The organism is Bradyrhizobium sp. USDA 4486 (assembly GCF_054057995.1).
Genome location: NZ_JBSRZV010000001.1, coordinates 621,365 through 1,075,246, shown reverse-complemented (window position 1 = coordinate 1,075,246; position 453,882 = coordinate 621,365). Strand labels below are relative to the sequence as shown.

General features: G+C 62.6%; 403 protein-coding genes and 29 pseudogenes (2 of these 432 only partly in view). 175 read left to right on the top strand and 257 right to left on the bottom strand.

Going from position 1 to position 453,882, the window contains the following annotated elements; genetic code table 11:
* Window positions 1-459, bottom strand: the 5' portion of a protein-coding gene (locus tag ACVWY3_RS05185) for a LysR family transcriptional regulator (RefSeq protein ID WP_456837493.1). Its footprint begins 441 nt before the window's first position; 459 of the gene's 900 nt are visible here — the first part of the coding sequence; the start codon lies at window positions 457-459; its stop codon lies beyond the left edge, outside the window.
* Window positions 460-569: 110 nt separating this feature from the next.
* Between ACVWY3_RS05185 and ACVWY3_RS05180 the strand changes: the two genes are divergently transcribed.
* The 4 genes from ACVWY3_RS05180 to ACVWY3_RS05165 all read left to right on the top strand — a co-directional run bounded on the left by ACVWY3_RS05180 (window position 570) and on the right by ACVWY3_RS05165 (window position 6,131).
* Window positions 570-1,130, top strand: coding sequence for a hypothetical protein (locus ACVWY3_RS05180; protein WP_456837492.1), 561 nt, complete (start codon window positions 570-572; stop codon window positions 1,128-1,130).
* Window positions 1,131-1,228: 98 nt separating this feature from the next.
* Complete coding sequence (locus tag ACVWY3_RS05175) at window positions 1,229-2,326, top strand: efflux RND transporter periplasmic adaptor subunit (protein WP_456837491.1); 1,098 nt, start codon at window positions 1,229-1,231, stop codon at window positions 2,324-2,326.
* On the top strand, window positions 2,323-5,442 hold the full coding sequence (locus ACVWY3_RS05170) for an efflux RND transporter permease subunit (RefSeq protein WP_456837490.1): 3,120 nt from the start codon (window positions 2,323-2,325) through the stop codon (window positions 5,440-5,442). The genes ACVWY3_RS05175 and ACVWY3_RS05170 overlap by 4 nt, the downstream gene beginning before the upstream one ends.
* Complete coding sequence (locus ACVWY3_RS05165) at window positions 5,439-6,131, top strand: hypothetical protein (protein WP_456837489.1); 693 nt, start codon at window positions 5,439-5,441, stop codon at window positions 6,129-6,131. The genes ACVWY3_RS05170 and ACVWY3_RS05165 overlap by 4 nt, the downstream gene beginning before the upstream one ends.
* 60 nt (window positions 6,132-6,191) lie before the next feature.
* Here ACVWY3_RS05165 and ACVWY3_RS05160 read toward each other — a convergent pair whose 3' ends face one another.
* Window positions 6,192-6,527 (bottom strand): substrate-binding domain-containing protein, encoded by a 336-nt coding sequence (locus ACVWY3_RS05160; protein WP_456837488.1) that lies wholly within the window; start codon window positions 6,525-6,527, stop codon window positions 6,192-6,194.
* A 1,282-nt stretch (window positions 6,528-7,809) separates the two neighbouring features.
* Here ACVWY3_RS05160 and ACVWY3_RS05155 point away from each other — a divergent pair.
* The gene (locus ACVWY3_RS05155; RefSeq protein ID WP_456837487.1) at window positions 7,810-8,541 is read left to right on the top strand and encodes a Crp/Fnr family transcriptional regulator; all 732 of its coding nucleotides are present in this window, start codon (window positions 7,810-7,812) and stop codon (window positions 8,539-8,541) included.
* A gap of 10 nt (window positions 8,542-8,551) precedes the next feature.
* Here the strand turns inward: ACVWY3_RS05155 and ACVWY3_RS05150 are convergent, their stop codons facing one another.
* Window positions 8,552-8,770, bottom strand: coding sequence for a DUF6894 family protein (locus ACVWY3_RS05150; RefSeq protein WP_456837486.1), 219 nt, complete (start codon window positions 8,768-8,770; stop codon window positions 8,552-8,554).
* Window positions 8,771-8,888: 118 nt separating this feature from the next.
* The gene (locus tag ACVWY3_RS05145) at window positions 8,889-9,104 is read right to left on the bottom strand and encodes a hypothetical protein (RefSeq protein WP_456837485.1); all 216 of its coding nucleotides are present in this window, start codon (window positions 9,102-9,104) and stop codon (window positions 8,889-8,891) included.
* Window positions 9,105-9,468: 364 nt separating this feature from the next.
* Here ACVWY3_RS05145 and ACVWY3_RS05140 point away from each other — a divergent pair, with 364 nt between their 5' ends.
* From ACVWY3_RS05140 to ACVWY3_RS05125, 4 genes are all read left to right on the top strand, one after another.
* The gene (locus ACVWY3_RS05140; protein WP_456837484.1) at window positions 9,469-9,573 is read left to right on the top strand and encodes a DUF2934 domain-containing protein; all 105 of its coding nucleotides are present in this window, start codon (window positions 9,469-9,471) and stop codon (window positions 9,571-9,573) included.
* Between the two features lie 115 nt (window positions 9,574-9,688).
* Complete coding sequence (locus tag ACVWY3_RS05135; protein WP_456837483.1) at window positions 9,689-9,865, top strand: hypothetical protein; 177 nt, start codon at window positions 9,689-9,691, stop codon at window positions 9,863-9,865.
* A 372-nt stretch (window positions 9,866-10,237) separates the two neighbouring features.
* A complete protein-coding gene (locus ACVWY3_RS05130) occupies window positions 10,238-10,459 on the top strand; it encodes a hypothetical protein (protein ID WP_456837482.1) in 222 nt (73 codons plus the stop codon).
* 74 nt (window positions 10,460-10,533) lie between these two features.
* Window positions 10,534-10,671 carry a hypothetical protein gene (locus ACVWY3_RS05125; protein ID WP_456837481.1) on the top strand — a complete coding sequence of 46 codons (138 nt, stop codon included), beginning with the start codon at window positions 10,534-10,536 and terminating at the stop codon, window positions 10,669-10,671.
* 32 nt (window positions 10,672-10,703) lie between these two features.
* Here ACVWY3_RS05125 and ACVWY3_RS05120 read toward each other — a convergent pair whose 3' ends face one another.
* Window positions 10,704-10,991 (bottom strand): hypothetical protein, encoded by a 288-nt coding sequence (locus tag ACVWY3_RS05120; RefSeq protein WP_456837480.1) that lies wholly within the window; start codon window positions 10,989-10,991, stop codon window positions 10,704-10,706.
* 87 nt (window positions 10,992-11,078) lie between these two features.
* Complete coding sequence (locus tag ACVWY3_RS05115; RefSeq protein ID WP_456837479.1) at window positions 11,079-11,534, bottom strand: Hsp20 family protein; 456 nt, start codon at window positions 11,532-11,534, stop codon at window positions 11,079-11,081.
* A gap of 695 nt (window positions 11,535-12,229) precedes the next feature.
* Here ACVWY3_RS05115 and ACVWY3_RS05110 point away from each other — a divergent pair.
* Both ACVWY3_RS05110 and ACVWY3_RS05105 read left to right on the top strand, forming a co-directional pair.
* Window positions 12,230-12,649, top strand: a complete 420-nt coding sequence (locus ACVWY3_RS05110; protein ID WP_456837478.1) for a CopG family transcriptional regulator — start codon at window positions 12,230-12,232, stop codon at window positions 12,647-12,649.
* A gap of 4 nt (window positions 12,650-12,653) precedes the next feature.
* The gene (locus ACVWY3_RS05105) at window positions 12,654-13,826 is read left to right on the top strand and encodes an extracellular catalytic domain type 1 short-chain-length polyhydroxyalkanoate depolymerase (protein ID WP_456837477.1); all 1,173 of its coding nucleotides are present in this window, start codon (window positions 12,654-12,656) and stop codon (window positions 13,824-13,826) included.
* A gap of 221 nt (window positions 13,827-14,047) precedes the next feature.
* Here the strand turns inward: ACVWY3_RS05105 and ACVWY3_RS05100 are convergent, their stop codons facing one another.
* Both ACVWY3_RS05100 and ku read right to left on the bottom strand, forming a co-directional pair.
* Complete coding sequence (locus ACVWY3_RS05100) at window positions 14,048-14,653, bottom strand: DUF72 domain-containing protein (RefSeq protein ID WP_456837476.1); 606 nt, start codon at window positions 14,651-14,653, stop codon at window positions 14,048-14,050.
* Window positions 14,654-14,814: 161 nt separating this feature from the next.
* Window positions 14,815-15,737: pseudogene (ku, locus tag ACVWY3_RS05095) on the bottom strand (non-homologous end joining protein Ku).
* A gap of 385 nt (window positions 15,738-16,122) precedes the next feature.
* Here ku and ACVWY3_RS05090 point away from each other — a divergent pair.
* Window positions 16,123-16,368 (top strand): hypothetical protein, encoded by a 246-nt coding sequence (locus ACVWY3_RS05090; RefSeq protein ID WP_456843293.1) that lies wholly within the window; start codon window positions 16,123-16,125, stop codon window positions 16,366-16,368.
* A gap of 73 nt (window positions 16,369-16,441) precedes the next feature.
* Here the strand turns inward: ACVWY3_RS05090 and ACVWY3_RS05085 are convergent, their stop codons facing one another.
* The 8 genes from ACVWY3_RS05085 to ACVWY3_RS05050 form a co-directional block, all read right to left on the bottom strand.
* The gene (locus tag ACVWY3_RS05085; RefSeq protein WP_456837475.1) at window positions 16,442-16,666 is read right to left on the bottom strand and encodes a hypothetical protein; all 225 of its coding nucleotides are present in this window, start codon (window positions 16,664-16,666) and stop codon (window positions 16,442-16,444) included.
* A 79-nt stretch (window positions 16,667-16,745) separates the two neighbouring features.
* Window positions 16,746-16,943, bottom strand: a complete 198-nt coding sequence (locus tag ACVWY3_RS05080; protein ID WP_456837474.1) for a hypothetical protein — start codon at window positions 16,941-16,943, stop codon at window positions 16,746-16,748.
* 294 nt (window positions 16,944-17,237) lie between these two features.
* Window positions 17,238-17,609, bottom strand: a complete 372-nt coding sequence (locus ACVWY3_RS05075) for a response regulator (RefSeq protein WP_456837473.1) — start codon at window positions 17,607-17,609, stop codon at window positions 17,238-17,240.
* A complete protein-coding gene (locus ACVWY3_RS05070) occupies window positions 17,602-19,779 on the bottom strand; it encodes a PAS domain-containing sensor histidine kinase (protein WP_456837472.1) in 2,178 nt (725 codons plus the stop codon). The genes ACVWY3_RS05075 and ACVWY3_RS05070 overlap by 8 nt, the downstream gene beginning before the upstream one ends.
* A gap of 274 nt (window positions 19,780-20,053) precedes the next feature.
* Window positions 20,054-20,359: a DUF2934 domain-containing protein gene (locus ACVWY3_RS05065; RefSeq protein WP_456837471.1), complete on the bottom strand. Its 306-nt coding sequence runs from the start codon at window positions 20,357-20,359 to the stop codon at window positions 20,054-20,056.
* A gap of 14 nt (window positions 20,360-20,373) precedes the next feature.
* The gene (locus ACVWY3_RS05060) at window positions 20,374-20,535 is read right to left on the bottom strand and encodes a DUF2934 domain-containing protein (RefSeq protein ID WP_456837470.1); all 162 of its coding nucleotides are present in this window, start codon (window positions 20,533-20,535) and stop codon (window positions 20,374-20,376) included.
* 455 nt (window positions 20,536-20,990) lie between these two features.
* Window positions 20,991-22,418, bottom strand: a complete 1,428-nt coding sequence (locus tag ACVWY3_RS05055) for an APC family permease (RefSeq protein ID WP_456837469.1) — start codon at window positions 22,416-22,418, stop codon at window positions 20,991-20,993.
* A complete protein-coding gene (locus ACVWY3_RS05050; RefSeq protein WP_456837468.1) occupies window positions 22,385-22,813 on the bottom strand; it encodes a hypothetical protein in 429 nt (142 codons plus the stop codon). Before ACVWY3_RS05050 ends, ACVWY3_RS05055 begins: the two co-directional genes overlap by 34 nt.
* Window positions 22,814-23,382: 569 nt before the next feature.
* Here ACVWY3_RS05050 and ACVWY3_RS05045 point away from each other — a divergent pair.
* The 3 genes from ACVWY3_RS05045 to ACVWY3_RS05035 all read left to right on the top strand — a co-directional run bounded on the left by ACVWY3_RS05045 (window position 23,383) and on the right by ACVWY3_RS05035 (window position 25,678).
* Window positions 23,383-24,657, top strand: coding sequence for an SDR family oxidoreductase (locus ACVWY3_RS05045; protein WP_456837467.1), 1,275 nt, complete (start codon window positions 23,383-23,385; stop codon window positions 24,655-24,657).
* A complete protein-coding gene (locus ACVWY3_RS05040; protein WP_456837466.1) occupies window positions 24,657-25,136 on the top strand; it encodes a DUF2269 family protein in 480 nt (159 codons plus the stop codon). Before ACVWY3_RS05045 ends, ACVWY3_RS05040 begins: the two co-directional genes overlap by 1 nt.
* A gap of 164 nt (window positions 25,137-25,300) precedes the next feature.
* A complete protein-coding gene (locus ACVWY3_RS05035) occupies window positions 25,301-25,678 on the top strand; it encodes an inorganic diphosphatase (RefSeq protein ID WP_456837465.1) in 378 nt (125 codons plus the stop codon).
* A 90-nt stretch (window positions 25,679-25,768) separates the two neighbouring features.
* Here ACVWY3_RS05035 and ACVWY3_RS05030 read toward each other — a convergent pair.
* Together ACVWY3_RS05030 and ACVWY3_RS05025 are read right to left on the bottom strand one after the other, a co-directional pair.
* Window positions 25,769-27,395, bottom strand: a pseudogene (locus ACVWY3_RS05030) (alpha-amylase family glycosyl hydrolase).
* A 149-nt stretch (window positions 27,396-27,544) separates the two neighbouring features.
* Window positions 27,545-28,042, bottom strand: coding sequence for a ferritin-like domain-containing protein (locus ACVWY3_RS05025; protein ID WP_456843292.1), 498 nt, complete (start codon window positions 28,040-28,042; stop codon window positions 27,545-27,547).
* Between the two features lie 236 nt (window positions 28,043-28,278).
* Here ACVWY3_RS05025 and ACVWY3_RS05020 point away from each other — a divergent pair, with 236 nt between their 5' ends.
* The 4 genes from ACVWY3_RS05020 (at window position 28,279) to ACVWY3_RS05005 (ending at window position 31,266) form a co-directional block, all read left to right on the top strand.
* Complete coding sequence (locus tag ACVWY3_RS05020) at window positions 28,279-28,848, top strand: NuoB/complex I 20 kDa subunit family protein (protein WP_456837464.1); 570 nt, start codon at window positions 28,279-28,281, stop codon at window positions 28,846-28,848.
* A 22-nt stretch (window positions 28,849-28,870) separates the two neighbouring features.
* On the top strand, window positions 28,871-29,755 hold the full coding sequence (locus ACVWY3_RS05015) for an MBL fold metallo-hydrolase (RefSeq protein ID WP_456837463.1): 885 nt from the start codon (window positions 28,871-28,873) through the stop codon (window positions 29,753-29,755).
* Window positions 29,756-29,786: 31 nt separating this feature from the next.
* The gene (locus ACVWY3_RS05010) at window positions 29,787-30,164 is read left to right on the top strand and encodes a hypothetical protein (protein WP_456837462.1); all 378 of its coding nucleotides are present in this window, start codon (window positions 29,787-29,789) and stop codon (window positions 30,162-30,164) included.
* 214 nt (window positions 30,165-30,378) lie between these two features.
* A complete protein-coding gene (locus tag ACVWY3_RS05005) occupies window positions 30,379-31,266 on the top strand; it encodes a manganese catalase family protein (protein WP_456837461.1) in 888 nt (295 codons plus the stop codon).
* A 108-nt stretch (window positions 31,267-31,374) separates the two neighbouring features.
* Here the strand turns inward: ACVWY3_RS05005 and ACVWY3_RS05000 are convergent, their stop codons facing one another.
* Window positions 31,375-31,563, bottom strand: a complete 189-nt coding sequence (locus tag ACVWY3_RS05000) for a hypothetical protein (protein ID WP_456837460.1) — start codon at window positions 31,561-31,563, stop codon at window positions 31,375-31,377.
* Between the two features lie 389 nt (window positions 31,564-31,952).
* Between ACVWY3_RS05000 and ACVWY3_RS04995 the strand changes: the two genes are divergently transcribed.
* Complete coding sequence (locus ACVWY3_RS04995) at window positions 31,953-32,933, top strand: gamma-glutamyl-gamma-aminobutyrate hydrolase family protein (RefSeq protein ID WP_456837459.1); 981 nt, start codon at window positions 31,953-31,955, stop codon at window positions 32,931-32,933.
* A complete protein-coding gene (locus tag ACVWY3_RS04990; RefSeq protein WP_456837458.1) occupies window positions 32,840-34,069 on the top strand; it encodes a carboxylate-amine ligase in 1,230 nt (409 codons plus the stop codon). Before ACVWY3_RS04995 ends, ACVWY3_RS04990 begins: the two co-directional genes overlap by 94 nt.
* Before the next feature lie 67 nt (window positions 34,070-34,136).
* Here the strand turns inward: ACVWY3_RS04990 and ACVWY3_RS04985 are convergent, their stop codons facing one another.
* The gene (locus ACVWY3_RS04985) at window positions 34,137-35,333 is read right to left on the bottom strand and encodes an NADH-quinone oxidoreductase subunit D (RefSeq protein WP_456837457.1); all 1,197 of its coding nucleotides are present in this window, start codon (window positions 35,331-35,333) and stop codon (window positions 34,137-34,139) included.
* 186 nt (window positions 35,334-35,519) lie between these two features.
* Between ACVWY3_RS04985 and ACVWY3_RS04980 the strand changes: the two genes are divergently transcribed.
* Both ACVWY3_RS04980 and ACVWY3_RS04975 read left to right on the top strand, forming a co-directional pair.
* The gene (locus tag ACVWY3_RS04980; RefSeq protein WP_439399911.1) at window positions 35,520-35,738 is read left to right on the top strand and encodes a DUF3551 domain-containing protein; all 219 of its coding nucleotides are present in this window, start codon (window positions 35,520-35,522) and stop codon (window positions 35,736-35,738) included.
* 10 nt (window positions 35,739-35,748) lie between these two features.
* Complete coding sequence (locus ACVWY3_RS04975; RefSeq protein ID WP_456837456.1) at window positions 35,749-36,762, top strand: patatin-like phospholipase family protein; 1,014 nt, start codon at window positions 35,749-35,751, stop codon at window positions 36,760-36,762.
* 21 nt (window positions 36,763-36,783) lie between these two features.
* On the opposite strand, the gene ACVWY3_RS04970 is transcribed toward ACVWY3_RS04975, so the two are convergent.
* The 4 genes from ACVWY3_RS04970 to ACVWY3_RS04955 form a co-directional block, all read right to left on the bottom strand.
* Window positions 36,784-37,644: an SIR2 family protein gene (locus tag ACVWY3_RS04970; RefSeq protein WP_456837455.1), complete on the bottom strand. Its 861-nt coding sequence runs from the start codon at window positions 37,642-37,644 to the stop codon at window positions 36,784-36,786.
* Window positions 37,645-37,706: 62 nt separating this feature from the next.
* The gene (locus tag ACVWY3_RS04965) at window positions 37,707-38,135 is read right to left on the bottom strand and encodes an NUDIX hydrolase (RefSeq protein WP_456837454.1); all 429 of its coding nucleotides are present in this window, start codon (window positions 38,133-38,135) and stop codon (window positions 37,707-37,709) included.
* A gap of 58 nt (window positions 38,136-38,193) precedes the next feature.
* Window positions 38,194-38,316, bottom strand: a complete 123-nt coding sequence (locus ACVWY3_RS04960) for a hypothetical protein (protein WP_456837453.1) — start codon at window positions 38,314-38,316, stop codon at window positions 38,194-38,196.
* A gap of 13 nt (window positions 38,317-38,329) precedes the next feature.
* The gene (locus ACVWY3_RS04955; protein WP_456837452.1) at window positions 38,330-38,839 is read right to left on the bottom strand and encodes a DUF2243 domain-containing protein; all 510 of its coding nucleotides are present in this window, start codon (window positions 38,837-38,839) and stop codon (window positions 38,330-38,332) included.
* Window positions 38,840-39,088: 249 nt separating this feature from the next.
* Here ACVWY3_RS04955 and ACVWY3_RS04950 point away from each other — a divergent pair, with 249 nt between their 5' ends.
* From ACVWY3_RS04950 to ACVWY3_RS04940, 3 genes are all read left to right on the top strand, one after another.
* A complete protein-coding gene (locus ACVWY3_RS04950) occupies window positions 39,089-39,568 on the top strand; it encodes a DUF4142 domain-containing protein (RefSeq protein ID WP_456837451.1) in 480 nt (159 codons plus the stop codon).
* Window positions 39,569-39,591: 23 nt separating this feature from the next.
* The gene (locus ACVWY3_RS04945; RefSeq protein WP_456837450.1) at window positions 39,592-39,807 is read left to right on the top strand and encodes a hypothetical protein; all 216 of its coding nucleotides are present in this window, start codon (window positions 39,592-39,594) and stop codon (window positions 39,805-39,807) included.
* A gap of 152 nt (window positions 39,808-39,959) precedes the next feature.
* The gene (locus ACVWY3_RS04940) at window positions 39,960-40,178 is read left to right on the top strand and encodes a DUF3072 domain-containing protein (protein WP_456837449.1); all 219 of its coding nucleotides are present in this window, start codon (window positions 39,960-39,962) and stop codon (window positions 40,176-40,178) included.
* Between the two features lie 115 nt (window positions 40,179-40,293).
* Here the strand turns inward: ACVWY3_RS04940 and ACVWY3_RS04935 are convergent, their stop codons facing one another.
* The 4 genes and pseudogenes from ACVWY3_RS04935 to ACVWY3_RS04920 all read right to left on the bottom strand — a co-directional run bounded on the left by ACVWY3_RS04935 (window position 40,294) and on the right by ACVWY3_RS04920 (window position 42,641).
* On the bottom strand, window positions 40,294-40,503 hold the full coding sequence (locus ACVWY3_RS04935; protein ID WP_456837448.1) for a hypothetical protein: 210 nt from the start codon (window positions 40,501-40,503) through the stop codon (window positions 40,294-40,296).
* Between the two features lie 191 nt (window positions 40,504-40,694).
* Window positions 40,695-40,889, bottom strand: coding sequence for a DUF1236 domain-containing protein (locus tag ACVWY3_RS04930; protein ID WP_456837447.1), 195 nt, complete (start codon window positions 40,887-40,889; stop codon window positions 40,695-40,697).
* A gap of 246 nt (window positions 40,890-41,135) precedes the next feature.
* Window positions 41,136-41,721 (bottom strand): annotated as a pseudogene (locus ACVWY3_RS04925) (PAS domain S-box protein); the annotation flags it as partial.
* A complete protein-coding gene (locus tag ACVWY3_RS04920) occupies window positions 41,676-42,641 on the bottom strand; it encodes an IS481 family transposase (protein ID WP_456837446.1) in 966 nt (321 codons plus the stop codon). The gene ACVWY3_RS04920 and the pseudogene ACVWY3_RS04925, both read right to left, overlap by 46 nt.
* 1,104 nt (window positions 42,642-43,745) lie before the next feature.
* Here ACVWY3_RS04920 and ACVWY3_RS04915 point away from each other — a divergent pair.
* A pseudogene (locus ACVWY3_RS04915) lies at window positions 43,746-44,846 on the top strand (sulfatase-like hydrolase/transferase); the annotation flags it as partial.
* Between the two features lie 365 nt (window positions 44,847-45,211).
* Window positions 45,212-46,642 carry a DUF1254 domain-containing protein gene (locus ACVWY3_RS04910; protein WP_456837445.1) on the top strand — a complete coding sequence of 477 codons (1,431 nt, stop codon included), beginning with the start codon at window positions 45,212-45,214 and terminating at the stop codon, window positions 46,640-46,642.
* A 310-nt stretch (window positions 46,643-46,952) separates the two neighbouring features.
* On the opposite strand, the gene ACVWY3_RS04905 is transcribed toward ACVWY3_RS04910, so the two are convergent.
* The gene (locus ACVWY3_RS04905; RefSeq protein WP_456837444.1) at window positions 46,953-47,351 is read right to left on the bottom strand and encodes a GFA family protein; all 399 of its coding nucleotides are present in this window, start codon (window positions 47,349-47,351) and stop codon (window positions 46,953-46,955) included.
* Between the two features lie 358 nt (window positions 47,352-47,709).
* On the opposite strand from ACVWY3_RS04905, the gene ACVWY3_RS04900 reads away from it, so the two are divergent.
* Genes ACVWY3_RS04900 through ACVWY3_RS04890 form a run of 3 tightly spaced genes read left to right on the top strand, consistent with a single transcriptional unit; the run spans window position 47,710 to window position 48,357 of the window.
* The gene (locus tag ACVWY3_RS04900; protein ID WP_456837443.1) at window positions 47,710-47,892 is read left to right on the top strand and encodes a hypothetical protein; all 183 of its coding nucleotides are present in this window, start codon (window positions 47,710-47,712) and stop codon (window positions 47,890-47,892) included.
* A 60-nt stretch (window positions 47,893-47,952) separates the two neighbouring features.
* Window positions 47,953-48,126, top strand: a complete 174-nt coding sequence (locus ACVWY3_RS04895) for a hypothetical protein (protein ID WP_456837442.1) — start codon at window positions 47,953-47,955, stop codon at window positions 48,124-48,126.
* A gap of 15 nt (window positions 48,127-48,141) precedes the next feature.
* The gene (locus ACVWY3_RS04890; RefSeq protein WP_456837441.1) at window positions 48,142-48,357 is read left to right on the top strand and encodes a hypothetical protein; all 216 of its coding nucleotides are present in this window, start codon (window positions 48,142-48,144) and stop codon (window positions 48,355-48,357) included.
* 407 nt (window positions 48,358-48,764) lie between these two features.
* Here ACVWY3_RS04890 and ACVWY3_RS04885 read toward each other — a convergent pair whose 3' ends face one another.
* On the bottom strand, window positions 48,765-49,976 hold the full coding sequence (locus ACVWY3_RS04885) for an IS91 family transposase (protein ID WP_456837440.1): 1,212 nt from the start codon (window positions 49,974-49,976) through the stop codon (window positions 48,765-48,767).
* A gap of 11 nt (window positions 49,977-49,987) precedes the next feature.
* The gene (locus ACVWY3_RS04880) at window positions 49,988-50,914 is read right to left on the bottom strand and encodes a tyrosine-type recombinase/integrase (protein ID WP_456837439.1); all 927 of its coding nucleotides are present in this window, start codon (window positions 50,912-50,914) and stop codon (window positions 49,988-49,990) included.
* 300 nt (window positions 50,915-51,214) lie between these two features.
* Between ACVWY3_RS04880 and ACVWY3_RS04875 the strand changes: the two genes are divergently transcribed.
* The 5 genes from ACVWY3_RS04875 (at window position 51,215) to ACVWY3_RS04855 (ending at window position 56,151) form a co-directional block, all read left to right on the top strand.
* Window positions 51,215-51,592 carry a VOC family protein gene (locus tag ACVWY3_RS04875; protein WP_456837438.1) on the top strand — a complete coding sequence of 126 codons (378 nt, stop codon included), beginning with the start codon at window positions 51,215-51,217 and terminating at the stop codon, window positions 51,590-51,592.
* A 423-nt stretch (window positions 51,593-52,015) separates the two neighbouring features.
* Entirely contained in the window at window positions 52,016-52,801 is a 786-nt protein-coding gene (locus ACVWY3_RS04870) for an ABC transporter substrate-binding protein (protein WP_456837437.1), read from the top strand.
* 97 nt (window positions 52,802-52,898) lie between these two features.
* Window positions 52,899-54,206 (top strand): IS21 family transposase, encoded by a 1,308-nt coding sequence (gene istA, locus ACVWY3_RS04865; protein WP_456836905.1) that lies wholly within the window; start codon window positions 52,899-52,901, stop codon window positions 54,204-54,206.
* Complete coding sequence (gene istB, locus ACVWY3_RS04860) at window positions 54,206-55,066, top strand: IS21-like element helper ATPase IstB (RefSeq protein WP_456836904.1); 861 nt, start codon at window positions 54,206-54,208, stop codon at window positions 55,064-55,066. Before istA (ACVWY3_RS04865) ends, istB (ACVWY3_RS04860) begins: the two co-directional genes overlap by 1 nt.
* A gap of 578 nt (window positions 55,067-55,644) precedes the next feature.
* On the top strand, window positions 55,645-56,151 hold the full coding sequence (locus ACVWY3_RS04855) for a hypothetical protein (protein WP_456837436.1): 507 nt from the start codon (window positions 55,645-55,647) through the stop codon (window positions 56,149-56,151).
* 186 nt (window positions 56,152-56,337) lie between these two features.
* Here ACVWY3_RS04855 and ACVWY3_RS04850 read toward each other — a convergent pair whose 3' ends face one another.
* Together ACVWY3_RS04850 and treZ are read right to left on the bottom strand one after the other, a co-directional pair.
* Window positions 56,338-56,499, bottom strand: coding sequence for a DUF2934 domain-containing protein (locus ACVWY3_RS04850; protein ID WP_456837435.1), 162 nt, complete (start codon window positions 56,497-56,499; stop codon window positions 56,338-56,340).
* 830 nt (window positions 56,500-57,329) lie between these two features.
* A complete protein-coding gene (gene treZ / locus ACVWY3_RS04845) occupies window positions 57,330-59,105 on the bottom strand; it encodes a malto-oligosyltrehalose trehalohydrolase (protein WP_456837434.1) in 1,776 nt (591 codons plus the stop codon).
* Between the two features lie 408 nt (window positions 59,106-59,513).
* On the opposite strand from treZ, the gene glgA reads away from it, so the two are divergent.
* The 5 genes from glgA (at window position 59,514) to ACVWY3_RS04820 (ending at window position 64,527) form a co-directional block, all read left to right on the top strand.
* Complete coding sequence (gene glgA / locus ACVWY3_RS04840) at window positions 59,514-60,923, top strand: glycogen synthase GlgA (RefSeq protein WP_456837433.1); 1,410 nt, start codon at window positions 59,514-59,516, stop codon at window positions 60,921-60,923.
* A 128-nt stretch (window positions 60,924-61,051) separates the two neighbouring features.
* Window positions 61,052-61,309, top strand: coding sequence for a glycosyltransferase (locus ACVWY3_RS04835; protein WP_456837432.1), 258 nt, complete (start codon window positions 61,052-61,054; stop codon window positions 61,307-61,309).
* Window positions 61,310-61,604: 295 nt separating this feature from the next.
* Entirely contained in the window at window positions 61,605-61,886 is a 282-nt protein-coding gene (locus ACVWY3_RS04830) for a hypothetical protein (RefSeq protein WP_456837431.1), read from the top strand.
* 23 nt (window positions 61,887-61,909) lie between these two features.
* Window positions 61,910-64,147 carry a glycogen debranching protein GlgX gene (gene glgX / locus ACVWY3_RS04825; RefSeq protein ID WP_456837430.1) on the top strand — a complete coding sequence of 746 codons (2,238 nt, stop codon included), beginning with the start codon at window positions 61,910-61,912 and terminating at the stop codon, window positions 64,145-64,147.
* 149 nt (window positions 64,148-64,296) lie between these two features.
* A complete protein-coding gene (locus tag ACVWY3_RS04820; RefSeq protein WP_456837429.1) occupies window positions 64,297-64,527 on the top strand; it encodes a DUF72 domain-containing protein in 231 nt (76 codons plus the stop codon).
* Here ACVWY3_RS04820 and ACVWY3_RS04815 read toward each other — a convergent pair.
* Window positions 64,495-64,779 (bottom strand): hypothetical protein, encoded by a 285-nt coding sequence (locus ACVWY3_RS04815; protein WP_456843571.1) that lies wholly within the window; start codon window positions 64,777-64,779, stop codon window positions 64,495-64,497. The genes ACVWY3_RS04820 and ACVWY3_RS04815 overlap by 33 nt on opposite strands.
* Window positions 64,780-64,810: 31 nt before the next feature.
* On the opposite strand from ACVWY3_RS04815, the gene ACVWY3_RS04810 reads away from it, so the two are divergent.
* Window positions 64,811-65,311, top strand: a complete 501-nt coding sequence (locus tag ACVWY3_RS04810) for a DUF72 domain-containing protein (protein WP_456843291.1) — start codon at window positions 64,811-64,813, stop codon at window positions 65,309-65,311.
* Window positions 65,312-65,819: 508 nt separating this feature from the next.
* On the opposite strand, the gene ACVWY3_RS04805 is transcribed toward ACVWY3_RS04810, so the two are convergent.
* The 3 genes from ACVWY3_RS04805 to ACVWY3_RS04795 all read right to left on the bottom strand — a co-directional run bounded on the left by ACVWY3_RS04805 (window position 65,820) and on the right by ACVWY3_RS04795 (window position 68,905).
* Window positions 65,820-67,910 carry a response regulator gene (locus ACVWY3_RS04805; RefSeq protein WP_456837428.1) on the bottom strand — a complete coding sequence of 697 codons (2,091 nt, stop codon included), beginning with the start codon at window positions 67,908-67,910 and terminating at the stop codon, window positions 65,820-65,822.
* A 552-nt stretch (window positions 67,911-68,462) separates the two neighbouring features.
* A complete protein-coding gene (locus ACVWY3_RS04800) occupies window positions 68,463-68,672 on the bottom strand; it encodes a hypothetical protein (RefSeq protein ID WP_456837427.1) in 210 nt (69 codons plus the stop codon).
* Window positions 68,669-68,905, bottom strand: coding sequence for a hypothetical protein (locus tag ACVWY3_RS04795; protein WP_456837426.1), 237 nt, complete (start codon window positions 68,903-68,905; stop codon window positions 68,669-68,671). The genes ACVWY3_RS04800 and ACVWY3_RS04795 overlap by 4 nt, the downstream gene beginning before the upstream one ends.
* Before the next feature lie 276 nt (window positions 68,906-69,181).
* Here ACVWY3_RS04795 and ACVWY3_RS04790 point away from each other — a divergent pair, with 276 nt between their 5' ends.
* Complete coding sequence (locus ACVWY3_RS04790; protein ID WP_456837425.1) at window positions 69,182-71,389, top strand: ATP-binding protein; 2,208 nt, start codon at window positions 69,182-69,184, stop codon at window positions 71,387-71,389.
* Between the two features lie 885 nt (window positions 71,390-72,274).
* On the opposite strand, the pseudogene ACVWY3_RS04785 reads toward ACVWY3_RS04790, so the two are convergent.
* A pseudogene (locus tag ACVWY3_RS04785) lies at window positions 72,275-73,695 on the bottom strand (PAS domain S-box protein); the annotation flags it as partial.
* 399 nt (window positions 73,696-74,094) lie between these two features.
* Here ACVWY3_RS04785 and ACVWY3_RS04780 point away from each other — a divergent pair.
* A complete protein-coding gene (locus tag ACVWY3_RS04780) occupies window positions 74,095-74,238 on the top strand; it encodes a hypothetical protein (protein WP_456837424.1) in 144 nt (47 codons plus the stop codon).
* Between the two features lie 153 nt (window positions 74,239-74,391).
* Here the strand turns inward: ACVWY3_RS04780 and ACVWY3_RS04775 are convergent, their stop codons facing one another.
* Entirely contained in the window at window positions 74,392-75,204 is an 813-nt protein-coding gene (locus ACVWY3_RS04775) for an IclR family transcriptional regulator domain-containing protein (protein ID WP_456837423.1), read from the bottom strand.
* A 152-nt stretch (window positions 75,205-75,356) separates the two neighbouring features.
* Here ACVWY3_RS04775 and ACVWY3_RS04770 point away from each other — a divergent pair, with 152 nt between their 5' ends.
* Both ACVWY3_RS04770 and ACVWY3_RS04765 read left to right on the top strand, forming a co-directional pair.
* Window positions 75,357-76,346, top strand: a complete 990-nt coding sequence (locus ACVWY3_RS04770; RefSeq protein WP_456837422.1) for a Bug family tripartite tricarboxylate transporter substrate binding protein — start codon at window positions 75,357-75,359, stop codon at window positions 76,344-76,346.
* 20 nt (window positions 76,347-76,366) lie between these two features.
* Complete coding sequence (locus ACVWY3_RS04765; RefSeq protein WP_456837421.1) at window positions 76,367-77,245, top strand: MBL fold metallo-hydrolase; 879 nt, start codon at window positions 76,367-76,369, stop codon at window positions 77,243-77,245.
* A 406-nt stretch (window positions 77,246-77,651) separates the two neighbouring features.
* Here the strand turns inward: ACVWY3_RS04765 and ACVWY3_RS04760 are convergent, their stop codons facing one another.
* From ACVWY3_RS04760 to ACVWY3_RS04690, 15 genes are all read right to left on the bottom strand, one after another.
* Entirely contained in the window at window positions 77,652-78,119 is a 468-nt protein-coding gene (locus ACVWY3_RS04760) for a VOC family protein (RefSeq protein WP_456837420.1), read from the bottom strand.
* A gap of 43 nt (window positions 78,120-78,162) precedes the next feature.
* Window positions 78,163-78,720 (bottom strand): tautomerase family protein, encoded by a 558-nt coding sequence (locus ACVWY3_RS04755; protein WP_456837419.1) that lies wholly within the window; start codon window positions 78,718-78,720, stop codon window positions 78,163-78,165.
* A gap of 176 nt (window positions 78,721-78,896) precedes the next feature.
* Entirely contained in the window at window positions 78,897-79,700 is an 804-nt protein-coding gene (locus tag ACVWY3_RS04750) for a pirin family protein (protein ID WP_456837418.1), read from the bottom strand.
* The gene (locus ACVWY3_RS04745) at window positions 79,697-79,945 is read right to left on the bottom strand and encodes a rubredoxin (protein WP_456837417.1); all 249 of its coding nucleotides are present in this window, start codon (window positions 79,943-79,945) and stop codon (window positions 79,697-79,699) included. The genes ACVWY3_RS04750 and ACVWY3_RS04745 overlap by 4 nt, the downstream gene beginning before the upstream one ends.
* Window positions 79,946-80,491: 546 nt before the next feature.
* Window positions 80,492-81,844 carry a DUF1254 domain-containing protein gene (locus tag ACVWY3_RS04740; protein WP_456837416.1) on the bottom strand — a complete coding sequence of 451 codons (1,353 nt, stop codon included), beginning with the start codon at window positions 81,842-81,844 and terminating at the stop codon, window positions 80,492-80,494.
* A 222-nt stretch (window positions 81,845-82,066) separates the two neighbouring features.
* A complete protein-coding gene (locus ACVWY3_RS04735) occupies window positions 82,067-82,837 on the bottom strand; it encodes an SDR family NAD(P)-dependent oxidoreductase (RefSeq protein WP_456837415.1) in 771 nt (256 codons plus the stop codon).
* Window positions 82,838-82,870: 33 nt separating this feature from the next.
* On the bottom strand, window positions 82,871-84,205 hold the full coding sequence (locus tag ACVWY3_RS04730) for an aspartate aminotransferase family protein (RefSeq protein WP_456837414.1): 1,335 nt from the start codon (window positions 84,203-84,205) through the stop codon (window positions 82,871-82,873).
* A 17-nt stretch (window positions 84,206-84,222) separates the two neighbouring features.
* Window positions 84,223-85,131: a 3-keto-5-aminohexanoate cleavage protein gene (locus ACVWY3_RS04725; RefSeq protein ID WP_456837413.1), complete on the bottom strand. Its 909-nt coding sequence runs from the start codon at window positions 85,129-85,131 to the stop codon at window positions 84,223-84,225.
* A 14-nt stretch (window positions 85,132-85,145) separates the two neighbouring features.
* Window positions 85,146-87,224, bottom strand: coding sequence for a hydantoinase/oxoprolinase family protein (locus ACVWY3_RS04720; RefSeq protein WP_456837412.1), 2,079 nt, complete (start codon window positions 87,222-87,224; stop codon window positions 85,146-85,148).
* Between the two features lie 27 nt (window positions 87,225-87,251).
* Window positions 87,252-88,907 carry a hydantoinase B/oxoprolinase family protein gene (locus tag ACVWY3_RS04715; RefSeq protein ID WP_456837411.1) on the bottom strand — a complete coding sequence of 552 codons (1,656 nt, stop codon included), beginning with the start codon at window positions 88,905-88,907 and terminating at the stop codon, window positions 87,252-87,254.
* Between the two features lie 109 nt (window positions 88,908-89,016).
* On the bottom strand, window positions 89,017-89,724 hold the full coding sequence (locus ACVWY3_RS04710; RefSeq protein ID WP_456837410.1) for an ABC transporter ATP-binding protein: 708 nt from the start codon (window positions 89,722-89,724) through the stop codon (window positions 89,017-89,019).
* On the bottom strand, window positions 89,711-90,448 hold the full coding sequence (locus ACVWY3_RS04705) for an ABC transporter ATP-binding protein (protein WP_456837409.1): 738 nt from the start codon (window positions 90,446-90,448) through the stop codon (window positions 89,711-89,713). The genes ACVWY3_RS04710 and ACVWY3_RS04705 overlap by 14 nt, the downstream gene beginning before the upstream one ends.
* Window positions 90,445-91,413: a branched-chain amino acid ABC transporter permease gene (locus ACVWY3_RS04700; RefSeq protein WP_456837408.1), complete on the bottom strand. Its 969-nt coding sequence runs from the start codon at window positions 91,411-91,413 to the stop codon at window positions 90,445-90,447. Before ACVWY3_RS04700 ends, ACVWY3_RS04705 begins: the two co-directional genes overlap by 4 nt.
* Window positions 91,414-91,417: 4 nt before the next feature.
* Complete coding sequence (locus ACVWY3_RS04695; protein WP_456837407.1) at window positions 91,418-92,293, bottom strand: branched-chain amino acid ABC transporter permease; 876 nt, start codon at window positions 92,291-92,293, stop codon at window positions 91,418-91,420.
* Window positions 92,294-92,325: 32 nt separating this feature from the next.
* Window positions 92,326-93,477 (bottom strand): ABC transporter substrate-binding protein, encoded by a 1,152-nt coding sequence (locus ACVWY3_RS04690; protein WP_456837406.1) that lies wholly within the window; start codon window positions 93,475-93,477, stop codon window positions 92,326-92,328.
* 235 nt (window positions 93,478-93,712) lie between these two features.
* On the opposite strand from ACVWY3_RS04690, the gene ACVWY3_RS04685 reads away from it, so the two are divergent.
* Window positions 93,713-94,498 carry an IclR family transcriptional regulator gene (locus tag ACVWY3_RS04685; RefSeq protein ID WP_456837405.1) on the top strand — a complete coding sequence of 262 codons (786 nt, stop codon included), beginning with the start codon at window positions 93,713-93,715 and terminating at the stop codon, window positions 94,496-94,498.
* Window positions 94,499-94,525: 27 nt separating this feature from the next.
* On the top strand, window positions 94,526-95,011 hold the full coding sequence (locus ACVWY3_RS04680; RefSeq protein WP_456837404.1) for a thioesterase family protein: 486 nt from the start codon (window positions 94,526-94,528) through the stop codon (window positions 95,009-95,011).
* Between the two features lie 102 nt (window positions 95,012-95,113).
* Here the strand turns inward: ACVWY3_RS04680 and ACVWY3_RS04675 are convergent, their stop codons facing one another.
* Together ACVWY3_RS04675 and ACVWY3_RS04670 are read right to left on the bottom strand one after the other, a co-directional pair.
* Window positions 95,114-96,088 carry an adenylate/guanylate cyclase domain-containing protein gene (locus tag ACVWY3_RS04675; protein WP_456837403.1) on the bottom strand — a complete coding sequence of 325 codons (975 nt, stop codon included), beginning with the start codon at window positions 96,086-96,088 and terminating at the stop codon, window positions 95,114-95,116.
* A 177-nt stretch (window positions 96,089-96,265) separates the two neighbouring features.
* A complete protein-coding gene (locus tag ACVWY3_RS04670; protein WP_456837402.1) occupies window positions 96,266-97,519 on the bottom strand; it encodes an MFS transporter in 1,254 nt (417 codons plus the stop codon).
* Between ACVWY3_RS04670 and ACVWY3_RS04665 the strand changes: the two genes are divergently transcribed.
* Window positions 97,509-97,775 carry a hypothetical protein gene (locus ACVWY3_RS04665; protein ID WP_456837401.1) on the top strand — a complete coding sequence of 89 codons (267 nt, stop codon included), beginning with the start codon at window positions 97,509-97,511 and terminating at the stop codon, window positions 97,773-97,775. The two genes, ACVWY3_RS04670 and ACVWY3_RS04665, sit on opposite strands and share 11 nt — an antisense overlap.
* On the opposite strand, the gene ACVWY3_RS04660 is transcribed toward ACVWY3_RS04665, so the two are convergent.
* From ACVWY3_RS04660 to ACVWY3_RS04640, 5 genes are all read right to left on the bottom strand, one after another.
* Entirely contained in the window at window positions 97,769-100,906 is a 3,138-nt protein-coding gene (locus ACVWY3_RS04660; protein ID WP_456837400.1) for an efflux RND transporter permease subunit, read from the bottom strand. The two genes, ACVWY3_RS04665 and ACVWY3_RS04660, sit on opposite strands and share 7 nt — an antisense overlap.
* Complete coding sequence (locus ACVWY3_RS04655; RefSeq protein WP_456843290.1) at window positions 100,903-102,060, bottom strand: efflux RND transporter periplasmic adaptor subunit; 1,158 nt, start codon at window positions 102,058-102,060, stop codon at window positions 100,903-100,905. Before ACVWY3_RS04655 ends, ACVWY3_RS04660 begins: the two co-directional genes overlap by 4 nt.
* A 244-nt stretch (window positions 102,061-102,304) precedes the next feature.
* Window positions 102,305-103,723: a DUF4403 family protein gene (locus ACVWY3_RS04650; protein WP_456837399.1), complete on the bottom strand. Its 1,419-nt coding sequence runs from the start codon at window positions 103,721-103,723 to the stop codon at window positions 102,305-102,307.
* A 53-nt stretch (window positions 103,724-103,776) separates the two neighbouring features.
* A complete protein-coding gene (locus tag ACVWY3_RS04645; protein WP_456837398.1) occupies window positions 103,777-104,946 on the bottom strand; it encodes a DUF3300 domain-containing protein in 1,170 nt (389 codons plus the stop codon).
* Window positions 104,947-105,125: 179 nt separating this feature from the next.
* On the bottom strand, window positions 105,126-105,410 hold the full coding sequence (locus ACVWY3_RS04640) for a hypothetical protein (RefSeq protein ID WP_456837397.1): 285 nt from the start codon (window positions 105,408-105,410) through the stop codon (window positions 105,126-105,128).
* 408 nt (window positions 105,411-105,818) lie between these two features.
* Between ACVWY3_RS04640 and ACVWY3_RS04635 the strand changes: the two genes are divergently transcribed.
* The gene (locus ACVWY3_RS04635; protein WP_456837396.1) at window positions 105,819-106,745 is read left to right on the top strand and encodes a LysR substrate-binding domain-containing protein; all 927 of its coding nucleotides are present in this window, start codon (window positions 105,819-105,821) and stop codon (window positions 106,743-106,745) included.
* A 46-nt stretch (window positions 106,746-106,791) separates the two neighbouring features.
* Here ACVWY3_RS04635 and ACVWY3_RS04630 read toward each other — a convergent pair whose 3' ends face one another.
* The 5 genes from ACVWY3_RS04630 to ACVWY3_RS04610 form a co-directional block, all read right to left on the bottom strand.
* Window positions 106,792-107,736, bottom strand: a complete 945-nt coding sequence (locus tag ACVWY3_RS04630) for a phospholipase D-like domain-containing protein (protein WP_456837395.1) — start codon at window positions 107,734-107,736, stop codon at window positions 106,792-106,794.
* Window positions 107,737-107,799: 63 nt separating this feature from the next.
* On the bottom strand, window positions 107,800-109,593 hold the full coding sequence (locus ACVWY3_RS04625) for an ABC transporter ATP-binding protein (protein WP_456843289.1): 1,794 nt from the start codon (window positions 109,591-109,593) through the stop codon (window positions 107,800-107,802).
* A gap of 13 nt (window positions 109,594-109,606) precedes the next feature.
* Window positions 109,607-110,671 (bottom strand): alpha/beta fold hydrolase, encoded by a 1,065-nt coding sequence (locus tag ACVWY3_RS04620; RefSeq protein ID WP_456837394.1) that lies wholly within the window; start codon window positions 110,669-110,671, stop codon window positions 109,607-109,609.
* 218 nt (window positions 110,672-110,889) lie between these two features.
* Window positions 110,890-111,171 carry a hypothetical protein gene (locus ACVWY3_RS04615; RefSeq protein WP_456837393.1) on the bottom strand — a complete coding sequence of 94 codons (282 nt, stop codon included), beginning with the start codon at window positions 111,169-111,171 and terminating at the stop codon, window positions 110,890-110,892.
* A gap of 108 nt (window positions 111,172-111,279) precedes the next feature.
* Window positions 111,280-111,537, bottom strand: coding sequence for a hypothetical protein (locus ACVWY3_RS04610; protein WP_456837392.1), 258 nt, complete (start codon window positions 111,535-111,537; stop codon window positions 111,280-111,282).
* A gap of 620 nt (window positions 111,538-112,157) precedes the next feature.
* Between ACVWY3_RS04610 and ACVWY3_RS04605 the strand changes: the two genes are divergently transcribed.
* The gene (locus ACVWY3_RS04605; protein ID WP_456837391.1) at window positions 112,158-112,442 is read left to right on the top strand and encodes a hypothetical protein; all 285 of its coding nucleotides are present in this window, start codon (window positions 112,158-112,160) and stop codon (window positions 112,440-112,442) included.
* A 43-nt stretch (window positions 112,443-112,485) separates the two neighbouring features.
* Here the strand turns inward: ACVWY3_RS04605 and ACVWY3_RS04600 are convergent, their stop codons facing one another.
* Entirely contained in the window at window positions 112,486-113,412 is a 927-nt protein-coding gene (locus ACVWY3_RS04600) for a LysR substrate-binding domain-containing protein (RefSeq protein WP_456837390.1), read from the bottom strand.
* 126 nt (window positions 113,413-113,538) lie between these two features.
* The gene (locus ACVWY3_RS04595) at window positions 113,539-114,162 is read right to left on the bottom strand and encodes a TetR/AcrR family transcriptional regulator (protein WP_456837389.1); all 624 of its coding nucleotides are present in this window, start codon (window positions 114,160-114,162) and stop codon (window positions 113,539-113,541) included.
* Between the two features lie 174 nt (window positions 114,163-114,336).
* On the opposite strand from ACVWY3_RS04595, the gene ACVWY3_RS04590 reads away from it, so the two are divergent.
* The 4 genes from ACVWY3_RS04590 (at window position 114,337) to ACVWY3_RS04575 (ending at window position 120,630) form a co-directional block, all read left to right on the top strand.
* The gene (locus ACVWY3_RS04590) at window positions 114,337-115,515 is read left to right on the top strand and encodes an alpha/beta hydrolase family protein (protein ID WP_456837388.1); all 1,179 of its coding nucleotides are present in this window, start codon (window positions 114,337-114,339) and stop codon (window positions 115,513-115,515) included.
* A gap of 358 nt (window positions 115,516-115,873) precedes the next feature.
* The gene (locus ACVWY3_RS04585) at window positions 115,874-116,707 is read left to right on the top strand and encodes a hypothetical protein (RefSeq protein WP_456837387.1); all 834 of its coding nucleotides are present in this window, start codon (window positions 115,874-115,876) and stop codon (window positions 116,705-116,707) included.
* Window positions 116,704-118,347, top strand: coding sequence for an alpha-keto acid decarboxylase family protein (locus ACVWY3_RS04580; RefSeq protein ID WP_456837386.1), 1,644 nt, complete (start codon window positions 116,704-116,706; stop codon window positions 118,345-118,347). The genes ACVWY3_RS04585 and ACVWY3_RS04580 overlap by 4 nt, the downstream gene beginning before the upstream one ends.
* Before the next feature lie 198 nt (window positions 118,348-118,545).
* On the top strand, window positions 118,546-120,630 hold the full coding sequence (locus ACVWY3_RS04575) for a DUF4387 family protein (RefSeq protein ID WP_456837385.1): 2,085 nt from the start codon (window positions 118,546-118,548) through the stop codon (window positions 120,628-120,630).
* 274 nt (window positions 120,631-120,904) lie between these two features.
* Here ACVWY3_RS04575 and ACVWY3_RS04570 read toward each other — a convergent pair whose 3' ends face one another.
* From ACVWY3_RS04570 to ACVWY3_RS04560, 3 genes are all read right to left on the bottom strand, one after another.
* Window positions 120,905-122,428, bottom strand: coding sequence for a class I adenylate-forming enzyme family protein (locus ACVWY3_RS04570; RefSeq protein ID WP_456837384.1), 1,524 nt, complete (start codon window positions 122,426-122,428; stop codon window positions 120,905-120,907).
* A gap of 76 nt (window positions 122,429-122,504) precedes the next feature.
* Window positions 122,505-123,173 carry a MarC family protein gene (locus ACVWY3_RS04565; protein WP_456837383.1) on the bottom strand — a complete coding sequence of 223 codons (669 nt, stop codon included), beginning with the start codon at window positions 123,171-123,173 and terminating at the stop codon, window positions 122,505-122,507.
* A 20-nt stretch (window positions 123,174-123,193) separates the two neighbouring features.
* Window positions 123,194-123,469 carry a hypothetical protein gene (locus ACVWY3_RS04560; RefSeq protein WP_456837382.1) on the bottom strand — a complete coding sequence of 92 codons (276 nt, stop codon included), beginning with the start codon at window positions 123,467-123,469 and terminating at the stop codon, window positions 123,194-123,196.
* A gap of 387 nt (window positions 123,470-123,856) precedes the next feature.
* Between ACVWY3_RS04560 and ACVWY3_RS04555 the strand changes: the two genes are divergently transcribed.
* Window positions 123,857-124,141 carry a GCG_CRPN prefix-to-repeats domain-containing protein gene (locus ACVWY3_RS04555; protein WP_456837381.1) on the top strand — a complete coding sequence of 95 codons (285 nt, stop codon included), beginning with the start codon at window positions 123,857-123,859 and terminating at the stop codon, window positions 124,139-124,141.
* 180 nt (window positions 124,142-124,321) lie between these two features.
* Window positions 124,322-125,248, top strand: a complete 927-nt coding sequence (locus ACVWY3_RS04550) for an FAD-dependent monooxygenase (protein ID WP_456837380.1) — start codon at window positions 124,322-124,324, stop codon at window positions 125,246-125,248.
* A 236-nt stretch (window positions 125,249-125,484) separates the two neighbouring features.
* Here ACVWY3_RS04550 and ACVWY3_RS04545 read toward each other — a convergent pair whose 3' ends face one another.
* Window positions 125,485-126,633: a tetratricopeptide repeat protein gene (locus tag ACVWY3_RS04545; protein WP_456837379.1), complete on the bottom strand. Its 1,149-nt coding sequence runs from the start codon at window positions 126,631-126,633 to the stop codon at window positions 125,485-125,487.
* Window positions 126,634-126,661: 28 nt separating this feature from the next.
* Window positions 126,662-127,057: a hypothetical protein gene (locus ACVWY3_RS04540; RefSeq protein ID WP_456837378.1), complete on the bottom strand. Its 396-nt coding sequence runs from the start codon at window positions 127,055-127,057 to the stop codon at window positions 126,662-126,664.
* 347 nt (window positions 127,058-127,404) lie between these two features.
* Here ACVWY3_RS04540 and ACVWY3_RS04535 point away from each other — a divergent pair, with 347 nt between their 5' ends.
* Entirely contained in the window at window positions 127,405-127,608 is a 204-nt protein-coding gene (locus tag ACVWY3_RS04535) for a hypothetical protein (RefSeq protein ID WP_456837377.1), read from the top strand.
* 16 nt (window positions 127,609-127,624) lie between these two features.
* Here ACVWY3_RS04535 and ACVWY3_RS04530 read toward each other — a convergent pair whose 3' ends face one another.
* Window positions 127,625-129,010 carry a tyrosine-type recombinase/integrase gene (locus ACVWY3_RS04530; protein WP_456837376.1) on the bottom strand — a complete coding sequence of 462 codons (1,386 nt, stop codon included), beginning with the start codon at window positions 129,008-129,010 and terminating at the stop codon, window positions 127,625-127,627.
* A 284-nt stretch (window positions 129,011-129,294) separates the two neighbouring features.
* Between ACVWY3_RS04530 and ACVWY3_RS04525 the strand changes: the two genes are divergently transcribed.
* Both ACVWY3_RS04525 and ACVWY3_RS04520 read left to right on the top strand, forming a co-directional pair.
* Window positions 129,295-129,525, top strand: a complete 231-nt coding sequence (locus ACVWY3_RS04525) for a hypothetical protein (protein WP_456837375.1) — start codon at window positions 129,295-129,297, stop codon at window positions 129,523-129,525.
* A 37-nt stretch (window positions 129,526-129,562) separates the two neighbouring features.
* The gene (locus ACVWY3_RS04520) at window positions 129,563-129,961 is read left to right on the top strand and encodes a hypothetical protein (RefSeq protein ID WP_456837374.1); all 399 of its coding nucleotides are present in this window, start codon (window positions 129,563-129,565) and stop codon (window positions 129,959-129,961) included.
* Window positions 129,962-130,059: 98 nt separating this feature from the next.
* Here ACVWY3_RS04520 and ACVWY3_RS04515 read toward each other — a convergent pair whose 3' ends face one another.
* Window positions 130,060-130,614, bottom strand: coding sequence for an SET domain-containing protein (locus ACVWY3_RS04515; RefSeq protein WP_456837373.1), 555 nt, complete (start codon window positions 130,612-130,614; stop codon window positions 130,060-130,062).
* Window positions 130,615-130,770: 156 nt separating this feature from the next.
* On the opposite strand from ACVWY3_RS04515, the gene ACVWY3_RS04510 reads away from it, so the two are divergent.
* Complete coding sequence (locus ACVWY3_RS04510; RefSeq protein ID WP_456837372.1) at window positions 130,771-131,376, top strand: hypothetical protein; 606 nt, start codon at window positions 130,771-130,773, stop codon at window positions 131,374-131,376.
* Window positions 131,377-131,385: 9 nt separating this feature from the next.
* On the opposite strand, the gene ACVWY3_RS04505 is transcribed toward ACVWY3_RS04510, so the two are convergent.
* Window positions 131,386-132,117, bottom strand: coding sequence for a TetR/AcrR family transcriptional regulator (locus tag ACVWY3_RS04505; protein WP_456837371.1), 732 nt, complete (start codon window positions 132,115-132,117; stop codon window positions 131,386-131,388).
* A gap of 105 nt (window positions 132,118-132,222) precedes the next feature.
* Here ACVWY3_RS04505 and ACVWY3_RS04500 point away from each other — a divergent pair, with 105 nt between their 5' ends.
* From ACVWY3_RS04500 to ACVWY3_RS04480, 5 genes are all read left to right on the top strand, one after another.
* Window positions 132,223-133,620, top strand: a complete 1,398-nt coding sequence (locus ACVWY3_RS04500; RefSeq protein WP_456837370.1) for a carotenoid oxygenase family protein — start codon at window positions 132,223-132,225, stop codon at window positions 133,618-133,620.
* A gap of 68 nt (window positions 133,621-133,688) precedes the next feature.
* Window positions 133,689-133,946 (top strand): hypothetical protein, encoded by a 258-nt coding sequence (locus ACVWY3_RS04495; RefSeq protein WP_456837369.1) that lies wholly within the window; start codon window positions 133,689-133,691, stop codon window positions 133,944-133,946.
* A 75-nt stretch (window positions 133,947-134,021) separates the two neighbouring features.
* On the top strand, window positions 134,022-134,597 hold the full coding sequence (locus ACVWY3_RS04490; RefSeq protein WP_456837368.1) for a hypothetical protein: 576 nt from the start codon (window positions 134,022-134,024) through the stop codon (window positions 134,595-134,597).
* A gap of 12 nt (window positions 134,598-134,609) precedes the next feature.
* Complete coding sequence (locus tag ACVWY3_RS04485) at window positions 134,610-135,164, top strand: inner membrane-spanning protein YciB (protein WP_456837367.1); 555 nt, start codon at window positions 134,610-134,612, stop codon at window positions 135,162-135,164.
* Window positions 135,165-135,271: 107 nt separating this feature from the next.
* Complete coding sequence (locus ACVWY3_RS04480; RefSeq protein WP_456837366.1) at window positions 135,272-135,568, top strand: hypothetical protein; 297 nt, start codon at window positions 135,272-135,274, stop codon at window positions 135,566-135,568.
* 91 nt (window positions 135,569-135,659) lie between these two features.
* Here ACVWY3_RS04480 and ACVWY3_RS04475 read toward each other — a convergent pair whose 3' ends face one another.
* Complete coding sequence (locus tag ACVWY3_RS04475; RefSeq protein WP_456837365.1) at window positions 135,660-137,315, bottom strand: fumarate hydratase; 1,656 nt, start codon at window positions 137,313-137,315, stop codon at window positions 135,660-135,662.
* 243 nt (window positions 137,316-137,558) lie between these two features.
* Between ACVWY3_RS04475 and ACVWY3_RS04470 the strand changes: the two genes are divergently transcribed.
* Both ACVWY3_RS04470 and ACVWY3_RS04465 read left to right on the top strand, forming a co-directional pair.
* Window positions 137,559-138,032, top strand: coding sequence for a hypothetical protein (locus tag ACVWY3_RS04470; protein ID WP_456837364.1), 474 nt, complete (start codon window positions 137,559-137,561; stop codon window positions 138,030-138,032).
* Between the two features lie 275 nt (window positions 138,033-138,307).
* The gene (locus ACVWY3_RS04465) at window positions 138,308-138,481 is read left to right on the top strand and encodes a hypothetical protein (RefSeq protein ID WP_456837363.1); all 174 of its coding nucleotides are present in this window, start codon (window positions 138,308-138,310) and stop codon (window positions 138,479-138,481) included.
* On the opposite strand, the gene ACVWY3_RS04460 is transcribed toward ACVWY3_RS04465, so the two are convergent.
* The 13 genes and pseudogenes from ACVWY3_RS04460 to flgB form a co-directional block, all read right to left on the bottom strand.
* Window positions 138,482-138,766, bottom strand: coding sequence for a hypothetical protein (locus ACVWY3_RS04460; protein ID WP_456837362.1), 285 nt, complete (start codon window positions 138,764-138,766; stop codon window positions 138,482-138,484). It abuts the gene before it with no gap.
* A 177-nt stretch (window positions 138,767-138,943) separates the two neighbouring features.
* On the bottom strand, window positions 138,944-139,651 hold the full coding sequence (locus ACVWY3_RS04455) for a glutathione S-transferase (RefSeq protein WP_456837361.1): 708 nt from the start codon (window positions 139,649-139,651) through the stop codon (window positions 138,944-138,946).
* A gap of 96 nt (window positions 139,652-139,747) precedes the next feature.
* Window positions 139,748-140,428 (bottom strand): lectin, encoded by a 681-nt coding sequence (locus tag ACVWY3_RS04450; protein ID WP_456837360.1) that lies wholly within the window; start codon window positions 140,426-140,428, stop codon window positions 139,748-139,750.
* Between the two features lie 145 nt (window positions 140,429-140,573).
* Window positions 140,574-141,590: a Tim44 domain-containing protein gene (locus ACVWY3_RS04445; RefSeq protein WP_456837359.1), complete on the bottom strand. Its 1,017-nt coding sequence runs from the start codon at window positions 141,588-141,590 to the stop codon at window positions 140,574-140,576.
* A 247-nt stretch (window positions 141,591-141,837) separates the two neighbouring features.
* Window positions 141,838-142,956 (bottom strand): response regulator, encoded by a 1,119-nt coding sequence (locus ACVWY3_RS04440; protein ID WP_456843288.1) that lies wholly within the window; start codon window positions 142,954-142,956, stop codon window positions 141,838-141,840.
* A 159-nt stretch (window positions 142,957-143,115) separates the two neighbouring features.
* Window positions 143,116-143,259, bottom strand: a pseudogene (locus tag ACVWY3_RS04435) (hypothetical protein); the annotation flags it as partial.
* Window positions 143,229-144,236 carry a PAS domain-containing protein gene (locus ACVWY3_RS04430; protein ID WP_456843287.1) on the bottom strand — a complete coding sequence of 336 codons (1,008 nt, stop codon included), beginning with the start codon at window positions 144,234-144,236 and terminating at the stop codon, window positions 143,229-143,231. The gene ACVWY3_RS04430 and the pseudogene ACVWY3_RS04435, both read right to left, overlap by 31 nt.
* 343 nt (window positions 144,237-144,579) lie before the next feature.
* Window positions 144,580-145,659, bottom strand: coding sequence for a flagellar biosynthesis protein FlhB (flhB, locus tag ACVWY3_RS04425; protein ID WP_456837358.1), 1,080 nt, complete (start codon window positions 145,657-145,659; stop codon window positions 144,580-144,582).
* A gap of 10 nt (window positions 145,660-145,669) precedes the next feature.
* Window positions 145,670-146,440 (bottom strand): flagellar biosynthetic protein FliR, encoded by a 771-nt coding sequence (fliR, locus tag ACVWY3_RS04420; RefSeq protein ID WP_456837357.1) that lies wholly within the window; start codon window positions 146,438-146,440, stop codon window positions 145,670-145,672.
* A gap of 180 nt (window positions 146,441-146,620) precedes the next feature.
* Window positions 146,621-146,884 carry a flagellar biosynthesis protein FliQ gene (gene fliQ, locus ACVWY3_RS04415; RefSeq protein ID WP_011088555.1) on the bottom strand — a complete coding sequence of 88 codons (264 nt, stop codon included), beginning with the start codon at window positions 146,882-146,884 and terminating at the stop codon, window positions 146,621-146,623.
* A 121-nt stretch (window positions 146,885-147,005) separates the two neighbouring features.
* Window positions 147,006-147,314 carry a flagellar hook-basal body complex protein FliE gene (gene fliE / locus ACVWY3_RS04410; protein WP_008142413.1) on the bottom strand — a complete coding sequence of 103 codons (309 nt, stop codon included), beginning with the start codon at window positions 147,312-147,314 and terminating at the stop codon, window positions 147,006-147,008.
* Between the two features lie 16 nt (window positions 147,315-147,330).
* Window positions 147,331-147,756 (bottom strand): flagellar basal body rod protein FlgC, encoded by a 426-nt coding sequence (gene flgC / locus ACVWY3_RS04405; protein ID WP_456837356.1) that lies wholly within the window; start codon window positions 147,754-147,756, stop codon window positions 147,331-147,333.
* 18 nt (window positions 147,757-147,774) lie between these two features.
* Window positions 147,775-148,179, bottom strand: coding sequence for a flagellar basal body rod protein FlgB (gene flgB, locus ACVWY3_RS04400; protein ID WP_456837355.1), 405 nt, complete (start codon window positions 148,177-148,179; stop codon window positions 147,775-147,777).
* Window positions 148,180-148,540: 361 nt separating this feature from the next.
* On the opposite strand from flgB, the gene ACVWY3_RS04395 reads away from it, so the two are divergent.
* Window positions 148,541-149,506, top strand: coding sequence for a flagellar biosynthetic protein FliO (locus ACVWY3_RS04395; RefSeq protein WP_456837354.1), 966 nt, complete (start codon window positions 148,541-148,543; stop codon window positions 149,504-149,506).
* Window positions 149,503-150,261 carry a flagellar type III secretion system pore protein FliP gene (gene fliP / locus ACVWY3_RS04390; protein WP_456837353.1) on the top strand — a complete coding sequence of 253 codons (759 nt, stop codon included), beginning with the start codon at window positions 149,503-149,505 and terminating at the stop codon, window positions 150,259-150,261. The genes ACVWY3_RS04395 and fliP overlap by 4 nt, the downstream gene beginning before the upstream one ends.
* Window positions 150,262-150,434: 173 nt before the next feature.
* Here the strand turns inward: fliP and ACVWY3_RS04385 are convergent, their stop codons facing one another.
* The 6 genes from ACVWY3_RS04385 to fliL all read right to left on the bottom strand — a co-directional run bounded on the left by ACVWY3_RS04385 (window position 150,435) and on the right by fliL (window position 157,520).
* On the bottom strand, window positions 150,435-150,671 hold the full coding sequence (locus ACVWY3_RS04385) for a hypothetical protein (protein WP_456837352.1): 237 nt from the start codon (window positions 150,669-150,671) through the stop codon (window positions 150,435-150,437).
* 81 nt (window positions 150,672-150,752) lie between these two features.
* Complete coding sequence (locus ACVWY3_RS04380; RefSeq protein WP_456837351.1) at window positions 150,753-154,469, bottom strand: tetratricopeptide repeat protein; 3,717 nt, start codon at window positions 154,467-154,469, stop codon at window positions 150,753-150,755.
* 103 nt (window positions 154,470-154,572) lie between these two features.
* Window positions 154,573-155,334 (bottom strand): MotE family protein, encoded by a 762-nt coding sequence (locus ACVWY3_RS04375; protein WP_456837350.1) that lies wholly within the window; start codon window positions 155,332-155,334, stop codon window positions 154,573-154,575.
* Between the two features lie 9 nt (window positions 155,335-155,343).
* On the bottom strand, window positions 155,344-155,790 hold the full coding sequence (locus ACVWY3_RS04370; protein WP_456837349.1) for a DUF6468 domain-containing protein: 447 nt from the start codon (window positions 155,788-155,790) through the stop codon (window positions 155,344-155,346).
* Window positions 155,787-156,989, bottom strand: coding sequence for a flagellar motor switch protein FliM (fliM, locus tag ACVWY3_RS04365; protein WP_456837348.1), 1,203 nt, complete (start codon window positions 156,987-156,989; stop codon window positions 155,787-155,789). Before fliM ends, ACVWY3_RS04370 begins: the two co-directional genes overlap by 4 nt.
* 30 nt (window positions 156,990-157,019) lie before the next feature.
* Window positions 157,020-157,520, bottom strand: coding sequence for a flagellar basal body-associated protein FliL (fliL, locus tag ACVWY3_RS04360; protein ID WP_027560323.1), 501 nt, complete (start codon window positions 157,518-157,520; stop codon window positions 157,020-157,022).
* Window positions 157,521-157,898: 378 nt separating this feature from the next.
* On the opposite strand from fliL, the gene flgF reads away from it, so the two are divergent.
* Genes flgF through flgH form a run of 4 tightly spaced genes read left to right on the top strand, consistent with a single transcriptional unit; the run spans window position 157,899 to window position 161,410 of the window.
* Entirely contained in the window at window positions 157,899-158,660 is a 762-nt protein-coding gene (flgF, locus tag ACVWY3_RS04355) for a flagellar basal-body rod protein FlgF (protein ID WP_456837347.1), read from the top strand.
* A 16-nt stretch (window positions 158,661-158,676) separates the two neighbouring features.
* Window positions 158,677-159,465 (top strand): flagellar basal-body rod protein FlgG, encoded by a 789-nt coding sequence (flgG, locus tag ACVWY3_RS04350; RefSeq protein WP_456837346.1) that lies wholly within the window; start codon window positions 158,677-158,679, stop codon window positions 159,463-159,465.
* Between the two features lie 10 nt (window positions 159,466-159,475).
* The gene (flgA, locus tag ACVWY3_RS04345) at window positions 159,476-160,645 is read left to right on the top strand and encodes a flagellar basal body P-ring formation chaperone FlgA (RefSeq protein ID WP_456837345.1); all 1,170 of its coding nucleotides are present in this window, start codon (window positions 159,476-159,478) and stop codon (window positions 160,643-160,645) included.
* Window positions 160,646-160,648: 3 nt separating this feature from the next.
* On the top strand, window positions 160,649-161,410 hold the full coding sequence (flgH, locus tag ACVWY3_RS04340; RefSeq protein WP_456837344.1) for a flagellar basal body L-ring protein FlgH: 762 nt from the start codon (window positions 160,649-160,651) through the stop codon (window positions 161,408-161,410).
* 289 nt (window positions 161,411-161,699) lie between these two features.
* Here flgH and ACVWY3_RS04335 read toward each other — a convergent pair whose 3' ends face one another.
* Window positions 161,700-162,479: a 2-keto-4-pentenoate hydratase gene (locus tag ACVWY3_RS04335; RefSeq protein ID WP_456837343.1), complete on the bottom strand. Its 780-nt coding sequence runs from the start codon at window positions 162,477-162,479 to the stop codon at window positions 161,700-161,702.
* Between the two features lie 82 nt (window positions 162,480-162,561).
* Window positions 162,562-163,591 (bottom strand): annotated as a pseudogene (locus tag ACVWY3_RS04330) (SDR family oxidoreductase).
* A 96-nt stretch (window positions 163,592-163,687) separates the two neighbouring features.
* Between ACVWY3_RS04330 and ACVWY3_RS04325 the strand changes: the two are divergent.
* Window positions 163,688-164,086 (top strand): winged helix-turn-helix transcriptional regulator, encoded by a 399-nt coding sequence (locus tag ACVWY3_RS04325; protein WP_456837342.1) that lies wholly within the window; start codon window positions 163,688-163,690, stop codon window positions 164,084-164,086.
* 280 nt (window positions 164,087-164,366) lie between these two features.
* Here the strand turns inward: ACVWY3_RS04325 and dksA are convergent, their stop codons facing one another.
* The gene (dksA, locus tag ACVWY3_RS04320; protein ID WP_008554760.1) at window positions 164,367-164,732 is read right to left on the bottom strand and encodes an RNA polymerase-binding protein DksA; all 366 of its coding nucleotides are present in this window, start codon (window positions 164,730-164,732) and stop codon (window positions 164,367-164,369) included.
* A 214-nt stretch (window positions 164,733-164,946) separates the two neighbouring features.
* Complete coding sequence (locus ACVWY3_RS04315) at window positions 164,947-165,558, bottom strand: NAD(P)-dependent oxidoreductase (RefSeq protein WP_456837341.1); 612 nt, start codon at window positions 165,556-165,558, stop codon at window positions 164,947-164,949.
* Window positions 165,559-165,703: 145 nt separating this feature from the next.
* On the opposite strand from ACVWY3_RS04315, the gene ACVWY3_RS04310 reads away from it, so the two are divergent.
* Window positions 165,704-166,075: a winged helix-turn-helix transcriptional regulator gene (locus ACVWY3_RS04310; protein WP_092213791.1), complete on the top strand. Its 372-nt coding sequence runs from the start codon at window positions 165,704-165,706 to the stop codon at window positions 166,073-166,075.
* A 155-nt stretch (window positions 166,076-166,230) separates the two neighbouring features.
* On the opposite strand, the gene ACVWY3_RS04305 is transcribed toward ACVWY3_RS04310, so the two are convergent.
* Window positions 166,231-166,644, bottom strand: a complete 414-nt coding sequence (locus tag ACVWY3_RS04305; RefSeq protein WP_456837340.1) for a flagellar assembly protein FliX — start codon at window positions 166,642-166,644, stop codon at window positions 166,231-166,233.
* A 283-nt stretch (window positions 166,645-166,927) separates the two neighbouring features.
* On the opposite strand from ACVWY3_RS04305, the gene ACVWY3_RS04300 reads away from it, so the two are divergent.
* From ACVWY3_RS04300 to ACVWY3_RS04285, 4 genes are all read left to right on the top strand, one after another.
* Window positions 166,928-168,052, top strand: a complete 1,125-nt coding sequence (locus tag ACVWY3_RS04300; protein WP_456837339.1) for a flagellar basal body P-ring protein FlgI — start codon at window positions 166,928-166,930, stop codon at window positions 168,050-168,052.
* Window positions 168,052-168,423: a flagellar assembly peptidoglycan hydrolase FlgJ gene (gene flgJ, locus ACVWY3_RS04295; RefSeq protein WP_456837338.1), complete on the top strand. Its 372-nt coding sequence runs from the start codon at window positions 168,052-168,054 to the stop codon at window positions 168,421-168,423. The genes ACVWY3_RS04300 and flgJ overlap by 1 nt, the downstream gene beginning before the upstream one ends.
* Window positions 168,424-168,434: 11 nt before the next feature.
* Window positions 168,435-168,932 carry a hypothetical protein gene (locus ACVWY3_RS04290; protein WP_456837337.1) on the top strand — a complete coding sequence of 166 codons (498 nt, stop codon included), beginning with the start codon at window positions 168,435-168,437 and terminating at the stop codon, window positions 168,930-168,932.
* A 159-nt stretch (window positions 168,933-169,091) separates the two neighbouring features.
* On the top strand, window positions 169,092-169,451 hold the full coding sequence (locus ACVWY3_RS04285) for a hypothetical protein (RefSeq protein WP_456837336.1): 360 nt from the start codon (window positions 169,092-169,094) through the stop codon (window positions 169,449-169,451).
* Between the two features lie 41 nt (window positions 169,452-169,492).
* On the opposite strand, the gene flaF is transcribed toward ACVWY3_RS04285, so the two are convergent.
* The 4 genes from flaF to ACVWY3_RS04265 form a co-directional block, all read right to left on the bottom strand.
* Window positions 169,493-169,861 (bottom strand): flagellar biosynthesis regulator FlaF, encoded by a 369-nt coding sequence (flaF, locus tag ACVWY3_RS04280; RefSeq protein WP_027560338.1) that lies wholly within the window; start codon window positions 169,859-169,861, stop codon window positions 169,493-169,495.
* Window positions 169,862-170,252: 391 nt separating this feature from the next.
* A complete protein-coding gene (locus tag ACVWY3_RS04275) occupies window positions 170,253-172,493 on the bottom strand; it encodes a DUF1522 domain-containing protein (protein ID WP_456837335.1) in 2,241 nt (746 codons plus the stop codon).
* A gap of 240 nt (window positions 172,494-172,733) precedes the next feature.
* Window positions 172,734-174,974, bottom strand: coding sequence for a DUF1522 domain-containing protein (locus ACVWY3_RS04270; RefSeq protein WP_456837334.1), 2,241 nt, complete (start codon window positions 174,972-174,974; stop codon window positions 172,734-172,736).
* Window positions 174,975-175,296: 322 nt separating this feature from the next.
* Window positions 175,297-177,537, bottom strand: a complete 2,241-nt coding sequence (locus ACVWY3_RS04265; RefSeq protein WP_456837333.1) for a DUF1522 domain-containing protein — start codon at window positions 177,535-177,537, stop codon at window positions 175,297-175,299.
* 323 nt (window positions 177,538-177,860) lie between these two features.
* On the opposite strand from ACVWY3_RS04265, the gene flbT reads away from it, so the two are divergent.
* Entirely contained in the window at window positions 177,861-178,298 is a 438-nt protein-coding gene (gene flbT / locus ACVWY3_RS04260; RefSeq protein ID WP_407118440.1) for a flagellar biosynthesis repressor FlbT, read from the top strand.
* A gap of 71 nt (window positions 178,299-178,369) precedes the next feature.
* On the opposite strand, the gene ACVWY3_RS04255 is transcribed toward flbT, so the two are convergent.
* The 9 genes from ACVWY3_RS04255 to ACVWY3_RS04215 form a co-directional block, all read right to left on the bottom strand.
* Window positions 178,370-179,863 (bottom strand): pyridoxal phosphate-dependent decarboxylase family protein, encoded by a 1,494-nt coding sequence (locus tag ACVWY3_RS04255; protein WP_456837332.1) that lies wholly within the window; start codon window positions 179,861-179,863, stop codon window positions 178,370-178,372.
* Window positions 179,860-181,113: an ATP-grasp domain-containing protein gene (locus ACVWY3_RS04250; protein WP_456837331.1), complete on the bottom strand. Its 1,254-nt coding sequence runs from the start codon at window positions 181,111-181,113 to the stop codon at window positions 179,860-179,862. Before ACVWY3_RS04250 ends, ACVWY3_RS04255 begins: the two co-directional genes overlap by 4 nt.
* A 2-nt stretch (window positions 181,114-181,115) precedes the next feature.
* Window positions 181,116-182,738 (bottom strand): hypothetical protein, encoded by a 1,623-nt coding sequence (locus ACVWY3_RS04245; protein WP_456837330.1) that lies wholly within the window; start codon window positions 182,736-182,738, stop codon window positions 181,116-181,118.
* 10 nt (window positions 182,739-182,748) lie between these two features.
* Window positions 182,749-183,531 carry a hypothetical protein gene (locus ACVWY3_RS04240; RefSeq protein ID WP_456837329.1) on the bottom strand — a complete coding sequence of 261 codons (783 nt, stop codon included), beginning with the start codon at window positions 183,529-183,531 and terminating at the stop codon, window positions 182,749-182,751.
* 71 nt (window positions 183,532-183,602) lie between these two features.
* Window positions 183,603-185,495: a flagellar protein gene (locus ACVWY3_RS04235; protein ID WP_456837328.1), complete on the bottom strand. Its 1,893-nt coding sequence runs from the start codon at window positions 185,493-185,495 to the stop codon at window positions 183,603-183,605.
* 21 nt (window positions 185,496-185,516) lie between these two features.
* A complete protein-coding gene (gene flgK / locus ACVWY3_RS04230; RefSeq protein WP_456837327.1) occupies window positions 185,517-187,400 on the bottom strand; it encodes a flagellar hook-associated protein FlgK in 1,884 nt (627 codons plus the stop codon).
* A gap of 35 nt (window positions 187,401-187,435) precedes the next feature.
* Window positions 187,436-189,718, bottom strand: coding sequence for a flagellar hook-basal body complex protein (locus ACVWY3_RS04225; protein WP_456837326.1), 2,283 nt, complete (start codon window positions 189,716-189,718; stop codon window positions 187,436-187,438).
* 265 nt (window positions 189,719-189,983) lie between these two features.
* Complete coding sequence (msrB, locus tag ACVWY3_RS04220) at window positions 189,984-190,496, bottom strand: peptide-methionine (R)-S-oxide reductase MsrB (protein WP_456837325.1); 513 nt, start codon at window positions 190,494-190,496, stop codon at window positions 189,984-189,986.
* Between the two features lie 87 nt (window positions 190,497-190,583).
* Entirely contained in the window at window positions 190,584-192,041 is a 1,458-nt protein-coding gene (locus ACVWY3_RS04215) for an NAD(P)/FAD-dependent oxidoreductase (protein ID WP_456837324.1), read from the bottom strand.
* 195 nt (window positions 192,042-192,236) lie between these two features.
* Here ACVWY3_RS04215 and ACVWY3_RS04210 point away from each other — a divergent pair, with 195 nt between their 5' ends.
* Genes ACVWY3_RS04210 through ACVWY3_RS04200 form a run of 3 tightly spaced genes read left to right on the top strand, consistent with a single transcriptional unit; the run spans window position 192,237 to window position 193,733 of the window.
* Complete coding sequence (locus ACVWY3_RS04210; RefSeq protein WP_456837323.1) at window positions 192,237-192,773, top strand: SixA phosphatase family protein; 537 nt, start codon at window positions 192,237-192,239, stop codon at window positions 192,771-192,773.
* A gap of 57 nt (window positions 192,774-192,830) precedes the next feature.
* Window positions 192,831-193,256 (top strand): universal stress protein, encoded by a 426-nt coding sequence (locus ACVWY3_RS04205; protein ID WP_456837322.1) that lies wholly within the window; start codon window positions 192,831-192,833, stop codon window positions 193,254-193,256.
* Window positions 193,257-193,271: 15 nt separating this feature from the next.
* Complete coding sequence (locus ACVWY3_RS04200) at window positions 193,272-193,733, top strand: hypothetical protein (RefSeq protein WP_456837321.1); 462 nt, start codon at window positions 193,272-193,274, stop codon at window positions 193,731-193,733.
* A gap of 777 nt (window positions 193,734-194,510) precedes the next feature.
* Here ACVWY3_RS04200 and ACVWY3_RS04195 read toward each other — a convergent pair.
* Complete coding sequence (locus ACVWY3_RS04195) at window positions 194,511-194,747, bottom strand: DUF1127 domain-containing protein (protein WP_456837320.1); 237 nt, start codon at window positions 194,745-194,747, stop codon at window positions 194,511-194,513.
* Window positions 194,748-194,933: 186 nt separating this feature from the next.
* On the opposite strand from ACVWY3_RS04195, the gene ACVWY3_RS04190 reads away from it, so the two are divergent.
* Window positions 194,934-196,277 (top strand): aminotransferase-like domain-containing protein, encoded by a 1,344-nt coding sequence (locus tag ACVWY3_RS04190; protein ID WP_456837319.1) that lies wholly within the window; start codon window positions 194,934-194,936, stop codon window positions 196,275-196,277.
* 12 nt (window positions 196,278-196,289) lie between these two features.
* On the opposite strand, the gene ACVWY3_RS04185 is transcribed toward ACVWY3_RS04190, so the two are convergent.
* The gene (locus ACVWY3_RS04185; RefSeq protein WP_456837318.1) at window positions 196,290-196,877 is read right to left on the bottom strand and encodes a hypothetical protein; all 588 of its coding nucleotides are present in this window, start codon (window positions 196,875-196,877) and stop codon (window positions 196,290-196,292) included.
* Between the two features lie 64 nt (window positions 196,878-196,941).
* Here ACVWY3_RS04185 and ACVWY3_RS04180 point away from each other — a divergent pair, with 64 nt between their 5' ends.
* Entirely contained in the window at window positions 196,942-197,376 is a 435-nt protein-coding gene (locus tag ACVWY3_RS04180; RefSeq protein ID WP_456837317.1) for a hypothetical protein, read from the top strand.
* Window positions 197,377-197,380: 4 nt separating this feature from the next.
* On the opposite strand, the gene ACVWY3_RS04175 is transcribed toward ACVWY3_RS04180, so the two are convergent.
* From ACVWY3_RS04175 to ACVWY3_RS04165, 3 genes are all read right to left on the bottom strand, one after another.
* A complete protein-coding gene (locus tag ACVWY3_RS04175) occupies window positions 197,381-199,780 on the bottom strand; it encodes a bifunctional diguanylate cyclase/phosphodiesterase (protein WP_456837316.1) in 2,400 nt (799 codons plus the stop codon).
* Window positions 199,781-199,892: 112 nt separating this feature from the next.
* Window positions 199,893-201,302, bottom strand: coding sequence for an MFS transporter (locus ACVWY3_RS04170; protein WP_456837315.1), 1,410 nt, complete (start codon window positions 201,300-201,302; stop codon window positions 199,893-199,895).
* A 169-nt stretch (window positions 201,303-201,471) separates the two neighbouring features.
* A complete protein-coding gene (locus ACVWY3_RS04165) occupies window positions 201,472-201,978 on the bottom strand; it encodes a YciE/YciF ferroxidase family protein (protein WP_456837314.1) in 507 nt (168 codons plus the stop codon).
* A 428-nt stretch (window positions 201,979-202,406) separates the two neighbouring features.
* On the opposite strand from ACVWY3_RS04165, the gene ACVWY3_RS04160 reads away from it, so the two are divergent.
* The 8 genes from ACVWY3_RS04160 (at window position 202,407) to garD (ending at window position 213,779) form a co-directional block, all read left to right on the top strand.
* Window positions 202,407-203,489, top strand: a complete 1,083-nt coding sequence (locus ACVWY3_RS04160; RefSeq protein WP_456837313.1) for a lysylphosphatidylglycerol synthase transmembrane domain-containing protein — start codon at window positions 202,407-202,409, stop codon at window positions 203,487-203,489.
* Between the two features lie 97 nt (window positions 203,490-203,586).
* Entirely contained in the window at window positions 203,587-205,539 is a 1,953-nt protein-coding gene (locus tag ACVWY3_RS04155) for a hypothetical protein (RefSeq protein ID WP_456837312.1), read from the top strand.
* Between the two features lie 267 nt (window positions 205,540-205,806).
* A complete protein-coding gene (locus tag ACVWY3_RS04150; RefSeq protein WP_456837311.1) occupies window positions 205,807-207,159 on the top strand; it encodes an MFS transporter in 1,353 nt (450 codons plus the stop codon).
* A gap of 124 nt (window positions 207,160-207,283) precedes the next feature.
* Complete coding sequence (locus ACVWY3_RS04145) at window positions 207,284-208,189, top strand: LysR substrate-binding domain-containing protein (protein WP_456837310.1); 906 nt, start codon at window positions 207,284-207,286, stop codon at window positions 208,187-208,189.
* A gap of 129 nt (window positions 208,190-208,318) precedes the next feature.
* Entirely contained in the window at window positions 208,319-209,263 is a 945-nt protein-coding gene (kdgD, locus tag ACVWY3_RS04140; RefSeq protein WP_456837309.1) for a 5-dehydro-4-deoxyglucarate dehydratase, read from the top strand.
* Window positions 209,264-209,289: 26 nt separating this feature from the next.
* A complete protein-coding gene (gudD, locus tag ACVWY3_RS04135; protein WP_456837308.1) occupies window positions 209,290-210,633 on the top strand; it encodes a glucarate dehydratase in 1,344 nt (447 codons plus the stop codon).
* Window positions 210,634-210,653: 20 nt separating this feature from the next.
* Window positions 210,654-212,102 (top strand): aldehyde dehydrogenase family protein, encoded by a 1,449-nt coding sequence (locus tag ACVWY3_RS04130; protein WP_456837307.1) that lies wholly within the window; start codon window positions 210,654-210,656, stop codon window positions 212,100-212,102.
* A 135-nt stretch (window positions 212,103-212,237) separates the two neighbouring features.
* Entirely contained in the window at window positions 212,238-213,779 is a 1,542-nt protein-coding gene (gene garD, locus ACVWY3_RS04125; RefSeq protein ID WP_456837306.1) for a galactarate dehydratase, read from the top strand.
* Between the two features lie 320 nt (window positions 213,780-214,099).
* Here garD and ACVWY3_RS04120 read toward each other — a convergent pair whose 3' ends face one another.
* The 3 genes from ACVWY3_RS04120 to ACVWY3_RS04110 all read right to left on the bottom strand — a co-directional run bounded on the left by ACVWY3_RS04120 (window position 214,100) and on the right by ACVWY3_RS04110 (window position 216,430).
* Window positions 214,100-214,447 carry a hypothetical protein gene (locus tag ACVWY3_RS04120; protein ID WP_456837305.1) on the bottom strand — a complete coding sequence of 116 codons (348 nt, stop codon included), beginning with the start codon at window positions 214,445-214,447 and terminating at the stop codon, window positions 214,100-214,102.
* Window positions 214,448-214,695: 248 nt separating this feature from the next.
* Window positions 214,696-215,295: a DUF2147 domain-containing protein gene (locus ACVWY3_RS04115; RefSeq protein ID WP_456837304.1), complete on the bottom strand. Its 600-nt coding sequence runs from the start codon at window positions 215,293-215,295 to the stop codon at window positions 214,696-214,698.
* Between the two features lie 106 nt (window positions 215,296-215,401).
* The gene (locus ACVWY3_RS04110; RefSeq protein WP_456837303.1) at window positions 215,402-216,430 is read right to left on the bottom strand and encodes an NAD(P)/FAD-dependent oxidoreductase; all 1,029 of its coding nucleotides are present in this window, start codon (window positions 216,428-216,430) and stop codon (window positions 215,402-215,404) included.
* A 182-nt stretch (window positions 216,431-216,612) separates the two neighbouring features.
* Here ACVWY3_RS04110 and ACVWY3_RS04105 point away from each other — a divergent pair, with 182 nt between their 5' ends.
* On the top strand, window positions 216,613-217,080 hold the full coding sequence (locus ACVWY3_RS04105; RefSeq protein ID WP_456837302.1) for an acyl-CoA thioesterase: 468 nt from the start codon (window positions 216,613-216,615) through the stop codon (window positions 217,078-217,080).
* Between the two features lie 15 nt (window positions 217,081-217,095).
* Here the strand turns inward: ACVWY3_RS04105 and ACVWY3_RS04100 are convergent, their stop codons facing one another.
* Together ACVWY3_RS04100 and ACVWY3_RS04095 are read right to left on the bottom strand one after the other, a co-directional pair.
* On the bottom strand, window positions 217,096-217,416 hold the full coding sequence (locus ACVWY3_RS04100) for a 2Fe-2S iron-sulfur cluster-binding protein (RefSeq protein ID WP_456837301.1): 321 nt from the start codon (window positions 217,414-217,416) through the stop codon (window positions 217,096-217,098).
* A 176-nt stretch (window positions 217,417-217,592) separates the two neighbouring features.
* Window positions 217,593-217,967 (bottom strand): Hpt domain-containing protein, encoded by a 375-nt coding sequence (locus ACVWY3_RS04095; RefSeq protein ID WP_456837300.1) that lies wholly within the window; start codon window positions 217,965-217,967, stop codon window positions 217,593-217,595.
* A gap of 398 nt (window positions 217,968-218,365) precedes the next feature.
* On the opposite strand from ACVWY3_RS04095, the gene ACVWY3_RS04090 reads away from it, so the two are divergent.
* Entirely contained in the window at window positions 218,366-224,146 is a 5,781-nt protein-coding gene (locus tag ACVWY3_RS04090) for an apolipoprotein A-IV repeat region-like domain-containing protein (protein ID WP_456837299.1), read from the top strand.
* Window positions 224,147-224,387: 241 nt separating this feature from the next.
* Here the strand turns inward: ACVWY3_RS04090 and ACVWY3_RS04085 are convergent, their stop codons facing one another.
* From ACVWY3_RS04085 to ACVWY3_RS04075, 3 genes are read right to left on the bottom strand one after another with little or no spacing between them, the layout of a single operon-like run.
* Window positions 224,388-225,263 (bottom strand): MlaD family protein, encoded by an 876-nt coding sequence (locus ACVWY3_RS04085; protein WP_456837298.1) that lies wholly within the window; start codon window positions 225,261-225,263, stop codon window positions 224,388-224,390.
* A gap of 29 nt (window positions 225,264-225,292) precedes the next feature.
* Complete coding sequence (locus tag ACVWY3_RS04080; protein WP_283085846.1) at window positions 225,293-226,075, bottom strand: ABC transporter ATP-binding protein; 783 nt, start codon at window positions 226,073-226,075, stop codon at window positions 225,293-225,295.
* A gap of 2 nt (window positions 226,076-226,077) precedes the next feature.
* Window positions 226,078-227,211: an MlaE family ABC transporter permease gene (locus ACVWY3_RS04075; protein ID WP_456837297.1), complete on the bottom strand. Its 1,134-nt coding sequence runs from the start codon at window positions 227,209-227,211 to the stop codon at window positions 226,078-226,080.
* Between the two features lie 134 nt (window positions 227,212-227,345).
* Between ACVWY3_RS04075 and dgcA the strand changes: the two genes are divergently transcribed.
* Window positions 227,346-228,341 (top strand): N-acetyl-D-Glu racemase DgcA, encoded by a 996-nt coding sequence (dgcA, locus tag ACVWY3_RS04070; protein WP_456837296.1) that lies wholly within the window; start codon window positions 227,346-227,348, stop codon window positions 228,339-228,341.
* Here dgcA and ACVWY3_RS04065 read toward each other — a convergent pair.
* On the bottom strand, window positions 228,311-229,507 hold the full coding sequence (locus ACVWY3_RS04065) for an MFS transporter (RefSeq protein WP_456837295.1): 1,197 nt from the start codon (window positions 229,505-229,507) through the stop codon (window positions 228,311-228,313). The two genes, dgcA and ACVWY3_RS04065, sit on opposite strands and share 31 nt — an antisense overlap.
* 75 nt (window positions 229,508-229,582) lie before the next feature.
* On the opposite strand from ACVWY3_RS04065, the gene ACVWY3_RS04060 reads away from it, so the two are divergent.
* Window positions 229,583-230,923 carry a hypothetical protein gene (locus ACVWY3_RS04060; protein WP_456837294.1) on the top strand — a complete coding sequence of 447 codons (1,341 nt, stop codon included), beginning with the start codon at window positions 229,583-229,585 and terminating at the stop codon, window positions 230,921-230,923.
* Between the two features lie 201 nt (window positions 230,924-231,124).
* On the opposite strand, the gene ACVWY3_RS04055 is transcribed toward ACVWY3_RS04060, so the two are convergent.
* Window positions 231,125-231,484, bottom strand: coding sequence for a hypothetical protein (locus ACVWY3_RS04055; RefSeq protein WP_456837293.1), 360 nt, complete (start codon window positions 231,482-231,484; stop codon window positions 231,125-231,127).
* A gap of 187 nt (window positions 231,485-231,671) precedes the next feature.
* Here ACVWY3_RS04055 and ACVWY3_RS04050 point away from each other — a divergent pair, with 187 nt between their 5' ends.
* Window positions 231,672-233,360, top strand: coding sequence for a Na/Pi cotransporter family protein (locus ACVWY3_RS04050; protein ID WP_456837292.1), 1,689 nt, complete (start codon window positions 231,672-231,674; stop codon window positions 233,358-233,360).
* 97 nt (window positions 233,361-233,457) lie between these two features.
* Here the strand turns inward: ACVWY3_RS04050 and ACVWY3_RS04045 are convergent, their stop codons facing one another.
* Entirely contained in the window at window positions 233,458-233,898 is a 441-nt protein-coding gene (locus tag ACVWY3_RS04045) for an RbsD/FucU family protein (RefSeq protein ID WP_456837291.1), read from the bottom strand.
* A 165-nt stretch (window positions 233,899-234,063) separates the two neighbouring features.
* Between ACVWY3_RS04045 and ACVWY3_RS04040 the strand changes: the two genes are divergently transcribed.
* Window positions 234,064-235,884, top strand: coding sequence for a caspase family protein (locus ACVWY3_RS04040; protein WP_456837290.1), 1,821 nt, complete (start codon window positions 234,064-234,066; stop codon window positions 235,882-235,884).
* Between the two features lie 286 nt (window positions 235,885-236,170).
* On the opposite strand, the gene ACVWY3_RS04035 is transcribed toward ACVWY3_RS04040, so the two are convergent.
* The 4 genes from ACVWY3_RS04035 to thiD form a co-directional block, all read right to left on the bottom strand.
* Window positions 236,171-237,154, bottom strand: coding sequence for a threonine/serine dehydratase (locus ACVWY3_RS04035; protein WP_456837289.1), 984 nt, complete (start codon window positions 237,152-237,154; stop codon window positions 236,171-236,173).
* Window positions 237,155-237,218: 64 nt separating this feature from the next.
* Window positions 237,219-238,307: a glycosyltransferase family 4 protein gene (locus ACVWY3_RS04030; RefSeq protein WP_456837288.1), complete on the bottom strand. Its 1,089-nt coding sequence runs from the start codon at window positions 238,305-238,307 to the stop codon at window positions 237,219-237,221.
* 13 nt (window positions 238,308-238,320) lie between these two features.
* Window positions 238,321-239,133 (bottom strand): UDP-2,3-diacylglucosamine diphosphatase, encoded by an 813-nt coding sequence (locus tag ACVWY3_RS04025; protein ID WP_456837287.1) that lies wholly within the window; start codon window positions 239,131-239,133, stop codon window positions 238,321-238,323.
* A gap of 217 nt (window positions 239,134-239,350) precedes the next feature.
* Window positions 239,351-240,151: a bifunctional hydroxymethylpyrimidine kinase/phosphomethylpyrimidine kinase gene (gene thiD / locus ACVWY3_RS04020; protein WP_456837286.1), complete on the bottom strand. Its 801-nt coding sequence runs from the start codon at window positions 240,149-240,151 to the stop codon at window positions 239,351-239,353.
* Window positions 240,152-240,478: 327 nt separating this feature from the next.
* Between thiD and ACVWY3_RS04015 the strand changes: the two genes are divergently transcribed.
* Window positions 240,479-242,458 carry a PAS domain S-box protein gene (locus ACVWY3_RS04015; protein ID WP_456837285.1) on the top strand — a complete coding sequence of 660 codons (1,980 nt, stop codon included), beginning with the start codon at window positions 240,479-240,481 and terminating at the stop codon, window positions 242,456-242,458.
* A gap of 248 nt (window positions 242,459-242,706) precedes the next feature.
* A complete protein-coding gene (locus tag ACVWY3_RS04010) occupies window positions 242,707-242,952 on the top strand; it encodes an Lrp/AsnC family transcriptional regulator (RefSeq protein ID WP_280710233.1) in 246 nt (81 codons plus the stop codon).
* A gap of 170 nt (window positions 242,953-243,122) precedes the next feature.
* On the opposite strand, the gene ACVWY3_RS04005 is transcribed toward ACVWY3_RS04010, so the two are convergent.
* Window positions 243,123-244,049, bottom strand: a complete 927-nt coding sequence (locus tag ACVWY3_RS04005) for a c-type cytochrome (protein ID WP_456837284.1) — start codon at window positions 244,047-244,049, stop codon at window positions 243,123-243,125.
* Between the two features lie 154 nt (window positions 244,050-244,203).
* On the opposite strand from ACVWY3_RS04005, the gene ACVWY3_RS04000 reads away from it, so the two are divergent.
* The gene (locus ACVWY3_RS04000; protein WP_456837283.1) at window positions 244,204-244,620 is read left to right on the top strand and encodes a CHRD domain-containing protein; all 417 of its coding nucleotides are present in this window, start codon (window positions 244,204-244,206) and stop codon (window positions 244,618-244,620) included.
* A gap of 262 nt (window positions 244,621-244,882) precedes the next feature.
* Here ACVWY3_RS04000 and ACVWY3_RS03995 read toward each other — a convergent pair whose 3' ends face one another.
* The 5 genes from ACVWY3_RS03995 to ACVWY3_RS03975 all read right to left on the bottom strand — a co-directional run bounded on the left by ACVWY3_RS03995 (window position 244,883) and on the right by ACVWY3_RS03975 (window position 251,452).
* Entirely contained in the window at window positions 244,883-246,166 is a 1,284-nt protein-coding gene (locus ACVWY3_RS03995; RefSeq protein ID WP_456837282.1) for a cystathionine gamma-synthase family protein, read from the bottom strand.
* Window positions 246,167-246,355: 189 nt separating this feature from the next.
* Entirely contained in the window at window positions 246,356-247,165 is an 810-nt protein-coding gene (locus ACVWY3_RS03990) for a substrate-binding domain-containing protein (protein WP_456837281.1), read from the bottom strand.
* Window positions 247,166-247,324: 159 nt separating this feature from the next.
* Entirely contained in the window at window positions 247,325-247,771 is a 447-nt protein-coding gene (locus ACVWY3_RS03985; RefSeq protein ID WP_456837280.1) for a c-type cytochrome, read from the bottom strand.
* Window positions 247,772-247,902: 131 nt separating this feature from the next.
* Window positions 247,903-250,212 (bottom strand): xanthine dehydrogenase family protein molybdopterin-binding subunit, encoded by a 2,310-nt coding sequence (locus ACVWY3_RS03980; protein ID WP_456837279.1) that lies wholly within the window; start codon window positions 250,210-250,212, stop codon window positions 247,903-247,905.
* A 199-nt stretch (window positions 250,213-250,411) separates the two neighbouring features.
* On the bottom strand, window positions 250,412-251,452 hold the full coding sequence (locus ACVWY3_RS03975; RefSeq protein WP_456843286.1) for a glycosyltransferase family 2 protein: 1,041 nt from the start codon (window positions 251,450-251,452) through the stop codon (window positions 250,412-250,414).
* Between the two features lie 197 nt (window positions 251,453-251,649).
* Between ACVWY3_RS03975 and ACVWY3_RS03970 the strand changes: the two genes are divergently transcribed.
* Window positions 251,650-252,345, top strand: a complete 696-nt coding sequence (locus tag ACVWY3_RS03970) for a class I SAM-dependent methyltransferase (RefSeq protein WP_456837278.1) — start codon at window positions 251,650-251,652, stop codon at window positions 252,343-252,345.
* A 730-nt stretch (window positions 252,346-253,075) separates the two neighbouring features.
* Here the strand turns inward: ACVWY3_RS03970 and murJ are convergent.
* The 5 genes from murJ to ACVWY3_RS03945 all read right to left on the bottom strand — a co-directional run bounded on the left by murJ (window position 253,076) and on the right by ACVWY3_RS03945 (window position 259,592).
* Window positions 253,076-254,602, bottom strand: a complete 1,527-nt coding sequence (murJ, locus tag ACVWY3_RS03965) for a murein biosynthesis integral membrane protein MurJ (protein WP_456837277.1) — start codon at window positions 254,600-254,602, stop codon at window positions 253,076-253,078.
* 195 nt (window positions 254,603-254,797) lie between these two features.
* Entirely contained in the window at window positions 254,798-255,985 is a 1,188-nt protein-coding gene (locus ACVWY3_RS03960) for a DegT/DnrJ/EryC1/StrS family aminotransferase (protein ID WP_456837276.1), read from the bottom strand.
* A gap of 10 nt (window positions 255,986-255,995) precedes the next feature.
* Window positions 255,996-257,000 (bottom strand): Gfo/Idh/MocA family protein, encoded by a 1,005-nt coding sequence (locus tag ACVWY3_RS03955; protein ID WP_456837275.1) that lies wholly within the window; start codon window positions 256,998-257,000, stop codon window positions 255,996-255,998.
* 182 nt (window positions 257,001-257,182) lie between these two features.
* The gene (locus ACVWY3_RS03950; RefSeq protein WP_456837274.1) at window positions 257,183-258,595 is read right to left on the bottom strand and encodes a mannose-1-phosphate guanylyltransferase/mannose-6-phosphate isomerase; all 1,413 of its coding nucleotides are present in this window, start codon (window positions 258,593-258,595) and stop codon (window positions 257,183-257,185) included.
* Window positions 258,596-258,602: 7 nt separating this feature from the next.
* Window positions 258,603-259,592 carry an SDR family NAD(P)-dependent oxidoreductase gene (locus ACVWY3_RS03945; RefSeq protein WP_456837273.1) on the bottom strand — a complete coding sequence of 330 codons (990 nt, stop codon included), beginning with the start codon at window positions 259,590-259,592 and terminating at the stop codon, window positions 258,603-258,605.
* 186 nt (window positions 259,593-259,778) lie between these two features.
* On the opposite strand from ACVWY3_RS03945, the gene ACVWY3_RS03940 reads away from it, so the two are divergent.
* Window positions 259,779-260,738, top strand: coding sequence for a lysylphosphatidylglycerol synthase transmembrane domain-containing protein (locus tag ACVWY3_RS03940; protein WP_456837272.1), 960 nt, complete (start codon window positions 259,779-259,781; stop codon window positions 260,736-260,738).
* The gene (locus tag ACVWY3_RS03935) at window positions 260,735-261,754 is read left to right on the top strand and encodes a glycosyl transferase (protein ID WP_456837271.1); all 1,020 of its coding nucleotides are present in this window, start codon (window positions 260,735-260,737) and stop codon (window positions 261,752-261,754) included. Before ACVWY3_RS03940 ends, ACVWY3_RS03935 begins: the two co-directional genes overlap by 4 nt.
* Here ACVWY3_RS03935 and ACVWY3_RS03930 read toward each other — a convergent pair.
* The 6 genes from ACVWY3_RS03930 to rfaD all read right to left on the bottom strand — a co-directional run bounded on the left by ACVWY3_RS03930 (window position 261,742) and on the right by rfaD (window position 269,688).
* The gene (locus ACVWY3_RS03930; protein WP_456837270.1) at window positions 261,742-262,689 is read right to left on the bottom strand and encodes an NAD-dependent epimerase/dehydratase family protein; all 948 of its coding nucleotides are present in this window, start codon (window positions 262,687-262,689) and stop codon (window positions 261,742-261,744) included. The two genes, ACVWY3_RS03935 and ACVWY3_RS03930, sit on opposite strands and share 13 nt — an antisense overlap.
* The gene (locus tag ACVWY3_RS03925; RefSeq protein ID WP_456843285.1) at window positions 262,686-263,906 is read right to left on the bottom strand and encodes a glycosyltransferase family 4 protein; all 1,221 of its coding nucleotides are present in this window, start codon (window positions 263,904-263,906) and stop codon (window positions 262,686-262,688) included. The genes ACVWY3_RS03930 and ACVWY3_RS03925 overlap by 4 nt, the downstream gene beginning before the upstream one ends.
* 2 nt (window positions 263,907-263,908) lie before the next feature.
* Window positions 263,909-265,822: an SDR family NAD(P)-dependent oxidoreductase gene (locus ACVWY3_RS03920; RefSeq protein WP_456837269.1), complete on the bottom strand. Its 1,914-nt coding sequence runs from the start codon at window positions 265,820-265,822 to the stop codon at window positions 263,909-263,911.
* A gap of 83 nt (window positions 265,823-265,905) precedes the next feature.
* Window positions 265,906-267,201 carry an O-antigen ligase family protein gene (locus tag ACVWY3_RS03915; RefSeq protein ID WP_456843284.1) on the bottom strand — a complete coding sequence of 432 codons (1,296 nt, stop codon included), beginning with the start codon at window positions 267,199-267,201 and terminating at the stop codon, window positions 265,906-265,908.
* A gap of 8 nt (window positions 267,202-267,209) precedes the next feature.
* Window positions 267,210-268,694 carry a D-glycero-beta-D-manno-heptose-7-phosphate kinase gene (gene rfaE1, locus ACVWY3_RS03910; RefSeq protein WP_456837268.1) on the bottom strand — a complete coding sequence of 495 codons (1,485 nt, stop codon included), beginning with the start codon at window positions 268,692-268,694 and terminating at the stop codon, window positions 267,210-267,212.
* A gap of 13 nt (window positions 268,695-268,707) precedes the next feature.
* A complete protein-coding gene (gene rfaD / locus ACVWY3_RS03905; protein ID WP_456837267.1) occupies window positions 268,708-269,688 on the bottom strand; it encodes an ADP-glyceromanno-heptose 6-epimerase in 981 nt (326 codons plus the stop codon).
* A 158-nt stretch (window positions 269,689-269,846) separates the two neighbouring features.
* On the opposite strand from rfaD, the gene waaF reads away from it, so the two are divergent.
* Window positions 269,847-270,917: a lipopolysaccharide heptosyltransferase II gene (waaF, locus tag ACVWY3_RS03900; RefSeq protein ID WP_456837266.1), complete on the top strand. Its 1,071-nt coding sequence runs from the start codon at window positions 269,847-269,849 to the stop codon at window positions 270,915-270,917.
* Window positions 270,910-271,440 carry a D-glycero-alpha-D-manno-heptose-1,7-bisphosphate 7-phosphatase gene (locus ACVWY3_RS03895; RefSeq protein WP_456837265.1) on the top strand — a complete coding sequence of 177 codons (531 nt, stop codon included), beginning with the start codon at window positions 270,910-270,912 and terminating at the stop codon, window positions 271,438-271,440. Before waaF ends, ACVWY3_RS03895 begins: the two co-directional genes overlap by 8 nt.
* A 242-nt stretch (window positions 271,441-271,682) precedes the next feature.
* On the opposite strand, the gene ACVWY3_RS03890 is transcribed toward ACVWY3_RS03895, so the two are convergent.
* Window positions 271,683-272,720 (bottom strand): glycosyltransferase family 4 protein, encoded by a 1,038-nt coding sequence (locus ACVWY3_RS03890; protein WP_456837264.1) that lies wholly within the window; start codon window positions 272,718-272,720, stop codon window positions 271,683-271,685.
* Between the two features lie 126 nt (window positions 272,721-272,846).
* Here ACVWY3_RS03890 and galE point away from each other — a divergent pair, with 126 nt between their 5' ends.
* From galE to ACVWY3_RS03875, 3 genes and pseudogenes are all read left to right on the top strand, one after another.
* Complete coding sequence (gene galE, locus ACVWY3_RS03885; protein ID WP_456837263.1) at window positions 272,847-273,860, top strand: UDP-glucose 4-epimerase GalE; 1,014 nt, start codon at window positions 272,847-272,849, stop codon at window positions 273,858-273,860.
* Window positions 273,861-273,978: 118 nt separating this feature from the next.
* The gene (locus tag ACVWY3_RS03880) at window positions 273,979-275,781 is read left to right on the top strand and encodes an ABC transporter ATP-binding protein (RefSeq protein ID WP_456837262.1); all 1,803 of its coding nucleotides are present in this window, start codon (window positions 273,979-273,981) and stop codon (window positions 275,779-275,781) included.
* A 37-nt stretch (window positions 275,782-275,818) separates the two neighbouring features.
* Window positions 275,819-276,521: pseudogene (locus tag ACVWY3_RS03875) on the top strand (fumarylacetoacetate hydrolase family protein).
* A gap of 63 nt (window positions 276,522-276,584) precedes the next feature.
* On the opposite strand, the pseudogene ACVWY3_RS03870 reads toward ACVWY3_RS03875, so the two are convergent.
* From ACVWY3_RS03870 to ACVWY3_RS03835, 8 genes and pseudogenes are all read right to left on the bottom strand, one after another.
* Window positions 276,585-277,038: pseudogene (locus tag ACVWY3_RS03870) on the bottom strand (YybH family protein).
* Window positions 277,039-277,051: 13 nt separating this feature from the next.
* A complete protein-coding gene (locus ACVWY3_RS03865) occupies window positions 277,052-277,981 on the bottom strand; it encodes an aspartyl/asparaginyl beta-hydroxylase domain-containing protein (protein ID WP_456837261.1) in 930 nt (309 codons plus the stop codon).
* 144 nt (window positions 277,982-278,125) lie between these two features.
* A complete protein-coding gene (locus tag ACVWY3_RS03860) occupies window positions 278,126-278,281 on the bottom strand; it encodes a hypothetical protein (RefSeq protein ID WP_014493894.1) in 156 nt (51 codons plus the stop codon).
* A 146-nt stretch (window positions 278,282-278,427) separates the two neighbouring features.
* A pseudogene (locus ACVWY3_RS03855) lies at window positions 278,428-278,573 on the bottom strand (LysR family transcriptional regulator); the annotation flags it as partial.
* Between the two features lie 67 nt (window positions 278,574-278,640).
* Window positions 278,641-280,101 (bottom strand): flavin-containing monooxygenase, encoded by a 1,461-nt coding sequence (locus tag ACVWY3_RS03850; protein ID WP_456837260.1) that lies wholly within the window; start codon window positions 280,099-280,101, stop codon window positions 278,641-278,643.
* Window positions 280,102-280,261: 160 nt separating this feature from the next.
* Entirely contained in the window at window positions 280,262-281,683 is a 1,422-nt protein-coding gene (gene ahcY, locus ACVWY3_RS03845) for an adenosylhomocysteinase (RefSeq protein WP_456837259.1), read from the bottom strand.
* A 123-nt stretch (window positions 281,684-281,806) separates the two neighbouring features.
* Window positions 281,807-283,003: a methionine adenosyltransferase gene (metK, locus tag ACVWY3_RS03840; protein WP_456837258.1), complete on the bottom strand. Its 1,197-nt coding sequence runs from the start codon at window positions 283,001-283,003 to the stop codon at window positions 281,807-281,809.
* Window positions 283,004-283,068: 65 nt separating this feature from the next.
* A complete protein-coding gene (locus ACVWY3_RS03835) occupies window positions 283,069-284,424 on the bottom strand; it encodes a hypothetical protein (protein WP_456837257.1) in 1,356 nt (451 codons plus the stop codon).
* A gap of 165 nt (window positions 284,425-284,589) precedes the next feature.
* Between ACVWY3_RS03835 and ACVWY3_RS03830 the strand changes: the two genes are divergently transcribed.
* Entirely contained in the window at window positions 284,590-286,293 is a 1,704-nt protein-coding gene (locus ACVWY3_RS03830; protein WP_456837256.1) for a caspase family protein, read from the top strand.
* A gap of 97 nt (window positions 286,294-286,390) precedes the next feature.
* Here the strand turns inward: ACVWY3_RS03830 and ACVWY3_RS03825 are convergent, their stop codons facing one another.
* The 6 genes from ACVWY3_RS03825 to ACVWY3_RS03800 all read right to left on the bottom strand — a co-directional run bounded on the left by ACVWY3_RS03825 (window position 286,391) and on the right by ACVWY3_RS03800 (window position 292,287).
* Complete coding sequence (locus ACVWY3_RS03825) at window positions 286,391-287,509, bottom strand: cobalamin-independent methionine synthase II family protein (protein WP_456837255.1); 1,119 nt, start codon at window positions 287,507-287,509, stop codon at window positions 286,391-286,393.
* A gap of 20 nt (window positions 287,510-287,529) precedes the next feature.
* Entirely contained in the window at window positions 287,530-288,246 is a 717-nt protein-coding gene (locus ACVWY3_RS03820) for an ABC transporter ATP-binding protein (RefSeq protein ID WP_456837254.1), read from the bottom strand.
* Window positions 288,239-288,994: an ABC transporter ATP-binding protein gene (locus ACVWY3_RS03815; protein WP_456837253.1), complete on the bottom strand. Its 756-nt coding sequence runs from the start codon at window positions 288,992-288,994 to the stop codon at window positions 288,239-288,241. The genes ACVWY3_RS03820 and ACVWY3_RS03815 overlap by 8 nt, the downstream gene beginning before the upstream one ends.
* Window positions 288,991-290,019 (bottom strand): branched-chain amino acid ABC transporter permease, encoded by a 1,029-nt coding sequence (locus ACVWY3_RS03810; RefSeq protein ID WP_456837252.1) that lies wholly within the window; start codon window positions 290,017-290,019, stop codon window positions 288,991-288,993. The genes ACVWY3_RS03815 and ACVWY3_RS03810 overlap by 4 nt, the downstream gene beginning before the upstream one ends.
* A gap of 8 nt (window positions 290,020-290,027) precedes the next feature.
* Window positions 290,028-290,897 carry a branched-chain amino acid ABC transporter permease gene (locus ACVWY3_RS03805; RefSeq protein ID WP_456837251.1) on the bottom strand — a complete coding sequence of 290 codons (870 nt, stop codon included), beginning with the start codon at window positions 290,895-290,897 and terminating at the stop codon, window positions 290,028-290,030.
* A gap of 211 nt (window positions 290,898-291,108) precedes the next feature.
* Window positions 291,109-292,287 (bottom strand): ABC transporter substrate-binding protein, encoded by a 1,179-nt coding sequence (locus ACVWY3_RS03800; RefSeq protein ID WP_456837250.1) that lies wholly within the window; start codon window positions 292,285-292,287, stop codon window positions 291,109-291,111.
* A gap of 499 nt (window positions 292,288-292,786) precedes the next feature.
* Between ACVWY3_RS03800 and ACVWY3_RS03795 the strand changes: the two genes are divergently transcribed.
* Window positions 292,787-293,092 carry a hypothetical protein gene (locus ACVWY3_RS03795; RefSeq protein WP_456837249.1) on the top strand — a complete coding sequence of 102 codons (306 nt, stop codon included), beginning with the start codon at window positions 292,787-292,789 and terminating at the stop codon, window positions 293,090-293,092.
* Window positions 293,093-293,189: 97 nt separating this feature from the next.
* On the opposite strand, the gene purU is transcribed toward ACVWY3_RS03795, so the two are convergent.
* Window positions 293,190-294,053 carry a formyltetrahydrofolate deformylase gene (gene purU, locus ACVWY3_RS03790; RefSeq protein WP_456837248.1) on the bottom strand — a complete coding sequence of 288 codons (864 nt, stop codon included), beginning with the start codon at window positions 294,051-294,053 and terminating at the stop codon, window positions 293,190-293,192.
* Window positions 294,054-294,197: 144 nt separating this feature from the next.
* On the opposite strand from purU, the gene ACVWY3_RS03785 reads away from it, so the two are divergent.
* Window positions 294,198-295,037, top strand: coding sequence for a uroporphyrinogen-III synthase (locus tag ACVWY3_RS03785; RefSeq protein WP_456837247.1), 840 nt, complete (start codon window positions 294,198-294,200; stop codon window positions 295,035-295,037).
* Window positions 295,038-295,049: 12 nt separating this feature from the next.
* Here ACVWY3_RS03785 and ACVWY3_RS03780 read toward each other — a convergent pair whose 3' ends face one another.
* A complete protein-coding gene (locus ACVWY3_RS03780; protein ID WP_456837246.1) occupies window positions 295,050-295,730 on the bottom strand; it encodes a peroxiredoxin-like family protein in 681 nt (226 codons plus the stop codon).
* Window positions 295,731-295,751: 21 nt separating this feature from the next.
* Window positions 295,752-299,087, bottom strand: a complete 3,336-nt coding sequence (locus ACVWY3_RS03775) for an adenylate/guanylate cyclase domain-containing protein (RefSeq protein WP_456837245.1) — start codon at window positions 299,085-299,087, stop codon at window positions 295,752-295,754.
* 297 nt (window positions 299,088-299,384) lie between these two features.
* Between ACVWY3_RS03775 and ACVWY3_RS03770 the strand changes: the two genes are divergently transcribed.
* Entirely contained in the window at window positions 299,385-300,647 is a 1,263-nt protein-coding gene (locus ACVWY3_RS03770) for an MFS transporter (protein ID WP_456837244.1), read from the top strand.
* A 91-nt stretch (window positions 300,648-300,738) separates the two neighbouring features.
* Here ACVWY3_RS03770 and ACVWY3_RS03765 read toward each other — a convergent pair whose 3' ends face one another.
* Window positions 300,739-301,413, bottom strand: coding sequence for a Crp/Fnr family transcriptional regulator (locus ACVWY3_RS03765; protein WP_027564916.1), 675 nt, complete (start codon window positions 301,411-301,413; stop codon window positions 300,739-300,741).
* A gap of 336 nt (window positions 301,414-301,749) precedes the next feature.
* Between ACVWY3_RS03765 and ACVWY3_RS03760 the strand changes: the two genes are divergently transcribed.
* From ACVWY3_RS03760 to ACVWY3_RS03730, 7 genes and pseudogenes are all read left to right on the top strand, one after another.
* Complete coding sequence (locus tag ACVWY3_RS03760; protein WP_456837243.1) at window positions 301,750-302,571, top strand: ABC transporter ATP-binding protein; 822 nt, start codon at window positions 301,750-301,752, stop codon at window positions 302,569-302,571.
* On the top strand, window positions 302,568-304,499 hold the full coding sequence (locus ACVWY3_RS03755) for an AMP-binding protein (protein ID WP_456837242.1): 1,932 nt from the start codon (window positions 302,568-302,570) through the stop codon (window positions 304,497-304,499). Before ACVWY3_RS03760 ends, ACVWY3_RS03755 begins: the two co-directional genes overlap by 4 nt.
* Window positions 304,496-304,780, top strand: coding sequence for a hypothetical protein (locus ACVWY3_RS03750; protein ID WP_456837241.1), 285 nt, complete (start codon window positions 304,496-304,498; stop codon window positions 304,778-304,780). Before ACVWY3_RS03755 ends, ACVWY3_RS03750 begins: the two co-directional genes overlap by 4 nt.
* Window positions 304,777-305,670, top strand: a complete 894-nt coding sequence (locus ACVWY3_RS03745) for a branched-chain amino acid ABC transporter permease (protein ID WP_456837240.1) — start codon at window positions 304,777-304,779, stop codon at window positions 305,668-305,670. Before ACVWY3_RS03750 ends, ACVWY3_RS03745 begins: the two co-directional genes overlap by 4 nt.
* Window positions 305,671-305,673: 3 nt before the next feature.
* Window positions 305,674-306,735, top strand: a pseudogene (locus ACVWY3_RS03740) (branched-chain amino acid ABC transporter permease); the annotation flags it as partial.
* 58 nt (window positions 306,736-306,793) lie between these two features.
* Window positions 306,794-308,077: an ABC transporter substrate-binding protein gene (locus tag ACVWY3_RS03735; protein WP_456837239.1), complete on the top strand. Its 1,284-nt coding sequence runs from the start codon at window positions 306,794-306,796 to the stop codon at window positions 308,075-308,077.
* Between the two features lie 143 nt (window positions 308,078-308,220).
* The gene (locus ACVWY3_RS03730) at window positions 308,221-309,060 is read left to right on the top strand and encodes an ABC transporter ATP-binding protein (RefSeq protein WP_456837238.1); all 840 of its coding nucleotides are present in this window, start codon (window positions 308,221-308,223) and stop codon (window positions 309,058-309,060) included.
* A gap of 3 nt (window positions 309,061-309,063) precedes the next feature.
* On the opposite strand, the gene ACVWY3_RS03725 is transcribed toward ACVWY3_RS03730, so the two are convergent.
* Window positions 309,064-310,203 (bottom strand): AGE family epimerase/isomerase, encoded by a 1,140-nt coding sequence (locus ACVWY3_RS03725; RefSeq protein WP_456837237.1) that lies wholly within the window; start codon window positions 310,201-310,203, stop codon window positions 309,064-309,066.
* 86 nt (window positions 310,204-310,289) lie between these two features.
* On the opposite strand from ACVWY3_RS03725, the gene ACVWY3_RS03720 reads away from it, so the two are divergent.
* From ACVWY3_RS03720 to ACVWY3_RS03705, 4 genes and pseudogenes are all read left to right on the top strand, one after another.
* Entirely contained in the window at window positions 310,290-311,513 is a 1,224-nt protein-coding gene (locus ACVWY3_RS03720) for a phenylacetate--CoA ligase family protein (RefSeq protein WP_456837236.1), read from the top strand.
* A 711-nt stretch (window positions 311,514-312,224) separates the two neighbouring features.
* The gene (locus ACVWY3_RS03715) at window positions 312,225-312,398 is read left to right on the top strand and encodes a hypothetical protein (RefSeq protein WP_456837235.1); all 174 of its coding nucleotides are present in this window, start codon (window positions 312,225-312,227) and stop codon (window positions 312,396-312,398) included.
* A 294-nt stretch (window positions 312,399-312,692) separates the two neighbouring features.
* Window positions 312,693-313,499: pseudogene (locus ACVWY3_RS03710) on the top strand (IS481 family transposase); the annotation flags it as partial.
* A 1-nt stretch (window position 313,500) separates the two neighbouring features.
* A pseudogene (locus ACVWY3_RS03705) lies at window positions 313,501-313,967 on the top strand (IS630 family transposase); the annotation flags it as partial.
* 183 nt (window positions 313,968-314,150) lie between these two features.
* Here the strand turns inward: ACVWY3_RS03705 and ACVWY3_RS03700 are convergent.
* A pseudogene (locus ACVWY3_RS03700) lies at window positions 314,151-314,312 on the bottom strand (GDP-mannose 4,6-dehydratase); the annotation flags it as partial.
* A gap of 35 nt (window positions 314,313-314,347) precedes the next feature.
* A complete protein-coding gene (locus tag ACVWY3_RS03695) occupies window positions 314,348-316,234 on the bottom strand; it encodes an acyltransferase family protein (RefSeq protein ID WP_456837234.1) in 1,887 nt (628 codons plus the stop codon).
* A gap of 941 nt (window positions 316,235-317,175) precedes the next feature.
* On the opposite strand from ACVWY3_RS03695, the pseudogene istA (ACVWY3_RS03690) reads away from it, so the two are divergent.
* Both istA (ACVWY3_RS03690) and istB (ACVWY3_RS03685) read left to right on the top strand, forming a co-directional pair.
* Window positions 317,176-318,694 (top strand): annotated as a pseudogene (gene istA, locus ACVWY3_RS03690) (IS21 family transposase).
* Window positions 318,695-318,708: 14 nt separating this feature from the next.
* Window positions 318,709-319,469, top strand: a pseudogene (gene istB / locus ACVWY3_RS03685) (IS21-like element helper ATPase IstB).
* 428 nt (window positions 319,470-319,897) lie between these two features.
* On the opposite strand, the gene fcl reads toward istB (ACVWY3_RS03685), so the two are convergent.
* Both fcl and gmd read right to left on the bottom strand, forming a co-directional pair.
* On the bottom strand, window positions 319,898-320,839 hold the full coding sequence (fcl, locus tag ACVWY3_RS03680) for a GDP-L-fucose synthase (protein WP_456837233.1): 942 nt from the start codon (window positions 320,837-320,839) through the stop codon (window positions 319,898-319,900).
* Window positions 320,820-321,890: a GDP-mannose 4,6-dehydratase gene (gmd, locus tag ACVWY3_RS03675; RefSeq protein ID WP_456837232.1), complete on the bottom strand. Its 1,071-nt coding sequence runs from the start codon at window positions 321,888-321,890 to the stop codon at window positions 320,820-320,822. The genes fcl and gmd overlap by 20 nt, the downstream gene beginning before the upstream one ends.
* Before the next feature lie 350 nt (window positions 321,891-322,240).
* On the opposite strand from gmd, the gene ACVWY3_RS03670 reads away from it, so the two are divergent.
* Window positions 322,241-322,621, top strand: coding sequence for a hypothetical protein (locus tag ACVWY3_RS03670; RefSeq protein WP_456837231.1), 381 nt, complete (start codon window positions 322,241-322,243; stop codon window positions 322,619-322,621).
* Between the two features lie 544 nt (window positions 322,622-323,165).
* Here the strand turns inward: ACVWY3_RS03670 and ACVWY3_RS03665 are convergent.
* From ACVWY3_RS03665 to ACVWY3_RS03600, 14 genes are all read right to left on the bottom strand, one after another.
* Complete coding sequence (locus ACVWY3_RS03665) at window positions 323,166-324,221, bottom strand: glycosyltransferase family 4 protein (protein ID WP_456837230.1); 1,056 nt, start codon at window positions 324,219-324,221, stop codon at window positions 323,166-323,168.
* Between the two features lie 125 nt (window positions 324,222-324,346).
* A complete protein-coding gene (locus ACVWY3_RS03660; protein WP_456837229.1) occupies window positions 324,347-325,276 on the bottom strand; it encodes an NAD-dependent epimerase/dehydratase family protein in 930 nt (309 codons plus the stop codon).
* Complete coding sequence (locus ACVWY3_RS03655) at window positions 325,273-326,130, bottom strand: class I SAM-dependent methyltransferase (RefSeq protein WP_456837228.1); 858 nt, start codon at window positions 326,128-326,130, stop codon at window positions 325,273-325,275. The genes ACVWY3_RS03660 and ACVWY3_RS03655 overlap by 4 nt, the downstream gene beginning before the upstream one ends.
* Window positions 326,131-326,164: 34 nt before the next feature.
* A complete protein-coding gene (locus tag ACVWY3_RS03650) occupies window positions 326,165-326,962 on the bottom strand; it encodes a hypothetical protein (protein WP_456837227.1) in 798 nt (265 codons plus the stop codon).
* Between the two features lie 58 nt (window positions 326,963-327,020).
* Window positions 327,021-328,106 (bottom strand): glycosyltransferase family protein, encoded by a 1,086-nt coding sequence (locus ACVWY3_RS03645; RefSeq protein WP_456837226.1) that lies wholly within the window; start codon window positions 328,104-328,106, stop codon window positions 327,021-327,023.
* A 13-nt stretch (window positions 328,107-328,119) separates the two neighbouring features.
* Entirely contained in the window at window positions 328,120-328,689 is a 570-nt protein-coding gene (locus ACVWY3_RS03640; RefSeq protein ID WP_456837225.1) for an acyltransferase, read from the bottom strand.
* 24 nt (window positions 328,690-328,713) lie between these two features.
* On the bottom strand, window positions 328,714-330,084 hold the full coding sequence (locus ACVWY3_RS03635) for a hypothetical protein (protein ID WP_456837224.1): 1,371 nt from the start codon (window positions 330,082-330,084) through the stop codon (window positions 328,714-328,716).
* Window positions 330,081-331,211: an N-acetyl sugar amidotransferase gene (locus ACVWY3_RS03630; protein WP_456837223.1), complete on the bottom strand. Its 1,131-nt coding sequence runs from the start codon at window positions 331,209-331,211 to the stop codon at window positions 330,081-330,083. Before ACVWY3_RS03630 ends, ACVWY3_RS03635 begins: the two co-directional genes overlap by 4 nt.
* The gene (locus ACVWY3_RS03625; RefSeq protein WP_456837222.1) at window positions 331,211-331,981 is read right to left on the bottom strand and encodes a HisA/HisF-related TIM barrel protein; all 771 of its coding nucleotides are present in this window, start codon (window positions 331,979-331,981) and stop codon (window positions 331,211-331,213) included. Before ACVWY3_RS03625 ends, ACVWY3_RS03630 begins: the two co-directional genes overlap by 1 nt.
* Window positions 331,978-332,598, bottom strand: coding sequence for an imidazole glycerol phosphate synthase subunit HisH (gene hisH, locus ACVWY3_RS03620; RefSeq protein ID WP_456837221.1), 621 nt, complete (start codon window positions 332,596-332,598; stop codon window positions 331,978-331,980). The genes ACVWY3_RS03625 and hisH overlap by 4 nt, the downstream gene beginning before the upstream one ends.
* Window positions 332,595-334,016: an oligosaccharide flippase family protein gene (locus ACVWY3_RS03615; protein WP_456837220.1), complete on the bottom strand. Its 1,422-nt coding sequence runs from the start codon at window positions 334,014-334,016 to the stop codon at window positions 332,595-332,597. The genes hisH and ACVWY3_RS03615 overlap by 4 nt, the downstream gene beginning before the upstream one ends.
* Window positions 333,997-335,103, bottom strand: a complete 1,107-nt coding sequence (locus tag ACVWY3_RS03610; protein WP_456837219.1) for a DegT/DnrJ/EryC1/StrS family aminotransferase — start codon at window positions 335,101-335,103, stop codon at window positions 333,997-333,999. The genes ACVWY3_RS03615 and ACVWY3_RS03610 overlap by 20 nt, the downstream gene beginning before the upstream one ends.
* An 11-nt stretch (window positions 335,104-335,114) precedes the next feature.
* Entirely contained in the window at window positions 335,115-335,585 is a 471-nt protein-coding gene (locus ACVWY3_RS03605) for an acyltransferase (RefSeq protein ID WP_456837218.1), read from the bottom strand.
* Window positions 335,582-336,643, bottom strand: a complete 1,062-nt coding sequence (locus ACVWY3_RS03600; protein WP_456837217.1) for a Gfo/Idh/MocA family protein — start codon at window positions 336,641-336,643, stop codon at window positions 335,582-335,584. Before ACVWY3_RS03600 ends, ACVWY3_RS03605 begins: the two co-directional genes overlap by 4 nt.
* Window positions 336,644-337,887: 1,244 nt before the next feature.
* Between ACVWY3_RS03600 and ACVWY3_RS03595 the strand changes: the two genes are divergently transcribed.
* From ACVWY3_RS03595 to ACVWY3_RS03570, 6 genes and pseudogenes are all read left to right on the top strand, one after another.
* Entirely contained in the window at window positions 337,888-339,114 is a 1,227-nt protein-coding gene (locus ACVWY3_RS03595) for an acyltransferase family protein (RefSeq protein ID WP_456837216.1), read from the top strand.
* A 162-nt stretch (window positions 339,115-339,276) separates the two neighbouring features.
* Window positions 339,277-339,608, top strand: a pseudogene (locus ACVWY3_RS03590) (transposase); the annotation flags it as partial.
* A 159-nt stretch (window positions 339,609-339,767) separates the two neighbouring features.
* On the top strand, window positions 339,768-340,232 hold the full coding sequence (locus ACVWY3_RS03585) for an IS4/Tn5 family transposase DNA-binding protein (RefSeq protein ID WP_456837215.1): 465 nt from the start codon (window positions 339,768-339,770) through the stop codon (window positions 340,230-340,232).
* A gap of 311 nt (window positions 340,233-340,543) precedes the next feature.
* Window positions 340,544-340,720, top strand: a complete 177-nt coding sequence (locus ACVWY3_RS03580; RefSeq protein WP_456837214.1) for a hypothetical protein — start codon at window positions 340,544-340,546, stop codon at window positions 340,718-340,720.
* Between the two features lie 21 nt (window positions 340,721-340,741).
* Window positions 340,742-341,157 (top strand): annotated as a pseudogene (locus ACVWY3_RS03575) (IS3 family transposase); the annotation flags it as partial.
* Between the two features lie 4 nt (window positions 341,158-341,161).
* Window positions 341,162-342,154: pseudogene (locus tag ACVWY3_RS03570) on the top strand (IS30 family transposase).
* 114 nt (window positions 342,155-342,268) lie between these two features.
* Here ACVWY3_RS03570 and ACVWY3_RS03565 read toward each other — a convergent pair.
* A complete protein-coding gene (locus ACVWY3_RS03565) occupies window positions 342,269-344,830 on the bottom strand; it encodes an NF038122 family metalloprotease (RefSeq protein WP_456837213.1) in 2,562 nt (853 codons plus the stop codon).
* 354 nt (window positions 344,831-345,184) lie between these two features.
* Here ACVWY3_RS03565 and ACVWY3_RS03560 point away from each other — a divergent pair, with 354 nt between their 5' ends.
* Entirely contained in the window at window positions 345,185-346,378 is a 1,194-nt protein-coding gene (locus ACVWY3_RS03560; RefSeq protein ID WP_456837212.1) for a CaiB/BaiF CoA transferase family protein, read from the top strand.
* A 293-nt stretch (window positions 346,379-346,671) separates the two neighbouring features.
* Here the strand turns inward: ACVWY3_RS03560 and ACVWY3_RS03555 are convergent, their stop codons facing one another.
* The 15 genes from ACVWY3_RS03555 to ACVWY3_RS03485 all read right to left on the bottom strand — a co-directional run bounded on the left by ACVWY3_RS03555 (window position 346,672) and on the right by ACVWY3_RS03485 (window position 359,348).
* On the bottom strand, window positions 346,672-346,989 hold the full coding sequence (locus tag ACVWY3_RS03555; RefSeq protein ID WP_456837211.1) for a hypothetical protein: 318 nt from the start codon (window positions 346,987-346,989) through the stop codon (window positions 346,672-346,674).
* A 176-nt stretch (window positions 346,990-347,165) separates the two neighbouring features.
* Window positions 347,166-347,330 carry a hypothetical protein gene (locus ACVWY3_RS03550; protein ID WP_456837210.1) on the bottom strand — a complete coding sequence of 55 codons (165 nt, stop codon included), beginning with the start codon at window positions 347,328-347,330 and terminating at the stop codon, window positions 347,166-347,168.
* Window positions 347,331-347,461: 131 nt separating this feature from the next.
* Window positions 347,462-348,988, bottom strand: coding sequence for a tripartite tricarboxylate transporter permease (locus ACVWY3_RS03545; RefSeq protein WP_456837209.1), 1,527 nt, complete (start codon window positions 348,986-348,988; stop codon window positions 347,462-347,464).
* Between the two features lie 10 nt (window positions 348,989-348,998).
* A complete protein-coding gene (locus tag ACVWY3_RS03540) occupies window positions 348,999-349,541 on the bottom strand; it encodes a tripartite tricarboxylate transporter TctB family protein (protein WP_456837208.1) in 543 nt (180 codons plus the stop codon).
* 191 nt (window positions 349,542-349,732) lie between these two features.
* Window positions 349,733-350,707 carry a Bug family tripartite tricarboxylate transporter substrate binding protein gene (locus ACVWY3_RS03535; RefSeq protein WP_456837207.1) on the bottom strand — a complete coding sequence of 325 codons (975 nt, stop codon included), beginning with the start codon at window positions 350,705-350,707 and terminating at the stop codon, window positions 349,733-349,735.
* Between the two features lie 477 nt (window positions 350,708-351,184).
* Entirely contained in the window at window positions 351,185-351,778 is a 594-nt protein-coding gene (locus tag ACVWY3_RS03530; protein ID WP_456837206.1) for a hypothetical protein, read from the bottom strand.
* Between the two features lie 103 nt (window positions 351,779-351,881).
* Complete coding sequence (gene gspM, locus ACVWY3_RS03525) at window positions 351,882-352,463, bottom strand: type II secretion system protein GspM (protein WP_456837205.1); 582 nt, start codon at window positions 352,461-352,463, stop codon at window positions 351,882-351,884.
* Window positions 352,460-353,497 carry a PilN domain-containing protein gene (locus ACVWY3_RS03520; protein WP_456837204.1) on the bottom strand — a complete coding sequence of 346 codons (1,038 nt, stop codon included), beginning with the start codon at window positions 353,495-353,497 and terminating at the stop codon, window positions 352,460-352,462. Before ACVWY3_RS03520 ends, gspM begins: the two co-directional genes overlap by 4 nt.
* A 1-nt stretch (window position 353,498) precedes the next feature.
* Window positions 353,499-354,413: a general secretion pathway protein GspK gene (locus tag ACVWY3_RS03515; protein WP_456837203.1), complete on the bottom strand. Its 915-nt coding sequence runs from the start codon at window positions 354,411-354,413 to the stop codon at window positions 353,499-353,501.
* Window positions 354,410-355,114 (bottom strand): hypothetical protein, encoded by a 705-nt coding sequence (locus ACVWY3_RS03510; RefSeq protein ID WP_456837202.1) that lies wholly within the window; start codon window positions 355,112-355,114, stop codon window positions 354,410-354,412. Before ACVWY3_RS03510 ends, ACVWY3_RS03515 begins: the two co-directional genes overlap by 4 nt.
* The gene (locus ACVWY3_RS03505; RefSeq protein ID WP_456837201.1) at window positions 355,111-355,509 is read right to left on the bottom strand and encodes a type IV pilus modification PilV family protein; all 399 of its coding nucleotides are present in this window, start codon (window positions 355,507-355,509) and stop codon (window positions 355,111-355,113) included. The genes ACVWY3_RS03510 and ACVWY3_RS03505 overlap by 4 nt, the downstream gene beginning before the upstream one ends.
* A complete protein-coding gene (locus ACVWY3_RS03500) occupies window positions 355,487-355,981 on the bottom strand; it encodes a pilus assembly FimT family protein (RefSeq protein ID WP_456837200.1) in 495 nt (164 codons plus the stop codon). Before ACVWY3_RS03500 ends, ACVWY3_RS03505 begins: the two co-directional genes overlap by 23 nt.
* On the bottom strand, window positions 355,944-356,399 hold the full coding sequence (gene gspG, locus ACVWY3_RS03495) for a type II secretion system major pseudopilin GspG (protein WP_456837199.1): 456 nt from the start codon (window positions 356,397-356,399) through the stop codon (window positions 355,944-355,946). Before gspG ends, ACVWY3_RS03500 begins: the two co-directional genes overlap by 38 nt.
* Window positions 356,400-356,445: 46 nt before the next feature.
* Window positions 356,446-357,657 carry a type II secretion system F family protein gene (locus ACVWY3_RS03490; RefSeq protein WP_456837198.1) on the bottom strand — a complete coding sequence of 404 codons (1,212 nt, stop codon included), beginning with the start codon at window positions 357,655-357,657 and terminating at the stop codon, window positions 356,446-356,448.
* Window positions 357,658-357,662: 5 nt separating this feature from the next.
* Window positions 357,663-359,348 carry a GspE/PulE family protein gene (locus tag ACVWY3_RS03485; RefSeq protein ID WP_456843283.1) on the bottom strand — a complete coding sequence of 562 codons (1,686 nt, stop codon included), beginning with the start codon at window positions 359,346-359,348 and terminating at the stop codon, window positions 357,663-357,665.
* Between the two features lie 228 nt (window positions 359,349-359,576).
* Here ACVWY3_RS03485 and gspD point away from each other — a divergent pair, with 228 nt between their 5' ends.
* Window positions 359,577-361,871 (top strand): type II secretion system secretin GspD, encoded by a 2,295-nt coding sequence (gspD, locus tag ACVWY3_RS03480; RefSeq protein WP_456837197.1) that lies wholly within the window; start codon window positions 359,577-359,579, stop codon window positions 361,869-361,871.
* Window positions 361,872-361,957: 86 nt separating this feature from the next.
* Window positions 361,958-362,554 (top strand): prepilin peptidase, encoded by a 597-nt coding sequence (locus ACVWY3_RS03475; protein ID WP_456837196.1) that lies wholly within the window; start codon window positions 361,958-361,960, stop codon window positions 362,552-362,554.
* Window positions 362,555-362,754: 200 nt separating this feature from the next.
* Here the strand turns inward: ACVWY3_RS03475 and ACVWY3_RS03470 are convergent, their stop codons facing one another.
* The 5 genes from ACVWY3_RS03470 to ACVWY3_RS03450 form a co-directional block, all read right to left on the bottom strand.
* Window positions 362,755-363,300, bottom strand: a complete 546-nt coding sequence (locus tag ACVWY3_RS03470) for a tetratricopeptide repeat protein (protein ID WP_456837195.1) — start codon at window positions 363,298-363,300, stop codon at window positions 362,755-362,757.
* A 155-nt stretch (window positions 363,301-363,455) separates the two neighbouring features.
* Complete coding sequence (locus ACVWY3_RS03465; protein ID WP_456837194.1) at window positions 363,456-364,253, bottom strand: enoyl-CoA hydratase/isomerase family protein; 798 nt, start codon at window positions 364,251-364,253, stop codon at window positions 363,456-363,458.
* Window positions 364,254-364,295: 42 nt separating this feature from the next.
* Window positions 364,296-365,495 carry a pyridoxal-phosphate-dependent aminotransferase family protein gene (locus ACVWY3_RS03460; protein WP_456837193.1) on the bottom strand — a complete coding sequence of 400 codons (1,200 nt, stop codon included), beginning with the start codon at window positions 365,493-365,495 and terminating at the stop codon, window positions 364,296-364,298.
* Between the two features lie 229 nt (window positions 365,496-365,724).
* Entirely contained in the window at window positions 365,725-367,008 is a 1,284-nt protein-coding gene (locus ACVWY3_RS03455) for an MFS transporter (protein WP_456837192.1), read from the bottom strand.
* 55 nt (window positions 367,009-367,063) lie between these two features.
* Entirely contained in the window at window positions 367,064-368,266 is a 1,203-nt protein-coding gene (locus ACVWY3_RS03450; protein ID WP_456837191.1) for a pyridoxal-phosphate-dependent aminotransferase family protein, read from the bottom strand.
* 133 nt (window positions 368,267-368,399) lie between these two features.
* On the opposite strand from ACVWY3_RS03450, the gene ACVWY3_RS03445 reads away from it, so the two are divergent.
* The 6 genes from ACVWY3_RS03445 to ACVWY3_RS03420 all read left to right on the top strand — a co-directional run bounded on the left by ACVWY3_RS03445 (window position 368,400) and on the right by ACVWY3_RS03420 (window position 375,215).
* On the top strand, window positions 368,400-369,137 hold the full coding sequence (locus tag ACVWY3_RS03445; RefSeq protein ID WP_456837190.1) for a GntR family transcriptional regulator: 738 nt from the start codon (window positions 368,400-368,402) through the stop codon (window positions 369,135-369,137).
* A 105-nt stretch (window positions 369,138-369,242) separates the two neighbouring features.
* On the top strand, window positions 369,243-372,218 hold the full coding sequence (locus ACVWY3_RS03440; protein ID WP_456837189.1) for an FAD-binding and (Fe-S)-binding domain-containing protein: 2,976 nt from the start codon (window positions 369,243-369,245) through the stop codon (window positions 372,216-372,218).
* Window positions 372,211-372,639: a GlcG/HbpS family heme-binding protein gene (locus ACVWY3_RS03435; protein WP_456837188.1), complete on the top strand. Its 429-nt coding sequence runs from the start codon at window positions 372,211-372,213 to the stop codon at window positions 372,637-372,639. Before ACVWY3_RS03440 ends, ACVWY3_RS03435 begins: the two co-directional genes overlap by 8 nt.
* Before the next feature lie 1,019 nt (window positions 372,640-373,658).
* On the top strand, window positions 373,659-374,237 hold the full coding sequence (locus tag ACVWY3_RS03430) for a DUF2939 domain-containing protein (protein WP_456837187.1): 579 nt from the start codon (window positions 373,659-373,661) through the stop codon (window positions 374,235-374,237).
* 121 nt (window positions 374,238-374,358) lie between these two features.
* Complete coding sequence (locus ACVWY3_RS03425; RefSeq protein WP_456837186.1) at window positions 374,359-374,541, top strand: hypothetical protein; 183 nt, start codon at window positions 374,359-374,361, stop codon at window positions 374,539-374,541.
* 416 nt (window positions 374,542-374,957) lie between these two features.
* A complete protein-coding gene (locus ACVWY3_RS03420; RefSeq protein ID WP_456837185.1) occupies window positions 374,958-375,215 on the top strand; it encodes a hypothetical protein in 258 nt (85 codons plus the stop codon).
* Window positions 375,216-375,969: 754 nt separating this feature from the next.
* Here ACVWY3_RS03420 and ACVWY3_RS03415 read toward each other — a convergent pair.
* Together ACVWY3_RS03415 and ACVWY3_RS03410 are read right to left on the bottom strand one after the other, a co-directional pair.
* On the bottom strand, window positions 375,970-376,275 hold the full coding sequence (locus ACVWY3_RS03415; protein ID WP_456837184.1) for a hypothetical protein: 306 nt from the start codon (window positions 376,273-376,275) through the stop codon (window positions 375,970-375,972).
* Between the two features lie 2,021 nt (window positions 376,276-378,296).
* On the bottom strand, window positions 378,297-378,728 hold the full coding sequence (locus ACVWY3_RS03410) for a hypothetical protein (RefSeq protein WP_456837183.1): 432 nt from the start codon (window positions 378,726-378,728) through the stop codon (window positions 378,297-378,299).
* Between the two features lie 1,130 nt (window positions 378,729-379,858).
* Here ACVWY3_RS03410 and istA (ACVWY3_RS03405) point away from each other — a divergent pair.
* The 3 genes and pseudogenes from istA (ACVWY3_RS03405) to ACVWY3_RS03395 all read left to right on the top strand — a co-directional run.
* Window positions 379,859-381,397, top strand: coding sequence for an IS21 family transposase (gene istA / locus ACVWY3_RS03405; protein ID WP_456843282.1), 1,539 nt, complete (start codon window positions 379,859-379,861; stop codon window positions 381,395-381,397).
* Between the two features lie 11 nt (window positions 381,398-381,408).
* Window positions 381,409-382,152, top strand: coding sequence for an IS21-like element helper ATPase IstB (gene istB, locus ACVWY3_RS03400; protein ID WP_456837182.1), 744 nt, complete (start codon window positions 381,409-381,411; stop codon window positions 382,150-382,152).
* 427 nt (window positions 382,153-382,579) lie between these two features.
* Window positions 382,580-382,810: pseudogene (locus ACVWY3_RS03395) on the top strand (acyltransferase family protein); the annotation flags it as partial.
* A gap of 940 nt (window positions 382,811-383,750) precedes the next feature.
* On the opposite strand, the gene ACVWY3_RS03390 reads toward ACVWY3_RS03395, so the two are convergent.
* Together ACVWY3_RS03390 and ACVWY3_RS03385 are read right to left on the bottom strand one after the other, a co-directional pair.
* Window positions 383,751-384,527, bottom strand: a complete 777-nt coding sequence (locus ACVWY3_RS03390) for an outer membrane protein (RefSeq protein WP_456837181.1) — start codon at window positions 384,525-384,527, stop codon at window positions 383,751-383,753.
* 665 nt (window positions 384,528-385,192) lie between these two features.
* Window positions 385,193-386,758, bottom strand: coding sequence for a winged helix-turn-helix domain-containing tetratricopeptide repeat protein (locus ACVWY3_RS03385; protein WP_456837180.1), 1,566 nt, complete (start codon window positions 386,756-386,758; stop codon window positions 385,193-385,195).
* Between the two features lie 171 nt (window positions 386,759-386,929).
* On the opposite strand from ACVWY3_RS03385, the gene ACVWY3_RS03380 reads away from it, so the two are divergent.
* The 4 genes from ACVWY3_RS03380 to ACVWY3_RS03365 all read left to right on the top strand — a co-directional run bounded on the left by ACVWY3_RS03380 (window position 386,930) and on the right by ACVWY3_RS03365 (window position 389,534).
* Window positions 386,930-387,682, top strand: a complete 753-nt coding sequence (locus tag ACVWY3_RS03380) for a hypothetical protein (RefSeq protein ID WP_456837179.1) — start codon at window positions 386,930-386,932, stop codon at window positions 387,680-387,682.
* Window positions 387,683-387,708: 26 nt separating this feature from the next.
* Entirely contained in the window at window positions 387,709-388,062 is a 354-nt protein-coding gene (locus ACVWY3_RS03375) for a hypothetical protein (protein ID WP_456843281.1), read from the top strand.
* A gap of 127 nt (window positions 388,063-388,189) precedes the next feature.
* On the top strand, window positions 388,190-388,837 hold the full coding sequence (locus ACVWY3_RS03370) for a M20/M25/M40 family metallo-hydrolase (RefSeq protein WP_456837178.1): 648 nt from the start codon (window positions 388,190-388,192) through the stop codon (window positions 388,835-388,837).
* Window positions 388,746-389,534 carry a peptidase dimerization domain-containing protein gene (locus ACVWY3_RS03365; RefSeq protein ID WP_456837177.1) on the top strand — a complete coding sequence of 263 codons (789 nt, stop codon included), beginning with the start codon at window positions 388,746-388,748 and terminating at the stop codon, window positions 389,532-389,534. The genes ACVWY3_RS03370 and ACVWY3_RS03365 overlap by 92 nt, the downstream gene beginning before the upstream one ends.
* A 581-nt stretch (window positions 389,535-390,115) precedes the next feature.
* Here the strand turns inward: ACVWY3_RS03365 and ACVWY3_RS03360 are convergent.
* Window positions 390,116-390,417 (bottom strand): annotated as a pseudogene (locus tag ACVWY3_RS03360) (hypothetical protein).
* Window positions 390,418-390,792: 375 nt separating this feature from the next.
* On the opposite strand from ACVWY3_RS03360, the gene ACVWY3_RS03355 reads away from it, so the two are divergent.
* On the top strand, window positions 390,793-391,716 hold the full coding sequence (locus tag ACVWY3_RS03355; RefSeq protein ID WP_456837176.1) for a catalase: 924 nt from the start codon (window positions 390,793-390,795) through the stop codon (window positions 391,714-391,716).
* Here ACVWY3_RS03355 and ACVWY3_RS03350 read toward each other — a convergent pair.
* A complete protein-coding gene (locus tag ACVWY3_RS03350) occupies window positions 391,713-392,651 on the bottom strand; it encodes a helix-turn-helix domain-containing protein (protein ID WP_456837175.1) in 939 nt (312 codons plus the stop codon). The two genes, ACVWY3_RS03355 and ACVWY3_RS03350, sit on opposite strands and share 4 nt — an antisense overlap.
* Before the next feature lie 427 nt (window positions 392,652-393,078).
* Between ACVWY3_RS03350 and ACVWY3_RS03345 the strand changes: the two genes are divergently transcribed.
* The 13 genes and pseudogenes from ACVWY3_RS03345 to ACVWY3_RS03285 all read left to right on the top strand — a co-directional run bounded on the left by ACVWY3_RS03345 (window position 393,079) and on the right by ACVWY3_RS03285 (window position 406,163).
* Entirely contained in the window at window positions 393,079-393,975 is an 897-nt protein-coding gene (locus ACVWY3_RS03345) for a helix-turn-helix transcriptional regulator (protein ID WP_456843280.1), read from the top strand.
* Between the two features lie 533 nt (window positions 393,976-394,508).
* The gene (locus ACVWY3_RS03340) at window positions 394,509-395,714 is read left to right on the top strand and encodes an NAD(P)/FAD-dependent oxidoreductase (RefSeq protein WP_456837174.1); all 1,206 of its coding nucleotides are present in this window, start codon (window positions 394,509-394,511) and stop codon (window positions 395,712-395,714) included.
* Window positions 395,715-395,814: 100 nt separating this feature from the next.
* Window positions 395,815-396,768: an MBL fold metallo-hydrolase gene (locus ACVWY3_RS03335; RefSeq protein WP_456837173.1), complete on the top strand. Its 954-nt coding sequence runs from the start codon at window positions 395,815-395,817 to the stop codon at window positions 396,766-396,768.
* Between the two features lie 168 nt (window positions 396,769-396,936).
* Window positions 396,937-397,737 carry an acetoacetate decarboxylase gene (locus ACVWY3_RS03330; protein WP_456837172.1) on the top strand — a complete coding sequence of 267 codons (801 nt, stop codon included), beginning with the start codon at window positions 396,937-396,939 and terminating at the stop codon, window positions 397,735-397,737.
* Between the two features lie 24 nt (window positions 397,738-397,761).
* Complete coding sequence (locus ACVWY3_RS03325) at window positions 397,762-398,937, top strand: patatin-like phospholipase family protein (protein WP_456837171.1); 1,176 nt, start codon at window positions 397,762-397,764, stop codon at window positions 398,935-398,937.
* A gap of 42 nt (window positions 398,938-398,979) precedes the next feature.
* Complete coding sequence (locus ACVWY3_RS03320) at window positions 398,980-399,762, top strand: 3-hydroxybutyrate dehydrogenase (protein WP_456837170.1); 783 nt, start codon at window positions 398,980-398,982, stop codon at window positions 399,760-399,762.
* Window positions 399,763-399,801: 39 nt separating this feature from the next.
* Window positions 399,802-400,833, top strand: coding sequence for an HlyD family secretion protein (locus ACVWY3_RS03315; RefSeq protein WP_456837169.1), 1,032 nt, complete (start codon window positions 399,802-399,804; stop codon window positions 400,831-400,833).
* Window positions 400,830-402,476: an MFS transporter gene (locus tag ACVWY3_RS03310; RefSeq protein ID WP_456837168.1), complete on the top strand. Its 1,647-nt coding sequence runs from the start codon at window positions 400,830-400,832 to the stop codon at window positions 402,474-402,476. The genes ACVWY3_RS03315 and ACVWY3_RS03310 overlap by 4 nt, the downstream gene beginning before the upstream one ends.
* 209 nt (window positions 402,477-402,685) lie before the next feature.
* Entirely contained in the window at window positions 402,686-403,315 is a 630-nt protein-coding gene (locus ACVWY3_RS03305) for an MEDS domain-containing protein (RefSeq protein ID WP_456837167.1), read from the top strand.
* Between the two features lie 5 nt (window positions 403,316-403,320).
* Window positions 403,321-404,286, top strand: a pseudogene (locus tag ACVWY3_RS03300) (GAF domain-containing protein); the annotation flags it as partial.
* A gap of 24 nt (window positions 404,287-404,310) precedes the next feature.
* Window positions 404,311-405,064, top strand: a pseudogene (locus ACVWY3_RS03295) (PAS domain-containing protein); the annotation flags it as partial.
* A complete protein-coding gene (locus ACVWY3_RS03290) occupies window positions 405,037-405,651 on the top strand; it encodes a sensor histidine kinase (RefSeq protein ID WP_456843279.1) in 615 nt (204 codons plus the stop codon). The pseudogene ACVWY3_RS03295 and the gene ACVWY3_RS03290, both read left to right, overlap by 28 nt.
* A gap of 83 nt (window positions 405,652-405,734) precedes the next feature.
* On the top strand, window positions 405,735-406,163 hold the full coding sequence (locus ACVWY3_RS03285) for a response regulator (protein ID WP_456837166.1): 429 nt from the start codon (window positions 405,735-405,737) through the stop codon (window positions 406,161-406,163).
* 169 nt (window positions 406,164-406,332) lie between these two features.
* On the opposite strand, the gene ACVWY3_RS03280 is transcribed toward ACVWY3_RS03285, so the two are convergent.
* Window positions 406,333-406,806 (bottom strand): hypothetical protein, encoded by a 474-nt coding sequence (locus ACVWY3_RS03280; RefSeq protein ID WP_456837165.1) that lies wholly within the window; start codon window positions 406,804-406,806, stop codon window positions 406,333-406,335.
* Window positions 406,775-407,275, bottom strand: coding sequence for an iron-containing alcohol dehydrogenase (locus ACVWY3_RS03275; protein WP_456837164.1), 501 nt, complete (start codon window positions 407,273-407,275; stop codon window positions 406,775-406,777). The genes ACVWY3_RS03280 and ACVWY3_RS03275 overlap by 32 nt, the downstream gene beginning before the upstream one ends.
* Window positions 407,276-407,397: 122 nt before the next feature.
* Here ACVWY3_RS03275 and ACVWY3_RS03270 point away from each other — a divergent pair, with 122 nt between their 5' ends.
* Complete coding sequence (locus ACVWY3_RS03270; protein WP_456837163.1) at window positions 407,398-408,345, top strand: LysR family transcriptional regulator; 948 nt, start codon at window positions 407,398-407,400, stop codon at window positions 408,343-408,345.
* A gap of 25 nt (window positions 408,346-408,370) precedes the next feature.
* Here the strand turns inward: ACVWY3_RS03270 and ACVWY3_RS03265 are convergent, their stop codons facing one another.
* The 11 genes and pseudogenes from ACVWY3_RS03265 to ACVWY3_RS03215 all read right to left on the bottom strand — a co-directional run bounded on the left by ACVWY3_RS03265 (window position 408,371) and on the right by ACVWY3_RS03215 (window position 417,439).
* Window positions 408,371-408,592, bottom strand: coding sequence for a hypothetical protein (locus ACVWY3_RS03265; protein WP_456837162.1), 222 nt, complete (start codon window positions 408,590-408,592; stop codon window positions 408,371-408,373).
* Between the two features lie 191 nt (window positions 408,593-408,783).
* Window positions 408,784-409,884: an IS4 family transposase gene (locus ACVWY3_RS03260; RefSeq protein WP_456837161.1), complete on the bottom strand. Its 1,101-nt coding sequence runs from the start codon at window positions 409,882-409,884 to the stop codon at window positions 408,784-408,786.
* 42 nt (window positions 409,885-409,926) lie between these two features.
* Window positions 409,927-410,529 carry a dioxygenase gene (locus ACVWY3_RS03255; RefSeq protein WP_456837160.1) on the bottom strand — a complete coding sequence of 201 codons (603 nt, stop codon included), beginning with the start codon at window positions 410,527-410,529 and terminating at the stop codon, window positions 409,927-409,929.
* A 196-nt stretch (window positions 410,530-410,725) separates the two neighbouring features.
* Window positions 410,726-411,457 (bottom strand): annotated as a pseudogene (locus ACVWY3_RS03250) (4-hydroxyphenylacetate 3-hydroxylase C-terminal domain-containing protein).
* A 20-nt stretch (window positions 411,458-411,477) separates the two neighbouring features.
* Window positions 411,478-411,777 carry a nitroreductase family protein gene (locus ACVWY3_RS03245; protein ID WP_456837159.1) on the bottom strand — a complete coding sequence of 100 codons (300 nt, stop codon included), beginning with the start codon at window positions 411,775-411,777 and terminating at the stop codon, window positions 411,478-411,480.
* 126 nt (window positions 411,778-411,903) lie between these two features.
* Window positions 411,904-412,545, bottom strand: coding sequence for an HD domain-containing protein (locus tag ACVWY3_RS03240; RefSeq protein ID WP_456837158.1), 642 nt, complete (start codon window positions 412,543-412,545; stop codon window positions 411,904-411,906).
* Between the two features lie 184 nt (window positions 412,546-412,729).
* Window positions 412,730-413,704: a GlxA family transcriptional regulator gene (locus ACVWY3_RS03235; protein ID WP_456837157.1), complete on the bottom strand. Its 975-nt coding sequence runs from the start codon at window positions 413,702-413,704 to the stop codon at window positions 412,730-412,732.
* A gap of 221 nt (window positions 413,705-413,925) precedes the next feature.
* The gene (locus ACVWY3_RS03230; RefSeq protein WP_456843278.1) at window positions 413,926-414,348 is read right to left on the bottom strand and encodes a cupin domain-containing protein; all 423 of its coding nucleotides are present in this window, start codon (window positions 414,346-414,348) and stop codon (window positions 413,926-413,928) included.
* A gap of 149 nt (window positions 414,349-414,497) precedes the next feature.
* On the bottom strand, window positions 414,498-415,766 hold the full coding sequence (locus ACVWY3_RS03225) for an MFS transporter (RefSeq protein ID WP_456837156.1): 1,269 nt from the start codon (window positions 415,764-415,766) through the stop codon (window positions 414,498-414,500).
* Window positions 415,759-416,430 (bottom strand): HD domain-containing protein, encoded by a 672-nt coding sequence (locus ACVWY3_RS03220; protein WP_456837155.1) that lies wholly within the window; start codon window positions 416,428-416,430, stop codon window positions 415,759-415,761. Before ACVWY3_RS03220 ends, ACVWY3_RS03225 begins: the two co-directional genes overlap by 8 nt.
* Before the next feature lie 74 nt (window positions 416,431-416,504).
* A pseudogene (locus ACVWY3_RS03215) lies at window positions 416,505-417,439 on the bottom strand (NADP-dependent oxidoreductase).
* A gap of 1,079 nt (window positions 417,440-418,518) precedes the next feature.
* Here ACVWY3_RS03215 and ACVWY3_RS03210 point away from each other — a divergent pair.
* Window positions 418,519-418,893 (top strand): hypothetical protein, encoded by a 375-nt coding sequence (locus ACVWY3_RS03210; RefSeq protein ID WP_456837154.1) that lies wholly within the window; start codon window positions 418,519-418,521, stop codon window positions 418,891-418,893.
* A gap of 27 nt (window positions 418,894-418,920) precedes the next feature.
* Here ACVWY3_RS03210 and ACVWY3_RS03205 read toward each other — a convergent pair whose 3' ends face one another.
* The 3 genes from ACVWY3_RS03205 to tnpA all read right to left on the bottom strand — a co-directional run bounded on the left by ACVWY3_RS03205 (window position 418,921) and on the right by tnpA (window position 421,692).
* A complete protein-coding gene (locus ACVWY3_RS03205) occupies window positions 418,921-419,703 on the bottom strand; it encodes an IS3 family transposase (protein ID WP_456843277.1) in 783 nt (260 codons plus the stop codon).
* A gap of 90 nt (window positions 419,704-419,793) precedes the next feature.
* Window positions 419,794-421,308 (bottom strand): ISNCY family transposase, encoded by a 1,515-nt coding sequence (locus ACVWY3_RS03200; protein ID WP_456837153.1) that lies wholly within the window; start codon window positions 421,306-421,308, stop codon window positions 419,794-419,796.
* Window positions 421,309-421,344: 36 nt separating this feature from the next.
* Complete coding sequence (tnpA, locus tag ACVWY3_RS03195) at window positions 421,345-421,692, bottom strand: IS66-like element accessory protein TnpA (RefSeq protein WP_456837152.1); 348 nt, start codon at window positions 421,690-421,692, stop codon at window positions 421,345-421,347.
* A 214-nt stretch (window positions 421,693-421,906) separates the two neighbouring features.
* Between tnpA and ACVWY3_RS03190 the strand changes: the two genes are divergently transcribed.
* A complete protein-coding gene (locus tag ACVWY3_RS03190; protein WP_456837151.1) occupies window positions 421,907-422,332 on the top strand; it encodes a cupin domain-containing protein in 426 nt (141 codons plus the stop codon).
* Window positions 422,333-422,374: 42 nt separating this feature from the next.
* On the top strand, window positions 422,375-422,848 hold the full coding sequence (locus tag ACVWY3_RS03185; protein ID WP_456837150.1) for a carboxymuconolactone decarboxylase family protein: 474 nt from the start codon (window positions 422,375-422,377) through the stop codon (window positions 422,846-422,848).
* A gap of 117 nt (window positions 422,849-422,965) precedes the next feature.
* Here ACVWY3_RS03185 and ACVWY3_RS03180 read toward each other — a convergent pair whose 3' ends face one another.
* Window positions 422,966-423,547 (bottom strand): RrF2 family transcriptional regulator, encoded by a 582-nt coding sequence (locus ACVWY3_RS03180; RefSeq protein ID WP_456837149.1) that lies wholly within the window; start codon window positions 423,545-423,547, stop codon window positions 422,966-422,968.
* Between the two features lie 32 nt (window positions 423,548-423,579).
* Entirely contained in the window at window positions 423,580-424,071 is a 492-nt protein-coding gene (locus ACVWY3_RS03175) for an Ohr family peroxiredoxin (protein WP_456837148.1), read from the bottom strand.
* Between the two features lie 518 nt (window positions 424,072-424,589).
* Here ACVWY3_RS03175 and ACVWY3_RS03170 point away from each other — a divergent pair.
* Window positions 424,590-425,606 carry a LysR family transcriptional regulator gene (locus ACVWY3_RS03170; RefSeq protein WP_456837147.1) on the top strand — a complete coding sequence of 339 codons (1,017 nt, stop codon included), beginning with the start codon at window positions 424,590-424,592 and terminating at the stop codon, window positions 425,604-425,606.
* Between the two features lie 75 nt (window positions 425,607-425,681).
* Here the strand turns inward: ACVWY3_RS03170 and ACVWY3_RS03165 are convergent, their stop codons facing one another.
* The 6 genes from ACVWY3_RS03165 to ACVWY3_RS03140 form a co-directional block, all read right to left on the bottom strand.
* Window positions 425,682-426,308, bottom strand: a complete 627-nt coding sequence (locus tag ACVWY3_RS03165) for a response regulator transcription factor (protein ID WP_456837146.1) — start codon at window positions 426,306-426,308, stop codon at window positions 425,682-425,684.
* 192 nt (window positions 426,309-426,500) lie between these two features.
* On the bottom strand, window positions 426,501-427,241 hold the full coding sequence (locus ACVWY3_RS03160) for a dioxygenase family protein (protein WP_456837145.1): 741 nt from the start codon (window positions 427,239-427,241) through the stop codon (window positions 426,501-426,503).
* The gene (locus tag ACVWY3_RS03155; RefSeq protein ID WP_456837144.1) at window positions 427,214-427,387 is read right to left on the bottom strand and encodes a dioxygenase; all 174 of its coding nucleotides are present in this window, start codon (window positions 427,385-427,387) and stop codon (window positions 427,214-427,216) included. Before ACVWY3_RS03155 ends, ACVWY3_RS03160 begins: the two co-directional genes overlap by 28 nt.
* Window positions 427,388-427,428: 41 nt before the next feature.
* A complete protein-coding gene (locus ACVWY3_RS03150) occupies window positions 427,429-428,802 on the bottom strand; it encodes an MFS transporter (protein WP_456837143.1) in 1,374 nt (457 codons plus the stop codon).
* A gap of 125 nt (window positions 428,803-428,927) precedes the next feature.
* Window positions 428,928-430,514 (bottom strand): 4-hydroxyphenylacetate 3-hydroxylase family protein, encoded by a 1,587-nt coding sequence (locus tag ACVWY3_RS03145; RefSeq protein WP_456837142.1) that lies wholly within the window; start codon window positions 430,512-430,514, stop codon window positions 428,928-428,930.
* Window positions 430,515-430,536: 22 nt separating this feature from the next.
* On the bottom strand, window positions 430,537-431,109 hold the full coding sequence (locus tag ACVWY3_RS03140; protein WP_456837141.1) for a flavin reductase: 573 nt from the start codon (window positions 431,107-431,109) through the stop codon (window positions 430,537-430,539).
* A gap of 309 nt (window positions 431,110-431,418) precedes the next feature.
* On the opposite strand from ACVWY3_RS03140, the gene pdxR reads away from it, so the two are divergent.
* Entirely contained in the window at window positions 431,419-432,840 is a 1,422-nt protein-coding gene (pdxR, locus tag ACVWY3_RS03135; RefSeq protein ID WP_456837140.1) for a MocR-like pyridoxine biosynthesis transcription factor PdxR, read from the top strand.
* A 10-nt stretch (window positions 432,841-432,850) separates the two neighbouring features.
* Here the strand turns inward: pdxR and ACVWY3_RS03130 are convergent, their stop codons facing one another.
* From ACVWY3_RS03130 to ACVWY3_RS03120, 3 genes are all read right to left on the bottom strand, one after another.
* Window positions 432,851-433,591 carry a methyl-accepting chemotaxis protein gene (locus ACVWY3_RS03130; protein ID WP_456843276.1) on the bottom strand — a complete coding sequence of 247 codons (741 nt, stop codon included), beginning with the start codon at window positions 433,589-433,591 and terminating at the stop codon, window positions 432,851-432,853.
* Between the two features lie 157 nt (window positions 433,592-433,748).
* Window positions 433,749-434,546 carry a HAMP domain-containing protein gene (locus ACVWY3_RS03125; protein ID WP_456837139.1) on the bottom strand — a complete coding sequence of 266 codons (798 nt, stop codon included), beginning with the start codon at window positions 434,544-434,546 and terminating at the stop codon, window positions 433,749-433,751.
* Window positions 434,527-435,048 (bottom strand): cache domain-containing protein, encoded by a 522-nt coding sequence (locus ACVWY3_RS03120; RefSeq protein WP_456837138.1) that lies wholly within the window; start codon window positions 435,046-435,048, stop codon window positions 434,527-434,529. Before ACVWY3_RS03120 ends, ACVWY3_RS03125 begins: the two co-directional genes overlap by 20 nt.
* Window positions 435,049-435,342: 294 nt before the next feature.
* On the opposite strand from ACVWY3_RS03120, the pseudogene ACVWY3_RS03115 reads away from it, so the two are divergent.
* From ACVWY3_RS03115 to ACVWY3_RS03105, 3 genes and pseudogenes are all read left to right on the top strand, one after another.
* Window positions 435,343-436,421, top strand: a pseudogene (locus ACVWY3_RS03115) (maleylacetate reductase).
* A 298-nt stretch (window positions 436,422-436,719) separates the two neighbouring features.
* Window positions 436,720-437,580: a tyrosine-type recombinase/integrase gene (locus ACVWY3_RS03110; RefSeq protein ID WP_456837137.1), complete on the top strand. Its 861-nt coding sequence runs from the start codon at window positions 436,720-436,722 to the stop codon at window positions 437,578-437,580.
* 9 nt (window positions 437,581-437,589) lie between these two features.
* Window positions 437,590-437,799 (top strand): annotated as a pseudogene (locus ACVWY3_RS03105) (transposase zinc-binding domain-containing protein); the annotation flags it as partial.
* Here the strand turns inward: ACVWY3_RS03105 and ACVWY3_RS03100 are convergent.
* From ACVWY3_RS03100 to ACVWY3_RS03075, 6 genes and pseudogenes are all read right to left on the bottom strand, one after another.
* Window positions 437,799-438,209 (bottom strand): annotated as a pseudogene (locus tag ACVWY3_RS03100) (IS21 family transposase); the annotation flags it as partial. The pseudogenes ACVWY3_RS03105 and ACVWY3_RS03100 overlap by 1 nt on opposite strands.
* Before the next feature lie 484 nt (window positions 438,210-438,693).
* Window positions 438,694-439,887 (bottom strand): annotated as a pseudogene (locus ACVWY3_RS03095) (IS91 family transposase).
* Between the two features lie 9 nt (window positions 439,888-439,896).
* Window positions 439,897-440,757 carry a tyrosine-type recombinase/integrase gene (locus ACVWY3_RS03090; protein WP_456837137.1) on the bottom strand — a complete coding sequence of 287 codons (861 nt, stop codon included), beginning with the start codon at window positions 440,755-440,757 and terminating at the stop codon, window positions 439,897-439,899.
* 278 nt (window positions 440,758-441,035) lie between these two features.
* Window positions 441,036-442,046, bottom strand: a complete 1,011-nt coding sequence (locus ACVWY3_RS03085) for a hypothetical protein (protein WP_456837136.1) — start codon at window positions 442,044-442,046, stop codon at window positions 441,036-441,038.
* A 445-nt stretch (window positions 442,047-442,491) separates the two neighbouring features.
* A complete protein-coding gene (locus tag ACVWY3_RS03080) occupies window positions 442,492-443,475 on the bottom strand; it encodes a helix-turn-helix domain-containing protein (RefSeq protein WP_456837135.1) in 984 nt (327 codons plus the stop codon).
* Between the two features lie 318 nt (window positions 443,476-443,793).
* On the bottom strand, window positions 443,794-444,852 hold the full coding sequence (locus tag ACVWY3_RS03075; RefSeq protein WP_456837134.1) for a hypothetical protein: 1,059 nt from the start codon (window positions 444,850-444,852) through the stop codon (window positions 443,794-443,796).
* 494 nt (window positions 444,853-445,346) lie between these two features.
* Here ACVWY3_RS03075 and ACVWY3_RS03070 point away from each other — a divergent pair, with 494 nt between their 5' ends.
* The gene (locus ACVWY3_RS03070) at window positions 445,347-446,303 is read left to right on the top strand and encodes a LysR substrate-binding domain-containing protein (protein WP_456837133.1); all 957 of its coding nucleotides are present in this window, start codon (window positions 445,347-445,349) and stop codon (window positions 446,301-446,303) included.
* Here the strand turns inward: ACVWY3_RS03070 and ACVWY3_RS03065 are convergent.
* The 8 genes in view from ACVWY3_RS03065 to trbE are tightly spaced (at most 47 nt apart) and all read right to left on the bottom strand, a layout consistent with a single transcriptional unit that may run on beyond the window.
* On the bottom strand, window positions 446,276-446,518 hold the full coding sequence (locus ACVWY3_RS03065; protein ID WP_456837132.1) for a DUF2274 domain-containing protein: 243 nt from the start codon (window positions 446,516-446,518) through the stop codon (window positions 446,276-446,278). The genes ACVWY3_RS03070 and ACVWY3_RS03065 overlap by 28 nt on opposite strands.
* Window positions 446,519-446,523: 5 nt before the next feature.
* A complete protein-coding gene (locus tag ACVWY3_RS03060; protein WP_456837131.1) occupies window positions 446,524-447,729 on the bottom strand; it encodes a TrbI/VirB10 family protein in 1,206 nt (401 codons plus the stop codon).
* Window positions 447,726-448,700 carry a P-type conjugative transfer protein TrbG gene (gene trbG / locus ACVWY3_RS03055; protein WP_456837130.1) on the bottom strand — a complete coding sequence of 325 codons (975 nt, stop codon included), beginning with the start codon at window positions 448,698-448,700 and terminating at the stop codon, window positions 447,726-447,728. The genes ACVWY3_RS03060 and trbG overlap by 4 nt, the downstream gene beginning before the upstream one ends.
* Before the next feature lie 2 nt (window positions 448,701-448,702).
* On the bottom strand, window positions 448,703-449,383 hold the full coding sequence (gene trbF, locus ACVWY3_RS03050) for a conjugal transfer protein TrbF (RefSeq protein ID WP_456837129.1): 681 nt from the start codon (window positions 449,381-449,383) through the stop codon (window positions 448,703-448,705).
* Window positions 449,384-449,430: 47 nt separating this feature from the next.
* On the bottom strand, window positions 449,431-450,666 hold the full coding sequence (gene trbL / locus ACVWY3_RS03045) for a P-type conjugative transfer protein TrbL (protein WP_456837128.1): 1,236 nt from the start codon (window positions 450,664-450,666) through the stop codon (window positions 449,431-449,433).
* Window positions 450,667-450,669: 3 nt separating this feature from the next.
* Window positions 450,670-451,035 carry a putative entry exclusion protein TrbK-alt gene (gene trbK-alt / locus ACVWY3_RS03040; RefSeq protein ID WP_456837127.1) on the bottom strand — a complete coding sequence of 122 codons (366 nt, stop codon included), beginning with the start codon at window positions 451,033-451,035 and terminating at the stop codon, window positions 450,670-450,672.
* A complete protein-coding gene (trbJ, locus tag ACVWY3_RS03035; protein WP_456837126.1) occupies window positions 451,032-451,769 on the bottom strand; it encodes a P-type conjugative transfer protein TrbJ in 738 nt (245 codons plus the stop codon). The genes trbK-alt and trbJ overlap by 4 nt, the downstream gene beginning before the upstream one ends.
* On the bottom strand, window positions 451,769-453,882 hold the 3' portion of the coding sequence (gene trbE, locus ACVWY3_RS03030) for a conjugal transfer protein TrbE (RefSeq protein ID WP_456837125.1). It continues 325 nt past the right edge of the window; 2,114 of the gene's 2,439 nt are visible here — the last part of the coding sequence; its start codon lies beyond the right edge, outside the window; the stop codon is at window positions 451,769-451,771. The genes trbJ and trbE overlap by 1 nt, the downstream gene beginning before the upstream one ends.

Here is a 453,882-nt window from a genome sequence, read left to right as displayed (position 1 = left end):
CTGTCCCGATAAAGCGAAATCGAGTTCGCCCCGGTCCAGTCGATCTCTGAGATTCAGCGTGCCGCTTGGCACCAGTGACAGGTGCACCGCCGGCGCTTGCGCGCGCACAGCGGCCAAGATCGGCCCCACCGCGACCACGGCTGCATAATTGTTCACCGCGATTGTAAACCGTCGGTCGGCTGTCGATGGGTCGAAAGTATCCCCCTCGACCGCGAGTTGCAGCTCGTTGAGCGCCTTGCGAACGGGAAGCGCGAGCTGCTCGGCTCTCGGGGTCGGGCTCATTCCTGCGGGCGTACGGATGAACAGCTTGTCCTTCAACGCATGGCGCAGCCGGTTGAGCGCATGACTGACGGCCGGCTGGCTGATGGCGAGGCTGTCCGCGGCGCGCACGACACTGCGCTCGCGAAGCACCGCGTCGAACACCAGAAGCAGGTTGAGATCCAGGTTGCGAAGTCTCATGAGAGTCCGATGCACATCGTGAATTAGCAAATTATGTCAATTCATTTGAATAATAAACCCGCCGCGTCCAACTTCAAGCCATGTCAACGCGCTCACCATCAAGGATCGCCGTGCGGCCGGCGCGCACCGCCGCAAGGGTCACCGTCGCCGTCATTGCCGGACCGGGCGCCGCCTTGGTCATGACCCCCGAGCAACTCGGCCTCTGGTGGTGCCTGACACCGCTCGCCCGATGGACCACCGTTCCTGTGCGCGGCACTCATCCCGATGAGGTCTTGCACGACGTTGCCTCCGTGCTGGCGCGACATAACGTGGATGCGGATCGGCTGATCCTGCTTGCAGAAGGCCAAGCGGCCCGCGCCGCGCTCGAACTCGTGCTGCAAGGAGCCATCGACTGCGCTGGCCTCCTTGCAATTACCGCTCCTTGCGCCGCACTGCCGTTTCGCATCGTCCCTACCGATGCTGCCATTCGGCTGGTCGTGGGTCGCCAAGATCGCGAGGACGGGCCGGTCGATCTCATCAGCGAGCTGCGCGCCGCCGACATCGATACCCGGATCATCGGATTCACTTCGGGCGCTGCGAACGATGCACGAACCGCGGCGAACGCCGCCGAGACCTTCATCCTCGAGCTGGTCGCAAATTCGAGCCGCCGACACCATCATCATGGAGTTTGAAGCGATGCTGCCTAGAAAGACTCTTCTGCTCGCCGGCACGGTTCTCCTGATCGGAGCCGCGACCGGTGCCTATGTCCTGCACGCTCCCGCGCCAAGCCATGCGGCCTGAGCCCAGCGCCACACCCGCGGCCGCGCCGCCCGTTCCGGTGACGGCCGCGCATGCGCACAAGGGCGATGTGCCCATCGTGCTCGAAGGGCTCGGCACCGTGACGCCCATCAACACCGCGACCATCCACACCCAGGTCCAGGGCACGCTCGACAGCGTCGATTTCGTCGAGGGGCAGGACGTGAAACGCGGCGACGTGCTCGCAAAAATCGATCCGCGCGTGTTCGAGGCGCAGGTCGATCAGGCGGAGGCCGCCCTCGCCCGCGATCAGGCGAGCCTGAAGAATGCGCAGGTCAACCTCGCGCGGACGCAGCCGCTTGCCGCGCGTGGATTTGCCACCCAACAGCTGCTCGACACCCAGGATTCCCAAGTGGTGCAGGATCAGGGCACGGTCGCGCTCGACAAGGCGGCGCTGGAGGCTGCGCAGACCCAGTTGAGCTACACCACGATCACCGCGCCCTTCGACGGGATCACCGGCATCCGCCACATCGATCCCGGCAATATCGTGCATCCGACCGACGCGACCGGGCTTGTCATCCTCACGCAACTCCAGCCGATCTCGATCATCTTCACCCTGCCCTCGACAGACATTCCCGAGGTGCAGAAAGCGATCGCATCCGGCGCGGCGTCGGTCGATGCCTATGACGCGGTCAACACGCAGATGCTCGACCATGGCAGCCTGATGCTGATCGACAACCAGGTGGACGCGTCCACCGGCACGGTGCGGCTCAAAGCGTCGTTTCCGAACGAACGGAAGAACCTCTGGCCGGGATCGTTCGTCAACATCCATCTCACCGTCGCGCTCCGCCATGACGCCGTCACCGTGCCGCTGACGGCTGTTCAGCAGGGACCTGACGGCGCCTTCGTCTACGTCATCGATGACAACCATGTCGTGAGCGCACGCAAGGTCAAGGCCGGCCAGTCGCGCGAGGACAAAGTGCTGATCGACCAGGGCCTGTCGGGAAACGAAACCGTCGTCACCGCCGGTCAGTACCGGCTGAAGCCCGGGACGTCGGTCGAAGTCGTACCGGATAGTCGCAAGGACATCGTTCAGAACGCCACTACTGCAAGCGCAGGCATGCTGCCATGAGCATCTCCCAAGGTTTCATTCGCAAACCGGTCGCCACCGCCTTCCTCGCCATCGCCATTACGCTGATCGGCCTTGTCGCCTTCTCCCGCCTGCCCATTTCGGCCCTGCCGTCGGTGGACACGCCAACGATCCAGGTCACCGCGCAACTGCCCGGCGCCGATCCGCAAACCATGGGCTCGTCGGTCGCCACGCCATTGGAGCGCCAATTTGGGCAGATTGCGGGCCTGACCGCCATGACCTCGTCGAGCGGCTTCGGCAATACCGAGATCACCCTGCAATTCGCACTGAACCGCAGCACCGACGCGGCCGCTCAGGACGTGCAGGCTGCGATCAATGCGGCGGCCGGACAATTGCCGAAAACCATGCCGTCGCCACCGATCTTCCGGAAGGTCAATCCGGCCGACGTGCCGGTGCTCCTGATCGCACTGACGTCGGACACCGAACCGCTCACCAAGGTCGACGATTATGCCGACAGCATCCTGGCGCAGAAACTGTCGCAGGTGCCGGGCGTGTCCCTTGTCACGATCGGCGGCATGCAAAAGCCTTCGATCCGTGTCCAGGTCAATCCGGCAAAGCTTGCCGCGGCCGGCATCGATCTCGAGCAATTGCGCACGACGCTCGGCAACGTGACGGTCAACCAGCCCAAGGGCGTGCTTTACGGCAATCAACAGGCCTACACGCTCGCAACCAATGACCAGGTGCTGACCGCCAAGGGCTATGAAGATCTGATCATCGCCTATCGGAACGGCGCGCCGGTGCGGCTCCGCGACATTGGCCATGCCGAAGTCGCGGCGGAGGATTTGACGCTGCACGGCTGGTTCAACGACAAGCCGGCGGTGGTCCTCGCCATTCAGCGCCAGCCGGGCGCCAACGTGATCAACACGGTGGACGGCATCAAGAAGCTGTTGCCGCAGCTGGAGGCGGGCCTGCCCTCGGACATCAAGGCCACGATCGCATCGGACCGCACGCAGACAATCCGCGCCAGTGTCGCTGACGTGCAGTTCACGCTGCTCCTGACCATCGCCCTCGTGGTCGGCGTCATCTTCCTGTTCCTCCGCAATATCTGGGCAACCATCATCCCCGCGATCTCGGTGCCGATCTCGCTGGTCGGCACGTTCGGCGTGATGTATCTCCTGAACTACAGCCTCGACAATCTGTCGCTGATGGGTCTGTCGATCGCGGTCGGCTTCGTCGTCGACGATGCCATCGTCATGATCGAGAACATCTCGCGCCACATCGAGGAGGGACTGTCGCCGCTGGAGGCCGCGCTGAAGGGCACCGGCGAGATCGGCTTCACCATCATCTCGATCTCGGTGTCGCTGGTTGCGGTGTTCATTCCCCTGCTCCTGATGGGCGGCGTGATCGGCCGGATGTTCCAGGAGTTCGCGGTCACCGTGTGCGTTGCGATCGCCGTCTCCGTGCTTGTGTCGGTGACGTTGACGCCGACGATGTGCGCCTACTTGCTCTCCAGCCACGGCGCTGGCGCCGGCGTGGTATCGCGGACCCTGGAGCGCGGATTCGTGGCGATCCAGCGCGGCTATGAGGCTGTGCTGTCAGTTGCGCTGCGCTTCAAGCTCGCGACGATGGTGGTCATGCTTGCAAGCATCGTGGCAACCGGCGTGCTGTTCGCAGGCATCCCGAAAGGGTTCTTCCCCCAGCAGGACACCGGCATGATCACTGGCATCACCGAAGCCTCGGCCGACGTCTCACCGGCAGAGATGGCGCAGCTGCAACGGAGCGTGATCGACGTCATCGCAAAGGACCCGTCAGTCGCCAACGCCACGGGTTATATCGGTCCGGGCGGACCGACCGTGACTGAGAATAACGGCCGCCTATTCGTGCTGCTGAAGCCGCGCAACGAGCGCAGCTTCAGCGCCGACGATGTGATCCGGCAGCTCGATACCAAGCTCGCCAAGCTCCAGGGGATCGCAGTGTTCATGCAGGCGACGCAGGACATCAATCTTGCCAGCCGCCTGTCCAAGACCCAGTACCAGTTCACGCTCACTGACGTGAACCAGGACGAGCTCAACAGCTGGGGCGGCAAGCTGTTCGAGAAACTGAAAAAGCGGCCGGAACTCGCCGACCTCGCCAGCGACCAGGCCAATGCCGCGCGCCAGCTCAAGCTCAAGATCGACCGCGACGCCGCCTCCCGCCTCGGCATCGATCCCGCGGCGGTGGACAACACGCTGTACGACGCGTTCGGCCAGCGTCACGTCGCCCAGCTCTTCACGACGCTCAACACCTATTACGTGATCCTCGAGGTCGATCCGTCTTTCCAGTCCGGCCCCTACGCGTTGAACCGCATCTACGTCCGCTCGTCGAACGGATCGGTGGTACCGCTCAGCCAGTTCACGACCGTCGAATATGGCTCGGCGGCGCTGGCGGTGAACCATCAGAACCAGTTTCCGTCGGTCACGCTGAGCTTCAATCTTTCGCCCGGCACCGCCGTCGGCACGGCGGTCGCCGCCGTGCAACAGGAGACGGCCGCGCTGCATATGCCGTCGACCATCGCGACGAGTTTTCAGGGCAACGCCCAGGCGTTCCAGTCCGCACTCGCCTCCACGCCTGTCCTGATCCTGGCTGCGATCGTCGCGGTCTATCTGATCCTCGGTATGCTCTATGAAAGCACGATCCACCCGGTTACGATCCTGTCGACACTGCCGTCCGCCGGACTCGGTGCGCTCATGGCGCTCTGGACGTTCGGCTTCGGGCTCGACGTCATCGGGCTGATCGGGATCATTCTCCTGATCGGCCTCGTGCAAAAGAACGGCATCATGCTGATCGATTTTGCGCTTCACGCCGAGCGCCAACGGGGACTTTCGGCAGAACAGTCCGCGCTGGAAGCTTGCAAGGTCAGATTCCGTCCGATCCTGATGACGACCATGTGCGCGATGCTCGGCGGCGTTCCGCTGATGATCGGCACGGGGACCGGATCGGAATTGAGACAACCCCTGGGCTTCGCGATCGTTGGCGGTCTCATCGTCTCGCAGCTCCTGACGCTGTTCACGACGCCGGTGGTCTACATCTACCTCCAGAACGCCAGCGACTGGTTCGCCCGCAAGCGCGCGATGCGCCGCTCTCCTCTGCCAGCTGTCAAACCGGAGCTTGCGCGATGAGCCCCAGGACAGAGGATGGCACAAAGGCTCGAAGCGGCACACCGTCCGTCGGCACGCGCATCGTTCCGGAGGTCTCGGCTGCGTTTTGGATCAACTGGGTGCTCGCGGCCATGGCTGGCGAGATCGCGGGCCATGCACTCAATCACATCTACCTTCACCGCTCGGGAAGGGTGATCGTCGCGCTTATGATGTGCTTTCTTGCGATGTCGGTATTGCAGGGGGCGACCCGACGGCTTCCGCGGATGATCTTTTGGTCGGCCGCATTCTTGCTGAATCTCTTAGCTGCGGTGCTGGCTCGGACAACCGACATCTCGATGGGGGGTGGCGACATCGGCGCGATTTTGCTCGTCGCCATTCTTCTGATCTTCTCATTCGTGATTTGCTATCGCCTCAGGGGAATTCTCCCTGGCCCGACGCAGGAGCTCGATATCCGTGGCTTCTTCTGGGCCACAGCACTGCTCACCCAAGCCCTCGCCAACACATGTGCGGACTGGATCGCCGACCCCGGCGGCCCGTCGTCGCGCGCGGCTGTCGCCGCAATCGGGCTCGGCATCGCGTCGACCATCGGGCTCTATTTGTACACGCACGTACCGCGCTCGGTATTGTTTTGGCTTGCTTTCGTTCTGTCGGGGACCGGCGCTGCGCTCGGAGGACACTTCGCTACGCGCAACTTAAGCCATCTTCTTTAATCATCTGCTTGGCGAGCCGCACACGCGGCGAACCACATTTAGGCTTATACAATGGAAAAGTCAGGACCGTCCCCTTCGCCGGCCGGCGGTCGATCCTCGGACAACGAGTTCCGGGCGGAGCACGACGTGCTGGAGTTCGGACGAGCCGCTCTTGATCGCGTCAAGGAGCATCTTGGCGGCAATCCGGCCAATTTCCCTGTGCTTGAGTCGTACCGTGGTGAGCGGGGGCGAGACCACGTCTACTATGGGCATGTCGTTATGGCCGACGAACGAGACAACCTCCGGGCAACGCAGTCGCCGCTCCTTCAAGGCATCGAGGACGCCGAGGGCGAGCAGATCGTTGGAGGCTACAGTTGCGGTGACAGCGCGCGTCGATTTGTTCGGATGCGTCGCCACTTGCACACCTTCCGCGCGGCCGTAGGCAGAGGATCCGCTTTGGAGCAACATCGGGGCAAAATAACACCTCTCTATGCACCGCGTCTGGCTAAGACCTATCGCGGCGGAACTTTCATCCGCCAGATATCATGAGATTCTCCTGACGCTCTTCAAATCCGGGATAGAATTTGAACGTATGACCGTTAGGTCATGAGGCCGAAGGCCGGAATGAAGCGACAATCGCGGCTAGGGCACGTCCCAGATCAATCGAAGCGAACCGTCCTTTTTGTACGCCAAGGCAATCCAGCAGCCATACATGCGCACTTGATTTCTTTCACACGGGAGAGGTCCAAGGTTCGATCCCTTGTGCGCCCACCATTAAAGCAAGAGAATCAGTGACTTATTTGACCATCTCCCGCCGCGTGTGCCCGGGAAATCTCGGGGTACAGCCGGGGCACGGACGAGATGTGATTTGATCACGCGCCCGACGGAATTTCGCGCTCGCAGAAGTCGCAGGAGGTCAGCATGACGTTGCGGACGCGGCCCCTATGCGCTTGTTCCGGCGGGAACACGTGGTGATCAGGCGCGGGCCCGCAGCTCCCGTCGTCACGCCGGCTTCCACCATGCGCGCCGGCCTGTTGTTTATGCCGGGCACGGGCGAGCGGCCGAACCGAAGCCGGGTCGCCTATGGCCGAGTCAACACACCTACTCCGAGAGCTTTGACCACCTGGCGGTAACCCACTTGCGACGAACCAGTCCCTCAGGTCCAGCACCAATGTGAACATGGGCTGGGTCGAAGGTGCTGGCGTGAGTGGGCCATGGCAGAATTTGGTTCTTCGCGGCGAGTATCTCTACATCCACCTGCCGAGCAGCAGCTTCACAACCCCATCAAATAATGCAACCTGTGGACTGCCGACGCCTGCTCCTTCACTTTGAGCCCAAGCGATCTTGGGCTGAACGTTGCGCGGGTTGCAGGTCCTACAAGTTCGGCGGCCCGGTTGTCGCCAAATGCTAGGTGCATCGCATGCCGACAAACGAGAAGGCCCTGGCATCACCGGGGCTTTTTCGTCCTCAGACAACATTGCCTCACCCGAATGCGCTGTGCGACGGCGGCTCAGGTGGTCAAATCTGGAACCGGGAGTTCCTGCGAGCCATTGTCACCTGCTGGCACTGAGCAGGCCTGCTCCCTCCCCGTACCCAAAATAAAGAGTGCCCAGCGCGCTCTTGTGTGCACTTTCGGACGGTAGGTTCCTGAACGGGAACGTTAAAGGAGCGCTCGCTTGTGAATCAGTGAGAAGGCGCGATGCGTTCGGAACAACGGAAGAAAGGCGACGCGCCCGACAACGATCTGCTGCGATCACTTCGCGCTCAAGACCTCAAGGTCCTGCGACCATACATGGAAGAGATGATCGGGACAAAGGGGCAAGTCCTCTACCACCCAGGCGACACAGTGGAGAATGTCTATTTCCCTTGTGGTCCCACCTTGGTTTCCTTTGCCGTCACGGCTGATGATGATCGAGAGATCGAAGTACTCCTGATCGGACGCGAAGGCGCCGCGGGCGGCGCGGTCAGTCGCGGCCTTTTGCCAGCCTATTCTCGCATCACAGTCAAGATGGCCGGTCCATTGGTCAGGCTCCCTGCTCGCAAGTTGCATGAGGCGCAGCAAGAATCTCATGGGCTCCGCCAACTGCTCACGAAGTATGGCGATTGCTTTGTAGCGCAGTCATTTCAATCGACTGCCTGCAACGCGGCGCATTCCATCGAGCAACGCGCCGCGAAATGGCTAATCGATCTCGTCGAACATACCGGCGAGCCTTTCGTTCCGCTCACCCATGAGCAGTTTGCAGGAATACTTGGAGTGGGTCGAAGCTATGCGAGCCGCGTCCTACAGGACTTCAAAGCTGCCGACGTTCTCGAGACCGCTCGTGGCACCATTACCGTCCGCAATCTCCAAGCACTTCATCGCAGATCATGCTCATGCAACAGGTGGGTCAAGAAGCACTTTGCTGAAGTTTTCGCGGGAGCCCAAAGATAACGACGTCTTGCTACTCGCGGCAGCGTTCTGTTGTCATTCTGAGGATAAACACGGGCGTCTCCTCGCTGAACACACAAAGTGTCCACTGATCACCTGGTCGCAACCCGTTCTCAACATCGCGCACCAGCCGGAGTGCAGCATCCCAGGCCGCTTCATCGCTCTTTAGGAGCTCGCCAGCCTCATCCGTGTGAGGGCGACTTCCCTCAAAATGAAAGTAGTACCTCTGCATTGGCCGGCAAATGCATTACCGCCGGAGATGTTCCGCCAGGAACCGGTGCGCCTCTCTCCCGCATCGGTTTGGGACGGATCGCTTAACTCGCCACTTCGGGCCATACGCTCCGGAACAGCTAGGCTGACCTTGGCGTGTTCTTCAGGTGAACGAGGGCGCGACGGCCGACGGGGGTCAGCTCGCCGAGGGAAGTCTTTCCTGCACGCCCCGCGTGCATCAATTGCTCGGCGATATACTTTCGGCTTTCGTGATCCCCACCATTCGGTAATTCCGCACAGACCTGTTCCAAGACGACGTCCATGTTCGCTTGAACTCGTTCCTCAAACTCGCTCATGCCCTGCCTCTCTATAGCGACCAGCAAAGGGAAGCTATGTCGGCTTTCCCCGCAGGTACAGGGCATTGCCTTAAAGGGGTTAAGGGCCCCCTTGTGTGCAAAAGTGAACTCACAGTTCGACATAGTAGAAGTCGGCCTGCGGGCGAAACAATCGCGCGCCAATGGAGTCATCTTCAACAAAGGAGGACGGGAGCGGCTCAGATGGACGAGCGGGCGAAGCTGGAGCACCAGATCGAACTGGCCACAAAGGCGGCCGCCTATATTCGGGACGAGAGCACTGCCACCCGCTTGAGACGGTTTGCCAACGAACTAAGGCAAAGGCTTTTCCCGTCCACTCGCCATCAACAGATCAAGATGCGAGCGCATGAGCTCTGGGAGCACCGCCGGCCGCCCTGCGGGGCGCGACCTGGACTTCTGGCTTGAGGCGGAGCGGGAAATCAGGGGGCGATCCGACGAGACATCCGCCTAGAGATCGCCCGCGTGCTCAGACGCGGCTGGCTCGAGCTACACCTATGTGAGGTTGGATTAACCCAAGCTATTGCTCGCGGATTCGGGATCTGATCCCCTCAGTCGGGGAGAATCACATGCGTGAGCAAACTGCGGGGATTGAGCCGGCGGTGATCGATTTGCGGCCCCGGTGCGAGGATTGCCACGTCGTGACGTCCCTGCGATCGACGATCCTCGACCCGCACAACGGCCGCCAGGTTGCCGTCTACCAGTGCTCGAACTGCAGCCGCCTCGTCTGGATGGATCAGCACTGAGCTAGCCCCGCAGTAGGAACCGCTGTCGGATTGCCTTGGGCTGGCTCGCCGCCGAGCCGACGGAGCGGCCCCTGCCATACCCCTAGCCCCTGCGAGCCGGGGCCGTCTCTCCTTCCGTTCGATGGCCCTCTCGGCCGAGCCGATCGACGGCCGCACCCACATCGAGAAGATCAACGCACCCCTACACCTTAAAGGCAGTTCAAGGGGGGCCGGCAGCGCCTACGCCTTCGAGAAGGACGGATGCTTAGCGAGCGGGCTTGCGTAAAGCTGCTCGCCCTCGCCGAATATCTCCTGGCCAGTATGGAACGTCTCCGTTTCGGATGCTTATCCGGGAAATGAACGAGTCGAAGCTGACGAGGCGGAGGCGCGGTCATGAAGCGCCACCCCTTGAGCAAGTCGTTCGGCAATGGAGCGGGCCACGTTCTGCGCCAGCACAACAGCGCCGTGCTGCTATTCAGCTGGCGCGGCAAGCCCGACGGATCGGCCCGCTACGTCGAGCGCGTCAATCGCTACGCTCGCAATGGTGTGGAATATCCCACCCTTGCCGCCCTGATCCGCGCGGTGGAGGCCGAGCACGCTCAGAAGGAGCACTGAGATTGTGCGGGAACGATCAAGCCGCAAATGAATCATGATAGCGAATCTCGTCAAACTGGGAACTGCGATGGGATATGTTGCGTACGCGTTCGATGCAGCAGGCGTTGCTCGCGCTGGACGACGTGCTCTACGGCCAGCTCGGCCTCGCGCCGCGTGGCGAATTCTCCGATGATCGTGCTTTCCAAGGTTGTCCTCCGCGCCAGGGATCGTAAGGCGGACAACCGGCCAGCGAGGTCGAGAGTTCCTATAGCCAGTCCGGCGGCCTTCCCCCGATGAACGCCGCGCGCGATGCGCTGGCGTTCAGCAGCAGAAACAGCGCCCGCTCGGCCTTGTACCTCGCGGCCGCGCGGCTGCACTCTGACCCCGACATCAAAGTTTCTCCGCCAGCCCCGCGCACGGCCCACTTCCACCGGCCGCGGCCGCGCGGCTTCAACTTGATATCGTAGCAACTCGGATGTTCGGTCGCCGTGCCGGGCGGCAGCAGGGCATTGATGTCCACGACGTTGTCGGCGGGGGCGGTCGTCGGCCGCATCGCTTGCTCCATTCTGAAGACGAGGTGAGGGAAGGCCGCGCGGAGGATCCGCGCGGCCGGCGATCGAGGTCCTTGCCCTGTGTCCGGTCAGGCGGCCCTGGATTCGATCTGGGTCACGTTGCTGGAAGCGGCGCTGTTGATCTCGATGCGGCGCGGCTTCATCGTCTCAGGAATCTCCCGCTGCAGGTCGATAACGAGCAGACCGTTCTCGAAGCGGGCGCCCTTGACCTCGACATGATCGGCAAGGGTGAACTGGCGCTTGAAGTTGCGGTTCGAGATGCCACGGTGCAGGAAGGTCTTGCCCTCCTTGTCCGCCTTGCGGCCCTCCAGCGTCAGGACGTTCTGCTCGACCGTCAGCGCGACCTCATCTGGCGTGAAGCCGGCGAGCGCCACCGAGATCTGGAAGCGGTTCTCGTCGAGCCGTTCGATGTTGTAAGGGGGGTAGCTCTCTTCGCCCACGCGCTGGGCGGCTTCGGCGAGGTCCAAGAGACGGTCGAAGCCGATGGCCGACCGAAAGAAGGGCGAAAAATCAACAGTGCGCATAGCCAGATCCTCCTCGGAGCAAAATGGTTACGAGCGGCACCGGACACGACCGGTGCCCGTCTCAATTTTGGCGGGACCCTGACGGCATCCCGATCGTCGTAGGACGACGCCGAAAGAATCTGGAAGTCCGGAGAGACTTTCAAGGGGCCGCCGCGAAATTTTTAGCAAGGACTTCGGAGGGTTAATCAAGCGTTGCCGGCCTATTCCCTGGCCCGGTGCAGCGTGTCCTGGAGCCTTTCTCTTTCCCTCTTCCAGCGGGTGTCTTCGGCCTTGATTCCCTTCTCGATATCGCGCCGGCTTCGAGGCCTTCTTCGTGCTCCCGCTGCGCGGCGTCCAACTCGCCCTATCCATTCGAGGGCAGCGTAACCTACTCGCGCGAGCGATAGGGCACTCTCATCTGAAATGGTCCCGGCTTCGAGGTCGTTGAGAAATCGAGCCGGACTAAAAACCCTCGGTCGTCGCGCCGCGGTCTTAACCTCCAAAAGCGTCCCGCCTAAGATCGCCTAATTTGCCCGATGAGCTCCTGAGGCTCGGGACCAGCCGCCTCGCGGGCTCGCTGCTACTGCAGGAGGTGAAGCCGGTAGCAATCGCTGGCCCCGGAACATTTGCGCAAAAACCTGGAAGGTGCGGTCTTGCAGGGCGATGAATACCATCCATATGCCATCTAGAGGGATGGAAGGAGGATGGTAATAGCGATGTCCAGTAACGTGCACGAAATCCGGCCAAGGCCCTCCGATTCTGAGAAAATCACGATCAACCTTGGCTTCGTCGATCTCGGTCAGGTCGACTTGATGGTGCAGGAGGGCTTCTACTCGAACCGTACTGATTTCATCCGGACCGCCATCCGCAACCAGCTCGAACGCCATGCCGACGTGGTCAAGCAGTCCACAGCGCGAAAGAGCCTTGACCTCGGGCTGCGCAACTACAGCCGTGAAGATCTCGAAGCAGCGCGGCGGGCGGGCGAGATGCTTCACATCAATGTTTTGGGTCTTGCGACCATCGCGCAGGACGTCACGCCGGAGCTTGCGCGCGCGACGATTGCATCGGTCTCGGTGCTAGGAGCGCTGCACGCCAGTCCGGCCGTCAAATCTGCTCTCGCTGACAGAACGAGGTAAGGCCATGCTGAACCAGGACATCATTCGCGAAGCCACACGCCTCACTCGCTCGGGCCACATCGTCGAGGCCACCGCGCTGCTCCAGCGCATGCTTCGGGGGGATCATGCTTCGGACGCAACCACACCGGCAACCGGTCATCGCACCCTTGCTGCAGGACGAGAGCCGCCGACCATCGACGCCAAGGTAAATGCTGCCGAAACGAGGCGTCCGCGTCGCACGGCCGGGCCGGCCGTGGATCTCGCCAAGAGCCTCGAAGGGCTCGGACTGAGCGGATCGCTGAGGCGCGCTCCGCCTTCTCTGGCGGACATGGTGCCGCACGGCGCCAGGTTCATCCAAGGCACCTACGCAAACGCCGCGGGAAGCCGCTCCTACCGGCTCTTCATCCCCAGCGGGTATCATGGCCAGGCCATTCCGCTGGTGGTCATGCTCCACGGTTGCACGCAGTCGCCGGAGGATTTCGCCGCTGGCACGCGGATGAACTTCATCGCCGAAGAACAGACCTGCTTCGTTGTCTATCCCGCGCAGCGGGCGGAAGCGAACCAGGCGAAATGCTGGAATTGGTTTCGGCCGGCCGATCAGCAACGCGGTGGCGGCGAGCCCTCGCTCATCGCCGGCATCACCCGCCAGATCATGCGCGACCATTCTGTCGATCCGGAACGCGTCTACGTCGCCGGACTGTCCGCCGGGGCCGCGGCCGCGGCCGTCATGGGTTCAACGTACGGCGATCTGTACGCAGCAATCGGCATACACTCCGGACTGGCCTGCGGGGCCGCCAGCGACCTTCCCTCCGCGCTCATGGCCATGAAGCAAGGCGGCGGACCTGACGCAATGCCGAGCGACGGCCCGCCGGTGCCCACAATTATCTTCCACGGCGATCGCGACACCACCGTGCATTCCAAGAACGGCGATCGAATCGTCCGACAGTCGATCGGCGGATCCCGCACGAAGACGAAGGTGCTTCGCGGGCGGGTACCTGGAGGGCATGCCTACACCCGCACGGTCCACACCGACGCCGGCGGCCGCGAAATTCTCGAACACTGGGAAATCCACGGAGCCGGACACGCATGGTCCGGAGGCAGTCCCGCCGGCTCCTACACCGATCCGAACGGACCGGACGCAACGAGAGAAATGCTGCGCTTCTTCCTCGGGCATTCGCTCCCACCGGGGTGGAATTGAGTGGGGCATCCGCTTTTCGTCTCGGGACGGCGCACGTCGCAATCGTTCTCCATCGAACGGGAGGAGCCTTTGCACCAGCGGGCGCGGCGGGGACGGCACCGCTCCACTAGGGGAGTCGATGACCCGCTCGCTTGTTTTCACGAAGAAAAGGTGGCCCTCCTAGGCGAAAGTTGGCGTCCCCTGCGCCGGGCGGTCCATCCAGATCAGCCGACTAAGGCCCGTCAAGCCAGCAAGTCGAGTGCGTTCTCGAGCGCGGCTCCAGCGGCGGTGTTGTCCAAGATGCACCAGGTCTCATCCGACGATGACGCAAAATTCAGCCGAGTCTTCAGCGTTCGAAGAAATGCCCCGTCGTAAGCGGAGTAGTAAATGCGCGGAGCTCCATGCAGTCGGAAGTAGCGCAGGCCCAGCCACCCGCCCGGCAGGTCGGCCTCGGGCGCCCGCGCCGGATCCGCAGCGACGCGGCAAATCCGGCGCTCGTTGAGCCAAGCACCGACTTCGGACGTGAACCAACTGGCATGACGTGGCTCGCAAACGAGAGCGGCTGAGCTTCTATCCCGCAATGCGCTGAATAGCACTTCAGCATCGGACTCAACGAACGCTCTGCGCGGCGCAAACTGAACGAGCAAAACCCCTAGCTTCGCGCCAAGTCCGGCGCTCTCTTCGATGAACCGGTCGAGTTCACTCAGCGCAAGCTGCGAGGAATGAGTGACTGACTTCGGCACCTTCACCGAAAAGCGGAAATCATCCGGTGTCACGTCCGCCCATTTCTGATAGGTCGAACGCCGGTGTGGTCTATGAAATGACGAGTTGATCTCGGTGGCGTTCAATACCCGTGCGTATCGCTCAAGGTGACTGCCTGCCCCGCCAACCCTTTCCTTGCAGATTTGCGGAACATTCCATCCCGCTGTGCCGAGCCGCAGTTCAGCCTGACGTGCGCGTCCTCTTCCATGTCGGTCCGTAATTACCGTCACCCGCGCCTTTCACAACATCACGCCGACTTCCGCCGCACCCCCGCCGTCGGTTTTTTCGCGGCGGCCTCCTTGGCCGACTTCTTCCCGGTTATCGGCATGAGCATTTCCTTCTGACCGGCTGAGGCCTTCTTCGGCCTCTTAGCGGGCTTTGCCTCTTTCGCTGGCGCGGCTTCCCGACCCACGCTCTTGCGCAGCGCGTCCATCAGATCGACGACGTTCTCGCCCTTCGGCCACTCCGTCGGACGGATGACCTTGCCGGCCCGCTTCTGATGAGATCGACGAGGGCGCTTTCGTAGTGATCCTCGAACTTCTCCGGATCGAAGCGCCCCGCCTTCTGATTCACGATGTGCTTGGCGAGATCGAGCATGTCTTTAGTGACCTTCACTTCCTGGATCTCGTCGAAATACTCCTGCTCGCTCCTGAGCTCGTAGGGATAGCGCAGCAGCGTGCCGATCAGGCCCTTGTCGTGCGCCTCTAAGGCGATGATGTGCTCGCGGTTGGTCAGCACGACGCGGCCGATTGCGACCTTGTCCATCTCGCGGATGGTCTCTCGGATCACTGCGAAGGCGTCGTGGCCGACCTTGCCGTCCGGACGCAGATAATAGGGGCGGATCAGGTAGCGCGGCTCGATGTCGGTCTTGTCGACGAACTCGTCGATCTCGATGGTCCGGGTCGATTCCAGCGCGACCTCTTCGAGATCCTCCTTCGAGACCTCGATGTACTGGCCCTTGTCGAGCTCGTAACCCTTGACGATGTCCTCGTTCGGCACCTCGTCGCCGGTGTCGGCGTCGACCTTGAGGTACTTGATGCGGTGGCCTGTCTGCAGGTTGAGCTGGTTGAAGCTGATCTTCTCGCTCTCGGACGTGGCCGGAAATAGCGCCACGGGGCAGGTGACCAGCGAGAGCCTCAAAAAGCCTTTCCAGTTGGCGCGCGGGGCCATTTGCGCAGAACTCCAGTTCAAACGGCTCGGACTCAAGACGAACAGGCACGACCGGTTCCGACATGTCCGACAGTGCTCCCCAAGATTCATCCGCGCCCGCCGCTGCGCCATGGGAATTCCGTAGAGGATCCTTGACTCTTTTAGAACGAAAAGGGAACAAAATCCGATGAACGCTACCTCAGAGCAGGCCGTGCCGGTCCCCAGCGACCCTGAGGCCGCCGCCGACCAGGCCATTGCCGCCTGCGGAGGCGACGCCCGGGAAGCCGTGAACGCCCTGATCGTGGCTAACGACTTCCTTGAGGCCCACCTGGGAGAGCTCCGAAGGTCTCGGCGGGGTACGCCCGGGGACGGCTGCCAGGGTCGCGCGAGCAGAGAGGTGGCCCAGATGACTGATGTGACCTACTTCGTCGCTCTGCCGTTCGTTTTCTCCGGACGGGTGGCCGCCGGCGAGGCGGTCGAGTGCCTCAGCGCCAACGCCGCGGTCATGCGGGCCGAGGCACTGTCCCGGAAACCCGGTCATGCCGGGGCCGTCGCGTTCTCCCGGACCGGCGACCCGTCGAGCGGCGACTTCAGCGACGCCAGGCTGATTCGGAAGTTCGGCGATGTGCCCGACGACCTGAGCGCGCTGTGAAGCTCGACTGGGTGCGCAACGAAGTCACTCGCATGCGCGGTCATCCGGCACGTCTCGACGCCGAGTCCGACGGCTACTTTCGCCCCGACGGCGCCTGGGCATTCGAGTCGGTCGGATTCTTCTGCTTGTTGGCCTCATGATGCCCGATCACGCAGCCTGCTGCAGCGCCGAGCTTGCCGTGTCCGGCCATGTGCCCCGCGATGCCACCGACGATGGCTCCCTTGATGCAGCCCTTCCCTTCCGCCGGCGAGAACGACGCGAGCGCGAGCAGGCACCAGACGGCTAGGATCGGCTTCATGGTCTCCCCCACTTCTGCATTTGTCCGCCGGATCAAGTCGCTGGAAAGAGGCCCGTTGCGGGAACCGTCGCGAACTGACTCAGGCGGCGTCGCGACCACTTTGCGAGGAGACCGGCGAGAGGGCGGCACGGCGGAGCCGCCCCTCTTCCTCGAACCCGCACTTGGGACATCTGAAGGCGATCTCGCGCTGCGAGAACGTGTCCTTCCCGGAGCCGATGGCCATCGGCCATGCATCGCATCGGGGACACTTCACCAACGGGTCGTTCGTATCCAGCATCGCTACGGCTCCCTAATTTGTAGGTCCATAGCCCGCCAACCACATGCAGGAGATGCCGTTCCGCGCGGGACGCGCAGGACTGACATCGCGCCAGACAGGCCCCTCCGCGCGACGCACGGCTCGCCCGCTGTATATCGATGGCCGTGCATCGTCCGCAGGCGGAGCGAGCCCGGTCGATCCTGGCGAAAAGCCCGTGAATCGCTTGAAATTCGGATACCTCGTGGAGCCTTTGTGTGAGAGACACGGAGCCTGGACGAAGCAACTTCCGACAGTCGATGCAACCGACCCCGCCCTTTAGAGCTTGGGGTGAAGCAGAAGTGTCCGCAGTTTTTCGCTCAATTGCTCGACGGAGAACGGCTTACCGAGTGCGGGCGCATCCCGGAACTCCTCCTCCAGCGGAGGTCCGCCATAGCCCGTGCTGAACAGGAACGGGATTTTTCGATCACGCAAGATGCGAGCTACGGGAAAAACACGCTCTCCAGCGAGATTCACGTCAAGGAGCGCCAGATCGAAGGATGTCTTTGTCGCGAGTTCGCAGGCCTTTGATACGTGCGCCGCTGAGGCGACCACCTTCAATCCCAATTCCTCGAGCATGTCTTCGATCATGAGGGCGACTAAGCCTTCATCTTCGACGAGGAGAACTCTGATACCCGAGATCTCAGCCATTGGATGCCGGAAGCATAATGGGAAAAACCATGCGGCAGCGTGCGCCCTCTGGTTCGAAGACCAGATCGAACTCGCCCGCCAGGTCATGCTCTATGCAACGCTCCATCAGCCGGGTGCCAAATCCACGCCGCTTGGGAGGCATAACCTGTGGTCCCCCACGTTCGAGCCATTCGCACTCGAGCGTGCTTTGGTCGTCCCTGCCCACCCGCCAGGTGAGTGACACTGATCCATCCGGCACGGACAGCGCGCCATATTTCGCCGCATTGGTCAGAAGCTCGTTGAAGACCATAGTGACACTCAGCGCCGTGCGCGCGTCCAGATCGACCTGCGGCCCTTCCGTCTCTACCCGCCCGCCGGACACCGGAGCGACGATATCATCAACCAACTTTTCGAAAGGAGCATCCTGCCAGTTTCGCTGAGTGAGCAGGTCGTGCGCCCGGGCAAGCGCAAGGAGCCGTCCCGTGAAGGTCGGCAAAAACTCTTCCGGATCAGCGGCATGGCGCGCGGTCTGGCTCGCCAGAGACTGCACCGTTGCCAAAGTGTTTTTCACACGGTGGTTCAACTCGTCGATGAGGACCTTCTGAGCGTTCTCAGCGCGCTTGCGCTCGCTGATGTCGACCAGCATGTTGATAGCCCCGACCAGGTTGCCCGCGGCATCTCGCAGCGGCGTCGGATAAGGAATGAACGGCACGCGTCCGCCGTCCGGGCGCTCGGCCACTGCCTCGGCACCGCGAACCGGTCGGTTTTCCCGGAGCGCTACGGCCATCGGGCATTCATTGTGCGGCAGCGGCGAGCCATCAGGCCAATAGAGTTTCCAGGTCACGCACCACTCGTCGCCCGGCTGTGGCGTTCTCCCAGCCATCTCCACCGCCGCGCGATTGTAGAAATTGATCCGGCCCTTTGCATCGGTCGTGTAGATCGCAGCCGGCAGCGCCTCGAGAAGATCTCGCATGCGCTGCTCCCCTTCGCGCAGACGGTCTTCCAGCTGTTTGGTGGCGGTGACATCCTGGGCAACCCGTACACCGTACAGAAAGCGACCTTCCGTATCGCGGACCGACGAACTGAAAATATCAAGATGCCGCATTGACCCGTCGGGCCGGAGTGCGCGCTTGCGAATGGTGTAGTTCGCGATGTCGCCGCGTACCTGCCGCGCGTACAGCTCGGCATCCTCGGCTTGGTCTTGGGGATCGGTGTAGTCGAAGAACGTCAGTCGGAGCAACTCATCGCGTGAGCGGCCGGCGATACGGCAGAGAGAGTCATTCACCCGCAAGAAGCGGCCGTTCTCGTCGGTCTCGGAGATTCCGACGCTGGCCGCCTCATAAGTTGCAGCAAGCCGAGCTTCACTGGCTTGTCGAGCTTCCTCAGCAGCATGCAATTTGCTCACGTCAATGGTGAAGCAACGCGTGTTGGCGAACTTGCCCTTCACAAAGCGGCTGTTCGATGTAATCAGCACATGCTTGACGGAGCCGTCACGCGCGCGAAGCCGGGCCGGATAACGGTCGAGCCGCTCGCCGCATGAGAGGCGCTGAAGGATATCGCCGATAATCGGAGCGTCGGCATGGAACTCCGCAACATGGCGGCCGATGTACTCCTCGGATCTGTACCCCAGCATGTCCAGTTCGGCTTTGTTGGCGCGAAGGATGATCCCTTCGCTGCTGACGATATGCAGGCCCACGGCACCGTTCTCAAAAAAGTCCTCCAGATCCTGCGTCTTCCGGCGGACTTCCTCCTCGACCTGCTTCCGGCCCGTAATGTCCTGGAAGCAATTGATAGCGCCTTGGATTCGGCCTGAGTGGTCGCGCAAGGCGCGGATATTGACCAAGGCTGTTAACCGAGAGCCGTCCGGCCGCGCCATCATCACCTCGGCGTTGCGCGTCGGCGCACCGAGACGAACGGCCGTTGCCATCGGACAGTCGCTGTGGGCGAGCGGCGTTCCATCGAGAAGATAAAGTTGATGGGAACCGCAGAAGCGCTCCTTCCTGGCGATATCAGGTGTTCGTCCCCAAAGTTGAACGGCCTCGGCATTGTAGGCTACGAGGATCCCCTCGGCGTCACAGAGGTACACCGCACCGGGAATGGCATCGAGAGCGGCACCACCGGCAGCGACCAGCGCCTCGAACTCCGTGGGCTGACGACGAGCGGAGAGCGGAAATTCTTCGACATTCGACATGGAGACTGCTCTCGGGGCCAGAGGCGGAGGGCCCGGTCCGAACCGGTTGTTCGAGAAAGGATATGGGTGGACGCCCCCATCGGGCCGCCGAACCCTCCTCAACGTCCCTAGCGGCAAATTGTTCCTGAGTAATTCTCAGCATCGGCACGAACGGACGAACGACCGCCCCGCAAGCTGGCGCATGCCCCGTCAATCGGAGATCCCTCGACATGTCCTGCGCGTTACTTGCCAGCGTGGTAACGGGTGGTCGAGTTTCAAAAAACAGATGCGGTTTTCAACCTTCGCAACTCCAAAGCTCTGCTTGGTCCAGCACTTCGCGTTCCGCTCGGAGCCAAAATTCGGCATCTCTACCCTGCGGCCGCCCCGCACGCTCCCATAGCTCGTACGCGCGTCGTCTGGTCTCGTCTACCAAGCCCTCAAGTTTCAGTCTCCGAAGTCTGCCGCTGATCTCACCAGCGAGCACTTCGAGACGCTTCGCGGTCGTCTCATCGGTTATGAGCGCGACTGCCCGACGAGCCAATCGAAGCTGATGTTCGAGCCGCCGAAGTTCGGACAGGTGATCGATCAATGCACTTTGCATAAACCGTAACGGCCTCAGGGATTGTCCGGTGTCTTAAGCTCGTGGCTGAGGCTTTCTTCCTTCAGGCGTTGCTCCGCCTCGTACCAGAACTCATCTATTCGGCCCTCCGGCTTACCGGCTTCCTCCCAAAGCTTGTAGGCGCGGGCACGTACGTCATCCAAATCAACTTGGGACATGTTGCTAATCCTCCCTTGCTGCACGTCAGCTGCCACACGTACTGTCCGCCAGGACCAGAACTCCCAAATTGCGAAAGAAACCTGTGTGGCGGTGCGCAGTTCCCCAGCCGGCCAGACCTACGCAGGTGGGTAACCGCCACGGGGCCGCGCGGCTGGGTCTCGGTGTGAACGAGACGAACCTGATGCATCCGACCATAGGAACGATGGTCCAAGGCGAGACTTGGCTCTGCATGCGTTTCCGACGCATAGGCTCTCCGATGGATAGCCCGAGCGGCCCCAGCCCTGGGCCAATGTCCAGGCCTGGGGTCGTTTCATTGCATTCATAAGGAGGCCCGCCAAGATCAGCCACCCCCCTTAAAGCTTGCCTGCTGTCTCTACGCCGGCCCCTTTCAGCTCGCCCAGCACTTCTGCTTGTTCGCCAGCGACGGGCAAATCGCGTTAGCTTGCGTGGTGCATTACTCCGGGTGATCGTGTTTCGCTCCATGCCGTATGCGAAGCGGCACATTGATTACCGTCAGGTCTTCATCCGCCGTTCGGAGCAGCCGTGAGCGCAACCTGGTCGCCCGATGCGTATGCAGAAGGTGCTGGTACCATCGATCCTTCACCACGTCTGGAATCAAGACTGCAATCCGCTTGCCCGGATGTTCGGTTTTGATCTCATTGATCAACTTGACCATGGGGATCTGCAGGTTTCGATACTGGGATTGCAGTATCACGAGTCGGGGCGGCGACATCCCTGCTCGGCTCAAAGGCTCTTGCAGTTGAGTCCGCCAGCGTTCTTCCAGTCTCCGCCGCTCTTCTTGCTGATCCGGCCCAGAGAGCTTTAGAAGATGGATCGCTGTCACGTCCGGCGAGATGCTCATCGCGAACATCAGGGCGTTCTCGGTCAGCTTGGTCCAGCTCTCGAACGCCACCACGGCAATCGGTGCGCTCAACGTGCTTAGCTCAATGGGCGCTGCGGCACGAAGCTCATCGAAAAGCTGATCGTAATAGCTTCGTATGCCCTTGAGCAGAACGATGACGATCGGAAGCACCAGAATTATAATCCAGGCCCCTTCAAGAAATTTTGCAGCCACGATGACGATCAGAGCTAGGCCTGTCGTGAGCGCTCCCGCCGTGTTCAAGGCAAGATGGGTCTTGTTTTCCCTGCTTGAATGTCCGGCCGCTATGCTCCTGCGCCAATGCCAAACCATCCCAGCCTGGGACATCGTGAACGTCAGGAAAGCACCGATTGCGAAGAGCGGGATCAACCTGTCGGTAATCCCTCCGAATGCAGTCAACAGAATTCCGGACGTCACAGCCAGGTAGAGGATCCCGACATCGAAGACCAGACGGCGGCCTGCGATGGCGAATGATTTCGGCAGAAAACCGTCTTCAGCGACAACCCGGCACAGGCGAGGGAAATCCACGAAGCTGGTATTGGCCGAAAAGGCCAGCACGCAGAGCAGCGATCCTATTGTCGTGTAATAAAGAGCGCCTTCCCCCACCACCGCGGCTGAGATCTGGGACAGGACGCTGCGATATCCGTCGTGCTCTTGAGACATCGCACCGATCCCATAGGCGCGGGCGAGAAACGCGATCCCAAGCAGAAGCACGCCCAGAATAACGACGATGGCGGTCAGGGTTCGATGCCCGTATTTCACTGCGGGCTCCCGAAAGGCCGTCATGCCATTAGAAACGGCTTCGACGCCAGTCATGGCGGTGCAGCCGCTGGCGAACGCGCGCAAAAGCAACCACAGCGTCGCCGCCTCGGTGGCCTCCCCCATTGCTGGCGGCGGCACGACCGCTTGTGGATGACCGCCGGATGCGAACCCGCGAAAGACACCTAGAATAAGAACGAAGCCGAAGCTCACAACGAAGAGGTAGGTTGGGACCGCGAACACGCGGCCGGCATCCAAGGTGCCGCGCAGGCAACCGAGACGTTGAGGACATAATCCACCATCAGCGCAGCGGCGGCCAGGAGACTGGCGTTCGTGCCGAGATTGTCTCTCGCGACAATGTACGCACCCCCGTTACTGGGATAGGCGCGTATCGTCTGCCAGTATGAAGCAAAAAGAATCGCCAGCAGGGCCACTATCGGCAACATCACCCAGCCGATATACGATGTCGCACCCGCTCCGAGCGGAATCAGGATCGAAAGCGCGGCTTCGGGTCCATATGCGGACGAGCCGAGCCCGTCCAGTCCCATCGCCGGCAGCCCTTCGAAGGCGCCGATTTTCCGCTCGTTGAACTCGCGATTGGCTAACCGTCTGCCAAGAATGAAGTCGAGTACGCTCACCGAAGTATCCAGAAGCAAGAGACGAAACGACGGTCTCTTAAAAACGGCTGTCTTTGTTGTTTCGCCAGCCCCGCCACATCGTTCTCCGGATCGGCTTCCTTCATTCGTAGCTTCACTACCCTGCGCGCCCGGTCGCGGGCCTGTGGAGTTTCGCTCCTGGGCGAATGGTCTGTGAACCCATCTGATGCGGCGGTGAACGTTCCTCGTGTTGGCGGAGGCATGCGGACGGGTCAGCTGGCGGCTGCTTCGAAGCAGGAGCTATCGCTATGGCCAGCTAATGCACCCACTCCCGCTTCTTGTACGCGCGCTGGTCTGCCACCGGCTGGCCGCCCGCATGACGAGAGGACGTTCGCGCACGGGCTCAACCATTAGCAATCATATCGGGTGTGGCGTCAGGCAGGCCTTCGGTTAGCGAGCGTCTCGAAGGCCAGGTGCCAGGCAGCTACCAGGGGCTGCTGACGACCTCATCGGTTCCACCGCCAGGAACGATCACAATAGACTCGCTTTATTCGTGGGCATCTCGGACCGGCCATTTTCGGATAGCCGGAGATGAACGAAGGACTGGGTCTATGCGCATCCTTCTTGTCGGAGCTACGGGACTGATCGGGTCGGCAATCCGGGCCAGGTTGTCGGTCGAAGGGCATGAATGCGTACTGGTGTCGCGTCATCCGGCAGCGGCATCCGATACGAACCACATTACCCTCGATGTCGCCCGGACCACCGACGCTTCGCAATGGAAGGGGCTTCTTGCAGGCATCGATGCCGTCGTCAACGCGGCGGGTGCCCTGCAGGGGCAGGACATGCAAGCCGTTCATGTCGCCGGGAGCGCGGCGCTTTACGCAGCCTGTGAAAGCGCGGGCATCCGCCGTGTGATCCTGTTCTCGGCCATCGGCAGCAATCGCGACGCGCGTAGCGATTTTTCTCGCACGAAGGCGGACGGCGAAGCCGTCTTGATGGCGAGTAACCTCGATTGGGTCGTGCTGCGGCCTTCGGTCGTGGTGGGCCGGCCGGCTTATGGTGGCAGCGCGCTGTTGCGAGGGCTGGCGTCCCTTCCAATTCTACCGGTCATGCCGGACACCGCAGCTATTCAACCGGTGCATCTCGACGACGTGGTCGAGACGGTGATGTTCTTCCTGCGACCGGGCGCTCCCGCCCGCGTCGGGCTTGATCTGCCAGGTCCAGAACGGATTGCCTTCAGCGACGCGGTTGCACTGTTTCGCTCGTGGCTGCGCTGGAGGCCGGCTTACCGCCTGCACCTGCCAACTTGGCTGGCTTCGGCTGCTTATCGCGCGGGTGACGTTGCGCAGATGCTGGGTTGGGCAACACCCATCAACTCGACCGCGCAGGCAGAAATGCGGCGCGGCGCGACCGGCGATGCTGGGCCCTGGCGTCAGATCACGGGCATACGACCGCGCGACATCGAAGCTGCGCTCGCACGCGAGCCCGCCTCAGTGCAGGAACGCTGGTTTGCCCGGCTCTATGTGCTCAAGCCGCTGATTTTCGGCGTCTTCGGCCTGTTCTGGATCGGCACGGGGATCATCTCGCTCGGTCCGGGCTGGGAAATCGGAATGTCGTTGCTGCGGGAAGGAAGGCTGCAAGGATATGTCGCGGCTCTCACAGTCGTCGCTGGCGCGCTCGCCGACATCGTCATTGGTCTTGCAATTCTTTGGCGCCCTCTGAGCCGCTATGGCCTATGGGCAGCACTGATCATCTCGCTCAGCTATGCCGTGATCGGTACGGCGCTGGTGCCGCGGCTGTGGGCCGATCCGCTTGGACCGATGCTGAAGATCTGGCCGGTCATCATGCTCAATCTCGTCGCCATGGCGATCAGAGAGGATCGCTGATGTTCTACTTCCTCGTGAAGATGGTGCACATCATCGGGGCTGCGGTCCTGCTCGGCACGGGTGCCGGCATCGCCTTCTTCATGCTGGTGGCTCATCTCCGCGGCGACCCGCGCGAAATCGCGGGGGTCGCGCGGACAGTGGTGCTGGCCGATTTCCTGTTCACGGCGAGCGCCGTGATCCTGCAGCCGATCACGGGCACATGGCTCGCCTGGTCGAGCGGATATTCCCTTGGCGACGGCTGGATTGCGGCGTCCATCGCACTCTACGTTGTGACAGGCGTCTTCTGGCTGCCGGTGGTGTGGATGCAAATGCGATTGCGCGACCTTGCCGTTCGCGCGATCGAGACCAACGCCAAGCTGCCCGCCGAATATTACCGTCTCTTCTGGTGGTGGTTCACCTTCGGATTTCCGGCGTTCGCAGCCGTGCTAGCTATCTTCTGGCTGATGATCGCCCGCCCGGCAATCCCGTACTGGGATTAACATGAAGTTGTTCGATCGATCGTCACGGCTCTAAGAGACGCCGTCCTGCCCTGACGCCGACTTCGTCCGTCGCAAGGGCCACTGGGTCTGCGGGTTCCCGCCTGCGTCTTTGTCAAATAGAAACTCGGAAATTGACCGCACGTTTCAAACAGAGGACGTGTGAGATGACCAACTATTTGAAGCTGCCTACCTGGGCCGACAAAGAGAACATTTTAGCGGTGGTTGAGACTCCTCGCTGGAGTTGCTGCAAATTGGAATTCGATCGTGAGTTGCGGGTGTTTACGCTTTCGAAGGCCTTGATGGCCAAGGCCCTTCAGGTGACCGAACGCAAAAGAAAGCGAAATGACAGGGTTGTTGCGGTGCCTCAGCACTCCTTCTTTGCTGGTGATTTGCCTGATGTTCGTAACCTACCAGCGACCGCAACCGAACAATTGGAAAAGTTCTTCGATGCCACGAACGCTCTCAAAAGCAAAAAGCTCGAATTTCTTGGCTGGCGCGGCCCGGGCCGAGCCATCAAGCTCATAAATCGGTGTCGCCTATAGCGCGGGGTACACTTGCTGACATCGCCGGATCAAGTAGCAGTGGTCGGATTGGGCCAATGCGCGACTTTGGCTGGCGTCTCCAGGAACCGATCAAAGGTTCGGAGTTCCGAAGTTATCATCGGGAATGAATGCGATGATTACGCCTTCATTGCCCCGAAGCAGGATTGTCGCGTCCGGCAATGGCTCGTGCGGCCGGTCCAGATGAGTCGTCATCAGCACGCGGCCGCGGCCCTGCCAGTGCCATTTCCGGGGCTCGGCGGTGGTGTTGAGCGCGACTAGCATTTCGGTCCCGCCCGCCACGCGCTTGAAGGCGAGGACATCGTCCCGCGATCGCAGCGGGGCGTAGCTGCCCTCGCGCAGGCAGGCATGCTCGCGCCGGAGCGCGATCAGCGCGCGAAACAGCGCAAGGACGGAACGGTCGTCCCGCTGCTGCTCGGCCACGTTCGGCGCATCGCCCGGCTCCAGCGGCAACCATGGCCGGCCCGTGGTGAAGCCGCCGCTCTCACTGTCATCCCAGCACATCGGCGCGCGCTCGGGATCGCGGCAAAGCCCATAGCCCGGGTACCAGCTTCTCGAAAGGATCACGAACGCGATCGTCCGGTATAGGCACGCGTTTGCGACCCATCTCGTCACCCATGTAGAGGAATGGCGTTCCCGGCAGCGTCATGAGCAGCATTGCCAGCACGCGCATTTGCGCGGTGCCGATTTTGCTCGCGATCCGCTGCTTGTCGTGCCCGCCGATCAGCCAGACCGGCCAGGCCTTGTCAGGGATCGCATTGAGATATGCGTCGATGGCCGCTTGCAGCGACAGAGCCTGCCATTGCGCGTCCAGCAGCGCGAAATTGAGCGGCAGATGCAGACGCGGCCGACCGTCACCGTAGAAATGACCGATCCGGTCGGTCTTGCCCTGGACCTCGCCGCACAGCAGCCGATCGGGGCAGCTATCGATCACCTCGCGCATGAATTCGATGCAATTCATCGTCTCTTTCCGGTCGTCGGTGAACACCGGTGTCTGCCGTTGCGGTGGCGGTTTGCCCTTGGCGTGCGGGTTCGGCGGATTGTCGCGCAACAACTCGTCTTTGATCAGGACGGCGCTGGCATCGACGCGGAAGCCGTCAACGCCACGATCTAGCCAGAAGCGCATCACATCGGCGATCGCCTTTTGCACCTCAGGATTGCGCCAGTTTAGGTCGGGCTGTTCGGTCAGGAAGGAATGATAATAGTATTGCCGCCGCGCCTCGCACCATTCCCAGCCGCTGCCCCCGAAACGGCTAAGCCAGTTATTGGGTGGCCCACCAGTCCCGGCAGCATCAGCCCAGATGTACCAGTCGGCCTTGGAACTGTTGGGGGAGCTGGAGCTCTCGACGAACCATGCGTGATCGTTCGCGGTGTGATTGGGAACGAGATCGAGGATGAGGCGGATGCCTTCGGCGTGCAGCGCCTCGAGCAGGCGGTCGAAATCATCCAGGCTGCCGAAGGCGGGATCGATCGAACAATAGTCGGAGATGTCGTAGCCGAGATCCCGGAACGGGCTCTTGTAGATCGGCGTCAGCCACACCGCATCGACGCCGAGCCATTTCAGATAGTCGATGCGCGAGGTCAGGCCGGCGAGATCGCCCTTGCCGTCGCTATCGGAGTCCTGGAACGAGATCAGCGCAATCTCGTAGATGACGGCGGACTTCCACCATGAATGTTCGCAATAGCGATCGGCCGTCATTGCCTCTGTTGACCTCGTCTCTAAAGTTTGGTCGGCCATCCATGCGGCGGGTAAGATCTGGTAAGCCGAACAGGTCTTGGCCCGCCGCAGCGAGCGACGACATCTCGACCGGCGCAAGGTAAACCGGCGATCTCTGCGCTCCCGTGCTACTATGCCGCCTGCCGCTGATGCGCCAGAAACTCCATCGTCACCTTTTCGACGTTTGAGTCGATCCACGCAGCCATACGCTGCTCTTCCTTCAAAGATGCCTCCAGTTCTGCCTTGGCCTCGTTGACTCCGGCGGCGCCGCAGAGTGCAATGAGGGACTTGTAGGCCGCGATCTCGAAATTCTCGAATGCATTGTTGGCGAAGGTGTTCTTGAGGATCTCGTCGTTGGCAGCCGAGTGCGCCATTGCCTGCATGTTGGCCATCACTGACTGCGCTGTGTCCTTGAGACTGGACGTACTCTCGCCGCACGATTCCAGGCACCGCTCGAGCCGTTTCAGTTGCTCGTTGGTCTCCTGAAGGTGAGCTGCAAGCCTGGCCTTGACCTCCGGATACTCGTCCAGCCGCTCCGATTGCCGTTCCATCAACTCCCTCGCCTGAACCTCCATCGCATGTGCATTGCGTAGTCCGACCACGAATGTGTCGCGTGCGGCATTAGCCATGTGCTGTCCTCCTTTTGACTGGCTTCTTTGCCGCAACAGCGGCCCGCAGCGATCGTTCCAAAGCCGCATTCGCTCCTTGGTCTGCCTGTTAGCTTCCCCGTCCGAAACAGCACCCGGCGCTTAACATGCGATAGGCGAACATCAAACACATCGGCGCATGCAGGAACGCTCTTGTAGAACGCCTGTTCTCCGCAGTGTGACATTGTCGCTTGCGCCGACTGCGTACCGAGGGCCCAATGAGTGACACTCCTCCGCAGACCGATACTCCCCACGATCTGAGGCGACCTGGCGAGGGGTCGCCAGCGAACGCGTCCGATCCGTACTTCATGCAGATTCGCGATGATCTCGCTGACAAGGGGTTTTTCACCGCAACGGCGGAGGAACTGATTACTTGGGCCCGCACGGGTTCGCTGATGTGGATGACGTTCGGGCTCGCCTGCTGCGCAGTTGAGATGATGCAGATGTCGATGCCGCGATATGATGCGGAACGATTTGGCTTCGCGCCACGCGCCTCGCCGCGACAATCGGACGTGATCATCGTGGCCGGCACGTTGACCAACAAGATGGCCCCGGCGTTCCGCAAGATCTATGACCAGATGCCGGAGCCTCGCTACGTGATCTCGATGGGGTCCTGCGCCAATGGCGGCGGCTACTACCATTACTCTTATTCCGTCGTACGCGGTTGTGACCGCGTCGTTCCCGTCGACATCTACGTTCCCGGCTGCCCACCGACGGCCGAGGCACTGCTCTATGGTGTCATGCTGCTTCAGAAGAAAATCCGGCGGATGGGCACGATTGAGCGATAGAACCACAGCGGGCTGGCAGGACATGACGCAAATTCTCCTCCCCTCCACGGCGGGCGCCGAGCAACCAAAGCTCGATTTCGACCGTAACGACCATACGCGTCAGATCGTCGCCGACGTCGCCTACAAGCAGCTCGCCATCGTCAATGTGATTTCCGTCGGCGATCAGAATGCGGGCGACGGCAATTGGGTCCTGGTAGATGCGGGTATTCCGGGTTCGGCCGAGGTGATCCGATCCGCGGCGACCGCGCGTTTCGGCGGTGGCGGCAGGCCTGCCTGCATCATCATGACGCATGGTCACTTCGACCATGTCGGCGCGCTCGAAACGCTTGCGAGTGAGTGGGACGTGCCCGTCTATGCGCATGCAGCGGAACATCCCTATCTCGATGGCAGTCGCTCCTATCCGCCGGCAGATCCGGGCGTCGGTGGCGGGCTGCTCGCCCTGATCTCGCCGCTCTTTCCGACGATGCCAGTCAACGTCGCATCGCACCTGTATGATCTTCCCGGCGATCACAGCGTGCCATTCCTGCAAGGCTGGCACTGGATTCAGACCCCCGGTCATACGCCGGGACATGTCTCGCTCTGGCGCGAGCGCGATCGTGTGCTGATCGCGGGCGACGCGTTCATCACCACGCGTCAGGAGTCCGTTTACTCGGCGGTCATGCAAGCGCCGGAGATGCATGGGCCGCCGATGTATTTCACGCCGGATTGGACGAGCGCAAAGGCCTCAGTGCGTGAACTGGCCGCGCTCGCGCCGGAGATCGTCATCACAGGCCATGGCGCCGCGATGCAGGGGCCCGAGATGCGCGTGGCACTGGAGACGCTTGCCGTCCGTTTTGACGAAGTCGCCATTCCCCACAACGGTGCTGCCGAAGATGCAACGGCGAGGAACGGCGAAGGCCACAGGTGATTGGTCCGTGCTCAACCCCAGGAGATACAACATGCACAAGACAATTCTGAGAGTCCTCATCGCCGCGATGCTGGCCGGCACCTCGGTCGGCGCAGCGTTTGCGCAAGGCGGAGGTGGTGGAGCGGGTGGTGGCGCGGGCGGCGGCGCTGGAGCTGGTGCCGGAGCCGGAGCAGGCGCAGGTGGGGCCGGAGCCGGCGGAGCGGCTGGCGGCAGCGCCGGAGCTGGTGGTGCGGGATCGGGCAGTGGCGCAGGCGGTACGGGATCGGGCGATGGCGCCGGCTCCGGCGGAGCCGGATCGGGCGGCGGCGGCATCACTCACTCGGAGCGCGGCGGACAGGGCGCTTCGAGCTCTGCGGGCATGCGCAACGAGACGACTCCGCCATCGAACGGCACCCTACCCCGGCGCTAGATCAAATCATCAACGCGCGCCTCGGTCCGTTTCCTTCCAGATGTGCGCGCGAGAGCGGCCCCGGCGAGACCCTCCCTTGCGCCGGGGCCGCATTCGTTTCTGCAGAATGATGTGCCGGGAATTAGAACGCATCCAAGCAATGCGGGAATTGTTTTAGGAACACAACCAGCCAGCTTCGATTGCACCCACGTACCAGGACGCAAAGGAGCTGCGCATGTACTACTTCGACAAACGCTTGCAATATCCCGTCAAGATCGAGAGGCCCGATCCAATCTTCGCACGCCAACTGCAACAGGCCATCGGCGGCGTCGAGGGCGAAATCCGCGTCTGCCTTCAATACTTCTTCCAGGCCTGGGGCGCCCGCGGCCCTGCGAAATATCGCGACGTCCTTCTCAACACCGCGACCGAAGAGATCAGCCATATCGAGATGCTCGCCACGGCCGTTGCGTTGAATCTCGAGGAAGCGCCGGCGACGATGCAAGAGAGCAGCATGCAGGCCAATCCCCTCGTCGGTGCCGTCATGAACGGCGGCGAAAGGCCGCGGCATGTCATCGAGGGAATGTTGCATCGGCATCTGCTGTCCACCGGACTGTCGGCATTCCCCGCCAATTGCGACGGCGTGCCGTTCGACTGCTCGCACATCTACGCCAGCGGAAATGTCGCGGCAGACATGTATTGCAACGTGGCGGCCGAATCCACCGGACGTACGCTGGCCGTACGTCTCTACAACTCACCGAGCGACCGGGGCATGCAGGATATGCTCAGCTACCTTATCGCCCGCGACACCATGCACCAGCAGCAATGGCTCGCCGTGATCGAGGAGATCGGAGCCAAGGCGTCGCTGCCGATTCCGAACAGCTTCGATCGCAGCAAGGAAGCGACCGAGTTCAGCTACATGTTCATGGGTACCGAACGCGGCGGCGACTCGCTGCAAACGGGACGCTATTGCGAAGGCCCCTCTCTCGACGGCAAGGGGACGTTCACGTTCCGCGGCGGTTTCGAGCCTCTGGGCCAGGAGCCGGTGCTTGGACCCGCACGGCCTGACAGCGGCGCTCAGTTGGAGCAGATGAACGAGCCGCCCGTGACGAACGCGCTGAGCTGAAGTCGAATAGCGGCCGCTGATCTTCTTCAATTTAGGCACTAGCAAAAGGCCTCCGGGGTCGGACCGGAGGCCTTCTGGCTCACTGGGGTACATCCGCCCGAGTGAACTTCAATGCGGTTGCCGGAGCTGCCGCTCTATGTCCAAGGCTTGCTCCGCGTTGCGGACCTTCTTGAGAAGTTCGTCCTTCTCAGCCCCGATCGGCTTGGCGTCAGCTCGCTTCCTCATGTGCTCCGCGAATTGAGCCAAGCGGTCCTCAAGAGAGGTCGTCTGTTTGATCCGCCTGCGCTTCAATCCCATCGCATTTCCTTTTCTTGATTTGATGAGGATATGCAATTGGGCGCGAGGCGCCCACAACACAGGTTAATCTCGTACGATCGTTGAACGGCAGAGGCTCTCGGCGAAGGAATGTCCGCCCATCGTGGGCTTGTTGAGTTGCTTACTGAGCTTGCTCTGACGACTTGGCGCGGTCTTGGATCTTCGTTGATCGTGCTTCGGCTTTCGTCCCAACACCCGCTTCCTAACAAATGTTAGAAGCCTGACCGTCAACTAAGCAGAGCAACCATTCTGCACAATTGCTGTTTTACCAAGCAGAGACACACGAATAGAGGCAGCCGAGACATTTGCACGAGCCCCGTCCCACAATCGATCCGCACGACCCCGCCGCCTGCAGTCGATGGGCGCTTCGCTTGGGAACGAACGTCAGGGAGCTCAAGGCTGCGATACATCAATTCGGTAGCGCCGCGGATGCGGTGGCCTACGGCCTTCAGCAGTGGCGGCACAGCACCTCACGCGGGCAGTGGCAGGCGCGCGCCGGCGCGCCGCAGGTGGGCATTCTCTCCGATACGATCGTCGCACGCGGCGAGCAGCTCTCATCGGTCGCGATGATTTGCGTGAACGCCATCGGACTGGTCGCAGGTGCCGTGCCGCGGATCCTTCCCGCGGCGCGCGAAGCCGACATCGACGCCTATCTCGATGGCCTCGACGGTCTTTTTGTCGGCGGCGGGCAGACCAATGTTCATCCCTCGCGTTACGGCCAAATGGTCGACGAGGCTCGCGACGGCCCGTTCGACGAATTCCGCGACGAAGTCGCGCTCCATCTCATCCCGCGCGCGTTGGCACGCGGCGTCCCCACGCTCCTTGTCTGCCGCGGCATTCAGGAGCTGAACGTCGCTTTTGGGGGTACGCTGGCGAAGGAGCCGGATGGCCTGCCCGAAGACCAGCGCCACGGCACGCCGGACGCGGACAATGAAGATGCGCGCTACCGGCTCCGGCAAAAGGTGACGCTTCGCGAAGGAGGTGTCCTGCAACAGATCTGCGGCGAAGATGCCGTCACAGTGAATTCGCTGCACAGCTTCCTAATCAAGGATCTCGCACCGGGACTCATCGCAGAAGCGATGGCGGAGGATGGCTCGATAGAGGCCGTCAGCATCGCGGGCGCTGGCGCCCTTGCGCTCGGCACGCTGTTTCACCCCGGACTATTGGGCAAGCACAGATCATACGTCGGCGCGGATTCTCTCCGCATTCGGAGACGCGGTTCGCTTGCATGCAAAGGCGAAAAGGACACCTTAGGACCATGCACCGCTACCGCTTCGGTATCGAGGAGGAATACTTCTTGGTCAACCGCCAATCCGCAGCGCCGCGGTCCGAGCTGCCGAAGGCCTATATGACGGCGGCTCAGAAGCGTCTTGGCGAGCGACTGACCACCGAGATACTTCAATCACAAATCGAAGTCGCGACCCCGCCGCTGACCGAATCGGCCGAAGCGCTGGCCGAGCTCTCGCGTTACCGCTCGGTCCTCGCCGAAGTCGGCAAGGACCACGGTATCGGCATCATTGCCGCCGGCACGCACCCGCTGGCGCAGCCGCACCAGCAGCGGATGACGCGCAAGCGCCGCTACAGCAAGGTCATCAGCGATCTCGGGATGGTCGGCCTCGGCAACCCCATCAGCGGGCTACATGTTCACGTCGAGGTACCCGAGCCCGACCTGCGGGTCGAGATCATGCACCGTCTGGTACCGTTCCTCCCGCTTCTGCTGGCGCTGTCGACCTCCTCGCCGTTCTGGTGCGGCTATCCAACAGGGTTGCTGGGGTATCGCAACGCCGCCAATGACGCTCTGCCCCGCACGGGCTTTCCCGAGATGTTTCGCAATCTCGCCGAGTACCAGACTTACGTGAAGACGTTGGTCGACGCGGGCATCGTCCCCAACGCAACCTATGTCTGGTGGGCCTTGCGGCCCTCCCTCCAGCATCCCACCCTCGAGCTGCGTATCACCGACTGCTGCACGGCGATTGCGGACTCGGTCGCGATCGCGGCGCTGTTTCGTGCGCTGGTGAGGCACGCCGTGCATCATCCCGATCTGAATGCGAACCATTCGGCGGTGCACCGCGCGCTGATCGAGGAGAACCGCTGGCGCGCCCAGCGCTACGGCACCGATGGCACATACATCGATCTGGTGTCGTTGGAGCCTGTCTCGTTCAGAAGCTGGCTGGACGCGGTGATCGCCATGCTGGCTCCCGATATCGAGCATCTCGGGGTGGAAGACGACATCCAGCATCTCAAGAGCATCCCGAAGCGCGGCACTTCGGCGCATCTTCAGCTCGAATATTTCCGCAGCTTGAGGAAGTTCGGCCGCTCGCCGCGGGAAGCGATCGGCGACGTGACGAAGTGGTTAAGGACTTCAACGGAGACCGGCAATTTCACCGTGAGGAATGATGAGCCGAAGAAGGCTCGGGAGCAACGGCCTTTCGCAACACCGGTGCCCTCTGGGTCGAAACTGCCTCCCGGTGACGTCGCGTCGAAGTGAACGCCAAAGGGAGATCCATTCGACAAGGCACTGGCTCAAGACGTTGTGTCCAATGTACCACGACCTCTTAACGATCGACCTCGCCGAACACGATGTCCAATGAGCCCAGAATGGCCGAGACATCGGCGAGCAAGTGCCCCTTGCAGAGAAAGTGCATCGCCTGGAGGTGGGCAAACCCAGGCGACCTGATCTTGCATTTGTAGGCCTTGTTGGTGCCATCCGAGACCAGGAACACTCCAAACTCGCCTTTTGGTGCTTCGACGGCAACGTAGATCTCGCCGGCCGGAACGTGAAAACCTTCCGTGTACAGCTTGAAATGATGAATCAGCGCTTCCATGGAGCGCTTCATCTCGCCGCGCCGAGGCGGCGCGACCTTGTTGTCTTGTACGAGAACCGGGCCTCTTCCGTCGGGTGATCTCAGCTTCCCGATGCACTGCTTCATGATGCGGACTGACTGCCGCATCTCCTCCATTCGAATGAGATAGCGGTCATAGCAGTCGCCGTTCCTGCCGATCGGGATATCGAAGTCCATTTCCGCATAGCAATCATAGGGCTGCGCCTTTCGCAGGTCCCACGCCGCACCGGACCCGCGCACCATCACGCCCGAGAAGCCCCAGGCCCAGGCCTGCTCGAGTGTGACCCTGCCGATGTCGACGTTGCGGGCCCGAAAAATCCGATTGAGCGAGAGAAGCCGGTCCAGATCATCCACCACACGCAGGAACGGATCGCACCAAGCCTCAATGTCATCGATGAGCTTCGGGGGCAGATCCTGATGTACGCCGCCCGGTCGGTAATAGTTCGCGTGCATCCGGCTGCCCGACGCGCGCTCGTAGAAGACCATCAACTTTTCGCGCTCCTCGAAGCCCCATAGCGGCGGCGTCAGGGCACCGACGTCCATGGCTTGGGTGGTGACGTTCAGAAGGTGAGACAGGATCCGGCTGATCTCGTGATAGAGTACCCGGATGAGCTGCCCTCGCCGCGGGACTTCGAGCCCGATCAATCTCTCGATTGCAAGGCAGAAGGCGTGTTCCTGCGTTAGTGGAGCAACATAGTCGAGCCTGTCGAAGTAAGGGATCGCCTGCAGATATGTCTTGGCTTCGATCAGCTTCTCGGTGCCCCGGTGCAACAGTCCAATATGCGGATCGACCCGGGTGACGACCTCGCCATCGAGTTCGAGGACGAGCCGGAGCACGCCGTGAGCAGCGGGATGCTGTGGGCCAAAGTTGATGGTGAAGTTTCTGAGGCTCGGAGGCTGTTCAGCCATCACGCTTTCGATCGAACGGAGACATTGCAATCGTCACCCTAACCGCGATCAGGGCGACACGGCTTCACACAGGTTAACCGGTTTGCCAAATCATGGAGCTGCGCGCTGAGCGCGGCTTTGGAACGCCGGCTTGTCGACGACGTTCATTGTCTAGATTGGAGATTTGTAATGAAGCATCGTTCGCTCATGGCTGCCGCCGCGCTCTCGCTGATGGCAAGCCTCGGAGCGTCAACCGCGGCCCTCGCGCAGGATCGCTATTGCCTTCAGGGCCGGATTTGGGGCTATCCCGGCAATTGCCAGTTCGCCAGCTACGCGCAGTGCATGGCCAGCGCGTCGGGAACCAATGCCTATTGCGGCATCAATCCGCGTTATGCTTATGCGCGCCGCTACCGGGGATATCGGTGACGTGGTTTCCATGTCTCGGCTGAGCGCGGCGCCGAACGACGTGACGGCTTCCAACAGGCCTATCAATGCGGTCGTGTTTTCGGGGGGCCTGGGGCTCGGCGCCTATCATGGCGGGGCATTCGAGGCACTCGCTTGTCGCGCGTTGCCGGTCGATTGGGTCGCCGGCTCGTCGGCAGGCGCGATCAGCGCCGCGCTGATCGCGGGAAGCCCCGGGCCCGATCGCCTCAAAGGCTTGCGCAGCTACTGGCATGGTGCCGGTGAGATCTCTACAGGGGCCAACCCCGGCCGACATCCGTTCGCCTGGCTAAGTTCGATCAGCACGCGGCTGTTCGGCCATGCCGGCTTCTTCCATCCGAGGCTTCCAATTCCGACGGCTCATTTCGGCGGCCTCTATGATCTCGGCCCGACGCGCGAGCGGCTGCAAAGGCTGATCGATTTCGAACGGCTGAACGCGGGCGAGCCGCGCATCACCGTCTGCGCCACCGATGTCGAAAGCGGAGACGCCGTACTCTTCGACTCGTCGTCCGACCGGATCGAGATGGATCACATCCTGGCCAGCTGCGGATTTCTGCCGGAGTTCGCGCCGGTCCAAATCAATCGCCGCTGGCTCGTCGATGGCGGCTTCTCGTTGAACGCGCCATTCGAGCCGGTGCTCGAAAGCGAGGATCCACTCAGCCTCTTTATCATCGATCTCTTCGCCCGTGACGGCAAGGTCCCCGACGGCCTCGAATCCGCAGCTGAACGCAAGAGCGATCTCACCTTCGGCAACCAGACCTTCCAGCGGCTGCGCCACGCGCTGGAAGCTCGCCAGCTTCGCGCCGAGCTCCAGGGTCTGGCGCGCGAAGACTTCGTCTATCTCCTGAGCTACCGGCCGGGGCTGGAAGAGGCCGGCCCCGAGAAATCCTTCGATCTGTCCGAGTCCGCGATGGCCCAAAGATGGCAAGCTGGCTTCCAGGACATGCAGCATACCGCGAGCCTTTCTGACAGCCGTGGCGGCATCTGTAGCGTGCGCCGGGCAAAGTGATGCGGTCTCGTGCGAACGGCGTCAGCCGTCTGCATCGATGCACTGATGGATATCGCGGAGAAACTTGATCAGGCCCTCATCGGCGGCAACGCCATCAGCCGGGGCAATGGTGGTAATGCCCCAGTTTGCCAACACGGCCTCCTGAACCGGATTGCGCTGCCCGACAAAGACGAACGATTTTGGCCGGTCCTGGCGGTGTCCGGATTCATCCCAGGTTTGCCAGATACGGTGCAGCAGGAGCCTTATGTTCGGATCCGACATGCTGTAACCGATGAACAGCAGTGTGCTTCCCAAAGCATCAGCTCGAAAGCGGACATCGAGCGGTGAATCGAATGCAAGCCGGTTGAGGAAGTCGGTCTCGGTCAACACGAGCGATGCGTCATCGTCGAAATCCCCGTGATACTTGATGATGTGCGTGATGCCCGCCGTGGCGCCCGCGATCTCCTTCGCATTGCTGATCTTCGCAAAGGGACGTTTCAGCACCTCGAAAGCGGTTTCGAGATTCCGGTCGTAGTTGGTCGTGTAGATGACTGGAAAGCCGAGGTCGACGATCAGCCGGTGAAGCTCCGAGGCGGCGATCCTCTCGGCGTCAACGCGCCAATTGCGATCGAGCCAGCTGCGCAATGGACCAATGCCGCCGCGCTTCAGCCGGTAATATTCCGCGAGCATCTGGTAGCCGCCATGCATCCCGTCGATGACGTTGCGCTCGAGGTCGAGATCGTCCAGCAGATGGTCGATCAGGGACTGCCAAGAGGGCAGCCCCACCGCCATAGAGGCGCCCGCGCCGACAAAGAGGGTCGCACCACGCCGCTTGATCGCAGCGGCCAGGACTTCGTGTGGCGGGCGCTCTTCGGATACCAGACCGGTTGGCTGCTGGTTCATCTAGCTTGAATGACGGGATCGTCTGCGCGTTCCTAATGCCCTGCGAGCTGCCGCTTATGTGCTCAGGACACGAGCTCGCCGTTCTCCGTTTGCGCTGCGAAGCGCTTGATCAGCTGCCGCAGCTCGGCCTTGTGCACCAGACGCGCCGCCCTCTTGGTCGAGACCCAGACGGCCTCGCGCTCGCCCTTCTCCGGCCACCAGCGCTCGCGCCCATGCACTTTCATGGGGAAGACGGCGACGTCCATGGTCCGCGTGCGCTCGCCCTTGCGTTTGCGATGCTTGAAGCTGCCCAATGCGCGCTTTGCGATAGCGCCCATCACGCCCGCTTCTTCGTAGGCTTCGAGCGCGGCCGTGCGATGGGGCGACGTATTGCGGATCAGTGAGCCCTTGGGGACGCTCCACCTGCGCTTGCGTTTGGTCGTGATCAGCATCACCCGCAGCTCCGAGTTGTCCAAACGAAACGGCAGAGCGGCGAATTGTTTCTTGCCCATCGAGCGCCTCCAGTGAGGTGATAAGCAATCGCCGAAGCCGTGGTTCCTTTTGTGCCGGTCAGCCGGCCGCAAAGCAACGCAACTGCAGGAGATCATCCAAAGACAGACCGAACATGACGATGCGAAGCGTCGGCGCCATGGCCATTACGAGCAGCAGCAGGAAGATCAGGTAGACCGCCACGGGTGGCGTGTTTCTAACGAGCCTGTAGGCGACCTTCCGCATGCACGTCCTCCCGCGCGCCGGCCCGCGCCATGGCGGCGCCCATCACCATCATCGCCGCACCCCATAACAGGAAGGCGATGTCCCAGAAAATGCGCTGCCCCTCGGGCACAGTCTCGTTCACCCGATGCAGCCCGAGTATCTCGTGATCGACCACGCCTTCGACCAGATTGAAAATGCCCCATCCCAGCAGCACGGCGCCGATACACTGCTGGCTCGTCCACCGCGGCTCGCTGCCGCGCGCCCGCTGCCAGAGCAGGTAGAGCCCTGCGAGCACGAAAACATACGCCGCGCTGTGAAAGATGCCGTCCCACGTCGTGTTCAGACTGACATTGTCGAGGGAATTGAGCGGATACCAGCCGCTTAACATATGATGCCATTGCAGCAACTGATGGAAGACGATGCCGTCGAAGAAGGCGCCGAGGCCGAGTCCGAGAAAGACGCCTGCGGACGTGGGAAAGTTGGCTGCTCTGCTGTCTAGCATCTGACGAACTCATTTGCGGGCGGTGATGTGAAAGCGAGAACAAAGCGTCTTCATGGCAGCCGTTCCTATCGGGAGCAGCACGCGCTGTGCAGTCTCATGAAATTTTTGGGTCCTGCGACGCAGGCAATAACATGCGTTAAGTCGAAGGAAGGCTTCACGGTCAGAACCAGCGCCGCGCCGCCATCTTGATCGGTCGATAGGAACGTTAAACGCAGCGAAGCGTCTGTCGCTCACACGTTGGAGATGAACATGCTGAGAAGATCATTCTTGCTGGCCCTAGGAGGGCTCGGACTTTCGACCTGCGCCGTTCAGGCCCGGACAAATCCGCAGCGGGATTTCAGGACAGCCGATCTCATGGGCGGCGCGTTCGCCATGCAGACGAGTCAGCTCGCGCTGACCCGCACCGGCAATCCGGACCTTATCAACTTTGCGAACGCCGAAATTGCAGAACAGGTGCAGGTGGCAACTGCGCTGGGCGCCGCCCCAGGCTCTGCGCCCCTGCGTCCCGATCATGCCATGGTGCTGCAGCGACTTCAGGCCACGCCCACCGGCCCGTTCGACCGGATGTATGTGCAAGGACAAATCCGAGGTCATCGCGAACTGTTGGCTCTCAACAATTCGTACTTGCGGACAGGTGGCAACGCGCAGGAGCAGCAGGTCGCGCAGATGTCCCTTCCGATCATTCAGCGGCATCTCGCCATCCTGAGCAGTCTCAGGGAAATGGCGTAGCGGGGGACAGAAACGAGGCTGCCATGGCATACGCTTTGTTCAAGGACGAGGAAAAGCTGAGCCGGACGTTTCCAACCAAAAAGGAAGCTCTGGAGAAAGCAGAGCAGGCCGGGCTGGTCGAGCACCCCGAGGGCCAGCCCGTGCTCGAGGACGATCTCACGATCAAGCCTTGTTCGGCCGACCCGATCCCCCACGACGATGCAGATCTCGATTGGACGCCGGACAAGCCGACATCCTGATCCTGAGCGACGTCAAGAACTCGGCAGCGGTGCGGGGTCTAGAGACGATGCTCTGCCACCGCCGTCCCAAGAACTTTGGGAACAAAAGAACAAAAAGGGAATTAAGAGCCGAGACCAACGTTTGTAAGGAGATTTCTAAAAGGAGGTTTGTCATGGCTGACAACACGCAGAAGGACCCGAAAGATTGGGTGTCCGGCGACGATCCGATGACGGGCGCGCAGGAATCCTATCTCGCCACGCTGGCGGAGCAGGCCCACAAGCCCGTCCCAAAGGAGAAGCTGACCAAGGCCGAAGCCTCCGAACTTATCGAGAAGATGAAGCATGCAGCGGGCCTGGAGCGCCCTTCACGGCGCAGAGTTGGCGGCTCGTGACCAGAGCCGCCCGCATCCGGCGTATCGCTGAATCAGGCAGCGCCTGCGCAGATCGGCCCAGGATGAATGCAAAATTGATTGATACGCGAATTGATGCACGCGGCGAGCTTGCCGATCACGCCGACCGCTTGCGCTTGCGCCGCAATCCAATGCGAGTGCCGGGAAGGCAAAGCCCAAGCTCGATGGCACGGGACCTGATCGACGCAATTGGCCGTTTCAGCTTCACGATCATCAAGGTCAGGCTCTTTCCGGTTTCGCACATGGTGCGAAGCAGGCGGTCGTCGTCTTCCGACCAGCGTTGGTGGTCATAGGTGCGGGCAGCCATGGTCAGCGCCTCTGAGGCCGGCGAGGCAAGGCTTAGATCATAGGAGAATAAGAAGGGCCCGGTCTGGGGCTGTTGGCCGGGTCAGTTGAAGGGCGGCTTGTTACGCTGCCGCCTGTCACAGAGATAGTTCACGCACATCGCGTTTCAATCATTTTACGGATTTGTAATCGTGAGCCTTGAGATGCACAGGGTCAGCGCACATTGGCGATGATGGCGGCGACGCGCCGGGAATGCTGATCGACGATGACGAGATCCTTGCCGGCAAGCAAATACTGATCGCCCCAGAATCCGTTGAGCACCTGCGTGGCTTCCGCCGGAAGATCAGCGGTCCCGGTCTGTTGCGGGACGGATGTGCCGACCATCATCTCGAAATTGGGACGATCCATCGCGGGCCCTTGCGCTGACGAGATGATCGAGCGAAGCTGCTGGCGCTGTTGATCGGAGACTGTCGCAGGCGCAGTGCTCTGTTGAAATTTCCCGCGCGCGCTTGCCTGAAGACTCTTCGACGCCAGCGGGATCCTGCTTCGCAGTTGTGCTCATCGCCTCACGCTGCGTCGGAACTCCGGTGCCGACGGTGGTTGCGGGCGCGCTGTTGTCTGCGCCCCTCGGTGGGCGGCCGAGATAGTCGGTCAACTCATCAGAAGATTGTTGAAGTCGTGAGCGATGCCACCGCTCAGCTGTCCGACCGCTTCGAGCTTTTGCGCGGCAACGAGCTGCTCCTGGACGCGTTGAAGTTCGTCCTGTGCCTGCTTGCGTTCGGTCAGATCACGCGTGACTTTCGCAAAGCCGATGATCGCGCCACTCTCGTCCGTAATTCGATCGATGACGACCGATGCCCAGAAGCCGTTCCGTCCTTGCGCATGCGCCAGCCCTCGGCTTCGACCGCCCTTTCTCGGTGGCCTCCGCTAGGGCCGCTTTCGGCACCCCTCTTTCGAGATCCTCAGGCGTGTAGAACGTGCTGAAGTGCCGGCCGATGATCTCCTCCGGCCGATAGCCCTTGATGCGCTCGGCTCCTGGATTCCAGGTTGCGACATTCCCAGAAGGGTCGAGCTGAAAACTCGCGTAGTCGACGACCGCTTCCACAAGCCGGCGGTATCGTCTTTCGCTTTCCAGAAGGTCGCTATGGGCCTGCTGCCGCTCGGTGATGTCCGGCGTCACCTTCGCAAACCCGACTAGGTGTTTAGTCCCCGCATTTTCTGGAGCGGATTGAGTTTGAATCGTTCTGGCTGGGAAGTCCAGGATTTGCAGATGTATTCGTAAGGCGTGAGGCCCTTCAGGCTCTTCAGCCTCCGCGCGTAGTTGTAGGCGTTGATGAAGTCGGCAAGGTGAGCTTCGAGCTGATCGTGTCGATCGTAATGGTAGCGTTGGACGGTCGCTTCCTTGATCGTGCGGTTCATGCGCTCGACCTGGCCATTGGTCCAGGGATGCTTGATCTTGGTCAGCCGATGTTCGATCCCGTTCTCTTGGCAACGCATGTCGAACATATGTGTCGCGTATCTTGCCGTCGGGCCGTCCGCGTAGCGCGGTGGGAAAGTGAACTGGATCCCATTGTCGGTGAGAACTGTGTGGATCTTGTAGGGGACGGCCGCGATCAGAGCTTCGAGGAAGGCCGAGGCGGAGGTCCGTCCCGTCTTCCTGACCAGCTGGACGAAGGCGAACTTGCTGGTGCGATCGATGGCTACATAGAGGTAGAGCTTGCCTTCGGCGGTCTGGAGTTCAGCGATATCGATGTGGAAATAGCCGATCGGATAAGCCTTGAACTTTTTCTTCGAGGGCTTGCTGCCTTCGACCTCCGGCAATCTGCTGATGCCATGGCGCTGGAGGCAGCGATGCAGGGATGACCGCGTCAGATGCGGGATGGTCGGCTGCAGTGCATAGAGGCAATCATCGAGCGGCAGCAGCGTATGCTGCCGGAAGGCAACGATAATCGCCTCCTCCTCAATGGAAAGGACGCTCGACTTAGCTTCCTTGGGGCCTGTCGGGAGATCGGCGACAGTCCCGCGCTGCCTCCACTTCGCGACAGTCTTCTGGTTGATCCCGTAGCGCTTGGCGAGGGCTCTCAGGCTCTCTTGACTATTCTGTATTGCTCGACGGACTGCCTCCGTCGTGGTGACGCAGCCGTGTAAAACTTGTCCCATAGCGCTTCCTTCGAATCGTGCGATAAGGATGCACCATCAAAGTCTGGGACAAAACACCTAGGAGGCCTTCCTCGTCACGGATGGCGTCGAGAACGACAAGCGCCCAGAACCGGCTGCCATCTTTCCGGACTCGCCAGCCTTCGGAGGCGAAGCGCCCGGTCTCGGCGGCTGTCGCCAGGGCCCGGTTCGGCAGACCCTTCTCTCGATCTTCAGGCGTGTAGGGGCGGCTCGCGTGGGCTACTTGAGATAAATCAAGGGCTGGATTATCGCCGTTGCGAACGGGAGGCTCAGATGCTGCGATGCATCGCAAAGCAAAGGACCGCTGTCGTTTGACAGCGGTCCCTCACGCTGCCGGGTCTAATGATTCCGAAATGAAATCCCTTCGCCAGCCCCGGCATTGCCGAGTTTTCCCGACGTCACCGGTTCCGGCATAACGAATGTGAATCTCTCTCCCCAATTTAAAAAGCACTGACCACATCGGCCCCAGCCTGGAAGTTTTTCCGGATCGAAAAACGCGCTGGGACCGAGGGATCTGCCGCCTTCGGCAAAAAGCGACAAACGCAGCTTCGTCCCAAAAAACGATCCCGGAGGGATTCATATTTGTGAGTCCGAGGCAAAAAAGAACCAGCCCGCGGGGAGGAACGGGCTGGAGCTTAGTTGTCTGCAACAGGTCGGTCTTGCGAGATGGCGCGCAAGACTGATCGTCGAACTAGCGGCAGGGGCGGTCGTTCCTAACGAGCGACAGCCCGCTGCCCCGGTTAAATTTATCACACTGTATCTTTTTGGACTGCAGAAGTGCATACCGAGCGGGAGGATGCCAACGGCGCGCCGCATCTAATCTGGTGCGTCCGGGCGGTCTCGGCGTCTCGCTCCAGCCCCAGAGATGCCCGGGGCCGTTCGTACTCCAGAGTAATAGACCGATCCTCCACTCGAAGTAGACCGCGACAGACCGGCGCCAGAAGATCACCCGACTGAGATCCCCGCAGTGCGGCCAATGCCCTTGCATCTCCTCCCTGCGGCCCGAGCCCCGGAGCTAGGATAATGACGGCTCCCTTTCCCAGGCGCGGTTACCTCTTCCCCAAATCTTCTGCGAACCGCAGCAGGTACCCACAGGCGCTCTTGGCCACCGTCGGTCCCCGCAACATGGTTCATTCCTGGGCGACCGACGTCGATGATCCGACGGTGCAGGCGCGCTGGGGCAAGATCGGCAAGCAAAGGATCGAGGACGCCGGGCCGCTTTATCCGAAGCGGATGGAAACGGTCGACGACGAGATTCTGCAAACCACCTTCGCCTTCATCGACAAGGCCAAGCGGGACAACAAGCCATTCTTCGTCTGGCTCAACCCGACGCGCATGCACGTCGTCACTCACCTCTCTGAAAAATACGAGAACATGCGCAACTCGGACAACGGCTGGTCGGTTTCCGAGGGTGGGTTCGCCCAGCTCGACGACATCGTCGGCGCCGTCATGAAGAAGCTCAAGGACGAGGGCTTCGACGATAACACGATCGTCGCGTTCACGACGGACAACGGCGCGGAGAACTTCACTTGGCCCGATGGCGGACAGACGCCATTTGCGGGCGGCAAGGGAACGGCGCTGGAAGGCGGCTTCCGTGTGCCATGCATGATCCGATGGCCGGGCAAGGTGCCGGCGGGCAAGGTCGAGAACGGCATAATCTCCGGACTAGACTGGTTCCCGACCTTCGTCGCAGCCGCCGGCAATCCGAATATCGCCGACGAGTTGAGGAAGGGAAAGCAGCTCGGCGACAAGACCTACAAGGTCTACCTCGACGGGTACAACCAGATGGATCTGATTACCGGAAAAGGTCCATCTGCCCGCCACTCGATCTTCTACTTCACTGAGGGCACATTGAGTGCGGTGCGCATCGACGACTTCAAGTACCGCTTCACTGATCAGCCGAGCGGCTGGTTGGGAGGCGCGGTCAAGGTTGATTGGCCGATCCTCACCAATATCCGCCTCGATCCCTTCGAACGTACGAACTTGCCCAACGGCGCGCAGGGGTCGCTGGCATTCTACAACTGGTTTGCTTACGAGTTCTGGCGGTTCCAGTTCGTGCAGCAGGAGGTCGGGAAGCTTGCCCAGACGGCGATCAAATTTCCACCGATGCAGAAGGGTGCAAGCTTCAGCCTGGAAGCCGTTAAGGAGCAGATCGAGAAAGCGATGCAGTCGCACGCTGGCAAATAGGATACGCGACCAGCGGGCGCCCCAAGCCCGGGGCGCCCGTTTGACAAGCGTCGCCGGACAGCGACGAAAGCTCGCACTTCCGCTGTTGGCCCGTCGCTGACTTTCGCTCTTGGCCTGGCGCTGTCCGCTTCCGAGAGCGGAGCGAATAGCATCGTGGCGCTGCCCAGGGCAGCCTTTGACCCAGAGCGGAAGTCGCCCTATCCATCTGGTTATTGAGCTGCGTAGAACACTCGCCATCGTAGCCCCGCGCGGGGCAACCCCCTCTTGCAACCTCTCATTGATCCAGATCAAAGAAGTCCGTGACGGGCTAGCCGAGCCTGAGATCACTGCGGTCAGTGTGAGTTGATTTCAGGAAAGGAAATGCGATGAAGTTCACCCGTCGATCCGTGGCATTTGGCGGAATAGGACTGCTGCCAGGAGTGACTGCGGCACGGTCGGCCTTGGCCCAGGATGCGTTCCTTGGCGTAGGCGAAGGTTTGGAGGATTTCTGGCTCGCAAGCGACGCCTATGTATTCGGCTATCCGCTGGTGACGATGGAGATGACCCGGCGGATCATAACCAACGTCGCCGAACCTGTGGGTACGCGTGGGCCGTTGGGCCACATCATCAAGTTGCGCCACTATCCCGACGCCTCGTTCAAGGACGTCACGGCACCGAACGCGGACACCCTCTACACGACTTCGTTTTTCGACGTCGGGAAAGAACCATGGGTCCTCAGCATCCCAGACATGAAGGGACGCTATTTCCTGATGCCGATGCTGGACGGTTGGACGACGGTTTTCCAGGTGCCCGGCAAACGCACCACCGGCACCGGGGCCCAGACCTACGCGATCACCGGCCCTGGATGGAAAGGCATGCTGCCGGATGGCGTGAAGGAGTACAAGTCGCAGACAAACATCGTGTGGCTGCTTGGCCGCATCTATTGTACCGGCACGCAGGAGGATTATGCAGCCGTGCACAAGCTGCAGGACGAGTGCAAGCTCGTTCCGCTAAGTGCCTATGGCAAGCCGTACACACCGCCTCCGGGAAAGGTCGATCCCTCGATCGACATGAAGACGGCCGTACGCGAACAGGTCAACCGCATGGATGCAGTAGCGTATTTCAAGCTGCTCTGTGAGCTTATGAAAGCCAACCCGCCTTACGCCGCCGACGTGCCCCAGCTTGCCAAGTTCGCGCGCATCGGCATCGTCCCCGGACAGGATTTTGACGAGAGCAAGCTGAAGGCGGATTTCCTGAAGCGCGTACCGGAATTGTCGTTCGACAGGATTATGCTTCAATTCAAGGTCAACAAGGCCATCAGGGACGAGAATGGCTTTGCCTTCACGACGAAAACCGGCATCTACGGCACCGATTATCTGATGCGAGCCTTGGTCACCGCGATTGGCCTCGGCGCCAACCGCCCGCAGGATGCGGTTTATCCGACCTCGCAGAAGGATGCAGACGGTCAAAAGTACAATGGCGCGAACAAGTACGTGATGCGTTTTCCCAAGGGCCACCTGCCTCCCGCCGAAGGATTCTGGTCGCTCACGATGTACGACAGCAGCTACTTCTTTGTGAACAATCCGCTCAACCGCTACTCGATCAGCGCGCGCCAGGACCTAAAGGAAAACCCGGACGGCTCAACCGAGCTTTACATCCAGAGGGACCCGCCTGGCAAAGATAAGGAGTCCAACTGGCTTCCAGCGCCAGCGGGAGATTTCATCCTCATGCTGCGCATGTACTGGCCGCAGGAAACAGACCCGTCGATCATCAACGGCACATGGACAGTTCCTGCCGCCAAGAAGGTCGGCGCTTGAGGATTTACATGATGCCGGCCCATCGTGGTGGGCCGGCCTCATCGCTAATGTCGATCCTGACCTAAATCAGCTCTTAAGCGCCGTATTTTTGAGGCATCCCGGAAAGACTGGAATGTTTGACGAACCGATGTTGACGTCCAGAACTAAAACGGGCCGAGCTGGGCAAGGCCGCCATTTCGGCTTCTGGCCCGTCGCTGACTTTCGCTCTTGGCCTGGCGCTGTCCGCTTCCGAGAGCTGAGCGGAATAGCATCGTGGCGCTGCCCAGGGCAGCCTTTGACCCGAAGCCGACGCGTGAGTTTCTCACGAGGATCACTCGTCTTCCACAACCAAGCCCTCGCCATGGACGTACCAGTTGGCGCGCGACGCCCAATGCACATGCCGGTCCGGTATCGCGTCAAGCGGATCGTCAAAGGCGCCCGCGTGAATGATCACCTCACGGCCGCTGCGCGTCAGATGCGGCATCGGGCAGCCGCACTGTGTGCAGAAGGTAGTTGCAAAACTGCGGGCCTGCGGGAGGTCGAATCGAGTGACCGAACTCTCGCCGCTAAGCCAGCGAAAGGCCGATGCTTTCACGATCACCTCGCAGGAGTGGGCAGTGCCGGTCGCTTTGCGGCAGCGCGAGCAGTGGCAATTCAGGAAGCGGTCAAAGGGGCCATCGACCTCGAACACCACCTCGCCACAGATGCAGCTTCCCCGGTATGCCGCCATGATGCTCTCTCCATAATCGAAAGGCCGTGCTAGCGGCTGCTGAGCTTCCTGTCACGTCAGCAATTGGCCCATCTGCGAAGTCGGACCGCGTCTGTCGAAGGTCCGCTCATCGCGATAAAGGTGACCAGATTTGCTCAACCTGAGTTCTTCGCATTTTGACCCTGAGCGGACTTTTGACCTTTCTAATTCCGTCCTGGGTCGCCGTTTGTTCCCGATTCAACCAAGAGATGCTGTCCATATTCGACCCTGGCGTCCTAATTTTCGGACCCCCCTAAATGCGCCTCCGCAACGGACCCACATTCGTTAAGGACTCAGAATGAGGAAGTAGGTACCTCGGAGGAGCAGTCGCGGAGGAAGCATGGGCATGGAGAAGATGCATCGGCCGAAGTACTGGCGGGATCGCGCGGAGGAGTTCCGGGCTAAGGCTGACAACTGCGAGCACGACGCCGTAAAGCAATCGCTCCGCAAAGTAGCCAAGAACTATGACGAGTTGGCGCGACGCGCGAAGCTGATCCGTTCTGTACAGGACACGGCAGAATGATTCCGCGTTAATGGAACGCCCACTTTAGGACTTAGGGACTCGCCTTTGGCAGGGTGAGTCATGACAGACGACAAGGAAGCGGAGCTTCAAAAACAACAGACGCAGGACCATGGCCCACGTTGCCCAACCTGCGCAGCCTTCCCCCGTTTGACCCAATCCTTGCTCGACACCCGGAAGGGCAAGACCATCCGGCTCTTCCAATGCCAGTGCGGCGAGCGCATCTGGGACGATTAAGGTGTATGGTGCGGCATGGACCGCGCCATCCTTTTAGAGCACCTAAACCAAGCCCGACGACATGCCGCGATGGGTGAGCATCACCTTGCCCGGCAGGAGCAGCTAATCGCAGAATTGGACCGGGGCGGCCACGACACCATGGCCGCCATGAGCGTGCTCACTACGTTGAGGCGCACGCAAGAACTGCATGAGCGGGATATTGAGCGCCTGTTAGGTGAACTGGCAAAGTGAGGGCCGCCTCAGATAGAGGCCTCCTTCATTCAGCCCGCTGACTTCCGCTGCTGTGCAGGTTTTTGGACGCCGGCAACGAGAGACGCTCCGCACGCTCAACTAGCCGGCGTCCAAAAAGCGCCAAGGCACGAAGCCGCGGGAAGTTGGGCACTGGCCGGGCAGCGAGTGCTATGCGGATTTGACGGCGGCGCCGACCTCGATGGTGGACGCGACGGAGGCAGGATGTGACCTGCGGATAGGGTCGCGGGCGAGATTGGGAGCATGCAATGGGCATCTCGGCGGCTGCTCGGAGTGCATCAACGCAGGATCCGGGCACTGCTGGATGCCATTGGGTTGAGCGAGAGCGCTACCGGCGTGGAGCCGGCATATCGGGCCAGGAAAACTGCAAGGCTTACACGCGGTGTTGGTCATGACGTGTCGATCCTGATCGGTGTTGGTCGCCAGCTCGGCGCGCAGCCGGGTGCGAAGGTCTCGATGACGATCATGCGCGCGCCACAGCGGGGACATGGGCACGGCAGCACCCGCGGTGCATCCGGCGCACCATCCGGCTCTTGTTGGGGATCGGCGGCAGACGGGACGACATTGAGGAGTGCGCGGGCGGTTGCGATGCTCTCGGCACGGTTGGTTGAGGCAAAGAGCCCGTAGTGGCGGATGCGGTGGAAACCCTTGGGCAGCACGTGCAGCAGGAAGCGCCTGATGAACTCGTGCGGGTGAAGCCGCATGGTCTTCCAACGGTCGGGGCCGCTGACGCGATAGTCCTTCCAGCGGAACGCAATCGCCTCCTCGTCGGCTGCAACGAGGCGGCGGTTGGAGATGGCGACACGATGGGTGTAACGGGAGAGATAGCGCAGCACCTGCGCGGGCCCCGCGAACGGGGCCTTGCAGTAGACCACCCACTTGATGCTGCGCAGCGGGGCGATGAAGCGCTTGAACGTTGTCTTGTCGGCAAATCCGGCATGGGTGTTGAAGAACTTCAACTCGCCGGCGTCATGCGCATCCATGAGCATCGCCAGTATCTTGCCCCGGAACAGGCGCGCCAGCACGTTGACATGGACGAGGAAGTTGGAGCGCGCGGCGATCCATCGCGTGGTATCGAGCGAGAGCCCTCCACCCGGCACGATCATATGCACGTGCGGATGGTGGGTGAGCGCCGAGCCCCAGGTGTGCAGCACGGCCGTGATACCGATCCGCGCACCGAGGCGCTTGGGATCGCTTGCGATGGCGAGCGTCGTCTCGGCCGCTGCCTTCATCAGCAGGTTATAGATCACGCGTTTGTTCTGGTAGGCGATGTCACGCAACTCGCTCGGCAGCGTGTAGACGACGTGAAAATACGGCACCGGCAATAGCTCCGCTTCGCGGTCGGCCAGCCATCGGCGTGACGCCGCACCCTGGCACTTCGGACAATGCCGGTTGCCGCAGGAGTTGTACGCGATCTCGGTATAGCCGCACGCTGTGTTCTCGCAGCGTGCGACGTGGCCGCCGAGTGCTGCCGTACGACAGCGCTCGATCGCACTCATCACCTTCAATTGCCCGAGGCTCACATGCCCCTGATTGGCGTCACGCCAAGCAGAGCCGTGATCGCGGAGGATGTCCGCGACCTCCAGAACTGGCCGAGCCACCGCCGGCGGCGCTAGGGCGCTGGCGGCTCCTCACTGTCTCGCTGTCGCCGGCGGCGGCGCGAGGCGCTTAGGCCCTCGAGCGGGCTCTCGATCTTGGCAATCAGTCCGATCGCGACGCGACTGTAGCGGGCTGTCGTCTCAAGCTTGGAATGTCCGAGCAACGCCTGGATCACGCGAATGTCCCTGCCGCGCTCGAGCAGGTGGGTCGCGAAGCTGTGGCGAAGCGAATGCAGCGGGACCGTCTTGCGCAGCCCCGCGGCTTTGGCGGCCTCCTTGAACAACCGGCTGAACTGACGCGTGGTCAGTGGCTGACGTTGATTGCGACCGGGAAACAGCCAGCGCTGTTCGGGCGCGACGCCGTTGTTGGACGCGGTCGGCCCCGCCTTCCACCATTGCCGTAACAGCTTCAGGACCTCCGGCGGCAGCATCACGTGCCGGTCCTTGCGGCCCTTCGACTGCACAACGCGGATGATCTTCTGCTCGCTATCGATGTCGCCCGCCCGCAGCCGCACCACCTCGCCGGCGCGCAATCCGCAACCATAGGCCAGCGTTAGCATCGCTCGCGCTTTCAGGCTCGTCGCCATGGTCAGGACACGCTTGATCTCCTCAGGGCTTAGCACCGGCGGCAACCTCTCGGGCTCCTTGATGTGCCAGACCTCGGCCGCCAGATCGTGACGACGTAGCGTGACGCGGAACAGGAACCGCACCCCGGTCATGATCCGATTGCGGTTGCAGATGCTCATCCCGCTCTCGATCAGGTGCAGCTGAAATTGGCGCACCTCGTCGGGGGTTGCCGTATCGGGCGAACGTTTGAGCCAGGCGGCGAACCGCTTGCAACTGTAAATGTGGCCACGCCGCGTGTGCGGGTTGAGCTTGCGCGCAGCCATGTCTTCGATCATACGCTGACGCAGCGGACTGACTGTGTTGGTATCGCTCATGGAGAGCTCCTTCCTGAGTGAGGGTTGCAACACCTCGATTCTCAGGACGGGGGCTCTCCAGTGCTACCACTATCCTCTCAACTGGCTACCGGCCTCTCGGCTCTTGCTCCCGCGCAGCGGGCTGGAGCGCAGCGACTTTGTGCTGTGGCCCTTCGCAACGAAATCGGTTTGTCGCCTGTATGTCCGTTCTGACAGGTAGACCGGACCAGATAGAGGTCGCATGCCTCTCCCAATTCCGAACACCAACCCGTACATAGAGGAGAGTGGACGGAAATTGGTCCAGGAAGTCGGAGTGCACAAATGAGCCCTTCGGGAGCTTTGATCGCGATTCTACCGTGTAATGACCTTGATGCGTCGGAGCGGTTCTACAATCGGTTGGGCTTTGCGCGTCTGGACAATGAAAGGCCTCCTCCGGGGGAGCCCGACACCTATCGCATGCTGTCGAACGGGAAGGGCGGATACCTGGATCTGACGGATGCGGTCGAGGGGTGGCTAACACCGGGTAGAAACCCTTTTGGGCTTTACCTTTATCTGGAGAGTGTTGACGCTGCGGCGCGCGAATTTCAACAGTCACCCGAAGACAAGCCGTGGGGGATGTACGAATTTGCCATGTCTGATCCAGATGAAACTCTGGTCCGTGTCGGATGGCCAACCCGTTTCCGCGCCGAAGCTAAATAATTCGTCCGCAGTTGGCCGTGGGCTGACTTCCCTTCTTGGCCTCGCGCAGTCCGCTTCCAAGGGCTGAGCGGAGAGCCATCATGGAGACGCCGAGGACAGCCTTTAACCCGAGTCGGACATCGGGTCGCAGCGTCCAGGGTCGATTGGGCGCCCTTTCGCACCCGTCGCAAAGTGCTAGGCTGAGGCGTCGATGAGCTTTCCCCCGGAGGGATAGATGAAACGGCGCCATTTCATCACCACACTCGGTGTTGCGGCTACGTGGCCGCTCGCAGCGCGCGCGCAGCAAGCAGCGAAGATGAAACGGATTGCTTTCGTTAACTCGGGCGGTAACGCCAGCCGCGTCAGCGTGAGCGGTCCACCGCCTTTCCGCGCTTTTTTCGAAGAGCTAAGTCGCCTTGGCCATGTTGAGGCCAAAAGCTCAGGGTGGAGCGTTACTCAGGAGAAGGGCGAGCGCGCTACGCCGAATTGGCCCGCGATGTCGTCAACACGCATCCCGACTTGATCGTGGTTTCGGGCGGCCGTCTATCGCTGGATTTCAAAATGGCGACGACCACGATCCCGATCGTGACGATAATCCTCGATTCGATTGCAATGGGACTTACGACAAGCATAGCGCGGCCGGGCGGCAATATCACAGGCGTTGCTATTGCCGGGGGATTGGAAATCATAGGAAAGCGTTTGGGTCTGCTGGTCGAGGCGGTGCCAAAACTGTCCACCGTCGGCTACGTTGCATCGCAACCATTCTGGGAAGATCCAAGAGGCACGACAGTTCGAGAAGCGGCCAAACACGCAGGCGTTTTGTTGTCTCCGGCTATGCTGAGCGCTTTTAACGAAGCAGAGTACCAACGCGTCTTCAGGTCGATGGAACAAGATCGAGCGGATGCGTTCATGGTATCTGATGAACCCGAGAACGCCACTAATCGCGAGACGATTGTCGAATTGGCCGCGAAAGCGCGGATTCCTGCAATTTATCCGATCCGTGATTTTGTCGAAGTTGGCGGACTGATGGCTTACTCAATCGACATGGTAGACACTCTTCGCCGCCTAGCCACCCTCATCGGAAAAATTCTTGGAGGTGCCAATCCGGGGGATATTCCTTTCTATCAGCAGACCAAATTCGCGCTCGTCATCAATCTTAAGGCCGCCAAAGCGCTCGGCCTCGAAATGCCACCGACACTACTCGGTCGCGCCGATGAGGTGATTGAATAGGGACACGCGCGCAGGTCCGGTGTCGCGCGCCATGGAAAACTGCCCCCTCGGCGTCATGAGGAATTGCCCCCTCCTTGGATAGCCGAGGAGAGAGTGAATGAAAGAGGAACGAATCGCGGAAAGCTCGTCGTGGATTGATCCACGGGGGCAGGTGATGAAGACGCCGGATGACGTGGCGGAGATGTTGCGCCTGAGGGCGTGCGGGTGGGGTCTGAAGCGGATTGCGCGGCAGCTGGGCTGCAGTCATCACACGGTGAAGGGCTACGTGGCGGCGGGCGGTGTGAAGCCGTTCAAGTCGCCTGAGCGGGCGAAGCGGCTCGACGGCCTTGAAGGTTGGCTGCGCGAGCGGTTCATCAGGCATCGGGGCAATGCGGATGTGGTGCGCCAGGACCTGTTGGCCGAGAAAGACGTGGCGGTCAGCCGGCGAACCCTACAACGGGCCGTGCAGCCGTATCGCCAGGCGCTGAAGGCGGAGGCGCTGGCGACGACGCGGTTCGAGACGCCGCCGGGCCGGCAGCTGCAGATCGACTTCGGCGAGCGTCTGGTCGAGATCAGCGGGGCGAAGATAAAAGCGTTCGTGTTCGTGGCGACGCTCGGACATTCGCGGCGGCTCCATGTGCGTGCGTTCCGGGCTGAGAAGCAGGAGCATTGGTTTGCCGGGCTCGAGAGCACATTCACGACCCTCGGCGGTGTGCCTGAGGAAGTGCTGATGGACAATCCACGCGCGCTGGTGGTGCGCCACGACGCAGTGAGCCGGTCGGTCCAATTTAACGACAAGCTCATCGCGTTCGCGAAGCATTGGGGCTTCCGTCCTCGCGCCTGCGCGCCGTATCGGGCGCGGACGAAGGGCAAGACGGAGAATGGCGTCGGTTACGTGAAGAAGAACGCGATCGCGGGGCATTCCTTCGCGAGCTGGGAGGCATTCGAGGCGCATCTGGCCGGGTGGGAGCGTGAGGTGGCGAACGTGCGAATCCACGGCACGACCGGCGAGGCGCCGATTGCTCGCTTTGCGCGTGACGAGGCCCACCGGTTGAAGCCGCTTAGCGGGCAACCGTCGTTCGGATCGTTGCGTGAACTGACCCGCGTCGTCGGCCATGATTGTGCCGTCGAGATCGACACGAACAGCTACTCAGTGCCGTGGCGCCTGATTGGCGAGCGCGTGGCGGTAACGATCGCGGCCGGGGAAGTGCGGATCCGCCATGGATTGCACCAGGTTGCGATCCACAAGCAATCGGATGGACGCCGGCTGCGGATCATCGACACCGCCCATCTCGATGGTGTTGCTGGTCACAGCGGCGCGGTCCGCCGGGCTGAGATCGCGGCGGCGGTGCTGGGGCCGTCCTCACCGCCGTCGTTGTTGCGCCCTCTTGCCGAATACGAAGCCGTGGTCGGAGGAAGCTTCTGATGGCGCGGGCAAAGAAGATAATGGAAGCAACGACCGATCCGCTCGATGCCATGCTGGCGCGACTGCAGCTCTCCGGTATCCGCGATCAGCTCGACAGCCTGCTCGACGAGGCGGCGCGCGCGAACCTGTCGGCGCGTGAGACGCTGATCCTGCTGTGCGAGCGCGAGATCGCACGCAAGGACCATCGCCGCATAGAGATGGCGCTGAAGCTCGCACACTTCCCGGCGGTGAAGGAGCTTGCTGGCTTCGACTTCGAGGCGCAGCCGTCAATTGATCCAAAGCAGATCCGTGATCTTGCCGCATCACGTTGGATAGCCAACGGAGAAAACGTGCTGCTGCTCGGCCCGCCAGGCGTAGGTAAGACGCACTTGTCGATCGCGCTCGGGCGAGAGGCGATCCTGGCCGGATACACGGTACAGTTCACCACGGCGACGACGCTGGTCGCTGGCCTTGCCAAGGCGCACGGCGAGCGACGCCTAGACGAGAAACTTCTCGCGCTGTCGAAGCCAAAGCTGCTCATCGTCGACGAACTCGGCTACCTGCCTCTGGAACCTGACGCGGCCCATCTGTTCTTCCAACTAGTCAGCCGGCGATACGAAACCGGCGCGATGCTGATCACGTCGAACCGCAGCGTTGCCGAATGGGGTACGGTGTTCGCCGATCCCGTGGTCGCCACCGCGATCCTTGACCGGCTCCTGCATCACAGCCACGTGCTGACGATCCGCGGCGACAGCTACCGGCTCCGCGCCAAGCGCAAAAGCGGCCTTATCAAGACGCCGACCGCCGGTGACGGCCCTCCGGTCGGCTCCGCCTCCCTCCGGCCCGTCACCGGCGGAAACAACCTTCAACCGAGATCATAATCCCGATGGTGGGGGCAGTTCTTCGTGACGCAAAGGGGGCAGTTCCGGATGGCGTTTGACATCCGGAAATGGCCCTTCAGCGACATTGTACAATTGCTGCTTCTCCGCCGCTGTTGGGACTTGAGCGGACATCAGGCGGCGGCCAGCCGCTTAATGAGTACACGGCCTAAGTCGGTGGCCCTCCCGGCTCTCCAACTGATCGGGACAAACTTCGGTAGGCTAGTTCTGCCTGCTCCTTTGTTAGATTGGCTGCCCATTGGGTGCCGATCAGCGCGGGTCCCTTGCGCTCTCGATCGTAAACCATCCAACCCTTGCCTCCCATCCGGACAACAAACCTGCTTGCCCTAGCCTCTCTTTCACTCACCATTGCCTACTTTTCCTCAATAGGACGCAACTCAATTGTGCTCACTCAGAGATTGCATTTTTATGAAACAGATGACCCTAACTTGCAATTACCGAGCCAACCTCGGCTAGGTCCCTAAGTGGGAAAAGGAACAATTGTTCCCAAGCGGGCAAGCGTGATTCGCTTTCGCCGTCTGCCACTCCTACCTTGTGGCTTGGTCAGTGGAGTTCTGCGTATGGCCTCGCCCTCGATCATCCCGAACGATCGGCTCGACAAGGATTTCTACCTTGTCCTGGAAGACTTCCGCGACGGTGCAGCATTCCGCGAAACTGACGAAGGCATCGACCACGCCACGCTCATCGAGGACCTCCTCAGCGGGCAGTACGGCAAGGTGCTGTGGGTGGTTGCTTTCAATCCCGTCGAGGGATGGTCCAGGGATGCCTCAGAGAACGTCGTGCGCGAGCTCGAGCACCGCATTGCAGCAGAGGGGCGACGAGATCACGGATGGCCTGAAGGATTTTATCGAGAGTCATCTCGGCCGCACGATCGGCGTGCAGTTGGCGCTGCCATTGAGGGTCAATCATGCCTGACAAAGGAAAGCCCGTTGGCTCCTTGCAACCGCTTTGCGAAGCCGATCACTACATCCGTTGCACGATCTGCGGCGAGCTGTTCGACATGCGCGACCTCGGCCAGGTGCTCGATCATCTGCACGGCCATGAGATCGAGGAGGAGCCGATGCTGAGCGACCCGGTGACTCACCTGACCAGTCGAGGTCGGAGGAACGCGTGTCGAGCAGTGGAGCAGTGCTCTTCAATAGGAACGGCGCAGCAGCCGAGCCTTCTCTCCTGACAGGAGGAGAGATGCCGGAAAACTGCAGTCCGGTGCCGAAGGAAGTGATTAATCAACCCACTCTGCATAGACTGTGGCTTCAGGGATTGTCCGGTCTTTTGGGGTCCAGGCTGAGGCTTTCTTCCTTGAGGCGCTGCTCCGCCTCGAACCAGAACTCGTCTATTCGGCCTTCAGGCCTACCAGCTTCCTCCCAAAGCTTGTAGGCGCGGGCTCGTATGTCCTCTAAATCAACGTGAGACATGTTGTTTCATCCTCCCTTGCTCCGCGTCAAGTGCCATTGTACCGGCTGCCGGGACCAGAACTCCGAATTTGCGAAGGCAACCTGTTTGGCGATGTGGAGTTCCCCCGCCCGTCAGACAACAAAAGTGGGTAACTGATCGCCTAGGGCCGCGGCTGGAGAAGTCGACGAGGCGAATCTGGGGTTCTCACCGTAGGAACGATGGTCCAAGGCGAGTCTTGGCTATTCGTGCGTTTCCGACGCATGAGGCTCTCCGACGGATAGCCCGAGCGGCCCCAGCCCTGGGCCAACGTCCAGGCCTGGGGTCGTTTCATTGCATAGGCAGGCCGAGATTAGCCGCTATTGCTGCGCCTGAGCGTCGCGAGCAGCGTCGGCTCGTTCGCGCAAGGTCATTCGAGGGCGTAGGTCCAATTCTCAATACATGTTCGGCCGGATGGCGGAGCGACGAGGCCGACCCCGGTGAACTTTCTTCGCGATCGTCGCGAGCAGGCGCCGCAGAGGCCGGTCGGTCTCCCGTGGTCTACCACTTGCAGAGCTCCTTTCTTTGCTGGGAACTGATGCAGCTCTATTGCATTCACGCCGATCAGCTGCCGACCGCACCCCCAGTGGCAGTGCCGGTGACGTTGTCCGCCGCGTCCAAGCCGAGCCGGACCAGACCTCCGTGGTGGTCTACGGCTCCCCGATGCCCCTGACCAACGACATCGGCCGCCCATAAGCTTCCCGTGTCTCCGATGCACGTCGACCGATCGCGCGCCAGATCGCGGACGGTGTTCACCAACGCAAGGTGGATCAACGCCGGGGAAACTTTTCCGATCAGCCGCCCCGTCATGGCTTCAGAGCTGACGTCCCAGCCGAACGATGATGTCGCTCGCCTTAAATATTTGTGCATCGGCGGGCAGCAGCCGCCATAACGTCTCGCCGACGATGAGATTCGGCGCCGGCAATTCATGCTCGGCGAAATTTGCCACGATCTGTAGCGTATCTCCGGCTGTTGTCTTCCAGCGGATGTCCAATCCTCCCGTGCGCGGGCTCTTTCCAAGCAGCCTTCGCTCGGCCGAGACAAAGCCGGTCCCAATCAACGGGACGATCTTCTCGCGGCGGATCCGCAGCAATTGGGCCGTTAGGGCGCGGAACTTGAGGGTGCCCGGAGAGCTATCGATGGTCTTCCAATTGAGCTTCGATGATTGAAACGTTTGCGCGTCACACGGGTCCGGAATCCTGGCTCGCATTTCAGGCGTCGCGAACGCCTTGAAATGCGCGAACTCCTTCCGTCGTCCCTCGCGCGTCAATTCGGCCGCTTCGCCGGACCAATCCGCGAAGAACAGGAATGGGGTGTCGGCCGCTGCCTCCTCACCCATGAACAACATGGGGATGTGCGGACTGAGCAGAACGAGCGCGAGCGCCTGAGTGAGTTTTTCCGGACTGACCAGTTTCGACAAACGCTCCCCGAGGGCTCGATTGCCGATCTGATCATGGTTCTGCGCAAAGAAGATGGTGGCTTCGGGCGGAAGGTGAGCGCTCGGCTCGCCGCGCGGTTCGTTGTGAAGTGGAAAGACTTCACCCTGGTATGCAAATCCCTCCGTCAAAGATCGTGCGAGATGCTCGAGCGGCTTATCGGCAAACGCACGATAATAGCCCTCATCCTCCCCCGTCAGTAGAACATGCAGCGCGTTGTGAAAATCATCACCCCACTGCGCGTCATAATACCTCGCCTGGCCCAGCTTGCGCTCAAGTAGATGAGCCTGGTTTGCTTCATTCTCCAGCATCAGATGCACGCGGCGGCCCGGCAATTCATGACGCACCGTCTCGGCGAGCTCGATGAGAAAGTGTCGCTCCGAATCGTCCTTGAGCGCGTGGACCGCATCGAAGCGGAGGCCGTCGAAGCCGTAGTCGCGCAGCCACATCAGCGCGTTCTCGATCAGAAACTCGCGGACAAACGCGCCCTCGCGTCCCTCCAGGTTAACCGCAGGTCCCCACCCGGTCGTATGATGCGTCGTGAAGAAGCTCTCCGCATAGCTGTGGAGATAATTCAGCTGCGGTCCGAAATGGTTATAGACCACGTCCAGATAGACCATGATGTCGAGCGCGTGAGCGGCCCGCAAAAGCCGCTTGAGATCCTGCGGCCGGCCATAACGCGCATTTGGTGCGTTCAGTAGCACACCGTCATAGCCCCAATTGTGCCGGCCAGGGACGTCGTTGAGCGGCATGAGCTCGATGGCCGTAATGCCGAGATCACGCAGGTGGGGCAACCTGCTCTCAACACCGGCGTAGGTCCCTTCCTGGCTAAAGGCGCCAATGTGCAGCTCATAGATGACCATCTCCTCCCAGGGACGCCCTGGATAGAGAACTGGGTCACGAAGCGTCGCCGTGTCGACAACCTCGCTCGGTTCCCCGACATCGTCCGGCTGAAAGAAGGATGCAGGATCGGGGACGACCAGGTCTCCATTGATTCTGAATTGATAGCGTGTGCCGGCGTGAGCGGTAGGGCTCAACAATTGATACCAACCCTCACTGTCACGTGGCATCCGCCGCGGCGGTCGGTCGGCCTCGAGCAATTCGACCGATCGTGCGGTCGGCGCCCAGAGATTGAAGGCGACCCCATGATCCACGATCTGAGGACCGTGACGCCGGATCTGCCCGACTGCTCCTAGCCTTTGAGACAAGCCGTTCGCCTTTCACGCTGCATGTTCTTGTTCGGCATGCTTTGGCGAGTCCTTGCGGCATCTCAACGCGCTTTACGTTCGCTTAAGCAATGCGTGAGGACGAAGAAGCTTGCGTCGGTGCATTCGTTCCTAGGTAGCGTTGGTTGGCGGGAGCGTCGGACAAAGACTCGCGCCTCTCAGCCGGGAGGGCTTCTGTACACTTTTCGACCGAGCACAGAAAAAGGCGTAGTTTATTGTAGCACTTAGGAACCATTGCTGCGGCGCAGAATTTCTGGATAGTGCTTCATTGGGGAAGCGCATCTGGAATCCAAAAAGATGGTTGGCGTAGACCACTTCGGCCGGCGGGCGTAGCGGATGAGAATCCTGTTCGCTACCCCCGAAGTATCAGACTTCGTTCAAGTGGGCGGTCTTGCTGCGGTATCGGCGGCCCTCCCACGCGCCTTGCGCAATTTTGCTGACGTACGGGTCGTCATTCCCGGCTATCCGGCCGTTCTGCGCGGGCTCAAGGATCTCAAGATCATCGGTCAATGCCAACCATTCGCTGCTCTTCCGGCATTCGATGTCGGTCTTGGGCATACCGCAGATGGCTTGAGCTATTATGTCGTTCGTTGCCGAGAGTTGTACGAACGGGACGGAACACCGTATGGAGATAGGCGTGGCGCTGATTGGTCCGACAACAACGTCCGTTTTGCAACCTTCTCATACGCTGCCGCGCAGCTCGCCAGAGGCCTGGTCGACAAGGATTGGCAGGCCGATCTCGTCCACGCCAACGATTGGCAATGCGCGCTGATCCCGGGCTATCTGGAATGGCATTACGCCCACATTCCCACGGTCTTCACGATCCACAATCTCGCCTATCAAGGCGTCTTCGACCGCAGTTCGCTCGCGCCGCTCGGCATTCCGGAGACCAGCTTTAACATTGATGGCGTGGAATTCTACAATCGCCTGTCTTTCATCAAGGCTGGCCTCGTCTACGCCTCTCACCTGACCACCGTCAGCCAAACCTATGCCCGCGAAATCACCACCGCTGAGTTCGGGTGCGGTCTCGAGGGATTGTTGCGGAAACGGGCCGATCGCGATCAGTTGTCGGGAATCCTGAACGGGATCGACGAGAGTTGGGATCCGCGGACGTGCTCGTCGCTGTTTCAGCCGTTCGGGGCCGGCGATTGGGCCGATCGGGCGATGAATGCCGACGATGTCCGGGACCAGTTCGGTCTTGCCGTGTCTCGCGGTCCGCTGTTCGCCCTGGTCGCGCGCCTGGTCCATCAGAAGGGCGTTGATCTCGTCATCGAGAGCGCGCAGGCAATCGTCGACGCGGGCGGCCAGATCGTCGTCACGGGCAAGGGCGAACCCCGCTTCGAGGAAGCCCTGCTCCAGGCGCAGGAGCGAGCCCCGCAGTCGATTGCCGTCAAGATTGGCTTCGACGATGCCGAGGCGCGCAAGATCTTCGCCGGCAGCGACTTCACGCTGATGCCCTCGCGCTTCGAGCCTTGCGGGCTGAGCCAGATGTATGCCCAGCGCTTCGGTTCTTTGCCGATCGGCCATCGCACCGGCGGTCTTGCCGAGACGATCGTCGACGGCGAGACCGGCTTCCTGTTCGATCAGGCGTCGGCCCCGGGCTTTCTCGGCAGTCTTTGCCGCGCCTTCTCGACGTTCGGCATGAAGGACCGCCTCGATCGAATGCGCAGAGCCGCCATGGCGCAGGCCTTCGACTGGAGGCAATCGGCCAAGTCCTACGCGGATATCTACCGATCATCGATCTAGAAGATATCGAGCACAGATCATGAAAATCGCGCAACCGCTCCGCTTGCGGAGAGCTGCCCGCCAGGTCTCAGAGGTCGATCATTTGCGCTATCCCTTATGCGGCGCTGGGTGGATCGGATTGTCAGGACATGGTATGGACGTCTCGATCTGCCCGATCTGAAGCCTTTCTACTCCGCCTTCCCCGAACCTTAGCCGGTCTCGACTTCGGACGCACAACGCCATCCGATGCCCCGGTCAACTGGCTCGCTACCGGTGCTGGCCGGAGCCCTCTGTGTCTCGTCATGATCGAGGCGATCGCTTGCGGCGCGCCTGTGATTGCCCCTTCCCACGGCTCGGCGCCGGAAATCATCGACCATGGCCTAAGCGGGTTTGTCGTGCAACCGTAGAGGAGGCGGTCGCGGCGGCGAACGCAGTCGGTACATTGGATCGAGCGGCGATCCGCAAGCAGTCCGAAAAACGCTTCACGGTGGAGCGAATGGCGAGCGACTATCTGACCGCCTATCGCCGGTTACTGGCCCTTCAGCAAAGACGGCAAGTGGACGGGCTCGGAGTCTTGAAAGCAACAGCGAGATCAGCATTCCGACACCTTCCGCCGGTTGGAAATCGCCGCCGCCGCGGCTGGCTGACATCCTCAGGAACGGAATCAGCGAGCGGCGGTTAGAAGACAGAGGAGTTGCCGCCATGCGCCGCTCGACACCCAAGCCCATCCGAAACAAGCTCGACCTGACCGACGGCGTTCAGATGCGCCTCCTGAGAAAACGTCTGGGTCTGTCCGATGCCGAGCTGACCGCGATCGCCGAGCGTATCGGCAATTCGATCTCCGCGATCAGCAAGGAAGTCGCCAAGCAGCGCGCCAGCACGCTGACCAACCAGGCTCACGTGCCGCCTACGGCTGTGATCGCCTCGGCTGGGGCCACCGAGCAGGCGGCGGCCGAGATACCCACACCAGCGCCGACGTCCTGACCAGATTGTCATCGGGGGCAGATATGGACCAAAAAACGCAATCTGACGACGCCCTGACGCGGGCGGCGTCGAGCCTGCGCCGATCCCGCGTCAGCGAGGGCAAACCGTTTCCGCTCGGCGCCACCTGGGACGGCCTTGGCGTCAATTTCGCGCTGTTCTCGGCCCACGCCACCAAAGTGGAGCTCTGCCTATTCGACGACGAGGGCGAAACCGAGCTCGAGCGGATCGAGCTGCCGGAATACACCGACGAAGTCTGGCACGGCTATCTACCCTCGGCCCGCCCCGGCACCGTCTACGGCTATCGCGTCCATGGCCCTTACGAGCCTGACGCCGGGCACCGCTTCAATCCCAACAAGCTCCTGCTCGATCCCTATGCCAAGCAGCTCGTGGGACGACTGCGCTGGGGCGCCGAGCTGTTCGGCTATCAGCTCGATCACGCCGATAAGGACTTGTCCTTTGACGAGCGCGATAGCGCGGCACTGATGCAGAAATGCCGCGTCATCGACCCCGCATTCACCTGGGGGGCGGCGCGCAAGCCCGAAGTGCCGTGGGATCGGACGATCGCCTATGAGATGCACGTGAAAGGCTTTACCCAGCTGCACCCGCTGGTGCCCGAGGCAGACCGCGGCACCTTCTCGGGGCTGGCGCATTCGGAAATTCCTGCCTATCTACGCTCGCTCGGGATCACCAGCGCGGAGTTGCTGCCGATCCATGCCTTCGTCGACGACAGCTACCTTGTCGACAAGGGCCTGCGTAACTACTGGGGCTACAATTCCATCGGGTTCTTCGCCCCGGAGCCGCGCTACCTGAAGACGCCGTTTGCGAACGAATTCAAGGAAATGGTCAACCAGTTCCACGCTCACGGCATCGAGGTCATCCTCGACGTCGTCTACAATCACACTTCGGAAGGCAATGAACTCGGACCCACGCTCTCGTTCAAGGGCATCGACAACGCCAGCTATTATCGCCTGCTGCCGGAGCAGAAACGTTACTACATCAACGATACCGGCACCGGAAATACCGTGAACCTGTCGCATCCACGCGTGCTCCAGCTGGTCGCGGATTCCTTGCGCTATTGGGCAACCGAGATGCGGGTCGACGGTTTCCGCTTCGACCTCGCCACCATCCTTGCGCGCGAGCCCTATGGTTTCGACGAAGGCGGCGGCTTCCTCGACGCCTGCCGCCAGGATCCGGTGCTTTCCAGCGTCAAGCTGATCGCAGAGCCCTGGGACATCGGCCCCGGCGGCTACCAGGTCGGCCGGTTTCCGCCCGGCTGGGCCGAGTGGAACGACAAGTTCAGAGATACCGTGCGCGCCTTCTGGAAGGGTGATGAAGGCACGTTGCCAGACCTTGCCAAGCGCGTGTCAGGGTCCGGCGACCTCTTCGACAAGCGCGGACGGCGACCCTGGGCCAGCGTCAACTTCGTCACGGCGCATGACGGCTTCAACCTCAACGACCTCGTCTCGTACAACGAGAAGCACAACGAGGCGAATGGAGAGGACAATCGCGACGGACACAGCAACAACCATTCCTGGAATTGCGGCACCGAAGGTCCCACGGACGACCATGAAATCACTACGTTGCGCGAACGTCAGAAGAGGAACCTGCTCGCGACGATGCTGCTGTCCCACGGCACGCCGATGCTGCTCGCAGGCGATGAGTTGGGGCACACCCAGAATGGCAACAACAATGCCTATGCCCAGGACAACGAGACGACCTGGCTAAACTGGATGGGTATCACCGCGAACGGCCGCAACCTTCGTGAATTCGCGCGCAAGCTGATTGCGACGCGCAAGGCCTTTCCGATCCTCTATCGCAGCCGGTTCCTGGTCGGCTCCCACAATGAAGAGCTCGACGTCAAGGATGTGACCTGGCTGTCACCTTCTGGCGATGAGATGACGGACGAGCAATGGCAGGACGGAAACTCCAAGTGCTTCGGGATGCTGCTTGACGGACGTGCTCAGGAGACCGGCATCAAGCGCCGCGGGTCGGATGCAACGATGCTTCTGGTCTACAACGCGCACCATGATGTCGTAAACTTCACCCTTCCGCAGGTAGCCGACGGTCTCAGCTGGTTGGGCCTGATCGACACGAACCGGCCAGACGCGCGAATGGCGGAGTTTGAGTTCGGGCACGCTTACGAGGTTACCGGACGGTCCCTGTTGGTATTCGGGCTTGCCAACGATAATGTCGCGACGCGGCGCCTACGGCAGGGCCTCGGCGCGCTGCTGGATATCGCCGACACGCCTCTATCCGGTTAGATGGACCAACCCGCTACAGTTGCTCAGCATTCTTCCCGACGGACGCTAGTGCCTCCTGCTCCGAAAGACCTGACATCGGATGAAAGACGCGAGCGGCGCCGGTTCGCCGGGAAAAGCAGCGCGAGGATAACATCCTGCGCGCGGCAAAGATGCACCGCGTTAGGCTAAAGATGGAGAGCGAGGGGCTTCCGCCACCGCCTGATTTGCAGAAAACGGTCTTCGTAGGCTGTTCCGGCTGGCGCTACTGGAAATGGCGGGATTCATTTTACGCATCAGTGCCGCAACCGAACTGGTTCGCGCATTACGCCTCCGTCTTCGATACGGTCGAGATCAATGCGTCCTTTTACTCATGGCCGACCATCGCGAACGTTCACGCCTAGCGCCGCCAGCCCGGCGGCAAGGGAGTGGTTTACACCGTAAAGGTTTGCGAACTCATCACCCATGTCAAACAGTTCAAGGGCACGAAAACGCTGATCCGCGATTTTGGCATTATCGCGGATATCCTTGGCGAGCAGATGGGCTGCTTTCTGTTCCAGCTCCCGCCGAGCTACCGATACACGAAGGCCCGCCTCGCGGCGATCGTGAGCCAGCGTTGATCCTAAGCGCCGCAACGCGCTCGAGTTCAGGAACAAGAGCTGGTGGTGTGAGGAAGTCTATCGTGCCCTGCGTAATGCCGGGATCATCTTCTGCTCCTGCGGCGGTCCGCGCCTTCCTGACGAACTCGTCCGGACAGCGGATGAGGTTTACGTACGTCTCCATGGACCCGAGCGCTGGTATCACCATAATTACTCGGACGAAGAACTTCTGAAATGGGCGAGCAGGATCCGGGGGAGCGGCGCTAAGAGAGCCTGGATTTATTTCAACAACGACTACGACGCTCATGCGCCTGATAATGCGCAAGCTCTATATCGCATGCTGGCGCCCTCCAGCCCAAACGGAGGGCCCCCCATCCCACTTAGGAACCTAGCCCGCAGCGGATGCTTACCTTCGGCAGGCGGGGCTGCAGGAGCCCCAGCAAAGCCAGTCGGAGTGGGCATGCTTTTTTGGTTTTCAGCACTGACACTCATGTCCGATGCCCTCGAGGTCATGGATATGCGCCTCCGGCAGATGGCCGTGGGAAACGGCACGTCTGACGAAATGTTTCTCATGGTGGCGAGAAGCTAGACGCCGCCTCGGAGGCCGGTTCGATTTTCATGCGCGGCGGCGACTGCGGCCACGTTCTTGACCATTACAGGAAGATCGTCGCAGCGAATGTCGAGCGACTGTCAGCCGGGCGATAGGAACGCCGTGCAAACCGCGCTTCAGATATTTTGAAGATCCTCTTCCGGTCTTGCCCGCTCTGTTTCTGCCATTGACCGGGTATGTGGCCCAGGGCAAGGGCAAACGCCGGGTTCATCGCACATCGCGCAGGCCCGGACGACGGGCATGTGCTGACCCGCTTCGTCTGTTCGATGAAAGTGCACACAAGCTCCAACGGGAGTTAGCAGCGCACCGCCGAGTTCAAGTTAGGACTGCCGCATATCGGTATGCCCAAGAGGTCCGCCACGGGTCAGCTGCGGGGCGTTGCCCCTTCTTCAAGTGATCCGTTCGTACCCACAAGCCCTCTGTGCGGTCCGGAGATCACGACCATGCGATAGCTACCGCAGCCTCCTCCTCGCGATCCTGACGTCGCTCACGCATGTATCCGCTGGCTGTCGAGCATCGATCTCAATCGCGACGACAGCTCTGGCGGCGAGATGGGCTTCTGAATCAGAATGACGCCCCGTTCGAGGCGACCCTGATGGACGATGGCGTCTCGCGCATACCCTGTCATGAAGAGGACCTGCAGTCCGGGTCGATCGGCGAGCGCGCGCTCAGCGAGCTGCCGGCCGTTCATGCCCGGCATCACGATGTCGGTCAAAAGCAGATCAATTCCCAAGGCACGGTTGTCGATGAACTCCAGAGCTTTCTCAGCGTGCTCCGCCACTAGGACCGAATAGCCCATCTCACCCAACAGCTCGGAGAGATGCTCGCGGACACCGCGATCATCTTCAACGATAAGGATTGTTTCGCCCCGTCCCCGCAGGATTTCGCGGCTAGGGTCTTCCAGCAGGACAGGGCTCGTCGCTTTGGAGCGGGGCAGATACAACTTGACCGTCGTACCCTTGCCGACCCGGCTGTCGATCACGACGTGCCCCGCGGATTGCCTGATGAACCCGTACACTTGGCTGAGACCAAGACCGCTTCCAGCTCCGGGACCTTTTGTCGTGAAGAACGGCTCGAACACCCGCTCGAGCACTTCGGGCTTCATGCCCGTTCCTTCATCGGCAACCGAGATGACAACGTACTCGCCGGGAGCGAGGCTTTCCACGTTGGCACAGAAGTCGGCGTCGAGGGCAATGTTGCCTGCCTCGATCGTTAGCCTTCCTCCCTTCGGCATCGCATCGCGAGCGTTGATGGCGAGATTGATGATGGCCGCCTCCAGCTCGACCGGATCGACGTCTGTTATCCAGAGGTCGGTAGCTCGAAACGTGTCAATATGGATTTTTTCTCCCAACGACCTGATCAATAGACCGGCGACTTGAGTCAAGACCCGGCTCACGTCAATTGGCTTTGGGTCGAGTGGCTGCCGCCGCGAGAAGGCGAGCAGGCGGCGAACGAGTTGCGCAGCCCGTTCGGCTCCACTCAATGCGTTGCGGGCCTGCCGCTGGGTCTTCTCGTCCTCCGTCGTACGGCGTACGATAGCTTCCAGATTGCCCATGACAATCGAGAGTAGGTTGTTGAAGTCGTGGGCGATCCCCCCCGTGAGCTGACCGATCGCCTCCAGCTTCTGCGACTGGCGGACGACGGCCTCCGCACTTTGGCGCCGGCGAACTTCGGCATAGAACTGGTTGGTCCGCCGCAACGCGAGGTATTCAAGCCACAGGATCAGGCCGAGCGTTGGCGCGCCGAACGCGAGCTGAATAAGAAGCCATAGGCTCCATTCGCGCCAGATCGACATCACTTCGAGACTGGAAGTGACGTATATCGGCAAATTCGCAAGGTGCCGGACCTCGAAGCGCCTCTTCAGTCCATCCACCGCCGAGACCGTGGTGTATTTCGCCGTGCGTCCTTGCGCTGCCGTGGCTCGGCGGAAGCCGGTGTTCTCAGACAAGACGATCTCGGGAGCGGCCGGCACTGGGTAGCGCGCGAGGACGACGCCGTCCTCCCGGATAATAGCGTGGCTGGCGGACGCGCCGGCGCTAAGGGTGGCAAAAAACTTCTCGAATGCGCTCGGCGGTACGACGACGGCGCTGATTCCAGCGACGGCTCCCGTCTGATCGTGCCATTTCTTGCTGACCGAGAAGAACGCCGGACCGCCGATCTTTGGAATCAGAATTTTCCCGATGAACGTTCGGGTTTTGGGGTCCTGTTGTGCTATGAAGTAGTCGCGGTCAGAGTTGTTCAAGTCAGGAGCCGGAAACACGGACGATGTGACCAATGGTCTGCCCGACTGGTCGAACAGCCAAATGGCCTGGAGATCCGGCGCTTTCCCGATCATCTCCTCTAGTGCTTCGTGGAGGTGCTCCTGGTCCGCCTTCAGACTTTCGCTGCTGTGTTTGCGGGTTATTCCTTCGACACTGGCAAAAAGGATTTCGATCTCTTCAAACACCTTGTTGGTGTGCTCCACGGCGATGTCGAGCGAGCGACTGATCCGCTCGTTGGCCGACGTCGAGACGAACCTGTAGTGCTCCAGGCTCGCGACGCTCAGAACGAAGAGCGCTCCCAAGACGGTGGCTGCCATGACCAGAGTGAAGCTTGCCGCAGCCGACCGAGGAGCTTCATTTTTCGGGTCCGCGCTCACCCGCAGCAACAGGCCCGGGGCGAGCTGGCCCCCTCAGCCTCCCCGATTGTCGAAGTTTCATTGGCCATGGACTTCCCCGGTCAGGGAACGTAATCCTCGCGAACTTAGTTGGTTCCATCGCTGACTTCCTGGCGTGCTGGCGCCGATTCACGCTGCCGCGCTTTCGTGCTAGCGTCCCGTGCCGCGCTGATCGCGCGGAAAGGCGCGGCACCGGCCGCAGGAGCCGTACCAGAGCGGCCCCTGCGGCCAAGGTAGCCGCCGTCGAGAGATCATCGGTCGCTACAGACTTGCTCGCGGACGGAGCACAGCTCAAGCGTCCGCAATTGCGTTGCAAAGCAAAGCCCACGACGGATCGCGCCGGGTTTCCATTGGTGATTGAAGTCTCGCCTCCGGTGCTTCGTCGCACAGTTGGTCGCCGGACTGTTTGCCCCTTCCGGAGTATCCTTCGGCAGGAGAGAAAACTGCCTCAGCAGTCCTGAACACGTTTGCAAGTTAGGCCGACTTCTGCGTTGCCTCCGTGAGCGCAGCCTTAGCCACCTCGGTCAGTCCGGAAAGGGTTCTGTTGCCTTGGATCGCGCTGTCCAGCAATCTTTCAGCGATCTTCTTTCTCAGCTCGTGATTGCCACCGTGGGGCAAGGATCTGCAGACGTCCTCGAGTACAACGTCGAGCTTCGCCAAGGTGCGGTCGTCGAGCTGAGTCATGGATGCCTCGTTGTTTGGAGCTCATCGTCGGCGGCGCGACCCGGCGGCGCCTTTTCCGGGGCGGTCCAGCCTTCGAACCGGAGCGCCGTCTCGGCTTGGCGAACCTTCTTCAACAGCTCCTCCCGAACCGGCCCCGGGGGAAGACGGGACGCCTTATCACAGGCTTCTTTCGCGAACCTGGAGAGACGGTCGGCAAGAGAAACCGTCTGCTTGAAACGCCGCCGCTTCTGCATATCGCTGCTCCTTGCACCACGACCGGAGCGCCATTAGGGCCCTTGACTCCACAGAAGAAGGATCCATGACTTTTGTTCCAGAGCCGGAACCGATAAAATTCAGGTAGTTGGAAAGGGCTCGAAGAGCCGATATGCAGCTAGAGGGAGCTGCTGGAACTCGCGCCCCGAGATCGCGTTTGCCCGCTGGCCAAAGTCGGCTTTTCCTCATCGAAAAACACAGTGACGAGCGGCGGCCAGTCGTCAATCAGCCCGGCTGCGCCGAGAATTGGGGGTGATATGACCCGAGACAGCCATGCGGATCCAGCCGCCGAAATAGCCGCTTGGCAATGGCGGCAAATCGTCAATGGGGCGACCGATACAGCCATCATCACGACTGACGTCCGCGGTGCGGTGACAAGCTGGAACACGGGGGCTGTGAACATCCTAGGCTGGGACGAGGCCGAGATGCTCGGCAAGTCGCTCAGCCGCATTTTCGCGGCGGAAGACCAACAGGCCCAACTGGCCCACGAGATTGAAGACGCGATGTCTGTCGGCAAGGGCGGCGGCGAGGAGGGCTGGCGGTTCCGGAAAGATGGGAGCCGATTCTGGGCCGTAGGCGAACTGAGCCCCATCCGTGATGGAGCGAACGTCGTTGGTTTCATAAAAATCCTGCGCGACAGAACGGCGCAGCGGGACGCTGAAGAAATCATCAAGGAAGAGCGCCACGCGCTCGAAGTCCTTAACCGCGCTGGTTCGGAGCTGGCTCTTGAGACTGACCTCCACAAGCTTGTGCAGATCGTCACGGACGCGGGAGTGGAGCTTTCGCGCGCTGAATTCGGCGCCTTCTTCTACAACCTCCTGAACGATGCTGGAGAGAGCTACACGCTCTATACCCTGTCGGGAGCTCCCATAGAGGCGTTCTCGAAATTCCCGATGCCCAGGAATACGGAGGTCTTCTCTCCGACGTTCAACGGCGAGGGGATCGTTCGATCGGACGACATCACCAAAGATCCTCGCTACGGCAAGAATGCTCCACGACAAGGCATGCCCGAAGGACATCTGCCGGTCCGGAGCTATCTTGCAGTACCGGTCGTATCCCGCACCGGCGAGGTTCTGGGTGGATTATTCTTTGGACACGCGAAGACTGGCGTGTTCACCGAGAGATCCGAGCGGGGCCTTGCAGGCCTCGCGGCGGAGGCTGCCGTCGCGATAGACAACGTCCGCCTCTCGCAGGCGATGCAGCGCGAGATCGGCGAGCGGAAAAGGGCGCAGGAGGCTCTCGTCGGACTGAATGCCACACTCGAAAAGCAGGTAGTGGAGCGCACCGAACAACTTAGAAAGAACGAGGAGGCTCTTCGCCAATCCCAGAAGATGGAAGCCGTCGGCCAACTGACAGGCGGGGTGGCGCACGACTTTAACAATCTGCTTCAGGTCATCATCGGCAATCTCGACACGATCAAGCGCAATCTGCCAGAGGAATCCGCCCGACTGCAGCGCGCCGCCAAGCACGCCATGAACGGGGCGCAACGTGCGGCCACACTGACACAACGGCTCCTGGCTTTCTCGCGGCGGCAGCCACTCGACCCGAAGCCGCTCGACGTGAACGTGCTGGTCAACGGCTTATCCGAGATGGTGCATCGCACCTTGAGCGAGACGATCTCGGTGGAAACCGTGCTCGGTGCAGGAGTATGGCGCGTCGAAGTCGATCCGGCCGAGTTGGAGGCCGCGATCATCAACCTCGCGGTAAATGCCCGTGATGCAATGCCGAACGGCGGACGCGTCACCATAGAAACCAGCAACGCCCATATCGACGAAGCATACGTCGCCGCACACAGCGAAGTCGTTCCCGGCCAATACGTCGCCATCGCTGTCACAGATACCGGTGTTGGCATGGATGCCAAGACGGTTGCGCAGGCCTTCGAGCCCTTCTTCACGACGAAAGCGGTCGGAAAAGGCACGGGACTTGGTTTGAGCCAGGTCTACGGTTTCGTGAAGCAGTCCGGCGGGCACGTGAAGATCTATTCCGAAGTCGGACAGGGGACGACGGTGAAGCTCTATCTGCCGCGGATTGCAGGCGAGGGATTGACCGCAGAGGAATCCGGTTTGCTCCCTAGTCCCGAAGGCGCACAGGAAGAGACCATCCTTGTGTTGGAGGACGACGACGATGTGAGGGCATACTCCGTCGACACCCTCCGTGAATTGGGCTATCGCGTCATCGAAGCTCACGACGGGCCAGCGGCTTTACGCCTGCTTGAGCGGGAGCCTCGGGTTGACCTTCTGTTCACCGACGTCGTCCTACCCGGCGGGCTGACCGGCGCGCAGGTCGCAGCTCAAGCGAAAACGGTTCGCCCCACCTTGAAGGTTCTGTTCACGACCGGATATGCGCGCAATGCCATCATTCATCATGGCCGGCTGGACAAGGGGGTGCAGCTGATAGTCAAGCCGTTTAGCTTTACCGAGTTAGCGGCAAAGGTCCGCGATGTCCTTGACGCAAAGGCGGACTGATCAAGACGGTTTGGCAATGCAGCCTCGGCGAGGCGTGCGGTTCGGACGAAAATCTTTGCGACAAAGTCGCTTGCCCCACTGAACCAGTCTTGTAAATTCTGTTGCTGAAGCAAGTCCTGGGGGCGTGGCATGCGGGAGGATCCTCCGCAGAGTGGCCAGCGTTGCGACGGGTTCGCCTATTTCGCGGTTGTGCTGAAAAAGCGCGGACGACGCCGTTGGACATGGGCCGTTAACGCAGCGACGGGACAAGTCCTTATGTGCGGCTCAGAGCGTACGCGCGCGGAAGCGCGATACAAGGCCGATCGCGCGCTGTTCCTGCTTCTTTGCTCTAGCGCAACCCGTCACTCCAAAGCACCGGCTGAAGGATCTGAGCTCCTGGCTCGCGCCGAAATGACTATGTCAGAGGCCCGGCAGCGGCGACACGAAAGCCGAACAGCTATGGCAAAGCTGCGCGGGCGGAGGAAAGCTCTCCGCGACGGCATTGAGAAGCTCCGCTTGGCTCAGCAGGCGCTTATGCTGGAGGCTGCGTCCGCACGATTATTCATGCGGCTCGCAGCGAAACACTTACAACACGCTGCGGACTATCGGCCGCCTGTGGCAATCAAAGCTCCTCCCGCAGACCCTTGAAGTTTGGTGGCGGCCCTTCTCGCCCGCTGATTTCGCTTCGATATCGACCTCGGTGGGCAACCTTTGGCTCTACCGCCGCGCCTTTTCGAACCAGAGACCTCAGGTGCATTCGCAGCTTGACGGTGGGCCCCTTGTCGAAACTATCGTCGACGTTGGCCGATTTCGTTGGCTGGCGCCGGGCTGGCCTCCCAATTTGTCATAGACGCACTTGTCGCTGCCCACGTATTCAGAGCTTGGGGTGGAGCAGAAGTGTCCGCAACGGAGCGCTACGGCCATCGGGCATTCGTTGTGCGGCAGCGGCGAGCCATCAGGCCAATAGAGTTTCCAGGTCACGCACCACTCGTCGCCCGGCTGTGGCGTTCTCCCAGCCATCTCCACCGCGGCGCGATTGTAGAAATTGATCCGGCCCTTTGCATCGGTCGTGTAGATCGCAGCCGGCAACGCCTCGAGAAGATCGCGCATGCGCTGCTCGCCTTCGCGCAGACGGTCTTCCAGTTGCTTGGTGGCGGTGACATCCTGGGCAACCCGTACACCGTACAGAAAGCGACCTTGTGTATCGCGCACCGACGAACTGAAAATATCGAGATGCCGCACTGACCCATCAGGCCGGAGTGCGCGCTTGCGAATGGTGTAGTTCGCGATGTCGCCGCGCACCTGCCGCGCGTAAAGCTCAGCATCCTCAGCCTGGTCATCGGGATCGGTGTAATCGAAGAACGTCATTCCGAGCAGCTCGTCGCGTGAGCGGCCGGCGATACGGCAGAGAAAGTCATTCACCCGCAAGAAGCGGCCGTTCTCGTCGGTCTCGGAGATTCCGACGCTGGCCGCCTCATAAGTTGCAGCAAGCCGGACTTCACTCGCTTGTCGCGCTTCCTCAGCAGCATGCAATTTGCTCACGTCAATGGTGAAGCAACGCGTGTTGGCGAACTTGCCCTCCACAAAGCGGCTGTTGGACGTAATCAGCACATGTTTGACGGAGCCGTCACGCGCGCGAAGCCGGGCAGGATAGCGGTCGAGCCGCTCGCCGCATGAGAGGCGCTGAAGGATATCGCCGATAATCGGAGCATCGGCATGAAACTCCGCCACATGGCGGCCGATGTACTCCTCGGGTCTGTACCCCAGCATGTCCAGTTCGGCTTTGTTGGCGCGAAGGATAATCCCTTCGCTGCTGACGATATGCAGGCCCACGGCACCGTTCTCGAAAAAGTCCTCCAGATCCAGCGTCTGCCGGCGTACTTCGTCCTCGACCTGCTTGCGGCCCGTGATGTCTTGGAAGCAATTGATGGCGCCTTGGATTCCGCCAGAGTGGTCGCGCAACGCGCGGATATTGACCAAGGCCGTAAACCGAGAGCCGTCCGGCCGCGCCATGATAACTTCGGCATTGCGCGTGGGCGTACCTAGACGAACCGCCGTGGCCATGGGACAGTCGTTGTGTGCTAGCGGCGTTCCATCGAGCAGATAAAGTTGATGCGACCCGCAGAAGCGCTCCTTCTTGGAGATATCCGGTGTTCGTCCCACAATTGAACGGCCTCGGTGTTGTAGCCGACGAGAACCCCGTTGGCGTCACAGAGGTACACCGCACCCGGGATGGCATCGAGAGCCGCACCACCGGCAGCAACCAGCGCCTCGAACTCGGTCGGCTGCCGGCGAGCAGAGAGCGGAAATTCTTCGACATTCGACATGAAAGCTGCTCTCGGGGCGAGAGGCGGAGGTCGGAACCCCTGTTCGAAAAAGGATATAGGCAGACACCCCCGTTGGCCCGCCGAACCCTGCTTAACGTCCGGAGAGTCCGCGGGTTCCTGAGTAGTCGTCAATTAGTTCGCGAATAGCATGAACGGTCACGATGTTCACGTAATGTTCAACCCTGCGTGGTGCTGTCCGAGGGAGTGTCTCCCCTTCTCGGTGATTCTGGCCGTATATTCGTTCCGCCTGGGGAACGGCGGACGTGGATTACCGCGCTTACATCCTTGATGATGAGGGGCGCATCACCGGCGTGCATGAGCTGGATTGGGCTAATGATGACGAGGCGACGCGAAGTTCGCAAAGACGCGGGCCGTTGAATACTACGGGGATGCTATTGGATGCTCGGCGAAGTCACTCCGCCGGGTTTGCATGATGGCGAGCGATTCCTCACCAAAGCTCTGATAGAGCAAGGCCTGATCTTGGAAGCGAACGCTTGCTGGCACACACCGGCCGCACGGTTGAAGCAATTGCCGCAGAGCTAGGCTTCAGCGAACCAACAAACTTCGTGAAGTTTTTCAGACGGCCCGGACGATGCGACCGCTTGACTTACGAGCAAAGTTCCCGGGCGCCAGTTCTGGCTGACACCGTCCTCAGTGCTCAACGCCTTAAAGATCGTTCTGAACCAAAAGCCGCCCTCAGCGCGCTCTGCGACCTCGCACCGAACTGACAATTTCCGCTGCAGCGTCCTGAAGTTCTTCGAGATGCCGGGCGGCGAAGACCTCCACCGAAAAGGCGGTCCTGAGCCAGACAATGTTGATCGAGCCCAGAACGCGCGCGCCATCGCGCAGGGGAACAGCAATTGAGATCAAGCCGTCCGCATGCGGCGGCTTGCCATACCAGCCGCCGACGTGGGTGGGGTCGCGCGTCGCGTAGCCGCGTGCTCGCACTTCCGCGAGAATCGTATTCAGACGCGCGGGCTCTCGCGCCAAACGATCTTCGGCCTTGTTCGAAGTCCGCAGCATTTCGATGATCTCCTGCCGCTCCTTGGCCGGACAATAGGCCAAATAGGCTCGTCCAACACCGGTCAGCAACCAGTTCACCTGTAGACCGACCCTCTCCTCTTGCAACAGGATCGGGCTGCGCGCACGGGTGGTCTCACGGATTTCCATGTGGTCTCCTGCCGGCACCATGAGATCCGAAGGCCACGAAACGCGCCGACACAGCCGCTCGAGCACCGGAGCAGCGGCTTCCGCGATCCGATCGCGACGCTGCCGGCGAGACGGCGCGCGCGAAAGCGTGGCGCCGATGCGGTAACTCCCATCCGCAAGCCGCCGGGTGACCACGCCGGACCGTGCCAGCGTGTGAAGGATGCGGAGCAGGCTTGGCTTGGAGATACCGGTGAAGACGTAAAGCTGCTGCAGCGAGGAATCGGGCTGCATCTGCAGAGCCTGCAGGACACGAAGGCCCCGCTCCAGGCTCTTGATGATTTTCGGACCCACCACCACCATTCTCCATTCCACATTGTGGAACGCAACATTCCACAACGTGGAACGTACGTCGATTTTTCTGGCAAATCCAGCCAGAGCGTCCGAAGCTGGCGTGCCTGCAGGTTGCAACTTTGGAAGTGGCATTGAAAACCCAGCGTTGGATGGAGCTTTCCATGAGACCCCACCTTTTCTTCCGCAGCGCCTCATTCTCCGTTGCGACAGTGGCCCTGCTCGCAGCCTCGGCACCACAAGTATCGGCGCAGACCTCGTTCCCAACGGGGACGGTCCGCTTCGTGGCGCCGTTCTCGGCCAGTACGCCGCCCGACATCATCAGCCGCATCGTCTCCAAGGAGCTGACCGAAGCCGAAGGCTGGCGCGTCATCGTCGAGAACCGGCCTGGCGGCGTGACCACCATCGCAGCGACGGATGTGCTGACCCAGCCGGCGGACGGTAACAGCCTCTATGCGATGTCGGTGCCGTCGGTTGCAGCTCCGTCGTTGGTGCCGAACATCTCGTTTAATCTGGACAAGGATTTCGACCCGGTCATCAAGGCGACAGTCTCCTACAACGTGCTGGTGGTGAACCCCTCGGTGCCGGCCAAGACGGTCGCGGACCTGGTGGCATTGCTGAAGAGCCAGCCCGACAAGCTGACATTCTCGTCCGGCGGCTTCGGCACGCCCGCCCACCTGATCGGCGAGCAATTCAAGCAGCGGACCGGCACGCGGGCCCAGCACGTTCCCTATGCGCAATTCCCGCAGGCGATCGGCGACCTGCTCAACGGCACCAACGCCTTCATGTTTATCACCATGTTGCCGGTCGTCGACCTGATCAAGACCGGTAAGCTGCGGGCGCTTGCGGTGACCGGACCGAAGCGTGTGCCGCTTCTTCCTGATGTGCCGACTATCGTCGAAGCCGGCTATCCTTCACTGGTGGTCGAGGACTGGACCGGCTTCGCAGTCAAGCATGGCACGCGGAAGGAAACGGTCGCACGGCTCAACGCCGCCATCAACAAGGTACTGGAGAAGCCGTCAGTGCGCGAGGCGCTGGCAAAGATCGGCGCCGAACCGGCGGGCGGCACGCCCGAGCAATTCGGCCGGCTGGTCGGCGATCAGGTTTCGCACTGGCACAAGGTCGTCGCCGACGCCGGCATTAAGGTCCAGTAACAGTGACATCAGATTTTCGAGTGACGTTCCTCGGGACGGGGACACCAATCCCCCGTCCCGATCGCTTTGGCCCGAGCACGCTGATCGAAGCGGGCAGTCACACTGTGCTGATCGATGCCGGCCGTGGCGCCGCAATGCGATTGTTTCAGCTCGGCGTTCCGATCGGCCGGATCGATGCGCTGTTGCTCACGCATTTTCATTCCGATCACACGGTCGGCATTCCTGACCTCTGGCTGACGGGCTGGCTGAGCTCATATTTCGGCAACCGCCAGCGTGCATTCAACGTGATCGGCCCGGTTGGCACAGCCAAACTGATGCACCACCTCGAAGCGGCCTACGCCCACGACATCGAGATCCGCGTCGAGGATGAGAAGCTGGCACGCGAGCATGTCGCGATCACGGTGAGCGAGTTTGCGGAGGATGGCGTCGTCTATCAGACCGGCGATCTGCGCGTCATCGCCTTCGCGGTCGATCATGGCGACGCCATTAAGCCGGCATATGGCTATCGCATTGAGTATCAGGGCCGGGTCGCGGTGATCTCCGGCGACACTCGCTACAACATGAACTTGCTGCGGTACGGCGAGGGCGCCGATCTGCTGGTGCACGAGGTTGCGATGGCTCCGCCGGAACTGCTGGGCCAAGCCGACATTCAGCGCATCATCAATCATCACACCTCGCCCCAGGAAGCCGGATGCGTGTTTGCGCAGACACGGCCGAAGCTCGCCGTATTCACGCATCTGGTCATGCTCGCCAGTGACTCCGTGACGGCACCAAGCGCTGGCGATCTGATCGCGGCGACCCGCGAGACTTATGCCGGACCGCTTGTTGTCGGCGAAGACCTGATGAGCTTCGACATTGGCGAGACGGTTATGGTCAGAAATCTAAATTCTGGCCCCTGAGACGTCGGGTTTGACTTCAAAGGCTGCCCTCGGCAGCTTGCATGTATTTGGTCAGCTCACCTGCCGGAAGCGGCCGTCTCTTTAGGTAATTGACGCATCGACCGCGTTCTGTTCACGGTCGTTTCATCCCGCTTCGTTGCGGCGTCCTGGACGTGAACGAGAACTGCTCGAGATCTGGGGCAGCTTGAAGCAAGCCCCTGAAATCGACCGAGCGCTAATAAAGAGACACGCTGCGACTATTGATTTCTCAACCGATTTTCTCGAACTGAGCCAAGATCCGACTATTTGAGATCAATGGGTTACAACGAAACATCCAACCACAAGAGCGCGTCATGTTGTCGGATCGACACATCCGAAACGTCTACCGCCTTTTACACACACCAACCAAACCTACGAGCCAGAGAGTCTACCGCATTGTGAAGCCGTTCTCGATGATACCGGAAGACAGGCCGAGATCGCGGTCGCCGACCTGAACGTTTAGCCCGTCCGGATCCCGCACGTGGAAACTGTTGCTATCCTGCTGCGGGTCCAGCCCCATCGCGGCAAGGCGAGCTTGCAGCCAGGCGGCGTTGTAGCCGTCGATCCCGAACATAAAATGAGAGATCGTGCCGGGCTGCCCTTCTTCGCGCAGCACCAGCATGCTTTCCCCGAAGCCGAGCAGCACGCTTGTCGCGCTCTCCCGGATGATCCGCACCCCGAATGCACGGCAGTACCAATCCTTAGAGCGCTGGAGGTTGGAGACGGAGATCGCGATGTGATTGACTGTCTTGGCGGTACAAATCGGCGGGTCAATACTGATCCTCTCCTCTTCCTGCTGAAGGGAAGTGTTGCCAGTATCTTCGCAGTTCCATGTTAGATCGTCATGGCACGGCATGGGAATCGTTCTCTTGTGGCTCGTTAATTGATAGGAATCCCAATCAGCTGGCTCGATCGGTCCACAGGCCTCCGGTATCGGCAGGGAAGCCGGCAGCGGCATGAGCGCGGGCTTTGGCTGCGAAGTAGTTTTTCGACCACGCAAACCGGCTGCCTGCTTTGGAGAGGCCGACGCTGTCGGCAATGCTAGCGAGGCTGATCGTGTGCCCGGCGGCGGCCCAGTTGCCCTCAGGCACCTCGTCGATGATGACCTGAATGCTGTGGCCGACGTTTTCGCCCGAGGCCGTCGTAACGGCGAGGATCGCTTCGGTCACCCATGCATGCACCTCGCTCTTGTGCCCGGCGTTCATGTAACCTTCCGGGATACTGACATGGACAAGGAACCGTCCGGGCGGCGAGACATAACCGTTTCCAGTCTCCCCACCGGCCCACCAGTCGCCCCGAGCCAGCTCGTCGAACAGAACCCATGCAAAGGCACGGCCGCCCCTCGTGTTGGCTCCGCCCTCCATGCAGATCATCACGTCTGTGAGTTTCCTGGCGAGATCGGCCTTGCTCGTCTCGTCAAGATCACCGGCACCGTAGTAGACTTTCATGATGGGCATATCAGTTTCCCTTTCGACTGCCCGGGCAGTCCATGCCGGTGCGGTTGGTTTGGCAGAGTACTGAGCGGCAGATGTCGCGGCGGGCACAGGGCCGGGAGTGCTCTGCACGCTGGACCATTTCAGCGATCGGCACGGGCTCGCGTGCCGGACTGAAGGATGCGACTTCGTGTGCGGTCTCAGTGGCCGGCATGCTCACTCTCCCACCTCTTGATGTTCTCGTCGTCGATCATGATCGTCTCGACGATCATCATGTCGGTGTCTTCCTGAAGGACCTCGATGTTGATTGAGCCGGTCGACCAGAGCCCCATGCTGTCGCGTCGATCGAGCACAGCGCCGCCACACCGGATCGATCCTTCGCGCACGAACACGTATGCCCCGTGCGATGCGGTACGCAGCTTGTAGGAAAACGAGCGGCCCTTATCGGCCATCAGGCGGGAGACACGCAGATCCTGGGGGATCGGCAGAGCGCCGTCGGCGTCCCCGATGAGCTGCACGATTTCGTTGCGCCGGCGGCGATAGTCGAAATGGGCGCGATGATAGGTCGGCGGAAGATAGAGCTGTTCGGGAAGCAGCCAGAGGTAGATGGCATGCATGTCCTCCGGCGTGACGCTGAGCTCGGAATGCTTGCCGCCCGAGCCTGCAGAGAAGACGTAATAGTCGCCGGCTTGCAGCCGGTCGACCATGCCCTCGCCCGCCGTGTTGATGTGTGTGAGCTCGCCCTCGAACACGAAGGCGCAGATGACGAAGTTGTGGTGCGGATGCATGTTGTAGCCGCAGCCCGCGCCGTGGAAGATCTCGTCGCCGAAAACACGGACCGGACCGAAGCCTGGCCGTCCGGCCTGATATTCATGGAAGTTGAAGCTGGACGCCCGCGTGACGAACCCGTCGGGATGGCCGGCGATGTAGGAAGATCGCGATCCATCGGATCTGATGAGGTCGTGTCCACGTTCCGCTTCGCGAATGGTGAATGAATTGCTCATGGCGGTGTATCCTTGTGTGGGCGAGTCAGGCGACGCGGGGCCAGATCGGGGCCGCCGGAGGCGTAGCCGATCTCGACCATCTCAAACATGTGCTTTGGCGTGCCGCAGTCCGGGCACACCCAATCGTCCGGAATGTCCGCCCAGCGGGTGCCGGGAGCCAAGCCGTGCTCAGGCAGGCCAAGAGCTTCGTCGTACGAAAAGCCGCAGCCGAGGCACATCAGCCGCTTGAAAGGTTCGTCAGCCATCTTTGACTCCATGCGTTGCCTGACCTCCCTCCGACCCCGGATTGCAAGTATCGAGTTGTGTGTCGGACAGGCGTGATCTGATGGCGCGAGATGTGCGCGTGGGGGTGCACAAATACAAATACAACTTCAATATGCAGGTATCGGCGAGCGATATGGTCGGGGGGGTGTGGCGCGACAAGCGAAGGCGTCGTGCCGTGTCCCCTTTTCGGCTTACGAGGACCCCCGCGCTCAGTAGTGAAGCGCGCGCCCATAAGGGCGTATTGTCCTCGTTCCCACGTACTCCGACCGCCGAATTTGGCAGGAGAACCGCTCCGGAATCAAATTGTAGACAGCTGAACTCAGAAGATCGTGTCGATGCTGGCACTCGGCGGAATGCCAGCAGAATGGTAACTGTACTCACAGGATCCCGCGCCGGTCTGCCGGATCACCTAGCCGCTACATCCCCAAGCTCAGAATCTCGACCCCCCATATCGGCGCGTGGTCAACGCCGATCGCGTGAGCCCAGCACTTGGAAGCATCCTGGCACTATTCGAGCGTTTGCCTACGTCACGGCGTTTTCGTCACAGCGGGCGGGCTCCAGCTTCCGTCAAGGATCGAGGGGCTCTGCTGTCTGGGCCAGTACATCCGCATTGTCAGGTTGAAGCCGCCATCCGGGGCTGGTAGCCAGTTTGCTTCCTTGCCGGGTCCTGGCGATTCGTGCTGGATATAGATATCCGTTGACCCGTCACTATTCTGCTGCAGCGGCATCCAACTGCTGATTGCGTAGCGATGAATCGCATTCTCGACGAAGAAGGACTGCGGGTCGTACATGGTCACCGACCAGAATGCGTTGACCGGCGGCATCTGCCCTGGCCCGAAGTGCAGGACATATCGGTTATTGCCGTTCAGAGGTTTGCCGTCTCCGTCCACGAACGTTGTCGGATAGAGGGCATCTGCGGGAAGGTTCGCAGCGAGCGCGATGAGCGCGATGTAAGCCCGAGTCTCGTAATCCGTCCCGAAGGCTCCAATGTTGCTCGGAGGAATGTGCCAGCTGTTGACCAACGTGCCCATCTGCTTGGCTCGCTCTTGCAAATAGGCGAGCGTCCGCCCCACCGCTTCGTCCAGGCTTTTGTCTCCGTCGGAATCGAGCTTCGTCCGGTCGAACGGCTGCCTCGGGACGATCCCGATCCTCGACAGCTTCTCCAGCATCGCCGCGTCGCCTGAGGGCGGAGGATTCGTGGTCAGCAACTTAGCCAGCGCGGCGAGGAAATCGGCGCCGCTCATGCGCCGGAGTTGCTCAACAGGTGGCGTCTTCATGTCGGCTTGCGCATCGACGGCTCCCTCGGGAGCCGAATACGGCCGACCAAACTTCGACAGCGGAGTAAGGGTGTATCCCGCTTGGATCGCGTGCACGGCTGAATAGTCGGCAGGGCCATTTGTCTGAGTACGCCCGAGAATCCAGACCATATTTGTCGGCGATTTTATCAGCTCCATCCCAGCCGGGAGCTTGCCGCTCCAGTTCGGTCCGGCAATGACGAAGTTGCCGGCCCCTGTTCCGGTTGTACGCGAGCCTGGACTGGCAAACACGTTGGTCCACGCGTCGAGCATGGGAAGGAGATAGTAGCGGCCGCCGGTTTCGGGCACCGACAGGACCATCGGCTCCGTTGAAAGATCAAGGAAGGCGGACGAGTACAGCGTATCCACGTTGGCGCGTACCACGTTCTTGAACGTGGCCGGCGGGAAGATGGGTGCATGAGCGAACTGGTTCACAGGCGCTGCCATGGCATTCGGACGTGCAACGTTGGTCATCCGCCTCCTCGTCAGGTCCATCATCACCAGCGGCAAACCGTAGACGATCGCCTCAGTGACCATGTCGACCGCCTTTTGCTCTGTAGCGGCAACGCTGGCTTCGCCGGGCACAACCGTATCCTTCGCGCCTTTGGCGCCAATTGCTTGTGCTACGCCCGGGCTACACGGGGCGAGCCAACAGATGAGTGCGAGCGCCGCAAAGTCCCTTTGTTTCTGTCCAGACACGAGCTGTCTCCAAGCCACAAGATCGGTTCAGGTTGCTGTTCGTTGGCGTGCATCAAGATCCGTCTCGATACACCCCGTCGAGAGTAACTTAATGCGCGCCGGTCGATGCTAACGCGCCGCCGACAACTGGCCCTCATCGATGATGACGGTAGAACCGTGCATCGCCTTGACGTCGTCCGACGCCAAGAACAAGACCGCCTGCGCAATCTCCTCGGGCGGCGAATATGTACGTCCGCTGGGAGTCGCAAGCGCCTTGCGGGAAAGGATTTCTCCCGAGCCTGGTCCGGTCCGGTCGCTCGCGTTGAGTGGCGTCTCTGTATTGCCCGGCGCGACTGCATTGACGGCGATACCGTAGCCGGCGAGCTCGGCCGCGAAAGACTTCGTGAGCATCACGATTGCAGCTTTCACAGCGCCATAGAGCGCGTACTGCGGAACGCTCTTAAACGCCGCCACTGAACTCACATTGACGATCTTGCCATACCTCGCCTGCTGCATCAGCGGCGCCACGCGATGAACCATGAAGAACGTATTCTTCAGATGGGCGGACACCATGAGATCGAATGCTTCTTCGGTGGTCTCACCAAGCGCGGTCGGAAAATAGACTCCGGCACAATTGATCAGGATATCGATGCGACCATGGTCGGAGGCAAAAGCATTTACCAGCCGATCAATTTCAGCCACATGGCGTAAGTCCGCGGCATAGGCCCGCGCCTTGCCGCCCCTTGCTTCGATCTCCGCGACCACGGCCTCCGCTTTGCCGAGATCCGAGCTGGCGACCACGCCTACAATCGCTCCCTGCTCGGCAAACAACAATGCGATTGCGCGACCGATACCGGAGCTACTCCCCGTCACCAATGCCGTTTTACCAGGAAGCTTCATGATATTCTCCGTATCGATCGAAGAGTAAGTGGATCATCGCCTTGGCAGCAGATGCCCGTGCCGGTCGACAAACGTTCCAACCGCCGCAAAAACCTGATCGAGATCGCGGTCGGACATGGCCAGCGACAGCGCCATCATACCCCGCCTCGCAATCCAGATTTGTTCTTCAAGCATGTGAAAGTAGAAGAGCTCGCGTAACCGTGGATCAGTCTTCGCGGCATCCTTCGCGTTCCGGAGCTGTCCAGCGATGAAGTGGATGCCCATGATGGAGCCGAAGCCGGTGAACTGGGCCGCGATGCCGGCTTTCTCGAGCATCGCGTTCAGGCGTTCACGCAAATCGTTGCCGCGCGCCGTCAGTTGCACCAAAGCGGTCGCGGTTACAACTTCGGACAGGACAGCGGCGCCGACAGGCATAGCCAGGCTGTTGTTGTTGAACGTTCCGGAAAGCACCAGTGATGTCGGCTTTCTGGGATCAAAAGCGGCCATGATATCCTCGCGACCTCCGAACGCTCCGAATGAAAGGCCGCCGGCCATGTATTTTCCGAGCGTGGACATATCGGGTGTGACGTTCCAATAGCCCTGCAACCCATTGGGAGCGAGGCGAGAGGTCTGGATCTCGTCGAAGATCAGGACGATACCTTGGCGCTCCGTCTCCTCTCGAAGCATGACGAGAAACGACTTCTCGGCAGGTATGCTGCCGCCGGCGCCAAGCATCGGTTCGACGAGCACGGCCCCCAGCTTGTCTCCCTCCCGCCGGATTACCTTCCTTGTCGCGTCTGGATCATTGTAGGGCGCCTGTACGACGTCGAGCCTGGTGTTGAGGGGCGATGGACCGGATACCGGAAAGTTGAGACTGCCACCGTGATAGGCCCCCTCGAACACCAGGACCTTGGACCTCCCCGTACGATGCAGTGCCGTCGCAAGAGCCGAGAGATTGGCTTCGGTGCCAGAGTTCGCGAACCGCACTTTGTCGATCGAAGGGAAGCGTTCGACGATCAGGCGAGCGAAACGTGCCTCGGCTTCGATCTGGCCGCCGAAGCTGAGCCCGTTGTCGAGCGCCTCCCGGATGGTGCGGAGCACGACGGGATTGGAGTGACCGAGCAGCCCTGCCGTGTATTCGCTAAGCGCATCGATATAGCGTTTGCCGTCGATATCCCAAAGATATGCATCCTTGCCGCGCGCGATGAATACCGGAAACGGCGAATTGAAAAGGCCAGTCCGAGTCGTTCCGCCCGGAAGATACTCCGCGGCGCGACCAAACGCTTCGAGGCTTTTGCCATTCCGGGCCGTATAGTTCGTACGTGCGGCCGCCAGCGCACTATCGATGTCGCCTTCTGAATTCCTAGGATCGGCTAGGGATAAGCTCATGTCGGCATTCTCCGATATCAATTCTTGTAAGCTTTGAGAGAGAGGATATCGCGGGCCTCGGTTGGTGTAGCCGGACGGGATCCAAGATCGGACAGGATGCGAACAGCCTTGGCGACCAACTCGGCATTGCTGCGCGCGAGTCGGCCTTTCTCAATCTGCAGATTGTCCTCCATGCCGACCCGTACATGGCCCCCCTGCAAAACCGACATCGCGATCGCCGGAAAAGCCATGCGGCCAACTCCGAAGGCGCTCCATTCCCAGCCATCCGGCAGCATGCTCGCGAGAACCGACAGCATTTCCGGACTAGCCGGCGCCGCATACTTCACACCGAGCACAAACTGCAGGAAATTTTTCTTGGGCAGAACGCCCTCGGCTGCGAGATCACGTGCCAGAATGACGTCGCCAGGGCCGAAGATTTCGAGCTCCGGCGCGGTACCCGCGGCTCGGATCCGCGCAGCCATCACGCGAAGCGAGTCGGGCGTGTTGATGACGACGGAGCCGAAGGAGTACATGGTGTTGAGATCGAGTGTGCAGACCTCAGGGCGCAGCTCCTCAACATGGGCCACCCGGGCTTCCCCGCGCATCAGCGACGTTCCTCTGCCGGCTACAGCCGGGTCCTCTTTGCCAGGGACGAAGCGCTGGCCGGGCCCCGTCGTGAGGTTGATGATGACGTCCACTCCGCTGTCCTTGATACGGTCGACGACCTGCCGATAAAGCTCGGTGTCCATCGAGGGCGCACCAGTTTCCGGATCCCGGACATGAATATGGACAATTGCGGCGCCAGCTTCCGCAGCTTCGATGCACGACTGCGCAATCTGCGCCGGCGTGATGGGAAGATATGGACTTTGGCTTGGCTGAGCCAAATTGCCGGTGACGGCGCAGGTGACAATGGTCGGACGTGAGAAGTTCACGATTGCTTCCTCCACGGGATTCTTCTTGATCAGGCAGAGAGTGCGAGCTCTGGCTGAGCGCGCGTCGCTGTCGCAACCTTTATGTCCAGCCAGCCGCGCTCGTCGACGGTGAGCTGATCACCAACGTTGAGGATCACCGTGGTGGTTTCCGCCTCGACGATCGCGGGCCCTTCTATGAATTCACCGGGCTGGAGCTTTTCGGCGGCATAAACGTCGACGTTTCTCCATTCGCCGAAATAGGCCTTGCGCTTGCGAGCTGTCACCAAGGAGTTCGACAATACGACAGATATCGACTTCTTTGTCCGTGCAACCATACCAACGGCCGCGACTCTGCCGTTGACGAGAACGACTTCCTCATCGGGCAACGAATACGTGTACAGGTCTTTGTGCGCGCGGTGAAAGCGCTGCTCGATCTGATCGCTCAGATCTGCGGCGTCGAGATCCACGTCCGACAACGGAACGTCCACCTCGAACACCTGCTCGCCGTAACGCATCTCTGCGGATTTCTCGATCTCGATCGGTCCGCTGAACCATGCGCGCAGACGGTCCAAGGCCTGCTTCTGCAATCTCACGAACATGTCGCGGACTTGCGCCTGCGACGACGCCTTACCCGTCCTGTAGTATGTCTGGCTCACCTCATATCTCAGGTCGCTGGTGAGCATGCCCCAGGCGGAAAGAACTGAAGCTTCGGTCGGAATGATGATGCGCTTGATCTCCAGCTCTCGCGCCACCTCGACCGCATGGATCCCGGCGGCACCACCAAAGCTGAGGAGCGCAAATCGCCGCGGATCGACGCCACGTCTCAGGGTCATGAGCCGGATGCCATCAGCCATCTTCAAATTGACCAGCCGGAAGATTCCCGCTGCGGTCTTCTCCCGATTTAGACCGAGTTTGGCTGCCAGCCGATCAAGTGCGACCTCCGCAGCGCCCTGATCGAGAGGACGGCGGCCGCCCATGAAGGTGGCGGCATCGAGATAGCCGAGGATCAGGTTGGCATCAGTCACCGTCGGTGCCTGGCCGCCATTGCCGTAGCATGCAGGTCCGGGCACCGAGCCGGCGCTTTCCGGACCAACGCGGAACGAGCCCGTCGCATCGACGCTGGCGATCGATCCGCCCCCGGCGGCAATGCTCGCAATATCGAGGCTGCTCAGGGCAATCCGCTGATCGGCCAGACCTCCGTCGGCCGACAGGGCGGCGCGACCGTCGGCGATTAACGAAATATCCGTGCTGGTCCCCCCCATGTCGAACGGCACGAGATTGGGCAGACCCAGCAGTTCAGCGCATCGCTTGCTTCCCGACACGCCGCCAGCCGGACCCGACAGCACGGTGGCGGCCGCGAGCCGCGCCGCCTCCTCGACCGGCGCCACTCCGCCGTGGGAAAGGATGATGAAGAGGCTGCCGGTAAAGCCGGCCTCCCCCAGCCGCTGCTCCAGGCCCTTCAGATAGTGGCGAACAGCCGGACTCACATAGGCGTTGACGATCGTCGTCGATACCCGCTCGTACTCCTTGATCTGCGGCAGAACGTCGGACGAACGCGAGACGCTGACACCGGGCAACGCGCATGCCAGGCGCTCAGCGGCAGCGATCTCATGCGATGGATTGCTGTAGGAATGCAGGAAGCACACCGCAACTGACGTCGCGCCCGATCCGCGAACAGCCTCGATCGCTTGATCCAATGACGCTTCGTCCAAGGGAACGATCACCTCACCCATCGGCCCGATCCGTTCCCGAACGCCGAAGCGCAGATTGCGCGGGACCAGCGGCGCCGGCGGTGGCGAGCGCAGATCATAGCGATCGCCTTTCAACCCCTCCCGCATCTCGATCACGTCGCGATGCCCCGCGGTCGTCAGCAATGCCACCTTGGCGCCCTTACGCTCAAGCAGCGCGTTGGTTGCGACAGTCGTGCCGTGCACAATACGCACAGTCTTTCCGAGCATTTCAGCGCGTGATGATCCCAATCTCCGCGCCAACTCTTTGAGGCCGGCCATAACCCCGATTGACTGGTCCTGCGGAGTGGATGGGGACTTCGCAAACGCAGTTCGGCCGCTCTGGTCGATGGCCACGAGATCGGTGAACGTGCCGCCGACATCGATTCCGATGGTCAACATGGTTTCGAACCTGCTTTCTGCTGAGGGTTAGCTGACAAAGCCGAGTTCGCGATCAGCTTGCCGCGCTTGTTTCGAGCGCTTCTCGGGGGGCCCCCATCCGCCACCGCCGGAGGAACGAATCTCGAGGCAGTCGCCCGGCAAAACTTCAATGCCGACCTCCTTGGTCCGCAGCACGCGAGGCGGCCGGCCAGGCGACACCAAACGATAGCGATGCGGGACGCCATCACATCCGCCGAGCAGTCCGCAGGCGCCGTGACGCACCCCCTCGCCAGCGGTGTTAGCCATCGCTGGCTTTTCGGTTTGCACCACCAAGTCAAGCGCGACGCCGAGGCCTCCGCGGAACTGACCGTCGCCGCCGGAATCCGTGAGATACTCATGATGACGGAAGTGGAGCGGAAATCGCGCTTCCGCGACTTCGATGCTGCCGAACTTGATGCCACCTGCCGAATGCCATTCGCCGATCGAGGACCAGCCATCGCCGCCGGACGATGCTCCCCCGCCCGGGCGCGCCTGGAACATGTGCCAGATGAAATGACGGCCGGTTCGTGGATTTTCGCCCTGAATTGCGATGCGGAAGCGACGGCTCCAACCCGCCATCGTCCGTTCTGGACAACATTGGGACAGCGCCTTGATGATCGCCTCGATGATTTCGTTTGACGGATGCGACGTACAAAAGCTGACCGGCAGGCCCGGATCCGACCACACGACCGTTCCCCTCTTGGCGATGACGCTGAGAGGCCGGAATGCGCCTGCGTTCTTCGGTACGTCGGCGTCGATCAAATAGGCAAAAGCCATGACAACGCCGGCCTGCATATTGGCGTAGGAGGAATTGACGAAGCTCAACGTCTGCGGATCGGAATCGGAGAGATCGATTTCGATGTTGGAGCCGGTCTTGGTCACCTTCGCGGCGATCCTGATATCCTCCCGGCCCCGGCCGTCGTCGTCGAGGAACGACTCGCCATAGAACACGCCGTCCTTCCAGGTCGAGACGATGTCCCGGGCTTTCTGCTCGGCGGAGTCGAGAAGGAGCTCGATCGCTTGCTCGACAACATCGGGGCCCAGTTCGTCGAACAGGCGCGCCAAACGGCGTTCACCGAGATGGGCGGCACCGATCATCGCCGAAAAATCGCCATGAAAGTCGCGCGGATTGCGGACGTTAAGAGCCAACATGTCGACGATGTCGTCGCGCCGTCTGCCAGCATCGTAGATTTTGATGGGTGGCACACGCAGGCCCTCCTGCCAAATCTCAGTAGCGTGCGGATTGTAGCCGCCATAGGTGGCACCTCCGACATCGCTGAAATGCGCCCGCACGATCGCCCAAAACAATCGCCGGCCACGATCGAAGATCGGCACGAAGATCGTCATGTCCTGGAGGTGGCTGCCGCCGTGGTAAGGATCGTTCAGCAGTATGACGTCGCCCGGAACGACGTCGTTGAACCTCTCCTCGACCGCTCTCGTCGCCCAAGGTAAGGCGCCGACATGGATCGGAATATGGTCGGCCTGTGCAATTAGCCTCGCCTTTGTGTCGCAAATTGCAATGGAGAAGTCGCGGCTCGAGTTGAGGATCTGAGAATAGGACGTCCGAAGCATTGCTTCGCCCATCTCCGTCACGATCGAGGTGAGGCGGTGCTGAACTACGGATCGGGTGATCGGGTCGATACTACTTGTCACGTTGGGCATCATCGGAAGCCTTGAGGTTTCTGGTCTAGCCGCCGGGCATATGCGCTCCCGCCCGTTCGTGAAGCGGCTCGGATCGGCGATGTGATTGAGGGTACATTCGAATTCCTTTGGCTTATCGACCGAGATAGGCTTCACGGACCCGGGGATCGTCCTTCAAGTCGGCAGCAACCCCATGCAGCACGATCTTCCCGGCTTCCAACACATAGGCGCGATCGGCCACTGCAAGCGCCAGAACAGTGTTCTGCTCGACGACCAGAATGGTAAGGCCGGCGCTCGCGATAATCTTGACCCGCTCGTAAACTTCCTCAGCCAACCGCGGGGCGAGGCCGAGGGAAGGTTCGTCCAGAAGGAGCAGCCGGGGGCGTGCCATCAGCGCACGCCCGATCGCGAGCATCTGCTGCTCGCCTCCGGAAAGCGACCAGCCGAGCTGGCGCCGGCGCTCCTTGAGCCTGGGAAAGAGCTGGAAGACACGGTCGAGCTCGTCCGAGCAAGACCCGGTCAAGCCCTTCCAGCTGGCGGTCGCAACGACCAGGTTCTCCTCCACCGTCAGTCCCGGGAAAATGCGCCGGCCCTCCGGCGCTTGCGCAATTCCGAGCGCGACGCGCCGATCAGTCGGAAGCTTCAGAATCGACGTGCCGTCAAAGGCGATGTCGCCCCGGCGCACCTTGTTTAGCCCGGAGATCGCATGCAACAACGTCGTCTTGCCGGCTCCGTTTGCGCCGATCAATGCGACGGTCTCGCCGGCCCGGACTTCCATATTGACGCCAGAGACGGCAGTGATGTCACCATGGGTGATCGTCAGGTCGCTACATGCGAGCATGGACGTATCCCACACCAAGGTAGGCTGAAAGTACAGCAGGATTGGACTGAACCTCGGCCGGCGTTCCTTCCGCGATCTTGCAGCCGAAATTCAGCACGAGAATGCGCTCCGCAAGCCGCATCACCATGCCCATGTTGTGTTCGATCAGGACGATCGCCAGTTGGTGCTGCTTCCTTAGCAACGACAAGCGTAGCATTAACTGTTCGACTTCGGCCGAGTTTAAGCCAGCGGCCGGCTCATCCAAGAGAAGCACTTTCGGTTCACAAGCGACAACTCGGGCGAGCTCGACCATCCGTCGCCGCCCGTAGGACAGCGTCTTGATCGACCGATCGGCGATGTCGGCCAGTCCCATCTGTTCGATGATTTGCATGGCCTGGCGGCGTAGTTCACGTTCTCCCAGTTTTGGATTGATCGCCGCGCCGACCATGACGTTCTCGAGAACCGACAGACGCGGAAACGTGCGCCCATGCTGGAACGTACGACCGAGGCCTGCACGGATTCGCTTGCTGGTCGCAAAGCGCGTGACATCCCGGTTCGCGAGCAGCACGGAGCCGGCGTCTGGAACAACGAGTCCAGTAAGGACATTGAGCAAGGTGGACTTGCCCGCGCCATTAGGTCCGATGATCGCGACGAATTCGCCCGGCGAGACCGCGATCGCGACATCGCTCAGCGCGGCAAGCCCACCATATCGTTTGCTGATGCCGCGTGCTTCGAGAATCATCATGACTTCGCTTCGGCGGGCTTGGCAACGGGAGCCCGCGAGGGCAGACGGAAGAAGCTTCGCAGTCCTATGACGCCGCTGGGCAGAAACACCAGAACGACGAACACCAGAATTCCGAACAGTGCGAGATAGGCGTTGCCCAGGAACCGCAGCCACTCGGGCAGGAAGGTAAGCAGCACCGCCCCGAGAATTGCGCCGCCGATGGAGCTCTCTCCGCCGACGATCAACATCGCAAGATAGGTTATTGAATTCGCATAGGAGAAGTCTTCCGGCGAAATGAAGCGGACATGACAGGCGAACAGACATCCCGCCAGGGCGGCGCAGGCGGCGGAGAGCGTGAAGGCTAGCAGCTTCAGACGCGGGGTATCGAGCCCGGTCATCTCGGAAGCGAGCTCATCATCGCGCACGGCAATCAAGGCGCGGCCGTACCGCGAATGATGCAAGAGCGACGCGAGCAGGACCACGATCGCGAGACTAAGGAGGGCCAGCCACAGGAAGCCGCGCTCAGTCGTTAGCGGATAGGACAAGACCTCGAAGGGCGGAATCCGGGAGATACCATTGGTTCCACCGGTCAGGCTGAGCCAGTTCGAGGTGACGATCACGAACGACACGTTGAGCCCTAACGTCGCGAGCGCGAGATAGTGTCCTCTCAAGCGCAGCAGCGGCAGCCCAATGACGATTGCAAACACCACGGCTACGGCGATGGCCGCAGGCATTGCCAACCACGGCGACACCCCGCTCCGCGTGGTCAGGATCGCCAACACGTACGCACCGAGCCCCACGAATGCAGCATGTCCCAGCGAGATGAGGCCGGCGTAACCGAAGGCGATGTTGAGCCCGACCACAGAGACCGCAGAGATCACGGAGAGGTTGAGGAGCCGAAGGTAATATTCGGGAAGGATCAGCGAGAGAGATCCGCCAAGTGCGAGAATGCAGATGACCAGGACCGATGATCGAAAGGTAGACATCCCGTCAGCCCCGATCCTGAATCTTTTCGCCGAACAAGCCTTGCGGACGTACGAACAAGAAGCCGATCATGATGCCGAATGAGATCAGATCCTTGTAGGCCGATGAGATGTAGCTTGCGCCGAGCACCTCGCTCAGTCCGACGAAGATGCCGCCGACCACGGCACCCGGCAGGCTACCGAAGCCGCCGATGATCGTCGCGGCGAACGCCTTCAGTGCGACGGGATCGCCCATGTTGACGTCGGCAAACCACATTGGTCCGAGCAGCAGCCCGGCTGCGCCGGCGAGCAGCGCACCTAGAACCCAGGACATGGCCAGGAGCCTGTTGACCTTCAGTCCCATCAGCTTGGCGGCCTGAACATCCTGCGCCACGGCTCGCATGCCGATCCCGAAGCTGGTGCGGTGCAGGAGAACCCAAAGACCCGCGACCAGCAGGGCCGTCATTCCGACCGTCATCAAGGCATGGACCGAGATGATCGCGCCACCGAGCTCCACCGTCATCCCCTCGATCGGGGACGCGAGCCGCACCGGCCACGAGCCGAATGTCAGCAGTGCCGCGTTCTGCATGGTGATGCTGATCGCGACTGTACCGATGATGACCGTTACCGCTGGACTGGCTCTGAGAGGCCGATAGACGAGCGCGAAGAACACGATTCCGAAGGCGGCCATTGCAAGCAGCGCCACGCCGTAGGCGATGGGCCATGGCAGGTGAGCGTTCACCAGAGCGGCGACGCCTGCAAACGTTCCGAACATCACGAACTGGCCAGCCGCGAAGTTCACAACCCCGGTCGTCTCGTAGACGATCACGAACCCCATGGCGGCCAATGCGTAGACGCCGCCGATGGCGAAACCATTGATCGCAAGCTGGAAGAAGTCTGCCACAAGTCCTCCGATACTGCCGTTCGCAGACGAGCTCAGTTGATCGAGACCTTCTTCACCAGCTCGAGCGTCTTGCTGTTCGCTTTCGGCTTGACGATCGCCACATCGTGGACGCCATTGCCTTTGTCATCGTAGCTGTAGACGTGACCGATGCCGTCCCAGCCCTTCTGCGCCGAGAGCCAGTTCCGAAGTGCGACAGGCTCAAGTCCAACAGCACGCATCGCGTCCGCCATGAGGGAAGCTCCATCGTAATAGGCCAGACCGTAGGGATCCGGGGCGCTCCCGAACTTGGCCTGATATCGGTCGATGAAGTCCTTCATTTTTGGGCTTGTCGACGGATCCACCAGGGCGTCCAACACCCCGAACGTGTTCTCGATGTCGGAGGCCGACAACAATTGCAGCGTGGCCGTCACATACAGAGAGGACGAACCAATGAGCGGGGCCTTCATACCAAGCGACTTGTACTGCCGAACTGCCAACGCCATGTCTTGCGGGTAACCGAACAGCAAGACTGCGTCCGCGCTCTTGTTGCGCAAATTCACGATCTGCGCCGAGAAGTCCTTGTCATTCTGACCATAAGCCTCTGAGCCGACGACACCTACGCCGCGCGCCGCGAGAGCCTTGGCCGCGGCTTGCGCGCCACCTTGGCCAAAGTCATTCTGGATATACAGAATCCCGGGCCGCTTTGCGTTCAACACGCTCGTCACGCAATCGACCATACCTAAGGCAGCCAAGCTGTCTGCAGGCCGAAGACGGAACATCCATTCGTTGCCACCCTCCGCAATTGCATCGACGCCGCCGGCATACATCGCCGGCACCTGCACTTTCTTCACCTCCGGCGACACGGCAAGATTCTGGGTGGAATAGCTCGAGAGAAAGAAGAATGACGGCTTGGTTTCCTGTGCCAGCTTGACGTAGGCGTTTACAGCCGTGCTGTTCGATCCCTGCGTGTCTTCGAACACGATCTTGATCCTGCGGCCCCGGATGCCACCCGCCTTGTTGATGTCCTCCTCTGCCATCTTGAGCGAGTTGAGATACTGCAGTCCCGTCAAAGACAAGGGCCCGGTCATCGGAACGGTCGCGCCAATCAGGATATCTGTCTCCTCGGCGCGAACCGGGACGCCGGCGAGCGGAGCCGCGATAATCGCAGCCATCGACTTGAGGAAGTCCTTACGCGAGATTCCCATAGCTCCATTCCCACTTTTGGAATCGTCTCGTTTTTCGAGACAAAATCTCGAATTACGAAACACTAGATCTTGCCGGAATCGGAGTCAAGTCGCATCAGCGATGAGGCTGGTCCGGAGTTGCAACCCGATCGAGTACGAGGGCATTCGGGAAGACCTCTCCGACCGTATTGGGAGGTTGCGACCAGCGGAAAATTGACCTACTGACCCGTCTCACCACCCAGATGCGATCCAAAGAATGTCGGAAAAAGACCCCTCTCCTGGGCCACTCACGCGGTACTTCGATGTCCTCGAACTCATCGCCTCGTTTCCCGGCGCGCTAACGCTTGGAGACGTTTCGTCGCTCCTTGGGCTTCCCAAAGCGACGGCTCATAGGTTGCTGAAGGGCCTTGTCCGATCCAATCTCGCAAAGGAGGGGGATGGTGGTCGGACGTACCAATTGGGCGAACGCGTCACGCGCGTTCTTCATGCGAGCGCGGAGGAAGGTTGGCTCTCATCGCTTGCGGGCCCGCATCTCCGTGCACTGTCCGAGGCAACATCCGAAGCGTGCTTTCTGGCCCGCCTTGTGGGCTCACATGTCTTCGTAGCTGTCTCCGAGGCGCCCGACATGAAATGGATACAGCACGTGGCAGAGGGCCTTGAGATGCCCGTCAACGCTGCGGCTTCGGGCAAAGCAATCATGGCTTACCAGTCAAAGGAGCTCATCTCCGAGGCCCTTTCACAGGACCTGCCAAAGCCCACAAACCTCGCTCAAACGAGCCGGCGCTGGATCGAGAAAGAATTCGCGACTGTTCGCGAGCAGGGATATGCGACCTGCGTAGGAGAAATATACGAAGGATCGGCCGCAATCGCATGTCCCATCATGCTGCCGGAAGGCAGCGTCCTCTATTCGGTCGCGATAAGCGGCCCCCAAGAGAGGGTCATGGACAAGAAGATGTCCCAGCGCCTGCAGATCTTGCGTGACACCGCCGCGGCCTTAGGAAAGGCGCTTTCGCTCGGAGCAAGCATTCGATCCCGCCATTGAGATCCCGATTTCTTCCAGGTTGCGAATATGGACGTCAGTCGAGGCGCTCCCTTTCTTTCCTCGGAAATGCACGTGGAGCCCAGTTGGATTGACCATAATGGTCATCTCAATATGGCCTACTATCACGTGCTTCTCGACCGCGCTTCTGATGAATTCTGGGTGTCGCTGGGATTGGGTCCACGATACATCGAGACCACGCGCTGCTCGACTTTCGCGGCCGAGTGCCACATTCGCTATCTTCGGGAAGTTCACTTGAAGGATCAGGTGCGCACTGCAATATTCCTGATCGGCGCGGACGAGAAGCGCCTGCATACATTTCGTCAACTTTATCGTTCGGATGGCAGCTTGGCCGCGACGTCGGAAAACATGTCGCTTCACGTTGACCTCAACACCCGCAAGGTCGTTGCTTTCCCTTCCGAAATCAAGGATCGACTGCAAGCGGTTGTCCAGCTTCATCAGCGCCTCACTCCGCCGTCCGGCATCGGCCGGCGCATTTCTATGAAAGCGCGTTGATTGACCGATGCGAAGGTTAGAATCAACGCTACTGCTCTCGGTCTATCCGGCCTCTCCTGGTGCCTACACTGCGTTTTGAAGTCCTTCTCGGCCCCGGCAGGGCTATGGCGGTGCATTTGTTAAGGCCACTACTTCCAATTCGGACTGTTTCCCCCGCAGTTGCAAGCGCCCCAAAGGGAGAGCCGAGACACTCGAAGACAATGGAGCAATCCGCTCCATCAGGTCTCGTGAAACAAGAACGGAATGCTTCGTTTCTCGACACGCAGTTTGAATACGCGCGGCCGTATTCATCGTGTCCCCCAACAGCGCAATCTCCAACCTGAAAAGGCCGAGCTCTCCCACCACCACGGGTCCAATGTGCAAGCCCGCGCGAAATTGCGGCACAACGCCAAATTCCGCGCTATATGTGGCAGCCGCCTCCTCCAATGTCCTGAGCGCGTCAAAGCATGCCGTCACACACCTTATATTGGCCGTCGCATTTCCGGGCGGCCACGTCGCGATCACCTCGTCGCCGACGTATTTGTGAATTTCTCCTCCTTCCCTGACAATCGGCGTCGTCACATCGGCGATGAATCGGTTCAGGAAATCGAGGAAGCGTAGCTCACCAAGATGCTCGGCATGGCTGATGGACGATGCCATATCCAGAAACAAGACGATGCGCTCTTCAATCTGCGGCCGATGGTAACGACCGGCGATGAACGAGAAGAGAACGCCTTGTCCAAGGAGCTGGTTGATGCCGACCAGCGCGTTGAAGAGCATGCTGAGCGCGATCGCCAGCCACACATCTCGGGGCCGAGGAAGCGCGACGGGCGCGCCCGAGATCAGCGCGGGCACGATACTCAAGGCGATTAGGATGATTGCAATGTAGACGAGGGCGCGAAGCATGATCGCGACCGAGAACGGCAGCTTGCGCAAACGATTGACACGATCGTTCTCGAAGACGAACAACTCAATCGCCAACACGGCGAGGCAGACAGTTGCGCCTGTTAACGCGCCTCGGAGGGCGCCTGCTCCGGACTGAGCGAGACCATCCGCAAGATGCCCCCGGACCGCTCCGGCGACGATGCTGACGATCATGAAAGCCTTGATCAGAGGACTGATATGTGTGATGCGATCCGTGCGATAAGACCTGCTCACTCCTGACGTCAAATTTGCGCGCTCTGTCATTACACTACCCGCTCGAGACGCCGTCGGCGAACGCGATACCCGCGCGCTTGTTCCCGTCGCCGACAGTCTCCCATGCGCCTGCCGGCTTCAAGCCGCGAAATCCCGGAGCAACAAGCCTCCGCAGATGATAAGGAATATCCCGAACGCGACCAGTGGCAGCGGAATCGTGACAGCCGCCAGCGCGCCGCCGATCATGGCGCTCAGGGATTCTGCACCCACCTGGAGTGCCTGGTTGTTGCCCATGACGCGGCCTTGCCGCTCCAAGGACACAGCGTTGGACAGGATCGTCGGGCATGCGGCAAGCGCGATTGTCCCCATCATGGTTGTGAGACCGCCGGTGATCCAGATCGAGCCTATTTGAGACGGCACTGTAATCGCAATCATCGCGGCCCCGGCGGCGATGCAGGCGGTGATGGCGAGCCGGCTCAAGCCAATCCGGCGGGCCAATGGGGCCATGATCAAGAAGCTCGTGATTGCCGAGATCAGAGCCAGCCCCGAATAGATCAAGGTGGTTTGATCGACGCCGGTATCCCAGCGATCGACCAAATAGACGAGTACCATCCGGAAGTAGCCGAATAGCGCAAGATAGATCAGGAAATTGAGCAGATAGAGCCGCCGGATTGGCTTGTCGGTAAAGATGCTGATGAGATTTGTGATCGCGGCGATCATGCTGAAATCCGCCAGCCTGTCAGTTGCGTGCGTTTCGGCGAAGCGAAACCAGGCCCAAATCAGCGTCGCAACGAGGAGCGGCACCATCAACCAGAACGGAACGCTCCAGCCGAGATGCAGGGCCATCTGGCCGCCGAGGATCGGGCCGGCGATATAGCCGAGGCTAGAGCTGGAGTACGTCCAGGCAAACAGACGCGGGCGCTCATCTGGGCTGCTCATGTCGGAAATCGCGCTCTGCGCGATGGCGATGTTCGATTCCGCCAGCCCGCCAATCAAGCACCCCATTCCCAGCAGGACGAGAGATCGCCATTCGATGCCGAGAGCTATGACGACATATCCAAGCACGGTCACCACGAGCGAATTGACCAGGACAGGTCTGCGGCCGTAGCGGTCGGACAAGGCGCCCAGGATCGGAGATCCCACGAACTGACCGAGCGGGTAAATTGCAAGCAGCAGACCAAGGACGATGCTCCGCTGCCCGACAGTCGCGCCATCCGGTAGAAATCCATTGTTTCCCATCAGCATAGGCGCAAACAAAGTGATCATGAGCGAGTAGCCGCAAAAGCCGATGAAAATCAGCAGATAGAGCGGCAGGAGCGGGAAAATGCGCGTTGGGCCCGTTTGGTCGATCCGTGCAGTCTGCGCCGGAGTGCAGTTCGCCATGTCAGTCATCACCAAACCCTCTCATATTGCCGGGGTACGATCGCGTCGCGCCGGACAAATGATCCGGCTGGCGGCCGAATACAAATACAGCTTCGATATGCTGCTATCGGCGAGCGCTATGGCCGATGCGAAAGTCCGCCGGCAACGCCTCTGCATGAGCAACCGCCTGCCGGCCAACTTCAACGAGGCCTCGACCTTAGGGCAATTGGCCATTGGCCTGGTGGGATGCCGACTGTCAGCGAAGATCGAATTTCGCGTCTATTGAGACAACGCTTCACGCTTGCTGCCGAAAAGCTTCTTGGCTTGCTCCCGCCATCTCTGAAAGGTCACGTAGAGCATCGGCACCAGGAAAATGCCTATCGAACTGGCAGCAAGCATGCCTCCGAAGACCGCCGTACCTACAGCCCTTCGGCTGATCTCGGCCGCTCCTGTGGCTGTGACCAACGGTACGAGGCCGAGGATGAATGCGACGGAGGTCATCATCACCGCGCGGAAGCGCATCTGGGACCCCAGCACAGCGGCATCCATGATCGACATGCCCGCCTCGCGCTGCTCCTTGGCGAATTCGACGATGAGGATGCCGTTCTTGGTGGCAAGTGCGATCAGCACCACGAGGCCGATCTGGGCATAAAGATCGAGATTCAACCCTGCGATCTTGATGGCAAGGTAGGAGCCGCACACACCGACCGCGACCGCAAGCAGGACAGGAATTGGAATCATCCAGCTCTCATACAGCGCGACCAGGAACAGATAGGCGAACAGGATTGCCAGGCCGAGAATGATTCCGGTCTGCCCCGACGCTGCCTGCTCCTGATAGGCCGTGCCGGTCCATTCGTAGGAATAGCCGGCCGGCAGCGTTGTCTTGGAGAGCTGCTCCATCGCCGCGATTGCCGTTCCCGAGGAGACGCCGGGCGCCGGGCCGCCATTGATCGTCACCGAGCGGTAGTTGTTGTAGCGGGTGATGACCTGCGGTCCGGTGACGATCCTCGCGCTTGCGATCGAGCGCAGCGGCACCATGTCGCCGATCGCGTTCCGCACATAGATCTGCCAGAGATCAGAAATGTCGCCGCGGTTGGCGGCCTCGCCTTCCACATTGACCTGCCATGTCCGGCCGAACAGGTTGAAGTTATTGACGTAGACACCACCAAGCGTCGCCTGCAAGGCGGTGAACACATCGCTCATGTTGAGGCCCAGCGCCTGAGCCTTGGCACGGTCGATGTCCAGATGGACGGAGGGATTGCTGGCCGTGAACGTCGAAAACACGCGCGCAAGGCGCGGATCGCGGTTGGCCGCGTTGACCAGTCCACTCATCACGTTGCTCAGCGCAGCCGGATCCTGCCCTTCCAGCGCATCGAGCTGATACTCGAACCCGCCGGAGGTCGAAAGCCCGATGATCGGCGGCAGGTTGAACGGGAGGACGTTGGCTTCGCGAATCTGGGCGCCCACGCCGAACGTTCGCCGGATCGCCGCTTGCACCGTATCCGTTGCCGCGCGCCGATCCGCGAATGGCTTTAGGCGCGCGACCATGAAGGCCGAATTCGGTTCGTTGCCACCATCAAGCAAGGAGAAGCCGATGATCGAGAGCACGTGGTCGACCGCGGGCTCCTTCTTCAAAAGCTCCTCCACTTGCTTCGTCACCTCGCTGGTGCGAGCGACCGAAGCGCCGTCCGGCAATTGCACGGCAACGAAGAAGGCACCTTGATCCTCCTCGGGAAGGAAGCCGGTCGGCGTGAGCCGCGAGATGCCGAAGATTCCGCCTGCAAAAATCAACACCGCGACAAGAGACAACACGGCGAGCCGCAGGAGCCGCCGCACCAGGCTGGCGTAGCCGTCACGGACCCAGTCGATGCCGGCGAGCACGCGCCCCATGACGCCGCGCCTGGGCCCGCGATGGCGCAGGAACACGGCACACAGGGCTGGTGACAGGGTCAGTGCGTTGAGGGCGGAGATCACCATCGCCGCGCTGATCGTGACCGCGAACTGGCGGAACAACGTTCCAGAGATGCCCGGAATGAAAGCGATCGGAACGAAGACCGACAGCAACACCAGCGAAATCGCGATGATCGGCGCGGTGATCTGCGCCATCGCCTTTTTGGTCGCTTCGGCGGGGGAAAGGTTCGGCTCCTCCTCCATGACGCGCTCGACGTTCTCGACCACGACGATGGCATCGTCGACCACAATTCCGATGGCGAGCACCATCGCGAGCAGCGAGACCGTGTTGGCCGAATAGCCCATCGCGAGCAGCACCGCGAAAGTGCCGATCAGGCTGACAGGCACGGCAATCGCGGGAATGATGGTGGCGCGCAAACTGCCAAGGAACAGGAACACGACGATGACGACGAGGACGAAGGCTTCGGCCAGCGTCTTCAGGACCTCCTTGATGGTGTCGGCGACAAAAGTGGTGGAGTCGTAGTGCACCAGATAGGTCAAACCCGGCGGAAACCGCTCGGAGAGCTTGGCAAGTGTCGTCTGCACCGCGTTGGCCGTGGTGACCGCGTTGGCGCCCGGGGCGAGATAGATGCCGATCGGCACGCCCGGATTTCCGTCGATCCGGGATTCGCTGTCCATGTTCTGCGCGCCGATCTCGACACGGGCGACATCCTTGATCCGGAGCACCGAGCCGTCCGGGTTTGCGCGCAACACGATGTTACCAAATTGATCTGACGTCGTGAGCCGCCCCTGCGTCTGCACGTTGAATTGGAATTGCTGATCGTCGCTGATCGGCCGGGCGCCGATGCGTCCAACGGGCGCCTGCACGCTCTGCGACCGGATCGCTGCGACCACGTCCGATGGCGCCAGATTGAGGCCGGTGAGACGCTGGGTATCAAACCAGATGCGCATCGAGTAGTTCAGCTTGGCGAACAGCGTCGCCTGGCCTACGCCCGGCGTGCGGGAGATCGCGTCCAGCACATTGATGATGGCATAATTGGTGATGAACAGCGGGTCCTGTGCGCCGGTCTTGCTGTAGAGCACGAGGAACTGCAGCACAGCCGAGGACTTCTTCTGCACGACGAGGCCCTGGGCCTGAACCTCGGTCGGCAGTTGCGCCAGCGCGCTCTGGACGCGGTTGTTGACGTTGACGGTGTTGATATCGGGATCGCTGCCGAGCGCAAACGACAAGGTCAGGGTATAGCTGCCGTCATTACCGCTCGTCGACTTCATGTACAGCATCTTGTCGACGCCGACGATCGCGGCTTCGAGCGGCTGGGCGACGCTCGACTCCACCACTTCGGCGGAGGCTCCAGGGAAGTTCCCAGTCACCGTCACCTGCGGCGGCACGATGTCCGGGAATTGCGCGACAGGTATGCGCATCAACGCGAGAGCGCCGGCAATGGTGATGACGAGCGCGATGACTATAGCGAGCCGCGGCCGATCAACGAAAATGGACGAAATCATTGGGTTACTCCCGACGGGGTCGTTCGGAGCGCGCTTTTCGCGGTCCCTTCCTCCTGAGCATTCATGCTGGATTGGATGAGCGCGCTGGCGGGGCCGGGCGCGATGACCTCACCTGGCCGCACACGCTGAAGCCCCTCGACGATCACCTTCTCTCCGGGCGCGAGGCCACTTGTCACGGCGGCGATCGTGGAGGTCGATTGGCCCAGCTTGATGCGACGCTGCTCGGCCTTATTGTCCGCGGCGACGACATAGACATACTCGCCCTGTTGATCCGACAACACGGCCGAGCGCGGGATCGCCACCACCTCGACCGGCTCGACGCCTTCCAGCAACACGGTCACGAATTCGTTGTCGGTGAGTTCGCGCAGGGAGAGATTTCTCAGGACGGGGTTTGGAATGGTCCCCCGCAGCATGATGGTGTCGGTGTTCTGCGCGATCGTGTTGTTGACGAAGTTCAATTGTCCGGGCTCTCCATAGAGACGCCCGTCCGGGAGACGAACTCTGATGACGACCGCGCTGAAGCCGCCTCGCGCCGCGTAGCGCTCGCGCAGGCTCAATGCCTCACGGACCGAAACAGGAAAGGTGACGTACATAGGATCCTGGCTGACGATGGTGGTCAGCACGCCCGAACTCGGCGTTACGACGTTACCCTCGGTCACCGTTGTGTTGCCGATCCTGCCGTCGATCGGAGAGCGAATTTCGGTGTAATCGAGATTGGTCTGTGACAGCTCGACCTGAGCCTGCGCGGCTTGAACTTGCGCCTCAAGACTTTGCTGGTTGGCGAGCGCCGCATCATAGGTCGATTGCTGGCCGGCTGGCCCGCCGAGCAGCGCCTTTGCCCGCTCCGTCGTCAGCCTTGCATTCGCCAGAGTTGCCTCCAACTGCGCAACTTGCGCCTGCTTCGATTTCAGGTCGGCCTCGAAGGGACCTCGCTCCAGTTGATAGAGCAGGTCGCCCTTCTTGACCTCGGAGCCCTCGACGAAATTGCGCTTCTCCAAAAAGGCGGTGACGCGAGCCACTACGTTGACGCGATTGGTGGCTTCGATTCGCCCCAGGAACTCATTGGTCGGGGTGATCGGCCGCGTGACGGCCTCCATGACTCCAACGGCGGGTGGTCTGGACGCGCCAAGCTGGGCGTTGGCGGGCGGAATCATGGCCAGCACCAACACCCCGGATAGAATGATTCCTGCTATTGGGCCAAATGGTCTGATTGCACGCAGCATTTGCCGGCCTCTATTGGTTGGCAGCGGTCCAGGAAATAGGATTTCAGGTTTTGAAAGGGCGAGCGGAGGGCATCACCGCATTGCGATCTGCTGTACGCATCGAGCGCTTTGGCGATGCGCCGCAAGGAAAGACTTGCGGCGCATCCAAGGCGAGCAACTGCAGATCGCCATTCACTCACATGCCATACAGGATCTTCAGTGCGCCGCTGGCGCGAAGGGCGATCTCGATTCCGTCCGCAGGCAGATACAGCTTCTCGAGCGTGGCCGAGGAAAGATGTCCTTCCATGCGGAAGCCGTCCTTCAGCGGCCTGTTCAACTTCGCGTTCGCGGCGTTGAGCAAGTTCTCATAGGCGACGCCATAGTCCACGCTCATCTTGTCGCGCAGTCCACTCACGATCGGATCGATCATCGCGGCCACGCCCTCATTGTCAGTCGAGGCGCTGAGATCCGAAAGCCGCACGGCATGACCATCGGCATCCACCTGGAGACCAGCGGTGAGATAGGTCCATTCACCGGCGTTCGGATCTGCGTCGGACGCTTTGGCGACGCGCAGACCGATCGCGAGCTTGCCGGACGAAGGATAGACTTCAACATCCCGGACAGACATGCCAGCGGCCGGCGCAATTGAGCCGAGGGCCTGCTGGATCTTGCCCTTCAGCACGTCGTAGCTGATGCGCACGGGCAGGATCACATCGAACTGGCCGGGCGAGGTGACCTCCCGCCCGAGGGCCGGAAGTGCGGTCGGCGTCACCGCCGGATGCTGTCCGATCACGGTTTCGGCGGCGCCCGCCAGCTCGAGCGATCCGCTGAGCACCTTGCCTTCGGCATGTACGCCGGCAAACGCGGCACTTTGGGGCGTCAACTGCAGCCAAACTTCAGGGTCCGCCGAGAGCTGAACTGGCTCAAACGCATGGCGCCAGGCCGTGGCAGCCTTGTCGTGCAGATCGAGACGGCGGGCAGCTGCAAGCGCACGCCCCCTCACCTGCGCAAGCTCCGTCCTGATCCGCGGCTCCGCATAGTTGGCGAGCGGAATCTCGCGGCCCATCACATGCAGAACGGGCGGCTCGCTCCAGCGAAAGCCGTCGCTTAAGTTCAGGTCGAGCGACCAGTCACGCGAGAGTTCCGGCCGCGCTTCGGCCTCGATCGTGGCACTGGCCTCGGTCTCTCCATGGATGCGGGCCGTGAAACGGTTGGCGCCTTGCCCTTCCAACGCGCCGTAGATCGGCACCGAACCATAGAGACGACCGCCGCGACCATAGAGCGACACCGGCCCCGACCGCTCGACGTAGCCGTAGATGTCGCAATTGGCGTTGACCCGGAAGAACAGCACCCGGCGATGCACGCAGCTCACACGTTCGTCGATGGTCGCAAGGCGCCGGGGAATGTCTCGCTCGATCTCCTCTGCAAGGGCTGGCAGACCGAATTCGATGGTCGCGGCGATGCGCGACTGCGTGCTGAAAGGCGCCACCGTATCGGGAGCGAGAGGCGGCCTCTCCGCCGCCATTGCAGACGAGCAGAGCCCGACCATGCCGAGCGCGGCGAGTCCTGCTCGCACCCCGTGGCGTTTACCTAACGGCTTCAGGTGGAATTTCATGACATTTACCTCACGGATTGTTTGTTGCATTCAAGATGCTGAAGGTCTCTGGGTCAGAGTCTGGGTCGTCCCATCGGCCGGTGAAATTCGCCGAACGCGCCTTCCCGCGGCCGGTCCTCGCCGGCGAAGCCCCTTCGGAGAAGATCTGCGCCCTCTCCGGTTCGCGGGCGATCGACGTCACGTTCTGGGAGTGCCTCATGTCGCTCGAACGCCTCGCCGGCCTCGCGTCGAATCTCGGATTCTCGCGCACCGGGCCTCTCCGGTTCGATCCTCCTTGCGACATCGCCCTCCGGACGGTGAAACGCATCGGGACGTGGCGCATCGATCCGATCCCGAGGGATGGCACGTTGCTCGAAGGCAGAGCGATCCCGCAGGAGATCGTCGTGTGCCAGATCATTGCGCAAGGCATTCCGGGCCGCCATGTCGCTGTTGCGGCCAAAGCGCTGCGTCAGCGCAGCGTTGGCATAGGGAACGTTGCCGCGATGCGCGGGATTGTGGACCCACACATTGTTCCCGATGTTCATGTTGGCGTGATTGAAGAGGTTATATCGATTGACGTTGATGATGACGTTGTTGTGCCACCAGTCGCAGCCGCCCCAGATCGCCGCGCCGACGGCGATCCCCGCGCCGAAGGAAATGATGTTGCTGGCGACGAAGCCAGGGGGCGACCAGTAGAACGGCTGATAGCCAGGGTAATCCCAGCCGCCATACACTTGGGCTGGATTGTAGACCGGAACGTAGTAGACGTCGGGATTCACGGGCTCGATCACGATCGGCCGCACTCCCGAACTGGCGCCGTCGGCCGGGGGCGGAGCGACGGTGACAATCTGCTGCGGGGTCGATTGCAAATTACCAGCGGCTTGCGCCTCGGCGCGCAAGTTCTGAACCGCATTGAGCACGTCCTGTTGCTGCGCCAGAAACGCGTCGCCCAGTTGCTGGGTCCAGTCCAGCTTGTCATTCATCATCTGAAGCGTCTGCGGCACTGCTGTCAGGGCTTTGACGCTGGGATCCCAGGGTTGGGTCTGCATCGCGTTCTCAAGCGCCTGCCCCCTGACCGTCGGGTTCTCCCGCGACCATCGAGCCGCCTCGACCACCTCCAGCGGATACGTCGAAGCCATCAGGATCTGCGTGAGCAGCGAATCCGGATAGAGCGCAATCGGCGCGACGAGCTGCGCGATCTGCGCCTGCGAGAACGCCGCCTGGTCCTGAGTCTCGGCCTGCATTGGAGCCGCAGCAGTCGCATCCTGCGCGCTGGCGGGTGCGGTCGCGAGGTTCGAAACGAGCACGAGCGGCGCGGCACATAGTGCGAAACGGCGCATTGTCATTGCAATCTTGTTGGACATCTCTGTTCTCCTTCTGCAGCCGCGCGTCTGCGCGCGGCCGCATTGATGGGCTCCGGTGCTCAGAGGCAGATGCGCTGGCCGTTGCGCCAGAAGCATCCGGAGCCGCGGCGGTAGGCGTAAACGTTGCCGTAGCGTCCAACGCCAATCGCACCATTGGGGCCCACGGCGAAGCTGCCGTACCGGGTCGTACAGGCCGCGCGATACACGCCCCTGACGCAGCTCATTGCGCTGGCATCGGACACCATGAGAAGGACGCCGAGGGCACTCGCCACTGCGACGGCCGCATATTTCGGCTTGAAACGCGCGAGCGCGGAGATGCGGGAGTTCGTCGTGATTGTGTTCATGGGAAGTCTCCTTTCGCGACAAATCGGCGCGCGACATCGTTCGATGCCCCGGCAGAGGGTCGCCATGCGAAGGTGGAAGCTGGACTCAAGGGCTGCGATTTGCCCCGTCCTCAACACGAGGAGAAATGGCTCGGCGACGATTTAAAAACAAATACCGCTTCAATATGCAGGTATCGCCTCGTCATATGGCCAGCCGCGCATCCAAAATCAGGCGGAAAAAGCAAGGAAACGGAGGCTCTGGACGGCGCAACCTCAGCTAGTATACTCGGATGCCTCACATGATCGTGTACCACAACCGGCACCCGCCACCTTCTCCGACCGCTGGCATCAGGCTGATGGGTCACAGGTCGGGTTGCCCAGTGCGGCGATCTCATCGATGATGTGCGGCCCCGGTATGGGCAGGACAACATGCAGTTCCGTCAACTTCGATATTTCGTCAAGATCGTCGAGGCAGGCAGCTTCTCCCGCGCAGCGTCCATCGTTCATGTTGCCCAACCTGCGCTGAGCCAGCAGGTTGCCGAATTGGAGGAAAGGCTGGGAGTGGCCTTGCTTCAGCGCAGTGCGCGGGGCGTTAGGCCGACAGCAGCAGGGGAAATCTTCTACAAGGAAGCTTCCGCGATCTTGCATCAACTCGACCAGCTGCCCGCAGTCGTTCGTTCGGACCGTGACCAGCCAGAAGGGGTGGTCAACGTTGGTTTCATATCCTCCCTCGCGCCGGTACTCGTAGGCTTTCTAGATGAGTGCCGGGAAGCATTTCCGAAGGTCGTGATCCGGTTCTCGGATGGAGACAGCCTCGGCCTGGAAGACAAGATCGCCTCGTCATTGGTCGATCTCGCCGTCCTTCATGAGGTCGAATTTACGACGGCTTTGATGCGCAAACCCTTGTATAGGCAGAAGCTGTTCGTTGTCTCGCGTCAGCCGATAACAACCAACGGAGACCCGATCTCTCTTGAGCGCATCGCGGAGCTGCCCCTCGTGCTGCCGGGGAACGTCAAGGGCCGTCGTGCCTTGATCGAACGCGTATTCGCCGAAGCGAACCTAAAGACAAACGTCGTTCTCGAAGCAGATTCGCTGGTAAGTGAAATGTGGTCGGTGCGAAATGGGGTGGGTTGCACCATACTTCCGGTAGGTGATCTCTCCAATTTTGGGCCTCACGCTTTCGCCAAGCCGACGTTGATCGAGCCACCGATCTATTTTACCTGCTCCATTGCCTATTCTGCCGATTTTCCACTCACTGCCGCCAGCGAAGCGGTCCGCGATGCGCTCGCCAAGTTTCTTGAACGCCGGCTCAGCGAGGGCAGTATAGTGGGAGCGGAGCGCCTACCGGAACGGTGACGTCCGGAACGGCGGGAACGACTGAAGTACGCTTCAAGGATACGGTTCATCGGTCCTTTTGAGCCAGAGCAAGCCGGCTCACGTCCTTCACTCCGTGTCCCGTCAAATCAGCGAACACGGCTTCATCGGATAATGGCAATTTGCACGAATGTTTCCAATCGTGCTCAACCGTCTCGACGAGCCGTCTCACCACGTGGGCCGACGACGTTTCAATGGCAAGCTCGCGACGGTCGTCAAAACTGCCCGGGCTGAGATTGATCGAACCGACGATGGCGCGCTTGTTGTCAGCAATCATCATCTTGCCGTGCAGCTTCAGCTTCTTGAGCGCATGGACCTTGGCGCCGACGTCGTGAACGATGCGCAGCCCGCTTACACCCTCGAACAGCTTCTTGCGTTTGAGCTTGTGAAGCGCACGGGACATGATCCGCACGTGGACCCCACGCTTGACCGCGCGGACCAGGCGCTCGATGATCACCATGTCCTGATAGCGCTCGTTCTGCAGCCACAGCGTTTCCCTGGCGCCGTCGATGAAGCTCGCGATACGCTGCCGGCCGTTGTTTGGACACCAGATCAGGCTGGAGCCCGCTGTCGGCTCAAACGGCCGCTGCTCCCAATCGGCATCGAAGCATCGCACCATCTCTGCAACTTCCGCCGCCTCCGTGGTCACGACCGCGTAGTCACGGGTCTCGGTGAGGTCACGCGTCTCCCAGTTCAGGGACTCGACGACACCGACCCGGTTGTCGATCACCATCGACTTCTGGTGGGTAACGGCAAATTGTGGGCTGCTGTCGCGAACAGACACACCCGCCTGGAGCAGCATGGCCCTCGTCGCGTCATTGTCGCTCGTTCCATCACGCCTTGCCGGATTGAGCATCACCCGAACATGCACGCCGCGGCGCCGCGCCGCGATGACGGCATTGAGCAGCGTCGGATCAGTGAACAGGAACATGCGGATGTTCAGCGTGTGCTGCGCTGACATGATCGGATCCACGATGGCGCTCGCGGTGTCGTCCGGAAGAACGATCAATCGATGTGACATCTGGCTTGTCGTCCTCTAGGCAGCGTCGGCAACGTGTCGCGCCGTCTGAAACTGGATCCGGTGCAGTTCGGAGAAGAGCCCGCCGCCGGCAATCAGCGCCTCATGGGTACCCTGCTCGACCACCACGCCGTCCTTGAGCACGATGATCTTGTCGGCATCGACGAGGGTAGTGAGACGGTGCGCGATCATGATCACGGTCCGGCCTTTCATCAGCCGCCGCAGCGCTTCGATCACCAGGTGCTCGGATTCAGGATCGAGAGCAGCTGTCGGTTCGTCCAGGATCAGGATCGGGCTGTTGCGGATCACCGCGCGTGCGATCGCGATGCGCTGACGCTGGCCGCCCGACAGGATTTCGCCCCGTTCGCCAACAACCGAATCATAGCCCTGTGGCATCCGGCTGATAAACTCATCGGCATTTGCGATCCTGGCGGCTTCGATGATCTCAGCTTCGGTCGCATTGGGCCGCCCATACGCGATATTCTCCCTGATCGTACCGTGAAGCAGCACGGTATCCTGCAAGACGAAGCCGATCTGCGACCGCAACGCGGCGATCTTGTAGTCTGCAATGTCGATGCCGTCGATCAGCACACGGCCCAGCACGGGCTCGTAGAAGCGCGGAAGCAAGCTCAGCACGGTCGATTTTCCAGAGCCGGTCGGACCGACAATACCGACCACCTCTCCCGGCTCGATGCTGAAGGATACCTCGTGCAGCACCGGTCTGTCCGCCTCATAGCCGAAGGTGACACGGTCGAAGCGGATCGCCCCGTGGACCCGGCCCGGATCGATCGCGCCCGGACGCTCGCGGACGATTTCGTCAGCCGAGAGGATCGCCTGAATCCGCTCCAGCGCAACTGTTGTCTGCGCGATGGTGCTGGTCATGCTGGCGAGATCCTTCACCGGTTTGAAGAACTTCTTGAGATAGGCGAGGTAGACGGTTAGCGCGCCCGCTGTCATCGTGCCGGTGATAATCAGGGACGTTCCTTTCCAGAGCACGATTGCGGTACAGATCGCGACCACGATGCCGACCATGGGTGACATCAGCGATTTGATGCCGCGGGCACGAAGCGCTGCAGCGACGGAAGCGCGGCTTGCGGCTTCCAGGTGTGCGACCTCCAGGGCCTGGCCTCCAAACGCATTTGTCAAACGGATCGATCCAAGTCCGCGCTGGACAATCGAGAGCACCTCTGCCTGCCGGTGCCGGAGAGCGCGAGTAGCCGCCTTCACAGCTCTCTTGAGCTGGAACGCAAAGAGCAGCAGGACGGGCGTGAATGCGACTGCAATCAGAGTGAAGTCCCAGTCTAGCCAGAACATCACTCCCACCATGAATACAATGGTGAGCAGGTCGATGACTATTTCCAGGGTGGATGAGGACGCGAAATCCTGGATGGTGGCGACGTCGCTGGTTATGGTCGATACCAGCGCGCCGATCTTGGCATGATCGTAGTAGCGGAGCGAGAGCCGGTGCAGGTGCTCGTAGATGCGCAGCCGCAAATCGTTGGAGACCCACTGCCCCACGCTGGTCGTGAAGTAGCTGTCGAAATAGCTCGCGACCGCCGCGACGGCTGCGATCGCCAGAGTCGCCGCGCCGGCAAAAAGCGCTACGCCCAGCGTATGCTTGCCGAAGCCGCCATATTCGTGGGCCCAGCTCAACCATTCGGGCAAGCGGTGACTGCCGAGCGCATCGTCCAGGACAAGCTTCAACGGCCAGGGCGCGGCCAGACTCATCGCAATCTCGATCAGCATGGCGAGAAATACGATCGTCAGCCGACCGCGATAGGGTCTCAGCAGATCGATCACAAGACGAGACATCCTTCTTCTCCGATTACTGAGCCGGTGATTCCGCATCAGCGGTGCTGGACAGCGACTTGCCACAGTCGGTTGGCGCTGGCCGGCCGGCAAAGCGATCCATCATCCAGGTGACGGCAGCATCGGCGCTGTCGCGCGCGACGAAACCGTGTCCGACGCCCTGCACCCACATCATCCGCACCTTGCTGCCTGCCTTGCATTGCCGCTGCATGTAGCTCGCGGTCACTTCGGGGCGCACGATATCGTCGGTCGTGCCTTGCGCGAGAAAGAGCGGAATGCTCGGCGGCAGCGCGCCCGGGGTGTTGCGGGCCGCCAGCGAACGCCAGGGCTCGACGGTCGCGATGTTCGGCACCGAGAGGAAATGTTCCTCGAGCGGCTTCTCCGTCCGGCGTCGCGCCAGAATGTCGAAGATCGATTCGATACATTCGTTCGCCAATTGGTCCACGGCCGGCATGGCTTCCGGCAACACGACCTTGTTGATCGGCGCGCCATAAACGCGCGACCAAGACCACAACGTCATCGCGGTCAGGTTCTTGCCACCGGAGGTCTTGAAATCGTCACCCATCAAGGTGACCAGCGAAGTTGCGGGCGCCGCCGCGGCAACACCGACCAGGTTGAGCTCGGGCGCATAAGTCCTGGCGATCAGACCGGTGTAGAGGGAGGCCTGCCCGCCCTGCGAATGCCCCCAGACGGCAAAGCTGTTGCCGGTCTCGGCGCCTGGCAGGTTGCGCGCGGCGCGCACGGAATCGATCACCGCTCGCGCCTCGCTGTCGCCGACGAGATACGGATGAGGGCCTGGCGTCCCCAGGCCTGGATAGTCGGTTGCGGCAACCACCGCACCCTGCTCGATCAGCTGGCGCAAGCCCGCCATCTGCTGAAACACGAAAATCGCCAGCGACGGCGCGCAGTGCGGCACCACGCCCGTTGTCGGATGCGCCCAGGCAACCACGGGCCGCCCGCCTGCGGGCGCCGGGCCCGGCGGCACGATGATGACGCCGGACACCGCAATCGGCTCACCGTGCATGCCGGTCGAGCGATAGAGCACGCGGTAGGCCTGGGCGCCTGCAGGCGCGAAGCTCATCGGCTCTGAGCGGATCAGCGTTCCCGGACGTCCGGCAATCTCCTGGCGGGATGCATCATAGAAAGAGGTTTGCGCATCTGCGGCGACGACTGAAAGCGCCAATGCGGCTGCGCCAGCGATTGCGCCCAAGCAGCGCCTCAGGACCGACGGTGCTTTCATCTGCTTCAACATATTCATGAGAGCCTCACTTGCATCTTGGTTGCCAGCGCCCGGGCCGTTCATCGGGTCCATGCCGCCTGCGAGCGGGCCGGCGAGTATCTTTCCGGCTCAACCTGACGGCCGAACATCACCTCATGACACGCCTCGCTCAGCCGGGCTTCATTGCCCCGCAGGCAGGCAACGATCTCGCCGACATTCGGGATGAAATGGCTGCACAGCCGAAACACGTCCGGCGTGCAGGCCTGCCGTTGAGCTGCTGTGCCTTCCGCGAACGCCGCGCTGCTGGCGAGCGTCAGGACGATGCCGCCAACGGCGGCGAGCTTGATTGATTTGCGATACATTGGCCTTCTCTTCTGGTTGATTGAACGAATCTATTCTCTTTCTGGGTGCATCTCCGGACGCACCACCGCCTCAGCTCGCCTAGTGGTCCCTTGGCGAAGCCTTGTTGGTCAGATCACTTCATAGGCAAACAGCGTCGCAACGAGCGTTATCCCGATCAGACCGCCAAGGAAGATCAGATCGGCGATCTGCTCGATGCGATAGCTCAGGCCGGCGCGGTGCGAATATCGAATTGAAAGGTATGAGGTCAGCGCACTCGCCAGGAACATGACCGATGCGAGAGCGGCGTATTCGTCGACATGCGACGATCCATGTTTGGCCTCGGCCAACTTGACGAGACCGATCAACGTCGCGCAAACACCGATCATTGTGGCCGAGACCGGCAGAATGTGAGATGCGAGCGCTTGGCTTCGTGCTCTTATCGACAGTCGATTCGACATGGCTCATTGCTTGACTCCTCGGGGAGCCCCTCATCTGCTGGCATTTACTCTCGGTCCAGGCCCAGCTCGTGCTACGCCCTCAGCGTCGCTGAAACAGCTTTTCGCGAGGGAGTGATCCGGTCAGGCTCCGCTTGACGGGCGCGACTAATGATCCACGCTGGCATCCCGGACAAATACAGCTTCCATATGCAGGTATCTGCGCGGCCTATAGGTTCGTTCTTCGGTGCCGATCGGCTCGTCCTGAAGCTACCCACGCGGCTGGCCTTTGGTGCGATCTATCAATGCGTTACGTTTCGCATGCGTGCCTCGGCGCAGACGCGCCCTTACATGCGTCGATGTCGACTGGGTGGTCGCTTCACGAAGGCGTTACGTTCTACGACCTTATCAGCGAATACGACACCGGCTCGTCGCCATCGGCCACGGCTATGCCCGCATATTCAAGCGGTATTTGCCGCGGAGAGATGGATCGATCACGGAAGCGGCTGTCGCCTCGTCATGAGGAAACGACCGGGCGTCTGGCATTTTCCCACCGAACGAAGGAACAGCAAATGAAACTCGATTCTCAGTTCACGCGCCGCGGCTTCGCCGCAACTGTCGCAACTGGTGTTGCGAGCATCGGCTTGCTCGCGGCCACCGCGCAATCAGCCGAGGCCTATCAGGGTAACATGGAGCGTGCGCTTGCATCGCTGCATCAAGCGCTGCAGTCGTTGCAGGAGGCGACTGCGAACAAGGGCGGTCACCGCGCACGCGCGGTGGAGCTGGTCCGCCAGGCCATCGAAGAGACCCAGGCCGGCGTCGCCTTTGCCGACGAGCATGGCGGCGGCGGCCGCTAGTCGGACGAGCGGCAGGCACCTTCCGGTGCCTGCCTGTCGATATTTAGTCCAGCCACACCGCTCCCGGCTTCCTGGAGGCCTCGACCTGCTCCTTCAGAAATTCGATCAGGAGTTTCTTCACGCCTTCGGCGCCCAGCGTCAGTGCGAACTGGTTCGACCAAATCAGGCAGCAGGTAAGGTGGAAAGTCGGCGTAATCAGCACCGGCTCGGCAAAGTCGGCGAGCGAGAAACCTGACATGTCACCCAGATTCAGGATGGTGCTGGCAGCGCCGGAGCGCACCGCCGAAAGCTCGCTCGAGATATTGGCAGCTTCCGCGGCGAGCTGCACCGAGATGGCGGCCTTGGCGAAAGCACGGTCGATAACGATCCGTCGCGCATTCGATTGCCCCGGAAGGATCAGCGGGATCTGCGATAATTCCTTAATCGGGATTGTTGAGCCAACGATCGGAGCCGAATGCTTGCCGCGGACGAGATAATGGTCCTGCCGGAACAGCGGCTGCCGCTGCACCGTGGGAAAGAACTCATCTTCAAAAATGAGAGCGAGGTCCAGGCGGCTCTTCTCGACTTCCTCGCGCAGGAATTCGCTATCGCCGTCAACAAATCTCAAGGTGATTTTTGGATGAGAAGCCCGGCACAGCTCGATGAACGGCCCGACCAAGGTTGTGGAAAGGGAAGCCGGCATCCCGAGGCTGACCGGTCCTTCGATTTCACCGATCTTGGAGTGCACCAGGGCCGGCAGATTCTCGTATCGGCGCAGGATCGAGGATGCTTCGTCATAGAACCGCTGCCCGGCAGCCGTCGGCTTGATGCCCCGTGCACTTCTATGCAGCAATGCGACGCCTAGCGACGCTTCCAGTTCGCCGATCTGCTGGCTCAGGGCCGGCTGCGCCACGTGAATGGTCCTGGCAGCCTGAGAGAAACTGCCGGCTTCGACGATTTTCACGAAGTAATAGAGATGGCGGTACTGCATCCTTCGTCTTCCTGCAGCGGTAAACCGATGGTTGCAAAGTGCTAACAAAGGCGCCGAGCTGTCAAGTTCGCAGGTGTCGCGTCATGGAAACGGCTAGACCCGCGCCGAGCCGCGAGCGAGCCTCCTCTAGCTGCCCTCGACAAAGCCGGCGATGAGCCTGGTCAGCGATTGCTCCAGCTCGTGCTGCGGCACCTGTTTATTTTCCGTCGCCACCACCGCGCGCATCACGCCGGCGAAGGCGTAGACAAGAACGAATGCGTCCGCCGGGCGCATAGGTCTTCTCACGCCACCCGAGCCGTCCGGGCCGGCTGTCGTCAGCATGTCGGTCAGGCTCTTGAGGAGCGGGTTTAGCCTGGTAGCAGGTCCGCGCGACAACGCATGTTCAAGCAGAACTCGGTGGACCCGACGCCGCCCGCCATAGCTCGTCAGTATGGAATGCACGATGATCCGAATGCGTTCTCCCGTCGCCCCGGCGCGTGCAGTTGTCATCGCCTGCATCACACGATTTGACAGTCCTTCCAGCTCTCGCCCCGACAACGCTTCGAGGACCGCGTCCCTGTTATCAAAATACTGATACAGCGTGCCGATGCTGACTCCGGCCGCTTCAGCAATTGCATTCGTCGTCAGGCCGTCCATGCCGCCTCGCTGAATGAGCCGCGTGGCAGCTTCCAATATGAGGTCGACCTTGTTTTGGGCACGAGCCTGCTGCGGCGTCCTGCGTTTAACTGATTGTTTTGATGTCGGTTTCACTGGGAATCGCCCGTGGCGCCAAACGCGAGTTGAGGATGTGAGCAATACTCATATTATCGCAACGGTCGTCAGTTTCAGAGACCTTTCTCAGAACAGAGTTGAGCAATGGATCGGAGAACGATAATCGTCGCTGGAGCGAGCCTCGCTGCTGCAACTTTGGCCACGGAGGGGTCAATGGCGCAATCCAGTCCTACCGAAAAACGGCCCGATCAGCGTCTTGGCCAAACCTATCGCTTTGCCGATCCGGACATGGACCTCTTCTTTGTCGCGGCGCTCGGCTGGGGTCCCGCGGGCGGCCTCGATATCGGGCAGGCTTTCTACATCGCTTCGCAGATTACGGATGGCGATGCCGACAGCTGGGTGCGGGCCTTCTCGAATTATGGGGACGCCATGAATACCCAGGCAGACAGCTGGAATGCGCAGGGCCGAAAGCGTGCCGCCGGTGAGGTCCGGCTCAAGGCGTTCGCGAGCTACCGCTCGGCCTGGCAATTCGCAGGCCCCGGCGATCTGTTCAAGTCCCTCGTGGTCAAACACAAGACTGCCTTTGTCGCAGCCATGAAGGAGCTTGCGCTCCCCGCGTCTCATTTCGAGGTACCTTTCGCGGGCAAGCAACTGCCGGGCGCCTATTTCCAGAATGCGAATCTGAATGCTCCCGTGGTGCTCGTGATAGGCGGTGCCGACACTTGCTTTGAAGATCTGTTCTTGACCGTCGGCCGCAATCTTCTCGACCGCGGTTACTCCGTTGCCCTGGCCGACCTTCCCGGACAAGGCATCACGCAGGCGGACGGACTCTATTGGCAAGCTGAAGCGGAGAAGCCGATCGCTGCGATTGTCGATCTGCTCGTCAGCCGTTTCGGCGCGAAGCCCGGCCGTATTGCTTTGATCGGGCTCAGTCTGGGCGGGTACTTCGCCGCGCGCGCGGCGGGCCATGATGAACGCTTTGCCACCGTGATCGCCAGCACGCCATTTCCGAACCCGGCCGAGATGTTCGCGCTGGCGGTCAAAGAGAAGGCGAAGTCAGCGCGGCCGCCTTCGGCATCTGCACTGCGCAGCGCGCAAGTCACGTTATGGAAAGCCGGTGCGAGCAGCCCGCAGGACTTCCTGGCGCGCACGTCGAACATGATCGCCGACCCTGCCTTGGTCACTGTTCCATTCCTGTCGATCCTCGGCGCGGGCGACTCGCCCGTCTTCGCGGCGCAGGCTCACGCCTGGCACCGCGACATCAAATCGACCCGGAAAGCGTTAGTTCTACTCGATGCGGCTTCCGGGGCCGACGGCCACGTACAGGTCAACAATCGGCTTCGCCTCGCCCAAGAGGCCACAGGCTGGATGGACGATATCTTCCACCTCTGATTTGAGTCCGTCATTCTTTCGCTGAGCGGGCCCATGCGACGCGAGTCGCTTGTAGATCCGATCGGCGGCTCGACCGCTGAAGTGACCGCGTGAATCCGCTTCGTGGCAAGATCGTCCATACGGTCTGCCGGATCACGGCAAGCTAGCTCTTTAAGACTATTGCAATGAATTTGCTGGCTCCGGCGTCGACGCAGGAGGTGTCCAGCCATTTGGCGCACCAATAGCCATATAGCCAAACCGTATTTGTTACCGGGGCTCGCTTGAGAGATGGTCCCGCCGCTCGCACACGGCGGCGAGTGCACACCATTCCGGAGGCGACCACATGTCATTCGCTGCTGTTCACATCCATGAAGGATTCGTGCTCGCGCTGCTGCTCAAGATGGGGCTTTCGGCGCTGATCGCCGTATCCGTCACCGTTCTTGCCGAAAAGTCAGGGCCCGTGATTGGCGCATTGCTCGCAACGCTGCCCGTCACGTCGGGCCCGGCTTTCTTCTTTCTGGCGCAGGACCACGACGCAGCCTTCATCTCGCAGACAGCGCTGTCGACCTTTGCCCAAAACATTCCGACCGCTATCTTCGCGACGTCCTACGTGCTGCTGGCACAACGCCTGTCGACGACTGTCAGCGTCGGCGGAGCAATGTGCGTCTGGCTCGTCTATCTTGCGCTATCGCTCTGGGGAGACTCGAGCTTGCCCACTGCGCTCCTACTCGGCGCATGCGTCTTCCCACTCTGCATCGTCCTCGTCCGGCCATATCGTCACGCGTCGGCCTCGGCGTCTTCGCCGGGGCAGCACGCAAGTGATCTGATCGTGCGAAGTCTGGCCGTTGCACTGCTGGTCGGTGCGATCGATGTCCTCGGCCTTGTGGCTACTCCGATGTGGACGGGCGTGCTGGCTGCTGCGCCTGTCCTCTATCTCTCGCTGATGATCATCCTGCAGCGCCGACTCGGCGGGCCCGCGGCGGCCGCCGTGATCGCCAACAGCCTTGCAGGTTTCCTCGGCATATCCCTGGCGTTCGTGACCGTCTACCTGCTTGCGGTACCGCTCGGGAAATGGACCGCCCTTGCATTAGGGCTGACGTTCTCGGCCTCGTGGAATACGAGCCTGTTCCTGCTGCATTGCCGCGGTGCATCGGTCCTCCAGCCCAATTCCAATCGCCTCCTTCCCATCGAAGTCAATCGGAGCTCATCATGACCAAGACTGTCATCCAATACGTTCTCTCCCGTCTGCACGACATCGGCATCACCGACGTGTTCGGGGTGCCCGGCGACTACGCCTTCTCTATCAACGATGCGATCTGCAACGACCCGGACATGCGCTGGGTCGGATGTTGCAACGAGCTCAACGCGGCCTATGCGGCGGACGGCTATGCCCGCATCAAGGGTGCGGCGGCGCTGTGCACGACCTACGGCGTCGGCGAGCTCAGCGCTATCAACGGCATCGCCGGCGCGTATGCCGAGCACTTGCCTGTGTTTCACCTCGTGGGCAGTCCGAACATGGCGACGCGGGCCGCCCGCGCGCCGATGCATCATACGCTCGGCAACGGCGAATACGACCTGTTCCGCCAGATGACAGAACCGGTCGTTTGCGCACATGCCGTGATGACGCCGCAGAATGCCGTTTACGAGACCGAGCGGCTGATCGCCGAAGCGCTCTATCATCGCCGCCCGGTGTACATGGCGTTTCCGGCTGACCTTGCCAATCAGCCGGTGCTTGGCGAGGCGACGCCGTTCGCTGCTCCGGGTAGCAACCCCGACAATCTCGCTGCGGCCCTCAAGGCGATTGCAGCGACGCTCGACAAGGCGCGCACGGCATGCGTGATCGCCGGCATTCTCGTCAGCCGGACCGGCCAGCGCGAGGTGCTGCGGCGCCTGATCGATACATCGGGACTGCCGTTCAGCACCATGCTGATGGGCAAGTCCGCGCTGGACGAGCAGCATCCGTCCTATGTCGGCATCTATAACGGAGCGCTGATGAATGACGAGGTGCGTACCTTCGTCGAAGGGCGCGATTGCGTGATGCTGGTCGGTGCGCCGCTGACGGATTTCAACACCGGCGCCTTCACCGCACGGCTTTCCCCGGAAAAGACCATCGCGATCAATCACCACCATGTTCAGGTCGGCGGCAAGAGATTCAACGATGTGGAGATGGCCGACTTGCTCGTCGCTCTCTCGAATCACCTGCCGAAACGCGGCTGGGCCAGAATCAAGGCGAAATCCCTCGGCAAAGTGAGTGGCAAGGATAACGACCCGATCGACGCTCCCGCCCTCTATTCGCGGTGGGAACGCTTCCTGAAGCCGGATGACATCCTCGTCGTTGAAACGGGCACCGTCTCGATGGGGCTGGGGTTCGCGTTGCTGCCAAGCGGCGCAACCTTCCACAATCAGACCCTGTGGGGCTCGATCGGCTGGGCGACACCGGCGGCATTCGGCGCCGCGGTTGCCGCCCCGGATAAACGCGTCGTCCTGGTGACGGGGGACGGAGCGCACCAGCTTACCGTGCAGGAAATCAGCCAGTTTGGTCGCCTCGGCTTGACGCCGATCATCTTCGTGCTCAACAACAACGGCTACTTGATCGAACGCCTGCTCTGCAAGGAGCCGAGCATCGCGTACAACGATATCGCCCCGTGGCACTACGCGGACCTGGCGAAGGCCTTCGGCAATGATGATTGGCTAACGGCGCGCGTCACCACCTGCGACGAGTTCGACCGGGCGCTGGAAGAGGCCGGCAGGTCCAAAACCGGTGCCTACATCGAGGTCGTGACGGATGCCTACGCAGCATCGCCGCTGGCGTTGAAGCTGCACGATGCGGTGGCAACCCTCTACAAATCATAGGCGCTGGCGGATTCGCCGCCGCGATGATCGCGGCGGCAGCCAGCTTTACGACAATCGCTGAACAGACGTAGGCCATAGCTGGCACCGATACCCGCATACTGAAGCCGTATTTGTTTTCGCCGAGTTCCTCGACCAGTGTGGCGGCGAGCACCAGCGGTGAACCGAGAAGGCTTCACCCTTTCAGGAAAGATGCACATCATGACAAGGCTTATCTACCGGGTCGTTTCCGCCTGCGGCGCTCTTGGTTACGGCTATCCAAGGGAGTCCCTGGAAAACGCGTTGCGCGGCCGCGTCGATGCGATCATCTGCGATGGCGGTTCGATGGATGCTGGCCCCTACTATCTCGGCACCGGCACGGAATACTTCGAGCATGAAGCGGTGAAGGCGGATTTCCGTCACATGGTCGACGCGGGCAAGAGGCTGGGCTGCCCCGTGATCCTGGGATCCTCCGGCATGGCGGGCGGCAACCGCAACCTCGATTGGATGATCGGCGTCGCCAAGGAAGTCTTCGGTGAGCTCGAGGTGAGAGATGCGAAGGTCGCTGTCATCCGATCCGAACTCGATCCCGAAATCGTCATCCAGGAGTTTCGCAAGGGAGCCCTGCGTCCAACCGGCGCCGGCCCCGAGCTCAGCGAGGAAGCGCTGCGCGAGAGCACGATCGTCGGGCAGATGGGCATCCATCCCCTGATCACCGCGCTGGAGGACGGCGCACAATACGTGCTGGCCGGTCGCTCTTGCGATGTCGCCCTTTTCGCCTCCGACATGATCCGCCGTGGCATCGATGCAGGCCTCGCCTACCATGTCGGCCACATTCTGGAATGTGGCGCACTTGCCTGTGATCCCGGCTCGCCGTCCGACTGCCTGGTCGCCGAGATCTATGACGACGGCTCAGCCCTCTTCGTTTCTCCGAATCCGGCGCGACGCTGCACCGCCTACTCGATCGCGGCGCACTCGCTGTATGAGGAGAGCCATCCGCAGCTCCAGTTCTATCCCGAAGGCGTGTTGGCGATGGAGAAGACGGAGTTCTTCTCGCGCAGCGCCGGTATAGCGGGCATCCGCAACAGCAAGTTTGTTCGCACAGGCAAGCCCTGGCCGTGGAGCATTAAGCTGGAAGGATCGCGACGGCTCGGGGCCCGCAAGGTCTCGATGATCTATATCGATCCCGCGGACCTCACGAAGGTCCCAGTCGACGTACTGGTCTATGGTCGTAACGGCGTGCAGGCAAATCCCGTTCAGGACGGCCAGCGCGAGCTTGGAATCATCATCGAAACCGCGGCAAAGACGGAGGAAGCCGCCGTGCTGCTGGCCAGCCTGCTGACGCACTATCTGATTCACTACGGCTATCCGGGCCGCAAAGCCACGGCCGGCAACATCGCCTATCCGCTGTCCCCCAATCTGGTGAGCTTCCGGCGCGACGACGGGCTGTTCGGCGCAATCGTGCCGAGCGGAACGCGCGATCCGGTGTTCTTCGAGCACTATCCGAAGATCAAGGAGGCTGTCATCAACCTGATTCAGCACGAATTCCCGGATGCGCTAGAAAATGCGAACTTCAAGATCACCGACGCAGATGCGGCCAATCCAGCGATCCTGCTGCGGACCGTCGACCGCAATCCGCAGCGGCTGGCCGCACGGCATGCCCTCGAAATCGAGCGAATCACACAGCTTGCAAAGCCGAAAGCCACTTCGCGGCTCAACCTCGATGCGCCCGACGCGTACGAATGGTCGCTCTATCATCTGCTGCAGAACGAGCACGTCATCAAGAACGTGATGTTCGGCATCACCTATTTCCGAGCGGACGGCGCGTCGTGGACGCGGGAAGGTGACGCTCGTCCGCATTATGAGGACATCGGGGAAACTAAATACACCGGCAATCTCGACGATCGCACACTATCGCTGATCGCCGATGCGCCGCCGACGACGGGTGTGCTGCTCAGATCGAACCGTCTGCTTGACATGGCCGTCGTGATCCGCAGCAAGGACGCAGGCATCAACCGCCTAACCTTCGATATCATCTTTACCTCTGCGGAGCACTACGAGGCAGCGCTGCACTCCAATGTCTTCTCCAGCTGCAATATTGCGAAGCTTCTAGGACTGCCGCGCGAGCACGTTGTCGGCACCTTCTTCGTCGATACCTGCAACGCCATCAAGATCTCGATCGACCGGCCGAACATCTCGGCATCAGTCGACGAGCGCGACGTTTTCGGAGCGCAGCAGCAGACTGCCGTCGAGAACCTCAACATTCCGATCTACGCGACGACGCTCGCCAAGGCCTCGTCGCTTTGACCATCTGCTATATGGGCATCCCAGCGGGGTGCGCGGCCGATGCGCGGTTCCCAAAGCAACGGCCGTTCGGCTCACCCTGCGCTGCCCATCGCGCCCTGCGGGAGCGAACCAAAGCGCAGTTTGGCGTACAATCGCTTGGTAGCGCGGGTCGTTTCGTCATCGGCTGTTGCACTTCGCTAGAAGCGGGAAACTTGCGCACGACATTGCTCGACTACAGGAGAGCTGTTTCCGCAGGTCGAATTTGCGACCGTCGAGAGTGCCGGTGTGGCCGCAGTCAGGCGCCATCGAGCAGCGATCGTGAGCGAGCCAGCGCCTTGATGGCAGCACGATTGGGCTTACCCTGCTCGGTGAGCGGTATCCGATCGAGTGAAACGACGACCAGCGATGCAGCGGTCTCCTGACCGAAATATTCAGCGACCGCTTGACGGCATGTTTCAGCCCCGATGGAGAGGCCCGTCCAGGCGCTCACGGCAGCAATGGTGACTCGTGCTTCACTATCGATCACCACGACAGCGTAGCGCACCGACGATAGCCCGCACAAAACATCCTGAATCAGTGTCGGCGTCACCAGGATGCCATTGACCTCGGAGGCGTCAGCCGCACGACCCTGGGTGTGGAGATAGCCGTCCGAATCAAGCCGACCGAGATCCCCCGAGCAATACCAACCTGCCTTGAAATTCGCTGCCTCGAGCTCGGGCCTGTTGCGGTAGCCGCTGGCCATCGCCGGCGATCGGACCTCGATACTGCCGATGTCCCCGGGCTCGCCGAGCGAGCCATCCTTGTGGCGGAACCGAACCTCGACACCCGGCAGAATGCGGCCGGCGCAGGTGAAGAGATCGGGGCGCGAGAGATCGTGCTCGGCCGGCGTCAATATACTGACGATACCCATTTCGCTGGCGCCATAGGTGTGCGCGATGACCGGACCAAGTCGTTCTCGTGCTCTCAAGCGCAGCGTTTGCGGTGCGGACGCGCCGATGTGGGTAAGCGTTCGGAGCGATGACAAGTTTCGGCGGCAGACGTCGGGATGATCCATCAACTCGAAGAGCTGCGGCTCGACCAGGAAGAGATCTGTAATCCGCTCCGCCTCGATCGTGGCAAGGGTATCGGCTGCCTCGAAGGCGCCTTCGAGGACGACACACCCGCCTCCAAGCAGCGTGATATCGACGAGGACTTGCGAGAGATATGCGAGATGACCGTTGACAAGCTGACGACGGTCGCTGGCGCTTGGCACGCTTACCATCGCAGTGTAGGCCGCAAAGCTGCGGCAACTGCCTTTTGGTACCCCGGTGGTGCCGCCGGAGGAAATGATGACGGCGAGGTCCTCCGGCCAAGCCATGACATCGAGCCGAGTGTCCGAAGCCGATGAGGCCAATACATCGAGCCGACCACAGGACGCAGCGCAGTCGACGCCCACCGTCGCGAGCCGCACACCGGCATTCGCGTGCCAGTAATGTATGGTCTCGGGAAACACGACGAGGAGATCCGGCGCCATCTGCTTGAGCAACGCTTGGCGCTGCTCCTCCGTGGGCGGAACGGACAGGTAAACGGCGCCTGCGCCAAGAATGTGGGCGGCATAACGAATGGCGATCGCCTCCGGGCGATTGGGCGCAAACATCGCCACCAGCTTACCGCGCGTGATCCCGACGTCATACAGGACTCGGGCGTACTGGAATATCATGGCACGGAGTGCCTCGCCGGAGAGATCGGAGCCCTGATGTCGGACGACCGTCGACCGGCCGGCGCGTTCGAGCCGTGCGAGAAGCTTGTCCAGGTAAATTGGGGCAGGTCCGGTATTCATGTGAGATCCTTCAGAAAAGGGGTTGCGCGAGCGAATGGACTGCGTCGAAGACGTCCAGTCGACACCGCCATTTCTCTCAGAACAGTCCGGGCGCACGCTGCAGCTCGCTCATCAGCACACGCGCCCCGCTCCAGGCGATCTGGATCCCGATGCAGATGCGTATGAATGCAGCCAGGCGCATCAGGACGTTGACTCCGGACGGCCCCAGATGCCGGACCATCGGCGCGGCAAGGCGATACAAGCAATAGATCGCGAGCGCGACCGCGAGCAGGCCCACTAGCGCCGAGCCGGCAAGCAGCATCGCATTCGCGGTGAACTCGTGAGGACGATGGCTGCCCATGGTCAGCGCGACCGAGATCGACCCGGGTCCAACGGTCAGCGGCAGTGTCAACGGGTAGAAGCCGTCGCGAATGGTTTTGACCTCGCCAGCCTCAGTGACCCCGCCGTGCTTCGAACCGCTGTCGTCGTTAAGCAGCTGCCATCCCATCGCGGCAACCAGTAGCCCGCCCGCTATGCGAACCACGGGCGCCGTTATGCCAAAGAACTCCAGGATGAAAGAGCCGAACAGCATCGTTCCCAGAAGAAGCCAGAATCCGTTGAAGGCAACGCAGAATGCCAGCCGGCCGCGTTCTCGCTCCGTGCAGCCCGCGGTCAGACGCAGGAACAGCGGTGCGGCCCCGATCGGGTTGACCACGGGAAACAGGCCCGCAAAGACCAGGAGGAAGGCATTCGCAAGGTCGTTCACGGACCCACCCTCGGCCATCGTTACCGGAAATGCTCGGGGTGCAGGTGGGTATTGCCGGAAGCCCGGAATTCCGCCTGGCACGCCGGATGCAGCTGGCTCCGGTTATGGATCAGGCACGCTTCGATCCTGGCAACGTTCGGAATATCCGAGCTGCAGAACCTGAAAGCATCCCCCATGCAGGCGGATCGCTGCTGCGCTGTGCCCTGCGCCAGCGCCGGGCCGGCGATCGAGAGCGTCATCGCCAGCGTCAAGACGCTGCCGACAATGGCCGTGCCGGATGGTCTGGATACTTTCATCTTGTCCTCCTTGGCTGAGTTATCCGCTCGTGGCGGTGCGACGCGCAGAAACCTCATCCGCGCTTAGACGGCAAATACCGTGTCGCTATGCACCTATCGCGACAGCCTATGGGCTACAGGGGTTCGGAGGCGGCAGTGAAGCTGCAGCAGCAGTTCTGCAGCTATGAAGCTTCGGCAAGCTGCTGCCTTCACGGAAATTCGGCGGTCATATCGGTTGGCGATACCAGCATAGCGAACTCGTATTTGTTCTGCGTCTCCGCGAGATGCATACCGCGAGCCGTCGGATCGGCTTTCTGCCGATCCAGATGACACCGCGTCATGCAACGGTCGAAGCCGATCGGGATGTCATGGCGATACGTCAGAAGAGAGATCGAAGAGGAGATCGCAATGCTGAAGTCACATATCGCGCTCGGCGCGCTTGCCGTGCTGGCGCTGGGTTCATCGCTACTGGTTACGCAGCCTGCCGCAGCAGCGGGCGGATGCGGCCCCGGGGCATGGCGCGGGCCCTGGGGCCACTGTCGCGACACTCCCTATTATGGCCGACTGCCCGACGGCGAATGGAAGTTTCGGCAAGCCTATAATGGCTGCCCTCCCGGATACTGGCGCGGGCCGTGGGGTCATTGTCGCAACACGCCGTATCACGGTCGACTGCCAAACGGTTCCTGGAAGTAATCGAGACATCTTCGCAGGATCGCTCGTGGCCGGCGATTGATCGAGCCACGGCCACGCGCAATTCGACAGGTGCCGTTTTGCGCGGAATACGATCCATCAGGGGCAGAGACCTATGTCGAACTGTGCCGCGCCCCAAGACAGCTCTTGCCGCCTAACCATGGATTTACAAGGAATACGAAAATGACAGACAGCGTTCTCGTCGTCGGCGCAGGCCCGGTGGGCCAGACGATGGCTCTCGAGCTTGCGCGATATGGTGTATCGGTCCGTCTCATCGACAAGATGACCATGCGCAGCGACAAATCCCGGGCGGTCGCACTCTGGAGTCGCACTCTGGAGCTTCTGGATCGTACAGGTACCACCGACGATTTGCTGGCAATCGGCAACAAGGTATCCGCCGCAAACATATTGGCTGACGGTCGGCTGATCGGGCGCGTCGATTTCGCGGACGTTCAGTCGCCTTATCCCTTCGCACTAATGGTTCCGCAGTGCGATACGGAAGCTGTCTTTGAGCGCCACCTCGAACGATTCGGCGTAAAGTCGGAGCTCGGTGTCGAACTGATCGACTTTTCTCATGATGGCGATGGAGTCTCTGCGACGATCCGCTTGGCCGATGGACGAGAGCAGACCGAGCGTTTCGATTGGCTCATAGGCTGTGACGGCGCTCATAGCCCGATCAGACATCGGCTCGGCTTCGAGTTCAGTGGCGACACCATGGGCAATGACTGGACGCTCGGCGATTTCTACATAACCGGATGGCCGTTCGCACTGTCGGAGCTCGTCACTTACTGGCATGAAGATGGCGTCCTCGTATTCTTCCCGATGGGGCCCGGCCGCTATCGGCTCATCGCCAGTCTCGGACCTTCGACGGGCGAAACGCCTGCCGCGCCGACGCTCCAACAGTTCCAGGCGCTGGTCGATCGGCGGGGGCCCGGCGGACTTGTACTGAAAGAATCACTTTGGACGACCGCTTTCCGCATTAATGAAAGGCAGGTTGCGAACTACCGTTCGGGCAGGATTTTCCTGGCGGGAGATTCCGCGCATGTCCACAGTCCTGCCGGCGGTCAGGGCATGAACACCGGGATGCAGGATGCTTTCAACCTCGCCTGAAGCTGGCGCTGGTTTGCCATGGTATCTCGACCGCCCCTGCACTGCTCGACAGCTATAGTGTCGAGCGCAGGGCGGTAGGCGCCGCTGTAATCCACTCGACGGGCCGGCTTACGAAGACGGCCACGCTGCACAACCACGCCGCCCGGCATCTTCGCAACTTCGTCGCCCATGTCGTCATGGGCATTGGACCGGTGCGCCAGGCGATGGCGGAGTCCATGACTGAAGTCTCGGTCGGTTCACTGAAGGTTCGATAGCAGCGATTTGGCATCTTGCAAATCGCGCGTGCCAAACCCTTCCTTGAACCAGTCATACGCGGGAGCAAGCACCTCATATGCCGCCTTCGGTTCATGCTGCCGGCAGAGGAGCCTAGCCATGCTGGTGGCAGCACGCAGTTGCCATGATCTCGCCTGCTGAGATCGAGATATCTCGAGAGCGCGCTTCATATATGCCTCGGCCTTCGATACATCTTGCTCCGGCGACAAAAGCGTGATTTCGCCCGCCACACGGTAAACCTCTGCTTCGCACCATCTTTCGTTGGTGCGTTCCATGACGGCGATAGCGTCACGGACACAGCGCCAGGCAGCATCGAACTGACCTGACCTGGCATAAGCGAATGCCAACATGGTCTCTTGCTCTGGCGCAAATATCGTCGACCCGGCCGATCTCCATAGCGAGATGCCAGAGCTTACCATTCGCACCGCTTCATTAGAGCTGCCGGCTAGCGTGGCTATATAGCCCCGTCTCAGCACTCCTTCGGCCTGTCGGAATGCTGCCCCTTTTTGATCCGCCAGTTCTACCAGTTCATCCACAAGGCCGTTAGCCCGGGCGTAGTTACCGCAATAGGTATTCACAATTATCGGAAAATTCAGAGTGAACATCAATGTAGCGCCATGGCCAATCTGACGAGCTTCCGTCAACGCGCAATCTGCGTCATTGAGTGCTGCGTCAGGATAGCCGAGCAGCCACAAAGCCATCGAGCGAAAGCCGAGACAGGGGACCCTGAGATCTTGGCCGAAGCGCGTCATAAAGCGCCGGTGCTCGGTCGGGCGGTAAAGTGCGAGTGCTTGATCGTAATGCCAACGCGCCTGAATGAGATCTCCGATTAGCGCTAACGTGCTACCCATCGTGCGGTGCCCGACAACTAGGGGTAATGATTCTGCTTTGCTGACATGGGCCAAAAACCGGGCCGCTATCTCTTTGGCAGCGTCACCGTCAAAACGAATAAAGTTGACGATCCACTGGCCAAACAGAGCCGAGAGAAGCAAGGAGTCGTCTTCGAGGCGTTCCCCCAGCCGTTCGGCTTCATCGATGAGCCTCGTCACTTCAGCTACTGCACCCTTCGTCTCCGCCGAGCCATATCCTTTCACGTGCATGAGCGTGTTCATCAGTGCCACTTGCAGCACTATCTGCTCTCTACGCAGTTCCGGAGTGCTGGGCATAGCTGCCATTTGCGAGAGCGCTTGGCCAAGCTGTTCGGCTGCCTCCGCTAACGCGGCGCTCTTGTGAACGCAAACCGGCCTTGCCCCAAAGCCGTGCCGACTTCTGGAATAATTCGGCGCTGGTGTAGTGGCGCGCCACAAGTTCAGGCTGGCTCTCGGCGATCTCGGCAAAGCGGCGTTCTAGTGCTTCGGCAATATGCGCATGCAACGCCCGCCTTGGCTCCCGCAGCAGCGTGTTATATGCGGCATCCTGTACGAGGGCGTGCTTGAACCAATAGGTAGCGTCGGGTGCAGCACCCTGCCGGAACAACAGCCCGGCCGCGATGAGCCCATCAAGCTCTGAAATGAGCCCGTCCGCAGGCCATCTCAATGCTCCTCGAGCTCACATTATGAGCAACGCCCAACGCGAGCTTGAATCAGCCAGCTCGATCCATCTGGGGTCGGCTTGAGCGGCCTAACGCAACAAGTGTGCGCCCAACAGAGCTCGCCATTCCGAACGACGATGCGAAAGGCCAATCACCGTAAAATGAGCCCTATGCTCTCATTCGATCTCGCTGGCCCACAATGAATCACGGATCCTTCTGCCGACCCATAATGCTCGAAGCCTTCTCTGCCTTCACTAGACCGCAGACCAAAGCCATGAATTGAATTGGCGCAGCGCCGTCTTTTTGCGGCGGGGCAACGATGAGTAGTCTAGCACGGGAAGAATCGACGACGATGAGCGGCGCGCCCAGTCAGAAACGCAACCTGATTCCATTGAAGAAGGCTTTGGAGCGGGGTGGATTCGGTCGAACCAAGGCATACGAACTGATCAAGAACGGAAGAATCCTCGCTTACAAGATGGGAGGGCAGACCATGGTCGATGCCGATTCCCTCGACGCCTATCATAGATCCCTTCCTCGCATTGAGCCGAGCACATGAAGAGAAGCGCTGCAGCTTAGCCTGTCGCAGTGCTGGCAGGAATCGCCGAGGTCACCACAATTTTTCTTGGATCGGCAAAGCTATCAGCTCGATCAGCCCAATGCTGCATCAACTTGGTGCGCGAGCCGATCAGTGCAAGCGGCCCGTGCCGTTTGTAGATCGCCTTTACCGAGCCACTTTCGAGATGCGCTAGCTGGAGCTCTACTACATCGCTGTCCCACGCCTTTGCTTCGTCGATTTCCTCATGGTGGCAAAGCGTCGAGAATGTAGTGCGGAAACCGTGGGCGCAATGCTCGGTCTTGGTGTCGATGCCGAGCGCCCGCAACCGATGACAGAGCGTTCTGCTGGAAAGCGGTGCGTCCTTAGCACAAGCAAACACATAACGCCGATCCCCAGTGATACGCTGCACTCGCTGAAGAATCGCGAGGGTTTGCCGCGACAAAGGCACGACGTGATCCCATCCAGTCTTCATCTTCGCTGCTGGGATGGTCCAGCGTTTGGTATCCCAATCGACTTCAGTCCACTCCATGTAGTTGATCATGCCCGGACGGGGAATCGTCAACGCATCGACTCGAAGGGCATCACCGACCACATCGCCAAATCTGGCCTTCTCCCATGGCGACATGATCAGCCGGAACAAACGAACCACGTCCTGCAGCTCGGTGACGCCGGGCCGTGGCGTTGAGAGGTTGACACTGAGTTGCTTCTTGCAGGTCCGGAACGGATTATATCCATCACCCTCCAGGTCAGCGTAGTCGCAGACTTGCTCACCGATACTGTGGACTCGATCACGGGTCTCCAATCTACCTTCAACCTGCATACCCCGAAAGAAGGCGAGCACATCGGGACGCTTGATGTCCGGCCGATAGAGCCTGCCGAAGCGATCCTTCAAATAGCCGGCCCATCTTTCGAGAAGTGCGATTGTTTCAGGACTGCGCACGGTGACGAGCCTACCACGCTTGATCTTTTCGGTCCTCTTGTCCGCAAGCCATTCGTCGATCCACATGCCGAAAGGACGCTCAGCTGCGTGGCGGTGCCGTTCGAATTGTTTTTCGATCGAGGGATCGACCGGCCTGTCTTGTGCGAGCAGGGCTTTTGCGGCGTCACGCTTCTGGCGGGCCCCGGCGAGCGAGATGGTGCCGTCGCTACCGTTTCCATAAGGCCCGATGGAGTAGGTCTTCTGCCTACCGTGAAAGCGATAGGCCATCCGCCAGAGCTTGGATCCTGCCTTGCCCGCTTTGTTTGGATCCGGCTTGATCAAGAGATAGAGACCGCCGCCGGTCGCGTCGGAAATCTTTCTAGCTTTCCACACTCCGTGCTCAAACTTGGGCTTGGCGGCACGGCAGTCAACGTCGGTCCTGATCTGCTCTGGGTTGGATTGTTTGTCCTTGTCGCTTCGCATCTGCTTTAGATTTCCTCCTACTCGGAATATCGGAAGTCACCGAGAACATCTGCTCTCCCGATACCAACAAAAATACCAACAAGTCGAGCGGCTGGAGGCGAATGAGAACAAACAGTGACGGACACGTATGTACGCAGAAGCTCTTGTTTTTCAAGGGATTCAGGGCACATCGCGAACGGCATTGAACATATTAGAACCGTCCCGAACACGCCCCGTTGTTACCCGCGAGGTAATCGAATTGGGGCGCGGGCGCGCGCATCTTCGGTCGCAATAGGGAGATGACCATGATCGCGCTGTTGCTCTACCGGACCGTCACGGACCACCTTCTTCCCTGGGCGATCGCCCTCGCCAGCCGCATGCTGGCGCGCAGCCTCAACGTGCCGGAGCCGCTGCTGCATTCGACCGGCGACTATGTCGTCGCGCAGGTCATCGCCTTCGAGCACGGCGTCGGCAGGAGCCTCTGCCCGTTCCGCCTCGCCCGCCTGGTCCGCGCCTGGTGGCGCGGACTGTGCTGAATTCCACCCCGAGTCCAACCAGCCAAGGAGACCTACGATGATCGACGCATCCGCCTTCCTGCGCCGCGCCTTGCTCGCCGACGCCATCTTCAGCGGCATTGCTGCCCTCGGCTTCGCGTTCGGCGCAAGCGCGTTTGCTGCGCTGTTCGATCTGCCCGAAGCGCTGCTGCGCGAAACCGGGCTGTTCCTAATCGCCTATACCGCGCTGGTCGGCTGGCTCGCCTCGCGCGCCTGCCTTGCAAAGCCGCTCGTGCTGCTGGTCGTGATCGGCAACGCGGCGTGGACAGTTGGCAGCATTGCGCTGCTGTTCTCGGGCGCAGTGTCGCCGAACCTTGCCGGCGAGCTCATGATCGTAGCGCAGGCGATCGCAACAGGCGTGTTCGCCGAGCTGCAATATGTGGGGCTGCGGAAGAGCGGGAACGTGGTGGCGGCGTGAGGCCCAGCTCACCGTCATTCCGGATCGGGTGCGTCGGCACCAGATCCGGAATCACACCTGACGATGGCCTCGCTTTCGCGTGGGCATGACAGCGGAGACTATGCCCGCGCGCGGGACTTGCCGAACGCGTGACCGTTCAGCTTCTTCTTTTTGATGCCCTTGACGGGCGCCTTCTTGGCCTTGGCTTCCGTGCGCGCCTTCACCTTGGCGCGTTCGGCCCGCGCCTCGGCGCGCAGTTTCTTGCGCTTCTTTTCGCAGGAGTCGCACTTGCAGCCGATCGGCTTCAGATAGGCCTTGAAATAATCGGTGCCGTAATCGTAGTTGATCTCGTCGCCGGGCTCGATGTTCTTGATGGCGCGGATGAACACCTTGCGCTCGCGCGGCCGGACATCGGACTCCGCGTTGGGCCGGCAGGAATGGTTGATGTAGCGTGCGAGATTCTTGCGCACCGAGCCGTCGATGGTCCAGCGGCCGTTGAGCTCGAACAGGTATTTGTTCTCGATCTCGTCCTGCTCGGGAATGCGCGAGTCCAGGATCGGTCCGAAATAACGGATGATCCGGGTTCCCTTCTTGATCGGTTTGGTGGCGAAGAGGCCGAGTCCGGTCTTGGAGCGGCCGACGCGATAGGGTTTGTTCGACGGTGTGGCTGGCATGATCAAAAGAACGAGGACGCGGCCGGATGAGCCGAAGCGAAGCCGCTCTTCTAGAACGATTCCGCGGCGCTGTCAGGTGTCTCACAATCTTGTTTCGAACCTTGCCCACAATCAAGACGTCTGATGGGAGAGTTCCGCTCGCATCGAGGTCTCCTCATGATCCGTACTGCCACCGCATGCCTCACTATGTTGCTGATGTGCACCGGTCTGGAGGGTGCCGCCGCCCAATCCCTCGGCAGCACCTACACCTCGACCGCACCGAAGACCTGCCGCCAGATCGGCAAGCCCAGCGAGCTTGACGGCAGCACGACGCGGGTCTGCCCGGGCAAGGGCGGCCTGATCGTGTTGATCGACGAGGACGATCTGCGCGAGATCGTCTCGGTCGGCCACAGCCGCAGCGTCGCCGCGGAGGAACCGGCGGCACAGAGCTGGTTCGCCCCGTTCAATTCGTCCGAGGCCACCGTCGAATGGCGCGCTGCGGGCACAAAGCCGTTTGCGATCATCCAGCGCTGGCACATCGCCGACAATAACGATACCAACAAGCGGGGACGGCCGAACACCAAGGCGATGCTGGTGGTGACGCGGCTGCCGCCGGGCCCGGTCTGCCACGTCGCCTATGTCGATGCGATCGCCAATCCCGACGCCAACGGGCTCGCGCGCAAGGCCGCCGACGATTTCGCCCGCAGCTTCACTTGCGGCAAGGACGAGGTGAAGATCATCGGCAATAGAGGCCGCGCCGTCGAGCTCGCAACGATGCGCTAGCCCGGCCGATCAGGGCCCTGGCAGCCTGCTCGTGACGGGCGCCGTCAGCATCGCCTCGAGCAGGCGCTCGGCAGTCGTGCCCTCGGGCATACGCTCCAAGATGTCCTCAAGGCGCCCGTCGAGCAGCAGCATGGTGAAGCCGTGCACCATTGACCACGCGCGCGCGATCGCCGCGCCCTGGTTCAGCGTCAGCGTATCGCCGCTGATCTGCTCCTGCCGCATCGCACCGATCGCATTGGCAAGTCCGGCAAACGAAGCCTCAGCCGCCTCTTGCAGCGACGGTCTGGAATAATCGAGCCGCTCGGTGCGGAACATGATGCCGTACATGCCGGGATGCGCCTGCGCATAGGCCACATAGGCCTTCGGCCGCGCCAGCGCGCGCTCGAGTGGCGTGGCGGCGGCCTCACAGGACGAGGCCATCGCCGCGTTGAACTGGCGGAAGCCGACGGCGGCGAGCTCGCTGAGCAGCCCCGTGAGATCGCCGAAATGATGCGTCGGCGCGGCATGCGAGACGCCGGCCTCGCGCGCTACCGCCCGCAATGTCAGGCCGCCAAGCCCGTCGCGCTCCAGCACCCGTTCGGCAGCCTGGAGCAGCGCTTCCCGCAACGCGCCGTGATGATAGCGCGTCTCGGTCTTCGCACTCGCTCCGCGGCGCGCCGGGCGCGGCGCAGCGGTCGACGTTGTTCTTCTGGGGGCACGTGGGTGACGCGCTGTTTCGCCCTTGGTGTCGCTCTTGGCCATTTGCAAGCTATATGACGCAATATTGACAGTGTAAAGATTTCACTTGACGGAAGGCGCGACTAGCCTTAATCGATCTTGACGATGTAAAGATACGGAGGCCACGCCGTGCAGCAGGATGCTATCGCCGAGCGCCGCCACAATCTCGGCCCGATCCCATTCGAGGCCGACGCCCCCTTCCTCAAGATCGTCGGCGAATTGCCGCGCGAGCTGAACGGCACGCTCTATCGTAATGGCCCCAACCCGCAGTTCGATTCGCCCGGCGCGCACTGGTTCGTCGGCGACGGCATGCTGCACGCTTTCCACCTCGAGAACGGCCGTGCCAGCTATCGCAACCGCTGGGTCCGAACGCCGAAATGGCTCGCCGAGCACGATGCCGGCCGCGCGCTGTTCGGCGGCTTCGGCCGCAAGCTGCCGGATGCGCCTGCGAACCTCACCGACGGCGGCGTCGCCAACACCAACATCATCTTCCATGCCGGCAAGCTGCTCGCACTGGAGGAAGCACATCTGCCGACCGAGATCGAGCCGGCCACACTCGCAACACGCGGCTATCACAACTACCAGGGCCGCCTTGCCGGCAGTTTCACCGCGCATCCGAAGGTCGATCCCGTCACGGGCGAGCTCGTGTTCTTCGGCTACAACGCCGCAGGGCCGCTGACAGCTGCCCTCTCCTACGGATCGATAGACGCCTCCGGCCAGGCGACGCGCTTCGAACGGTTCGAGGCGCCCTATGCCAGCATGGTGCACGACTTCATCGTCACCGCGAACTATGTGCTGTTTCCGATCCTGCCCATCACCGGCAGCATGAAGCGCGCGATGAGCGGACGGCCGCCTTATGCCTGGGAGCCGGACAAGGGCGCCTATGTCGGCGTAATGAAGCGCAGCGGCACGGCGAAGGACATCACCTGGTTTCGCGCTGAGGCCTGCTACGTCTTCCACGTCATGAACGCATGGGAGGACGGCGATCGCATCATCGCCGACGTCATGCAGTTCGAGGAAGCGCCGCTGTTTCCACATCCCGACGGCCGGCCGACGGATCCGGAGAAATCACGCGCCCGCCATTGCCGCTGGACGTTCGATTTGTCAGGAAATACCGACCGCTTCCAGCAGACGTACCTGGACGATCTCACCGGCGAATTCCCGCGCATCGACGATCGCCGTGCCGGGCTGAAGAGCCGTCACGGCTGGTACGCCTGCGCCAATCCGAAACTGCCGACGTTCGGCGCGCTGTCGGGCATCGTCCATGTCGACGACAACGGTCGGCGGCTTGGCCATTATCTGCTGCCCACTGGCGACACCATCTCGGAGCCGGTGTTCGTCGAGCGCTCGAAAGATGCGGTCGAGGGCGACGGTTGGCTGCTCGCCGTGATCTGGCGCGCGCGGGAGAACCGCAGCGACCTCGCGGTGTTCAACGCCACCGATATCGAGGTCGGGCCCGTCGCGCTGGTGCAGCTCGCCCACCGCGTGCCGGATGGCTTCCACGGCAATTGGGTGGGGGCGGCGTAGCCCCGCCGTCGTTGCAGGGCGCGACGACGTCGCGAGCCCGGAATGACGGAGAGAGGAGTCAGATTTACATGTCCACGATCACCGCGGACTCCCTGGTCGTTCTCGCCATGGCCTGCGCAGCGCTCGCATTCTGCATGATCCGGCTGCGGCAACAGCATCATGCCATCTTCAACGGAGGCATTCTGCTCGCTGCCGGCCTCCTGGCTGCCTCCGCGCTGCCGCTCCTGGCACGCCTGCCCTGGGCGGAGTTGGCCGGCGAGGCGTCCGACCAAGCCGTTACAGCCCTTCACTTTTTAGAAATTGCCTACACCATTTTGACACTGTAAAGATTTTGCTTGACCCGCGGTCGCTCCTGAACTATTGATCTTTACATCGTAAAGATCGACCTGACCGAGGCGCCCATGGCGATTTTCCTGATCCTCGCGCCCTACGGCGCTTTCACCTTCCTGATGCTGGTGACGTCGGCCGCGGTCAGCGTGTTCGCGGCATCCGCGATCTGCCTCGCCACCATCGCGATCGATGTACTGCGCGGCCGCTCCGCGAAGATCCTGGCCACGGGCTCGGCGATCATGTTCGCCGCGATCGGCCTCTATCTCATGCTGCTCGACCCCGCGCTCGGGACGCTCGGCGTCAAGCTGTCGGTCGACATCGGAATTTTCGTCATCTCGCTCGGCTCGATGCTGGTCCGCCGTCCCTTCACGCTGCAATATGCGCTTGAATCGGTCCCGGCCGAGACCGCAGCGATGCCCGGCTTCCGCTACGCTAATTACGTCATCACCGGCGCCTGGACCACGGCCGCGTTGCTGATGGCGGCTGCCAATCTCGTGCTGCTCTACATCCCAGGCCTGCCGCTCTGGTCGAGCCTTGCGGTCGCCTTCGCCGCCCGCAACAGCGCCATCTACTTCACAAAGTGGTATCCTGAGTATCGCCAGATCAAGTACGGTACGCCGTCCGGCGCACTGCCCGCCCCTCGCTGAACAGGACCGACGATGAAGGACGTATTCGCCCGCCTCGCCTCCGACTTCCTCTCCGCGATCGTCTTCCTGGTCATTTATCTCATCACCGACAACGTCATCCTGGCGACGTCGGTGGCAATTGCCGGCGCGGTGGCGCAGGTGATCTATGCCCGGGTCAAGCGAAGGCAGCTCAACTACATGACCTATGCGAGCCTCGCGCTCGTCGTCGTGCTCGGCACGGTCACGCTGCTGACCAATGACCCGCGATTCATGCTGGCAAAACCCTCGATCGCGCATTTCGCGATCGGCGCCATCATGCTCAAGCGCGGCTGGATGCTGCGCTACATGCCGCCGATCGTCGCCGAGACCGTTCCAGAATATGTGACCGCCGCGGGTTATGCCTGGGCCGCGCTGATGTTCGCGATCGGCGCCGGCATGATCTTCGTGGCTTCGACCGGCGATCTGAAGCTGTGGGCGTTCTACATCACGGTGGTCGCGGGCGGCGCCAAGATCCTGGCCTTTGCCGTGCAGTACGTCGTGCTCCGGCTCATCGTCACCAGCCGCCGGCGCGCCGCTGCCCGCGCCTAAATGCCTCCAATGCAGGGTTAGGCAGGCGCTGCGAGTTGGGCTATAGGCTCCTCCAGGACTGGCCGCGGATCGTCGTGGCCCGCCGGGATTTGTTTCGGGAGATGGGAATGGCCGTGGACGGCAACTGGAATCTGACCATGACGACGCCGATGGGCGAACGTCAGGCGACGCTGACGCTGAAGGCTACCGGCGGCACGCTCACGGGCACGCAGGGTGCGGAAGGCAATACCGCCGAGATCTTCGACGGCACCGTCTCTGGCGAGAACGTCAACTGGAAGGTCTCGATCACCAACCCGATGCGGCTCACGCTCGAATTCACTGGCACGGTCACCGGAGACAGCATGAGCGGCGAAATGGGCATCGGCCCGATGGGCAGCTTCCCGTTCACCGGCGCGCGGGCGTAAACACCGCGCGGCATTCATATGCGGGCATGACCCGCGTATCCATCTCGCTTGAAGAACGATGAATGGCCGGGTCAAGCCCGGCCATGACAGCTCAGCCCAGATTCAACTCCTTGAAGAAGTCGTTCCCCTTGTCGTCGATGATGATGAACGCCGGGAAGTCGACGACTTCGATGCGCCAGATCGCTTCCATGCCGAGCTCGGGATATTCGAGCACCTCGACCTTCTTGATGCAGTGCTCGGCGAGGTTCGCCGCCGCACCGCCGATCGAGCCGAGATAGAAGCCGCCGTACTTCTTGCAGGCCTCGCGCACGGCCGGCGCGCGATTGCCCTTGGCCACCATCACCATCGAGCCGCCCGCGGCCTGGAACTGGTCGACAAAGGAATCCATGCGGCCCGCCGTGGTCGGACCGAACGCGCCGGAGGCATAGCCTTCGGGCGTCTTGGCGGGGCCGGCGTAATAGACCGGATGGTTCTTGAAATAGTCAGGCAGCGGCTCGCCCTTCTCCAGCCGCTCGCGCAGCTTGGCATGCGCAGAGTCGCGCGCGACGATCATGGTGCCGGTCATCGAGACGCGGGTCTTGATCGGATACTTCGAGAACGTCGCCAGAATGTCCTTCATCGGCTGATTGAGGTCGATCTTGACCACCTCGCCGCCGAGCGACTGCTCGACCTGCGGCAGATACTGCGCCGGGTTGTGCTCGAGCTCCTCGAGATAGATGCCGTCCTTGGTGATCTTGCCCAACACCTGGCGGTCGGCGGAGCAGGACACGCCCAGCCCGATCGGGAGCGAGGCGCCGTGACGCGGCATGCGGATCACGCGCACGTCGTGGCAGAAATACTTTCCGCCGAACTGCGCGCCCACACCCAGGCTTTGCGTCATCTTGTGGATTTCCTTCTCCATCTCGACGTCGCGGAAGGCGTTGCCGTCGGGCGAGCCGTGGGTCGGCAGCGCATCGAGATAGCGGGCGGAGGCGAGCTTCACCGTCTTCATGCAGAGCTCAGCCGAGGTGCCGCCGATGACGATGGCGAGGTGATAAGGCGGGCACGCGGCGGTGCCGAGGGTCAGGATCTTTTCCTTCAGGAAAGCAAGCAGCCGGTCCTTGGTCAGCACCGAGGGCGTCGCCTGGAACAGAAAGCTCTTGTTGGCGGAGCCGCCGCCCTTCGCCATGAACATGAACTTGTAGGCGTCGTCACCCTCCGCGTAGATCTCGCACTGCGCCGGCATGTTGTTGGCAGTGTTCTTCTCCTCGTACATCGAGAGCGGCGCGACCTGCGAGTAGCGCAGATTGCGGCGCAAGTAAGCGTCGCGCGCGCCTTCCGACAGCGCGGCCTCGTCGTCTCCGTCGGTGATGACGTTGCAGCCCTTCTTGCCCATGATGATCGCAGTGCCGGTGTCCTGGCACATCGGCAAAACGCCGCCGGCCGCGATGTTGGCGTTCTTCAGGAAGTCCAGTGCGACGAACTTGTCGTTCGGGCTCGCCTCGGCGTCCTCCAAGATCGCGCGAAGCTGCTTCAGATGGCCGGGCCGCAGATAATGGTTGATCTCGCCGAAAGCCGCCTCGGACAGCGCCCGCAGCGCCTCGCGCGACACCACCAGCATGTCCTTACCCAGGACCTTCTCGACCCTGACGCCGTCGGACGAAATCTTCTTGTAAGGCGTCTCGTCCTTGCCCAGTGGAAACAGTGGGGTGTGCTTGTAGGGCGGGACGGGCTTTGACTGATCGGGGAAGGCGGTGGGAGCGTTCATGAGGCAAATCTCGGGGTTTTGGAGCCCTGGCGGGCCCTAGCATAGAAGCGTTCTAAGCTTTTTTGACGTAAAGGGAAGGCGTTCTGGCGCGGTCGGGGCATCCGGATTCGACACCCTGACCACCCTGTTCCAGCGATGTCAGTGAAGTCCCGTCGCCATCATGATGCCTGGGAAGACCGGGCTGCACCCCTTGCGCTCCGGTCGTGACGAAGGTTCAATGCGCGCCCTCAGGGGCTTTTCATCATGATTTTCAAACCGACCATCCGCGGCGCGATCCTGGTCGCCGCCGCCATCACCGGCCTTGTGACCCTCACCTCGCCCGCGCGCGCGGACCGCTGCGACGACAGCGCCAAGGAGCTGGCGGACCAGATCGACCGTCTCAAGGTGAATTTCCGCGCCGCCAACATCGTATACCTGACGCATCCCTCGGCCAAGGAGCTGTCGGTCGGGTGCCGCGGCGATAAATATTCGATCGAGCTCTATGCCAAGGGCGACCGCAAGCCGACGCCGGAGTTCCTGACGCTGGTGGGCTCGATGGCGGCGATCGTGTTCACCGTGACCAAGGACGACACCACGACCGGCGCGACGCGCTGTCTGAAGCGGATGGGTCTCTTGCGCGGTGACAAGATCACGATGCGCTACCGGCGGCTCAACATGGAATGCACGCGTACCAAGACGGACGCGTCGATTGCGATTACGCGCGGCAAGGACGAATAGAGGGGCACCTGCTCTTTCCACGGGCGCCGCGGCGTGCGCGTCGCGGCGCCACCGCCACACACCCCGGCATTGCGAGCGCCTTGTCCGCGAAAGCGAAGAGCGACGGCGGAAGCGAGGCAATCCAGCGTCTTTCCGCGAAGACAGACTGGGATTGCTTTCGTCGCAACGGCAGCTTCCGCCACTGCCCCATTCCCTCGCATTTTAACGATTGTCTTGAAGGAAATTTCGGTCCTCCCGGAGCAAGGTCAATTGTTTCCATCTGTGAGGATTTGTGGATGAGCGTTTCGACCGTTGCGCCGCCGCCGATCGCGATCGTGGTGCCGAGCTACGACACGACCAAGCAGCAGGACGACCAGACCAAGACTCAAGACAATGACCCGACTTACAAGCCGCAGCCGCCCGCACCGCTGCCGCCGGGCCAGGGCACGCGGATCGATCAGCTCGCCTGATCAGGCCCTTCCCAAGTTGAAACGCCCGATCCGATCGATCGGGCCTTTCGCGTTTCCGGCCGCATCGTTGCCGGCTGGCTGGATCGATATCGAGCGCGGTTGACCACGCGCCCCACGCGGCACAACGACCCTCTTCATCGCGGCGGCGCGCCACTGTTCGCGGTCCGCCATCAGCAAGGCAGCGATCGATACGATCGTCGCGCCCGACCTCATCCGCAAGCTGTTCAAGCTGACGCCGACCGAGCTGCGCGTGTTCCTCGCCATGGACGCGACAATGTTCTGCAAGCCGCCCTCTCCCGACGAGCGCGAGCCCCTTGATTCAAGTGAGCGGCCTGGTCACGAGCGCTCGCAGCTTGCGGGAAGCTATCAGGTTTTCGGGCGATTGATCGCGTCCGAAACGGCCGGTCCGGGACGGGGGCTGCCGCCAGCCTAAGTCCGGGCCGGCTAAAGCATCATCGCGCTTTAACTGTCGAGCTCGCGATAGCGGCGGAAGATGCCCTGCTCGTTGAACGGTATCCGTCGCTCGCTTGCGAGATAGGCCTTGATGTTCGGCCGCGCGGCGATGCGGTCATGCAGGCCGACGAGCCCCGGAATATCCGTCTCGAACGTCTTCATGCGTTTAGGGAACGCGTAGCGCAGCCCCGCGACGATCTGGAACAGCGAGAGATCGACGTAAGTCAGCCGGCGGCCCGTCACGTAGGCGCCACCATTGTTGGCGAGCAGCTGCTCGAAATAGCCGAGATATTTCGGCACGCGCTCGTCCCAGAACTCGGCCGTGCGCTTCTTCGCCGCCGGCCGCGCGTCCTCGTAATAGAGCGAAGGTCCGAGCGGATGATGGGTATCGTGGATCTCGACCACGAGATCGGTGATGGTGAGCTGAAGCTGGTGCACCCAGAGCTGGCCTGCTTCCGCCTTCGGCGCGAGGCCGTGACGGCTGCCGAGATAGAGCAGGATGTTGGCGGTCTGGCCGATGACGAGCTTGCCCGCCTTCAGGAACGGCGGCGCAAAGGGCGGCGTGCCGCCACCCCCCTCCATCATCTTCATCATCGCACTGGTGCCGCGCGGCCCCCGCGCGACATCGACGTAAGCCGCTCCCGCCTCCTCCAGCGCCAGCCGCACATATTCGCCGCGGCCCTGGATCTCGGGCCAGTAGTAGAGCTCGTATTTCATGGGAGGGTCCGTGAGCGTGAATGCTGCGGAACCAATGTAGCATGCGCCTCAGGGTTCCGTCGGGTGAGACGGAACCCTCTCGCAACGACCGGAGTCTCAATTCGCCGCGAAGCAGTACAGCAGCCCATCGCCGCCGGTGCTCTTCAGATCGGCCTGCGAGCAGCCGCCGTCGGGACCGCGCGAGGGGTGAGAGCTGTTCCAGGACCTTGACGGCTCGTCGTCGCGCAGGCCCTTACGATCGGCATGGCCGACGACCGCCGCGCCTTGCGTACTGGATGTCCAGTTCTTGCAGGTCTTGTCGTCTCCCGGGGCAAAAGCGGTGCCGTCGGGTTGCGATCCCGTGAGGATATCGTGCCGGTTTGGCGTGTCGCCGGCACCGTTGATGACCTCGCCCTTCTCGCTGAGTGCTGTCTGCTTGGTGAGATTGTTGGCCGGACCGTGCAGGTCGGCAACGTCCTTGGCGATGACCGTGCCCTTGGCATTCTGCCAGGGTCCCTTGCCGATGCGATCGCGGGCGTTGACGGCCGGCTTGCCGTCGGCGGCCTGCGTTGAGAGATAGGCGCGCCAGGTCTTGGCGCCGGCGCCGGCGGCCTGAGCGAGCTTCGCGCAGTGCGCATCGGCTCCTTCCAGGCCGCCAAGATCGGCGCCCTTGCCCGGGCCGCTGGAGGTCACGAAGAACGTCATGTCAGCTGACTGCGCGTGCGCGGATGGCGCCGCGAGCAAGGCCAGCGCGAGCGCGAGCGCTGAAATCGTCACGGATCTCTCGATACGTATCATCTTGTCCTCCCAGGAGTGTTTTTGGTTCGCCGCCTGACTTCAACCCGAGCCGGGCCCGCTTATTCCGATCCCGCGCTGCGGAACCGGCCAAAGAAAAGGGCGCCGTGCCGAAGCACGACGCCCTGGTTTCTCATCTCGTCCGCAATCAGTTGGTCTGCTGGATCGCCGACAATTCCCAGCCGCCGTTCGGGCGGCGGGCAAAGGTCCAGATTTCGGTCGCCTCGCCCGGCTGCTCGCTGCCGGCGACGATCGCGCCGGTGTTGCGGTCCACCGTCTTGTCGGTGAGCGCAAAGCGCAGCGCCACCGTGGCGTAGTCGGTCTCGCCTTCGCGCCAGGCTTCCGCGAGGTCGCCCTGGAGCAGCTTGACGTTGGTCACCTTGTTCACGACGTTGCGCGCGCGGTTTTGGGCGAGATCCTGCTCGAAATAGGAGACCATCTCCGGCGTCGCGAGCGTGTGCAGCTTGGCTACGTCCTCGTTCGACCAGGCGGTCTGGATCTCGCCGAGCAGGCGCTCGAACGCCTCATAGTCATCGGGCTTGATCTCGAGGGGCGCATTGTTGTTGCCGCCGAAGCCGAAGCTGCCAAGACCACCACCAAGACCACCACCAAGTCCGCTGCGATAGTTCGTCTGAGACCCCGGACCGGTACCTGCGTCAGCGTTGGCATAAGCCGCCTGCGGGCTGTGACGGCGCTGCCACCATGACATCGCCAGCCGCACCACGAACACCACGAGCACGATCTGGATGATCAGGCCGAGGATCGAGGACAGGCCGCCGAGGCCGCCGAACAGGCCGCCGCCGAACAGCATGCCGAGCAGGCCTGCGCCGAGGAAACCGGCCGCGAGGCCGCCGAGGAAGCCGCCGCCGCGGCCGAACAGGCCGCCGCGCGCCGGCGCGGCTGCAGCCGAATTCATGCCTGCGCCCGGCTGGGTGTAGGTGCGGTTGAACTGCGAGGTCGAGCCCGGGGCGGTCGTGGTTGACGGCGGCGCCGAAAAGGTCCGCGAGCCGCGCGACCCCGACGACATGCCGCCACCGACGCGCGCGTCGGCAGACGAGATCGCGAGCGCAGTCGGCAGTGCAAGCGCCAGCACGACGGCGATTGTCTTGAAGAGACTGCGGGAGCGTTGCGAGAAATTCATGTGTGTTTCCCAAATCCCCGGCATGGGGACGTGCCCCTAAGATGGGCAGACTTCCCGAAAAGTGAAGTCGGTTTCGAAACCCGCAGCTGCGGCCCTCAGTCGCGGGGATGTGGCAAAAACCCATATTTGGCGGGGGCTTGGCCGGGGTGCGCGCGGAACCGTGGTCGCCCATTACCGGCCCTTCTCGCGGTGATATTGCCGCCTTTTCCTCGTCATTGGCGTGCGGCTGTCACCACCGTCATGTATGGACAGCAAGCGGTGTGGGGCGGCCTCACCCCTGCTTCGTCATCGTCTCCTTCACCGCCGCCACGAGCTGGCTGAGAGTGAAGGGCTTTGGCAGGAAGTCGAACTGCTGGCCCTCGGGCAGGCTCTTCTCGAAGGCGTCCTCCGCGTAGCCGGAGACGAAGATGAACTTGATGTCGGGATTCTTGTCGCGCATCGCCTTGAGCAGCGTCGGGCCGTCCATCTCCGGCATCACGACGTCGGAGACGACGAGATCGATTGCGCCGCTCTGCTCGTCCAGCACCTCCATGGCCTCGACGCCGTTCTCGGCCTCGACGACGGTGTAGCCACGTGAGCGCAGGCCGCGGGCGTTGAGTGCGCGCAAGCCCTCCTCGTCCTCGACCAGCAGGATGGTTCCCTGCCCCGTGAGATCCGTGCGTGGCTTTGCCTCCGCCGCCGCGGGCGCGGCCTCCTTCGCGGCGCCATTGGTGGCGCTGACCGCGGCCGCCGGCTGCTCGACCTGCACCTCCGCCTCGGGATGATGGCGCGGCAGGAAGATGTGGAACGAGGTGCCCTGTCCCGGCTCGGAGTCCACGTAAATGAAGCCGCCGGTCTGCTTGACGATGCCGTAGACGGTGGAGAGGCCGAGGCCGGTGCCTTTGCCAACTTCCTTGGTCGAGAAGAACGGCTCAAAAATCTTGTCGCGGATGTCGGCGGGAATGCCGGTGCCGGTGTCGGCGACCTCGATCCGCACATAGTCCGCGGCCGGCATGCCCTTGTAGGCGAGCTTGGCCGCTTCCTCGGCGGTGACGTTGGCGGTGCGGATGATCAGCTTGCCGCCGTCGGGCATGGCGTCGCGCGCGTTGACCGCGAGGTTGACGATGACCTGCTCGAACTGTGAGACGTCGACCTTGACCGGCCAGAGATCGCGGCCGTGGATGGTCTCGTGCTTGACCTTCTCGCCGATCAGCCGGCGCAGCAGCATGGCGAGGTCGGACAGCGCGTCGCCGAGATCGAGCACTTGCGGCCGCAGCGTCTGGCGCCGCGAGAACGCCAGCAGCTGCCGCACCAATGTGGCGGCGCGCGTCGCGTTCTGCTTGATCTGCATGATGTCCTGGAACGACGGATCGGTCGGCTTGTGCGCGTTCAGCAGGAAATCGTTCGCCATCATGATGGCGGAAAGCACGTTGTTGAAATCGTGGGCGATGCCGCCGGCGAGCTGACCGACCGTCTCCATCTTCTGCGACTGGTTGATCTGGTTCTCCAGCGCGCGCCGCTCGGTGGTCTCGAGCATGTGCACGATGGCGGCTTCCGCCTCGTTCTCGGCGGCATCCACGGGCGTGACGAAGAACTGGCCCCAGCGCTCCTTGGTGCCTTCCAGCGCCACCTCGACCGGCGCGATGTCGGCCTGGCCGTCGGCGGCCTGGTTGATGGCGGCGATCAGGAGGTGTGACGGTCGCGCGAATTGACCGCGCGGAAGATCGACTTGGAGGCACTGTCCAAGCCGAGCGCCTGCCCGAGCTTGGCGTAGCGGGCATTCGCCCGCACGACATTTCCGGCGCGATCGACCGTCGCGATCGCCATCGGCGTGTGGTCGAAGAAGCGCATGAAGCGCACTTCGGCGGCACGATCGGGGTCGCTGCGCTCGTCGCGGGCGCGGCTGATGACCAGCGTGCGCGACGGTCCCGGCGCCCCGTTGGCGCCGAAGGCGAGCTTGTGATAGAGCCGCACCGGCATGGTCTTGCCGGTGCGCATGCGCAGGTCGATATCGAAGACTTCCGTCTTCACCTCGCCCGGCACTGCCACGATCGCGGTGAGCAACGAGGCGCCGTCGCCGGAGACAATGTCGGTGAGCTTCAAGCCGCCGGAACCGATCTCGGCAAGGTCGTAGTCGAGCCAGTTCGCCAGCGTCGCGTTGACATAGGCAAGCTCGCCGGCCGGATTGACCGAGAAGAAGCCGCATGGCGCATGATCGAGATATTCGATCGCGTGCTGGAGCTCCTGGAACACGTCCTCCTGGCGCTCGCGGTCGCGGGTGATGTCGGCGATCGACCAGACCGCATATTTCGCCTCGCGCTTGCCGCTGCCGAGCGGGCGTACCCGCATCCGCAGCCAGCGGCCTTGGCTACCCTCATGGCCGGAGATGCGTACCTCTTCCTGCTGCCGCTTGCCTTCGCGGGCAGCCTTCAGCAGGCGGAACACGGCCTCGGAAACGTCGGGGTTGCCGATGAAGACGCGCTCGACGGGCCGCACGTCCTGCGGGCCGGCAGCGCCGGTCAACGTCAGATAGGCCGCATTGGAATAGACGACATGGCCGCGCGGATCGGTGACGGCGAGGCCATCGAAGGCATGATCGGAGATGCGGGCTATGATCGGATCGTCGAGGTTGCGGTCGGCGAAGCGGATGATGCCGGCGGCGAAGGCGAACAGGTTGAACAGGCCGACCATCGCCAGCACGGCGAGGATGCCGAGGATGTAGGGCTGCGCCTGCGCGCGCCCGAGCGTCATCAGTCCGACGGCGACCGCGACGAGACCGGCGGCCACCAGCAGCACCAGCGCAATGCTGCCCGAGCGCGGCGACGGCTCGTGCGCCGTAACGGGCTCGCGTGTGAGGTCGTGGTCGGTCTCAGCAGTCATATCAAGCCGGCGCAGCCTGTCGGCAGAGAATCAACGCGCCTTCGCGCGCGCGGGGCCTTCCCTGCCTCAATCGGACCCGCAGGCGCAAGGGCAGCGGGGGCGAAACGTACGCTGATTCCCAGATTACGGCCATTTCCGGTACTTTTCGGGTATTTTATCCCCGCCCGGCGCCGAATCCGCGCTTCAGCCGCATGACGTAGCCGATGACCTCGGCGACCGCATGGTAGTGCTCGGTCGGGATTTCCTGGTCGATATCGACGGTGGCGTAGAGCGCGCGGGCCAGCGGCACATTCTCGACGATGGGGATATCGTGCTCGCGCGCGATCTCCCGGATCTTGAAGGCGAGGTTGTCGACGCCCTTGGCGACGCAGATCGGCGCCGACATGCCGCGCTCGTAGGACAGCGCCACCGAATAGTGGGTCGGGTTGGTGATGATCACGGAGGCCTTGGGAACCGCCGCCATCATGCGCTTCTTGGAGCGCTGCTGGCGCAATTGCCGGAGCTTGCCCTTGATATGCGGGTCGCCTTCGGACTGTTTGAACTCCTCCTTGATCTCCTGGAGCGACATCTTCTGCCGCTGGAACCAGCTGCGATACTGGAAGAAGTAGTCGCCGATGGCGATGATCGCGAGCGCCGCAACCACCGCGCCGAGCAGATGGACGGTCATGCTGGTGGTGGCGCCCAGCATGGCGGCCGGATCGAGCCTGACCATCGCCTCCATGCGATGGCGCTCCGGCCATAGGACTATGGTCATAACCGCGCCGAGCACGACGAGCTTGCCGAGGCCTTTGAGGAAGTTCGCCGCCGCCTGCTTGCCGAAGATGCGCTTGAACCCCTCGGCTGGCGAGAGCTTGCTGAACTTGGGCTTGAGGGATTCGGCCGACCACACCAGGCGGTGCTGGAGCATGTTGCCGGCAATCGCCGCCAGCACCAGCATCAAGAGCGGCACGCCGACCGCCGCGAGCACGGCGAACTCGATCTGCTGCATCAGCGCGAGCAGATTCCTGCCGTCGGTCTTGATCATCCAGGAATTGGCGAGCAGGTTGCGCATCGGCGTCACCAGCCCGCTGCCGACCGATCCCGAAAAGGTCGAGACCACGAGCGTACCGCCCGCGATCATGAACCAGGTGTTGATCTCCTGGCTTTTCGCAACGTCGCCGCGTTCGAGCGCCTCGTCGAGGCGCTTTTGTGTCGGGTCTTCTGTTTGACTTTCGGGATCGTTGTCTTCCGCCATCGATCCCTCGTTACTTGAGTGGCATCATCTGGTGCATCACACCGATAAAGTAATCCAGATAGGTGCCCATCATCGCGGTGAGCACCACGGCGAGCACCAGGAAGCCGGCGAAGATCGACAGCGGCACGCCGACGAAATAGACCTGCATCTGCGGCATCAGCCGCGCCAGCACACCGAGCCCGATGTTGAACACGAGGCCGAACACCAGGAACGGCCCGGAAAGTTGCAAGCCCAGGCGGAACGCGGCGGCGAAAGCGCGCGTCGCCAGCGAAGCGACATCGCCGCTCGACACGGTCTCGCCCGGCGAGAAGATCGAGTAGCTGTCGTTCAGCGCCGCAATCACGAGATGATGGCTGTCGGTGGCGAACAGCAGCGTGACCCCGAGCATGGTCAGGAAGTTGCCGACCAGCACGCCCTGCTGCCCCTGCGTCGGATCGACCGAGGTGACGAAGCCAAGCCCCATCTGTTGCGCGATGACGGAGCCGGCGACTTGCAGGGCCGACAGCGTCACGCGCGCGGTGGCGCCCAGCACGATGCCGATCACGATCTCATGCAGCATCAGCACCAGAAGCGGCGCGAGCGATCCCATGTCGACGTGATAGGAATTGCGGTGCAACGGCAGAATGATCAGCGTGAGCAGCAGCGCGACCGACAGTTTTATGCGCGTCGGGATGTTGGTCTCGCCGAGGCCGGGCAGCAGCATCACCATCGCACCGACCCGGGCGAAGGCGAGCATGAAGGAGGCGGCGAGCGCCGGCAGCAGCGAGACGTCGATGCGCATAATCGGATGCCTCGGCTCCAACATTCGCACGCCGTGGCGGCAGGCACTTTTGCGAATGTTGGAGCCAAAGAGGCATTCGCAAATATCAATAGCCGTTCGGCTATCGGATTTGACATTCGCCAACGCAGCTCGCGGAGCCCCCAAGGCGAATGTCAATTCCACCGGCCGGCGCATTGTGCCTCAGCCGCCGATGATTCGCGACGAGATCCGCAGCATGTGGGCGTGGAGCGAGTCGGCCATGAACGGCAACGCCAAGAGCATCGTGGCAAAGATGGCCAGGATCTTCGGCACGTAGATCAGCGTCTGTTCCTGGATCTGCGTCAGCGCCTGGAACAGCGAAACGATGACGCCGACCACGAGGCCGACCACCATCAGTGGCGACGACACGATCACGATGGTCCAGATCGCATCACGGGCGACGTCGAGGGTCTCGGGTCCGGTCATTTTGGATTTCTCGCTTCCAGTAATTTCTTCCGTCATTCCGGGGCTCGCGCAGCGAGAGCCCGGAATCTCGAGATTCCGGGTTCGATGTTTCGCACTGCCCCGGGAATGACATGCCCAAAAATCAGATCGGCATCTTCATGATGTCTTCATACGCCGCGATCACGCGATCGCGAACCGAGACCAGCGTGGACACCGCAACGTCGGTGTCGGCGACCGCGGTCACGACATCCATCACATTGGCCTTGCCGGCGGCCATCGCCACCGTCTGCGCGTCGGACTTGCGTCCGGACTCCATGACGCTGCCGACGGCATCTTTCAGCAGCGAGGCAAAGGACTGCCCGCTCGCTTCGCTGCCCTTGCCGGCGCCGCTGTTCTCCAGCACACGGGCGAGGTTGGCGTAGGCATTGGCGGCGATTGTCGGTGATGCCATGGCTCAAATGTCCTGTTCAGCTCTTGAGGATGTCGAGCGTGCGCTGGATCATCCGGCGCGTCGCACTGATGATGTTGAGGTTGGCCTCGTAGGACCGCTGCGCATCGCGCATGTCGGTCATCTCGATCACCGAGTTCACGTTGGGATATTTAACGTTGCCGCTCGCATCCGCCGCCGGATTATTCGGCTCGTATTTGACGCGGAAATTGGACTGGTCGGGCTTGATCTTGCCGAGCGTGACGACCTGCGCGTCGAGCGTGCGGTCGAGCGCGGAGGAGAAGGTCGGCACCTTGCGCCGGTAGGGATCGCCACCGGCCGTTTGCGAGGTCGAGTCCGCGTTCGCGATGTTTTCCGAGATCACCCGCATGCGCCCCGCCTGCGCGCGCAGACCGGAGGTCGCGATCGCCATCGATCGGGCAAAGTCGCTGCTGTCATTCGCCATGATCTGCTTCCTTTAGTGCTAGCCCTTGCCGATCGCGGTCTTGAGCAGATGCAGGCTCTTCGAGTAGAGCGAGGTCGCCGCCGCGTAATCCATCTGGTTGCTGGCGGCCTTCATCATCTCCTCTTCGAGATTGACGGCATTGCCCGCTGGGCGGGTCTCGAAGCCCGCATTCCTGTTCTGGTCGAAGCTGGGGGCCGCGCCTGACGGCGTCATGTGGGAGGGGCTGGTGACGGTCAGCGCCAGCGGACCCATCGAGCCGGTCACCGCGCCTGATTTGTCGAGCTTCGGCTCGACCAGGTCACGTGGCCGGAATTTGGGGGTATCGGAGTTGGAGACGTTCTCGGACAGGACGCGCTGGCGCTCCTGATGCCACTGCATCTTGGTGCGAAGCGCCGACAGCACCGGGAGGTCGTTGATGGACATCGTTGCGGCTCCTTCCGCCGTCGGACGTGTGTCCGAAGCTAGGCAGAATTTGCCGCGTGTATGGTTAACAGGTGGTTAAGGATGCCGGGGACGCCTGACGCTCGCTTGTCCCTTGCCGGGACACGAATTTGGTGCCTCCGTGATTCTACGTTCCCAAAAGTGGCATTAACCCAACCGCTTGGCGGGGGCGCACACAGGCCAAGAAGTCGTTTTGGATCGGGCGATTCATGGGTTATTAAGAGTTGGGGACGGCAAAACTTGCCGTGGGACGTTAAGAGATCGCAGTTTTGGGGCATCCTACGCCGGTGGTTGGCGCATCTGACCATGGGCGCAAGAAAAGCGCCATTTGTCGGGGACAAGTATGCAAGGCAGCCCTATCACCTTCATCCTCGCGTTCATCGTCGTTCTGGCGTTGATCGGCGTCGCTGCATGGCTGGTGCGCCGATTCGCCGGCAACCGGCTCGGCGCCAACACCCAGCGCGGCAGGATGCCCCGGCTCGCCGTGATCGATGCTGCCGCGGTCGACGGCCGGCGCCGCCTGGTGCTGGTCCGGCGCGACAATGTCGAGCACCTCCTGATGATCGGCGGCCCGACCGACATCGTCGTCGAACCCAACATCGTTCGCGCGGCATCCGGCCGCGACCAGCTCCCGCAGCGTTCCAACGCCGAACCGCCCCGCCTCGCCCCGATGCCGGATGCCGGCGGCTGGACCGATGAGGCTCCGCGGCCCGAACTGCTCGATCATCCCGAGCCGCAAATGCCCGAGCCGCCGCCGCGACCCGCGCGCCCATCCTTTGCCGACGAAGTGCGCCGGCCAGCGCCCGCTTTGGCCGAACGCCGCAGCGAGCCGTCGCTGCCCGGCTTTCCGCCGGAGCCGATCGCCCCGCGTCCCGAGCGCGAGTCGCGTCCCGAGCCGCCGCCGCCGCGCATTGCCCGCAGCGAGCCACCGCTGATGCCGCGTCCGCCCCGCCAGAGCGAGCCCGTGAAAGTGCCGCCGGTCCGCGCCGAGCGTCCGGCCGCACCGCCGCCGCCCGTGCCGCAGGCGCCGCCCGTTCCGCCGCCGGCCCCCGCCGCTGCGCCCTCGAGCGCCGAGCAGAATCTCGCCGAGATGGCGCAGCGTCTCGAAGCTGCGCTGCGCCGACCGGCCGGCGAGACCGTCGCGCCTCCGGTTGCGCCCGAGCCGTCCGCGCCGCCCCTGCGCGCAGCCCGCGGCGAGCCGCCGGCGCCACCGGTCCCGTCACCGAAGCCGGCCGCGGAGAAGACCAGCTTTGAAAATCTCGAAGACGAGATGGCCTCCCTGCTCGGCCGTCCGAAGCCGTCTTCGTGAGGCTGCCGGCCCTTCCGCGTAGAGTTGTTTTTCTTTCTGTCCTGATCGGCGCGGCTTCGCTCGCGATGCCTGCCTATGCGCAGGACATCAGCATCAATCTCGGCGGCGGTGCTGGCGGCGGCGGCGTTACCGAGCGCGCGATCCAGCTCATTGCGCTGCTCACGGTGCTGTCGATCGCGCCGTCGATCCTGATCATGATGACGTCGTTCACGCGCATCGTGGTGGTGCTGTCGCTGCTGCGCACCGCAATGGGCACGGCGACCGCGCCGCCGAACTCGGTGATCATTGCGCTGGCGATGTTCCTCACCTTCTTCGTGATGGGACCGGTGCTGCAGAAGTCCTACGACGAGGGCATCCGCCCGCTCGTTGCCAATCAGGTCAGCGTCGAGGATGCGCTCCAGCGCGCCGCCGTCCCCTTGCGCGGCTTCATGCAGAAGAACGTGCGCGAGAAGGACCTCAAACTGTTCCTCGATCTCTCCGGCGAACCGCCGCCCGCCACCCCGGACGAGCTCGCACTTCGCATCCTCATCCCCGCCTTCATGATCTCCGAGCTGAAACGCGCCTTCGAGATCGGCTTCCTGCTGTTCCTCCCGTTCCTGATCATCGACCTCGTCGTCGCCTCCGTGCTGATGTCGATGGGCATGATGATGCTGCCTCCGGCGACGATCTCGCTGCCGTTCAAGCTGATCTTCTTCGTGCTGGTCGACGGCTGGTCGCTGGTGGCTGGGAGCCTGGTGCAGAGTTACGGGGGATAGCGGGAGCGGCTTCCGCTGTCATGCCGTGCGCAATTCCGCACGGAGGTGGGCATCCAGTACGCCGCCGCTTCTCGAGTCAATCACGGCCGTCTCGGAGTACTGGATCGCCCGCCGTCGCGGACGATGACACCGAGAATGTGGGGCACGGTGAGACGACGCCTACGGTTCGCGCCCTACCCCTTCACGTCATACTGCTTGCTGAGGTGATCGCCGATCTGCACCAGCATGGCAACGCTTTCGGGGAAGCCTGGCCGCTCTCGCGTCGCCTGATCGGCGTCGGCGCGGAACTCCCAGCTGTCGCCGTCGCGGACGATGGAGATGGCGAGGTCGTCCGGGCCATCGGCATGGGTCCTCAACTCGGCCCGCGCCATGGCGATGAGTTCGGCTTCGGTCTTGGCAGGCTTGCTCATTTCAACGCTCTCCCGGCATGCAGGGGTACAAGTTGCCGCCTTGCGCGGCACCTGTCGAGAGGCAGAGAGGTAGCAGGGTTCCTAGCGCGTCATCTTGATCTGCCGCACGACAGGGATCGTGGGCAGCGAGCCGGTGTGGTCGTTCTCGTCATGGGCCTGCGGCGCGGCCGGCGCGCGGGCGGTGGCGTCCGGGAAACGCTGCTTCATCTCGCGCAGGAAACCGTCGAGCGTGTCGACGCTGGCCGCTAACTTGGCGATCTCGGCGAATTCGGCGCTGGAGGCCGCGGCCGGCCTGCTGGCGATGTCGAAGGCGACGCGGTCGGCGCTCTCGCTCATCAGCGGTGCGTATTTCTCGCGGAAGCGCGACAGGCCGATCGAATCGTCGGCGAGCGCATAGCCGACGGCGGCGCGGATGATGTCGCTCTTCTCCACCGCATTGAGCGGCTTGAAATCGCGGAAGCGGTCGCCGTAGTAGAGCTCGATCTGCTCGGCGGACTCGCGCCAGCGCCGCGCCGCCCAGAAGATGTCGGAGCGAAGGCGCAGCACCTCGCGCCCGGAGACGTTGGAGACGATGTCGAGCGCGAGATCGTGACGGCCGACGTCGCTCTGCGCCCGCGCTTCCAGCAACAGGCGCTGCTGCCGCAGTTCGCCGGAGAGATCGCTGATGCGGCTCGCGCGCAGCGCCGTGATCGCCATGTCGGGCTTGCGGTTGGCGAGATAGATCATGGACAGGCGCGCGGCGACCTGCGCACGGGCAGCCCCTTCGAGGCGGTGGTCGACCTGGTATTGCAGCAGCTCGGCAGCCTGGTCGAGCAGGTCGATCGAGGCGAGACGATCGGCGAGCCGGCGGATCAGTTCGTCGCCGCGGCGGCCGATCGGCGTCAGCTCGCGGAACTCGTAGAACATCCCGAGCGCCTCGACCGGCGGCAGTTCGTCGCCCTTCGGCCCCAGGAAGATCTGCGTGAACAGGTCGGAGGCGAGGTCCTGCGCCTGCCGCGAGGCTTCCGCGTTCGGCTGGAGCTTCGTCGCGGTGCGCGCCGCGGCGAGCGCGTCCCGATAGCGCCCGCTCTCGGCATACATCTTCGACAGCATCTGGAGCGTCTTGACCTCGATCGAGTCACCGCGCCAGGTCATCGACAGCGTCTCGAGATCGCGCAGCGCGTCTTCCTTGCTGATCTCGTCGCGCTTTTGGAGCAGCGCCACTTCGAGCTGCTTGGCCTCGGCGGCCGCCTGGCGGTCGTTCGAGGCCACCGCGAATTTGTAGTCGTCGAGCGCGTCCTTGTCGTGGCCGAGCGCCTCTGCGAGCCGGCCGCGCAGCACGGCAAAGCCGGGCGCCGCCTCGGGCGGCACACCGACCACCTCGATCTCGCCGCGACGCTTGGAGGCGCCGGCATAGTCCCTCACCTCGAGCGCAGCGCGCATGGCCTCCATCGTCACGATGCGCTGGATGTCGAGCGGCAGCGAGGCGATGGCGAATTCGACATTCTTGAATTTCTCGCGGGCGTCCGCCCATTTGCCCTGGCGCGCATAGGCGAGCGCTTTCCAGAGCTGGGAATCGTGGCTGTTGCCGATCACGGGATTGGCGAGGTCCTTCAGGCCCTGCGCCGGCCGGCCGATCAGGATGCTCGCGATCGCATGCATGATCAGCGCGCCGCTCTCCTCCTTGTTGAGGGGATCGCTCAGCATCACGTCGGTCACGGACTTGGCTTCGTGGTACATGGCGCGCGACATGTAGAACTGCGCAAGGTCGAGCCGCGGCAACGAACGCTGCCCCGGCTCGACCGCCGAGATCGCCGTGACCAGATCGCTCTGGCGCGTCCAGAAATTCTCCGACTGGCCCTTGCGCCAGCCCTCGGGGCTGAAGATCGGACGCACCGCGGTCGGCGCGCGCTCGGCCGAGATGTCGACCGGCGAGAGCGTCAATCCGCCCTTCTTGCCGAGGATGACCTTGTCGGACCCCACCTCGACGCCGACCTCGTCGGAGTTCGGACGGATCGCGATGCCGTGCGCGGATTCAAGCAGCGAGAGATCGACGAGATCCTGCCGCTTGATGAAGCCGCGCACCGGGCGCTGCGCGGTGACCACATAGAGCGTGTCGCCCGCATCGGGATCGGTCAGCTTGTGCAGGAGGCCCGGATTGGCGAAGGGGATCGCGATGTTGGCGAGCGCGGGATCGGTGATGTTGCGCGACATCATCAGCGGCAGCGGCGTCGCCGGGATCTTGTCGGCGAGCGTGAGCAGCCAGTTGGTCTCCTTGCCGACCTCCTCGCTGGTCAGCGAATAGACCAGCGGCCGGGTGAGACGAATGCGGACCGCCTGCCCCTTGTCGAGCGGCACGCGGCCGACCTCGCCGATCATCGCGCCGCCCCTGGTGCGGATCGCCTCGACATCGATCGGCTTCGGCGTGTCGAACACCAGCCAGACCGTGTCGCCGCGACGGAACGCCGCCGCAGCCGTTGCGACCTGAATCGGGAACGTCACGCGCAGCCCGTCGCTGTCGCGGCGCGCATCGACGCTGGCAGTCGCGAGCTGCGGCGCGGCGGGCGCCTCGGCAGGTGCAGCCTTGACCGGCTCCTTCGCGACCTCCTTGGGCGCTTCGGTAACCTCCGCCTTTGCGGGCGCAGCTGGAGCTTCGGCGGCGGGTGGCGCGGGCTTCGGAGCTTCCCTCACGATGGGCGCTTCCGCTGCGTGCGCGGCTTGAACCGCGGGAGCAGCCGCCGGCTTCGGCGCTTCGACGGGCAGCATCGCCGCGGGCGCTTCCGGCTTCACCTCGGGCTTCACCTCGATCTTGGCTTCGCGCGCGATCGTCTCCGATGTCGGCGGCGCGATCTCGCGATGGGCCTCTTTCGGCTTCTCGGCTACAGGCTTTTCCGGCGCAGGCGCCGGTCCATGCCCTTGCGCCCCAGGCTTGGCCTGCGCGATCACGGACTCCGCGGTCGCCGCGGTCTTGCCCTTCTCCGGCTGGAACGAGATGTCGACGACGTAATTCTTGTCGTCGCGGAAGGAGTGCACGTCGGAATCGCCGATCAGCGCGATCTCGACATTGGTCTGGTCGATGTCGGCCTTCTGCTTGATCGAGGCGACGTTCGGCGGTGCCGCGACGACGGCGTCCGCAAGATCGAAATTCAGGTTGGCATTGAAGGCGAGCGTGAGCTTCTGCTCGTTGAGCACGGAGGAGACGCCGACGCCGTCGGGCATCTCGAACACGAAGCGCACGAAGGTCGGCTGCACCGAGGCGCGCACGCGGATCTGCGGACGCTTCTTGCTGTCGGCCGCGGCCCGCTGCGCACGCAGGGCGCGCTCGGCCACGCGCGCGCGCTCGGCGAGTTCCTTGACCACCTCCATCGGCAGGCTCGGCGGCGGTCCCTTCCAGCCCTCGGGCAGGAGATCGATGAAGGTGCGCTCGCCGGCATTCATGGTGTTGACGGTGACGCGCCGCGCCAGCGACAGGCGGATGGCGCTGCCATCAGGATCGCGCCGGGCGGAATTGACGTAGTCGGGCGCGCCTTCGGGAACGCGGTCGACCGGAACGTCGACCGGCCGGTCGAACCGCACGATGAGGATGGAGCCTGCGGTCGTCACCTCGGAGGGAACGTCCTCGCCGAGCTTGATCACCAGACGGGCAAAGCCGCCACCCGCCGAGAAGGTCGCCTCGCCCCGGATCGGATCGGCGGCCCGGGCCATGCCGCCGCAGCCGATCGCCAGGCAGACCACCAGCACCGGCGCCTTGCGGACATGACGCGACAGCCCTCGCGCCACAGCGCGGGCTCGCGACAACAATCCAGCCTCTCGCGCCATGGGCGGCATGTCTTCCGGCTTCGACGATCCACGCCGGCACCAAGGCCGGCCCCTGCCTTCGAATGTAGGTTTTGCCAATTAAGGACTTCTTAAGTATGAGCCCTCAATTCGGCTTTTGCGTCGGCTTGCCATCGATCTTGGGCAGGTCGCCGGCCGAGGCGGAGAGATCGCCGCCGCCATTGGCTCTTCGGGCCATCTCGACCGTCAGCCGCTCGGCGGCCTCCGGCGACATCAGCCCGAGGATGTCCGACATCTTGCGCGGCGCGATCGCCGAGGCGATCTCGATCAATACGCCCATCTCCAGCCGGTCGAACACCCGCGCGGCGTCCTTGGGCTTCATGCCTTCATACATGGTCACGAGGCCCTTCATGCGCTGGGCTTCGGCGGCCTTCTGCTCGGCCTGCGTCGCGGAGATGCGGGTCTCGACCGCCTTCATCTCCTCGACCTTGTTCTCGATGCGCTTCTCAGCCGACTTGAGCAGGCTCTCGCGGATGTCGATCTCGCGCTGGCGGGCCTCGATCTCCTGGCGGCGCGCCTGCAGGCGCTCGAGGATCGCGCGCTCGGAGGCGGAGACCTGCGGCTGGGCTTCCTCCACCTTGACCACGGTGCCTTCGGCCTTGGTCTCGGGAGCGGCGGGCTTTGGCGCCTCCTTCGGCGCGCCGTGGGTCGATCCCGTGATGTCGGGGTCTTCGCGGCCGGTCGGGAAGTTCAGATTCTCCTGGGCCCAGGATTTCTTGGTCGGGTTCGGCTGGTAGTCGAACACGTAGCCGCCATTGATCACGAGGCCCGCCACCTTCAGCGTGGCGAGACCTGCGACGGCAACCAGGACGACCGGAATGACGCGGATGTTACGAAAGGACTTCATACCCTGACTTCATGCGGCAAGGCCGTTGGATCGGCGGCGCTCGGAAAAGGCTTCAGCCGCCGCCGCCACCGCCTTCGCCGACGCGGGCTTGGCTGCGGGCGCGGCGGCCGTGTCCGGATTGGTGACGGGGCGCGCGGCGATCGCGATCTTGGACAGGCGCCGCACCACATTGTCGGCCTCGCCGAGCTGCTTGTAGAGCTGGTCGGACATCTGCGTCGCCGCGGCGAGCTGGCTGCCGAGGTTCTCGTTGACGTCGCGTACGGCGAGCTTCAGCCCGCCGATCGCGCGCTCGGCGATCTCGGTCGCGGTGATCAGCTCGGCGATTACGGCCTTCAGCGAATGCTCGTCGGCCTTCAGCCGCGTCAGGCGCTTATTGAGCAGGATGCAGTAGCCGATCGTGAGCATCAGCAGGATAGCCACCAGCATCTCGATCGCCATTCCCAGGGAGTGGTTCATGGGGCCTCCATCATCTTGTTCTGCTCGTCCACCTTCTCGAACATCGCAAGTGTCGTACTTGGCTTGCGCAAGGGTTTCGTCACGCGGATCGCGACGCGGTCGCCAACCCGCCCCATCCGCCCCTCGGTCAGCGTGACGTTGCCGCAGCGCACGGTGACGTTGGCGTCGGCGCGCATGTCGAGCGGCAGCGTGTCGCCGACCTTGAGCCGCATCAGCTGCTTGAGCGGGATGTCGGCCTCGTAGAGCACGGCATCGACGGCGATCTCGGCCTGCACGATCTCGGTGGCGAAATGGCCTTCCCAGATCGGGTCGCGGCCGAATTTCTCGCCCATGAACATCTGGAGCAGGACGCCCCGGATCGGTTCGATGGTGGCGTAAGGCAGCAACAGCTCGATATTGCCGCCGCGATCTTCCATGTCGATGCGCAGGCGGACAAGGATCGCGGCATTGGCGGGACGGCTGATCGCGGCGAAGCGCGGATTGGTCTCGAGCCGGTCGATCGTGAAGGTCACCGGCGACAGTGGCCGGAACGCCTGCTCGGCGTCGGCCAGCACCACCTCGACCAGCCGCTTGACCAGCTCGGTCTCGATCGTGGTGTAGGGCCGGCCCTCGATGCGCAGCTGGCTGGTGCCGCGACGGCCGCCGAGCAGCACGTCGATCATCGAGTAGATCAGATTGGAATCGACCGTCGCCATGCCGAAGTTTTCCCACTCCTCGGCCTTGAACACCGAGAGCACGGCCGGTAGCGGGATCGAGTTCATGTAGTCGCCGAAGCGCACCGAGGTGATGCGGTCGAGCGAGACTTCGACGTTGTCGGAGGTGAAATTGCGCAAGGATGTCGTCAGCAACCGCACCAGGCGGTCGAAGACGATTTCGAGCATCGGCAGACGCTCGTAGGAGACCATCGCCGAATCGATGATTGCGCGGATGCCGGAATGGTCGTCGAGTGTGACGTCACCGACGGTGAAGCCGAGGAGATTGTCGATCTCCTCCTGCGACAGCACCCGCTCGCCGGAATTCTTGCCGCTGCCGAGATCGCGGCTGCCGTCCTCGACCATGGCCGCCCATTGCAGGGCCATGGTCTCCGATAGTTCGTTTTCGGCAGCGGCCTTCGCGGCCTCCGCGGGATCCTCGGAATCGAGCGACGCCTCCCATTGGGCGGCAATCGCATCCTGGTCCATCTGCTCGTTGCCGGCCATGAAGCTAGCCCATTACCTTCCGCAGCATCCTCACTGGACCACGACTTCCTTGAACAGCACCGCGCTGACCTGGATCGGCGCGACCGCCGCGTTGACGCGCTTGGTCAGCTCTTCCTTGAGGCGGAAGATGCCGGCGGAGCCGTTGAGGTCGGAGGGGCGCAGTTCGCGCACATAGGTCTGGAAGATGTCGGTGACGCGCGGCATCGTCGGCTTGATCGCCTCGATCTGCTTCTCTTCCTTCAGCTCCAGCACGATCTTGAGCCGCAGATATTGCACGCGCTCGCCCGGAGCGCCGGCGAGGTTGACCATCATGTCGGGGACGTCGACGAAGGCCGGGGGCTTGGGCGGCGGCGCCGCCTCGGCGTGATGCTCGTCCTCGCCATGGCGGAAGAAGAAGAACCAGGTCGCAGCCCCGCCACCGAGGACGGCGAGCAGGCCGACGGCCATGATGATGAGCTTCAGCTTGTTCTTCGGCGGTGCGGCTTCTGCGCCCTCAGTGGCTGCGCCGCCTTCCGCTTCATTCTCTGCCATGGTCGCCCGGCTCATCTCTCAAAGGAATCGAAAGAGCGAAGCCTCCTGGCAGACAGTGACGCGATACAAATGCCCCAGCGCGATGCGCTCCTCTTACGCGCAAACGCTACGGTAATAATGGTTAATGGAATCTTTCGATTGGGCCTCTGCTAGGAAAAATCTGCCGGGCAAACATGGCTAACAGAACCTTTCTGCCGCCCGGCGGCGCGCCTGAAAAACCTGCAAATCATTGTAATATATAATGTTCCTGAATTGGCACGGCTTTCGCTGAGAGAGGGCCGGGACCGGAAGGTTTGGGAGAACCTGACAGTCTCGTTCACGGGTCCGCCAAGGCGCTTGGGAGAGCGAGATGGCAGGCCCCCTCAGGGGAGATTTCCGATGCAGAACGCGCTTCTGATCGGCCTGTCGCGGCAGATGACGTTGGAACGGCAGATGGATGTCATCGCCAACAACGTCGCCAATGCCAACACCAACGGCTTCAAGGCCGACCATTCGCTGTTCGAGGAGTACCTCAGCTCCAACGCGCGCGAGGACAATTTCATCGGTTCGGACCGCCGCGTCTCCTATGTGCAGGACCGCGGCACCTTCCGCGACGTCGGCCAGGGGCCGATGGAGCCGACCAAAAATCCGCTCGACATGGCGATCTCCGGCAACGCGTTCTTCGCGGTGCAGGCCAACGGCGCCGAGCGCTACACCCGCGACGGCAAGTTCACGCTCAGCAGCACCGGCCAGCTCGTCACCTCCGACGGCAACCTCGTGCTCGGCACCGGCGGCCCGATCACGTTCCAGCCGACCGACCACGACATCAACATCGCGCCCGACGGCACGATCACCGTGCTCGAGGGCACCGCCAAGACCGACTCGATCCGCGGCAAGATCCGCATGGTGTCGTTCGACGATCCGGCCAAGCTGAGCAAGCTCGGCGCCAATCTCTACAGCGCGGGATCGGCGACCCAGCAGGCCGACACCAAGTCCACCGTGCAGCAGGGCTACATCGAGAAGTCGAACGTGAATGCGGTCGGCGAGATGAGCCGCATGGTCGAGGTCATGCGCAGCTACACCGCCATCGCCAACCTGCTCCAGCAGCAGAGCGACCTCCACAAATCGGCGATCGAGAAGCTCGCCGACGTTCCGGCCTGATTAGGAGAGTACTGGCATGCAGGCGCTTCACACCGCAGCGACCGGAATGGCGGCACAGGAACTCAATGTTCAGGTGATCTCCAACAACATCGCCAACCTCCGCACCACCGGCTTCAAGAAGCAGACCGCGGCGTTTCAGGATCTGATCTACGAGCACGTTCGCCGCGTCGGCGCGCAGGCCTCGGACCAGGGCACCATCCTGCCGGTCGGCGTCGACATCGGTGGCGGCGTCAAGACCGTCGGCACGCCGCGCAGCATGACGCAAGGAACGCTGTCGCAGACCGGCAACGACCTCGACCTCGCGATCTCGGGCGAAGGCTTCTTCAAGATCCTGATGCCCGACGGCACCTATCAGTACACCCGCGACGGCACCTTCCAGATGGACAATCAGGGCCGCGTCGTCACCGCGCAAGGCAACCCGGTGCAGCCGACCATCACCATCCCGCAAAACGCCTCGGGCATCACGGTGAGCGAGCAGGGCCAGGTCTCGGTGACGCTGCCGGGCTCGTCGACCTCCTCGATCGTCGGCACGATCAACGTGACCCGCTTCATCAACAAGGCGGGGCTGCAGCCGGTCGGCAGCAATCAGTTCACCGAGACGCCCTCCTCCGGTCCGCCGCAGGACGGCACTGCGAATGCCGAGGGTTACGGCAAGATCACCCAAGGCAGCCTCGAACAGGCCAATGTCGATGTCGTCTCGGAGATGAGCGACCTGATCGCCGCGCAGCGCGCCTACGAGATGAACGCGAAGGTCATCAGCGCCGCAGACCAGATGATGCAATCGACCACGGCGCTGTTCCGCTGAGGTGATGACGATGATCCGCACCACAATCGCCACCATCTCCACCCTGCTGATGCTGGCGCTGCCGGCGCAGGCCGCCGACGACGCCATCGCGGCGCCGACGCTGCGCGCCAGCGTCACCGTCACCTCGGACGTGGTGCGGATCGGCGATCTCATCGACAATGCCGGCTCTGCCGCATTCATCCCGGTCTACCGCTCGCCCGATCTCGGCACTACGGGCGCCCTGCCGGTCGCCCAAGTGCTGAGCGTGCTCCGCGCCAAGCAGGTGATTGGCGTGATGACCGGCGACATCAGGGAGGTCCAGGTCACCCGCCTCGCGCGCACGCTCGCGAGCAAGGATCTCGAGATCGCGGTCGCCTCGGCGCTCGAGCGCCGCTTTGGCCTTGGCGAGGCCGCCAACATCACCGTGACCTTCGACCGGGGCGTCTCCGACATGCGGCTGGATGCCTCGAGCACCGGCGCGCTCCAGCCGGTGGCGACCCGCTACGACGCCCGCAGCGGCCGTTTCGACGTCGCGTTCGAGGTCAGCAACGACAGCAATTCCACGCCGACCAAGCTGCGCTTCACCGGCACCGCGGTCGAGACGGTGGAAGTGGCCGTGCTGACGCGCGACATCGACCGCGCCGACCTGCTAAAATCCTCCGACATCTCGCTGGAGCGCCGGCCCAAGGCGGAAGTCACCGGCGAGCCCGCCTCGCGCGAGCGCACCATCGGCATGCAGCTGCGCCGGCCGATGCGCGCGGGCACGCCGATCCGCGTCGCCGACATCGTCAAGCCCGACTTCGTGCAGCGCGACCAGAGCGTCACCGTCATCTACCAGGTCCCCGGCATCTATCTCACCACCCGCGGCAAGGCGATCGAGAGCGGCGCCGAGGGCGACACCGTGACCGTCCTCAATCTCCAGACCAAGCGCACCCTGACCGGTGTGGTCACCGGCCGCGGCCAGGTGACGGTCCAGGGCGCGAGCCAATCCGCGCCGATGGCGCCTGCGGTCGAGCAGACCTCCTCGCTGAAGCGGGATGAAGCGCCCGCACCCGTCGACACCGCGGCTCTCGTCCGGAACCTGGTCCAGGCCCCTGCAGCACAGGCTCAAGTCGCCCAAGTCCAGATCCCGCAAGTCCAGATCCCGCAAGTCCAGATCCCGCAAGCCCGCATCTCGCAAGCTCCAGCCAAGTCAGAGTAAGTCATGTCCTCGTTCAGTTCGGCTTCCCGTCTTCGTCGCATCGCGGTCTCTGCCCTGCTGCTGGCAGCTAGCGCGCTGGGCGGCTGCTCCTCGATCGACCGTCTGTCGCAGATCGGCGAGCAGCCGAAATTGTCGGCGATCGACAATCCGACGACGCAGCCCGGCTACAAGCCGGTGCAGATGCCGATGCCGAAGCCGGAAGTCGCCTCCTACAATCCGAACTCGCTGTGGCGCAACGGCAGCCGCGCCTTCTTCAAGGATCAACGCGCCCATCAGATCGGCGACCTGCTCACCGTGACCGTGAACATCACCGACAAGGCCAACATCGCCAACGAGACCCAGCGCAGCCGCACCAACTCGGAAAATTCGGGCATTAGCGACTTCATCGGCGCGCAGACCATCACGCAGGCGCACAAGATTCTGCCCGGCCGCATCCTCACCGCCGACTCCACCGCCTCCAGCGACGGCAAGGGTTCGGTCAACCGAACGGAAGCATTGCAGACCAACGTCGCCGCGGTGGTGACCCAGGTGCTGCCGAACGGCAACCTCGTGGTCGAAGGCAAGCAGGAGATCCGCGTCAATTACGAGATCCGCGAGCTCGTGGTCGGCGGCATCGTCCGCCCCGAGGACATCCAGAGCGACAACACCATCGATTCCACCAAGATCGCGCAGGCCCGCATCGCCTATGGCGGCCGCGGCCAGATCACGGACGTGCAGCAGCCGCGCTACGGCCAGCAAGTCATGGACGTGCTGCTGCCCTTCTAAGTCTCTCCCGAGCTCCCACATCGTGTTCGCGAACCTAGGCGCGAACGACGGTGTACGACGCGGCCCTCGCTAGCTCCCCTGGCGAGGGCCGCATCTGTTTTGCGGTGGCTGTATCAGCGCATCAGGTCCGCGCAATCGTGCCGACGCCGCAGGCCCTGCACTCCGTCATTGCGAGCCAACGGTCCGCGCGAAGCGCGGCCCGATGACAGGCTCCGCGAAGCGATCCAGACTGCGACCGCGGAAAGATTCTGGATTGCTTCGCTGCGCTCGCAATGACGACGCGGAGAGCTCACGTGAACTCCGCTTCCACGGTCCCCAGCCCGTCCAGCTCCATCCGCACCTTATCGCCGGCTTTCAGCCACAGCGTCTTCACAAGACTTCCGGTGAGCACGAGCTGTCCCGCATGCAAACCCTTGCCTTCCGCGGCGAGGTGGTTGGCGAGCCAGGCAAGTGCGTTGTGGGGATGGCCGAGCACGTCGGCGCCGGTGCCGTGGCTGACCTCCTCGCCGTTGACGATGGCGCGGCCCTTGACCGCTTTCAGGTCCGGCACCGACGAGCGCGGCACCGCCTCGCCGAGCACGCAGCCGGCGGCGAAGAAATCGTCGGCGATCAGCGTCGGCGCGCCCATCGTCTCCCACTTCACATAGCGGTCGTCGACGATCTCGATCGCGGGATGATAGGCCTCGACCGCCTCGCCGACCCATTCGGCCGTGAACGGCGCCTCGCCGGCGGCGAGGTCTCGCTGCAGCCGCACCGCGATCTCGCATTCGACGCCGACGCGGACATAATCTTTGGCGGCGAGCTTCGCGCCGCTGTCATGCACACCCTTCTGGAATACGCCACCGCCGCAAGGATGCGGGATACCGATATAGTCCTGCATCACCTGGCTGGTGCAGCCGATCTTGTAGCCGACCAGCGGCCCGACATGCGGCAGCAGCAGATCGTGCAGCGCCCGCTGGACCCGGTAGCCCTCGGCCTCGTCGGCGGGAGGACGCTCCAGCGCCGCGAGCGGCGCATGGTTCCGGCGCGCCAGCGCGATCGCCTTTGCGCCTGCGAGAATCCTGTCCATCGGCGCCGCCCTCCCACGCTACCCAATCGAGGGTAGCACTTCAGCATCCCCGCCGGGGCGTGACAAGCGCGCCCGGGCGGCCTCATCCCTTGACCAGGTCGAGCCGGAGCAGGCTTTCGGCGGTGGAGAGGATCGCCTCGTCATTGGATCGGGGCTGCCAGCCGAGCACGGTCCTCGCCTTGGCGCTGGTGGAATGCCTGACCACGTCCGAGCATCGGCACCACGGCGCGCAGCAGCGGCACCCGGTTTGCGGCCAGCCGCACCAGCCAATCGGGGGCTTGGAGGCGCGGAACCCGGCGCGCCCGCGGTCCGAGTTCCCGCCGCAGCACCTTGCCGATATCGAGGATCGACATCGTCTCGCCGGAGACCGCGATGAAGCGCTCGCCTTTCGCGTCGGGCGCCGTCATCGCCCGCAGGTGCAAATCGGCGACATCGCGGACGTCGACCACGCCGAAATAAACCCGCGGCACCGCCGGCATGGCACCGTCGAGCAGCGATTTGACGATCTCGATCGAGCCGGAGAAGTCCGGCCCGAGCACGGGACCGAAAATGGCGGCGGGATTGACCACCGTCAGTTCGAGCCCACCGCCTTCGCGCGCGACGAAATCCCAGGCCGCACGCTCGGCCAGGGTCTTGGACTTGATGTAGGGCTGCACGTCGGCGCCCTCGAGATTGGTCCAGTCGGTCTCGTCGAACGGCTTTTCACGGGGAGGATGGCCATAACCGATCGCCCCCAGCGACGAGGTGATGACGACCCGCCTGACGCCGGCCTCGCGCGCGGCGCGCAGCACCCGCAGCGTGCCGTCGCGGGCCGGGATGATCATCTCGTTCTCATCCTTGGGAACGCGGGTCGACAGGGGCGAGGCGACATGGAGCACATAATCGCAGCCGGCGACCGCCTCGCGCCAACCATCATCCGCGGTCAGGTCGGCCGTGAAGAAAGACAGGCTCTCCGGCGCTGCCGCCCCGCCCTCGCGGAGCATCGCCAGCACGTCGTCCCGCCGGTCCGGCCGGCGCACCGTGGTCCGCACCGTTTGGCCGGCGGCCATCAATTGCAGGACGACATGGACGCCGACGAAGCCCGAACCGCCGGTGACCAGAACAGTGCTCATTGCCACATTCCCTTCGCTGCACAGGCCGGCGACTTGGTTCGGCATGGCCCTGCTCAAGGCCGCATCTGGTCACCATCTCAGCAGGGAACAAGTAGAATGGATTTCGAGACCGGTATGGAAAACCTGACCAGCATTTGCGACGGCGACCGCGATTGCAGCCCGGGCCCTGCTTTGCTCGCCGACTTCAAGCGCGCCATCCACGCCCTCGGCGGCAAGTGGAAGCTGGAGATCCTGTTCGCGCTGGTGAACGGCGCGGTTCGCTTCGGTGCGTTGCGGCGATCGATCGGCGGCATCACCCAGCACATGCTGACGACGCAACTGCGCGAGCTCGAGCAGGACGGGTTGGTGTCCCGCACCGTCATTACGGAAAAACCCTTAAGGGTCGAGTACGAGCTGACGGATGCGGCTTACGGCCTATTGCCGGCGTTTAAGGAAATATTGAGCTGGTCTAGGCTCTATGGCGACGCGCGCCTTGCGGCGTCGCGACAGGCCTGATTGCAGATGCGTGAGCAGCTCGATCCGCGCCGCATGCTTTGAGTCGATCTCGTTGATGCGCCTCGCGAAATCTTCCCCCACCTGAAGTGAAGGCTGTTTCTCATCCGAACTCACGTGAGCTCGGAGGAAGTGACTCTAGCGCATTGATCGCGATTCACTTTTCGCGATTGCGCTCGCACGCTGACGTGCGTGGCCGCAGGCGATAGGCAAAAGCTAGTCCCGGCGCGAAACGACGCCTTGTCTCCCAAAAACAAAGAGCCGCAACTCTGCGGCTCGGGCTCTATTCGTCGCGGTAGACCTTCTCGCGTTTCTCGTGGCGCTCCTGCGCTTCCACCGAGAGCGTCGCGATGGGCCGAGCCTCGAGCCGCTTCAAAGAGATCGGCTCGCCGGTGTCCTCGCAATAGCCGTAGGTGTTGTCCTCGATGCGCTGGAGCGCGGCGTCGATCTTGGCGATCAACTTGCGCTGGCGGTCGCGGGCGCGGAGTTCGATGGCGCGGTCGGTTTCGGACGATGCCCGATCGGCGAGATCGGGGTGGTTCACGTTCTCCTCCTGCAAGGCTTGCAGGGTGAGCTTGGACTCTTTGAGTATCTCATCCTTCCAGGCGAGGAGCTTCAAACGGAAGTACTCCTTCTGCCGGTCGTTCATGAAAGGCTCTTTTTCGGTCGGTCGGTAGTTTTTCAACTTTTCCAAGGGCGGCCTATCTGTCTAAGCAACGACTCGCAACGGAAACGGGTCCGTTGAGCCGGGCCTTATATAGTGGCCTCCTGTGACAGACAATATTGTCCTGATCGCCCAGGCGCCGCTCCCAAGCCCTTGCACAGGAAGGTTTATCCTGCAGGGCCTGGAAGCGGCCCAAAGCCTAGTAGCCGACCGTGAAGCGCTGCCTCAGATGAGCGGGGCGCTCGATCTCGTCCGCGAGGGCAATGGCGTAGTCAGCGAAGGTGATCCAGCTTTTCCCGTTCGCATCTGCGAGAAGCTGATCGGTCCCGAGCCGGAACTTGCCCGTGCGCTCCCCTTCGACGAACAGCGCCGACGGCGAGATGAAGGTCCAGTTCAGGTCTTTCTCCTGCCGCAGCAGGTCGAGGAAATCGGAACCCTTTTCGGCCTCGGCCTTGTACTGGGCGGGAAAACCGGGGGTTGTGACCAGCTTAACGCCGGGAGCGACCTCAAGGCTGCCGGCGCCACCGACGACGAGGTAGCGGCCTACGCCCGACTGCTTCGCCGCGCCGATCAGCTTGAGCGGGTCGCTGGCGAGGAAGTGCACGGAACTCACGGCGACATCGTGCCCTGCCCACAGCTTGGCGAGGCCGGCCTGGTCGAGCACGTCGCCCTTGGTCGGCGTGACATTCGGCAGAACCGCGATCTTACCGGGATTGCGGGCGATGGCCGTGACCGCGTGACCGCGGCGGGACAGTTCCTTGGTGATCTCCGACCCGGCCCGGCCCGAGGCGCCGGCGACTGCGATTTTCATGGAAGGCTCCTTTGCTTCTGTGGTAACTAGCGGTGACTAGATATCGCAAAGAATGCTGGTGTTAAGAGAGCACTTTGTGCTTACCTGATTACGCCGGAGTAACCCGCCTCAGCGCGGACAATCAAACGGATCCGAGGACTCGACGATGAAGCCCGATGTCTATGCAGCGAACTGCCCCACGCGCCAGATCCTCGATCGTGTCGGCGACAAATGGGCTGTGCTGATCCTGCTGCTGCTGCGCGAGGAACCAATGCGCTTCAATCAGTTGCGGCGCACGATTGAAGGCATTTCGCAGAAGATGCTGAGCCAGGTTCTCAAATCACTCGAACGCGACGGGCTGATCAAGCGCCGCGCCATCGCAACCGTGCCTGTCACCGTGGAATATTCGATCACGCAGCTCGGCATAACGCTCGCTGCAGCCGTCGATCCGCTGCGCGATTGGGCCGAGCAGAACCTGAAAGACGTCCTCGCCGCCCAGCGCCGCTACGACGCGCAGCTGAAGGATGAAGCCGCTTAGGCGCGTGCGAAGCGACGCTCGGCTTCGCTCCAACCTCCGCCGTCATGCCCCGGCTTGACCGGGGCATCCCGTACGCCGCGGCCTATCGCTTCAATAACGACTTTCTCTGGAATATTGGGTCGCCCGGTCAAGCCGGGTGACGACAGCCTACCTGACTACGCCTGCCCGGCCTTGGCCAGCTCGACCTCGACGCGCAGCTCGATCTCGGCAAGCACGGCATCGAGACCGGCGTCCCCCGAGGACGATTTCAAATTCGCCGCCGCATCGCGCAGCCGCATCACGGTGGAGGCGTCGAGATTGCCGGAGAGAAGCCCCATCTTAAGATCGTCGAGCACGTCGAGCGCGGTCTTGCCGCGCGCGACCGAGCGCTTGCGGCGCTCGGCGGGATCCTCCTCGATGCCTTGCAGCGCGATCAGCGCGTCGATATTGGCGGCAGCCTTCGGTGCGGCGGCGCTCCGCGTCTCCTGCGCTGACGAGGTGTCGGGCAGCACGAAGGTGCCCGAGCCCGTTCGCCGGGCCTGGCTGGCCGGCGCTCCAAGCGTGGTGCCGTTCGGTCCGTAGATGCGCATCGGAAGCAATCCGGGTGATCGATCCCTCACCTTCGCTGTTTTATGGTTAACGGGCCGTAAACAGCCCGGCAAAATCTGCCGCCATGCGGCAGTTTCGCGCCTCAGGGACAACGGCCGCTGACACCAGTCGAAACAGATTTATTCAACCTATTCAGCGGCCTAGCCCATAGCCCGGGGTTGGCACAACGCTCGCAAGGAAAGCGTCGGACCAGCTCGTCATGGGAGTGTCGCAGATGGTCCTTCGATTTGAGGAGGCTTTTTGAGGGGCCTTGGGGAGCAGAAAATGCCAGGCGTTCGTTGGGTGAGGATTGTTGGGATGGCCTGCGCCGCGCTCTCGGCGCTGGCGCTGTCGCTCAGTTCGGCGGCTGCGACCTCGCGCATCAAGGACCTCGCCAACATCGAAGGCGTCCGCCAGAACCAGCTCATCGGCTACGGCCTCGTCGTCGGCCTCAACGGCACCGGCGACACGCTCAACAACATCCCCTTCACCAAGCAGTCGCTGCAAGCGATGCTCGAGCGCATGGGCGTCAACATCCGCGGCGCCACCATCCGCACCGGCAACGTCGCCGCGGTGATGGTCACGGGCAATCTGCCCGCCTTTGCCACGCAAGGAACGCGCATGGACGTCACCGTCTCAGCGCTCGGCGATGCCAAGAACCTTCAGGGCGGCACCCTCCTCGTCACCCCCCTGCTCGGCGCCGACGGCAACGTTTACGCCGTGGCACAGGGCTCGCTCGCGATCTCCGGCTTCCAGGCCGAAGGCGAAGCGGCGAAGATCGTGCGCGGCGTGCCGACGGTCGGACGCATCGCCAACGGCGCCATCATCGAGCGCGAGATCGAGTTCGCGCTCAACCGGCTGCCGAACGTGCGCCTGGCCCTGCGCAATGCCGATTTCACCACCGCCAAGCGGATCGCAGCGGCGATCAACGACTATCTCGGCGTCAAGACCGCCGAGCCGATCGATCCTTCAACGGTGCAGCTTTCGATCCCGCCGGAGTTCAAGGGCAACGTCGTCGCCTTCCTCACCGAGATCGAGCAGCTCCAGGTCGATCCTGATCTCGCGGCCAAGATCATCATCGACGAACGCAGCGGCATCATCGTGATGGGCCGCGACGTCCGCGTCGCCACGGTCGCGGTGGCGCAGGGCAACCTCACGGTCACGATCTCGGAGAGCCCGCAGGTCAGCCAGCCCAACCCGCTGTCGCGCGGCCGCACCGTGGTGGCGCCGCGCAGCAGCGTTTCCGTCACCGAGGACGGCAGGAAGCTAGCCCTCGTCAAGGACGGCGTCTCGCTCCAGCAGCTCGTCGACGGCCTCAACGGCCTCGGCATCGGTCCGCGCGATCTGATCAGCATCCTCCAGGCGATCAAGGCCGCCGGCGCGATCGAAGCCGACATCGAGGTGATGTGATGCAGACGAGCACGATCAATACCCCGCACCTCACCCCGTACTCCCCGGCCTTCTCCGTCGAGAGCCGCAACGGTCGCCCCGACTTCGAGCTCGCCGCCGCGTTGCAAAAGGTCTCGCCTCAGCAACAGGTCAAGGCGCAGAAGACCGCCACCGACTTCGAGGCGATGTTCCTCAACAGCATGTTCTCGCAGATGACCTCGGGCCTGAAGGGCGAAGGCCCGTTCGGCGACACGCCGGGCACCGGCGTGTGGCGCTCGATGCTGACCGAGCAATATTCCAAGAATTTCGCCAAGGCCGGCGGCGTCGGCGTCGCCACCGAGGTCTACCGCACCCTGATCATGCAGCAGGCGAAAACGATCCGCACGGCATAAGGTCAAACGAGATGAACCAATTCACCGCCGCACGTCAGCCGATCCAAGCGCAGCGCCCGAACGGCGCGCCCGGCAGCATTGAAGCGCGCAAGCTCGCCGAGAAGCTGATGGATGCGATGAACGCCCTGCTCGGCCTGATCGAACGCGAGACTGAGCTAGTTCGCGCCGGCAAGGTCCGCGAGGCAATGACGCTCGAGAGCAGGAAGCAGGAGCTGTCGCGCAATTATGTCGTCGCTGTCAGCGAGCTGAAGGCCAACCAGGCCCAGCTGGCGAAATCCGCGCCCGAGCTGCTCTCGACGCTGCATCGCCACCACGATGCGTTCCGCGCCATGCTCCAGGTCAATCTCACGGTGCTTGCGACGGCGCACGCGGTCTCAGAGAGCGTCGTGCGCGGCGTCAACGCCGAGATCCAGAAGCGCAACGTGCCGAACACCTATACGGCTGCAGGACGCCGCGCCGCTCCCGGGCCGCGCCACATCACGCCGCTCGCGGTCAGCCGCTCGCTCTGAGCGCGCGCAACAACAATTGACAATTTTACGAAAACCCGCGCGGCGACATCGTCGCGCGGTTAGGCACGTTTGCTTACCCGGTCTTTAATCCTGGTGTTCCATGGTTGCGCATTGAGAGGGGTTGGGATTTGACTCACGTAAGGCAACCAGGAGGCTGCCATGAGTACAGATTTCAGCATCCGGCCGGTGGGGATCCCGGCCCCCGCGCAGATCGTCCCGACGTCGAATTCGGCGGCGAACGAGGCCGTGCAAACTGATTTGCCGGTGAGCCAGACGGTCGCCGCGAGCGATACCAGCGCGGCCGCGCGCAACGATCTCCAGAACAATCAGAACATCTCGCGACAGGTCGTGTTCGACCAGGCGGCCGCCTCGTTCGTTTTTCAGGTAGTCAACGAGAAGACCGACGCAGTGGTCAACCAGTTCCCCGACGAGGCGATGCTACGCCGGCGGGCCTATTTCCATGCGGAGGATCTGAAGGCCCAGCCCTCGCGTCCGCTCAATACGGACCTCAGCGCCTGATTGGCTCAGGCTGTCGGCCAAGGCCGACGACCGTCACGTCCTCACGGACGGCCGGACAGACCGGCAGCAATATTGCGGTTGATCTCGATCAGCGGGCGGAAGTGATCGAACTGCGGGCTCATCTGGAGCGCGGCAGTCTGGCTCAGCACGAACACGCTGATGTTGGCGATCTTCTGCCGGACGTCGAGCGGCTGCGGATTGGTGTCGCGCATCGCCTCGCTGAGGAAGATCGTCCAGAGCTTGCGATTGAACATCAGCGCCTGCATGGTCTGCTCGCTGAGGGGATCGGCGCTGTTGACGGCATCCTGAAGCTTGTTGGCGGCCTTCAGCAGGGTCTGCGCTTCGATGTCGCGGGGGGAGGCGGTGGTCGTTGCGACACGCGCGTAGGCCGAGGCAGCGGAATTCGACATCAATCACACCTTGGAGGTTTACCTAGCCCGTTGAACGCGCTTAAGGATTTCTTTCCCAACCCTAGGCAGCACCGCTTAAGATTTGCTTACGTGTCTGCTTGGAAGCCCTCCGGACTATTACGGTCACGGAGTCCTTCGTCATCGCGAAGCTAGATGTACACATGCGCGCTGTAAACACGCTTCGCACGATGCGCATCGATCTCGGCTAATCCTGCCTTAGCGATCTCCATAAAAACGGCGGAGCATAAGCCCCGCCGCGACGTTACGATTCAATTTCCTGCGCCACGAAACTAAAGCATGATCCGGAAAAGTGCGAAGCGGTTTTCCGGAAAGATCATGCGTAAACTACAACCTAAAGCGCGATGACGATTCATCCAAATCTCATCGGGCTTTAGCGGAGCAGCTGCAGCACGCTCTGCTGCGACTGGTTGGCCAGCGACAGCGCGGACACCGCGATCGACTGGCGGGTCGACAGCGCCTGGCTGTTGGCGGCTTCCTCGTTGGTATCGGCGAGCGTCAGGTTGGACGAGCCGGTTTGCAGCACGTTGATCAGGTTCTTCGAGAAGTCCTGACGCACCTGCACGATCGAGAGGTTCGAGCCAAGCGCGGAGCCTTCCGAGCGCAGCGTGCTCGAGGCCGCATTGAGGCTCGCCAGCACCTTGTTGGTCGCACCGTTGTCGATGAAGTCGACGCCGTTGACGAGATTGCTGAGACCGAGGCCGGCCGCGTTGAACACCACGCCGTTGATGCTGAGCGTCGAAGAGCCGGTCTCGTTGAAGACGAGCTTCAGAGTGTCGCCGTTGAGCAGGTTGACGCCGTTGAACGAAGCGTCCTGCGAGGTGGTGTCGATCTGCGCCAGGATGTTGTTGAACTGGTTGACAAGATTGGAGCGCGCCGTCTGCGCCACGGGATCCTGGATCGGCGGCTGCGCGGTGGTGAAGGCAACCGTACTGGTGATCGTGCCGCCGACGACGCCGCCGGCGGTGACCGAGCCGAGCGTCGAGGAGGCGTATTCGTTGACCGTGGTGATCGTGAGCACGCCGTTGGCGTCGATCGTCGCCGTCAGGTGGTTGGCCTGAAGCTGGTTGTTGAGCTGGTCGAGCGTCTTGACCGTCCCGTTGGTGCCGTCACCGAAGGTGACGTTCACGGGCTTGCCGCCGTTGAAGGAGGTGAAGGTCAGCGTCTTGCCGGAAATGCTGCCCGGACCCGGCGCGCGGCCCGCGGTAAAGGCGGTGCCCGTGCCGGTCGGACCGGTCAGTCCGAACGCGGACAGCGCGTTGCCCGTTCCAGTGATCGACAGATCGGCGGTCGTGCCGGTGCTGAGCTTGAGCGCACCATTGACGACCGAGGACAGCGATGAACCGCTCGCCGCGACCACGGCGCCGGCGCTGACCATGCCGGCGCCCGAGGCCAGGTCGACCGCGTTGAGCGAATCCTGGACGGTTGCGCCCTGGAGATAGACTATGGAATTGCCATTGTTGTCGGTGACGATGTTGCCGATCTTGGTCGACCCCGTCGGCGCGGCGGCAGGGACGGCCGCGTTCTTGAACGTGACCGTCTTGCCGTCGACGTTGAGCGTGGAGCCGTCCTGAACCAGCGTGCCCAGCGTCGACGGGTTGGTCAGACGCGCCTTGGTCACGTTGACATTGCCGGAGCCGGTCGCGGTGGTCAGGCCCAGCGCCTTGAGGAAGTCGGCCTTGCCGGTGATGCTGAGATCGGCGCCGGTGCCGGTGGTGAGGGTGAGCTGGCCACCGGCGATGGCGGCGTTGGTGCCCGAAGAGTTCGACAGCGTTGCGGTGCCGCCCGCGATTGCTGCGGTTTGCACACCGCTTGCAAGATCGATCGCGTCCATCACGTCCTGGACGGATGCAGCCGGGGCGGCGTTCGTTCCAAGATAAACCGTGGAATTGCCGTTGCCATCGGTGACAACGTTGTTGTTCTTGCCGGAGCCGGCGGGCACGTTGGCGATCGCAGGCGCAGCCCCGGCCCTGAAGGTGATGGTCTTGCCGTCGACAATCAGCACATCGCCGTCGGATGGCGCGCCGTTCGCCGCGATGGTGGTGGCGCTCGGCGTACCGAGCAACTTGAGATTCGGCGCAAGGCTTGCCGCGGTGCCAGCACCGTCGGGGGCGGCGTTACCGGTCAGCGCTTGCGAAATGCCACCGAGCGTGGTGCCAGTGGTGATCGGAGTCGTACCGCCGGCCGTGCCGTTGGTGACGACGTTGCCGGTCGCCGTCGCATAAGTGTAGCTCGTGGTGCCGCGCAGATCCGCCGGCGTCGCGCCGGGGATCGTGGTCGAGATGTTCGACTTGGTGGAGTAGCCGACCGTGGTCTGGAGGGCCTGGTTGGCGATGGACTTAGCGCTGTCGATCAGCTTCTGCAGCGAGGTGATGCCGGTGTTGGCCGCCTGCAGAACCTGCACACCGTTGTTGATGCCGTCGAGCAGGTTGCTGATGTCGCTCGCCCGGTTGTCCAACCCCTGCGCGGTGAAGAAGTTGGTCGGATTGTCGAGCGCCGTGTTGACCTTCTTGCCGGTCGATAGGCGCGACTGGGTGGTTGCCAGCAGGTCGGCCGTTGATTGCAGCGACAACAGGTTCTGGCGAACTGACGCCGAGAGAACGATGTTGGACATTGGCGGTCTTCCTTTTGAACCGGATACGAATCGGGCTCGCCGATCTGGAAAGCGGGCTTTTGTCGAGTTTTAGGGGCTGTCCTTTAAAGTATGGTTAACGGCGACTTAAGGGTTAGGGTTAATGCCCGGTTAGCGCCCTCCCCGCCTCGGAACGTCGGCTCCATCGAGCCCTTTCACGAACAAAAAACGGCGGGGCCGAAGCCCCGCCGCCGGTTTTAGTTCCGTGATTTCAGACGCTTATTAGCGGAGCAGCTGGAGCACGCTCTGCTGCGACTGGTTGGCCAGCGACAGCGCCGAGACCGCGATCGACTGGCGGGTCGACAGCGCCTGGCTGTTGGCCGCTTCCTCGTTGGTGTCGGCCAGCGTCAGGTTGGACGAGCCGGTCTGAAGCACGTTGATCAGGTTCTTGTTGAAGTCCTGGCGAACCTGCACGACCGAGAGGTTCGAACCGAGCGTCGAGGCTTCCGAACGCAGCGTGCTCGAGGCTGCGTTCAGCTTGGCCAGCACCCTGTTGGTCGCGGAGTTGTCGATGAAGTCGGTGCCCTGCACCAGACCAGCCAGACCCAGACCCTTCGAATTGAAGGTCACGCCGGTGATGTTCAGGCTCGACTTGCCGGTCTCGTCGAATACCAGCTTGAGCTGGTCGCCGTTCAAGAGGTTCACCCCGTTGAAGGACGAGTCGACCGAGGTCGTGTCGATCTGCGACATAATGTTGTTGTACTGGGACACCAGGTTGGAACGGGTGGCCTGGGCAACCGGGTCGACAGTCGGCGTCGTCGCGTTGCTCCAGGTCAGTGAGGTCGTGATCGTGCCCCCGATCGTGCCACCAGCGATCACAGATCCGATCGTCGAGGATGCATAGTCGTTAGTGGCCGAGATCGTGAGCAGGCCGTTGGCATCGATCGTGGCCGACAGGTTGTTGGCCTGCAGCTGCGTGTTGAGCTGATCGAGTGTCTTGACCGTGCCGCCCGTGCCGTCGCCGAAGGTGACGTTGACCGCTGTGCCGCCATTGAAGGAGGAGAAGGTCAAGGTCTTGCCCGAGACGCCGCCGGCCGAGGCGGCACGGCTCGCGGTGAAGGCGGTGCCGGTGCCGGTGGAGCCGGTCAGGCCGAGCGCGGACAATGCGTTGCCCGAACCTGTGATCGACAGGTCCACGTTCGCACCGGTCGAGAGGTTGAGCGCGCCGGCCACGATCGACGAGTTCTTGGCGCCTGCGGTCGTCTGCAGGGCACCGGAAGCACCCGCCGTCTTGACGGTCTGCACACCGGTCGCAAGATCGATGGCGTTCAGAACGTCGTTGACGGTGCCGGCCTGAAGGTAAACGGTCGAGTTGCCGTTTCCATCCGTGACCAAATTGCCGACCAGGGTGGAACCCGTTGCGACTGTGGTGGGCGTCGCCGCGTTCTTGAACGTGATCGTCTTGCCGTCCACGTTCAGCGTCGAGCCGTCCTGGATCAAAGTGCCGAGTGTGCCTGCGGCGGTTGAGCGCGCCTGGGTCACAGTGACGGTACCGCTGCCCGCCGCCCCGGTCAGGCCTAGGGCCTTCAGAAGGTCGGCCCGGCCAGTGACGCTGAGATCAGCACCGGTACCGGTCGTGAGGGTAAGAACACCACCTGCGCTAACGGAAGCCAAAGTGCCCGAGCCGGCGACGACGGCAGTACCACCGGCGTTAAGTTTCCCAGCTCCGGTCGCCAGATCGATCGCATTGAGCAGGTCCTGCACCGAGCCGGTCGGAGCCGTGGCACCCGTGTAGACGGTAGAGTTTCCGTTGCCGTCCGTAACGATGTTGCCAACCTTGCTCGAGCCTGAGGGCGCCGCGGTCGGAACGTCGGCCGACTTGAAGGTGATCGTGTGCCCATCGACCGTCAACGTCTCGCCGTCCGAAGGCGCGCCCTTGGCGGCAATGGTTGTCGCTGAGGGGGTGCCGGCGAGCGTCAGGGTCGTAGCCAGTTTGGCCGCAGTTCCTGCGCCGTCAGGCGCCGCGGATCCGACCAGCGAAGCGGACCCGCCGCCGAGCGTGGTTGTTCCGGTCGCAACGGTGGTACCGCCCGCACTACCGTCGAACACCACGTTCGAGAGAGCGGTCGTGCTGGTGTAGGTCGTGGTGCCGCGCAGGTCGGAGGCTGTCGCGCCCGCAATCGTGGTCGAGACGTTCGACTTGGTCGAATAACCGACCGTGGTCTGGAGCGCCTGGTTGGCGATCGACTTGGCGGAGTCGAGCAGCTTCGACAGCGAGGTGATGCCAGTGTTGGCGGCCTGGAGCACCTGCACGCCGTTGGCGATGCCATCGAGCAAATTGTTGATGTCGCTGGCGCGGTTGTCGAGCGACTGGGCCGTAAAGAAGTTGGTGGGGTTATCCAGCGCCGTATTCACCTTCTTGCCAGTCGACAGACGCGACTGGGTGGTGGCGAGGAGGTCGGCGGTGGACTGGAGAGAGAGCAGGTTCTGGCGAACCGACGCAGAGAGAACAATACCGGACATAACTCTTACCCTTCTGGTTTACGCGTCTTCGTTCGATCGCTTCGGATCGAGTGACGGGCACAGCCTGCGCGGACATGGCTAACAAAGGGTGAAACCTGCTCGCGAGCCGTAAGCGCCGGTTCACCATAAGGCTCAGAAAGCGGGTCAAGATCGGTGACGATCAAGCTGAAACTCCTCACGTTTTTCCCGCGTTTACTCCCTGTTAACCATAACCGACAGTTACTTTTAGAGTTTTAGAGCCGCCAGAGCACCTCTCGATGCAAAAAGAAAGCGGCGGAGCCGAAGCCCCGCCGCCATGACTTGATCGCGATGTCAGCCGCTATCAGCGGAGCAGCTGCAGCACGCTCTGCTGCGACTGGTTGGCCAGCGACAGCGCGGAGACCGCGATGGACTGGCGGGTCGACAGCGCCTGGCTGTTGGCCGCTTCCTCGTTGGTGTCGGCGAGCGTCAGGTTGGACGAGCCGGTCTGCAGCACGTTGATCAGGTTCTTGTTGAAGTCCTGGCGAACCTGCACGACCGACAGGTTCGAACCGAGCGTCGAGGCTTCCGAACGCAACGTGCTCGAGGCCGTGTTCAGCTTGGTCAGCACCTTGTTGGTCGCGGCGTTGTCGATAAAGTCGGTGCCCTGCACCAGACCAGCCAGACCCAGACCCTTCGAGTTGAAGGTCACGCCGGTGATGTTCAGGCTCGACTTGCCGGTCTCGTCGAACACCAGCTTGAGCTGGTCGCCATTGAGCAGGTTGACACCGTTGAACGAGGCGTCCAGCGACGTGGTGTCGATCTGCGTCATGATGTTGTTGTACTGGTTCACCAGGTTGGAACGGGTGGCCTGGGCAACCGCATCAGCAACCGGCGCGGTCGCGTTCGACCAGGTCAGGGCCGACGTGATCGTACCACCGATCGTACCACCGGCGGTGGCAGATCCGATCGTCGAGGACGCGTAGTCGTTGGTCGCCGCGACTGTGAGCAGGCCGTTGGCGTCGATCGTGGCCGTCAGGTTGTTGGCCTGCAGCTGCGTGTTGAGCTGATCGAGCGTCTTGACCGTGCCGCCGGTGCCGTCGCCGAAGGTGACGTTGACCGCCGTGCCGCCATTGAAGGAGGAGAAGGTCAAGGTCTTGCCCGAGATGCCGCCGGCCGAGGCGGCACGGCTCGCGGTGAAGGCGGTGCCGGTGCCGGTGGAGCCGGTCAGGCCGAGCGCGGACAGCGCATTCTTGGTGCCCGTGATCGACAGATCCGCGTTCGCACCAGTCGAGAGGTTGAGCGCGCCGGCCACGATCGACGAGTTCTTGGCGCCTGCGGTCGTCTGCAGGGCACCGGAAGCACCCGCCGTCTTGACGGTCTGCACACCGGTCGCAAGATCGATGGCGTTCAGAACGTCGTTGACGGTGCCGGCCTGAAGGTAAACGGTCGAGTTGCCGTTTCCATCCGTGACCAAATTGCCGACCAGGGTGGAACCCGTTGCGACTGTGGTGGGCGTCGCCGCGTTCGAGAACGTGATCGTCTTGCCGTCCACGTTCAGCGTCGAGCCGTCCTGGATCAAAGTGCCGAGTGTGCCTGCGGCGGTTGAGCGCGCCTGGGTCACAGTGACGGTACCGCTGCCCGCCGCCCCGGTCAGGCCCAGGGCCTTCAGAAGGTCGGCCCGGCCAGTGACGCTGAGATCAGCACCGGTACCGGTCGTGAGGGTAAGAACACCACCTGCGCTAACGGAAGCCAAAGTGCCCGAGCCGGCGACGACGGCAGTACCACCGGCGTTAAGTTTCCCAGCTCCGGTCGCCAGATCGATCGCATTGAGCAGGTCCTGCACCGAGCCGGTCGGAGCCGTGGCACCCGTGTAGACGGTAGAGTTTCCGTTGCCGTCCGTAACGATGTTGCCAACCTTGCTGGAGCCTGAGGGCGCCGCGGTCGGAACGTCGGCCGACTTGAAGGTGATCGTGTGCCCATCGACCGTCAACGTCTCGCCGTCCGAAGGCGCGCCCTTGGCGGCAATGGTTGTCGCTGAGGGGGTGCCGGCGAGCGTCAGGGTCGTAGCCAGTTTGGCCGCAGTTCCTGCGCCGTCAGGCGCCGCGGATCCGACCAGCGAAGCGGACCCGCCGCCGAGCGTGGTTGTTCCGGTCGCAACGGTGGTACCGCCCGCACTACCGTCGAACACCACGTTCGAGAGAGCGGTCGTGCTGGTGTAGGTCGTGGTGCCGCGCAGGTCGGAGGCTGTCGCGCCCGCAATCGTGGTCGAGACGTTCGACTTGGTCGAATAACCGACCGTGGTCTGGAGCGCCTGGTTGGCGATCGACTTGGCGGAGTCGAGCAGCTTCTGCAGCGAGGTGATGCCGGTGTTGGCGGCCTGGAGCACCTGCACGCCGTTGGCGATGCCATCGAGCAAATTGTTGATGTCGCTGGCGCGGTTGTCGAGCGACTGGGCCGTAAAGAAGTTGGTGGGGTTATCCAGCGCCGAGTTCACCTTCTTGCCGGTCGACAGACGCGACTGGGTGGTGGCGAGGAGGTCGGCGGTGGACTGGAGGGAGAGCAGGTTCTGACGAACCGATGCGGAGAGAACGATACCGGACATACTGTTACCTTTCTGGTAGCTACGCGTCCTGCTTGACCGAGATTGATCAAACGACGGCCGGACGGTGCCTTCGAGCCTCTAACAATCCGTGAAATGAAGCCGCCGGTTTGTCCGCGTCGGGCCCCAAGCGTCGTCCCGCACGCTTGCAGCGCAGCTCTTTGCAACCACCCAAGCCATTGACATCGCTACGTTCTTCAACGCGGGCGCGAATCTTTACGACCCGTTAACCACATTCAGCAAGGATTGGACCCAAATCAGGGCCGGCAGTTGTCGTTCACTGGGACGCGCGCCGCTCGTTACAAAAGGGTTGATGGAGAACAGGCATGGCTCTCAAGGTCGAGCTCAAACCGCACGAACGCATCATCGTCGGTAACTCCGTGATCACCAACACGGACCAGCGCGCGCGTCTTCTGATCGATGGCGAGAACGTGCCGATCCTGCGCGAGCGCGACATCCTCACGCCGGAGACCGCCGACACCCCCGCCAAGCTCGTCTATCTGGCGGTCCAGCTGATGTACATCTCGCCGGATCCGCAGACCCAGCACGGCACCTATTTCAACCTCGTGCGTGACATCGTCACCGCGGTGCCGAGCTCCTGGCCGATCATCGAGGGCATCAACAACAACATCATGAGCGGCGATCTCTACCGGGCCCTCAAGGAGGCCCGCAAGCTGATCGCCTATGAAGACAAGCTGCGCGACCAGTACGAGGCCACGCATCCCAAGAACGATATCAAGAGCGACGTCAGCTCGGCCGCCTGAGCGCTTCGCGCATCTGAAAGCAAAACGCCCCGGACCAGGTCCGGGACGTTTTGTCTTGAGCGATCTTGATGTCACTGCGACGCGAGCGGTGGTGCCTCGACCTCGATCACGCCGCCGCGCTGCGCGCCGAACTTGAGCACGGCCGCAACCAGCGCATCGATGTCGGTCTCCTCGGTGCGATGATTGACGATCGCCGCGCGGATCGCGAACCTGCCGTTCACCGTCGTGCTCGACGGTGCCGCGGCGCCGGACTCCTGGATGTCGGCGACGATGTCGCGGTTGACTGCGTCGCCTGCGCGATAGCGGAAACAGACGATGTTGAGGTTCACCGGCGCCAGCAATTCCAGCCGCGGCTCGGCCAGAATGCGCGCCTCCAGATATTTTGCCAGCGCGCAGCTTCGCGCGATCACCGCGCCGAGGCGATCGGTGCCGAACGTCTTCAGCGTGAACCAGGTCTTCAGCGCGCGGAAGCCGCGCGACAGATCGGGGCCGAGATCGCAGGGCCAGACCGTGCCGGCCGCAAGCCCCCTCGCTTCGCGGCTGAGATAGGCCGCCGGTTGCGCAAAGGCCTGCCGATGCTGCTCGCCGTCGCGCACCAGCAGGAAGCCGGCATCGTAGGGCACCTGCCCCCATTTGTGGAAATCGAGCGCGATGGAATCGGCGAGCTCGATGCCGCAGAGCAGTGGCGCGAGCTCGGGCGAGAGGATCGCGAGCGCGCCGAAGGCCCCGTCGACGTGAAACCAGATGCCTTCATCGCGGCATAGCTGCGCAACCGCCCTGAGGTCGTCGATCGCGCCGATATCGACCGTGCCGGCGGAGGCGACGACGAGGAACGGCTTGAAGCCAATTTCGCGGTCGGCGGCGATCTGCGCGCGCAGCGCGGCGACGCCGATGCGATGATCGGCGTCGACATCAATCTTGCGCAGCGCATCGGTGCCGAGCCCGGCGATGTCCATCGCCCGCGAGACGCAGCCATGCGCGGCCCGCGAAGTGTAGGCGGTGAGTAGCGCGCCGTCATTGCCGATGCCGTGCTGCCGCGCCAGCGTACCGAGCACTGCCGTGCGCGCCACCAGCACCGCCATGAGATTGGCCATCGACGTGCCCGTGACGAAGATGCCGCTCGCGCTGTCAGGAAAGGCGAACAGGCTACGCATCCAGCCGACGATCTGGCGCTCGACCTCGATCGGCATGTGGTCGCGCCCGCCGAGATTGGCGTTGAGGCCGGCCGCGAGCATCTCCGCTAGCATGCCAACTGCGGTGCCGCCGCCATGCACCCAGCCCATGAAGCCGGGATGGACGTTGCCGGTCGTATAGGGCGCGACATGCGCCGCGAATTCGCGATAGACCTCGGCGAGCTCCCTCGCCCCGCGTGGCACGTCGCTCTTCAAGGCCGCGCGGACCTCGTCGGGAATCGGCTGCCACACCGGGCGCGAGCGAATGTTGGCGATGCCGTCGATGGTCTCGTCCAGCATGCGATGAGCGAGCGCGCGGAATTCGCTCCAGTCCTGCGGATCGAGCGAGCCGTTCGTGACGGATCTCTGCGTGTTGCGGATGATCTCGTTCATGCTGCACGCTCTGCGCCGGCCTTGGCGTGCCGCGACAGCATCGCGGTGAACGCGGCAAAGATCTTGCGCATCTGCGGCGGCTTGTAGGGAAACACGGCCGGCGGATCCATGTTGTGCACGACGGCGGTGTTGTCGGCTTCGAAGACCAGCAGCTCGCCATCGCGATTCTCGGCGCAATCGACGATGAAATAGTCGAGGCCGACGCGCTTGCACATCTCGTCGAGCGCGCCGCGATGACGCGCAGCGAAAGCGTTGTCGAAGTCGAGCATGAAGGCGGCTTCTTCAGCCCGCTTCTCTTCGCTGAACGCCATGTAGGCGTTGAGATACCAGATGTCCCAGCGGTCGGCGATCGCCATGTGGCAGGCGTAAGGCTTGCCGTCGACCATGGCGAGACGATATTTGCGATAGAGCCCGTCGGGGTTCGCATAATCGACGAAACGCGCGACGAAGAAGTCCTGCTCCTGCCGCTCGGCGAGATAGGCCTTGAGCGCCGCTGCATCGTCGACCTTCACGAGCCCGACGCCGGCATGCGTGCCGCGTGGCCGCACGATCATCGGAAAGCGCAGCTCGCCCGTGATGTCCGCGCAAGCGATCTTGCCTTCGAGTAGGTCCGACAATTGCGCGCGCGTCGTGTGGACGGTAACGGGAATTTCGAGACCGGGGATATCTGCCAGCAGCCGGTACAGCTTGTCACGATCGAGATTGCCGATGAGCTCGGGGCGATTGAGCAGCGGCCGCGGCCAGCGCGGCGCCGCCTGCTCGATCACCGCGAGTGTCTCGCGGCATTCCTCGGAATCGGAAGCGACCACGATGGCGACGTCGTGATCGGGCAACGTCTCGGGCAGACCGACGCCCTTGACCACATAAAGCGTGAGCAGCTCGATGTCGGAGCCTTCGAGCAGGAATTCGATTGGGGTGTTGCCGCCCATGTCGATATCGGCCGCGAGCGCGAGCACGCGCAGGCGCGGCTTGGCGACCGCGCACGGCGTGCGAAACAATTGGTGGAAGGCGAGCACCTCGGTCTGGATCACGAGCCCGGCCTCCTTCTCGCCGAGAAGCTGGGCAATCAGCGACAGATCGAGGCCCTCGCCCGCCTCCGCCGTTCCCTCTGCGATCCTCGCCAGCAGATGCTCGCGCAAAGGATGCAGATCGCCGCCCTCGAAGGCCCGTCGCGTCAACTGCGCAAAGCCGATGCGGTCGGAATAGTTCGGCGTGGTCACGCTATCAGGCGCGGAAACAGGATGCAGCATCTTCAACCCTCGAGCACAAACTTCCCCGGCGCAGCCGTGGCGCGGTCAAGCAGCAGCTCGATCTTCACCAGAACGTGCGCGATGCGATCGAGCACATGCTGCAAATTACGTTGCGCCTGCACGGCATCCGCCGACCAGGTTTCGGTGATGAGCCGCGCGCCGACGCAGAGCCGCAACGTGGCCTGCGGCGCCTCGCCCTGCCGCTCCAGCCGGACCGGCTGGCCGATCAGGCAGCGTTGTGCGGCGACCTGCCGGTCCGCCGCGCTGCCGCTCAGTTCCTCGCCCATGTCGCGCGCCAGCGCCCGATGAACGGCACTGGTCTCGGCAAGCGGGACAGGTTTGTCGTCGCGCAGCAGCGTGAACGGAAAGATCGTGGCGTGGGCGAATTCCTCGTCATCCGCGCCGATGTTCTCGGTTGCCGCCGGAATGGCACGCAGCGACGGCGACAGCGCGAGCATGCTGTCGATGCCGATCGCAAGCTCGGCCAGCGCCCTGGCGCGGAATGCGCCGGGCACGGCGTAGTACCTGCAGATTTCGGCGAGCGCTGCTTCCCAACGCAACCACTGACCGAAATTCGGCCGGCGCTCGAAGCGAGAGCGCAGTGCCGTCCAGGCCGTCGGCCAGTCGCAACGGGCGGCATAGTCGAAAATGCCCGGCGCGATTGCGCCGATCCGGTCGATCGACCGCGACAGGCCTTTCGGCACCAGCAGCGCGCCGCTGAAGGCGGGTCCGCCGAAGAACTTCGAGCCGGTCATCAGCACCATGTAGCCGCGCTCGAGGTAGCAGCGTAGCCGGCGGCGGCCGAGCCGCGCCTGACAGGCATCGACGACCACCTGAACCTTGCGCGGCCAGCGCCGCGCGATGTCATCGAGGCAGGCAGCACTCGGCGCGCGCCAGCCGAGTTTTGACGAATCCATGATGTGCAGAAGAACGCAGCGGTCTTGCGCGAGGCTGGTCTCGATGGCGCGCATGACCGCAGCATCCGCATCCGGGCGCATCGCGACGCCGGAAGCGGCATCCAGCAGCGGCACCGCGATGCTGTCGCCGGCAAGACCGGCGACCGCAGCATCCTTGCGCACCGCAACGCCGCTCGCCGTCATCGCGCTGAAATGGTGTCCACGCGCGGTATGAAGCGTGCCGCTGCCGGTTTGATCCGCGCCGACCACGATCGTCACCGGCGAGGCGCCGAGCACCGCGTGAGCCAGGAACAGCGCGTGGAGTTGGGAGTCGGTGCCGGACGGCGAGAACACGATGTCGACGCGCGGCGAGAGCTGGAGATGGCCGCGCAGCTCCTCGCGCATGCTCTCGCAGCGCGCATCGAAGGCGATTTCGACCTCGTCGAACAGGCACCTGTGCATCAGCTCTTCGCGCGCGAGCGCCGCACGGTCATAGGCCGCTTGCGAGATCGTCGACGCGGTCGAGGACGCGAAATTCCAGATCTCCGGCTCGGGCGAGGCCGCACAGCCATAGGCGTTGAGGCGATCCCCGGGATCGAGCGCAAGGCGCGGGTCTCCGCCGGAGGACAGCAGCGTGTCCAACGACGTGAAGAGATCGCGCAAGCGATAGCGCGAGCCGCCATCGGGCGCGCGTTCCGAAGCTGACAGGCGGGATGCGCCGGTGCTCATCCCGCAGGGCTCATGCCGCGTCGGCCGCCGCCGCTGGCGCGGCTGCGAATTGCGAGGCGATGTCGCCGTGGAACACCGATGGCCCGACATGGTCGAGCGAGCTCTGGATGTCGGCCCAGATTTCCCCGCCGATGTCGGTCCAGCGCTTGCAGAAGGCAAAGTCCTCAGAGAGATACGTGCCGGTCGCGGGATCAATCATGCATTCGAACAGCGCAAACCGGTTTTGGCTCGCCGCCAGCGCATCGTGGGAATGCTCGCGGAAGAATTGCAGATTTGCGTAGGCCGGATGACGGCACATCGCCTCCAGCACGTGGCGGCGGATCATCAGGAAGCCGGTGCCGGCGTAGCGCACGCGGGTAAAGCCGTTGACGACCACGATGCGGTCGGGGTCCTCGACCTCGAGCACGTAGTCGAGGGCGGCGGCCGGCACGTCGGTGCGGCCGGCCTCGATCGCCCGCTTCGCCTTGTCCCAGTTCACCCGCTTGATCGGATAGCAGCCGGCAACGACGTCCGCCCCGCACTCGATCAGCCGGAACACCTGCTCCGGCCTGAAGCCGATGTCGGCGTCGATGAACAGGAAATGCGTCGCCTTGGGATCGTCCAGGAACATCGCGACCAGATTGGCGCGCGCGCGTGTGATCAGCGCATCGCCGTCTCGCAGGTGCACCTTGAGATCGAGATTGGACATGCCGTGCACGGCGCGCTGGAGCGCGAAGATCGAGCTGGCATAGATGCTCGAGACCTGGCCGCCGAAGCACGGCGTCGCCGCCACCAGCTGCATCCTCCCCGACATCGGCCGCTCCGCCCCGCTCCAATCCTCACCAAGAGGTAAAGAGGCATGGTTAACGACGCCTTAACGCTTCCTTACAGGAACTTGACGAGCGAGAGCTGAGCGAGGTTCGAGGTCACCTGGTAGGATGCCTGCAGCGCATTCTGGAGCGCCAGGATCTCGCTCGCCACCTGATCCTGCGGGGCCGATTCGGCCTGGTCGATAATGGACTGCAGCTGCGCCTTGGCCTGGGTCTGGCGCGTGGTCGCGTTCTTCATCGTGTTCTGGGCCATCGCGATGTCGGTCTGGATGTCCTCGATGCGCTGCTGCCCCGGCTGCTGGGTCAACGCCTGGGTCGTGCGCAGGCTCAGCGCTGCGACCTGCCCGCCGGAATACTGCCCGCCCGGGGTCGTCGAAAACGTGCCGAACACGGCAATCGCCTGCAACTGCCGGCGGATCGCGTCCTCGTTCGCCTGCGCGCCATACTGCACCGTGACGGAATCGTCGACCCGCGCGACCGCAGTCGAGCGCGGCGAACCCGGCCCGTCATTGCCTTGGTACCATTTGATAGTGTTGGCCGAGCCGTTCACCAGAGTGGTGGCCGAGCTCGCCGGCGAGGAGCCGACGCGCAGCGGCGGCTGCGTGGCCGTGATCGGTGACGAGGGGAAGCCGAGCGAAGTCAGCGCTGCCGCATTTGGGCTCGAGATGTTCAACGTGGCGGCGTCGTCGGTGTTGATCGTGATCACGCCGCCATGAATCGTCGACGGCTTGGAGGTGCCCGTGATCTGGTCGATCTTGCTCATCAGCGTCTGGATGCTGTCGGTCACGTTGAGCTGGTTGCCGGTCGCCCCCGAATTGACGAAGGTCAGCGTGGTGCCGTTGACGGTGATGGTGTCGCCGGCGGAAAAGCCCGGCGTGATCGAGTCCGATCCACTTGCGCCGGACAGCGCCGTCGCGCCAGTGGCGATGTTCGAAGCGGGCGGGACCACCTGATTGGTGACCGCCGCCGTTCCGGTCACCGAGCTTGCCGTGTTGAAGAAGTTGTCACCCGCGGTGACAGCGGAGGCCGCCACAAGCGAGGTGTTGGCAAGCTTTTTGATCGCCGTGTTCAGCGCCGTGTTGAGATTCGCCGCGGTATTGTTCGGGTTGACCGGGACGCTCGCATCGATGGCGAAGCTGCCGAGCGGCGTCGGCGTCGCCGACGACGCAGTCAGGTCGATCTGCTCGGTCGTGCCGTCCGGCAGCGTGAACTGGACGCTCAGCTTGTCGCCGTTGTTCGGATTGACGCCGTTGAGATCGACCGAGAACGACACCGGCGAGCCGCTCGGGCCGGTGACGGTCGCCCCAGTCAGCGTCGAGGACACCGCCTTGATCTTGAGCCCGAACGGCGACCCGGCGGCGTCCTCCGCCACCTTCACCGAGCTCGGCGTCGGCTGCGTCTGCACCAGGCGCCCCATGCCGTTGGCGCCGAGATCGGCGGCCTGGCGCTCGGCCATGACGGTCTTGAAGCCCGCCTGCGTCGTGGTGCCGTTGATGATGTCCCCGGCGTTGGCGACCGGCTGGGTGTTGTACGCGGTCCCGGAAAACAGATAGCGGTTGCCCGACTGCGTGTTCAGCACGCCGACCATCGAGCCGAACTGGGCTGCGGCCGTGTTCTGCGCCACCGTCTGTCCGTTGACGTTGAGATCCTGCGCGGTGCTGGCCGAACCCGTCTGGGTGTTGGTGCGAATGGTCGTCAGCGACTGCAGCGCGGTATTGGCGAGGTTGATGTTGACGTTCACGTTGGTGATCGTGTCGGTATAGGCGGCGATGTTGGAGAGCTGCGAGCGCCCGGCGATCGCAAATCCCTCGTTGGTGCCCATGCCGGAATAGTTCTGCGACAGCTTGCCGGTCGAGAGCTGCGTCGACAGATCGGTGAGCTGCTGGTTGATGTTGCGGATCTGCGCGCCGAGGACCGACGAGGAGTAGTTGATGCTGCTGATCGACATCTTTCAGAGCCCTGTTACTTGCTACGCTTGAGCCTGGATCAACGTATTCATCATGCTCTGCACCACCGACATGACGTGGGCGTTGGCGGCATAGGCATTCTGAAGCTGGATCAGGTTCGACATTTCCGAGTCGAGGTTGACGCTGGAGGTCGAGTTGAACTTGGCCTGGAGCGTCGAGACCACGACGCTCTGGCCCTGCTGGAGCTGGGTCGCCTGCGTCGCGGCGTTGCTCTGGATGCTCAGGAATTGCTGCAGGTAGTTCGAGACGCTGCCGGTGAAAGGCTGGTTCGCGGAGCCGAGGCCGGTCGTCGGCGAATAGGAGAACACCGCATTGGTGAGCTGCGAGTAGAGATAGTCCGAGCGCGTGGTGTCGCCAGCGGGCGTCACCGGCGAGGTGTTGTAGACCGACAGCTTGGTCGGATCGGCCACCAGCTGCGTGTTCACGGCGATGCGCCCGGCAAGGCCGGTCATCTGCGAGCCCGATGCCGTGATCGCGCCGGTGTAGAGCGCCTGCCCGCCGTCGGTGAACAGCGCCAGTTGCGGATTTCCCGAGGCCAGCGCCGACATCGTCTTGGAGGTCGAGGCCGAATTGACCTTGGCAAGGCCGGTATTGTCATCGGTGACCCGCAGCGTCGTCGCGGTCGCCGGCGGCGGCGCGGCGGAGAACGACAGATGCGAGCCTGACAGCGCGGTGTTGAGCGCGGAGGCGATCGCACCCATGCCGCCGGAGAAATTGACGCCGACCCGCACCGGGTTGGCATTGGTGGCGTTCTGGAGCGGCAGCGCCGCCGGATCGGTGACGTTGACGAGCGTGATCTGGCGCTGGGTGTTGGTCGCCGTGTCCGTGTAGGTGATGTTGACCGTGTTGCCGGCTTGCGCGCCGGCAAGGTCCAGGTCGAAGCCGGCCGGCGGACCGGAGACCGCACTGCCGGCGGTGGTCTTGTCGGACAGCGCGCTCGACATCGTGGCAGCGAGCTGGTCGATCTGGGTCTGCGCCTGCACCAGCGTCTGGTCGCGCAGCTTCAGATCGGCCGCGATCTGGCCGGAGGAAACCACGTTGTTGGCGACGACGTCGAGCTGCGAGCCGTTCGGCAGCTTGATGTTGAATGCGCCGACCCCGGACTTGGCGGGATCGGTGTTGTAGAGCGAGGTCGCCGACAGCGCACCGGCGGAAGCAAAGGAGAATTGCGAGGCGAGCCCGGCCCCGACCAGCTGGATGCCGGTGGTGGTGTAGATGTTGGCCTGGTTGGAGCCGTCGGTGGTGACGCGCACGTCGACATATTTCGACAGCGTGTTGATGGCTTGGTCGCGCTGATCCATCAGCGTCGCGGCGGAGGGATCGTTGGCCGAAAGGCCCTGGAGCTTGGTGTTGATGTCGGCGACCTTCTGCATCGCCGCGTTGGCCGCCTGCGCCGAATTGCCGAGATCCTGCTCGACATTGGAGCGCAGTGACTGAATGCCCTTGGTGGTGACGTTGAGCTGCTGCGCCAGCGCCTGGGCGGCGCTCAGCGCGACGGTCTGCGCCGAGGACGCGCCCGAGCTCGTCGACAGCGCCTGGAGCGAGGAGGTGAACTTGTTGAGCGCGCTTTCGAGCGTGCCGTCGTTGCCGGGCGTACCGTAGACATTCTGAAGCTGCTTCAGAATGTTCGCCATCTGGTCGGCATAGCCGCTGCCGCCGGTCTCGGTGCGCAGCTGGTTCAGCACATAGGTGTCGAGCTCCCGGCTGACGCCGGTCGTCATCGCCGTCGAACCGAAATCGCCGGTGGTGACCTCGATCTGGTTCGGGGTCTGGACGACGTAACCCGGCGTCTGCGAGTTGGCGACGTTCGAGGAGACGATCGAGAGCGCGGCCTGGTTGGCACGCAGACCGCTCATCGCACTGGCGAGGGCTGAACTCAAACCCATGTGTACTTACCGCCTTTGGTTACGTCACGCGCCGATCAGCGCAACACGTTCAGGAGGTCCTGCACCATCGAATTGGCCGTCGTGATCACCTTGGTGTTGGCCGAATAGGCCTGCTGGGTCACGATCAGCTTGGTGAACTCGTCGGCGATGTCGGTGTTCGAGCCTTCCAGCGACGAGCCGCTGATGGTGCCCGAAGCGCCGTCGATCGCAGGCCCCGACTGCTCGGTCGCCGCATAGGCGCCGCCGTCGAGAGCCTTGAGATAGTTGGTGCCGTTGAAGTGCGACAACGAGACCTGGGCAAGGTCGAGGTTCTGGCCGTTGGAGAAGGTGCCGACCACGAGGCCGTTGTTGTTGACGGCGACCGAGCGGAGCTGACCGGCGGCGTAGCCGTTCTGGGTGATGGTGTTGATGGTCACTGCGCCGCTGGTCGAGGCATATTGCGTCAGGCCGCCCGAGGAGATGTTGAAGGCGAGCGAGCCGAGCGACTGGCCGCCGACGCTGACATTGTTGATGGTGACGCCCGAGCCGCTCGGCGAGGTCAGCGAGCCGTCGGCGGCGAAGGTGAAGGCCTGCCCGGTATTGACCCAGCCGACCGTCGTGCCGGTCGCGTTCGGATCGGTCTGGTAGAACAGGTTCCAGGTGTCGGAATGGCCGGTGCCCAGCGAGGCGCTGTCGGTCTTGGCCCAGCGCAGCTGCAGGTTCACCGGCGTGCCCGCGGCGTTGTAGGCGGTGACCGCACCGCCGCTGATCGATTCCTTGGTGAAGGTCGCGATGTCGTTGCCGATCACGCCGCCGGTGCCGGCCGTGCCGCCACCGCCGCGGTTCTTGGAGATGGACGACGTGAAGCCGAGCGCCGCGAAGGCGCTGCTGTTGTTGCTGGTCACCGTCAAGGTGGGATTGGCGATGCCGGTATTCAGGGTGATCACGCCGTTGCTGATCGAAGAACCGCTCGCACCGCTGAGCGCGTCAATCTTCTGGAGCAGGGTCGCGATGTCGTCAGTAACGTTGATCAGGTTCGGGGTCGAACTGGTGGCGCCGGAGTTCACGAAGGTGATCGTATTGGGGCCTGCCGTGCCGTTGACCTGGATCGTGTTGCCGGCCACGAAGGGCGTCGAGAGGACTTCCGGCCCGCCAGGCGTCGCGCTACCGCCGAGCACTGTAGCGCCCGTAATCGCGGGGGTGGACAGCACGTTACCACCGCGCGTCACGCTGCTGACGCCGAGCAAGCTTGCCGCGGTGCCGCTGATCGTGACGTCGGCCGTGGTGCTGGTTGTGATCTGGATGTTACCGCTGGAGTTGATACTCACGTTCGCGGCGGGAACGCCGGCTCCAGACGCGATCGCGTTGAGGACATCCGACATCAGCGAGGTGGTGGGCGACTTCAGACCAATTGTGGTGACTACAGGAGGGCCTGCAGCCGTCGAAGTGCCCGAGACGGTGTTGTCGAAGTCGATTCTCTGGCCGTTGACCGTCAGCGACTTGCCGGCCAGATTGGTGAGAAGGCTGGTGTTGAGATGCGGGGACACGGCGGAATCGAGCGACGTGCTGCCAGTTGCCGCAGCCGAAGCGCTGTCCTGCAGCGCCACGGTGCCGGTCGCAGTCGTCGCCGTATAGGCTGAGCGCAGATTGCCGGTCGCCGCTGCGCCGGAGATGGTCGCATTCGTATACGGCGGCGGCGGCGTGCCGACGATCAGCGGGCTGGCGGCGAAATCAGACGGGTTCAGCCCGCCGGCTGCCAGCAGCGTACCGCTCGCGGCAGTCGAGCTCGCCGCCGTGTTCGGCACGCTCGGCAGGTTCGCGGCGTATTGGATCGAGGTGGTCGCCTGCGCCGGGATGAAGTTGTTCTGGAATTTCAGGACGGTGGCGACGTTGCCAGTGGGGTTGCCGGTCTTGGGGTCGACCGTGGTGCCCATCAGGTAATAGCCGGCGCCGTTGACCAGATTGCCGTTGGCATTGAGCTGGAAGTCGCCGCGGCGGGTGTAGTAGGTGACGCCGCTGAACACCGGAACGTTGTCGACGACGCCGGTTGCCTTCTGGATCGAGAAGAAGCCATCGCCGGTGATCGCCATGTTGGTGGCGACGGAGGAGGACGAGATCGTGCCCTGCGTGGTGATGGTCGCTTTCGCGTTGGCCGTCACGCCGCCCGCGACCTGCTTACTCGGAACCGAGGCGTCGGGAATGAGATCGACGAAGCTGGTGCCGATGCCTTTGTAACCGGTGGTGGATGAGTTCGCGATGTTGCCTGAAATGTTCTGCAGCGCGTAGGACTGCGCCTGCAGGCCACCCACCGAGGTGTTCATTGCATCGAAGATACCCATACCTTTGTCTCCAAATCCGATCCCGGCGGCCGGTCGACCATGGCCGCAGTCGGAAGAGACAGTCGCAAGGGCTATGCCAATGCGGGTATTTTCATGAAATCAACGACTTAACGAAAAAGCCCCGATCCGATGACCGGGGCACAATTGCCGGGACCGGCAACAATTGCCGGGAGATGGGGTCATTCCGGAGCCGGTCCGCAGGACCGAATCCGGAACCTCGAGATTTCGATGCTGGCGCATCGGTCCGGAATGACTGCGCCGAGAGCTACGTCGCCGACGCCGCGGCCGGGTGGAAAACCAGCCCGAAACCGTCGATGCAGTAGCGTAGTCCCGTCGGCTTCGGACCGTCGTCGAAGACGTGACCGAGATGGCCGCCGCAACGCCGGCAGTGCACCTCGGTGCGCACCATGCCGTAGGTGCGGTCCTCGGTCTTGCCGACATTGCCTTCGATCGGCTGGTAGAAGCTCGGCCAACCCGTGCCGCTCTCGAATTTGGTGTCGGACGCGAATAGCGGCAGGTCACATCCGGCACAGGCGAAAATGCCCTTGCGGTGCTCCTTCAGCAGTGGGCTGGAGCCGGGCCGCTCGGTGCCGTGATTGCGCAGGATTTCATATTGCTGCGGCGTCAACTGCGCGCGCCATTCGGCCTCCGTCTTCTCGATCTCGAACTTTTCGGCGGCCTTCTCGCCTGCCTCGGCCGGAGATCCTCTCAGCCAGCGGAAGGCGGAAAGGCCGAACAGGCCGGCGGCAGTCGTTAGCAGGATGCGGCGGTCAAACATCTCATTCTCCGTGCGCGGGAGTCCACGCCCTGAGATACGGGCTCTCCCGACCGACGTTACACGTCCGAGCGGAATTTTTCGCGTGGCTTATTGCGAGACGCTGGTGTCCTCCGGAACCGGTTCCACGGCTTCCGGCGCAGGTTTCGGTGCCGGGGCCGGCCGAGGCCGCACGCCCGGCGACAGACGGCGTGGACCGGTGCCGGCGGCGCGGTTGGCTTCGGCCAGCCGTGCCTCGCGTTCCCGGTCCTTGACGCTGGCACGCTCGCGATAGCGCGCGAGCGACCCCGCGACGGCGGAACTCGCCCTGCCCCAGAGCCCGACCAGTTGGCCGGCGACACGACCGGTCACGCCGCCCGCCCAGACCAGCTCGAACGGCGAGAACAGCTTCCAGCGTTCATCGCCCCACAGGATGCTGCGCGCGATCAGCTGCCCGGCCATGGCCGAGGTGTTCATGCCCTGGCGGCCGAACCCGCTCGCCACCCACAGTCCCTTGCGCAACTGGCCGATCTGCGGCATGCCGTGCACGGTCTGGCCGGTGGCGCCGCCGAACATCTCGGTGATCTCGACATCGCCCAGCGCGGGGAAGATGCTGCGGATGCGCCGCCTGACGCTGCCTGCAAAGCGCTGCGGGCGCGCGGCCCAGGTGGTCTCCGGGCTCTCCCACATCAGCCGGTCGCCGTCGATGATGCGGAAATGGTCGACGCCGTCGGAATCCATCACCGCCCCCTTGAACGCGATGATCTCGTGCACGCGCTCGCCGAGCGGCGCAGTAATGCCGGCATAGCGCCAGACCGGCAGCAGCGTCTCCGACAGCCGCCGCAAGGGCGCGCCGAGATGGATGTTGCCGGCGAGCACAATGTGGGTCGCGCGCAGCCGCGCCGAAGGCGTGACGATGCGCTTGCGGAGGCCGGAATGATCGATGCTGACCACCGGCGTCTCCTCGAAGATGCGTGCCCCTGCCCGCCGCGCCAATGCCGCAAGGCCGTGCACATATTTGCGTCCATCGACCTGGAACGCCCTCGGATAGTACACGCCGTGGAAGTAACGATCGGTCTTGAGCGTCTCGCGGACGCGATCGACCAGCCAGCCCTCGACCTCGGTCTCGAAATCCTCGCTCAGCATCTGCAGCCGGCTGATCAGCCGGTCGCCGGCATCGACGTTGGAGACCTCCAGCACGCCTTCGCTGAGGCCCATGCCCGCGATATTCGCCTCGCTGGCGTTGGCGCGGACGAACTCGGCGCCCTCCTTCGACAGTGTCCACAGTTCGCGCGCGTCCTCGAAGCCGATCCGCTCGATCAAGTCGGTGAGCGGCAGGGCGAAGCCCGGCGTCACGGTGCCGAGCTGGTTGCCGGAGGCGTTCCAGCCGACATGGCGGCCCTCGAGCACCGCGACGCTGGCTCCGAGCCGGGCCGCCTCCAGCGCGATCGACAGTCCGGCCAGCCCGGCCCCGATCACGCAGATGTCGGCGTCGAGATCGAACGACAGCCGCACGCGGTCGCGAAAGCCGGCTTCCTGCTGGGACACGCTTGTGAAAGTCTCGCTCATGCAGTTTTCTTAGAGCATGATCCGGAAAAGTGTGCAGCGGTTTTCCGAAAAGATCACGTTCAAAACAACAACTTAAATCGCGATGACGATTTGTTCTATTCCTCGTCGCGCTTTAAAGACCGATCGGGCGCCTGTCACCTTGTCCTTAACGGGCGCCTGTAGATTATTCTGGACGTGGAACGATTCGGGAATGCCATGCGCCGTTTGATGCTGCTGCGTCACGCCAAGACCGAGACTGACGCGCCGAGCGGCCGTGACCAGGACCGCCGGCTCGACGACCGCGGCCACAAGGACGCCGCCCAGATAGGCGACTGGATCGCCGCGCATCCCCCCTTCCCCGAGAGCGTGCTGGTGTCGCATGCCGTCCGTGCCAGGCAGACCTGGGACATCGCCTGGGAGGCGATGAAGGACCGCGTCGCGGCGCCTGAGGTCGAGGTCCTGCCGGAACTCTACGGCGCCGATCCCGCGCAGATCCTGGAATCCATTCGCACTGCAACCGCCCCCGCCGACCCCAGGCGTTTGCTGCTGGTCGGACACAATCCCGGCATGCATGAGATCGCCCTGATGCTGACGGGCGGCGGCGATCCCGCCGGCGCCAAGGCGCTCGCGGACAATCTGCCCACCGCGGGACTTGCGATATTCGACTTTGACGTCAAGGATTGGAGCGACGTGGCGTACCGCCGCGGCAAACTGGTGCTGTTCGTCAGCCCCAAGCTGCTTCGATCGGGTTAGAGACGCGCGGGCGCCGTCTCGACCGGTCGATCCGGCTTGGTTCAAATGGAGGCGCAGATGTTCAAGTCCATCCTCGTGCCCATCGACCTCGCCGACACCGACCTTGCGAAGCCGGCGATCGCGACCGCCGCAACGCTGTCGCAGACCTGGAACGGCACGGTGCGCCTGCTCAACGTCCTGCCGATGACGCCGGTGATGTTGGCCGAATACGTGCCGGCGGATTTCGACGAGCAGCAGCGCCAGACTTCGGAGGAAGCCCTCGCCATCGTCGCGCGCGAGTCCGGCATCGAGCCGGAGCGCATCTCCAGCGTGGTACGCCAGGGCGGCATCTATCACGAGATCCTAGAGGAAGCCGTGCACATGAAGGCCGATCTGATCGTGATGACCTCGCACCGGCCGGCGATGCGCACTTATTTCCTCGGCTCCAATGCCGGGCACGTCGTGCGTTACGCGAAGTGCTCGGTTCTGGTGGTCAGGCACTGAACGCGGAGCAATGCCGTGAAGAACTGGTGGCGCAAGTGGAGCTATGAAATCCCGCTCGCGATCGGCGATGCGCTGTGGGAAATCCTGGTCGTGCAATTTGCGGCACTGCTGGACCGGCTGACCTGGCGAAAGGTGGCGGCCCTCGTCCCGGTAGCCATCCTTCTGCTGGCCTATTACCACAGCGTGCCGCTGCCTCCCGCCCTGATGCTGGTCGGGGACCTCGTCGCCTATATTGACGTCTTCTCGGTGGTGCTGATGCTCAGCGTCCTGAGCCGGGCCACCACGATCGCGTTTCTCGTGAAGCGGGCCGCTGTCCGCGCGGAGGCACTGCTTGCCCGCCTTCGCACCGGCATGCGGCGGATCGACGCCAGGCAGCGGCGCGGCGCGGGTTCGGCGCCGGCGCTTCGCCGCAAGCCCGACCAGTGCGAAGACGATCGAGCATTCGGCGGAACGTGGGACCAGGCCGCCTTCGCCTGATCCCTCTGCACCGGGCTACAAGACCTTGCGCTGCCCGCGGGCAAAACACCCAAGCGTTCGGTCAAGCCACCATCTCCAAAATATTCCGCTTCACCGAAATTCGGAAATCGCGCATATGTCGCCGCAAACCCGGCCCAAGGAAGAGGGGCGGATCGCGATCGTCACGAACGCGGGCCGGGCGGCGGTGGACGCGGGCCACATCGGCGCGACAAGTTTCGCAGGGCGGGCAGCCGTGAGCGAGAGCGTCGCGCCAACGACAGGTGTGGTTCGCGTACGGCCAAATCGTGTGGTCCTGGCGCCCGGGGTCTGTGCGCCAAGTCTTGCGGTGATGTGTGCAGTCCAACCGGACACGCGCATCAGCCATCCGCACGGCGACGGGGGCAATCGTACATCGCTCCCGGGGGAGAGCACGACGTATGCCGTTCCAACCACTGCGCAGGGAAGGCCGGTTGCTCGGCTCCACCTGTATGCCGCTGTGCAGCTTCTTGTTGCCACCTTTCGCGCAGTGGACCGGCACCCGGTCTTGCCTCGGTCTTGCCTGCGCCCTCTTCTCAATTGAGGGTGGAGTGACGAGGCAAAGCTCGGGCGAAATGCGCCGCGGGGATGCGAAGGTGTGTCTGCAGTTCAGCAACAGTCCCCGTGCCCCGGACGCAGCGCAGCGCTTTTTCAGCGGTGCGTTGCAGAGCCGGGGCCTATGCAGCAGCGCGTACGTGGCCTTTTGGGTCCGGCTCTGCGCAGCAGCGTAAGAACGCTGCAGCGCGTCCGGGACACGCGGCCTCACAGATACCGCGACAGCTCGGCCTTGAACTGCCCGTAGACGGCGTCCTCGATCTGGCTGCGGTTGATCCCGATGTCGCGCAGGGCGCGGTCGTCGAGCTCGTTCAGCGTCTTGACGGCGGAGCGGCGCTCCAAGCGGTCGAACAGCGCATAGGCGGCGTTGACGAGCGTGCCCAAAAATCCGCTCGACGAGGATGGGCGTAAACTCCGCCCGGCAGTTTGCGAGATCGTGGTCATTCTTCTTCTCCGGCCTGTTGTCCCGCGCGGCGAAGCAGGTGCCGTTGGCGCAGACGCGGTCAGCGCCTGCACCTCATTTGCCATCGGATTGCTCTCGCTTTCCTCGGCTCAATCGCGGAACTTGATGGAACTTAAATGCTCCAGTACATTCCTCGGAGCAAGTAAAACATTGCTCTCGGTGCAATAATGTCCAAGTTCGAATACGTGAAGCTTGCCGATGCCATTGCGGCCGATATCACTAACGGCACGTTAAGGCCCGGCGACCGGCTGCCGCCGCAGCGCAATTTTGCTTATGACCGTGGCATCGCCGTCTCGACCGCGAGCCGGGTTTACACGGAGCTGCTCCGCCGCGGCCTCGTGGTCGGCGAGGTCGGCCGCGGCACCTTCATCTCCGGCGACGTCAGGCGCGAGGTCGAGACCATAAGCGAGCCGCGCGATGCGCGGATCGACTTCGAGGTCAATTATCCCCTGTTGCCGCAGCAATGGGCGATGATCGCCAAGAGCCTTGCAGGGCTGGAGCGCGTCGATGCGCTCGAATCCGCGCTGCGCGTCTCCACCAGCACCGGCACCAAGAGCGCACGCAATGCCGCCGCGGCCTATCTCGCGCGCAAGGATTTTGCGCCGCAGGCCGAGCAGATCGTGTTCACCGCCAACGGCAAGCAATCGCTCGCGGCAGCGCTCGCCGCGCTCGTGCCCACCGGCGGCCGCTGCGGCGTCGAGGCGCTGACCTATCCTTACGTCAAGAGCATCGCCGCGCGGCTCGGCATCACGCTGGTCCCGATCCCGATGGACGAGCATGGCGCGCGGCCCGACGCGATCCAGAAGGCGCATCGCGAGGCGCATCTGTCGGCGCTATACCTCCAGCCCATCATCCAGAACCCGCTCGGCGTCACCATGAACGCGACGCGGCGCGCCGACATCATGCGCGTCACCGAGAAGCTCGATCTCACCATCATCGAGGACACCGTCTACGGCTTCCTCGCCGACGACACGCCGCTGGCGGCGCTCGGGCCGGACCGCTGCATCGTCATCGACAGCCTGTCCAAGAAGGTCGCGCCGGGCCTCGCGCTCGGTATCCTCGTCGCGCCGCCGCACTTGCGCGAGAGCGTGATGAGCGCGGTGCGCACCGGCGGCTGGACCGCCTCCGGTCATGCGCTGGCGGCCGGGCAGCGGCTGATGGCCGACGGCACGGTCGCCGAGCTGACGCGGCTGAAGCGCATCGACGCCACGCGCCGCCAACAGACCGCGGCAAGGCTGCTCGCCGGCTACCAGCACGCCGCCGACCCGCGCTCCTATCATCTCTGGCTGACGCTGCCGCCGCACTGGCGCTCGCAGACGTTCGTCGCCGCCGCAGCCCGGCGCGGCATCGCGCTGACGCCGTCCTCCACCTTTGCGATCGCGCATGGCCATGCGCCGAATGCGGTACGACTCGCCCTCGCCCCACCCAGCTTCGAGCAGCTCGATTCGGGCCTGCGCACGATCGTGTCGCTGCTCGGCACCAAGGAAGAGGATTTTGATTCGACGGAGTAGCGCGTTGGGGGACTAAGGTAGCAGTGCCTTCGGCACGTGATCAAAACTGTAGCTCTGCGGCTGGTTGCGGCGCACGAAGCCGCCGACCTGCCAGGCGAACAGCGCGGCAAAGCCGAGGATGAACAGCACCCCTGCGAACTCGCCGATCATGAGCGCGCGGATCAGGAGCCCCGCCATCGCGACCGTCAGCACCGCCAGAAACGCCAGCACCGCGGCATAGGTCTTGCGACCGAGTCCTGCAGTCAATTCGGCGCGGCTGCCCGCCTTCGCCATCCGCGCATGCAATTCGAGGATGAAGTCGCGAAAGCCATTGTCCTGCGGCGCCATCAGCGCGGCGGTCTGCCAGCTCGTCGAGAGGATTGCGATGCGGCCACCGCCGCGGTGGCTGACATCGGCGCGGAAGCGGTGCTGCTGCATCGAGACCGGCCGGAACGACAGGCGGATTGCACTGATCTCGTCATAGCGCCACAGGCCCGAGCGGCCGGCGATGTGCCAGGACAGGCCCTCCTGCGTCAGCTCGAAGCGATGCGCCGAGCCGATTAGCGACGCCTTGTAGGCGTAGCTCGTGGCCGCAGCCGCCTCAGCTCCCGAAACCTGCATCCCTCACTCAATCCCGTCTGCGATATGCTTGCGCGACCGCCCTCGCCCATCCTACAAGCGAGCCATGGCTGAGACGACCTTCTTTCCGCGCCGCCTGATTCTCGGCGCCGCCGTGATCTCCGGCGTGCTGCTCGCGCTCGCCGTGCACATGCTGGGCGCGCGTTACGGGCTCGACCTCGGCGGTCTTTGGCGTTCCGACACCCACGAGTTCATGCCTGCGGGCGCGGCGATCGCGTGGTGGCTGATCGCAACCGTCGGCTTCTCCGGCGGCTATTTCACGGCGAGCCTGATGCAGAGCGCCGTCGATGGCCAGATCCCGCAGCGGATGCGGCAGTTCCTGATCGCGGTCGGCGTGCTCCTGCTCGCAGGCGCAGGCCAGGCCGCCTCGGCACCGAGCCCGATCCCGACCGTCTCGGTCGTGCTCGCCGGGCTCGCCGCTCTGTGCCTCGGTGCCGTGATGGCGTTCTGCGGCGCGCATTTCTCGTTGCGCCGCAGTTGATCGTTCAGGCGGTCGCCCGCAAACGCGGACGCTCCAGCATCAACGCTACGTCCGAGGCAGGCCGCGGCTTGCTGAACAGATAACCCTGCGCCTGGGTGCAGCCTTCGCGCCGCAGGAGCTCGAGCTGGGCATCGTTCTCGACGCCCTCCGCGGTGGTGACGATGCCGAGGCTGCGGCCGAGGCCGGTCACGGCGCGGATGATCGCCATGGAATCCTGGCGCGTCGCCAGCTCCGACACGAATGAGCGGTCGATCTTGATCTTGTCGAACGGGAAGCTGCGTAAGTAGCTCAGCGACGAATAGCCCGTGCCGAAATCGTCGAGCGAGATCCGCACGCCCATGGCGCGCAGCTCGTGCAGCGTGGTCAGCGTCGCCTCGCTGTTCTGGAGCAGCACGGATTCGGTGATCTCGAGCTCGAGACGGCGCGCGCTCAGTCCCGAGGCGGCGAGCGCCGCAGTCACCGACGCGATCAGGTTCGGGTTCTTGAACTGTACCGGCGACAGGTTGACGGCGACGTCGATATCGGCGGGCCAGGCGGCCGCATCGGCGCAGGCGCCGCGCAGCACGAACTCGCCGAGCTGGACGATGAGGCCGGTCTCCTCGGCCAGCGGAATGAAGTTGACGGGCGAGATCAGTCCGCGCTGCGGATGGTTCCAGCGCAGCAGCGCCTCGAAGACGACGACGCGATCGCTGGCGACGTCGCGGATCGGCTGATAGTGCACCTCGAATTCATCGCGTTGCAGCGCCGCGCGCAGATCCATTTCCAATAGCCGCCGCGCCTGCGCACGCGCGTCCATGCCGGTCTCGAAGAAGCGATAGGTGCCGCGGCCATCGGCCTTGGCGCGGTACAGAGCGAGATCGGCGTTCTTCAAGAGCTCGTCCGGATTGTCGCTGTCCTGCGGCGACAGCGAGATGCCGATCGAGACGCCGATCACGATCTGGTGGTCGTCGATCTCGTAAGGCGCCGAGATCACCTCGACGAGGCGGCCAGCGAGCGATCTGGCCGCGGTTTCCTCGGAGCGTCCGATCTGGACCACTGCGAACTCGTCGCCACCGAGCCGCGCCACGGTGTCGTTTTCGCCGACGGTGGCCTTCAGCCTGCGGCCGACCTCCTTGAGCAGCGCGTCGCCGATGGGATGGCCGAGCGAGTCGTTGATGTCCTTGAAATGATCGAGATCGAGACAGAGCACCGCGAGCTGGTCGCCAGATTTGGTGCGCCGCAGTCCCTGCTCGAGCTGCTCGTGGAACAGCACGCGGTTGGGCAAACTGGTCAGCGCGTCATGGCGTGCCATGTGCGAGATCTTGGCCTGCGCCTCCAGCCATTCGGTGATGTCCTCGAAGGTCGCGACCCAGCCGCCGCCCTGCATCGGCTGGTTGACGACGCGGATGGAGCGGCCGAGCCGGTTGACGATCTGGCTGGTCGTGCGGCCCTCGCGCGCATCGGCGACGAGGCGCGCGAAGAACTCCTCCGCATCGCCCTGCCACTGGCCTTTGGCCTGCTCCTCCCGCAGCACGTCGACGAGGAGCCGGCCGGCGAGCGGAATGCCGGTGCGGCCGAGCATGGCGGCGTAGCGTTCGTTGAAGAGCTGGATTTTGCCGTCCGCATCGAACATGCACAAGCCCTGCGACATGTTCTCGAGCGCCGTATCCAGCACAACCTGCTGGCGTCCGAGTTCGCCCTTGGCACGACGGTCGAGCACGGCGGCCGCGAGCGCGATCGCGATGATGGCAGCCGCCGCGCTGGCGGTCAGGATCGACAAAGACGCCGGCGGGATCGAAAGACCGCTGACCGTGAGCGTCGGATCGGGCGTCAGCTCCAGCGCGCCCATGGCGGTGAAATGATGTGAGACGATGGCGACCGTCAGCAGGACCGTCGCGCCTAGGGCACCGGACACGCCGTCGCGCCGTCCCGCGACAAACAGGGCGAGCGAGCCGAAGAGGATGCCGAGCAGGATCGAGACGGTCACGGCGCCGGTTGCCCAGCCGACATGGGCTGGGATCTCGAACGCCATCATGCCGGTATAATGCATGGCCGCAACGCCACCGCCGACGACAGCTCCGCCGAGCGCAACCAGGGATCCTCGCGTTGTCGACACCGAGATGCTGAGACCGATGAAGGTGACTGCGATCGCAAAGATCAGCGACAGCACCGTCACGGGAATGTTGTAGGCGCCGCCGGCGCCGGGGCCGTAGGCCTGCATCGCGATGAAATGGGTCGCCCAGATGCCGCAGCCGGCAACGGCAGCATCGAGCGCGATCCACGCCACGCGAGCGCTCCCACGCGCCGCGCGCGCCCGGTGAAACAAGCTGATCGCCGCAGCGCTCGCGAGCAGACACACCGCGCCGCCGAGCGCAACAAGTCGCAAATCATGCTCGTCGGTAAGACAGTAAAGAACTTGATACATTGCCAGCCTCTATCGCGCTGCACTTGAAACGACAGAGGTGGACGATCCGTAACTGGCTATGTGCCTGTTTCGGGATTGGTGAACGGAAGATGTGTGGGTTCGCTCACATTGTTCATCCCCGCGCGGGCGCACCGACACCGATCAGCGCGGCGGCCAGCAGCAGGACGGCCGCGGAGATGACCAGCGCAAGGTGCAGCCCCGTCATGAATGCCCCTTCGGAGGCCACCAGCGAGCCGAACAGGGCGACGCCGAGCACGCTGCCGGTCTGCCGCGTCGCGTTCAGCACGCCCGCCGCTATTCCGGAGCGCGCCTTCTCGACGCTGCCCAGCAAGGTCGAGGTCAGCGGCGGCACCAGCAGGCCGAGCCCGCCGCTGATCGCGATCATCTGCGCAAAGATCGCGGAGTAGCTCGTCCCGGCTTCGATCCAGATCAGACCGAGGCAGCCGAACGCCGAGATGCAGGCGCCGACGACGATGGTGGGGCACGGGCCGATCCGTTCGGCAAGACGCGGCGCCAGCAGGTTGACCGGCAGCACCGCCCCCATCATCGGCACGAAGGCCAGACCCGTCCACCACGCCGACAGCCCGTTGATCCTCTGAAAGTACAGGCTGAGCACGAAGATCAGGCCATAGATCGCGACATTGACGAGCAGGCCGACGATCGTGGTCAGGGTAAACAGGCGGTGACCAAACAGCGACAGCGGCAGCATCGGCTGCGCTGCGCGGGCCTCGCGCCAGATGAAGAGCACGGCGAGAACGGCGGCTCCGACGAAAGCCGCGATCACCGCTGGATGGTTCCAGCCGAGCGCACCGCCTTCGATGATCGCCCCGGCAAGCGCCCCGAGTGCCCCGATCGCGGCAAACTGGCCGGGCAGATCGATCTCGCGCGAGGGCGCCCGCGTGGTCTCGGTCGCGTAGCGCCAGCTCAGATACAGGCCGGCGAGGCCGATCGGCAGGTTGACCAGGAAGATCGCGCGCCAGCCGACCAGTGTGATCAGCGCGCCGCCGACGAACGGGCCGGCGGTGAGCGCGAGACTTGCGCCGGCGGCCCAGACCGCGACGGCGCGGCCACGCGCGCGGTCATCCGCATAGGCATGGTTGAGCAGCGCGAGAGAATTCGGCACCAGGATCGCCGCCGCCAACCCCTGGACCAGCCGCGCGGCGATCAGGACGATGGCGTTGGGCGACAGCGCGCAGGCGAGCGAGGCCGCGGTGAAGATCGCGAACCCCGCCATGAAGATGCGCTTGGCGCCGATGCGGTCGCCAAGCGCGCCGGCTGTCAAAATGAAGGCGGCGAACGCAATGGTGTAGGCGCTGACCACCCATTGCAGCTCGGCAACGCCGCCCCCGAGCGTCCTGCCCATCGCATCGAGCGCGGTGTTGACGATGGTGACGTCGAGCTGCACCACACCATAGCCGAGGCTCATCGCCGCCAGCGTGAGCGAGGTCGCAAGATGCGCGCCGGCACGCGGCGCGCCGGCTCCGTCGTTGAAGGTTTCGTATTTGATGGTGTTAGCTCGCATGCTGCCACCTCGGTTTGCAGCCCCATGCGAAGCATACGCGTCCACCGCGTCATCATGATTCGATCATGATCGAAACATGACCTGGACTGAAATAGCGGGATGGGCAGGCGCCGCAACACGAAGGAGACGCCGCGCGGCTGCACGGCGTCTCCAGACCAACACTAGATCGCTAGCTCGCTGCGCGCAGATTGACCTTGCTCTCGGCGAGCGCCGTCAGTTTCTTGTCGGTCGCCTTCTCCTCCTCCAGCGTCTTGGCGAGAACGCTGGCGCAGTCGTTGCGGCCAAGCTGCTTGGCCCAGGCGATCAGGCTGCCGTAGCGGACGATCTCGTAATGCTCCGCGGCCTGCGCCGCATTGATCAGCGCGGCGTCCAGCACCGCCTTGTCGGCCACTTCGCCGGCAGTCTCGTCGGCTTCCTCGATGATGCCGTCGATCGCCGGGCAGTCGATCGCCTTGACGGTGATGCCGTGCATCTTGAACACTTCCTCGAGCCGCGTGACGTGCTGCTTGGTCTCCTGGAGGTGCGTCAAAAAGCCCTGCTTCAACTGCGGATCGGTAGCCTTATCTGCCATTTTCGGCAGCGCCTTGGTGAGCTGCTGCTCGGCGTAATAGATGTCCTGGAGCTGGTGCACGAACAGGTCGTTCATGGTCTTGATGTCTTTTGTGAACAGTCCCATCGTTCCGATCCTCTCAAGGTTTTGGGAACACAGCGGCATCGGCTTGCACGAAAAAGCCGCTTATTCCGCTATGTTCGATTGCTGATGGGCCGCTAACGGGCACCCAGCATCGACGTTCCAAAAAAAGCCCGCATTGCTTGCGGTGGAACAAGGAAACGGGCGCCAAGATTTGAAACCGTGGCAAAATCCGGACGCGCGATCCAAGCCGCGCATCCGACTCATCATGCTTAACGCGCGCCGGATGTGAACCGTGTATGACAAAGGTCGCAGGTCCAAAGCAGAACCTACCTTTGTCAAGGGCTGCACAAGTCGCCGTTTTTGCCTTAAATGAGCTACATCATGCTTAGCGATCGACGCCCACAGGCCGTGATCGCGGCCGACCGGCCAATGCCTGGCCCTGTCGATCTTGCCCCCTGCCGGGAGGATGAATGCACGGACTGCTGACCGCGCTGAAACGCGGCTTCAAACGATGGATCGGCTGGCGACGGCTCGGAATTGCCGCGAGCGTCTTCATCATCGCCTTCGCGGTCACCACGCTTGTGCGTACCCTCAAAGGCATCGATACCAGCGTCATCCTGACCGCGCTGACCGAGATTCCCCGGGAAAATATCGGGCTCGCGGCGATCTGCGTCGTCTTCGCGTTCTGTACGCTGACCTTCTACGACTTTTTTGCGTTGCGAACGATCGGCAAGAAGCACGTGCCCTATCGCATCGCAGCACTCTCCAGCTTCACGTCCTATTCGATCGGCCACAACATCGGCGCCACCATGTTTACCGGCGGCGCGATCCGCTTCCGAATCTATTCGGATTACGGGCTGAATGCGATCGACGTTGCGAAAATCTGTTTCCTGTCGGGCCTGACCTTCTGGCTCGGTAACATCTTCGTGCTCTCGATCGGCATGGCGATCCATCCCGACGCCGCCTCGTACATGGATCAGCTGCCGTCCTCCATCAACCGCCTGATCGCGTTCGGCGGCCTCGCCTCGATCGGCGCCTATCTAGTCTGGCTCTGCATGGGCGAGAAGCGCCGCGAACTCGGACAGAAGGGCTGGAAGGTGGTGCTGCCGTCGGCGCCGCTGACCTTGGTGCAGATCCTGATCGGCGTGATCGATCTCGGCTTCTGCGCGCTGGCGATGTACCTCCTGGTGCCAGCCAATCCGCCGATCGACTTCCTCTCGCTTGCCGTCGTGTTCATCCTGGCGACGCTGCTGGGCTTTGCCAGCCATGCCCCCGGCTCGATCGGCGTGTTCGACGCCGCCATGCTGGTGGCGCTGCCCGAATTCGGTCGCGAACAGCTTCTGGCGACGCTGCTGGTGTTCCGCATTCTCTATTTCGTGATCCCGTTCGGCCTCGCCATCTCCATCATGGGCACCCGCGAGCTCTGGATGAACGTGGTGGAGCCCTGGCAGGAGCGGCGGCGGCTGGCGGAAGCCTGCGCGCAGGCCAATCTGCCGAAGCAAGTGACGCCGATGGAGCGCGAGCGTCTGGTGCGGCAAGCCAGCAAGCGCTGAGCCGCGCCCGCCCCCCAAAACCGGCAGACAAAGGTTGCGGGCGGGGGAGCTATGCTCTCTTATTTCCGCCTCAACTTTGCCGTTGAAGACGCGGGCCATGATCCAACCTTCCCTTCGCACCCTCTCTGCCTGCGCGCTGCTGCTTGCCGGGATTTTGACCGTTTTGCCGTCCGGGCGCGCTGCCGCGCAGGGGGCCGGCGCGATGCAAATCAATTGGGAGGTGCGCAACCGCTTCCGCCTGTTCCGCGAGGAGCGCGACTTCCTGCTCCATGTCGAGAACGCGCGTAACCGCAGCATCCTCGCCGCCGAACAATCGCTGGAGCTCCAGAGCGAGGGCCGCGGCTGGGCCCGCAACATGGTGAACCGGCTCTGCATCGACTTGCAGGGCCGGGTCAACCAGCCCTGCACCCGCGACAATGTCAAAGAGAACTACATCACCCCGATCGACCACCCCGTCACCGTGCGCCTGACCGGCGCGGTGCCGGTCGGTGCCACCTGCGCCTGGAGCTTCGACGACGGCGACGGGCCGCAACAATCGACCTTCGATTGCGCCGAGCCGGTCAATTTGCGCGTCCGCTACGGCAAACAGACGGTCGCCACCGTCGACGTCTCCTCCGGCTCCGATCCGACCCAGCGCGTCCAGACCGAGATCGCGGTCCGCGATATCTTCGTCGCCGGGCTCGGGGACAGCATCGCCTCGGGCGAAGGCAATCCGGACCGGCCGCTGGCGCTGTCGGACGAAGGCTTCTGCTTCCGCTCCTATCTCGGCACCGCCGGTGCGCAGTACTACCGGCCGAGCCGCGCCGGCTACAAAGGCGGGCGCGCCTGCGAGGCACCGGATGCGCTCGCCAACTGGCAGCACTACAGCGCGCTGTGGTTCAACGCGCCGTGCCACCGCTCGCTCTACAGCTACCAGGCCCGCACCGCGCTCGCGCTCGCGGTGCGCTACACTCACATTGCGGTGACCTTCCTGCCGCTCGCCTGCACCGGCGCCAGCATCGGCGACGGGCTCTTGGGCTCGCAGCGCGCCCGCGAATGCCCGCCAGGCAAGACCGGCGTCTGCAACACCAGCGTGAACGCGCAGGTCGCCGAATTGCGCGAAGCGCTCACCGCGGCCAAGAAGCGCCAGCCCGATCGCACGCTCGATCTCGTGCTGCTGTCGGTCGGCGCCAACGACGTCTATTTCTCCGGCCTCGTCGCCGACGTCATCGTCGACACCGCGACCGAGCGCGCGCTGTTCCGCCGCTCCGGCGTAATGGCGAGCGTCGATGATTCCCGCGACGCGCTGGCGCGCGAGCTGCCGCAGAACTTCGTTCGCCTGCGTGAGGCCTTGAAGCCGCTCGTCGGCGGCGACCTCTCGCACGTGGTCTATGTCTCCTACGCCAATCCGGCACTTGCCGATGGCGGTGTGCCCTGCCGCGGCGGTCGCGCCGGTTTCGACATCCACCCGTCCTTCAATGCCGACCCGCAGCGCCTCGCGCGCGTCTCGACCTTCGTCGACACCGAGTTCCTGCCGCAGCTGAAAGGGCTCGCCACCTGCACCCGCGGCGCGCTGTGCCGCGATCCCGAATCCGACCGCATGACCTTCGTCGATGCGCATCAGGCCGCGTTCGCCGATCACGGCTTTTGCGCGCATTCGGGCAACGATCCCGAATTCGACCGCAGCTGCTTTGCCGAGAACGGCCAGAGCTTCAACCCTGACATCGTGAGCGCAGCAAGCCAGCCGATGCTATGCGGCCGCGGCGCCTCGGAATACCGCGCCTACCTGCCCCGCGCGCGCTGGATCCGCGACGCCAACGACAGCTATTTCGCCGCGATGACCTATCCGCAAGGGTTGCCGGCGGCGAGCCAGCCGACTGACATCCACGACGCCACCTGGGGCGTCCTCTCCGCGGTCTATGGCGGCGCCGTGCATCCGAGCGCGGAAGGCCATGCAGCGATGGCGGATGCGGCACTGCCGGCGGCAAGCGCGGTGCTTGGCCTCGATGCGGTGCCGCCCAGCGTGACGAGCGGTTTCCTGCCGCTGCTGCTGCCAAGCGCACGGCAATAGCCCGCGCTGCCTCCACACCTGCGCCGTCATCGCCCGCCTTGTGCGCAATCGCGCACTGGAGCGGGCGATCCCGTACCTCCGTGACCGCAGTGATTGGATCCTTGGCGTAGCCGGGTCGCGGGGAATGACAGCGGTGGGTGTGGCACCCGCCGTTCCATCAATCCAAAAAGGGCATCGATCGATACCCCCTTCAAGTTGGACACTTTGGCGCGCGCGCCTCTAGGAGTCGCCTTGAGGAAACGTTTCGAGTTGTAAAGGAGGCGCCTGATGAGCGCAGTGGTGTCCGCAGCGGACGTGAGGAGGTCTCGCGTCAGGCTGTTCATCGTGACCATGTTGTTCCTGGTCACCACCATCAACTACGCCGACCGCGCCACGTTGTCGATCGCCGGCCCCGCGCTTTCCAAGGAGCTGCATCTCGATCCCGTCGCCATGGGCTGGATCTTCTCGGCCTTCGGCTGGTCCTATGTCATTGCCCAAGTGCCGGGCGGCTGGCTGCTCGACCGTTACGGCTCACGCCTCGTCTATGCCTTCAGCATCATCGTCTGGTCGCTGTTCACGCTGATGCAGGGCTGGGTTGGTTTCCTCAGTGCCGGCGCCGCCATCGCCGTGCTGTTCGCGCTGCGCCTGCTGGTCGGCGTCGCGGAGGCGCCATCCTTTCCCGCCAACGCCCGCATCGTCGCGGCGTGGTTTCCCGGCAACGAGCGCGGCACCGCGTCGGCGTTCTTCAACTCGGGACAATATTTCGCCACCGTGATCTTCGCGCCGCTGATGGGCTGGATCGCCCACGACTACGGCTGGCGCTACGTGTTCTTCGTGATGGGCGCGCTCGGCGTCGTCATGGGCCTCGTCTGGCTCAAGACCATCTACGGCCCGAAAGAACATCCCTCGATCAACGAGGCAGAGTTCGAGTACATCAGGGAAGGCGGCGCGCTGGTCGACCTCGATGCGCCCAAGGACGATCTGCTGCGCGGGCGTGCGCCCGAGGCCGGCTCCGGCTGGGACCATATCCGCCAGCTGCTCTCCAACCGCATGATGCTCGGCGTCTATCTCGGCCAGTATTGCATCAACACGCTGACCTATTTCTTCCTGACCTGGTTTCCGGTCTACCTCGTCAAGGAGCGCGGCCTGTCGATCCTGCAAGCCGGCTTCGTCGCGACGCTGCCCGCGTTGTGCGGCTTCATCGGCGGCGTGCTCGGCGGCATCATCTCGGATGCGATCCTGCGCAGGACCGGCTCGCTGACCATGGCGCGCAAGATCCCGATCGTCGGTGGCATGCTGCTGTCGATGTCGATCATCGCCTGCAACTATGTCGACGGACAGGCGCTGGTGGTCGGCTTCATGGCGCTCGCCTTCTTCGGCAAGGGCATCGGCGCGCTCGGCTGGGCGGTGGTCTCCGACACCTCGCCGAAGGAAGCCGGCGGCGTCTCCGGCGGCCTGTTCAACACCTTCGGCAATCTCTCCTCAATCACCACCCCGATCGTGATCGGCTACATCCTGGCCGCGACCGGCTCGTTCAACGGCGCGCTGGTGTTCGTCGGCCTCAACGCGCTGGTGGCCGCCTTCGCGTATCTGGTGATCGTCGGCAAGATCGAGCGGGTGGTGCTCAAACGTTCCTCCTGAGGGCTCCCATGGGAGCTTGACCAGGCAACTCAACGGCGGCCCTCAAAAGCTGCCGTCTTTGTTTTGGGGGTGATCGATGCTAGAAGTGCCGGAGAAACGCCTTATCCATCTAAGGCATGTATCGATGTTCGACCTTAACCAGCTCCGCTGTTTCGTCACGGTGGCGGAGGAATTGCATTTCGGCCGCGCCGCGGCGCGGCTGAACATGACCCAGCCGCCACTGTCCCGGCAGATCCAGGTGCTCGAGCACATCATCGATGCGCCGCTGCTCGAGCGTACCAGCCGCTCCGTGCGGCTGACTCCGGCGGGCCGCAGCTTCCTGCCGGAAGCGCGCCGCATCCTCAAGCTTGCCGAAAGCGCATCCCAGGTCGCCCGCCGCATCGCGCTTGGCAAGACCGGCTCGCTCAAGATTGGCTTCACCGCGGCCGCCGCTTACGGATTCCTGCCCGAGCTGGTCGCGGCCTGCCGCGCAAAACTGCCCGAAGTGGACTTCTCGCTGAAGGAGATGGTGTCGGGCGATCAATTCGAGGCGCTGACCTCGGGCCAGATCGACGCCGGCCTGCTCCGGCCGCCGATCGCGCGGCCCGAGCTCGCCAGCCGCCGCGTCGTCGCCGAGCCGCTGCTGGCTGCCATCCCGAAGAAGCATCCGCTGGCGAACGCCGACGGCATCACCATCAAGGACTTCGACGACCAGCCCTTCGTGATGTACTCGCCCTATGAGAGCCGCTACTTCCACGATCTCCTGGTGGCGCTGTTCACTCGCGCGGACGTGCTGCCGCGCTACGTCCAGCATCTCAGCCAGATTCACTCGATCCTTGCCATGGTGCGGGCCGGCCTCGGCCTTGCGATCGTGCCGGCGGCGGCCGCGAGCCTGAAGATCTCCGACGTGCGGCTGCGGCCGCTCAAGTTGCGCACCCGTGTCCCTGTCGAGCTGTTCATGGTCTGGCGCCGCGACGACGAGAATCCGCTGCTCTCGGCCCTGGTCAAAATCGCCGGCGAATTGTCCTCCGCGGAGGTGATGGAAGATTGATGCTCAATCCGCATCGGTCGATATAGGCTTTGGCTTGGACGCGCATCGAACGGTCTCCTAAACCACGGCGCATGGACGCGCGGCCTTCTGCTTGCGTCCTCCACAACACGATGCAAGGGAGCAGCGCCCATGAGCAAGATGACCCCGCAGGAGATGGCCCGGAAGATCGGATCGGGCCTCCTGTCCTTCCCCGTCACGCCGTTCAAGGCGGACTACTCCTTCGACGAGGCGACCTACCGTGCCAACATGGACTGGCTGTGCGGCTATGACGTTGCAGGCCTGTTTGCCGCCGGCGGCACCGGCGAATTCTTCTCGCTGACCCCGACCGAGGTTCCGCAAGTCGTCAAGGTCGCCGTCGACGAGACCAAGGGCCGCGTGCCCGTGCTCGCCGGAACCGGCTATGGCACTGCGATCGCCCGCGAGATCGCGATTGGCGCCGAGAAGGCTGGCGCCGACGGCCTGTTGCTGCTGCCGCCCTACCTCACCCATTCCGAGCAGGAAGGCCTTGCCGCCCATGTCGAGGCCGTCTGCGCCTCCGTGAAGATCGGCGTCATCGTCTACAACCGCGACAATGCCATCCTTCAGCCCGACACGCTCGCGCGTCTTGCCGAGCGCTGCCCGAACCTCGTCGGCTACAAGGACGGCATCGGCGATATCGAGCTGATGACGCGCGTCTACACCAAGCTTGGCGATCGCCTGACCTATGTCGGCGGCCTGCCGACCGCCGAGACCTTCGCCCTGCCCTATCTCGACATGGGCGTGACGACCTATTCCTCGGCCGTGTTCAACTTCGTGCCGGAGTTCGCCACCAATTTCTACGCCGCCGTGCGCAAGCGCGATCATGCGGCGATCCACGCCGGGCTCAAGGATTTCATCCTGCCGCTGATCGCGATCCGCAACCGCAAGAAGGGCTATGCGGTCTCGATCATCAAGGCCGGCATGAAGGTGATCGGCCGCGATTCCGGCCCGGTCCGCCCGCCGCTGACCGACCTCACCGAGCAGGAGATCGCGGAGCTGGCCGCGCTGGTGAAGAAGCTGCCCGCCGCACGATCGTCACAACAGGCTGCAGAATAACAGGCGACAACAGGGAGGAGCCTGCGATGGCCCACACGGAAATCTCCGGCGCACCGATCGTCACGGCGATGCAGGTGATCCCGGTCGCGGGCCGCGACAGCATGCTCCTCAATTTGAGCGGCGCGCATGCGCCGTTCTTCACCCGCAACATCGTCATTCTCACCGACAATGCCGGCCACACCGGCGTCGGCGAGGTGCCGGGCGGGCAGAAGATCTGGCAGACTCTCCAGGACGCCCGCGATCTCGTGATCGGCAAGACCGTCGGCGCGATGAACAACATCCTGGCCGACATCCGCACCGCCTTCGCCGATCGCGATGCCGGCGGTCGCGGCAAGCAGACCTTCGACCTCCGCGTCATGATCCACGCGGTCACGGCGGTCGAATCCGCACTGCTCGACCTGCTCGGCCAGCATCTCGGCCTGCCAGTCGCCGCCCTGCTCGGCGAAGGCCAGCAGCGCACCAGCGTCGAGACGCTCGGCTATCTCTTCTTCGTCGGCGACCGGCGCAAGAGCAAGCTCGACTATGTCACGGGCGAGACCGGCAAGGCGGAATGGTTCAACCTCCGCCACCAGGAAGCGATGACGCCCGAGGCCGTGGTTCGGCTCGCCGAAGCCACCCACGACCATTACGGCTTCGCCGATTTCAAGCTCAAGGGCGGCGTGCTTCGCGGCGAGCAGGAGATCGAGGCCGTCACCGCGATCGCAAAGCGCTTCCCCAACGCGCGCGTCACGCTGGACCCCAACGGCGCTTGGTCGCTGGACGAAGCGATCAGCCTCTGCAAGGACATGCACGCCATCCTCGCCTATGCCGAGGATCCGTGCGGCGCCGAGTCCGGCTTCTCCGGCCGCGAGATCATGGCCGAGTTCCGCCGCGCCACGGGACTGCCGACCGCAACCAACATGATCGCCACGGACTGGCGGCAGCTCTCCCATGCGCTGCGGCTTGGGGCGGTGGACATCCCGCTGGCCGATCCCCATTTCTGGACCATGCAAGGCTCGGTGCGCGTGGCCCAGACCTGCCGTGACAACGGCATGACCTGGGGCTCGCACTCCAACAATCACTTTGACATCTCGCTCGCCATGTTCACCCATGTCGGCGCCGCCGCCCCCGGCAAGGTCACCGCGATCGACACCCACTGGATCTGGCAGGACGGCCAGGCGCTCACCAGGGAGCCCCTCCAGATCAGGGGCGGCAGGATCGCGGTCCCGGACCGTCCGGGTCTCGGCATCGAGATCGACCGCACCGCCATCGAGGCCGCGCATGAACTCTACAAGAAGCATGGACTTGGCGCACGCGATGACGCTATGGCCATGCAGGATCTGATCCCCGGCTGGACCTTCGACGACAAGCGTCCCTGCCTCGTGCGTTAAAAATTATCTCGGAGGACAACATGACTGCGATCCTTAAGAACTTCATCGGCGGCGAATGGGTCGACGGGTCCGGCGTCACCAAGAACATCAACCCCTCCAACACCAACGATCTCGTCGGCGAGTACGCCAAGGCCGACAAGGCGCAGACCGAGAAGGCGATCGCCGCCGCCAAGGCCGCCTTCCCCGCCTGGGCGCAGTCGACCCCGCAGGTGCGCTACGACGCGCTGAACAAGATCTCGACCGAAATCCTCGCCCGCAAGGAAGAGCTCGGCCGCCTGCTCGCCCGCGAGGAAGGCAAGACGCTGCCCGAAGGCATCGGCGAGGTCGCGCGCGCCGGTCAGATCTTTGCGTTCTTCGCCGGCGAGGCGCTGCGCCTGATCGGCGAAAAGGGCGCCTCGGTGCGCCCCGGCCTCGACGTCGAGCTCACCCGTGAGCCGGTTGGCGTCGTCGGCATGATCACGCCCTGGAATTTCCCGATCGCGATTCCCGCCTGGAAGATCGCGCCCGCGCTCTGCTACGGCAACACGGTGGTGTTCAAGCCGGCCGAGCTGGTGCCGGGCTCGGCGCATGCGCTGTCCGAGATCATCACCCGCTCCGGCATTCCCGCCGGCGTGTTCAACCTCGTGGTCGGCTCCGGCTCGGTGGTCGGCCAGACGCTGCTCGATCATCCTGACGTCGCTGCGATCTCCTTCACCGGCTCGGTGCAGACCGGCCGCAAGATCGCGCAGGCTTGCGTGCTGTCGAACCCGATGAAGAAATTCCAGCTCGAGATGGGCGGCAAGAACCCGCTCGTCGTGCTCGACGATGCCGACCTCAAGACCGCCGTCGAAGTCGCCGTCAACGGCGCCTATTTCTCGACCGGTCAGCGCTGCACCGCCTCCTCCCGCCTGATCGTCACCGAAGGCATCCACGACCGCTTCGTCGCGGCGATGGCCGAGCGGCTGAACAGCCTCTCGGTGGACGACGCGCTCAAGGCCGGCGTGCATATCGGCCCCGTGGTCGATCAGAGCCAGCTCGACCAGGATCTGCGCTATATCAAGATCGGCCAGGACGAGGGCGCCAAGCTCGCCTTCGGCGGCGAGCTGCTCAAGCGCGAGAACCCCGGCCATTACCTCCAGCCGGCGCTGTTCACCGAAGCCAACAACAACATGCGTATCGCACGCGAAGAGATCTTCGGCCCCGTCGCCGCCGTCATTCGCGCCAAGAATTACGAGGAGGCGCTCGCCATCTCCAACGACACCGAGTTCGGCCTCGCTTCCGGCATCTGCACCACCAGCCTGAAATACGCCTCGCACTACAAGCGCAACAGCGAGTCCGGCATGGTGATGGTCAACCTGCCGACCGCCGGCGTCGACTATCACGTGCCGTTCGGCGGCCGGAAGGGCTCGAGCTACGGCGCCCGCGAGCAGGGCTCCTATGCCCGCGAGTTCTACACGACGGTGAAGACGGCTTATACCTATCCGGGTTGACGGGCTGACTTCGTAGGGTGGGTTAGCCGCGGCTGCGCGAAGCGCGGTCCGCTGGCGTAACCCACCTCTTCTGCTTCCGCGGATTGAGACCTTGGTGGGTTACGCTACGCTAACACCCTACACTTCGGAGTCCTCATGGACCAGGACGTCGCGGCGAAAGAACAGCCCCGTTACATCAAGCTCAACGAGCGCGACAATGTCGCGATCGTGGTCAATGATTTCGGGCTCCCCGCCGGCTCCCGCTTTGCCAGCGGGCTGACGCTGCGCGCCTTCGTGCCGCAGGGGCACAAGACCGCGCTGGTCGATATCGCGCAAGACGCCCCGATCATCCGCTACGGCGAGATCATCGGCTACGCGCTCTCCCCGATCCTCGCCGGCGAATGGGTGGACGAGGCGCGCATCCGCATGCCGGAGGCCCCTGCCCTCGACAAGCTCGAGATCTCCACCGCCGTTCCCGCACCGCTGCCGCCGCTCGAAGGTTTTACCTTCGAAGGCTATCGCAATCCGGACGGCTCGGTCGGCACGAAAAACATCCTCGGCATCTCCTCTTCCGTGCAATGCGTCAAGGGCACGATGGAATATGCGGTCAAGCGCATCCGTGCCGAGCTCTTGCCGAAATATCCGAACGTCGACGACGTCGTCCCGCTGACGCATGCCTATGGCTGCGGCGTCGCCATCACCGCGCCCGACGCGGTGGTGCCGATCCGCACACTGCAGAACCTCGCGCTCAACCCGAATTTCGGCGGCGAGATTCTGGTCGTCGGCCTCGGCTGCGAGAAGCTCGCGCCCGAGCGGCTGGTGCCGGAAGGCGTCAACGACGCCATCGTGCGCATGCAGGACGAGGCCTTTGACGGCTTTGGCGCGATCGTCGATGCGATCATGACCCAGGCCGAAGCGCGCCTGAAGGTGCTCAACACCCGCAAGCGCGAGACCTGCCCGGCCTCGGACCTCGTCATCGGCCTACAATGCGGCGGCAGCGACGCCTTCTCCGGCGTCACTGCGAACCCCGCCGTCGGCTTTGCCGCGGACCTCTTGGTGCGCGCCGGCGCCACCGTGATGTTCTCGGAAGTCACCGAAGTGCGCGACGCCATCCAGCTGCTGACGCGCCGCGCCATCAACGAGGATGTCGGCCGCGCGCTGGTGCGCGAGATGGCCTGGTACGACTCCTATCTCGCCCGCGGCGGCGCCGACCGCAGCGCCAACACCACGCCCGGCAACAAGAAGGGCGGCCTCGCCAACATCGTCGAGAAGTCGCTCGGCTCGATCGTGAAGTCCGGATCAAGCGCCATCACCGGCGTGCTCTCGCCCGGCGAGAAGGCGACGCAGAAGGGCATGCTGTTCGCGGCCACGCCGGCCTCCGACTTCATCTGCGGCACGCTCCAGCTCGCCTCCGGCATGACGCTGCAAGTCTTCACCACCGGCCGCGGCACGCCCTACGGCCTTGCGGCTGCGCCCGTGATCAAGGTCGCGACCCGCAGCGAGCTCGCTCGGCGCTGGAAGGACCTGATCGATTTCGATGCGGGCAGCATCGCCACCGGCGAGAAGACCATCGAGGAATGCGGCTGGGACCTGTTCCGCCTGATCCTCGACGTCGCCTCCGGCCGCACCAAGCCGTGGTCGGACCGCTGGGGCATCCACAACGATCTCACGTTGTTCAATCCGGCGCCGGTGACCTGAGGGTCACTGGCTGCCGAGCTGATGCATGTCGCCGAACGTGACCGGCAGGCTCCGTGTGATGAGGTCCGCAATCGCCGCGCGCAGCCGTTCGCTGGAAGCCGGACCGTCGAACGTCGCGTCAACTGCGGCGCGACATCGCTGCGAACCAGCTCCTTGAACGGATCGCTGCGCAGCAGGTTGACCGGTGCAACCGCTGAATCCCGGATGGCCGCAAACGCCGCGCGCCGGTAAGTCACCGGCTGCACGCGAAAGCAACCGCTGAGCAGCTCTTGCTCCGGCACGAAGCGTGTGGATGCCCAGGATGACCCGACCTTGCGGCTCTACGTCATGCTGCCCGGCATGAAGCACCGCACGCGCGGATGGCCGTCGACATAGTGCTTCCACACCATGGTGCGGCCGATCTTGTTCGGCACGGTGATCACGGCGCCGTCGGGCACCACGACCCATTCGTCGTCGAGATGCACGCGGTAACGCCCCTTGTCGGATTCCCAATCGACATCGGCCACGACGTAGCCGTCGGCATCCGAGCAGCACTGCCCGTATTCGCTGTGCAGGCTCTCGAACCAGGGTTTCAGCGGCGAGTTGGCGTAGCGGCCGTCGTCGCGCGCCAGCGCCGGGCTCGTCAGCAGCGTGAGCAGCGTCGCGGCACATATTGTTGCAAATCGCATGTCGTCTTCCCGCGGATCATAATGGCGCCGCGAGGGACAGACGACGTCGCCCGCCGGCCACGCCTTCAGGCAGGCATGGACATTGCGACTCGTTCCCCCAGCAGCTTTGCGAGAGCTATGCAAATCCGGCGCCAACGCGCATTCCGGGGAACTACGGCCGAAAGGCGCAACGGAATGCGCCGTTCGGCGAATCTGGCCGTCGGGACAAGATCGCCGGGGCGACGCCTCTCGGGGGATGCGAAGATAGCTTACTGCTTGGGCGCCGGCGCCATCATCGCGCCACCCTTCTTCGCCGCAGGCGTGGGCGCCGGCTTGGTCGCGGCGGCCTGCGCAGGCAGATACTTCGCGACGATGGCGGGATCGACCTGGGCCAAATTGGCGTCCGGCAGGCGCTGCCAGGTCTCGTCCTTGCCGAACAGGGAAATGCCGAGGAAGCCGCGCATGGTCAGGGTCTGGCCATCGGGGCTCACCGTCATCTTGGCCTTCCAGATGTTGCCGTCGCGCGGATTGACCACGTTGCCGCCTTCATACTTCAGACCGTCGCGCTTCATGTCGCGGATGAAGGAAAGCCCGAGCACCGGCTGGTTTTTGCGATCATCGGTGCACTTGGTGCAGACCTCGTTCGGATCGTCGCCGGGCCGCGGGAAGGTTTTTGCGATCACGCCTTCGAAAATGCCGTTGTGGTCGATGAAGAGAAACCATCCCACCGGCCTGCCGTCTTCCACCTTCTGCCACAGACCCGCGGCGGTCGGCTGCTGCGCCTGCGCCGCAGCCGGGCTCACCGCGCCGATCGACAGCGCGATCGCGAGCAGCGGGAGCAGCCGAAAGCTGGAAAAGAGATTCCGCATTATGATCACCTTGCTAAGCGGCAACTGGAATGGCCGCAGACTACGGCGATTTCGCGAACCGTTCCAGCACCAGAAACATGGGGCATGGCGTTCCCGCCCCTCGCAGTCAATTGACACCGAGCTTCTTTTGCAGGCTGGAGGACGAGGTCGTGTACTGGAACACGAGCCGTTTCTCCGGATAGACGTAGCGATGGGCCTTTTGCGACATCAGCGCGCCCTCGTGGAAGCCGCACAGGATCAGCTTGATCTTGCCGGGATACGTGTTGATATCGCCGATGGCGAAGATGCCGGGAACGTTGGTCTCGAACGCGGATGTCTCGACCGGCACCAGGTTATTCTCCAGTGCAATGCCCCAGTTCGCGACCGGGCCGAGCTTCATGGTCAGGCCGAAGAACGGCAGCATGGTGTCGCAGACGATCTCGGTGATGCTGTTGTCGTTGCCCTTGACGGTCGCGCCGGCGAGCTTGCCGTCGGCGCCTGAGAGCGCGGTAACCTGGCCGAGCTTCAGATCCATCTTGCCGCCGGCCACCAGCGCGCGCATCTGCTCGACGCTGTGCGGGGCGGCGCGAAACTCGTCGCGCCGGTGCAAGAGCGTGATGCGCTTTGCCAGCGGATGCAGGTTGAGCGTCCAGTCGAGCGCGGAATCGCCACCGCCAACGATCAACACGTTCTTGTCGCGGAACGTCTCCATCTTGCGCACGGCGTAGTGCACCGAGGTGCCTTCATAGGCTTCGATCCCCGGCACCGGCGGACGCTTCGGCTGGAACGAGCCGCCGCCGGCCGCGATCACCACCACCTTGCATTCGAACACCTTGCCGGCATCTGTGGTGCAGCGAAACATGGGATCGCCGATCTTCTCCACCGTCTCGACCATCTCGCCGAGATGGAAAGTCGGATGGAACGGCTTGATCTGCTCCATCAGCGCATCGGTGAGGCCCTGCCCCGAAACCTGCGGAATGCCGGGAATGTCGTAGATCGGTTTTTCCGGATAGAGCTCGGCGCACTGGCCGCCGACCTTGTCCAGGATGTCGACGAAATGCGCCTTCATGTCGAGAAGGCCGAGCTCGAAGGCGGCGAACAGACCGCACGGGCCGGCGCCAATAATCAGCACATCGGTTTTGATCACGTCGCTCATGTCGTCTCTTTATCGGTCGTTATCGGTTGGACGGCGCCCGTTGGGCAGAGGTGACCCTGCCTGTCTAGCCAACGGGGATGGATCAGGGAAGGCATAAAAGCGGGAGCGCCCCGCAGCCGCGCCCACTTGCCGGGTCAGGATAACTGGGCTGTAACGGGCTGCGATATGACGGAGATCAACCGGTGAACGCACCAAGCCGCCTCGACACGACGCCGCGCCTCGAGAACTACCCCTACCGCCTCAGTGACAATGTCCGCTTCGGCGATCTCGATCCCAACCAGCACGTCAACAACGCGGTCTACGCCACCTATTTCGAGACCGGCCGCGTCACGCTGATGAAGCTTCCCGAATACGGTCTGACCCCGCCGGGCCTCGCCTGGATCATGGTGCGGCTCGACATTCATTTCCGCGCCGAGCTGCACTGGCCGAACACGATCGAGCTCGGCCTCGGCGTGGTCAAGCTCGGGCGCACCTCAGTGACCTTCGAGCAGGTCGTGTTCTCGAACGGGAAGTGCATTGCCTCGGCGACGTCGGTCGGCGTCCTGCTCGACGAGGCGACGCGGCGGCCGGTGCCGCTGAGCGCAGAGGTGATCGAGAGGCTCAGGCCCTGGCACAAGCGCGGCATCGAGGTCGCGCCGCCGCGCGCTTGATCTGGCGAGAGACGATCAGGCTTGACGCTCCGGCGTCGCAACGACCAGCCCGTCGAGATCGTCGGAGACCTTGATCTGGCAGGACAGGCGCGAGTTTGGGCGCACGTCGAAGCCGAAGTCGAGCATGTCCTCTTCCATCGGCGTCGGGCTGCCGACCTTCTCGCGCCAGGCTTCGTCGACATAGACATGGCAGGTCGCGCAGGCACAGGCGCCGCCGCACTCGGCTTCGATGCCGGGAATGCTGTTGCGGATCGCAGCTTCCATCACGGTTGCGCCGTTCTCGATTTCCACCGTGCGGGTTTCGCCCTTGTGGTCGATAAAGTGAATCTTGGCCATGTGTGCTCGTGCTGCCGCGATGTTGGGGAAAAAGGAGTATCCGGGCTGTCCTATAACGGGTCGATCAGGGCCGCGCTATAGCGTTTTCAAGCGAAGTGGATCCCAGCTCGCGTGGAGGAAAATGCGTCCGAACAGAAGGCCAATGCGCACGGCCCCCGCAATGATGGAGGTGGAGCCTAGTGCCTGAGGATCGCCGCGATCGCGGCGCGGACCTCGGCCACAGCCTCTTTCAGCGCGGCGAAGGCGTGCGGCCGGTCGTGCCCGGTCCGGATCGCCATCTCGAGGCTGGCGGCGGCGTCAGCGACCGCAAAGGCGCCGATCCCCCTCGCCGAGCCCTTGAGCTTGTGCGCGAGCGCGCCGGTCTCAGCCGGCAACGCGGTCATCGCCGCGAGCAGGCGGACTGACTGCTCGGCGAACATCGCGAGCACTTCCTGTTCCAGCTCGGCGTCGCCGAGCGTCATCCGGGAGAGGTGGTCGAGGTCGAGCGGGCTGTCGACGGGCGCAAGCGGGGGCGAGGGCATCCAGTCCATCCGTTGCAGTTCAGGCGTCATGGCGCAGGCCCCGGCATCGCGCGATGGTTCCGCCGGTCCGGCGGTGACTTCACCTCCACCCAAGCATGAGAATGGTTAACGAAACGTTTGGGCCGTTTTGCGCAAATCCGCCCGTTTATTGACGAAAAGTTGCCGCAATTGGCCGGGTTTCGGTGGAGAATTGCATTTATTGCTAAGGCGTTACGGCGCGATCCTGTTAACGATGATTAAGATTGTCTTAATCGCGGGCATTTCATTCGCGACGCTCTGCCAATAGGATGTTGCGGAAATTAGCGGACAAGCCGTCCGGGTGGGCACGGCTCGGGGATCCGCGCAAGCGGCATGATCCGGTCTGTGGGCTTGCGTTGCGCGCAGGGCTCGCGGGGGGCGTGTACAAGTAACGAGGGCTCGGACTGAACATGGCGAACACTCCCAAGAAGGTCAAAGACCCAACAGAAGTTGCGCTTTCTGCGATCCAGGAAGCCCTGAACATCAGCGATACGGCCGCGGACACCAGCCGCAACGCCGCGCTGCGCAACGAGACCGCGCCTCCGGTGACGCCGCCGGCGACTCCGGCGTTCGACGAGCCGGCGTTCGAGCCGCGCCCGGCCGCCAACGAGCGCGCCACCGTGTTCGATTCGATCGAGGAGCCGCGCGCCGCGCGCCGCGCCGCCAATGACGACCGCGAGACCATCGGCCAGCTGCTCCAGGCGCTTCAGAAGGGCCGCCCTGCCCGCAGCGTCTACACCTTCGCCACCATCTTCGCCGGCGTCTGGCTCGCGGCTTGCGCGGCGCTGACGGTCGGCTTCCTGCCCTCGATCCAGGCCGCAATGGGCCAGAGCGGCGGCGTGCTGGTGATCGCCGGCCTGATCGCCATGTTCTTCGCCCCGATCATGCTGTTCTATTTCCTGGCGAGCCTCGTCTGGCGCGGCCAGGAAATGCGCATGATCGCGCAGGCGATGGCGCAGGTCGCGATCCGCTTCTCCGAGCCGGAAGGCTCGGCCTCCGATTCCATGGTCACGGTCGGCCAGGCCATCCGCCGCGAGGTCGCGGCGATGGGCGACGGCATCGAGCGCGCGATCGCGCGCGCCGGCGAGCTCGAGACGCTGGTCGCCAACGAGGTCGCCGCGCTCGAGCGCGCCTACAGCGACAACGAGGTGCGCATTCGTGCCCTGCTCCAGGACATCGCGCATCAACGCGACAATCTGGTCGGCCAGGCCGAGCAGGTCCGCAGCGCCATCTCCGGCGTCCAGATCGATCTGCGCCACGACATCGCGCTGATCTCGGACGCGATCGCCTCGCGCGTTGACGAGGTCGCGAAATCCATCACCGGCGCGCTGGAAGAGCGCGGCGCCCACATCACCAGCGCCTTGAGCAATGCCGGCGACAACATGATCCTGGCGCTCGGCGAGCGCGGCGGCGACCTGCTCGACCGCCTCGAGGAAGCCAGCAACGAGACCACGCGCGCCGTGCTCGATGCCAGCGAGCGGCTGACCACCAGCCTCAACTTCAAGACCGGCCACGTCCACGACGAGTTCGTCGACCTCGCCGACCGCGTCCACGAGATGCTGAACGAGCGCATCGACCGCATCACCGGCGAGTTCGAGCAGCGCTCCGCCGCGATCGTCGACGGCATCTCCGAGCGTACCGAGCAGGTGCACGACAGCCTCAAGAACTCGTCGGACTCCCTGCTGCTCGAGCTCGAGCTGCGCTCCAACGACCTCTCCGCCAAGATCGACGACGCCGGCAACCGCCTCGCCGGCCACATCATGACGAGCGGCGACAAGGCGAGCGAGGCGCTCGACGCCACCGTCAACGCCCTCGTCGCCAAGGTCGTCAGCCAGACCGAGACCGCGCACGACTCGCTGTCGCTCCAGATGAGCGCCTTCGACGAGCTGGTGAAGAACCAGGGCACCGAGCTGGTCGAGAAGTTCGCCCGCGACTCCGGCACGCTGGGCGCGCTGATCACCCGCCACATCTCCGAGTTCGACCGCACCGTGAAGACGTTCGGCGGCGAGATCGTCGAGCGCATGGGCCAGCGCACCCAAGAGATCCATGACTCGCTGAAGACCTATGTCGACAATTTCGACAGCCGCTTCACCGCCAACGGCGGCGAGATCACGGCCCTGCTCGATCAGCGGCTGATGCAGTTCGAGACCACGATCGGCGAACGCGTCAGCAATTTCGACGCCTCGCTGAACAACAAGATCGCCAGCCTCGACGGCACTATCGAAGGCCACATCAAGACCTTCGACGAGCAGCTCGGTGGCCGCGTCAGCGCGCTCGAGCAGTCGTTCGATACCCGTGCGCGGTCCGTCACCGAGAGCATCGACGGCCGTCTCAACACGCTCGCGAGCTCGCTGACCGACGGTGCCGCGCAGGCGATCCACTCGATCGACTCGCGCCTCACCCACCTCACGACGTCGCTGACCGACGGCGCATCGCAGACCATCCAGACCATCGATACGCGCCTGACGCATCTGACGACCACCCTCACCGGCGGCGCCTCGCAGGCGCTCGAGTCCATCGACACCCGCCTCACCTATCTGACGACGGCGCTGACCAACGGCGCCTCGCAGGCCATGCAGTCGATCGACACGCGCCTCGGCCTGTTGACCTCGACGCTGACCGACGGCACCGCGCAGGCGATCGAGGCGGTCGACCGCCGCATCACCGGCGTCGCCGACCTCATCGACGGCCGCAGCACGCATCTGACCGACACGGTCACCGCGCGCTTCCAGGACATCCAGCAGGCCATCGAGACCAAGGTCGGCTCGGTCGCCAACGACATCGACGTGCGCGTGGCGCAGTTCGAGGACCTGCTCGGCTCGCGCGTCGAGGCCGTCGCCGGCCGCATCGAGAGCAGCGGCCGCCAGGCCAGCGAGGACATGATCTCCCGCGCCGAGATGATCTCGACCGCGATCCGCTCGCATGTCGAGGACGCCGAACGCTCGCTCACCAACCTCGTCGTCAACACCAGCGAGACGATCCAGACCGGTGCGCGCGCCGCCCAGCAGTCGCTGCTGACGGTCTCCTCCGATATCAACGCCCAGCTCAAGATGACCTCCGCCGAGGTCGAGCGCGCGCTGACCGCGGTCGGCACCGGAGCAGCGAACTCGATCCTGACCAGCGCCCGTGAAGCGCAGTCCTCGCTAGTCGCGGCATCCGGCGATGCGTCGAACCAGATCAAGGGGCTCGCAGCCGACGTCGAGCGCACGCTGTCGGCGGCCGGTTCCGCCACCGCAGCCTCGATCCTGGCCGGCGCTCGCGAGGTGCAGACCACGCTCGTCACGGCGTCTTCGGACGCGGCCAACCACGTCAAGACGCTCACCGCGGACGTGCAGCGCTCGCTGTCGCTGGCCGGCACCACCACGGCGGAATCGATCACGGCCGGCGCCCGCGATGCGCAGACCGCGCTGATTGCAGCCTCCACCGAGACTGCCAACCAGATCAAGGCGCTGTCCTCCGACGTGCAGCGTTCGCTTACGATGGCCGGCACCTCGACGGCCGAGATCCTCACGACCGGCGCTCGCGAGGCCCAGAACACCCTCATTGCCGGATCCTCGGATGCGGCAAATCAGGTCAAATCGCTCACAGCCGAAGTGCAGCGCTCGCTCTCGATGGCCGGCACGACCACCGCCGAAACCATCACCGCAGGCGCTCGCGAAGCGCAGAACATGCTGGTGACCGCTTCCTCCGAGGCTGCGAGCCAGGTCAAGTCGCTCGCGGCCGAAGTGCATCGTTCGCTCTCGCAGGTCGGCCAGACCACCGCCGAGACGATCACCACCAGCGCCCGCGACGCCCAGAGCACCTTGCTCGCGGTCTCCGCCGAGCAGACCAGCCAGGTCCGCTCGCTCGCGGCCGAGATGCAGCGCGCGCTGGCGACCGCCGGCGGCGCCACCATCGAAGCGCTCACCAGCGGCGTGCGCGAGGCGCAGGGCACGCTGATCTCCGCATCGACGGATGCGGCGAGCCAGATCAAGTCGCTCACCACGGACATCGAGCGCACGCTGACCGCGGTCGGCGCCGACACCGCCTCGACCATCCTCAACAGCGCGCGGGAGGCGCAGACCTCGCTGACCTCGACGTCGGCGGATGCCGCGAGCCAGATCCGCACGATCTCGACCGAGATCGAGCGGACGCTGAGCGCGGCCACCGCGAATGCGACCAACGACATCCAGACCAGCGCCCTCAACGCCCAGAACGCGCTGATCTCCGCCTCCAACGAGGCGAGCTCGCGGGTCAAGTCGAGCTCGGCGGATATCGAGCGCTCGGTGCTCGCCGCCTCGAGCAGCTTCGGCCAGGCCATGACCGGCAAGACCGACGAGATCGTCACATATGTGCAGCAGCAGGCCGACCGTTTGTCGAACATGATCGACGCCAAGCGCGGCGCGCTGGTCGACGCGATCGGCTCGAAGGCCAGCCAGCTCACGCTCGACATCGACCGCGTCACCTCCGACGCGCTGAAGTCGATCGAGACGCGCGGCCACGCCTTCTCGCAGACCATGATGGGCAACGGCTCGGAAGTCGCCCGCACCATCAATGCGGCGAGCGAGATCGCCACCGGCGCGGTCGGCAAGTCGCTCAAGGACCTCGAACAGGCCTCACGCGCGGCGATCGACCAGTCGCGCCAGGTCTCGATCGCGGCCGTCACCGAGATGCAGGAGACCAGCAAGATCCTGCGCACCGACACGGTCGCCTTGTTCGAGCGCCTGCGCGAAGGCAACATCCTGCTCCAGGAGGTGCTGACCGGGGCGCACGACAACCTCAACTCGCTCGAGCGGGCGCTGGTGACGCGCGTCGCCGACTTCGTGTCGGCGATGAACGACGTCACTTCGCGCAATGGGGCTGCGACGCAGAACCTGGAAGAACAGCTCAACGTCTTCAACAGCAAGACGACGAAGGCGCTCCAGGATCTCGGCGAACTGTCGACCCAGTTCGACGCCCACGGCAAGGCGCTCGTCGATGCCGCGCAGGTCGTCGAGCAGAGCAACAAGAACACCACCGCCTCGCTCGCCGAGCGCAAGCAGGCGCTGGAATCGCTCGTCACCACGATCGACCTGCGCACGGCCGATCTCGACCAGCGGCTGTCGCGCTTCACCGGGCTGCTCGATGAATCGCTGGCCGCCGCCGAGGAGCGTGCCCGCGACATCGCCCGCGTCGTGGCCGAGACCGCCGGCGCAGGCTCGGCCGCGATCACCCGCCAGTTCGAGGCGGTGCGCGCGGCCTCGGAAGAGGAGCACCGGCAGACCATCGAGGCCATGCATGACATCTACCGCCAGACCACGGACGAGGCGGATGCGATGTTCAAGCAGTCGACCGAGAAGTTCACCAACCTCGTGTCCAGCATGAAGCAGATGGCGCTCGAGATGCACAACGAGCTCGAAGCCACCCGCAACGAGCTGCGCCGCGGCGTGCTGGAGATGCCGCAGGAGGCCGCCGAGAGCACTGCGCAGATGCGCAAGGTGATTGTCGACCAGATCGAGGCCCTCGCCGAGCTCAACCGCATCGTGGCCCAGCACGGCCGTGGTCTCGACGTCTCCACGGCCGGCCGCGGCTCCGTCGCGGTCCAGCGCCAGGACGAGCCAATCATGGCCGCTGCGGGCGGTCGCGGCACCGAGACGCGGATGGGCGGTACCGGCAGCGCCTCGACGCTGCCGCCGCCGGACCTCGGCATGCCCGCGCCCTCGCGCCGCACCGAAGCGTCGCCGGTCGCGCCTTCCGGCAACGACCAGGGCCGTGACGGCTGGCTGTCGGACCTCTTAAACCGCACCGACGCCAATCAGGGCGCGCCGAACGGCCGAGAGGCTTCCCGTGGTCGCGCCGCACCCGCGCCGCAGCCCCAGGCCCCGCAGAGCAGCAGCAATCCGCTGGAATCGCTCTCGCTCGACATCGGCCGGCTGATGGACCGCAACCTCGCCGCCGAGATGTGGGACCGCTACCAGCGCGGCGAGAACAAGGCCTTCACCAAGCGCCTGTACACGCCCGCCGGCCAGAAGGCCTTCGACGAGGTCGCCCGCAAGTATCGCGCCGACCGCAACTTCAAGGGCACGGTCGACCGCTACGTCGCCGAGTTCGAGCGCCTGCTCGACGAAGTCGCCCGCGACGGCCGCGGCCCACAGGAGCTGCGCAGCCACCTGACCTCGGAGACGGGCCTTGTGTACACGCTGCTCGCACATGCGGCGGGCCGGCTGGGGTAAGACGCGGATCGCAACACGAATAGAAAACGGAGGCCTCACGGCCTCCGTTTTTGTTCGGGGGTGCCGTTGCGATCATGGTGTTGAGAGCTCGGGCATCAGCCTCGCTCTCGCGCCCCGGACGCAGCGCAGCGCTACTTCAGCCATGTCACGGCAACGCACCGTGTTGCCTTCTGGGTGCTGGCTCTGCGCAGCGGCGCTACACGCTGCAGCGCGTCCGGGACACGAGGCCTGCGAACGCGGGCTACTGCCGCCGGCGCTCCGGCGCCGCTGCCGGCTTCGGCGGCTCGGGCGGCGGGGCGGCTTGCGATGAGTTGCTGGCGCCGAACAGCACGCGGGTGGGGTTGCGGTCAAAGTTGTTCACGGCGCGGCTGATGTCGCCGAGGGTGCGGCGGCCGTCCGTCATCAGCGCGCCCGAGCGCTTGTCGAAATCCTCGGCGAGCTCGCGGATCGACTTCACCGCCTGGAACAGCTCGCCGCCGTCCTTGCCGCCGGCCAGCGTGTTGAGGCCGAGCATGAGATTGTCGGCCTTGAGCATCACACCGTCGACCTTGGCCATGACGCCGTCGATCTTCTCGGAGTTGCGCGCGAGCGAGTTGGTGAAGATCTCCAGGTTCTTCAGCGAGTTCTTCACCGTCTCCTGGTTGTCGGCGACGATCTTGTTGATGTTCTGGAGCGTGGCCCGGATCGCCTCGGTGACGTCCTGCAGCTTGTTGGGATCGGCCGTCAGCGTCGGGATGCCGTCCTCGTCGAGCGGGGGCGGCGGTGCCGCCTCGTCGCCGCCCTTGAGCGAGATCGCGGCAACGCCGGTGAGGCCCTGGAATTCGAGGCCGACCAGCGTGTCCTTGCGGATCGGCGCGTTGTTCTCGACCATGGCGAGTGCGACAACCCGCCGCGGATTGTCGAGCTTCACCGAGACAACCTCACCCACCCTGATACCGTTGAAGTTGACGCTACCGCCGTTGCGCAGGCCCGCGGCGGGGCCCTCGAACACGACGCGCAGCGGGCTGCGCTGCTTGGTGGTGTGCAGCGACTGGAACCAGAGCACGAAGCCGATCGCCGCGGCGATCACCGCCAGCGTGAACGATCCGATCAACACGTAATTCGCCCGCGTTTCCATCAGGTGCTCCGGCTACTGGACCCAGCTACTCAACCCATGACCGCGCGGGCACGCTTGCCATGGAAATACTGCCGCAGCCACGGATGCTGCGAGGCCTGCATGTCGGCCATCGACCCTGCAGCAATGATCTTACCGTTCCCTAAAACGGCGATGCGGTCACAAGCTGTGTAAAGGCTGTCGAGGTCGTGCGTTACCATGAAAACCGTCAGCCCCAAAGTGCGCTGGAGCGTCCTCACCAGCTCGTCGAAATCGCCAGCGCCGATCGGATCGAGGCCCGAGGTCGGCTCGTCCAGGAACACAAGGTCCGGGTCGAGCGACAGCGCGCGGGCGAGCGCCACGCGCTTGATCATGCCGCCCGACAATTCCGACGGAAAGCGCTCGGCGACCTCGGGCTTGAGGCCGACCATTGTGAGCTTGGCCATGGTGATCTCGTCCATCAGCCGCTGCGAGACGCGAAGATATTCGCGCATCGGAAACTGGATGTTCTGCCGCACCGTCAGCGAGGAGAACAGCGCGCCCTGCTGGAACAGCACGCCCCAGCGTCGCTCGACATTGCGGCGCTGCGAGGTGCTCGAGGAATCGAGATCGACGCCGAACACCTCGATGGAGCCTGCGACCTTCGGCACGAGGCCGATGATGGTGCGCGTCAGCACCGACTTGCCGGCGCCGGAGGGGCCGACGAAGCCCAAAATCTCGCCGCGCTTGACGTCGAGATTGAGGCCGTCGAGCACGCGCGTCGAGCCGAACTGCACCGTGATGTCGCGGACGCGGATGATGGGATTTTGAACAGCGTTTTGGATTTCTTGCGCCATCGTCACATCCCGATCGAGGCGAAGAAGATGGCGAACACGCCGTCCATGACGATGACGAAGAAGATGCCCTTCACCACCGAGGCGGTCGTGTGCTGTCCGAGCGATTCCGCGCTGCCCTGCACGGCGAGCCCTTCGACGCAGGCGACGATGCCGATCACGGCGGCCATGACAGGCGCTTTCACCATGCCGACGATGAAATGATCGATCGAAATGGCGTCGCGCAACCGCAACAGGAAGGCCTCGGGATCGACGCCGCCATAGAGCCAGGCGACGAGCCCGCCGCCATAGAGCGCAGCCATGGCGCCGAGAAAGGCGAGGATCGGCAATGCCAGCACCAAGGCCAGCATGCGCGGCAGCACCAAAACCTCGATCGGGTCGAAGCCCATGGTGCGCAGCGCGTCGATCTCCTCGCGCATCTTCATCGAGCCGAGCTCGGCGGTGTAGGCGCTGCCCGAGCGGCCCGCGACCATGATCGCGACCAGCAGCACGCCGATCTCACGCAGGACCAGCACGCCGAGCATATCGACGACGAAGATGTCGGCGCCGAAGCGGCGGAAATGGAAGATGCCCTGCTGGGCGATGATGCAGCCGATCAGGAAGGTGATCAGCACGATGATCGGCACCGCGCGCCAGCACACCTGCTCCATGTGATGCACGGTCGAGGTCAGGCGAAACGAGCGCGGATGGATCAGCACGCGAAAGCCTGCGGCGAGCACCGCGCCGAGCATGTCGATGAGGCCGGTCACCGTGCCAGCGAGGCCGGACACGGCGCGGCCGATCTGCTCGAGCATGCCGGTGATGGTGATCGCTGAGGTCTCGATCACTGGCGTCGCCCTGACTCGCCGGACCTCATCGACGAGGCTGGAATAATTGGCCGAAAGGCCGGCGATCTGCGCCTCGACCGGCCCTTGCGTCAGGCTGCGGCGCAGCCGCTCGATCAGCCAGGCGCCGAACGTGTCGAGCTTGGCGACCTCGGAGACATCGATGAAGATGCTTTGCGGGCCGCCGGCGAGCTTCTCGGCGTCGGCCACGATCCGCTCCAGGACCGGCGCGAAGCTCGCCGTCCAGGTTCCGGTGGCGCAGAGGGCCAGCGCGTTGCCTTTGGCAATCCGCTCCAGCTTGGGATCGCCGTTCAAGATGTCCGCTCCCGTGCCGAGGCGGAGGAAATCAGATGGTTGCGCACGCGCCCTTACCTAGAGAAGGTATCCCCAACTGGCCATTGTTAGTTGCTAGAGGTAACTAGCAGGTTCAGATTTCGCCAGAGTTCAAAATGACTTCCAGCAAAGTTCCGGCACTTCGCGCGCGAATCGAGCGCTTTCCCATCGCCGGGAGTTTTACCATCAGCCGGGGCGCCAAGACCGAGGCCATCACCGTCGTGGCCGAGCTGAGCCGGGATGGCCTGACCGGCCGCGGCGAATGCGTGCCCTATCCCCGCTATGGCGAGACCCCCGAGGCGACCCTTGCGGCTATCCGGGCCATGGAGGACGCGGTCCGGGGCGGTCTCGACCGGCAGGCCCTCCAGGCGGCCATGAAGCCTGGCGCGGCCCGCAACGCCCTCGACTGCGCCTTCATCGATCTGGAAGCCAAGACGGCGGGCCTGCGGGCCTGGAGCCTGCTCGGCCGGCCCTCGCCGGGCGAGCGCACCACCGCCTTCACGATTTCGTTGGGCACCCCCGAGGCGATGGCGGCGGCTGCGGCCAAGGCCGCGCACCGGCCCCTGCTCAAGATCAAGCTCGGCGGCGACGGCGATGGCGCGCGGATCGCGGCCGTCCGCAAGGCCGCCCCGCAGTCTGAGCTGATCGTCGATGCCAACGAGGCGTGGGCCGAGGGCAATCTGGAGCACAATCTCGCCGCCTGCGCCGCCGCCGGCGTCACGCTCGTGGAGCAGCCGCTGCCAGCCGGCAAGGACGACGCGCTGGCGCGGATCAAGCGCCCGCTCGCGGTCTGCGCCGACGAGAGCGTGCACACGCGCGAAACCCTCGCTGCGCTCCGCGACCGCTACGACGCCGTGAACATCAAGCTCGACAAGACCGGCGGCCTCACCGAGGCACTCGCGATGGCCGATGATGCGCAAGCGCTCGGCTTCGATATCATGATCGGCTGCATGGTCGCAACCTCGCTATCGATCGCCCCCGCGATGCTGGTGACGCCGCAGGCGCGCTTCGTCGATCTCGACGGTCCACTGCTGCTGGCGCGCGACCGCGACCATGGGCTGCGTTACGACGGCAGCCTGGTCTATCCGCCGGAGTCCTCGCTCTGGGGATGAGCGATCAGCCGGTGACGCGCCGACCAGATCACAAGCGCGCCGGCCGCAGCCATCGCAGCCATCACGTAGTAGAGGCCATCGCCGATCCGGGCATAGATCGCGCCTGAGGCGATCGAGGTCGCAGCGCCCAGCAATCCGTTGCAGGCGGCATAGTAGCCCTGCCCCCGCGCGATCTGATGCGGGGGCACGCGCTGCACCAGCAGGCTCATGGTGCCGAGGATGGTCATGCCGAAGGTGAATCCATGGCCGAGCTGCGCGAGCGCAATCAGCGCGAGCGGCGGCTCGCTGGCAGTGACGATCCAGCGCAAGACGGCGCTCAAGCCCCCGATCGCGATCATCGTGGACGGATGCAGCGAGAAGCGCGGCGACAGCGCGAACACGACGATCTCGGCGATCACGCCCAGCGTCCATAGTCCTGCGATCGTCAGCCCGCCGAGACCATGGAGCTGCCAGTTGATGGCCGAGAACGTGTAATAGGCGACGTGGCTGCCCTGGATCAGCGCAGCCGAGGCGATGACGGCCCAGAAGCCGAGATCGCGCAGCAGCGCCGTGTCGGCACGCACTTCGGCAGTCTTGCGCCTGATATCGTCGAGCGGCTGAAGCAGCAGGCTGACAAGGATGGCAACGACGGCCCACGCGACGATCACCCAGATCAGGTCGCGCGCCGCGATGACGTCGACGAGATAGCCGCAGGCGAGCGAGCCCGCGGCAAAGGCCGCCGAGCCCCACAGCCGCAACGGGCCGTAGTCGAGCCCGTAGCGCGCGACGCCGCGCAGCGCATAGGCATCGGTCAGCGGCATCGTCGGCGTCCACATCATGCAGGTCAGCGCATAGATCAGGAACAGCGCCAGCGGCTGCTGCTGCAAGCCGACCGCCGCAAAGCCGATCGCGGTGGCCAGCACCGACAGCATCATGCCGGCGCGGATCGCGTGCCGCTTTTCGGCAAAGGCGGTCACCTGCGGCAGCGTGGTGAAGCGCGTGATCGCCGGCAGCGCGTTGATGAGGCCGATCCAACCGGCATCGATGCCGATCGCCTTCAGCCAGACCGGAAAGAACGGCAGATGCGTTCCGGACACCGCGAACACCGCCGAATAGAACAGCGCCAGGCTGACGGCGAATCGCCGCTTCACGGCGGCTGGCGTGGGGATTTGTGATTCGGACTGCATCAAACCAATTGCGATTCGGTCGATATCGTGGTGATCGTTAGTGTAACGCGCGGTGATTTGCGCGACGAGATTGTCATGGCCAACGAAGCATTCGCCCTTTCGCCCATGTCTGCCCGCGCGGCCGAGCCGAACGAGCAGGATTACGACGCGATCCGCGAAGCCTTCATGGAGACCGCGCGCGGCCGCTGGTTCCTCGGCGAATATGCCAAGCGCAACCGCAATGCGGACACCCGCATGGTGCTGGATGCGGTCGCGAAAATCGAAGAAACCCTTGCGGCGCAGCGACAACCCGTCGTCGAGGACCGCCTGCCCGAGGCGCTGGTCGAGATCCGCCGCGCCATCCGCGAGGCCGAGACCATCGCGATCGCGGCATGCGATCCCGCCGCGATCGAGGCCAGCCTTGCCCCGATTCCGCGCGGGGTGCGCATCATCAAGGAGATCTCCTGGCGTTGGCGCGAGATCGGCGCCGACGGGCGAATCTGCGACCTCATTGATTCGCAGCTCGCCTCGATCGAGGCCGCCTGCGGGCAGATTTCCACCATCGATCCCCGCGTCGAGCTCAAGGCCGCATTCGATCTGCTTAGGGAACGGATCGAGCAGGCCGAGGGCGGCGCGATGCCGCAGGCCGCGGATCCCTCGCCGGCGCCCGTGCAGGACACACCGCCTGCTGTCGAAGAGGCCCAGGCTGTCGAGCCTGCACCAGCCGCGACGGCGAGCGAAGCGCCCGTCGCTTTTGCGGAGACACCGCCGGACATTGCGGCGGCTGCCGAGCGCGAAGCAGCAGCGGAGATTGCGCTCGAGAGCGAGAGCGCGCCCGACAGTGCCGTGGTTGCGGAGATCGCTTTTGAAGAGCCGGTCGCCGAGCCCGCCGTTGCCGCGGAGGTGACCGACGAGTTCTCGCTCGACGCCGCCGCGAATGCCGAGGACGAAGCCATACTCGAGGCCATCGCGCTGGAGATGGCCGCGCCCGATCCAGAGTTCGACGAGATCATCGAGCCGGTCGAGATCGCAGCGGCTGCTGCGGAGCCGATGGCCGCAGACGGCGCAGCGCCTGTTGCCGTTGCGGCCGAGGTGCCGACTGTTGCTACGCCGGCCGCACCGGTCGCGGAGGACCCCGCCGAAGACGCGCCGATCGCGATGGAGTCGCTCACGCGCCTCACCAACGCAATCGCCGAGGCTGCCGCCGAGGTGATGGAGCAGCCGGCACCCGCCATGCCCGCCGCCGCAAATTTCGGCACCGCGCCGGCCGCGACGCTGCCGATGCCCTCGCCCTTGTCGGCGTCCTTGCCCGAGCCGTCGCTCGGCGCCACCATCCTCGCCAGCGGCATGCTGCAAAAGCCCCGCGCCGCCGCCAACGATCCCCTCGCCCCGATCCGCCGCATGACCCAGGCCGAGAAGATCGCGTTCTTTTCGTGAGAGCCCGGCACCCACGTCCCGGACAAGCTGCAACGCGCCAGCGGTGCAGCGCAGAGCCGGGACCGAGAGGCCACGCACTCGTCAGCAACATGGGCCCCGGCTCAGCAGCGCACCGCTGAAGGAGCGCTGCGCTGCGTCCGGGGCACGAGAGTCGGATTCGATGCGAGCTCTCTCCGCACCGTAGTCGCGCTCAACGCCTCATCAGCCGCAATTCCACACCGCCCCGATCGGCGTCCGCGTCCAGCATGGACCGAAACTGCCGCCATTGTAGCGGCCGCCGCCAAAACCGGGCCGGCCGAAATAGTGCCACTCGCCGTCCCAGCGATAGTACTCCGGCACCGGGTCAATGTACCAATGGCGGCGTTCAGTCCGCGCGAGCCGCCGCATCGCGTCCTTCTGCTTGTAGAGCGGAATGCTGTTGCTCAGCGGCTGACGATAGCCGGGCAGGAAGCCGTAGCCATGCCAGACCGGCTTCGGCTGTTTCCTGGTGGATTCTGCTGGTGCAGCGGCGGGCAGCAGCGACAGGATGGCAGCAACGAAGAGACACATGAGGCGGGACATGGATCGACGATAGAGAATCGCTTGCAGGAAGGCCATTCAAATCCGGGTGCGGAGCTGCAACAAAATGGTCGCGACCGGCGACACGGGGCGAGCGCGCCTATCGCGCCATAATTGATCCGACTCATCGGGGCTTTGTTGCTGTACTGTCGGGGTCGCTAGTCATGGTGCCCTGACAGAAGGCGCGCGCATGTCCACGGCGATCTCGACGCTCGGCGGGGTAGGTCTCTTCCTGCTCGGCATGACCGTGATGACGGAGGGCCTGAAGACGCTGGCCGGTTCTGCGTTGCGCGTGGTGCTCGGCAAGGCGGCCTCGACGCCCCTCCTCGGCTCGTTCTGGGGGGCGATTGTCACGCTGCTGGTGCAGTCCTCCAGCGCAACGACCATGACGACGATCGGCCTCGTCAGCGCCGGCCTGCTGACGTTCCAGCAAGGGTTGAGCCTCGTCTTCGGCGCCAATATCGGCACCACGGGAACCGGCTGGCTGGTCGCACTCATCGGCGTCCGCGTTTCGCTCACGGCCGCCGCGCTGCCGATGATCTTCGTCGGCGCTCTGACCAGGCTTCTCGCCAGGGGGCGGGTCTCCGGCGTTGGCGCCGCGCTCGCCGGCTTTGGACTTGTGCTGTTCGGGTTGACGACCCTGCAACAGGGCATGGGCGGGTTGGCAGAACGATTGCACCCGGCGGACCTGCCCGCGGTTCTCGGCAGTCCAGGCGTGTCATGGTGGTCGGGATTATTCGGCATATTGGCGCTGGTGGTGATCGGGTTGGTCATGACCGCGCTGATGCAATCGTCAACGGCCGCCATCGCGGTGACCTTGTCCGGCTATTTCGCGGGCGCGATCGGGTTGGACCAGGCCTGCGCGCTGATCATCGGCCAGAACATCGGAACGGCGACGAGCTCCGCGCTCGCCGCGATCGGCGCAAGCGCTACCGCAAAACGTCTGGCCATCGCCTACGTCCTGTTCAAGCTGATCGCTGCGCTCATCGCGCTCGCAGTGTTCCCCGTCGTGACCCCCTTGCTGCTGCGCGCCTCGGACACGATCGACGGCGTCACGCTGCTGGCCGGATATCATACAGCGTTCAACGTCGTCGGCGTCGCGGTCCTGCTGCCGTTGATCAACCCGTTCACACGATTGGTCGAACGGATTCTGCCCGACCCCGGCTCTCCGCTGACGCGATGCCTCGATCCGTCGGCGCTCGAGACCCCGATCGTGGCGGTGGAGGTGGTACGACGCGCGATCGCGCGTGTGCTCCTGACGGTGTGCGGTTCGGTCGAGGCGCAACTGGCTGGCCGCGCTGGACCGATACGCCTTGGGAAGGACGTCGTCGCCACGCAGGAAGCGGCCGATGCCGTGAGCCGGGCGCAAATATTCCTGTCGGACGTCGCCGGACCTCCTGATACCGACGATGAGCAACGTCGTCTCACGAACACGCTGCACGCACTCGACCACGCATCTCGACTGACGGACCTCGCCAACGGAAGAGACAATCCTGGCCCGGTGGCCGGCGGACCTGAGGACATCCGCGCCCGAGAGCTATGCGCAGAAATCATGCGAAGCGCAGCCGCAATTGCACGCGGTGTGGCAATGTCAACCGGCATCGATGGAGCGCCGCAGTCCGTGCCCGCCGCGCGCGCCGGCGATGCAATGGCCGGTCCGCGCGCGAATCCGCCCGACGAGGCGATCGCCGAGCTCGAGCGTTGCATGGCACAGCTCGGTGAAATGCTGCCGGCGCACCGTCGTGAGACGCTCGGCGCAGTTGCCAATGGAAGCCTGACCGCCGACGCTGCCCTGCAGCGTGTCGAGGCGGTTCGTAACCTCCAAGCGCTGTCGCAGCACGCCTGGCGCTCGGCGGCTCATCTGGTCGGTCGCGGCTAAAGCATGATCCGGAAAAGTGCGAAGCAGTTTTCCGAGAAGATCATGCGCAAACAACAACGTAAAGTGCGATGACGATTCATCCCAATCTCATCGCGCTTTAGATCACGCCCTTCCTGATCAGGAAGCAGCCATAGCCCCTGCTGTCACCGACCTGCACCACGCCAAAGCCGGCCGCCGCCGCGCGGTAAAAATCCTGACGCGCGAGCTTGCCGGGCGTCACGTTGCGGCCGGCCGCGCGCTCGATCTCCGCCAGCACCGCGCGTTGCACGTCGGGGACGCGATCGGGATCGTCGACGGGCGCCATCACGCGCACCGGATCAGGATCGAAATCGTCGAGCGGGTAGACCGACATGATGGCACGGATCGCCGTCTCCATGCTGATGCCCGGCAGCTGGATCAGGCGCTGCGACGTCGTGCTCGCCGCGATGCGGGTGGCCGGATGGTTGGCATCGACGAAGACGAGGTCGTCGCCATGGCCCATCGAGGCCAGCAGCCAGAGCAGGTCAGGCGTCAGGATTGGATCGATCGATTTCAGCATGTGACGGACGCTCCTCTCAAGGCATTGTTCACCATAGCAGGTTCCAAGCGTGATTCAGATCACGCAGCCTATCATGGTGACGGCGGTCACGGTCGCCGGGCTCGAACGCGGCCAAGCTGCCTCGCAACCAATCTCGCATCGAGATCAGTGCCAGAGGAGCACGCCATGTTCCGCCTAAAGCCTTTCCTGATGACGGCTAGCCTCGTGGGAAGCCTGTTCGGCTTCCTCTGCGGCCCTGTTTCCGCGCAAGTCGCTCCCGTGGAGGCCGCCCCCACCGCGCTGCAAGGCCCGGAGCAGCGGGTCGCGCTGGTGATTGGCAATTCGAACTACCAGAACGCGCCGCAGCTGCAAAACCCCGACAATGACGCACAGTCGATGGCGCAGTTCCTGAACTCGGCCGGTTTCGAGGTAGTTGCCGCGACCGACCTGACCCAGAACGACATGCTTCGCGTGGTCCAGGACTTCTCCGCCAAGGTGTCCGCGCGCGGCCCGAACACGGTGGCGATGGTCTATTACGCCGGCCACGGCGTGCAGCTCGCCGGCGAGAACTATCTCGTGCCCGTCGATGCCAAGGTCTCCAGCCCCACCGAGCTCGTCAACAATTCGGTGCGTCTGGTCGACGTGATGTCGACGCTGGAGTCGATCCCGAGCCGCATGCGCATCGTCATCCTCGATGCCTGCCGCAACAACCCCTTCCCCTCCGTCAACGACGCCGGCCGGGGCCTTGCCATCGTCGATGCACCGAACGGATCGATCGTCGGCTATTCGACCGCGCCGGGCGCCGAAGCGCTCGACGGCACCAATGGCCACAGCCCCTATACCCAGGCTTTCCTGAACATCGCCCGCGAGCCCAACGTGCCAATCGAGCAACTGTTCAAGCGCGTGCGCCTGCAGGTGAACCAGACCACCAGTGGCGCTCAGATCCCCTGGGAGAGCTCCTCGCTGACGTCTGACTTCACCTTCTTCGGCGACACCGCTGTTGCCGCCAACCGCGCGCCGGTGAATGCGCCTGTGGTGCAGATGGCCTCCAACCTGCCGAGCCGCTCGACGCGCCAGGCCTATGACTATGTCGTGTCCGAGGGACGGCCGGAGTACTATCAGGAGTTCATCCAGATGTATCCGCACGACCCGCTGTGCGACCACATCCGCTGGCTGCTCTCGAACCTCCTGCTCTCGCAGGCCTGGCACAAGGCGGTGCTGGCGAACTCGCCGCTCGGCTACCAGAGTTTCTACGACAGCTACGGCAATAGCCCCTATGGCTCGTCCGCATTGAAGCTCGCAGCGCAGCCGAAGCAGATCCCGCTGATGCAGGCGACCAAGTTCCTCGCGCCGCAGAACATTGCCCCGACATTCAAGGTCGGCAATCTCGGCGAGCCCAAATACATGCCGCTGATGCAGGGCAATGGCGGTGCGCAAGCGAACGGCAATTTGCCGGTCGTGCAGAAGCCGGTCGACAGCAATGTGATCGGCAAGCTCGGCAATGGCGGCCAGATCGTCAACCTGCCCGCCGGCAGCAACCAGCCGAACGGCGCGCCGTCACAGAATCCGGGCAAGATCGTCACCCTGCCTGTGCCGACCAACACGACCGGCAATAGTGGCGGTACCAGCAAGATCGTCACCCTGCCTGCGACCAACAACCAAAATGGCAGCACTAATGCCGGCACCAACAATGCCAACCCCGGCAAGATCGTGAGCATACCGGTCAATGTCGGCAAGGGCGGCTCGACGATCGAGACGAAGCCAATCGTCCAGACGCAGACCAACCCGATCCACATCAACAACGGCAACACCGCGATCGTGAAGCTCAACAACAATCCGGTGAACAAGGTGCAGGCGCAGAACAACCAGCAGAACAGCAACCGCCCGCAATTCAACACGACCAACCGCATGATCAACAATGGCGGCAACAACTTCCGCCAGTCGATGAATCAGGCGCCAAGCATGAACAATGTCGGAAACAATCGCCGCGGCGGCTTCATGCACTGATCGCACGGACAGCGCACACACGACAAAGGGGCAGAGCGGCAACGCTCTGCCCTCTTCATGTCGGGGAACACGGGTTCTCGCAGCCCTTGCAGACTTGGAAGAGGTCGTCATGACCGGGCTTGTCCCGGGCATCCACGTTCTTCGTGCCGTCAGGAAAGGCGTGGATGGCCGGGTCAAGCCCGGACAAGCCCGGCCATGACGCCGTGGACGCAATCAGCGTGCCCAACACTCATCTCATATGCGATTGCTTCCCGACGGGAAGAGGTGGATCACGTCGAATAGAGGATCAAGCCACCAGCTCGGCGAACAGATCCGCATCGACATTGCCGCCGGAGAGAACGATGACGACGTTCTTGCCGGCGACATCGAGGCGACCCGCCAGCAGCGCGGCAAGACCCACCGCGCCGCCCGGCTCGACCACGAGCTTCAGCTCGCGATAGGCAAAGCCGACGGCCGCGCCGACTTCCTTGTCCGACGCAGTGACGCCGCGCGCGAGCAGCTTGCTGTTGATCGCGAAGGTCATCTCGCCCGGCATCAGCGCCATCAGAGCGTCGCAGATGGTACGGCCCGCGGGTGGATGCGGCTCGCGATGGCCGGCGGTGAGCGAGATGCCGTGATCGTCGAAGGCCTCGGGCTCGGCCACCACGATCTCGGCCTGCGGATAGCGCGCCTTCACGGCGGTTGCGACGCCTGCGATGAGGCCGCCGCCGGAGGCCGGCGCGACCACGATGTCGGGGGCAACGCCGAGCGCCGCCATGTCCTCCGCGATCTCGCGGCCGGCGGTGCCCTGACCTGCGATCACGAAGGGATCGTCATAGGGTTTGACCAAGGTCGCGCCGCGCTTCTCGGCGATGCCGCGCGAGATGGCCTCGCGGTCGTCCTTGTCGCGGTCGTACAGCACGACCTCGGCGCCGTAGGACTTGGTGCGCTCGCGCTTCGACAGCGGGGCGTCTGCCGGCATCACGATGGTCGCCTGCATGTCGAGGATTTTTGCCGCCGCCGCCACGCCCTGGGCATGGTTGCCGGAGGAGAACGCGACCACGCCGCCGGCGCGCTTGTCCTGCGGGATCGAGAACACCTTGTTGAAGGCGCCGCGGAACTTGAAAGAGCCGGTGCGCTGGAGCATCTCCGGCTTCAGGAACACCTTGGCACCGACGCGCTCGTTGAGCACGGGAAAGGACAACAGCGGGGTGCGGATGGCGAAGGGCGCGATCACGCGCGCTGCGGCATCGATGTCGGCAGGGCCGATCGGGAGGAGCTGTTCGGTCATGTCGGAACTTTATCGCGGCCAATGAGCCCCGGGCAAGACACCTCCGCGCGAGGGACCCGCACCCTCAGGCAACGAAGCGTGCCGTCTCCGTCCCGTTCCGGTCTGACAGCACCGCGCCGACCGCCTGGATGCTGTCGATGAACACCCGGGCCGAGGCCTCCCAGGTGTAGTTGGCAGCGAACTCGACGCAGTCCTGCCGGGAGATGCCGAGCGCCGCAAAACAGGCGCTGCGCAGGTCGTGATCGAGCGCGCCGACCGGCGCATCGCCGATCACGTCGCGCGGGCCCTTCACCGGAAAGGCCGCAACCGGCAGGCCGCTTGCGAGCGCCTCCAGCAGGACAAGACCGAACGTGTCGGTCTTGCTCGGAAACACGAACACGTCGGCCGCGGCATAGATCTCCGCCAGTGCCTCGCCGTGCTTCTCCCCGAGGAAAATCGCATCGGGATAGGCGTCTTCCAGCGAGGCGCGCGCCGGGCCGTCGCCGACGACGACCTTGGTGCCGGGAAGGTCGAGCTCCAGGAAGGCTTCGAGATTCTTCTCCACCGCGACGCGGCCGACCGAGAGGAACACCGGCGCGGGCAGGCAGAGGTCGATGGCGCGCGGATGGAACAAGTGCGTGTCGACGCCGCGCGGCCACAGCACGACATTGTCGAAACCGCGCTCGGTCAATTCGCACGCGAGCGCCGGCGTGGCCGCCATCACGGCGCGGCTCGGCGCATGAAAGCGGCGCAGCGCCCGCCAGATCAGCGAGCCCGGCACCGGCACGCGGGCGCGGACATATTCGGGAAAACGGGTGTGGAAGCTGGTCGTGAACGGCAGTTTACGCTGGCGACAATAGCGGCGGACCATCAAGCCGATCGGCCCTTCGGTCGCGATATGGATGCTGTCGGGGCGTGCCTCCTCGATCAGCTTGGCGATCCGCGCCGGTCGCGGCATCGCGAGCCGCACGTCGCGATAGCTCGGCATTGCGAAGGTGCGGAACGATTGCGGCGTCAGGAATGTAAACTCGACGCCAAGACCTTTGACGCAAAGACCTTCGACGTTAAGACCTTCGACGTTAAGCCCTTTGGCGGCCTCTGCGAGCTTGGTCAGCGTCCGAACCACACCGTTGACTTGCGGGTGCCAGGCGTCGGTCGCGACCAGGATGCGCATCAAGCCGCCTCTGTTACGCAGCTCTGGCTGCCACCTGCGGAACCTGCGCCGGCTTCCGCAGCTGGTCGGCCCAGGTGATGATCTCGAAATGGCCGTCGTCGTGCTCGACCAGCGCGGTGCAGCTCTCGACCCAGTCGCCGCAATTCATGTAGCGGATGCCAGCCTCGTCGCGGATCACGGCGTAGTGGATATGGCCGCAGATCACGCCGTCGGCGTCATGGCGCCGTGCTTCGGCGGAGAGCGCCTGCTCGAACGCGCCGATATAGTTCACCGCGTTCTTGACCTTCTGCTTGGCCCATTGCGACAGCGACCAATACGGCACGCCGAACATGCGGCGGAAGAAGTTGACGAAGCGATTCATCTGGATCGCGAAGTCGTAGGCCTTGTCGCCGAGATGGGCGAGCCAGCGCGCGTTCTGCACCACGAGGTCGAAGATGTCGCCGTGGATGACGAGGTAACGCTTGCCGTCCACGCCGGTGTGGACGGTGTTCTCGACGACGTCGATGCCGCCGAAATGCGTGCCGTAATAGTTGCGCAGGAACTCGTCGTGATTGCCGGGCACGTAGATGATCTTGGCGCCCTTGCGCGCCTTGCGCAGCAGCTTCTGGACGAGATCGTTATGCGATTGCGGCCAGTGCCAGCTCGATTTCAGCGCCCAACCATCGACGATGTCGCCCACGAGATAGATCGTATCGGCATCGTGGTAGCGCAGGAAGTCGAGCAGAAGATCGGCTTGCGAACCGCGGGCTCCGAGATGAACGTCGGAGATGAACAACGTGCGAAAGCGCCGCTCCGGGCTCTCGTCACTCACATCGTAACTTCCCATGCGACCGCCCGTAACAATTTCCCGTGACAGGGGGATGACGACTGAAACTTTGAGGCGCCCTCAGATACGAATCAAACCATGCCTCGCCCTCTCCGCGAATATCAGTCGCATGCGACAATCAGGCGACATGAAGCGGTGGAGATCGCCCGCAAAGCTACGGAACCCCAAAGGCGCTGTTGGTTAACGCCGGGAGCCGCCGCGCCGCACGAGGGCGACGTCAATAGATCTTGTGGAAATGGTGGATCGGCCCGTGGCCGTGGCCGACGCTGAAGCGGTCGGCGGCGGCGATCGCCGCGCTGATCCAGGCCTTGGCGCTCTGCACGGCACGCTCGAGAGCCTCGCCCTTGGCAAGCCCGGCCGCAATCGCCGACGACAGCGAGCAGCCAGTGCCATGGGTATTGCGTGTGACAACGCGCGGCGCGGCAAGTGCGACCGTTTTCCTGGAATCGACGAGATAGTCGATGCTCTCGCTGCCCTCGCCGTGCCCGCCCTTGATCAGCACCGCGCGGCAGCCGAGTGCCAGCAGGCGGCGGCCCTGGCGCTCGATCTCGGCCTCGCTCGCCGCGACCGGCTCTTCGAGCAGCGCGGCGGCTTCCGGCAGGTTGGGCGTGATCAGCGAGGCGAGCGGCATCAGTTTCGTGCGCAGCGCGTCGACGGCTTCGGACGCCAGCAGGCGGTCGCCGGAGGTCGCGACCATCACGGGATCGAGCACGATATGGCCGGGCTTCCACCGCGTCAGCGCGGCCGCGATCGCAGCGATGCTGGCGGCCTGGGCGACCATGCCGATCTTCACCGCGCCGACCTCGAGATCGGAGAACACCGCGTCGATCTGAGCCGTGACGAAATCGGCCGGCACCGCGTGAATGCCGGTGACGCCGCGCGTGTTCTGCGCCGTCAGCGCCGTGATGGCGGAGGCGCCGTAGACGCCGAGCGCAGCAAAGGTCTTCAGGTCCGCCTGGATGCCGGCGCCGCCGCTCGAATCGGAGCCGGCGATGGTGAGCGCGACCGGCGTCGTCATCGCGGGAGACATCTGCTTGATACGGACAGCGCCATGGCCTGTCCTAGCGCGGCCGGAGAACGCCAGCAAGCGTTGCGGGCCGCGGGCAGTCGTGATTCGCTGTGCCGACGGCCCCCCGAATCAGGTGGAGCCGATCCGGCGCGGCATCGGCGCCCCGCAATCGTGCGGGCTTGCAAAATGCAACCGCGCCGTCCCCTTGGTATGGTCTCGCGTTCGGCGTGTGCGTCCATGCGTGAGAGGTTGGGCGGCGGGACCCGTCCAACGGCGCCAGTGAAGCGGGCCGCCGCGGCCCGCGAGGGCGTTGAATGCCAGCTTGGGGGTGGAACCGTGTGGGCCTTTCTCGAACGTATCCTCGACTCCTCGATGTTCGCGGCGCACGGCATCTGCCTGCTGTGGGAACCCGAACTGATCTGGCTCCATGTCGTCTCCGACGCGATCATCGCGGCGGCCTATTTCTCGATCCCGTTTGCCCTTGCCATTCTCGTCACCAAGCGGCGCGACCTCAAATTCGGCTGGGTCTATTGGGCGTTCGCGATCTTCATCATGGCCTGCGGCCTGACGCACGTGCTGGCGATCTACACGCTCTGGGTCCCGGTCTACGGCATCGAGGGCCTCGTCAAGGCGGTCACGGCCGCAGCCTCCATCTTCACTGCCGGCGCGCTCTGGCCGCTGCTGCCGAAGATCCTGACGATCCCCTCTCCGTTCGAGCTGCGGCAGGTCCAGGCCGCGCTCGAGGAGGAGGAGATCAAGACCCGGGACGCAACGCTGCTGCTCAAGCAGGTCAGCGAAGCCCAGCGCGCGATGCGCGAGAGCGTGGTGCGCCTCACCGCGATCGTCGAGACCGCGGTCGACGGCGTCATCCTGTTCGATTCCCAGGACCGCATCCTGCTGTTCAACCCGGCCTGCGAGCGCCTGTTCGGCTACGAGGCCGGCGAGGTGATGAACCGGAATGTCAGCATGCTGATTTCAGGCGCGGACGCGGCGCCCGACCGCCGCGCGAGGCAGTTTGCGACCGGCGGCGAGGCCGTCGGCCTGCGCAAGGATGGCTCGACCTTCCCGATGAACCTGTCGGTCGGCCAAGCCCGGCAGGATGGCGAGTTGATCTTCGTCGGCATCGTCCACGACCTCACCGCGCGCAAGCTGACCGAGCAGCAGCTCCAGCAGGCGCAGAAGATGGAGACGGTCGGTCAGCTCTCCGGCGGCATCGCGCACGACTTCAATAATCTGCTCACCGTCATGATCGGCAACGCCGAGCATCTGAGCGAGCAGCTCAAGGCAAGGCCCGACCTGCGGCGATTTGCCGACGACATCTGCCTGTCGGGCGAACGCGGCGCCGAGCTGACGCAGCGGCTGCTCGCGTTCAGCCGCCGCCAGCTGCTCCAGCCGCAGACGATCGATTGCCGCAACCTGCTCGAGTCCATGTTCAAGCTGCTCAAGCGCACCTTGCGCGAGGACATCGAGATCAGGACCGCCTCCGGGCCCGGCACGATTCTGGCCTTTGCGGACCGCGCCCAGCTCGAATCCGCCGTGCTGAACCTTGCGCTCAACGCGCAGGATGCCATGCCGTCGGGAGGACATCTGACGCTGAGCACGGAGCTGGCTGCGATCGACGAGGACTATCGTGCCCTTCATCCCGAAGTCGCATCCGGCAGCTACGCCATGATCGCGGTCACCGATGACGGCGAAGGCATGACGCCTGACATCATCGAACGCGCCTTCGAGCCGTTCTTCACCACCAAGGAGGTCGGCAAGGGTTCTGGCCTCGGGCTGAGCATGGTCTACGGCTTCGCCAAGCAATCCGACGGCCATGTCTCGATCTACAGCGAGGTGGGCCTGGGGACGACGGTCCGGATCTATTTGCCGCGCGCCGACGCGGGACAATCGCAGGCTGACGTCGCGGATGGCGAGGACGCAGCGCCACGCGGATATGAGACGATCCTGATCGCCGAGGACGATCCGTTCGTCCGCTCCTCCGCCATCCGCCGGGTGGAAGCGCTCGGCTACAGCGTCGTTGCCGCGGTCAACGGCAAGGAGGCGTTGCAGCGGCTGCGCACCGATCCCGGCATCGACTTGCTGTTCACGGACATCGTGATGCCCGGCGGCATGAGCGGCTGGGAACTCGCCGATCAGGCGCGGCGGATTCGCCCAGGTCTTCCGGTCCTGTTCACCTCCGGCTACGCGCTGGAGACCCTGGTCGAGCAGGGCCGCGCGCATACGCAGGCGATCGTGCTGACCAAGCCCTATCGGAAGGCCGAGCTCGCGCAGCGGCTCAGGGACGCATTCGCCGCGGCGTCCGTGATCACGTAGACCCGTCGATCGGAGGCTGCCGAACGTGCTCGGGCCTGCGTGGTTCGAGACGCCCGCTTTGGCGGGCTCCTCACCATGAAGGTCTGATATCTCGCCGCGAAACAGGACCTCATCCTAAGGGCCCGCCGCAGGCGGGCGTCTCGAAGGATGGCCGCGGGCGGCATGTCCCCGCGGCCGACAAGCCCGCTTGCTAATCCCGGCCGCTTTTGGCCTATTAGCCGGAACACTATGCCTTCGGAGTGACTGCAATGGTTCCCTTCTTCGTCCAGATCAAATGCAAGCTCGGCCAGTCCTACACGGTCGCCAATGCGCTCGCCGAAGCCGAGATCGCCTCCGAGATCTATTCCACCGCCGGCCATTACGATTTGCTGGTGAAGTTCTACGTCGACAAGGACACCGACATCGGCCACTTCATCAACGAGAAGGTGCAGGTGCTGCCGGGCATCCAGGACACCCTCACCATCATCACCTTCAAGGCGTTCGGCACGGGCTAGCACGGCGGCGCCAGAGCACGATGCAATTAGGTTCGGCGGGCTGTCTGTAGTGCACCTCTCCCCGTCGGAGGTCGAATTGCTATGGCGCGCAATCGCGCCTCAGCAATCCGGGTGAGGGGCCGCGGCGCTCAGTCCTGAGCCGCATCGATACAACCAAAACTCATCCCACTTTAGCTTGTTGCCTTGCGCTTGGGCGGCGTCGGGCCGTCCACCGGCGGCAGCGATTTGATGTACTCCGCCATCGCCGCGAGATCCTCGTCCGGCAATTGCGAGGTGTTCTTGATCACGCGCGTCATGGCGCCGCCGACGCTGTCGCCGTCGGGCAGTTCGCCGGTCTTGAGGAAATAGGCGATATCCTTCGCGCTCCATTCACCGAGCCGTTTCTGCGTGATGTTGGGCACCCAGCCCTCGCCTTCCGGATTGGGACCGCCGGCAAAGCGCTCGCCCGAGATGATGCCGCCGAGCGCGTTGCGCGGGCTGTGGCACTCGGCGCAATGGCCAAAGCTGTTGACGAGATAGGCGCCGCGATTCCACTGCGGCGATTTGCTGGGGTCGGCGACGAACGGCTTGCCGTCCATGAACAGGAATTTCCAGATACCGATGTTGCGGCGGATGTCGAAGGGAAAGCGAACGTCATGGTCGCGCACCCTGCCTGCAACTGGCGGCAGCGTTTTCAGATAGGCGAAGAGATCGAGCACGTCCTCGCGCCTGGCATGCTGATAGGAGGTGTAGGGAAAGGCGGGAAAGTAATGCTGCCCGCTGGGCGAGACCCCGTGCATCACCGCGTTGACGAAATCGGCCTCTCGCCATTTGCCGATGCCATCGGTCGGATCGGGCGAGATGTTCGGCGCGTAGAACGTTCCGAACGGCGACTTGATCGCGACGCCACCGCCGAGCCTGAGGCGATCGTCCTGGCCGGGAACGGCATGGCAGGACGCGCAGCCGCCGGCGTTGAACATCACCTCGCCATTGGCAAGGTTCGCCACATGGGTCGGCGCGGGGCCCACGGCCGCCACCACCGGCGCGCTGAGCCACCAATAGACGCCACCCGCTGCGATTGCTGCGAGCAGCGCCGCGATCATTGTTCGTTGCAACATCAGGTCCATCTACGCGGTTGCGGCAAGCCTAAGACCTCTCTCCGCGCGGCTCCAGCCACGAAGAATTTAGTCCGTCCCGCGCGCCAACGGGAATAAACTGAAACGGCGGCTGTTGAAAGTTTGGCAATCCAACGAGATCACCAGGGAGAATGTCATGAACAAGATCGTGATCGCCGTGTTCGCGCTCGGCACTTTGGCTTTTGCAGGCTCGGCCAGCGCCGAAAAGCTGAAGGCAACGCTCGACGGCAAGTCCGAGGTGCCGGCAACGACCAGCAGCGGCACGGGGACGGCGGATCTCGACTATGACGCCGCCAGCAAGAAGCTGTCCTGGAAGCTCACTTATTCCGGCCTGTCCGGTCCCGCCACCGCCGCGCATTTCCATGGGCCGGCCGAGGCCGGCAAGAACGCCGGCGTCATGGTGCCGATCCCGAATGCAGCCTCGAGCCCGGTCGAGGGCTCGGCGACGCTGACCGAGACCCAGGCCGCCGATCTCCTCGCCGGCAAGCTCTACGTCAACATTCACACCGCGGCCAATCCGGGCGGCGAGATCCGCGGACAGGTGACGAAGTAAGGCAAGCTTGCTTCGTAGGCCAAGTCTCCTTCATCGGCAAAGGCCGGGCGCGCGGCAGGCGCGTCCGGCTTTTCGATTCGAGCGGCATGTCGCAGTCTGGCAATTCCGGCACTCCTGCCTTGTCTGCCTCGTGCGGCAGCCCTCCGGTGCACAGAGCAACGAGGCGGCCGCAGCGATCATGTCCAATCCGCTTTGAGCATGATCTGGAAAAGTGCGAAGCGGTTTTCCCTCGCGACATACGCGGAACGCCTTTGCGCGCAGATCAGGCGGCGTTCAGCGCCTGTCCGAGATCGGCGATCAGGTCAGTGGGATTCTCGATCCCGATCGACAGCCGTATCGTGCAATCGAGCACGCCAATTTTCTGACGGATGTCGGCGGGAACGCCGGAGTGAGTCATCGTCGCCGGCAGGCTGGCGAGCGACTCCGTTCCGCCGAGGCTCACCGCGAGCTTGAAGATCTGCAGCGCATTGAGGAATTTCACCGCTGCGTCCTTGCCGCCGACGATGTCGAACGAGAAGGTCGATCCCGCCCCCAGGCACTGCCGCGCGAACACGCGCCCCGCGGGCGAGGCCTCCTCGTGATGGCCAAGGTAATGCACCTTCGCCACCTTGACATGGTCGCGCAAGAAGTCCGCGACGAGCCGCGCATTCGCATCGGCCTTCTCCATGCGCAGACTGAGCGTCTCCAGCGAGCGGTTGATCATCCAGCAGGAATGCGGGTCGAGCTGGGTGCCGATGGCGCCGCGCAGCGCCTTGATGCCCTTCATGGTCGCCTTGCTGCCGAGCGCGGCGCCCGCGATCAGGTCGGAGTGACCGCCGACATATTTGGTCAGCGAGTACAGCGAAATATCCGCGCCATGCTCGATCGGCCGCTGAAACACCGGCCCGAGCAGCGTGTTGTCGCAGGCGATGACCGGCGTGTGCCCTTGCGCTTTTCCGATTGCCTCGGCGACGCGCCGGATCATCGCAATGTCGACGAGGCCGTTGGTCGGGTTGGCCGGCGTCTCGATCAGGATCATCGTGACACGGCCGTTGCCCATCGCCTCCTCCGAGGCCTGCCTGACCGCCGTCTCGTCGACACCGTCCGCAAAGCCCACGGCGCCGATCGACAGGCGCGCCAGCGTGTTCGTCAGCAGCGTTTCGGTCCCGCCATAGAGCGGCTGGGAGTGCAGGATGACGTCGCCCGGCCGGACGAAAGCGAGGATCGTGGTTGCGATCGCCGCCATGCCGGAGGAGAACAGGGCGCAGCTCTCGGTGCGCTCATAGACCGCGAGCTTGTCCTCGACGATCTCGCTGTTGGGATGATTGAAGCGCGAATAGACGAGACCCGCGCCCATCCCCTCCGGCGGCTCGCGCCGGCCCGAGACGAAATCGAAGAAGTCCTGCCCGTCCTCGGCGGTCTTGAACACGAAGGTCGAGGTCAGGAACACCGGAGGCTTGATGGCGCCTTCGGAGAGCTGCGGATCATAGCCATAGGTCAGCATCAGCGTTTCCGGATGCAGCATATGGTTGGCGATGTGGGTCTTCGACGGGAACGGTTTTGCCATGGCTTGCCTCGCTGGTCCTGATCGAGATGCGCGCCGCGCCTGAGCTTTTCGCGATGCTGAAGCAATCGGAATCGGACGCGCCGGTTCCGACGGCTCGCGTCAAACCCGACGCCATCCGTTACTCATCGCACGCAATGTACGGCCTCCGGATCACGCAAACACGACGTCTCGGACGCGCCGGTCCAGTCTTCAATGCGCCGGCAGCGGCTTCAACCCGGCCTTTGTGATGGCGGCTGCTGCGTCCGTCGAAGAGAGGAAATTCAGCAGGGCGATTGCGGCCTCGGCATGCTGCGAATTCTTCGGCAACGCGCCGACGTAATAGGTCGGCGGTTGGATCTCCGACGGCACCGTGCCTGCAAGATCGACGCCCGGAACATGCATGAGTTCGGCGACCTGCTGGAATCCGATCTCCGCCTCGCCGCGGGCCACGACCGCGGCCACCGGCTCGCCCGAGGGCGGACCCGGCACCTTGCGGCTCTTGCCGGCGATCTCGTCGGCAACGCCGAGCTTTCTAAAGCCGACCGTCGACAGATAGGTGCCGCTCGAACTGTCCGAATAGGCGATGGATTTGGCCGCAAGCAATGTCTTGCGCAGCGCATCCATCGTGCTGATGTCGGGCTTGGGCTGTCCGGCGCGGACCACCATGCCGATGAACGACTGCGCGAGCTGAATCCGGCTGCCGGGGCGCGTCAGCTCGCGCTTGTCCAGGAGATCGACACCGACGCCGTCCATGATCACGACATCGGCATCCTCGCCGCGCGCGAGCCGCGTCGGGATCGCCTCCGGCGAATCGCCGATCGAAGGTCCGCGCGTGGTGACGAGCTTGTGCCCCGTCGACGCCTCGAACGCGGGGCCGAGCTCCTTGTACACGTTGAAGAAGCCGGCCGAGATCATCACCTTGAGATCGGCCGCTCTCGCGCCGGGCACCGAGAGGACAGCGATCAGAACGGCGAACAGGCAGACGACATGGCGCGGCACGTTAAGGACCTCGAGAGGCATTTCGCTTGCAGTGTCCTACGAAAGTCAGGCTGCGTCCAGCCGCGACATGCGAGGCAGCGAAAAAGGGCGGCTGCTTGCGCAACTGCCCTTTTGTTGATGGTTGGTAGCCCGGATGGCGCGGGTTGTCCGCCGAGGGCGAAGAGCGAAGGCGGAAGCGCCTCAGCTGTTCTTGACGCGGAACGTCTCGTGGCAGCCGCCGCATTCCTTGCCGACCGCGGGGAAATTCGCCTTGAGCGAATCCAGATCCTTGATCTTGCCCTTGGCCTCGTCGACGGTTTTGGCGAAGCTTGCGATCCTGGCCTCGAAGCCGGCCTTGTCCTCCCAGACCTTCGGAGAGGTCGAATAATCGCCGTCGAGCTTCACGCCCTTGGCGCTGGCCGGAAACAGCTTCGGCAGCTTCTTGGCGGTGTCCGCGAACTGCGCCAGCGCCGCGTCGACCGTGGCCTGATCGTAGGGCTTCTCGCCCTTGACCATCGCCGCGACCGCGCCGGCGTTCTTGCCATTGCCCTTCATGAGCGCCTGGACCTCCTTGACGGACTCCTGCTGCGCCCAGACGGCGCCCATCCCGAGCAGCAGCGCGCCCGCAACAACCAACACTCGCTTCATTCGCAAAATCCCTTTCCTGAGACAGGATCGTGCTGACCCCACAATGGGGCCAACACCGATTGACAGATTTCATTCCATCCCAAGCGCGGCGATCAATCGTCGCATTTGGGATGATTTGGTTCGGCTTGAACTTACAGGCTGTGGCGGCGGCGGTGCTCGCTGATCGCGATCCACACCCGCTCGGGCGTCGCCGGCATGTCGATGTGGTCGATCTTGTATTCGCGCCAGAGCGCATCGATGATGGCGTTGACCACGGCCGGACAAGAGCCGATCGCGCCGGCCTCGCCCGCGCCCTTCACTCCCATCGGATTGGTCTTGCAGGGAACGTTGTGGGTCTCGAACACGAAGGCGGGACCATCCGCCGCGCGCGGCAGCGCGTAGTCCATGAAGGTCGCGGTGATCAGCTGGCCGTCGCTGGCCCCATAGACCACCTGCTCCATCAAGGCCTGGCCTATGCCCTGCATGGCGCCGCCATGCACCTGCCCCGCAAGCAGCAGCGGATTGAGCGTCTTGCCGAAATCGTCGACGATGACGTAGTTGACGATCTTGATGATGCCGGTGGCGGGGTCGATCTCGACCTCGGCCAGATGCGTGCCATTCGGGTAAGTGCCGTCGGCGCTGGCAAAAGTCGCGCTGCCATTCAGCTTCGACGGATCGACGCCGGGCCGCTTGGCGAGATCAGCGAACGAGATCGAGCGGTCGGTGCCGGCGATGCGCACCACGCCTTCCGAGATCTCGAGGTCGCCGGCGCTGGCTTCCAGCGCCTGCGCCGCGATCTCCTTCAGCCTCGAGCCGAGCTCGCGCGTGGCACGCTCGACGCTGACGCCGCCTGACGGGATCGATGCCGAGCCACCGGTGCCGAGGCCGGTCGCGATCTCGTCGGTATCGCCTTGACGGACGTGCACGCGCTCCGGCGCCAGGCCGAATTGTTCAGCGACGATTTGCGCATAGGCGGTCTGGTGCCCCTGCCCGCTCGACTGCGTGCCGATCAGGACGGTGACGTCGCCATTGGGATCGAGCCCCACATTGGCCGTCTCCTCACCCATCACACCGCAGATCTCGACATAGCTGGCGAGCCCGATGCCGCGGATCAGGCCGCCCTTCTTGGCCGCCTTGGCGCGCTTTGGAAATTCCTTCCAGTCGGCAATCTCCATGGCGCGCTTGAGATGCGCGGCGAAGTCGCCGGAATCATAGACCTTGCCCGTGGCCGTCTTGTAGGGCAGCGCCTTCGGCGGGATGAAATTCTTGCGGCGGATCGCGTCCGGCGTCATGTCGAGCTTTCGCGCGCACGCGTCCACAAGACGTTCGATGACATAAGCCGCCTCGGGCCGGCCCGCGCCCCGATAGGCGTCCACGGGCACGCTGTTGGTGAAGATGGTGCGCACCCGGCAGTGGAAGGCCTGGATGTCGTAGAGGCCCGGCAGCATGCCGGCGCCGCCATGCGGGATGTAAGGCCCGAAGGTCGACAGATAAGCGCCCATGTCACCCATCAGGTCGCAATCCATCGCGAGGAACTTGCCGTCCTCGGCCAGCGCCATCTTCGCTGTGGTGACGTTGTCGCGCCCCTGCGCATCGCCCATGAAATGCTCGGAGCGATCGGCCGCCCACTTCACCGCCTTCTTCAGCTTGCGCGCCGCGACCGCCATCAGCGCGTATTCGCGGTACGGAAACAGTTTTGTGCCAAAGCCGCCGCCGACGTCCGGGCAGATCACCCGCATCTTGTCGGTGGGGATATTGAGCACGTTCTGGCACAGGATGTCGCGCAGGCGGTGGCTGCCCTGGCTGCCGACCGTCAGCGTCAGATGGTCGCGCTTGGCGTCGTATTCGCAGACAGCCGCGCGCGTCTCCATGAAGCTCGCGACCACGCGCGGATTGACGATCGAGATTTCGGCGACCGCATGTGCCTTGGCAAAGGCGGCCTCGGTTGCGGCCTTGTCGCCGATCGAGACGTCGAACAGCACGTTGCCCGGCTTGTCCGGCCAGACCTGCGGCGCGCCCTTCTTGACGGCATTGACGACGCCGGTCACCGCCGGCAGCGGGCTCCATTTGACATCGATCGCCTCGATCGCGTCGCGGGCCTGGTCGACGGTCTCGGCGACCACGAAGGCGATGGAATCGCCGACATGGCGCACCTCGCCCGCAGCGAGGATCGGGTAAGGCGGGCCGGTGAACGGATCGGTCTCGAGGTTGAACAGGCACGGCAGATTGCCGAGATCCTTGACATCATCGGCGGTCAGGATCAGCGCGACGCCCGGCAGCGTACGGGCGCGGCTCACATCGATGGTGTATTTGGCATGCGCATGCGGCGAGCGCAGCACCAGGCAGCGCAGCGCGGCCTGCGGCGTGTAATCGTCGGTATAGCGGCCCTTGCCGCGGATGAGCGCGTCATCCTCCTTGCGCAGCACGCTTTGGCCAACGCCGAACTTGATGGGAGCCGCCATTGTCTTTTCCCGTTCTCATGGTTGTTTTGCGAACCATATTGCCGTGGAAAAAATGGCAAAGCAAATGGGTTTAGCAGTTTGCCAAGGGCGCTCCTCTCGCCGGCGCGGGGATGCTTCCTCTCAGGACAGGCTCATGAGCTCCGAGCCCCGATGTTCTGGTAGACCTAATCAGAGACGGGACGGTTGAGCAGCGCCTTCATCAGGGTACCGGGTCGTGAAGTTGGCCGCGCACCTCCGGTCCGGATTGCGCGAGCAATGTCCTGAACGGCGCCCGCTCCAGATCGGTTGCGGCTTCCGCACCGTGCGGCAGACGGCCGCGGCGGTGGATCTGCGAGATCAAGAACAGTGGACGGTTCTTCGACTGGATATAGATGCGGCCGATATATTCGCCCATCAGGCCGAGCACGAGGAGCTGAACAGAGGAAATCATGACGACCAGGAGCGTCAAACTGGTCCAGCCGGGCACAGTGCCGGAGAACAGCCAGCCTACCACCGCCACGATGCCGACAAACGTCAGCAAGCTCGTCAACAGCGCGCCGACATAGGTTGCGATCCGCAACGGCACCATCGAAAAGCTGATCAGCGCGTCGGCAGCAAAGCCGATCATCTTCACCAGGGGATATTTGGTGACACCTGCGAATCGTGGATGGCGATCGTATTCGTAGGCGACCTGCTTGTAGCCGAGCCATGCCACCATGCCGCGGATGAAGCGGTCATGCTCCGGCATCTGCACGAGTTGGTCGGAGATCCGCCGGCTCATCAGGCGGAAATCGCCGGTGTCGACGGGAATATGGACGCGGGTGACTTTGGCAAGCAGGCGGTAGAACGCTTCCGCTGATTTCTTCTTGAAGCGGGTTTCGCCGGCGCGGCTGCGTCGCATGCCATAGACGACGTCGGCGCCTTCGCGCACCATCATCTCGTACATCGGCGTCAGGAGTTCCGGCGGGTCCTGCAGGTCTGCATCGATGACAAGCACGATATCGCCGCGCACGGTCGAAAGTCCGGCCGTGAGCGCGAGTTGATGGCCATGATTGCGTGCGAGCCGGACCGCGACGATGTTGCGGTCCTCCGCCAGAAGTTCGTTGATGATCTTCCAGGTATCGTCAGTCGACCCGTCATCGACCAGAATCAGCTCGAACTTCGGGCCACATAGCGCGCGCGCCGCCGAAACCATCTGGCGATGGAATTCGCGCAGCCCCTCTTCCTCGTTGTAGCAGGGCACAACGATCGACAGAAACATCTTTCCAGGTCGGGGCATCTCGTCCTGAAGGTCCATCTATCCGCCAGTCTCTGTCCGAGGGTGGGTCGGTCCAAATTCCCGCTTCCGATCTTCGGCCAAGTCCGGTTAATTGTTCATCAATTTTTAGACCCGTTGATGCATGATTCGAGCGGACGGATACCGATATCCAATTAAACGCTCGATAGCTGGATCGCCGTATGGACAAGGCCGAATTCGATCGCTTCGCCGACGCTTATGACGACCAGCATCGCGAGAACATCGCCGTTACCGGCGAGGGCCCGGAATATTTCGCCGAATACAAGATCAAGTCGCTCCGCGAGATCGTCAATCGCGCGCGTATCGAGGTGAAGCGGATTTGCGATTTTGGTTCCGGGATCGGCAATTCGATTCCGTATTTTCGGCGCTATTTTCCTGAAGCGGCGCTGACGTCCTCAGATGTTAGCGAGCGGAGCCTCGCATTGGGCCGGCAGCGATACCCCGAAGCCAGCAACTGCGTGCTGATCGAGAACGACCGGATTCCGGTCGAGGCCGACAGCTTCGACGCGGTGTTTTCAGCCTGTGTGTTTCATCACATCCCGCACGAGGAGCACCTGCGGTGGCTGCAAGAACTGCATCGCATCACTCGGCCGGGCGGCTTGATCGCCATCTTCGAGCATAATCCGGTGAATCCGCTGACGGTGCATGCGGTGAACACCTGTCCATTTGACGAGAACGCCAGGCTGATTTACGCTCGCGATCTTGCGAAGCGGCTGCAAGCCTCCGGCTGGGCCGCATCGCGCATCCAGTACAACCTCTTTTTTCCTCGCGCCCTCGCGCGGCTGCGGCCGTTTGAGAACAAGCTGGGTTGGTTGCCCTTGGGGGCGCAATACGTCGCCACAGCGCGCAAGGTTTAATCCCGCGGCAATAGGATGAACCACCGCATGTGGGAAGCAGCCATGCAGACCGCTTGCTATCGAGCACGCGTCCGTGTCTGGCGGCCATCGTCTACATCCCTCGACGGCTCCAGAGATCCGTTACGCTATCCCTTAGCGCGTCGATCGCGCGTTCAGGCGTGAAGCAGTCGATCTCATTGCGCGTCAAGCCAATATCCATCAGTTCCCTGTCACTGAGGTCCTGCAAGGTGACCCGTGGGATCCGGCGCCAGTCCTGAAACGCACGCCAATATCGCTTGAGCGGGCTCAAGACAATGGAGAGGTCAAGGCCGCGCCTCACGGCATCGCCTTCCGTCTCGCATGTACTGTCCGTCAGTTGAGCTCGCACGCTCCTGCTGTTGTGCCGGCAGAGAGCGTGGCCAATGAAAAGGCCCCGTCCGATGCCGGCGGGGCCCTGGTGGAAAGATGTCGTCGTCGAATTCCTAGCGCGCGACTCCTCCCACGGCCCAGCCGAAGAGGGTCATGTTCATCGAGTTCAGTTTGCGCACGGATTTGATCATGAGGCGTTAGTACCACGCCAACCGCATAAAATTAAGGGCTGTGCGTAGGTTGATTGCATCCTGGAGGCGAGCGCGCCGCGCTCCGGCGCCTAAAAGCATGATCCGGAAAAGTGCGAAGAGGTTTTCCGAAAAGATCATGCGCAAACAACATCCTAAAGCGCGATGACGATTCATCCCAATCTCATCGCGCTTTAGCCGCGCACCAGTGAGACCAGCCAGCCGCGGCCAAACAGGACGAGGATCGCGAGCGCGTAAACGATCGTACCCCCGAGGGCCAACAGGACCAGCGTCAATTCATCGTGGAAGTGCATCGAGCCCAGAGCCAAAGCACTGACGCGCGCGATCAGCCAGAAGGCAGCGGCGACAACGATGCCGATCAGCAGGAATTTGGCGAGCGCCATCAGCCAGGCGCGGTCCAGCACGAGAAAGCCGCGCCGCACGGCGAATAAGAGCACCAGCAGCAGATTGGTCCAGATCCCGACCGCGGTCGCGAGCGCAAGGCCGATCTGGGCGAGCGTGCCCATCAACGCGAATTTCAGCGCGACGTTGACGGCGATGCCCGTCAGCGAAGCGCGCACCGGCGTTGCCGTATCTTTGCGCGCATAGAAGGTCGCGACCGCACTGCGGATCAGCACCGCGGGGATCAATGCGATCGCGTAGGCCGCGAGCGTCGCGCCGGCGGCGGCCGCGTCCGCCCTCGAGAACGCGCCGTGGGCGAACAGCGCGCGCATGATCTCTTGGGGCACAGTGAGGAAGGCGGCGACGAATGGAACCGAGAACAGCAGCGTGAAATCGAAGGCGCGGCGCTGCGACTTCATCGCACCGTCATGGTCGTTCGCCGTGATCCGCCGCGACATCTCCGGCAGCAGCACCGTGCCGATGGCAATGCCGATGACCCCGATCGGCAGCTGATACAGCCGGTCGGCATAGTACAGCGCCGACAGCGCGCCGGCCGGCAGGAAGGTCGCGATGATCGTGTCGGCGAACATCGCGACCTGCGTGCCCATCGAGCCCAGCGTCGCCGGGCCAAGCGCCTTGAAAAATCCGCGGACATCCTCGTCGAGCTTGACCGGCGCAAAGCGCGGCAGGCCGCCATGGCGGGCGAGATCGCCGGCGAGCAGGAAGTATTGGAGGAAGCCCGAGATCAGCACGCCCCAGGCCGCGGCGTGACCCGCGGTCGGAAACCAGGCGGCCAGCGCCAGTGTCATCATCATCGCGACATTGAGGAAGATCGACGCGGCAGCGGCGCTGGCAAAGCGCTGCATCACGTTGAGCATGCCGCCATAGAGCGTCACCAGCGTGATCAGCAGCAGGTAGGGAAAGGTGATCCGCGTCAGCTCGATCGCAAGCTTGCGCTGCTCGGCATCCTCGGAAAAGCCGGGCGCAAGCAAGCTCATGGCCTGAGGCATGAACAGCCAGGCCAGGATCAGCAGCACCACCTGCGAAGCCAGCAGCAGCGTGAAGATGCGGTCGGCAAACAGTTTTGCCGCCCCTTCCCCGCGCTCGCCATGGACATGGGCATAGGCCGGCACCCAGGCGGCGTTGAAGGCGCCTTCGGCGAAGATCGCGCGGAAATGATTGGGCAGCCGCAGCGCCACGAAAAAGGCGTCCGCCACCGGGCCGGCGCCGAGGATCGCCGCCAGCATGATGTCGCGGGCAAACCCCGTCAGCCGCGAGAGCAGCGTGTAACCACCGACAGTGAAGATACGTCCGAGCATGCATCTGTTTTAGAGCATGGCACGATTAGGTCTAGGTGGTAGGCGCGAGGGAAGTGTGCGCTTGGAGCGCCGACGGTCTCCCCAGCGTCATGGCCGGGCTTGTCCCGGCCATCCACGCCTTGCCGCACACTCAAAGAACGTGGATGCCCGGGACAAGCCCCGGGCATGACGACCAGCGCAGCAAGAACGACGAAATCAGCCCGCGAGCGCGCCTTGCACGGCGGCGATGATTCGCTCCTGGTCGGCTTCGGTCAAATAGGCGTGCATCGGCAGGCTGATGACGTCCTGCGACAGGCTCTCGCAAGCAGACAGGCCGCCCTCGGCGACCGGATACTGCTTGTAGGCGGTCTGCTGGTGCATCGACTTGCCGTAATAGATCGCGGTCGGCACGCCCTGCGCCTGCAGCGCGGCGGCAAAGCCGCCGCGGTCGGTACCCTCAGGCAGCCGGATGGTGTACTGCGCCCAGACCGAGGTGTTGCCCGGCGCCAGACGCGGCACGGTGACGACGTTGGACAGACCCCGCGCATAACGCTCTGCGACCTTGTTGCGGGCGGCGATCTCGTCGTCGAAGATCTTCAGCTTCTCGATCAGCACCGCAGCCTGCATGGTGTCGATCCGGCCGGTGACCCCGAGACGGACGTTGTCGTATTTGTCGACGCCCTGCCCGTGCACGCGGATGCTGCGCAGCGTGTCAGCGAGCTCGTCGTCATCGGTGAAGATCGCGCCGCCGTCGCCGAAGCAGCCGAGTGGCTTGGCGGGGAAGAAGCTCGTCGTAGTGGCGAGCCCGAAGGTGCCGAGCTTGCGGCCCTTGTAGCTTGCGCCAAACCCCTGCGCGGCGTCGTCGATCACGAACAGGCCCTCGGCCTTGGCGATCTCGGCGATGGCGTCGTGATCGGCGGGCTGGCCGAACAGATCGACCGGAATGACTGCGACAGGCTTGAGACCGGCCTTGCGCGCGGTCGCGATGCCGCGCTTGAGCGAGTCCGGGCTCATGTTGAAGGTCGTCTCGTCGACATCGACGTAGACCGGGGTCGCGCCCATCCGTGCCGCGGGCGAAGCGGTCGCGATGAAGGTGAAGGACGGGCACAGCACGGCATCGCCGGGCCCGACATTCTTCGCCATCATCACCATCAGGATCGCGTCGGTGCCGCTGGCGCAGCCGATCACATGTTTGGCGCCCGCATAGGCCGCGAGCTGCTTCTCGAGCTCGGCGACTTCGGGGCCATTGACGAACTGGCAATGGTCCATCACGCGCTTGACGGCCGCATCGAGCGAGGCGCCGAGCCGCCGGCGCTGCGAGGCGACGTCGATGAAGGGGATGGGTTCGGAACGTAGGTGCTGGTTCATGGTCTGGTTCTTGGCGGCTTCTTGCGCGGTCGACATGGAAAGCGTTTTAGCCGGCGACCCGGCGCGGGGCCTGGCGGGCAGCTGACGAGGCCGCCGGCCGAGATGGCGTTTCGAGGCAGCGCGTTGCGATCTCGAGGCTGGCAACGCCCTCGTCGCCGGTGACCGCCGGCGTCTCGCCGTGGCGCACGGCCTTGAGGAACGCGATCAGCTCGGCGCGGAGCGGCTCGTCATGGCCGACCGGCAGATGCCGCATCGAATAGCTTCCGTCAGGCTTGAAGCCGAAGCATTCGGTGACCTGGCGCGTGAGCAGATCGCCCATCACATATTTGCCGCGGGTGGCGACCGTGACGCTGCGCGCCTTAAACGGCGTCAGCCAGTTGGTGTTGATGTGCGCGAGCACGCCGCTGGCGGTGCGGAACTGCAGCAGCGCGATGTCCTCGCGCTCGGCGACCGCGCTCGACAATTGCGGCTGCACCTCGATGATATCGGATTCGGTGAACCAGCGGATCAGGTCGATGTCGTGCACGGCGAGGTCGATGACGACGCCGACATTGGACATGCGCGGCGGAAACGGACCGACGCGGGTGATCGCGATGGAGAGGATGTCCTCGCCCGCGATCGCCTGCTTGACGGCGGCAACCGCCGGATTGAAGCGCTCGACATGGCCGATCATCAGCGTCACGCCCGCCTTCTGCGCGGCGGCGACGATCTCGTGGCCCTCTTCCACCGTGGAGGCGATCGGCTTCTCGACCAGCACGTGGATGTTCTTGGCGATGCAGGCGAGCGCGACCTCGTGATGCAGATGGGTCGGCGCCGCGATGGTGACTGCATCGACGCCCGCGGCGAGGAGCTGGTCGAGCGTCTCGAAGCCCTGGCAGCCCGCAAGCTCGGTGGTGCGGGTCAGGTGCGTCGGCGACGGATCGACCACGCCGACCAGGCTGACGCCGGGAAGACCGCTCAGCACGCGCGCATGGTTGCTGCCCATCACACCGGCGCCAATCACGCCGACGCGCAAGCCGGCCTTTGCCGGTTGAGACCCTTTGGAACTCATCTGATCGAACCCCGATTCAACGCAAATCCCCGGGCCGCTTCTAGCACGGACGTCACATTTGTGGCGAATGCCGGGTAAGTCACCCGGACACGATTTGATTCAAAAAATTACACGTTTCCCGGGCCTTAGGGCGCCGGAAGAGACCGCCTTCGGGCCGGGTCGCGTGATTCGGAGTTTGCTGGTTACGACCTTTGATAGTCGTCTTCAATCCGGATGATGTCGTCTTCCCCGAGATAGGAGCCGGTCTGGACCTCGATCAGTTCCAGCATGATCTTGCCGGGATTCTCGAGCCGATGGACGGCGCCCATCGGAATGTAGATCGACTCGTTCTCGTGCACGGTCTTCACCGTCTCGTTGACGGTGACCTGGGCCGCGCCGCGGACCACGATCCAGTGCTCGGCTCGGTGATGATGCTTCTGGAGCGACAGCCGCCCACCCGGCTTCACGACGATGCGCTTGACCTGATGGCGCGCGCCGTTGTCGACGGACTGATAGCTGCCCCAGGGACGATGCACCTTGAGGTGCTCCTCGGTCACCTTCGGCGCGACCTCTTTCAGCTTGGTCACAAGCCGCTTGAGGCCGTTGGCATCCTGCTGGCGCGAGACCAGCACCGCATCCGCGGTGGCGACCACGACGAGATCGTCGACGCCTTCAAGCGCGACCAAGGCGTGATCGCTGCTGACGTTGCAGTTGCGGGAATCCTCGAACACCACGGTCCCATGCGCGGCATTGCCTTGCGCGTCCTTGTCCGACAACTCCCACACCGCGCGCCAGGAGCCGACGTCCGACCAGCCGCAGGACACCGGCACGACGGCGGCGCGCGAGGTCTTCTCCATCACCGCATAGTCGATCGAGATCGCCTTGGCCGCGCCGAACGCCTTCGGCTCCAGCGTGACGAAGCCGAGATCGCGGCCGGCCTTGGTGACCGCACTGGACACCGCCTCGACGCTTGCCGCGTCGACCTTGCGGTATTCGTCGAGCAGCACGCTCGCCGGGAACATGAAGTTGCCGCTGTTCCAGAGATAGCCCGAATTGACGTAGTCGGCCGCCTTCACCGCGTCCGGCTTCTCGACGAAGCGCGCGACCGCGTGCACCGTGCCGGCGATCACCTCGCCCGGGCTGATATAGCCGTATTCGGTCGCCGGCCGCTCCGGCTTGACGCCGAAGGTGACGATGCGCCCGGTGCTCGCGGCGACAAGGCCCTCGCGGCAGGCGGCGACGAAAGCGGCATTATCCTGCACCACGTGATCGGCGGCGAGCGCAAGCACGATCGCCTCCTTGGCGCGCGCTTGCGCGAACGCCGCGCCCACGGCGATCGCGGGACCGGAGTCGCGCCGCATCGGCTCGAGGATGACGTCGGCCTCGATGCCGATCTCGGCGAGTTGCTCCAGCACCATGAAGCGGTAGGAGGCATTGGTGATGACGATCGGTCGATCGAACAGCGCGGCATCGGAGACACGCAGCAGCGTGTCCTGGAAGGTCGAGCGCGTGCCGAACAGCGGCAGGAACTGTTTTGGCCGCACCTCGCGCGAAGCGGGCCACAGCCGTGTGCCGGCACCGCCGCACATGATCAGGGGGATAATGCGTTTGTCCATCGTCATCTCAAACCTTGTGGTAGTCTCGGTACCAGGCGACAAAATTTCGGACCCCCTGCTCGATCGGCGTTGACGGCGCAAAGCCGGCGTCGCGCATCAGGTCCTCGACATCCGCGAACGTTTCCAAAACATCTCCCGGCTGCATCGGCAGCAATTCTTTGATCGCCGTCCGGCCCAGCTCCCGCTCCAGAAGCGCGACGACATGCATCAGCTCCTCCGGGTGGTGATTTCCGACATTGTAGACCTTGGACGGCGCATTTGCGGCGGCCGGGTCAGCCGCAGGCACCAAATCGATCAGCTTGGATAATACGCGGGTGACGTCGTCGATATAGGTGAAGTCGCGGCGCATTTTACCATGGTTAAAGAGCCGGATCGGCTTGCCCTGCATGATGGCGTTCGCAAACAGAAACATGGCCATGTCGGGACGGCCCCACGGGCCGTAAATGGTGAAGAAGCGCAAGGCGGTGACCGGCAGCCGGTAGAGGTGGCTGTAGGACTGCGCCATCACCTCGTTCGCCTTCTTCGTCGCAGCATAAAAGCTCACGGGATGATCGGTCCGGTCCTGCACAGAGAATGGCAGTTTAGTGTTGGCGCCATAAACGGAGGATGACGAGGCGTAGACGAGATGACGACAGCCGTTACGGCGGCAGCCCTCGAGCACGTTGAGAAAACCTGCCAAATTGGAATCGGCATAAGCATGCGGCTGCTCGATCGAGTAGCGCACGCCGGCCTGGGCCGCGAGATGCACCACCTGCGCAAATCCGTGCCGCGCAAACAGCGCCGCGATGGTGTCACGGTCGGCAAGATCGGCCTCGACGAAGGAGAAGCCGGCCTCGTTCCGCAACAGCGCGAGGCGCGCCTGTTTCAGTCCCGGATCGTAATAGCTGTTGAGATTGTCGAGCCCGACGACGGCCCGGCCTTCGCCCAGCAGCTGCCGGGCGAGGTGAAATCCGATGAAGCCGGCGGCTCCTGTGACCAAAATCGCCTGATCCGTCATCCTGTTCCCGCGGCGTTCCCAGCTCACGGCGCCTCTTTAGCCGCGGTCGCGAGGGGGTCGCAAGAGCCCGTTGCCTTCGTGGCCGCTCCAAATCACCGCTCTTGCAAGATCGGCGCCAAAACCATACCAAAGCGGCCAAATTCGGCGCCTGGCGTCGGGTAAGCTAACCCTGTTCATGCGGGCGAGATGCGCCGAATCCTGCTTTCTGCGACCAAGATCCTGATTTCCGCAGCGCTGCTCTACCTGGCGCTGCGCAAAGTCGACCTGTCCGAACTTCTGTCGCGCTTCAATGCGAGCAGCCTGTTCTGGATCGCCGCGGCGATCGCGGTCACGTTCCTGCAAATCTTCGTCGGTGTGCTGCGCTGGCGCGAGATCAGCGCCGAATGCGGCGCGCCGCTCGAGCTCGGCCGGGCCATGCGCTACAATGTGATCGGCGCGTTCTTCAACCAGACCCTGCCGTCCGCGATCGGCGGCGATGCGGTCCGGCTGTGGCTGGTCGCGCGCGCCGGCGCCGGATGGCGTGCGGCGACCTACTCGATCTTCGTCGACCGCGCGATCGGCCTTATTGCGCTCGCGATCCTCATCGTCGCGAGCCTGCCCTGGAGCTACAGCCTCATCACCGATCCGCATGGGCGCTCGGCACTGCTGCTGCTCGACCTCGCCGCGCTCGCGGGCGGGCTCGGCTTCCTGGTCTTCGGCGCGCTGAAATGGCGCTGGCTGAAGACCTGGTGGGCCACCCATCACATCCACGCTTGCGCCGTGATCGCCAACCGCGTGATCTTCAACGCCAGGCGCGGACCGATCATCGCGATCCTGTCCCTGTTCATTCACGTGCTCGCCATCGTTATCGCCTGGTGCGTCGTGCAATCGATCGCAGCACCGGTCAGCTTCGGCCAGACCTTCCTGCTCATCCCGCCCGTGATGCTGATCACCTTGATGCCGATCTCGATCGCCGGCTGGGGCGTGCGCGAAGCGACCATGGGCCTCGCCTTCGGCTTCGCCGGCCTCGCCACCAGCGAAGGCGTCAACGTCTCGCTGCTGTTCGGCGCGGTCTCGTTCATCGTCGGTGCGATCGGCGGCCTCGTCTGGATCTTCAGCGCCGAGAAGGCCGCGCAGGGATCGGCGCCGATTGGGGTGCCCGAGTGAACCCGGCCGCCGAAGCCGTTGCCGTCGTGCCCGCGCTGCTTGCCCTTGCGATCGCCGCGCTGATATCGGCCGTCATCACCTGGACGAGCCGTCCGCTGCTGCAGCGCTACGCATTGGCGCGGCCCAACGCACGCTCCTCGCATCGCATTCCGACGCCGCAGGGCGCGGGCATCGCGGTCATCGCCGCGACGCTGCTGGTCGCATTGGCATGGGCCGCCTGGGCCAACCTAGCGATTCCGCCGGCGCTCGTCGTTGCAACCGTCGTGATCGCAATCGTCGGGTTCGCCGACGACATCAAGTCGCTGCCGGTGCTGGTGCGGCTCGCACTGCAGGCCGCCTGCGTCGGCGCAGTGGTGTTCACCGCGCCCGAGACCGCGCGCATCGTGCCGGCGCTGCCGCTCGCGCTGGAACGAGGGCTCATCCTGCTCGCCGGCGTCTGGTTCGTGAACCTCGTCAACTTTATGGACGGGCTCGACCTGATGACGGTGGCCGAGGTGGTGCCGATCACCGCGGCGCTGCTGCTGCTTGGATGGCTTGGTGAACTGACCCGGCCGGCCGCAATGGTTGCGGCGACTTTATGCGGCTCCATGCTCGGCTTCGCGCCGTTCAACAAGCCGGTCGCAAAGGTCTTCCTTGGCGATGTCGGCAGCCTTCCGATCGGCCTGCTGCTCGGCTGGTGCCTGCTGGAGCTTGCCTGGCACGGACAGGTCGCGGCAGCGCTGCTGCTGCCAGGCTATTACCTTGCGGATGCCACCATCACACTGTTCCGCCGCATCGCGCGCCGCGAGCAGTTCTGGTCGGCGCACCGCTCGCACTTCTACCAGCGCGCAACCGAAAACGGCTTTACCGTCCCGCGGGTGACCGGGGAGGCCTTCGCGCTCAACCTCGTGCTTGCGGGGCTCGCCATCCTCACCGTTCAGGCCGGCTCGATGGCGGTCAGCGCGATCGCCTTGCTTTTAGGCGTGGTCGCAATCGGCTTCGTCCTGCGGAGGTTCTCGCGTCCTCAGGCGCCCTGACCCGTCAGTGCGAGCCGCAAGCCCTCGTCGAGGGAGACCTCGGGCCGCCATCCCGTCGACATCGCCTTGGAGACGTCGAGTTCGAGGGAGCCGATCACGCTGTCATATGCGTCCTGCTGGCGGATCGCGCCGAGAAGCCAGCTCAACAGCCTTGGCGGCACCCCGAACAGCCGCGGGCTCTTGCCGCACGCCCTTGCCAGGCGCCCAATGAATTCGGGCGTCGAGACCTGCTCGCTGTCGGCCACCAAGAATATCTCGAAATTGCTCGCAGGATCCGGACGGGACAGCCGGCGCAGGATGAATGACGAGAGATTCTGCACGGCCAGGAAGGCACGATGATTGTGGATCGCGGCGAATGGCAACGGCAGCCCCAGATTGACCGCACGCGTCAGCAGCGCGAAATTGCCCTTGGCGCCCGCGCCATAGACCAGCGGCGGCCGGATCACCGAAATTTTCATGTCCTTGTCGCGCGCCAGCGTCCGTAAGCCCGCCTCGGCCGCGGCCTTGGACATGCCATAGAGACCGCGCGGCGTGAGGATGTCGTCCTCCATGAACGGCGCACGGCCATCATTGTTGCGGCCGTGCACGAGAACGGTGCTGAGGAAGATGAACTGGCGCACGCCCGCGCTAGCCGCCGAGCGCGCCAGGTGCAGCGTGCCGGCAATGTTGACGTTGCGGTAGAGCTGGACCGCGTGCTCCTCGTGCTTGTGATGCACGCGCGCTGCAAGATGGACGACGGCGTCGACGCCCTCAAGCGCAGCTTTCCAATCGGTATCGGGACCGATCGATTCGATCACGACTTCGTCGTGGGTGCCAAGAGGGCCGCGGACCACTCGTCGCACCAGCCATCCCGCGCGCGAGAGCGCGGGCACGACATGACGGCCGATGAAGCCATTCGCTCCGGTCACCAATACGACAGCTTTACGCGCGCTCACCGCTGCTCCGATAGGTCCGGGTTGCGCAACAATTCATCCATCAGGGCGGCATAGTCGTTCATCGCACGCGCGCGGTCGAATCTTGCAGCCGCCTTCACCGCGCGCGCCGCCATCTCTCCGTCGTCGGAACGGGAGGCCGCGCGGATCGCCTCGGCGAGCCGATCAGCACGGCCTGGCGAGACGACCCAGCCGAGCCCGTTTTCCACGACCGTCAGCGCGGCCTCCGCCTCCGGCTCGGAGACCAGCACCACCGGACGGCCGACCGCCAGCAAATTGTAGAACCGGCTCGGCACCGAGACGCCCGCAACGTCTTTCCGATATGGAATGATCCAGAGATTGGCGGATGCCAGAAACGCCTCGAGCTCGGCATCCTCGACCCGCCCCACGAAGGAGACATTGGCGAGGTTCGCCTCAGCCTGCAACTGCTTCAGCCGCTCGAAACCGATGCCCCAGCCTGACAGGAGGAAGTAAATGTCCTGCTCGTCCTTCAGAAGCCGCGCCGCCTCGAACACGATCTCAGGATCATGGGTGAAGCCGAGATTGCCGGAGAGGCCGACGATGAAGCGCGCGGGAATCGCCTGGCGGAATGGATTGTCCGATGTGATCGGGCGCGCCCCGGGTGTGAGCGTCGCCCAGTTCGGGATGAAGCGGATCTTGTTCCGCGTCATGCCGGAATAGCTGAGCAGCGGCCGCTCGGCGTCGCGGCCGATAGTGATGACCGCGTTGAGCGCGCGGAACATCATGCTGTTGACGGCGCGCATGGCCCGCGTGACGATCGCACTAGGCTTGAGCAGGCCCGCCATCACCAGCACGTCCGGAAAGAGGTCGTGCATGATCAACGCCGAGCGCGCGCCCTTCAGCCTTGCTGCCGCGGCGACCGAATAAGGCAGCATGAACGGTGCGGTGACGGTGAGCACGACGTCGCCTCGCCTCAACTCCCGGATCAGCGCGAAGAAGATGCGCGCCGCGAACAGCAGCTCGGACATGCCGCGCCGCACCAGTGCCGCCTTGCCCGCCATCCGGTTCTTGACGGCGATGACGCGCGGCTTGCCCGGGCCGGTTTGCGAATCCGGCACTGCGCCGGGCGACCCCGATAGCACGACGACCTCGTGATCCCCGGCGATGCGGCAGGCGATTTCGGCCATAATCGCCGCGGTCGTGCTCGGATCGGGCGGATAGTGCTGGCTCGCGACGACGATCTTGCCTTGGGACTGCATGGTCACGCCGCGGTCGACCCGAACTCCGGAACCGCGTCCTTCAGGATGGTCCTGATGGTCGCCCGATCGTCGCACGCGATCGCCTGTTCCAGCGCGGCGATCCATTTGCGCAGCATCTGCATGGGCGGCTCGTTCGGCTGCGCGGCCATGATGCCCGCAACACCGATCTCCCGGGTCGGCTCCTCGGAGGCAAACAGGATCTCGTGCAGCCGTTCGCCCGGCCGCATGCCGGTGAACACGATCTCGATGTCGTGGCCCGGCTGGAGACCGGACAGGCGGATCATGCGCTCGGCGAGATCGACGATCTTCACCGGCTGGCCCATATTGAGGACGTAGACCGAGACGTCCGAGCGCTGAGTTCCGACCGCATGCGTCGCCGCCGTGATGACGAGATCGCAGGCCTCGCGGATGGTCATGAAGTAGCGCACCATATCGGGATGCGTCACCGTCACCGGGCCGCCGGACTCGATCTGGGCCTTGAACTTCGGCACCACCGAGCCGTTCGAGGCCAGCACATTGCCAAACCGGACCGAGATCAGCCGCATCGAGGGCTTGGCGCCCCCGCTTGCCACCGCAAGATCGTGATCGAGAGCCTGACAGTACATCTCGGCGAAGCGCTTGGTCAGGCCCAGCATCGACACCGGCTCGATGGCCTTGTCGGTCGAGATCATGACCATGGCCTCGGCGCCGGCAGCAAGCGCTGCGTCAGCCACGTTGATCGAGCCGAAGATGTTGGTCTTGACGCCCTCGCTCCAGTCCCGTTCGAGGATCGGCACGTGCTTGAGCGCTGCGGCGTGGAACACGATGTCAGGCTTGAACTCGGCCATCAGGCGCATGATGCGCTCGCGGTCGCGGATGTCGGCGATCCGTCCTTCGATCGCGGCCACAGCCCCGCGCGCGGTGAGCGTCTCCGAGACGGCGTAGAGCGCCGGCTCGGAATTCTCCACGATCAGCAGCCGCGCGGCCCCGAAGGCGACGATGCGCTCGCAGATCTCCGAACCGATCGAGCCGCCGCCGCCGGTGACGATGACAGCCTTGCCCCTGATCAGCGCTTCCAGGCGCGCATAGTCGATCTTCTCACTCGGCCGCAGTAGGAGGTCCTCGACCGCGACCGGGGTGAGGCGCGGCGTATCGCCGCTCTCCAGCGAAGGCATGCGGTTGACGATCGCACCCAGCTTGCGAGCACGCATCAGGATCGATTCCGGATGCGCCTCGGGCTCGAACGCCGACGGCGTCATGACCACGCGTGCAATCGCCTTGTTGCGCTTGGCGAAATCGGCGAAGACGTCCTCGATGTCGTCGATGCCGCCCAGCACCGGAATATTGCGGATGAGCTGACCGAGGTCCGACCGCGACGGCGACAGGACGCCGACCGGCCAGATGCGCTTGATCGCCCCACTCTCGATGCCGCGCAAAAGCACCTCGGCATCGGCGGTACGGCCGATCAGCAGGGTCGGCGCGGCATCCTGCTCCCGCGCGTGACGCCGTACTCGCGTATAGCGGAAGTACCGGTAAGCCATGCGCGGCGCGCTAAGGAAGGCGATCTCGAGGAACCAGTAGAGGACGATCGTCACCTTGCCGAGGAAGAAGGCGCCGCGGACGTTGGGCGCGACGAAGATGTAGTCGAGCAGAAGCAGGGCAACCGTCAGCACCGTCGCGACGCGAGTGATGTTCAGCGCGTCAGGCAGCGAGATGAAGCGCCATTTCGTCGTCGTCAGGTTCGAGAGGAAGAACACGACCACGCTGAAGGCGAGGAAATAGGGAAGGATCTGGAACAGCAGCGGCAAACGGTCGTAAAAGCCATCGCCCCCTTCGAAGCGCAGATAGAAGGCCACGAACAGCGCTGCTGTCGTCGCCAGCAGGTCGTGAAGCGCGATCAGGAAATTGCGCAAGGTGAGATGCGAAAGACGCGTCATCCGACGACCATGAAGATCCAACTTGTAACAACCTGATCGCGCTGATAACCCATCTCGACAGGAGTTGCCAGCCGCGCGGCCGTTCAGGAATCGACTTCCCCCAGCTTCGCCTCGGCCTGTTGTGCCCGGATCACCATGCCGCCGGCAACGCCGACGCCGATCACGTACATCCAGCCCTCGTGATAGTCGAACAGATGGGAATTGAACAGTGAGGTGAAGACGTTCTGGACCACGACGAGAAGGCCGACCCAGTTGGCGAGCCCGTCGCCACGGAACAGCAGAACATGAAGGATCCAGATCGCGTAGAGAGCGCCGATGCCCATGACACCCCATTGCACCGCGACGGAAAGGGTCTGATTATGCGGATTTGGGAACACTCTGGCTCCCGGGAGCCAGTCGGCCGCCGTGGCGGCCTTGTCAAACAGCCCTTGAATAGAGCCAGTCCCATGCCCCGCGAGCGGAGCTTGCTTGAGAAACCGGATTGATTTCTGCCAATACTCAAGTCGCTCGCCCATTGACGTCGGAGTATTGCGCTGCGTGTAGAGTTGGTAGTCGCTTGCGAAGGTGTCGACGGTCTTACGCAATTGCGTTGAGGTCTGCCAGGCGAGAACGGCGCCGACGAGCAGCGCCACAACGATGATCGCGATGCTGCGCCATCGCAGGTGCAGCAGCGCGAACACGCCGAACATGATCGGAACGGTGACGAGCGCGGTGCGCGACACCACCACGAAAGCCATGTTGACGAAGAAGCTCAGCGCCAGCGCTGTCAGCAAGCCTGCGAACCAATAGCGCTTCTGGCGCAGCAGCATCACGATCGGATAAGCCAGCCCGACCGCGCACAGCGCGAATTCCTGGCTCTGGTTGATGTAGTTCTTGACGAAGATGCCGCGTTCGGAGTGGTCGGGCTTGAGCGTCAGGTCGGGATAGAAGGCGACCAGCCAGGACATCACCGACAAGAGCGCACAGGACGCCAGGAAGGCGATGAAGATCCGGTGCCCGCGCGGCGAGCGCTCGAAATGATAGAGCAGCGCCGGCAGCACGAGCAGCTTGGCGGTCGGACTGAGCGCATAGAGGCGCGCGCCCCAGTCCGCTTCCGACCACAGCGTGCCCGCCAGCGCGAGCAGCACCAGCGCGATCGGCGCCGCGCAAATCGGACGCGTCAGCGATTGCAGGAATGCCCTGACGTCGAGGAACGGCACCATGCAGATGAGGAACGCGACGTTGAAGATCGCGGTCAGCGAGGTCGACCAGGGCAGCGCGACCACGGTCAGGATCGCGAACAGGTCGGCCGTCTCGCACCAGGCTGCCGGGCTGCGCAAGCGGCGCGACAGCATCTGGGCGGTCGTCTCGCCGGGCGGCGCAGTCGTCCGGGCGGTCATTTGAGCGGTCACTTGGCCCCTCCCCGCGCGCGGTGGACCAGCGCTGTCGTGCTGAAACCCTGGAGGATGTCGACCAGCACGACCACTCCGCCCGTGGCTTCGACGACCTCATGGCCGACCACCTGCTCGCGGGTGTAGTCGCCGCCTTTCACCAGCGCGCTCGGCTTGATGCGGGTGATCAGGTCGATCGGCGTGTCTTCCTCGAAGATGACGACGAGATCGACGGCTTCGAGCGCGGCCAGCACCTCCGCGCGCGCGCGTTCGTCCTGCACCGGGCGATCGGCGCCCTTCAGCCGCCGCACCGAGGCGTCGCTGTTGAGGCCGACGATCAGGCGATCGCAGGCCGCGCGCGCCGCGGTCAGCACCTTGACGTGGCCGGGATGCAGGATGTCGAAGCAGCCATTGGTGAAGCCGACGCGCTGCCCCTGCCGCCGCCATTCGGCGAGCTGCGCATCGAGCGCGCCTGGCTCGAGCACGATCTTCTCCTCGGCCGCAAGATAGGCATGCGGCAGGATCTTGCGCCGCAGCTCGGCGGCGCTGACGCTGGCGGTGCCCTGCTTGCCGACGGCAACGGCCGCAGCCGCATTGGCCATGCGCAGCGCCGTATCCCAATCCGCACCCGCGGCAAGCGACACCGCAAGCGCCGCGGCGACGGTGTCGCCGGCCCCGGAGACGTCGCGCACCTTCACCGGGAAAGCCGGAACATGAACCGCCTCGCCGTTGCGCGGCACCAGCGTCATGCCGTGCTCGCCTTGCGTGACCAGGATCGCCTCGCAATCGGCGAGCCGCATCACGTCCTCGCTGGCATCGACGATGTCTTGCGGCGTGTCGGCTCGGCTTCGCGTCGCCTCCGCAAATTCCTTGCGATTGGGCGTGAGCAGCGTCGCGCCGCGATAGATCGCCCAGTTCAGGCTCTTCGGATCGACGATCACCGGCTTGCCGGCTTGTCGCGCCGCATCGATGGTGTGGCGGATCACGCGTGCGGTCAGCACGCCCTTGGCGTAGTCCGAGAGCAGCACGATGTCGGCGCGTGCGATCAGTGGCAGGATCGTTTCGATCAGCCTGGCCTCGACATCGTCCGAGGCAGTTAGCGCCTGCTCCCAATCCGCACGCAGCATATGGGTGGAGAAATGCTCGGAGACGAAGCGGACTTTTCGCGTCGTCGGCCGCGAGGAGTCGCACACCAGTGCGCTCTCGATCCCGGCATGCTCCGCGAGCGCGGAAGCGAGCCGCTTGCCCGCATCGTCCTCGCCGACCAGGCCGACGAAGACGCAGCGCGCGCCGAGCGAGGCGACATTGCGCGCGACGTTGCCGGCGCCGCCGATATGGATCTCGCTGCGCTGTGCCGCGATGATGGGCGTCGGCGCTTCCGGAGAAATCCGCGACACCTCGCCATAGACGAACTCGTCCAGCATGATGTCGCCGATGCACAGCACCGTGCGGCCTGAGATGGCTTGCGCGAGAGCATCGAAATCGAGAATGGGCGTCGCCATGGGTCCTGAGATCTCAGCGGAAGCGGTCGGGCCGGTCGAGATAATTCACGACATAGGCTTTCACCGCATCCTCGAGCGGCGTGAAGCCGCCGTTATAGCCGGCGCGGTGCAGGCGATCGACCTTGCTCTGGGTGAAGTACTGGTAAGCGTTGCGGATGCTCTCGGGCATGTCGACATATTCGATATTGGGCTCGGTGCCGAGCGCGGCATAGGCAGCCAGCATCAGGTCCTTGAAGCTGCGCGCCTTGCCGGTTCCGACGTTGAAGAGGCCGGACACCGATGGCGTCGCGAGCAGCCACATCACGACGCGCACGACGTCGTCGACATAGATGAAGTCGCGACGCTGATCGCCGTCGGCGATGCCCTCGCGGTGCGACTTGAACAGCTGCACGACACGGCCGGCCTTGACCTCGTCGAAGCGGCGCGCCAGCACGCTCATCATCGAGCCCTTGTGGTACTCGTTCGGGCCGAACACATTGAAGAATTTCAGCCCTGCCCATTGCGGCGGGAGCGGATCGCCGTTCGCTACGCGCCCTGCGACCGCGAGATCGAACATGTGCTTGCTCCAGCCGTAGAGGTTCATCGGCCGTAGCTTTTTAAGTGCCGGCAACGAGTCGTCGTCGTCAAAGCCGGCCTCGCCATCGCCATAAGTCGCCGCCGAGGACGCGTAGATGAACGGCACGCCGCCGGCCGTGCACCAGTCCAGAAGACGCATCGACATGCGGAAGTTGGTCTCGAACACGAGATCACCGTCGCTCGCGGTGGTGGCGGAAATGGCCCCGAGATGAATCATGGCGTCGAGCTTGCGACCCTTCAGCCAGCCGAGCAGCTCGGCCGGCGGGACGATATCCACAAGCTGGCGCTTGGCGAGGTTCCGCCACTTGCCCTCATTGCCGAGCAGATCGCAGACCGCGACGTCGCTGCGCCGGGCGTCATTGAGCGCGGCCACGACATTCGATCCGATAAAACCGGCCCCGCCGGTCACCAGCAACATTCCACCTACCTGCCCGATTTTTTGCGGCCGGGTCCTGCCCTAGCGCATGATCCGCCAAAGTGTAAGCGGTTTTGGACCCGCACTGTCCCGGCTTTACCTGCCGGCCCGGAGCGGCTAACCGAACCACCGTACCAAGCTCATCCCGGCCCCATCAACGAATGAACATTGATTCGCAACTTAGCGGAGATGCAAATCGGGACGACACACGCCCGATCCTGATCATTCCCTATATGTGGATCGGCGATTTCGTTCGGAATCACACCGTGGTCCGGGTTCTTAGGGAGCGCTGGCCGAACCGGCCGGTCGATCTCCTGACCACGACCCTGTGCGCCCCGCTGGTGGATTACATGCCCGGGGTGCGCCGGGGCATCGTCTGGGACCTGCCCCGCAGCCGGCTCGCACTGCGCCGCCAGTTCGGCCTGGCAAAGCTGCTGCGGGCGGAAAACTACGGCACGGCCCTGGTGCTGCCCCGAACCTGGAAGGCAGCCATTGCGCCGACCCTGGCCGGCATCCCCGAACGGGTGGGCTGGGTCGGCGAGTTCCGGTTCGGATTGATCAACCACTGGCGCTGGGGTGAGAGAAAGCTGCCCCGCTTCATCGACGAGAATGCCGCCCTGGCCCAGCCCGACGGCGCGCCCCTGCCCCCGGAATGGCCGGTGCCGCAATTGCGGGTTCCGGCCGAGGAGATCGCCCGCTGGCGCGAGGCCAATGGGCTGAGCGCCGGTGCCGCCGTGGCGCTGGCCCCCGGCTCGGTTGGCGTGTCCAAGCGCTGGACCTACTATCCGGAAGCCGCGCGGCTGCTGGTTGAGCGCGGGCTCGAGGTCTGGGTGGTCGGCGGCCCCGCCGAAAAGGGCCTCGCCCAGGAGATCGTCGCGGCGGGCGGGCCGGATGTCCGCGACCTCACTGGCAACGATCTGCGCAACGGCGTCCTCGCCATGGCGGCCGCCGGCGTCGCCATCAGCAACGATTCCGGCCTGATGCATATTGCCGCCGCCCTGGGCACGCCCACCATGGGCATCTTCGGCCCGACCAGCCCCTATCTCTGGGCCCCCCTCAATGGCCTTGCCGCAACCGTGGTGCAGGACAAGAGCGTGCTGTCCTGCCAGCCCTGCCAGCGCACGATTTGCAAGATGAACGACCACCGCTGCATGCGGGACATCGCGGCGTCGGAGGTGGTCGAGATCGCACGAGACGTGCTTGCCAGGACGCAAGGACTTGCAAATGCCTGAGGGCCGCGCGGCGAAGCCCGCCGCATTCCTCGACCGCGACGGCGTCATCAACCATGACGACAGCTATATCGGCACGCGAGACCGCATCCGCTGGATGCCGAACGTCGCCAACGCCATTCGCCGTCTCAATGAGGCCGGCTATCTGGTCTTTGTCTTCACCAACCAGTCCGGCGTCGCGCGTGGCCTGTTCACTGAAGACGACGTGCACGCGCTACACAACTGGATGCGCGACGAGCTCGCGGGCGCAGGCGCGCGGGTCGATGACATCCGATTCTGCCCGCATCATCCGCAAGGAACGGTCGCCGGCTACATCCAGGAGCACGATTGGCGCAAGCCGGCGCCCGGCATGTTGCGCGATCTCATCCAGCACTGGCCGGTGCAGCTCGAGGGCAGCTTCGTGATCGGAGATCAGGCTCGCGACATCGAGGCCGGCAAGGCGCTCGGACTGCCCGGCTTTCTCTTTCCGGGCGGCGACCTCGACGCGTTCGTGACCGAGGTCCTTGCGCAGATCAAGCGGCGGTAAACGGTCGGCGCGCAGTCGCAGCAGCAGCAGCAGCAGCAGCAGCACCAGCACCAGCACCAGCACCAGCAGATGAAACGCTAGGCATTCCTGTGATGCTGCCTTCTTACAGGTGTTTTGCCCGACGCGTCAACCGGATTTCGTAAAATCCGCATCACAGTCAGCAAGGCATTGATTCTGCAGGCACCGGCTACTGTGCATGGGGTTGTTTTCGAACTTCTTGTCGCGGCCGGCGAAGGATGGCCTCACAGCAGCCGCCGATAGACCTCGCCGATCCGCTTTGCTTCCGCATCGAGGCTGAATTGATCGAGCACCCGTGCCCGCCCGCGCGCGCCCATCGCTGTCGCCGCCGCCACATCGCGCATCAACGGCTCCAGCGCCGCGGCGAGCGCATCAGCGTCACCCGTCGGGATCAGCACGCCGGTCACGCCATCCTCGACCACCAGCTCGGCAGCTCCAGCGCGCGCGGCGACCAGCGCGCTGCCGGCCGCCATCGCCTCGATCAGCGTGAGCCCAAAACCTTCGTTGCGCGAGGTGAAGGCGTAGACGGTGAGCCGCTGATACCAGCGCTGCACGTCCTCGATCGGCAATTCGCCGGTGATGACGATGCGCGATTGCAGGCCGGCGGACTCGATGCGCTTCTTCAGTTCGTTTGCGAACGACGTTTGCTCCGGCGTGATCTGGCCGACGATGACGGCGGTGAAATCCGGATAGCGCGGCAACAGCCGACACATCACATCGACGAACAGGTCGGTGCCCTTCTGCGCGCGGACGCGGCCGAAGCAACCGATGGCATAGCGGCCCGGGAGCGCGGCTTCCGCGAACGCGGCAGCGCGATCGATCGGTGGCGCATAGACGTCGGTGTCGACGCCGTGCGGGATCACGGTGGAGTCCACCTTCAGGAACGAGGCCGAGATCTCGCTTGTCGCGATGATCGCGTCCATGCGGCGGATCAGCCAGCGCGTGATCCAGGTGTGATGCCGCTGCGCCGCCGAGGTGAAGACGAGCTTGAACGGCCAGCCGAGCGCGCGCAGCACGACGCCGGCGATCATCTCGTTGTTGCGACGCGCGTGCCAGATCATTGGCCTCCCGCGCCGCCACAATTTCAGCAGATCGGCACCGCTCATCCGCGCGATCCCCTCCGGCGCGTCGGTGCCGAACCAGGCCGCGCGAAACAGCTTCGCCAGCCGCGGCGCCACCATCCGATTGGTCGCGGTGACCCCGGAATAGCGCCTGTGCAGATTTGGCACGATCAGTTCGAGGTCGCCGGGGGAATTCGCCACGTCACACTCCGTTTCGCAAAGCCCCTATACGCAACATTAAGCATAGTGACCAGTTCGGCTGCGCCGATACCCCCTCTTCACCACGCAAACGCTAGCATCCCGCGTTGATCGAAGACGGGTGAGATCATGACTGTGCTAGTCACCGGCGGTGCCGGCTATATCGGAAGTCACACGGTCCTGGCGCTGGCGGAAGCCGGCGAGGACGTCGTCGTGATCGACGATCTCTCGACCGGCTTCTCCGCTTACCTGCCCGAAGGCGTGCCGCTGTTCATCGGCGATGCCGGCGACGAGAACCTGCTCGAAGGCGTGATCGCCCAGCACGACATCGAGAGCATCATCCATTTCGCCGGCTCAGTCGTGGTGCCGGATTCGATGCGCGATCCGCTCGGCTACTACCGCAACAATTTCACGACCGCGCGCAATCTGCTCAACGTCGCGGTCAAGCGCGGCATCGGCCGCTTCATCTTCTCCTCGACCGCCGCCGTCTACGGCAATCCGGATCAGGTGCCGGTGCCCGAGCACGCGCCGACGCGGCCGCTGTCCCCTTACGGCTCCTCGAAGCTGATGACCGAGATCATGCTGCACGACGTCGCCTCCGCCTATGGCATGCAGTACGTGACCCTGCGCTACTTCAACGTCGCCGGCGCCGATCCGCAGGCGCGCATCGGGCTTGCCACCGTCGGCGCCACGCATCTGCTCAAGATCGCGGTGGAAGCCGCGACCGGCCAGCGCGCCAAGATCGACGTGTTCGGCACAGACTATCCGACCCCGGACGGAAGCTGCATCCGCGACTTCATCCACGTCACGGACCTCTCGCAGGCGCATCGCTCCGCGCTGGCCTATCTGCGCAACGGCGGCGCCTCGACCACGCTGAATTGCGGCTATGGCCGCGGCTATTCGGTGCTGGAGACCATCGACGCCGTGCGCCGCGTCTCAGGCCGCAGCTTCGCCGTGCAATATGCTGCGCGCCGGCCCGGCGACATCATGACCATGGTTGCCGATACCAGCCGCATCCGCGGCCTGCTCGACTGGAAGCCGCAATACGACGACCTCGAAACCATCGCCGCCCATGCCCTGGCCTGGGAGGACAAGCTGTTCCGCGAGCGCCATGGCGAAGTCCGCCACGCCGCCTCGGCCTAAAATCGATCCCCACGCAAGTCCTTAATTGGGCTTGAAAAGCGGAGCTTTAGCGGGCACAGAGGCCCTTCGATCCCTGACGCGCGGGCAGGCTTTTCCCTGCGCCGTCAATGGACACCGGATGGCCCAGTTTCCAAAGAAAATCACCGACGATCCCTATGCGGCAGCGGTCCTGATTCGCCGCCTGGTCATGGAACAGGGGGTCGTCTACTGGCGGCGTTACCTGGTTGCCTTTTCGCTGATGGCGCTCGCCGCCGGCGCGACCGCTGCTGCGACCTATGTGCTCGGCCAGGTCATCAACCAGGCTTATGTCGACAAGAACGTCCCGGGCATCGCGATGTTCTCCGGCATCACGGTGATCCTGCTCTTCATCAAGGGCGTGGCGACCTACGGCCACATGGTGATCCTGACCAAGATCAGCAACGCGATTCTTGCCACCAACCAGCGCCAGCTGTTCGCCAAGTTGATGCGCGAGAGCGTCGGCTTCTTCTCCGAGCGGCATTCGTCCGAATTCCTGGCGCGGCTGACGGCCGGCGCCAAGTCCATCACCGACGTGCTCAACATGCTCGTCAACGCCGTCGGGCGCGACCTCTTGATGCTGCTTGCCATGATCGGCGTGATGGTGTGGCAGGATCCGCTGATGTCGTTCATCGGCCTTGTCGCGGTGCCGCCGGCGATGCTGGTGCTGCGCAAGCTAGTCAAGCGCATCAAGGGCCTCGCCTATAACCAGTTCACCGGCACCGCCGATATCATGGAGACGATGCAGGAATCGCTGCAAGGTATCCGCACCGTCAAGGCGTTCACGCTCGAAGAGACCATGCAGAGCCGCATCGACGAGAACATCGCGATCGTGGAGCGCAACGCCAACAAGATGGCCCGCGTCGCCAACCGCTCCAATCCGCTGATGGAGATGTTAGGCGGCTTCGCCGTCGCCGGCTGCCTGATGTACGGCGGCTATGCCGTGGTCGCGCTCAACGCCACGCCCGGCGCATTCTTCTCCTTCATGACGGCGTTCCTGATGGCGACCGAGCCGGCCAAGCGGCTTGCGCGGCTCAACATCGACCTCAACAGCCAGCTGGTCGGCGCCCGCATGCTGCTCGAGGTCGTCGACAGCCCCGCCAGCGAGCATTCCGATGACGACAAGCCGGCGCTCAAGCTCACCGATGCCCGCATCGAGCTGCGCGACGTCAGCTTCTGTTATCGCAACGGCGAGACCGTCCTCAACCGCATGAGCTTCACGGCCGAGCCCGGCAAGGTCACCGCACTGGTCGGCCCCTCCGGCGGCGGCAAGTCGACCGTGCTGGCGTTGCTGCTGCGCTTCTACGAGGTGACGCAGGGCGACATCGTGATCGACGGCCAGTCGATCGGCGCGATCTCGCGCAAGTCGCTGCGCGCGCAGACCGCCTATGTGGGCCAGGACGTCTATCTGTTCCGCGACACCATCCGGAGCAACATCGCCTTCGGCAAGCCGCGCGCGCGCCAAGACGAGATCATCGAAGCCGCGAAGGCCGCCTGCGCGCATGATTTCATCATGAGCTTCCCGCTCGGCTACGACACGCCGGTCGGCGAGCACGGCACGCAGCTCTCCGGCGGCCAGCGCCAGCGCATCGCGGTGGCGCGCGCGCTGCTCAAGAACGCGCCGATCATCCTCCTGGACGAGGCCACCGCCGCGCTCGATTCCGAATCCGAGCGACAGGTGCAGGAGGCGATCGAGCACCTCTGCCAGAACCGCACCACCATCGTGATCGCGCACCGCCTGCACACCATCATGCATGCCGACCGCATCCTGGTGGTCGAGGGCGGCGAGATCGTCGAGCAGGGCCGCCACGACGAGCTGCTCCGCCGCGGTGGGCGCTATGCCTCGTTCTTCCGGCTGCAACATCACGACGCCGGCGCTCTGGCGCCGATCAGCGCAACTGCATAGAGTTCCTCATCAACCTCAAGAGCAGCGAGACCGCTCCATGAACGCCGCCTCCTACGTCATCCCGCTTCCGCCCCAGGCTTCGCTTCCCGTCGTCGGCGAAGCCGGCCGTTATCCGGTGCGCCGCATCTGGTGCGTCGGCCGCAACTATCTCGAGCACATCCGCGAGATGGGCAATGACGAGCGCGCCCCGCCGTTCTTCTTCGCCAAGCACGCCGACATGCTGGTGCCCGATGGCGCCACCATCCCTTATCCGCCGCTGACCAAGGATCTGCATCACGAGGTCGAGCTGATCGTCGCGATGAAGAGCGGCGGTCTCAACATCCCGGCCGACAAGGCGCTCGATCACATCTACGGCTATGCCGTCGGCATCGACCTCACCCGCCGCGACCTCCAGATCGCCTCGCGCAAGAAGGAGCGCCCGTGGGAGATCGGCAAGTCGTTCGACTATTCGGGCGCCCTGCTCGGCGGTGCAGCCGGCTGCGAAGATCGGTCATCCCTCCAAGGGCAAGATCTGGCTCACCGTCAATGGCAAGGAAGCCCAGAAGGGCGACCTCACCGAATTGATCTGGAACGTGCCGGAGATCATCTGGCAGCTCTCGCAACAGGTGAAGCTCGCCGCCGGTGACATCATCATGACGGGCACGCCGGCCGGCGTGTCGCAGCTCCAGCCCGGCGACAAGCTCGAATGCGGCGTCGACGGCATCGGCACGCTGAAGGTGAACATCGGCCAGCCGGAATAGGCCGCACAACATTTGGAAATCAAAAAGCCCCGGACGTCCGGGGCTTTTTTATTCGGAACGCATCTACCAGGCCTTCACCGGCCGGTTGGCGTGGCTCGCCTGCGGCACACCGCGATTGAGCGACATGTGCGAATGCACGCACAGCCAGTCCTCGCCATTCCTTGAAAACACCATTGTCGCCCGCCCGGGACGGTCAAACGCGCTCCCATCGGGATAGTAGCCCGTGCTTGTCCAAGGCGCGATCACCCATCGCGCCGTCGGCAGATGCCAGAACAGAGGCCTGATCGAGCACGAAGCGGAAGTCGGTCGTCTTCGGCCAGACGTTGTTCCATTGCGTGGTGACCCATTGATCGAGGCCGGGGATGACGTCGTTATGCGTGCCGAAGGCCAGCACTTCGGGGTGGAAGAGCGGCCGCGCCGAGGCGTAATCGACCTCGCGGACATAGCCCGCGAAGGTCTCCAGCCATCCGCGGAAGAACTGCGCCATCTCCGCGTTCGCGGTCGGCAAGGGACTCATTGCCAAGCGCCGATCACCGCAGGGCCGAGAGCACGATCAGGCCGAGGATCAGCGCCGTCAGCGAGTACTTCAGCGCGTAATAGACGTTGCGGTTCCACTCCTTGACCTTGCGGCTGCCGAGATGGATTTCGTAGAGCTTGCCGAACACCTTGTTGAGCACGCCGACATTTTCGCCATCGACATTCTGGGTCGCCGATGCCTTGACGATGTGATGGCTGACCCAGCGGTTGATCGCGGTCATGAAGCCGTACTTCATCGGGCGCTCGACATCGCAGAACAGGATGATGCGGTTGACGTCGGTCGCGTTCTCCGCGCTGTGGATGAAGGTCTCGTCGAACATGAAGGCCTCGCCGTCGCGCCAGACGCATTCGACACCGTCGACCAGGATGCGGCACTTGTTCGAGTTCGGCGTGACGAGACCGAGGTGATAGCGCAGAGAGCCGGCAAAGGGATCGCGGTGCGCCCCTAACTTGCCGCCGGGCGGCAGCATCGCGAACATCGCACCGTGCACGCTCGGGATCGATTTGAGCAGCTGCACCGTCTTCGGGCACAGCGTGTTCGCCGACGGCAGGAAATCGTCGTACCATTTCAGGTAAAATCGCTTCCAGCCGCTCTTGAAGAAGGAGTAGAAGCCCCAGTCGTTGTTCTTTGCTGCTGCGCGGATGAAACCTTCGTCGAACAGGCGCACGGCCTCGTCGCGGATAGTCTCCCAGTTCTCGCTGAGCGGCTTCAGCTCCGGAAACTGATCGACCGAGATCACCGGCTTGTTCGGCACGGCGGAGCCCGCATACATCAGCACATTGTAGGGTGCGAGATAGGTCGAGTGATCGCCGAGCTGGCGCGCGAAGCGCAGCCGCTGCTTGCCGCGGAAGTGGACGTAGATCGTCGATGCCGCAAGCACATACAAAACGACAAGTTGCGGCGCAAAAAGCTGTCTCAGCATTTCCCCAAATCCCAAGTGACCCAGCCGGGTTGTCGTGTAGCCCGACGCGGGCCAAGCGGCAAGATATTCGCCGGTGGGTTGCAATCACGCTGGGGAGAGCGCTCGCGCGGAACTTGGGGCTGAAACGGCCGAAACCCGACCGAATCAAGCCCGCGACAGCGCCTGGAGGCCCTTGAAGGTCAGGCGCTTGGGATCGGTGACACCGGCGAGATAAAGTCGGCGGATAAAGGCGATGACGGCGTCGCGATCGCAATCGGTCAGCGCGACGACGGCGTCGACCGCGATCTTCTGGGCTTCCATTGGGCTCACCTCGGCCTTGCGAGTAACCCCGGCCGAGGCAGGCTAGGACCCATCCGTTAAATCCGCGTTAACCGTTTGGGAACCATCGCCGATTCAGCCGGCCCGCCGTATACGCAAAACAGCGCATTGCGGGCGCGCGAACCGGCTCAGCGTGCCTTGATGCTCTGTGTCAGCAAAGCAAACTGCTTCTTCAGTCGCGGCACGGCCAAGTCGATGAACGCCCGCACCTTCGGCACCGAGAGCCGGCTCCCACATCCTCGTCGCCGGCCGGCACGATCTCGAGCTCGCCGCGCGGCCTGCGGAGGCCACGTCCGCGTGCGTGCGGCGATGATCCGGCGGCGAGGCAGGCGACGGCGTGATCAGGAATACTGCATCACGCCGTCGTCGATCCGGCCGAAGCGTAAGGAGACGATATCGAGCGCGTAGTTCTGGTAGAGCCGCCACGGCCGCTTCGAGCCCTGCTTCGGCATTTTTGCGACCGAGCGCTGCACATAACCAGAGGTGAAGTCGAGCGACGGCTGCGCGGTGATCTCGGGATCGTCGTTGTGCGGCATGCACTGGCGGAAATTGTGCCGGTCCATGTAGTTGATGAGACGGCAGACATATTCGCAGGTGAGATCGCATTTCAGCGTCCAGGACGCATTGGTGTAGCCGAATGCCGAGGCCATGTTCGGCACGTCGGCATACATCATGCCCTTGTAGGTGAGCGTTTTGGCGAAATCGACGGCGCGGCCGTCGACGCTGACCTCAAGACCGCCGACAACCTGGAGCACGAGGCCGGTTGCAGTCACGATGATATCGGCGGCAAGTTCGCTCCCGTCCTTGAGACGGATGCCGTTACGCGTAAAGGTGTCGATCTCGCTGGTGACGACGGCGGCGCGCTGCTCGCGGATCGCCTTGAAGAGGTCGCCGTCGGGCACGAGGCAGAGCCTCTGGTCCCAGGGATTGTAACGGGGTGTGAAATGGGTCGCGACGTCGTAGTCGGGACCGAGCGCGGCCCTCACCCCCATCAGGATCAGGTTCTTCACCTTCGCTGGCTTGCGCCGGCTGAGCTGAAAGAAGAACATCCCCCACATCACGTTACGCCAGCGGATCAGGTGATAAGCGAGCCGCGGCGGCAAATTTCGGCGCAATCTGTTGGCGACAGGATCCTGCGCCGGACGCGAGACCACATAGGTCGGCGAGCGCTGCAGCATCGTGACCTGCGCCGCCGTCTTGGCGAGCTCCGGCACCAGCGTCACCGCGGTTGCGCCCGAGCCGATCACGATGACGCGCTTGCCCGCGTAGTCGATGTCCTCGGTCCATTTCTGCGGATGCACGATGCGGCCGGCGAAATCCGCCGTGCCCTTGAATTCCGGCGTATAGCTCGCTTCGTATCTGTAATAGCCCGAGCACATGAACAGGAAGTTGCACGTGAAGCGCACTAGCTCGGTCGCGCCCTCGCCCGTGATGCGCTCGGCCTCGATGGTCCAGCGCGCATCCGGCGTCGCCCACGCCGCGCGCTTGACGCGATGATGGAAGCGGATGTGCTTCTCGATGCCGTTCTCGGCGGCGGTCTCGCGCACATAATTCAGGATCTGCGGCCCGTCGGCGATCGCCTTCGGATCGGTCCAGGGTTTGAAAGAATATCCGAGCGTGAACATGTCGCTGTCGGAACGGACCCCGGGATAGCGGAACAGGTCCCAGGTGCCGCCGATGCAGTCTCGCCCTTCCAGGATGACGTAGCTCTTGCCCGGGCATTTGGTCTGAAGGTGATAGCCCGCGCCGATGCCCGATAGCCCTGCACCGACGATGAGGACGTCGAAATGTTCTGGTTGCATGATTTCCTCCGCCGAGGAGGATTGTCCGCCTGCCGCTGCGGGCCGTCAATCGCCAATCGACCGTGCCGCAACTGCAAAGCGAGTAGAATTCCATGCGCCGAAACAACGAAGCCCCGGATCGCTCCGGGGCTTCGCGTCGATGGTCGATCGAACCGGTCGATCAGTACCGGTAGTGATCCGACTTGTACGGGCCTTCCTGCTTCACGCCGATATAGTCGGCCTGGTCCTTGCGCAGCTCGGTGAGCTTGACGCCGATCTTGGCGAGGTGCAGACGCGCAACCTTCTCGTCCAGGGTCTTCGGCAGCACGTACACCTTCTTCTCGTACTTGCCGTCCTTGTTGTTGGCGAACAGCTCGATCTGCGCCAGCGTCTGGTTGGTGAAGGACGCCGACATCACGAAGGAGGGATGGCCCATCGCGTTGCCGAGGTTCACGAGGCGCCCTTCCGACAGCAGGATGATGCGGTGCTTGTCCGGGAACTCGATCTCGTCGACCTGCGGTTTGATGTTGGTCCACTTCAGGTTACGCAGACCGGCGATCTGGATCTCGTTGTCGAAGTGGCCGATGTTGCAGACGATGGCGCGATCCTTCATCGCGCGCATGTGCTCGATGGTGATGATGTCCTTGTTGCCGGTGGCGGTGACGAAGATGTCAGCGCGGGGCGCGGCGTCTTCCATCGTCGTGACTTCGTAGCCTTCCATCGCCGCCTGCAGCGCGCAGATCGGATCGACCTCCGACACCATCACGCGGCAGCCGGCTTGGCGCAGCGAAGCCGCCGAGCCCTTGCCGACGTCGCCGAAGCCCGCGACCATCGCGACCTTGCCCGACATCATCACGTCGGTGCCGCGGCGAATGCCGTCGACCAGCGATTCACGGCAGCCATAGAGGTTGTCGAACTTGGACTTGGTGACGCTGTCGTTGACGTTGATCGCCGGCCACAGCAGCGTGCCCGCCTTCTGCATGTCGTAGAGACGATGCACGCCCGTGGTGGTCTCTTCGGACACGCCCTTGATGCTGTTGGCGATCCCGGCGAAGTAGCCCTTCGGCTTCTCCTTGAGCTGCTTCTTCAGCAGCGCGAAGAAGACTTCCTCTTCCTCGGAGCCGGGCTTGTCGAGGAAGGCGGTGTCGCCGTTCTCGGCGCGCAAGCCGAGATGGACGTACATGGTGGCGTCGCCGCCGTCATCGAGGATCATGTTCGGGTGACCGCCGCCGTGCCAGTCGAACAGCTTTGCGGTGTAGTCCCAGTAATCCTTCAGCGTCTCGCCCTTGACGGCGAAGACGGGAATGCCGGCGGCCGCGATCGCCGCTGCGGCATGGTCCTGCGTCGAATAGATGTTGCAGGAGACCCAGCGGATGTCGGCGCCCAGCGCGGCCAGCGTCTCGATCAGCACGCCGGTCTGGATCGTCATATGCAGGGAGCCCGCGATGCGTGCGCCCTTGAGCGGCTGCTTCGGGCCGAACTCCTCGCGGGTGGCCATCAGGCCGGGCATCTCGGTCTCGGCCAGCGAGAGCTCCTTGCGGCCGAAATCGGCGAGCGAAATGTCCTTGACGATGTAATCGGTGAAGCCGGGCTTCGCGTTCATAGGGGGTTCCTGTCTGTTTGGCTCGTCATTCCGGGGCGCCCATGAAACGAGCGAATCCGGAATCCAGAGGTTCGAGATTCCCGGTTCGCCGCTGTCGCGGCGCCCCGGAATGACGCAAGAGAACTAGAGCGCGCGCTTGAGCGGCTCGACGAGATCCGTCTTCTCCCAGGAGAAGCCGCCCTCGTTGTCGGGCGTGCGGCCGAAATGGCCGTAGGCCGAGGTGCGCGCGTAGATCGGGCGGTTGAGGTCGAGATGGGTGCGGATGCCGCGCGGGGTGAGGTCCATCGCCTTGGCGGCAGCCTTCTCGAGCTGGTCCTCCGACACCTTGCCGGTGCCGTGGGTGTCGATATAGATCGACAGCGGACGCGCCACGCCGATGGCGTAGGCGAGCTGCAGCGTGCAGCGGTCGGCAAGACCGGCCGCGACGATGTTCTTGGCGACGTAGCGCGCAGCATAAGCCGCCGAGCGGTCGACCTTGGTCGGATCCTTGCCGGAGAACGCGCCGCCGCCATGCGGAGCCGCGCCGCCATAGGTGTCGACGATGATCTTGCGGCCGGTCAGGCCGGAGTCACCGTCGGGACCGCCGATGTAGAACTTGCCGGTCGGGTTGATGTGCCAGATCGTCTTCGGCGTGATCCAGTCCGCCGGCAGCGCCTCGCGCACATAGGGCTCGACGATGTCGCGGATCTGCTTGGACGAGAGGTCCTCGACTAGATGCTGGTGCGACACTACGATCTCGCGCACGCCGACCGGCTTGCCGTTCTCGTATTGCACGGTGACCTGGCTCTTGGAGTCCGGACCCAGCACCTTCTCCTTGCCGGAGTGACGGGCTTCGGAGATGAGACGCAGGATCTTGTGGGCGTAGAAGATCGGCGCCGGCATCAGATCGGGCGTCTCGTTGGTGGCGTAGCCGAACATGATACCCTGGTCGCCAGCGCCCTCTTCCTTGACCTCACCCGGCTGCAGCGCATCGACCCCCTGCGCAATATCGGCCGACTGCGGATGCAAGAGGATCTCGATGTCGCAGGTCTTCCAGTGGAAGCCGTCCTGCTCATAACCGATGTCCTTGATGGCGTTGCGGACGACGCCCTCGATCTGCTCGTTGGTCACCGACTTCGGACCGCGGGTCTCACCGGCAATCACGACCTTGTTGGTGGTCGCGAGGGTCTCGCAGGCGGCGCGGATCTGCCAGGGATCGATGCCGGCCTTCGGCCCCTCGCGGTAGAATAGATCGACGATTTCATCGGAGATCCGGTCGCAGACCTTGTCGGGATGGCCTTCGGACACGGACTCGCTGGTGAAGAGATAGGACGCGCGCATCAGTAACCCCTTGTTCCGCCGCCGCTAAGCTAGCGGGTGTTTGCGATGTTTAGACTTGGATTATGTCAATCACGCCGTCGCGAGATGACGTAGGATTCGTCGAGAAACCAGAGCCCGTTATACTTGCGCAGCACGTCCCGGGCGGCATCCAGAGTGCGGCCGTTTTGAGTCATTTCTGTCAATCGGTCGTCCTCGATCTGCGCCACATACACCGCCGCGTTCCACGCTGCAAAGGCCGTCGAGGTTCCGATGGTACCCGTTACCTCGTTGGGCAGCGCTTCCATATCATACCTGAAGATCGAGCGGTTGTCCGCATATGCATTAAAATTTAGGTCGCGGCCCAACGATCCAAGCTCATACTTAACCGCGCGCAATATCTCATGGCGGCTGACCGCGAAAGGGTTTTCTCCGGGCCAGATTGCCTGGATCATTTCCATGCCCGGATCCTGGCCGTGAGAGTGGATTCCGATCAGCCTGCCGCCGGGCCGAAGCGCCCGCGCCAGGGGCGCAATGATCCGTTTTGCCCGGAAATTGACCGAGGACAGGGCCCGGTAAGGCTGGGAGGCAATCACGAGGTCGAAATTGGCCTCGGTCTGGCCCGGCCGCGGAATGGTCGAATCCAGCAGGAAACGGTGGTCCTCGCGATAGAGCACGAGGACGACGGGCCGCTCATAGAGCGGCATGGCCGTGCGTGGGCTGATGGCCGCGCGCCAGTTCTGCTCCAGGAACGGCCTGAGCTCGGCGATCTGCTGCTCGAACTCGCCCGATGAAGCGCCGCGCAGCGGGACCTCGTGCCAGACTGTGGCGGCGGCCGCCGCGGGCGATGCCGGCGTGAGCCAGGGCGCCTCGGAGTAGAACATGTTGGTGAAGACGAACACCGAGGCTGGATGCTCGAAAATGCGGTCCGGCACCTTCTCCAGCGTCAGGCGCAGATCCTCGAGGCTGAGCTCCTTGCCGGCGACATAGAACGGCATGTGCGGATAGCGCTGGTGCGTCGCGCGCAGCACCCGCGCCAGCACCGTGCCGTCGCCGACGCCCGCATCGAAAATGCGCAGCGCCGGCGGGCGCGGATGGATGCTGGAGAGCTCGAGCGCAACACGCTCGGCGATCACCCGCTTCTCGCTGCAGGTATGAACGAACAGCAGGTATTTCTGCCGGTTCTCGAAGAAACGGAAATTGCCGCGCGGATCGCGCTTTTCCGGCGGCACCTGGAGGCCACGCGGCGGCGGCAGGCCGCCGGTCGTCGATGCCGCGATATAGGCCTGGATCCGCTCCAGCGTGTCGATGGTGATGCGCTTGCCCTCGCGCAGGCGATGCACGAGCTTCCCATCGTTCACCGCGCGGCGGCCAAAGGTCGATTCCGCCATGTCCGCCTTACGGCAGAAGTCGGTGATCTGGCTCAGGATTTCGTCGTTTTTCATCGGTGGGAAGGTGGTGGGCAGCAGCGTTGGGCTTTGCCTCGTAGCAAATTCTGCCCACTGATGGAATAGCCTTCCGTGCTTTACTCCACGTCCAATGACGACAGCGTGAACCCGGGGGCACCGCCGGGCAACAAACAGGCGCCTCTCTCTTATGGGACCACCGTCATGCGTCGCCCGCTCGCCGCACTCTGCCTGCTCACCGCCGCGCTTTGGGCAGCACCCGCGCTGGCGCAGACGCGCAGCCAGCTTGGCCCGCTCTGCACCACCGAGAGCACGCCGGCGGACCAGATGGTCGACGCCTGCACCAAAATCATTGCCCTGAAAGTGTTCAACGGCGAACAGCTCGCGACCGTCTATTTCTGGCGTGCGGTGGGCTGGAACAAGAAGGGCGACTACGCCAAGGTCATTGCGGACACCACCGAAGCGATCCGGCTGAAGCCGAGCCAGGCGGTCTACAACTTGCGGGGATCGGCCTATTACGACAAGGGCGATTACGACATCGCGATCGCCGACTTTGACGATGCACTCAAGCTCGGGCCTCCCAGCGGCATCATCTTCCACAATCGCGGTAACGCCTGGCGCGGCAAGCGCGATTACGCCAAGGCGATCGCCGACTACGATGCCGCCATCAAGGCCGATCCGAAATCGGCGTTCTCGTTCCAGAACCGCGGCATCTCCAAGGAGGCGCTCGGCGAGCTCGACGGCGCGCTCGCCGACATCAACCAGGCGATCCGGCTCGACCCGACGCTGCCGCAGCCGCTGATCAACCGCACCTCGATCTGGCGCGCCAAGGGCGAGCTCGATCGCGCCATCGCCGATGGCAGCGAGGCGATCCGGCTCGCCAAGGAGAAGCCGCCGGTCAACATCATGACGCCGCCGAACAGCGTCCTGATCTCCGGCTACACCCATCGCGCGCTGGCCTATGAGGCGAAAGGCGACTACGCCCACGCGCGCGAGGACTACAACGCGACGCTGGCGATCGTGGCTTCCGACGCCATCAGCAAGGCCAACCAGGCCACCGCAAAGGTGCGACTGTCGCTGGTGATCGATGCCACCGCGCCGATCCCGCGCGATGCGCCCTCACCCGCAACACAGCCGGCGGCCCCCGCTTCGCAGCAATCCGGCGCAGCACCCACGCCGGCCGTTCGCGGCACGCGCATGGCGCTGATCATCGGCAACGGCGCCTATGCGCATGTGAAGGCGCTGCCCAACCCGCCCAATGACGCGCGTGCCGTCGCCAAGAGCCTGCGCGACATCGGCTTCACGGTGTCGGAGGGCGTCGACCTCGACCGCGCCGCGATGCAGAAGATGACGCGCGACTTCCTGCGTGACGCGGCACGGGCGCTGGTCGCATTGGTCTACTATGCCGGCCACGGCGTGCAGGTGGACGGCCGCAATTACCTCATTCCCATCGACGTCGAGCTCAAGCCGGGCGCGAACATGACGGAGGCGATGATCGATATGGACACGATCATGGCCGGCCTCGACGACCAGGTCCGCACCAACATTTTGATCTTCGACGCTTGCCGCAGCAATCCGATGGCGCAACAGGTGGCGAGCGCCGGCACCAATCGCGGCATCGAGGGCGCCTCCGGCCTTGCCGCGCCGACGAGTCTGGGTGCCGGTGCGACGCTGGGCGCCGGCACGCTGATCGCCTTCGCCACCGCGCCGGGCCAGGTCGCCCTCGACGGCGAAGGCGCCAACTCGCCGTTCTCCGCGGCGTTGTCACGCCACATCGGCACGCCGGGCCTGGAGGTGCAGCAGATGCTGACGCGGGTGCGGGCCGAGGTGGTGTCGAGCACCAAGAACAAGCAGGTGCCGTGGTCGAACTCGTCGCTGCTGGGCGAGGTTTACTTGGCGGATAAGTGACGACGCGCATGCGCCTCGTCATCCCGGGATGCTGCGCAAGCACCAGACCCGGGATCGCGAGATTCCGGGTTCGCGCTAGGCGGAATGACGCTACGCGTCAATTACCCCACACTTCCTTCGCGATCTCCACCGCGAGGCTGAGCTTGGCCCACTGTTCTTCCTCGGAAAGGATGTTGCCCTCTTCGGTCGAGGCAAAGCCGCATTGCGGCGACAGCGCGAGCTGCTCCAGCGGGGCGAACTTGGCGGCTTCTTCCAGACGGCGCTTGATGTCGTCCTTCTTCTCGAGCTCGCCGAACTTCGAGGTGATGACGCCGACCACGACGACCTTGTTGCCCTTGGGCAGGAAGCGCAGCGGCTCGAAGCCGCCGGCGCGGTCGGAGTCGTATTCCAGGAAGTAGCCGTCGTAATTGGTGCCGGCGAGCATGGTCTCGGCCACGGGCTCGTAGCCGCCCGAAGAGATCCAGGTCGAACGGAAATTGCCGCGGCAGACGTGCGTCGTCACCACCATGTCGGCCGGCTTCTCGGCCAGCGCGTAATTGATGATGCGGGCGTAGATCTGCTGAAGACCGTCCGGGTTGTCGCCGCGCTCGCGCGCCTTCTGCAACTCGTCCTGCGAGCAGAGATAGGCCCAGACCGTGTCGTCGAATTGGAGGTAGCGGCACCCGGCGTCGTAGAACGCCTTGACTGCCTTGCGGTAGGTCTTGCCGAGGTCCTCGTAGAAGGCGTCGAGATCGGGATAGACGTCCTTGGAGATCGACTTGCGGCCGCCGCGGAAGTGCAGCACTGCCGGCGACGGGATCGTCATCTTGGCGGTGACGTGGGCCTGGTCGGCGACCTTCTTCAGGAAGCGGAAGTGGTCCAGCATCGGGTGGCTATCGGGAAAATCGAGCTTGCCGATCACGCGCACCGCGTCGTGACGGGTCTGCACGCCCGTGAACTGGATGCCGGTGTCGGGGTGGAACAGTTCGCAGCCGGTGAGCTTGGCGAGGAAGTCGAAATGCCACCAGGAGCGGCGGAATTCGCCGTCGGTCGCGAGCTTCAAGCCGATCGAGGCCTGCTTGTGCACGACCTTCTCGATCTCCATGTCCTCGATCTTGCGCAGATCGTCGGCCGAAATCTCGCCCTTCTCGAGCTTGGCTCGGGCGTCCTTGATCTTGGCGGGACGCAGGAGGCTGCCGACCTCGTCGGCGCGGAAGGGGGCTTTGGTTCGCTGCATTTGGTACTCCCGGGTATTTTCTAGTGGGCCGCCGCCCCTGCGACCCCGAGGTGGCGCTCCAGGACCGAAGGGTCGGCCTTCAGCGCGACGCTCGGGGCGTCGTGGACGATCGTTCCGCGCTCCAATATCACAACGCGGTCGGCGAGCCCCAGAATCTTTTGGGCATTCTGCTCGACGATGATCGAGCAGATGCCGCCGGCCCGGGTGATCGTCCCGATCGCCCTGAGTAGCTCCTCGACGATGATGGGGGCCAGGCCCTCGGTCGGCTCGTCCAGCAGCAGGACTTTCGGGTTGAGGGTCAACGCGCGGCCGATGGCCAGCATCTGCTGCTCGCCGCCGGAGAGCTGGTTGCCAAAGTTGCTGCGCCGCTCCTTCAGCCGCGGGAACATCTCGTAGACCTTCTCGACCGTCCATGGGCCGGGCTGGGCCACCGCGGTCATGTTCTCCTCGACCGTGAGCGAGCGGAAGATGTTGCGCTCCTGCGGCACCCAGCCGATGCCGGCGCGCGCCCGCTGATCGGGCCGCAAGGCCGTGACGTCGGTGCCGGCAAGCCCGACGGTGCCGGAGAAGCGGCGGGTGACGCCGACGATGGAGTTGATCAGCGTGGTCTTGCCGGTGCCGTTGCGTCCCAGAAGCGCCATCACCTGCCCCTCGGCGAGCCGCAGCGACATGTTCGGCAGCACCACCGCCTCGCCATAACCGGCCCGAAGCGAGTCAATTGCGAGCAGGTCAGACATTGACCGCCTCCTCGCCGAGATAGACCGTCTTCACTTGCGGATCGCGCGCAACCTGCTCAGGCGGGCCTTCGGTCAGCAGTGCGCCGGAAACCAGCACCGAGATGCGGTCGGCAAAGGAGAAGACGAGGTCCATGTCATGCTCGATCAACAGCACCGTGACCTCGCGCGGCAGGCTACCTACGACCGCAAGAATGTCGTGGCGCTCGCTCTCGGGCACGCCGGCGGCGGGCTCGTCGAGCAACAGCACGCGCGGCTTGGCGGCGATCGCAACCGCGATCTCAAGCAGGCGCTGCTTGCCGTAGGGCAGCGTGACGGTCGCTTCGTTCATGACGTCGAGCAGATGGAAGCGCGTCAGGAGATCGGCGATCTCGTCGTTGACGTCGTTGCGGGTGCCCATCCGCCGCCACCAGTCGCCGCCATGGCCGAGGCGCTCGGACACGGCAAGGCCGATGGTCTCGAGCGGCGTCAGGTCGGGATAGAGCTGGTTGATCTGGAAGGTGCGCGACAGGCCGCGCAGCACGCGCTTGTGCACGGGCAGGTCCGTGATGTCCTGGCCTTCGAGCAGGATGCGGCCCGAGTTCGGCTTCAGCACGCCGGTGAGCTGGTTGATCACCGTGGTCTTGCCGGCCCCGTTCGGCCCGATCAGCGCATGGCGGGCGCCCTGCTCGACCCTGAGCGACAGGTCTCGCGTGACGCGCAGACCGCCGAAGGTCTTTTCGAGGTTCTGGGTCTCGAGCGCGATGGTCATGCGTCGCTCTCCGGCACGGCGACGACGGCCTTGCGCCCGGCCACCTGCTTGATGACGAGGTTCGGCACATACAGCACCCAGCGATGCAGGCGCTGGCGGCCGACCAGCACGATCACGACCAGCACGAGTCCGATCCAGAACTGCCAGTATTGCGGGGTGATGGTGGAGAACACTTCCTGGAGCATGCGGAAGATCACCGCCCCGATCAGGCCGCCATAGAGATAGCCGGTGCCGCCGATGACCAGCACCAGCATGAGATCGGCGGAGCGCTCGAAAGCGAACACGTCGAGCGAGGCGATTGCGGTGGTCTGGGTGAACAGCGCACCGGCGATGCCAGCGTAGAACGCAGCCAACGTGTAGATCGCAATGAGGCGGCGGTTGACGGGGATGCCGATCGCGGCGGCGCGCAACGGATTGTTCTTGATCGCGCGCAGCGAGAGGCCGAACGGGGAATGCACGACCCGGCGGGCGAATAGGAACAGCAGGAACAGGACGGCCAGCGAATAGAAGAAGCCGGCCTTGCCGAACATGTCGAACGGGATCTCGCCGAAGATCGGCTGCATCTCGATGCCCTGGAGGCCGTCTGTGCCGCCGGTGATGTTGGAGAAGCGCTCGGCGAGCGCCTCCAGCAGCAGCGCGATGCCAAGCGTGACCATCAACCGGGTGAGATCAACGCCGCGGATCACCAGGAAGCTGGTGGCGAAGCCGAGCACCATCGCGGCAAGACCGGCGACGATCAACGCGAGAACCGGCTCCTTGACGATGCCGTGAAGCGCCAACAGTCCCGCCGCATAGGCGCCGACGCCGAAGAACGCAGCATGGCCGAGCGAGACGATGCCGGCATAGCCGAGGATCAGATCGAGCGACATCGCAAACAGCGCCAGGCGCAGGATGTCGGTCATGATCAGGTAGCGCGTGGGGAACAGGAAGCCGCAGACCAGCACGATGAGCCAGAAGGCGACTTCGCCGTAGTGCCAGCGCGCCTGGCGCTGGGCGTGGTACCCGACGTCGGAGGAAGCGGTCATCGGCGAACTCAACGCGCGGCGGTGCGGCCGAACAGACCGTTCGGGCGCCAGATCAGGATCACGATCATCATGGTGTAGATCACGAACGGCCCCATCTTCGGCACATAGTATTTGCCGGCGACGTCGCCGATGCCGAGCAGGAGCGAGGCCAGGAATGGGCCGGTGATCGAAGACGAGCCGCCGACGGTGACCACGATCAGGAAGTAGATCATGAACTTCAGCGGGAAATACGGGTCGAGCCCGAGGATCTCGGCGCTGAGCGCGCCGCCAAGGCCCGCAAGGCCGCATCCAAACGCGAAGGTGAAGGCGAACACCTGCGGCACGTTGATGCCAAGGCCGCTGGCCGCACGGGGATCGTCAACCGCGGCGCGCAGGCGGCTGCCGAAGCGGGTCTTGGCCAGCACCATCTGCAGGCCGATGGTGAGCAGGCCACAGATCACGATGATCATCAGGCGGTAGCGGCCGATGCCGACGCCGAGCACGTCGAACTGGCCCTGCAGCGCGGCCGGCAGGTTGATGAAGACGCGCGAGGAACCCTGGATGTAGTCGACGGCTGCGACCGACATGAACGTCAGGCCGATGGTGAAGAGCACCTGGTCGAGATGGCTGCGCGTGTAGAGGTGACGGTACAGCGTGCGCTCGAGCACGATGCCGATCACCGCGGACGAGACGAAGGCAAGCGGCAGCGCGGCGAAGAACGGCCAGCCGTGCTGGTTCACCAGCAGCATGCAGACATAGCCGCCGGCCATGGCGAAGGCACCATGGGCGAGATTGACGAAGTTCATCAGGCCCAGCGTGACTGCGAGCCCGCAAGCCAGCACGAACAGCAGCATGCCGTAGGCAACGCCATCGAACAGGTTGGTGAGAATTGCGGTCATCGAGCGTCGAAGGTCATCTCAAGTTTGGCCGAGGGCCGTGCTGCGCTCCCTCCCCCGCTTGCGGGGGAGGTTTGGGGAGAGGGTGCCTCAACAACGAAGACTCCCCCAGAGGAGAGAACCCTCACCCGGCGCTTCGCGCCGACCTCTCCCGCAAGTGGGAGAGGTCGGCCGAGCACACGGAGAGAGCCCCGGGATGACGCGCTTTCGCGCGTCACTTCTTCGTCTTGCCGAGATCCTTGACGGCCTCGAAGGTCGCGAACTCGACGTTGTAGAGCTCGCCGTCGACCTTCTCGACCTTGCGGATGTAGATGTTCTGCACGATGTCGCGGGTCTCGGGATCGATCGAGATCGGGCCGCGCGGGCTTTCCCACTTCTGGCCCTTCATCGCCTCGATCAGCTTGTCGCCGTTGGTGTCGCCATTGGTCTTCTTCAGCGCCTCGTAGATGAGGTGGATGCCGTCATAGCCGCTCACCGCCATGAAGCCCGGACGATTGCCGAACGCCTTCTTGTAGGCCGCGACGAAGTCCTTGTTCATCTGCGAGGGGTGCGCCGCGGAGTAAAGATGCGCCGTGACCGTGCCGAGCACGGCGTCGCCCATGTTGTTGAGCAGGTCGTCGTCGGTGACGTCGCCCGGCCCGATCACCTTGATGCCGGCCTTGTCGAGGCCGCGCTCGGCATATTGCTTCATGAAGTTGCCGCCCTGGCCGGCCGGCACGAACACGAAGATCGCGTCGGGCTTGGCGTCCTTCATGCGCTGCAGGAACGGCGCGAAGTCGGGATTTTGCAGGGGCACCTTGACCTCTTCGACCACCTCGCCGCCGCCCGCGGTGAAATGCTGCTTGAAAAAGTTCAGCGCGTCATTGCCCGGCGCGTAGTCCGAGGTCAGCGTCGCCACCTTCTTGATGCCGTTCTTCACCGCCCAGTCGCCGATGATGGTCGAGGACTGTGCCAGCGTGAAGCTGGTGCGCACGATATAGGGCGAGCGCTCGGTGATGATGGAGGTACCGGCCGCCATCACGACCTCGGGAATCTTGGCCTGCGTCGCCAGCGGCGCGGCGGCAAGCGCGGCCGGCGTCACGCCGAAGCCGGCGATGAAGTTGACCTTGTCGTTGACGATCAGCTCCTGCGCGGCCGTCTTGGTCTTGTCCGGAATCGCCGCATCGTCCTTGACGATGATCTCGACCTTCTTGCCGGCGACGGTGTCGCCCTTCTGCTGCATGTAGAGCTTGATCGCGTTTTCGATCTGCTTGCCGGTCGAGGCCTGGCCGCCGGTCATCGGCAGGATCAGGCCGACCTTGACGGTGTCCTCGGCCTTGGCCGGCGCGAGCGCCGCAAGGCCTGCGATAGCGGCCACCGCTGCAGTGCGCGAAAACATTCTGCGTTCGAACATCAAATGTCCCTCCCCTTCATTCCTGACCTCTTGTACGCCGGACCGAGTGCCCGGTCCTTGCCTCAGTTTAGCTCACGCACGCGCGATAGCGCGCGCCACATGGCGTCTTCCGCGCCCTCATTGTCAATCGGACGTTTGGCGACCCTTCGGCGCAAGCCGAGCGTTCCGATTGCCGAGAGCGAGGAGCGGCGTTGCGGTTACGTCGGGGTAACCTGAACTTCCCGATCGCGCCCGCCTCCATTTGGACGATTGTACAAATCAAATGGACCTGTCAACGAAAAAGCCCTTCCGCTGCCCAAGCCAATTTGTCGCGAGGCTGCTGCCGCACTCTAAGAACGCGACCGGCGACGTGGATGGAGGATTTCGTCTAGCTTTTGCAGGATTCGAACACCGGCGAGGTGATGCCGGTTAAGATCTGGTAACTAACTACCTATCTCGAATAAGTCTATTTTACCTTGTTGAAGGCTATTCTCCCGACGCCAGCCCGAGCTGACGCCCCATGACAGAAGCCGCTCTCCGACAATGCCCCTCTTTCCGCTCCGTCCTTGCCCTCATTGTGCTCACCGCGGGGCTATGTGGCTGCGGCACGATCAACCAGAGACTGTCGGCCGGCATGGGCGACTACATTCCGCAATGGGCCGGCGGCCTGCCGGCCGACGCCCCGCCGCGGCCAGGCACACCTCAATACGACGCCTACATGAAGGAACGCGAGCGCAAGCGGCTGATGCCGGCGGCCGATCGCGAGAAGGAAGAGCAGGCGCAGAAGGGCGCGACGGGACCGACGTCGGGCGGCACGTTACGCTGAGGCTCTTCCCGTCATTCCGGGGCGATGCGTCAGCATCGAACCCGGAGTCTCGAGATTCCGGGTTCGCCTCTTCGAGGCGCCCCGGAATGACAGTGCCTCAATCCACGAACACCACGGTCTTGCGACCGTTGAGAATGACGCGATCATCGAGATGATAGCGGATCGCGCGGGCCAGCACCCGGCGTTCGATGTCGCGGCCCTTGCGGACGAGATCTTCCGGCGTGTCGCGATGGCTGATGCGCTCGACGTCCTGATCAATGATCGGACCTTCGTCGAGGTCGCGCGTGACGTAGTGAGCGGTCGCGCCGATCAGCTTGACGCCGCGCTCATGGGCCTGGTGATAGGGCTTTGCGCCCTTGAACCCCGGCAGGAACGAGTGGTGGATGTTGATGCAGCGCCCCGACAGCTTTGCCGAGAGATCGTCGGACAGGATCTGCATGTAGCGGGCGAGCACGACGAGATCGGTCCCGGTCTTGGCGACGAGATCGAGGATCTGCGCCTCCTGTTCGGGCTTGGTCTCCTTGGTGATCGGCAAATGGTGGAACGGGATGCCGCCGAAATCGAGCCCGGCATAGACTTCGCGTGGGTGGTTGGAGACGATCGCCGCGAGCGACATCGGCAATTCGCCGGTGCGCCAGCGATAGAGGATGTCGACCAGACAATGATCTGACTTCGACACCAGCAGCATCACCTTGCGATGCGCGGCGCGGTCGCGCATCTGCCACTCCATGCCAAAGCGCTCGGCGATCGCGGCAAAGCCGGTCTGGAGCGCAGACAGTTCCACGGCGAGATCGGCGGCGGTGAACACCACGCGCATGAAGAACTTCTTGGTCTCGACGTCGTCGAACTGCTGGGCGTCGAGAATGTTCTGTCCATTATGGGCCAGGAAGGTCGACACCGCCGAGACGATGCCGGGGCGATCCGGACAGGACAGGGTCAGCACATATTGATGGTCAGGCATGGCTCTTGATGAAGATTTGTGCACGGGCCGCGGAACGCTCCGTGATTTGCGCCCTGCTCTAACACCGACCCTGCCCTTGCGCCAATCCCGACCGCGGAGTCAGGATGAATGGTCCATTGCGATTTGACTGACCGGAGCACGCCCATGGCCGACCGCTTGAACGGCACTCGCATCCTGATCCTGGAAACCCGCGAGGAGGCGCAGTTTTCTAAGCTGCTGGCCGAGCAAGGCGCCGAGGTCGTGCAATGTCCGATGTTCACCATCGAGGACGCGCCGGACCCCGCCCCGATCGAGGCGTGGATCCGCCGCGCCATCGACAAGCCGTTCGAGGATCTCGTGTTGATGACCGGCGAAGGCTTGCGGCGGATCATGAAGCTCGCGCGTACCCGCGGACTCGACGAGGCGTTCTTGGCGGCGCTCGCCAAATCGCGAAAATTCACCCGTGGGCCCAAGCCCGGCAAGGCGCTGCGCGAGGTTGGACTTGAGGCGCAGCAGACCACGGAGAAGCCGACCACCGAGGGCGTGATCGAGATGCTGGGCAAGCTCGACCTGAAAGGTCATCGCCTCGGTCTCCAGCTCTATCCGGAGAAAGACCACAGCGCATTGACCGGCGCGCTCGCCGCGCAAGGCGCCGAGGTCGACACCGTGCTTCCTTACGTCTACGATTCCAAGGCCGCGGATGCCAACATCATCGCCGCCATCGATGACATGGCGCAGGGACGAATCGATTCCATCGCACTGACCAATCTCGGCCAGGTCCGCCGTCTCGTCGAGGCCGCGAAGGCCCATGGCAGCGAGGCGAAGCTGCGCGCCGGTCTCGGGCGCACGCTGATCGCCTCAGTGGGACCGGCAGTCTCCGGCGAACTCGCCGCGCACGGCCTGCGCACCGACATCTCGCCTCCGGAGGACGCTTATTTCATGCGCCCGCTGATCTCGGCGATGGCGGCAGCGCTCGCCGAGAAACGAGCGAAGGTGGCGAGTTAATCGCCGAGATGCCTAACCTGCCACCTGGGAGGCGGCCGACATCAGCTCCTGCGGGCTCGGCGCTGCGAACATGCGCTGGCCGCCGTCGGGGACCTCGGTGAACGTCCAGCGCACGATCCCTTCCCGGTCGAGCAGGAACTGGCCGAACAGCTGGCCCTGGCCCGTTGCCGCCATGCGCTGATCGGCCTCCGTCATCTCGTAACCGTCCTTGTTGTTAAGGTACTCAGCCGCCGCCGGCCGGTTCATCGGGCTGGGCAGTTCGCCGGGCATATCCACTAGCATACTCATGACCGCGTGCATGCTCACCTTGCGCGGCCACTCGGTCTCGTTCTCCGTGAATTCGAGATTTGGCAGGCCGAACGCGCGGTGCGAGACCCGATCGGGGTCGGATGCGGCGAGCAGATTGGGCAATGGATGATAGCGGAAATACAGCCGCGCCCGGTCGATCGGCGTGTTGACGACCGTGAGACTTTCGATGCCCTTCCCGCGCAGCGCGCCGTCAAGCTGCGCCTGCGCCGCGATATGACGTCGGCAGAAAGGGCAGTGCAGGCCGCGAAACAGGCCTACCAATATCGGACTGTGCCCGCGATAATCCTCGAGCGCGATCTTTCCTTCGCGTGTGATGGCGTCCAGGACGATGTTCGGTGCGCGATCGCCCGGCTGAAGTGTTCCATCGACATGACGGTCTGACATGGTTGATCTCCCTCCCATTGGCTAGTCAAGAAACGGCAGTACGATCAGCCCTGCGGGATCCAGCCCGTGCCGGGCGCAGACGTCATGGGCCAGCGCGAAATACCGCTCGGCCTCAGGCATGTCGCCTCGATCAAGGCTCAGTGTCGCAAGACCATCATAGCACGGAAACAGCTGCTGCGGCTCGCCGGTCTCGCTCGCCACCTCGATGGCCTCATTGTAGCAGCGTGCGGCCATGTCGGGGCGCAAGTGGCACTGATGGATCTGCCCCAGCACGATCAAGGGCACCGGGAGATGCTCGCGCTGATCGAGCGCGCGGTCGATCTCGATCGCCTTTTCGGCAGCCGGCACCCCCTCCTCGGTGCATCTGTCCGTGAAGGTGCAGCAGGCGACGGCAAGGTTGGCAAGAAGGCGCGCCTGGAAGCCGAGATCGCCGATACGATGCGCGACATCAAGGCCGCGCCGGCAGACTTCCATGGCTCGCGCGGGATCGACGATGGTGTAGAGCACGCCAAGATTCGTGTAGCCGCGACACGCCACGTTGAGGAGGCCAGCGGCCTCAGCTGCCGCGACACTTTGCTCCACCTCCTTCACTGCCTCCTGGTGTCGCCCAAGCCGCGCCAGCGCAACCGCCTTGGTGTTGAGCGCCTCCGCAATGGCGCGCGCCGCCTCGACCCCCGCTTGCTCGCCAGCATCGGCCGGTACGGACCGGGCGTAGCCGATCGCGTCGTCTGCCCATCGCGCGGCAGCGACGTGATCGCCCACGCGGAACGCAAGACGGCCACGCTCTTGCTGGAGATGAGCCCACTCCAAGAGGTGTGCCCATGCGATTAGAGCCTCGGTCCCGCCAAGCCGTTCAGCCGCCTCGGCATAATGCGTCTCTGCCCTGATGCGCTTGCCGGCGTCCCACAGCAATCGGCCGAGCTTGCGAAGAATGCGCGCTTCGCCGATGCGGTCCTCCGCCGTGCGGTGGCCTTCCAGCGCACTCTGGTAGTGCTCCTCGGCGATGCTGCGACGGCCAGCTACGCAACAGAGGTCCGCGACGCGCTCGTAGAGGATCAGGCGCTCCGGCTCCCGTTCGCCGGAGGTCGAGAGCACGGAGAGCGATTGCTGATAGAAGCGAAGGGCATCGTCGTTGGCATAGCTCGCGCGTGCGCGATCGCCGGCCGCACGCAAATAGCGCGCGCCTTTCGACTTGCTCGCGCTCAGACTGAAGTGATGTCCGAGCAATGTGAGATCTTCGAGTCGCTCGGGCTCTTTGCCATAGAGCTGCTCCAGCGCGGCACCAATCCGTCCGTGCAGATCGACCCGACGCTGCAAAAGCAGGTTTTGATAGATCACGTCCTGAAACATGGTCTGCGTGAAGCGATAGGTCCGCAGCGACATCGCGTTCGAGCCCGCGACCTCCTCGATGAGTTCGGCGTCGCATAGAAGTTCGAGCCCCGCTTCGACCCTTGCCGGGTCGGTTGCTGCCGCACCGAGAACAGCCGCTTCAAAACGGGGACCGATCACCGCGGCCTCCTGGGCCAAGTGGCGCACTTGCTGCGGCAACCTGTCGAGGCGCGCCAGCAATAACGCCTGGATGCTCGCTGGGATATCGGCGGCAGCTTCATCCGACCTGATCCGCCACTGCGCACCGTCGCGCTGCAGCGCGCCGGCTTCGATGAGGCCGCGGATGATCTCCTCGAGGAAAAGCGGATTGCCGCCCGCGCGCTCGAGGATTCGGGTGAACAAATGTCCCGGCGGTTCACGCCATCCATGACCGAAATACGCGGCGAGCAAGCTTCGTCCGTCAGCATCGCCCAGCGGAGGGAGCCGAATGGTCGTGTGACTGATCCTGCTCGAACCGAACGGGTCCAGCTCCAGCACTGGCCGGTGCGTAAACAGCAGCATCAGCCGCGTCCGCTCCAGCCGGTCCATCAGGAACCGCAACGCCTCAAGCGACACCGCGTCCGCCCAATACAGATCCTCGACGATGATCAGCAGCGGCGACAAGACGAGACGGCGCTCGAAAACGGTACGGATCGCGAAAAAGATCTGCCGGCGGAGCTGTTCTGGTTCGACGTGCCTGAGCACGGCGTTGGCATCGCCGAGGCCAAGAACGTGCAAGTAAAAAGGCATCAGGCGGCCGGCCTCCTCGGCCGCGAGACCAAGCTCCGACAGCGCCTCCGCAACCTTCGTCTCTGCCTCTGCGGCACCGGCCTTCTGTGCGATGCCATAGGCGCTACGCAGCACCGCGGCGAGTGCTCCATAGGACTGCTCGCCGAGCGGCGAGCAGACCGCCCGCCGGATCGCCACGCCTGCGAAGCGATCCTCATCGCGGATGCGGGCGGCGAATTCGTTGACCAGCCGCGTCTTTCCAATGCCGGCTTCGCCAACCAGCCGCACCAGCTGAGCTGCGCCGCCGCACGCGCGATCAAGACTGCCGATCACGCGCGCAAGCTCCGCATCGCGCCCGATCAGCGGAGCATCGAGGCCCAGCATGTCGAGGCCGCGTGCCGCGCGGGGGGTCTCGAGCGGTCCCTTCAGACGGTGGACCAGAACGCTGCCCATCTTGCCCTTGAGCGAGACCTCGCCGAGCGAGTCATAGGAGAACGCATGCCGCGTCAGACGGTGAGTCAACGGCCCGACCAGCACCTCGTCCGGAGACGCCATCGATTGCAATCGCTGCGCGGTATTCACGGTATCGCCGGTCACCGAATAGGATTTGGCAACGCCGACGCCTAGCCCGCCCGCGACGACGTGCCCGGTGTTGATGCCGACATGGAGCAGCAGCGGCGAACCGGCATAGGCCATCGCGCGCTCGCTAAGGCGCGCCGTCCGGCTGATCATGTCGAGAGCAGCGCGGACCGCCCGCTCGGGGTCGTCCTCGTGCGCAGCCGGCGCCCCAAACAGCGCCAGCAGCGCATCGCCGATGAACTTGTCCACGAAGCCGCCATAGCTCTGCACCGCGGCCGTCAGCTCCTCGAACAACTGGTTCTGAAGCGTCTGCATGACCTCGGGGTCGAGCCGCTCGCTCATCGCAGTGAAGCCGCTGAGGTCGGCAAACAGCACGGTGATGGTGCGGCGGTTTGCTTCGGTGTCGATCTTGTCCCGCTGCGGTCCAAATGCCTGCTGAACCGGCTGCGGCAGCGGAGGCGAGGCCGATCGGGTCGGGAGTGTCGCCGGACTCGACTGCGTCGATGCCTGCCCACCGTTGTTCGTCGCCCCGCTGACGAGGGCGCCGCATTTCGGGCAGTAGACGAAATCCGGTGCACACAGGAAGCCACAGCCCGGGCACGCGTTCGGCTGCTTCGTGCCGCACTTCGGGCAGAAAGCAAAGCCGCTCTGAACCTCGAAACCGCAACCGGAGCAGTTCATGGGCTCAAGACCTCGCGGAAGCCGCGATGGCGCGATCTGTTGACGCAAGCAAACAGGCCTCAGAATGCGGACCAGAATGGGCTTTGTGCGCCAGAAGAGCAAGCGGTGGCTCGTCTGCCTCTTCGTATCGGCTGGACAACGAGGCAATGCTGCAGACGCACAGACGCTCCGTAGATCATCGGCAAGCATGGCGGCATGCGGTAGCACCAATTGACAGACGCTTCGCCGGGCCTACCCTGCCGAACAGAAGAACAAATAATAAGGACCGGGAATCACCGTGAAGCCCGTCATCCCATCTTGAGCACATCCGCACGACCTTCCGCGTTCGCGCCATTTCGCATCCGCAACTATCGCTTCCAGTGGCCATCCGACCTGCTCACCTCCTGGGCGTTCGAGGTCGAGACGCTGGTGCTCGGCTGGTACATCATGGTCGAGACCGGCTCGGTGTTGCTGCTGACCGTGCTTGCCTCGCTCCAGTTCGTCGGGACCCTGGTCGCGCCGGTGTTCGGCATGATCGGCGACCGCATCGGTCATCGCGATCTTCTGGTCGTGATGCGTCTCGCCTACACGGTGCTCTCGTCGACCATCATGGTTCTGGCGCTGACCGATCATCTGTCGCCGCTGAGCGTCATGATCATCGTCGCGATCATGGGCCTGATCCGCCCCTCCGATCTCGGCGTGCGCGGCGCGCTGCTCGCCGACATCATGCCGGCCGAGCACCTCGTGGGCGCCATCAGCGTGGCACGCACGACCCAGGACAGCGCTCGCATCGCCGGCGCTTTGACGGGCGCCGGGCTGTTCGGCCTCCTCGGCATCGGCCTCGTCTATGTCGCGATCGCCTGCCTCTACTTCGCAGCCGCGCTTCTCATGCTCTGCCTGACCCGGCCCAAAAGGGTCGTCACCTCGAGCGATCTTCCGGCGAACAGCCACGCGATGTCGCGATTGCTGAGCGATCTGAAGGAAGGGATCGTCTACGCCTGGAGTGGTCCGGGCATGCGAGCGGCGCTGTGCGTCGCCTTCCTGGCCAATCTCACCGCGTTTCCCTTTACCGGCGGTCTATTGCCCTACATCGCGCGGGAGATCTTTCACACCGACCAGACCGGCCTCGGCTATCTCTCGGCGAGCTTTGCCGTCGGCTCGCTGATCGGCTCGATCACGCTCAGCCTTGTCAGCGGACTGCGCATCGCCCGGCTGCTGATCGGCGCGACGCTGGCCTGGTACGCCATGCTGCTCGTGTTCGTCGAGATCAGGACCATGCCGGTAGCGATGGCCTGCCTCGTGCTCGCGGGCATCGCCCAGAGCATGTCGATGATCTCGGCGGCCGTGATCCTGATGCGCACCGCGAGCGCGCATCTGCGCGGCCGCGTGATGGGCGTGCGCATGATGGTGATCTACGGCCTGCCGATCGGTTTGCTCGCGGCCGGCAGCCTGATCGACGTCATCGGCTATTCCGCGACCGGCTCGCTCTACGCCGCCGCGGGGTTTGTCGCGATGCTGGCGATCGCGATCCGCTGGCGCGCCGACCTCTGGCCGGTGCACGCACCCGCCAACGTGCGCTAGAGCCCGTTTCGATGGTTCGGAACCGGGCTCTAGATTTTGTTTGACGCGTCTTCTTGACGCGAACCGGAAATCCGCTTCGCTCGAAAACTCTCTAATCCCCGTAACCGCGCAGCCGCTCGATATCGAGAATCGTCACCCCGCCATATTCCAGCCGCAGCAGGCCCTCCTTCTCCAGCCGGTTCAGCGCGCGGTTGGCGTTCTGGCGGGACATGCCGGAGAGCGCGCCGATCTCTTCCTGGGTGATCTCCAGATGCCGGGTCGATTCCGGATAAAGGATCGGGTTGAACAGCGACGCGATGCTGCGAGCAAGACGGGCGGTGGCGTCCAGCGTGCGGTTGACCTCGAGCATGCCGATGAACTGGCCGAGCCGCTCGTTGAGCTGGCGTACCAGGAAGCGGTTGAAGCCGACGCTGTTCTCGAACAGCCACATGAAGGCGCTGCGCTCCATCAGCGCGACGCGGCTATTGCGCAGCGCGACCACGTCGTAGCGGCGCGGTTCGTTCTTGAGCACGCTGCCCTCGCCGAACCAGGCCCCCGCGGTCAGCCCGGCAAGGCTCGTCTCCTTGCCGTCGCGCGAGACCCCGCCCATGCGGGCGAGGCCGCTGACCATGCCGGCCCAATAGGCAAACGTGTCGCCGCGCATGAACACGGTCTCGCCGGTGCCGTAGGACCGCTCCGTGATCCCGGCGCGGGCGACCTCGATCTCCGCTGGCGTGAGCTCGCGGGACCAGGCGGCGACGCGCTTCAGATGATCCTCTGAAATCATGATCGAGAGGCCAGCCGCACCGTGTCGTCACTCCGCCCTTCTGTTGCAATGCAACATGATTTGATTCCGCCGCCATCCGACGAAAGATGGAGGCCGCCTCGGTCCGAAAAACTTTGTCGCAGAATTGTCAGGCCGGAGACATTTCAAAATAGCGCTTTCCCCTATTGAGAACCACCTTGAGCGATGCGGCTTTTGATCCCGTGCGGGACCAGAGTGGTGCGGCTCCGGTCGAGACCAATCGCTGCATGGCCTCGCCGGCTCGGCCGTACTAGGATCGCACCGACGAACGGACGAAGAGCGCCACTGAATGCGCCATCACCGGGAGGGATTTGTTTGGTGGCTACCAGTCTCGAAGTGCGCGGCGTGTCCTTGCGATTCGGCGGCGTCCGTGCGCTGACCGATGTCAGCTTCGCCATCAGGGAGGGCGAGCTGTTCTCGATCATCGGCCCCAACGGCGCCGGCAAGACATCGATCGTGAATTGTATTTCCGGCCGCTACAAGCCGACCGAAGGCCAGCTATTCTACCAGGGCCGTGACATCACCGGCCTGACGCCGAATGCGCGTCCGACGCTCGGCATCGGCCGCACCTTCCAGAATCTGGCCCTGTTCCACCACATGAGTGTGCTCGACAACATCATGGTCGGGCGCCATCACCTCCTGAAGAACAACTTCCTCACCGGCTCGCTCTACTGGCTCACCGGCGCGCGCAAGGAGGAGCTTGAGCACCGCCACAAGGTCGAGGAGATCATCGACTTCCTCGACCTCCAGTCGGTCCGCAAGGCGACCGCCGGAACCCTCCCCTATGGCCTGCGCAAGCGCGTGGAACTCGCCCGCGCCATGGCGCTGGAGCCGCGCCTCATCCTTCTCGACGAGCCGATGGCCGGCATGAATTTCGAGGAGAAGGAGGACATGGCCCGCTACATCGTCGATCTCAATGAGGAGTTCGGGATGACGGTGGTGATGATCGAGCACGATATGGGCGTGGTGATGGACATCTCCCACCGCGTCATGGTGCTGGATTTCGGCCGCAAGATCGCCGAGGGCGATCCGGCCGCCGTGCTCGCCGATCCCCACGTCAAGCGCGCCTACCTCGGTGAAGAAGACGAGGTGCTGGTCGATCCCGACGATGCCCCGCCTGCACAGGAGAGCGCGGCATGATGGATTATGCAGGCCGCGTCGCGCAGGCCGATACCTATCCGAAAATGCTGCGGCTCAACGCCAGAGAGCATGGCAAGGAGATCGCGCTGCGCGAAAAAGATCTCGGCCTCTGGCGCGTCTTCACCTGGAACGACTACCAGACTCGCGTGCGCGATTTCGCGCTCGGCCTCGTCGAGCTCGGCCTCGGCCGCGGCGACGTCATCAGCATCATCGGTGACAATCGGCCGGACTGGGTCGCGGCGGAAGTAGCTACCCATGCGATCGGCGGGTTGAGCCTCGGGCTCTATCGCGACGTGCTGGACGAAGAGGCCTCCTACCTCCTCAATTACGGCGAGGCCCAGCTCGTCTTCGCCGAGGACGAGGAGCAGGTCGACAAGCTGCTGACCCTCGCCGACCGCGTGCCGAAGCTGAAGCACATCATCTATTCCGATCCCCGTGGAATGCGGAAGTACGACGACCCGCGCCTGATGTCGGCGGAGAAGTTTGCCGAGCTCGGCCGCGCGCGGGCCGGACGGGAGCCGGAGCTTTACGACAAGCTGGTCGATGCGACCAAGGGCGAGGACGTCGCGATCCTCTGCACCACATCGGGCACCACCTCGCATCCCAAGCTTGCGATGCTCGCCGCCGGCCGCGTCCTCGGCCATTGCGCGACCTATCTCGCCTTCGATCAAAAGGGACCGGACGACGAATATGTCTCGGTGCTGCCGCTGCCCTGGATCATGGAGCAGGTCTACGTGCTCGGCAAAGGCCTGCTCTGCCGGATGAAGATCAACTTCGTCGAAGAGCCCGACACGATGATGAACGATCTGCGCGAGATCGCGCCGACCTTCGTGCTGTTCGCGCCGCGCGTCTGGGAATCGATCGCCGCCGACGTCCGCGCCAAGGTGATGGACGCGACACCTTTCAAGCAGCGCCTGTTCGACATCGGCATGAAGTCGGGCCTCGCCGCGCTCGAACAGGGCAAGCGCTCGGGCTTTGCCGACACGATCCTGTTCCGCGCGCTGCGCGACCGCCTCGGCTTCACCCGTCTGCGCTCGGCTGCCACGGGCGGCGCCGCGCTCGGGCCCGACACGTTCAAGTTCTTCCAGGCGATGGGCGTGCCGCTGCGCACGCTCTACGGCCAGACCGAGCTGCTCGGGGCCTACACGCTGCATCCCGAGGGCAAGGTCGATCCTGACACGACTGGCGTGCCGATGGCCGACAGCGTCGAGATTCGCATCGACAATGCCGATGTCCATGGCGTCGGCGAGATCGTGGTGCGACACCCCAACATGTTCCTCGGCTATTACAAGAACCCGGAGGCCAGCGTCGCGGACATCAAGGACGGCTGGATGTGCTCAGGCGACGCCGGCTATTTCAACGCCAACCAGCAGCTCGTCGTCATCGACCGCATCAAGGATCTCGCCGAGACCTCGCGCGGCGAGCGCTTCTCGCCGCAGTTCATCGAGAACAAGCTGAAGTTCTCGCCCTATATCGCGGAGGCCGTGGTGCTGGGCGCCGGCCGCGACGCGCTCGCGGCGATGATCTGCATCCGCTACTCCATCATCTCGAAATGGGCGGAGAAGAACCGCCTCTCCTTCACCACCTACAGCGATCTCGCCTCACGGCCCGAGGTCTATGCGCTGCTGCAGAAGGAGGTCGAGACCGTTAACGCCACGCTGCCGCCGGCCCAGCGCATCTCGCGCTTCCTGCTGCTCTACAAGGAGCTCGATGCCGACGACGGCGAGCTCACCCGCACAAGGAAGGTGCGCCGCGGCGTCATCAACGAGAAATACGCAGGGATCATCGACGCCATCTACCGCGGCGATGCCGAGATTCCCGTCGACACCGTGATCCGCTTCCAGGACGGCACCACGCAGAGGGTGCGAACCACGTTGCGCGTGGTGGATCTCGGCGGACGAGACCACATGGCGGAGGCTGCGGAGTGACACAGGTATCCGTCGCGAACGGCGCTGCCCTGCGCCTCTCCCTGCTTGCGGCAGGGCTGTCGCATATGCGTAATGCTGCAAGTTCGATGTGTCTTGTGAGTAGCAAATCGCTCCACCAACTCGTCATGCCCGGGCTTGTTCCGGGCATCCACGTCTTGTTTTGCAGGAGTGAAGACGTGGATGGCCGGGACAAGCCCGGCCATGACACCGTGGAGGATTTATTAGATCATCCGCGGTTGTCCGTCCGCAAGCGGGGAAAGGCGAAGGATAGCATCACATGAACACCGCGTTCCTCATCGAGCTCCTGGTCAACGGCCTCGTGGTCGGCACGCTCTATGGCGTGGTCGCGATGTCGTTCGTGCTGATCTACAAGGCCACGCAGGTCGTCAATTTCGCGCAAGGCGAATTGCTGCTGGTCGGCGCCTGGGTGTGCTGGGCGCTGCTCGCCAAGTACCAGGTGCCGTTCTGGATCGGCATGCCGATCACGCTGGTGTTCATGTTCGCGTTCGGCATCGCGGTCCAGGTGCTGATCCTGCGGCCGATGATCGGCGAGCCGATCATCTCCGTGATCATGGTGACGATCGGCCTTTCCACCGTGCTCCAGGCGACGCTGAAATGGATGTTCGGCGTCAACCCGCAGCCGTTCCCACGCGTGTTCGAGAGCCAGTCAGTCAGCCTGTTCGGCCTCCAGATCCAGACCGTCTATGTCATGAGCCTCGTGGTCTCGGTCGCCATGATGATCGGCATGGCCTGGTTCTTCCGCGCCTCGAAATACGGTCTTGCGATGCGTGCCACCGCGTTCAACCAGCAGGTCGCACAGTCGCTCGGCATTTCGGTCAAGAGCGTGTTCGCGATGGCCTGGGCGATCTCGGCGACGGTATCGGCTGTCGCGGGCGTCGTCGTCGCCGTCGTCAACGGCGTATCCTCGGGCCTTGCCGCCTACGGCATCAAGGTGTTCCCGGCGGCGATCCTCGGCGGGCTCGATTCCGTCGGCGGCGCCGTGCTCGGTGGCATCATCATCGGCCTGCTCGAGAACGTCGCCCAATATGTCGACAGCCAATACCTGCACTGGGGCAATCTCTACGAGATCGCACCGTTCTACGTCCTCATCATCGTGCTGATGATCAAGCCTTACGGCCTGTTCGGCACCCACGACATCGAGCGGATCTGACCCATGGCCGGCCCTGCCCTCATCCCCGCTGGTGATTTCCGCACCTCTTACGCCGCGGACACGACGATCTTCCCGACCACCACCAGCCGCAACTTCGCCATTGTGGGCGTTGCGCTGCTCTGTCTCGCGCCGCAATTCTTCACCGGTTACTGGCTCAGCATCCTGATCCAGATCGGCATCTTCTCGATTGCGGCGCTCGGGCTGAACATCCTGGTCGGCTTCACCGGCCAGATCTCGATCGGGCACGCCGCCTTCTTCCTGCTCGGCGCGTTCACCTCGGCCTACATCTCCAACAACGCGCCGATCCCGGTGTTCTTCGCGATTCCGCTTACTGGCGTCATCACTGCGATGGTCGGGCTGATCTTCGGCATTCCGGCGGCGCGGCTGAAAGGCCTCTATCTCGTCATCGCGACGCTGGCGGCGCAATACATCCTGCTCGACTTCTTCTCGCGCGCCGAATGGTTCTCCGGCGGCTCTGTTCCGGCGAGCGCCAATCCGTTCTCGATCTTCGGCTACACGCTGCGCGGCGACAAACAGTATTTCTACGTCGTGCTGGCCTACGTGCTGGCGAGCTACATCCTCGTCACCAACCTGATGCGCACACGCGACGGCCGCGCGCTCGTGGCGATCCGCGACCACTATCTCTCCGCCGAGATCATGGGCATCAATCTCACCAAATACCGCACGCTGTCGTTCGGCCTTGCCGCCTTCTTCGCCGGCATCGCCGGCGCGCTCTATGCGCACTACCAACTCGTGGTCTCGCAGGAGGGTTTCGGCATCGAGCGCTCGATCCTGTTCCTGGCCATGATCATCATCGGAGGCACCGGCTCCATCATGGGCACGCTGATGGGCACCGCCTTCGTGGTGCTGCTGCCGGAGACGATGGAGTTCATCAGCCTCTATCTGAAAGGCGGCGCGATCGACAAGGCGCTGTCACTCAACAACAACATCACCTTCCTGCGCGAGATCGCGATCGGGCTGATCATCATTGCGTTCCTGATGTTCGAGCCCGACGGGCTTGCGCATCGCTGGCGGCAGATCAAGGCGTATTGGAAACTCTACCCCGTTCTCGCACTGAGCACGGAAACTCACGAACCAACGAATAAGCAGGAGGAGGCAACCAATGAAGACAAAAAACCTTTTGAGCACTGCATCGCTCGCGATCGCGATTGCCGCATTCTCGGCGAGCGCGCAGGCGCAGATCGCGATCGGCCACCTCGCCGATTATTCCGGCGGCACCTCCGACGTCGGCACGCCCTACGGCCAGGCCGTCGCCGACACCTTTGCCTGGGTCAACAAGAATGGCGGCGTCAATGGCAAGCAGCTCAATGTCGACACCAACGACTATGGCTACCAGGTGCCGCGCGCGATCGCGCTGTATAAGAAATGGTCGGCGCCGGACAGCAAGGTCGCGGCGATCATGGGCTGGGGCACCGCCGATACCGAGGCGCTGACCGGCTTCCTCGCGCAGGACAAGATTCCCGACATGTCCGGCTCCTATGCCGCGGCGTTGACCGACCCCGAAGGGGTCAGCGGCAAGGCCAAGCCTGCTCCTTATAATTTCTTCTACGGCCCGAGCTATTCGGACTCGCTGCGCGCGATGCTGATGTGGGCGGCCGAGGACTGGAAGGCCAAGGGCAAGCCCGGCAAGCCCAAGTTCGTGCACATGGGTGCCAACCACCCCTATCCGAACGCGCCGAAGGCCGCCGGCGAAGCCATGGCGCAGGAACTCGGCTTTGAAGTGCTGCCGCCGCTGGTGTTCGCGCTCTCACCGGGTGACTACAGCGCGCAGTGCCTCAGCCTGAAATCCTCGGGCGCCAACTATGCCTATCTCGGCAACACCGCGGCCTCCAACATCTCGGTGATGAAGGCCTGCAAGACCGCCGGCGTCGACATCCAGTTCCTCGGCAATGTCTGGGGCATGGACGAGAACGCCGCCAAGACCGCAGGCGATGCCGCCAATGGCGTGATCTTCCCGCTGCGCACCGCGGTGAGCTGGGGCGGCGATGCGCCCGGCATGAAGACAGTGATGGAGATCTCCAAGATGTCGGACCCCACCGGCAAGGTCTATCGCCCGGTGCACTACATCGCGGCGGTCTGCTCGGCGCTGTACATGAAGGAGGCGCTCGACTGGGCAGCCAAGAACGGCGGCGCCACCGGCGAGAACGTCGCCAAGGGCTTCTATCAGAAGAAGGACTGGGTGCCCGCCGGCATGGAAGGCGTCTGCAATCCCTCGACCTGGACCGATAAGGACCATCGCGGCACGCTGAAGGTCGACCTCTATCGCACCAAGGTGTCAGGCGCGACCGACGGCGACCTCAACGACCTCATGGCCAAGGGCACGATCAAGCTCGAGAAGGTCAAGACCGTCGAGCTGCCGCGCAAGCCGGAACTGTTGGGCTGGTGAGCCTGGCGCTCACCCTACGACAACTGTCATCCCCCGCGAACGCGGGGGATCCAGTACGCCGCGGCCTCTCGGGGAACGTCAGGCGTCTCTGGAATACTGGGTCACCCGCCTCGGCGGGTGACGACAGCGGAGAATGAAGACGCATGTCCCAAACCATCGAAGCAACCCGTCCCTCCCCCAGCGTCGTCCCCGCGCCGCCCCTCCTCGCCGTGCGCAACATCGAGGTCGTCTATGACGACGTCATCCTGGTGCTGCGCGGCCTTAGCCTCGACGTGCCCAAGGGCGCGATCGTGGCGCTGCTGGGAGCCAACGGCGCCGGCAAGTCGACGACGCTGAAGGCGATCTCGGGGCTGCTCAAGACCGAGGACGGCGAGGTCACGCGCGGCGAGATCCTGTTCGAGGGCGAGCGCATCAACGGCATCGACCCCGACAAGATCGTCCGCCGTGGCATCTTCCAGGTGATGGAGGGCCGGCGCATTGTCGCGGATATGACGTCGCTGGAAAACCTCAAGCTCGGCGCCTTCACCCGCAGGGACCGCGAGGTCGACGCCGATCTCGACATGGTCTTCAACTATTTCCCGCGCCTGAAGGAGCGCACTGGGCTTGCCGGTTATCTCTCCGGCGGCGAGCAGCAGATGCTCGCGATCGGGCGCGCTTTGATGGCGCGCCCGAAGATGATCCTGATGGACGAGCCGTCGATGGGCCTGTCGCCGCTGCTGGTGAAAGAAGTGTTCTCCATCATCCAGAAGATCAACCGCGACCTCGGCGTCACCATCCTGCTGGTCGAGCAGAACGCGCGCGCCGCGCTGTCGGTGGCGAGCCACGGCTACATCATGGAGCAGGGCAAGGTCGTGCTCGACGGCACCGCCGACGAGTTGCGCGACAACGAGGACGTCAAGGAGTTCTACCTCGGCGGCGCCGGCGACCAGCGCAAGAGTTTCAAGAACCTCAAGAGTTTCAAGCGCCGCAAGCGGTGGCTCTGAAACTCACTCGAGCACCTGCTCCGCTTCGGTGACTGCGCAGAGAACATGATAGAACGACGACGCAGGAATGGTGTCGACCAGCGACTTGCCGTCGCGATCAAACTGGTCGTACCAGCCGCCCCTGACAGGATGGCTGAGATAGTGCCGTTCGAGCCGCATCAGCGCCGCGCGCGCTTCGTCCGCGGCGCCCGCCTCGCCGGATTCGGCCTGCGCGATCCACGCCTTCGCCATCTCAGTCTGCGGCCACAGCCGGCGCGTCGCGCGGCGTATGTTGCCGCTCGCGTCGCCCTCGTCAGTGAGGCAGCCGGTCGCCTCGTCGCGATAGCAGAGCGCGGTCGCAAGCAGCTCGGCGCGGCGCTGGCCGGTCGGGCAGCCCGTAATGCGTTCAAATCCCTTCAAGAGCCAGACCCATTCCGCCTGATGGCCGGCCTCAACGCTGACCGGCTCGATCTTCGACCAGTCCTCCTCGAAATATTCCGTCAGGATGCGCTTCTGCTTGTCGTAGAGATTGGCGAGGAACAGCGCGAAGAATTCGCCGGCGCGGTTCTGGAACGACAGATCGTGGGTCGCGTCGAAGCACGCGATCATCGCCTCGAACAGATGCATGTGCGGGTTCTGCCGGCGCGGCAGCGAGACCGGCAGGCTTTCGTGGACGCCGCCATGCGGCGAGCGCAGGTGGCCATCAAGGAAAGCGAGCAGCGCGTCGATCTCGGCGCGCACCTGGGCGTCCTGGTCGAGCGAGTAGACAGCCGCGAGCGCAAACAGGATGAAGGCGTGGTCATAGGCATCGCGCCGCGCGTCGAGCACCGTGCCCTCCGGCGTCAGCCGGTGCACATAGCCAGGCTTGCCGTCGGGCGCCTTCGCCTTGGCCAGGAGATGCTCCAGCCCCTTCAGCGCGATGGCGCGGCCTTGCGGATACCAGCCCATCTGCGCCGCCTTGGCGTAGCACCAGATCTGGCGCGCCTGCACGAACACACGGCGCGGAGCGGCTGCGTCCGCCGTGCCGTCGCGGTGCAGCCGGTCGATGAAGCCGCCAGCGACGCCATCCCAGCCGCTCGTCGACCACAACGGCAGCGCGTCCTCGATCATGCGGAGCTTCAGGCGCGCGACGACGTCCGCCGCAATCATTCCTTCGTCCGCCATCGCGTCCTCTTCAAGCCGAGCCAATGGCCGTCTGATACCCATGCCGGCGGCGGCGCGCAACGGATGCCAACCCGGAAAGACCCGCCATGACCGCCCATTACGACGCCCGCGAGACGCGCGAACCGGTCGCGCGCGAGACCGAGCTGTTCGCCCGCTTGCCGGAGGTGTTGCGCAGCGCGATGGCAGCGCCGGCCTATGCCGAGCGGCTGAAGGGCATCGAACCCACTGCCGTGACCTCCCGGGCGGCACTGGCGGGCTTGCCGGTGCTGCGCAAGTCGGAGCTGCCGGCCTTGCACAAGGCCTCCCAGCCTTTTGGCGGCTTCGTTGCGGCGGCGCCGGGATCGTTCGCCCGCCTTTTCACCTCGCCCGGCCCGATCTTCGAGCCGGAGGGGCGGCAGGCCGACCCCTGGCGCGGCGCGAGGGCGCTGTTTGCGGCCGGATTCCGCCCCGATGACGTCGTGCTCAACACCTTCAGCTATCACCTCACCCCTGGCGGCTTCATCTTCGACGCCTCGGCGCGCGCGCTCGGCTGCGCGGTGATCCCGGCCGGCCCTGGCAACACCGAGCAGCAATTCGAGCTGATCGAGGCCTACCGGCCCGTCGGCTACAGCGGTACGCCGGATTTTCTGAAGATTCTGCTCGATGCCGGTGAGACCGCGGGCCGGGACGTCTCCTCGATCAAGCGTGCGCTTGTCTCGGGCGCGGCCTTCCCGCCCTCGCTCCAGGCCGAGATCAAGGCGCGCGGCATCGACGCCTACCAGGCCTTCGGCACCGCCGACCTTGGCCTCATCGCCTTCGAGACCGAAGCGCGCGAGGGCATGATCGTGAACGAGGATCTGATCCTGGAGATCGTCAAGCCCGGCACCGGCGATCCCGTCGTACCTGGCGATGTCGGCGAGATCGTCGTCACCTCGCTCGATCCGCACCACCCCTGGATCCGGCTTGCGCTCGGCGATCTCACCGCCGCGCTGCCGGGCACCAGCCCCTGCGGCCGCACCAACGTGCGGATCAAGGGCTGGATGGGCCGCGCCGACCAGACCACCAAGGTCAAGGGCATGTTCGTCCGGCCCGAGCAGGTTGCCGAGATCGGCAAGCGCCATTCCGCACTCGGGAGGCTGCGGCTCGTCGTCACGCGCCAGGGCGAGACCGACGCGATGACGCTGAAAGCGGAGACGGCGGCTGCGAGCGACGCCCTGCGCGAGGAGATTGCGGTCAGCCTGCGCAGCGTGACGAAACTCGGCGGAAGCGTCGAGCTAGTCGGGCTAGGTGCGCTGCCGAATGACGGCAAGGTGATCGCGGACGAACGATAGTGTGTTGAGATGACGGGAAGAACTTTGTTGTCTTAAAACTCCCGTCATCTTGCGACTTTTGCAATTTGTTCTTGCAGACACAAAAAATGCAACTGCCGCATATTTCTCATATCGTGTAAGTTTTCCTATCGTCGAGAAGACGGCACCCGAACCCCGATGACCCTTCAGCTTTCAGTAGATCTTTGTTCCCAGAACGGCAGTCGGCCGGAGTGTGCACCCACCATTTGAACCTTGAGGTACTATCGAGATCAATCCGCCCGCGATCGGTTCGTGTTCGAGGGTGAGGTTCGAATGGGCTGCCTCGGCACGCATCCCGACCGTTTTGGCAGCCACTTTTCGCGGCCCAAGCAATTCCTTGGACGCTTTAATCTGCACAAGCCGTTTTGGTGAGTGTCAAAATCCTCTCGTCCAGTCGATCGATTCGGTCTTCTTGCAACTCAATTTTGATGGGATCCACCACCGCGGCCGCGATCATCGGTTGAAGTTCCTGAAAAGGCCTGCGAGCATCGTTGCCATGAATTCGCTGATCGAGCTTTCTACGGACTCGTGATGGATGGCTAAGCGAGTTTGGGTTCAACCTTCGGACCGGCGGGCGTTATAGGCAGCTGGCTTCTTGCCAGCGCCGTAGGTTCGCGTTGGTGAGAGCGTCGAAATCCACCACGGGTTGACTCAATGAGGGGTGATGCTAGGTTCATAGTAGGAGAGTTGGGCATGCAACGCGAACCAAAAGTTAACGGGATGCGGCTAAGCGAACTCGAACGGAACGCGGCCCTTTTGGCGAAGACAGCACCGCCAGATGTGCAAGAGGCGATTGCGACTGTGATGGACGAAGCCGCAAAAGCGTTCTCAAATAGTCAGGCCGATATTGCGCCCACAACTTCGTAAAGGTTTCAGTACCGGAGAATCCAGCCGCAGAGACGCCAAGGCCGCTTTTCTTGCGCGAGAGCTTGGCTGATCCAAACAGAACACTGGTTGTGGGGTCGCCCCGTGTCGCCGGGCAATGAAGGACCGCGCCTAGTACCCAGCGCCTCCTCGACGATTCCTTCGTCTTTCGAGAATCAGCGACGGCGTCCCGGCTCCGTGATCGCCTCTAGATGTGAGCTTTCAGGAAGTTGTCCATCCGGTCCGGAACGAGGAAGCTGAAGTTGTCGAAGCTTTAGCCAATCCCCGGAGGACCGAATGGACACCCATAAGAATGCGCCTCTGACGCCGAAAGGTCGAGAGGCCATGGTGCGGAGTGTGATCGAGGGGGGCCTGACCAAGGCCGCGGCCGCGCTCCAGTTCAATGTGACTGCGAAGACAGTCGCCAAGTGGGTCCAGCGCTTCCGCGAGCAGCCGTATCCTGCGGCGGCTCGGATTGAACCGATTGCGCGACCTGGAACCGGCCGAGCCGGTGCGACGCTATGAGCGCGAACATCCTGGCGAGCTGATCCACATCGACATCAAAAAACTCGGCAAGTTCAACCGTATAGGCCATCGCATCACCGGCGATCGAACAGGGCAGAGCAGCCTACGGGCCCGCGGTGACGGGCTTGGCTGGGAATACGTCCACGTCTGCATCGACGATGCTTCCCGGATCGCCTTCAGCAAGATCATGAAGAGCGAGCGACGAGGCTGTGCCGTGGCCTTCCTCAAGGCCGCGATCGCCTACTACCCGAGCCTGGGTATCAAGGTCGAGCGGGTGATGACGGACAACGGCTCGTGCTACAAATCCATCGCCTTCCGCAAAGCCTGCAAGCGCCTTCGTCTCAAACACATCCGTACCAAGCCCTATACTCCGAAGACCAACGGCAAGGCCGAGCGCTTCATCCAGACCAGTCTGCGCGAATGGGCTTATGCTCGCGCCTACAACACATCAGACGAGAGAGCCGCTGAACTGCCGAGATGGCTTCACAGCTACAATTGGCCCGGCCGCATGGCAGTATCGGCCCGATGCCACCCATCAGCAAACTCGCCCTAACCAGGAACAACCTGTTGAGGCTCCACACCGCTGCGCGGCTGGGGGCCTTGTGGGCAGCGCCTCCAAGCCTCTGCACCTTTCGGCCATTGGAAGACCATGACCTTCATCGCGGCGCTGCGTCACGATCGGATCAGTGCGCCTTGGGTGATCGATGGTCCCATCAACGGTGAACTCTTCACCTGTACGTCGAGAAGGTGTTGGCACCCACCCTCGCACCGGGCGAGATCGTCGTTCTCGACAATCTTGGCAGCCACAAGGGCAAAGCGGCTCGCCAAGTCATCCGCGCCAGAGGTGCCCACCGCATCTTCTTGCCGCCATATAGCCCGGACCTCAATCCGATTGAGCAGGTCTTCGCCAAACTCAAACACCTCATGCGAGCCGCAGAGCCTCGTGACGTGGAGGCAACCTGGCGGAAGGTTGGTGAACTCCTCGATCTCTTCTCCCAGGAGGAGTGCACCAACTACTTCAAAAACTCAGGCTATGTTTCCGTATAAAAACATCATGCTCTAGCCGCCGCGCCGTCCTTCCGACTTAAAGAGGCCGTGAAACTCGCCTATCCGATGTACCGCGAGAAGGTCAGCGGAACGAAGCTTACCGCCCTCCGGGACCGGCGCACCAACGCGCTTCCGACCATGCCGCGACGGCCTGCGACGTAGACGCTCTTGCCGGACAACTGAGACGCTGCGCTTGCCACGGCTCGCGTACCGCTTTTCATCGGCGAGATCGGTCGCCACCATATCCTCGACGAGTTGGGCAAAGGTCCGCTTCGGCTTCCAGCCGACCTTCTGGCGCGCCTTGCTGGCACCGCCAACGAGGAAATCGACCTCGGTCGGGCGAAAAGCGGCGTATTAGGAATGATGGTCGAGCCGGCCTATTATTTGCCGCTCCTTTCTGGCGACTCAGTCTGCTGTGCAAGCCCAAGATCGTCAATCAATTGCTTTGCCAAGAACTTCGCACCCTTTGGCGTTAGGTGGACAATGTCCGATTGAATGATGTCACCGACATTCGGAGTCGTTCGAGTCAGGCAACCGCTTGCGCTGCAAAGGACGGCTAATGGCGAATAGTATTGGACGCGTAGCTTCTCAGCGGTTTGCCGCAGTCCGTCCTCAGCGGCCAGAGGTCGAAAAAAGCGTGGGATCCTTGCCGGAAGAACCGTTCTTCGAGCGGCGTAGTAGTCGGCATATAGTCGCGGCAAAGGCTGCTCCCAGATAGGCACCGGTCCGACGAGGATTGTCCGAATTCCCTCTTGTTCTAGCGAACGAACGGTTGGCGCAATGACCGATTCTTGCCAGTACAGGTTCCAAATTGCATGCAGCAGCACGGCATCCGGTCTAGCCTTTACGATGCGGGCGACTATGTCCGTGTTGGCTTCGACGCAGGAAGGTGGCAACTCAAGAGCCTCTACGAGAACAGGAGGGCATGAATTCAGCGTAAACTGAGCGATCCCCGGTCTGACGCGATCATCGAGCTGATAAAGTCCGGCTGCAAGCGCCGCAGCCGTGCTGTCGCCCCAAACAGCCACCAATGGCTTTCGGTTCTTCTCGATGCAATTTGAAGAGAGTTGAGTGTGGTCCGCGGCGGATACATGGCACTCGCCGTACCGGATGAAGTCACGCCCTGGAACAATTGCCGCCGCTTGGCGAATCTCTTCAGGTATTCGGTCCGGAAATCCATTAACTTTGACTGTGGTGATCCCAAGAACCGCTATGATGCTCATTGTCGCGACGAGGGGCGTGACCGCGAGGGATCTGCGGCGGATCGGTCTCTCGACAAAAAGGAAGGTAAGCAGCGCGGCGGACAGGCTGGCGAGCACGCACATTGCGCGTTCCCCCATGCTTAGGGGCCGCAGCGCGACGAGCTCGGAAAAGACAAGAAAAGGCCAATGCCACAAGTACAACGGATACGAGATCAATCCAATGAAAACTGGCAGGCGGGCTGAAAGAATTGTATTCGAGAATGACCCAAGTGCCGAAACAAACATTGCGGCCCCCAACGCGGGCACAATTGCTGCAGCCCCTGGAAATGGCGTCTTTCCGTTGAACAGGACAGCGGCGGCTGCAATCGCCGCAATCCCCAGATTGCCTGCCAATTCGCGGTAAAGACGTGAACGCATCAGATGCGAGATTTCGACCCGAAATAGCGCGAGACATGCGCCGGTGCCCAACTCCCAGGCGCGAGTCATTGGTAGGTAAAACGCGGCCGCAGGGTGCGTTCGTGTGAGATAGATGCTTAAGGCAAGAGAGATTGCTGAGAGGGCGAAGACAGTCTTCCTCGATGAACATCGAGTGACAGCCAGGGCGCCGAGCAGCAGGGGCCAGATGAGATAGAATTGTTCCTCAACACCGAGCGACCATAGATGAAGTAATGGCTTGCTTCTTGCTGCAAGATCAAAATAGTCGACTTCGGACAGCAGCATTAGGTTGGCGGAGAAAAGAGCGCTCGCGAACACGTTCCGGCCAAGCGAGAGAAGCTCATTCGGCATCATGTATAGCCAGCCGAGGATCGATACGGTCGCGAGGACGAGCACAAGAGCCGGGAAAATCCGACGAACTCGCCGAGCGTAGAAGCCAGTCAAAGTGAAGGTGCCGCTCGACATCTCATGCACCAGGATTCCTGTGATCAAGAATCCGGATATTACAAAGAACACGTCTACGCCGATGTATCCGCCAGGGCAGAAGTGTTCGAAGGCGTGGTTCGCGATCACGAGGCCAACCGCAATTGCCCTGAGGCCATCAACGTCAGCTCGATATTGTATCCCCATAGCTTGTTTACCTGTCTAGCCTTGCAATCTCGTTCGATTAGGACACGTATCAGACGAGTGGCCGCCAGTACATCAATGGCAAACGCGTGCAGCTGGTCCTAATATTCGCGGCCTCGCTGGCGGTGCCATCGTGCGTCCAGATGACGTATCGCGTCTTTCGACGAAGCCGACGATCGTCATGATCCGTTCAGCGGCAGGTACCCGGCGAATATTCTATCAATACGACCTATCCGCAAGGCATGCTTTCGCCGAAGACGTTCGAGAATTGCGGCCGCGACAGACTCCTTCGACCGCCCCGTTCGCGCAGACATCGGTTGGGAACCCGAATGATGCCGGCCTCACCAAGGAAGTCGGAGCCGAGAGATATGGTCAGCTGCAGCACAAGGTGTGGATCATGCTCCCGCACCGTCGGCTGAAAATGCTTGTCAACAAAGACTCGCGAGATTGAGGTTCATTGAGGCTGAATTGGCGGAGAATCACCTCACCGCCAAGACAAGAGGATCACAAGAAGCATTCTCATCGGCCGAAGCGAACGATCTGCCTTCCCGCCCACTAGCGGAGGCACGCAACGCCAGCTTGCTTGGCTCCAAGTGGAGCTTGACCTGCGGCTGGTATCGGACTCCCCCTTGCCCCGTCGTGTCGCGCGGACCTCATCAATATTTTGGAAGCGGCCCCATCGCCTCATGTCGTAGACGAGGATGTGTCCATCAGCGATCAACGAGATCTTTACACCGGTTTCGCCTCCGTCGGAGTACGTTGCACAATGCCAACTTGTGCGCGTGCGCTGCGTAATCCGATGCAATCCGGCCACCGATTCCGACGGAAGTCGGCCACCCATTCCGATCGAAGCCGGCCACCCTGTTGAGACCGGCCTGACGCTCTCGAAGACGGCGATCGAATCGCGGACCAGCCCTCCTTTGCGGCCAAGCAAGGGGGGTCTGATGCCCGCCGAGAGAGCGCCGATGCGGAAGGTTCGAGAAGTCTTGAGACGCGGCACGCCCTTGGCGTGAGCGAACGGCAGATTGCGGTCACCATCGGCATCAGCCGATCGACGGTTGGCGAGTATCTGTGGCGGGCTACCGTGATCGGCATCACCTGGCCGGTGCCGGAAGAGATTGATGACGGCGAGCTCGAGCGCCGGCTGTTCACGCCGTCGACATTCGGGGAGAAGCGGGCGCGGCCGTTGCCCGACTGGACGGCGGTGCACCGGGAGCTGAAGCGGCGCGGTGTGACGCTGCTCCTGCTGTGGGAGGAATGTCGCGCCGAGCACGCCGACGGCTATGGCTACAGCCGGTTCTGCGATCTCTACCGGAAATGGAGCGAGACGATCTCGTCGACCATGCGGCAGGTGCACGGGCCCGGAGAGAAGTTGTTCGTCGACTTCGCGGGCGACACCGTGCCGGTGTTCGATGCCGCGACCGGGGTGCAGCGGCTGGCCCATGCATCCAACTACACCTTTGCCGAGGCGCGCTGGTCGGAAGGGCTGCCGACTAGATCGGGTTACATGTCAATGCCTTGCGCATGATCGGCGGCGTGCCGAAGGCGATCGTCTGCGACAATCTGAAGGCCGGCGTCACTGCCACCTGCCGTTATGAGCCGGGCATCAATCGCACCTTCCAGGAACTGGCCGAGCACTACGGCACTGCGATCCTGCCCGCGCGTCCGAGGAAGCCGCGCGACAAGGCGAAGGTGGAAGTGGCGGTGCAAATTGTCCAGCGGTTCGTGCTGGCGCGGCTGCGCAACCGGCGCTTCTTCTCGCTTGACGAACTCAACGCGGCCATCCGCGAGGCGGTTGCCGACCTCAACGCCAGGATCATGCGCAAGCTCGGTGTGAGCCGCAACGAGTTGTTCGCACAGATCGACAAGACGGCGCTCAAAGCCTTGCCACCGCTGCCGTATCAGTACGCCGAGTGGAAGAAGTGGCGCGTCGCGCCCGACTATCACGTCGAGATCGCCGGTCACTACTACTCGGTGCCCTCACGTCTGATCCGCGAGGAGCTTGAGGCGCGCATTACCGACCGGACGATCGAGATCCTGCACAAGGGCGTCCGGGTCGCCAGCCACGCCCGCTCTGACGTGCCCCATCGCCACACCACGATCCCGGAGCACATGCCGAGCGCGCACCGGCGCTATGCCGAATGGACGCCAGCACGGATCAAACGAGAAGCCGCCAAGATCGGCCCCGCCACGATCGCTCTCCTCGAGGCGATCATGAAAGCCAAGCCACACCCCGAGCAGGGCTTCCGGGCTTGTCTCGGCATTCTGCGGCTCGCGCGCAGCTACGGCTCGGCCCGCATCGAGGCCGCCTGCCGGCGCGGTAACGACATCGGCGCGACTTCCTACGGCTCGATCAAGTCGATCCTGCAGCACGGGCTCGATCGCGCCTACGCAAACGAGAGGTCGCCGGGCGACTCAGCGATCCGCCACGGCAATATCCGCGGCACCGATTACTACCACTGAAGAAAGGAGAGACGATGTTGACACATCCCACCCACAACCGCCTCGTCGCACTCGGGCTTAACGGCATGGCGAAGGCCCTCGACGAACAGCAGCGACAGCCCGACATCGCCACGCTGGCCTTCGAGGAGCGCCTCGCACTGCTGGTCGGCCGTGAGGCGACCGAGCGCGAGAACAAGCGGCTGATCGCTCGGTTGCGGTTCGCCAGCCTCCGGCAGAACGCCGTCGTCGAGGATATCGACATGAAGGCGCCGCGCGGGCTCGACAAGCCGCTGTTCCAAAAGCTCGTCGCCGGCGAGTGGATCGACCGGCATCAGAACCTGCTCATCATCGGCCCGACCGGCGTCGGCAAGAGCTGGATTGCTTGCGCCTTGGGCCACAAGGCCTGCCGGGACAACCGCGCCGTGCTCTATCAACGGCTGCCGCGGCTGTTCGAGGCGCTCACCCTCGCGCGGGGCGACGGCCGCATGCTCGCCTCCTCAGGACCCTGGCCCGCGTCGAGCTTCTGGTCCTCGACGACTGGGGACTTGCCCCGATGACTGCCGAGCAGCAACGCGACCTGTTGGAGATGATGGAGGATCGCCATGGCCGCGGCTCGACCGTGGTGACAAGCCAGCTCCCGGTCGAGCATTGGCACGAGCTCATCGGCAATCCAACCATTGCCGACGCTACCCTCGATCGCCTCGTGCACAACGCCCACAGGCTCACCCTCAAGGGCGAGAGCCTACGCAAAGCCGCCGCCAAGCGTCAGACGCTTGACGACGAGCCCGCCAACTGACCTGATGACGACGTCGTCGCGAGAGCCCGCCTCGGCAGGCGGCCGGGATCATCGGCTTCAATCGGTACAGGCGGCCGGCTTCCCTCGGAATCTACGGCCGACTTCGTCGGAATGCGCACGTGCGCATAGCGGCGATGACAGCTGCTTGGTTCTGTGTCGAATACTGCTGCCGCTCTTGACGTACGGACATATTGAATGGCGCGGCGCATCTTCTCAGTGGCGGGAAGATGCGGCCTTGCCCATCGATGCGGCCAAATGTGGTGCGAGGAAGATCCGAAGATACCAGCTTTTTGGTCGAGACTATATCCGGGAACAACCGATTGCGTTTTGAAGTTGCAAATAATACTTCCCTACAAGCGAGAAAAGCGGGAAGTCACGTTCAGCAAAAGCCTGATCGCATTCCACCCGCGGCGGAGTGGCTCCGCGGACTAGTGCTTCGCTAGATAAGCTTGGTAAGCACGCTCCAATCCGTACTGAAGCGGCGTCGTCGCGCGCCAGCCGAGCCCATTGAGGCGGCTGACATCGAGCAGCTTCCGCGGCGTGCCGTCTGGCCTTGATGTGTCGAAACTGATCTCGCCGCTGTAGCCGACGATCCCGGCCACGACACGCGCGAATTCGGCGATCGCAATGTCCTCGCCGGTGCCGATGTTGACCAGCTCGGACCCGGAATAGGTCTTCATCAGGTGCACGCAGGCATCCGCCATGTCGTCGACATAGAGGAACTCGCGCCGCGGCGTGCCGGTGCCCCAGACCACGACATTCGTCGCGCCGGAAACTTTCGCCTCGTGGAAGCGGCGGATCAGGGCGGCGACCACATGGCTCATCTCGGGATGATAGTTGTCGCCGGGGCCGTAGAGATTGGTCGGCATCACGCTGATGAAGTCGCTGCCATACTGGCTGCGATAGGCCTCCACCATCTTGATGCCCGCAATCTTGGCAATCGCATAGGGCTCGTTGGTCGGCTCCAGCGGGCCGGTCAGCACGGAATCCTCGCGCAGCGGCTGCGCCGCCAGCTTCGGATAGATGCAGGACGAGCCCAGAAACATCAGCTTCTCGGCGCCGTTCAGGTAGGCGGCGTGGATCACGTTGGCCGCAATCGCAATGTTGTCGTAGATGAACTCGGCGCGCAGCGTGTTGTTGGCGACGATGCCGCCGACCTTGGCGGCAGCAAGGAAGATCACCTGCGGCCGCACGCGGGCGAACCAGTCGAACACGGCGGCCTGGTTGCAGAGATCGACCTCGCGGCGATCCACCGTGACGAGCCTCGCATCCTCGCGTTCGAGCCGGCGCACCAGCGCAGCTCCGACCATGCCGCGATGGCCGGCGACGTAGACGCCCTTGCCTTTCAGCTCAAACGCTGTTCTTGCCACGGCCGGCGTCCCGTTTTGCGTCCGCCAGATCGCTCGCCACCATCTCCTCGACGAGCTCTGCAAACGTCCGCTTCGGCTTCCAGCCGAGCACCTGGCGTGCCTTGCTGGCGTCACCGACCAGGAGATCGACCTCGGTCGGGCGGAAATAGGTTGGATCGATTCTCACCACGGTCTTGCCGCTCGTCTCGTCGACGCCGGTCTCGTCGACGCCCTGCCCGCGCCATGCGATGCGGCGGCCGACATGGGCGAAAGCCAGCTCGACCATCTCGCGCACCGAGCGCGTCTCGCCGGTGGCGAGCACGAAATCATCAGGCTTGTCGGCCTGGAGGATCATGTGCATGCCTTCGACGTAGTCCCTGGCATGGCCCCAGTCGCGCTTGGCTTCGAGATTGCCGAGATAGAGCGTATTCTCGAGGCCGAGTTCGATGCGGGCGACGGCGCGGGTGATCTTGCGGGTGACGAAGGTCTCGCCGCGGATCGGGCTTTCATGGTTGAACAGGATGCCGTTGCTTGCGAACATGCCGTAGGCTTCGCGGTAGTTCACCGTGATCCAGTAGCCGTAGAGCTTGGCGACGCCATAAGGCGAGCGCGGATAGAACGGCGTCGTCTCCTTCTGGGGGACCTCCTGCACGAGGCCATAGAGCTCGGAAGTCGAGGCCTGGTAGAATCGCGTCTCCTTCTCCATGCCGAGGATGCGGATCGCCTCCAGGACGCGCAGCACGCCGAGGGCGTCGGCGTTGGCGGTATATTCCGGGCTCTCGAAGCTGACGGCGACGTGGCTCTGGGCGGCCAGATTGTAGATCTCTGTGGGGCGGATCTGCTGCATCAGGCGGATCAGATTGGTCGAATCCGTCATGTCGCCGTAATGCATCAGGAACGGCACATTGCTGACATGCGGGTCCTGGTAGAGATGGTCAACGCGCGCGGTGTTGAACGACGACGAGCGCCGCTTGATGCCGTGCACGATATAGCCGAGCGACAGCAGATATTCGGCGAGATAGGCGCCGTCCTGGCCGGTCACACCGGCGATGAGAGCGATCCGTTTGGTCATAGCTAGACTAAATCCCGCAGCATTTAGAAATGGATGGAGCGCTCAGCCAAGCGCATTCCGGACGTATCTTCTTCTTGGACATATCGTCATCCGCGGGTCAACCCAGGCGTACCCTGTGGCGATAGGTTGGTCTTGGAACACAATCGTGATACTGACCACGCTGAACGATGAGGTCGCATTGGCGGTTTACCCCCGAGCGAGCGTGGTTGTCGAGCCGGAATGTCTCAACACCGAAAGAGCACATCGATTGACCGGGTGCTGCGCCTCGCGATTTTCTTCGATCGCGATGGCGCTTTTCCGGTGCCAAAACCGTACTTCTTGTCTGCGAGCTCTATCCGGAGGCGCTCGGGGTGGCCGGTATCGCCAAACCCAATTCGCTCATCTCGCGCGCCCTGCGCCTTGCCAAATGGGTGACAAGATTCGTTTCGTGCCCAACTGGACGCTGCCCCCGATCGGCTTCCGCGAGCCCGACCTGTGCGGCCGTCTGGAAGTCCCGCCCGGCGCAATTCGCCGTCGCCCTCTGCGGCGATCTCGGCTTTACCCGCGCCCCTTGGACCGTATTCCAGGCTGCGTCGGTTGTTGCAACACGACCAGAGTATCCACTTCGTGCTCTCCAGATGGGGGTCGGCTGCGCCGAGCTGAAAACCTTTCAACTCGGAGAGAACGTGATCCTGTTAGATCCCATGCCAGAGGACCAGCTCGCCGAAGTCCTCGCCGCAGCCGATGCGTAGATCAATCCTTTCCAGCGCAATGTCGCCGGCGTCTCACCGAAGTCAATTCGGAGGCCGGACTCGCACTTGGCGAGGAGGCATCGGCTGGGTCGTCCCTCCGGAGGATCCCGTTCCTCTGCCCGAGTGCAATACGCCTCTAAGCCGGACTAGAAGTAGGTTCGGCCACGGCAGCTGGCGGAATAGCGACTTCATCCCTTGCCAGGATCGGTACATGTTACCCCTGATGAACTTGCTTCTGCTAGTATGGTAACGATGCATTGCGACAAAGTAGCCTATCGTTGCGAGGACTCTTTCGCCCGCCCGAATACCGGCAAATGAAGCGGCCAGTTCGACACAAGGCGAGATAAGGCCTTCTTGTCCGATCTCAAAAATTAAGGAACTGTCCACCCGACCGAAAGGCCCATCCAAATCAAGCCGCTCTTAAGCAGGTTTGAGGTCGTCGGCCTTGCCGCCATTGTGCCAAAACTGAAAAGCGCTCGGCTCGGTCCACGCCGATGAGGACCCTGAGTGGCCGTATGCCGGGACCGGCCGAAAAAAAGCGTTCTTATTTGACGCCGCGGGCGGGCACAGCGCTGGCTGCAGCAGCCCGCTCGATGGCATCGGAAAATTCTTCGGCAAATTTAGCGACACGGTTTTCGACAGAAGATCCCAATTGCCTGACGTGGACCGGCTCGTCTTTGGCCGCGGCTTCAGCAAGGTGGCCGGCAAGAGTTGCCGCATCGTCGACGTTGAAGTAGGCAGCTGAGCCGCCGGTCTGTTCGCGATGCACATCCAGGTCCGATACGATCATGGGCACTCCAAATGATTTCGCCTCTTCCACTGTCGTGCTCCAACCTTCGAAGCGCGAGGGGTTGATCAGGGCTCGGCACGACCGGAGTAGCGCATAAACATGCGCGAGGGGAATCATCCCAAGGTAGCGAAAGTTCTCCTTCAGCCCGCGCTCCTCAACCTCCCGCATGATACTGTTGAAGTACGCAGGCGGCTCGTCGGGACCACCCGATACCGCCACAACAGCCTTTACCCCCCGGGCCGCCAAGATCGTCAAGGCCTTGATAACCAATCGATGATTCTTGTGTCGCCAGAATTGATTGGGCAGATAGAAGTATTCTTCAGGTAGGTTGTAGAGACGGACAATCTCGCGAGGATTCGCTGCAAGAAGGTCATCGGTCGGGCGACTGGCGAACCTGACGACCGACATTTGGTTTCTAGCGCGCGCATAGTAGCGCCTGCAGTCCTTGAGGGCGCTTTCGCTGCTCAGGATGATTGAACGTCCCGACACAAGCTGCGCGCGGAAGCCAATCTCACGACGCCACCAAGCGGCCCTTGAAAAGAGATGGGGAAGACTCCTGTGCTGCAGATCCGGAAACCACGCAACGACAGGCAACGGAAGCCGCCAGCCGAAAAAGCGAGCGTGCTCAAACACGACGTCGACGTGCTCCGAACGAAAGGCCGCAGCAGCAGCTAAATCGATTCCGGCAAGGAGCGCGTTCGGTACTCCAGCATGACCACGTTCAAAGGCTCTGTCCTTCACGACCCTGACGCCCGGAACAGCCGCAAAGGGAGCTAGTTCATTGTCGTCGTCCGACAAGCCCGCAAACATCACGGGCTCCAGGTGGCCGGGACAATATCTATTGAGCGCCGTAAACAGATTTCGAAGATAGTTGAATCCTCCCGCATGAAGGCGAGGCGGAATGAACGTGAACGCAACTCTGAGAGACGATCGGCTCAACGGAATTGCTCCTTGAACCAAGCCACGTACTCGGCAACGCCCGTGTGGTAAGGAATGCTCCAATCAAAGGGCAGAGCGTTCAAGCGAGCAGGATCAGCAACCAGGCTGAATGGATCACCGCTCCGGACGGAGCCTGAAAATTCGACGCGAATTCCGCCGCCCCAGTTGTCGACGACGGATTGTGCAACATCCGCAACAGTGGTGGCAACTCCCGAGCCGCCGTTTATGATATCAACTGGTTGCACCGGAGAGTTGCTGCCGACGCGCGCCAAAAGCCGCGCCACGTCACGCACCTCAGTCCAGTCGCGCCTCTCCGTGCCCGTCCCGCCGAGAGTCAACGTGCAAGCTCCGTCACGCAAACGCACGCAAAGATCCCAGAGGAGTTGCTTGCGCAAGTTAGCTCCGTAGACAGAGAACAGCCGCACGATCGTGCTGCGTAATCCAAACGTCGTCGCATAGCTGCGGCAAAGGTGCTCGATCATGAGCTTATGCTCTCCATAAGGAGACACCGGCTCCGTAGCAGCAGTTTCAGAAATGGGACCCTCGTGTGCGGCACCGTAGACCGCCGCACTGGAAACGATCACGAGCCGGCATTCCGGTGCGGTGGTTCTCATCCAATCCAGAAAACGTGCAGTGGCGACAACAGTACGCGAAAAGTCCTCATATGGCTGCGTGATGGACGCTCCGACGGAGGAACCGCCAGCCAAATGAAAAGCGACCGTCGGCAGACCGGTCTGGGCGGCCAATGCATGAAGATTGGCAGCTTCGATTTCGCCGTTGAGCCAATGGCGCATACCGAGACGCCGCTTGTCGGGCTCTCCGAGCGCGCCATGGCCCACGCCACATACCGATTGGTCGGCATCAGCGAGTGCTCGGATCAGATATCGACCGATAAAGCCGTTCGCGCCAGTGACCCAGACAGTCATACCGCCGCCTTCTGCGCGATGAACGAATAGAGACGGCCAGGACGATGATCAAAACGTTCCGCAAGTGATAGCATGACACGAAGAAACCGATCCGATCCCAGGATCGTCTGCCACACCGATCGAAGCGGAAGCAATTGGGAGAGCCTCTGGGCGATCATGTCGCGGAGCGTGTCAAGCGTATGGGGGAAGAGGTTAATCGGGCTCCGAAGCGGCGTGAGAACGGTGATCCCACAAAAGCCGGCCCCCCTCAGAGCGTCGACATAGTCGCTTAGCAAGAATGCATGCTCGCCTCCATAGAGATGATGGAGCGGATGCTGCTTCAAGAAGGCCTCGAGATCGGCTTCCCGGCTGATGACGTGCTCCCGCACGGCGACGAGAATCCCTCCCGGCTTGAGGACCCGATGCATTTCCTTGCAGGCGGCATTCAGATCTCGGGTGTGATGCAACACCGCCCGCGCAAAGACCACATCAAATGAACCATCGTCAAAAGGCAGGCGCTCGGAGAATTCCTCGACGACTTCGATGGCAAGCCGGCTTCGGCGAGCCAGATCGCGGATGGCTCCTGCCCCGACGACAGGACCTGGATCGGGCTCCAATGCAACCACGCGGAAGCCCTCATGCGCGAGAGCATAGCTGGCAATGCCCCGTCCCGCCCCGACGTCCAGCGCGGTTCCGCTTCGTCCCTTCAAATACGAGGATATGTGATGCCACTCTTCGCTCGCGTGATAACGTTCAGCCGCCTCGAGCAGAGGGTCGTCGTAATAAGCGTCAAGGACCAACTGACGGCGATCCGGCTGGTCGCGTAACCAAAGCACGGCCTCCTCCCAAGACGAAAATTTCTGGTCGATGCTCATGGCATTCTCGGATCTAGAGGATCAAGGGTGGCCTCTACGCCACAAGCCGCAAGCAAGCAATTGCCCTCGACGACGCCGCACGGTCATCACCCTGCCCGGTTCCACTATGTACGTCGAATGGAATTGAATGCTCAACTTCAGCGGCCGAAGCTCGTCGCCACCCCTGGCTCGCATACGCGAAGTATTCGATACTGTGCTCGCTGGGTGCATATGCCTCGACTATCTGCTCTACCATCGTCCCGTCAAAGACCTGATACCAGCCCAGGTTGCGCCGCGCCCCGTACGGAAACGAAATGTAGCAAGCTCCTCGCGGTTTGATGATGCGGCGTAACTCCCGCGCCGCGGCAACGAACCCGCCTTCGTCGCGTTCATCCCGCTCGCGGTCCGACGTATAAAGCAGGGTGTTGTCGAGCCCCACATGCTCAATGGTCGAAATGCAGACAATCGTGTCGAAGACGCCGTCCCTGAAGTAAGTGTCACGCAGGTCACCGAAGACGTACGAAATACCACTGTGCCAGAAGCAGTGCTTCTCGGGCGCGAGCGTCATGATCGTAAGTTCGCTTCCCTGCAGAGGCGGACGACGCAGAAGATAATCGTGGTTGAAGATGGAGCCCGCATCGAGGAGCCGGCCGATCGGCCCTGACCGCCGAAGATGACCAAACACCCAGGCATATTCGACGACCCGCTCGTCTAGCGCTACTCCGAACAGTGGCGGCAGCTCTTTGCCCACACTCACCGCATCGGAATCGATTGCGGCTTCGATCGCGCGTTGCTTGGTCGTATGATAACCAGCGGTCCAAGGTCGCCTCCCCCGCAGGCGATAGAGCGGCATGGCCGCAGCATCTACGGCCCGCTTAAGTCGAAAGGTCAGAGGGTGAATGTGCATCGGTTTACATGTTCGATAGGAGTTCGTTGAAGCGGTGCCACTGCACTGACTTGTTGTAAAGCCTGTTTACGGCTTCTCGGCCACGCTCCGCAATTTTCGAGCGAGTCTCTGTGTCGGAAATGTAGGTCTGGGCTAACGTTCTGGCCTCCTCCGGAGTCCGGTACGTCGCGATCGTATCGCCGTCGTGCATCCCATCCGGGTACTGGCCTGCATCCGACAGCAGCAGCGCTCCACCTCCCATCGCTTCGAAGCAGCGCATATTTCCTCGGTCATTGCCTGCCATATCAATCGCTCCATTGAGCACGATTTTTGCTTGCCCCAGGAGTTCGTAAGCCTGTCTGCCCCAGACCGGGGCCCGAGCGACCGCCACGATCGCCGGTGGCCGGCGGTACTTGTCAAGATATCCGATAAGCCCCGGCGGAAAGGCTTCTGCGAGCCGTGTCGAACGAGACGCATCCAGGCAGTAGACAATCTTCCGTTCACTCGACAACTGGGCCACTTCCTCCAAGACCTTGGCACGCGTCCTATGGTGGCGCGAATAGCTGCCGAAAAACAGCACGTCTATGGGACGATCGCCGCAGCCATACTCCCGCATGACCGGGTCCACCGCAGGATAGAAATATTCGGCGCGGCAGCCCTTGTTCCGCCAGTCCTCCAATATGGACGGAAAATTGCAGACTACGAGATCGTACTGGCTTAAATCGGCATTGCCGGATGGCGCAGCACGCCAACAGATGGTCCTTTTTACACAGCCCGGCAGCCTTCGGACAAACGCGCTACCGTAACGCATAGGATCAAGATTATAGAAAACTTCGGTCCTGTGTTGCTCGATCTGCGAGAGCAATATCTCCTCGAGATCTCTCGTCGCCAACCCCTGTTTCGCGGACCACAATGATTGCAGGCGCGGCTCGTCTCCCAACGCGCAAAATGCGTTCGGCTGCCGCATTTCGATCGGCTCGAGAATGTGCGGAGCTCCATAGCGATGCTCCAGAAAGAGCCCCATACCTTCTTCAAACGAACGTGGAGAGGCGAACTGACGAAATACCTTCGAATAGGCCGGGCCGAGTCCGATATTCTGGAATAGACGCATCCATCAGCTCCCGTCAGCGTTCATCAGCCAAGAGCTCCCGCACGACCGAAGCCGGATTGCCGGCCACGATACAGTAAGCAGGGACGTCGCTTGTTACCACGGCTCCCGCCGCGACAATCGCTCCGCGTCCAACCGTTACGCCGCGCAGAACGAAGGATCCCGCCCCAACCCAGGCATCATCGTCAATTCTGACCGGCTTCTCGCCAAGGTTGAGTTCATCTGGATGGCCCGTTTGGGCAATCTGCTTGAACTGGGCGTGACGCGCCGCTGCACGAATGGGATGGGTAAGATTGTCGAATATGTTTACCGAATGCGCAATCAGCACTCTGTCGCCTATAGTGATTTCCGCCGCGGACCAGATGCGAGAGTGCTCGCCGACGTAACACCATTGTCCCAGCCCTATCCTTCCCCCGTGTGCGAACGTGAGAAGCTCTCCCTGGATTATACTGCCTCGGCCTATGGTAATGAGCGCGCTGTCGCCCGCAATGTTGCGTACGCGCGCTTTACTCGTCAGCCGAACTCCGACGTCGAGCTTGCACGTTGCGCGACGCAGGAGGCGCTGAGCCCAGTAGTCCAGATTCATGTGCTGAATCGCCTCAAGATTGAGCTACCCCAATTCCGCGCTTGATGTGCGGCTCGACGCGACAGTTGCGATCTTCGAACGCTCCTCCAGGAGGTGCTGCAACTTCAGGATCACGAGCGCTATCACAGGCCCCGTCACCAAGCCGCCCGAAAGAAGAGCTGCCGGAAGCGCGGAGATCGTCAGATTGTAAACTCCGATGAATGTACTTCCGAGGACTGCAAGAGAAACGGCGGTCTTGCCTCGCGTCAGAAAAACTATATCAATAACCCTACATATTGCTCCAGCCAAGCTGCTGAACAAGATCACTCCGAAATACGAGAAATCTACCCACGCATCAGCAATAAACATGCCGGTCACGCTTGATCCGCCGGCGCCATGCCAATGCCTTAGCACTTCAAAGTATGAAGGCGTATATTCCTTCCCGAGAAGAAACGCGACAAGCCGGATATTTCCTCCCCACGTGTGCGGCATCCGATCGGGGAATGTTGCAAAAAACTCTAATACCGCCTCATTCGAGGTATCGAAGATTCGATAGTAAAGAAAGCCAAAGGCGTCCCAGCCCTGAGTCTCGGGGACTGCCACACGAATGACTGGATAGAACACAAGGCTCGCAATGAGGAGACCTGCAAAGCCGACCCTCAATGTGACATCGTTCCGGCGAGCTAGGTACGCCACCAGAAGAAGCTGAATTATGAAGAGAGCCGCCGGCGCTTTGCTGAGCGTGTCGAGCTTGCCAATCAGTGTCAGCGCGACCAGCACCAGTGTTGTGATAAGCAACGGCCACCACCTTTGGATCCAAGCCGAAAACCCACCCCAAAGAATCAACATGGGCGCGATCGAAGCGAGGAGGACCCTATAAGAGTAGCTTTGGCTTCCTCCAAATTGCTGCCGGTAAGCAATCTTTTCAAGCTCGTCACCGGCGACGGCTAGATAGCCAGCTATGACAGACAAATGATGCTCTTTGAGAGAGACAACCGCCATGTACGCCGCCGTTAGTGTAATGATCGTCAGCAGCAGCCAGGGCTGACGCGGCCCTGATTCAAGCCGCTGATCGTTCCAAGCGCTGAGCCCGAGGCCAAGCTGCTTAACCCCCGCTGGCATTAAGCGATCGACAACTTCAATGCCGACGATAACACAAAGAAACATCAATGCGATCGACACATTCAGCGAGACGACTACCGACTCGAAATTTGCCCCGTAAGCAATACGCTGGTAGATAACCGATCCGGATCCCCGAAAAAGCATATAGACAAGATAAGCTGGTCCATGAACCAGCAGCAGGAAAGCGAGCAGAAACGAGCTCGTCGTGAGATACGACTTCAGGCGATAAACTAGATACAGAGCTGCGCAATACATCGATAGAGCTGCAACAACGTAAGTGGCCGACAGCATCATGAGCGCACCTTTAGGACTCTACGCAGCAGACCGTTCGCGCGGTAAAGAGCTTGGCTATTTGCGTAATTCTCATGCGCGACTGGCGGCAGCGCAATGAAGCGATCTAGATCCGCCACCGATATTCCAAGCTTCTTGGCAACGAACCGCTTGTCACGGGCCGCCTGCTCCGGAGTTGTTATGGGTTGCTCAACTTCCTCAAGAGCTCGAGCGCGCGTCATTTGTCCGGCGACGATGAGTGCCGAGCAGTGTAGCCGTCGTTTGTCGAAGCCGTAGCGCGCCGGCAGGTAAATCTCCTGATAAAACTTAGTAAATCGGCTTTCTTGGTGCTTGGCTCCATAATCGACAAAACCGTACGTTGCGACTAGCTCGCGCTTTGCATCTTCTTTGTCATAAGGAAGGTAGTTGAGCGGCTTGAATATTTCGATGCTTTTGCGAATTCGCGACATCCAAAGATATTGGACGGGCCCTAGCGTGGGAAAAGTCGGAAGCGAACCTACGCCGTGCGCGCGATGGATGGCGCGTAGGTTACGTGCATCCATTGCCGGATAACCGGCTCCCGGAACATGGACGCTCTCACCACTAAAATTGACGCCACTAAAAAAGTACCTTTGACCAAATCTCTTTGATAGGCGGTACAATGTAGAAAAAAAGGCATGATCCTGCGGAGCATCCTGATTGACCACAGAAGCCTTCAAATAGGCCAGCTGAAGGTCCTTCATCTCCTGCCACTCAACGACATATGTGTACAGGTCAATATCAAGTTTCCGGACAAGCAGTTCGATGTTGCGGACTGCAGCCTCGGTGTTCCAGCCTCCATCTACGTGAACCGCTAGGACACGGAGATCGAATTGACTCTTTAAAAAATGGGCCAGATAAGCGCTGTCCACACCTCCACTTAGGCCGATCATCACATCATAAGGCCGAACGGCCATTTCTCTCTTGATGCTTTCGACCTTTTCTTTGAGTCTCCTCCGGCCGTCATTCGTGGGCCACCATTCATATGGTTTGCGCTTCAGCGCCTCTTGGCAACAAACACACTGGCCAAGCTCGTCAAAAATTACGCCAGGATTTCGGTTGTCCATCACGCAGAACGAACAGACTTGATACTTTCGGGTAGTCTGCAGCATTAGGCCTCCCCCCGCACGCTCGTGCGCATGCGCTCCAGTTCTTGACCAGCGGGATAGGTTAATAGGACTGCTCGAAGACGACCAAGAAAGACGAAGCTGCTCCCTGATGCCACCGCACTGGCGCCCGCAACGAGGCCTTCCGCCAAATGTCGCACATTCCCTGCTCCACCAAGTGCTACCAATGGGACCTCGATTGCCTGCGCAACTTTAGAGATCATGTCCAGATCATAACCAGCGCGCGTGCCATCGCGGTCTAAGCTTTGCAGTAAGATCTCGCCTGCGCCGGCAGCCTCGGCCCTTCTTGCCCCTGTGACAGGATCGGAATCTGTAACCTTGCGGCCGCGATCCGTTACAACCCGCAGGTCCGTATTCACCCGCCTGTAGTCAATGCAAACTGTCACGGCTTGAGATCCGAAACTGTCGGCAATACCCCGTATGATGCGATCATCACTACCGGCACGACCGAGCACAACTTTCTCGACGCCGGCTGCAAATATGGGGGCTGCGTCCGCCACTGACCTGACTCCGCCACCATAGCTCAGCGGCATGAAGCATTCGCTAGCCAACTCCCTTATGAAGCCAAGGTCAGGCTGCCGACCGTCGACCGTGGCATCGATATCGAGCACGCAGATCTCATCCACTTCTTTTTCATTAAAGATCCGAACCACGTTGAATGGATCGCCTACATAAACCTCGTCTCGGAAGCCGCGGGTTTTTACCAGACGGCGTCTACTGTCAAGCAGCAGAACAGGAATGACTCGCGGCCTCATTTCGAGTTCCTCTCGACAAAGTTCCTTAGCAGCCGCATGCCGAAGCGATGACTTTTTTCGGGATGAAATTGAACGCCGTAGATATTCTCGCGCTGCACCGCGCAAGCCACCGGTCCATCGAACTCATATGTAGCAGCCACATCGTCGTGGTCGTCACATTGCATCCGGTAGCTGTGAGAGAAGTAGTATCGGTTCTCATCGTCTTTATTGAATAGCTTAGCCCGTGGCGTAGCTTTGACATCGGCCCAGCCCATGAACGGCACCTTGAGCTTAAGCGTGGGATCGGGACACATCCTTACGGCGTCGGCTTGAATCCAACCAAGTCCGGCGGAGGTTCCCTCCTCACTCCGGCGGCCAAGTAGTTGCATTCCGAGACACACTCCCAAGAATGGTATTCTCTGTCCGAAAGCAGCTTTCTCTAACGTGTGAATTAGTCGCGATTCCCTCAGCCTTTGCATCGCGGCATCGAATGCACCAACCCCCGGTAGCACCAGGTGGCTGGCCTGAAGAATGGCCTGAGGCTGATCGGTTATCCAAGCTTCGAAACCAATGAATTCGAACATATTGACGAGAGCACCCGGATTTCCGACTCCGTAATTGACAATCGTGATGTTCATATCGCTCTCCTGGCCTTCCATAGAACGGTGGCGGTGATGAGACCTGCTGCGGTCCCGCCCATGCCAAGCAATTGCATCCTCTCAAGAAAGATGCCTAGAATACTTAACGTAAGGTAGATCACTGCTCCCAGTGTGCTTGCGGCGGAAATGGCAGCTGCCAAGCCTAATCGCGGCCAGCCCGCCACCTGATAGCAGACAGCAAGGAAGGCGAGATAGCTCAACGTCAGCATTGTGGCTTGGATCGCCACAGCCTCAGCCAGCGAGTGTCCCGCCGCAAGTACGAGGCAAAGACCTCCGACGGAACTGAGACCGGCGATAGCCTCGAGTTTCAAATTGAGATCCTGGCGGCCAATTACATCGAGCAACCGATCCATCCAGTTGGTTGTCATAAACAAAGCAGCAGGAACAGACAGCATACCAGCGAGCCAACCGCCTCCATTCCATTGATCTCCAAGAACAACAACAAAGAGGTCGTCTCCCCCGAAAGCGAGAAGGGCAATCCAGGGGCTGCTTGCTATGAGCAGCCCCCTTACGATTTGATCGACAGCTTGAACTTGCGCGGCAACACCGTACGTAGCTGCGCGGTGAAAGAAGACCGGCCTCAAAGCAGCGCTAGTAAGTGCTGAGGGAAGGTGCGTCAGTCTCCACGACTGGCTATACAGGCCAACCAAAGCCGCGGAACAGAAACCGCCGACAATGAAAATGGGCACGCGCTCACGCACCAAAGACATCACTGTAAATGGCAATGAAAACTGCACGAAGCGCCGGTTGCGGACCAATGCCGACAGCATTTCTTTCCGGTCAATCGAGCAGATAGGCCGGTCCGCGCACCGCCGAATGCCTTGAGCATAAAAGAGCGTAGCTACGGCCTGTCCAGCGAGACTGCCTATGACCAGCCAGGCGCCATTGCCACTCAGACCACCGCCGAGCTGGACGAGATTGGCTACGGTCGTGTTGAGCAAGAGACCAATCGATATAAGCGCAAAAGCACCGTCGCGCATCAACCAGGCCTGGAGCACAACCCCCAATCCGACCAGCGATAGCCATGCCCAACCTAGAACCGTGAACATCGGTCCGATGCCGAATTGCGCAAACGCCGTAACGTATATGCCGGCAAAGACGCCAAGGACGACAGACATGAGGCAAACAACACTGATGCTTGCCATGAGAAGATGGCTCGCTGCTTCAACATTCCGCTCAAGCATTAGTCCAAGATCGAAGCGGAACGAGAGTAGTGATCCCCCTGTTATTGCCACCGCCTGGATAGCCGCCCAAACGCCGAAATCGTTCGGCGTGTAAAGCCTGAATAGCAGTGGAATAAGAGCAATGGCGAAGACCTGAGACGCGAACGGCCCAACTCCAGACGCGATTAGGCTTCTTCCTAGACGATCAGAGGCTCTATGACCGGCTAAATGCATAGATCAGATCGATGACAGCAGCCTGCTGACCAGAGGTAATTTCGGCAAACATTGGAAGCGAAAGAATGCGGCTCTGATGATTGTGCGCGTTCGGAAATTGCTCGGGTCGCGCACCAAAACGTTGATAGGCTTCAAGGAAGGGCAAGGCGGTTGGGTAGTTTACAGCCGTCTGCACGCCGTATGACTTCAGATATGCGGCCAACTCGTCGCGACGAGGATGCCGTACGGTGTACAAGTGATAGACGTGCTCTCTTCCAGCCGCGACATGTGGGACTGCAAGATCCTTGAGCTGATTGAGACCTGCGTCATAGATTCGTGCAGCCGCTTGGCGTGCCTTTGTCCACTTCGGTAGATGGCGGAGTTTGACTGAAAGAATCGCTGCTTGAAGCCCATCCAACCTGCTGTTGATGCCCTCTACACTATGCTGATGCTTCACGAGTCCACCGTGACGTGCTAGCATAGTCATGCGCTCGGCAAGAACCGTATCGTTGGTTACGATGGCGCCCGCATCGCCCATCGCACCAAGATTCTTGCCGGGATAGAATGAATAGCTCGCGGCCGTTCCGAATGTCCCGACCATCTGTCCTTTGCACCGCGCCAAATGCGCCTGGGCGCAGTCTTCAATCACCCATAATCCGTACCTCTTCGCGATAGCCATGATCGCGTCCATGTCGGCCGGCTGCCCGTAAAGATGCACGGGGATGATGCCTACAGTGCGCGGAGTAATTGCGGCCTCAATAGCGGCGGGATCGATCGTGAAGGTCTCGCGGTCGGTGTCGCAGAACACGACCTGCGCTCCCGCGTGGGTAATCATCGCCGAGGTGGATATCCAGGAATGCGCAGTCGTTATGACCTCGTCGCCGGGCTTGACCTTGAGCGCCGCCATCGCGAGGTAGAGCGCATCGGTGCCGTTGGCACAGGAAACGCAGTGCTTGACGCTCGCCGCCTCGGCGAACTCGCGTTCGAAGACATCGACATACGGTCCACGGATGAACGCGCTGTCGCGGATGACCGCGGCGATCGCACCGTCGATCTCGTCCTTGATCGACTGATACTGGAGCCCAAGATCCGCGTAAGGCACCGGCATGATGGGATTCCTTAGTTCTTGCTCTTGAGGAGGCGAGCGGGATTTCCAGCATAGATGCCGGATTTGGCGATGTCTTTCGTGACCACTGAGCCTGCTCCGATCACGACGTCGTCGGCGATCGAAACGGGCATGATGGTCGCATTCGAGCCGATCGAAACCCGGTTGCCGATCTTCGTTGCGCGCCACAATTTGCGGCGTCCTCGCGCCGGCCCACCGGTCGAAAACGTGTCGTTGATGAACATCACGCCATGGCCGATGAAGCAGTCCTCCCCGATCGAGACCAGCTCGCAGATGAAGGCATGCGACTGCACACGGGTGCGCGCACCGACGACGACACCGGACTGTATCTCCGTGAAGGGGCCGACGAAGCAATCATCAGCGATCTCGCAGCCGTAGAGGTTGCAGGGCTCGACGAGCTTGACGCGCTGACCGAACTTGACGTCGCGAACGCCAGCCTGGTGCACCTGCGCCTTTCCGCTCACGACAGCACTCCGAGCCTACTCCGCCGCGGCTCGAAGCGGAGTGCGACTTCCTGTCCGGTCTCGATCGACTCGTAGAGTGCTGAGATCAGCTCGAGGCTCTTGCGGCCTTGCAGGCCATCCACCAGCGCGGCACTCTGGTGCAACAGGCAATCGACCACGTGCTGATAATAGGCCTGGTGCCCGAACCCGTAGACGTTGGGCGGATTGACAGAGAACTTCTCTACGACGAGCTTATCGCTCGACAACGGGTCCACGAAATTCCAATGCCTGATCTGGTTGACCGCAAAGCCCGCGATCTCCACGGTACCCTTCTCACCGAGGATCGAAAGCGAGCCTTCGAGATCCTTCGGCCGCACCGCCGTGGTCGCTTCGATGATGCCGAGCGCCCCGTTGCGGAATTTCAGCGTCGCCACCGCGGTATCTTCGGTCTCGACCTTCACCAGCGCGGTCGTAGCCCGCGCATGAACGCTCACGACGTCGCCGAAGAACCATTCCAGCATGTCGATGTGATGGCTGGCCTGGTTCGTGAGTACGCCGCCGTCGTAGGCCCAGGTGCCGCGCCATGCGTCCTGATCGTAATAGGCCTGGTCCCGGCACCAGCGAACCCGGACGGTGCCGAGCACGAGCCGGCCGAACCTGCCGGCCTCCAGCGCCTCGCGCGCCTTGACGACGGGAACGTTGAAGCGGTTTTGCTTGACCACGAACAGCTTCACGCCGGCCTCGTCGCAGGCGCGGATCATGTCGTCGGCATCCTGCAGCCGCAGCGCCATGGGCTTCTCGACCACGACGTGCTTTCCCGCCTGGGCCGCCGCTATGGCATGCGAGGGGTGCAATCCGCTCGGTGTTAGGACGGAGATCACGTCCACGTCTGCCCGTGCAAGAAGCTCCGCGATGTCGTAACATGCTGGCACATGGTACCGTGCTGCGAATGCATTCGCGCGTTCAGGAAACACATCGCAAACTGCGGCGAGAGTAGCTCCCTGGATATGCCCGCCGCCCAGCAGGTCCGCATGACGCTTGGCTATGCGCCCACAGCCAAGCAGGCCAAATCTAATCATGCCGCACTTATCCTAGTTTTCTCAGATAGATAGCTTGGCCACCCCAAGGCCAAAATGATGCGCTGTTGTTCTAGCAGCATCCATTCGGCCATAGCAAGGGAACTATGATTCAATCAGAGATTGTCGCAGTGCCGCAACGGCTACCGCCCGGAGAGGATAAAGCGATGCGTAGCCATCTACCCACCCGTCGAGCTGTGCTTGGCGGCGGGCTCATCAGTCTGGCAGTTTGGCTGGCCTCCTACCGCCCCAGTTCAGATCCATCCTGGACCCAGGCCAGTAGGAACGCTCCTTGGCCCCCCCGGGACAGCGCAGGGTTCGTTGTTCACGAAGGCCGAATTTGGCTCGTTGGCGGCACTGCTAATGACCAGAAGACTGGCCTCACGGATTGCTGGAGTTCGCCGGACGGCCTGACCTGGACAAAGGAACTCGATCAGGGTCCATGGACGCCGACAGTCCAATCAATGGTTGTTTCATTCTCGGGACGGCTCTGGCGAATGGGTGGCTTCCTTCACAGTGGAAACACCTTCGTTCCAGTTGGTGATATTTGGTGCTCGCAGGATGGAAGGGGTTGGACCCGTGCTAAAGTACATGCAGAGTGGCCCGCGCGCGGTGGAGGCGTACTTGCTGCATTCGAAGGACGACTATGGCTGCTTGGCGGTGCTCAAAGCCTGAGAAGCGAAGCAAGCCGGCAGACTCTTAACGACGTTTGGTTCAGCGAGGACGGGATCACTTGGACTCAAGCCCTTCAGCACGCGCCCTGGCAGCCTCGAGCTTTCCATAACGCGCTCGTTCACGACGGACAGCTCTGGATCTTGGGTGGCGGACACTGGGGCAACGACGCGATCTACCTCAACGACGTGTGGTGTAGCAGCGACGGGATCACGTGGGAAAGAAGGACGACAGCAGCAGAATGGCAGGGTCGACTCTGGGCGGCTAGCGCGTCGTTTCGCGGCCGCCTATGGACGATGGGAGGTTTGGTTCAACGAAATGGTTCAAACGACATTTGGTACTCTGAAGATGGAAGGACTTGGTATCCGTACCTCGCAAGGAAAGTATGGGCTCAACGTCTCGCACACTCAGCGCTCTGCTTTTCAGACAGACTTTGGATTTTTGCCGGATCGAACTATGACTATTTCAATGACGTCTGGGCTCTTACCTTGAACGCAGACTGGGATGGACCAGGCAGGCTCAATAAGATCTTCCGCTTCCTTCGACCATAGCAAACAGCAAGGCAACGATCCTACGTGCGACTTCAAATGCATGCATTATTAACAGACAATGCGCACGCGGCATTGCGCAACTCAGAACTGCCCCCCCTCTCTGAGATTAGAATTTCCGAAATCGATGGACTTCGAGGTGTTGCAGTCCTGCTAGTACTGATGTGGCATTTTGTTGGGGCGGTAATCTCCCCCACGCTAGGGGCTGCAGCCAAAGCAACGGGCGCGATTCTGATTTTTGGTCGCACGGGCGTCGATCTATTTTTCGTTCTTTCTGGTTTCCTAATAATAGGAATCCTCGTAGATCGTCGAAAATGCAGCAATTACTTCATGGTCTTCTTCGCGCGTCGCGCGTTGCGAATACTGCCGCCGTACACGCTGCTACTAATTATCTTTTGGATGCTTTCCGCTTTCGTCTCAGACAACTACTATTTTGGAACGCAGATCCCATGGTGGAGTTATGCGACGTTCACGCAGAACTGGTACATCATTAAAATGAACAGCTGGGGACCGGCCGCATCATCGGTCACGTGGTCTGTGGCAATCGAGGAGCAGTTCTACCTCGTTTTTCCGATAATCGTTTATCTGACCCCCACTCGTTACATCATTCCACTCTTGCTCTCGATAGCTCTCTGCTCAATCGTGGCGAGGGCAAGCTGCTTCGTGCTAGCCCCTCAAAATCCCTATGCACCTTACGTTGGGACGTGCCTGCGCCTAGACGGGCTATGCGCTGGAGGTCTTCTCGCGGTAATACGTCGGGATGCCAAAGTCTGGCAGAAATTGAGCGCTCAACGCTTGATGATTTTAAAGTGCACTGTGTTCTTCATTGCCCTAGTGCCAATCTTTCTCCTTGGGCTCCACCGAAATCCGGCGGCGACAATGTTTTACTGGGGGCACACCTATTTAACGATCTTGTACTCGCTGCTGCTAACAGCAGTTCTACAAACTCCAGGAGCGAGGATCACCGGCGTCTTGCGGTCCAAACCGCTAAGGCAACTTGGTTCGATATCGTACACGACTTATCTCTTTCATCCCCTGTTCATCGGATTAGCTTTCATCACAGCGGACAAAAGGGAACAGCTGGGGTCTTTTTCGGATGCGGCTCTGCTCGCAGCAGCCATGCTCGCCACGCTTTTACTGTCCGCTGCCTCGTACCGATTCGTAGAAAGTAAATTGGTAGCGTTTGGCCACAAGCTTTCGTATTCGGCCGAGCCGCCGGAGCGTGACTATAGGCAGGCCGCTAAGCCGCGATGAAGTTCGGACGAATCATCAACGCCAATGATCCTTGCGGGAAACCGAGACAACATTTTTCGGCTTTGGTCTGCGGACGGGTTCCGTAGCCAAGCACCGCAGTGACCTGCCGCTGAGTATTTCCTCCAGAAGGAGATAGAGTCCGGCCCGAAGAAGGACGGACAGATGAAGCGAGCACGGTTCACGGAAGAGCAGATTATTGCGGTGCTGAAGGAGCATGAGGCCGGGGCGGAGACGGCCGATTTGGCTCGCAAGCACGGGGTCTCCGAGGCGACGATCTACAATTGGAAGGCCAAATTCGGCGGCATGGACGTTTCCGAGGCGAAGCGGTTGAGGGCCCTGGAGGAGGAGAACGGGAAGCTGAAGAAGCTTCTGGCCGAGCAGATGCTCGATGCAGCCGCACTTCGCGAGCTCCTTTCAAAAAAATGGTAGGGCCCGCCGCCAAACGCGCTGCGGTCGCGCATCTGCAGGCCGTCATGAGCCGGTCGGAACGGCGGGGCCTGCTCGATCGTGGGTAACCGTCCGGTGAGGCTTTCAATTACCCATAACTTTGACCACTCGGACGGATCCGCTGATCGGTGAAACCTTGAGTCGAAAGAATCACTGAATCACTTGTGATTCCTTGCTGAGCACCTGATTCCGCGAGGGGGTGCTCTATGGGGCTGAGACTAAGGGATCGATCCGCAAAAGGCCGTTTGCGATCCTTGGAAGGTGAATGTTGGATTGATCGAGAGAGTAGTGGATGCGAGTTTAGGGACGCGCGGCTCGGCGGCAGATTCCGCAAACTGCTCACGCAGATTGGAAGCGCCATGGGACAAAGCATTCCGCTCGTCTGCCAGGATTGGGCAAATACCAAGGCAGCCTATCGCTTCTTCTCTAATGAGCGGGTCAGCGAAGCGGACATTCTGGCCGGCCACTTCCAATCAACACGTGATCGTGCCGCCACCGCTGATGGTCTCGTTCTTATGCTGCACGAGACAACCGAGTTCAGCTATCAACGCGAGAAGTCAGAAGCGATCGGCATCACCAAGAGCATGAACAGTGGACGGGATAAGGCGGGCCGCCTCAGATCGCACGGTTTGCGGCATCCTGATGCATTCGAGTCTCGCGGTTACAATTGAAGGGGTGCCGCTGGGGTTGGCGGCCGTTAAGTTCTGGACCCGGAAGAAATTCAAGGGAACGGCAGCGCTTAAAAAGAAGATCAATCCGACCCGGATTCCCATCGAGAAAAAGGAAAGCGTCCGGTGGTTGGAAAATCTCAAGCAGTCTACGCAACTCTTTGGATCATCCGGGACGATGCATCCATATCGGTGATCGAGAGAGTGACATCTACGAGCTCTTCTGCGCAGCACACGAGATCGGAACTCATTTCCTGATCAGGACCTGCGTTGACCGCTTGGCTGGAGATGGGGATCACACTATCGCCGAGGAAATGGACGAGATCGCCGTCAAAGGGCTCCATCGCATCGAAGTCAGAGATAGTAACGGCGGTTATCTCGCCCGCGCCAGCAATCCGCCGCCCGGCAATACCGTCATGTGGCGCGGGCTGTCACGCCTCACTGACATCGCCCTGGGCGCGATGGTCGGAGTAGAATTTGTGGGTAATTGAAAGCATCACCGGAAGCTTACGATCGTGGGTGCGGATCGGAAGATGATCCGCTATCGCTCCAGTCGTCCGCCGGACGCAGTTCTGCCTGGCCGATTGCGCGATCTCGCCAACGAGCGGCGGCGTTTCGGCTATCGCCGCCTGTTCGTCCTGCTGCGGCGGGAGGGCGAGCCATCGGGGATCAACCGGATCTACCGGCTTTATTGCGAGGAAGGGCTCACCGTCCGCAAGCGGCGGACTCGCCGCAAGGCCGTCGGGGCCGGGCCCCGATCCTAGTCGAGGCCAAGCCCAATGCCCGCTGCTCGCTGGACTTCGTCCACGACCAGTTCGCCAATGGTCGACGCTTCCGCATCCTCAACATCGTCGAGGACGTCACCAAGGAATGCCTGGGCGCCATTCCGGACACGTCGATCTCGGGGCGGCGCGTGGCCCGCGAACTCGCGGATGGGACGACGTTATGGCCAGCTCAGCCTGAGGAGCACGTTGAGATATACCGCCTACATGCAGGCGGGATATCTCAAAACCAAATTGCGGCCGCCCTAGGCAGGTCGCCTTCCACGATCAATCGGGAACTTGCGCGCAATTCCAGGCGGACAGCGGCTACCAGCCGGTCCGCGCCCAGCAACTAGCTGAACGACGGAGGCGGTGGGATTGCCGCTTCAAGCTGCCGCGCCAGCCAGACTGCGAAGAAACGTCCGCAAGAGCCTTGCGATGGGACATTCGCCGGAGCAGATCGCCGGCCGACTGGCGCGGGAGCATGGTCGCGTCATTGTCAGCCATGAGCAATCTATCGTTTCATCTATCATCGGACGGCCCAGAAGAATTACTGGCACCGTCGGCTGCCACGTCACAAGAAGATGCGTGGGCGCCGGCGACGGGGCGGCAGCTCCGCAAGCCTCATCAGACAGCGGCGCTCGATCGCAGAACGGCCCATCGAGGTCGAAAGCCGCCAGGCACCGGGACATTGGGAAGCCGATTTCATGATGTTCTCCCGATCCGGCCAGGGTCTAATAGTCTAATAGTTCTCCACGAACGACAGAGCCGCTTCAAAATCTGGTTCACGGCTACGCGGATCGAAAAGCTATTCCCACGACTCAAGCCATCGCCCACCAGCTCGGGAAACTGCCACCGGCGAGCGCCAAACCATCAGCTTCGACAATGGCAATGCGTTCGCCGAAAACCATCGGCTTCACACTACGCTCGGGTCCTGACCTTCTTCTGTGATCCTCACAGCCCGTGGCAAAAAGGCGGCGTGGAGAACTCGATCGGCCGCTTGCGACGCTGGCTGCCTCGCAAGACAGATCTCAATCTCCTCACGGCCGCCGATCTCAGGCGACACGCTCACCGCCTCAACAATACCCCGCGCAAATGTCTGGACTTCAAAACCCCCGCCGAGGCATTCTCGAACTCAAATCAACCGTTGCACTTCAAGCGTAAATCCATCAACGGCTTTTTGGGAGACTGTTCTCGTACGTACAAAAGGTTATTATCGGTATCACAGTGAGAGTCGCCGCCCCGCTTGGCACAATTTGCCATACGCGCGTCCGAAGTTTATCGGATGATGAAATCACCCCAGTGCCAATCCGCGACATGGATGCCAAATAGATCACCGATCACGTGTTCGCCTTGCGCAGGGCTGATTGAGAGCGGGAGTGCATCGTGTCGCGCGCCACCAGCCAACGCTTGTGCGACGTCGATCAGATTCGCTCCATCTCTCCCATCCACTACAGCGGACGCTAAGCTACCGAAGTTGAAATTGTGAGATGATGCAAGAACCGCGGGCGCCGTACCAGCCGGAGCTCCGATGACGCCATCCCCATTCAGATCCTGATGAAAGCTCGGCTCGAAATTTTCAAGAGCCGAACTAGTGCCCAGAACAATGCCCGTTGGATTGCCAAGGTAATTGCCGGCGCTATCCGTGTTCCAGATCGTGAAATAGTTAGTGCCGGGCTGCTCGAAGGCGATCTCATACCCGGTCGAAGTTTGCTCCGCACCAATCAAACTCCAAGGGCTAAACTGGCCCGAGGCAACCGCCGACCCTTGGTACATTAGCTCGGGACCCGAACCGCCAGCCGTCGGATTCAGGTAGTAGTTGTTTCCAACCTGGACCAGGCTCGCGGAGCCAAACGCTTCGATGACGGTGCCCGTTGCTGTGGGAAGCCCAATGACGCCGTCTCCGTTTAAATCCTGATGAAAGCTAGTCTCGAGACTTTCAAGTGTGGAGCTCGTGCCAAGCACGATGCCGGTCGGATTGCTCAGGTAATTTCCCAAACTGTCGGTGTTCCAGATGGTAAAATAGCTAGTGCCGGGCTGCTTGAAGGCAATCTCATACCCGGTCGAAGTTTGCTCCGCACCAATCAAACTCCAAGGGCTAAACTGGCCTGTTATGACCGCCGAACCGCGATACATCAGCTCAGGGCCCGAACCACCGGCAGACGAGTTCAGATAGTAATTGCTCCCGATCTGGACCAGGCTTGTGGAGCCAAACGCTTCGATAACGGTGCTCGTCGCGGTGGGAAGTCCAATGACGCCGTCTCCGTTTAAATCCTGATGAAAGCTAGTCTCGAGACTTTCAAGTGTGGAGCTCGTGGCAAGCACGATGCCGGTCGGATTGCTCAGGTAATTTCCCAAGCTGTCGGTGTTCCAGATCGTAAAATAGCTAGTGCCGGGCTGCTTGAAGGCGATCTCATATCCGGTCGAGGTTTGCTCCGCGCCAATCAAACTCCATGGACTGAACTGGCCTGTTACGACCGCCGAACCGTGATACATCAGCTCAGGGCCCGAACCACCGGCAGCCGAGTTCAGATAGTAATTGCTCCCGATCTGGACCAGGCTTGTGGAGCCAAACGCTTCGATAACGGTGCTCGTCGCGGTGGGAAGTCCAATGACGCCGTCTCCGTTTAAATCCTGATGAAAGCTAGTCTCGAGACTTTCAAGTGTGGAGCTCGTGCCAAGCACGATGCCGGTCGGATTGCTCAGGTAATTTCCCAAGCTGTCAGTGTTCCAGATCGTAAAATAGCTAGTGCCGGGCTGCTTGAAGGCGATCTCATAGCCGGTCGAGGTTTGCTCCGCGCCAATCAAATTCCATGGACTGAACTGGCCTGTTACGACCGCGGAACCGTGATACATCAGCTCAGGGCCCGAACCACCGGCAGCCGAGTTCAGATAGTAATTGCTCCCGATCTGGACCAGGCTTGTGGACCCGTAGGATTCGATCGTCGTCGGCGAGTTCACCGCGAGATGGAAGCCGAGCGCGTCCAGCTGCTCCAGGTCGATCGTGGTCAGGCCCTGGATGGTGGTGCTGGTGTAATATTCGTTGAACGGATCGTTGGGCCCCTGCACGCCACTGTTGAGGAAGTCGCTGGGATCCGAGTTTTGGCCATAGTCCGCGAGCTTGGTGGCGCCGCCGTCGAGCGAGAAATACGCTGCAGGCGCGGTGGCGCCGCCCTGGAACAGGCGGACGCCGGGGCTGGTGAATCGGAACAGGTCGAAAACGTCGGGCGCCGATCCATAGTGCACGCGGCCCATGGCATGGGTGAGCTCGTGCAACGCAACGCCGACCAGCAGGTTGGGCTTGATGTCGGTGGCGAAATTCGCGCTCGCATCGTCGGTGGTGGTGTCGTTGGCGCCGAGCACGCCCCACAGCTTAAGCTGTGCATTCCAGACGGCGACGTTGGTCTGTCCCTGGATCGAGGTCCCGGTCGGCACGCTGTTGAACGTGGTGTCGTCGGCGGTCGCGTTGTTGACCAACTGCGAGCGCACCCAGGAGTAATTCTCGTAGTACCCGGAATCCGGACCTGCCGCAGCGCCGCCGCCGGTCCCGGTGTAGTCGATGGTGATGTTGACGGTGATCTTGTCCGTGATGTTGGCGGCGATGATCGCGACCGCCTGCTGCAAGCCGTTCTTGAAGCTGGCCGGCGCGGCTTGAGCTGCGGCATCGAGGATCAGGTTGATGGTGATGCCGCCCGAGGTGACCGACATGACCGAGCCGGAGGTCGAGCCGCCGCCCGTCGAGCCATCCGACGTGGCCGGAATGTAGCTGCCCTGAATGCTATTGCCGACGACTGTGTAGAACGGATCGTCAGAGAGCAGTTCGTTGGTCGATGTTCTCATGGTGTTATCTCGAATTGAGCCTTAGTCGACTGTTCGCAACCCAGGCCAGGAGGGGGCTCCGCATCGCCGCGGGCCCGATCAGACTCAGCCGTCAGGATTCGTCCTCCCGCGTTAATTTGCAATTTCATGGAACCGACAATGCAGGGTGGCAGAAACTCTTTGTCCACAAAGCCTCCGCCGATTCAACCCGGCCAACTACCGCCAACAATACGCTAACATTCAGGCAAAGCTCCTGATTTTTGCGACAGGCTCAGGAACCCCCCGCCCGACCCGGGGCATTGAATTTGCGCTCGATTTGACCGATCAGAGTGACTGTCCTCCTTTGCTCACCCTCGCTTTCCCCGGAGCCTCGACATGCCTGTCCCGCACGCCTCGCAAGCCCTGTCGCGCTTCACCGTGCTCGATTTGACCCGGGTCCGCTCCGGCCCGACGTGTGTGCGGCAGCTCGCGGACTGGGGCGCCAATGTGATCAAGATCGACGCGCTGACGGAGGATGCCGGCGGCGAGCAGCCGGGCGGCCCCCGACGGGGTTCCGACTTCCAGAACCTGCACCGCAACAAGCGGGCCATGACGCTGAACCTGAAGCATGCGCGCGGGCTCGCACTGTTCAAGTGCCTCGCGGCCAAGGCCGACGTCGTCGTCGAGAATTTCCGGCCCGACGTGAAGAAGAAGCTCGGCATCGACTATGACAGCCTCGCCGCGATCAATCCGCGCATCGTCTATGGCAGCATCTCCGGCTTCGGCCAGGACGGCCCCTATCACAAGCGGCCGGGCTTCGATCAGATCGCGCAAGGTATGGGCGGCCTGATGTCGATCACCGGTGCCCCGGGCGGCGGCCCGATGCGGGTGGGTATTCCCGTCGCCGATCTCACCGCCGGCCTGTTCTGCGCCATGGGCATCCTCACGGCGCTGCTCGAGCGCGAAGTCTCCGGCAAGGGCCAATGGGTGCAGACCTCGCTGCTGCAGGCCCAGATCTTCATGCTCGACTTCCAGGCCGCGCGCTGGCTGATGGAGAAGGAGGTAGCCCAGCAGGCCGGCAACAACCATCCGACCAGCATCCCAACCGGCGTGTTCAAGACCTCGGATGGTTACATCAACATCGCCACGACCGGCGGCCGGATCTGGGAACGTTGCGCCCAGGCGATCGGCGCACCGGAGCTCTATGGCCATCCCGACTATGCAACGGCCCCTGCCCGCTCCAAGAACCGCGACGCGCTCAACGCCGAGATCGAGAAGCGCACGGTGACGAAGTCGACCGAGACCTGGGTCTGGGAGCTCAACGAGGCCGGGGTGCCCTGCGGGCCGATCTACGCGATCGACCAGATGTTCGAGGACGCCCAGGTCAAGCATCTCGGCATCGCGCAGGACGTGCCCAACGATGAAGGCCGCCATATCCAGCTGGTCGGCCAGCCCGTGACGCTGTCGCGCACGCCGAGCAGCATGGTGGCGCGGCCGCCCGACTTCGGCGAGCAGACCGACGAGGTGCTCGCCGAGTTCGGCCTCAGTGCCGACGAGATCGCCGCGCTCAAGGCCGCCAGGGTTGTGTGACCACCTCAGCCAATGCGGATCGTTGGCAATGACAAAGCCCGGCGCGAGGCCGAGCTTTGCTTGCTGTTGATGCCTTCGCGTTAGTCAGTACTTGGCTCAGTACTTGGCGACACCGGGCCGCCGAACTGGTAGTTGATGCCGGCGCCCAGGATGTGGTCGGTGTAGCGCGAGGACGCGCTGGTGCTGATCGCCGAGCCCGGCGCCAGCGTGAACGGAACGACGAGAAGCGGCCGAGATCCATGTAGAGATCTTCGAGCTAGGCGCTCCAGTTCTGGGTGACTTTGCCTTCGACATCAGCGCCCACGGTCCAGCCGGCGCGGGTCTCTGAGGTCGAGCCCGATCGAGGCGACCGCGATGCCGCCGGGCGTGAAGCCGCCCATGGTGCCCGTGGTCTTGATTTCGCCGAAGGCAAGGCCGCGGGTGCCGTAGAACAGCACCTTCGGGGTCGCCAGGATGCCGACCCGGCCGCGGACCGTGCCGAACCACTGCAGCTTCTGGTCGATCGTCAGCGTCGTGCCGGCGAGAAGGAAGGTCAGGCCGGGAAGACGGGCACCACCGGCCGGCGCGACGCCGACGCCGAGTAGAGCGCGCTGCACTTCTCGCCAGACCACTGGAGTCGCCCTCGACACCGAACACCCAATTGGCGCTCTGCCAATTGTAGCCGGCCTGGCGGCCCGCTACGCCGCCCTTCATGTCGAACGCCGCACTGATGATGGAGCCGGCCGGCGCCACGATCGGCGCGCCGGTGGCCGAGCTGAAATTAAGAGACTTCGGTGCGCGAACGGCCTCAGCTATAGCCGCCATTGGCGCCAATATAGAATCCGGTCCAGCTCCAGACCGGCTCGACCATCGGCGGCGCCTTCACGTAGCGTTTTGCCGCGAGGTCAGCAGCCAGTGCGCCCGTCGCGAACAGCGACATCGCCGCTGCCATTCCAATCACGATCCGCTTCATCCCCTTCCGCACGATGTCGTGATCGGAATATACGCGAGGACCTGTTCAAGAGCTGTGCCGCAATAGCAACATGGGCATCCCGGCGAAGACACCCGCCGAACCCGTATGTATCTGATTTCACAACGTCTTCTTCAAGAGATCTGGCGCGACGTCGGCCTGCGCCGCTGCGTCCAGCCGAGACGGTCCAGTAAACGGTCGACGACCGGCCAAAACAGCAGCACGATCGCCAATGTCGTGATCGATCCGACCAGCCCGTTCGACCAGAACACCTTCAGATTTCCGCCGGAGCCGATCATCGACAGGCGGAAGGCATCCTCGGCGCGGTTGCCGAGCACCAGCGCCAGCGTGAATGGCGCCAAGGGGACGCTGATCTTCTTGAAGACATAGCCGACGACGCCGAAGCCCAGCATCAGCCAGATGTCGAACATCGCGTTCTGGATCGCATAGGCGCCGATCGCGCAGGACACCACGATCATCGGGGCGACCGCGGCAAACGGCACGCGCAGGATCGAGGCGAAGATCGGCACCGTCGTCAGCACCAGCATGAGGCCGACGACATTGCCGAGATACATCGAGGCGATCAGGCCCCAGACGAAATCCTTGTGCTCGACGAACAGCAGCGGGCCCGGATTGAGTCCCCACACCATCAGGCCGCCGAGCAGGATCGCGGCCGTGCCAGACCCGGGAATGCCGAGCGCCAGCATCGGCAGCAGTGCCGAGGTGCCGGAGGCATGCGCCGCCGTCTCCGGCGCGAACACGCCCTCGATGCGGCCCCTGCCAAAGCTCTCCGGCTCGTTGGCGAAGCGTTTTGCCAGGTTGTAGCCCATGAAGGACGCCGCGATCGCGCCGCCCGGCGTGATCCCGAGCCAGCAGCCGATGAAGGAGGAGCGCAGCAGCGTCACCCAGTATTTCGGCAGGTCCTTCCAGACGCCGAGCACCACGCGGAGCGAGATGCTCGCGGCGTGGCCGCGCAGTGCGAGGCGCTCCTCCATCGTCAGCAGGATCTCGCTGATGCCGAACAGGCCGATGACGGCGACGAGGAAGTTGATGCCGCGGAGCAGCTCGGACGAGCCGAAGGTCATGCGGAGATTGCCCGACACGGTGTCCATGCCGATGCCGGCAAGCAGGAGGCCCAGCGCCATCGAGATGACCGTCTTGTGCTTGGCTTCACGGCCGAGGCCGACGAACGAGCAGAAGGTGAGCAGATACACCGCGAAGAACTCGGGCGGGCCGAACCTCAGCGCAAAGGACGAGATCATCGGCGCGAGGAAGGTGATCAGAAGCACCGCGACCAGCGAGCCGATGAAGGAGGACGTGAACGCTGCGGTCAGCGCCTGCGCCGCCCTGCCCTGCTGCGCCATCGGATAGCCGTCGAAGGTGGTCGCGACCGACCAGGCCTCGCCCGGGATGTTGAACAGGATCGAGGTGATCGCGCCGCCGAACAGCGCGCCCCAGTAGATGCAGGACAGCATCACGATCGCCGAGGTCGGATCCATCGTGAAGGTCAGCGGCAGCAGGATCGCAACGCCGTTGGGCCCGCCGAGACCGGGCAGCACGCCGACGAAGATGCCGAGCACGAGCCCGACCATCATCAGCACGAGCGTCTTCCACGTCAGCAGGACGGCGAAGCCGTGAAGGAGGAGACCGAGAGCTTCCATCGCGGACCGCCTAGTGGCCGAAGGCCGCTTCGAGCGGCCCTTTCGGCATGATGACGTCGAAGGCGATGTCGAAGGTGACGAACATGATCGCCGTGAACAGGAAAGCGGTGAGCAGCGACTTCCACAACGCGATCTTGCCGACAAGGCGCATGAAGCCGGCGATCAAGAGGAAGCTCGCGACATAGAGGCCGAGGAACTGCGTCACCAGGCAGAACAGAAGCGTCGGCACGAACACCGCCATGACGCGGCGCGCCTGCGCGCGCGTCACGAAGGTCTCGGACGTCTTGCGGTGGGCAATCAGCGCCATGACCAGGCCGTAGAGGCTGCCGCCGCCGAGGATGACGGAGAGATAGAACGGGAAATAGCCGGGCTCGGGCCCGGTCGCATCCCAGGAGGCGCCGGTGCGCCAATCGTCATAGCCGAGCGTGACGGCCAGCGCGAGCAGCACCAGGCAGACGACGATCTCGATCGTGCCGGAGGAGACGACCGAGGGAGAGTCGTCTTCAGGGGCGGTCGGATCGTCGACCACGATTTCAAGTTCGGTTTGGGACATGCTCTGTTAGGGACGGAGTGCGATCAATTCTCCCTCTCCGCGCCTGCGGGACCACGACGAGCTTCGCTCGCGTTAAGAGGGTTGGGGTGAGGGGGAGTCTCCGCAAGGACCGTGAGAGTTGAACCCGTGGAGAGAGCCCCACACCCCCGACCCTCTCCCGTAAGAACGGGAAGAGGCAGAAGAAGAGACGGCTATTTCGCGACGAAACCGGCTTCCGTCATCAGTGCCTTGTTCTGGGCATCGTCCTCTTCGAGGAATTGCACCATGTCCTTGCCGGTGAGGAAGATCGGCTTCAACGCCTGCTTCTCCATGTAGTCCTTGTACTCGGCGGTCTGCGTCACCTTGTGGAACAGCTCGACATAGAACGCCTGCTGCTCCGCCGTGACCTTGCCGGGCAGGAACATCGCGCGCAGCATCAGATACTGCACGTCGACGCCCTCCTCCTTGCAGGTCGGGATGTCGGCCCAGGACTGCGTGTCCGTCACCTTGCTGGTGTAGGAGATGCGCTCCTTGTCGAACACGCAGAGCGGACGCACCTGGCTTGCGCGCCAGACTTCGAGATTTTCGGATGGATTGTTGACGTTGGCTTCGGTGTGGTTGCCGACGAGCTGGGTCGCGGCCTCGCCGCCGGACTTGTAGGGCAGATAGGAGAACTTGGCGCCCGTCTTCTGCTCCAGGAACACGGTCAGCACGTGGTCCTCGCGTTTGGAGCCGGTGCCGCCCATCTTGAAGGGCGAGCTCGCGGCCTTCGCAGCCTCGATGAACTCCTTCACGGTCTTGGGGCCTGCGCTGTTGTCCCACAGCACGAACTGGTCGAGCGCAATCACCGCGACCGGGGTCAGCTCACGCCAGTTGAACGGAATCTTCGCCGACAGCGGCAGCATGTAAATCAGCGAATAGGCGATCAGCACCTTGTTCGGATCGCCCTCGCTCGACTTCATGTACATCAGCGCTTCCGCGCCCGACGCGCCGCCCTTGAGCGAGACCACCATCGGCTGCTTCATCAGATTGTTCTTCCGGATCGCGGCCTGCATCATCCGCGCCATCTGATCCGAGGCACCACCTGCGCCCGCGGCCACCACGATCTCCACCGGTTTGGTCGGTTCCCAGCCGGCAAAGGCCGGCGAGCCGAAAAGCGCGGCCGCCAGCGTGATGGCGGCCTTCATTCCATGTCCCACGCGCGTCTTCCCCAAGTTTTCGCCTATGTTCTTGTTCGGATTGGCAATTCGCGAAGTATTGGCGGATTGCATTGTGCGGGCGAATACCGGCCAGTTCAAGCCGGGCCGGCGCCGCAGCGCTTATGACTTTGGAATGAGACGGATTGCAAGCGTCTGGTTGCAATCGATCTTCCAAGAGCGGTCCGCGGCCGCCACCAATCTGCAGTCGATGATCGCACGTCTCACGATCCCATTGGGATCGCCGCTCCTTCGCTTGCCGAGAGATGCCTCGCATTATCCCGTCAAGTGGGTTCGGATGGCGCGGCGTCGCCTAGGGATGGCAGAGCTTCTTTCGATGACGCTCCGCTTCCCAACTACTTTGCCACCAATCACCTGGGCCTTGCTCCGGTCGCAACAGATGGCGGCGAGATGGACTTTTGCAATGCGGTCAAAGAACTCAGAGGAACGCACCGTGCAGGCAGAACGCTATTCAACGGGTGGACTTGCGGGTTCAACCTTCCGATGCAGTAAGTACATCTCCCTGCGGTCGCCCTGCTTGAACGTCACCTCGCGCGGCTGCACCGAGGTCAGCGACCAGCCGCCCAGCGTATCCCCCTGCCGCAGGCGCACGATCGACTGGTCGGTGCGGTTGACGAGGATCGCGATCGCATCCCCCTCGCCCACCACGGCCCCGACCAGCAGCAGCGGCGGTGGCGCCTCGGCCGGCTTGGGCGGTGGCGGTGCCTGCACCGCCTCGACCAGAGAGGCGGCAACCGCGTGCGGCGGCGGCCGTCGCAAGGCCGAGAAGATTGGGCGCTCCTGGGTCGCCGTCAGCGCCGAGAACGGCACCGCCCACAGTGGATTGCCGCGGGGGACCGGTTTGCTGACAGGCTGCGCCGGACCCGCAATCGGGCGCATCGCGCCGATCTCGACGCTCTGAGCGGGGCTGCCCGCAGCATCGTCGGAGAGGATATCCATGCGCGAGGAGGTCGCGGCGGGGCTCTCGGCAATGCCCTGAGCCGCCCATGCGGCCACCGCGCACAGCGCAGCCCATCCTGTCGATCTCAGCCACCCGGACATCGCAATTCCCTTGGAAGCTCGCGGCATGCTCATGCCAGCAAGCTAGTTCCGATGCGCCGCGCCATCAACCCGCGAACCGGAAGCCGGCGGCCGGCCAAGGCCCCTATTTGCCGGCGTGCCACTGGCCGGAGACACCCAGGATCACCCTGACGCGGCCGGTGCCGGCCTCGTTCAGCGCAGTGGTTTGCGGCACCTGGACGTCGAGCTGATCGACGTAGAGGAACGGCATGCCGGCTTCGAGATCGTAGAGCACCTTCTGAAGCGCCGGCTGGTCCAGCTCGCAGCTCACGACGAGACCGACGAAACCATCCCTCACCTGGGCGCCTGTGACGTCGACCTGCGAGGACTGCACCGAGCCACCGACATTGCCGACTGCGGCTGCAACCCGCTGCAACAGGTTGGCACCCGCGACCGTCACCGTCGGCCCTTCCAGGAACGGCGTGCCCGGATGCTCGGCCAAGGCTGCCGCGGCATTCTTGGCGCCGCCCTTGCGGCCGCGCAGCTGGTCGAGCAGGTCGGAGGTCTGCGCCAGCGCCTGGCGGTGGGCGATGACGTCGGCGATCGACAGTCCCGCCATCAGCAGCAGCCCGCCGGCCACCGCAACATAGAGCGTGACCGCGATCAGGGGCGAGCTTGCGAGCGCCCGCGTGAGCGCATTTCCGCCGGCGACCTTGGCGCTGCTCATGGCAAGTTCCTCGGCTCGATCTGCGCCTCGATGTGGAAGCGCTCGCCGGGATCGGACGAGCTGCGCGTCGTCGGGGCGTAGAAGGTCGCGCGGGTGAAATGCTGGGACTGCTCGATCAGCGGGATCAGCGAGGGCGCATCGCGGGTGATGCCGCCGATCTGGAGCTTGTTGCCGGCCAGATGCAGCTCGGTGACATAGGTATGATCAGGTAATATCCGACTGAGCGTTTCCAGCACGATCACGCTCGCAGGCGTCTCGTATTTGCGACGTTCCAGCTGCGCGAGCGGCGAGCGCTCGCCGCTGTCGGCGCCGCGCAGCGCAGCGCGGCGCTGCGTGATCTGCCGTTCGAGCTCGCTTTCCTGCGCGCTGAGACTGTCGGCGAGATAACCTGCGGCCACCGATCCGATCACCGCGGCGGCGGCGGCGAAGGCCAGCACCAGTTGCAGCGTCCGGCTCAGCCGGGCCGGGTCGACCGCGCCGCGCGATCGCTGCTCGAACACCTTGATGCGTCCGCCCTCGGCCGTCTGCGTCGCGACCGCGATCGCGGCCGGATGGAAGGGCGCGACCGCCTCGACATAGCTTATCGCCAGCTTGCGCGGAGCCGCCGCAATCTCGGTGATGATGCTCTCGCTGCGATGCGCCACCGGGGTGCTGCAACCGAACACGGCATCCCCCGCGCTCCACGGCGTCAGCCGGTCGATCTGCGCCCGCACGATGCCCTCGAGGAAATCGGCCGCGCGTGCGGGCAGCTCCAGCGGACGAAACAGGAAGCGCGCCGGCCGCAGCACGATCTCGACGCGCCTGCCGTGGACGATCTGCGCCAGGTTGGGGCTTGCGAACTTGCCGTCCTCGAACGCGATCTCCTTCGAACCGTTCTCCGGTTTCGCCGTCTCCAGCGCGAAAGCGCCGGTCTCGGTCTCGACCAGCCGCACCACACGCGGCGATACCATCCGCTCGAGGCCGGCAACCGCCGTAGCAGCCACTGTGCCGGTCCAGGCATCGAGAATGGCGCGAAGGGAATCGAGCGAACTCATCTCACAGAGGCTTTCCGGCAGAGCCGTCATAGGCGTTGTGCCACGACAATACACGATACGGCTCATCGCCGCCTTCGAGAAGAAGGATGACGATCTCGGCCGAGTTGCGCCGATGCGACGGCGCCTCGGCCACGACGGTCAGCCGGTAGGCCCGCGAGCCGTCAGTCGTTGCATTGGCGCTGCCGGCGAGGCTGACCAGGGAGCGCGGATCGAGCTTGGGGTCGGCGCGGTCGCGCAGCACCTGTTGCAGCGTCTCAGGCGTCATGCCCGGCAGCGCCGCCAGCACTTGAGGCGCGGCGTCGAGCAGATTCACCGTGCGCATGTTGCTGAACACGGTGACGAAGGGCAACACACGCTCGATGACGGCCGCCGGAATGCCGCGAACGAGCCAGAGCTCGTCACTGTGCGGGAACGGCGCATGACGCGGCAGATAGGGCGCGCCGAGCGTGCGGTAGTAGGAATCCTCCGGATTGTCCTGGCCGGCCTCCGTCGAGGTGCGCCAGGCGAGGATCCGGTCGGCATAGACCGGCGCGTCGCTCGCGGAGACGCCGAGCGCCGTCATCAGGCCCGCCAGCATCGGCTTTGGCGCCATGTTGAGATCGACGCGTGCGGCCTCCGAGCGGAACGTCACGCTCACCCGGCCGGCGCCGACCCGAGCGTTGAAGGTGCCGCTGATTGGACGCACGGCTTCGTTCTGCGCCGAGAGCCGGTAGGCCGTGAGCTCGAGCCCGGCATTGATCAGCGCATCGGTCTGCAACCGGTCGACGTTGATGGTGACGGTGGCGGCCGTGTTGGTGACATAGGTCAGATAGATCAGCGCGAACGTCGCCAGCGCCGCCAGCATCCAGAGCACCGCGACGACGATGAAGCCGCGGGAGTCGCGCAGCTCTCCGCAATTCTGCGCCGGGCGGCTCACAATTGCTGCTCCTCTTTCTGCGCCTGTTGCGGCCCGCCGCGCGCCGCGACGCAGGTCGCAGGATTCTTGGCGCGCGCACATTCGGCGGGCGCGGTGATGCGCGGGATCACCGCGGCCGAGACCGCAAGCACCTGCCCGGTGGCGCTGTTGCGCACGGTGATGCGGATGCGATCCGGCAGCTGCGGCTGGCCGCGCCAGGTCGGCTGCCACTGGCCATCCGGCCCGGCATAGGAGAAGCTCACGCGAAACGGCGCGCGGACCAGCACGACCTGGTCGACGAAGCGGATCTGCCCGTCGGTCGGCATCGGCTGGAACGGCCCGCGCTCGCGCACCAGCGCCAGCCCCTGCGAGTCCGCCTTCTCGATCAAGCGGATGAATTCGAGGCCCGGCCGCGTGCTGGGGCCGACCGCGGTGCGCAGAAAGGTTACCGACAATTCAGCGCCGTCGAACAGCGGCACCTTGGCATCGCCGTTCACGGTCATCTGCTCGGCGACTGACAAGTCGGCGACGATGCGGTCGAGCCCGGTCGCGAGACGCTCGGCCCGCTGCACGCGGGCGATGCCGCGGTTCCAGTTCGGCAGCCATTGCGCCGTCACCGTCGCCAACGCTGCCAGGATGAGCGTCATCAGCAGTGTCGCGAGCAACGATTCGAGCAGGGTGAAGCCCGCCTCGTCGTCCAGCGCGCGGCGCAGGCGCTTCATTGTGTGGCCCTCGGCACCAGCTTCACCGTCGTGATATGGACTGCAGCTCCGTCGGCGCGCTGGAGGCGCAGATTGACGGCCATCGGCACGAAGCGGTTGGCGGCGGGATCATCGCCCGCCACGTTCATCGGCGCAATGTCGACGCGCCAGCGGCTGCCAGCCAACTCGCCGCTCTGCCGTCCCGGCTTGAGCAAGGCCCGCGGAGGCAGATCCGCGAGCAATCGCTCGGCGGTGCCGGCAAGCGCCAGGCGCTGGTCGATCGAACGCGTGCCCTTCGCCGTCGTGGCGATGACCGATCCGATGGTGCCGAGCACGGCCACGATGATCGCAAGCGCCACCAGCGCCTCGATCAGAGTGAAGCCGGCGGCGCCGTCAGAGCAGCTTCTGCGGGACAATCTCGACGCCTCCGGTCAGCCAGTTGACGCGCACCTCATAACCCATGCCGGGCCGCGCCAGTGCGATCGTGCCGCCGCACGACATGCCCGACGGAAAGAAGTCGATCGACTGCGCCGCCGTCCTGTCGGCACAGCGCAAGGCCAGAGTCGCCGCGACGACCACGTCGCGGGGCAGGCGGATGATTTGCCCGTTGACGCCGGAACGGATCGCGCGCGCCTCGGCATCCACCGTGGTCGTCACCCTGGTCTGCCGGCGCAGCGCCGCGTTGCGGTCGGCTTTCAGCAGAGCCGCGGTCTCGACCGCATAGCTCTCCAGCTTGGCGCGCGTCGTCGTGCGCGGGACAGCGGGCAGGATGATCGCCGCGAGCAGGCCGATGATGGCAAGCACGCACAGGATCTCGATCAGCGCGAAGCCGCGCGCCTCAAAGAGACCCTCAGCGCGCGCCGCTGACAATGTCGGCTGCCGTTCCACTGCCGCCTTCCTGACCGTCCGATCCGAGCGAGATGATCTCGTAAGGCGCGCTCGCGCCCGGCGAGCGATAGACGTAGACGTGGCCCCAAGGATCGTTCGGCACCATGCCGCCGCGCAAATAGGGCCCGTTCCAGCCGGACTGGTTGTTGCTGCGGGTCAGCGCGGTGAGGCCCTCGTTCGACGTCGGATAGCGGCCGAGATCGAGGTAATAGAGATCGAGCGCGCTGGAAAAGCTCTCGATCTGGATCTTCGCCGCCTTCGCCTTGGACTCGCTGAGATAGTTCAGCACCCGCGGGCCGACCAGCGCCATGATCATCCCGATGATGGTGATGACGACCAGCATCTCGACGAGCGTGAAGCCGGCCTCGCCTCGGCCTGCGCGCCGCCGGCTGCGCCCTGACGATGGGTGTTTTGTCACTTCAAGTCTCTCCCCTTACCTGCCCGTTACTCGCGCTTTCTCCGCTCTAACCGACAATCTGGCTCACCGACATCAGCGCCGTCATCACCGACGTGATCAGGCCACCGACCACCAGCGAGATCGCGATGATCGCCGCCGGCCCCGCGATGCCGGCCGCACGGTCGAGCGTTCGCTGCAACTTCGTTTCGTAGAATTCGGCGACGCGCCCCGAGAGCATCGGCAGTTGCCCGGTCTCGTCACCGAGCCGGAGCATGCGTATCGCCATCGCCGGCAGCGCCTCGGTCTCGGCCAGCGCGTCGGAAAGCTTGGAGCCATGGCGAACGCGATCGGCGGCATCTCTCCAGACCGTGGATGGTCCGGTGGTCGCCATCATGTCGATCAGGATGCGCAGCGTGGTCGTGAGATTGACCCCGCTGCCGAGCAGCAGGCCGAGATTGCGGCAGAACAGCGCCGTGCGGTACGCGCTCATCACGTTGCGGATCGCCGGCAGCCGCACGATCGCATTGGTGATGCCGCGGCGGACCCGCTGCTGCCGCAGCAACAGCCATACGGCCGCGATCATCGCCGCAAGGCCGGCCAGCATCGTATCGGAATTGCTGCGCAGGAAAGTCGAAATGTTGAGGAAGACGCCGACTACCGGATCGACCTTGGCACCGAAATCCTGCAGCACGCTGGCAAACTGCGGCAAGACGAAGCTGAGGAAGAACAGCAGCACGCAGCCGGCCGCACCGAGCACGAATATCGGATAGCGGATCGCATCCGACAGCCGGCGTCGCAGGGCCTCGCCGCGCGCGCGCTCGCCGGCCAGCACCTCCAGCACCTGATCCAGGGATCCCGAGGCTTCGCCGACCCGGACCAGCGCGATGTACATCGGCGGAAACAGCACCTCGTGTCGCGCCAGCGCCTCGGCAAAGCTCTCGCCCGAGACGACCCGCGAACGGATGTCGGCCACGACCGGGCGCAGCCGGCCGAAATCGGGATCTGCCGCGAGCAACTCCAACCCGTCGTTGATGCGGGCGCCGGCGCGCAGCAGCAGCGCGAGGTCGCGGGTGAAGATGGTGACGTCTTCCGGCTTCGGCCTGTTGAAGAGGCTGAGGACACCGGCGGCCGCGCCGCCCTCCTCCGGCGTGACGTTGTCGACCAGCACGAGGCCAAGCCGCTCGATCCGCCGCCCGACGTCGCCCGGCGTGGGCGCGGCGATGGCGCCGGAGATCAGTTCGCCGTCGGCATTGAGCGCGCGGTAGCGATAGTTCGGCATGGGTTCTAGCGCACCGTCGTGACACGGAAGACCTCGGGCACGGTTGTGAACCCGGCCCGGCATTTGGCGACCGCATCTTCCAGCATCGTGGTCATGCCGCCACGCATCGCAGCGGAATCGATGGAGTGGGAGTCAGTCTGCGGCCCGATCAGCCCGCGCACCTCGTCGGACATTTCGAGGATCTCGAACACGCCGTTGCGGCCGCGATAGCCGGTGCCGCCGCAGCGCTCGCAGCCGCCAGCCTCGTGCACGACCTCGCCGCACTTGAAACCGATCACCGCAAAGCGCGGGTCCTTGGCAAGGTCGACCTCGGTCAGCGTGTGCGGCACCTTGCAGCGGTCGCAGAGCATGCGCACCAGGCGCTGCGCCACCACGGCGCGCAAGGTGGACTTAAGCAAGAACCCCTCGATGCCGAGATCGATCAGGCGCGGCACGGCCGCGGCCGCCGTCTCGGTGTGCAGCGTCGTCAGCACGAGATGGCCGGTCAGCGCGGCATGGATGGCGATATGGGCGGTCTCGGCGTCGCGGACCTCGCCGACCATGATCACGTCGGGGTCCTGGCGCACGAAGGCACGCATGGCCGAGGCGAAGGTCAGCCCGATCGACGGCTTGACCTGGGACTGGTTGATGCCCGGGATCTCGTACTCCACGGGATCCTCGATGGTGAGGATCTTGCGTGTCGGCTCATTCAAGATCGACAGCATGGTCGCAAGCGTCGTGGTCTTGCCGCTGCCGGTCGGCCCGGTGATGACGATCATGCCGTGCGGCATCGCCAGCATCCGCGTCATCGCGCCCTCGTCGCGCGCGCCGAGCCCGAGCTTGCTCATCTCTAAGAGGCCGCGGTCGCGCGGCAAGAGACGGATGACGGCGCTCTCGCCATGCTGCGTCGGCATGGTGGCGACGCGAACGTCGATCTCGCTGCGTCCGGCGCGAACGCGCGCGGCGCCGTCCTGCGGTAGACGCCGTTCGGCGATATTGAGGCTGGCGAGAATCTTGATGCGCGAGATCAGCGCTTGCGGCGGGATGCCTTGCGGCGACGGCAGCGCGCGCAGCAGGCCGTCGACGCGCATGCGCACCGTGAGCCCGGCGCGGAATGGCTCGACATGGATGTCGCTGGCGCGCAAGTCCACCGCGCGCTCCAGGAGATCGTTGAGCGCGCGCACCACAGGTGCGCCGCTGGCGAGATCGCGCAGGCTCTCGATGTCATTATCGGACTGCTGCTGCAGCCGAACGCCTTCGTCCGCACTTGTTTCGGCTGCGCCGGTCCTTTGGTCGAGAGCTGTCGTAATATCTTCATACGACGCGACGACAATGTCGACCCGCGTGCCGAAGACAATCTCGGCGGCGCGGATGGCGGCGGCATCCAAAGGATCGGCAATCGCTATTCCATAAGTTCCGCTCGAAGAGCGGAATGGAAATATGGTCGATTCCCGCAGGAATCTATGTGAGAAGCCGTCGAGGCAAGGCGTGATTGACAGTAACTGCGGAAGACCCAGCCGCGGCAGCCGAAAATATTCCGAGACCTCGTCCGCAAATTCAGCTGACGAAAGCTCCATTCTCTCCCACAGCTCGCGAAGCGACCGACCGGATCGGGCATCTGTCGGACCAACAGGGTGCGCAAGCGTACGTGACGGTAACGCGTGCTTTGCAAGAAGATGCTGTTTGAAGGTGTCGACCGCGACGTCTTGCATGTCCTTCACCGCACCGCGCTTCTTGGCAACACGTCCATCTGGCCTGCTCACGACCATGGAGTCCACGATAGGTTTACTAGCAAGAAATGGCAGCGACGCAAATTTCGGCGCATACGATCCATGACGGATCAGACACATTTTTCGGCCACTCGAAGCGGCACTCGTCATATTTCATTCAAACTACTCCAGCCGCTTTTGCGCCTCCGCACAGCGTTGCCTGGAGCGCTCATGCTCTTGTCGTCTGCTTTCCTGCTCGGCGCCTGCATCGTCACCGCCGACCAATCCATCGAAGCCGATCCAAAAGATCCGCGCGCCCAGGACATTGCCGACAAGATCCGCTCGCTCGACCTGCAGCCGCGGCAACCCGCCGACGCCGGCGCAAGCGGCATCGGCCAGCCGAAATCGTCCAAGCCCGCGATCTATCTCGGCGATGATGCAACGCCGCAGGGCAGTGCTGTGGCCGAGCGCGATGATGGCGGCGGCAGCGGCTACGATCTCAACTTCGAGAACGCGCCGGTGGCGACTGTCGCAAAGGTCATCCTCGGTGACGTCTTGAACGTCGGCTATACGATCGACCCGCGCGTGCAGGGGACCGTGACGCTGGCCTCGGTGCGCCCCGTGCCCAAGGCGGATGCGCTCTACGTGCTGGAGAACGCGCTGCGCATGTCCGGCGTAGCAATGGTGCGCGACCGCACCGGCTATCGGCTGCTGCCGGCGCCGGAGGCAGGCCCCGGCGGCGTCGACCGCGCCAACGTCGCGGCAGGCCAGGGCATCTCGGTGGTGCCGCTGCGCTATGTCTCGGCCCAGAACATCTTCAAGCTGCTCGACGCCTTCGGCGTCAAGGCCTCGACCATGCGTCCCGACAACGCCCGCAACACCCTGATCGTCAGCGGCAGCGGCTCCGACCGGGCGACAGCCGTCGACACCATTCTCTCCTTCGATGCCGACTGGATGCGCGGACAATCCGTCGGCATCTTCCCGGTGCACAATTCCGCGCCGGAGCCCGTCATCAGCGAGATCGAGAAGATCATGGATTCCGGCGAAGGCGGAATGAGCCAGAACGTAATCAAGCTGCAGGCGATCGCACGGCTCAATGCGATCCTCGTGGTGAGCCAGAAGCCGGAATATCTGAAGCGCGCGCAGACATGGATCGCGCGGCTCGACCGCTCCGACACCGACGGGGTGAACCTGAAATCCTATCCGCTGCGCTACGGCAATTCCAAGGTGATCGTGGCGATGCTGAACGACATGCTGCTCAACCAGGGCTCAGCGAGCAGCTCGACGCTCGACAGCGCCTCGAGCCAGATCTCGCCCGGCTCGGGCATGTCGACGACGACGTCGTCCTCAACCAACCCCGTCGCCTCACTGAGCGCATTGCCGACCGCCGCTGCCGGCGCCACCACGCCGGTCAGCGGCCCCGCCGGCTCGGCGTTCAGCGCCCGTCCCGCTCCGGCCGCCTCGGTGACGCCGGCGCAGGACACCGGCCTCGGCGGCGGACTGTCGGGCGGCGGCGGTGCGAAGCCCGGCGCCAACAGCATCCTCCAGAACGTGCGGATCACCGCCGACGTCACCAACAACGCCGTGCTCGTCTACGCCAACCAGGACGCCCAGCGCATCGTCGAGCAGACCATCCGCCAAATCGATCGACCGCAGCGCCAGATCGCGATCGAGGCGACCATCGCCGAGGTGACGCTGAACAATCAGCTGAACTACGGCGTGCAGTTCTTCCTGGCGAGCCAGAAGGGCTCGATCTCCAACACCATCTCGGGCATCAGCAACAGCGCCACGATCGGCAGCAACACAGAGCCGGCGAGCAACGCGGTCAACGCCGCCGCCGGCGCCCTGCTCGGGCGCGCTTTGCCTGGCTTCAATTTCCTGATCGGGTCGGAAAACTCGCCGCGCGTCGTGCTCGATGCGCTGCATAACGTCACCGACGTCAAGGTGCTGTCGAATCCCTCGCTGGTGGTGCTCGACAACCAGGCTGCGACTTTGCAGGTCGGCGACCAGGTGCCGTTCTCGACCGGCACCGCGACGGTGCTGACCGCCAACAACACCGTGGTCAACACCATCGACTACAAGAACACCGGCATCATCCTGCGCGTGCTGCCGCGCGCCAATGCCAACGGCAACGTCGTGCTCGACATCGAGCAGGAGATCTCGAGCGTCGCTGCCGGCAGTGCCAACTCGCTGACGCCGACGATCTCGCAACGCCGGGTCAAGAGCTCGATCGCGGTGACGAGCGGGCAGACCGTGCTGCTGGCCGGCCTGATCAGCGAGACCGAGAACAGGCAGCGCCAGGGCATTCCGATCCTCGATTCGATTCCCGGCATGGGCGATGCCTTCTCGCATCAGACCAACATGCGAGCCCGCACCGAGCTGATCCTGTTCATCCGGCCGACCGTGATCAAGGACGGCGTCGATGCGCATGTCATCGCCGAGGAGATGCGCACCAAGATGAACAGTCGCCTGGTCGGGACCAGCAATCCCGTGGTCACCGTGAACCCGCCCAAGGCGGCACGCTAGCGCATGATCCGGGCAAGCGCGCCGCGGCTTTCCCTCGCGACAAACGCGGAACGCGTTTGCACGGAGATCATGCCCAGACCACAACCGTGACGGATCAGGTGGCGGACGACGAGATGGGCCCTTCGCTCGCACTCGCCATCGCTCTGCTGCTGGGCGTGTTCGCGAGCCTCGTCACCGTGCCGGGCGCGGAAGGCCTCTACGGCGCCTTCCTGGCCGCGCTGATGCTGGCGATCGCGGCGAACGATGCCCGCCACTACCTCATTCCGAACGAGCTGACGGGCGCGGCTTTCGCCCTCGCCCTGCTGCGCGCCGGCGCGTCCGTGCCCGACATCGGGATCGAGGCATTGCTCTGGCCGCTGGCACGCGCCATGGCGGTCGCGCTGCCGCTGCTGCTGCTGATGCTGGTCTACCGCTACTGGCGCGGCTGCGACGGGCTCGGGCTCGGCGACGTCAAGCTTGCGGCGGTGTGCGGTGCCTGGCTCGATCTTGCCACCGTGATTGTGGTGATCGAGCTTGCGGCGCTGCTCGCGATCGGCGCCTATGTCGGCAACGCCGCGCTGCAAAGGAAGCGGCTGCGCGCGACCGCCTTCCTGCCGTTCGGGCTGTTCCTGGCGCCGGCGATCTGGATCGGTTGGCTGGGCGAGACCTGGTATGTGAACTGGCTCGGCGGCTGGCCGCGCTAAGGTGTGACAACCGCCATTGGCCGCCGGCCCGTACAAAAGTTCGAAAACAACCCCATGCACAGTAGACGGCGACAGCTTTATCAATGACCTAGCGGCCCTTGCGGGGCACGTTCGGATCTTACGAAAAAAATTTGACACGTCGGGCAAAACACTGGCACAATGCCACCATGGCCACCGCGCGCCAGGGGGAATATCCGCGATCAGTGCTCGCGGCTCGGCGCCCATTCCAGCGCCCGCAACCGGGCCTGCGCGATCTCTCCGCGCGTCATCTTGGTGGTGACGGCATCGCGGATCCGGGCCCGGGATTCACGCACCGGCGGCGGCGCGGCGGCCGTAGACAGGTTGAGCCATTTGGAGGCCTCGACGATGTCCTGCGGCACGCCCTGGCCGCGGTCATAGAGCAGGCCGAGGGAGTATTGGGCGCGGCTGTCGCCCTGCTCCGCCGCGCGACGGTACCACATGGCGGCTTCCGAGTAGTTCATCGGCACGCCGCGGCCGGTCTCGAACAGGAAGCCGAGATAGGTTTGCGCCGGCGCATTGCCGCGCTCGGCGAGCGGAATGAAGATGCGGGAGGCTGTGACATAGTCCTGGCGCTGGAACGCGACGACGCCCTGGCGGAACGACTGGGCGTGGGCACCGGTGACACCCACAAGCAGCCAGCCGGCGACGCCGAGCGACATGAGCATGTGTCGCAGCGGCCGCCGCCGGATGCGCGCAGCCTGATCGGCCCCAATTTTCCTCATCATGCAGCATCCTCGCCTATCATGCGGTCGCAGGCTATTCCGAACACATGACAGAATCCCTACGCCTCGTGATGCAATGCTGCACCTTGCCCGCGATACGGTGATGCCGATGTCACGATGCCGCACATCGCGCGGCGCAAGATAGCGCGGGAGGCGCGCTATTTGCCCTTCCAGACCGGCGCGCGCTTGTTGAGGAAGGCGTCCATGCCCTCGCGGAAGTCCTCGCTCATATAGGCCTTGAGGATCAGATCCTCGCCCTCTTCGCGCGACAGCGTGCGGCGGATGCGGCGCACCGCTTCCTTGGTCGCTTCCAGCGTGAGCGGCGCGTGGCTGGCAACGAGCTTGGCGGTCTCGTCGGCGCGCCGCTGAAGCGTCTCGACGTCGGGCACGACCTCGTTGAGCAGGCCGAGCGCGAGCGCTTCCGGCGCCTCGACGAGGCGCGCCCTGAAGATCAGATCCTTGGTGCGGGCCGGTCCCACCAGCGCGACGACGCGGCTGATGTTGGACATCGACAGGCAATTGCCGAGCGTGCGCGCGATCGGAAAGCCCATCCGCGTCGTCTCGGTGCCGATACGGAGATCGCAGCAGGCCGCGATCCCGGCGCCGCCGCCGGTGCAGGCGCCGGCAATCGCCGCGATCACCGGCACGCGGCATTGCTCCAATGTGCCGAGCACGCGGTCGATACGGGCCTCGTAGTCGAGCGCGTCCTGCGCGGTCTTGAACGCACGAAACTGGGAAATATCGGTGCCGGAGGCAAATGCCTTGTCGCCGGCGCCGGTCAAAATCAGCGCCTTGATCGAACGATCGACGTTGATCTCCTGGCAGATCTCCGCCATGCGGTCATACATGGCGAATGTCATGGCGTTGCGCGCCTGGGGGCGGTTGAAGGTGATCCGCGCGATGCCGTCGGTGACGGAGTAGAGCAGGTCTTCGTTGGCAGTCGCAGGTAGGTTCATCGCGCGCTCACTTTCTTAAATTTGGTTCAGGCTGCCTGAACCTTAAGCCACCTGAGCCTTGGTCATCGGCACCACATCGCGTCCCTTCAGGACGTCCATGGCCGCCAGCACGCCGCCGCTCCGGTGTGGCATCTTTGCAAGATCGAGGCCCATCTCGACGCCGGCAAGCGTGCCCATCAGCATCAGATCGTTGAAATGGCCGATATGGCCGATGCGGAACACCTTGCCCTTGACCTTGTTGAGGCCGGTGCCGAGCGACATGTCGAAATTCTCCAGCACCACCTTGCGGAAGGCGTCGGCGTCGAACCCTTCCGGCACGCGCACGCCGGTCAGCGCCGGCGAATGCGCGGCGGGATCGGCGCACTGCGTCTCGAGGCCCCAGACCTTGACCGCAGCGCGCGTCGCCGCGCTGTGACGCTTGTGGCGGGCCCAGACGTTCTCGAGGCCCTCCTCCTCCAGCATCTTCACCGCTTCGCGCAGGCCATAGAGCAGATTGGTCGCGGGCGTGTAGGGGAAGGTGCCGAGCTTGTTGAAGCTGATGACCTCCTGCCAGTCCCAATAGGAGCGCATGCCCGGATTGGCCTTGGCGACGTTGAGCGCCTTCTCCGAGACCGCGTTGAAGCCGAGGCCCGGCGGCAGCATCAGGCCTTTCTGCGAGCCCGCGACCGAGACGTCGATGCCCCAGGCGTCGTGCTCGTATTCCATCGAGCCGAGGCCGGAAATGGTGTCGACCATCAGCAGCGCCGGGTGCTTCACCCGGTCGAGGATCTTGCGCACCTCCAGGGGCGGCGTCACGCAACCGGTCGAGGTCTCGTTGTGCACGACGCAGACCGCCTTGATCTTGTGCTGCTTGTCGGCGGCAAGGCGCGTCTCGATCTCGGCGAGGTCGGCGCCATGGCGCCAGTCGCTCGGGATGAAGTCGACGTCGAGCTTGAACTTGTCGGCGATGCCGCGCCACAGCACGGCGAACTGGCCGGTCTCGCACATCAAGACCTTGTCGCCGGGGGCGAACACGTTGACCATCGCCGCTTCCCAGGCGCCGGTGCCGGACGAGGGGAAGATGATCACGGGCTGCTTGGTGCGGAACACGCGTTGCATTGCGGCGAGGACGGCGAAACCGAGCTCGGCGAACTCCGGACCGCGATGATCCAGCGTCGGCATGTCCATCGCCCGCAGCACGCGGTCAGGCACGTTGGTCGGTCCTGGAATCTGTAGGAAATGCCTTCCAGTATGCACGGTCATCGGCGTCCTTCCCGGTCTAGCCTTGATTTTGGTGGCCGCCGAATAGCACCATTTGACCGGCTTGTCCCCTCTCCTAAAGGCCTCTCCCATGCATAACCGGCGGACCTCCGCCGCCCTATTTCCAGAGCGTCATGGCCGGGCTGTCCCGGCCATCCACGTCTTACCCATGGGACGAAGAACGTGGATGCCCGGGACAAGCCCCCGGCACGACGGGCAATTGTGAACGCCCCTATTCCGCAGCCACCACCCGGCCTGAGGGCACGCGACCCTCGGCCTCCGTGAACGGGCGTTCTGGATGCATCAGGAAGGCCGAGACGCCGCCGAGCAGTAGCAGGCCCATCGACATCAGGAACGGCAGGTACCAGTTGCCCGTCATGTCGATCACGAAGCCGGCAACCAGCGGCGATACAATGGCGGCGAAGGCCGAGCCGGTGTTCATGATTCCCGACGCGGTGCCGGAATATTTCGGGGCGATGTCCATCGGGATCGACCACATCGGGCCAATCACGAGCTCGGCGCAGAAGAAGCCGGCCGACAGGCACAGCGCTACGACGGTGATGTCGTGGACGAACAGGATCGGAAACAGCGAGAGCAGCGCCCCCGTAAACCCTGTTACGGTGACGCTGAGCCGCGCCAGGCGGACATTGCCGGTGCGATCGAGGATCTTGTCCGAGAGAACACCGCCGACGCTGTCGCCGACCACACCGGCGAAGAACACGCCCGAGGCGAACAGTGCCGAGTTCTTGATGTCGAGATTGTAGTTGTTCTTGAAGAACAGCGGCAGCCAGTTCAGGTACAGCCACAGGCACCAGCCGTAGCAGAAATAGGTCAGCGTCACCGGCCACATCCGCCCGAGCAGTGGGCCCCAGGGCACGCGCGGCCGCTCGCCGCTCGGGCGCGGCGGCAACGCTGCGAGCTCGGCCTCAGTGATCGAGGCGTGGTCCTTCGGCTCGTTGCGGAAGTACCAGACCCAGATCACGCCCCAGATGAGGCTGACGAAGCCGAGCACGACGAAGGCGCCGCGCCAGGTCAGCCATAGGATCAACAGCGCCACCACCGGCGGCGTCACCGCATTGCCGAGCCTGGCGAAAGAATGGGTCAGGCCTTGCGCGAAGCCGCGGCGGTTTGCCGGCGTCCAGTATTGCATCGCGCGCGTCGCCGTCGGGAACGTCGCGCCCTCGCCGAAGCCGAGCGCGAAGCGTGCGACGAACAGCGCAGCGAGACCGTTGACGAAGCCGGTCATTATGGTGGCGACCGCCCAGATCATGCCGCACCAGAACAGCGTCTTGCGCGGCCCGAAATGATCGCCGACCCAGCCGCCGATCACCTGGAACAAGAGGTAGGGATAGGCGAAGGCGGAGAAGACGAGGCCGAGCTGGGTGTTCGACAGACCCAGCTCCTTCTGGATCTCGCTCGCGGCGGTGCCGATGTTCACCCGGTCGACATAGGTGATGAAATACATCGCGCAGAGCATCGCCAGCACGATATGCGTCGCCTTGAATCGAATTGCCATCTCCACCCCTCCCTGATTGCTTGTTGTGATTGTCAGCCGCGTGTCCCGCGCAGCTTTAAGTGCCGACCACTTTCAGATGCGGCGACGCGTTGCCCTCTGGGCGCTGCTCCAAGAGCTTCATCGCAACATCGACGCCGCCGGAGCGGTGCGGCACGCCGGCAACCGAGAGACCCATCTCGACGCCGGTGAGCGCGCCGAGCAAGGTCAGCGCATTGCATTCGCCGAGATGACCAATGCGGAAGACTTTTCCGGCGACCTTCGACAGACCGGAGCCAAGCGACATGTTGTAATTGTCGAGCACGACCTTTCTGAACTGGTCGGCATCATGGCCCGGCGGCATCAGCACTGCCGTGAGCACCGGCGAGAACTCTGACGGCTCCTGGCAGAGCACTTCGAGGCCCCAATGATTGACGGCGGCACGCGTTGCGGCCGCCAGCCGCTGATGCCGCGCGAACACGTTGTCGAGCCCCTCCTCGAGCAGCATCGCGATCGCCTCGCGCAGGCCGTAGAGCAGATTGGTCGCCGGCGTATAGGGGAAGAAGCCCCTGGCATTGGGCTTGAGCATCTCCTCCCAGTCGAAATAGGAGCGCGGCATCTTGTTGGTCTTGGACGCAGCCAGCGCCTTCTCCGAGATCGCGTTGAAGCCGAGGCCGGGCGGCAGCATGAAGCCCTTCTGCGAGCAGCTGACGCTGACGTCGACCTTCCATTCGTCGTGGCGGTAGTCGACCGAGCCGAGCGAGGAAATGGTGTCGACCATCAGCAGGGCCGGATGTGCGGCGCGATCGATCGCGGCGCGGATCTCGGCGATGCGGCTGGTCGCGCCGGTCGAGGTCTCGTTGTGCACGACCATGACGGCCTTGATCGCGCGCGCCTTGTCCTCGGTCAGCTTTGCTTCGATCACGGCGGGGTCAGCGCCGCGGCGCCAGTCGCCCGGCACGAAATCGACCTCGATACCGAAGCGGCCCGCCATCTGCCGCCACAGGGTGGCGAAATGGCCGGTCTCGACCATCAGCACCTTGTCGCCCGGTGACAGCGTGTTGACGATCGCAGCCTCCCAAGCGCCGGTCCCCGAGGACGGAAAGATCACGACCGGGCCTTGGGTCTGGAAAATCTTCCGGCTGCCCTCGAGCACGGTCCTGCCGAGCTCGCCGAACTCGGCGCTCCGGTGGTCAATCACCGGCATGTCCATCGCGCGCAGGACACGCTCGGGGACCGGGCTCGGGCCCGGAATCTGAAGGAAATGGCGTCCCTGATGCATGAAAACCTCCCTGTCGGCGGATTCTGGCCGGCTCCGGAGGCTATTTTGCATTCATTTTTTGTCATTTCAATCGAAATCTGGTATGCGATCGTGGACGTCGACGCGACTGACCCGGCAAACTACTGTGCTGCAAATGAAATCCACGATTCCCGATACCGGGGTTCCGATCGCCCCACCGGCTGGCAATGGCGGCGACCGTCAGGAGGCCTCGCTTCACGGCGAGATCCTGCTGCGGCTGCGCGACTACGTGGTCGAGGGCAACATCCCGGAAGGCGCGCGCGTTCCCGAGCGGCAACTCTGCGAGATGCTCGGCATCTCCCGCACGCCGCTGCGCGAGGCGCTCAAGGTGCTCGCCGCCGAGGGCCTGATCGAGCTGCTGCCCAACCGCGGCGCGCGGGTGCGACAGCTCAGCCAGCGCGACCTGGAAGAACTGTTCGACGTCATGGCGGGACTGGAGAGCCTCGCCGGGCGCCTCGCCTGCGAGGCCATTACGGATACAGAAATCACCGCGATTGAGCAGCTGCACTACGAGATGTACGGCCACTATCTGCATCGCGACATGCACGGCTATTTCCAGACCAACCAGCGCATCCACGAGAGCATCGTCGCAGCTGCACGCAACGACACGCTGAAGACGGCCTACGCCAATTTCGCCGGCCGCATTCGCCGCGTCCGCTACTCCGCCAACTTCGCCCGCAAGCGGCAGCGCTGGGCCGAGGCGATGCGTGAGCACGAGGCCATCCTCGATGCGCTGCGCCGGAGAGCCGCCAGCGAGCTCAGCGACATCCTGTTCCAGCACCTGCGCAACAAGCGGACGGCCGCGATCGAGCACCTGACCGAGCCCCAAGAGGACGCACCAGCTTCGCCCTAGGGGCGGCCGGCTTGCTCATTTTGAATTCATAATATAATCGGTCAAAAGCCATAATGAATAACTCAGCAAGGCCTGAGCCTCGCTGGGGCAGTCCGGGAGTCAGGAATGACAAACGCCTCCTCGCTCGAACGGCGCCTGCGGTCGGAAGTGACCGGCGACGTCCTGTTCGACCCCTTCAGCCGCGGCCGCTACGCCACCGACGCCTCGTTCTATCAGATCATGCCGGCGGGCGTGGTGGTGCCGAAGACCATGGGCGAGGCCTTGAGGGCGCTGGCGATCGCCCGCGACGAGGGGCTGAAGGTCACCCCGCGCGGCGGCGGCACCTCGCAATGCGGCCAGACCGTCAATGACGGCCTCGTGGTCGATCTCTCGAAGCACCTCAACCGCATCCTGTCGCTCGACGTCGAGGGCCGCACCTGCATGGTCGAGCCCGGCATCGTGCTCGACGACCTCAACCGCCAGCTCAGAAAGCACGGCCTGTGGTTTCCGGTCGACGTCTCCACGGCGTCGCGCGCCACCATCGGCGGCATGGCCGGCAACAATTCGTGCGGCGGCCGCTCGCTCCGCTACGGCACCATGCGCGGCAACACGCTGTCGATGGAGGCCGCGCTCGCCGATGGCACGCTGAGCCGTTTCGGCGAAGTCTCGCGCGATCTCTCCGACGTCGAGGTGCCCGACAGCACCCGCGCGCTGTTCCGCGACATGCTCGATCTCGGCAGCCGCGAGGCCGATGAGATCGCGGCGCGCTTTCCAAAGGTGCAGCGCCGCGTCGGCGGCTACAATCTCGACGCCCTGGTGCCGCGCAATGCGCCGAACAACATGGCGCATCTGCTGGTCGGCTCGGAAGGCACCCTCGCCTTCACCACCAAGGTCGAGCTGAAGCTGTGGCCCGTCATCCGCAACAAGGCGCTCGGCGTCTGCCATTTCGGCAGTTTTTACGAGGCGATGGATGCGGCGCAGCACCTGGTCAAGCTGAAGCCGATCGCGGTCGAGCTGGTCGACCGCACCATGATCGCGCTCGGCCGCGATATCGCGATGTTTCGCCCGATCATCTCCGCTGCGATCAAGGGCGATCCGGATGCGGTGCTGGTGGTCGAGTTCGCTGAAGAAGATCAGGCGGACAACCTTGTACGTCTCAAGCAGCTCACCGAGCTGATGGGCGACCTCGGCTTCGGCTGGAACAACGAGCCGCGCAAATGGGGCGGCGTGGTCGAGATCACCGAGCCGGCGCTGCAAAGCGGCATCGCCGATTTCCGCGCTGCCGGCCTCAACGTCATGATGTCGATGAAGCAGGAGGGCAAGCCGGTCTCGTTCGTCGAGGACTGCGCCGTGCCGCTGCCGCACCTCGCCGACTACACCGCGCGGCTGAACGAGGTGTTTGCCGAGCACGGCACCAGCGGCACGATGTATGCGCACGCCTCCGAGGGCTGTCTGCACGTGCGGCCCGTGTTGAACCTGAAGCTGGAGAAGGACGTCAAGGCGATGCGCGCCATCGCCGAGGAGGCTTTCGCGCTGGTGCGCGAGTACAAGGGCTCGCATTCCGGCGAGCATGGCGACGGCCTGGTGCGCTCCGAATTCCACGAGACGATGTTCGGCAAGCGCCTTGTCGCCGATTTCAGGGAGGTGAAGCAGCGCTTCGATCCCGACGGCGTGCTCAATCCCGGCAAGATCGTCGATGCGCCCAGAATGGACGATCGCTCGCTGTTCCGCTTCAAGCCCGACTATCGCGTTGGCGAGCTGAAAACAAAACTCGACTGGTCCGCCTATCCCGGCGCCGGTGGTGGTTTCCAGGGCGCGGTCGAGATGTGCAACAACAACGGCGCCTGCCGCAAGCTCGAGGGCGGCGTGATGTGCCCGTCCTATCGCGCCACGCGCAACGAGAAGGACGTCACGCGAGGGCGCGCCAACACGCTGCGGCTCGCGATATCAGGCCAGCTCGGCCCCGATGCGCTCGCCTCCGACGAGATGATGGAGACCTTGAAGCTCTGCGTCTCCTGCAAGGCCTGCCGCCACGAATGCCCAACCGGCGTCGACATGGCCAAGATGAAGATCGAGGTGCTCGCCGCGCACGCCGCAAGCCACGGCCTGACGCTGCGCGACCGCCTGGTCGGCTACTTGCCGCGCTATGCCGGCCTAGTCGCGCGCTTCGCGCCGCTGGCGAATTGGCGCAACCGCAGCCCGCTGCTGCGAAAGCTGTTCGAGCGGTTTGCCGGCATCAGCGCACGCCGCGCCCTGCCCGCCTTCCGTAGCGACGTGTTCGTGCCGCCCGCTGATAGCGTCGGTCCGGAAAGCGGCCGTGAGGTCGTTCTGTTCGCCGATACGTTCAACCGCATCTACGAGCGCGAGAATCTTGACGCCGCGCTCCGCGTGCTCGCGGCCGGCGGCTATCGCGTGCACATGCCAAGGCCCGCGAGCGGCAGCCGCCCGCTCTGCTGCGGCCGCACCTTCCTCTCGGCTGGTCTCGTCGATGAAGCGAGGGCCGAGCTCGACCGGCTCGTCGCGGCCTTCGCGCCCTTCGCCGCGCGCGGCGTGCCGGTCGTCGGCCTCGAGCCGAGCTGCCTGCTGACGCTGCGCGACGAGCTCGGCTCGCTGCGCCAGGACAACGACGCCAAGGCGATCGGCGCCCACGCGCTCACCTTCGAGGAGTTTTTGGTGCGCGAGGCCGAGGCCGGCCGGCTGCAATTGCCACTCGGCGCCGTCGCTGACAAGGCCATGGTGCACGGCCATTGCCACCAAAAATCCTTCGGTGCCTTTAAGCCGGTCCAGCAGGTGCTGCGCCTCGTCCCCGACCTCACGGTCGAAACCATCGAGTCCAGCTGCTGCGGCATGGCCGGCGCCTTCGGCTATGGTGCGGACACCTATGATGCCTCGATCGAGATGGCCGAGCTGTCGCTGCTGCCCGCGGTGCGGCGCGCGGACCAGAGCACGCTGGTTGTCGCCGACGGCACCTCCTGCCGGCACCAGATCCATGACGGCGCCCAGCGCGAGGCGCTTCACGTCGCGCGCGTGCTGGCGATGAGCCTCGACCGCGCCGGAACCAATTCCACTTCAACCGCTGCAAAGGAAAACAGCCATGGCTGAGCTCACGCTCGACACCGCCCGAAAGATCCTCGACGCCGCCTTCGCAAAATCCGTCGAGCTGAAGCTGAAGCCGCTGGTCGTCACCATCCTGGACGCGCGCGGCGTGCTCAAGATCGCGGCGGCGCAGGACGGCACCAGCCTGATGCGCGCCGAGATCGCGCACGGCAAAGCCTATGGCGCACTCGCCATGGGCATGGGCTCGCGCGCCCTGTTCCAGCGCGCGCAGGAGCAGGCCTATTTCATCGACGCAGTGAACACGATTGCCAGGGGCGCGCTGGTCCCTGTCCCCGGCGGCGTGCTGATCATGGACAGGATGACTCTGCTCGGCGCCGTCGGCGTCTCGGGCGACACCTCCGACAATGATGAGGCCTGCGCGGTGGCTGGCATCCAGGCGGCCGGGCTGAAGGCCGACGCAGGTTAGCCCCAACCGGTCTTGCTAACTGGAGCAGGGATTCCGGTTTTGGCAGGTTTTTGATTCAAGATGCTGGCTGGAACGGAGTCCAGCATCCGATGACCCGACCTCTTTCCCGGCCGAACTCGGTTGCCGGACAATGCCAGCCGGGCTCAGCCGGCCGAGGCTGGTAGTCACCCCTCCGGACGGTTTGCATGCTGGGCGAAGCGGTCAAACTCCATTTATTGATGTATGCCGGAACCTCACCATAGCCGCCATCCCTGATCCGCCGCCCCCTTCCTCCGTGATTGCACCGCACAACGGGAATTTCTGGCAAATTCGTCGAATCAGCAGCAGGCTATTGATACCAAGTGCCCGGAGGGCGCAGCATGTTGGGCGGACTGCTCATCAGTCTCGCAATGTGGGGAATGCTGATGTGCGCGGTGCTGAAGCTTGCGACACTAGTAGCGTAGCGGCTATCAGACTCTAACTAACAATCCAGCTTATCGCGAGAATGACGCCTCGGGTCAAAGCGTAAAGCCAGCCAGCCATGGCTCCCAGTACCACTGCGCCGAAACCCGCCTCTGTGGCGATGTCTTTCATTGCTCTTTTTTGAGAGGCATCCGCCGTCTTGGTGCCAGCTTGCTCCGCGCCATCCACGTGACCACACTCCACCCTGTCCGGGAAAAACCGGCAACCAGCAAACCAGCGCTGCGTTCCTGGCCTCTCTTGTGTTCTTTTCGAGGCTGTGGATCCAATTTACGCCTGCGCCCCAACGGACGGGGGTACCGCACGCTTGATGGCTTCGAAGCGTTGGGTGCCGTCCAAAGCGCCTGGCGATCAGCGTTCTGGATGGTTGCGGATTCCGGTCGGACCGACCCGAGATCCCGGCGGCTCCCCTCCCCTTAATGGCGTGTGCTCGAGCTCCGCCGAGCACAGCCACCACCAGTCAGTTCCTGCTCTCGCCGGAGGATACAGGCGCATAGTGCTGCCGTCTTCTTGTGACATAAGCCATTGGAACGAAGCCCAACCATTTCGATTGCCGCATCATGAAGTGGCTTGTGGGCATCGTCACGGCTTTCCTGATCTTCCTTCTGGTATACGCGGGATCCGCTTTTGTTTCTGCCCTGAGCCTGGTTTCGGCCGTGCGGAGCGGAAACACTGCAGAGGTGATGGTTCGGACGAATTTGCCGCGCGTTCGCCATTCGCTCGTCGACCAAATAGTATCGGCCTATCTCCATCGTCTTGGCCAAAAGCGGCCTGTACGCGCGTTCGAACGAATGGCTATCAACGCGTTTGGCGCAACGATCGCGGATGATTTTGTGACCAAGCTCATGACGTCTGAAAATCTCTCCGTGCTACTGAAGAGTGGTACCGTTCGGAACGGAGCAGAGAACATCACTTTTGGGACGATGTCTTCACTTGCCGAGCTCGACGCCTCAAACTTCTTCGTTTTCGCAAGCCGGATCTCGCTAGTGAAGCCCGTCGAATTTTCCGTGAGGCTTGGCGAGAGTCAGGACGCCGGAAGCGTTAGCATGCACTTCGAAGGCTCGACCTGGAGACTCTCTGCTATCAAGCTACCACCAAAAGTGTTGTCCAGTATTGTGGACCGGCTACCGAGCCGCTGAGGCTTCGCGCCGCCGGCAAGGTCGCTGGCTGACGCTTGTCCTTGCTAAAATACATGCCTTGGTCATTGCGGCGCCCACATCTCCGACTACTGGGAGCGAAGTTTTTGTCAATGGAGTCGTTATGTCCAAAAAAGTGAAGAAGCGAGTCCGGCGCGAGTACACAGCGGCAGACGTCAAAGAGTTGCGCGCCCATTCAAGGGCACGGACTCCGGTCACGAAGATCGCTAAAGCTATGAAGCGAACCGAGGCATCCCTGCGTCAGAAAGCCAGAACGCTTGGCATGCCGCTCGGGCATGTTCGCTAGAGTCCCTCTTCGTTCTAACGTTCGTGGAAGGTTTTTCCTCAGGGAAATTGGTTTCCACCGGAGAACCGACCGCGAACGTCACCGTCAGCGTTGGTGACTCCTGCCGGAGCGCCCAGACGGGATGTTCGCGACGATCTATAATCCGGGAGTAACATCGCCTGTACGCACAGGTGACGAAAGGCTAACGACAGAGTATCTCATGCCAACTTTGTTGCCTCGGGCAGAGCCTGGTTCATCGTCTCAGCGATGCCGGCCCTAAGTTGCCATCGACGGGAAGCGAGGTTGGGTAACTGGGGGGCGGAGTGCGTGAGAACCGCGCCCGCAGACAGCAAGAGTCCCCGCCAGCTCGCTTGCAATAGGTTGCTGAAAGTTTTTTTAAGACTTGTTTTCGCGGGAAGTGACTTTATCTCCGCGCTATGGATCTCAGCGACACCCAAGACTACGCGATTCAGGCAAAGCTAGCCGGTGTAATAGGCGCGACTGTGTTCTATCGCGTGTTCGCTGGCGTCAGATTTGCTGAAGTGGATGGACCCCTCTTGTACGTCTATGCGAAGGACGAAAGCATCGCCGCGGAGATCGAAGATGACTTCGCCTTGGTGATTTCGGATCTGGCTACGGAGATCTTGAAACAAGTGATTGAGGTTGTCGTCGTGCTGCCCAAAGTCCTTCGGTAGCAGTCGCTGGAAGCAACCCGCAGCTTGCCGCCAATGCGAAATAGCCAGTGAGGGCAGCTTGCAGGTCAAAAAACGGCCCCAGCACAACCCGCCGGAGCCGCTGTTGGAGGCCTCGACAGTAATGGGGGGCCGCCGAGGCATGCCGAGGTCTAGGGTGATTCGGCAATCGGGTCTGTACCCCTTTGGATATAAGCGGCGCCCTTGATCGCGCCCCCTGCGTGACCGACACACTTCGCTTTTCCACACCCACGGCGCCCAGTAGCCCGCGCCCGCTCGGAACCACCAGCTATTGATAAGGCGAGACACTTATGATGCCGCTTTGATGGCGGCATGCCTCGCCCTGTCCGACGCCACACGCCAACGCAGGCCGATGGTCGGCCGCTTAAGATCACGTTCGGCGAGATGCGCGAGAGGGCCTACGCGGGATCCCGATCTACTGCCATTGCGGCCATCACGTCGCGCTGAGTGCCGATCGTTGGCCTGACGATGGTCGGCTGTCCGATCTCGAGCCGCGGTTTGTCTGCCAAGCCTGCGGATCACGCGGTGCCGATGTCCAGCCCGACTTCGAACGAGGCAATCAGCGGCTTGCGATCGCGGTCCGCCAAGACGCGGGCTGAGGCGGCCCGAGCGCTGCTCTGTTCGTTTGAGCACACTGGCCGAGGTTCCCGCCAGGAACGCGGCCAGAGATGCGTCCATTTTTCCCTGGGTGATTCACATAACCGTAGGAATAGGCGTGGCGTACTTGTTAGGGGCATCAGGAGGACTGCTCTTGACTGACAGCGCCGCGCCTCGGAACAGATTTCTCGTTCGCATGGGAGGCCTCGGTTGGATGGTCTACGATCGTGAGCGCAAAGGCCCGGCGGTGGTCGGGACCGAGTTCGCAGCCAATCTGACGAAGGAGCAGGCAGAGCGAGCGTACGAAATCCTCACTGGCTCCCCACACCAACCCGACGCTGAGAAAGGCCCGCCAGCGTGAATAGGCGGGGGTCTTGTATTTCACCGCCTTGCCCTGCAGAAGCGGCCTGTCCATCAACTCAGTTTGGTTTCCCGGCTCAGCCACTCGTCCAGCTCCTCGGGATCAATTCGGCAGGAAGGCGACACGCCCTCCGCCGTTCGAGCCGCCAGCCGGTACCCTTTCCGACGGAGCTTGGCCGCCAAATTCTTCGCGCTTGCCTCGTCGCTACACTCCACGGACATGCCTCCGTACACGACGACCCACTTGGAGGGTGGCTTGCGTTTCTCGGGGTGTCGTCGCCTCGAAAAGTGGCGCATGACCATGAACCCCAAAATGCTAAACCTTCAGAGTTTAACCATCATTAGACACCCTGTTGAGATGTTTCGCAAAGAAAAGCAACCTCAATGCGATTATGCCGCATGCACGCGCCAGTTGTGACTGCGGCGCGAATAGAATGTACGGATCAACTCCAACGATTTGGTCCCCGTCATCAGCCCGAGCACAAAGCCCGCCAGCATGAACCGGCGGGGTCTGACTCCAGTTTTACTTTTTCAGGCAAAGGCCAATCGTCGGTGAAGTGCCGCACTTCCCGCCATCCGCGCTGCCACCACTGGGGCAGAACACCGACACAAGCGTTTCGCTGCTGTCGCAATTGACGGCGCCGTCCGCCTGCAACGCTCGGATGTTGACCGACGCCGGATCGCCTTTGTCTCCCTTGTCACCCTTCGGCCCCTGTGGTCCTTGGGGTCCTTGAGCGCCTGCTGCCCCCTGGGGACCTGGCACGCCCTGAATCCCCTGGGCACCTTGCGGGCCAGCCGGCCCCTGGGGTCCTGGATCTCCCTTTGGCCCAGGTTCTCTGCTACATGCTGCAAGTACGAGTGCGGCGGCCATTACAGCCGCCATAATCAATTTTTGCATTGCGATCCTCCCGGTGATCGAGGCCATTAAACTGGTCGCTTAAGAGGGCCGCAAGAGAGAAGCCCGCCGGCTGTTAGACCAGCGGGCTCCTGGTCGTTTACCGCCTCAAAGCCGCCGGCGACATCGATCAGGCCGGCCGCTCCAGCGGCAGCACCGCGCCACGGCAAAGCCGCTCCATGCGCGCGAGCTTGTCGGTGTCGTGCTGGTGCTGCCCCATGGCGCCCGATCAGACTCCGACGATGAATCCGCCGTCAAGGTCATTGAGATGGCCTCATGGGTTACTCCCGGAGCGCATCTCACTTTGCCGCTCCTTCCCTGTACAGTGGCTTTGCGCGCGGCGGAGCGCACGGAGACGAACGGCTCCGGCGTGTCCGCCAGCCTCGCGCGCCGGGGCCGTTATCGCGTGCAGTATCGAAGCGCCCTGGCAGCTCAAATGGGGCGGGAGCGTATGATTAACCTGATGGTCGCAATTTGAGGGCGCCTTTTGAAACCAAGAGGAAACAAAATGCGTGCCGTTTTGGTGGTATTCTTCGCATTGGCTCCGCTTTTCCAGGCTCATGCACAAGAGGCAGCTCAAGGCAGAGCCGAGACGTCCGGAAGGGCAGATCCTAGCCTCCGCGAGGTCTGCACCTACACGATACGCGGGTATCCACAAGACGTTCCGGCGGGCGTGAATCTATGTTGGCGCGCACCATACCCGTATTTGTCGGAATATGGGCTATTGCACTGTGAACCAAAATACAACTTCCAAGAGATCACTCTGGTGAAACGCGGCGATCCTCGCTGCGAGCGATACGAGATCCGTCAGGCGGGCCTGCGTGCGCTGGCACCGTCGAACAATCATTAGTCGACCCGGCAACGACCAGAGGTCGCACTTCGTGATGCCGTGCATATCAGGTGCGAAACCATCGACCTCCACGACTCTCAGCTTCCTGTGCGAGCTTAAGCCACTCGGCGGCCAAGCGCTGCCACTCTTCCTTGTCTAGGGCGCTGCTCGCCTTCCTCCGCCAGGTGGAGGCAATCCTCGGCTTCCTTGCGGAAGAGTTCTGCGTCCGTCACGGCCATGGTGCAAAGGTAACGCACAAGACAGGGCAAAGTTGAAGGCCCGCGCCGATCGCGGCTGGCTCGAGCTGCACGAGAGCGGGACCTATGTGCGGCTGCTGACGCCGGGGGGAAGATCTGCTGGCAAAGGCGCGACGCTGAACTGACTAAGTCGGTGGCCCTTCCGGCTCTCCAACTGATCGGGACAAAGTTCGGTATGCTCGTTCTGCCTGCTCCTTCGTCAGATTAGCTGCCCAATCGGTCCCGATCAGCGCAGGTCCCTTGCGCTCTCGATCGTAAACCATCCAACCAGTGCCTCCCATTCGAACAACAAATCTGCTTGCCCTAGCCCCTCTTTCACTCACCATTGCCTCCTCTTCTTTATCAGGATGCAAATTTGATTGTGCTCCCTCAAGGATTGCATTTTTATGAAACAGCTGGCAATGCCGGGCCGGGTAGCGCTCTGGTTTGGTAAATAGGGCGATGCCAAAAGGCACAGCGGGTTCACATTTGTTGTCGCCGGAACTGAAGCTACCGGGAAGAATCGGCAAGCCGGGGCTGGGTCCATAGTTCACGTAGATCGTTTTCACCCGGTTCATTTGACCTTGCGCGGGCCGCAGCGATTGAGTTCGCTGCGGCCTTCATCGAACCGGCCGGGTCGCCTCAGCTCGCGAGCGCTGCGACGTACGCCTCTGGCAAGCCCATTTCCGAGCGATCGCTTGCAACGCATCAACATATTCGGGATTACCGGTCGTTCCCTGCGGCGAACCCGGCACATTGAAACAAAGGGCGAGCTCAGCCGTCCCATCCGCCAACTTCGCCAGCACTGGCTCGGGCCGGTACGCAGCGACGCTGGGGTCGGAATATAGCTGGTCGACCTCGGCGCGAGTAAGCCGCATTATTGTGCTGTAGACTCGGCTATCTCTCCTTGCGACCAGCGTGGCACGTGCACCAAGCTTAAGCGCAAAACGCTCGACATAAGCCTGCCTAGCCTGGCGCGGCCGCAGTCCTTCGCCTGGAGGGCCTCCGGATCCATAAACAATCCATAGAAGAAGATTGTGACCTGCTCCGCCACGACGGCATTCTAGCCCTTCCAGGCGCCACGAAAAGCCCGAGCCGCCAGGAAGCCGGCGGCGTCTCAACGCTCGCGCCATCGCGGGACTCGGCACAGTTGGAAACACCGACGTTCGGATCGAGAATATCGCCGCAACACAAACGGAAGCAAAAAGCAGCGTGGATGGGACGCGTATAGCAACTGGCCCGCAGCGTGCGCCGGCGGCTGCCTACGATCAACCCCACATCGTTGGTGACTCCAGGGCCTTGCGACCCGCTGTTCTCACTGCATCGGTCGAACGTTGCCCCTTTGCCGCGGCCGCGAGGATCTTTGAGGCGAAGTGCGTTCTGACGCCGACTTCGCTGACGGGAATATCCTCGCAGAATGCACGGCTCTAAGGAGAGCAGTCGTTTCCACACTGAACACGCACCAACCTCAAAATATGAGACCTTATCCGCGCGCACATCGGAAGCTGCTGATTCCGCTCGATGTCGCCCACCATTCCGGAATGATCTCGCCCACCGTTCCGATTTGATCTCGCCCACCATTCCGAGATGATCTCGCCCACCATTCCGGGATGATGTCGCCCGGGTGACGAGGCCTCTTCTGGCTCCGCTACGGTCCCGCCTTTCGGCTTTGCGAAGGGGGACCTGGATGCCGACGGAGAGGTTTGCGATGCGCCATGTGCGCGATGTGATCAGATTGAAGTCGGCCGGGATGCCGACCCGCGAGATTGCGCGGCGGGTGGGGACAGCGCCTTCGACGGTGCGGTTGACGATCCGCCGGTTCGAGGCGGCTGGGCTGACCTGGCCATTGCCCGACGACATCACCGACGCTGTGCTGGAAGCCCGGTTGTTCGCCAGCACGGGAGCCGGTCTCGGCACCCGGCGTGGCCATCGCCGGCAGGCGGAGCCGGACTGGGCGGCGGTGCACCGCGAGCTCCGGCGCAAGCACGTGACGCTGGCGATCCTGTGGGAGGAGTACATCGCCGGCGAACCCGGCGGGTATCGCTATTCGCGGTTCTGCGAGCTCTACCGGGCCTGGGAAGGCCGGCTGTCGGTGACGATGCGCCAGTCGCATGCAGCCGGCGACAAGCTGTTCGTCGATTATGCGGGCGACGGCGTGCCGGTGGTGATCGACCGGTTCACCGGCGAGCGGCGAGTTGCGCAGATCTTCGTCGCGGTGCTCGGCGCATCGAGCTTCACCTACGCGCAGGCGACCTGGACGCAGGGGCTCGCCGACTGGATCGATGGCCATGTCGGCGCCTTCGAGGCGATCGGCGGCGTGCCGGCACTGCTGGTGCCGGACAACACCAAGGTCGCCGTGATCAAGGCCTGCCTGTACGATCCGCAGATCAACCGCAGCTACGCCGACATGGCGGCGCATTACGGCACCGCCATTCTGCCGGCCAGGCCACGGCGGCCCCGGGACAAGGCGAAGGTCGAGCAGGCGGTCCTCATGGTCGAGCGCTGGCTGCTCGGACGGCTGCGCCATCGGACCTTCCACAGCCTCGCCGAGGTCAACGCGGCGATCGCCGAGTTAATGACCCGGCTCAACGAGGAGCGACCGATCCGGCGGCTCGGCGTGACCCGCCGCAAGCTGCTGGAGGAGATCGACCGGCCGGCACTCAGGGTCTTGCCGGAGAGCCCTTACGTGTTCGCCGAGTGGCGGATCTGCCGGGTCAGCATCGATTATCACGTCGAGGTCGAGGCGCATTACTACAGCGTCCCGCATCGCTTCGTCCGCGCCGAGGTCGAGGTGCGCTTCACCGCCCGCACCGTCGAGATATTCCACAAGGGTGAGCGGATCGCCGCGCATCAGCGCATGAGCGGCAACCACAAGCACACCACCCTGCCGGAACACATGGCGTCCAGTCATCGGCGCTACGCCGGCTGGACCATCGAGCGCATCCGCAAGGATGCCGCCTCGATCGGATCGGCCACCGCGGCGCTGTGCAACCTGATCCTCGATGAACGCACGCACCCCGAGCAGGGCTTCCGCGCCTGCCTCGGCATCATCCGGCTCGCCAGATCCTACGGGCAAGAGCGGCTCGATGCCGCCGCCCTGCGGGCGATCGACATCGGCGCCCGCACCTACGGCTCGGTCAAATCGATCCTCGCCAACAATCTCGATCGGCGTCCTTCCCCCAAGCGCTCCGCGGACGATGCGCCGATCCTTCATCCCAACATCCGCGGGCCGCGCTACTACAACTAGGAGATCACGCCTTGCTCACGCATCCGACCCTCGATCAACTCCACGCGCTCGGCCTTCATGGCATGGCCAAGGCCTTTGCCGACATCGAAGCCGGCGGCGATGCCGCAAGCCTCGGCCACGCCGAATGGCTCGCGCTGCTGCTCGAACGCGAAGCGTCGCTGCGACGCGACAAGCGGCTCTCGAAGCGGCTGCAATACGCCAAGCTGCGTCAGCAGGCCTGCGTCGAGGACATCGACTATCGCACCCCGCGTGGCCTCGACCGCAGCCTGCTGACGATGCTGGTTGAAGGGCAATGGATCGACGACCACGCCAACCTTTTGATCTGCGGGCCCTCCGGCGTTGGCAAGAGCTGGCTCGCCTCGGCGCTCGGCAACAAGGCCTGCCGCGACAATCGCTCCGTGCTTTATCAGCGCGTCCCGCGGCTGTTTAGCGATCTCGCTTTGGCGCGCGGCGACGGCCGCCATCCCCGTTTGCTGCGCGCGCTCGGCCGTGTCGATCTCCTCATCCTCGACGACTGGGGCCTCGAGCCACTCGACGCCGCAGCCCGCCACGACCTGCTGGAGATCCTCGAGGACCGCTACGGCCACCGCTCCACCATCGTCACCAGTCAGCTCCCCGTCGACCAATGGCACGCGCTGATCGGCGATCCCACCTACGCCGACGCCGTCCTCGACCGCCTGGTCCACAATGCTCACCGGATCGATCTCAACGGCGAGAGCCTGCGGCGAACCCGTAAGCCCGGCCGAAAGACCTGAGCCCGTGGCGCTGTGGACATGCCGCTGCGCTTGGACAACGCGAAGGGCGTTGCCCACATGCCCACAGCAGGAGCAGCAAAAAACAAGTCCTTCGAGTCGCGATTCAAGATTGACCACGCGGCTTCGTCGATGCCAGAAACCAGACAGCCAGAACGCCTCGCGCCCCGGGCGACATCAAATCGGAATGGTGGGCGAGATCATCTCGGAATCCTGGGCGAGATCAAATCGGTACACCCGGGCGAGATCATCGGAATCCGCAGGAAGCCACGAAGTTACAGAGGGCGAACTCGTCACCGTGTGTCGCCCTACCGATTTCCCGTCGCAACAATCCGGACTAATCGGGCTTGTCTATGTCGGGCTTGCAGCGGCTGCCTTGAGCGCGGTCTGCATTTGAGACCGGAATGTCCAGAGGGCTCTTGAATGGCGCCCCCTGCTCTCTCTCGGAAAGATCTCCTATTCTCTCTACCTTTGGCACATGATCGTGATTGGCGTGCTGTTTCGAGTGCTCAACGGCCTACCGCCGCTGCTTATTGGCGCCCTCTGTATGCTTTGCAGCGTCGCCATCGCGGCGCCGATGTACAGATTAACCGAACTTCCATTCATCAGACTTGGCCGACTTTACTGCGCAAAATGCTACCAGCCCAATGTTGCCGCGTGAGGCGAGCACGCGAATCGGAGAGTGTGGCCTTAACGAAGGCGAATTCATCCAGGAGCCTGGTGAGCCGGAATGTTTCGGGAGACGCGCCACCGCCAATCGAGTTGTCTAACATGGTCATGCAGTCGATTTGAGGGGCGTCTCGCTGGCGATGTATGAGATCGAAGGCGTAGATGAAGCCGAGCTCAAATCTCGTGTGGCGGCGCTCTTAGAAGCACATCCTACCATCGAGGTCTGGGACGGGTCGAGGCTGGTAATGCGGGTAGCTCGAGACCAGAGGAGCGGCGCCAGTTAAGGCGGAGCGGACGTTCTCTACCGCACCGCCCCCGGCCGGCCACCGCGAATAACCCGCTAGTGGACGCAGCCGCCGACACCCTCGCAAGAGCACGGTGTGGCACGGCGTCCGGTGCTATTCAAATGGTTTCGCGCTAGAGAACCCATCTCGGTGAGATTTCCCGCTATCGATCCGAGTCCGTTCGCGCGGACCAAGGTACTACCACTCGGACGTAGCGCTCGGCGGGCCCCAGCTCCACTTGCTTGGCACATACGGAGCTGCATCATCGGCGGCCTGTTCTGCTTCAGGCACCTTCGAGCGACGCGACACGGGAGCATGGTTTGGAGCGACCTTGGTGTGGTCGTTGCGTCCCGCAGAGCTCTGAGCGACATCATTTGGCATGCTGGACTCCCAAATAACGAAGGGGCTTTTTAGCAGACGTCTATCGCTGACACCTGTGACTGAATGGCCACATTCCCTGCGATTTAGAGGTAGTTCTGAGCAGCCCGTCCTCCGGCAGCTTTGATTTTGGGGGCTGGCCGCGGAACCTCTCGCATCAAGGAAGTGCAAACCAGTTTGACTCCAGCCTTGTTGCAGGAGCCCATTCGGTGCCCACCCACAAGGCCGGCTCGCTGAGCCGGCCTATCATTTTCGTTCAGCTGACGCTGCTTAGTACTTCGCGACGACCGGTCCACCCCAACGGTAGTTCACCCGAACCAGCCCCATGTCGACATCCTGTCCAATGCGAGCCGTCCCGAAAACGCCGCCAGCCGGAGTGGTGAAAACGGTATCGTGATGTCCCAGGAAGATATGATCATACTCGAAGCCGACCGACCAATTCGGCGCAAAACCAAACTCGATGCCAGCGCCGACCGTCGCTCCCCAACGGGTGTCGCGTGAAGAGGCCAAGAGCGTGCCAGCTCCAACGAACCCAGGCGGAATGTAAGTGTCGAAGCGATCTCCAACCACAGCTGCGCCGCCCTTCACGTAGAGCAGCACATTGTTCCAGGCATATCCCACCTGGCCAGTGATCAAACCAAACGAGTCGATCCGTGAGCGATTGTCAGCCCCAGTGAAAAGACCAATGTTGCTGCCCGTGAAATCGGCCCAGTTGCCCTGCCCCTCAAGGCCGAACACCCAATTGGCCGATTGCCAACGGTAGCCGATCTGACCACCGGCGGTGCCACCGGTCGCGTTGTGGCAGCCCTCGGCAGCCGCCGGCGCGACTGGGACGACGCCAACCGCGACGATGTCGGCGCAGGTATGCGAGGAGCCATAACCTCCGTTGACGCCGATGTAGAAGCCGCTCCAGTCATAGATTGTCGCGACTACGTGTGGCGGAGCCTTGGTGTACGGACGTGCAGCCAAGTCCGCTGCACTGGCTGGAGCCGTCAAGCCCAGAGCCAGCGCTCCGGCGCCAGCGGCGACTGCAAACAGTTTCTTCATGCGCATTGTCTCTCCAGGAAAGAACTTCAGTGAACCGGTGCGTTCGCCACCTGCAAAGAAATGATAATCGCTTGACCTGCTCGTTGCTGTAGCCAGGTTGCAACACTTGCCAAAGACAACGCGGCGGAGATTCCCGATTGTTGTCAAGCACGTGGAACCTAAAGCTCGTTGGAATGCATATGTGACGGCTGGGCTGCCGTCGCGGGCGATTTCACCGCTCGGTATTTTAGGGACGGGAAGCTGCAGACAAGCTTAGAAACATGGCGAAGCATTTCACCATCTATTTCGGTCCTTGTTCCGGAACGGATCCGCGGCCTTGTCATAGCCTCGGCGGCTGCTGAAGAACATCAAGGCCATCAAGTCGCAGCCCAGAACCAGCGAGAAGAACGAGCCAAGGCCGAGTGCGATCCCCAAACTGCTTGGCCGCCTGATTGCGGGACATCCCGCCCTCGATCGCAGCCACGACGCGCTTACGAAGATCCAGCGAATAAGGCTTGCCCATCCATGCTGGCCTCCATCCAGCCAGCATGATGAACCAGAACCCGACTGATTTGGGAATCCCAAATCGACCAACCTAACCCCATCCCGCTTTAGCACTGCTTCGCAACGTCTAGCGGACGGGAATTGTTCACATTGAACTCTTCTCGTGTGACCCGAAGCGCTCCTTACCCTTCCGGCACGCCTGCGAGGCGCAAGCCTTCACAGACCCGTTCGAACGCAGCCAGGTAACCCGGATTATCGCCTTGTTGAGCAGCGAGCGAGAAGCGTCGGATGGTGAAACCCGAACTGAGCGCAAGTCCGGTTCTTGCGGCAGTTCGCGCTTCATCGAGCGCGCCGCTCAGGCCCAACGCAGCGGCGAGCAACAAATGTGCGAGAGGAAAGTTGCGGTTCGCCTCGGTGCTTCGTCGTAGCCAACTGACGGCTTCGATGTCCAAAGCAAGCTGTAGCTTGGCCGCGCCCACAAAACACGTCCACTGGTAGACGTCAACGTCGCGAGGGGAGAGACGTAAAGCCTCGAATATATGGCCTTCGGTCTCCGCAGCACGCCCCATATAGAATTTTGCAAGACCAAGGGCAGCATGAGCGTTGGCCATGTTCGAATCCAGCGCCAGCGCATGCTCGAATTCACGGACACTTTGGGCGGCCCGGCTGGTAAAGATCTGGATCCGACCCCGAGCCAGGTGGGCCGAAGCACGGTTCGGCCTGATCGACAATGCTCTGTTCACCATCGCCTCAGCCGCTGCAAATCGCGCAGGCCCATCATCTGTCGTAAAGCTGGCTCCAATCGCGGTATCAACGACTGCCAAGCCAATCATTGCTTCGACGTTGTCGGGGTCGCACTCCAGAGAGCGTTCGAAGAAGTTCCGCGCTTGCGCGATACATTCAGGGCTAAACCCTCTCATCAACCAGGCCCGACCTTGGAAGTACAAATCCATCGCATCAGGGTGCAGCGTACGCTCGGCTCGTCGCGCCTCAGCCTCGATGAGCTGGGTACCCAATGTATTGGCGAGCCTCGATACGATTTCGTCCTGCATGTCGAAGAGGTCGACGACAGCCTTCTCGAAGCGATCGGCCCAAAGATGCTGGCCGCTATTGGCATCGATCAACTGCACGTTCATCCGAAGCCGCTTGCCGCTGCGTTGCACTGAACCTTCGAGCACGTAGCGGACGTTCAACTCGCGGCCGACTTGCCGTACATCGACTGCTCTGCCTTTGTATAAGACGGCGCTGTTCGGTGCGATTACAAACGAGCCAGCGATGCGCGACAAATCTGTGGTCAAACTCTCTGTTACGCCATCCACGAAATAGTCCTGCTCACGATCACCGCTCAGGTTCGCGAAGGGTAGCACGACGATCGATAGACGCGGCGGCGCGTCGCCGGTTCGTCCGCGTGAGCCAACCGTCTCGTTTGCGAGCGTCTGTGCTTCCTGCACCGCACCTACGAAGCGGAAACCCTTGCGCGGCAATGTCTTAATAAAATCCTGTTTCTCACCCGTGTCGCCGATCGCGCTCCGGGCGCCATTCAGGCGGGTGGTCAGCGCAGCATCCGAGACGATGCGGCCTCCCCAGACCTCGCGGACAAGGTCGTCCTTGCTGACCACGCGCTCCCTGTTGCGGATCAGGTAGTACAGAAGGTCGAACACCTGTGGCGTAACAGAAATCGCCTCGGCTCCCCGCCGCAGCTCCCGCCGGTCTGTATCCAGCGTGAAGTCCGAAAAGGAGTAAAGCAACGTTTCCTCCCAAGGTAGGTCAGCGCCCCGCTCGTCGAGTTGCGATGTAAGCAGACGGTAAGAAGAATGTAAGTCGCTTGTAAAGCACTTCGTCTGACCTCAGGGCATCCTGGGCGTGCGCCAGAGCGGTACGCACGGCATGCCGATCCCGCGTCGAGGGAGGTCATCATAATGAGAATGGTTGCGTCGATGGCCGCAACGAGCGGCGAAACCGACCACGACGCCGGGGAAGGAACTGCCGCGAATTCACATCGCGCGGTAGCTTGGGCGCTCGTGGCGAGGCTCGTTCTCTGTACTGTGTGCATTCTCGCATCCGCGAAGCACGCCAACGCCCAATGCTCGGCGCGTGATGTGTTGCAGAGGCAGTTGACACATAAGGCAATGCCCACTGTTCCACGGAATACGGTTACCTCCGTTTCGGATGTTGCTGGTTGGAAAACGATAACCATCGGGACCTTCCCGGATGCGGTTGCTCTTCTCACCGCGCTAAGTGCGATGGGTTGCGGCGTCGGTGACTCGGCTGCGGCGATTATTGCCCGGCCGGCATTTACCCTCAGCGGCGTCAGAACAGTGGTAGCGCTTCTGACGGTGTCGGCGGCGGAACTGGGCTTCAAGCGTGAGACCGCTTCGTTGCGGGAAATCTACGAACGCGCGCAGCAACTGGGCTTCGAGCTTGCCTCGCCTGAAATCGCTCCGCAGCTTAGGCTCCAATATCTGGACCAGCCCGTCGGTGAGTTCCTGATCGTCGGCATGAAGCCAATCCGAACATGGACGGGTGAAGAGGCCATCCTGACCGTGGCAAATGGCGGAGCGGGACTCATTCTCATCGGGCAGGATGGTCGCCCCGATGCGGACATACCAGTGGGCTCACGCTTCGTGTTCGTGCGGTCCCGCCCGACGACGCCAGCGGCCCTCGTTCGATAGCATGCTCCAGGATGAGCGAGGCGCTGATGAGAACGATGAATCGGATGGCAATCCCGGTCTGCCTAGTGCAGTTGTTCACGACCGCGACGCTTGCGCGAGATGACGGGCGCTATGCGAATTCCCCACTGAAGCCTTGGTTCGAGAGTCTGCAGAGCGAATTCGGGAAGTGCTGCGAGGATTCCGACGCCTACGTCGTCTCGGAGCCGGACTGGGAGTCCGATCATGGGCAATTCCGGGTTCGCATCGATGGCGAATGGGTCCTGGTTCCGGACGGCGCTCTCATCAAGCAACCCAATCTCGCTGGACGGACGATGGTGTGGAAGCACTACATCGATGGCCATCCGCACGTTCGCTGCTTCCTGCCCGGCAGTATGAGCTGATGACGACAACTGTCAGGATCCAGCCCCTACGACGACGGGAGATATGTAATCTTGGCGAGAGACAGCGAGACCGATCCCAAGCCCGCTAGGTTCCCAACAACTTGGGTTCAAGTTGGAGCGAACTGCTATGACTAGATTTATCGCGACGCTACTAGCGTGCGGTGCGCTGTACAATTGGCTGCCGCTTCCGGCGCATGCCGAACTTGACGTCGTTGGGCTGAAGGGTGCTATCGCGAGATCACTCGAGAGCGAGTATCCAAAACTCGAGACGCTCTATAAGGACATTCACGCCCATCCCGAAATCGCGTTTCAGGAGGAGAAGACGGCAGCCAAGTTAGCTGCCGAAATGCGGGCTCTGGGCTTCGAGGTGACGGAGCACGTCGGCAAGACCGGGCTGGTTGCGATCTACAGGAATGGCGAAGGCCCCACAATCATGGTGCGCACCGAACTCGATGCGCTGCCAATGGAAGAGAAGACTGGCCTTGCTTACGCCAGCCACGACAAGACGAGCTGGCAAGGGCGTGAAACCTTCGTGGCCCACAGTTGCGGCCACGACATTCACATGGCGAGCTGGGTCGGGACGGCCAAAATGCTGATCGGCTTGAAAGATCGCTGGCGCGGTACGCTGATGTTCGTCGCCCAACCGGCAGAAGAGATTGGTGCGGGGGCCCAGGGCGATGTTGATGGACGGTTTGTTCACGCGATTTCCAAAGCCCGATTTCGGCTTTGCTTTGCATGCGAATGGCGGGTTCGCCTATGGCACGGTGCTCTATAACGTCGGGGTAGGCTCCTCAAGTTCGGACGGTCTCTATATCAGCTTCCGCGGCCGCGGCGGTCACGGCGCGATACCACAGGCAACGATCGACCCGGTGATGATGGCCGCACGCTTCGTCGTCGACGTTCAGAGTGTGATCAGCCGCGAAAAGGACCCGACCGAATTTGGCGTTGTCAGCATGGGCTCGATCCACGGCGGCACCGGAGCAAACATCATTCCGGACGATGTGGTGCTGCTGGGCACGGTCAGGAGCTTCAAGACGGAGGTGCGCGCCAAGATGCTCGAGGGTATCGTGAGGACCGCAAAGGCGATCGCCGCCATGTCGAATGCGCCTGAACCGGTGATCAGGATCACCGAGGGCCCCAAGGCCGTGATCAACGATCCGGGCGTGCTTGACACCGCGGAGAAGGTGCTGAGAGCGGCGTTCGGCGACAAGCTCAAGCATGTGCCACCCGTCACGCCCAGCGAGGATTATTCAGAATTTATCAGCTCTGGCGTGCCCTCGATGTTCTTCAGAATCGGCGTCTACGAGCCGGAGCGCGTCGCCGCAGCGCAGGAGGGCGAAGGTCCGCAGCTCCCGCCCAATCACTCGCCTTTGTTCGCGCCAGTGCCGAGACCGACAATCGAGACCGGGATTGCGGCCATGACGCTCGCCGTGCTGAGCGTATTTGACGAGCACGCGCGGAAAAAGGAGTAAAAAAAAGCGTTTGCGAACGGCTAATCACCGCACCGGCACTGTTCGTCAGCATCGTGAGGTGATCGGATGAATTGCAATTGCTACAATGCAGGGGTCGCAAGTGGCCCGAGTCTGCTCTTCGCAGCAACTCGCCGTTCGGTCTGCTCTTCTGAGCAGAGCGGGCGGACGAGAGACCGACCACTGGCGTGTCGGTCATTGTCGTCGCGAGGCTCAGTTATTACTGATCACCCTAAGGGGATTGACCGACGAACGGCTGCGGCGTCGTACGACACGCAGGCAAGCCGGATTCCTTCACATGATCTTCAGGGCGCGGAGGGCGTCCTCCCCGGCACGTTTCCGCAGCAGCCGGGTTGACGGCTTCGACGTCTCGAGCACCACCGAAGCATGCTCCGTCCGAGCCCGGTTCGATTTGCCCGCTCGCGTTACGCAAATATCGGGAGCGAGACTTCTCAGGCGCCCTTCGGCAGTTCGAAGACATCCTGCGGGAACGCCCGAACGATGGCCCTTCCCAGGTGAAGAGAAATCAAGCGTCGAGCTGTCCCGAACAGGATGCGCCGACGCTGGGGCAGCCAGTATCGGCGCTAACGCGGAAGTAGACCGTCCGCGCTCTCAAACGGAAATTTCCATCGCCATAGACCGGCCGACTCTGGTGCGGCTACCTCTGTCCGCAGACGGTGCGCATCTGCGGCTTCGTCGGGAGGAACGAGTGCCGGAGGATCCGACGAGCGATATCATAAGCGCGATCTCGGGCGTGCGGGTCGGCGCGATCCTGCATCCAGCCGTGCTCCTCGCATTCGTGGATGGCGCCGGCTTCCTGCAGCACGGAGATCGCCCAGCCGTGCAGCGTCCGGATCGCCGGTCGTTTCTCCTTGATCATCAGCATCAAGATCGCTCCCGCCCGGACGAGCCCTTGTGCCGTCGCGTCGTTGCCCGCGGTTAGCACAGGGCAGGAATTGGGGCTAGATCGGACACGGCCCTGCTCTGATCGTTTGCCAACCATCTGCCTTCAGCAACGGATCGTTCCGTTACTCGTGCGAGCGGGCGAGTTCCCGGATTGACAGCAATAGCTCTGGAATGAGGTCAATCGCTCTGGCGCGGCGACGCGGCTGATCCGCTAGATGATCGCCATCGGTCGCGGCTTTGATCGGCTGTCAATCCCAGTCGTTGAGCAGGATCGGACAAGACACGGCCGATTCAGGGAAGACACCGGACCCCGCAGCGCCCACAACGAGACCCAAGATCAGGCCGAAGACCACGGATGCCCCAGTTCCCGAGCAGCGCCGCCGCGGCCGCGTCAATCGCCGAGGCCCTGAAAGCGGTGGCTGGTGCCCCGAGGACACGCGCGAGCTTTGCAAAGGGCCGGTGCGTGCGGGGCACCTATGCCCCGTCGGATCAGGCCAGTGAGATCACGAAATCCCGGAGTTTCACCAAGCCGTCCCGCGTGCTGGCGCGCTTCTCTGTAGGCGGCGGTCATCCGAATGTGGCAGACACGGACAAGCTCGTGCTGCGCGGCTTCGCCTTCCGGCTCGGCAGCGAGGGCCAGCGCTCAGAGATCTTTACTCAGAACGCGCCTGTACATTATGCGAGGACGCTCGATCAGATGCTGGCCTTCCTCAAGGCCCGCATTCCCGGGTCCGATGGCAAGATCGACGCGGCTCGGGTCAAGGCTTTCTCCGCCGCCAATCCCGAAACGCTGTTTCAGGCAAACTATCTCGCCGCGCGCCCTTTGCCGGGGAGCTTTGCGGGCACGACCTACTGGGGCGTGCACGCCTTTCCCGCGACGAACTCAAAAGGCGAAACACGATTCATCAAATTCAAGGTCGAGCCGGTCGGCGGAGAGGTTACGCTGACCGAGGAGGAGGCCAGGGGAAAGTCTGCCGACTTCCTGAGCGACGATCTCGATCGGCGGATCGCTGCACGCGATGTGAGGTTCAGCGTGATGGCGCTCCTCGACCGGAGCGGCGATCCAGTCATGGACGTGACCATCCGATGGCCGGATGAAGACGAGCGCGAAGCGGTGCGGCTGGGAACGATTGTCATCACGGGAGTCGAAACCAACGAGGCGTGCGACGAGGCGATCTTCAATCCGGCAAATCTCGCCGAAGGCATCGGTCATCCCCTGGACGAGATCTTCGAGGTGCGCCGCGCCGCCTACGCCATCTCGCAGACAATGCGCGGCTAAGCGGATGACGTTTCGCTTTCCGAGCCGGCATGGTTCTCGCGGCGCCATGCACCCGGGCTGACGCCGACCAGCGAGGAAAACACGCGCGTAAAGTGGCTTTGATTGGCAAACCCGGCCGATATCGCGATCTCGGACAGCGGGAGGTCGCGGACCGACAGCAGTTGCTTGGCCGCCTTCACGCGCTGGTGCAGCAACCACTGGTGCGGCGGCAGGCCCGTGGACATGCGGAATGCCCGGGAAAAATGGCTGACCGAGAGGTCGAATTCGGCGGCGATCTGCTGCAGTGAAAGGCTTCCGCCGAGGTCGGACTCCAGCCGTTCGCAGGCACGCTTCGCCTGCCACGGTGCAAGGCCGCCACGGGCGAGATCGGTATTGCGCCGCAACCCGCCATAGACCTGCACGACATGCGCTGACAGCGCGAGCATCATGTGATCGATAAAAAGCTGGTTGGCTTCATTTGCCCGATGCAGCGCATGCTGCAGCGACGCGCCGAGATGGCGGACAATCACGTCATCATGGCCGATGCCTGGCTGATAGGCGAGTTCGCCAATGCGCGGCGCCCCGCTCTGTGAGGCGATGTCGTCGAGCGCCGAGCGCGGCAGATAGAAAAACAAGGAGTGGAACGGCTTGTCGATGACGTAGCGCGGATCGCGTTTCAAGTCGTACAGATACGTCGCGCCGCCGCGGATATCCGCCTTGATGACGCAGCGGCCGCGCTCCCAGCATTCGCAATCCGGGTAATCGCGAAATTTGAGACTGACGAGATAAGCATCGTCAGAAGGCAAGGCGCCGCAGAGGCCCGGCACGGGATTGTCATCCCGCGTCTCGACAACCGCGAGTTCGGCACTGCGCAGGGTGCGCGTGATCAACGAGGGCGCGTCCTTAAGGTTCAAAGGTTGCCCGAGCTTCGCGCCGAAGGCGCCCGCCTGTGCCATGCGTCGATTTCATCCGTGAACTTGCGCCGAGCCGGGGTTGTCCCAGGGTCCGCGGGGGTATCAGCTCATTATCCGCCGTGAGCGAACGACCGTCTAGAGGCCTTTGGTCGCGGCAATTTTGTGACAACGCACCGGGTTATCCGTTCACAGCCTTGCTACTCATCAGCCGGAGCCGTCAATTGCCTCATTCATCAGCAGAGGGCGACACTGCGCATCTATTGAGCGGCATTAAGGCCGCAGAGACGTGATAGCGGCTTGGAGCAAAATCAGGCAAAGCACCGCCGTTTTGGGAAAGACCGAAGACCTGCAGAGCAGTAGAAGGCGCGCCCAACGCTCAAACGAAATGCCTCTCAATGGCGAGGACAGGTCCATGAGCTGCACGCCGAGCAAGCGCGATCTTTACGAGAATCACCCAGACACTCCCGAGATGCACAATCGCAATCTGCCGACCGGCGAACGGCGTTCCGCCGATGCCGAAATGGCGCGCGTCCTAAGAACCGCGCCGGTTCGCATTGCGTCGGAGCCATTTGGCGGCGCAATTGCCCATTGGAAGCACGGCGCTCTGCACGATGTCGTCGAGCCGATGGCCGACCACGTCATCATGACATATCCCACCGGCACGCAGCGGCTGGAGCGGCGCAGCGGAAAATCATTCGCGATCGGAACGGCGCGCACCGGGGTTGTGACGATCATTCCAGCCGGCTCGAGCGCCCGATGGGATATTCCCGGAGACGTCGATGTCGTTCAGCTCTATCTACCGCACAGAACGCTTGAGCGTGTCGCAGGTGAAGCCGAGATGGCCGGCGTCGGTGACCTCCTGGAGCGAACCGGGCATCCCGATCTCATTACATCCCGATTGCTCACGAGCGCGGTGGACGCAATGGACGGTAGCGCAGCCCTCGATGCCCTGTTCAGGCAGCAAATGACCGACCTTCTCGCCACGCGGGTGCTGGCTGCGCACGCCGGTACGCCGGCGCCCATTCAGCCGACATTGGGTGGGTTATCTCCGATGGCGCTGCGCCGCGCCGTCGAACGCCTGCGCTCGGATGCCGAGGCGGATGTCTCCCTCGCAGCACTAGCTTCGGACGCCGGTCTGTCGCGCTTCCACTTCTGCCGCGCCTTCAAGGAAAGCACCGGGCTGTCGCCGCATGCCTGGCTGCGCCAGCACCGGATCGAACAGGCGATGAACATGCTGCGCGACACTAATGAGTCCATCGTTTTGATCGCAGCCGCGCTTGGCTATTCGTCGCAGACCGCCTTCGCTGCAGCCTTCAGGAAAATGACCGGCGAGACACCGCGCGACTGGCGGAGGCGCATGCGTTAGCAGCAATCGCTCTACAGTGACGGCAATCCCTCTGGGGCAGCGGCAGGACTGATCGGTTAGACCATCATCATGTCCGAACCAACAGACGGAGACTAAAGATGACCTGGAGGAACTTCGTCAGCCGGCTGCCAGTCACGTCACAGCGCAGAGGCCTTAGCACAGCAACTTTGTATGGACTTTCGTTGGCTGTCCGGTTCACGTCAGCAGCGGGAGGCGACGAGGAAGTGCCCACGCCGTCGCTGCACATGATCAAGCCGGTCACGTCCATCATGATCAGGACCGCTCCGCGGCTTCCCTATGAGGACCTGGTGGAGGGCGCTCAACCGATCGTCCTTCGCTCCGGTTGGTCGCTGGGATCGTCGGGCTGTCGCGCCGGCATGTGAGACCTTCATGCCGATGTCATTGGTATCGGACTGCCTCCGTCCATAAGGACCGAGACCTCTCATTCACCCCTTCGCGTCGTCATCGATCGCTGCACAAGCAGCGAGCGGCAGCGCGCGGACTATTGGAAGTCCAACCACAGGAGCCAACACATGCGACTAGTTATCATCGGCGCCGGCTTTGCCGGCATGTACGCCGCCCTCTCTGCCGCGCGCTTGCGCGATATCAAGGGCGTTTCGCCCGAAGAGCTCGAGATCGCACTCGTTGCGCCCGAGCCGATGCTGGTGGTTCGTCCGCGGCTCTATGAGCCGAAGCCCGAAACCATGACCGCGCCTCTGCTCGATGTCCTCAAAGCCATCGACGTCGTTTATGTGCAGGGCAGTGCCGAGACGGTGGACACCAGGTCTCGCATGGTGCAGATCGCAACCAACAAAGGCACGCGAAAGACCCTTTGCTACGATCGCCTGGTCGTAGCCACCGGCAGCCGGCTGTTCCGCCCCAAAATTCCCGGACTCGCCGAACACGGTTTCAGCGTCGACTCGCTCGATGATGCGGTTGCCCTCGATAAACATCTGCATAGCTTGCCGAAGCGGCCTGCGGTGAATGGTCGCGACACAGTCGTCGTTGCCGGCGGCGGCTTCACCGGAATCGAGGCTGCAACCGAAATGCCCACGCGACTGCGCGCGATCCTGGGCAACGGTGCAAAGCCGCGCGTCATCATCGTCGAACGCAATCCGTCGATCGCGCCCGACATGGGCGAAGGCCCCCGCCCCGTCATCGAGGAAGCCCTGCGAAAGGTCGGCGTGGAGACCCGGGTCGGCGTCGGCGTCAGCGCGCTGGACAAATCCGGCGTCACGCTTTCAAACGGCGATCACATCGAAGCGGAGACCGTGATCTGGGCGGCCGGCATTCGCGCCGCCCCACTGACGCAACAGATCCCCGCTGAACGCGACAGTTTCGGCCGGCTGCTGGTCGATCCCTGTTTGCGCGTGCCGGGTGTGCCCGACGTGTTCGCCACCGGCGATGCCGCTCGCGCCGCCTGCGACGACGAGGGCAACTATGCGCTGATGTCGTGCCAGCACGCCACGCGGATGGGCGCCTTCGCTGGCAACAACGCCGCGGCAGAACTGCTTGGCGTCCCGACCAAGCCCTACCACCAGAAGGCCTACGTCACCTGCCTCGACCTCGGGGAGGCTGGCGCACTGTTCACGCGCGGCTGGGAGCGCACGGTGGAGATGGTCGGCGATGTCGCCAAGAAGACCAAGCAGGAGATCAACGGCGTCTGGATCTATCCGCCCAAGCCCGAGCGCGCCGCCGCACTCGCCTCGGCCGATCCGGAGCAAGTCACCAAGCTGTAGGCGCCCGACGCAACACGGGCCGCGCCTCGGCGTGAAGCGCGGCCCATCCGGAATCCACCATCAAGATCGAACCTCAACGTCAAACAATGGAGTCTTGAAGATGAACCAGATGATCCGCAGCATCAAACAGAAGCCAATCAAGAACCTCGACAACACCTCCCCTCACGGCCGAACCGCGACCGACGAGCTGGTTCCCTCGCGCTATGCATTGCGAATCGGCGAAATCGAGGTGCTCGTGATCAGCGATGGGGTGCTCACGCCACCATCCGAGTCCATGGCTACCAATGCCGATCCGGCGGTCCGGGCGGCCTGGCTGGACAACATGTTCTTGTCGCGCGACGCGTTCGATTGGGCACTGAACGAGGTGGTGGTGCGCAGCGGCGGCCAAACCATACTCATCGACGCTGGGCTGGGAGAGGAATACCCGGACTTTCCGCGGGCGGGACAGTGGGGCCAGCGACTCGAGGCCGCCGGAATCGATCTTGGCTCGGTGACTGACGTGGTGCTGACCCACATGCACTTCGATCACGTTGGCGGACTGCTCGTCGACGGCGTCAAGAAGCGGCTGCGCCCGGACCTGCGGATCCACGTGGCCGCCGCCGAGGTCAAGTTCTGGGCATCCCCCGACTTCTCCCGCACGGCCATGCCGCCGGTGCTCGCAGATTTGGCTCGGCGGGCGTCCAAGCAATTCCTGGACGAATATCACCGCCAGCTACAGCTCTTCGAAGAGGAGTCCAAGATTGCGCCCGGAGTCGTCGTCCGTCGCACCGGTGGCCACACCCCAGGGCACAGCGTGGTTCGCCTGGCCTCCGGCGACGATCGGCTCATGTTCGCCGGCGACGCCATCTTCCCGGTCTCGTTCGACCACCCCGAATGGCACAACGGCTTTGAGCACGATCCTGAGGAGGCGACCCGCGTCCGGCTCGAACTCCTGCGGGAACTGGTGGCGACCGGTTCGTGGCTGGTGGGCACGCATATGCCGTTCCCGTCCATAGGCCGGGTCGCGGCGGCCGGCGAGCTCTTTCGTTGGGTCCCGGCCTGGTGGGACTACTGATAGCTGGATGGTCGGAGCCGAAGAGCGCGAGCTCACAGCGCAAAACGAATTCGCGCCTGCGGCACCGATCGGAAGCGGTCACCGATCCTCTAATAGATCACCAGCATTTGGTCGCGCCCCGCAAGGCGCGCGGCCCGTTCACATCACAGCACCAGCAGAGTCACTTCGATGAAACATGAGACCGTGCGCGCGAACGCGTTCGCCATGCCGCTGACGAACCCGGCCTTTCCGCCGGGCCCCTACCGGTTCGTCAACCGCGAATACTTCATCATTCAATACCGGACCGATCCCGAGGCGTTGCGCCGGATCGTGCCCGAACCGCTGGAGCTCACTGAGCCGGTGGTGAACTACGAATTCATCCGCATGCCCGATTCCACCGGCTTCGGCGATTACACCGAAAGCGGCCAGGTCGTCCCGGTGAGCTACAAGGGCCAGGCCGGCAGCTTCGTGCATCAGATGTTCCTGAACGATCATCCGCCGATTGCCGGCGGGCGCGAGCTATGGGGTTTTCCCAAGAAGCTGGCGCAGCCGAAGCTCATCGTTGAGATCGACACCCTGGTCGGCACCTTGAACTACGGCTCGGTGCGCATCGCGACTGGCACCATGGGCTACAAACATCGCGCTCTCGACGCCGCGACTGAAGCGCGAAAACTCGCCGCGCCCAATTTCCTGCTCAAGATCATCCCGCATGTCGACGGCACGGCGCGTATCTGCGAACTCGTGCGCTTCCACTGCGAGGATATCACGGTGAAGGGCGCGTGGACCGGACCTGCTGCGCTCGATCTCTACTCCCACGCGCTCGCCCCCGTCGCCGAATTGCCGGTGTTGCAGGTGCTCTCGGCCAAGCACGTGGTGGCTGACCTGACCCTCGGCCTCGGCACGGTGGTCCACGACTATCTGTCACCGGCTGCGGTCTCACGGCGACGCGGTACCGAGTCCGAAATCTTGATCGAAGGCAACGCCGGCTGAGCCGCAATGCAGGGAGTTTTGGCCATGTTGAACGTGATGCGCGAGCAAACCGGTTCTGAGCTGCAGCAAACAAGGTCGCTGCCATACGATGTCGTCGCCCTGGTGTTGCAAGGCGGCGGCGCGCTGGGCGCCTATCAGGCTGGAGTCTATGAGGGTCTGCACGAGGCCGGCATCCGGCCGAACTGGCTGGCCGGCATCTCGATCGGTGCACTCAACGCCGCCATCATCGCCGGCTCGCCCGAGGCCGAGCGCGTGGATCGGCTGCGCGAGTTCTGGGAGACCATCTGCGCCTTTTCGATCGAGTGGCCCGCCGGTGAGGGGCTGGCCAATGCCCTGCCCTTTGCTTTCGACATCCACTCGGTACGCAACGCGCTCGCGGCGATGCGGGCACTGGTACAGGGCCAGCCAGGCTTCTTCAAGCCGCGCTTCCCGTCGCCATTGTGGTCGCCATTCTCAGGTGATGCCGCGACCAGCTTCTACGACACTGCGCCGCTGCAGAAAACGCTGGAGCGGCTCGTCGACTTCGACCGTCTCAACACGGGGGAGGTCCGCGTTTCCGTCGGCGCGGTCAACGTTCGCACCGGCAACCTGACCTATTTCGACACCGCTGAGCGCCGGCTTGGTCCGAGGCATTTCATGGCTTCGGGCGCCCTGCCGCCGGGATTCCCCGCCGTTGAGATCGAAGGCGAGCACTACTGGGATGGCGGTGTAGTTTCGAACACACCCCTGTCCCGCGTGCTCTCCGGCGAACCCTGCGACACGCTGGCGTTCCAGATCGACCTCTGGTCGGCCAAGGGTCGCGTTCCCTACGACATGATGGAAGTGTCGAGCCGGCAGAAGGACATCCAGTATTCGAGCCGCACGCGCGCGGTCACCGATCAGATGCTGCGAATGCAAAAGATGCGTCAGGCGCTACAGCGGACCATCGACAAACTGCCGGAAGCCGCAAAGCAAGACCCGGAAATCCGCGCCATCGCGGATCTGGCGCGCCATCGCTCGCACAACATCATTCACCTGATCTATCAGACCAAGCCCCACGAGGGTCATTCCAGAGACTACGAGTTCGGACTGAGCGCGATGCGCGCCCACTGGCAGAGCGGACTGGAAGACATCCGCCGCACGCTGGCCGACGGCCGTCGCCTCGACCCGCCGCCACCCGAGCTTGGCATCGTCACCCATGACATTCACCGCCGCGACTGAGCTCTCGGCCAATTCATCTCCTGCTCATCGAAAGGAAATACCATGTTGAACGGCAAGGTAGCCATCGTTACCGGATCGACCAGCGGCATCGGACTTGGCATTGCGAAGGAACTCGCCAAGCTCGGCGCTGACATCGTGCTGAACGGTTTCGGCGACGCCGGCGAGATCGAGACTATTCGCAACGGCATCGCGCGGGAGCATGGCGTGCGCGTCATCTATGACGGCGCGGACATGTCGAAGGGCGAGGCGGTGTGTGGCCTCATCGACGCCACCATCGAGAAGTTTGGGCGGGTGGATATCCTCGTCAACAATGCCGGCATCCAGTTCACCGCGCCAGTCGATGAATTTCCGCCCGCCAAATGGCACGCCATCCTCGACATCAACCTGTCCGCGCCGTTCCACGGCATCGCGGCGGCCCTGCCGCAGATGAAGAAGCAGGGCTGGGGCCGGATCGTCAACATCGCCTCGGCACACGGCCTCGTCGCCTCGACCCACAAGGCAGCGTATGTCGCCGCGAAGCATGGCCTGGTCGGCCTCACCAAGGTGGTGGGCCTCGAGACGGCCGGGAGCGGAGTGACCTGCAACGCGGTCTGCCCCGGCTGGGTGCGAACGCCACTCGTCGAAAAGCAGATCAGCGACATGGCTGCGCAGCGAGGCATCAGCCAGCAGGAAGCGACCGAGGAGCTCCTCGCGGAGAAACAACCTTCGCTCCAATTCGCTTCTCCGGAGCAGCTTGGCGAAACCGTCGCTTTTCTCTGTTCGGCCGCAGCAGACCAGATCACCGGCACGGCGATCTCTGTCGATGGCGGCTGGACCGCACGGTAGCCGCGAGAACGGCAGAGCTGTCAACGGTAGGAGGACATCGTGGCGCATCCCAACAAGAAGAAGGTTATCGGCTTGTTGCTATGCCTCGGCTCGGTCGTGACCATGCTGGCCGGATGGACCTATGCCCATTCGGGCGAGACGTCGACGGACAACGCCTATATTCGTGGCGACGTCACCTCGCTCGCGCCGAAGGTTGCGGGCTACGTTACGGCAGTGGAGGTTCGGGACAACCAAGCCGTCCATAAGGGCGATGTCCTGTTCCGGATCGACGATCGGGATTACCGCGCGCGGCTGGCGCAAGCCGAGGCCAATGTCGAGGCCGCGCAGGCCCGCCTCGCCAACGTCGACGCGGAGATCCCGCTTCAGGATGCCCTGATCCGGCAGGCCGAGGCGCAGAAGCGTTCGAGTATGGCCGAGATGGCTCTGGCCACCAAAGCCTCCGATCGGCGTCGCGAACTGATTCGGACCAACGCCGTCAGCCAGGCCCAGGTTGACGAAAGCGATGCGGCGCTGTCGAAAGCTGAAGCGGCTGTCTCCGCAGCGGCCGCCACGGTGGAGGCGCAGAAGCAGCGCATCGCCGTCCTCGCCAGTCAGCGCGAGGCGGCGGTGGCCGCCGTGGCACAGGCGCGGGCCGCGCGCGACCTCGCCCAGATCGATCTCGACAATACCGTTGTGCATGCGCCAGTCGACGGCGTAATCGGCAACCGCCAGGTCCGTGTGGGCCGCCTTGTCGCGCCGGGCACTTCCCTCCTCGACATCGTACCGGTCAGCGATGTGTGGGTCGTGGCGAACTTCAAGGAGACCCAGATCGAACGGATCCGGCCCGGCCAGCGCGTCCGCATCATCGTCGATAGCTATTCGGACCAGCCTCTACAAGGTGTCGTGGACAGCTTTGCGCCCGGCAGCGGCTCCGCCTTCAGCATGCTGCCGACAGACAACGCAACCGGAAACTTCGTTCGCGTCGTTCAACGCGTGCCGGTGAAGATCCGCTTCGCAAGCAATCCGTTGCCCGGCCGGCTCGTGCCCGGCCTGTCCGCGCGCGTCGATGTCGACCACGGGAGCGGCTCATGATCAAGGTCGCGCGCACCATACCAAGCCGCGGACGATCCGCCGCAGGACCCCTTCTCGTCGCGGGCATTGTGCTCGCCACGTTAACGGATGCCATCGCGAGCACCGTGCTGTCGCTCGGGCGTGGATATATCATCGGAGACACCCACACCACTCCCGATGAGTTCGCCTGGCTCGATATCGGATACACAGCGCTGAAGCTGATTAGCTTCGTAGCCGCTCCCTGGCTGATGCAGCGTGTCGATGCGTGCCGCCTGGTCATCTGTTCAACCCTGGTCATGGGCGCGGCGTGCGGCATCACCGCCATTAGCGCCCGGCTGGACCTGCTGATCGCGCTGCGCATGGTGCAGGGCTTTTCTGGCGCCCTCCTGCTTGTCGCCGGCCAGGCGATCATTTTCCGCGCCTATCCGCGATCGCAACAGCCAATCCTTCAGGCGTTGTTTGCGATGGGATCGGTCGTGGCACCCGCGACCGCCGCTCCGGCACTGCAGGGCTGGTTGATCGACAGTCGGTCCTGGACATGGATTTTCTTCAGCGTCGTTCCGCTGGCGCTGGCGGCTGCCGGCCTGCTCTTGATCGCCGGCAACCCGCGGTCCGCTGAGCCCGTCCGCCGTCCGCTTGACTGGATCGGCCTCTCATTGGTCTCGATCGCACTCTTCTGCCTGACCTATGTCCTCAATCAGGGCAGTCGCTGGAACTGGTTCGAGGCGCCCGGAATCCTCTGGCTCACAGTGACCGGAGCGGGCGCGTTTCTGGCATTTCTCGGCCAGCAATTAATGGCTGGCGGTCGCGGCCTGATCGACTTCACCCCATTTCAATCGGAAGATTTTTCCTTCGCGTTCATTGTCAGTTTTGTTGCCGGCGCCGCATTGTTCGGCAGCGCGTTCCTGATTCCCTCCTTTGCCGTCTCAGTGCTTGCATTCAGGCCCACCGACGCCGGCCTGTTGTTGTTGCCAAGCGGTGCGTTCTTCGTTGGCACGCTCCTCGTCGCCGTCTTCCTGATGCAGGTTCGCCGCGTGCCTCCGGTCGCCACGGTGCCCCTTGGTATTCTGACGATCATGGTGGCGATGTGGATGTTGTCCGGCTCGACCAGCGAAAGCGGCGCGCACGACATGATGGCTGCGGTCCTCTTGCGGGGGCTCGGCCTCGGCTTCCTGTTTCTGTCGATCACCCTGATTGCCTTCAGCAACCTCAACCAAGGCAACCGCGCGTCCGGCATAGGCTTCTTCAATACCGGTCGGCAACTCGGCGGCCTGATCGGCGTGGCCGTCCTCCAGACTCTGATCGAGCACAACGTCGCGGGCAACGTCACGGTGCTGGGGGCCAGTCTGACCGCCGGGGCTCCTGCGGTCGGCGAGCGGCTGAGAATGACGGCAGCAATGCTCGCCGCGGAAGGGATGGATACGCTGGCCAGCCGGGCCTCGACGTCCCTGATGGACGGCGTCCTCATTCGCCAATCCACCGTGATTGCTTTCGATACCGCCTTCAACGCAGTCGCCCTGCTGTTTGTCATTGCGGCGCCGGCTCTCGTTGCCGTCAAGATCGGCCTTTCCCGACACTCGAAACGGAGTGCAGCAGCACGGACCGAGACGATCAAAGCCGCGGATTTACCATGTCGCAGCCATGGCTTGGTTGAGGCGGGTTGACGAAGGCAAGATAGGTCGCGGCATCGGCGCTCGGGCCGAAAGGCGGCGCCGACCTCGTTCCGATGGACCCGCCGAAAACGGACCCTTTCGAGAGTCGAGCTGCTGGCTGTTCCCGCCCTGCGCCCTGCCCCCGACATCGCATGCACCGATCCGGAGGATGGAACCCTTAGCGAGCCCTTGCGTTTGCGAGTCGACCAAAGGAGGGGAATATGAGGGACGCCGACGGTCGGGCCATCAGGATTGGGCAATCGGAGTTCCGCTGCCCCTGTCACGCCTGCGCTTTCTTCCACAGTCGGGACGAAGAATACGAGCTGCTGCTGCCGTTCTCGAAGGCCGGTGCTGAGGCAGGCGAGCGCTTGTTCCAAGTCGTCGACAAGGCACATCTCGAGGAGCGACGAAGAAGGTTGGTGGAGGTCGGCATCGACGTCGCGGAGGCGGAGAGCAACCGACAGCTCGAGATTCGGCCGTGGGAGAACGCCTACCTGCGAGGAGACCGCTTCGATCAATACGCCATGCTGGATTTGATCCAGGAGGTCCTCACCGACGGACGCTCCAATGGGTTTCCGATGACCCGTCTGTGGGCGAACATGGAATGGGCGCTGGACGATTTGCCGGGCGTCCATGACATCGTGGAATATGAAACGCGGCTCAACCACTTTCTTCCAAAATACAATGACGTGGTCGTCTGCACCTACGACCTGAGCAAGTTCAGCGCACCCGTCGTTATAGACATTATGCGCACGCACCCCCAGGTCATTGTTGGCGGCGTTTTGCAGGAGAATCCCTTCTATGTTCCACCCGACGAATTTCTTGCCGAATTGAACCGTCGGCCTCACTGACTGCAATGGTTGCGACGCGGGCACTGCTTGAGAGTTCTGACGACCGGGGATCAGACACAGAGCTGCGGCACTGCATCCGTGATCTGGTCGCATTGTCGAGCTTGCCCGCGCTTTGGATCAAAGCCGATGCAGGCCAAATCGCCGACAGCCTTGCTCAACTCACGGTGAGCATCCTCGACGTGGAGTTCGCATGCGTATTCGTGCGCGATTTCGAAGCCGTGCATTGCCACGAGAGATCGCACGTAGTGCCGATTGACCTCGCACGGGTTCGCGAGACTTATCGGCCGAACTCGAATTTTGAGATCGACGACGGGAATAACGGTCAGCTGCGGGCAACGTGTGTGCCCATCGGCAGGCACCCGGGGGCCGGACTCATCGCATTGTGTAGCAGGTCCAGTTTTCCAACGGTGACCGAGCAGACATTGCTGCGGGTGGCGGCAAATCAGGCTGCTATTGCAATCGAAAGATGGAGTTTGGAAGCGCAGCGTGCAGAACAGGCACGCGCGCTGGAACGGTTGCATCAGACCGAAAAGGCATTGTACGCGCTGACCGACCGCCTCTTCCGCGCCGAGACGAGCACTGATCTTTACCAAGCGAGTCAGGATGCGATTATCCGCATCCTCGGATGTGATCGCGCATCGATCCTCCTGTTCGACGATTGCGGTGTGATGCGGTTTGTCGCCTGGCGCGCGCTGTCAGGCGAATATCGCATGGCTGTCGACGGCCACTCGCCTTGGAAGCCGGGCGACAAGGTCGCCGACCCGATATGCCTTGATGACATCGAGGCGGCTGCGGACCTTTCCGAAGAGCTAAAGGCAGTGATCAGAGCCGAGGGGATCGCCGCGCTGGCGTTCATTCCGGTTTTTGCAGGCGGGAAGATCGTCGGGAAATTCATGGCGTACTACGATGCGCCGCACGCTTTCACCACCCGGGAACTCGATGCCGGCGTCACCATTGCCCGACAACTCGGCTTTGGCCTCGAACGGCTACACGGTGAAGAGGCCATGCGGCGGCTCGCCTCAATCGTGGAGACGTCGGATGATGCTATCATCAGCAAGAATTTGGACGGCGTCATCGAAACCTGGAACAGCGGCGCCGAGCGCATCTTCGGGTACAGGGCTGAAGAGGTCGTGGGCAAGCCGGTCACGATTCTAATGCCGCCGGAGCAGCAAAACGAGGAGCCCGGAATTCTCGCCCGCTTGCGCCGCGGCGAACGGATTGATCATTACCAGACTGTGCGCCGCCGCAAGGACGGTGCTCTCATCGACATCTCTCTCTCCGTCTCGCCGTTGATGAACAGGGCCGGCAGGGTCATCGCAGCTTCAAAAATCGCGCGCGATATAACCCTACAAAAGCGCGCCGAGTCCGCCCTGCAAGAAAGCGAACAGCGCCTGCGAGACCTGCTTGCGGCGATACCCGCGGCCATCTACACGACGGATGCCGACGGCAAGATTACCTACTACAATGAGGCCGCAGTTGAGTTTTCGGGACGGCGTCCGACCCTCGGTAGCGACCGATGGTGCGTAACCTGGAAGCTATATTGGCCTGACGGCACGCCATTGCCACATGATCAATGTCCCATGGCCATTACCCTCAAAGAGGGACGTGCGATCAGGGGCAAGGAAGCAGTTGCCGAACGCCCGGATGGAACTCGCATTCCTTTCATTCCCTTTCCGACGCCGATCCGGGATTCCACCGGCAAGGTCATCGGGGGGATCAACATGCTGGTGGACGTCAGCGAACGTAAGCAGGCGGAGACGCAACAACGTGTGCTGGTCCGTGAACTGAATCACCGCGTCAAGAACAACATGCAGATGCTGCAATCATTGCTTCGTATGTCGACGCGGCAGACAAGAGATGAGGGGGCCAGAAAGGTTCTGGAGGATGCGACCAACCGGATCGCCGCGATGGCGGCAGCGCAACAGATGCTCTACGGCGCGAGCGCGGTGAACAGGTTCAGTGCGACCGAATTTCTCGATGCCGTGTGTCAAGCCGCTCAGCAGGCATTTCCGCCAAATCTCAAAATCGTTCGCGAGGTCGCCAGCGGCGACCTTGACAATGACGATGCTATGCCGCTCGCTTTGATCCTGAACGAATTGCTGACCAATGCCGCCAAGTACGGGTGCCATGGCCGCGAAGGTCAGATCCGCGTCGGCTTGGCTAATGGCGACGGTTTTGAGCTCTACGTGGAAGACGATGGTCCGGGCTTCGATTTGCAGTCGGTCAGCGACCGCTCGTCCGGATTGAAGCTCGTTCAGTTGCTTGCGCGCCAACTGCGCGGCCATCTTGAAGTCGTCGCGAAGCCCGCCAGCCGTTGCACAATTCGATTCCAATAGGTCTATTCTTAGTGAACAAAGAAATCGTCAGCGCTCCAACCAGGGGAATTCCGTCGGGCCCGCCGCATGGGCCGCGAGAGCCGGTGCTTGCGCCTGACGACCGGCTCGTATCGGAGACGCCGTCGAACAACAATGACCGCATCCTTATCGTTGAAGACGATTTGCTCGTTGCAAGCGAGATGGAGGCGACCCTATGCGATGCCGGTTTTGAAATCGTCGGTATCGCTACAACTGGCCAAGAAGCGTTGCGACTGGCGCAGGCGGAAGGTCCTATCTTAGCGGTCATGGATATTCGAATTGCCGGCGACCGCGACGGCATCGATACGGCCCTCGAATTGTTCCGTTCGCTGGGTCTCCGCTGCATTTTCGCGAGCGCGCATTCCGATCACGAGTCCCGTTTGCGAGCTCAGCCCGCCGCACCGCTTGGATGGCTGCAAAAGCCGTACACCATGACGTCTCTCACGGAAATGGTCCGTGCAGCAGCGCGCGAACTGCGCGCTCCCCCCGGTTGATCTCCAGCAATTTGCTGCGGCGGATGTCGTCCTGTTTTGGACAAAGAGCGAGATGTTGCGTTGCCGGCCAGCTTCATGGGTACACGGCCTCGCCTAGCGTATCCCAAATGATTCCCTAGCCGAGCATAAGAAACGCCGTTGATTCTTCCACCCTCGACGTTGCACCCGATCAGGAATAATCAACACGTCCCATGAGCGCGTCCTCGAGCAAAGCCAAGACACCCTCGTAAGTCACTGGCCTCGGATTGTGGTACGGCAGCTCCATGACGAGCAACGCTGCACGCACAAGATCAGCGCGTTTCATGCCAAGCTCCTCTAGAGACATTGGCGCGCCCAATCTTTGCATCAGTGCGAGTATTGCACTGACCGCGTTCGGCGTATTCATGGCGCGCTCGATCCGCTCCATCGCATCCGGAGCGGCGGCAGCGTTGTAGGCCAGCACATGCGACAGAAGGACGGTATGGGTCTGCGCGTGTGGCAAATTCCAGGTGCCGCCGAGCACGTGGCAAAGCTTGTGATGCAGCGCCATATTGGACATTCCCAGCACCGCACCGCAAAGCCAAGCGCCGTACAGGCAATCGCTGCGGCTATTGAGATCTCGAGGATCTTCGCTAAAGCGCCTCGGCCGCGTGGGCGATCGCATTGAATCCGCTCGGGATCGACATCTTCAGCGGCAGATCTAGTGTGAGACACGGATCGTAGATCACGGTCTTGGGTAAAACCCGCACGTCTCTCCCGGTCCTCTTCAGTCCCCCTTCCGTCAATCCGTAGATGGAAGTCATCTCGGAACCCGCATAAGTGGTCGGCACTGTCAGGATCGGGAGAGTGGACTGAAGCGCGATTACCTTGGCGAGCCCGATTGTCGAACCGCCGCCGGCCGCGATCACGCAATCTGCACCAAGCCGCCCAGCCTCCTTGATTGCCGTGCGCGCGATCTCGATCGGCACGTGCATCACCGCATGCGGATGGATGCCGACACTGCGCTCGCCCAGACGCATCGAAAGATCGCTCGCGATCCTCGCTTGCTGGGATGTCGATAATACAAGTGCGCGACTCGCGCCGAGCCGCTCGACTTCACTCGGCAGGTAATCGATGCCGCCGGCTCCAAACACGATGCGTCCCGGAGAGGCTTCGAAGGTGAAAGACCTCATACGAGTATCCATTTCTTTTGGCCCCTTCCGCAAGTCGCGCTAGCGTAGTGTGGGAGGCGCGGCTAAGCTATCGTTGGGCAGATATGAAGACTATTCCGGCAAAGCACACTGAGGATCTCGACCTGCACGCGCTTCGGGTCCTCGACGTGCTGTTCCGCGAGCGCAGCATCACGCGTGCCGCCGATGCGCTCCATACTCAGCAGCCTGCCCTGAGCAAGACGCTGGCGCGCTTGCGCGTCTATTTCAACGACCCCGTGTTTGTCCGCGTCGCGCTGCACATGGAGCCAACCGCGAAAGCGCTCGAACTGGAGAAGCCGGTGCGGGCACTGCTTGACGGCTTCCAGCGCCTGCGCAGCGAGCAGAGCCGGTTCGACGCGTCGCAGTCGACACGGGAGTTTCGCGTGTTCACACTCGATGCCGGCGTCATTGTGCTGCTGCCGCCCGTCATCAAGACCCTGCTCGGCTCAGCGCCCAATGTGCGATTGCGGGCGGCCCAGGTCGGACTGCAGAACCTGCACACCTCGCTCGAGTCCGGCGAGATCGATCTCGCGATTGGCGAATTCCCGCTGCTTATCCCTGGCATCAAGCGGCAGAAATTGTTCTCTGGCCAGCACATGTGCATTTTCCAAAAGGATCATCCGCGGCTCCGCCGATTGCCGTCGGTCGCCGACTTCCTCGAAGAACAGCACATCTTCATCACCGCGGTCGGTACCGGTCATCCGCACCAGGTGGCCGAACGATCGCTGGAGAGCCAGCTACCGGCGAGGAACATCATCGCGCATGTGCCGAGCTTCACCACCGCCGCGATCCTGGCCAAGAGCACCAATGCGGTCGCGACGATGCCGGGGCCGGTTGCGACCGTGCTTGCGCGCGAGCTCGACATGCGGCTTGCGAAGCCACCGGTCAAGCTGCCCGAGTTCGAGATTGCGCAATATTGGCATGAACGATTCGACCGCGATCCCGGCAATCAATGGCTGCGTTCGATCATCAACGCCGAATTCGGTGGCAAGCCGCCCGAACGAAAGCGCTAGTTTCCGCCCTGTGGCGAACTCGACCTCAGGCCGCAGCGCTCGCCGGCGCCGCGACCGAAGCATTCTCCGCGGGCTGCAGTACAAAATCATATTCGAGCAGCCAGAACGGCCGTTCGGCGATCTTGCCCTTCGGCGTTGTGCTGCCCGCCGGCATCAACTTGAACTCGGCTATCAGCGGCGCCTTCACGCCATAGACCACGTCGGTCTCGATATAGGGACATGATTTCTTGAAGAGATGCGTGACCACGCGGTGGTGACCCCATAGGCGTTAAGGTAGCGCAAGCATTGATTGATATTGACGTTTTCGGGGAGGCTCGCGCAGGTGCCGCCCGAGCGCTCGCTTACTGCGGCGCAAGCGGCGGATGGTTGGTTGTGGAATGATTGCTTGCAGCAAGGATGCAACGAGTTGTTGCAAGATACGCCAACCGCCAGGTGTCGTCAGGCGGCCTGCTTCCAGTGGGGAGAGTCCTCGAAGTCGCGGACAAGCGGCTCGAGCAGCAGGATAATCAAGAGGTGAGCCAGCAGGTAGGGCTTCGCCGAACGCTGATCAGTTCCAGGCGGTGTCTTGAGACCAATCAGGCTTTTCAGTCGCTTGAAGCCAAGTTCGATCCGCCATCGCAGTCGATAGAGTGCAAGCACATCCTTGGCGGAGAACTCGTCCCGTGCGAGCGACGTGACCAGAATGACCCAATCCGCGGCTTCCAGAGTCCCTTTGGAGATGATGCGGTTTTCGTCGCGTGCGTCTCGCCGAGCTTTACGACGCGAAGCCGCGGCCGCACCGGTGGGCTTCTTGACCGCAACCAGACGCATAGCCAGAGGCGCCCCGTCCTTGCGTTTGATCCAAATCCTCCGATCGATCAGTCCGCGTGCCTTTGCCGCACGCAATTGGGCCATCAGATCGAATGGAAGGCCTTGGGCATCAAGCCAGCGCGCGTTCTTCCAGCCTGCTCGGATCAGAACGTCGGCACCAGCCGCGCGGACAGCCGCGATGCGGTCAGGTTGCAGATAAGCGCGGTCAGCAATGCGGATCTCGTTCTTGACTACTGGTATCCGGTCAAACGTTTCGCCCTCTTGCTGATCCGTTAGCTCGAAGTGACCAAAGCGCTCACTTGGCAGATCAAATGCACTATGAAGCCGCCAAAGCTCACTGCTCCTGCGGGCAGTCGGCCCGGCCTGAGGTACTGTCGTCGCATCGACGATGCGGATCAGGCGGCCTCGGCTCGCCTTCGGCGCTGCCGCATCGAGCAAGCTCTCCACCAGCACTGCAAACCAATCGCCACATTGACGCAGGCGATAGAACAACGCCACGCTGCTGAGGTCCGCAAGGCCAACAGAAGCCGCCCACACAGCTGTCGATCTCAATCCTCTTTCCCCTAAACAATAGGCCAGCATCAGCCGAAGCAACGCCACCGCGTCTGGAATTTGGCGCCGCCGCGCGAAAGCCTTCGTCTGGCGCGCGCTTATCTCAAGCTGCTCAGCCCCACCCAGCTGCGCAACCACTCTCGTCCAGTCCTCATTTAGAAGCGATTCGTCTGCCATGCCCCTTGGAATCACGTGTGATTCCAACACTCAAGAATAAACTTAACGCCTATGGTGGTGACCCTGCGCCTCGATCAGGAAGTGAATATGCGACGGCCGCATCGGGCTGATCTCTGTTCGGCTCATCACCTCGCCGACGCTGCCATCCATGGGAATCGAGTAGGGCACCGGGAGCACGGTCTGCACGACGAAGCGCCCATCATCGCCCGACTTGAAGATGCCGCGCATCCACGGCTCGTCACTGCCGCGCTGGGCATCGTAAAGCCCTTCTCCATCAGCCTGCCAGATGTCGAGCGTGGCACCGGCAATCGGCACACCACTCAGGTTGCGCACCGAACCAGTAACGTAACAAGGCTCGCCCGGCGCACCCTTGGCAATGTCCGCCCCATCGGCGAGTTCCGGGGAATCATGCACGTGGAATGGCCCTGTGACGGTAGTCGGCGTCGCCTCGCTCGAGAAACGGTGGTTGATACAGTCGACCAGCATGCTGACGCCGACCACATCCGAAGCAAGAATGAACTCCTGCCGCTTGTCATGCGACTGCTTCCCGGTCCGGGTCAGCCATTCGATCGCAGTCATCCACTCCTCCTCCGTCGGCTCGATCTCTCGAACGAAGGCGTGCAGGTGCGTAATCATCGACTGCATGATCTGCGCGGCCGCGGATCCGGAACTGCCATCCACCGCTCGAGCACGATATCGGTGATGGTCGTTTCGGTGACATAGGCCATGACAATCTCCTTGGTACGCTAGGGCCACGTATCAGGCACAGTTCTTTCATGGCCCGCCGATGGCCGTTCTGTCAGCGGACGCCAGAGCTGTCCTGGCGTCCGCGGTCAGTGTTCTATATGCGCGGATCGATCAACTCCTCAGTCGCGTTCTTACGGCGGGCTGCTGAAGCCGCGGCACTCGCCTGTGCGCCTGCGTCCTGCGCGCGGGCATAGGCCGCAGAGGTGCTGTATTCTGTGGCGGAGTCCTGGTTCAAATCGATGCCGCAGACTTTCCGCGCCAGTTGAACGTACGGGCTGCCGGCGGAGAATTCTGCGCGCTGCATGGTCAGCGAACGGATCGCCATCAGCGGCGTACCATTGAAATTCTCGAACATGAACAGTCGCCCGCCCCAGTCCGACAGGTAGAGGTCCCGAATCACGCGACCGATCTTGAGTCGGTCATGCGGCTTGCCGTTGGGCCCGGTGTTGAGCTTTTCCAGCCAGGGACCGAGCTTTTCGTCGCTCCACTGTCCTTCGCTCGGAAACAGCAGTGCGCTCCGGCCGCAGAGATCGAGCAGCTCGCAGATCATCGAAGAGAAATGCTCCAGGTAGTAGGCGCGGCCGAAATCGTAGATCAGGATGTTCGGTTTGTAGTGGCCGCCCGGCGTCAGAAAACCAAGCTCCTCGGATGCCACCACGTGGGCAATCATAGCCTAATGAAAGCCGACAAACTTCGCCACTCGCGGCTGCACCGCCGGGATCTTGCTGGTGCCGATGTGCTCGGTAATCAGGATGGCAAGACCCGCCATCAATTCGGCGCGCACCATCTGCCGGATGATCGCATGATAATGCAGCCAGTCGAACACGCGCTGCGGGGTGCCCGCTCCTAAGCGCACTGGCGGATGAAGACGGAGTAACTGTCTTCTTGCCTCCGTTTGAGGTACGGGTCCGGTAAATCACTGGCGTAGTATTTGTACTCCGCGACGTGCTCGTCGCGCAAACTTTCGTGCGCGTCCAACAGCGCCGTCGAAACTCTGTCCTTGGCCGCGCCAGCCAGCACGTAGACGTGCCAGGGCTGGATGTTCGCACCGCTGGGAGCGAACCTTGCGATACGGAGGATCTGCTCGATTGTGCGTCGCGGGACTGGAGCGTTGCAAAACTCGCGGCACGCAAATCGGCCGGCCAAAATCTGATCATCGGGCTCTGCACAGCGACATCTCCCTCACTCGTGCCGATGGCGGCTCGTTCAGGACCGGACATGCTCGTACGGCTGGTATCCATCTCGGCTTCCTCGGCTCGGAGCAACGAGCGCTCAGTGCGGCCAGGCTGAGCCAAGGATGATCGAGCAGAAGTTCTGACGGGCATAGTTCATGTCCTTCAGCGCCAGGACGTCGGCCTTCACATTTCCGAACGTCGTCAGCGGCTTTTTGATGATGCCGTTGGCGAAGTGATCGATGATATTCTCCTTGAAATTTGCCTCGCGCGGATGATGGATGCAGACATGGTCGCGCTGTTCATGCGTGAAGTCGTGATAGGCGATGCCGAGCACGTCCATCCCCACACCGGCGGTCACCAGCGCGATGGTCGGGCGCATATGCTCAGGGATCCCCGGCGTAGTGTGGAGCGCGATCGCTGTCCAGACGTCCTCGATGTCACGTTCGGGCACGCCGTAGCTTTTCATGAAGTTGCGGGCGGCATTGGCGCCGTCAACCTCGAAGCGCAGATCGGGGCTCGAATATTTCTCGGTGAGGCCCATGTCGTGAAACATGGCGCCGAGGTAAAGCAGTTCCGGGTCGTATTTCAGTCCGCGGCGCTCGCCCGTGAGCGCGCCCCACAGGAAGACACGGCGACTATGGTTGTAGAGCAGGTCATCTTCGGTATCGCGCACGAGCTGCGTGGCTGCGCGCGCGATGGCGCTGTCAGGCACGCGGATGCCGGCGATGATCTCGGACATGGAGCAATCTCCTCGGTTGGATAACACGCTGGTTGCTTGTCGGGATTAGGCAACAGAGCCCTGCTCCGGACAACAGGCGGGATGCCACGGATCAGGACAGCCGTACGTCGTTTCCTGACAAAAGGCCGCTCGGAGCCTTCAGGGCAGTAGGAGCCCGCAGTTTCGTCCTCGGATAGCTCGCGAACTATTCCGGTTCTGCTCGCCGGAAGCTGGCGCGATATTGGACAGGGGTCACGCCGAGACGGGTGCTGAAGACAATCCTCATCCGATCCGCCGATCCGAAGCCGCAATCGAAGGCAATGGCCTTCAGCGGTCGGTCGCTTGCTTCCAGCATCATGCGCGCGGCATCAATACGGGCGCGCTCGATGAATTCGTGCGGTGTGGTCCCGGTCACCTGCCCGAAATGCCGGGCCAGGTTCCGGGGGCTCATGCCGACGACGGCGGCAAGCGACTCCAGCGTATGGCGATCCCCAATGTTGGCCATGACATGGTCCTGGATGCGTGCGATCGGCGATTCAGGATCGGCAGGTGCCGTGAGATAGGGACTGAACTGCGACTGTCCGCCCTGGCGCTGCGCAACCACGACCAAACGCTTGGCAACCTTGAGTGCCGTTTCCGCGCCGTGCCGCTGCCCGACGAGCGCCAAGCCCAGATCTATCCCAGCCGTCACACCCGCCGCGGTGATCAGCCGTCCATCGCGCACATAGATCAAGTCCGGTTCGACTTTCGCCTTCGGGAATCTCGCCGCCAGCGCCTGTGCATCCTGCCAATGGGTCGTGACTCGCCGATCGTCGAGGAGTCCGGCATAGCCGAGCACAAAAGCCCCTGTGCAGATTGATCCATAGACGCTCGAGCGCCACGGCAGCTCCTTGACCCACTGAAGCAGGCACGGTTCGGGCTCCGCTTCCGGTGGCGTCGGAGTGCCCGCCACCAGAACGATGTCGAAACCGCCCGCCGCCTCCTCGAAGGTCAGGTCGGCGACCATGCGTATGCCGTTCGACGCGCGCAGCGGTTTGCGGTGAGCAGCAACCAGTACAGTTTCGTAGCGATCCGCGCTGCCGAGAAACGTGTTCGCCTCGCTGAACACATCCATCGGCCCCGCCACATCCAGGGCCTGGACCCCCTCACAGACGACGATCGCGACAGCTTGTACCGGCACCTGTGACTGCCTCTCCACCCTGGAGCCTTATTATGCAGGGAGTTCGGCCCCTGCAAAAGGCCTGGCGCGATCCGGGAGGCAACAGAACGAACATCCGTGTATCCGGGGTCACCAAGGGGCTATGGACTTCTATTGGTCGATTTTGCTCTCCAGCGGCCAACCAAGCGACCCATGCAGGTCCAAAAAAGATCGTCAGGGCAACCGGCGAATTTCTCGCGCCATTATTGTGATCCGGGCGCCTTGTCTGGCGTGGTCAAGGGCTCGTCCTTGGAATCCACAACGAAGACCGCCAGTAAGCTGGCGGACTCCTTGTCACTCGCGTTCTCACTGACCCTGTGATGTGAACCGGGCATTTCGTAAAAGCTTTCGCCGGCGTGATAGATCTTCCCGGGTTCCTCGCCGACTTGACTGCGGATGGTCCCGGACAGCACGTAGGCGTAGATGAATGCCGACGCTGCGTGGTGATGAGCCAACGATTTGGCTCCGGGAGGATAAGTCACCGTCACGGCAACCAGCCTCTTTCCTTCGACATTCGGCAGTGCGTGCGCGAAGGCCACTTTCACCTGCTCCCGGTCCTGCGCGATCGCTGGTGAAGCTCCCAGGGCGATCGCTGCTGCTATCAGCGGGACGGCGGCCGTCCGCAATGCTCCTCTCGCTGCTTTTGCAGACATACCTCGAGGGTTTGATACGGCATCAATCCGATAGGCAAATCCACTGATCGACATCATCGCACCTCCTCTTCTAACGAGCTCACGCAACTGCTTGAAACCAGAACGCAGAGTTGAACCGATGGTCATGGTGAAGCTTCCGATGAGAAGCCATCGCCGCCGCCATCACTTCGGCCTGATGTGCCGCTGCCGCTGAGCAGCACCGACAACAGGGCTGCCACAGCGAATCCCGCAGCTACCCAGCCGAGCCGCTCCACCGCGCCATTGGCAATGACCACAGCGCCCGCCGCGGCACCCATCGCGCTGCCGAGGTAGATGGCCGAGGAATTCATCGAGAGACTGATCGGCGCCAGTGCCGGAGCCAACGTCACCAGCCGCGCTTGCTGCGCCGTTATCAGCCCCCAACTGGCCAAACCCCAAATCAGGATGGCTGGCAGCAGGAGAGGCATTGCCCGCGCCGGCGCGAAAGCCGCGCTGAGCGAGAAGGCAAGATAGGCCAGCAAGGTGAGCCCCCCACCAACGATCACGACACTGCGCGCGCCCCAATGGTCCGACGCGCTGCCGCTGAGCTGGGTGCCGACTGCACTGGCCAGGCCAAAGCCCAACAGGACCGGCGCCAGTGCTTGCGGACCAAGGCCGCCGATGCCGGCTATGAACACACTGAGATAAGTGTAGAGGGTAAAAGTGCCGGCCACGGTCAGCACGCTCGTCATCAGCACCCCGAGGATATCGCGGCGCTTGGCCAGCGCCAGACGCTCACCAAGGCCAGCGGTGACGCCAGGCCGTTGGCACGGCAGCCGGGCGAGAATCCCAAGAAGCGACAGCACCGACAGCCCCGCCACACCGAAAAAGGTGGTGCGCCAGCCGAAGCCCTGCCCCACCAGTACGCCCAGCGGCACGCCGGCGATGATAGCCAGGCTCAACCCGGTGGTGATCGTGGACAGGGCACGGCCACGCCGCTCCGGACCGCCCAGCGCGGCGGCATATCCGCTGGCCGTCGGCATGAAGCTTGCTGCGGACAGGGCCAACAGCAGCCGCGCGGCCAACAGCCCGGCATAGCTCGGCGCCAGCGCGGCAAGCCAATTGCTCAGGGCGAAGCCGCCCATGGCGACGACCAGTAGGCGACGCCGCTCCAGCCCGGCCGTCAACACGGCCATGACCGGCGCGCCGATGGCATAAGCGAGGGAGAAGGCGGTGACCAGATGACCGGCGGCTGGCAATCCGACGTTCAGGTCTCGCGCCAGGGCCGGGAGCAGCCCGGCGATCATGAACCCCTCGGTGCCGATGGCAAAAGCGCCGAGGGTCAGCCAGATGAGAGAGGCCAGCGAGTCGGCGCTGGTAGCTTGTGCGCGACCGGGATTGAGCTCCTGGAGCACAGGATAGGTCCTAGTCATGATGGTGAGCCTTGTGCTGGGAATCCGGGAAGGGCGACGCAGCGATCAGGTCGCAGGCGTTGGGGCTCTTGAACCCCGGGATGAAACGTTCGCAGACAGCGGCGTTGACGGTGCCATACGTCGTCGCTGGCTTGTGCGCAAAACCGGCAAAATACTCCTGAATGAACCCTTCTTTGAAATTTGTGCGCGGGTACTTGGCGACAATTTCCTCGCGCAGCTCCGCCGGGAACTGATCGAACCCCACCCCGATGACATCGAGAAGAACACCGGAATTGAGGAGCGCGACTTCGGGACCCATGTACTTCGGGATGCCGGGAGTGGTGTGCAGCGCGATTGCTTCCCAGACGGTCTGCACCTGAACTTCAGCGATGTTGTGGGTGCTAAGAAACTGTCGGGCGGCATTTGCGCCATCGACCTCGAAGCGCTCGTCTGGGCTCGAGAACTTCTTGATCAGGCCGAGATCGTGAAATGCGGCAGCGACGTAAAGGAGCTCACGGTCGAAGCGCAGATTCCTCTGACGACCCTGCTCAGCCGCGAACAGGTAGACGCGGATCGAGTGATTAAACAGCAAATCGGTGGAATGTTCGCGCAGGATGTCTGTCGCCTCTTTCGCGAGCAACGAATCGGGAATGACGAGAGCCTGGGCGAGATTTGGGGTTGTCATTGTTGCGTCCTTTCAAGAGTTAGTGTGGGCTTGGCTGCGCGTTGCGCGCGGGCACAACGACGAAATGATGTTGATCAACTCGCTCCGACGTCGAGCACGATCTTTCCTTTCGGCTGAGGCCGCACGCGTTCCAGCATCAAATGAGCCTCGCGCGCATCCGCGAGGGGTAAGACTGCTGCGACGTTTGTTCGCAGCTTTCCACCATCGATGAAGCGAGCGATCTTCGTCAGATATTGGCTCGTGACGTCGACCAAAAAGAAGGTGGCTTCAACACCGTAGCGCTTTGCAAGATCCTGATCCGGGCGGGACACTGCTGAGATCAGCTTGCCGCCGCGACGAAGGACCTGGAATGAGCGGTCTTGAGTTTCGCCGCCGACCAGATCAATGACAGCGTCCGCATCGCGTACTACTTCCTCAAAGCGCTGAGTCCGATAATCAATGACGGTGTTGCGCCGAGGTCGCGCGCGGCGGAAATGTCCCCCGTCGATACGGTTGCGATGGTTTGCACCCCTGCCTGACGAGCCAGTTGAACAGCATAGGATCCCACATTACCGGCCGCTCCCCGAATAACCACTGTTTGACCTGCTTTGAGTTGGGCGTGATCAAACAATGCCTGCCATGCGGTGATGGCAACGACAGGAACGGAGGCGGCTTCGACGTGGGTTAGCGAGGTTGGCTTGTTCGAAACCATCCCAGCGGACGCCACAGCGTACTCGGCATAGGCACCGACAAACTGCGGATTCGTAACACCGTAAACCTGATCTCCCACGCGTAGCTCGGCGACGTCCGGGCCAATGGCAACGATTTCACCGGACAGATCCGAACCCAGAGTGAGCGGTAGCGGTTGCGGCAAAGCGCTCTTCCCAGCTCTGATCCAGCCGTCCCATGGTCCGACCCCGGCGGCTTTGACTTTGACCAGGACCTCGCCAGGGCCGGGCCCGGGCCGCGGGATGCGCTCGAACTTCATGATCTCTGGTGACCCGAACTCGTGAACGCGCCAGGCCATCATTGTTGAAAGAGTTTGCTCCTGACTAGCGTGAGGAATGAAGCTGTCGGGGGTCATCTCACCTGCTCCTTTTCAGCTCGCCATGATTACGGTCCACTGTCGTGGCCTTGGATGGTTCTGACTCCAATTTCGCAATGGGGCCTGTTTTGGACAAGAAACAGCATGCTTTGGATCAGGACAGCCGCACGTCGTTTCCTGACAAAAGCTCGTCGGAGCGTTCGTGCCATCAGACAGTACTGCCCTCTTGGCGCTGCAGCCGATGATCAACTGACCGTTGATTTCTGGATTCTCTCCGCGTCGATGCTCATGCGCGCGTCTATGCCCTCATGTACGAGGACGGTCGCGTTCTCGCATTCAGTTCGACGCAGCGTTCTGATCGAGGCGTACAGGTCTACGCCGCCGCAATTTTCTGGAGATCACCAGCCTTGTAATGAAGCCCCGACGAGGTATCGTTAGCGCGATCGCGCCTCACCGCCCGGAGCATGCCGCCAAGATTGAGGCATGATCGGTCGGCGAATTGTCGCAGAAAATCGTAGTTGGGCATAAAAATCGTGCAAATGGCGGGGAGAGTGGGAGTCAAACCCACGATTTTCGACTATCCCGCGTCGACAGCCGAGACTGCACGTGAGTACTCGCCCGCCTCCTGCCCTCGCAAATTCAGATCATGCACATGCGCCACAAGGCTGCTCACGTTGGCCGCGGTTAGATTTTTCTTGATCTCCCGGTGCACACGTCGTGCACACGACGCTCTCTAACCGATTGAAAAACTTGAGCTCTCGCTCCAATGTCGCGCGCCATGGAAAACTGCCCCCTCATATTGCCTCAGATGACAATGTTACCGAAGCGCACACTGATGTCTGTCTCGATCGGCTGCCGCGAGTCGGAGCAAGCCGCTCGCGAAGCGCGCCCTCCAGAACGCCGTAGCAAGCGAGCAGCTTGCGGTGCTTCGGCGAAAGAACCTGTCAGGATTAAATACGAAGGCGCGAAGCTTGGACCGATAGTGTGATCTCTGTGCTGCTGATAAGCTGTCGAGCGGCCTTTGATCGCCAATTCTTCATCAACCGCTGCACCGTGCGCCGCTGATGGCCGCTGAACCGACCCGGCGCATGCGCTTCCAGCCGGGAGAGAAGATCAACCGCGGACAAGTGCGGAGCCGCGGCGAGCCATTCCTCGATAATGGGAGTGTAGGGGTCGAGCATCGATGGCCGACGTGGCACAGGCTTGTGCCGCACATAGCGACGCCGATGAATGCCTCGCTGCTCACCCTGTTTCCATCCATCGCCGAGCTCTCGGGCAAAGGCCGCCAAGTCGCTGTGGCCCTGCGCGACAGTCATCGCTGGCCTTCCAGCCCGTTGATCCACGCGCTTACCCAGCTCATTCTGAGCGTCCTGCATCTGTGCCAGCAATGCCACCGGATCAAGCGTCCGGTAAATCTCTCGCAGCCGATCTTTGAATGAGCTGCTGCCGGTTTGATGGACACCCGGTTAAGCTAATCCCACCTTGCGCTCGAACTCAACAGGGCTGAGATAGCCGATGGTCGAGTGCCTTCGGGTCGTGTTGTAAAATCGTTCGATGTAGTCGAACACATCGGCGCGTGCCTCGTCTCTGGTTCGATAAATCTTGTTGGCCGTACGCTCGGTTTTCAGCGAGGAGAAGAAGCTCTCCATCGCCGCGTTGTCCCAGACGTTGCCGGAGCGGCTCATGCTGCAAACGATGCCGTGATCGGCCATCAGGCGCTGGAACTGTTCGCTGGTGTACTGGCTGCCCTGATCGGAGTGATGCAACAGCGCATCCGGCTTGCCGCGTCGCCAGACGGCCATCAACAATGCGTCCGTGACGAGCTGTGCTGTCATGGCGGCACTCATCGACCAGCCGACCACCCGACGTGAGAACAGGTCGATCACCGCTGCGACATAGAGCCAGCCTTCGGCCGTCCAGAAATAGGTGAAGTCGGCGATCCATTTCTGGTTGGGACGCTCGGCGGCGAACTGCCGGTCAAGGAGGTTCGCCGGTACGGCCTCAAGCTGTCGATCGCCGGCATCCTTCGGCAAGCGCCGACGTCGCGGCCGCGCCCGCAAGCCTTGCAGGCGCATCAGCCGCTCAATCCGGTGCAGGCCGCAATCCGCCCCGTCAGCGAGCAGATCACGCCACACCCGGCGTGCGCCATAGGTGCGGTCGCTGGCGACAAAGCTGGCCTTGACCTTGTCGCCGAGCTCGTATTGCCTCATGTACTGATGCTCCCGGGTGCGATCGGTTGCCTCATTTATTTTGCTCCTGGCTTGAGTTGAGGAGGAGGCCGGGTGCGGAGATGGCCGGGGTTTCGGAGCGCCCGGCCTCCTCCGCTGGTACCTCGCACGTCATTGGGGTGTTGTGACCTCGTACCCTGGCGGCATTTTCTCGCTAGGAGCGAACAGCAGCGCATTCGCTTGCTCGCTGCGCCAGGATTTCAGCCGACGTTGAAGGGTTCGAAGAAGCTTGTTCGGATAGGCTCCAGGATATTCCATCTGCAAGCGCGAGAGCAGTTCGCTGCCAGTCCGCCAAGGCTCAGCTTCAAACCATTTTCGCAAATCTGGCGTTGCTCGGATGAGCGGGTCGGGACGACGTCGGCCTCTTTTCGCCTTCACGAGTGGCCGATCCGTCGGTCGCATGGCTCCGTCCTTCCAGGCCGTGCGCAAGCTTGCCAGGAAGCGATCGATCGGTTGCGATGCCACAGCAGGATGGCCGATTGGTTGGGTATCAGCGAGGGCCGCGAGGCGCTCCTGCACGTCGCGGATGTCGCGCAACAACGCGACTGGATCGAGAGCGGCATAGATTTCTTGGAGATGATGGCGGACAGCGTCAGGCGTGCGGGCGTCCGCTGCCAGGCGCTGGTGTGGTGTAGCCGGCGCGCTGTATGTCTTGCGTACACGGGCACCGTCGCGCTGCTTGGCTATCAATTTGAACGAGGGTTGGAAGAAGTTCACGAACAGCCGCGCCGATCGATAGAGTTCAGCCAGCAGCTTGGCCGCTTCCAGGCCCTCGAACCGACGATAGCCGACTATCCTGCGCACGACGGCGCCGTTCTTCTGCTCGACGAACGCCTGGTCATTTTTTCGGTAGGGCCGGCAACGCGTGAAGACGATGTTGGCCGCCTCGCAGTAGGCTTTCAGCGTCTCGTTTATGAACACCGTATCATTGTCAGTATCGAAGCCGAGCAGCGCAAACGGCAATTGTTTGCGCAATTCCGTCAGCACCGTGCTCAACAGCGTTTGTTCGCGCACGATCAGAGGAGCGCACTCCGTCCAGCCGGTAGCAATGTCGGTGAGCACGAGGGTCTGGATGAAGCTGCCGCGCGCAGATGGACCGCTATGCGCGACAAGGTCGGCCTCGACGAATCCGGGCGCCGGATCATTCCAATCCGCCGACGTCCTTATTGGAACACTGCGACGCAACGAGTGCGTCGCGTGCCGCCGACGCTTGCGACCTAATCCTTCTCGGACCCCCACCAATGCGCGGTCGATCGTCGCAGCGCTCATTGCCAAAAGTTTGTCGCGGATCTCGGGGGTAAGGTCGAGGTGGCCATGCCGTTCCATCGCCTCAATCAACGCAGGCATTAACGCCTTCAGCCGCTTCCCGCAGATCCGGTCTGACGCCTCCCAAAGGAGCACGAGCGCGTTGTGTTCTACCTCATTATACATTCGACGTCGCGCTCTTCGGCTTGGGCGCGCGTCTTCCTGACCTCGAAGTAGTCGCATCGCATGCTTGCGATGGAATCCGGTGATGTCGACGAACTCGTCCAATATCCGCGTCTTCTTCGCGCGATCCGAACGCCGATAGCGCGCGCCTGCTGCCGCCGTCAGTTCCTTCCGCGTTGCCATGCTTAGCCAGCCCATCTTCGCCCCCGCTCGCTCCCGATCCAAGGGAGCAATTTACGTGAGGCAACGGCTCAGCATCTGGTAACAATTAGGGCGAGGCAATGCGCCTTCCATCCTGATCGCCGCGCGACACGTCACCTCTGGATCTGGGACCAACTTCGCTGGGACGAAGCCCAATTGTGTGCCGGCGGCATCCTTTGGCTCGGGATGAAAAGACCGGCGCCATCGCAGCAGCAGCGACCGCGAAAGGCCGTATCGCCGTGCCGTTGCCGCGACCTGGCGGGGACCCTGAAAGCTCTCCACTACGATCTTGAGCTTCTCCTCCTCAGACCAGCGCCGTCGCCGGCCTGTGTCCACCACCTGAAGCCGCTCGACTTGGGCGCTGCGCCTATCACTGTCCATAGAGACAGGTTCTTAATCCTCAACCCACTTCGCAAGGCGGCCGCCGCCGGAGGCGTACAGCTTGGTACACTCATTTAGAGCTCTTTTGGCACTATCGGCTCTAACGCGGACCGATAAAAGACGCGTTAGGGCCGCCCAATTGAGCTTGGATGGAAGGGAGCAGCCTTTTTCTCGTCCGAAGGGACGGGAGCGAAGTAGACAAGAGGACAATCAAATGAAGAGACACCTCGCAACGCTCGCTGTAGGACTCGCACTCATCGGCAGCAGCGCAATGGCTGATGACTCACATCAGAACAAGGCTACCGGAACATCCGTCATGATCGATTTCGCGGGCAAGATTCCAAATCTTCCGGGAAAGTCGCTTAAGACGGTTGTAGTCAAGTATGAACCGGGTGCGTCTTCACCGCCTCACACCCATGCCAAGTCTGCATTTATCCTGGCCTACGTCTTGGAAGGCGAGGTGCAAAGCGGCGTAAATGAACAGCCTCCGCGAACGTACAAGGCCGGAGAATTCTGGACCGAAAATCCCGGGGATCGCCATCAGGTGAGCGCTAATGCGAGCAAGGTGAACCCTGCGAAGATCCTCGCAATATTCGTCGTCGACACCGACGATGCAGAGCTCACCACGTTTGCTCGATAATCACGCCGCCTTTGTAACCAAATCAGGAAAGGATTGATCTCAATGAAAGCACGGTCGAACATCTTTAAGGCTGCACCCGACGTGGTAAAGGCATTGATGGGAGTTGAGGAGGCGCTTGCTTCCGGAGGAATCGAGCCTGGTCTGGCAATGCTCGTCAAGCTTCGTGCCTCCCAGATCAACGGTTGCGCCTTCTGCATCAACATGCACGTGAAGGAGGCGATTAAGGGCGGCGATAGCAATATGAGGCTGCACATGCTGAGTGCCTGGCGAGAGTCGCCGCTATTCTCCGATCGAGAGCGGGCAGCCCTCCAGTGGACGGAGACCCTCACTCAAGTCGCTGGGACAGGAGCTCCGGACGCGGACTACGCGGCTTTGGAAGCTCAGTTCAATGAAAAGGAAATCGGTTATCTGACGATGATGATCGGCTCAATCAATGTTTGGAACCGGGTCCAAATAGGACTTCGTGCCATACATCCCGTCGAAGACAATGATCGTCCGGCGCAGAAGGTCGCCTGACAGCGGAAAGGTGGGTTCGACAGTCGAGCCCACCTTTTCCAAACCGACGAACGGATTAGCCTCGACGCTGAAAGGTCCGGAATCTTGTAAGCCGAAGCTGTTCCTACGCTTGACCTCCTACAATCGGCGCCTAAGGCCACTGTTCCGTACGGCAGCGACGCGCGACTTCTCGCGATCGACCGCCCTTTGATCAAACCATCTCCCCACGTCATCATAGAAGGTAATCGGGGGCGCCAACTGATTGGCCAGGTCTAGCAATGTTGTTTGCGCCAGTTCCAGGCGCATGCTTTGTTCGGCTCGTCTCATCGCTGCGTGAATTGCGCAGGGCCCCATGGTAGCCCAGACCGGCACAGCGCCGTTGAACAGCGCGCATCCTCGCCGTACCTCCCGGCAATCAAAGATGCGTCGACCGGCTTCGATAGCATCGACCACGTCTAGTACCGTGATTTCATGCGGCTCTCGAGCCAAACGATAGCCACCTCGAATTCCGTCCTGTGAAAGCACAAGACCCGCTTTTTTCAGCCGGGGCATCACCTTGGCTAGTAGCGCGGTAGAGACACCCTGAAAGTCTGCGAGATCGCGGCTGCTGATCGGGTCGCGTCTAGGCCCAATCAGCCAAAGGATACAGTGTAAGCCGTACTCAACGGCAGGACTGTACAGAGAGAAGGATCGAGCCCTTCGGACGGTTGCTCGCGTCATATCAATTCAAAAGCGGTTGTCCAACGCACCCCTCATGTTAGCCACACGGTGTTCTCGCACCCCTTCCGGAGTACTTTGGAGTATGGGCAAACTCGCTCGGTTTCCTTAATGAGCTCCCGCGCGATCGTACGATCAATGCCAGGAAGGGTGACCTCCGTATCGACCTTCAGCAGAAACAATCCATCAGAGGGGTCTCTTCCAAACGTCACACTGACTTGAACTGAACAATCTCGCACCGGGATTTTGCCCCTGGAGGCTATCAAATTGAGAGCACCATGGAAGCAAGCTGCAAGACCCGCTGCAAAAAGCTGCTCTGGATTTGTTCCATCGCCGCGCCCCCCAAGTTCTTTCGGGAGACGTAGATCGACACTAAGCGCACCATCGTCGGATCTAGCTACACCTGAAGCTCTTCCGTGGCGGGCTTCCCCACCCGTTACCTTGACTCGCGCCGTGTAGAGAGGCAGGACCTCCTTGCCCGTGTATCTGTCAAGAAGACTAATTGGCGGAATTTGAATAGAACCCATTTCTCGTTTCTCGCAATTTCAATAGCGCCGGCGGAATATGTAAGCGGCTGTTCGTATATGTCGGTAGACCCAAGAAGCTCCCACTCCGTTGTACCGTCGAATAGATCGGTCGGGTGCATGCGCAGTTCACTGCAGTTTCGGTAGTGTTTCCGTATTTCAGAGAACGGCCCTTTAGCGTGCTGAAATGATGGTGGCGGTCACGCCGAGAAACCCACCGCGTCGGGATATTGCGGCCGAGCAGAAGAGCTGCTTTCGGTAATCCTGAAACGTGACGCCGACGGCGCCTGTCGAATTCTTGCGCGTCATATCGAGACCACTGCGAAAAACATCATTCCAGCGATGCCCCACTTTCTTGGGCCAACGCTGACCGCTTGCGTGTCGATTTGGCGGCGCGGGCCGTTAGGGGCGGGCCTCCAAGAACCTGGCCCTCGTCCGCTGCGACCTGACAGCACACGCTGCTCAACCCTCGCGATCCAAGTGCCGATCACCTCCCTTGCCAGTACCCTCCCGACCTAGATTTGGCATCCCGCAAGGCTGTTGCTATCCTCGCCGTCGAGATGGTTGCCAAGGCTCCCCGGCGGAAAACGATGGACAGTACGGCTGGTAAGCACGCTGAAGAACTCGACCTGCACGCGCTTCGGGTTCTGGATGTCCTGTTTCGCGAGCGCAGCATAACTCGCGCCGCCGAGGCGCTACATACTCAGCAGCCCGCATTGAGCAAGACACTGGCGCGGCTACGCCGATATTTCGACGACCCGTTGTTCGTTCGGGTAGCGTTGCACATGGAGCCGACGGCGAAGGCGTTAGAGCTTGAGAAGCCCGTCCGAGCCGTACTCGATGGCCTGCAGCGACTGCGTAGCGAACAGACTCGGTTCGACGCATCCTTGTCGAGACGCGTCTTTCGGGTCTTCACGCTCGATGCCGGCGTGATCGTGTTGCTACCACCCATCATCAAGACCCTCCTCTCCTCGGCCCCGGGTGTGCGACTGCGAGCTGCTCAGGTGGGAATGCAAAGTCTGCACCAGTCGCTGGAATCTGGCGACATCGACCTCGCGATCGGTGAATTTCCGTTGCTAGTTCCAGGGATTCGCCGGCAGAAGCTATTTTCCGGACAGCACATGTGCATCTTCCAGAAAGATCATCCCCGGCTGCGCAAATCACCCTCCTTGAGTGAATTCATGGAAGAGCGGCATATCTTCATCACCGCGGCGGGTACTGGTCATCCACATCAGGTAGCCGAACGATCGCTGGAAGGGCAACTACCTGCAAAGAACATCATCGCTCATGTGCCAACTTTCACGACGGCTGCTATCCTCGCCAAAAGCACAGGCGCCGTAGCGACCATGCCGGGGCCCATGGCAGCCTTACTCGCACGTGAACTGGACATGCAGCTCGCAAAACCTCCTATCAAATTGCCAGCCTTTGAGATCGCCCAGTATTGGCACGAGCGCTTTGACCGAGACCCAGGCAACCAATGGCTACGGGCGGTGGTCTACTCCGAATTCGGCGGCAAGCCTCCGGGCGGGAAACGATAGATTTCATTGCCCTTCGGTAGTGGCATGGCCGAGAAAAGGCGTTTCCGAGCAACGGACCTCACGGGCAGAAGGACGTTACGTCGTGTTGCCTCGACCCAAAACGCGGCCTAGCAGTTCAGCGGTGTTCCGTACGCCGACCTTTCGCATGATGCCGGCCCGGTAGCTTTCGACCGTACGCGAACTCAAACCCAACGTCCGCGCGGCTTCCTTGCTGGTCTCGCCCATGGCGATCCGCGTCAATACCTCGCGCTCCCGACGTGTGAAGGGTTCGCAGCCGGGAACATGCAACGTGATGTGCGAGAGCACATCCATGGTCGAATGCTTGTATCCGATCGCCGTCTCAATACGTTCGAGTAGATCAGCGACGTCGATCGGCTTCTCGATAAAGTCATGAGCTCCGTTGCGGATGGACTCGACAGCCGTGGCTATATCGCCGACGAAAGATGTCACGAAGATCGGCGCCGGGCGGCCGTCGGCATTCAGCTTCTTAAGTATCTCAAGGCCCTCCCGATCGGGCATGCGGACCTCCAGGATCACGCAAACCGGAAGCTGCAGCCGGATCTGGGACAGGAGCGCTACCTTGTCTGCAAAGCAGACAGCCCGGTAACCGGCTCCTTCGAGCACCGACGTCAACGTTTCACGTGTCGTTACATCGTCGTCGACGACAAATATCTCTCCCTTTGCAGCGGAACTCCACAGCATCCTTTCGCACCCCAGCGCTAGACTAATGAAAACTCAGTTCCGCGCACGGAGAGCCGTTTCCCGCCCTGCACCTGACGAAGCCGGCGCTGGCTGTCTACGGCCCTTGGCTCTGCCTTCGACGCAGTCAGCGATCTCTTGAAACCTTGCTCAATTGTACAAGCGCAGGCGAGCAGAAGCGTACGGGCCCGCCAGTCACCTTTTCAACTCGGCATACTCCGCTGCAGGCTGGAGAATGAAGTCATATTCAAGCAGCCAAAACGGTCGGTCGGCAATCTTGCCGATCGGCGTTTTGGTACCCGCTGGCATCGACTTGAACTCGGCAATCAGGGGCGCTTTTACGCCGAAAACCACGTCGGTCTCAACATAAGGGCACGACTTCCTGAACACATGAGTGACGAGACGACGGTACCCTTCCGCCTCTATGCAGAAATGAATATGCGCTGGTCGCATTGCGCTGATATTGGTCTGGCGCATGATCTCGCCGACGCTACCGTCCATAGGGATCGGGTAAGGGACCGGCAACACGGTCTGCACCGCAAACCGGCCTCCCTCGACCGATTTGAAGACACCTCGCATCCAGGGCTCCAACGCGCCACGCTGTGCGTCGTAAAGCCCTTCGCCATCGGCCTGCCAAATGTCAAGGATAGCCCCAACAATTGGTTCGCCGTCCAGGTTACGCACCGAACCAGAGATGTAGCAGAGTTCGCCTGGCGCATCCTTGGCTAGGTCTGCACCGTCGGGAAGATCCGGCGAACCATGAACGTGAAATGGCCCCGTCACGGTCGTCGGCGTGGCTTCGCCCGCGAGGCGGTGGTTGATGCAATCGACGAGCATACTGACACCAACTACGTCCGAGGCAAGAATGAACTCCTGGCGCTTGTCGTTCGATTGCTTGCCGGTCCGTGTCAACCATTCGATTGCGGCGCCATCCATTCATCTTCTGTCGGCTCGATCTCTCGAACGAAGCTATGCAGATGTGAGATCATTGCGCTCATGATCTGACGTAGCCGCGCATCGGGAACAGCGCGCCACCGCTCAAGCACGATGTCCGTTATGGTCGCTTCCGTGACATAGGGCATGGCGCTGTTAGGACCTCCTTCGTGCATGATTGGGCGCGAGTTCAACTTGCGAGTTCCCGCTCACGCATCGTCATTTCGACTCCCGCGAGATTTCGGCCCCGTGTCAAGGCCACGGCCACACCGGCCAGCACCGCAGGCGCTCCAGCAATCAGATACTGCGCATGCAGTTCGAGTCCCGCGGCGAGAAGGCCGGTTCCGAGCAAGGCCCCAGCGATGGCACCCAACCGGCCAACACCAACCGCCCAACCGACTCCTGTCGAACGGATAGCCGTTGGATAGATGGCGGCGGTGTAGGCGCTCAGATTGATCTGGGCACCGACGATCGTCACCCCCGCGAGACAAACCGCAATCATCAGCCAGGCAGTGCTGGACGTGAACCCGATTGCTCCAACAGCAACGGCGGCGCCCAGATAGGCCCCCACCAACGATCCATATGAGTTCTGGCGGTCGATGAGACGCGCAAGCAGGAGAGAGCCCATGATTCCCCCAAGGGAGAACGTGGCCGACGCCAGGATAGCCTGGCTAAGGGGCAGACCGGCCGACGTCAGCAGCGTCGGCATCCACGTATACACGAACACGATTATCAGCTGAGTCACGAAAGAGGCCAACGACAGCAGGATAGTCAGACCTGCGAAATCGCGGGAGAACCACTTGCTCAGCAACCCAGAGGAAACGCCTTCCGGTTTTGCTTCGGGAGATGCGATATAATCACCCATCTGTGCAGGAAACAGACGCGACGTAATCTTCCTCACACCATCTGGGTCTGACTTGCGCAAAACGAGAAACCGCAGGGACTCGGGGAGCGCCATTGCAAGAAGCAGAGTGAGAGCAACCGGGGCAATACCGCCGACGACGAATACGGCTTGCCAACCGAAGTTCGGTATTAAATAGGCAGAGAGCGGTCCGCCCAGTACGCCACCCAACGGGAAGGCTGCATACATCAAACTCACCAACGTGGCACGATGGCGAGCCGGAGAGTATTCAGCCACGAGAGCAATCACGGTTGACAGAGCGCCGCCGAGACCCAATCCGGTCACGAGACGGACGATCAGTAGCGAGTTGAAATCGTAAGCGAGAATCGTGAAGAGCGCAGATACGCCAAACAGCGTCGTTGATGCTATGGTAACAAGGCGCCTGCCCCACCGGTCGGCAATCATGCCAAATACAGCGGCGCCTATTGCCGCGCCAACGTAATGCGCGGAAAAAATTGGTCCAAATGCCTCTTTCGATAATTTCCACTCTTTTCCGATTACCGGCGCCACATATGAGATCGCAATCGTATCAAAGCCGTCGAGCAGCGCAACGATTGCACACATCACGACGATCGAAATCGTGAACCAGCCGATCGAAGCAGAATCGATAGCGGCCGCAACATCAATACGTTTGATCGAATTGTCAGCCCCCGGAATATCCATGATATTTCCTTTCGCACTCGCAAAGTGATGAATGCAGCCGAAAACGGCCGGCTTGACTTCGCCGACAACCTCAAGAATGCGCCAGCCCGACGACGCGAAGGCGTCGCCGGGCCGTGCTCTATTTTCTAGACACGGGGATCAACAACGGCGGCATCAGTGGCCTTGCGCTGACCACGTTTGCCGCCCTGCTCGCCATCGGCTTGCGCCGCGTCTTGAGCGCGAGCGTACGCCACGGATGACTGATACTCAGTCTTGGCTGTCGACTTGAGCTCGACACCACACACCTGCCTGGCGAACTGAACGTACTCGCCGTTGCCGGCAAACTCGGCACGCTGCATCGTAAGTGCGCGGATCATTTGTAGTGGCGTACCGTTGAAATTCTCAAACATGAACAGGCGGCCGCCCCAATCGGACAGGTAGAGGTCACGGACCACGCGACCGATCTTGAGGCGATCGTGCGGCTCACCATTTGGGCCAGTATTGAGGCGCTTGAGCCACGGACCGATCTTTGAATCTTGCCACTGGCCTTCCGATGGAAACAGCAAGGCACTGCGTCCGCAGAGATCGAGCAATTCGTGGATCAGTGCAGAAAAGTGCTCGAGATAAAACGCTCGGCCGAAGTCATAGATCAGAATGTTCGGCTTGTAGTGACCGCCAGGCGTGAGAAAGCCGAGCTCTTCTGCCGCGACAACGTGCGCGATCATTGCCTGATGGAAGCCGACGAACTTCGCGACTCGGACCTGCACCGGCGGGATCTTGCTCGTTCCGATGTGTTCAGTCATGAGAATCGCCAAGCCCGCCATAAGCTCCGCGCGTACCATCTGCCGGATGATGGCGTGATAGTGCAACCAATCAAAAACGCGCTGCGGATACAGCTTGGCGTGATCGGGATTTCCAATGTGGAAGACATACTTCCACGGAATGAGGACGTTGTCGAAGACGGTGATATTGTCGAGCTCATCACCTGCTGCCGCCAGCGGGTGCTCGACCGGATCTTCCTTGACCGTACTTTCGCGGCATACCACCGTGACGCCCTTGGTATTCACGGGTACCATCGCGTAAATGATCTGCTCTGCCGGAATTCCGGGACGGAAAAATACACCGATGTGAATCCAGTCCCCGAAGGCGGTACCGGTCCCGATTGCCTTCACACCATCAACAATGATGCCCTCGTCATTATTCTCTACTATGCGCAACGCCGGTGATTTCGCCTGAGCGTCGGGCGTCGAGCGGTCAGCCTGTGGATCGACGAATTGCGGCGTACAGTTGAGGTCGTTTTCTCTGGCAAACTTGAAGAAGTCCACGGCATTCTTGGCAAGTCCGCGTCCCTCGGCGCCGATCGAAGCGTCTTCCCACGGCTGCGGGTCGTCGACATAGGTAAGCAGCGGATAGTTGTTGGTATCAGGAAGACGTGGGTATGATGTACCGCCAATCTCGCGCATGACGGTCTCATGATACTTGCGTTTGCGTCTCACCTCTTCCTTGTTTCGATGCCCAAACCACTGCATCGATCGCCGAACTCCGTCCTCATCGACGAAGGTCATGATGTCCTGCAGATCTTTTCGATGATGCAAGTCGTAGAATTCGGCAATACGGCGAGCGTACTCGCGGGTCTTGGGATGCGTGGCAACGTTGTCGATCTTTTCGTTACCGACCCAGACGTTCCGTCCATCGTTGAGTGCTTCGAGATATTGAGCGCCGGTGCGTAGCATGTGAACTCCTTAACGGGGTGGATTAAGCGACGTGTCGAATGGTCGCGTAGTTGCGGCTGTGATAGATCAGGGGTTCACCGTTCGTCGCGTGGACGGTGGAGAGCACTTCAGCCAAAATTATGCTGTGGCTTCCGACGTCCCGAACGTCAGCGACTCGGCAGTCGAGCGCTACACGCGACAGCTTGCAGTACGGCGCGCCGGACGTCAGCACACCCCAATCAGATCCAACGAAGCGTTCCGGCATGGACACCTGGCCAACTCCGGCGAACATTTGAGACAACGCAACCTGATCAGCAGACAAACTGCTCACACAGAGAACGCCATTCGCCTTGATGATTGAGTTTGCGTAACTTTTCCGATTGGCGCAGACCATGATGGTTGGCGGGTCGTCCGTAATCGAGCACACCGCCGAGCATGTAAAACCAGCGATCCCATGCGGCCCGTTGGTTGCAACGATCGATACAGGGGTGGCCAGCTTCGAGAGCGCCTCGCGGAATTCGTTGGCGGAAACGCACTCCGAGCAGCCAACGTCATCGATTGGCCGGACGCCCGGGATTGTACCGGCCGCAAGCTGGCCGTTGGTCTGCTCAAGCATTTTCCTCTCCATTCATTTTCCGGCACTAACTGCCGGGAGATCTCGAATGCGTGGTCGCACGAAGATTCTGTTGGTACTCAGCGTCTCGCAATGACGCCCGTCGCGCCATCGGGGCGGCGGCTATTACCAGTATTGCCTTCGAGGAATGGAAGGACATGCTGGCTCAGAGTTCACCGAATGCCGCCCGCAGCCATCTAGCGTGCAATGCCGCAGCCCCGCCGTCACGTTCCCGGCGGGTAAAAGCAACTACTGTGAATCTGGACGTAGAAGTGGTAGGTCGAAGTGCAGATTGGACTGAGGTGACGCGCTATGGATGGACCGTCAGGCTCTCCTGCTTTCGATCTCAAGGTGGACAGGTTCGGATCGCTTACGCTCGCAGAGCAGATCCGCAAGAACCTTCGTGCCGCAATCATTGATGGCAACCTTCGGCCGGGGTCACGGCTCCCATCCTGGAGAGACCTGGCTGCGCAACTCGGCGTTGCCCGAGGAACAGTCCGCGTGGCGTACGAAAGGCTTCTCGACGAACATCTTGTCGTCACTGCGGGCGCTGCAGGCACTTTCGTTTCCAGTAGATCGGCCGAAACAGTTAGACCCCCCAAGCTTGAGATTACGCCGCCGATGGAAACATTGGTGCGCGGCTTCGGCCTGCCTGTCCTCCCATTTCAGACTGGTGTGCCGGCACAAGATGCTTTTCCAGCAAAACTCTGGGCACGAGTACATGCGCGTGCTGCCCGGGCAGAAGCGAGTGCTTCCACGAGCTATCCCGATCCGCGCGGCCATTTTGAGCTTCGGGGCCAGATCACAAGCTATCTTGGCATCGCCCGGGGTATTCGCTGTGCTCCCGACCAGGTGATCGTAACTAACGGTTTTCGGGCTGGGCTTGCGTTGGTGCTGCATGTCCTCGGGGCACGTGGACGGAGCGCCCTAATTGAAGATCCTGGGTTTCCACCAGTCCGGTGGGGACTGGAGCTGGCCGGCGTGGACGCCTTACCGATCCCTGTCGACGTGCACGGGATGGACGTAAATGCTGCCCCACGGTGTTTGGACCCCTACCTTGCACTCGTAACGCCCGGACAACATGCCCCGACGGGCGTTACCATGTCGAGAGAGAGACGTGTTCAACTGCTTCAATGGGCAGCGCGAGGAGACCGGTGGATCATTGAAGACGACTATCTCAGCGAGCTTCAGCTCGAGGGCCGGGCAGCCCCGGCGCTGGCCTCCGAAGACGCTTACGGCAAGGTCATTCATATCGGCAGCTTCAGCAAAACAATGAAGCCATCGCTGAATATCGGCTTCCTCGTCGTTCCCGCCGGCATGACTTCAAAATTCGGGGAAGCGGCGGCTTACCTGTCACCTTCCTTGGCCGCAGCCACACATCTGGCTATGGCGCAATTTATCGCAGAGGGTCACTATCTGCGCCATCTCAGACATATGAAGCGACTCTATGCGGCAAGAAGAGACGCTCTTCTAAGTGCGATGAACGGTGAGGCAGTAAGTCCGATCATGGCAGGCTTGGCCGTGCTGATACGGTGTTCCGCCGGCACAAGCGACGTAGATATCGCGCGCAGGGCGGTTGCATGTAGCTTGTCGCCCACTCCGCTTTCTCCCTGGTACGCCGACCCTGCCGTCGCAAAGCACGGCCTTATGCTCGGCGTTACCAACCTGCAAGAAGGTACGGTGAAGCAAGCTTGGAACACCCTAAAGCCTCTGCTGCGGACTACACACAGATAGGCTCGATGGCTCAAGCTGCGCGAATCTTGCCTAGAAAGTCGTTGACCTGATCGCGAAGCCTTTCCGCTCGCCGGCTCACGCCCTCCGACGCTGATCTGACACCAAGCGCCGCGCGGCCGGTGGTATCTGCCCCTTGGCTTACGCCTACGATATGGTTGGTAACCTCCTGAGCCTGCTCCGCCGCTCGCTGGGTGCTGCGAGTGATCTCAAGCGTAGCGGCGCTCTGCTGCTCGATAGCTGCTGCTATTGACGTCGCTACAGAGCTCACCTCGCCGATAGTGCCGTCAATTCGCTTCATCGCATCAACAGTTGCCGCGGTCACTCGCTGGACCGCCTCGATCTGGGTTGATATCTCCCCGGTAGCATTTGCCGTCTGCGTGGCAAGAGCCTTGACCTCACTTGCCACAACCGCGAATCCCTTACCAGCATCGCCGGCGCGCGCTGCCTCGATGGTAGCATTGAGTGCCAACAGATTGGTCTGGCCCGCAATGTCGTTAATCAAGCTCACGACGTCTCGGATTATCGAAACGACCTCAGCCAGTCCCTGCACCGTGCCGTCCGTTTGCCGCGCTTCTTCGACTGCACGGCCAATTATGCTGGAGGCACTGTTCACTTGGCGACTGATCTCGGAGATCGAGGCACTAAGCTCCTCCGATGCTGCAGCAATCGTCTGAACGTTGCTCGACGCTTCATTGAAAGCTACGCTCACTGCTGCGATCTGGTCGTTGGTTTGCTTCGCCGTGTCGGACATTTCGACTGACGTTCCGCTCATCTGCCCCGACGCGACGCCGAGGCCTTCCAATGCCTCCCGTACTTGGACCTCAAAGGTGGCAATGTGTTGCTCGATTGCATTCTGGCGTGCAGAGGCATTCTGCTGGAGAACGCGTAGGTCTTCCTCGATTCGTTGCTTATCGATCAAGTTTTCTCAAAACGCCAATAGCGCTGGCAAGCGCCCCAATTTCGTCCCGACGTCGTCCACCTTCCACTTGCGCCGTCAGATCTCCATCAGCGATCTTCATGGCGGACGTCGTAAGCTGCGCGATCGAACCGCTAATCATTCGCGAAAGCACCACCGTCACGATAATGGATGCGACTACGGCAACGATGAACAGAGCTATCATACCGATCCGGGCGGCGTATGCTTGAGCCATCGACATCTCGTGCTTGGCAAGGGCACGCTTGCGTTCGCGATCCCGCAAGGCGTCGAGCGCCGACTGCAACTCGGCATAGGACTTTTCGCCATTATTGCTCATCAGGTAGCCGGTCGCAGCGTCTGATGCGGCCATGTTGACGACCTGCCGAGTGATCACCGTATATGCTTTCAACGCCTTCTCGAGGGCAACCACGACATTCCTGTCGCCATCAGCAGGAGTGGCAGAGGAAATCTTTTCGGAGAGCGAGGCAGCTTCCCCTAGTTGCCGTTCCATGTCGCCGGCCAAGCGACTAAGAGCGGCTGGATCATCTGTATTGCTGGCCAGTGCTATAAAGCGATTGACGATTCTACCTGCTTCCGGGACGGCGCTCCCAAGAGCTGCCATCGTGTTCGCCTTCTCCACATCGACCGTTGTGAGCTCCTCCAAAAGGTTTGCCTGTTGGTCCAGCGAATAGATCGCAAGCGGAGCCATCAGGGAAAGCAGCAAGACCGCGATGGTGGGGGCAATGAAGAGCTTGCGTGTAATCGAGACGTTATTGAGCCATCCGGCCATAGGTCGAACCCCTGGATCGATCGCGTATTTGAGGAAGAGACGCGCCAACCCTACGGCGCGACGTAAGCCCCGCAAAACAGGAGAACTCGCCCACCTTGACTACCCAGGTCTTCTTGGGCTCAATCTTTCTGGTCATCGGGTTTGTGTACTTGTAAGTCAGCCAACCGGAGCCTTTGGATTGCGCTATGTTGACCAACTCATATGCGAAGTTTACATCATCGGGATCAGTTGCTTCTTTCATGCTCACCCCGATTAATTTCGGATTCATTATTGCGCGCACGACGACATTTTGGTCGAGCACGGCTACGAACAGATCGCCCCGCACAAACTCACCATTTGCGTCGCTAATTCTGGGAAAGGCTTTCTCGCCTTCGCTTGCCACGAGCGCAGCCGCTTTGTCGGCAAGCGCCTTCGCTTCGTCGGGTGTCGCGGCTTGAACCGGTCCCTGAACGATCACCATAAGCGCAAGCGCCGCCAAGACTTTTACGCTGAGTTTGAGCATGTTGTCCCCTTAGCTTCCAGCCATTGAAGTACGGACAACAAGTTCTGCGAGGTTCGGCTAACGTGTGGTTAAGACCGTCATTGCCCAGAGGCAATAGCCTCAATAGCCCGGACAATAGTGGCGCGATGCACCGCTTCCTGCAATCAGGGAGGCGAGGAAAAGTCTGCACTTCGCAGATGGTTCATGCCTCCCAAGACTTACGGCGTGCTTCGCACGCCGTTTTTTTGCCGCGAGGCACCTATGCGCACGCAGTGCCCGTTTTCAGGTCGACTATCCAATCCAAGGAGCCGGCATGTGATCGGTTCATTCAGCTTTGAGAATTTGCCCTGCCGGGTTGTGTTCGGCAGTGGCACGCTTGGCGCGGCGAAGACTGAAGTCGAACGTTTCGGCGGCAAGCGGGCGCTGGTGCTCACCAGGCCGGAGCAAGAGGCACAAGGTGCTGCACTGGGCGCCAGCCTGGGCCCGCGTTATGCCGGCATCTTTTCGGGTGCCAAAATGCATACGCCCGTAGAGGTAACCGAGCAGGCGCTTGCAGCGATGAAGGCTGCGAGGCCGATTGCGTGGTTTCTCTCGGTGGCGGCTCGACGACAGGACTAGGCAAAGCTTTGGCTTTGCGAACCGGTGTCAACCAGCTCTGCATCCCCAGTACATATGCTGGTTCGGAGATGACACCGATACTCGGAGAGACCGAAGGCGGACTGAAGACAACGGTACGCAATAACGCCGTGCTCCCCGAAACCGTTATCTACGACGTCGATCTCACGATGTCGTTGCCTGTGGGTGTTGCCGCCACCTCCGGCATCAATGCGATCGCCCATGCGGTGGAAGCGCTGTATGCCCGCGATCGCGATCCAGTCATCTCTCTCATGGCTGAGGACGGTATCCGCGCCCTCGCCAGCGCTCTTCCGGCAATTTCCAAAAGGCCCGATGATCGTGCGGCTCGCACCGAGGCGCTTTATGGCGCCTGGCTCTGCGGCATGTGCCTTGGCACCGTCGGCATGGCGCTGCATCACAAGCTCTGCTACACGCTTGGCGGAACCTTCGACCTACCCCACGCTGAGACGCACACCATCGTTATCCCGCACGCGCTGGCTTACAACGCGCCAGCCGTGCCCGACGCAACGATGCGCATTTCCCGAGCGCTTGATACCGACGATGCCGCCCGCGGACTATACGACCTTGCGCGCCGCCTCGGCGCAAAACTGGCGCTTCGAAATATTGGTATGCCCGAGGCCGGCATCGACGAAGCTGCCGACCTTGCAGTATCCAATGCCTACTGGAATCCCCGCGCCATCGAGCGCGATGGCATCCGAGATCTGATCGCACGAGCCTGGTTGGGCGCTCCGCCAGCCTCGATGGCTCCCGGGCGATAGAGCCCTGCTTCGATACCGAGCTTCGAGATTTGGAGGCGTCATGCGCAATTTCAACGAGAACACGATTACCAATGCGGTCCTTGCGCGCCTCAACGGTGCCAGCGATAAGCGCATCCGGGCAAGTGAGCGCCTTCCCAGTTTGCGGATTCCGACGTAGTCGCCCAGGCGTACCGATATGAAGTCGCCCGTGGATTGAACGAACCCGCTACGCGGGAGTGGGGCAAGCCTGCTGAACTGAGGTGTCCTGTCTGAGAGGATGTTGGTCTTCGCACCACCCCTCTCAAGACAGGAGACCCAGATGGCTACGATGAGCCCTCTTCGGCAGCGCATGATCGAGGACATGACGGTCCGCAATCTGTCGCCGTCGACTCAACAATCCTATATCTATGCGATCGCAAAGTTTAGCCGCCATTTCGGCTACGCCCCGGACCGGTTGAGTTTCGAGCAGGTCCGCGCCTACCAACTGCATCTCATCGGTCAAAAGCGTTCGTGGTCCCACATCAATCAGGTGGCCTGCGCGCTGCGGTTCTTCTACGGCGTCACACTCGGGCAGACGGAGGCATTCGAGCGGATCATCGGTGGCCAGAAGCCCGACAGGCTCCCGCTCGTGCTTAGTGCCGAAGAGATCGAGCGCTTCCTGGACGCGGTTACAGGGGTGCGCAATCGCGTCGTGCTGGCGACGGCTTATGCGGCTGGGTTACGGGTTAGTGAAGTCGTCCGCCTGAAGGTGAGCTCGATCGACAGCAAGCGAATGTTGATCCACATCGAGAACGGCAAGGGCGGCAGGGATCGTTACGCGATGCTTTCTCCGCGACTGCTGGAGATTCTACGTACGTACTGGATGCGAGCCCGACCGGGACTGTGGCTATTTCCAGGCCAAGACCCAAGTGAACATGTCAGCGTCCGCTGCGTCCAGGCGGCCTGCCGCGCCGCCCGCCGCCGCGCTCGGCTTGCCAAGCCGATTACTGTCCATACGCTCCGGCACTCGTTTGCGACCCATCTCCTGGAAAGCGGGATCGACATTCGCATCATTCAAGTTCTGCTCGGACATGCCGACCTGGGATCGACCGCGCGCTACGCTCAGGTTGCGACCAATCTGCTCGCCCGCACGACCAGCCCATTCGATGGACTCTCCGTTAGGGTGATCCCACCCAACTGAGCTGCGCATATGCGCCCCGTGCTTGAGGTGGCGGACATCCTCCGCCGCCACGGCGGCGCGTTCCGTGCCGCGCAGGGTCCTCGGCTGTCCTCCGATCAGCGCCGTGTGATGGCGGCCATCGAGGCGTGTCGCACAGCGACGCTCGGCGGCCACGTCGAGCGGTGCGACGACTGCGGTCTGGTCCGCGTCGCCTATAACAGCTGTCGCGATCGGCACTGCGGGTCGTAGAGGCTCGCCTTGATGACTGCGACTTTGGTGTTGTCAGGCACCAAGAGCGCCGGGACGCCGCCGATCGCCGCGAAGGCGCCAACATGGGCGCTGATCCAGTCGGCGAGCCCCTGCGTCCACGTCGCCTGCGCGTAGGTGAAGCTCGAGGCGCCGAGCACCGCGACGAAGATCTGCGCCGTCCTCCGCTCGCCGGTGAGGCGGTCGACCACCACCGGCACGCCATCGCCTGCGTAGTCGACGAACAATTTGTCGCCGGCCGCATGCGCCTGGCGCATCGTCACTGACAGGCGCCCCTCCCAGGCGCGGTAGAGCTCACAGAAGCGCGAGTACCGGTATCCGCTGGGCTCGGCGGCGATATATTCCTCCCATATGGGAGCCAGAAGAGGCCTCGTCACCCCGGGTTCGCTCTTGCGATACCCGGGTTCGCTCTTGCGATACCCCGGGCGACATCATCCCGGAATGGTGGGCGACATCATCTCGGAACGGGTGGGCGACTTCAAATCGGAATGGTGGGCGAGATCATCTCGGAATACTGGAGGGTTCAAATAGGTCCCGCGTCGCAGATCTCGCCGCAAGTCCAGCGCGGGACCTATTTGAAGCTGGATTGATCGAAGCCGCGTCTTGTGAGCGCGGACCTATGGGGCTCGATCTAGGCGCCGGTAGGCGCGATTGACCCGATGTCGGGCCCGCGAGCGAGTGTGGCCGCAGATTGTCGCTGATGTTGGCAGCAAAGGATGCCGCCGTCGATAGCGTCGAACGGCGCGTCAAGCCCAGGCGGCTGACTATCGCCCGTTCGCCGGGCGTTGTGAGCGTGCTTGATCGTTCCGACGGAGAACGTCGGCAGGGCAGCGTGTGCGGTGGGAGCGAACAAATCGAGGTCGTCGGTCATGATGTGTCGCAGCGAGGTGCTGCGCGTCGCTGCGCTGGCGCACGCGGCACAGGCCCAATCTCGACCATGCGGCCTCCGCAGATGGGGCATAAGTCGAGGGGTGACCAAGGAGGATGGCGCAGCGCTCACGATAGTTGACAGCTTCGGCAGGCGGAGGTGGCTGCGGCGCCTCAAGCGCCGCTCGGATGCGCGCGAGTTTGGCGGCGCGGCAGGCGTTCGCCAGGAAACCAAAATGACGGATGCGGCGAAACCCCTTCGGCAATATGTGGAGCAGAAAGCGACGAAGGAACTCCTCAGTGTCGAGCATCATCACTTTGGATTTGTTGCCAGCGCGATAATCCTTCCACCGGAAGCGGACGTGGCCCTCGTCACAGGTAAGGAGCCGGCCGTTGGCGATCGCCACGCGATGGGTGTAGCGCCCGAGATAGGCCAGAACCTGTTCTGGTCCGCCGAAGGGAACGCTTGGCATAGACGACCCACTCGACCTTGCGGACGGCGTTTAGATGGCGGGCGAATGCCGCTGGCTCGACGAGGTGCGCGAGATGGCCGAAGAACTGGAGCTTGGTGCCATTGAACGCCGCCTGCAGGCGCTCCAGGAACAGCCGACGATACAATCGTGACAGGACGCGAACGGGAAGGAAGAAGCCGGGGCGACAATGAACCCAGCTTCCATCAGGGGCGATCCCGCCGCCTGGCACGAGGCAATGGGCATGCGGATGATGCGTTAGGGTCTGGCCCCAGGTATGGAGAATGGCGATCATCCCGGTCTCGGCACCGAGATGCTTCGGGTCGGCGCTGATGAGACGGATCGTCTCGGCTGCTGCTTTGAGCAGGATGTCGTAGACCACCGTCTTGTTCTGCAGCGCGATGGCAGCCACCGGCGCCGGCACGGTGAAGACGACATGGAAATAGGGGACCGGCAGCAGGTCGGCCTGGCGCTCGGCGAGCCATTGGGCGCGCGCGAGCGCTTGGCACTTTGGACAGTGCCGATCGCGACAGCTGTTATAGGCGACGCGGACCAGACCGCAGTCGTCGCACCGCTCGACGTGGCCGCCGAGCGTCGCTGTGCGACACGCCTCGATGGCCGCCATCACACGGCGCTGATCGGAGGACAGCCGAGGACCCTGCGCGGCACGGAACGCGCCGCCGTGGCGGCGGAGGATGTCCGCCACCTCAAGCACGGGGCGCATATGCGCAGCTCAGTTGGGTGGGATCACCCTAACGGAGAGTCCATCGAATGGGCTGGTCGTGCGGGCGAGCAGATTGGTCGCAACCTGAGCGTAGCGCGCGGTCGATCCCAGGTCGGCATGTCCGAGCAGAACTTGAATGATGCGAATGTCGATCCCGCTTTCCAGGAGATGGGTCGCAAACGAGTGCCGGAGCGTATGGACAGTAATCGGCTTGGCAAGCCGAGCGCGGCGGCGGGCGGCGCGGCAGGCCGCCTGGACGCAGCGGACGCTGACATGTTCACTTGGGTCTTGGCCTGGAAATAGCCACAGTCCCGGTCGGGCTCGCATCCAGTACGTACGTAGAATCTCCAGCAGTCGCGGAGAAAGCATCGCGTAACGATCCCTGCCGCCCTTGCCGTTCTCGATGTGGATCAACATTCGCTTGCTGTCGATCGAGCTCACCTTCAGGCGGACGACTTCACTAACCCGTAACCCAGCCGCATAAGCCGTCGCCAGCACGACGCGATTGCGCACCCCTGTAACCGCGTCCAGGAAGCGCTCGATCTCTTCGGCACTAAGCACGAGCGGGAGCCTGTCGGGCTTCTGGCCACCGATGATCCGCTCGAATGCCTCCGTCTGCCCGAGTGTGACGCCGTAGAAGAACCGCAGCGCGCAGGCCACCTGATTGATGTGGGACCACGAACGCTTTTGACCGATGAGATGCAGTTGGTAGGCGCGGACCTGCTCGAAACTCAACCGGTCCGGGGCGTAGCCGAAATGGCGGCTAAACTTTGCGATCGCATAGATATAGGATTGTTGAGTCGACGGCGACAGATTGCGGACCGTCATGTCCTCGATCATGCGCTGCCGAAGAGGGCTCATCGTAGCCATCTGGGTCTCCTGTCTTGAGAGGGGTGGTGCGAAGACCAACATCCTCTCAGACAGGACACCTCAGTTCAGCAGGCTTGCCCCACTCCCGCGTAGCGGGTTCGTTCAATGCTGGGCGACATCGAGCGGAATCCGAACCCAGTTCATCCTCAAGACGATTCGCGACTTTTCAGTAATTCCTTTGCGGTGTGGATCGATCTTGCCTTATCGGTGACTTCTGATTGACGCTTAAGGTTCGGCGCCTTCCGGCGCCAAACTTCAAGAGCATTCGAGCCGCGAAGTCAGAACTTAACAGTGATGCCGCTATACAACGTCGATTCAGTGCAACTTCCAGCTCTTGCACCAGTGCAAACCGGGCTGTTGGCGTGATCCAGTCCGTACATGTTCTGCCAATAACGATACGCAACCCAAACGTCCATCAAATGAGAGTACTTGTCTCCCCACAGAACCTTGCTTGCATCTAGGGTCAACCGGATCGGCTCGCTATTAAACTCTGTCTTTGTAGGAATGACCCCCGGGACCACTACGCTTCCGGTACCGGTCCCCCTGGCACCATACCAAGCTGCGCGACCGCTAATGGCAAGTGGTGCCCATGCAGGTAGAAAACCGAGATCCATATAGTAGTTGATTTCAACCGCCCACGTCCCCTTGTATTCCAGATTTCCATCCGGGATGCCTGGCGACGGAGCCGCGAACGCTGGAGTCACGAACGCGCTGTGACCCCACTCCTTGTAGTACAGAGGAGCTACGTTGACGTAACCATGATAGGGCAGATTGAAAGCAAACTGGAGGCCAGCGACGACGGCCCGTTTAGCGGGCGCCAACAACATATTTGCGGTCTCGCCGTCTACGCCGACCTCAAATGAGATGTTTTGCAGCGGCCCGACGCTGAAGGCTTTGGTGTTGAATATTTGATTCCAACCGAACGTACTCCGAATCAGGCCATAGAATTCCGTAAGACCAGCACAGCCGGTGCCGAAGCCAGGACAAGGACCGGCCGGGTCGTTCTTATCCGCTTTTTGCAGCAGCAGGTTCATGAAGTTCGTACCGTACTGCCACGCGTCGAAATGAGTAAAGGCGAAAACCTGCTTTGCTGTCCTGTTCAGCGTGCCGGGATCCGTGGCCGTGTACTGATATGCGTAAGTCAGGCGATTGTCGTTGATTAGGAATAGTGGAGCGGGATCGGCTGACTTCTCCGGCGACTTTGCTGGTTCGGCCGCATAGCCCAAGTTTGTACACGAAGAAGCAACAAGCATGGCTCCCGCCATGGCAGTACGTAGAAGATGCGACATTGGAAGCGGTCCCCTTGATGTGATTCCCAGCCGCGGTTTACGTCCGCAGTTCGCGCCGAGTTCTTGCATTCGTCGGCTTTGGTACACACCGTTATCTGATCGAGATTCTAATCGCCGCCGAAATCTCTTGCTTCCAAGTACACTCCGATTGATCTCTTGTGACGCGGTCTTGCTTCCTCGATCACTTGAGCGAAGTAAATGCGCATATCGGAGGGCACCCTTATAGCGGTGAGCCAGGTATCCGCGATGTCAAATGCAGTCACGTCCACGTTGCTCGAGCAGATTGTCGTGAAACGTCCGCCGGCCATTGATAGCTTCGGGCTTTACTCGTTCATATCCGAGATACGGCTCGAGGCGATAGACACGCCCCGGCGCCAACAGGGACTCGGCTGCGACAATCGCAGCGACGCTGGCGAGACGTGTTCAACGGACCATCTTGCCATGATTAATCACCAGTGATTGCGTCGGGCATCCTCGCTCTCTCGCGGTACTGGCTCGGCGATACTCCAAAAGCAGATCTGAAGCTGCGGCTGAAGTGAGCCGGATCACTGAATCCCCACCTATAGGCGATAGCGTTTACAGGGCGGCCAAAAAGTGTTCCGTCCGCGAGGTCGCGGCCCGCGCGCGCCAACCGTTCCGCCCATATCCACTTCATAAGTGTGCGAGGCTCCCTCATGAACAGCCGATGAAGGTAGCCTTTGGAGAGTCCAACTTGCTTCGCGATCATCTTGGCGTCCAATTTGGGATCAGAGAGATTCTTCCACACAAATTCCCTAACGCGCTCGCGTTGAAAATTGTCCCGGCCCAAGCGGATGGCAGCCGCAAATCGATCAGCCGTCCCACTTCGAAGATGCTTTTCGAAGGAAATCGAAAGAATATGCGGCAACGCCGCGGCAAATCGGTCACCGTTCATCTCGTTTGGTACCGAAGCCAGGTCCAAGAACTCATCTACAATTGCACGGACGCAGCGGCCGGCATGACTTTCGCCCAATACAGCTACGGCAGTGCAGACATCAACCTCAGGAAATGTCTCTCGTAGCTGTCCGACCGAGACGTAGAGCGATTCGGACCACGGATCTGTCAACTCAATTCGAAAGGGGCGCGCGGTATCTGTCAGAAAGAAGTCACCCGGCCCAGCCCTCGACTGCCGCCCGTCCTGTCCGATTATTGCAGCGCCTTCCAGCTGCAACGACAGGAGGTATTTGGATTTTGCGGGCCTGGCAGCGTGACAAAGAGGCGAGATCACCACAGGTGAAGAAGAAAGCTGCGCGACTGGTAGCGATCTGCAATAGCGGCTCGCTATCCGGGCTACGAAGCGATCGTTACCAGCCGGATCCACGTGAAAGTTGACGGAGAAGAACCTGTTGATCTGCGCCTGGAAGGAAGCGCCGGTAAGGCAGGTTTGTCCGCCGATATCAGCCGCACTCATCGAGGGCGCTCTCTTGGCAAATGGTGACTTTTCCCAAGCGAGTCCGTTCAGCGGGCTCTGCGAAATTGTCTTGCCGGCGTCTCGAATGCATCGCTGCACCAAGATTCGCTTGTCGCGATAAGCGACTCGTAACGACGCGTGCCGCGCCACGGGGGTACAGCTATTGACAGATTGCCTTCGGGGAATGGAGGCATGGCTGGGTCCGGCGATTGGCGCAGGACGATGTAGCCGCTTGGTCGTTCATGCACTCCTAAGGATTCCATCCGAAACCAAATGAGATTCATGGCTGTCCGCTGGTGACTCGTCCTCCGATCTCACTCAACCCAGCCGCATCCCGCACATGGCGAGCATGATGACGAGCGCCAAGGCAGCACTGAACAATGTGCCGGCCAGCCAAACGCGTGAAGCAATCGCCTCGCGCGCGCCATGAGCGATCATCACCACACGAAGTCCCGAAAATAGGTGAGCGATGACGACGAAGACCCCAATCGCATAGTGCGGGATGAGCCTGGCGGCCCAGGCGTCATGAATAAGCCCGTTGGGTGCGCCGGTCGCGAAGCCCCAGCCGGTCGGAATGCCGAAAAAGGCTCGAGCCAGAATGAACACTGCGGTCAGATGTCCAAGGATGTAGACCGAGAGGTAGAATCCGGTTGCGAGTTGGAAAGTCCGGTAGAAGTCGCCTCGGAACGCGCTCCACTTCCAAGCCAGCACGAAGCCGCTGATGACTTGGAATGACATTGCGGCCACCAGGATCGGTTCGCCGATCGGCGAACGATAAACCTTGCGACCCATCTCCATGACCTCCGCATGCGCGGGTTCACCTCCCCACGCGAATAGGTGGTTGGTAAGATGGAAGATCACGTAAACCACGACGATCAGGGCCGATATGCCGTGAGCCACCCGCAGTGTCGCCGCTGGTTCGCTGGTCGCCCGCTTGACTTCTCCAGGGGAAGCAAGGACGGACCAAGCGATGCCAGACGCCCAGATAATTGCCCATGTGGCCTCATCGGGCAGCGGGATTGAAAAGAGAAACTTGGAGACCCCCACAAAGCAATAGAACGTCGGGGCGGCCACGACCGCGTAGGCCAACCTGCGCGCGCGGATCTCTAACGCCAAGGGTACGGTAGGCGACATGGGCACGGCGAACACCCGATAGAAGGCGTAGAGCGGCACTGCGAACATGAGCGCGAGCATCACCGCGGCGATCGCGATTCCACGGACCGTCTGCGGAGTACCCGGATCGCCCACAGCCCAGTGGAAACCGTCGACAAAAAGCGGATATACGAGGGCGAAAGCAGCCGGCGTCGCTGCGGCCCAAGCGAAGCGATTGCCGACTCTCCAAGAGTTGTCGACTTGCGCGTCTTCGACGACTGCCATTGAACGGTCCCCCTCGTTGTCCGATCGATGCACTACACATAACCTCGGACGAGGGCCGCCTGCAGGCCTAAGATCAAACTAAATTTGCGTACCAATACCAGCGAACTTTTTGGTCGGGCTGGGGTCGAGCGTGCCAATTCGCCAGGCCCGGTCGTTGTTGAGCATGATGTCCGGACTGCGGGATCCATCGTGATGGCGCAGAGTCCAAAGGCGACCGCTGGATCCACGAGAATAGACTCACTCGAGTGGTCTTCAACTGACGCGCCAAGCCGCTCCGGGGTGCCCTAAAAGCCTCTGTGAGCATGTCCCTCCACGCCCAGTGCATTCGTCAAGCGATCTACGAACGCAAGTATTTCTTGGGCCTATCTTTGCAACCAAAAGTCGGCTGTTGTGAGCCATACTGTTTCGGTGACGAAAACACGTGACGTCGGCGCATGCGTGGCACCCAACAGCTTGATTGATAAACACACCGGCCTTTGAATGGTGGGTTACCCATGAACCGATCCAATCTGCCTAGTCCTTCTACGAGAGGACGATACCTTGGCCCGGATTTTGATCAGCTTCGACACGCGATCACAGCAGCAGATTACGGCAGCTTCCGGCAAGCAGCCGAAATGCTGTCAATCAAACAATCAACTGTCAGCCGATCAATTCGACTCCTCGAACACAGGCTGGGTAGTTCGATTTTCGAACGAACGAGCGGTGGCGTGCGCGCAACATCAACCGGCCGTCAGTTTCTGCGCATGGCGCGCTCGATAGTCGAGCAGTTAGACACACTCGCCACGATTATAAAGGCCAGTGGACGTGGCGAAGCCGGTCGGCTCTCAATCGGCCTCTGTACATCTCTTACGGCGGGTAACCTCAGAGCGTCATTGCTGGATTTCCGGCGGAGATTCGCTCAGGTCGAACTTGTCATTTTTGAACGTCGACGAGCGCGTTTGGCTACTGCACTTCGTAATGGCATTCTCGATGTTCTGATCTTAACAGGCAGTGGTCCACGACTAAGCAGCAATACAAAGCCGCTTTGGAATGAGCGCATCCTTGTTGTGTTGCCCAAGGAACATCTATTGGCCGACCGAGAAATCATCTATTGGACGGACTTGCGTGGTGAGACCCTCATCTTAAGCGAATACGATCCAGAGCGCGACATTGAAGATCTCTTAATTTCTAAACTGGTCTCGCCCGATGATCGTCCTAAGATTGAACGTCATGATATCAGTCGGGGCGTTGTAAAAAGTCTGGTCACGATGAATTTCGGTATTAGCCTTGTCTTGGAATCAGACATTGGGGCTAATTTTTCTGATCTAGTATTTCGCGAACTACGTGACGGCGCTGGACCCAGCGTATTGGGTTATTGCGCCTACTGGCAAGAGAGCAATGAAAATCCCACCCTCGATGCTTTCCTAAAGCTGCTGTCTGAGCGTTATCCCTCGCCTCGACCAGCACGCTGACATGCGCGGCGCGCCCTGATGAAATTCCGATCCATTGCCATGAACCGCGCTAGCATAGGTGCGATCAACTTGGCGGGATCGGTGATCTGCTGTCCGGTTTCGCGCCCAAGGATTTCGGCATAAGCGATAAGATCGCGGTGGACCTTTGCCGGCAATTCGTGCGTAAGCTTGACCGGCTTATCGTCCTCGATTGCTCCAAGTTTGAGGTTAGCCATTCTTCTCATCCCTTGTAGGGCTCAAGCACCAGATCGCGATTGACGATTACTCTCACCGGATATCCCGGGCGTATCGTCAACGTCGGCTGGATGTTGAGATTGCGCCGGACCACCTGTTGGCCGGCTTGATTGAGGGAATTCCCCGTACCGCGTCGTAAAGCCTGAACAATGGCGCTGTTTGGATCGCTAGCGTCGGCGCCCAAATTCATCTCACTGCCGACGGCGAGTAGCGTCGATAGCGCCGCTGCTCCGGCTAACTCTTTCCAATGGTTGTCGACCTCATCCTGAAGGCCCGAATAGCCCGCAGCATCCGCGCCAGGCTGGCGCTCCAGCACAATCGAACGTCCACTCGGCATGATGAGCCGGGTCCAGACAAGGAGCACGCGGGACTGACCGAATGCGACCTGGCTGTCATAGGTCCCTATCAATCTTGCTCCCTGCGGGACTAGGCGGACTCGCCCCGTCGGAGTATCGAAGACGTTCTCCGTCACCTGCGCCGTGATCTGGCCCGGCAGATCAGATCGGATTCCCGTGATGAGAGCTGCCGGAATGATTGTCCCCGCCTGCACCACGAAGGGCGATACTGGTCTTACCAGGCGATCGGGGCTTGTTGTCCGCCGATCAACAGGCGCGTTGACGAACGCAAGTTTTCGGTCCTGTGCGTTCTGCGCGAATGCTTCATCGTAGGATATTGTCGCGTTTGAAGATGTCTCGCTTGAGGCCGGCGCTGTGGGCGAATTCCGGAGGTTGGTGCTGGCAAACACCTTGCTTATGCGCGCTGCCTCAGCTTCCTGATTGACCCGCTGCTGTTCGGCATCGATGGCCAGCGGACCGGACTGCGATGAGACCTGTGCCGCAACGATTGGACGGCCGAGATCGCCCGGCAGAGGTGGGCCGAGCCGGGGTACATCGTGTGGAACTCCGACATAATCCTTCGGCAGCGTAGAAAGCCCGTCCGCGACGTTGTTGTGATCAATCGAATAGAGCTCTTTTGGCGCCGAAAGCCGCTTTGAGTTGTCCTGCAAAGACCACACCACCGCACCGCAAATGATCGCGAGAGCCATGGCGCTGCCGCTGAGGAGTATCTTGCGGGAGAGGCGCGTGACTCGGGGCCGTTCTGTCCGCAGCCTTAGGGATACGGCGCTCTCATCCGGCTGCTGCGGCGGAGAAGCATCGTGACGCTTGCCATTTGCCTCGCCGGTCTCGCTCACATGATTCTCCCGTCACTTCGAACGATCCGCACCTTCTCCTGTTTCTCGCCTCCGAGTCGGAGTTCGGCGGCCGCGAACAGCCGATCGACAATCAGCACATTGCCGTACGCACGGTAATTGACGTGTTCAGTGCCTCCATCAGGTCCGATAACGAAGAGCGGCGGCATCTCACCCTGACCGATGCCAGGCGAGAACTCGATATAGACCTTGCGGCCATCATCATACGCGGTGACGGGACGCCAGGGCGGGCTGTCTCCCTCCATGGTGTAGCGATAGCGACGCTGTGCCTGCTCAGGGATGAAGGGCGTCGGCGGCAGAGTTCGATCGCGCGTGGACCGATCTTCCGGGTAAAACCAGGCAACGGATGGCATGTAGGACTTTTCGCGGGAACGAAGCTCGATCAGGTAAGTCCGCCGATCGGTGTTGACGACGAGATTGGTTTCGATCGAGGGGCGTGTTGGCTTTATCATGATGTGGACACGCCGCGTATCACCGCTTCCGCTCTCGGTATCGCCGACTACCCAGCGCACCGTGTCACCTGCGGAGACTGGCCCCGAGCCGATCAGTTGCTCACCGGGCTCCAGTGCAATGTCCGTGATCTGCCCGGGAGCAGCGTAGATTTGATAGAGGGCACCCGGACTATAGGAAAACACCTGCACCGCATTGAAGTAGCCCCCTTTCCGAGGCTCCACACGAGCAGCGTCATTCGCGTTATCAATTCGCTCGATCGGCTCCTTCGCCTCTCCTTTCTTGCCGCCGCGTGCCGCCTTCCAGGAAGGCGGGACATGCAGTGGTCGCGGACGATCGTCCGCAAGCGCTGGCGGCTCAGGCAGCGGCGGGACTTCGCTGTCATAGCTGATTTGCGGAGGCTTGAACGCGGTACACCCTCCAAGCGCAGACACACAGACCAGCAGAGCGAACGGTAGGCGCGACCTAACTCTCGGTGACGCAAGAACGAGATCTGACAGCATTGTTAGCCCATCTCCTTCGACCAGTTGATCGCGTTGACGTAGATGCCAAGTGGGTTCTTGCGCAGCCGGTCGAGATCGCGCGGCATTTCCACGATGATGGTAAGAATTGCGGTCCACCGTTCGGTCGCGGCAAGCTGACCGTTTTCATACCGACGCTCGATCCAGGCTAATCGAAAGCTGTCGGGAGATGCCCGAATGACGCTCGAGACTTCGACAGCGACCTGCGTCTTGCCGAGCTTGTCGAAGGGATTGTTGTTGCGCGCATAATCATTGAGCGCGACCGCGCCGCGGTCCGTCGTAAAATCATAGGCACGCAACCAATCCTGGCGCAGGACAATGGCGTCGATCGGCAGGCCACGAACATGCTCGATGAACCGAGCGAGGTGAAAGGCGATCTGCGGATCGGTAGGCTGATAGGCTACATTCGCGGGAGCGACATTCCTGGCCTCACCAAGCCGGTCAACTTCGACGACCCAGGGCGTGACCGTTCCGTTGGCTGACTGCCAAACCAGGGCTCCGGCAAAGCCGACGGAGAGAAATAGGCAGCCAAAGGCCATCAGGCGCCAGTTCCTGGCCTGGACGCGGGCCGACCCAATACGGTCATCCCAGACCTGAGCGGCTCGTTGATAGGGAGTTGCCGGCTCGGGCGCACGTCCATAGTGAACGGCCGATCGTTTGAACATGCTTTGACCTCAAGACATGGTTGAGAACGGGATGCGAGAATCTGAAGTCATTGGTCCTTCTGCGAGAGGTCGACAGATCCGCCACTTCCGCCGTGATCGCCTGAACGGACCGCTTGCGTCGCGGCTGACGCTCCATGACTGATGGTCTGCGCCCGTTTCATGCGCCGAACCCAAGAGGGCGTGCCCACGGATGACGTGGAAGAAGGATCATCGACATCGCCGCCGCGGCCGCTCCCAGTCAGGCGGGCGGCGGCTGAGCGCAAGGGACTTGCGGTAGCTGAAGCGCCCGCTTCAGCAGCACCGGACAGGCCACCGGCCCGTAACGCGCCCGAGGCGCTACCGGCCACGGCCCCTATCCCCCTTGCCGCACCAGAGGCTGCGCTGCCGGCCAGTCCAGCGCCGCCCGCCGCGAGACCCGCTCCTGCCGCGACCACCCCGCCGGCCGCCAGCCCTGTGCCAACGGCTGCGCCGGCACCAAGCTGCGGGCCTCCAGAGACAATGCCGTTGGCGATACCGGATCCGAAAATACCCAGGCCCAGCAGCGCGAGAGCGCCCAGCACCAGCGCCATCGCATTTTCAATCGTCGGCTGATTGCCGCCAAACCCGGCCGTGAACTGCGCAAACAAGGTCGAGCCGATGCCGACAATGACGGCCAGCACCAGAACCTTGACACCAGAGGAGATCACGTTGCCGAGCACGCGCTCGGCGGCAAACGCCGTCTTTCCGAACAGGCCGAACGGGATCAGCACAAAGCCGGCAAGCGTCGTCAGCTTGAACTCAATGAGCGTTACGAACAGCTGAATCGCCAGAATGAAGAAGGCCAACAGCACCACGATCCAGGCAAACAGCAGAACCGCGATCTGGACGAAGTTTTCGAAGAAACTGACATAGCCCATCAGCCCCGAAATAGCTTCGAGGATCGGGCGCCCGGCATCGAGTCCGACTTGTGCAATCCGTCCTGGCCGCAGAAAGTCTGCGGACGAAAGGCTCGTGCCTGAGGCCTTCAGGCCTAATCCCGCGAAGCTTTCGAAAACAACACGTGCAAGGCTGTTCCAGTTACCGATGAGGTAAGCGAAGACGCCAACGAAGAGGGTCTTCTTGACGAGGCGGGCGATAGTGTCCTCATCAGTCCCCCACGACCAGAATAGGCCAGCCAGCGTGAGATCGATAGCGGCTAACGTGGTGGCGAGATATCCGACGTCGCCTCCGAGCAGCCCGAATCCGGAATCGATGTAGCGGGTGAAGGTTTCCAGGAACATGTCGATGACGCCGGTGCTGCCCATTGGTCACTCGCTTTGCGCTGGCAGGGATGGATAGCCCGACGGAAGGCGGCTTTCGTCCTTGGGCGGCACTGGAGTTAAAGATCGCGCCTTAGGCTCCGGATATGTTAAGGACCCGTTCTGACCGAAGAACTGACGACGCTTCTCGGCCCAGATCTTTTGGCATTCGACAAGAGCGTCTCTCTGCTCGGAACTGACGGAGCGGCATCGCTCGAGCTTTGCCGCCATCGGGTCAGAATTCGGAGCCCGCGACCCGGAAGATTCGGTATCACTTTCGTCGCCGCGCAGGCGGATCGCGCAGGCAGCGACGACCAGAACAGCAATTAGGGCGGCTGCGGCCATCGGGAGGCGTTCAAGCCTGTTGATCATCATCGGTGGAACATCTGCACTGCTGTCGATTGATAACCTTGACCCCGGGTCAGAAAACGTCGCAGCTGCTCCCTGCCCTGATCCTGGGCCGCAGCTCTTTGAGTGGCCTCCAGGTTTTGCGCTCGCCCTTGGGCCGCGACGGCGGCGGTGAGATCGGCAATCTGCTGTGCCTGAAGCGCCAGAAGCTGATTGCCGGCCTGGCTTGCCTGCAGCGCGCCTGTCGCGCCCTGGCTTGCTGTCACCAAGGCCGACATCTGGGTCCGGCTGGTTTCGAGATTGCCGACAACGGTCGCCTGCACCCGCATCGCGTCCTGCAGACCCGCCACAGCGTTCTGCCAGCGCATTTGTGCGTTGGTGGCAAGTGCCTGCTCAGGCAGGTTCGCAGACGCCGGCGCGTAGGTGGTGGAGAACGCACGATCGATCTGCTGGACGTCATAAGCGATGCGCTGCGCCTGTCCGAGCAGTTGCTGCGTACGCTGAATCGATTGCTCGAGCTGCCGCAAAGACGAGTACGGCAGACTCGCCAGGTTCCTGGCCTGATTGACCAGCATCTGCGCTTCGTTTTGCAGCGAGGTGATCTGGTTGTTGATCTGCTGCAGTGCGCGCGCCGCGGTCAGTAGATTCTGCCCGTAATTGTTGGGATCGAAGACGATCCACTGCGCTGCGGCCTGCAAAGGAGCTTGGACAGCGGCAATTGCGATGAAACTCGCTGTCAGGAGCGGGCGGAGGCGGATCATCAGAGGCCCCCTTCCTTGGCGAGCTGTGGGATGAGATCGCAGGCCCAGCTAATGCCGCGGGCCTCGAGCCAGCCGGCTACGAAACCTTCTCTTCCGTGTTCGGCCAGTACCCCCTCAATCAGAGCCTGATCCGCTTTCGACGAAGCCGCGGTAAAGGACAGCGCAACCTCGCCAAGGCCGAGCTCGAACAGCCGATTGCCCCTGCGGGCCTGGCAGTAGTAGTCCCGCTTCGGCGTCGCGCGGGCGAGGATCTCGATCTGGCGGTCATTGAGGCCAAAGCGCCGGTAGATCGCCATGATCTGCGGCTCGATCGCACGGTCGTTGGGCAGGAGGATCCGGGTTGGGCAGCTCTCGATGATGGCGGGCGCAATCGTGGAAACGTCAATGTCGGCCAGCGATTGCGTGGCGAAGACGACCGAGGCGTTCTTCTTGCGAAGCGTCTTCAGCCACTCGCGGAGCTTGCCGGAAAAATCGGCGTTATCAAGCGCGAGCCAGCCCTCGTCGATGATGAGGAGGGTTGGACGGCCGTCCAAGCGATCCTCCAACCGGTGAAACAGATAGGAAAGAACTGATGGCGCGACCGCAGTCCCGATCAAACCATCGGTCTCGAACACCTGGACGGAAGAATGCCCCAGCTGCTCATGTTCGGCATCGAGCAACCGGTCATACGGACCACCCAGGCAATAAGGCTGCAACGCCCGCTTCAGCACATTGGATTGCAGAAGGACGGCGAACCCTGTGAGGGTCCGCTCCTGGACCGGCGCCGAAGCCAGCGAGGTCAGCGCTGACCAAATGTGATCCTTGGTCTCCGGCGTCACCTCGGTCCGTTCGCGGCCCAGGATCGAAGCGATCCATTCGGCTGCCCAACCTCGCTCCGAGACGTCATCGATACCCGCCAGCGGCTGGAGGGCCACGAAATCCGAGGATTCTCCCGCAACGGCGCCGCCGAGATCATGCCAGTCGCCGCTCATGGCGATCGCAGCGGCGCGGATCGATCCGCCGAAGTCGAAGGCATAGATTTGCGCGTCGGGATAGCGACGAAACTGCAGCGCCATCAGTGCGAGCAGCACCGATTTGCCGGCGCCGGTCGGGCCAACGACCAAGGTGTGTCCGACATCTCCGGCATGCAGCGAAAACCGGAACGGGGTCGATCCTTCCGTCTTGCCAAAGAACAGCGCGGGTGCCTTGAAGTGTTGATCCCTCACCTCTCCCGCCCATACCGCTGACAGCGGAATCATATGGGCGAGGTTCAAGGTCGAGATCGGCGGCTGGCGGACGTTGGCATAGACGTGACCCGGCAAGCTACCGAGCCAGGCTTCGACGGCATTGACCGTCTCTACCATGCAGGTGAAGTCCCGGCCCTGGATCACCTTTTCGACAAGCCGCAGTTTCTCGTCGGCTGCCTGCGGATCTCGGTCCCAGACCGTGACTGTAGCTGTTACGAATGCCTGTCCGATCTGATCTGAGCCCAATTCCTGGAGTGCGGCATCCGCATCGATTGCCTTGTTGTGCGCATCGGTGTCGAGAAGGCTAGAGGCTTCGTTGGTCATCACCTCCTTCAGGATCGCCGCGATCGACTTCCGCTTGGCAAACCATTGCCGCCGAATCCTGGTCAGGAGTTTCGTGGCATCCGTCTTGTCGAGCATGATTGCCCGGGTCGACCAGCGATACGGGAATGCCAGCCGGTTGAGATCGTCGAGAATTCCGGGCGTGGTCGCCGTCGGGAATCCGATTATGGTCAGAACGCGAAGATGTGCTTCGCCCAACGCCGGCTCGAGGCCACCGGTGAGCGGCTGATCCGCAAGCAGCGCGTCGAGATACATGGGAATTTCCGGCACCCGGACTCGATGCCGTTTGGTCGAGATCGTGGAATGCAAGTAAGTGAGCGTCGCTTCGTCATCGAGCCAGCCACATTCCGGCATAAAGCCTTCAACGAGTTGGAGCACACGGTTGGTCCGATCGACAAAGCCGCTGAGCACCTCGCGCGCATCTGCCCCTAGGGTGCGATGGCTGCCCTCGTACAGCAGTCGCTCCGCCATCGCGGTCCCCTCCTCCGGCGGCAGATAGAGGAAAGTCAGGTAATAGCTCGATTCAAAGTGGCTGCCTGCTTCCT

Excerpts from the sequence above, each read along its gene's own strand:
- ACVWY3_RS05175 (WP_456837491.1), top strand. The coding sequence starts at position 1,229 with ATGCGGCCTGAGCCCAGCGCCACACCCGCGGCCGCGCCGCCCGTTCCG.
- ACVWY3_RS05170 (WP_456837490.1), top strand. The coding sequence starts at position 2,323 with ATGAGCATCTCCCAAGGTTTCATTCGCAAACCGGTCGCCACCGCCTTC.
- ACVWY3_RS05165 (WP_456837489.1), top strand. The coding sequence starts at position 5,439 with ATGAGCCCCAGGACAGAGGATGGCACAAAGGCTCGAAGCGGCACACCG.
- ACVWY3_RS05155 (WP_456837487.1), top strand. The coding sequence starts at position 7,810 with ATGCGTTCGGAACAACGGAAGAAAGGCGACGCGCCCGACAACGATCTG.
- ACVWY3_RS05150 (WP_456837486.1), bottom strand. The coding sequence starts at position 8,770 with ATGCAGAGGTACTACTTTCATTTTGAGGGAAGTCGCCCTCACACGGAT.
- ACVWY3_RS05145 (WP_456837485.1), bottom strand. The coding sequence starts at position 9,104 with ATGAGCGAGTTTGAGGAACGAGTTCAAGCGAACATGGACGTCGTCTTG.
- ACVWY3_RS05140 (WP_456837484.1), top strand. The coding sequence starts at position 9,469 with ATGAGCTCTGGGAGCACCGCCGGCCGCCCTGCGGGGCGCGACCTGGAC.
- ACVWY3_RS05135 (WP_456837483.1), top strand. The coding sequence starts at position 9,689 with ATGCGTGAGCAAACTGCGGGGATTGAGCCGGCGGTGATCGATTTGCGG.
- ACVWY3_RS05130 (WP_456837482.1), top strand. The coding sequence starts at position 10,238 with ATGAAGCGCCACCCCTTGAGCAAGTCGTTCGGCAATGGAGCGGGCCAC.
- ACVWY3_RS05125 (WP_456837481.1), top strand. The coding sequence starts at position 10,534 with ATGTTGCGTACGCGTTCGATGCAGCAGGCGTTGCTCGCGCTGGACGAC.
- ACVWY3_RS05120 (WP_456837480.1), bottom strand. The coding sequence starts at position 10,991 with ATGCGGCCGACGACCGCCCCCGCCGACAACGTCGTGGACATCAATGCC.
- ACVWY3_RS05115 (WP_456837479.1), bottom strand. The coding sequence starts at position 11,534 with ATGCGCACTGTTGATTTTTCGCCCTTCTTTCGGTCGGCCATCGGCTTC.
- ACVWY3_RS05110 (WP_456837478.1), top strand. The coding sequence starts at position 12,230 with ATGTCCAGTAACGTGCACGAAATCCGGCCAAGGCCCTCCGATTCTGAG.
- ACVWY3_RS05105 (WP_456837477.1), top strand. The coding sequence starts at position 12,654 with ATGCTGAACCAGGACATCATTCGCGAAGCCACACGCCTCACTCGCTCG.
- ACVWY3_RS05090 (WP_456843293.1), top strand. The coding sequence starts at position 16,123 with ATGACTGATGTGACCTACTTCGTCGCTCTGCCGTTCGTTTTCTCCGGA.
- ACVWY3_RS05085 (WP_456837475.1), bottom strand. The coding sequence starts at position 16,666 with ATGAAGCCGATCCTAGCCGTCTGGTGCCTGCTCGCGCTCGCGTCGTTC.
- ACVWY3_RS05080 (WP_456837474.1), bottom strand. The coding sequence starts at position 16,943 with ATGCTGGATACGAACGACCCGTTGGTGAAGTGTCCCCGATGCGATGCA.
- ACVWY3_RS05075 (WP_456837473.1), bottom strand. The coding sequence starts at position 17,609 with ATGGCTGAGATCTCGGGTATCAGAGTTCTCCTCGTCGAAGATGAAGGC.
- ACVWY3_RS05070 (WP_456837472.1), bottom strand. The coding sequence starts at position 19,779 with ATGTCGAATGTCGAAGAATTTCCGCTCTCCGCTCGTCGTCAGCCCACG.
- ACVWY3_RS05065 (WP_456837471.1), bottom strand. The coding sequence starts at position 20,359 with ATGCAAAGTGCATTGATCGATCACCTGTCCGAACTTCGGCGGCTCGAA.
- ACVWY3_RS05060 (WP_456837470.1), bottom strand. The coding sequence starts at position 20,535 with ATGTCCCAAGTTGATTTGGATGACGTACGTGCCCGCGCCTACAAGCTT.
- ACVWY3_RS05045 (WP_456837467.1), top strand. The coding sequence starts at position 23,383 with ATGCGCATCCTTCTTGTCGGAGCTACGGGACTGATCGGGTCGGCAATC.
- ACVWY3_RS05040 (WP_456837466.1), top strand. The coding sequence starts at position 24,657 with ATGTTCTACTTCCTCGTGAAGATGGTGCACATCATCGGGGCTGCGGTC.
- ACVWY3_RS05035 (WP_456837465.1), top strand. The coding sequence starts at position 25,301 with ATGACCAACTATTTGAAGCTGCCTACCTGGGCCGACAAAGAGAACATT.
- ACVWY3_RS05025 (WP_456843292.1), bottom strand. The coding sequence starts at position 28,042 with ATGGCTAATGCCGCACGCGACACATTCGTGGTCGGACTACGCAATGCA.
- ACVWY3_RS05020 (WP_456837464.1), top strand. The coding sequence starts at position 28,279 with ATGAGTGACACTCCTCCGCAGACCGATACTCCCCACGATCTGAGGCGA.
- ACVWY3_RS05015 (WP_456837463.1), top strand. The coding sequence starts at position 28,871 with ATGACGCAAATTCTCCTCCCCTCCACGGCGGGCGCCGAGCAACCAAAG.
- ACVWY3_RS05010 (WP_456837462.1), top strand. The coding sequence starts at position 29,787 with ATGCACAAGACAATTCTGAGAGTCCTCATCGCCGCGATGCTGGCCGGC.
- ACVWY3_RS05005 (WP_456837461.1), top strand. The coding sequence starts at position 30,379 with ATGTACTACTTCGACAAACGCTTGCAATATCCCGTCAAGATCGAGAGG.
- ACVWY3_RS05000 (WP_456837460.1), bottom strand. The coding sequence starts at position 31,563 with ATGGGATTGAAGCGCAGGCGGATCAAACAGACGACCTCTCTTGAGGAC.
- ACVWY3_RS04990 (WP_456837458.1), top strand. The coding sequence starts at position 32,840 with ATGCACCGCTACCGCTTCGGTATCGAGGAGGAATACTTCTTGGTCAAC.
- ACVWY3_RS04985 (WP_456837457.1), bottom strand. The coding sequence starts at position 35,333 with ATGGCTGAACAGCCTCCGAGCCTCAGAAACTTCACCATCAACTTTGGC.
- ACVWY3_RS04980 (WP_439399911.1), top strand. The coding sequence starts at position 35,520 with ATGGCTGCCGCCGCGCTCTCGCTGATGGCAAGCCTCGGAGCGTCAACC.
- ACVWY3_RS04975 (WP_456837456.1), top strand. The coding sequence starts at position 35,749 with ATGTCTCGGCTGAGCGCGGCGCCGAACGACGTGACGGCTTCCAACAGG.
- ACVWY3_RS04970 (WP_456837455.1), bottom strand. The coding sequence starts at position 37,644 with ATGAACCAGCAGCCAACCGGTCTGGTATCCGAAGAGCGCCCGCCACAC.
- ACVWY3_RS04965 (WP_456837454.1), bottom strand. The coding sequence starts at position 38,135 with ATGGGCAAGAAACAATTCGCCGCTCTGCCGTTTCGTTTGGACAACTCG.
- ACVWY3_RS04955 (WP_456837452.1), bottom strand. The coding sequence starts at position 38,839 with ATGCTAGACAGCAGAGCAGCCAACTTTCCCACGTCCGCAGGCGTCTTT.
- ACVWY3_RS04950 (WP_456837451.1), top strand. The coding sequence starts at position 39,089 with ATGCTGAGAAGATCATTCTTGCTGGCCCTAGGAGGGCTCGGACTTTCG.
- ACVWY3_RS04945 (WP_456837450.1), top strand. The coding sequence starts at position 39,592 with ATGGCATACGCTTTGTTCAAGGACGAGGAAAAGCTGAGCCGGACGTTT.
- ACVWY3_RS04940 (WP_456837449.1), top strand. The coding sequence starts at position 39,960 with ATGGCTGACAACACGCAGAAGGACCCGAAAGATTGGGTGTCCGGCGAC.
- ACVWY3_RS04935 (WP_456837448.1), bottom strand. The coding sequence starts at position 40,503 with ATGGCTGCCCGCACCTATGACCACCAACGCTGGTCGGAAGACGACGAC.
- ACVWY3_RS04930 (WP_456837447.1), bottom strand. The coding sequence starts at position 40,889 with ATGGATCGTCCCAATTTCGAGATGATGGTCGGCACATCCGTCCCGCAA.
- ACVWY3_RS04920 (WP_456837446.1), bottom strand. The coding sequence starts at position 42,641 with ATGGGACAAGTTTTACACGGCTGCGTCACCACGACGGAGGCAGTCCGT.
- ACVWY3_RS04910 (WP_456837445.1), top strand. The coding sequence starts at position 45,212 with ATGAAGTTCACCCGTCGATCCGTGGCATTTGGCGGAATAGGACTGCTG.
- ACVWY3_RS04905 (WP_456837444.1), bottom strand. The coding sequence starts at position 47,351 with ATGGCGGCATACCGGGGAAGCTGCATCTGTGGCGAGGTGGTGTTCGAG.
- ACVWY3_RS04900 (WP_456837443.1), top strand. The coding sequence starts at position 47,710 with ATGGGCATGGAGAAGATGCATCGGCCGAAGTACTGGCGGGATCGCGCG.
- ACVWY3_RS04895 (WP_456837442.1), top strand. The coding sequence starts at position 47,953 with ATGACAGACGACAAGGAAGCGGAGCTTCAAAAACAACAGACGCAGGAC.
- ACVWY3_RS04890 (WP_456837441.1), top strand. The coding sequence starts at position 48,142 with ATGGACCGCGCCATCCTTTTAGAGCACCTAAACCAAGCCCGACGACAT.
- ACVWY3_RS04880 (WP_456837439.1), bottom strand. The coding sequence starts at position 50,914 with ATGAGCGATACCAACACAGTCAGTCCGCTGCGTCAGCGTATGATCGAA.
- ACVWY3_RS04875 (WP_456837438.1), top strand. The coding sequence starts at position 51,215 with ATGAGCCCTTCGGGAGCTTTGATCGCGATTCTACCGTGTAATGACCTT.
- istA (WP_456836905.1), top strand. The coding sequence starts at position 52,899 with ATGAAAGAGGAACGAATCGCGGAAAGCTCGTCGTGGATTGATCCACGG.
- istB (WP_456836904.1), top strand. The coding sequence starts at position 54,206 with ATGGCGCGGGCAAAGAAGATAATGGAAGCAACGACCGATCCGCTCGAT.
- ACVWY3_RS04855 (WP_456837436.1), top strand. The coding sequence starts at position 55,645 with ATGGCCTCGCCCTCGATCATCCCGAACGATCGGCTCGACAAGGATTTC.
- ACVWY3_RS04850 (WP_456837435.1), bottom strand. The coding sequence starts at position 56,499 with ATGTCTCACGTTGATTTAGAGGACATACGAGCCCGCGCCTACAAGCTT.
- glgA (WP_456837433.1), top strand. The coding sequence starts at position 59,514 with ATGAGAATCCTGTTCGCTACCCCCGAAGTATCAGACTTCGTTCAAGTG.
- ACVWY3_RS04835 (WP_456837432.1), top strand. The coding sequence starts at position 61,052 with ATGGTATGGACGTCTCGATCTGCCCGATCTGAAGCCTTTCTACTCCGC.
- ACVWY3_RS04830 (WP_456837431.1), top strand. The coding sequence starts at position 61,605 with ATGCGCCGCTCGACACCCAAGCCCATCCGAAACAAGCTCGACCTGACC.
- glgX (WP_456837430.1), top strand. The coding sequence starts at position 61,910 with ATGGACCAAAAAACGCAATCTGACGACGCCCTGACGCGGGCGGCGTCG.
- ACVWY3_RS04820 (WP_456837429.1), top strand. The coding sequence starts at position 64,297 with ATGCACCGCGTTAGGCTAAAGATGGAGAGCGAGGGGCTTCCGCCACCG.
- ACVWY3_RS04805 (WP_456837428.1), bottom strand. The coding sequence starts at position 67,910 with ATGGCAGCCACCGTCTTGGGAGCGCTCTTCGTTCTGAGCGTCGCGAGC.
- ACVWY3_RS04800 (WP_456837427.1), bottom strand. The coding sequence starts at position 68,672 with ATGACTCAGCTCGACGACCGCACCTTGGCGAAGCTCGACGTTGTACTC.
- ACVWY3_RS04795 (WP_456837426.1), bottom strand. The coding sequence starts at position 68,905 with ATGCAGAAGCGGCGGCGTTTCAAGCAGACGGTTTCTCTTGCCGACCGT.
- ACVWY3_RS04790 (WP_456837425.1), top strand. The coding sequence starts at position 69,182 with ATGACCCGAGACAGCCATGCGGATCCAGCCGCCGAAATAGCCGCTTGG.
- ACVWY3_RS04780 (WP_456837424.1), top strand. The coding sequence starts at position 74,095 with ATGCTCGGCGAAGTCACTCCGCCGGGTTTGCATGATGGCGAGCGATTC.
- ACVWY3_RS04775 (WP_456837423.1), bottom strand. The coding sequence starts at position 75,204 with ATGGTGGTGGTGGGTCCGAAAATCATCAAGAGCCTGGAGCGGGGCCTT.
- ACVWY3_RS04770 (WP_456837422.1), top strand. The coding sequence starts at position 75,357 with ATGAGACCCCACCTTTTCTTCCGCAGCGCCTCATTCTCCGTTGCGACA.
- ACVWY3_RS04760 (WP_456837420.1), bottom strand. The coding sequence starts at position 78,119 with ATGCCGTGCCATGACGATCTAACATGGAACTGCGAAGATACTGGCAAC.
- ACVWY3_RS04755 (WP_456837419.1), bottom strand. The coding sequence starts at position 78,720 with ATGCCCATCATGAAAGTCTACTACGGTGCCGGTGATCTTGACGAGACG.
- ACVWY3_RS04750 (WP_456837418.1), bottom strand. The coding sequence starts at position 79,700 with ATGAGCAATTCATTCACCATTCGCGAAGCGGAACGTGGACACGACCTC.
- ACVWY3_RS04745 (WP_456837417.1), bottom strand. The coding sequence starts at position 79,945 with ATGGCTGACGAACCTTTCAAGCGGCTGATGTGCCTCGGCTGCGGCTTT.
- ACVWY3_RS04735 (WP_456837415.1), bottom strand. The coding sequence starts at position 82,837 with ATGAAGCTTCCTGGTAAAACGGCATTGGTGACGGGGAGTAGCTCCGGT.
- ACVWY3_RS04730 (WP_456837414.1), bottom strand. The coding sequence starts at position 84,205 with ATGAGCTTATCCCTAGCCGATCCTAGGAATTCAGAAGGCGACATCGAT.
- ACVWY3_RS04720 (WP_456837412.1), bottom strand. The coding sequence starts at position 87,224 with ATGTTGACCATCGGAATCGATGTCGGCGGCACGTTCACCGATCTCGTG.
- ACVWY3_RS04715 (WP_456837411.1), bottom strand. The coding sequence starts at position 88,907 with ATGATGCCCAACGTGACAAGTAGTATCGACCCGATCACCCGATCCGTA.
- ACVWY3_RS04710 (WP_456837410.1), bottom strand. The coding sequence starts at position 89,724 with ATGCTCGCATGTAGCGACCTGACGATCACCCATGGTGACATCACTGCC.
- ACVWY3_RS04705 (WP_456837409.1), bottom strand. The coding sequence starts at position 90,448 with ATGATGATTCTCGAAGCACGCGGCATCAGCAAACGATATGGTGGGCTT.
- ACVWY3_RS04700 (WP_456837408.1), bottom strand. The coding sequence starts at position 91,413 with ATGTCTACCTTTCGATCATCGGTCCTGGTCATCTGCATTCTCGCACTT.
- ACVWY3_RS04690 (WP_456837406.1), bottom strand. The coding sequence starts at position 93,477 with ATGGGAATCTCGCGTAAGGACTTCCTCAAGTCGATGGCTGCGATTATC.
- ACVWY3_RS04685 (WP_456837405.1), top strand. The coding sequence starts at position 93,713 with ATGTCGGAAAAAGACCCCTCTCCTGGGCCACTCACGCGGTACTTCGAT.
- ACVWY3_RS04680 (WP_456837404.1), top strand. The coding sequence starts at position 94,526 with ATGGACGTCAGTCGAGGCGCTCCCTTTCTTTCCTCGGAAATGCACGTG.
- ACVWY3_RS04675 (WP_456837403.1), bottom strand. The coding sequence starts at position 96,088 with ATGATCGTCAGCATCGTCGCCGGAGCGGTCCGGGGGCATCTTGCGGAT.
- ACVWY3_RS04665 (WP_456837401.1), top strand. The coding sequence starts at position 97,509 with ATGTCAGTCATCACCAAACCCTCTCATATTGCCGGGGTACGATCGCGT.
- ACVWY3_RS04670 (WP_456837402.1), bottom strand. The coding sequence starts at position 97,519 with ATGACTGACATGGCGAACTGCACTCCGGCGCAGACTGCACGGATCGAC.
- ACVWY3_RS04660 (WP_456837400.1), bottom strand. The coding sequence starts at position 100,906 with ATGATTTCGTCCATTTTCGTTGATCGGCCGCGGCTCGCTATAGTCATC.
- ACVWY3_RS04655 (WP_456843290.1), bottom strand. The coding sequence starts at position 102,060 with ATGATTCCGCCCGCCAACGCCCAGCTTGGCGCGTCCAGACCACCCGCC.
- ACVWY3_RS04650 (WP_456837399.1), bottom strand. The coding sequence starts at position 103,723 with ATGAAATTCCACCTGAAGCCGTTAGGTAAACGCCACGGGGTGCGAGCA.
- ACVWY3_RS04645 (WP_456837398.1), bottom strand. The coding sequence starts at position 104,946 with ATGCAGGCCGAGACTCAGGACCAGGCGGCGTTCTCGCAGGCGCAGATC.
- ACVWY3_RS04640 (WP_456837397.1), bottom strand. The coding sequence starts at position 105,410 with ATGAACACAATCACGACGAACTCCCGCATCTCCGCGCTCGCGCGTTTC.
- ACVWY3_RS04635 (WP_456837396.1), top strand. The coding sequence starts at position 105,819 with ATGCAGTTCCGTCAACTTCGATATTTCGTCAAGATCGTCGAGGCAGGC.
- ACVWY3_RS04625 (WP_456843289.1), bottom strand. The coding sequence starts at position 109,593 with ATGTCTCGTCTTGTGATCGATCTGCTGAGACCCTATCGCGGTCGGCTG.
- ACVWY3_RS04620 (WP_456837394.1), bottom strand. The coding sequence starts at position 110,671 with ATGAGCTTCGCGCCTGCAGGCGCCCAGGCCTACCGCGTGCTCTATCGC.
- ACVWY3_RS04615 (WP_456837393.1), bottom strand. The coding sequence starts at position 111,171 with ATGTATCGCAAATCAATCAAGCTCGCCGCCGTTGGCGGCATCGTCCTG.
- ACVWY3_RS04610 (WP_456837392.1), bottom strand. The coding sequence starts at position 111,537 with ATGATCGGTGTTTGCGCGACGTTGATCGGTCTCGTCAAGTTGGCCGAG.
- ACVWY3_RS04605 (WP_456837391.1), top strand. The coding sequence starts at position 112,158 with ATGAAACTCGATTCTCAGTTCACGCGCCGCGGCTTCGCCGCAACTGTC.
- ACVWY3_RS04600 (WP_456837390.1), bottom strand. The coding sequence starts at position 113,412 with ATGCAGTACCGCCATCTCTATTACTTCGTGAAAATCGTCGAAGCCGGC.
- ACVWY3_RS04590 (WP_456837388.1), top strand. The coding sequence starts at position 114,337 with ATGGCGCAATCCAGTCCTACCGAAAAACGGCCCGATCAGCGTCTTGGC.
- ACVWY3_RS04580 (WP_456837386.1), top strand. The coding sequence starts at position 116,704 with ATGACCAAGACTGTCATCCAATACGTTCTCTCCCGTCTGCACGACATC.
- ACVWY3_RS04575 (WP_456837385.1), top strand. The coding sequence starts at position 118,546 with ATGACAAGGCTTATCTACCGGGTCGTTTCCGCCTGCGGCGCTCTTGGT.
- ACVWY3_RS04570 (WP_456837384.1), bottom strand. The coding sequence starts at position 122,428 with ATGAATACCGGACCTGCCCCAATTTACCTGGACAAGCTTCTCGCACGG.
- ACVWY3_RS04560 (WP_456837382.1), bottom strand. The coding sequence starts at position 123,469 with ATGAAAGTATCCAGACCATCCGGCACGGCCATTGTCGGCAGCGTCTTG.
- ACVWY3_RS04555 (WP_456837381.1), top strand. The coding sequence starts at position 123,857 with ATGCTGAAGTCACATATCGCGCTCGGCGCGCTTGCCGTGCTGGCGCTG.
- ACVWY3_RS04550 (WP_456837380.1), top strand. The coding sequence starts at position 124,322 with ATGACAGACAGCGTTCTCGTCGTCGGCGCAGGCCCGGTGGGCCAGACG.
- ACVWY3_RS04545 (WP_456837379.1), bottom strand. The coding sequence starts at position 126,633 with ATGAACACGCTCATGCACGTGAAAGGATATGGCTCGGCGGAGACGAAG.
- ACVWY3_RS04535 (WP_456837377.1), top strand. The coding sequence starts at position 127,405 with ATGAGCGGCGCGCCCAGTCAGAAACGCAACCTGATTCCATTGAAGAAG.
- ACVWY3_RS04530 (WP_456837376.1), bottom strand. The coding sequence starts at position 129,010 with ATGCGAAGCGACAAGGACAAACAATCCAACCCAGAGCAGATCAGGACC.
- ACVWY3_RS04525 (WP_456837375.1), top strand. The coding sequence starts at position 129,295 with ATGATCGCGCTGTTGCTCTACCGGACCGTCACGGACCACCTTCTTCCC.
- ACVWY3_RS04520 (WP_456837374.1), top strand. The coding sequence starts at position 129,563 with ATGATCGACGCATCCGCCTTCCTGCGCCGCGCCTTGCTCGCCGACGCC.
- ACVWY3_RS04515 (WP_456837373.1), bottom strand. The coding sequence starts at position 130,614 with ATGCCAGCCACACCGTCGAACAAACCCTATCGCGTCGGCCGCTCCAAG.
- ACVWY3_RS04510 (WP_456837372.1), top strand. The coding sequence starts at position 130,771 with ATGATCCGTACTGCCACCGCATGCCTCACTATGTTGCTGATGTGCACC.
- ACVWY3_RS04505 (WP_456837371.1), bottom strand. The coding sequence starts at position 132,117 with ATGGCCAAGAGCGACACCAAGGGCGAAACAGCGCGTCACCCACGTGCC.
- ACVWY3_RS04495 (WP_456837369.1), top strand. The coding sequence starts at position 133,689 with ATGTCCACGATCACCGCGGACTCCCTGGTCGTTCTCGCCATGGCCTGC.
- ACVWY3_RS04490 (WP_456837368.1), top strand. The coding sequence starts at position 134,022 with ATGGCGATTTTCCTGATCCTCGCGCCCTACGGCGCTTTCACCTTCCTG.
- ACVWY3_RS04485 (WP_456837367.1), top strand. The coding sequence starts at position 134,610 with ATGAAGGACGTATTCGCCCGCCTCGCCTCCGACTTCCTCTCCGCGATC.
- ACVWY3_RS04480 (WP_456837366.1), top strand. The coding sequence starts at position 135,272 with ATGGCCGTGGACGGCAACTGGAATCTGACCATGACGACGCCGATGGGC.
- ACVWY3_RS04475 (WP_456837365.1), bottom strand. The coding sequence starts at position 137,315 with ATGAACGCTCCCACCGCCTTCCCCGATCAGTCAAAGCCCGTCCCGCCC.
- ACVWY3_RS04470 (WP_456837364.1), top strand. The coding sequence starts at position 137,559 with ATGATTTTCAAACCGACCATCCGCGGCGCGATCCTGGTCGCCGCCGCC.
- ACVWY3_RS04465 (WP_456837363.1), top strand. The coding sequence starts at position 138,308 with ATGAGCGTTTCGACCGTTGCGCCGCCGCCGATCGCGATCGTGGTGCCG.
- ACVWY3_RS04455 (WP_456837361.1), bottom strand. The coding sequence starts at position 139,651 with ATGAAATACGAGCTCTACTACTGGCCCGAGATCCAGGGCCGCGGCGAA.
- ACVWY3_RS04450 (WP_456837360.1), bottom strand. The coding sequence starts at position 140,428 with ATGATACGTATCGAGAGATCCGTGACGATTTCAGCGCTCGCGCTCGCG.
- ACVWY3_RS04445 (WP_456837359.1), bottom strand. The coding sequence starts at position 141,590 with ATGCCGGGGATTTGGGAAACACACATGAATTTCTCGCAACGCTCCCGC.
- ACVWY3_RS04440 (WP_456843288.1), bottom strand. The coding sequence starts at position 142,956 with ATGGCGAACGATTTCCTGCTGAACGCGCACAAGCCGACCGATCCGTCG.
- ACVWY3_RS04430 (WP_456843287.1), bottom strand. The coding sequence starts at position 144,236 with ATGGTCGGCCTGTTCAACCTGTTCGCCTTCGCCGCCGGCATCATCCGC.
- flhB (WP_456837358.1), bottom strand. The coding sequence starts at position 145,659 with ATGGCGGAAGACAACGATCCCGAAAGTCAAACAGAAGACCCGACACAA.
- fliR (WP_456837357.1), bottom strand. The coding sequence starts at position 146,440 with ATGCGCATCGACGTCTCGCTGCTGCCGGCGCTCGCCGCCTCCTTCATG.
- fliQ (WP_011088555.1), bottom strand. The coding sequence starts at position 146,884 with ATGACCGGACCCGAGACCCTCGACGTCGCCCGTGATGCGATCTGGACC.
- fliE (WP_008142413.1), bottom strand. The coding sequence starts at position 147,314 with ATGGCATCACCGACAATCGCCGCCAATGCCTACGCCAACCTCGCCCGT.
- flgC (WP_456837356.1), bottom strand. The coding sequence starts at position 147,756 with ATGGCGAATGACAGCAGCGACTTTGCCCGATCGATGGCGATCGCGACC.
- flgB (WP_456837355.1), bottom strand. The coding sequence starts at position 148,179 with ATGTCCATCAACGACCTCCCGGTGCTGTCGGCGCTTCGCACCAAGATG.
- ACVWY3_RS04395 (WP_456837354.1), top strand. The coding sequence starts at position 148,541 with ATGCAAGGCAGCCCTATCACCTTCATCCTCGCGTTCATCGTCGTTCTG.
- ACVWY3_RS04385 (WP_456837352.1), bottom strand. The coding sequence starts at position 150,671 with ATGAGCAAGCCTGCCAAGACCGAAGCCGAACTCATCGCCATGGCGCGG.
- ACVWY3_RS04380 (WP_456837351.1), bottom strand. The coding sequence starts at position 154,469 with ATGGCGCGAGAGGCTGGATTGTTGTCGCGAGCCCGCGCTGTGGCGCGA.
- ACVWY3_RS04375 (WP_456837350.1), bottom strand. The coding sequence starts at position 155,334 with ATGAAGTCCTTTCGTAACATCCGCGTCATTCCGGTCGTCCTGGTTGCC.
- ACVWY3_RS04370 (WP_456837349.1), bottom strand. The coding sequence starts at position 155,790 with ATGAACCACTCCCTGGGAATGGCGATCGAGATGCTGGTGGCTATCCTG.
- fliM (WP_456837348.1), bottom strand. The coding sequence starts at position 156,989 with ATGGCCGGCAACGAGCAGATGGACCAGGATGCGATTGCCGCCCAATGG.
- fliL (WP_027560323.1), bottom strand. The coding sequence starts at position 157,520 with ATGGCAGAGAATGAAGCGGAAGGCGGCGCAGCCACTGAGGGCGCAGAA.
- flgF (WP_456837347.1), top strand. The coding sequence starts at position 157,899 with ATGCAGAACGCGCTTCTGATCGGCCTGTCGCGGCAGATGACGTTGGAA.
- flgG (WP_456837346.1), top strand. The coding sequence starts at position 158,677 with ATGCAGGCGCTTCACACCGCAGCGACCGGAATGGCGGCACAGGAACTC.
- flgA (WP_456837345.1), top strand. The coding sequence starts at position 159,476 with ATGATCCGCACCACAATCGCCACCATCTCCACCCTGCTGATGCTGGCG.
- flgH (WP_456837344.1), top strand. The coding sequence starts at position 160,649 with ATGTCCTCGTTCAGTTCGGCTTCCCGTCTTCGTCGCATCGCGGTCTCT.
- ACVWY3_RS04335 (WP_456837343.1), bottom strand. The coding sequence starts at position 162,479 with ATGGACAGGATTCTCGCAGGCGCAAAGGCGATCGCGCTGGCGCGCCGG.
- ACVWY3_RS04325 (WP_456837342.1), top strand. The coding sequence starts at position 163,688 with ATGGATTTCGAGACCGGTATGGAAAACCTGACCAGCATTTGCGACGGC.
- dksA (WP_008554760.1), bottom strand. The coding sequence starts at position 164,732 with ATGAACGACCGGCAGAAGGAGTACTTCCGTTTGAAGCTCCTCGCCTGG.
- ACVWY3_RS04315 (WP_456837341.1), bottom strand. The coding sequence starts at position 165,558 with ATGAAAATCGCAGTCGCCGGCGCCTCGGGCCGGGCCGGGTCGGAGATC.
- ACVWY3_RS04310 (WP_092213791.1), top strand. The coding sequence starts at position 165,704 with ATGAAGCCCGATGTCTATGCAGCGAACTGCCCCACGCGCCAGATCCTC.
- ACVWY3_RS04305 (WP_456837340.1), bottom strand. The coding sequence starts at position 166,644 with ATGCGCATCTACGGACCGAACGGCACCACGCTTGGAGCGCCGGCCAGC.
- ACVWY3_RS04300 (WP_456837339.1), top strand. The coding sequence starts at position 166,928 with ATGCCAGGCGTTCGTTGGGTGAGGATTGTTGGGATGGCCTGCGCCGCG.
- flgJ (WP_456837338.1), top strand. The coding sequence starts at position 168,052 with ATGCAGACGAGCACGATCAATACCCCGCACCTCACCCCGTACTCCCCG.
- ACVWY3_RS04290 (WP_456837337.1), top strand. The coding sequence starts at position 168,435 with ATGAACCAATTCACCGCCGCACGTCAGCCGATCCAAGCGCAGCGCCCG.
- ACVWY3_RS04285 (WP_456837336.1), top strand. The coding sequence starts at position 169,092 with ATGAGTACAGATTTCAGCATCCGGCCGGTGGGGATCCCGGCCCCCGCG.
- flaF (WP_027560338.1), bottom strand. The coding sequence starts at position 169,861 with ATGTCGAATTCCGCTGCCTCGGCCTACGCGCGTGTCGCAACGACCACC.
- ACVWY3_RS04275 (WP_456837335.1), bottom strand. The coding sequence starts at position 172,493 with ATGTCCAACATCGTTCTCTCGGCGTCAGTTCGCCAGAACCTGTTGTCG.
- ACVWY3_RS04270 (WP_456837334.1), bottom strand. The coding sequence starts at position 174,974 with ATGTCCGGTATTGTTCTCTCTGCGTCGGTTCGCCAGAACCTGCTCTCT.
- ACVWY3_RS04265 (WP_456837333.1), bottom strand. The coding sequence starts at position 177,537 with ATGTCCGGTATCGTTCTCTCCGCATCGGTTCGTCAGAACCTGCTCTCC.
- flbT (WP_407118440.1), top strand. The coding sequence starts at position 177,861 with ATGGCTCTCAAGGTCGAGCTCAAACCGCACGAACGCATCATCGTCGGT.
- ACVWY3_RS04255 (WP_456837332.1), bottom strand. The coding sequence starts at position 179,863 with ATGAACGAGATCATCCGCAACACGCAGAGATCCGTCACGAACGGCTCG.
- ACVWY3_RS04250 (WP_456837331.1), bottom strand. The coding sequence starts at position 181,113 with ATGCTGCATCCTGTTTCCGCGCCTGATAGCGTGACCACGCCGAACTAT.
- ACVWY3_RS04245 (WP_456837330.1), bottom strand. The coding sequence starts at position 182,738 with ATGAGCACCGGCGCATCCCGCCTGTCAGCTTCGGAACGCGCGCCCGAT.
- ACVWY3_RS04240 (WP_456837329.1), bottom strand. The coding sequence starts at position 183,531 with ATGTCGGGGAGGATGCAGCTGGTGGCGGCGACGCCGTGCTTCGGCGGC.
- ACVWY3_RS04235 (WP_456837328.1), bottom strand. The coding sequence starts at position 185,495 with ATGTCGATCAGCAGCATCAACTACTCCTCGTCGGTCCTCGGCGCGCAG.
- flgK (WP_456837327.1), bottom strand. The coding sequence starts at position 187,400 with ATGGGTTTGAGTTCAGCCCTCGCCAGTGCGATGAGCGGTCTGCGTGCC.
- ACVWY3_RS04225 (WP_456837326.1), bottom strand. The coding sequence starts at position 189,718 with ATGGGTATCTTCGATGCAATGAACACCTCGGTGGGTGGCCTGCAGGCG.
- msrB (WP_456837325.1), bottom strand. The coding sequence starts at position 190,496 with ATGTTTGACCGCCGCATCCTGCTAACGACTGCCGCCGGCCTGTTCGGC.
- ACVWY3_RS04215 (WP_456837324.1), bottom strand. The coding sequence starts at position 192,041 with ATGAGCGAGACTTTCACAAGCGTGTCCCAGCAGGAAGCCGGCTTTCGC.
- ACVWY3_RS04210 (WP_456837323.1), top strand. The coding sequence starts at position 192,237 with ATGCGCCGTTTGATGCTGCTGCGTCACGCCAAGACCGAGACTGACGCG.
- ACVWY3_RS04205 (WP_456837322.1), top strand. The coding sequence starts at position 192,831 with ATGTTCAAGTCCATCCTCGTGCCCATCGACCTCGCCGACACCGACCTT.
- ACVWY3_RS04195 (WP_456837320.1), bottom strand. The coding sequence starts at position 194,747 with ATGACCACGATCTCGCAAACTGCCGGGCGGAGTTTACGCCCATCCTCG.
- ACVWY3_RS04190 (WP_456837319.1), top strand. The coding sequence starts at position 194,934 with ATGTCCAAGTTCGAATACGTGAAGCTTGCCGATGCCATTGCGGCCGAT.
- ACVWY3_RS04185 (WP_456837318.1), bottom strand. The coding sequence starts at position 196,877 with ATGCAGGTTTCGGGAGCTGAGGCGGCTGCGGCCACGAGCTACGCCTAC.
- ACVWY3_RS04180 (WP_456837317.1), top strand. The coding sequence starts at position 196,942 with ATGGCTGAGACGACCTTCTTTCCGCGCCGCCTGATTCTCGGCGCCGCC.
- ACVWY3_RS04175 (WP_456837316.1), bottom strand. The coding sequence starts at position 199,780 with ATGTATCAAGTTCTTTACTGTCTTACCGACGAGCATGATTTGCGACTT.
- ACVWY3_RS04170 (WP_456837315.1), bottom strand. The coding sequence starts at position 201,302 with ATGCGAGCTAACACCATCAAATACGAAACCTTCAACGACGGAGCCGGC.
- ACVWY3_RS04165 (WP_456837314.1), bottom strand. The coding sequence starts at position 201,978 with ATGGGACTGTTCACAAAAGACATCAAGACCATGAACGACCTGTTCGTG.
- ACVWY3_RS04160 (WP_456837313.1), top strand. The coding sequence starts at position 202,407 with ATGCACGGACTGCTGACCGCGCTGAAACGCGGCTTCAAACGATGGATC.
- ACVWY3_RS04155 (WP_456837312.1), top strand. The coding sequence starts at position 203,587 with ATGATCCAACCTTCCCTTCGCACCCTCTCTGCCTGCGCGCTGCTGCTT.
- ACVWY3_RS04150 (WP_456837311.1), top strand. The coding sequence starts at position 205,807 with ATGAGCGCAGTGGTGTCCGCAGCGGACGTGAGGAGGTCTCGCGTCAGG.
- ACVWY3_RS04145 (WP_456837310.1), top strand. The coding sequence starts at position 207,284 with ATGTTCGACCTTAACCAGCTCCGCTGTTTCGTCACGGTGGCGGAGGAA.
- kdgD (WP_456837309.1), top strand. The coding sequence starts at position 208,319 with ATGAGCAAGATGACCCCGCAGGAGATGGCCCGGAAGATCGGATCGGGC.
- gudD (WP_456837308.1), top strand. The coding sequence starts at position 209,290 with ATGGCCCACACGGAAATCTCCGGCGCACCGATCGTCACGGCGATGCAG.
- ACVWY3_RS04130 (WP_456837307.1), top strand. The coding sequence starts at position 210,654 with ATGACTGCGATCCTTAAGAACTTCATCGGCGGCGAATGGGTCGACGGG.
- garD (WP_456837306.1), top strand. The coding sequence starts at position 212,238 with ATGGACCAGGACGTCGCGGCGAAAGAACAGCCCCGTTACATCAAGCTC.
- ACVWY3_RS04120 (WP_456837305.1), bottom strand. The coding sequence starts at position 214,447 with ATGCGATTTGCAACAATATGTGCCGCGACGCTGCTCACGCTGCTGACG.
- ACVWY3_RS04115 (WP_456837304.1), bottom strand. The coding sequence starts at position 215,295 with ATGCGGAATCTCTTTTCCAGCTTTCGGCTGCTCCCGCTGCTCGCGATC.
- ACVWY3_RS04110 (WP_456837303.1), bottom strand. The coding sequence starts at position 216,430 with ATGAGCGACGTGATCAAAACCGATGTGCTGATTATTGGCGCCGGCCCG.
- ACVWY3_RS04100 (WP_456837301.1), bottom strand. The coding sequence starts at position 217,416 with ATGGCCAAGATTCACTTTATCGACCACAAGGGCGAAACCCGCACGGTG.
- ACVWY3_RS04095 (WP_456837300.1), bottom strand. The coding sequence starts at position 217,967 with ATGACGCCTGAACTGCAACGGATGGACTGGATGCCCTCGCCCCCGCTT.
- ACVWY3_RS04090 (WP_456837299.1), top strand. The coding sequence starts at position 218,366 with ATGGCGAACACTCCCAAGAAGGTCAAAGACCCAACAGAAGTTGCGCTT.
- ACVWY3_RS04085 (WP_456837298.1), bottom strand. The coding sequence starts at position 225,263 with ATGGAAACGCGGGCGAATTACGTGTTGATCGGATCGTTCACGCTGGCG.
- ACVWY3_RS04080 (WP_283085846.1), bottom strand. The coding sequence starts at position 226,075 with ATGGCGCAAGAAATCCAAAACGCTGTTCAAAATCCCATCATCCGCGTC.
- dgcA (WP_456837296.1), top strand. The coding sequence starts at position 227,346 with ATGACTTCCAGCAAAGTTCCGGCACTTCGCGCGCGAATCGAGCGCTTT.
- ACVWY3_RS04065 (WP_456837295.1), bottom strand. The coding sequence starts at position 229,507 with ATGCAGTCCGAATCACAAATCCCCACGCCAGCCGCCGTGAAGCGGCGA.
- ACVWY3_RS04060 (WP_456837294.1), top strand. The coding sequence starts at position 229,583 with ATGGCCAACGAAGCATTCGCCCTTTCGCCCATGTCTGCCCGCGCGGCC.
- ACVWY3_RS04055 (WP_456837293.1), bottom strand. The coding sequence starts at position 231,484 with ATGTCCCGCCTCATGTGTCTCTTCGTTGCTGCCATCCTGTCGCTGCTG.
- ACVWY3_RS04050 (WP_456837292.1), top strand. The coding sequence starts at position 231,672 with ATGTCCACGGCGATCTCGACGCTCGGCGGGGTAGGTCTCTTCCTGCTC.
- ACVWY3_RS04045 (WP_456837291.1), bottom strand. The coding sequence starts at position 233,898 with ATGCTGAAATCGATCGATCCAATCCTGACGCCTGACCTGCTCTGGCTG.
- ACVWY3_RS04040 (WP_456837290.1), top strand. The coding sequence starts at position 234,064 with ATGTTCCGCCTAAAGCCTTTCCTGATGACGGCTAGCCTCGTGGGAAGC.
- ACVWY3_RS04035 (WP_456837289.1), bottom strand. The coding sequence starts at position 237,154 with ATGACCGAACAGCTCCTCCCGATCGGCCCTGCCGACATCGATGCCGCA.
- ACVWY3_RS04030 (WP_456837288.1), bottom strand. The coding sequence starts at position 238,307 with ATGCGCATCCTGGTCGCGACCGACGCCTGGCACCCGCAAGTCAACGGT.
- ACVWY3_RS04025 (WP_456837287.1), bottom strand. The coding sequence starts at position 239,133 with ATGGGAAGTTACGATGTGAGTGACGAGAGCCCGGAGCGGCGCTTTCGC.
- thiD (WP_456837286.1), bottom strand. The coding sequence starts at position 240,151 with ATGACGACGCCGGTCGCGCTCACCATCGCCGGCTCCGATTCGAGCGGC.
- ACVWY3_RS04010 (WP_280710233.1), top strand. The coding sequence starts at position 242,707 with ATGGTTCCCTTCTTCGTCCAGATCAAATGCAAGCTCGGCCAGTCCTAC.
- ACVWY3_RS04005 (WP_456837284.1), bottom strand. The coding sequence starts at position 244,049 with ATGTTGCAACGAACAATGATCGCGGCGCTGCTCGCAGCAATCGCAGCG.
- ACVWY3_RS04000 (WP_456837283.1), top strand. The coding sequence starts at position 244,204 with ATGAACAAGATCGTGATCGCCGTGTTCGCGCTCGGCACTTTGGCTTTT.
- ACVWY3_RS03995 (WP_456837282.1), bottom strand. The coding sequence starts at position 246,166 with ATGGCAAAACCGTTCCCGTCGAAGACCCACATCGCCAACCATATGCTG.
- ACVWY3_RS03990 (WP_456837281.1), bottom strand. The coding sequence starts at position 247,165 with ATGCCTCTCGAGGTCCTTAACGTGCCGCGCCATGTCGTCTGCCTGTTC.
- ACVWY3_RS03985 (WP_456837280.1), bottom strand. The coding sequence starts at position 247,771 with ATGAAGCGAGTGTTGGTTGTTGCGGGCGCGCTGCTGCTCGGGATGGGC.
- ACVWY3_RS03980 (WP_456837279.1), bottom strand. The coding sequence starts at position 250,212 with ATGGCGGCTCCCATCAAGTTCGGCGTTGGCCAAAGCGTGCTGCGCAAG.
- ACVWY3_RS03975 (WP_456843286.1), bottom strand. The coding sequence starts at position 251,452 with ATGTTTCTGTCGATCGTTGTGCCCTGCTACAACGAGGAAGAGGGGCTG.
- ACVWY3_RS03970 (WP_456837278.1), top strand. The coding sequence starts at position 251,650 with ATGGACAAGGCCGAATTCGATCGCTTCGCCGACGCTTATGACGACCAG.
- murJ (WP_456837277.1), bottom strand. The coding sequence starts at position 254,602 with ATGCTCGGACGTATCTTCACTGTCGGTGGTTACACGCTGCTCTCGCGG.
- ACVWY3_RS03960 (WP_456837276.1), bottom strand. The coding sequence starts at position 255,985 with ATGTCGACCGCGCAAGAAGCCGCCAAGAACCAGACCATGAACCAGCAC.
- ACVWY3_RS03955 (WP_456837275.1), bottom strand. The coding sequence starts at position 257,000 with ATGAGTTCCAAAGGGTCTCAACCGGCAAAGGCCGGCTTGCGCGTCGGC.
- ACVWY3_RS03950 (WP_456837274.1), bottom strand. The coding sequence starts at position 258,595 with ATGGACAAACGCATTATCCCCCTGATCATGTGCGGCGGTGCCGGCACA.
- ACVWY3_RS03945 (WP_456837273.1), bottom strand. The coding sequence starts at position 259,592 with ATGACGGATCAGGCGATTTTGGTCACAGGAGCCGCCGGCTTCATCGGA.
- ACVWY3_RS03940 (WP_456837272.1), top strand. The coding sequence starts at position 259,779 with ATGCGCCGAATCCTGCTTTCTGCGACCAAGATCCTGATTTCCGCAGCG.
- ACVWY3_RS03925 (WP_456843285.1), bottom strand. The coding sequence starts at position 263,906 with ATGCAGTCCCAAGGCAAGATCGTCGTCGCGAGCCAGCACTATCCGCCC.
- ACVWY3_RS03920 (WP_456837269.1), bottom strand. The coding sequence starts at position 265,822 with ATGACGCGTCTTTCGCATCTCACCTTGCGCAATTTCCTGATCGCGCTT.
- ACVWY3_RS03915 (WP_456843284.1), bottom strand. The coding sequence starts at position 267,201 with ATGACCGCCCGGACGACTGCGCCGCCCGGCGAGACGACCGCCCAGATG.
- rfaE1 (WP_456837268.1), bottom strand. The coding sequence starts at position 268,694 with ATGGCGACGCCCATTCTCGATTTCGATGCTCTCGCGCAAGCCATCTCA.
- rfaD (WP_456837267.1), bottom strand. The coding sequence starts at position 269,688 with ATGTTGCTGGTGACCGGCGGGGCCGGTTTTATCGGATCGAATGTCGTG.
- waaF (WP_456837266.1), top strand. The coding sequence starts at position 269,847 with ATGAACATTGATTCGCAACTTAGCGGAGATGCAAATCGGGACGACACA.
- ACVWY3_RS03895 (WP_456837265.1), top strand. The coding sequence starts at position 270,910 with ATGCCTGAGGGCCGCGCGGCGAAGCCCGCCGCATTCCTCGACCGCGAC.
- galE (WP_456837263.1), top strand. The coding sequence starts at position 272,847 with ATGACTGTGCTAGTCACCGGCGGTGCCGGCTATATCGGAAGTCACACG.
- ACVWY3_RS03880 (WP_456837262.1), top strand. The coding sequence starts at position 273,979 with ATGGCCCAGTTTCCAAAGAAAATCACCGACGATCCCTATGCGGCAGCG.
- ACVWY3_RS03865 (WP_456837261.1), bottom strand. The coding sequence starts at position 277,981 with ATGCTGAGACAGCTTTTTGCGCCGCAACTTGTCGTTTTGTATGTGCTT.
- ACVWY3_RS03860 (WP_014493894.1), bottom strand. The coding sequence starts at position 278,281 with ATGGAAGCCCAGAAGATCGCGGTCGACGCCGTCGTCGCGCTGACCGAT.
- ACVWY3_RS03850 (WP_456837260.1), bottom strand. The coding sequence starts at position 280,101 with ATGCAACCAGAACATTTCGACGTCCTCATCGTCGGTGCAGGGCTATCG.
- ahcY (WP_456837259.1), bottom strand. The coding sequence starts at position 281,683 with ATGAACGCGAAGCCCGGCTTCACCGATTACATCGTCAAGGACATTTCG.
- metK (WP_456837258.1), bottom strand. The coding sequence starts at position 283,003 with ATGCGCGCGTCCTATCTCTTCACCAGCGAGTCCGTGTCCGAAGGCCAT.
- ACVWY3_RS03835 (WP_456837257.1), bottom strand. The coding sequence starts at position 284,424 with ATGAAAAACGACGAAATCCTGAGCCAGATCACCGACTTCTGCCGTAAG.
- ACVWY3_RS03830 (WP_456837256.1), top strand. The coding sequence starts at position 284,590 with ATGCGTCGCCCGCTCGCCGCACTCTGCCTGCTCACCGCCGCGCTTTGG.
- ACVWY3_RS03825 (WP_456837255.1), bottom strand. The coding sequence starts at position 287,509 with ATGCAGCGAACCAAAGCCCCCTTCCGCGCCGACGAGGTCGGCAGCCTC.
- ACVWY3_RS03820 (WP_456837254.1), bottom strand. The coding sequence starts at position 288,246 with ATGTCTGACCTGCTCGCAATTGACTCGCTTCGGGCCGGTTATGGCGAG.
- ACVWY3_RS03815 (WP_456837253.1), bottom strand. The coding sequence starts at position 288,994 with ATGACCATCGCGCTCGAGACCCAGAACCTCGAAAAGACCTTCGGCGGT.
- ACVWY3_RS03810 (WP_456837252.1), bottom strand. The coding sequence starts at position 290,019 with ATGACCGCTTCCTCCGACGTCGGGTACCACGCCCAGCGCCAGGCGCGC.
- ACVWY3_RS03805 (WP_456837251.1), bottom strand. The coding sequence starts at position 290,897 with ATGACCGCAATTCTCACCAACCTGTTCGATGGCGTTGCCTACGGCATG.
- ACVWY3_RS03800 (WP_456837250.1), bottom strand. The coding sequence starts at position 292,287 with ATGTTCGAACGCAGAATGTTTTCGCGCACTGCAGCGGTGGCCGCTATC.
- ACVWY3_RS03795 (WP_456837249.1), top strand. The coding sequence starts at position 292,787 with ATGACAGAAGCCGCTCTCCGACAATGCCCCTCTTTCCGCTCCGTCCTT.
- purU (WP_456837248.1), bottom strand. The coding sequence starts at position 294,053 with ATGCCTGACCATCAATATGTGCTGACCCTGTCCTGTCCGGATCGCCCC.
- ACVWY3_RS03785 (WP_456837247.1), top strand. The coding sequence starts at position 294,198 with ATGGCCGACCGCTTGAACGGCACTCGCATCCTGATCCTGGAAACCCGC.
- ACVWY3_RS03780 (WP_456837246.1), bottom strand. The coding sequence starts at position 295,730 with ATGTCAGACCGTCATGTCGATGGAACACTTCAGCCGGGCGATCGCGCA.
- ACVWY3_RS03775 (WP_456837245.1), bottom strand. The coding sequence starts at position 299,087 with ATGAACTGCTCCGGTTGCGGTTTCGAGGTTCAGAGCGGCTTTGCTTTC.
- ACVWY3_RS03765 (WP_027564916.1), bottom strand. The coding sequence starts at position 301,413 with ATGATTTCAGAGGATCATCTGAAGCGCGTCGCCGCCTGGTCCCGCGAG.
- ACVWY3_RS03755 (WP_456837242.1), top strand. The coding sequence starts at position 302,568 with ATGATGGATTATGCAGGCCGCGTCGCGCAGGCCGATACCTATCCGAAA.
- ACVWY3_RS03745 (WP_456837240.1), top strand. The coding sequence starts at position 304,777 with ATGAACACCGCGTTCCTCATCGAGCTCCTGGTCAACGGCCTCGTGGTC.
- ACVWY3_RS03735 (WP_456837239.1), top strand. The coding sequence starts at position 306,794 with ATGAAGACAAAAAACCTTTTGAGCACTGCATCGCTCGCGATCGCGATT.
- ACVWY3_RS03730 (WP_456837238.1), top strand. The coding sequence starts at position 308,221 with ATGTCCCAAACCATCGAAGCAACCCGTCCCTCCCCCAGCGTCGTCCCC.
- ACVWY3_RS03725 (WP_456837237.1), bottom strand. The coding sequence starts at position 310,203 with ATGGCGGACGAAGGAATGATTGCGGCGGACGTCGTCGCGCGCCTGAAG.
- ACVWY3_RS03720 (WP_456837236.1), top strand. The coding sequence starts at position 310,290 with ATGACCGCCCATTACGACGCCCGCGAGACGCGCGAACCGGTCGCGCGC.
- ACVWY3_RS03715 (WP_456837235.1), top strand. The coding sequence starts at position 312,225 with ATGCAACGCGAACCAAAAGTTAACGGGATGCGGCTAAGCGAACTCGAA.
- ACVWY3_RS03695 (WP_456837234.1), bottom strand. The coding sequence starts at position 316,234 with ATGGGGATACAATATCGAGCTGACGTTGATGGCCTCAGGGCAATTGCG.
- gmd (WP_456837232.1), bottom strand. The coding sequence starts at position 321,890 with ATGACCAAACGGATCGCTCTCATCGCCGGTGTGACCGGCCAGGACGGC.
- ACVWY3_RS03665 (WP_456837230.1), bottom strand. The coding sequence starts at position 324,221 with ATGTTTGCGGGCTTGTCGGACGACGACAATGAACTAGCTCCCTTTGCG.
- ACVWY3_RS03660 (WP_456837229.1), bottom strand. The coding sequence starts at position 325,276 with ATGACTGTCTGGGTCACTGGCGCGAACGGCTTTATCGGTCGATATCTG.
- ACVWY3_RS03655 (WP_456837228.1), bottom strand. The coding sequence starts at position 326,130 with ATGAGCATCGACCAGAAATTTTCGTCTTGGGAGGAGGCCGTGCTTTGG.
- ACVWY3_RS03650 (WP_456837227.1), bottom strand. The coding sequence starts at position 326,962 with ATGCCGCTCTATCGCCTGCGGGGGAGGCGACCTTGGACCGCTGGTTAT.
- ACVWY3_RS03645 (WP_456837226.1), bottom strand. The coding sequence starts at position 328,106 with ATGCGTCTATTCCAGAATATCGGACTCGGCCCGGCCTATTCGAAGGTA.
- ACVWY3_RS03640 (WP_456837225.1), bottom strand. The coding sequence starts at position 328,689 with ATGAATCTGGACTACTGGGCTCAGCGCCTCCTGCGTCGCGCAACGTGC.
- ACVWY3_RS03635 (WP_456837224.1), bottom strand. The coding sequence starts at position 330,084 with ATGATGCTGTCGGCCACTTACGTTGTTGCAGCTCTATCGATGTATTGC.
- ACVWY3_RS03630 (WP_456837223.1), bottom strand. The coding sequence starts at position 331,211 with ATGCTGCAGACTACCCGAAAGTATCAAGTCTGTTCGTTCTGCGTGATG.
- ACVWY3_RS03625 (WP_456837222.1), bottom strand. The coding sequence starts at position 331,981 with ATGAGGCCGCGAGTCATTCCTGTTCTGCTGCTTGACAGTAGACGCCGT.
- hisH (WP_456837221.1), bottom strand. The coding sequence starts at position 332,598 with ATGAACATCACGATTGTCAATTACGGAGTCGGAAATCCGGGTGCTCTC.
- ACVWY3_RS03615 (WP_456837220.1), bottom strand. The coding sequence starts at position 334,016 with ATGCATTTAGCCGGTCATAGAGCCTCTGATCGTCTAGGAAGAAGCCTA.
- ACVWY3_RS03610 (WP_456837219.1), bottom strand. The coding sequence starts at position 335,103 with ATGCCGGTGCCTTACGCGGATCTTGGGCTCCAGTATCAGTCGATCAAG.
- ACVWY3_RS03600 (WP_456837217.1), bottom strand. The coding sequence starts at position 336,643 with ATGATTAGATTTGGCCTGCTTGGCTGTGGGCGCATAGCCAAGCGTCAT.
- ACVWY3_RS03585 (WP_456837215.1), top strand. The coding sequence starts at position 339,768 with ATGGGGCTGAGACTAAGGGATCGATCCGCAAAAGGCCGTTTGCGATCC.
- ACVWY3_RS03580 (WP_456837214.1), top strand. The coding sequence starts at position 340,544 with ATGGACGAGATCGCCGTCAAAGGGCTCCATCGCATCGAAGTCAGAGAT.
- ACVWY3_RS03565 (WP_456837213.1), bottom strand. The coding sequence starts at position 344,830 with ATGAGAACATCGACCAACGAACTGCTCTCTGACGATCCGTTCTACACA.
- ACVWY3_RS03560 (WP_456837212.1), top strand. The coding sequence starts at position 345,185 with ATGCCTGTCCCGCACGCCTCGCAAGCCCTGTCGCGCTTCACCGTGCTC.
- ACVWY3_RS03550 (WP_456837210.1), bottom strand. The coding sequence starts at position 347,330 with ATGAAGCGGATCGTGATTGGAATGGCAGCGGCGATGTCGCTGTTCGCG.
- ACVWY3_RS03545 (WP_456837209.1), bottom strand. The coding sequence starts at position 348,988 with ATGGAAGCTCTCGGTCTCCTCCTTCACGGCTTCGCCGTCCTGCTGACG.
- ACVWY3_RS03540 (WP_456837208.1), bottom strand. The coding sequence starts at position 349,541 with ATGTCCCAAACCGAACTTGAAATCGTGGTCGACGATCCGACCGCCCCT.
- ACVWY3_RS03535 (WP_456837207.1), bottom strand. The coding sequence starts at position 350,707 with ATGAAGGCCGCCATCACGCTGGCGGCCGCGCTTTTCGGCTCGCCGGCC.
- ACVWY3_RS03530 (WP_456837206.1), bottom strand. The coding sequence starts at position 351,778 with ATGTCCGGGTGGCTGAGATCGACAGGATGGGCTGCGCTGTGCGCGGTG.
- gspM (WP_456837205.1), bottom strand. The coding sequence starts at position 352,463 with ATGAGCAGCGCCAAGGTCGCCGGCGGAAATGCGCTCACGCGGGCGCTC.
- ACVWY3_RS03520 (WP_456837204.1), bottom strand. The coding sequence starts at position 353,497 with ATGAGTTCGCTCGATTCCCTTCGCGCCATTCTCGATGCCTGGACCGGC.
- ACVWY3_RS03510 (WP_456837202.1), bottom strand. The coding sequence starts at position 355,114 with ATGAAGCGCCTGCGCCGCGCGCTGGACGACGAGGCGGGCTTCACCCTG.
- ACVWY3_RS03490 (WP_456837198.1), bottom strand. The coding sequence starts at position 357,657 with ATGCCGAACTATCGCTACCGCGCGCTCAATGCCGACGGCGAACTGATC.
- ACVWY3_RS03485 (WP_456843283.1), bottom strand. The coding sequence starts at position 359,348 with ATGCAAGACGTCGCGGTCGACACCTTCAAACAGCATCTTCTTGCAAAG.
- gspD (WP_456837197.1), top strand. The coding sequence starts at position 359,577 with ATGCTCTTGTCGTCTGCTTTCCTGCTCGGCGCCTGCATCGTCACCGCC.
- ACVWY3_RS03470 (WP_456837195.1), bottom strand. The coding sequence starts at position 363,300 with ATGATGAGGAAAATTGGGGCCGATCAGGCTGCGCGCATCCGGCGGCGG.
- ACVWY3_RS03465 (WP_456837194.1), bottom strand. The coding sequence starts at position 364,253 with ATGAACCTACCTGCGACTGCCAACGAAGACCTGCTCTACTCCGTCACC.
- ACVWY3_RS03460 (WP_456837193.1), bottom strand. The coding sequence starts at position 365,495 with ATGACCGTGCATACTGGAAGGCATTTCCTACAGATTCCAGGACCGACC.
- ACVWY3_RS03455 (WP_456837192.1), bottom strand. The coding sequence starts at position 367,008 with ATGGCAATTCGATTCAAGGCGACGCATATCGTGCTGGCGATGCTCTGC.
- ACVWY3_RS03450 (WP_456837191.1), bottom strand. The coding sequence starts at position 368,266 with ATGCATCAGGGACGCCATTTCCTTCAGATTCCGGGCCCGAGCCCGGTC.
- ACVWY3_RS03445 (WP_456837190.1), top strand. The coding sequence starts at position 368,400 with ATGAAATCCACGATTCCCGATACCGGGGTTCCGATCGCCCCACCGGCT.
- ACVWY3_RS03440 (WP_456837189.1), top strand. The coding sequence starts at position 369,243 with ATGACAAACGCCTCCTCGCTCGAACGGCGCCTGCGGTCGGAAGTGACC.
- ACVWY3_RS03435 (WP_456837188.1), top strand. The coding sequence starts at position 372,211 with ATGGCTGAGCTCACGCTCGACACCGCCCGAAAGATCCTCGACGCCGCC.
- ACVWY3_RS03430 (WP_456837187.1), top strand. The coding sequence starts at position 373,659 with ATGAAGTGGCTTGTGGGCATCGTCACGGCTTTCCTGATCTTCCTTCTG.
- ACVWY3_RS03425 (WP_456837186.1), top strand. The coding sequence starts at position 374,359 with ATGTCCAAAAAAGTGAAGAAGCGAGTCCGGCGCGAGTACACAGCGGCA.
- ACVWY3_RS03420 (WP_456837185.1), top strand. The coding sequence starts at position 374,958 with ATGGATCTCAGCGACACCCAAGACTACGCGATTCAGGCAAAGCTAGCC.
- ACVWY3_RS03410 (WP_456837183.1), bottom strand. The coding sequence starts at position 378,728 with ATGAACCGGGTGAAAACGATCTACGTGAACTATGGACCCAGCCCCGGC.
- istA (WP_456843282.1), top strand. The coding sequence starts at position 379,859 with ATGCGCCATGTGCGCGATGTGATCAGATTGAAGTCGGCCGGGATGCCG.
- ACVWY3_RS03390 (WP_456837181.1), bottom strand. The coding sequence starts at position 384,527 with ATGAAGAAACTGTTTGCAGTCGCCGCTGGCGCCGGAGCGCTGGCTCTG.
- ACVWY3_RS03380 (WP_456837179.1), top strand. The coding sequence starts at position 386,930 with ATGAGAATGGTTGCGTCGATGGCCGCAACGAGCGGCGAAACCGACCAC.
- ACVWY3_RS03375 (WP_456843281.1), top strand. The coding sequence starts at position 387,709 with ATGAGAACGATGAATCGGATGGCAATCCCGGTCTGCCTAGTGCAGTTG.
- ACVWY3_RS03370 (WP_456837178.1), top strand. The coding sequence starts at position 388,190 with ATGACTAGATTTATCGCGACGCTACTAGCGTGCGGTGCGCTGTACAAT.
- ACVWY3_RS03365 (WP_456837177.1), top strand. The coding sequence starts at position 388,746 with ATGGACGGTTTGTTCACGCGATTTCCAAAGCCCGATTTCGGCTTTGCT.
- ACVWY3_RS03355 (WP_456837176.1), top strand. The coding sequence starts at position 390,793 with ATGCCCCAGTTCCCGAGCAGCGCCGCCGCGGCCGCGTCAATCGCCGAG.
- ACVWY3_RS03350 (WP_456837175.1), bottom strand. The coding sequence starts at position 392,651 with ATGGCACAGGCGGGCGCCTTCGGCGCGAAGCTCGGGCAACCTTTGAAC.
- ACVWY3_RS03345 (WP_456843280.1), top strand. The coding sequence starts at position 393,079 with ATGCACAATCGCAATCTGCCGACCGGCGAACGGCGTTCCGCCGATGCC.
- ACVWY3_RS03340 (WP_456837174.1), top strand. The coding sequence starts at position 394,509 with ATGCGACTAGTTATCATCGGCGCCGGCTTTGCCGGCATGTACGCCGCC.
- ACVWY3_RS03335 (WP_456837173.1), top strand. The coding sequence starts at position 395,815 with ATGAACCAGATGATCCGCAGCATCAAACAGAAGCCAATCAAGAACCTC.
- ACVWY3_RS03330 (WP_456837172.1), top strand. The coding sequence starts at position 396,937 with ATGAAACATGAGACCGTGCGCGCGAACGCGTTCGCCATGCCGCTGACG.
- ACVWY3_RS03325 (WP_456837171.1), top strand. The coding sequence starts at position 397,762 with ATGTTGAACGTGATGCGCGAGCAAACCGGTTCTGAGCTGCAGCAAACA.
- ACVWY3_RS03320 (WP_456837170.1), top strand. The coding sequence starts at position 398,980 with ATGTTGAACGGCAAGGTAGCCATCGTTACCGGATCGACCAGCGGCATC.
- ACVWY3_RS03310 (WP_456837168.1), top strand. The coding sequence starts at position 400,830 with ATGATCAAGGTCGCGCGCACCATACCAAGCCGCGGACGATCCGCCGCA.
- ACVWY3_RS03305 (WP_456837167.1), top strand. The coding sequence starts at position 402,686 with ATGAGGGACGCCGACGGTCGGGCCATCAGGATTGGGCAATCGGAGTTC.
- ACVWY3_RS03290 (WP_456843279.1), top strand. The coding sequence starts at position 405,037 with ATGCTGGTGGACGTCAGCGAACGTAAGCAGGCGGAGACGCAACAACGT.
- ACVWY3_RS03280 (WP_456837165.1), bottom strand. The coding sequence starts at position 406,806 with ATGCGATCGCCCACGCGGCCGAGGCGCTTTAGCGAAGATCCTCGAGAT.
- ACVWY3_RS03270 (WP_456837163.1), top strand. The coding sequence starts at position 407,398 with ATGAAGACTATTCCGGCAAAGCACACTGAGGATCTCGACCTGCACGCG.
- ACVWY3_RS03260 (WP_456837161.1), bottom strand. The coding sequence starts at position 409,884 with ATGGCAGACGAATCGCTTCTAAATGAGGACTGGACGAGAGTGGTTGCG.
- ACVWY3_RS03255 (WP_456837160.1), bottom strand. The coding sequence starts at position 410,529 with ATGCAGTCGATGATTACGCACCTGCACGCCTTCGTTCGAGAGATCGAG.
- ACVWY3_RS03240 (WP_456837158.1), bottom strand. The coding sequence starts at position 412,545 with ATGTCCGAGATCATCGCCGGCATCCGCGTGCCTGACAGCGCCATCGCG.
- ACVWY3_RS03225 (WP_456837156.1), bottom strand. The coding sequence starts at position 415,766 with ATGACTAGGACCTATCCTGTGCTCCAGGAGCTCAATCCCGGTCGCGCA.
- ACVWY3_RS03220 (WP_456837155.1), bottom strand. The coding sequence starts at position 416,430 with ATGACAACCCCAAATCTCGCCCAGGCTCTCGTCATTCCCGATTCGTTG.
- ACVWY3_RS03210 (WP_456837154.1), top strand. The coding sequence starts at position 418,519 with ATGGCCGCTGAACCGACCCGGCGCATGCGCTTCCAGCCGGGAGAGAAG.
- ACVWY3_RS03200 (WP_456837153.1), bottom strand. The coding sequence starts at position 421,308 with ATGGGCTGGCTAAGCATGGCAACGCGGAAGGAACTGACGGCGGCAGCA.
- tnpA (WP_456837152.1), bottom strand. The coding sequence starts at position 421,692 with ATGGACAGTGATAGGCGCAGCGCCCAAGTCGAGCGGCTTCAGGTGGTG.
- ACVWY3_RS03190 (WP_456837151.1), top strand. The coding sequence starts at position 421,907 with ATGAAGAGACACCTCGCAACGCTCGCTGTAGGACTCGCACTCATCGGC.
- ACVWY3_RS03185 (WP_456837150.1), top strand. The coding sequence starts at position 422,375 with ATGAAAGCACGGTCGAACATCTTTAAGGCTGCACCCGACGTGGTAAAG.
- ACVWY3_RS03180 (WP_456837149.1), bottom strand. The coding sequence starts at position 423,547 with ATGACGCGAGCAACCGTCCGAAGGGCTCGATCCTTCTCTCTGTACAGT.
- ACVWY3_RS03175 (WP_456837148.1), bottom strand. The coding sequence starts at position 424,071 with ATGGGTTCTATTCAAATTCCGCCAATTAGTCTTCTTGACAGATACACG.
- ACVWY3_RS03165 (WP_456837146.1), bottom strand. The coding sequence starts at position 426,308 with ATGCTGTGGAGTTCCGCTGCAAAGGGAGAGATATTTGTCGTCGACGAC.
- ACVWY3_RS03160 (WP_456837145.1), bottom strand. The coding sequence starts at position 427,241 with ATGGATGGCGCCGCAATCGAATGGTTGACACGGACCGGCAAGCAATCG.
- ACVWY3_RS03155 (WP_456837144.1), bottom strand. The coding sequence starts at position 427,387 with ATGCCCTATGTCACGGAAGCGACCATAACGGACATCGTGCTTGAGCGG.
- ACVWY3_RS03150 (WP_456837143.1), bottom strand. The coding sequence starts at position 428,802 with ATGGATATTCCGGGGGCTGACAATTCGATCAAACGTATTGATGTTGCG.
- ACVWY3_RS03145 (WP_456837142.1), bottom strand. The coding sequence starts at position 430,514 with ATGCTACGCACCGGCGCTCAATATCTCGAAGCACTCAACGATGGACGG.
- ACVWY3_RS03140 (WP_456837141.1), bottom strand. The coding sequence starts at position 431,109 with ATGCTTGAGCAGACCAACGGCCAGCTTGCGGCCGGTACAATCCCGGGC.
- pdxR (WP_456837140.1), top strand. The coding sequence starts at position 431,419 with ATGGATGGACCGTCAGGCTCTCCTGCTTTCGATCTCAAGGTGGACAGG.
- ACVWY3_RS03130 (WP_456843276.1), bottom strand. The coding sequence starts at position 433,591 with ATGTCCGACACGGCGAAGCAAACCAACGACCAGATCGCAGCAGTGAGC.
- ACVWY3_RS03125 (WP_456837139.1), bottom strand. The coding sequence starts at position 434,546 with ATGGCCGGATGGCTCAATAACGTCTCGATTACACGCAAGCTCTTCATT.
- ACVWY3_RS03120 (WP_456837138.1), bottom strand. The coding sequence starts at position 435,048 with ATGCTCAAACTCAGCGTAAAAGTCTTGGCGGCGCTTGCGCTTATGGTG.
- ACVWY3_RS03110 (WP_456837137.1), top strand. The coding sequence starts at position 436,720 with ATGGCTACGATGAGCCCTCTTCGGCAGCGCATGATCGAGGACATGACG.
- ACVWY3_RS03090 (WP_456837137.1), bottom strand. The coding sequence starts at position 440,757 with ATGGCTACGATGAGCCCTCTTCGGCAGCGCATGATCGAGGACATGACG.
- ACVWY3_RS03085 (WP_456837136.1), bottom strand. The coding sequence starts at position 442,046 with ATGTCGCATCTTCTACGTACTGCCATGGCGGGAGCCATGCTTGTTGCT.
- ACVWY3_RS03080 (WP_456837135.1), bottom strand. The coding sequence starts at position 443,475 with ATGAGTGCGGCTGATATCGGCGGACAAACCTGCCTTACCGGCGCTTCC.
- ACVWY3_RS03075 (WP_456837134.1), bottom strand. The coding sequence starts at position 444,852 with ATGGCAGTCGTCGAAGACGCGCAAGTCGACAACTCTTGGAGAGTCGGC.
- ACVWY3_RS03070 (WP_456837133.1), top strand. The coding sequence starts at position 445,347 with ATGAACCGATCCAATCTGCCTAGTCCTTCTACGAGAGGACGATACCTT.
- ACVWY3_RS03065 (WP_456837132.1), bottom strand. The coding sequence starts at position 446,518 with ATGGCTAACCTCAAACTTGGAGCAATCGAGGACGATAAGCCGGTCAAG.
- trbG (WP_456837130.1), bottom strand. The coding sequence starts at position 448,700 with ATGCTGTCAGATCTCGTTCTTGCGTCACCGAGAGTTAGGTCGCGCCTA.
- trbF (WP_456837129.1), bottom strand. The coding sequence starts at position 449,383 with ATGTTCAAACGATCGGCCGTTCACTATGGACGTGCGCCCGAGCCGGCA.
- trbL (WP_456837128.1), bottom strand. The coding sequence starts at position 450,666 with ATGGGCAGCACCGGCGTCATCGACATGTTCCTGGAAACCTTCACCCGC.
- trbK-alt (WP_456837127.1), bottom strand. The coding sequence starts at position 451,035 with ATGATGATCAACAGGCTTGAACGCCTCCCGATGGCCGCAGCCGCCCTA.
- trbJ (WP_456837126.1), bottom strand. The coding sequence starts at position 451,769 with ATGATCCGCCTCCGCCCGCTCCTGACAGCGAGTTTCATCGCAATTGCC.